The sequence below is a fragment of the Stenotrophomonas sp. 22DLJC03 genome, assembly GCF_056861405.1.
In genome coordinates this window covers 172048-597346 of sequence record NZ_JBSPUG010000002.1, presented here as the reverse complement: position 1 = coordinate 597346, position 425299 = coordinate 172048, and the positions used below count along the sequence as shown (strand labels likewise).

The following is a 425299-nucleotide window of genomic DNA, read 5'->3' as shown; positions in this document are numbered from 1 at the left end:
AGAGGCCTAGGACATCACCCTTTCACGGTGGCGACCGGGGTTCGAATCCCCGTGGGGACGCCAATTCTTGAAAACCCCGGTTTCGACCGGGGTTTTTCTTTGCCTGCGATCTGCTGGTGGAACGCATCCACGCATGGCGTGGATCTACCCCGACTCTGCAGTAGATCCATGCCATGCGTGGATGGAAAACGCTGGACCGCGCCTCAGAACCGCCGATACATCCCGATCGATGCCGGTGCCGTCGGTGCAAAACCGAACTGCGCGTACAGCCGATGCGCCTCGCCATCGGCCAACAGGCTCACATAGGCCGACGGCGGCAGGTTGCCCTGCATCCACTCGCTCAGGCGCCGCATCACTTCCTTGCCCAGACCCTGCCCCTGCAGGCGCGGCAACACCGCGATATCGCAGACCTGAAGGTGACATCCGCCATCACCAACGATCCGTCCCATCGCCACAAGTTCGTTGCCCTGGTAGGCACACACGCCGAACAAGGTATTGGGCAGTGCACGCGCCGCGGCCTCCTCGGTCTTGGCACTCAGACCGGCCAGCACACGCAACCGGCAGTAGCCCTCGACGGTTGGCACAGTCTCGCGGAACTGGCAGGTGGCGGAATCATTCATGCGGTATCTCCCTATAGGTCGAGCTATCCTGCCTCATCCCCGTCGCAGTTGCTGCGATCCATCCCGGCAGATTTACCATGTGCTATTCCGCCCTGATCCGCGCCGACTACGCCAAGCTGGTGCGCGAGTTCGGCGCCATCCTGTCGCTGGAAGATTTCGCGGAGCTGTACGCGCACGATCCGGGCAAGAAGCGACCGAAGACACCCAAGGCGATGGATGACGGCTTCGCTGCTGCACGCACCGAGCTGGGGCGCGACATCGTGGCGAAGATCCAGCAGTGGCATGCGCAGGAGCAACGCGAACTGGAAGCGGACCTGGCCCGCCAGTGCGAGCGGCGTGATATCGCCAACGCCACGCTGGCGACCCGCCCTACCCAGAAAGCACGCAATGACCTGCGTGTGGCCGGCAACCGCATCGAGCGCGCGCAAGCCCGGCTTGAAGACCTGCACCGGGTGCAGTTGCTGCCACGCGATAACCGGATTTTCCCTGGCACCTATGCGCCGGTGATGATCAGCGAGAACGGTGAGCGGGTGATCAAGCCGATGCGCTACCAGTGCCGGCTTCCTGACAAGCCCGCACGCAACGACGTGCTTTATCCCGGCACCTACAACGCACGACGCGACAGTCTGGAAGGCTACTGGCGTGGTGCGTTCGGCCTGCGCCATGGCGTGGTGGTGGTGCAGGCGTTCTACGAGCACGTGCCCCGCCATGCCATCGCGGGACGCACGCTCGGCGCAGACGAAAAGGAACAGGACGTGGTGCTGGAGTTCCGTCCCGATCCACCGCGCGACCTGCTGCTGGCCTGCCTGTGGGCGGAATGGGAGGGCCCGGAGGGCCGCCTGCTGTCATTCGCTACCATCACCGACACACCGCCCGGCGACGTTGTTGCGGCTGGTCATGATCGCGGCGTGGTACCTATCCGCAAGGAATACCTCGATGCCTGGCTCAATCCCGATCCGGACGACCTGGCGCGGCAGTACCGAATTCTCGATGACCGCGAGGACATCCGCTACGTGTATGAGGAAGCAGGTTGAACATGGCGCGCGAATGAAAAACCCCGCCTGGGCGGGGTTCCTGGATCAGGGGTTGCCGCCGCACATCGCCTCTTCGCAGAACGCTTGCTCCTGCAGGCACTGCTCAACCTCGCCACCCCGCGCAATGCAGCTCTTGTAGAGCTGGTAACAAGGCTGGCCGCACCACGCGGCAGAGGCCGTACCACCGAAGACAGCCATCGAAAGGACACCCGCAGCAACCACGCGCTTGATCCACTTCTTCATGCCACTCTCCTTGTAGGCCTGAGCATTCAGGCCCGGGCAGCATACGCCCGCCGATTCCATCAGGACCAATCAGGCCTTCGCGCTGGAACGACCCACCGCGCGCGCCAGCGCCCGGCTCAGATCCGCCGACAGGTACGGCTTGACCAGCAGCACACCAGCCAGCATGGACTCAGGCAGCTGCTCGGCCAGCATCCCCGTGGCCAGCACGAACGGTACGCCACGCGCCGACAGCGCAGCTGCGACCGGCTCGCTGGTTTCATTGCGGGCAAGGCGATAATCGAGCAGGGCCACGTCCGGCGCCGAATCCTCCAGCAGGCGCAGCGCTTCGGCCACGCCCGCCGCCAACCCGACCACGGTCGCGCCGGCATGCACCAGCTGCATCTGCAGCAAGGCGGCACTCATCTCGTCGTTCTCGACCACCAGCACCCTCAGGTCCTGCAACACTGTCATCGGCTACCGCTCCTGGAGGGATACATGCCGCCGCAGTATAGCCACCATGGGGTCGAAGCCGACAGGAAGCGCCCTGATCGCCTCTCCCCCTATGAAAGCCCTGCCGACCTCGGTTACACTCGCACGCTGCCTGCCGGTGTGGCGGAATGGTATACGCAGCTGACTCAAAATCAGCCGGGGGTGACCCCATGAAGGTTCGAGTCCTTTCACCGGCACCATTGCATCAAAGGCCAGGTCTCCGACCTGGCCTTTTTGCATTTCCGGGTTTGGAACGCCGACACTGGCAGCCATGCCCGCCCCTTTGCACCCCTCGCCTCCCGACACCCCGCCCACGCGCCTGCGCTCGTTGCAGCCGGATGATGCTGTCGCCTGGTCGCGCTATCTTTCGCTGCCCGGCGTGACCGAACACACCAGCTGGGGTGACGTTTCTCCAGAAGCACTACGCCACCTGATCAACAGCTACGCAGCCTCGCCGGTCGACCGGCGCTGGGCACTGGTCGATGCAGACAACCTGCTGATCGGCACCGTAGGCCTGAACGGAATCGATCTTCAGCATCGCCGCGCCGAGCTCGCGTACGATCTCGATCCCCGCTGGCAGGGCCAGGGACTGGCCACGAACGCGGCGCGTGCCGTGCTGGCCTGGGGACGCACTACACTGGCGCTCGTCCGCATCCAGGCCACGGTGCTGGACAGCAATACCCGTTCGATCGCCGTGCTGGAACGCATCTGCATGCAGCGCGAGGGACTGCTCCGCGCTTATCGCCAGGTCCGCGGCCAGGCCGCTGACTTCTGGATGTACGCGCACATCGAGAACACCGCGTCATCGTGCTGAAACACAACGGCAACCACTGACAACGTTGCCAATGGACGCAGCGCACACTTTTCTTGCAAGCCTCACGTGCATCTGCCTATCTTGAGGGCAGCCGGACCTGGGGGCGGGGGAATGCATGACGTTGCGTGCTGCACTGTTTTTTCTGGTCACGCACGCGCTTGTCATTGGTCTGATCGGCCCTCAGGACCCGATAGGTTCCTTCCTGCTGTTGATGGCTGCTCCCCTGCTGGCGGCACTGGCATGTGTGCGGCGTGCCCGCGACAGCAGGGCCGCCTGCAAGTGGCGGCTGCTCGGCTTCGCCGTCGGCCTGTTCTCGATCGCCTTGCTGGCCCAGCTGTATCGCATCGCGGATGGCGGCGGGCAGGCACAGATGCCACTGTCGTCGCTGATCCTCTACGTGTTCTACCGGATACCGCTGACCTATGTGGCGGCCAGCCCTGGGGGCGGCAACCGCTACGTGCGCGCCGTGGACCTGTCGATCATTGCCCTGCTCTGGCTGCTGTACTACGTACACACGCGGGCGCTGGTGCACCTGGATGCAGCCCTGTGGATGCGGGGTCTGAACGCGATGAGCACTGTGCAGAACGGTCTCGTATTCTGCTTCGCGCTGATCCGCTTCCTGGCCGAAGACAATGCCGATCGGCGTGACTTCTTCCGTACCCTGACGACCTATGCGCTGGGCTATTTTCTGCTCGCGTTCTACATCAATCACTACCAGCCCCAGGTGCCCGACGGCGGTTGGGGCGACCTGCTGATCAGTGGCCTGTTCGTACTGCTGGCAGTGATGGCAAGCAGCCCATGGCGGCCGCCTGCGGTAGCGGTGTCGCGCAATCTGCGCCGCGTCGTCGATGCTGGTGTTCCATTGATGCTGCCCCTGTTGCTGATGATGGTGGCACTGCTGGTCTCACGCCTGCATCCAACACTGGCGATCGTCGGCTTCATCGGCGCCATGTTGGGTTACGCGTTGCGCAGCGTGCTGACCCAGGTCGAGATCCAGCGCCAGCGTGACGAACTGGAAGCACTGGCCCGGCGCGATCCATTGACCGGGTTGGGGAACCGACGCAACTTCGACGAATCCCTCGGCAGTGCCCATCGCCGCGCACGCCGCCAAGGGCTGGGCCTGGCCGTGCTGATGATCGACATCGACCATTTCAAGCGGCTCAATGACACCTATGGCCACCCGGAAGGTGACCGCCGGCTGCGCGCGGTCGCCGGGATCCTTGATGGCTGCCTGCAACGCGGTGACGACCTGCTGGCCCGTTATGGCGGCGAAGAGTTCATCGCCGCCCTGCCCTCGCCCGATATCGCTCATGCCCTGAGCCTGGGCGAACGACTACGCGCGGCGGTCGAAACTGCCGGTCTGCCGGCGGCCGAAGCCGTCGTCACCATCAGCATCGGCGTGGCCTGGCAGGCCGCCCGCGAGAACGGCGATCCGCGCGACCTGGTCGACCGCGCCGACCAGGCCCTGTACCGGGCCAAGCACGCCGGGCGCAACCGTGTGCACGGCGCCCCGGCCGCCACGGCCGGGAGCGAACGGCCCGACCGGCGCGCCTAGACCGCGCGCAGCACCGTTGCCCCGTGCAGATGCCCGGCCGCGCCCTGCACGCGGAAACCAGCCACGGTGTGCAGCAGCTGCGCCGACTGCTCCTCCATGCTGCGCGCCGCCGCCGACGCCTCCTCGACCAGCGCTGCGTTCTGCTGGGTACCCTGATCAATCAGGTCGACCGCATGGTTCATCTGCTGGATGTCGTCGCTCTGCTGCTGCGCGGCGGTGCTGATCTCGGTCATCAGATCGCTGACCCGACGCACGTTGACCACGATCTCGTCCATGGTCCGGCCGGCACTCTCGACCTGGGCGGTACCAGCGCCGACGTTGGCGACCGACTCGTCGATCAGGTGCTTGATCTCCTTGGCCGCGCTGGCCGAACGCTGCGAAAGTTCGCGGATCTCGGTGGCGACCACGGCAAAGCCACGGCCGTGCTCGCCAGCACGTGCAGCCTCCACCGCTGCATTGAGCGCCAGGATGTTGGTCTGGAAGGCGATCCCGTCGATCACGCCGATGATATCGACGATGCGCCGCGACGAGGTGTTGATCACCGCCATGGTCTCGACCACTTCATGCACCACGCTGCCGCCCTTCGCCGCGACATCGGCAGCACCACCGGCAAGCTGGCTGGCCTGCCGCGCATTGGTGGCAGTGCGCTGCACGGTCTCGGCCAGCCCCTTCATCGACACCGCGGTTTCCTCCAGCGAGGCCGCCTGCTGCTCGGTACGCTGCGACAGGTCGCTGTTGCCCTGCGCGATCTCGGTCGCGCCCACCGCGATGGTGTCGGCGGCGAACTTGATCTGGCCGATGATGGCCGCCATTGCCTCGACCAGCGAGTTCACGCCCTCGCACAGCTCAGCGATCGGGCCACGCTTGTCGGCCGTGGCCACGCGCTGGGTCAGATCGCCGCCTTTGGCCGCCGCCACCACTTCACGGGTCTGCGCCACCGCCCGCTGCATGGCCTGGTTTTCATGTACCTGCGCGGTGATGTCCGTAGCGTATTTGACGACCTTGAACGGCTTCCCGTTGAGGTCAAGGATCGGGTTGTAGGACGCCTGGATCCAGACCTCGCGCCCGCCCTTGCCCAGGCGCCGGTACTGCCCGGCATCGTATTCGCCGCGTCCGAGCTTCTGCCAGAACTGCCGGTACGCTTCACTGCTGCGGTGGTCGGGTTCAACGAACAGCGAGTGATGTTGCCCACGCACCTCGTCCAGGCTGTAACCGGTGGTGGCGAGGAAATTGTCGTTGGCCGAGAGGATGCGGCCATCCATGCTGAACTCGATCACTGCCTGCGACTTGCCGATCGCTGCCAGCTGCCCGGCCGAGTCCGCCGCCTGCAGTTTCTGCGCGGTGATGTCGGTAGCGAACTTGACCACCTTGTAGGGGCGTCCCTGGCGGTCCAGCACCGGGTTGTACGAGGCCTGGATCCAGATCTCACGCTGGCCCTTGCCGAAGCGCCGGTATTGCCCGGCGTCATACTCGCCGCGCCCCAGCCGCGCCCAGAAGTCGCGGTACTCGGTGCTGCCGGCGTGCTCTGGATCGACGAACAACGAATGATGCTTGCCCTGGATCTCTTCCAGCCGATACCCCATTGCCTGCAGGAAGTTGTCGTTGGCCTGCAGGATGGTGCCGTCGAGCCCGAACTCGATGACCGCCTGCACGCGGTGCAGCGCCGCGACCTGCGCCTCAAGCTCGGCGCGGTCGTTCGCCGCCAGCTCGGTACTGGGCCGATGCCGGGGAGCCAACGCACCCAACAGCGCGCGCCAGGGAGACCAACGGGTATGCAGCTCGGCCGGCGCCTGCGCGCCCGCCGTGAAGCCTGGAATGAGCATTGTCTGATCCTCGGTGTCCGGTAAGCGGTTGCGATCCGACGGGCGGGATGCCCGGCGGCAACATCAGTTGCCTGGGACTACAGGTGCCGGCTGGCACCCCTCGAGCGGCTGGCAAGAACGTCTGGTGCGGGCGCGATCAGCATCTGGGAGCGGCGGAACACACGGCGCGGGCCGCCCATCGGGGGCAGCCGGGGGTCCTGCAGCGGGTGACTGGAGCGGGATCCAGAGGGGATATCGGCGATGCAGTCGGCGGCTTTAACCGGATTCCGCGACGCCCGTCGCATCTCCATGCTTTGCCGCAGGAATGCGGTAGACAATCGCCGTGTACTTCACGCCCTGCTCACGCCCGGCAGGCACGCCGCCAAGCGATTCGACCAGGCGCCGGCTCGGCGCGTTCTGCTCCACCACCGGGTAGCGGAATGCCGCGCATCGCAGATGCGCGGAGGCCCGCGACCACACCGCCGAGACGGCTTCCCGGCCGTAGCCCTGCCCATGCATCGCCTCGCTGATCCAGATGCCGAGTTCGGGCTCGGCGTCTCTGCTGCGATGAAGGCCGGCCAAGCCAAGGAAGGCGCCATCGTCACGCCGGCGGATGACGAAGGTGATGTCCGTGCCCGAGGCGATGGTTGGCAACCACGCCTGCCAGACCACAGCGAAGGCCTCCTTCGACGGCGGCGGCTCGAACGCCATGTAACGGGTCAGCCCCGGCGTGATCGCTGCGAATGCCTCATCCGCATCCGCGGCCGTGAAAGGCCGAAGGCGCAACCGCGCGCTATCTATCATCCAGTTGCCGGATGTCATGTCATGCACCACCTGTCCATTGAGCACAGCCTCGCCCAGCAGACTGATGCAGCGCAAGGCAAAAGGGTTTACATGACCAACGGGAGGTCCCCGGATACAGGGAAACGGCCAGCATGCAGTGACCTGCAGGACGTTCACGGACACGGAGATCAACATGCTTCCACGCTTGGCCAGCTACCTCTTCCTGGGCCTGTGCAGTACCGGCGCCCTGGCTGCCGATGCCAGCTACCGGCCGACCTTCCATCCCGACCAGCTGAAGGGCCCACCGGCCGGGCGTCCGAACGAGGTGCTGGTGTTGGGCAGCCCGCATCTGTCCAGCCTGCCGAAGACCTTCGAACCGGCGATGCTGGAGCCACTGCTGAAGCGGCTGGAGGCCTGGCAGCCCACCGCGATCGCGGTTGAGAACCTCTCCGGCCTGCAGTGCGATTTCATGCGCCGCAATCCGGCCCGATACGCAGAGAGCGTAGCGGACTACTGCGTCGATCCGGCGCCGGCACAGGCCGCCACCGGCCTGGACGTTCCCAGCGCCAACGTGGAAATGGAACGCCTGCTTGCAGATTGGCCGAAGGCGCCAACCGCTGCCCAGCGGCGCCGATTGGCTGCAGTGTTCTTGGCCGCGGGCGAAAGCAGTTCGGCAGTCGTCCAATGGCTGCGGCTGCCCAAGGAAGAGCGACGTGCCTCCGACAGCCTGACACCGGAGCTGGTGCAGTTCCTCGACACGCGCATGGCCCGCCGCAACGAGGCCGGCCTGGTGGCCGGCGTCCTTGCCGCACGCCTGGGGCTGGAGCGCGTGTGGTCGGTCGACGACCACACTGCGGATTCGCCGACGCCGGCATCCCAGCAGAAGGCCTATGCAGCGGCCATCCGGGGCGCTTGGGATAATCCCATCGTCAAGGCACGTAGGGCGGCTGATGAACGGCTCGAAGCCAATCTTGCCCAACCGGACGGACTGCTGGCGATGTATCGCGCCTACAACACACCCGAGACCGCGATGGTGGCCTACAACAGCGACTTCGGCGCGACGCTGGTCGAGCCCTCGCCAGAAGGCTTCGGCCGCAACTACGTGGGCTACTGGGAAACCCGCAACCTGCGCATGGTCGCCAACATGCGCGACGTACTCGGCCAACAGCCGGGCACCCGCATGCTGACCATCGTCGGTGCCTCTCACAAGGGCTACTACGAGGCCTATCTCAACCTGATGCACGACGTACAGCTGGTCAGTTCGGATGAAGTGCTGCGTTGACGTCAAGCCGGTCGGCTGCGGTATCTTGGATGCAACTTCAACCACTCCACGGAAGGAACCCATAATGAAACAACGCATTTCCGCCGTACTCTTTGCCATAGGCCTGGCCGGTGCCGCGCAGGCCTCGGCATGCGATCTCACTCTCGACAGTGGTGGTAACCTTGCTGCCGCAGTGGCCACCGCACCTGGCAAGAAAATCTGCCTGCGGCCTGGCACCTACGTCACTGGCCCTGCACCACTGGAAGTTCCCTCCGGCACGACCATCGAGGGATTGGGTGCGAGCATGGCCGACGTCTTGATCTCCGCCCATGGCTCCCCACAGAAGGCGATCGGGCTCGGCAGCGGCACCATGCTGCACAATTTCACGTTGTCCACCGGTGCAGGCGGAAACTTCGGTGTACTGGCCTATCATCAGGACCGCATCATCATTTGGAGCCTCGATATCGTCGGCTTCCAGATCAGCACTGGTGTCGTGGGCGGGAAAGGTGTGGATATATGGGACACCTTCATGCGTGCCAACGGCATAGCAGGCAACAATGTGGCGGACCCAAATCTGTGGATCACCGATTCCCGCGACGTCACCATCCTCTATGGACAGCTGACCGGCCGAAAGGATGGCCCGGGGGGCGATGGCGAGATGGCCATCTACAACTCGAGCAACGTCATGATTGATGGCGCACGCGTCATCGACTCCGGCGCCAGCGCCATCTATCTGGTGAACTGCATCGACTGCACCATCAAGAACTCGGTGATCGAACGCCCTGGTGAATGGGGTATCGACGTCGTACAGGGTTCACAGCGCTTTCTTGCAGAAAACAATGCTGTAAGCGGTGCGAACTATGGTGGGGCGGTGTTTGAGACATCGGGTGGTACCACGGCCACATTCCGCTCCAACCGGTTCATTCAGAATCGTCGCTTGGGTGTTGGAAACTGCAACGGCATCAATGCAAAGGGTGGTGTTGCAGGCGTTCTATCGACAGGTAACATCTCTTTGCCTTCAGGTGATCTCTGCGCCTTCCCGTGAAGCGTGGGCCTGAGCATCAAGAGTATGAGGCGGTACCTCCTTCCGGCCCGCCCGCCACAACACGATGCTGGCCCCGCCGATACAGGACAGCGTGAACACCAGCAGGGCGATGGCACCGCCCTGCAGCACCGGCAGCAATGCCTGCGCGTGCAGATCGTCGCGCACTTCTTCCAGACGCAGGCAGGCCGCCAGCGCAAGGCACCAGCCAACCATCGCCGGGGCGTAGGCCCGCATCGCAACCGGGTTCCAGACCTTCATGGGATCACCTGCATGAGTGGATGTGCGCGCAGTATTCGCGCGTGTCCTCTCACAGGCTGAGATCAGCCTTCGGCCGCATCCGCGTCGTCGCCGGGCAGCTCACTGGCCTCACCCTGCACCTGCACGTTGTTGCGTCCCATCGCCTTGGCCCGGTAGCACTGGGCGTCGGCGGCGGCCACCGCCTGGTCCACGCTCATGCCGCCCGCCAGCGGCGCGATGCCGATGCTGGCCCCGACATGCAGGCGGTCCTGGTCCCACGGAATCGACAGCGACGCAAGGGTATGCAGCAGTTCGCCGCCGATACGCGCGGCACGCCGCGGCGTACAGCCGGACAGGATCACCGCGAACTCATCCCCCCCCAGCCGTGCCACCACATCCGAATCACGCACGCCATGGCGCAGCACGCTGGCCACCGCCCACAGCACCGCATCACCGGCCAGATGGCCCCAGGTGTCGTTGACCGGCTTGAAGCGATCCAGGTCGATGTACATCAACGACGCGGCTTGGCCCGTGCGCTCGACACGGGTGATCGCCTGCTGCAGGTGCACCTCGAAGCCGCGTCGGTTGCTCAGCTCGGTCAACGGATCGATTTCGGCAAGGTGACGCGCCTCGCGCTGGCGTGCACGCTGCTGGGTATCGTCGCGCAGCACCCACACCGCACCGCGTACATGGCCTTCGTCATCGCGAAGCCAGGCGCGGGTCAGGTCCACCGGTATGGTCGCCGTGCCCAGCCGCAACAGCAGGTCGGCATGCAGGTCCACTGCGTTGCTTTCCGGATCCAGCAGCACCGAGACATCCAGCACCGATCCAGGCGCGTACTCGGTGGTCAACGCCAGCACGTCCTGCACCTTGTGCCCGGCCAGCGACAGCGCACCATCACCGGCCAAGGTACGCACCGCGGCCGCATTGGCATAGTCGATGCGGCCATCGAGGCTGACACTGAGCACCAGGTCGGCGACCGCATCAAGAGTAATGCGGCTGCGCTGCTCACTTTCGAACAAGCGCTGCTCGCTGCTGCGCTGGGCGCTGATGTCCTGGATCTGCGACACGAAATGCACAGGTTCACCACGCTCGCTGCGCACCAGCGAAACCGACAGCCGCGCCCAGATCACCTTGCCGTCGCGATCGAGGTAACGCTTCTCCAGGTGGTAGTGGCTGCGCCGCCCGGCCAGCAGATCCTGCACCAGAGCCAGGTCGGTCTGCAGGTCATCGGGGTGGGTCAGGCGCTGGAAATCAACCTGCAGCAGTTCTTCGCGTGGATAGCCGAGGATCCGGCACAGCGCGTCATTGACGTCCAGCCAGCGCCCTTCCAGCGACACCAGTGCCATGCCCAATGCAGCCGAGGTGAACGCACCGGCGAACTTCTCCGCCGACAGCCGTGCTTCGGCGCGCGCCTGCAGGATCTCGGTGATGTCGATCGCCATGCCGACGTAGCCGATCCGCGTGCCGTCGGCGCCATCCATGCGGCTGATCGACAGGCGGACCTGGCGTGACTGGCCGTCCTTGCGGCGCAGCGTCCATTGCCGCGAATAGGTCTGCCCATCGGCACGGGCACTGAGCGCCTCGAACACGCCAGGTACCTCGCCGTCGTCGCCCGCCAGCGGCTGCAGCCAGGCGCTCAGCTCGTCCGGGTCATGGAACGCATCCAGGCGCCGATGGCCAACCACCTCCTCGGCGGCGTAGCCGAGCAGGCGCTGTGCGCCGGTATTGAACAGGGTGATGGTGCCGTCGATATCGGTGGCGATCACCGCAACCTCGTCGGAGGCGTCGACCACCGCCTGCAGTCGCTGCCGGGTCTCGGCCGCATCCTGGCGTGCCTGCTGCAGTTCGGTCACATCAGCATGCGCACCGGCCATCCACAGTGGCCGCCCCTGCCCGTCCCATTCGAACACGCGGCCACGGTCGTGGATCCACATCCACTGGCCGTTCTTGTGGCGCATGCGCAACAGGCAGACGTAATTGTCGCTGCGGCCCTCGAAATGGTCCTCGAGCGCCGCATCGGACAGGGCGATATCGTCGGGATGGACCAATGTCAGGAAGGTCTTCTGGCACACCGGCTCCAATTCTTCCAGCCGGTAACCGACGATCTCGGCCCAGCGCGCGTTGACCCGCATCTCGCCGGTCTGCACGTTCCATTCCCAGGTGCCGGCGGCGGTGCCGTCGATGATCATCGCCAGCCGGCGGCGTTCTTCAGCCAGCTCCTGCAGGCGCCGCTCCAGCAGCCCGTTGCCGTTGCTTCCCTGGCCGGCCATCAACCCGTTCCCCGGGACGCGCAGGCAGCCTCCGGCCGCAGCAGGGCGCTGCAGACGTCAATGAAGACGACGGGTCGTGCTGGCGTCATGGCCCTCCCCAGAGACAGCGGGGAGGCCACACGCCCCCCTCAGGCGCAAGTGTGCGCAATCACGGGGAAAATCGACAAGTCCCCCGCCCCGGATCAACCGTGACGGGGGACACGCTCCTCAGCTGCGCTTGGCGCGGGCGAAGGCGTCTGCCAGGGCATTGTTGGCCGGCGCCGCCGACTGGCCACCACGGCCGCCATTGCCCGGGCTGCGGTTGGGGCCACGGTTCTGGCCACCCGCGTCACGACGTGGCCCCTGGCCCTGATTGCGCTCATCGCGCTGGCCCGGGCGGCTGGTGGCCTGGCCGGGGGTGTCGTCCAAGCGCCGGGTCAGGGCGATGCGCTTGCGCGCCACGTCCACCTCCAGCACCTTCACCTTGACGATATCGCCGGCCTTGACCACGTCGCGCGGATCCTTCACGAACGTATCGGAGAGCGCCGAAATGTGGATCAGGCCATCCTGGTGCACGCCGATATCGACAAAGGCGCCGAAGGCCGCAACGTTGCTGACCACGCCCTCCAGCACCATGCCTTCGCGCAGATCCTTGATGTCCTCGACGCCCTCGGCGAAGCGGGCGGCCTTGAACTCCGGACGCGGATCGCGGCCCGGCTTTTCCAGTTCCTTGAGGATGTCGCGCACGGTCGGCACGCCGAAGGTGTCGTCAGTGAACTGTTCTGCCTTCAGGCCGCGCAGGAAGCTGCCATCACCGATCAGCGCCTTGATCGGGCGCGCGGTGCTGGCAACGATGCGCTCGACCACCGGGTAGGCTTCCGGGTGCACCGCCGAGGCATCCAGCGGCTGGTCACCATCGGCGATGCGCAGGAAGCCGGCGCACTGCTCGAAGGTCTTCTCGCCCAACCGCGCGACCTTCAGCAGGTCCTTGCGACGCTTGAACGGGCCGTTGTCGTCACGATGGCGCACGATGTTCTCGGCCACCGTCGCTGACAAGCCGGACACGCGCGACAGCAGCGCGGCCGAAGCGGTGTTCACGTACACGCCAACCGCGTTCACGCAGTCCTCCACGCGTGCGTCCAGCGCCCGTGCCAGGCGGTACTGATCCACGTCGTGCTGGTACTGGCCAACGCCGATCGCCTTGGGCTCGATCTTCACCAGCTCGGCCAGCGGATCCTGCAGGCGCCGGGCGATCGACACCGCACCGCGCAGCGACACGTCCAGGCCCGGGAATTCCTTGGCCGCGAACTCCGAGGCCGAGTACACCGAAGCACCGGCCTCGCTGACCACCACCTTCTGCAGCTTCGGGTTGGCCGCGGCCTTGATCGCCTCTCCGGCCAGCTTGTCGGTCTCACGGCTGGCGGTGCCGTTGCCGATCGCGATCAGTTCCACGTTGTGCTTGGCGCACAGCTGCTTGATGGTCTGCAGCGACTGCTCCCACTGACGGCGGGGTTCGTGCGGGTAGATGGTGTCGGTGGCGACCAGCTTGCCGGTGGCATCGACCACGGCGATCTTGCAGCCGGTACGGATGCCCGGGTCCAGCCCGAGCACGGTCTTCGGGCCAGCCGGAGCCGCCAGCAGCAGGTCCTTCAGGTTGTCGCCGAACACCGCGATGGCTTCGGCCTCGGCCTTTTCGCGGGCCTGGTTGAACAGGTCCAGCAGCAGATGGGTATGCAGCTTGGCGCGCCAGGTCAGGCGACAGGCATCCAGCAGCCAGCGGTCGCCAGCGCGCCCCTGGTCGGCAATGCCGGCCTTGCGCGCCACGCGGCCTTCCGCGTACTGGTGGCCAGCCTCGGCATCGCTGCCCGGGTCCAGCTCCAGGAACAGGATTTCCTCGCGGCGTGCGCGGAACAGTGCCAGCAGGCGGTGCGACGGAATCTTCGCCAGCGCTTCGGCATGTTCGAAATAATCGCGGTACTTGGCGCCTTCGGTTTCCTTGCCCTCGGCCACGCGGGCACGGATCACCCCGGTTTCGCCGAGCCAGGTACGCAGTTCACCGACCAGCGCGGCGTCTTCGCCCCAGCGCTCCATCAGGATCGCGCGCGCGCCTTCCAGCGCGGCCTTGGTGTCGGCCACGCCCTTGTCGGCGTCGACAAAGGTGGCGGCGAAAACCTGCGGGTCCTGCGTCGGGTCGGTCAGCAGGCCATCGGCCAGCGGTTCCAGGCCGGCCTCGCGGGCAATCTGTGCACGGGTACGGCGCTTGGGCTTGTACGGCAGGTACAGGTCTTCCAGCCGGCTCTTGGTATCGGCGGCCAGGATGTCGTTGCGCAGCTCGTCGCTGAGCTTGCCCTGCTCGCCGATGCTGGACAACACGGCCGCGCGGCGGTCTTCCAGCTCACGCAGGTAGGTGAGGCGGGTTTCCAGGTTGCGCAGCTGGGTGTCGTCCAGGCCTCCGGTCACTTCCTTGCGGTAGCGCGCGATGAACGGGACGCTGGCGCCCTCGTCGAGCAGGCCGACAGCGGCGTGTACCTGGGTGGACTGGGCACCGATCTCGTCGGCGATGGTCTGGGCGATCTGCTGGGCGAGCGCGCTCTGGGCGTTCTTGGCGTCGTGCATTGCTTCAGGTCTGTGCCGCGATACGGGAAGACCCCATTCTGGCAATCCACGACGGAGCCGGACAAGGCATTGACAGGGGGCGAGGTTCAGCGGCGGGACCGGATTGGACGCCGGCATCCTGGCAAAGAGAGGGCTCGGACTGGCCCTGGGCTGGGATGCCGGCGCGGGCGCACGATGGTTGGCGCGCCCTGCCGCATGTTGCGAAGGTCAGCGGTAGTGGCGGGCGGCACGCTGCATGACGATCTCGTCACGCATGCTTTCCAGGGCCATCAGGCGGACCTTGCCGACACCCTGCAGTTCCATGAACCGCTCCGTGTAGAACTCCGGCCCCAGCGCGGTGTCGGCGCGGGATTTGCTGAAGCCGTAGGGCACCACGCCCTTCTCGCCATCCTTGCTACCACCGACATAAAGAACGATTGCCATGTGATGTCTTCCTCCAAATTGCTACTGCGTACTGCGCTCGATGAGCGATGCTGCGAGCTCATCGAGAGAGAGCTTACCGCGTCGAACCTGACTGGAACGTCACGAAGGCTAATGACGATCGGTTGCATGCAGATGACTGCGGGATCGCAGCAGAATGCTTACGGATCTTTAACTTCCGACTAACGAATCGGGGGTTTCCAGCCAACGGCGCAGCCCCTCGTGGGTGGTTTGGGATGATCGCGGAAAGCCGGTTTCCTGTGAGCTGGCCGGGTGGGTGGGGCTGGCGGGGACGCCGTGAACCCGTCCCTGGGGGCTTAGCCGCGGCATCCATGCCGCGGATACCCCGCCAGCCCCACCCACCCGGCCGCTGACAGATTTCTGCTGCGTCTGCCGCCCACGGAGAAGAAAAAAGAAGATCAAAAGCAAAAGCAGCCTGGCTGGCCGCTTTTTGTAGAGCCGAGCCCACGCTCGGCTGCTTTCAGGCCAGTCCGCGAAGCCGACCGCAGGCTCGGCTCTATACGAGCAAGCGCAGCGCGTGACCCGCTTCTGCTCTTCTTTTTCTTCTCCGTGGCTGGACGCGCACGGAAACTGTCAGGGATCGGGCGGGGTGGGTTCGCGGGACCGTTGGCGCCATGGATGGTGCCATCGAGCCCCCAGGGACGGGTTTACGGCGTGTCCCGCGAACCCACCCCGCCCGGCCCAATCACATGAAACGTATTCCGCGACCAAGCCACGAGGGGCTGCGCCGTTGGCTGGAAACTACGGCCACCAGCCGTGCCCGAACCGGGCGAAATGATCGGCCGCGCGCTCGAACGGGTTGCGCGCACTCACCCCGCCGCACAGCAGGTATACCGGCAGGTACAGCGGCCCCAGCACCATGTACTGGTAGACGTGCGCGCGTTCGTGGTCATCCAGCCGGATCAGCGGCTCCACGCCCCACCCCGCCTGATGCGCATAGGTGCGGCAGGAGATGCCCAGGTCATGACCGGTATGCAGGATCACGTTGCCCAGGGTGATCGCCCCGCCTGGTCCCCACGGCCAGCGGTCGAACACCAGTGCGCAGTCACGGCCGCTCCAGCGTAATGTCGCGCCACCGAGCATGCCGGCCAGGCCACCGATCACGCCGAGCAGGGAATTGGGGGACGTCCAGACCGCGCCCAGCACCTGCAGCGCGCGCAGCCAGATCGGCCAGGGCGTCACGGGAGTCTTCAATCGGCCTCGTTGGGAATCAGCAGCCACAGGATCAGGTAGACCAGGATGCCAGGGAAGGCCGCCGAGCCGATCGAGACCAGCACGAACACGATCCGCACCAGCGTGGGGTTCCAGCCGAAGCGGTGGGCGATGCCGCCCATCACGCCGGCAATCATGCGGTCGTTCAATGAACGCGACAGCGTGCGCGGCGTGGTGTTCATGGCGGTTCTCCTAGGCTACGGGAAAAAGCAGTCGAGCACGGCTCGACTTTACACCGCCCCTATGTCTACGGCGTGCGGTGGCGCAGGGCCTGCAGGCGTGCGCCGAACCAGGCGGCCGCGGTCTGTTCAGGCTGCCCCGGGCACTGGATGCGGTAGGGCTTGCCGCTCATGCTGCTCTGGCTGGCCGCACGCTCGATGAACTGCTCGGCGCTGTCCACCATGTCCTTCTTCAGCAGGTAGTCGTACTTGCGCTGCAGGTGCGCGCGCGCATCGCTGCCATCGTGCCAGCTGCCATTGCGCTGGAAGCGGCATTGGGAGCCGTCCAGGCTGGAGATCAGCTGCGCGATCTCCCGTTGCGCCTGCGGGCCGGGAGCGGCATGGGCGACAGGCGCTGCCAGCAGCAGCGCAGCAAGCATCATCGAAATCCGTTGCGACATCATCATTCTCCAGGCAGTCGAGCAAGCTCGACTCTACAAAAGCGAAGCAAGCCTTACACGTCGCGCGCTTTCAGCCAGCCATCGATCGTCGCCGGCACTTCGCGTTGTGCACGCCCGGAAACATAGATACCGATGTGCCCGCCGCGGAAACTGGACTCGGTGTAATCGTCAGTGCCCAAGCGCCCACGCATCGCACGCGAGGCATCCGGCGGCACCAGATGGTCCTGCTCGGCGTAGATGTTCAGTACCGGCAGGGTCACCTGCGACAGATCCACCGCCTCCTCGCCAATCCGCACCGTGCCGTTCACCAGCCCGTTGCCCTGGTAGAACTGCTTGATGAAGTCGCGGAACGCTTCGCCCGCCAGATCTGGTGAATCGAAGATCCACTTCTCCATGCGCAGGAAATCCTCCAGCGCCGCCTTGTCATCGAGGATGTCGAGCAGGCCGACGTACTTCTGCACGTTCAGGCGGAACGGCTTGAGCATCAGGTAACTGGCATTCATCAGATCAGCCGGGATGTTGCCAAGCGTATCCACCAGCAGGTCTACATCCACCTGCCGTGCCCAATGCGAAAGCATGTTGTCGGCGGTGTGGAAATCGACCGGGGTGACCATGGTGATCAGCTTGCCCAGCTTCTGCCGGCGCAGCGCGGCGTAGCAGAGTGCGAACACGCCGCCCTGGCAGATGCCCAGCATGTCCACCGGACCGCCTCTGCGCGCACGCAGCGCATCCACCGCGCCATCGATGTAGCGCAGCAGGTAGTCCTCCAGGGTCTGGAAGCGCTCGGAGCGGTCCGGGTAGCCCCAGTCCAGCACGTACACGTCCTGGCCCAGCGCCAGCAGCTTCTGCACCAGCGAACGGTCGGCCTGCAGATCGACCATGTACGGCCGATTGACCAACGCGTAGACGATCAGCAGCGGCGTGCGCCGGGTCGGCGCCTGTTCGCCGACGAAGCGGTACAGCACCACCTTGCCATCGCGCCAGACCTCCTCGCGGGCTGTCACGCCGTAATCAACATCTTCGACCTGCGGCAGCAGCTTCAGCCCTTCCATCAGCTTGCGCTGCATGGCCCAGGTTTCCTGCATCAGGTCATCGGCGTTGAAACCCAGCGGCCCCTTCATCGGTCACGCGCCCGAGTGGAAGTACGAGGTGCGGCCTTCTTCGCAGACGACTTCTTCGCAGACGACTTCTTCGCAGACGACTTCTTCGCAGGCGCCTTCTTTGCGGGCACCGTCTTCTTCGCAGCCTTGCGCGCGGCCGGCTTCACCTTCGCCGGCGCCGGTTGCGCCACCGGATCCACCTGGGCGGTACCGGCCAGCACCGCCACCTGTGCCTGCAGGCGGCGCAGGCTGCGCTCCAGCTCGGCGATACGGCGGTGTGCGGCGTCCATCTCGCTGCGGGTCGGCAGGCCGATTCGTTCACTCATCTGTTCCACCTCGCGCTGCAGGCCGGCGCGCAGGCGCATCTGTGCATTGCCCAGCGCGGCATACACCTGCTGGAACGGTTCGGACATGGCGACCTTGGCGTAGGCCTCCTCGGCCACTTCGATCCACAGGTCGAACATCGCCCGGGCGCTGGTCAGCTGGCTGCCCGGCTGCTCGTGCTCGGCCAAGCGCTGCTCGAACAGCGCAAAGGCCTCGTCCAGTGCCTGCTTGATCTGATCGACGTAGGCGCGTGAATGCTGCTGGTATTCATCCTGCGCACGCAGCAGGGACTGCCAGCGCGCCTGGTGCTCGCGGCCGGGGCCGAACGCCGGGCTCTGCAGCCACGGGCCGGCCTGCAACTGGAACTGCTGCAGCCACGCGGCGAACTCGGGCACGGCGGCGCCGGCGTGGGTGCTGCCACGGGCGCCCTGCAGCATCCACTGCAGCATGCCATCGCCCTGCCCCTGCACCGCCTCGCGCCAGGCCTGGGCCACTTCGGCGCTGCTGGCATCGCGGCCGGCGAAGCGCGCAGCCACTTCCTGCATGGTGCCGTACCAGCTGCCCGCCTGTTCGCGGAAGCGGCGCACGGCATCTTCCGGTGCACCCGGTCCCTGCTCGGGCAGCAGCTGGCCCCACCAGTCGAACAGGCGCCGCCAGCTGCCGGGGTCGTCACCGGCCGGTGCACCCGGGGTGGACGCGTGACGCAGCGCGTCGCCCCAGGCGCCGAAGTACTGCCGGGCCAGGGTCTCGAAATCACTGCTGCCGGGGTCGTGGGCCGAGCTGGTCATCGCAGGCCTCCGCAGGGCTGGCTCATGGCTTGGGGATGCGCAGGGTCTTGCTGATCATCAGCGACCCGGACAGGGCGAACAGCAGCACCATCGGGTGCAGCTGCCACGGCCCGATCTGCCACTGGCCGAACCAGATGTCCTGACCGATGGCGCCGGTGCCGGCGGCGATGGCCAGCACGATCACCAGCAGCAGGCTGGTAGGGATCGGCGTGCCCTCGAAATACTTGACCTTGCCCTCGTCGCCGGCCAGTGCCTCGGCGGTGACGTTGTAGCGGGCCAGGCGGCTGACACCACAGCAGACGAAGTAGCTCAGCACCAGCCAGTCCCAGCCGCCCTGCATGCCGCAGGCATAGGCCAGCGCCGCCGGCGCCACACCGAAGGAGATCACGTCGGACAGCGAGTCCAGCTCACGGCCCAGGGTGGAGCTGGACTTGCGCCAGCGCGCGATGTGCCCGTCGAGTGCATCGAAGATGAAGGCCAGCGGGATCAGCGCCATGCCGAACAGCAGATAGCCGCGCTCGCCGTCCTGCAGGAAGCGCATCGCGGCGAAGACCGCACCGGTGCCGCAGAAAGCATTGGCCAGGGTGAACCAGTCGGCCAGCTGGAATTCGCGCAGCATCGAGAAGTGACGTTTCATGGGGTCTCACGGAGCATCAAGGCCCACAGGTTACCGCGAGCACCGCTGCTGGCGACAGCGGCGGCAGGGACCACCCTTCACCGCTCCCTCACCTGTCCTCACCGGCGGTGAATTTTTCGCCACCCATCTTGACAGCCTAGGGGGGTGGCGCCTGTCGACGCTTATCCACAAAGTTGCCCACGCGTAATCCACACCCCCTGTGGACAACCAGATCTCACCGACTGCGACGCTGGACATTTCCTCATCACCCCGAAGCGGGGTTTCCCTACTTCCCAAGCCGCAGGGTCGGCGCTATGGTCACCGGCGGACCCGCCGTCGCCACGTCCGAAACTCTGCAACGGACGATGATGATGCTGGATGCTCCTACCCTGGCCGCACAGCTGCGGCAGCCCCATGGCGAGGCTGCGCTGGAGGTGGCCGACGCGATGAACCGCAGCAACGGCGCGCTCAATCAGGCCGCGATCGGGCTGCTGGCCGCCTCCGCCGGCGAGCGGATCCTGGAGATCGGTCCGGGCAACGCTGCATTCGCGCCACAGCTGCTACAGGCCGCCGGCAGCCACTATCTGGGTATCGAGCTGTCCCCGGCCATGGTCGAGGCCGGCAACCAGCGCCTGGCCAGTGCCGGACTGGCTGAGCGTGCCGCGATGCGCCATGGCGACGCCCATGCTCTGCCGGTCGCCGACGCCTCGATGGACGCCGCGCTGGCGGTCAATACCCTGTACTTCTGGCCACACCTGGCGCCGGTGCTCGACGAGTTGGCGCGGGTGCTGCGCCGGGGTGGCCGGCTGTGCGTGGCCTTCGGTGACGCGGCCTTCATGCGCAGCCTGCCATTTGCCAGCGACTTCCAGCTGCACGAGCTGGACGCGGTGGAACTGGCCCTGCGCGTATCCGGCTTCACTGTCTCGGCCTGGCGCAGTCATCGGGAAACCGCGACCGGCAATGACGGGCAGGTTCGCGAGAAGCACTTCCATCTGCTGCTGGCGCAACGGCGGTAATGCTCGCCGGGCATGGCCCGGCGAGCCGGGTCACAGCCGGCTGTAGGACCAGCTCACCATGCGGCCGTCCTTGTAAGGCATCACGCCATGGAACGGGCGCGGGTCGGCGTCGAACACCAGCGGCAGGAAGTTGCGGTCACCCTCCCACATCGGCAGCTGGTCGAGCTTGTCCACATCCACCCATTCCAGGGTGCCCTCGTGGTTGCCCCCATGCGGGCTGCCCTCGAAGCTGTCGATGACGAACACGAAGCCCAGCCAGTCCTCGCCATGCTTGCCGAAGCCCGGCCAGCTGATGGTGCCGCGCAGGCGCATGTCCATGCAGTCGATGCCGGCTTCCTCGGCGATCTCGCGGCGCATGCCGGCGGCCACGTCTTCGGTCGGTTCGATCTTGCCGCCCAGGCCGTTGTACTTGCCCAGGTGGTGGTCACCGGGACGGGTGTTGCGATGGATCATCAGCACCTGGCGACGATCCGGCGACAGCACGTAGCCCAGGGTGGCGACGATCGGGGTATACGGCATGGCAGCATCCAGCGGCAGGTCAGCCGTGGATTATGGCCGATCAGCGCACCAGCGACAGGCGGCGCTCGGCGGGCGTGCTGGCGCCGTCGGGATCACGACGCAGGGTGGCGACGCCGTGGCCGCGTTCGGCCAGGTATTCCAGCCACTTGCCGAGGAAGGTGTTCATCCGCATGCGGTGGCTGATCAGCTCCGCCGGCGGTGGGTACAGGCCCATAGTGTCCTGCCAGCGACGGCCGACATAACAGTGGGTGGTCTCGGCCTGGCGCGCATCACGGTACAGGCGCACATAGGCCGAGGGATCCGGCTCGCCGGTGACCGGATCGGCCAGGTCGTAGGTCAGGCGCAGTTCCACCGTATAGCGGTGGCACTCGATCACGTCCAGGCGAACATCCAGGCCGTCGCCGATCGAGGAGATGTAGCTGCCCGCCACCAGTCCGGCCGGTTCGAACAGGCGCACCAGATGGCGGTAGTTTTCCGCGTACAGGCCCATGAGCCAGCTGAGCCGGCTCAGGCGGGGAATGCGTTCGGTGCGGGGCAAGGCTCGGGCCATGGGTCGATCCTACACGTTGGTGCTTCAACGTGGGGGCGCGCACGTGCAAGCCAACCCCTGGGTAGTGCCGGCCGCTGGCCGGCAGCCCCGCATCACGGCCGAGGGTTCATCGACCAGCCGGCCAGCGGCCGGCTCTACCAGACGAGGATCAATACAGCTCGCGCTGCAGCCCCAGCGTGGCCAGCACCTTGCTGGAGATCTCCTCGATCGAGGTATGGGTGGTGCTCAGGGTCGGGATGCGTTCCATCTGGAACATGACCTCGGCCGCTGCCACCTCGCGTTTGCAGGTGTCCAGGTTGGCATAGCGCGAGTTCGGGCGGCGCTCCTGGCGGATCTGCTGCAGGCGGTCCGGGTCGATGGTCAGGCCGAACAGCTTACGCCGGTAGTTGCGCAGGCGCGGCGGCAGGCGGTCGCTTTCCAGATCCTCGTCGGTCAGCGGGTAATTGGCCGCACGCACCCCGTAATGCAGGGCCAGGTAGATGCAGGTGGGCGTCTTGCCGGCCCGCGACACCGCCACCAGGATCACGTCGGCGTCGTCGTAATTCACCGCGATGCCGTCGTCATGGGTCAGCGCGAAGTTCATCGCGTTGATGCGGCGGTGGTAGGTGTCGAAGTCGACCATACCGTGCGCCTGCCCCACCCGGTTCACGCGCGAGCTGGACAGTTCACGCTCCAGCGGCTCGATGAATGGCGCGAACACATCGAGCATCAGGGCCCCGCTCTCGGCCAGGATCAGGCTCAGGCTCTGGTCCACGCAGGAGTTCACCACGATCGGCCTGACCTGGTAACGCTCCCCCGCCGCCTGGATCCGGGAACAGGCTTCCCGGGCTTTTTCGGGGTCGTCTACAAACGACATCCGGTCGGTAATGAAGCTGAACCCGGAGAACTGGGTCAGCAGGCTATGCCCAATGGTTTCAGCGGTGATACCGGTTCCATCGGAAACGTAGAACACCGGACGGATGGTCGACATGCGCGCTTTTACCCCCTACGAAGCCTAAAAGGGCCGCCAACACAAGCTTGTGCCGACAGCGGTCTGCCCGGCATCATATCGGCTTCTTCCTACGGACGCGGCCACTCAGCCCGCCTCGGGCGATGGCCAAACGGAGCATCGCGCTTGAACGAGAACATCCTGTGGTTGCACGAACTGCGTCTGGCCGACCTGGCCCGCGTAGGCGGCAAGAATTCCTCGCTGGGCGAGATGATCGGCAATCTGGCCGGTCTGGGCGTCTCCGTTCCTGGAGGTTATGCGACCACGTCTGAAGCCTTCAAGGACTTCATCGCGCACAACGACCTGTCCAAGCGCATCTTCGACAAGCTGGCCACGCTGGACGTCGAAGACGTCAACGCGCTGACCGCCGCCGGCAAGGAGATCCGCAGCTGGGTGATCGACGCGCCGCTGCAGCCGCAGCTGGACCAGGACATCCGCACCGCCTACGCCAAGCTGAGCGCCGAAAACGGCGGCGGCGACGTGGCCGTGGCCGTGCGTTCGTCGGCCACTGCCGAGGATCTGCCGGATGCGTCCTTCGCCGGCCAGCAGGAAACCTTCCTCAACGTCACCGGCGCCGACGACGTCGTGCACAAGGTCAAGGAAGTGTTCGCCTCGCTGTACAACGACCGTGCCATCGCCTACCGCGTGCACCACGGCTTCAAGCATGAAGACGTGTTCCTGTCCGCCGGCGTGCAGCTGATGGTGCGTTCCGGCGTCGGTTCCTCCGGCGTGCTGTTCACCCTGGACACCGAGTCAGGCTTCCGCGACGTGGTGTTCGTCACCTCCTCGTTCGGCCTCGGCGAAATGGTCGTGCAGGGCGCGGTCAACCCGGACGAGTACTACGTCTACAAGCCCACCCTGCAGGCCGGCAAGCCGGCGATCCTGCGCCGCTCGCTCGGCAGCAAGGCGATCCGCATGGTGTATTCGGATGTCCCCGGCGAGCGCGTCAGGATCGAGGACACCCCGGCAGAACTGCGCAACACCTTCTCGATCAGCGACGAGGACGTGCAGGAACTGTCCAAGCAGGCGCTGGTCATCGAAAAGCACTACGGCCGCCCGATGGACATCGAGTGGGCCAAGGACGGTGTCAGCGGCAAGCTGTTCATCGTGCAGGCGCGCCCGGAGACGGTGAAGTCGCGCAGCCATGCCACCCAGATCGAGCGCTTCGCGCTGACCGAAAAGGGCGGCAACGTGCTGGCCGAGGGCCGTGCCGTGGGTGCCAAGATCGGCGCCGGCGTGGCCCGCGTGGTGAAGACGCTGGACGACATGAACCGCGTGCAGCCGGGCGACGTGCTGATCGCCGACATGACTGATCCCGATTGGGAGCCGGTGATGAAGCGTGCATCGGCCATCGTCACCAACCGTGGTGGCCGTACCTGCCACGCCGCGATCATCGCGCGCGAGCTGGGCGTGCCGGCCGTGGTCGGTTCGGGCAACGCCACCAAGGTCATCGAAGATGGCCAGCTGGTCACCGTCAGCTGCGCTGAAGGCGATACCGGTTTCATCTACGAAGGCAAGCTGGGCTTCGAGCGCACCACCACCGATCTGGGCAACATGCCGCCGGCACCGTTGAAGATCATGATGAACGTAGCCAACCCGGAACGTGCCTTCGACTTCGGCCAGCTGCCGAACGCCGGCATCGGCCTGGCGCGCCTGGAAATGATCATCGCCAGCCACATCGGCATCCACCCGAACGCGCTGCTGGAATACGACCGCCAGGATGCGGCGACCAGGAAGAAGATCGACGAGAAGATCGCCGGTTATTCCGACCCGGTCGGCTTCTACGTGGACCGCCTGGCCGAAGGCATCGCCACCCTCACTGCCTCGGTCGCACCGAACGCCGTGATCGTGCGCCTGTCGGACTTCAAGTCCAACGAGTACGCCAACCTGATCGGCGGCAGCAACTACGAGCCGCACGAAGAGAACCCGATGATCGGCTTCCGCGGCGCCAGCCGTTACGTCGACCCGAGCTTCTCGGCCGCCTTCGCGCTGGAGTGCAAGGCCGTGCTGCGCGTGCGCAACGAAATGGGCCTGGACAACCTGTGGGTCATGATTCCGTTCGTGCGCACCCTGGAAGAAGGCCGCAAGGTCATCGAGGTGCTGGAACAGAATGGCCTGAAGCAGGGCGAGAACGGCCTGAAGATCATCATGATGTGCGAAGTGCCGTCCAACGCACTGCTCGCCGATGAGTTCCTGGAGATCTTCGACGGCTTCTCGATCGGCTCCAACGACCTGACCCAGCTGACCCTCGGCCTGGACCGCGATTCGTCGATCGTCGCGCACCTGTTCGACGAACGTAACCCGGCGGTGAAGAAGCTGCTGTCGATGGCGATCAAGGCAGCACGTGCCAAGGGCAAGTACGTCGGCATCTGCGGCCAGGGCCCGTCCGATCATCCGGATCTGGCCGAGTGGCTGATGCAGGAAGGCATCGAGTCGGTGTCGCTGAACCCGGACACCGTGGTCGATACCTGGCTGCGCCTGGCCAAGCTGAAGGCCAACGGCTGAGACCGTGATTGCTGAGGGCTGACGTCGCTTTCATCGGCGCCAGCCCATACTTCAGTTGCATGCAAGCCCCGCCTCTGCGGGGCTTGTTGTTTCTGGCGTCTGCGCGCGCCACCTCCCCCGCTGCAAAGGAGCCCGCATGCTCGCCACTGCCCCACCCGCCCCCGCCGAAACGCCTTGGTTCCAGTCGCTCGACTGGCAGCATCTGCTGGAAACCTATGGCGTACCCCTGTTGGCTGCGATCGTTGTGTTCCTGGTGGGCATGTGGGCAGCACGACGCCTGTCCAATGCGATGCCACGCGCCACCGCGCGCATGGGCGTGGACCCGATGCTGGGCAGCTTCCTGCGCAACGTGGTGTATGCCACGTCGCTGGTGATCGTGGTGGTGCTGGCCATTGGCACGCTGGGCGTGCAGATCACCCCGCTGCTGGCCGTGCTCGGCACCGCCGGCCTGGCGGTGGGCCTGGCCCTGAAGGATTCGTTGTCCAACATCGCCTCGGGTGTGATGCTGGTGACGCTGCGTCCGTTCCGCGTCGGTGATGTAGTGACGGTGGCCGGGCAGACCGGCACGGTGCGCGAGGTGCGCATCTTCCAGACCGTCATCACTGGTGCCGACAACCAGCACACCACCATTCCGAACACGCTGATCACCGCCGCACCGATCATCAACCTGACCGCCGAACCGACGCGCCGCGTCGAACTGGTGATCGGCATCGGCTACGAGGACAACATCCAGCTGGCACGCGACACCGCGCTGCAGTTGATGAAGGCCGACCCGCGCGTGCTGCAGACGCCAGCACCGGACGTGGTGGTGTACGAACTCGGCGCGCATGCGATCAACCTCGGCATCCGCTGCTACGTGAAGTCGGCCGACTGGTTCGGCACCAAGGTGACGCTGCTGGAGCAACTGAAGCTGGGCTACGACAAAGCCGGTATCAACATTCCGTATCCGCAGCAGGACATGCACCTGTACCTGCATGGGAAGAATGGCGGCGTGATCGAGGCCGACGCGCTGGTGCGCGACAAGCCTTGATCGGGAGTGCCGACCAACGGTCGGCACCCACCCACCGGCGATCCGAGATTGAAATGCCGGCCAGCGGCCGGCACTACCCTGTCCCGCATACCCCGGTAGTGCCGGCCGCTGGCCGGCAGCCTTCGGGATCAGGCGGCGACGCTTTCTTCCAGCGTCGGGTAATCGGTAAGCCCGACCGCGCCACCGCCAAAGAATGTCGCGCGATCCGGCGGATTCAGCTCCGCCCCCAGTCGCAGGCGCTCGGGCAGGTCCGGATTGGCAATGAACGGGCGGCCGAAGCCGATCAGGTCGGCCCAGCCTTCGGCCAATGCCCGCTCCGCGCGTTCGGCGGTGTACTTGCCGGCGTAGATCAGCGTTCCCGGATAGATCATCCGCAGCGCCTGCTTGAACGCCACCGGCATCAGCGGTGCGTCGTCCCAGTCGGCCTCGGCGATGTGCAGGTAGCCCACGCCGAGCCCGCCCAGCAGGTGTGCCGCAGCCAGATAGGTGGCCTGCGGCGTGTCGTCCACCGCGCCCTGCAGGGTGGTCAGCGGCGCCAGGCGCACGCCAACGCGCTCACCACCGGCCACCGCCACCACCGCCTCCACTACTTCACGCAGGAAGCGCAGCCGGTTCTGCAGCGCGCCACCGTAGCCGTCGGTGCGCTGGTTGGCCTGCGAATCGATGAACTGGTTGATCAGATAACCATTGGCCCCGTGCAGTTCGACGCCATCGAAGCCGGCGGCCAGCGCATTGCGGGTGGCCTGCGCGTAGTCGGCGATGATGCCCGGAATCTCAGCCTCGGCCAGCGCGCGCGGCATCGAGTGCTGGATCATCTCGCCCACGCCCGCTTGCGGACCAGCGCCAGTAGGATCGACAAACACCTTCACGCCTTCGGCCAGCAGCGCCGACGACGACACCGGCGCGGCACCACCGGGCTGCAGCGCGACGTGCGAGACCCGACCCACGTGCCACAACTGGGCGTAGATGCGACCGCCGGCAGCGTGCACGGCGTCTGTCACCTGTCGCCAGCCCTGCACCTGTTCGGCGCTGTGGATGCCCGGGGTCCAGGCGTAGCCCTGGCCCTGCGGGCTGATCTGGGTACCTTCGCTGACGATCAGGCCAGCACCGGCGCGCTGCGCGTAGTAGGCGGCCATTTCCGCAGTGGCAACGTTGCCGTCGGCGGCACGCGAGCGGGTCATCGGCGGCATCACGATGCGGTTGGGCAGGGCCAACAGGCCCAGATGGTGGGGAGTGAACAACATGGCGGCGATCTCTTGCGGGGGGACTGACCGCAAGGATGGGGATGGATGCCGCAGCGCAACAGGCGGATCGTGGCAAAACAGTTGTGCCTGGCAGGCAAGGGTCAGAGCCCTTCCTGCGGAAGGGATCTGACCCTGTGCGAGGTCGGAGTCGGATCCCTTTCCGCAGGAAAGGGCTCTGACCCACCGTTACAACGTGGGCTCGATCAACGCCCCGCCGTGCGCCACGCGGTCATAGCAGGTGCGCACCACGTCTTCGCCGTACTTGCGCTCCAGCCTGCGCACGATGAAGTGGCCGCGCGCCATGTCCTGGTAGTAATCGGTGAACATCGTATTGAGTGTCGCACCGGCAGCCGCACCCACGATCGGCACCGCCTGCGCGGCGAATTTCTCGGTAACCACCACGCCGAAGCGCGCGGCCACCTTCTCCACCATCTTCGCCAGCAGCTTGCCGGCTTCCTTCGGTGCCACGCCCAGGGTCAGGTCACGGCCGGTCACCACGCGCCCGGCCAGCTCAGCCGACAGATGGCGCATCACATCGGTGGTGAAGCCACGGGCCAGGTAATAGCCAGTCTCGCTGGCGTCATCGCGCGGCGAGTTGCCGCCCAGCGCGAACACCTCCAGGCACGCCTGGCGGGTACTGAACTCGGACAGATCGAAGCCTTCGCTGCGGGCCACGTCGGCCACGGCACGCATCATGATGGTGGTCGACACCGGCAGCTCGATGAACAGCGCGGCAAAACCAAAGGCGCCGCCAACCGCACCGGAGGTCGCTGCGGCCAGCTTGTGCCAACGTGTGGATGCCCCCTTGCCAGGGGTGTTGTCCATGCTCCACAGCGCCGCCTGCGCCGACTTGGTCAGCGCGGCCTGCACCGCGCCGTGGATGCGATTGGAGACCGAGCTGGGTAGCGCCTTGACCGCGAACTCCAGCGGCGTGCCGACCAGATTGGCCATGCGCGCGGTCAGGGTCGGCGCTTCCAGCAGGGCCACCGCTCGCTGCAGGTCAGACCAGTCGCGGGCGTCGTGGGCAATATCGCGGGGGAGCAGGATGGGCTCGTTCATGGCGCCGATCTTAGCGCCAGGGAGTTGAACGGAGGGTGGTGCCGGCCGCTGGCCGGCAACCTTATACACCTCACGAAAGTCCTGGAACTGCCGGCCAGCGGCCGGCACTACCGGTCAAGGGGTCGGCAACCCCGACAGCGCGCCCATGAACTGACGATAGTGGCGCAGCTCGGCGATCGAGTCGTGCACATCGCTCAGCGCGGTGTGGTTGCTGTTCTTGCCAACGCCGGCGGCCACGGTCGGTGCCCATCGCTTGGCCAGTTCCTTCACCGTGGACACGTCCAGGTTGCGGTAGTGGAAGTACTTCTCCAGGCGTGGCATCTGGCGGTGCAGGAAGCGACGATCCTGGCAGATCGAGTTGCCGCACATCGGCGACAGGCCGGCCGGAATCCACTGCGCCAGGAAATTCACCGTCTGCGCTTCAGCTTGGGCAAGGGTCACCGTGCTGTCCACCACACGCTGCCACAGGCCCGAGCGGCTGTGCTGGTTACGGTTCCACTCGTCCATCGCTTCCAGCGTTTCCAGCGGATGGTGGATGGCGAATTCCGGACCTTCGGCCAGCACGTTGAGCTGGGCGTCAGTGACCACGGTGGCGATCTCGATGATCGAATCGTTGTCGGTATCCAACCCGGTCATTTCCAGGTCGATCCAGATCAGTCGTTCGTTGGCCGCGCCGTTGTCCGCCATGTGTCGCCTCGTTGCTGGGCAGGCGCGCGGCCTACCGGTGATGGAAAGAGGCGCCCATCATACCCTTTAGCCCCTCAGCCCTCGCCGGCGTGGTCTTCCAGCAGCAGCGGCGGCTTGCCGCGCTTGGCGCGGAAATAGTTGGTCAGCCGCATGCTGGCTTCCTTGGCCAGCACCCCACCGTGGATCTCCACCCGGTGGTTGTGGCGACCATCGCCGAGCAGGTCGAACACACTGCCGCAGGCCCCGGTCTTGGGATCGCTGGCACCGTAGACCAGTCGTGCGACGCGCGCATGCACAATCGCCATCGCACACATCGCACACGGCTCCAGGGTCACATACAGCGTGCTGCCAAGCAGGCGATGGTTGGCCAGCAGCTTTCCGCCGGCCCGCATGGCCACGATCTCGGCGTGCGCGCTGGGGTCGTGCGAGGCGATGTTGAGATTCCAGCCCTCGCCCAGCAGCTGGCCATCGGCGCTCACCAGCACGGCTCCCACCGGAATCTCGTCGAACTCGCGCTGCGCGCGCTCGGCCAGCGCCAGCGCATGGCGCATCCAGTGTTCGTCGGTGTCGTGCACCGGCACGCCCAGGGCGTCGGTCATGGCGGTTCTCGCGTGTCTGCAGGGCCAGGATGGCCGCCGGGGCCGCATTGTACGCCCGCGGCCGTGCAGGTGCCGCTAGCGCGCGTCGAAGCGCTCGCGGGCCGCGTCCAGTGCGGGAAAATTATGCTCGGCCCAGCGGTCCAGGGCGGACAGCGTCTCGACCAGACCGCACGCGACCTCGGTCAGGTGGCACTCCACATGCAGTGGTTTGCTACCGAGATCACACCGCTCGACCAGGCCATTGCGCTCCAGCTGCCGCAGGGTCTGGGTCAACACCTTCTGCGAGATGCCTTCGATCTTCCGCAGCAGCGCACCGTTGCGTTGCGGGCCCTGCGCCAACGCCGGCAACAACAGCATCACCCACTTGCCGGAGATCAGCGCCAGCGCATCGCGCGCCGAGCAATCGGCGGCATAGACATCTCCGGGAAAGGCCATGGTTATCTCAAGGTGCGTAATTGCCGGGGCATGCCGGCACCGCGAGGATGGTCGCACACTCCTCGAACACCTCGCTCCATGCGCGCCCTGATCCTGCTTGCCCACCCCGAACCCCGCTCCTTCAACGCCCACCTGGCCGTGCAGGGGGCCGAGCAGCTGCGGCACGACCACCTGCAGGTGGACGTGGTCGACCTTTATGCGGAAGGCTTCGATCCGCTGGAAGCGGCCTGGCACCATCCACGGCGCCTGCAGCCCGAGCGCTTTGATGCCCAGCGCGAACAACGCTACAGCGCCGAACACGACCAGTTGCCCGCCGATGTGCAACGTCACCTGCACCTGCTACGGGCCGCAGACCTGGTGATCCTGCAGTTCCCGCTGTGGTGGTTCGCGGCGCCGGCTATCCTCAAGGGTTGGCTGGACCGCGTGCTGGTCTATGGGCCGATGTACAACAGCCGTCAGCGCCACGAACATGGCGTAATGCAGGGCAAGCGTGCGTTGCTGAGCGTCACCACCGGCTCTTCGGCGCGGGCGTGCGCGGTCGATGGCCGTGAAGGCGATACCCGGCTGTTGCTGTGGCCGTTGATGTACAGCCTGCGCTACGTCGGCTTCGAGGTGATGGAGCCGCATATGGTGCACGGCGTGCGCTCAGGGCATGCAGCGGAGCGTAAGCAGGCCCACGACGAGGCGCTCGCCATGGCTACGCGCAACTATATGGAACGGCTTGCCCGGTGGAGGCAGTGGCCGATCGTGCCTTTCAACGACAGCGGGGACTTCGAGGATGGCGTGGTGCTGCGCGCCGAGGCAAAGACCCATAGCCCCTTCATCCGCCATCGCAACGATGGATGAGTGCGCGCCCGCACCTGCAGCCGGAAGGCTTCATAATGCGCACTCTTCCGAAGCACCTTGGTGAACCCATGACCACCCTGCGCCCCTCGCGCGCCGACGACGGTGCCGCCCTCGTCGACCTCTGGCGTCGCGCCGTCGACGCTACCCATGACTTCCTCAGTGCCGAAGACCGCCAGGCCATCGATGCCGAAGTAGCCGCTTTCCTGCCGCAGACGCCGATGACCGTCGCCGTCGATGCACAGGACCAGCCGCAGGGCTTCATGCTGATCGATGGCACCCACATGGAAGCGCTGTTCATCGATCCGGACGCGCGCGGCACCGGTATCGGTCGGCAGCTGTTGCAGCATGCGCTGGCGCTGCACCCGCAACTGAGCACCGACGTCAACGCACAGAACGCGCAGGCCGTAGGCTTCTACCTGCGCATGGGCTTCGTCGAAACCGGTCGCTCGCCGCTGGATTCGCAGGGCCGCCCGTATCCGCTGATCCACCTTCGGCATAAGGCCTGACATCCGTCGGCAGCAGCCGCGTGCTAGCGTGGCTGCTTTCGATCAAGGAATGCCGTGCATGGATGGTGCAAAAGCGCTGTTTACCCTGTTTGCGCTGGGAATCAGCCTGGTCTGGATCCTGGTGCCGTTCGCCATCTTCGCCGTGCGCAATCTGCTGCGTGAGGTACTGGTCGAACAGCGCCGTACCAACGCACTGCTCGAGCATATCGGCGGCTACCGCATTCCCAAGCCGCAACCCGAACCGACCGTCTGGCGCGCGCCCTGAGCTGCAGCGCGCCAGGTCCGGCTCAGGCCGTCGCCTCGAAGGCCGGTGAGTACTGCACCCCGCCCTGTGCCACCGGAGGCTGCAGGCAAAGCGCCTGGAAGTACTCTGCCGGCACGCCCGGCAGCACCAGGCCCGGCTCGGCACGGAACCCGAAGCGCCCGTAGTACGCCGGCTCACCCAGCAACACGCAGCCATGTGCGCCCTGCTGACGCAGGGCTTCCAGAGCCGCGTGCATCAGGGCCGCGCCAACGCCCTGCCCCTGCCATGCGGGCAATACCGAAATCGGGCCCAGGCCGAACCAGCCGGCGCTGCCATCGCTGACCGTCACCGGCGACAGGGCAATGTGGCCGACCACTTGGCCCTGAGTTTCGGCGACCAGCGAAATGCTCAACTCCCCACGCGAACGCAGCGCATCGACGATGAACTGCTCGGTGTGGCTGCTGTGCGGGGCTTCGCGGAAGGCGGCTTCGGTGAGTGCGCGGATGGCGGCGTGGTCGGCCGTGGTTTCGGTGCGGATCATGCAGCTCAAGGAGAACGCCTTTGATAATGTGATGAATGTGTGAATTATTGATTTACGTCGCAGATTCCACCGCGAACAGACCCTGCCAGCAAGTCCAACGCGACGCCCGAATCCCCTGTGCTGCAATCGATTCGCCGGAATACACCGCATCGGGCGCGTCAAAAAGCCGTCGCGACGGTGGCGCAGCGTTCCTGACACGCTCCATAATCGAGAAACCTGTCACCCAGGAAGGATATATGGACATGGACGCACGATGCAGGATCAGGCCATGGGAGTAGTGCTCCCTGAAAGGAAAAGGCAGCCGCTGCTGGCGTTGCTCGCCCTTATCCCACTGGCCGCATGCTCGCCCTATGCTGATGCCGAACGCGACGTCGCCGCTGGTGGGCGCGGCTTGGCCAAACTCAACCCTGCACCAAAGCAGGGCTACGAGCTGGTACTGACACTTAAGGATGCCCCTGGTCCATTCACGGTGGTCGAGGGCGTTGCCCAGTACGACGTCAGCAACCACAAGGACTGCGGCCGGGTCCTGAGGGCGACCGGTACCGCCAGCCGTATTACCAGCCAGGAGCTCGTCACGCTGCGCAAGGTCGGTGAGAACGAGTACCGCGGTACGTTCTACCTCGACCGCATGCAGGACCAAGACTATTACGATCGCGGCGTTTGTCATTGGACACTAACCGGAGTCGGTGCGATGTTGCGCGCCACGACCGACGAAGCGGACACTCGATTCCTGACGTTCGTCGACAAGGAACGCATGGACGCGAGGAGCCCATTGACTCTCTATTATCCGAAGGTTGCCTATCCTCGCGCCGAGCTTGCTGCCAACTATCCTGCCAGCGGCAAAGAGAATCCTTCGGAGTACAAGGGAGAGCTGCGCGACGCGCTGTTCTCGACCACGACCACTGTGCAGAAACTCGCGCCATGAGCTGCCAGTTCAACCATCCATCTACCCCCAAAGGAGGCCGACATTGCGCCACAAGATGATCCCGTGCCTTGCTCTGCTTCTATTGACCGCCTGCAATCCGGAGACCGCCATGAACCAGGAACGTGCCGCTGCTGAAGCCGATGTCGCCCAGGGTGGGCGTGGCCTCGCCAAGCTCAACCCCAGCCCGCGCAAGGCCTATGAACTGGTGCTGCGCCTGAAGGATGCCCCCGGTGATTTCGCGGTGGTTGAAGGTGTCGCGCAGTATGACGTGACCAACGAAGACCAGTGTGGGCACATCGAACCTGCCACCGGTACCGCCGCACGTATCACCAGCCAGGAACCGGTGGAGCTGCGCAAGGTCGCCGACGGCGAGTACCGCGGCACGTTGTATGTGGACCGCATGCTGGATGAGGACTACTACGGCCGCGGCGTGTGCAAGTGGGAGTTCAGCGGCGCAGGGGCGATGCTGAAGGCCACAGGCGCCGAGGAAGAAACCCGCTTCCTGACCTTCGTAGACGCCAAGCCGTTGACCGAAGGTGGCGCCCATACGCTCTACTACCCGGATCTGGTCTATCCGCGGGCAGATCGCGTTCCCAATTTCCCAGCGAGTGGCGAGCCTGATCGCAGCAACTATGCCGCCGACCTGCAGGACAAGCTGTTCACGATCAGCCTTTCTGCAAGTGAGGTGGCACCGTGACCATCACCTCCCAGGATTACGCAGCGTTATCTGATGACGCGTACAAGGACCGCGCCGTCGGTCGACGCGCCCCTGGCCAGGAAGAAAAGGTCATACTGAACGGTCATGAGTACAAGATCCTTGAGCATGTCGACAATCGTCTCAATGGCTATCAAGGTACCGTCTATCAACGCGTAGACAGCAAAGAGATCGTCATTGCCCATCGTGGTACCGAGCAGATCGCCCGCGATGCAATTCTGACCGATGGTGGAATGGTGGTTGCACGGACAAATGTGCAGGCACCTGACGCGATCGCATTGACGCAGAGGACAATTGAAGGCGCCGCACTTCAGTCCCGCTTGAGCGGCGGACCTGCTCCCCAGGTTACCGTCACAGGCCACTCCCTCGGCGGTGCCCTGGCCCAGATCACCTCGCACCACTTCAACGTCAAGGGCGAGACCTTCAACGCCTACGGCGCGGTCAGCCTCAGCTACCGCATTCCGGAAGGCGGCAACACCATGATCAACCACGTCATGGCCTCCGATCCGGTCAGTGCTGCATCGCCCCACTTCGGCCAGGTCCGCATCTACGCCAAGCCCGATGAAATCAAGACGCTCGCGGCAAACGGCTTCAGCAATCACGCCCTGCGTGATCTGATTCCAGACCGTCCGATCATCGCGGCCACCAGCTCATTCGGCGCGCACAAACTGGGCAACTTCCTCAACGAAGGCTCGGTGCTGAAGCACCCGGAAACCCAGAAGCTGGCGAAAGACAACGCCAAGATGATCGAGGAGTACCGCGACGACGTGGAATCACTGCGTCGCGGCGTCACTCGCGCGGCACGTGGCATTCCGGGCGGTGCCGTCGATCTGTACGACCACATCCGTGGCCCGCTGCAACCCGGTGAGCCGGCCCGTCGCGAGGCGGAGAAGAACGGCCACCACACCAGCATGCTGCGCATGGACGATGCCACTCATCTTGGCAACCCGCTGTTCAACGACGCGATCCGTGGCGTGCATGCGCAGGACGTTCGCGTCGGCCGCGTGCCGGATGTGATGAGTACGCAATTGGCCGGTAGTCTGGCGGCGGAGATGCACGCTGCAGGCGGCAAGCGCATCGACGAAGTGGTGATGAATGCCGACGCCTCGCGCAGCTTCGCGGTGCAGGGCCAGGGCGGCGACCCGGCGCATCTGCGCGTGTCGGTGGACACGGCCGTGGCGATGAATACGCCGCTGGAGCAGAGCAGCCAGCGCATTGATCAGCAAGCTGCGGGGCAGCGCTTGGCGCAGGACCGCGATCAGCAACTGGAACAACAGCAGAACCAGACCCGCAGCATGCAGGCCTGATGAACAGCGCGGGAGCCGGTCAATCCGGCTCCCGCGTCACTTCCGCTCTCCGCCTCAGGGGCTGGAGGCCGCGACCGGCGCGGACGCACCGGCGGTCACGAACAGATCCGGCCCGGAATCCGGGAAGCCACCACAGGCGCGATCGCCCGGCGCCACCGGGTCACAGGGCCACTGGTTGCGCGAAACCTTCTCGCGCATCTCGAAGCGATCCCCGGTCCAGACCACGAACGCCAGGTGCTCGCGGTTCCAGTCACTGAACGCACGCGGGCCACCCTTCTGGGCCGCCTCCGGGTACTGCACGAACCAACGCATGGCCGGGCCGAACTGCAGCTTGCTGTGATCCAGCGTGATCCTGCCCTCGCGCGACAGCTGCCGCGCACGATCAGCCTCCGTCACCTGGGGCATGGCGGGCATGGCATCGGCGGTCACATCCGTCGGCGCGGCGTCCCCGCGAACCTGGTACACACGCTGGGCCACATAGGCCTCGCGGCAGTCACCCGCTGGCACACGTACCGGCTCCGCACCGTACTCATCGCGGTTGGCGACCCGGTCGCTGCAGGTGAACGGTGCCGACACCAGGTAGAACGTGCTGTCGGCGTCGCGTCCTTCCAGCGAGCGCACCCAGATGTCGCCCATCCGCGCGATGAAGTCCGGGCGCTGGCCGTAGCCGGGCACCGCCTTGAACCAGACCTTCTGCCGCACCTCACGCTCGCGCCAGCTGCGTGGCAGATGGATGTCCTGTTCGGGCAACGCGACCAGAACGGCTGCGAGGTGGGCCGGCATCGGTCCCTCGCAAGCGCCGATCAATAGATCGCCCTGCGTCGCCAGGCGACCGGCCAGGTCGACCGGGCAGCGGGCACCAAGCGCGCGTTCGGTGGCCTGCTCCGGAGGCAGCGGCACGATCGCCAGCGCAGGAGGTGCCGAACGCTCAGGCGCAACCAGCACGGCTGCTGGCTCAGACGGAGCAGGCGGTGCGGATACGGGCGCCGACGCCTGGGCCTGTACAAGTGTGGGCGCAGGCGCTGGCTGCGGCGCTGTAGCAGACGCGGGAGATGCCGACGACACCTCTTGAGCCATTGCAGCCGGCACCTCCGAGACAGCAGCTGCATCAACCACCCGAGGTGCGGCTGGTTCAGGCACTGCTGCCGGCTCGGTCGCCGCTGGGGCCTGCTGCATCGGTGGCGACGCCTCCTGAGCCTGCGCCATTACAGCCGCCAGACTCAATGACAAGAGACAGATCGGCGTCAGGCTCGACCTGATAGACGTGAAGCCGGCAATGGCGCGCCGGAACGTTGGGAGTACGGTTCGCATTTGGTGTCCTTACGTTGGGTGTCCTTATCGGCGCCGGAGGGCGCCACGCGTCTTGCGTCCAGCACCTCCGGGCCTCCACCCCGCAAGTGCCCCCGTGGGTCAGATCAAACGTGAACGCCGCTCCTGCTCGCGGGCAATGGAAGCAGACTGATCCTGCTGCGAAACACTGGCAGCCAACTGCTGGCTGCTCTGCGCCAGCGGCTGCTGGGCGGCCTGCTCCCGGTCAACGGACGCACGCAGCATCGCCGGATCCCCCAGCGCGCCCTGCACCGCAAACAGCGTGCGACCGTCGTTGCCCGCCAGCAGATGATCGATACGCGACAGGCCGGCCTTCTGCGCCCCCAGCGCCAATGCGCCAGCGGTATTGTCGAGCTCCTGTGCGCTGCGCAGTCCATTCTGCGGTCCCATCTGCTGCAGGTGCCGGCGCGCATCCTCGAACAACGCGTTGCCGGGCTCACCGGTCTGCGACATGTCACGGGCAACACTCTGCGTCGGCGCACCGACTTCGCCTCGATCCAATCGCGCCATCACATCAGGCGTCAGCTTCTGCTGCCACGCATCGAATCGCTGCTGGCGGGCCTCGATGCCGTTCAGGCCACCATTGATCGCGCGCGTCGCTTCGCGCACATCCTCACGCGCGGCTTCCGGCACACGTGTCTGCCACTGCCACACCGCAATACGGCCCGCATGCTCAGGCTGCGCGGCCAGCTCCGGTTGATTCACCAGATCCAGATCCAGCGCCTTGCCGGCACGCTCATAGTTTTCCTTGCCGACCAGCGGCAGATAGCCGCGGCCGTGATACTTCAATGCGTCGCCGGGCGCATCATTGCCCATGCGCCCGCCGTACATCAGCTCGGCCAGATTCTCCGGACGGCCGCGCAACGCGTCCTGGCGGGCGCCCTCAAGCGCGCCATTGCCATTGCGCCACGCCGCTTCCACCGGGATCTGCGAGATACCCCGGGTGAAGTTGAAACTTTCATTGAGCCGGCTCAGGCCACGGGACTCGTGCCCGGCCTGCGCCATGAAGTTGGCCAGTTCCCGGGACGAGGTGATGCCGGCCTCCGTGGCCTGCCGCAGCAACTGCGACTCTCTATCCTGCGACACGGTGAAACTCCTGCTCGATCATCGTTGGGTACTCCCGCCTCCTCACAGGCATGGCACTCAGGGCAAGCTCACGTCAGCAACAACGGACGGATCGAAATCCTCGAACCGCACCCGACCAAGTTCGGCCGCCGAGAAATCGCGCGTATGACTGGCCTCAGTCTCGGTGTCGACCACCCTGCGCTGCACGCCATGCACCCAACAGGCCTCGTCGGCCGGAACGTAGCGGAACGTGTAGATGCTGCTCCAGCGCTCACGGCTCCCGCCGTTGGTGATCACACTGAACGCGCCATCCTCGATGGTCACGTACGCGAAGGGGTCGCCGGCAATGCCCCCACGGGTGGAGCACGGCACCAGCTTGTCGTTGCGCGCGGCCAACTGCCATCGGCCCGCGGCGTCGCCCAGCAGCAGCAACAACACCCGGTTAGGACCGTGCTCGCCGGGCACCAAGCCGTCGGGTGCCGGTTGATCGATCACCAGCAACTGGTCGTCGATCCCGTTGCCGGTAAGATCGCCGCGTACCGCCTCCAGCAGGTTCGCGCCGGACGGAACGAACGCCAAGGCATTGTCCATGTGTACGCCACTCCCCTTCTGCATCCCCTGCGACTCCTTCAATCCTGACTTTCCAGTACCCCCGCGACGACCGGGAAACCATGCGCTGCGCTGCAGGCTCCGGTGTCCACCATGGCGGATGATAGCCCCGGCCCTGCGGCGTCTGCGATGGTCGCAATCAACATCCGCATCGTGGGTCGTCAGAGTCCTCATGGACGGAAAAGCTCCTGCGTTCGATGGCACCGATGCGTCGGGATTTTGACGCGCACGCAGCTTACTTCGAGGAGGCGGTGCTCGTCGAAGGGAGCTTGGGATGAAAAGCGCACTTGATCACAGAAAAAGCGCAGTTAACGTGAATGGTGGCTTATCCGAAAAACAAATCCGCGGTGGATGGCGCCGGGGATGCATCGCCCCCCGCAGCCCCGCCGGCCTGAGGCTGCGCGGAAAGCGTGCGCTGCCTATGCGGATGGGTGCGGGACCCTGCATGCTCTTTGTCGCCTCGCGTCGTGGCCAGCAATCGCGATCAACGCAACTGCTGCGCGCATGCGGCTCCTTGTGTGGCGTAGTCACGGATGTAGCCGTCCATCGTCAGCACCGTGATATCGCATCGATTGTTCACGTCACTGATGACATGCCCGTAAACGTTCAGCCCCTGCACACGCTCGCCACGATGCAGGTACAAAGTGCGCGAACCATCGGCCCCAATCTCCACGCGATCCGGTGTGCCCCATGTCCGCACGAATTCCTGCTCTGTTTTGCCGATCCACAGGTCCATGAGATTGTTGCGGCCCACGCGGTTAGCTGCTCGATGCGATTCATCCAGAGCCTTGGTCGTCTCCTTCTGGACACGCGCCAGATTCGCCTCCAGGCTGCGCTCAGTTCGGTCCATTTCGGCGTCGGTCGGCCGATAGGTGAATGCTGGTCGCTTGCCGTCCTTCCACAGGTCGCCCCAGATGAAATCAGCAGGTGATAGGCCGACGTCACCGATGGACAGGAAGCCGCGCTTCATCATTTCCGCGGGTACTTTGGCCTTGGGGTCAGGCCCCACGAGACAGGCAAACCGCACCAGTTGCACCTGCCACGGCGCGATCGCCTCGGTTCGCGGTTCGAATCTTTCCGGTGGGACATCCTCCATCGGGCGATCGCGCCACTGGACCAGGCTCATCCTCATGTCCACGGTGTTTTGTGAACAATTCACCCAGTACTTTCTGATCAGTCGATTTGGCTTGATCGCGTTCTCGTAGATGGTGTTGACCTGGATCTCGTATACCGGTTCCGGACCAGCGACCGGCTCACCGGATTTTGGTGGCTTTCTACGGCGCAATTGCTTCAGGTACGCATTCTGCTCCGCCGGCGTGGCACGCTGCAGGAAACCGACCAGATCCGAGCGGTCGCTGAGCGTTTGCGCATCGACCACCCATGCCTCCCGGTTCGGCGTTTCGCCACCGGTGAAAATGACCCAGCTATCAGTGGCATGTGCCGACGAAGCTGATACCAGCCCTCCAATCAGCAGGGCTACACGGCAGGGATTCTGCATGATTCGTTCCTTCGAATGGCGCGAAGACTTACGGCAATGCCGATGGTTCCTTATAGCACGGCCTAGCCCGCCACCTCGAACGACGCTCATTCTTAGCGCAAAGCCGGCGCCTTAAGCGTGAGCGAAAGAAAGAAACAGCCAACTTCTCAGCAGGCCACCCTCAAAAGAACCATGTATTTCACATTTCTACTCCGTACGCATGGGGGCTATTGATTGCCGGGATGTGCAGCTCTGAGACCGGATTCGGCAACCCTGGCGGATTCCGACGACGGAAGGGTTGAACGTGCGGCCGCATGTCGATCATGCGCACCACTGTCTTGGCCGGACTACCCCTTCTCCGGAGCGGCCGGCGTGTAGTAACTACCCGGAGGCTGCCCACTCAGTCCCGGCGCCTGTGCCACCGGGCTGCCACCCATCTGCGAATATGCCATGAAGCTACCCAAGGTGCCCTGGAAGAACATGGCCGCTATTGGGGGCGCAGTCAGAATCAGGGTCGCCAGGATCAATCCCATGCCGCCCTGCTGCATCGCCTGACTGGTCATGCCGTCGCTGGACGCCCCCATCAGCGGGAACTTGTTCACCAGCGCTGTCACCCAGAACGACGCAGACACGCGAATCACCATGTCCAGCGCAATCGAGACCATGGCTGCCAATACCGCCATGGAGAACATGGTTCCAATGCCGTAGAACAGCCATCGCTGAAACAACTGCTTGGTCTTATCGAACAATAGATGAAGGATGAACTGCGCCCCAAGACAATGCACTCAGCACTACAGATTAAAGTTCGTAGAGATACTAATTGCAGAAAGAAATTTGATCTTCGAGAGCAACTTCAACGCACTTAATTTGACTGAACCTATGGCCAGCGACTCCAACCCCAAAGGCAAAGTCCACGTCCTAGGCGGAAGTGAGAAATAGAAATAGCCCGCTTCTCAGCAGGCCACCTCTAAAACAAATAAGCAGAACCTCGGCGTGCAACAAAGCTCACCCAACGCGAGGATTCCATCAGCGGAAAGGCTTAAACTCAGACATGCTGCACGCAGAGTAGATAACGGTACAACTGCGCCCCTTACCCTCGGATTCACAACGGCGCACTGATTCCGCCTTCGCATCCTCTTCATTAGGTGATCGATACGCCACGGTTGTCACGTCGGCCAGGGGTACTGAGCCAATCACCGGGCCGGCTAGCGCGGCGCATTGATTGTGGTACTCAAGAATAACTTTACACTTCTGCCCCCCCATGCGCTGACATTCAGAGAGCGCGAGAGACCTGGCTTCTCTCTTTGATTTTTTGACCTCTGCCACACCAATCGCCAAATTCTGGCCTACTTGATGGTCTGCGTCTTGCGCCAAAGCACCCCACCGGGTTTCCCACTTGCCAGTTGGCATGGGGCCATTGCTCTCACCACTAGTTTGACCGCCCGGAATTGGCGCACAACCTCCTACGCCCTGCCCTCCCACCGGGTACTGCCCTGGGGGGCACCGCCCTTCTGCCAACGCCACATTAGAAATAACGAGCAGCAAAAGCACGACAATGCACTTCATACTTACACCTCTATCAATCGACACTGTCATTTCACGCTCAGGCACCAGCCTGCCCATACTTTCCAGTATCTTGCTTGATCTCACCTGATCGCCCAATACCGTAACCAGAAGTCGCGCCGTGGCCGGAACTGACCGATGGAGCACTGGAATGATCCTTTGTCTGGGCTGGCGAATAGTAACTACCCGGAGGCTGCCCGCTCGGTCCCGGCGCCTGCGCAACCGGGCTGCCACCTATCTGCGAATATGCCATGAAGCTACCCAAGGTGCCCTGGAAGAACATGGCCGCCATTGGGGGCGCAGTCAGAATCAGGGTCGTCAGGATCAATCCCATGCCGCCCTGCTGCATCGCCTGACTGGTCATGCCGTCGCTGGACGCGCCCATCAGCGGGAACTTGTTCACCAGCGCTGTCACCCAGAACGACGCAGACACGCGAATCACCATGTCCAGCGCAATCGAGACCATGGCTGCCAATACCGCCATGGAGAACATGGTTCCGATGCCATAGAACAACCATCGCTGGAACAACTGCTTGGTCTGGTCGAACAGAAGGCAAAGAATGAACAACGGTCCGAATCCGATGAACAACGCCATTGCTACTTCGTAGAGCAGAAGCATTGAACCCGCAGTTACCGCTGGACCACCGGTGCCGAGGCCGATGAACCACATGGCCCGGGTCTTGTCTTCCTGCAATCCAGGGTCATTCAGAATCTTGATGCCATCAATGCTGGACAGCGCCACCTGCATCCAAGCCAGACTCTTGTCGATCTGCTCTTCCGGCTTCTGATCCTTGCCAGTGACAACATGGGTGATCAGGCCCTTCACGTCCTCGGTCAGGAACTCATGAAGATCGCGCCCGAACATGCCCATGCTGGTGGCAACGGCCACAATCAACGCTGCGCGTGCCATGTTGGTTACCAGGACCATCATCGAGTCGCGGCTGCGGCCTGTAACGATTCGATAGCCTTGGATCAGCACCCACAAGGTCATGAGGGTCAGCGCGATGCCGCCCACCCACGCCATCATGTTGTCCATCAGGTCGAAGCCGAACTTGCCGATCCTGTCCCGCAGGTAGTCCAGGATCAGCTTGAAGAACACGAAATCGCCAATCGACTGGACACGTGCGACGTGCCCCATCAGATCCTGGAATCCGCCCGAAAAATCAAAGTTGGCAATCGACCTGATCGTCATACCCACATTCCCTTGGTAATACTGCAATCACATGAGGGGCGACGCTGACGCGCGCACCCTTGGTGCTCCATTCCATGCATCAGTCGATGGACAGCGCTGCCTTCAGCGCCGCCGTCTTGACCAGATCACTGGCAATGGTCTTCATCGGGTCGCCCTTCAACGCTGCCTGTGCGACTACCTTCTGATTGGCTTCCATCACCTCGATGTAGGCATCGTAGGCCTTCTGCTGTGCCTCGAAGGACTTTGCCTTGGCTGCCATGTCGTTTGCGGTGCGCAACGTGTCGTTCTGCGTTGCGTTGACGTTGCCGAGCAGATTGCTGACATTTCGCTGCTTCTCGATTGCATCGAGGCTATCGAAGAACGACGGCATCGTCTTGAGCATGAAGTCCACCGCATCGTTGTACTTGCGGTTCTGCATCATCCGGATGTTCACGCAGATCTGTTGCTGCTGATCTTTCCAATCGCCCTTGAAATTGAAAACGACCCGGGTCGCGAGAGTCTTCAGGTCGGTGCCGATTCCGCAGGTCTCGGCAACCAGATAATTGGGTGGCACCGGCGTCAGCGGGGCGGAATCCGGCAACCCGAAGGAATTCACGATGCCCTGGATCTGGACCATCGTCTCCTGGTACTCCTTGATCGTCTGCGCCCAGTCCCGTGCCCACTGGGTGTTCTCCTTGACGAACTGGTACTTCTCCTGGAAACGGGCCTGGTACGTATTGATCTGATTGAGGATGTGCTGCCACAGCGCAGGACCCGTTTCCTGCACCGGGCCGATGGCGCCCGCATTGGTCGCTGAGAGCGCCAAGGCAACGCCGAGCACCTTGGCCATCGGCTTGAGTACCTTGCGGGCGCTGGCCCGACGCTTGACGTTGTTCATTGGGAAACTCCTGTTGTTCTGATTGACGTCCACTTGCCTGTCTCCTGCTCGCACGGCCATCAGGCCGCGTCGGACCGGGGTTCCTTTCCCGATCCCTTCCGGTTCTTGTAGAAATCTTCCAGCCACTGCTCCGGGCTGAGCTCGTCTACAGTGACGCGATTGCGGACCGCGGCCGTCTGCAGGACCCGATGCATGACATCGATGTTGTCGGTCGAAGCTGAGATCACCGACAGGATGTCGTCCATGCCGCGCAGGTTGAGCTGGCACACGCTGGAGGCATGGCCCTGCTTGACCAGGAAGCAGCGCGAGCGCTCGTCCAGTGCAGTCACCACCCTGAACTCGGCCTCGGTCAGCTTCAGGCCGTCCATGTAGTCGCTCTTGCTGGCATTCGGGTTCGGCAGCAGGATCAGGGTAGCGGTCTGCTCGATCAGGGCGGCGGAGATATCGCTCTTCAGCGCATCTTCCGGGCTCTGCGTAGCGAAGATGCCGAGACCGTTCTGCTTACGGATGGTCTTCTGCTTGTTCTTCGCGAACTCCTTCAGGCCACCTTCGCCGTCCAGGATCTTCCAGAATTCGTCCATCACATAGATCAGCGGACGACCGTCGATCAGCGACTCCAGGCGGTGCAGCAGGTAATTGATCACCGGCACGCGCACTTCAGGATTGTCGATGATGTCGGTGTAGTCGAAGCCGATGATGTTGGCCTTGCTCAGGTCAACGGTATCGATCGGATTATCGAACACCCAGCCCAGCGAGTTGCCCGAGGTCCAGCGGCGCATGCGCGCGTAGAGGCCATCGTCGCCCATGTTGGGCAGGCTCTTCTGGAAGTTGGTCATGCTGCGCAGGTGCATCGGCGTATCGAGCATGCTCTCCACCGCCCGGTAGATATCCTCTTCCTCACGGGCGCTGTACTCGCGCTTGCCGGCCAGCACCTTGATCAGGTCAGCCAGGAACTGCAGGTTGGCTTCATTGTTCTCGCACTGGAACGGGTTGAAGCCGGTCGGTGCGCCATTCTCCAGGGCCAGATAGTTGCCACCGCAGGCGCGCACGAAGATCTCCGCGCCGCGGTCCTTGTCGAAGAAGAAGATGGTCGGCGACGGCTCGTACTTCTGCACCTGGCTGAGCAGGAAGTTGATCAGCGCGGTTTTACCGGTACCGGACTTGCCGATGACCATGGTGTTGGCGATCGCCTTCTCGCCGAGTGAATTCTCAGACGGATGGGTCGCGTGGAAATTGAAGTAGTACGGCTGGCCATTGGTGGTCTGCAGCGTGGTGACGCAGTCGCCCCACGGGTTGTTGTGCTGCTTACCGGTGGCGAAGTTGTGCAGCGGCGACAGGCCCAGGAAGTTCAGCGAGCTGACATTGGCCAGGCGTGTGCGATAGCGCCAGTTGCCCGGCAGCTGCGAATAGAACGACGAGGTAACCGCCAGGTCTTCCTTGGTCGATACGAACCCGGCGTTGGACAGCTCGGCGCGGGTCGAGGCGACGTTCTGCGAAAGCTTGGCCTGGGTGTCGCCGTAGACCGCCATGATGAAGTGGTATTCACCCAGCACGAAGTTGCCCGACGACAGCTGATCCATGGCCTGGTCCAGCTCGACGATCTGGCTGACCGCCTTGTCGCCGGAGGAGATCATCATGCCCTTGGTGCGGTCGAGCACCTTCAGCGCGTCCTGGCGCCCCATCGGGCTGAACGAATGGGTGATGACGTATTCGTAGTCGAGGTACTTCAGGCCGTTGAGGATGCCCGGGTAAGTCCCCTCGGCATACTCCTTGATGTTCAGAATGGCGCCGTAGTGATTGGCACCGTTGGGAGTATTGATCGCAAAATCGCCGGTCTTGGCCGAGAACATGTGGCGACTGACCGGCAGGTAATCCTTGATCGGTGCCGACAGCACCGGCACCGGCTCGTCGATGCGATTGATCAGGTAACCGAACAGCTCCAGCGTTTCCGAGAACACCACGCCATTCTTGGCTTCGTACATACCCAGGCGATACGGCGCGTAGTCGCGGATCACGGCCTCGACGTTGCCGGCCAGTTCCATCAACTTCTCTACCGCCTGCTCCTGCTCGGCGCGCAGCTTCTCCACGTTCGCCGACTTTTCGACGAAGCGTTTGCCCGCCACCACCGGGCGATAGATCATGGTCAGGTACAGCTCGTTCTGCATGATGCGCTGCGAGGACAGCATGCCCATGTACTGGTCGGAAACGTCCTGGTTGAAGCGCTGCCTGTAGTTGCTCTTGCCCTTCAACGTGCGACGGCGACGGATGTCGTGCACCCAGAAGGCGACGTTGACAAAGTCAGGCGCGCGCAACGTCTGCAGCAGACGGTTGAACGTATTGTGGCGATGCTCGAGCTCCCACTCCTCGCGGCCGACGAACGGCAGCCCTTCCAGATGCCAGGTCAGCAGGTAGTCGCCGCCCGTGGTCTTGACCACGTTCGGGGCGACATGCGACGACAACGGGATGAACTCACTGATGGAGGTGTCAGGGCTGAACATACGACTGCTTCCAAAGAGGTACTGCCAAGAAGTTTCAAGAGACCTGGCGGGCGCGGACGCCCGCCAGGCCGGATCCGGACCTCAATCCATTCGGGCCGGCTTGTTGCGGTAGTGGTTGGGGTTGAGCACCCACATGCCATCGTGCTCCTGCACGTTGCGCACCTTCAGCTTGAACATCAGGCGCAGGCCCAGCAGACGGAAGATCATTTCGTCACGCTTGGCCATGTGCCGCATGATGAAGACCGCCACCGGAATGGTGAGCAGGAACCAGAAGTTCGTGTACATGCTGAGCAGCAACAGCCCGCCTGCCACCATGAAGAATGGCAGGTAGGGAACGCCCAGGAACATCGCTGGACGCGTGCAGCCGCGGAACACGACGTTCTTATGCACTGTAGTACTGGATCACGTGGTTGATCAGGTAGGAGGTGCTGGTGCCACCACCGCACTTGCCGTCGCTGCCATCACCCAGCAGCATGCGCGCGATCTGGCCTGCGGCGCCGATCAGCACACCACCGATCAGGATCGGGGCGACGTCAGCGATGCGCTTGTGCGCGAAGGCGATCTGGTAACCAGCGAAGATCACCGCGATGGTGACCACGGCGATCGAGGCGATGTTCAGCAGGCCGTTGATGTTGTTGAAGAAGCCGCAGACCTTCTTGTCGGTGCCGCCGAAGTCGGTGGCGCCGTTGGCGAAGACTTGCGGGGCAAACAGTGCGCCGACGAACAGAGTGGCCATCAGCAGGGTCTTCAGCGTGCGCTGGGCCTGGACGAGGTCGAGATTGGATCGCTTCATGGATTGATTTCCTTGTTGATGGACTAACACAACTGAATCGACCAGCCGGGGGACTGGCCGTACCACGACTTCGTCAGAACACGAAGGCCGCATCCCCTGCGGGAATCTGCTGCACCGGTGCGGACTGTGCCGGTGCGTTATATGAACTGCCATTGCCGGCCACTGGCTGATTGCGCTCATTCCAGGGCCGCAACATCACAGGGCCCTCGTTGCTGCCACCTGCAGCACCTGGCAACTGCTGCGGCATGGCCATCGCTTGCGCCGGACCCTGCTGAGGCAGCTGCTGCGGCATGCCACCGGCCTGTTGCTGCGGATAGGCGGCCCCTTGGGTGGGCTGCGCCTGTGGCTGCATCATCCGGTCCACCGAACCCAGCACTACCTTGGACAGCGTCTGGTCGGCGATGTTCAGCAGGCTGCCCCGCGCCATTGCACCGGTGGACGGATACACGACATACGCGCGTGCCGGGTCTTCCGACGGCACGTACACCGGGCCACTCGCCTGCGCAACGATGCGCGCCTGCGCCGGCGAAGCGAGCTGCGGGTGATGCTCGACCTTCACGCTGCGGCGTTCGCCGCGACTCACCACGTCGATCGGTGCAACACCATTGCTGGCAAGCTGCTGCCCGCGGCGCATCGAGTCATAGACCTTCTGCACATAGCCATGGCGGAAGCCGGTCTCGAAATTGCCCGAGTAGTAGCAACTGAATGACTTGCCCCAGTCACCACCGGAGCGCTTGTAGCACTCGGCGAGGATCCGAGAACCCGCTTGCAGGTTCGGGCATTGCTGGAAAGCCTTCTCGTAGGAATCCAGGCCGTACTTGCCCAGGTTATAGCGATTGACCTGGGCCAGCCCGATGGAGAAGTTGTAGCCTTTCTCTTCCAGCATCCGAACCGTCGCCAGCGCTTCATCCAGCGCTTTGGGCTGACGCGCCAACGCGCCGCCAACCACGCCGATGGCATAGGGATTGCGCGACGATTCAACGTTGATGACATGCTGCATCACGTCCATCGACACCGCCATCTCCGGGCACGCCATCATTTCAAGTCCTGGCAGCATCCTTCAGCCCTCCTGCCCCTGGGCACGCCCAGGATTGAAATCGATACCGGTGATGTAGCGCGAGCCAGCATGGGCCTTGATATGCACGACGATGTCGATCGTCATCATCAACAGTCGCTTGATCACGTTGAATTCCAGGCCAGAGCCTTCGCTGGACGCCTTCACCATCAGTGCCAGCTGGTCCCAGGTCTGCTCCGGGCTGCCGGCGTGGCAACTGGTGATGGAGCCAGGGTGGCCCGATGCGCAGTTGCGGATGAAGTAGAACGCCTCGTCACCGCGCAGCTCGGCCAGGATGATGCGTTCGGGCTTCATGCGCAGGCAGGCTTCCATGCAGCTCTTGGCGCTGACATTGCTGGTGCTCTGCCCACCCTTGGAGTACAGCAGATGCACCACATTGGGTTGGGTCAGAAACAGCTCGCGCGCATCTTCGATCGTGACCAGGCGTTCGTTGTCCGGGATATGATTGACCAGCGCTTTCATGAAGGTGGTCTTGCCGCTACCGGTCGCACCGGATACCACGATGTTCTTGCGGTACATCACCGCACGCCGGAAGAACTCGGCGTACTCGCGCTGCTGGCGCAGTTCCAGCAGCTCGCGATCCTGCTCGCTGATGCTGCCATCGCTTTCCAGGATCTGGTTGAAGAACCCATCTTCGTGATACTGGCTGAGCGACTTGGTGTGCTTGGACGGTAGACGGATGGTGATCGACACCTTGCCTGCATCGCACGCCGGCGGAATCACGAACTGGGCACGCTGGCCGGTGGGAAACGTGAGCGAGACCACCGGATCGGCATCGGTGATGCGCTGGCCGGTGTTGCTCTCGTTCACCACCGCCGTGCAGAACTGCCGGGCCCGCTCGAAGGTCAGGCTCGGCACATCCACCCGCTGCCACCCCGCCCGGGTTTCCAGGTACAGCTCACCGGGACGGTTGATGCAGATTTCCGTCACTTCCGGGGAAGTCATGTACTCGGCGATGCCCAGCACTTCGTACTGATAGCGCAGGAAATCGCTGGAGACGAGGGCGAGGGGTGACACTTCAGCGTCCATGATCGTTCGTTGTTACCGGCGGGGATGCAGCACGCTCGTGAAGTCGACGTCCTTGGCGACGTACACATTCACGATGGTGCCTTGGTTGATGGTCACGGTCGGCGGGCGACGCTGGCTGAGCGACTCGTTGGCCAGGCGTTCCATGGTGCGCGCGGTGGCGCTCTCATAGGGCGACTGGATGGTCATGCCGTTGTTGGCCACCGTGGTGGTCTCCGGGCCATGTTCGGCGGCGGCGTACTTGAACGCGTCGGCCAACAGGCTGATCATCAGCGCCGAGGCGATACGGCTGCCCCAGTGCGCGCTGTACTGGCCCGGATGGCCTGCGCCACCCAGCTGGTCAACGCCCGGGCTGGACATTGCCACGTCAATACCGTTCGGCGTGGTGATGCGGTCCCAGATCACTTCCACCCGCTTGCCGGTAGGACCACCGCCATAGGCGCCATAGATCTTGGAGCCCTTCGGCAGCAGCAGATTGCGGCCGTTGATCGAGTACACCGGCTCTGTCACCAGGCACGAGGTGTAACCCGCGATGTCGGTGATGATGCGGGTTTCCAGTACACAGCGCAGATAGGTTCCTCGCACCAGCAGCGCATCGGGGCTGCGGATGTAGCTGGCATTGGACACGTCATCCACGTCGGGGCCACGACGCACGCGCGCTGGCGCTGCATTCTGCTGCCCGTTCATCTGCTGCAGCATTGCCCGCGTGTATTCGTCCATGCCCGCCTGCTGCGAGCGCTCCTCATCCTGTGAACCGCCATTGCCAACGAAACCATCGGCACTGGCACCCATCCGACGTTCGGCAAGCGTCGGACCACGAGGGCCCGCGGAGCGATCTTCCAACGTCACTGGCGGCTCAGGGCGGCTCGGCCCCAATGGAGGCGGCGGCAACATCGGAATCGGATCAACGGGCTGCATTGCCTGCGCCGGACCCGGATCGGTCTGGACAGCGTCCGGCAGTGTTGGCGTGCTAGCGCGCGCAACATCCGGCACCTTCGGCGCATCGTCCTTGTCTTGGCCCTTGCGGAAAAGCAGGAAGCCCATGGCAACAAGCAGCACCACGATACCGCCCAGGAACAGCAGCGCCTTGCGGTTCAATCGCTGCTCTTCAGCCGAGCGCAGCTGCGGCGCGGCCGCGTCCAGATCCGGTGCAGGCTCAGCCTGGGTCGTGCCGAAGTACGGATTCGTCTGCGCCTCCGGAGCAGCCTGTGCACCGTACGGGCTCTGGCTCTCGTCGCGTCCGTTGTTCGGGTCGTTTCCGGGAGTGTTCTGCTGGCTCATTTCTTCACGTTCCTTCGCAGGCCGACGACGAAGTCGCCGTGGCGGATGACCAGGTACGGGTAGGTCCCGTGCACGATCAGCGTATTGCCTTCAACCGTGGTGTTGACCACGAAGTCTTCACCGTATTCCGTTTCACGACCGAACACGGCCGGGAAGATGCCGGTCTTGTACTCGGGCGAATTCGGTAGTTTCAGGTAAGTGAAACGGCTGTCGTCGTAGGCGTTGACCGGGATCAGCCAGCCCATCTTCTTCGCCTTGCTGGTCGAATAGGAGTAGTTGAAGTTGTACTGGCGGTCCTTGGCCAGTTCAGAGCTCAACAGCGGCTGCGCCTCCTCTTCCACCGCTTCCTGCGCGACGCCGAACACGGTGTCGTTCGGGTAGGTGAAGGCGATCTTGTACTGCACGCCAGCACGACGGGCCTGTTCCAGCTGGCGCCAGTCAGTGGCCACCACCTTCAGCTCGAAGATGTAGGAATGGGTCTCGGTGCGCACCATCATGTTGGTGTCGACGTCGACGTTCTTCGGCTTGAGATAGAACACGTTCTCGCGACGGGTCAGTTCCCAGCCGCTGCTGAAGCCGGTGCTGTAGTCGAGGATCTTCTCGTTCGGGCTCAGTTCGATCTGGGTGGTCAGGCCCAGGCCGGTGCGAACCGGATAGATGCGGTCCTTCTCGTACTCGTAATGGTCAACCGCCTGCGCCATCGCCGCTACTGGGAACAGCAACGACAACATCGACAGCAGCGCCAGCGCGCTTCCCCTGATATTTCGACTACTCATCGGTTGCTTGCTCCATCAGCAGTTCCGGTGGAATTGTTCTGCGCCGGCCTCATGGCCGGCTGTCCGGGCATGGCCTGCCCCGGTGTTGCTTGACCCGGTACCGGCTGCGCCGGCATCGGTTGCCCCTGTATCGGCTGCCCCTGTATCGGCTGGCCCGGCACCTGGCCATTGGCCGGCACGGCGACCGGCTGGCCGGTGGCCGGATCGATCATCGTGGCCGCGGCCGGGTTGTTGGGATCGTAGGCACCCTGGGCCTGCTGCGCGGCCTGTGCAGCCTGCTGCGCCTGTGCCTGCATGGCACCGTCATCCGGCACCGGTACGCCACGCGAATAGTCGTTGTCGACGCGGTACTCGGTGACCTGGAAGGCCAGCGGATTGAGGATGCGATCCTGTTCGGACAGCGCCAGGTTCTGGTTGTACCCGAAGCGCATCGTCACCAACTGGTTGTCCAGATAGGTGGCAACGCCGGTGCGCTTGTCCAGCAGACTGCGCTGGATACGTACCGAAGCACCGCGGAAGCTGCCGTTCGGCTCAGCACCCAGCGGCGTGATGCTGAGGATCTTGACCCGGATGGCGCGCTCGCGGCCGTACATCACGAACGGGTTCTGCGGGTTGTTGCCGGCATAACGCACGCGCATGGACTGCGCCACCGGATCGGTGGACATCACGAACACCAGTTCCCAGTCACGCAGTCCCATCACCGCCGAGTCGTACGATTCACGCGCCAGCACGTACTGGGCCACGTTGCTGCGATTGATCGCTTCATTGCTGGTGATGGTCTCGCCCTGGAAGGTGCCACTCAGGCGCGCAACCGTGGCAGTACCGGTGTAGGCATCGGCCATCACCAGGAACGGCACCTTCTCCTTCAGCGGCAGCATGTAGTAGTAGCCACCGGCCAATGCCAGCGACATCAACAGCGAGCCCGTGGCGACCCACCAGGCACGGCGCTCACTGCGACGCGCCATGTCGGCCACGGTGATCTCGTAGCTGACCGCCTTGGCGACCGACTGCTCGACCTTGGGACTGTTGCCGGGATCCTTCTTGCGGAACATGGATTCTTCCGTACTGCTGAAACATCAATGGGCGTGAAGCCCCTGCGCCAGGCGCGGGGAGCAGCACGTTCGATGATTTCGATGTGGACTCAGGTGCCGCTGTTGGAATCAGCGCCCTGCGCCGACGCGGTCGGCGTCGCGCCAGCGCTCTGCACAACGATCTGGTTGCCAACGATGGAGACGGAGATTCCCTGCGTCGCATAGGCCGCAGTGAGATCGATCACGGCCTGCTGTGCATTGGTGGTGTCGATGTTCGAGACCGCGCCGTACAGCGTGAAGTCCGAGCTGAGGCGGTAATCCAGCGTGCGCCCGGAATCCTTGGCCCAGCGCTCAAGCATGGCTTTGAGCGTGCCATCCATCGGCGAAGCCTGGTAGACGTAGCTGGAGTACAGCGGGATCTCGGTCGTCGCCGCAGCGAAACGGTTGACCGGCTTCCAGCGCCCTCCGAAATCGGGAGCGGACTTGGTGGCACACCCTGCCACCATCAACGCCGCCACTGCGGCGATGGATATTTTCGCGATAAACGCCTGATTCATACGGGCTTCACTTTGACGTACGAAAAAGCAGTCCCGAACATTGGCTCCCTGGTCGTCCGGCGCCGCATCACGCGCACCGGAAACGGGAAGACGCGCTGGCTCGCAGCACACCTGCCCCGGTTCCCCTGCAGCCCGAAAGCCGCCAACCAGGTGACGGGGCCGCCAGTCATTGCCGACGACACACCCGCACACATCTCCAACGTCGAAACCATCCTTGTTTCCATGGCACAAACTCCTGGCCACCCTGCTCTACAACATTTGACACCCAGCACACATTTCTGGATGACGAACACAGGGTCGCACAACCACGCGTCAATTCCATGTCAGACAAGTCTGAATTTCTATGAACAGATGATGTTTTTTTGACTTAGCTCACGAATTCACGTCAATGAATATGAATCTACGTCACAAATTTAGCGACGTGAATTAGACGTTAAGCATCGGAACGTCGACCTTCGGCAGCAGCCTCGAGGTGAAGTAGCGATCCTTGTAGTAGCGGATCTTGTCGCACTTCACAGGATGCGGTATGCCCTCGTACAGGAATACTTCCTTGTCCGGCCCCATCGCCTTCAGCTCCTGCGGCAGCATCAGTGCGCGCCGCTCCTCGGTGAAGCTGTGGGTCTTCTCGCGGGCATGGGTGACGTTCTTCTTGCGGATGGTGGTGTAACCGAGCATGTCCGAGTAGTCATTGGCGTCCTGCTGCTCGCGCGGCGCGTAGAGGATCTGCAGCGCGTGGTTGGTGATGATCGTGCGCGACACCTCCCGCCCGTAGGTGGCATCGAGCTGGGACATGCTCTGGATGATCGGCAGCAGGCGGATGTTGTAGCCGGCCATGTAGGACACCGCCGACGCGATGATCTCGACCTTGCCGATCGAGGTGAATTCGTCCATCAGCAGCAGGCACTGGTACTTCAGGTCCGGATTGGACTTGGGCAGTTCCTTGGTGTTGAGGTTGATCAGCTGGCTGAAGAACAGGTTGATGATCAGGCGACTCTCGGCCAGCTTGTTGGGCTGGATGCCGATGTAGATGGTCATCTTCTTCTTGCGGACATCGGTCAGCAGGAAATCGTTGCTGCTGGTGGCCCTGTCCAGCACCGGGTTGATCCAGGCGTTGAGTGGTTCCTTGAAGGTACCCAGGATCGAGGCGAAGGTCTCATCGGCCTGGGACAGCATGTTGGCAAACGCCGAGCGCGCGTTGGAGCTGAGGAACGACCGCTCCGACAGGGCTTTGAGGTATTTCTTAAGATCGCTGCCGTCACCCGATGACAACCGGTAGACAGCGCCCAGGGTGGGCGTGCCCGAGCCGCCCGGGAAGCCACTGCTGCGCTCGTCATCCCAGTTCTCGAACAGGTACAGGGTGAAGGCCATGAACGCGTTGCGCGCCTGGCTGACCCAGAATTTCTGGTCCTCGGCACCATCCGGATACAGCATCGCGGCGATGCTCATCAGGTCCGAAACGCGGAACGCCGGGTCGTCGGAGACGTAGCTGAGCGGATTCCAGCGATGCGTGCGGCGGTCTTCGGCGAAGGGATTGAACAGGTAGATCTCCTGGCCCTGGCTGGCACGCCAGCCGCTGGTCAGGTCGAAGTTCTCCTGCTTGATGTCCAGCACCACCAGCGATTCGCCGTACTCCAGCAGGTTCGGAATGACCACGCCCACGCCCTTGCCCGAGCGGGTCGGCGCGGCCAGGATCACGAACTGCTGGCCGTCCAGCCGCACCAGCTTGCCACCATGACTGCCGACCACGATGCTCTGGCCGGTCTTCTTGAACATGCCGTGCTTGGACAGGTCGGCGCTGGTGGCAAAGCGTGCGTCGCCGTGCAGCGAGCGCTTGTCCTTCTTCAGCAGCAGCACCAGGCCGGTCACCAGCAGCACCAGCAGCGGCAGGCCGAAACCGAGATAACCGGCCCACTTGATCTTGCCCACGAAGGGCGCGACCTGTGGCTGGCCGAGCGCGTTGAAGTACTGGTAGTAGGTGTTCCAGGTGAACAGCTTGGTGTCCAGCCCCAGCAACAGCAGGGTCAGGTAACCGGAAAACACGAAACCAAGCAGCAGGGTCGCCAGCGTGATGATGGCGATGAGCAGATACTTCTTACTGGGCAACACCCGAATCCTCCATGATGCGCACAAGGGCGCGACGGCCTAGCGGCGGCGCCAGCGCGACGCCTTCTTCCGCAGGTGGTTTTCGTTCTCCAGCCCGGGCTCCTCGCCCTCTTCACGCACCAGTGCCTGCAGGCGTTGGCGCGCTTCGGCCAGCGACATCAGGTCGGTCAGACGATCCCCATCGTCGGCTACGACCGCATGGCCGACCACATCGCCCGGAGCGTACACCGGCGCGTAGGACACCGCTACCAGCTGATAGCGACCTCGCGTCTCCAGCACATGCCTGAATTCCTGCATCGACATCCTCCTTGTTCCTGCACTCCACAGCCCCTGTGTTTCGCATCATGCCGACCGCCATGTCGTCATCACATGCAGGACGCCGACAACAGCGCCCCGAACCTGCCGTCGTACCGAGCCCATGCCCGGCTTGCCGCAGCTCCACGGATCAAACGCTGTTTTACCGCCAGCGTGGCTGCTGCTGTTGCGGTGCAGCAGTACAATGGCGAGCTCCCCGCCCCCATCGCGCCCCCGCATGAGCCCCAACTCTTCCCTGGCTGCGCGGCTGACGCCCCGTCAGCGCACCCTGATCATCCTTGCCCTGTCACTGGGCGGCTTCGCCATAGGCACCAGTGAATTCGCCAGCATGGGCCTGATGCTTGAAATCAGCCGTGGCCTGTCGATCAGCGAAACCCAGGTCGGCCACCTGATCAGCGCCTACGCCATCGGCGTGGTTGTCGGTGCGCCGATCCTGGCCTTCGTCGGCGCCAGTTTCCCGCGCCGCAAGCTGCTGCTGGCGCTGATGGGCTTCTACGCCGTCGGCAATCTGGCCAGTGCCCTGGCCCCGAACTACGGCACGATGCTGATCGCACGTTTCGTTGCCGGCCTGCCGCATGGCGCCTACTTCGGCGTGGCGATGCTGGTGGCCGCCGCAATCAGTCCGGCCGGCCAGCGCGGCCAGGCGATGTCGCGGGTGCTGCTGGGCCTGTCGATCGCGATCCTGATCGGCAACCCGCTGACCACCTGGCTGGGCCAGCAGCTGAGCTGGCGCACCGCCTTCGCCCTGGTCAGCCTGCTGGCCATCGCCACCGTGGCGATGATCGCGCGCTTCCTGCTGCCGGACCCGGACGAGGTGCGCACCTCGCCGATGCGCGAACTGCGTGCCTTCAACACCACCCAGGTGTGGCTGGCGCTGGCGATCGGCGCGGTCGGTTTCGCCGGCATGTTCTGCGTGTTCACCTACCTGGCGCCGACCCTGGTGCAGGTCACCGGCGTGGCCGAATCGTGGATGCCACTGGCAGTGGGCGTGTTCGGCATCGGCGCGATCATCGGCAACATCGCCGGTGGCTGGCTGGTCGACAAATTCCACTTCAAGGCCGCTGCGGTGGTGCTGCTGTGGTCGATCGTGATGCTGCTGCTGTATCCGTTGGCCGCACAGTCGGTGTGGACCATCGGCCCGATGATCATCACCGTTGGCACCATGGGTGCGCTGGCTGCGGTGCTGCAGACGCGCCTGATGGACGTGGCCGGCGAAGCGCAGACCTTGGCTGCCGCCTCCAACCATGCCGCCTTCAATACCGCCAATGCGCTCGGCCCGTGGCTGGGCGGCATGGCGATCAGCGCCGGCTTCAGTCCGGCCAGCACCGGCTATGTGGGCGCGGCCACCGCCATCGGCGGCCTGCTGCTGTGGTGCGTGGCGGTGATGCTGGACAAGAAGCGCAAGGCCGCCGTAGCCGGCAGCCACTGAACATCGCGCCGGATCGTCAGTCGCGGCCCATGCGGCGGCGGCGATCCGGGCGCAGCATCGCCACATCACCGGCCGCCAGCGTCGGCCGCGCCAGCTCACCGCGCTTCACGCGGTCCAGCACCCGCCGGGAATTGGCCGCGCAATCGATGCCCTCCGGGCGCGCCTGGATATCTTCGATCAGCGCCAGCAGATGCACACGGCTCTGTTCCAGCCGCAGTTGCAGCGCCTCGATGTCGGCCACTTTCTGCTGCAGCATCGTAATCAGCGCGTCGTGCTGCCACTGGCCCATGTCCGGCGGCAACAGCGCGCGGATCTCTTCCAGGCTGAAACCGGCGCGCTGCGCACCGGTGATCAGCTCCAGCAGCAGCACCGCCTGCTCCGGATAGTCGCGATAGCCGTTGGCCTGGCGCTGCACAACCAGCAACCCTGCATCCTCATAGAAGCGGATGCGCGATGCCGCCAGGCCGGTGCGTCGCGCCAGCTCACCGATCTTCATCTGCCTGAATCCTCGACATTGGAACCCGTTGACCTTCAATCAAACTTGAAGGTTAGCGTAGCGCCATTCCCCTGTCCTGGAGCTGTCCGATGTCGCTGTTCTCGCCCTTGGTACTGCCTTCCGGTGCCGTCATCCGCAACCGCATCGCCAAGGCGGCGATGGAAGAAAACATGGCCGACGCCGACCACGCGCCCTCGGCCGCGCTGCTGCAGCTGTACCAGCGCTGGGCCGACGGCGGCGCCGGCCTGATCATTACCGGCAACGTGATGGTCGACCGCCGTGCCATGACCGGCCCCGGCGGTGTGGTGCTGGAAGACGATCGCCACCTTGATCGCTTCATCGCCTGGGCCGACACCGCTCGTTCGCGCGGTGCGCAGATGTGGATGCAGATCAACCACCCCGGGCGTCAGATGCCGGCCGCGCTCGGCCAACCGGCGTTGGCACCCTCATCGGTAGCGATGGATCTGGGGGCCCTGTCCAAGCAGTTCGCACCGCCGCGGGCGATGACCGGGACCGACATCGAGGAAGTGATTGCCCGCTTCATCCGCAGCGCCGAACTGGCCGAACGTGCCGGTTTCAGCGGGGTGGAAATCCATGCCGCGCACGGCTACCTGCTCAGCCAGTTCCTGTCGCCGCTGTCCAACCGGCGCGAGGACCACTGGGGCGGCAGCCTGGAAAACCGTGCGCGCCTGCTGCTGGAGATCGTGCAGGGCGTACGCGCGGCGGTGTCGCCCGCCTTCGTGGTGGCAGTGAAGCTCAACTCAGCCGATTTCCAGCGCGGTGGCTTCTCGCACGAGGAGGCGCGCGCAGTAGTGGAGATGCTGGCACCACTGGGCGTGGATATGGTGGAACTGTCCGGCGGCAGTTATGAAGCGCCGGCGATGACCGGCGCCGCACGCGACGGCCGCAGCCTGGCCCGCGAAGCCTACTTCCTCGAATTCGCACGCGAGATCGCCACGGTGGCAACGATGCCGCTGATGGTCACCGGCGGCATCCGTCGCCGTGCAGTGGCCGAGCAGGTGCTGGACAGCGGTGTTGCGATGGTCGGCATCGCCACCGCGCTGGCAATCGAGCCGGACCTGCCACACCATTGGCAGCAAGGCCGCGATCAGGTACCGACCCTGCGCAACATCGACTGGCGCAGCAAGCCGCTGGCTGCCAGTGCACACATGGCCACGGTGAAGTACCAGCTGGGGCGGTTGAGCCGACGTCAGCCGACCGCCCCCGGCGTCTCGCCAGTGTGGGCACTGCTGCTGGCACAGGCCGCGGCCACATGCAGGACCCGACGCTACCGACGCTGGATGGGGGCACGCGCGGCCGCGCACTGAGCCGGAAAGGCTTCTCATCACCGGGGCAATACCCCACCATCTGCAGGATCGGCGGCACCCCGCCGCCGATCGCAACGGGCAGAAGGAACCGACGTGGCAGCAGCACCGACCAAGGACCGCGAGAAACTGCTCGATGACCTGCTCTCGTTGGGCCGCAACTGGGCACTGGCCATCGCCATCGCCGGTGCCGGGGCCGCCGTGCACTACAGCGAATCGGTATATGAAGCGGGAATCTGGCGTGGCCTGCTGCCCACGCTCTGCTTCCTGGTCGCGATCGTCTGGATCGTGCTCAGCATCATCCGTTTCGACCTGACCATCCAGCAGCACTTCGAGCGCAAGCTGTCGCGCTGGCTCAGCCGCCTGCTGTATGTCGTGCTGCTCGGCACCGGCGTCACTGCAGTGTTCTTCGTCACCGAACTGGCGGAGAACAACCACATCGCGCGGATGTGCGACTCGGTGGCCAACGAACCCGGCAGCCGCATCCACAGGTCGGAAGAGTGCCAGCGCCTGTACCAGCACCGGGCGGCGTACCGGCAGCGACTGGAATCGGCCGAGGGTGAGTTCGACTGAGCGCCCCCTGCTGCAGGCACATGGCGCACGCGAAGTACACGCGGCGTGGATATGGGGTCGGGCACAGTAGCTGCGCCGCCCTTCCATGTGACCACTCCGGCCAGCATGTTCCGCCACCCTGCCCCTGCCCGCCACGATGCCGTTGCCCTGCAGGCCGGCGTGCTCGGCAGCGTGCTGGGCGTGGCCTTGTTCAAAGCGATTGCGTTGTCTGCGCTGGCGAGTGGATCACTGATGGTAATCGGCCTCTGGTTACTGGCCTGTGCACTGCTGGGCGCCTGGGCGCTGGCGGCCTACCTGGCCTGCCTCGCATTGAGCCGGCGTGTGTTCGTGCTGATGCTGGTGCTGTGCACGGTGCTGATGATCTGCCTCGCCTGATCCGGGCAAGCGCGCGACTATCACTTAAACGTTACAAGATAACAAGTGCGATCAGTCGGATTGTGCGTGCCGGGGGTCACGGATTGGAATGCCATGGCCACCCGGCATTACCCCCGAGATCACGCCATGACCCTGCAGCCCCTGTATCGCGCCTCCCTTACCGCCATCGCCCTGGCATCGCTCAGCGCCTGTGCTACCTATGACGACAGCAACATGCATCAGGCCTGCCAGGAGTCGCCGCATCTGAAGGATCTACCGCGCGAAGTGGCGGCCCGCGAGAGCCGCTGCAACAAGAGCATGGAAGTGTGGTCGAGCGAGCGCAAGGGCAGTGACCGGCCGCTGGATCTGAGCGGAAAGAAGAAGGACCTCTGACCACAACTGGCGCAGCCCTTGCCGGCTGCGCCACCGTCTTGCCGGTCAGCCTGCTGCCATCGACCCGAACCAACGCCGCAGCGCATCGGACATCCCGGCCCCATCCCCCCCCCCCGCATCACAGGCCCAGGCAACGATGCCATCCGGGCGCACCAGCACCGCGCCCAGTCCGAGCGTGTCATCCACCGCCTGCCGGATGAGGGCCGGGCGCCGTTGGCGACCCTCGATGCTTGCGCACAACGACGTGCCCGCGTCGAACACCAGCAGCACGCCCTGCCCTGCACGCAGCAGTTCACCCATGCGGCGTCCATCGGCCAGTTGGAAGTCCGGCGCGCTGCGGCCGACCAGCGGATGGCCCACGCCCAGATCCAGCTGCTGCGCAACGCCCCAGACCCGCTCAGCCAGGTATGTCGCACCATCACGGGTGTCGGCCAGATCGGCCATCACCGCCGCCAGCGCGCGCGAGCCAGCGCCCGGCCGCATCAACGCGACCTGCGCACGCGACCAGTCCAGCACCTTCGCGCCGATCGGATACCGCTCGGCCTGGTAGCTGTCCAGCAGCTCCTCATCGGCATCGGCATCGCCACGCACCACGGCGGCCAGCTTCCAACCGAGGTTCATCGCGTCGCCGATGCCAAGGTTCAGGCCTTGCCCGCCAAGCGGCGAATGCATGTGCGCTGCATCGCCGGCCAGCAGCACGCGTCCCTTGCGATAGGCCGCGGCCTGGCGCGCGGCATCGGTCCAGGTGGTAGCCAGATGCACCGCCGTGATGGTCGCTTCACGTCCGGATATGCGCCGTAGCATGGCCTGCGCGCGCTCCCGGTCCAGCGGCGTGCGATGACCGGCACCGCCGTCGAAATCGGCCAACGCCAACACGCCTGGCGGATTGAAGTTGTACATCCCAGCGACGGTGTAATGGCGCCCCGGCGTGAGCACCGACGGATCTTCCAGCTCGATCAGCAGCGAGTGCCCGGTGAATTCCGGCTCGGTACCGGCGAAGGTGAAACCTGATTGCTTGCGCACGGTACTGCGCGCGCCGTCGCAACCGATCAGCCAGCGGCCATGGGCTGTACCGCGAAGGGTCTCCACGGCAACCTGCTCACCTTCCATGCGCACCGCCTGCACCGCGCTCCCGCGGTCGATGCGCACGCCAAGCGCGGTCGCGCGTTCGGCCAGCACCGCTTCCAGCGCCTGCAGTTCAATCGCCATCTGGAAGCCGACCGGCGACGGCAGGCGATACAGCCAGCGCTCGCTGGCCACGCTGTCCAGCGCAAACGGAATGCCAGCGAAGTGGCCGCCCAGCGGCCGGGGCTGCGCCAGCCAGTGGGCGGTGCCGGGCGGTGGTGCGCCCTTGTCGGGTTTCAGCACCTGGCGCGCGGCCACCGCCTGCAGCAAGTCGCGCCTGTCCAGTGCCTCCAGGGTGGGCGTGTTCAAGCCGCGCAGCCCAAAGGGCAGGCGCTTGAGGGGTGATTCAGGGGACTCGGCCTGCTCCAGCACCAACACCGAACAGCCGGCCAGGGCCAGCTCGCAGGACAGGAACAGGCCGACCGGGCCAGCCCCGGCAATGACGACGTCGTACAGCATCGGAATTCCTTGTGAGCACCGGGCCGGCACTCTGGCGAAGCGAATGTTACACTCGGTGTAATTTTTCACAAGTGAGCCGCCCATGACCCCGCCCCCAGGCCGTCGCGAACAACGCAAGGCCGAGACCCGGCAAGCGATTTCGGACGTCGCCACCGAGCTGATCATCCGGCGCGGCTTCGAAGCCGTATCGATGTCCGAGATCGCCGAGGCCGCAGGTGTCTCACGCAAAACGGTCTTCAACTACTTCGCGAGCAAGGAAGACCTGGTGTTTGACCGCGACGAGGAGGCCCGGGATCTACTGCGCGAGGGCATGCTGGCGCGCCGCAGCATGCCCCCGCTGGTGGCCTTCCAGTCGCTGGTGCAGGAACTTCTGGAGAGCGGCCACCCCCTGCTGCGGATCAACACAGGCGCGGCGGCCTTCTGGCTGACCGTAGCCGAAAGCCCCGTACTTGCAGGCCGCGCACGGGAGCTGCAGGCCCTGCTCATCGCAGACCTTGCATGCTTGATGGCAGATGCCACCGGGGCCGACCCCTCCGACGCACCGGCACAACTGGGTGCATCGATGCTGATCGCAGCGCTGGTGGTGGCCTATGCCGATGCACTGCGTGCCTTCAACAAAGGCAACGATTCCACGCCGGCATTCACTGCAACCTGGCAGCGCGGCAGCATCGGCGTGCGCGCTGCGCTCAGCGGGACCGCCTACACAGCACGCGACCAGTAACCAGCCCGCAACGATCATTGAATCCACCGCATCGGCGGTCACGACCAGCATCGATTGCCCCGATCATTTGCGCTTGCCGGCATCTACGGTGAAGCCACTGTTGCGTCAGGCCCCACCTCGCGCAGCACCCTGTCTTCCCGCAGAGGCCAAGCCATGAAAGAGACACCTGAGCAAGCCGACTGGCGCCGCCAGATCAGCGGCGACCTGACCAAGAAGATCAACAGCGCGCAGACGTACCCGGACATCCGCAACGCCGTCATCAGAGCGCTGGCCGACATCGACGGGAAACTGCATGCCCTGTCTGACGGCGTGCGCACCAAGTACCTGCTCCGCCAGGACATGTCGTTGGTGCATTTCTACATCAAGGGCGGCAATGCCTTCGCCGCACGAATGGACATGTTGCAGAACCACAACGAACACCTTTTCACCTCGGGTGACTCGGACTGGGATACGCAGATTGTGATCGATCCCTGGCTGCCAGGCGCGGTGCAAAACGAACTGCATGCCTTGATCGAAGATCTGGTGGTGGAAGAACTCACCATTGCCGGCCAGAACGTCGCACTCCTGATTGATCAGCTCGCAGCACAGAATGCGGCGTATCCGCTGCAGCCCCTTCCCAGACCGCCGCAGCCCGCCGCATCGCCGCTGGAACCGACGCCTCAGCCATTGCCCCTCCCTCCAGGCCAGCCCGCGAACGTCACCTGGCGTGCCACCTGCGATCCCACCCAGGCACTGCGCCGTGTCTACAGCCGCGACACCAGCGGGCTCACCCTTGACACCCGCCGTGACCTCACATCGCCGGGACGTGCAGCTCCGCCGGGCATCATCCTCAACGACGCCATCCGGCCCTTCATCCTTTACCGGATGGGTTACACCTGGCATGCCGAGCTGATCACCGCGCCGCCGAATCCACCTCAGACGGCACCCGCTACGCCCCGACCGATCCTGATGGAACTGATCGACGTCAGCCTGCCGCGCCGGAACTCGATCGAGGCGGTCACTGTCTGGTCGGAAATCGACCGCGGAAAACTGGTGATCGGCACCGATGGTGGGGCCCAGGATCCGGTCCGTCTGCCACTACCGGACATGGACTACCACCTGCGCGAGAACCTGGTGATGCTGTGTGAGATCGCCGTCGACCCCAACCGCCCCAGCGCGCGCAAGCGACACAAGCGGGTGGCGCGCGTAAACGAGATCTACACCCTCTACGCGGGCCAGGACCGTCTGGCACAGTTCAAGAAGGTAGTCGACAGCATGGCCGGTGAAGAGGCCTCCGCCAACGCCAATGCGTCTGCCGACCAGCAGATCAATGGACTGACAGCGGTAGTGCAGCGACGCATGCAGGACGCCAACGCCAGCTATGTGCAGAACAATCCAGCACCGGCGGTACTTCAGCGGATTGCCCAGGGACGCCAACGCGCACTGACCATCTTCGAGCTGCTCAAACAGTCCTTCACCGCCCCCGTCGACCCCTCTGCCATGTTCAGTGACGATCTGGTCCTGGTGCAGAGCCTGAAACAGAGCCCCTATCTGGACGTGCCACAGGTTCCGTTTACCGGTGTCGATGTTGCGTTCATGGTGCGCGTCGACCAGAAGACACAGATGGCATTCGATAAATGGGATTTCGCCCGGAAGCTGCAGGCCGTACTGCCCAAGGGAACCAAGGTCAGCGTGCGCAGCCACGCCTACAACACCCGGCGCGGCGGCAGCCTCAGTTATGAGGTCACTCTGGTAGTGCTGACCACCAACGCGGAACTGAAGGAGAACAAGCGCGCGCTGGCCTTCATCACGCTCACCTCCGCCACCGAGATGGAGGCGCCTGGGCGACCGAGTCCGAACGACCCGACCGTGCGCTATGCCTCGCTACAGGACATCGATGGGCAACGCAAGGCCGCTGCGGCCCTGCTGCACGATTTCGTGCTGCAACAGCAACTTGGAAAGCAGCACGATGCCATCAGCGAGTTGCTGACACCGACGTGAGATGCACGCTCCCGGCGCTGCCCACCCTGACCGGGCAGGCAGCGCCTGATCGGCGAAGCGGCACTATGACAATGCAAATGATAGTCTTTCTCATTTGAAATCCATACTGTCGCCCCATGGCCCTCCCATCGCTCTGTAGGTATCCCCTTTGCGCCGCTCTGGCCATTGCCCTGACACCCCTCCCCGCCCATGCGGCGGATGGCCCGCCGAAGGAGCTGGATTCCGTCGAAGTGCGCGGCCGCGCACAGACGCTGTACCGGGTGGACGACGCTGCGGTCGGCACCCGCACCGATACACCCCTCGAGTTGGTCCCACAGTCGATCCAGGTGATCCCGCGCGAGCTGATCGACGATCAGGCCGCGCGTCAGGTGACCGACCTCTATCGCAGCATCAGCGGCGTCAGCCATTTCAGCTATGCCGGCGTGACCCTGCGCGGCTTCCGCCAGGAGAACGTGCTGTATGACGGCCTGCGCGGCGACCCGTACGCGGGCTTCTCGGTACCACAGCTGTTCAACATCGAACGCGTGGAAGTGCTGAAGGGACCGGCCGGCGCACTCTACGGTGGTGGCGACGCCGGCGGCGTCATCAACTATGTCACGCGCAAGCCCAGGGCGGTCGCTGAGCGCCGCATCGAAGTGCAGATGGGCAACCGGGATTTCCGCGCCGGCTCGATCGAAGGCACGGGTCCATTGAATGCCGCTGGCAGCGTGCGCTACCGCGCCGGCCTGTACGCCGACACCGAGCAGGGTGTGCGCTGGAATGCCGACAGCGAGAGTGTGATCGGTGATGCCTCATTGGCCTTCGATGTTGGCCAGACCGGCGAGCTGGTGCTGCAGTTCACCGACATCACCCAGAACCTGGGCGGCAACCGCTTGCGCGGCGTGCCGGTGAATGATGCGGGCACCTTCCTGACCGACCGCCGCTGGAACCACAACGAGACCAGTGACTTTCTCGACATGCGCGCCAAGGTGGCGCTGGCGCAGTACCGCTTCGCACCGCGCGACAAACTGGACGTCGATTTCGCCGCACGCTGGTTCAGCAACAACGAGCACCAGATGTATCACGAGCCGATGGGGCTGATCGACCGTGACCGCGATGGCGTGGCCGAGTGGATGACCCGTCAGCTGCGCAACCAGATCCGCGACAACGAGGCATTCACTGCCAATGGCAACGCGGTCTGGCGGGTGAATACCGGCGCCGTCGAGCACAAGGTGCTGTTCGGCGCGGACGTGTATCAGCTGGATGCGGTTTTCACTGCACAGACCGCCAACAGCGCCGACCTTGCACGTGGCGCCGGGCCGGTGCGAGGCATCGACCTGTTCAATCCCGTGTACGGGGCCAGCACCTGGCACGACTACAACCTGGCTGCCCTGCCGTGGCGTAGCACGTCCACCCGCAGCAAGCGCTACGGCGCTTACCTGCAGGACGAACTGGCGCTGACCGCTCGCTGGCACCTGCTGGCCGGGCTGCGCTGGGATGGCTTCAAGGACGACGACCGCATTGCCGGCAGCAGCGTGGATGGCAACGACCTCAGCTGGCGGCTGGGCAGCACGTTCACCGTCCGCGAAGGCCTGAATGTCTACGCCAACGTGGCCAGCGGCTTCGTACCGCAGAGCGCGGCCAACCAGAATCCCGCCGCCGGTGGCCCGTTCGATGCCGAGCGCAGCAAGCAGTGGGAGGTGGGCATGAAATCCCTGCTGGCCGACCGCGTGACCTTGAACTTGGCGGCCTACCGGATTGACCGCAGCAACATCGTGCAGGCCACGGGTGAAGTGATTGGCGGCGTGAACCAGCTGGCCGCACTGGGCCTGGTGCGCAGCACCGGCATGGAGCTGGATCTGCTGGCCGACGTCACCGATCACTGGGTATTGAACCTGACCTACGCCTACAACGACGCGCGGGTGAAGGACGCAGGCCCGAGCGGCATCACCAATGCCTCCGGCAACCGCTTCGCCAATGCGCCGCGCAACAAATTAGGTCTGTGGACGCGCTACGACCTGCCGGCGCTCAATTCGGCCATCGGCTTTGGTGCTGACCATGTGGGTGAGCGCGTCAGTCTGGACGGGCAGACGGTGAAGGCTTACACCGTGTTCGACATGAGCTGGAAGACCAGCTGGAAGCAATGGCAGTTCCAGGCCAACGTCAAGAACCTGTTCGACAAGGTATATGCAGCCAGCGGCTTCATCGAGCGCAACGGGCATTTCCCGGGTGAGCCGCGACGGGTGTATCTGCAGGCGGCTTACAGTTTCTGAGAAGGGGGCCTCCGCAGCCCTGTTGCCTCGCCTTTGGCACGCCTCTTTTGGTGCGGAGCAGCAAGGCCGCGATCCGCTATGATTCGGGTATTCTTGCGCGCAGTCAGCCACGCTCGCAGCCGACCATCGGCGGTAATTGCGGTGCAGCAGGAGCGTTGCGGGCCAGCACACGATTCACCATGGATGATCCAACGCAATCACAGGGGAAAATGGATGAAGAAGTTCCTGTTCGCAGCGATCATCGCTGCGTCGCTGGTGGGTTGCACCACCAATCCGCCGCTCAATTTCTCGGTCCCGAACGTCGGGGTCAGCAGCAAGAAGATCGACGGCGAGCTGAAGTCACTGACGGTCACGCTGGCACGTCCGGATGAGGCCAAGGGCAAGATTCCCGCCCAGGCCCAGCACGAAGTCCCGCAGATGTGGCAGAACGCGCTGACCGAAGCGCTGAACAAGATGGCCGTCTTCCGCGACGACGCGCCGGTGAAGCTGAGCCTGTCGGTGAAGATCCTGGCGATCGACATTCCGAGCTTCGGCGCCTCGATGACCACCAAGACGGTCGCCCGCTACGAGCTGATCGACCGCGCAACCGGTGGCATCGTCTATACGCAGGATGTCAGCGCATCGGGGGAAGTGCCGTTCAACTATGCCTTCGCTGGTGTGGTCCGGGCGCGTGAGTCGATCAGCCGCTCGGCACAGAACAACATCGCCCAGTTCCTGCAGGCCCTGGAAACCGTGGACGTGTCCAAGCCGATGTTCCCGAACAAGCAGGAAGCACCGTGAAGCGTCTGCTGCTGGCGGCATCGGTTACCGCGATGCTGACGGCCTGCGCGCCCAACGTACGTACCGACAGCTATTCCATCGGCTCGGTTGGACAGGTCAATCGGACTGTCAGCGGTACCGTCATCAGCGTTCGCGCCGTCAGTATTGACGGTTCGCAGGGAGGTGGAGCCGTTGCTGGAGCTGCCGCCGGCGGTGTGGCTGGCTCCACCATCGGTGGCAGCGATCAGGCTGCGGCCATCGGTGCCATCGGCGGCCTGGTGGTGGGCGCGATTGCCGGTGCGGCTTCCGAACGCGCGCTTTCGCAGGCCAAGGGCCTGGAATACGTGGTGCAGACCGAGAACGGCAATCTGATGACCGTCGTGCAAGGCCCCGATCCGATGTTCAGTGCCGGCATGCGGGTCCTGGTTCTGTATGGATCGCCCTCGCGCATCATTGCCGATCCGCGTCAAGCGAAGACAACGCCGTAAACCCCAACGATGCCCCTTCCGAGGGGCATCGTTGCATTGGACACCAGGGAGGTGGCAACCCACCTCCCCTGCCGGCATCAGTGCGAGCAGGACACCAGCATCGAGCGGGTGGCCATCTGGGTGGAGGTGAAGCCGTTCCTGTTGCCCACGGCGATGGCGTTCCCTTCATCGCCATCCTTGCTGAAGACAACATAGCCACCCGGGCACATCTGCCCGGCCTTTTCGTAGCAGCCACTCCAGGAACTGGAGCCGCTGCAGTCGATGGAAACGCCACGCCGGCCGTCGGGGGTAACGGTCATCTTGGCGGTGGTGCAGCCGCCCAGAACGGCAACGAACAAAAGCGGGATGAACAACTTCATGGGTACTCCAGGGGTTGGGAATCAGCAAATGGGCGCCAAGGCTGGAGTGCCCGGATTGCGCGAACCTTGCGTCCGGCGGCCCGCGCCGCAACGGCGTTTCGACGTCATCGGCAGGCCCTGAAGGCACGCCATGTTCACGCAATGTTCCTGTAATACGGTGCCGGCGCGTGCCGAAGCCCCCTCCTGCGCCCTCCTTCCCGCCCGATTCCCGCCGATGCACATCCTGCTGATCGAAGACGAAGCCGAACTGGCTGCCACCTTGAAGTCTGCCTTGCAGCGCGAGCGCTATGTGGTGGACCTGGCCAATACCCTGGCACTGGCTCGCGAAGCCGCACTTTCCGGGCCACACGACCTGGTGCTGCTGGACCGCACTCTGCCCGATGGTGACGGGCTGGGCCTGATTCCGGTGCTTCGTGGGCGCAACCCCGGAGTGCCGATCATCGTACTGAGTGCGCTGGGACAGTTGCCGGACCGCATCACCGGCCTGGATGAGGGAGCCGACGATTACCTGGCCAAGCCGTTCGCGCTGGAGGAGCTGTTCGCGCGGATCCGTGCGGCCGCGCGCCGGCCGAGTGGCATGCAGGTCGAGCCGGTGAGCATCGGCCGGCTCCTGTTCGATCCCGCCTCGGGCGAGGCCAGCGTTGGCGGACAGCGACTGGAGCTTCCGCGGCGCGAGATCCGCGTGCTGGCGGCCCTCACCCGTCGACTGGGCCGCACGGTGCTGCGCGAGTCCATTGAAATGGCAGTGTACGGCTTCGACGACGGCATCCATTCAAATACGCTGGACTCGCATGTCTCACGCTTGCGGCGCAAGCTGGCCGACGCTGATGCGGGGGTGGAAATCCATGCCATCCGCGGCGTCGGCTATCTGATGCGGGAAACGAAGTAATGGCGCGTCGTCCCTCACTCAAGCGCCCGCTGATCGTCAAGACACTGATCTACCAGCTGCTTGCGCTACTGGTGGCGTTCTTCGCCCTGCTGATGGTGCTGGTGCGTGTTGACAGTGGCGGCTACTACACCATCCAGACCTTCGCCCCGGTGGCGGCAGAGGCCGTTCACCGCGACAGCAAGGGCGAACTGTATGTGGAACACACGCCGGAGCTGGCCGAGCTGCTGAAGATCGTCCCCGGCGCGTGGTTCATCGCCGAGGATGAGCAGGGCCACCATGTGACATTCGGCCATGTCCCGCCAGCGTACGCGTCGCTGGTTGGCGCCCTGGACGGAATTCCCTATGGCGACCTGCGCGGACGCGGCCGCAACGACGGCCTGGCCGTGGTGATACGCCAGCAAAGCGGCCCGGCCGGCAAGCTGACCATCATGGCCCATGGCGAAACCGATTCGCTGACCTGGCAGATGGCGCTGGCCGCACACATCATCACCCTGCCGATCTTCCTGCTGCTGGGCCTGGCCACTATCATCCTGACCCCGATCATCGTGCGCCGCGCGCTGGCCGGTGTGGAACGCATCGCGCAGGAAGCCCGCAACATCTCTGCCAGCCGCCGCGGTATCCGCCTGACGGAGACCGCAGTACCGGTCGAGATCGCCCCCCTGGTTGCAGCGGTGAACGAAGCGCTTGACCGTCTGGACGAAGGGCACGAACGGCAACGTCGCTTCATCGCCGCTGCCGCCCATGAGCTACGTACGCCCATCGCCATCCTGCGGGTGAAGATCGATGCGGCCGACGACTCCACCTCGCGTAGCCTGACCGTGGAGGTCGCTCGGCTGGCAACACTGGCCGAGCAGCTGCTGGACCTGCACCGCATGGAAGCAGATGGGCCGAAGGACTCCCTCAACCTGGCCCGCGTGGCCAAGCGGGTCGTCGCTGATCTGGCCCCCCTGTTGATCCAGTCCGACAAGACAGTCGCCGTGGCCGTGGAACCGAACTTCCCGGTGCTGGGCGAGTCCGGTGCCATCGAACGGGTGCTCTCCAACCTGGTGCTGAATGCCGCCGAGCACGGTGGACGCCACATCATCGTGCGCGTGCAGGGCAGCTGCCTTGAGGTGGAAGACGATGGCCCCGGCATTCCGGTCGACCAGCGCGAACGCGTGTTCGAACCCTTCCAGCGCCTGCGCCCCCGGCAGACTGGCGCCGGATTGGGCTTGAACCTGGTGCGGCAGGTGATCGACCGCCACGGTGGCCACGTCACGATTCTGGATGCACCCAGTGGCGGCGCCCTGATCCGCGTCGAGTTCCCCCTGCATCCAGGCGTCACCAGCGCATCGACGCCGGCGCACTGAGCGCTTCCCCCACGTGTATGACTACCGGCTGTCCACGCGCATCCGCCGCGGTTGATGCGCAAGGTTGCGGCAATGTTCTCTGCCCAGCATCCAGGTGAGTTGCACCGCTGAAGGTGCTGCGTCCGGATCTGACAGGAAGCCTGCATGTGACACAGGGAGCTTCTCCACCGCCCTCCTCCACACCAACGACGCCTCCTCGGAATGCGCCCAGCCTGACCGCCGCAGCGTGGAACTGCCGCGCGCATGCAGGCCGCGCGCGTGGGCTTGAACACTGGCCGCACTGGCTGCGGATGATTCCCGAACGCGAGCGGGCAGGCGTGCTGATCCGCCTGTTCGCCGCCCTGTTCCTGCTGCTCCCAGGCCTTGCGCTGGTGGCCTCAGCCTATCGGCACGCGCACCCAACGACCACCGCCGTGGTGGTGTTCGTCGTCGTGCATGCCGCACTGCACATGCTGGCAGTGTGGCGGGGAGCTGCATCGCGCCCCGTTCCTCAGTTCCTGCAGACCCTGCATGCATATGCGGCTGCCGTGATGTTTGCTGCAACATTGCTGATCATCGCGATCAGCGCAGCTGCCGCGAGGCTGCCCGCTACTGCATGTGCCGTGCTGGTCGTCGGCGCGCTATGCCAGCTTTCGAGCCTGCACACAGCAGTACAACGCCTGCACCATGCGCTGCTGGCGCTCGGCAGCGTGCTCCAGTTCATCGCGATGGCACTGCTCACGCTCGGCGTTGCCTCCTGAAACGGGCGCACCACCGCAAGGTTCACGCAATCCAGCGCATCGAGACTCGACGACCATCCACGCCTGCCATGCCGGCGTGCAATCCCATCTGTCGCGAGGACACACGATGCACTGTCTTTTCTGGATGCTGTACCGATGAGCGCCGCACCGCACAGCCGCCGCCGCGCGCTGATCATTGCTGCTGCAGTCCTCTGCACCCTGTTGGTGCTCTTCGCGTGGCTCTGGCCCGCACCACCACCGCAACTGCAGGTGGCACCGGTCGCCCGCGGCAACATCGAGCAGGTTGTGGAAGCCACCGGAACACTGAAGCCTTCGCGACTGGTGAGCGTGGGCGCGCAGGTCTCCGGCCGCATCGAGACCTTGCATGTGAAGCTGGGCGACAAGGTGAAAGCGGGCGATCCGATTGCCGATATCGATTCACGCACCCAGCGCAACGCGTTGTTGAGTGCGCAGGCGGCACAGCGCACCGCGCGTGCCAACCGCGACGCGCTGGCCACCGACCTGCGCCAGTACCAGCTGACCCTTCAACGCCAGCAGGCTCTGGTGTCAAGGCAACTGGTCGCGCGCGCAGACTACGATGCGGCCAAGGCCAAGGTCGATGCTACCCGTGAACAGATCGCCGCACTCGATGGCGAGGTGGTGCAGCGCCAGACCGATGTGGATGTGGCACAGACCAACCTGGGCTACACCCGCATCACTGCGCCCACCGATGGCACCGTGCTGGCCGTGGTCGCGCGACAGGGCCAGACAGTCAATGCGGTACAGAGCGCACCGACCATCGTGATGCTCGGCAACCAGGACGTGATGACGGTCTACGCCGAAATCTCCGAGGCCGACGTGGTCCACACCGCACTGGGACAGGAGGCGTTCTTCACCATCCTGGGCGACAGCGACCGCCGCTACAGCAGCACGCTGCGCGACATCGCACCGGCACCCGACTCGATCACCAACGAAGACACCTCCGGGTTCGCGCCCGCCAGCGCTTCGGTGGGCGCCAGCCGCACGGCCATGTACTTCAACGGTCAGTTCGACGTGGACAACGCTGATGGCCGTCTGCGCAGCTACATGACGGCACAGGTGCGCATCGTTCTGGGGCGTGCCAAGGGCGTGCTGACCATTCCCTCGGCCGCACTGGGTGCGCGTGCCGCCGATGGCAGCTACAGCGTGCAGGTACGCGGCGCGGATGGCCAGCCTGCGCCGCGGCGCATCACCACCGGGCTGGACGACCAGATCAACGTGGAAGTGCGCAGTGGCCTGCAGCAAGGTGAGCAGGTAGTACTGGTCCAGTCCGGCGATGCTGCCGGCGCAGCCGCTGCACAGCCATGATGGATGCAGAGAAGGACGCACCGCTGCTGCGCGTGCGCGGCATCCGCCGCGAATTCGCGGCCGGCGAACAGACCCTGGTCGTGCTCGATGGCATCGATCTGGATATCCGCGCCGGTGAGCTGGTGGCCATCGTCGGCCAGTCCGGTTCGGGCAAATCCACCCTGATGAACATTCTGGGCTGCCTGGACCGACCCTCGTCCGGCGCGTATCAGATCGCCGGTCGCGAGACCGCGCAGATGGCACCGGACGAATTGGCCGAGCTGCGCCGCGAGCACTTTGGTTTCATATTCCAGCGCTACCACCTGCTGACCGACCTGACCGCGCTGGGTAACGTGGAGGTGCCGGCCATCTACGCCGGCCAACCCAGCGCCGACCGCCATGCCCGCGCCCAGGCCCTGCTTCAGCGACTGGGCCTGGGCGAACGCATGCTGCATCTGCCCGGCGAGCTTTCCGGCGGGCAGCAGCAGCGCGTGTCGATCGCGCGCGCGCTGATGAACGGCGGCGCAGTGATCTTCGCCGATGAGCCCACCGGCGCATTGGACACCCAGTCCGGCAAGGAGGTGATGAAGATCTTGGGCGAACTGCACGCCGAAGGCCATACGGTGGTGCTGGTCACCCATGACATGGCCGTGGCCGGGCATGCGCAGCGCATCATCGAGATCCGCGATGGGCGTATCGTCGACGATCGCCCCACCGCTGCCGCGACAGGCACCGCCAGCAGCATCGCGGCCAGCCTGCAGGCAGGCAGCGAAGGCACCGGCTGGCAGGCCCTGCGCGACCGCTTCAGCGAAGCCTTCCGCATGGCCCTGCGCGCGATGAACGCACACCGCATGCGCACCTTCCTGACCATGCTCGGCATCATCATCGGCATTGCCTCGGTGGTGTCGGTGGTCGCCCTGGGCACGGGCGCACGTCAGGCGATCCTGTCCAACATCGCTTCGCTGGGCACCACCACCATCGAGGTCTATCCCGGCTCCGGCTTCGGCGATGTGCACGCCGCACAGGTCGAGACCTTGACGCCCGGCGACAGCACGGCGCTGGCCGGGCAACCGTTCGTGGACAGCGCCACGCCCGGCGTCGCCAGCAGCGGCACCGCACAGCGCGGCAACCGCTCGGCCAACGTGCAGATGCAGGGTGTGAGTGAGCAGTACTTCCGCGTGCACGGCCTGAAGCTGGGACAAGGGCGCTTCTTTGGCCAGCCCGCCGTCGCCGGCTACCAGCAGGTGGCGGTGATCGACGCCAATACGCGCGAACGGTTCTTCACCGCACAGGAAGACCCGATCGGCCAGACCTTGCTGCTCGGCAATGTTCCGGTGCGGGTGATGGGCGTGGTGAAGAAAGAGGCCGGCGCCGTGGGCGATGCCTCGTTGCTGCAGGTCTGGGTGCCCTACACCACCGCCATGGCGCGCATGTTGGGGCAGAGCCATGTGTCCAGCATCACCGTGCGCGTGTCCGATACCGTGGGCATGCAGGCCGCAGAAGCCTCCATCCGCCGGCTGCTGGAGCGCCGCCACGGGCGGCAGGACTTCTACATGAGCAACAACGCACAGATCCGCACTTCGATCGAGCAGACCACCCGTATCCTCACGCTGATGATCAGCTCCATTGCCGCCATCGCACTGGTGGTGGGCGGTATCGGGGTAATGAACATCATGCTGGTCTCAGTGACCGAGCGCACCCGCGAGATCGGCGTGCGCATGGCGGTGGGCGCGCGCCGCAGCGACATCCTGCAGCAGTTCCTGATCGAATCGGTGCTGGTCTGCCTGCTCGGTGGCGTGCTGGGTATCGGCGTGGCACTCGCGCTGGGGGGAGTTCTGGCACTGGCCGACATCGGCTTCTCGCTCGTGTTCTCGACAACCTCGATTCTGGCCGCGTTTGCCTGCAGCAGCCTGATCGGCATTGGTTTCGGCTTCCTGCCGGCACGCCGTGCGGCACAGCTGGACCCGGTGGAGGCGCTGGTGCGCTGAACGAAGGGCGTCCAGCGGAGACGGCTACAGGTTCGCGCAATGTCCGCGCGCTGTACTTGCACCACCGACACAGCCGCACAGGAGCGGAACGATGTTTCAGAAGACAGGACGGACAGCGTTGCTGCTGGGTGCCGCACTGCAAGTGCTGGTACTGCTGCCCTATGCGGGCCAGGCTCACGCACAGAACCGGGATGGCTACCGCTCAGGCTGGGACCGGGGCTACCAGGACCGCCAGCGCGACGAATGGGAGCGCCGCGAACGCGAACGTGAGCGTGACCGGCGCGACGATGCCAAAGCCAAGCGCGTGGTGGTGGGCGTGGTCGGCGCGGCGGTGGTGGCCGGCGTGATCGCCGCTGCGGCCAAGCGCGAGCGTGAGATCCGCGAGCGCGCCGACTACTGCATGAACCGCTACGGCAACTACGACCGCCGCAGCGACACCTACCGAGGTTCGGATGGCTACAGCTATCCCTGCCGCTGACCTGCCCTGCATTCCGAAGGAACCGACCGCATGAACAAGACGCTTCTCATCATCGCCCTGTGTGCCACACCGCTGATCGGCCACGCCGCCAGCGGCGACCCGAAGCAGGCCTATATCGACTCCAGCTTCGCCGTCATGGACAGCAACGGCGATGGCCACATCGACAAGGCCGAGTACGCGAAGTACCAGCAGGCACGCTTCAGCAAGCAGGCCGACTCCATCGACGCCGCGTTCAAGGAAATGGATGCCGACAAAGACGGAAAGATCAGCAGGAAGGAAGCCGCTGTGGTGCCGGAAATCGCGAAGTATTTCGCGGGGCTGGATACTGATGGCGATGGCTATCTGTCGCTGAAGGAAATGCAGCAGGCCATGGTGGCCGCGCAGACGGCAGACGCACCGGCCAAGTAGCGCTTCGGTATTGATAGTTGCCCACCCTGGTGGGCAAAACGCCTGATCGCGCGCCATTACCGGATGCCACGTCGCATCGCTTTGGTGGGTGCCCACCGTGGTGGGCACGGCTCCGTCACCACGCGCGAGGGCCAGAACGCCCACCAAGGTGGGCATCTACCAGCTAGCACGCAGCGCTCAGCGCTCAGCGCACCTTGTACAGCACCGCCGCACCCGGGCGCGGCTCAAACGAGGGCACCGTCTGCTGGGTAAGCGCCGTGCCCTTCGCGTCCCACACCATCGTCTCCACCGGGTACTCATCCTTGCGGGTCATCTGGTCGATCTTCGCCACGACCACGGTCGCTGCCGCTGGCACTTCCGGATTCCAGCCAAACACACCTACCCGGCCGTAGAACACGGCCGGCGCAGAGGCATCGAGGCGACGGTCCGGGCACATCACCAGGCCGCGGTCGAGCATGACGCGCAGCGCGCCCACTGGCACCTTCTTCACCGTAGGCGCAGTGCGCTCGGTGCTGTGGCCAGGGCAGACGTTGGCCGCGCGGGTCACCATGTCCTCGGCCACCTGGCGGTCGGATTGGGCGAAGGCCAGGGCCGGGGCAAGGCAGAGGCCAAGCAGGACAAGTGGGGCAGTCCGGGTCATTGCAGGTTCCTGTGATGGATGCCAAGCGAACTTAGCAATGCCCGCGCACCGAGTTGCAAAGACCGCGTGAGGTGGGCTGGGGCAGGCCGGAAACCTAGCCCATACGCATGGCAGGCGTGTCGCGCGCCTGCACATCGATCTCCTGCTGCTGGCGCTGCGCATGTGCCTGTCCACGATCCGCACCGACGGCCTGCAGGGCCTGCAGTGACTGCTCGACCGGTGTCTGCACTGCCCTGTCCGTGGGCATGGAGGCCCGCAGATGCGCCGGATCATTCAACTCGCCCTGCACCACAAACACATTGCGGCCGGCCGCGTAATCGGCGGTCTGGGTGCTCAGCAGCACATGGTCGGCACGTTCGAGCTGGTTGTGGCGCGCCAATGCCATGACGCTCGCCACAAGGCGCTCACTGTTCTCATCATGGGTACGCCCGGCGCTGGCATCGATCGCGGCCACGCCTTCGCGCACCTGCTGCATCAATGCGTACTCACGGTGGCCAGGACCAATGTCGGCCAGACGGGTCGGTGCCTGCGAGGGATCCGGCACGTCGTCCACGGCTGCGGTAAGCGGGCTGCGGGTAATAGTCCGGTATGGGTCGTCCGGGTGGAACTGGGTACGTTTTTCCTGCCGTTCCAGACGAACCTCGCGCGCGTCGTTGAGTTCGGCTATACGGGCCGGATCGATGATCTCGCGCATCGACATGTGGCCGCCGCCCGCACTGACACTGGCCCACTTCCTGTCCGCTTCGAAGTACATCGCGTAGTAGCTGTTGCCACCGATGACGTTCGGATCGACCGCCGAGCGCCCTTCCAGTGCCTGGGTGGCTTCCAGCACGCTCAACCGGGTCAGGTACTGGCCGCCTTTCGTCCATCCCATCTGGCTGATGGCATCGACACTGGTGTTGCCTACGCGCGGGCCCCCGGCGTAGTCATTGTTGAGCATGTTGGTCCAGATCTGCTCCAACTTCTCGGGGCCGCTCTTCTGCTCGGCCGCCTGCAGCAGCACGCGCGGCGTCCAGCAGTTGGGATCAAGCTCATGCCGTTCAAATGCCCGGTCGTGAGCCAGCATCACATCCTTGCCGGGAAGATTCAGTGCCAATTCGGGACGCCCCTGCTCCATCCAGTACAAGCGTCGCTCCAGGTCCTGGCGCAGAAGCGTCTGCCCAAACATCTCCCATTGGCGCTCGCTCAGCTGCGTGTCGGGAAAGCCGGAGCCCTTGCCCTCCTGGTGCCGGGCATAGTCCTGTGCGTAGCTGTTTGCAACGCGGCCTGGCAGGCTGTCGTTGCGAACAACACCCAGCGCAAGCGTCCCATAGCCATCCGCATCTGGCAGCTGCGACAGATAGTTCCAGTACAACTCGCGGTTTCCGGCCTTGGCATAGCTGGCCAGAATCCTGAGATTCTCTTGCGTCAATCCGCCCATTGCCTGCTCCTGAATGCACTCACTACCGGACTCGGGAGCGCGCGAGAACATCCCGCACCGCATCTTCCATCCGCTTCCAGTCACCCAGGAAGGCCCGCTTGTAGTTCAGCGAGATGGAAAGCTTGTTCTCCACATCCGAGAAATAGTGGAAGCACCCCGCGGCGGCTTGTCCTTGCTCACTGATGACCTGATCGCCCTGCAGGCGAACGCCATCCCCCCTGAACGCCGTGCTTTCGCATTTGATGAATGTGGTCAGGCTGCCGTTGGGAGCGCGCGCGATGTACCAGTCATCTTCATAGGCAGGATTGCGGGTGGGCGGCTTTCCATATCGCGCTTGGTATTCCTTCGAGAAAACGACCATCTTTGTTTCATCGATAGCGTAAGGCGTCAGGCCCATGACGTCGGGCCGCGCAATCCGCAGATCGAGCCGATCCCGAGGATCCCCTCGCTCCACCGATCCTTCCTCGGTGGATGCCTGGTTGGAGGACAATCGCTCCAATGATGTTTCGATTGGCGCACGATCGATGTAATCGATCGCCACAGCAATCTCCTTCCGGAAATCATTCGTACGCGGATTGGCCCGGGCACCCGGCGGTGTCGGCTTCATGTCCGGCCACTCGATGACCAGCGTCACGCCCTCCCCGGGCCACGGTGCGATCTGGCTGTCCAGGTAGTTGGCCGGAATGCGGAAGGTGTTCGGCCCCAGCTTCACGTCCACGGGGGCATCGGTATAGGTGTGGCCGTTGATCGTGCGGCCGGTCTGGGTTGCGCCGGACATGGCCGGATTCCTTTCGTGTTCGGTGGACGGCGGACGTGCACACGCGCCGGCACTCACTACGACGGCAAGCGCGAGCGTCAGGCAACGGCCGGGGGATATCACGTGCATGGGCATTCCATTGCAGGGTTCCGGCGCCACTATAGGCAACCGGGCGTCAATGGAACAGGAACCGCTTCGAAGCCCTTCACCGAGTGAGGCGGCGCTCCACATGCGCTGCCTGTAGTACTGCGGCTATTGCCGTGGTCTCCAGGGCACTGCGGGGAGCACGGGCCATGTCGACGACGCTCGGCGCTCCGCCTCAGGTCTCAGCCGTCGCTGTCCGGGCTTCTATGGCCGCGATAGGTTTCACCCCACTCGCGCATCGCCAGCAGCACCGGCACCAGCGTGCGCCCGAACTCGGAAAGCTCGTACTCCACCTTCGGCGGCACTTCCGCGTACACGTGGCGGATCACCACCCCATCGGCTTCCAGTTCACGAAGCTGGCTGGTGAGCATGGACTGGGTGGCATTGGGCACCCGCCGCGTCAGCTCCATGAAGCGACGCTTGCCGGACATCAGGTGAAAGAGGATGACAGGCTTCCACACGCCACCCATCACCGACAGCGTGACCTCCACGGCGCAACCGCTCTTGCCATCCCAACGCTTGCTACGCATGAATACTCCGGAAAACCATAGTACCTACGGAAAATCATCGTTCTTGTTGCAATAACGGTGCGAGCCTAGCATGGACTCATCCACTGAACGTGAGCCCCCACCATGAGTTTCAAGGCACTGCTGACCCGCAAAACGAACGACGGCGTATCCACGGAACTGGTCGATTTCGATGACGCCAACCTGATGGACGGCGACGTGCTGGTGCAGGTTGAATATTCAACGCTGAACTACAAGGACGCACTGGCCCTCACCAATACGCGCCCGGTCATCCGCACCTTCCCGTTGATTCCCGGCATCGACCTTTCCGGCGTGGTGCTCGAGTCGAGCAATGCCGATTTCCAGCCCGGTGACCGTGTCGTGTTGAATGGCTGGGACCTGAGCATGGGCCACCATGGCGGCCTGGCACAGCGTGCCCGCGTGCGTGGCGAATGGCTCAACAGGATTCCCGACAACCTGACCACCCGCGACGCCATGGCCATCGGCACCGCTGGCTATACCGCCATGCTGTGCGTACTGGCCCTGGAACAAGCCGGCGTGACGCCCGACAAGGGCGATGTGCTGGTGACCGGCGCCAACGGTGGTGTCGGCTCGATCGCGGTGGCGATCCTTTCAAAGCTGGGCTATCGCGTTGTGGCCGCCACCGGGCGCCCGGAACACGCCGAGTATCTGCACAGCCTGGGCGCCGCCGAGATCATCGATCGCGCGCAGCTTTCAGAACCGCGCGACCGTCCGGTGAGCGCCGAACGATGGGCCGGCGTGGTGGATGTAGCCGGTGGCCCTACCCTCGTCAACGCCATCGCCGAGACGAAATATCGCGGTGCCGTCGCCGCCTGTGGTCTGGCGCAGAGCGATGCACTGCACGGTTCGGTGCTGCCCTTCATTCTCCGCAACGTAACCCTTGCGGGCGTGGATTCGGTGAATGCGCCGCAGGACATTCGCCAGCGTGCCTGGGACCGGCTTGCCACCGACCTGGATCCGCAGAAGCTTGAAAGCACGGTGCAGCTGATTGGGCTTGCCGACGTGCTTGAGGTCTACGAGCAGATCATTCCGGGCAAGGTGCGTGGGCGGATTGTCGTGGATGTGAATGCCTGAGGAAGCCTCCCCAGCGGAGCCCATCCGGCAACGAATGGTGAACACGCCGTGAAACCATGCGAGCGTCAGTGGCCGCTTGCCACTGCTGCTCGCATACGCTCAGGTTTCCGCCGACTGTGGACACCGCCATGTCAATGACTGCACTTGCACTTGCCACCGCCCTTTCCGGCCTGGCCGACATTGCCTGGGAGCGCGAGCGCGGTGAAGACGCGCACCAGCTGATGCTCTGCCAGATCCATCGCGATGAGCTGATGCAGGATGACGCGAAGAACGATGCTTACCAGCGAGCCAAGGCGGTATGCGATCTTCTGGCGCGTGAGTACAGGAACAAATGGGATTTCGATGCGCAGGAGGCATTGGCAGCATCGGCAGTGGATCTGGATGAGCTGATCCGGCGGGGAGACCTGGTTGAGGTGCCTCCAACGAGGCAGGACCGCGTCTACGAGTGATTCCATGCTGGCAGGTGCTGGCACCTGGAGCTGCCGCAGAGGGGCCAGGTCCAGTGCCGATCGGCGCGGCTAGCGGATGCGACTCCGCGCCAGTGCCAGCCGCCTGATCTCGTCTGGCGGAAGGACGATGCCATCTTCCATCTCGATGCGCATCTGCGAGACATCACCCTCGTGCCCCTGCATTGCAGCGGTCACCAGAATCTTCAGTGCATCCGTGCGGATATCGTAGCCGCCGACGGAGTGCTTCAAGGTACCCACGCTGTTCCAGTCGATTTCCATGATCGGCGCCCATATCCACAGGCGTCATGCTGGCAACCGCCTTCACGAACGTCAATGAAACCGGTCGCATGGCCGGCCATGAAGCGAAAGGCCACATGCGTCGTCAACGCCCCTTATCATGGGGGCGTAAGGGCTCTGCAAGCCCAATTGACGTACGCAAGGCAGTAACTGGATGTCTATGGATTGGCACCCCTCGGGCTGGGGTCGACTTCTTACCCGCTCACCAGATTGGCGGCTGAAGCTTGATGGTGAGCACGTCGAGCTCACGGTCGGCGGCAAGCAGTACCGGCAGCACGCGGCTGACGACGAGCGCGTGCAGGTCATTCCCGGACTCTTCTGGGCCAGGGTCGTGCTGCAGACCCAGGGCGGCGGCGTTCTGACCATGTATGGACTGCCCAACGGCCAGGCCTCCCGGCTCGCGGCTGCCTTGCAGCATGTGCGTTTCGCGCGCACGACGCGCGGGCGCAAGGCCCTCTTTGAGACCCTCCTGGAGCAGATCCAGTCATGGCTCGCCGAAGCAGACGCCCTCATCGACCGGAGCAGCACCGGCCGCCGCTGGATCACGCACGAACAACAGCAGGCACTGCTGGCCGGTCGCCCCGCCCTGCCGCTCCCGCCACGCGAGCTGGAACAACTGTTCCTCGATGAGGATGTGCACCAGGACCTGCATTCGCCCAGCCACCGTGCAGTGCTGGACGCCCTGCACGACTGGCAGCTGGATTGGCCTGCCGTGTGGGCCGAGGCCAACGCAACCATGGCAACGCGTGAGTTGGTGCTGGCCAAGGACTTCCTGGACAGGGTCGAGAGCAAACCACTGACCGAGGAACAGGCCCGCGCCGTCATCTGCTTCGACAACCGCGTGCAGGTCGTGGCCGCAGCCGGCTCCGGCAAGACCTCCACGATGGTCGCCAAGGCCGCTTACGCCATTGATCGCGGCTTTGTCGAACCCGAGCGGATCGTGATGCTCGCCTTCAACAAGGATGCCGCCAGGGAGCTTGAAGAGCGCGCACAGCGTTCCTTCGACCGGTTGGGCATGGGCGATATCGCAATCGAGGCACGGACCTTCCATGCACTCGGCCTGGCCATCGTCGCCAAGGCCACCGGACGCAAGCCTGATATCCCCGAATGGGCGATCGACGCAACGCTGGGCTTCAACAAGCTGGCCGAACTGGTGGACGACCTGAAGGATCGCTCGACCCACTTCCGCACCCAATGGGACATGTTCCGTCTGGTGTTCGGGCGCGACCTGCCGCCATTCGGCGCGGAAATGGAGGCCGACGGCTACGACCGCGATGGCACGCCCTACATCCGTACCCTGCAGGGGGAACGGGTGAAGAGCCTGGAAGAGTGCGTGATCGCCGACTGGCTCTTCTACAACGGCGTGACGTACGACTACGAGCGACGCTACGAATTTGATGCGGCGACCGACACCCATCGCCAGTATCGCCCCGCCTTCCATTACCCGGACGCACGGCTGTATCACGAGCACTTTGCGCTGGATGCTGATGGCCAGCCGCCGGAGCACGTTTCCGACTATCTCGAAGGCATGCGCTGGAAGCGCCAGCAGCATGCAGCGCGCGGCACGGCCCTTGTCGAGACGACCTCCTTTGGCCTGCGCAGCGGACATGCCCTGCTGGACCTCGCAGAGAAGCTCGGCGAGTCTGACATCGAACTCGACCCGAACCCGGACCGCGAGCTGCCCGACCAGGGCGCCAAGCCGATGCCCGATGCGGACCTGATCGGCCTGATGCGAACCTTCATTGCGCATGCCAAGAGTAACTGCCTGACGCTGGACGATATGGCGGCGCGCCTGCGGCGGATGCCCGAGGATCAGTTCAAGGAACGCTACCGGCGCTTCCTGGAGATCGCCGGGCCGGTTTTCCAGGCCTGGGACAGTGCGCTGGCTGACGAGCGCAGCATCGACTTCGAGGACATGCTCAACATGGCGGCCGGCCTGCTTGAACAGGGCCACTATGAATCACCCTACGAACTGGTGATGGCCGACGAATTCCAGGACGCCTCACGCGCCCGTGCCCGACTCTGCCGTGCATTGGTCAGCCGCCCCGGCCGCTATCTGTTTGCAGTGGGCGACGACTGGCAGTCGATCAACCGCTTCGCCGGTGCCGACGTTTCGGTGATGACCGGATTCCGCGAGTGGATGGGACACGGCCAGGTGCTGATGCTCGAGCAGACATTCCGCTGCCCTCAAGCGCTCTGCGATGCCTCCAGCCACTTCGTCAGCAGGAACCCGGCGCAGATTGGCAAGGAGGTTCGTTCTGCAGCACCGGCCATTGGCCCAGTGCTGCAGGCGTTCCAGATGAATCGGCGTGAGGAGGTGCAGGATGGCGTTCGCCAGTACCTCGCCACGCTGCATCAGCAGTTGTTGTCCGGGGCGGTGCCACAAGGGCGCAACGGACGCGTGACGGTCTTCATCCTGGGGCGCTACCGCGCCGATCGCAGCGCGATGCCTTCGGATTGGAAGACCGCCTTCGGCAGCACGATGGACGTGGAGTTCCTCACGGTCCATCGGTCGAAGGGACGCGAGGCGGACTACGTTGTTCTGCCGGGCATGGTCAACCGCAGCTTTCCGAGCCTGCGCGCGGATGACCCGGTGCTTTCGCTGGCGATGCCGGATGGGGATACCTACCCATTGAGCGAAGAGCGGCGGTTGTTCTATGTGGCGCTGACGCGTGCGCGACGCTCGGTGGCCATGTTCACCCTACAGGGGAAGCGTTCGCCGTTCCTGGACGAGCTGGTGAAGGACGGAGCAGTGGAAGTGACCGCGATTTCAGGCGCAGCCATCCACGAAGAGCGCTGCCCGGTGTGCAAGGTCGGCGTGTTCGTCGACCGGAATGGGCCGCATGGGGCCTTCCGGTCGTGCTCCAGTTACCCGTTGTGCCATAACAAGCCGAAGGGTGGGCGCCGCGGGTAGCCGTCCAGGATCTGCCACCCGTTCGAACACGCCGACACTAAACCTCAGCGGTGGGATATCGACTGTAACGGCGGCAGGGCCACCGACTCCCACTTTCCCACAAAGAGAAAGCCGGCACTGGGCCGGCTTATGGATCCTTTTCCAGCACCTGCATCAACGCTTTGAGCACAGCTTTCTCAAGCTGAGCACGATGTCCGCAAAGCCATAAAGGAAAGGCGCAGCAAGAAGCGCGGAGACGCCTGATCCCAAAAGCCAGGGAACAATGCCAGTAAGCGCCAACACGATGCTGATGACGCCAACCGCGGCCGACAAACCTCCGACCGTCTGAATGACAAGCGGCAGCGTCTCACTCTCTACTCGTGACTGTTCTGCCGAAGCCGGGTCCACCGCATCCATTTCACTCATGATTAGTCCTGTCCGTGAAACCTGAATACTAGCTCAGTAAACGGCGTTTTGTGCTGGTGTCTCTCGGAGCATCCCACCGATCCAGTGGGAGCGCTTCTTATCCGCCGACTCAGCAAGAACACAGGGGTACCGCGCACCACTTCCTGCTTGAGCCGCAGCAGCGCCGTCGAAATCAGACTCCGCGTGAAACAGCGCGATCACTTCCACTGCAGCAACGGTCTGAATCGATTTCTTGATTCTCTGCCGGTTTTCTTTGCATCCATCCCTGTCCTCAGCTGAGGACAGCTGCGCAGGTAGGGAAGCCTGAGAAAACAAAAAGGCCCCTATCACTAGGGGCCTTCTGGAATCCTGGCGGAGAGAGTGGGATTCGAACCCACGGAAGGTTTGACCCTTCGCCGGTTTTCAAGACCGGTGCCTTAAACCGCTCGGCCATCTCTCCAATCGGGTCCCGGTCGCCCGGGCAGCGCCGTATTCTCGCACGTGAAGGCCATTTGCCCAAGACCACCCTTGCCCCCTCCCTTCGCATGCGGCACGGTGGGGCCTTCACTGCAATCGGAGCCCCCATGGCCCACCTCGACCTGGCCAACCTGCGCACCACCCTGCTGGACGACACCCAGCTGGCCGCAGTGGCCCTGCACCGTACTTTCGCCGGGCACCTCCCGGTCAGCAGCGGGCATCTGGTGGTCTGCGATCCGCTGGTCCAGGCCGAGGCGCCTGCGCTGGCCGATTACACCGCCCCGCTGGGCCGGCATCCAGTGGAGATCATCGTGCACAGCGGCCGCCCGGCGCTGGCCGTGGTCTGGTTCAAGCCGCGCCAGTCGCTCACCGCATCCGCCCTGCACTGGCAGATGGCGCGCTGGACCACGCAGGACCTGACCGGCCTGGACGAGGACAGCTTCATCGGCTATCCGGTCGACGCCAGCATCGGCTGCTTCATGGATACCGATACCCAGCAGGCGCTGCTCGCCTTGATCGAGCAGGCTGACGGCGACGATGACGGCGAATGGTCAGATACGCTGATCGACCACGACGGACTGGACGAAGGCGCCGAGTACCGCCCTTGGGGCGAAGACTCGCCGCACGGCCTGGTCGTGTTCACCAGCGGCTGGGGCGACGGCGTGTATCCCAGCTACTGGGCACTGGATACCTCCGGCATTCCGGTCGCCCTGGTCACCGACTTCCTGTGCATCCAGGGCGGTGACGGGCGCGACGAGCGCGAGATTGCCGACCAGGCCTATCGCGACAGTCTGCCGCCAGAAGAAGCGGAGGCACTGGCGCTGCTGGTGGCTGCCGTAGAGCGCGATGACGCAGAGGCGCTGCAAGCCCTGCTCAAGGATGCACCGCGGCGCGCCAACCAGATCGAGCCGGGCTGTGGCGGCACCGCGCTGTTCGAGGCGGTCCGCCTGGACCGCCCGCAAGCGTTGCGGGTGCTGCTGCAGGGCGGCGCGTTGCCGGCGATGCCCGAGCGCCTGCACATGAGCAAGGTGACCAGCTACATGGACTACGCCCACTTCCTGAAGAAGCCACGCAGCGCGGAACTGATGGCGGTGCTGGAAGCGCCGGTCGTTGCTCCCCAGCCAACGGCCCAGCCGCGACGCGGCTTCTGGGATCGGTTGTTAGGGCGGAATTGATCGCGATCGGAAGCGACAACGCCGGGCATGGCCCGGCGCTACCGTTCAACTCTCTCAGCCGGCATCCACTGCCAGCGCACCCAGTGCACTGGCCTTGATCCGCTCCTTGGCCTTTTCACAGGCGCCACCGCAATCCAGGCGCGAGGCCTCCAGCTGCGGCGGCAGGTGCTCGGCCAGGAAGTCGATGAACACGCGCACCGCCGGCAGCAGGCCGCGGCGCGAGGCGAACACGGCATGGCACACGCCCTGCGGCAGCGACCAGTCCGGCAGCACTACTTCCAATTCGCCGTTGCGCACCGCATCGGCGCACACGGTTTCCGGCAGCATGGTGATACCGAAACCGTCCTTCACCATGCTCTGCAGCAGCGGGAAGTCGAAACCGGCCACGCGCGGCTGCAGGTCGACCCGGCGCACTTCGCCTTCCGGGCCATGCAGCTCCCAGCGCTGGCGGGCTTCGTCTTCGCTGATGCTGAGGGTGACGTGCTGGGTCAGCTCTTCAGGATCCTTCGGGCGTCCCGCACGGTCCAGGTACTTCGGGCTGGCCACCAGCAGTTCCTGCACCTGGCCGAAGCTGCGCATCACCAGGCTGCCGTCGTCGTCCAGGCGCGAACGCACGCGCAGGGCCACGTCGTAGCCTTCATTGATGATGTCCACGCGGCGGTTGCTGATGTTCAGCTGCAGCCGCACCTTCGGGTACTGCTCAAGGAACTTGGGCAGCAGCTTGGGCAGCTGCATCTGCGCCAGCGATACCGGCACGCTGGCACGCACGAGGCCGCGCGGTTCCGCACTGAGGCGGTCCACCACCTCGCGTGCGGCCTGCGCCTCGGCCAGCATCGTCTGCGCGTGGCGATGCACGCTGGTACCAACGTCGGTCACCGCGAAACGGCGCGTGGAGCGCTGCAGGAGTCGCACGCCCAGGTCGGTTTCCAGCTGGCTGATGCGGCGGCTCAGGCGCGACTTGGGGATACCCAGAGCGCGCTCGGCGGCGGCGAATCCACCGTGGTCGACCACCATCGCAAAGTAGTACAGGTCATTCAGGTCATGCATGCCCGAGTTCCATATCTAGAACAATACGTGGCATTCAACCACCTTTATCCCGCCTTTGCAACAACCTATCGTTCTCTCCGTCGGCGGGGCCACCCGCCCTTCCCTCCAGAACATAGGTGACTGCCATGAAGCTTCTGCATCTCGACGCCAGCGTGCTTGGCGAGAACTCCGTCTCCCGCCACCTGACCGCCGCCGTGGTGGCCCGGTTCAAGCAGCAGGTCGAAGGCCTGCAGGTCGATTATCGCGATCTTGACGCCAATCCGGTACCGCACCTGCGCAGTGGTTCGCTGGCTAAGACCGACGTGGCCGAAGCCGCCGAGGCTGAACAGGTGCTCGAGCAGTTCCTGGCAGCTGACATCGTGGTGATCGGCGCGCCGATGTACAACTTCAGCATCCCCTCCACCCTGAAGGCCTGGATCGACCGCGTCGCCGTGGCCGGCCGCACCTTCAAGTACACCGAGAACGGCCCGGTGGGCCTGGCCGGTGGCAAGCGGGTGATCGTGGTCAGCAGCCGTGGCGGCATCTATACCGATTCGCCGGCCGACTTCCAGGAACCCTTCCTGCGTCAGACGTTCGCCTTCTGGGGCATCAACGACATCGAGTTCGTGCGTGCGGAGGGCATTGCCTACTCGCCGCAGCACCGCGAAGACGCCATTGCCGGCGCACTGGCCGCGCTGCCGTCTCACGAAGCGGCTGAAGCCGCCGCGGCGTAACACGTTCCAGCGTTCCAGCGTTCGGCGCCGCTCTCTCCTCGTCTGGGCGCTGAACGCGGGCCGGGATCCCCTCCCCCATCCCGGCCCACCCTGGCGGCCCCGCATTGCGGGGCCGCTTTTTTTGCATGCCGATTCTTGCCCGCCGGGCATGGCCCGGCGCTGCCCGTGCAGGTGCCGGCATGGTCCGGCCGGCTCTGGTAGCGCCGGGCCATGCCCGGCGGAAGCGGTACAGTGGTTCATGGACTACATCGTGACCACTGCACATCGCAGCGAATTTCCGCACCCGATCACCCTGCGCCGTGGCCAGGCACTGGTGGTCGGCGAACGTTATGAGGGCCCGGAGGGCTGGGAAGACTGGTTCCTGTGCGAAGCCGAGGGCCAGCAGCCCGGATTCGTGCCGGCGCCGGTGATCGGCCGCGATGCGCAGGGTGGCGCGTTTGCCACGGTGGACTACTGTGCGCGCGAACTGGATGTGGATCCAGGGCAGATGCTGCGCGGGCAACACACGCTCAATGGCTGGGCGTGGTGCGTGCCGGAGACGGGCGAACCCGGATGGGTGCCGTTGGAGAAGGTGCGCGCCGTGGAGTGATCGCGGTGGTTCATCCACGCATGGCGAGGATGTAGCCCGCATTGTAGATCCACGCCATGCGTGGATACGGTGCCATGCAAGCATGGCACCCACCCGATCAGGGAATCAGCCGATGGTTTCCAGGCCACCCATGTACGGGCGCAGGGCCTCCGGCACGGTGATGCTGCCGTCGGCGTTCTGGTAATTCTCCATCACCGCGATCATCGCGCGGCCGACGGCCACGCCCGAGCCGTTCAGCGTGTGCGCCAGTTCCGGCTTGCCCGTGGCGGGGTTGCGCCAGCGGGCCTGCATGCGGCGGGCCTGGAAGTCACCACAGTTCGAGCACGAGGAGATCTCGCGGTAGGTCTCCTGCGACGGCAGCCAGACTTCCAGGTCATAGGTCTTCACCGCCGAGAAGCCCATGTCGCCGGTGCACAGCAGCACCTTGCGGTACGGCAGGCCCAGCTTTTCCAGCACCACCTCGGCGCAGCGGGTCATGCGCTGATGTTCAGCGTCGCTTTCTTCCGGGCGGCTGATCGAAACCAGCTCGACCTTCTCGAACTGGTGCTGGCGAATCATGCCGCGCACGTCGCGGCCACCACTGCCGGCCTCGGCACGGAAGCACATCGAGTGGGCGGTCATGCGCAGCGGCAGGCGTTCGGCATCGACGATCTCGTCGCGCACGATGTTGGTCAGCGGCACTTCCGAGGTCGGGATCAGGTAGCGCGTGGAGTCGCCCACGGCAGTCTTGAACAGGTCGTCCTCGAACTTCGGCAGCTGGCTGGTGCCGCGCAGCGAATCGGCATTGACCAGCAGCGGTACGTTGGTTTCCTCGTAGCCGTGCTCACCGGTGTGCAGGTCGACCATGAACTGGGCCAGGGCACGGTGCAGGCGCGCGATCGGGCCGCGCAGCACGGTGAAGCGCGAACCGGACAGCTTGGCCGCGGTTTCGCCGTCCAGCCAACCGTTGCGTGCGCCCAGCTCAACGTGGTCCAGCACCTTGAAGTCGAACTGGCGCGGGGTGCCCCAGCGCGACTGCTCGACGTTCTCGCTTTCATCGGCACCGGCCGGCACGTCATCAGCCGGAAGGTTCGGGATACCCATCGAGATGGCGTCGATCTTCTCGCGCAGCTCGTCCAGCGCCACTTCCGAAGCCTTCAGCTCGTCGGCGAACGCGGCGACTTCAGCCATGAAGGCCGAGACATCCTCGCCCTTGGCCTTGGCCTGGCCGATGGCCTTGGAACGGCTGTTACGCAGGCTCTGCAGCTCCTGGGTCCGCACCTGGATGCGCTTGCGATCTGCCTCCAGGGACTCCAGGGCAGACACGTCGAGCTCGAAGCCGCGGCTGGTGCGCAGGCGTTCGGCGAGGTCGGCGGGCTGGTGGCGGAGCAGGGCTGGATCAAGCATGGCAGGTGTCGTGGTGGGTATCAGGAACGGGATTATCGCCTGTTATACGGATTTCTGCCGCCCGGTTCATTCCCGCCGTGGCAGAATCGAGCCATTCCGTACTGGTCTGGTCCATGTCTGCACCTCGCTCGTCGCCCGCCAAGTCGTTCACTGTGCATATCCCGCGCAACGCCCTGAAGATCGCCGGCATCGCCTTCGGTGTGGGCGTGCTGCTGTTCGTGCTGGTCTGGTTGACCGGTCGTGACAAGGAGTTCTTCCGCGCCGACCCGGCCGCGCAGACCCCGCAGGAAACCGCCCAGGTCGAGCCCCTGCCGGAACCGTTGGCCGCTGCGGCCGGTTCCAGCGACATGCCTGACGCCAAGCCGGCACCGGTGGAGGAAGAAGCGCCGAAGCTGGTCGAAACCGCTCCGCCGCCGCCCGCCCCGATCGCCGAGCCGGCCCCGGCCGCCCCGGGCGCGGCGCCGGCCGCGACCGGCAACAGCCAGCCGATGCCGATTGCCGGCCAGTCGCCGCCTCCCTCCTACCCTGCCGCCGCCCTGCGTGCCGGCGAGACAGGTACCGTGGTGGTGCGCGTGGACGTGGATGCCACCGGCTACCCGAACAACACCACGCTGATCCAGCGCAGCGGCTCACGCGAGCTCGACCGTGCCGCCACCGACGCCGTGCGGCGCTGGCGCTTCACTCCGGCACAGAGCAACGGCCAGGCCGTACCGGGCAGCATTGAGGTGCCGTTCGACTTCAAGACGCAGTAACTGAACGCTTTCCGGCAGGCAAACTGAACCCTGCCGGTGGCGTTGACGCAACGCTGACACTCCTCGTCCGTGGCTCGGGCAACACTTCCCACGTCGCCAAGTGACGGAAGGAGTTTGCGATGACTGCCACCACCCACGAGAACCTCCACTCGCCGCATCTGCCGCAGGATTCCAGCGCACAGCACACGCCCACCTCGCCCTGGATGTGGATTGCGCTGATCGTGGCGATGTTTGCTGCCGCCCTGCTCTGGTTGCGTTACTCCAACCAGGAAGATGTGGCGCCGGCACCGGTCGGTGAGCGCATGTTGCCGGCCCCTGAGCAGGCTGCGGCGATCGATGCGGCGGCACCTGCAACGCGCCAGGCCGCCCCGGCCTCAAGCCAGCGCAAGGCTGCGCCAGTGGTGCGTAATCGTGAAGCACGCCCGCTGGCCAGCAATCGCATGCCTACCTACCCCGCTGCCGCACTGCGCAGTGGCGTGCAGGGCAGCGTGATCGCAAGCCTGAATGTCGATACCCGCGGCAATGTAGCCAACGCTGCGATCGTCTCGCGCAGCGGCGAGCGCAGCCGTGACCTGGATCGTGCGGTGCTCAACACCGTGCAGAACTGGAAGTTCCAGCCGGCAATGCATGAAGGCCGTGCCGTAGCAAGCGTGGTGCGGGTTCCGGTGGATTTCCGTACCGAGCAGCGTTGATCGCGGACGAGGGGTTCGTGATGTTTCGACGGAGGCTTCGCCCTCCGTCCTTTTATGCGGAGACGTCTGCCAACCAAGGTTGGCACCTACCGGGCGATGTGAGCGTGCCAACCAGGGTTGGCACCCACCGGGTGATGGAAGCGTGCCGACCAAGGTCGGCAGCTACCGGGGCGCGCAATCCGCCGGGCATGGCCCGGCGGATTCGGTACCTCTCAGCCTAGATTGAACCCGGCCCCGCGCGCCAGTCCGTCGAAATCCGGGAAGGAGGTGGCGACGTTGGCGATGTCGTTGATGCGCACTTCGCCGTCACTGATCTGGCCGGCAATGGCAAACGCCATGGCGATGCGATGGTCGCCGTGACTTTCGATGGTGCCACTACCCAGGCGTACACCGCCGTGCAGGGTTGCGCCATCTTCAGTTTCGTCCACCTGCATGCCCAGCGCGCGTAGGCCAGTCGCCATTGCGGCAAGACGATCGGATTCCTTCACTCGCAGTTCGGCAGCACCACTCACCACGGTCTGCCCTTCGGCGGCCGCAGCGGCCACGAACAGCGCCGGGAACTCGTCGATCATGTCCGGCACCAACTCCTCCGGAATGCGCGCACCCTTCAGCGGCGCGTAGCGCACCACCAGGTCTGCCACCGGTTCACCGCCCTGCTCGGCCAGGTTCTCTTCGGTGATATCCGCACCCATCAGGCGCAGCGCGTGCAGCAACCCGGTGCGACGCGGATTCAGGCCGACCTGCTTCAGGCGCAGTTCGGAGCCGGGAATGATGCTGGCAGCCACCAGATAGAACGCGGCCGAGGAGAAATCGGCGGGCACCACGATGTCGGTGGCACGCAGGCGCTGGCCGCCACGCAGGCGGGCCTTGCCTGGCGAGAATTCGATCTCCACCCCGAATGCAGAGAGCATGCGCTCGGTGTAGTCGCGGGTCGGGTGCGGTTCCACCACGCTGGTTTCGCCCTGCGCATACAGGCCGGCCAGCAGCACGGCGGACTTGATCTGCGCACTGGCCACGGGCGAGGCAAAGTCGATGCCGTGCAGCGATTGCCCGCCATGCACGTGCAGCGGCGGCGTGCCGTCTTCCTGGGTGTCGATCTTCGCGCCCATCTGCGACAGCGGACCGGTGACGCGGCGCATCGGGCGTCCGGACAGCGATTCATCACCGATCAGCGTGCAGTCAAATGGCTGGCCCGCCAGCAGGCCGGCCAGCAGGCGCATGCCGGTACCGGCGTTGCCGCAGTCCAGCGGTGCATCCGGTGCTTTCAGGCCGTCGATACCGACGCCGTGCACGATGCGCTGCGACGGGCTTGGGGTCTCGATGCGCACGCCCAGCTGGCTGAAGATGCGCGCAGTGGCGCGAGTATCTTCGCCTTCCAGGAAACCCTCGATATGCGAGGTGCCATCGGCCAGCGCGGCGAACATCACCGAGCGGTGCGAGACCGACTTGTCGCCGGGAATGGTCAGGCTGCCCTGCAGCGGCTGGCCCTTGCGGGCAATCCAGTGTTGCGCGTTGCTCATCGTTCGATCGTTCCGTAAACGCCGGCAGCACCGGCGATGCATCAGGGAGCGGCAGCCGCAGCCACCGCAGCAGCAGCAATCAGGGCACGGCCACCGGATAGGAGCCGAGCACCTTGATCTGCGCCGAGTGCGCTTCCAGTTCGGCCAGAGCGGCCTGCATCGGCGCGTCGTCGATGTGGCCAGCCAGGTCGATGAAGAAGCCGTATTCCCACTTGCCGTGGTGCGACGGGCGCGACTCGATGCGGTTCATGCTGATGCCGTGGCGGGCGAACGGGCTGAGCACGTCGAACAGCGCACCAGGCTTGTCATGGATGAACACCAGTACCGAGGTGCGGTCGTGGCCGGAGGTCGGGAAGATGTTGCGGCCCACTACCAGGAAGCGGGTGGTGTTGTCGGCATCGTTCTGGATCGGCTTGGTGACCACCTTCTTCAGGCCATATACGTGGCCGGCGCTCTCGCCACCGATGGCCGCCGCATCGTCGGCGTTGCGCGCACGGCGCGCACCTTCGGCATTGCTCGAGACCGGAATCTTCTCGGCCTTCGGCAGGTTGGCGCGCAGCCAGGCCGAGGTCTGCATGAACGACTGCGGGTGCGCGTAGATGCGCTCGATGTCCTCGATGCGGCCGCTGCGCGACATCAGGTACTGCTGCACGCGCAGTTCCACTTCGCCACAGATCTTCAGGTTGGAGGTCAGGAACATGTCCAGGGTGATCTGGATGGTGCCCTGCCCGGAATTCTCCACCGGCACCACGCCGAAATCGGCGTTGCCCGCTTCCACTTCCTGGAACACTTCTTCGATGCTGGCCATCGGCAGGCCCAGCGCCGAGCGGCCGAAGTGCTTGAGCACGGCCTGCTGGCTGAAGGTGCCTTCCGGGCCAAGGTAGCCGATCTTCAGCGGCTCCTGCTGGGCCAGGCAGGCCGACATGATCTCGCGGTAGACATGCACCAGCAGCTCATCGCTGAGCGGGCCTTCGTTGCGGTCCACCACCATGCGCAGCACCTGCGCTTCGCGCTCGGGGCGGTAGTAGTCGACGGCGGCGGCGAGCTTGCCCTTGGCCTTGCCGACCTGGTGGGCAAAGCGTGCGCGCTCGGCGATCAGGTTCTGGATGTCGCGGTCGATCTGGTCGATCTTCGAGCGCACATCGGCCAGCGCCAGCGGCGCCAGGGTGGGCGCCGGATTCGAGGCGGCGTTGGCCTTGCTCTTCGCCTTGGTGGACGCGCTGTCCTTGGCCGGTTCGGCCTTCTTCGGCGCCTTCTTGCTGGATTTGCTGCTTGCCATCGGAGTTCCTTGTTACGGGGCCCGCACCCAACGGTGCGCGCCGTTCATTGCTCAGCCGTGACGCTGCTGGAAATCGGCCATGAAGGCGACCAGCGCCTCGGCCCCGGCCAGCGGCATGGCGTTGTACAGCGAGGCGCGGATGCCCCCGACCACCTTGTGTCCCTTCAGCGCCAGCAGGCCAGCGGCCTTGGCTTCGGCGACGAAGCGGGCATCGAGCTCGGCATCGGGCAGGAAGAACGGGATGTTCATCCGCGAACGTGCCGCATGCGCGACCTCGTTGCGGTAGAAGCTACCGGAACCGTCGATGGCTCCGTACACCAACGCGGCCTTGGCGGCGTTGCGCTTGGCGAACTCGGCCACGCCACCTTCGGCCAGCATCCACTTGAACACCAGGCCGGCCAGGTACCAGTTCCAGGTGGGAGGCGTGTTGAGCATCGAATCGCGGGCAACGTGCGAGCGGTAATCGAAGATGTCCGCCCGCGGCTGGCCGCTGCGCTCCAGCAGATCGCGGCGGATGATCATCACCGCGATGCCGACCGGGCCGAGGTTCTTCTGCGCTCCAGCGTAGATCACGCCATAGCGGCGCACGTCCAACGGCTCACTGGCGATGGACGAGCTGAAGTCGGCCACCAGCGGCACGTCGCCGGTATCAGGCACGTCACGGAACTCGACGCCGTGGATGGTCTCGTTGGCGGTGAGGTGCACGTAGGCGGCATCAGGCGAGAGCTGCCAGTCGGCGCGCGGCGGCAGCGTGCGGTAGCCGTTGGCCTCGCTGCTGGCGGCAATATTGACGTCGACGTAGACACCGGCCTGCTTGACTGCGGTCTTGCCCCAGTGGCCACTGACCACATAGTCGGCCCGCTGGCCGGGGGCGGCGAAGTTAAGCGGGATCAGCGCCTGCTGGGTGGTGGCTCCACCGGACAGGAACAGCACCGCATAGTCTTCGGGGATGTCGAGCAGGCGCCGCAGGTCGGCCTCGGCTTCGGCGGCCACGGACATGAATTCCGCGCCGCGATGGCTCATTTCGACGATGGAGGCACCGCTACCGTGCCAGTCCAGCATTTCCGCCTGCGCCTGGCGCAGGACCGATTCCGGCAAGGTTGCAGGGCCGGCACTGAAGTTGAACGCGCGCGTCATGTCACACCTGTGGGGCAAGACCCCTAGTATGCCGCAGTGCACCAGCCTTGCGGCCTTGTGCGGCAAGGGAAATTTGGTTTCATTGGAATCCATTGACCGCCAGCATGGCGCCGGTAGTCGCCGACCTTGGTTGGCGTACGCCGTCAGGCGTCATCCCCACCTAGAGAGCGTGCCGACCAAGGTCGGCACCTACCAAAGCAGTGTGCTGTCAGGCGTCATCCCCACCTAGAGAGCGTGCCGACCAAGGTCGGCACCTACCAAAGCAGTGTGCTGTCAGGCGTCATCCCCACCTAGAGAGCGTGCCGACCAAGGTCGGCACCTACCAAAGCAGTGTGCTGTCAGGCGTCATCCCCACCTAGAGAGCGTGCCGACCAAGGTCGGCACCTACCAAAGCAGTGTGCTGTCAGGCGTCATGCCCACCGAAGGAACGTGCCGACCAAGGTCGGCACCTACCAGGAGCGGGGAGATGAGCACCGTCCCGATAGCGCCGGGCCATGCCCGGCGAATGCAGGATCAGCGCGCGCCGAACCAGAGCAGCAGGCTGAGCACCGCCGCCAGCAGCAGCGCACTGACCAGCAGCCACGGCCAGCGCCGGACCTTGCGCGGGGCGGCCGGCAACACCGGCGCCTGCTCGGTGTCCTGGCTGGAGTCGTTCTCGTCCGGCAGCGGGCGCCGCCGCGGGTCGTGCGGCACTTCCAGCACGAACCGATGCTGGCCATCGAACACTACCTGGTCGCCCGCCTGCAGCCAGCAGTGGCGCACGGCCACACCGTTGACCCGGGTGCCCTCGGCGCTGCCCAGGTCGCGCAGCAGCACGCGCTCGCCATGCACTTCCACACGGGCGTGCTGTTCGGCGAAGGCCGGTTCATTGATCTCGATGTCGGCGTCACCGCCGCGACCGACCAGGCGGGTTCGCGACAACGTGAAGCTGCGGCCATGATGCAGGCCGCCGACGCCGCGCAGCAGGCGCTGCTGCTCGTCGTTACCACCATCGCTGTTGGGCGCGGGCGCCTGCAGCAGGCTCTCGACCTCGCCCTGCAGGACCATTTCCACGCCATCCACGTACACCGCATCGCCTGCACGCAACAGGGCCATGCGCCGCACCGGGCGACCGTTCACATGGATGCCGCGGATGCCGTTGCCGACCTGCAGCCAAAGGCCGCGATCGTCCATGCAGAACTGGGCCAGCAGCAGGGCACCGTTGCCGGCATCGCCCAGCCGCACGCTGCCGTTTGCCTGGCGCACGATGCGTTGCACCCCGGGCCGCAGCGGCTGGTCGGGCTGTTGTTGTTGGCTGAAGTGAACAAGCAGGTTCTGCACGCGGCGCAGCCTAGCAGGTTGGTCGCCCCCGAAGAAGAACCCACGATGAGCGCTTGGCGCGAAGGCCCTCGATGCGCACAATGCTCGCCCTCATTGATCATCCCCGCTTTGCGCCAGGAGCCTGCATGTCCACCATCGATGTCCGCCACGCCCACGCCCTGCCCGACGCACAGGCGCGCGCTGCGATCGAACAGGTTGCCGCCAAACTGTCCGAGCGCTTCGGCCTGAAGTCGTCCTGGACCGCCGACGTGCTGAACTTTTCCGGCAGCGGTGTGGACGGCGCGATCGAACTGCAACCGGGCGCCGTGCGCGTGACCGCCAAGCTGGGCTTCCTGCTGTCGGCGATGAAAGGCATGGTCGAAGGCGAGATCCAGCGCGTGCTGAAGGAAAAGCTGGGCTGAACCCCGGCGGCGACCGTCACGACCGTGCAACGCCGTCACGCGCTACTCTCGGGTCAGGCCCAACTCCCACGGGAAGTGCGATGAACCGCTACGAAAATGACGACCGCCGCGACGACGACGCCTCTTTCGGTGACCAGGCTGAGCGCTTCTCGCGCAAGTTGAGCGACTCGGCACAACAGGTATGGCTGGCCGGCCTGGGTGCCCTGGGCCGCGCCCAGGCCGAAGGCGGCCGATTCTTCGATGGCCTGGTCAAGGAAGGCGAAGCTTGGGAGGCCCGCCGCCGTGAACGCAATGGCGAACAGCCTCCCGGTTGGCGTGACAATGTCGAATCGTCGCTGGACGAGGCCCGCGAAAAGGCCTCCGGCACGTGGACCAAGGTCGAGAAGGCCTTCGATGACCAGGTGCAGGGCGTGCTCAAGCGCCTGCATGTCCCCACCGCCGACGAAGTGACCGCGCTGGAGGCCCGCATCGACGCGTTGCAGGCGCGCTTGGCCAAGCTGGAAAACCGCGCCGCCTCAGACATCGATACACCGGCGCCGGGCAGCCATCAATCCCCTGGCAGCGTGCCCTGACAGTAATTGTTGCAATGCAATAAAATTTGATCGACAATCGCGAGCAACCCGCCAATCGCTTCGGCTGCCGTTTGTTCCCTCCCCTCACGGCTTCAGGATTGGCGGGTTTTTCATGCCCGCTCTACGCCGATCTGCGCGTTCCATCACGCTTCCTGTCAGGATCCTCCTGACCCAGCGGCACGGTGCGACCTTTACACTGTCGTTCTCCGCATTCGCCCCTTCCGCGCACCTCCTGCATGCTCCCTTGGATCCTGGCCCTGCTGTCGGCCCTGCTTACCTGTTCCCTGGCCGTTGTCTATCTGTGGTGGATCAAGCGGCGACAAAAGGAGATGCAACTGGGCCTGCAGGCCCTGGCCGGGATGCATTGGCGCGAGTTCTCCGTACTGGTCAAACGCATGCTGCGCGAGCAGCGCGGCCTGCGAGAACTGAACGACCCCGCCGAGGAGTCACGCGAACCCAGCAGTGATTTCCTGCTGAGCGACGGCCCCAACAGTTGGCTGGTCTCGTGCAAGCACGGCCTGGCCTATCGCATCGGCACCGCCGCAGTGAACGAACTGGGTGCGGCGGCCCGCCTGGCCGGCGCCCGCGGCGGTGTGCTGCTGACCGAAGGCCGGATGGAACGCGACGGCCGCAGCGCCGCCGAGAAGCAGGCGGTCGAGGTGCTGGACGGCCCGCGTCTGTGGCCGCTGCTGCAGCCCTATCTGCCGGTTGATATCGAAGCCCGTGTGCGTGCCAGTGCCCGTCATGAGGCGCTGCGTCGCATTGCCATTGCCGCATTGGGTTCAGTGACGCTGGGCCTGCTGGTGGGACTGAGCCTGCAGGGCCTGCATGTGCAGGACGCCCCGCTCGTTGCGGAGGTGCCGGTCGCCCCCGCGCCCGTTGCGCCTGCGGTTGAAGCGGCGCCCGAACCGGCCCCCGCTACCAGGCCACCGGCCGCTGCGCCTGCACCGGCCACGTCCTCAACCGACGCGCGCAGCAACCCCAACCCGGATGCCGCCACGCTGGAGCGCTTCCAGGCCGATCTGTCCCGTGCCTTGGCCGGCAAGCCCGGTATTGCCAGCGGTGTCTGGCTGACCCGGCAGACGCTGGCGATCAACCGCACCGGCGAGCTGGACGCGGTGTGGCCGCGGGTCTGCGAGGAAGTGCTGCACTACCCCGCCCTGCGCAACGTGCGCATCCAGCTCAACGCCCGCCCAGGCGTGGATGAGCCCGTACGCTGGCGGCAGTGCGCTACGTATTGATTGGGGTGTCCGTAGATCAACGCCATGCGTGGACGCCCTTGTGGAGTCGAGCCACGCTCGACTCAATCGCATCGCGCGAACAGCAGCCGAGCATTGGCTCGGCTCTACATGGCGCCTGTTCAGCCCAATGCTGCGAGATGCGCGAGCGGGGTCGACCCTAGCGCGCCCCAGGCGCGAAGCGCGCAACCAGGTCCCAGGCATCCCCGAGGAACACCTGGCGCACACGGGTGATCGGCTGTTCGCCGCGCCAGGTAAGGCGCTCGATCACCAGACAGGCGGTGCCGGGCTTCACGTCCAGCAGCTTGGCGGTGGCGGTGTCCGCGCCCCAGGCGCTGATGCGGTGCTGGGCGCGGGTCCACGACACGTTCTGCAACAGCCAGCTACCCGGCGCGGTGGTGTTGAAATCGACGTCCAGCACCTCTGGCACACCCATCGGACTGATCAGCCGGTGCTCCAGTGCCAGCGGCCGGCCATCGGCCAGATGCAGGCAGCGCATCGCCAGCAGCTGTTCGCTGCCGGCCAGCTCCACTTCGCCAACATTGCCGGCATCGGCCAAGCGCAACTCGCGCTGCAGCAGGTGGTAGCCGTACTGGTGGCCACGCGAACCCACTTCCATCGCGATATCCGGAATCTCCAGCGCCACCTGCTCCAGGTGCGGGGGCTGCCGCGCCACGAACGAGCCAGCGCGACGGCGGCGCTCGATCATGCCGCTCTCGGCCAGCGCTGTCAGCACCTTGTTCACTGTCATCCGCGAGCACCCGTACTGCTCCATCAGTTCGTGCTCGTACGGAATACGGAAGCCCGGCGCCCACTCCCCGCTGAGGATGCGGCTTTCCAGGTCGCTGCGGATGCGCTGGTTGAGCGTGGCGGACTTGCTGGCCTTCACGTAGTGGGGTCTCGATGGTGGGAGGCGATCAGCCCAGCACGCCACGCAGGGCAGCGGCGAAGGCGGTGGTGATGGCCTCGCGCTGCAGGTGGCGGCCCTCGGCCACGCACTGGCGGCCATGGCGCCAGACCGATCGCAGCGCGCCATTACGTGCGGCGAACACCCAGCTGTCAAGCCATGCGTCACCGTGTCGCGCCTGCAACGCGGGGTGCGCGGCATCCAGTTCAACCATGTCTGCGCTGGCACCCACCTGCAGGCCGGCAGCCACGCCAAGCGCCTGTGCACCGCCCTGCAATGCCCCTTCAAACAGGAAGCGCGCGGTGCTGCGGCCGGCATCCGGGGCCAACACGTTGCGACCCCGCAGGGTCAGGCGCTGGCCGTATTCCAGCAGGCGCAACTCTTCTGCGGCATCGATCAGCACGTTGGAATCGGAGCCCACGCCGAAGCGCCCGCCCTCGCGCGCGAAGGCCTGCATCGGGAACAGGCCGTCGCCCAGGTTGGCCTCGGTGATCGGGCACAGCCCGGCCACGGCGTTGCTGGCGACCATTTGCGCGCGCTCGTCGTCGGTGATGTGGGTGGCGTGCACCAGGCACCAGCGCGCATCGACTGGGGCATGCTCGTACAGCCACTGCACCGGTCGCCGGCCACTCCATGCCAGGCATGCCTCGACCTCGCGTACCTGCTCGGCAATATGGATGTGTATCGGGCCATCGGTCAGCGGCAGCAGTGCGCTCAGCTCCTCGCCCGTCACCGCGCGCAGGCTGTGCGGGGCGATGCCCAGCACCGCATCGGGCAGCGTGGCCAGCGCGGTGCGGGCGCCATCGAGCAGCTGCGCGAACCCTTCGACGTCATGGATGAGGCGGCGCTGTGCCGGGTTCGGCGGCGCCCCACCGAAATCGGCGTGTGCATAGAACACCGGCAGCAGGGTCAGGCCGATGCCGGTCTGCGCGGCTGCAGCTGCAATCTGCGCGCTCATCTCGGCGCGATCGGCGTAGGGGCGGCCATCGGCATCGTGGTGCAGGTAGTGGAATTCGCCGACACGGGTGAAGCCGCTTTCCAGCATTTCCATGTAGGCCTGGGCGGCGATGGCCTGCACTGCGTCCGGGCGCAGATGGGCCAGGAAGCGGTACATCAGTTCGCGCCAGCTCCAGAAACTGTCGCCGTCGCCGCCACCGATCTCGGTCAGGCCGGCCATGCCGCGCTGGAAGGCGTGGCTGTGCAGGTTCGGCAGGCCCGGCACCAGGATGCCCACGCGGGTATCGCCTTGCTGCGCAGCCTGCCCACGCGTGACCTCGGCGATGCGCCCGTCCTGCACCTGCAGGCGGACGTCGGCGGCCCAGCCGTCGGCCAGCAGGGCGTGGGCGGCATGGAAGGAGTGCGCGGAACGCGAATCGGACATGGCTGGACAACCCGAATTGGACGCCTATATTGTATAGACATATAAGCACAGCCGCGTTGTGGATGCCATGCACGTCGATACCCTCTGGTCCAACGTCCACCTGATGACCCTCGATGGCGAGGGCCTGGGTGTCCTGCGCGATGCCGTACTGGCCGCCACCGATGGCCGCATCGTGCACGTCGGCCCCGCCGGCAGCGATGCCCATCTGCAGCCGACCACCCGCATCGACGGCGAAGGCCGATGGATCTCGCCTGGTCTGATCGATTGCCACACCCACCTGGTCTACGCCGGCAACCGCGCCAACGAATTCGAGCAGCGCCTGCAGGGCGTCAGCTATGCCGAGATCGCCCGTGCTGGTGGCGGTATCGTCTCTACGGTGCGCGCCACCCGTGCTGCCTCGCCAGAGCAGTTGGCACGCGAGAGCCGGCCGCGCCTGCTGGCGATGCGCGCCGAAGGCGTAACCACCATCGAGATCAAGTCCGGCTACGGCCTGACCCTGCAGGACGAGCGCAAGCAGTTGCAGGTGGCACGAGCGCTGGGCGAGGAATGCCGGGTGAACGTGGTGCCGACCTTCCTCGGTGCGCACGCGGTGCCGCCCGGTCGCGAGGCGCAGGAATACATCGATGAAGTATGCGAGGTGATGATTCCGGCCATCGCTGCAGAAGGCCTGGCCGAGGCCGTGGACATCTTCTGCGAGAACATCGCGTTCTCGCCGGCGCAGGCCCGTCAGGTATTCGACGCTGCGCGTGCGCATGGGCTGGCGATCAAGATCCATGCCGAACAGCTGAGCAACCAGCATGGCGCCGAACTGGCGGCCGGTTTCGGTGCGCTGTCGGCCGACCATATCGAACACCTGGACGACGCCGGCATTGCCGCGATGGCCGCCGCCGGTACCGTCGCCGTACTGCTGCCGGGCGCGTTCTACTTCACCCGCGACACCACCCTGCCGCCGATCGCCGCGCTGCGTGCGGCCGGCGTGCCGCTGGCGCTGGCCACCGACAGCAACCCGGGCACCTCGCCGCTGACCAGTCCGCTGCTGACGATGAACATGGGCGCCACCCTGTTCCGCCTGACCGTGGACGAATGCATCGCCGGCTTCACCCGTGAAGCAGCGCGCGCACTGGGCCGTGGCGATCGCATCGGTCGCCTCGCCATCGGCATGGACTGCGACCTGGCGATCTGGGACATCGACGCCCCCGCCGACCTGGTCTATCGCATTGGATTCAACCCGCTGCACGCGCGCGTGGTGCGCGGACAGCCCGACCTGCCTGCCTCCTGGAGCAACACATGAGCAACACCCTGGTTCTTCGCCCCGGCCATGTCACCCTCGCCCAGTGGCGGCAGGCCTATCGCGGTGCACCGCTTGCACTGGACCCGGCCGCGCTGCCGGCCGTGCGTGCCAGTGCCGCGACCGTGGCTGCCATCGTCGCCAAGGGCGCGCCGGTGTACGGCATCAACACCGGTTTCGGCAAGCTGGCCAGCGTGCGCATCGAGCGCGAAGACCTGGCCACCCTGCAGCGGAACATCGTGCTCTCGCATGCCGCCGGCGTGGGCGAGCCGATGCCGGCCAACGTGGTGCGGCTGATGATGGCGCTGAAGCTGGTGAGCCTGGCCCAGGGCGCTTCGGGCATCCGCGAGGAGACCCTGCTGTTGCTGGAAGCGATGCTGGTCAAGGACGTGCTGCCGGTAGTGCCCGCACAGGGCTCGGTCGGTGCCTCCGGCGATCTGGCGCCGCTCTCGCACCTGGCCAGCGTGATGCTGGGCGTGGGCGAAGCCTTCATCGGAGACGAACGCCTGCCGGCGATCGATGCACTGTCACGTGCTGGCCTGCAGCCCATCGAGCTGGGTGCGAAGGAAGGTCTCGCACTGCTCAACGGCACCCAGTTCTCCACCGCCTATGCGCTGGCCGGTCTGTTCGAGATCGAGACTGTATTCCAGGCCGCACTGGTCACCGGTGCGCTGTCGGTGGAAGCCGCGAAGGGCTCGGATACGCCGTTCGATCCGCGCATCCATGCCCTGCGTGGGCAGCGCGGTCAGATCGCAACCGCTGCCACCCTGCGCAGCTTGATGCTGGACTCGGGCATCCGCGAATCGCACCGCGACAACGACGTGCGCGTGCAGGACCCGTACTGCCTGCGCTGCCAGCCACAGGTGATGGGCGCGGCACTGGACATCCTGCGCCAGGCAGCGACCACGCTGGAAATCGAAGCCAACGGCGTCTCCGACAATCCGCTGGTATTCACCGAGACCGGTGAAGCGCTGTCCGGTGGTAATTTCCACGCCGAGCCGGTGGCCTTCGCCGCCGACATGCTGGCGATGGCGGTATGCGAGATCGGCTCGATCAGCGAGCGCCGCCTGGCGATGCTGGTCGACCCGGCGCTGTCGGGCCTGCCTGCGTTCCTGACCCCGCGCCCCGGCCTGAATTCCGGCTTCATGATCCCGCAGGTTACCGCTGCCGCGCTGGTCTCGGAGAACAAGCAGCGCGCCTATCCGGCCAGCGTCGACTCGATTCCGACCTCGGCCAACCAGGAAGACCACGTGTCGATGGCCGCGCATGGCGCACGCCGCCTGATGCAGATGGCCGAAAATGCCGCCAACGTTATCGGCATCGAGCTGCTGGCCGCCGCGCAGGGCTGCGACTTCCACGCACCGCTGCGCTCCAGCGCCGCGCTGGAAACCGTGCGCGCCACCCTGCGTGCGCAGGTCCCGACGCTGGAAGAAGACCGCTACTTCCATCCTGACATGGTGACCGCCACCAACCTGGTGCGCAGCGGCGCGCTGGCGCAGGGCTTGTCCGATCTGTTGCCAACCGTGGAGCCCCAGGCATGAATGCCCGCCCTGAATGGCTGACGGTGCACGAAGGTGATGCCCCGTTGATCGTCAGCTTCCCGCATACCGGCAGCGAACTGCCGCACGACCTGATCGGCGACTACCACTCACCGTGGCTGGCCCGCCGCGATGCCGACTGGTGGGTGCACGAACTGTACGACTTCGTGCGTGGCATGGGCGCGACCACGGTGCGCTCGGCGATCTCACGTTCGGTGATCGATCTCAACCGCGATCCCAGCGGCGTGTCGCTGTACCCCGGCCAGAACACCACCGGCCTGTGCCCGCTGACCACCTTCGACAACCAGCCGCTGTATCACGCCGGCCGCGAGCCGGACGAAGCAGAAATTACTCGCCGTCGTGATACCTATTTCCTGCCCTACCACGATGCATTGGCCACGCAGATTATGCGCCTGCGTGCTCGCCATGGCACCGTGGTGGTGTACGACGCGCACTCGATCCGCTCGCATATCCCGCACCTGTTCGAGGGTGAGCTGCCGCAGTTCAATCTCGGCACCGCTGGTCCCTCCGGTGCTCCGGATACGTCTTGCGACAACGCTCTGAGCGACGTAGTGGAAAACCTGCTGAAGATCAGTGGCATGAGCCAGGTGCGCAACGGCCGCTTCAAGGGTGGCTGGATCACCCGCCACTACAGCAACATCGCCGGCGGTGTGCACAGCCTGCAGATGGAGCTGGCCTGCCGTGGCTACATGCACGAACCCCTGCCCGACCAGGTGGACGAGCACAGCTGGCCCACCCCGCTCGACCCCGACCACGCTGCACCGCTGCGCCACACCCTGGCGCAGGTGCTCAACGCCTGCCTTGAATTCGCTACGAACCGGAGCGCCGCATGACCCGCAACGACCCGTCCCGCACCATCGCCGCGCCGACCGGCACCACGCTCAACGCCAAGAGCTGGCTGACCGAAGCACCGTTGCGCATGCTCATGAACAACCTGCACCCGGACGTGGCCGAGCGCCCGCAGGAACTGGTGGTGTACGGCGGTATCGGCCGCGCGGCGCGCGACTGGGAGAGCTTTGATGCCATCGTCGAAACGCTCAAGCGCCTGGACGATGACCAGACCCTGCTGGTGCAGTCAGGCAAGCCGGTGGGCGTGTTCCGCACCCACGCCGATGCGCCGCGCGTGCTGATCGCCAATTCCAACCTGGTGCCGCGCTGGGCCAACTGGGACCACTTCAACGAGCTGGATAAAAAGGGCTTGGCCATGTACGGCCAGATGACTGCCGGCAGCTGGATCTACATCGGCGCGCAGGGCATCGTGCAGGGCACCTACGAGACCTTCGTGGAAATGGGCCGCCAGCACTTCGGTGGCGACCTGACCGGCAAGTGGCTGTTCACCGGCGGCCTCGGCGGCATGGGCGGCGCACAGCCGCTGGCTGCAGTGATGGCTGGCGCCTCCTGCCTGGCCGTCGAATGCCGCAAGAGCAGCATCGACATGCGACTGCGCACCGGCTACCTGGATACCTGGACCGACAATCTGGACGAAGCGCTGCGCCTGATCGACGAGTCGTGCAAGGCTGGCACGCCGAAGTCGGTGGGATTGCTGGGCAATGTGGCCGACGTGCTGGCCGAACTGCTCAAGCGCGGCGTGAAGCCGGACCTGCTGACCGACCAGACCTCCGCGCACGACCCGGTGAACGGCTACCTGCCGCAGGGCTGGACGGTCGAGCAGTGGGATGAGAAGCGCGTTTCCGCCCCCAAGGAAGTGGAAAAGGCCGCGCGCGCGTCGATGGCCAACCATATCCGCGCCATGCTCGGCTTCCACGCGCTGGGCGTGCCGACCGTGGACTACGGCAACAACCTGCGGCAGATGGCGCTGGAAGAAGGCGTGACCAATGCCTTCGACTTTCCCGGTTTCGTGCCGGCCTACATCCGCCCGCTGTTCTGCCGTGGCATCGGCCCGTTCCGTTGGGCGGCACTGAGCGGCGATCCGGAAGACATCGCCAAGACCGACGCCAAGGTGAAGGAACTGATTCCGGACAATCCGCACCTGCACCGCTGGCTGGACATGGCCGCCGAGAAGATCAAGTTCCAGGGCCTGCCGGCACGCATCTGCTGGGTCGGCCTGGGTGACCGTGATCGACTTGGCCTGGCCTTCAACGAGATGGTGGCCAACGGCGAACTGAAGGCGCCGGTGGTGATCGGCCGTGACCACCTGGACAGCGGCAGCGTGGCGTCGCCGAACCGCGAGACCGAGGCAATGGCCGACGGCTCCGATGCGGTCTCTGACTGGCCGCTGCTGAACGCCCTGCTCAACACCGCCAGCGGCGCGACCTGGGTGTCGCTGCACCACGGTGGCGGCGTCGGCATGGGCTTCTCGCAGCACGCCGGCATGGTGATCGTCTGCGACGGCACCGAAGCGGCTGCGAAGCGTATTGGGCGTGTGCTGTGGAACGACCCGGCCACCGGCGTGATGCGCCATGCTGACGCGGGCTATGAGATCGCAATCGACTGCGCGAAGGAAAAGGGACTGGATCTGCCGGGGATTCTCGGCTGATCGCGGCGTTGCCGGCCAGCGGCCGGCTCTCCCTGATGCGGGAATCGGTGCCCTTGACCCGGCCTTCCGCCGTGACCAACATGCGCCATCACCGCTGACGGATCACCGCGATGTACCGCACCCTTGCAGCTGCATTGCTCTGTGCCCTGGCCATCGCCCTGCCCGCCTCGGCACGTGACGTCCCCACCGCTCTCTCTACTCAGCTCGACGCCCAACTTCAGAGCAACCGCGGGCGCTACGGTATCGCCGGCCAGGCAGTGCTGGTCGCACACAACGGCAAGGTGCTTTACCAAGGCGCCAGCGGCGAACGCGATCCCGCTGCCCATGCACCCGCCACCGTCGATACCATCTTCGCCGCGCAGTCGATGGCCAAGCTGCTGACCAGCTCGCTGGTGATGCAGCTGGTAGACCAGGGGAAGGTGGATCTGGATGCACCCGCCGGCCGCTACGTGCCTGACCTGCCCGCAGCCTGGCAGGCGATCCACGTGCGCGATTTCCTCAACCATAGCTCCGGCATCGCCGAGTACTACGACCGGGTGGACAACCGCTGGGTGAGCAAGGGCTACAGCGGTGTGGCGCCCGATCTTGCCGCTGCATTGAAAGTCGCCGCTGCAGCGCCGATGCAGTTCGCCACCGGCAGCCGCGTGCAGTACACGCAGGCCAACTACCTGGTGCTGACGGCGTTGCTGCAAGCGCACTATCGCAAGCCCTACCCGGCCATCGCACGCGAACGCATCCTGCAGCCATTGAAGATGGCCAGCACCTCGTGGGGCGTAGCCAGCGTGCCGGCGCAGCGCGCGGCGGTGCCATACATCGGCAAGGAAGGCCAGCTGCAGCCAGCAAACGAAGTCCCTTGGCCGGACTACGGTTGGGGCCACGCCGACCTGCAGACCACCGTGGGCGACATGAACCGTTTCCTGCAGGCGTTGGCGACCGGCAAGCTGGTACGCACGTCCACGCTGGAAAAACTCTGGCAACCGCAGAAACTGAGCGGCGGCGGCAGCAATTTCTTCTCCACCGGCTGGGACACCATCCGCAACGACGGCTACACCCAGGTCGGCCACGATGGCGGCACCCGCGTGCGTGCGCGGCTGGCCTACAAGGGCTCGCTGGCCAGCGGTTACTGGGTGTTCGTGTACCTGACCAACGGCAGCGCCCGCAATGTCTGGTCCAGCACGCTGGTGGAAAGCACCATGGCGGTCGCCGCGCCTGAGGAATTCCCGCATGCGCTGCTGTCCGAACGACTGATTGCATACGCACTGGATGACTCCGCCGATGCGACACTGCTGATGCGTGGCTGGCTGCGCGACAGCAATAAGGTTCCTGCCAGCGAACTGGAGCGTGCGATCAATGCCGATGGCTACGCCGTCCGCGAAAGTCTCGGTGCAGGCAATGCGTTGAAGGTGTTCGCTCTGAATACCGAGCTGTATCCGGATTCGGCCAACGCGTGGGACAGCCTGGCCGAATGCCACGCGGCACTGGGCGAGAAGGAAACGGCTGATCGGCTGTATGCAAAGGCCAAGGTGCTGGCGAAGCCCTCGCCATGAACCCTGCTGTAGAGCCGAGCCCATGCTCGGCTGCTCTTCGTTGCAATCAAAGAAGACCCGCGCTGCGCGCGATAGCCGAGCATGGGCTCGGCTCTACATGGATGCTGCGGATGGCCCATACGCCGCCGATGGGTGACGTGGCGCCCCCGACCTGTTAACTTGCGCGCCACTTTCGTGGTTTACAGCATTCCCGCATGTCGCTCTCGTCGTACCGTCCCACCCCGTCGCTGTTGTTCCTGGCCGTTTCCCTTGGCCTTACCTCCACTGCCGCAGCCGCTCCGCAGGCCACCACTCTGGATGCCGTGCAGGTCACCGCTGCTGCCGATGCCAGCGCGCAGGCGAGCGAGGCGCTGAAGCGCGTACCCGGCGCCGGCAACGTCATCGACGTGGCAAAGGCCGACAGCCGCCTGTCCAGCAGCGCCGATGTGCTGGCCTACCAACCGGGCATCAGCGCGCAATCGCCGGGCAACGAAGGCACCAAGATCTCGATCCGTGGCTCGGGCATCAACCGGAGCCCGGGCGCGCACGCCTCAGGAATTGCGGTGTCGATCGACGGTCTGCCGCTGACCGGCCCGGGTGGTACGCCCTATGAGCTGCTGGAACCGCTGTGGCTGTCGCGCGTCGAAGTCCTGCGCGGCACCAACGGCTTCGAGCGCGGCGCGCTGGCGCTGGGCGGTGCCATCGACTACGTCAGCCGCAGCGGGCGTGATTCGGCGGGCGTGCAACTGCACTACGAAGCCGGCAGCCGTGGCTACCAGAAGCGTGGCCTCAGCTGGGGCGGCGTCAGTGGCGGTGTCGATTACTTCCTGGCCTACACCGATACCGAATTCGACGGTTATCAGCGCCAGGCGCGCGGCGACGGCAAGGGCGCGATGGCCAACATCGGCTGGCAGATCACGCCCGATCTGCAGACGCGCTTCTTCGTGCGCTACCGCGAGACCAGTCACGAAACGCCCGGTCGCCTGACCCGCGATCAGATCCGCAACGACCCACGTGCCGCGAATGCGGCCAACCTGGCCATCGATGCGCGCCGCCCGCAGCCGGGCAGCACCTGGGTCGGCAACGTCACAACGTTGCAGATCGATGAGGATTCCTCGCTGCAGGCCGGGCTGGTCTACCACAAGTACCCGATGGACTTGAACGAGAGCCTGTACCGCCAGCAGCTGGACTACGCCAACCTCAACGCCACGCTGGACTACCGCCGCCGCCACCAGCTGTTCGGCCTGGACAGCGAAACCACGGTCGGTCTGCGCGTCACCCACGATCTGGACGCCGATGTGCGCGAGTCGTTGCGTTTTGCCAGCAACGGCTATGCCGCCGGCACGCGAACGCGTGATTTCCGCCACCACGGCACCGACAGCACGCTGCACGTCAGCAACACCCTGGCGTTGAACGACCGTCTGCGCATGCAGACCGGGCTGGCGCTGATCAACACCCGCCGCGATGTGCAGGTGACCTGGCCAAGCAGCGGCGGCCGCCTGCGCGACCACGACTGGGACTACGCACCGCGACTGGGCTTCACCTGGCAGCACAGCACGCAGACCCAGTGGTTCGGCAACCTCAGCCGCTCGGTGGAGGCGCCGCATCCGTGGTCGATGATCTGGGGCTCCAACCAGTACTTCGGGCCGGGCAATGGCCCGTCCACCGGGCGCCAGCGCGCGCCGGTGCCGATGCAGAACCAGACCGCCACCACGCTGGAACTGGGCGCGCGCGGTGACGCGGCGCTGGGTCGCTGGGAACTGACCGGCTACTACGCGCACGTGAACCACGAACTGCTGAGCGTCGAGCTGCAACCGGTGCCGAACCTGTTCATCGCCGAGAACAACGCCAGCCCCACCGTACACCGTGGCATCGAAGCCGGGTTGGACAGCACGCTGTGGCAGGCAGCGCCCGGCCGCCTGTCGCTGCGCCAGGCGTATACCTTCAGCGACTTCCGTTACCGCCACGATGCGCGTTTCGGCAGCAACCGCCTGCCCGGCCTGCCGCGCCACGCCTACCAGGCCGAGCTGCGCTTCGATCACGCATCCGGCCTGTACGCCGCCCTCAACACCGAATACGCCTCGCGCATCGCGGTGGACTACGCCAACAGCTACTGGGCCGACAGCCATGTGATCTTCGGCAGCCGCATCGGCTACGACGCACCCAACGGACGCTGGCAGGCCTGGGCGGAGATGCGCAACATCGGCAACCGCCACTACGCCGCCACGGTCACGCCGGGCTACGACGATGCCGGCAAGGATGCGGCTCGCTCGACGCCGGGCGAAGGCCGCGGCGTCTACGCAGGCTTGCGCTTGCGCTTTGATTGATTGCCTCAGGCGGCGCCGGGTGTGATCCGGCGCCGCCGATACAGATCAGCTGATGCGCCACGCGGGCAAGCGCTCGCTGCGCTTCCAGATGGAAGGCGCGAAGCCGATCAGCACCATCGCCGCCAGCCACTTCGGTGAGGTATTGAGCAGTGTCGAGGTGAGCGAGCCATCGACGGGGGCGGCCATTTCCTGCCACGGGTTATAGCCCAGGTAGACGACGCTGCCAGCCCACCACAGCAACGCCACACCGACACCCACCAGCAGCAGAGCCAGCGTGCGGCAGGTCCAGCGCTGCGACGTGGTGCCCCATTCGCGGGATACTGCCACCAGCAGGCCCACCACCAGCAGCGAAATCAGGGCCACCAGGCCGATATCGACCTTGTGCCCGATGCGCTCATAAGTACAGGCGCGGCAGTCTGTCTCTTCAGCTGCGACGGCAGCTTCGGTGCTATCTGCCTGCCCAGCCGCTGCGGGTGCCGACTGCGCCAGCGCTGCAAACGGCATCAACACTGCCAGCAGCACCATCATGGTCCAACGAAACAACGTCCTGTTGCTGTGTGTAGCGACTTCCATGCGCTCTTCCTCGTCAGTGGTGGTTGACAGCCGGGCCACATACCTTGGCCCTGGCACGGATCATAGCGCACGGCCAGACAGGAACGAAAAGGGGCTCACGGCCTTGATCCGCGCCGGTTCGGTCGGATCAAGGAGGCGCGGCAGCCTTCAACAACTGCGCGGCCACCTGGTCGAACGGGGCGATGTCCTGCAGTGCGCGGCTCATCGCCACCGCACCTTCAACGCTGGCAATCACCAGGCTGGCCAGTCCACCCGCGGCGGCCGACCCGTGGCCGTCGGCGACGAACGCCGCGGCCAGATGGCTCTGCCAACGTGCGAACACTTCAGCAGCTGCCGCACGGGGCTGGCTCGGCACTGCCTCCACCGGCTCCTCCACTGCAGCGGCCAGTACCGGGCAACCAGCGCGGAACCCGGAGCGCAGCAGGCGCTCGCGCCACATTGCCAGGAACTGCTGCAGGCCCTGCACCGCCCCGCCCTTCAGCAGCTCCACCAGCAGCGCTTCCACCTTATCGCCGGCCATGTGAGTGGCGCGCGCCAGCAGCTCCTGCTTGCCGCCAGGAAAGTGGTGATAGGTGGAACCCAGCGGCGCCTCGGCCAGTTTGGTCACCTCACGGATGCTGGTGGCATTGAGACCCACGCGCGCCAGCATCTGTGCCGCAGCATCAATCACGCGTTGAGGCGCATCAGAGGGGCGCGGGCTCACGGCAGGCTCCTTGCCAGGACAGTCGTCATAGATTAGCGTACCGGCGATTCTATAACAGTCGTCATAACCATGAATCTCTGGTTCCGCCTGCTCCACCTGCTGCTGTGCAGCCTGTTCCGGCCCAAGCTGGAGGCCCCGTTCGGGGTCTCGCGCCTGCAGTTCCGGGTGCTGCCCAACGACCTGGACAGCAACCTGCACATGACCAACGGCCGCTACTGGAACATCTTCGATCTGGGCCGGCTGGATCTGATTCTGCGCATGGGCCTGGGCCAGGTGGCGCTGCGCGAGAAGTGGGCGCCGATCGTCGGCGCGGGCACCATCCAGTTCCGCCGCGAGCTGAAGCCGTTCCAGCGCTTCACCTTGGAAACGCGGCTGGTGGGCTGGGTCGGTTCGCGCGGCATCATGGAGCAGCGCGTAATGATCGGGACCGAGCAGAAGATCGCCACCCGTGCGCTGCTGGTCACCGGCATCTACGACCGTCGCGCGCGGCAGTTCCTGGGCATGCCGAAGATGATGGAAGCAATCGGCGTGGTCGCCCCACCGTCGCCGCCGCTCAGTGCAGCCGCCGAAGCGCTGCTGGCGGCTGATGCCGCGTTGAAGCAGGACGATGCCTGAGGCAACTCAGCCCACCTTTGGCATGTTCTTGGTCACGCAATGGATGCCACCGCCACCGCCGGCGATCGCGTCGATGTCCACCTGCTCGATCGCGCGGCCGGGATACATGCCTTCCAGTAGTTCACGGCAGAATCCATCGGCTGCGTCGTCACCGAACTGCGGCGCGACCACCGCGCCGTTGATCGGCAGGTAGTTGATATAGCCCATCGCCAGATCGTCGTTGTCGCGGGTATGCACGTTGTCGCGTCCGTCAAGCGGCGGCGGCAAGGTATGCACCTGCAGGCGACGGCCATCGGCATCGGTGGCCCTACGCAGGATCTGCAGGTGTTCGCGCGTCAAGTCGTAGTCGTAGGACTCCGGATCGTTGTCCAGATTGGCGATCACCACGCCCGGGCGTACGAAGCGCGCATAGAAATCCACGTGCGCATCGGTGATGTCCTTGCCGGCGATACCGGGCAGCCAGATCACCTTGCGCACGCCCAGGCGATGTTTCAGCTCGGCCTCGATATCCGCGCGCGACCAGTCCGGATTGCGGTTGCGGTTGACCCAGCAGCTCTCGGTGAGGATCGCCGTGCCATGGCCGTCCACTTCGATACCACCGCCCTCGCCCACCAGATCGCTTTCCAGCAGCGTAGCGCCGGTCACCTGCGCCAACCATGGTGCCACCGCGCCATCGTTGCGCGCGCTCTGCTTGCCACCCCAACCGTTGAAGTTGAAATCGACCAGGCCGAGGCCGCCCGTGTCGTTGGTGACAAAGCAACCACCGTAATCGCGCACCCAGATGTCATCCAAGGGCACTTCCAGGAACTCGATGTTTTCGCGGCCGCAGCGGTCCTTTGCCTGCTTGAGTTGCGCTGGGCGGCACAGCACGCTGACCGGCTGGTGGCGTGCGATGGTGCGGGCCAGCCGCGCCACGGTCGTGTTCACCGCATCGGCCTGCGCGCCCCACACCCGCGGCTGCGCAGCAAAGGCCAGGAACACGCGTTCCTGCGGACCATGTTCATCGGGCATGCGCCAGATGCCTGCGCCCGGCGCAGCCGCAGCCACGCGCCCCGGCAGGCCGGCCATACCCAGAGCGGCCAGGCCACCAAGACCAGCGGCGCCCGCCAGTTGGGTGAGGAAGTGACGACGATTGCTCATGACAGGCTCCAGGCCCGGTGTGGGATGGGCGCTATGCTGCGCTTGCCGACACATAAGAACAAACGATAGATTCAGCCATCACTTGAACAGTTTTACTTAACTGAAATGCTCAAGCACTGGCCACCGCTGAACGCCCTACGGGGTTTCGAGGCTGCCGCCCGGCTGGGCAGCTTCCATCGCGCGGCCGAGGAACTGCACCTGACCCAGTCGGCCATCAGCCAGCAGATCCGGGGCCTGGAAGCGTCGCTGCAGCAGCCGTTGTTCTTCCGGCAAGGCCGCAGCGTCACCCTCACCGACGCCGGCATCGACCTGCTGGAAACCACTCAATCCCTGCTGCGGCAGCTGGCCAGCGGCATCCGCCGGCTCGATCAGTACCGCAAGCCCAATCAACTGATCGTCAACACCAGCCCGGCCTTTGCCCGGCATTGGCTGGTGCCGCGCCTGGCCAGCTTCCACCGCCTGCATCCCGACGCCGATCTCTGGCTGCTGACCAGCGAGGAAGCGCCGGACATGACCACGCAGACGCTGGACGTAGCGGTACGCGATGACCTCGACTCACAGGCGCAATGCCAGCATCGCGTGCTGCTGCAGGACCGCCTCTTTCCGGCCTGCCATCCCAAGCTGCTGGCGACGCCCGTGCACGAACGACTGACCCTGCATGGCGAGCGCGAAATGGACTGGAGCCAATGGCAGGTGCAGGGCGGCGCCGATGTCGGCCAGCGCCGCGAGGGCATGAATTTCTCCGAGCCCGGGCAACTACTGGATGCCGCGTGCCAAGGGCTGGGTATCGCCTTGGTCAGCGAGCTGCTGGCAGCCCGCGCCTGCGAACAAGGCCTGCTGCAAGCCCTGGATGAGGCACGCGTGCGCGGCCCGCGCTGGAGCTGGCTGGTGCACCAGGACAGCACGGCAGATCCGCTGGTGATCAGTTTCTGCGAGTGGTTGCTGGCGAGTCTGCCCGCGGGAGCTACTTCTGCTGCAGTGCGTGTTTGACCGCCGCTTCGGCCAGCGGCGCCATCACCGCATAGCCCTTCGCGGTGGGATGCACGCCGTCGTCGGCCAGCTGCTGATCCAGTCCACCGGCCTTATTGGCCATTGGCGTGTAGTAGTCCAGATAGACCATCTGTTGTGCATCGGCATAGCGCTTCAATGCCGTGTTCAATGCACGCACCTTCGGCGCAGGTGCCGTGCCCGGCAGCCACGGGTAGTCGCTGACCGGCAGCACTGATGCCAGCACCACGGCGATGCCGCGTGCACGGGCGAGGTCCACCATCGCGTACAGGTTGTCTTCGATCATCGCCTGCGTGGACGGGCCGGTGTTGCCGGCGATGTCGTTGGTGCCGGCCAGGATCACCACCACCTGTGGCTTCAGCGCCAGCACGTCCTGCGGGAAGCGCACCAGCATCTGCGCCGTGGTCTGGCCGCTGATGCCACGATTGAGCCAGCCCTTGCCGGGGAAGAAACCGGCACTGCCTTCCCTTCCCCAGCCTTCGGTGATGGAGTCGCCGAAGAACACCACGCGCGGCTGGCCCGGCACTGCCGCAGGCAGTTGCGCGTTGGCATCACGATAGCGTTGCAGCTCCGGCCAATCGGCCAGGCGCTGCTGCATGAAGCGCACTTCGTCGGGACGAAGCTGGTCAATGGGCGTCCGCAGCAGCGGATTGACCGCACTCGTTTCAGCGTCCACGGCCGCAGCAGTCAAGGCGATCCCAAGGACCATGGCGGCAACGCTGGCAAGCACAACAGGAATACGCATGGGGCTCTCCCAAGACACGGGACCAGTCTAGCGCCCTGCCCGGCGCTCAGCGTGCAGCCGTGCGCGCCGCGACACCGGTCACCTTCGCCGGCATCCACATGCCCGGCGTCCAGCCACTGGCAGCCAGGATCGCCTTCGGGTTGTCCTGCTGGATCAGCGCGCGCACCGCGCCCCGCTTGTCCTTGGCCTGCAGGTAATAGGCCTTGGCGATGCGGTACCCCACCCAGTAACCCAGGTCATAGGGCTCCTGCGAGCCCGGCTTGTAGTTGTACAGCCACGGCGAAAGATCGGTGCTGTCCAGATCCAGTGCGAATGCGCTCTCGATATGCACTTCCCGGCCGCGCGTCCACGCCGCATGGCGCCCATTGCCGACGTTGCCGGAAATCAGTTCGGTGATGAACTCGGCGATGCCTTCGCCCAGCGACACGCGCAGCACGGTCGCGCGCGGATCTCCCGGCTCGAAGTCGCTCAGGCCGGTCTGCTGGATGTGCACGTACTCGTGTGCGATCACGTGCACGAAGCGGTCCTGCACATTAGGATTCATGAAGTCGGCCGCGCACAGCGCTTCCAGGCCGATGATCACCCCACTCTTCGAGGTCAGCCCCACAGGCCGGCCACGGCCCACTGCGATCGTCACCGGCGGGAACCGGGTCTGCGGATAGATCGCCTGCAGGCTGGCGAACACCTGTACCAGGCGCTGCTTGACCGCCGGCAGCTCGCCCAGGCAGCTTCGCCCCTGCGCATACAGCTCGGGCTGGCTGGCAATGGACTCGGCCATCCGTTCGGGAGTGACCCGACGCGCCTTGGCCAGCTCCGCCAGGCCCGTCGAGCCTTCGGCCAAGTATCCACGCAGCTGCGTAACGCTGGGTTTACCGCCAGCACTATCGTAAAGCGCATAGAAACGACTGACATCCTCGGTGAGGATCTGCGGCCCCGCCGGAGCTGCCGCCGTGGCCACGCCCGTCGCCCCGGCACAGGCCAGGGCCAACAGGCCGCGCAGGATCATGGACATCGCTCCGTCCTTGGTGGAGTGCATGCGAAGCGCGCAATCTATCACTCCGCACGGCCAACCGCAGCAGGCGGATGCGGGCACCCCGGCGCTGTGCCAGACTCGCTTCGGCACCTGCCACGGAAGATGGAGCACCGCACGATGATGATCGTTCCCGCGTACTGGGCCGAAGCCCGCCTGCAGGCACGTTTCCGCGGCCGGCCGGTGGTCGTGCGCCGCTTCGGCTGGTCCGATGAAGGCCCTGCCGAGGCCCAGGGACATGCCGACCGCCGTGCCAACGAAGCGCTCAACGCCATCCTTGCCGGGCAGGCGCTCCCGCGCCGCGAAGTGCGCAGCAACTACGGCGTGGAAGGGGTACCGATCCGCGAGCAGATCGTGCAGCGCGACAGCGATGTCATCATCACCCGCAACAGCTATGGCGCGCTGTGCCTGAACACCCCGGACGTGCTGTTCGCCGACATCGACCATGCGCAACCACCGGCAGGTTGCGTGATGCCCGCCCTCATCGCCGCAGCGCTGCTGTTCGCCGGTGCCATCATCGGCACCCTGCTCTGGCACTGGCTGGTGGGACTGGTACTGGGTGTGGCGGCCGTGGTGCTGGTGAACGCCGCGATGCTGATGCAGCGCAAGCGGCGCCTGGCCGCCGCCGGTGGCGCCGAAGGTGTAGCCCTGCAGCGCGTCGCGACCTTCATCGAACAGCATCCGGATTGGCATCTGCGCGCCTACCGCACGCCGGCCGGACTGCGCGTGCTGGCCATGCATGCCACGTTCTCGCCCGAGGACGAGCAGCTGCAGTCGCTCTTCAAGGCACTGGGCACCGACACCCTGTACGCGCGCATGTGCCGGCTGCAGCATTGCTTCCGTGCGCGACTGACACCGAAGCCGTGGCGCGTTGGCCTGAAGTACCGCATCCGGCCACCGGTGGCCGCATGGTCAGCCGAACAGGCCAACAATCCGGATCGACTGGCCTGGATTGCCGAATACGAAAAGAAGAGCGCCGGCTTCGCGGCCTGCGCTTATCTACGCAGTTTCGGCGATACCACCCGGGTGCATGCCAAGGCCGAGCACGTGCGCGATCTGCATGACCGGCTGTCGCACGCGCAGGATCGTCTACCGCTGGCGTGAGCGTGGCGGACGCTCAGTCAGCGCTCTGCACGAACGGCTGCCCTGCCAGGGTAGTGCCCAGCCGCACCGCGATCTGTTGACCGTCCTTTTCGAAGGTCGTCGCACACTGCTTTCCGTCCTTCTGGCATCCGACTTCCGGAAAGCCGTCCAGCGATTCCGGCGCGCCCTGCGCAGGCTTCGCATGCCAGCCTGCGGCGTCCAGCAGGCGCTTGGCCTTGGCGTAGGGCATGCCGGCGATGATCCCCAGCTGCGCCAGTTCGGTGGGCAGTGGCTGCGCACCTGCAGTTGAGACCAGGACCAAGTACAACGTTGCAGCAAGAAGGATGGCTTTCATTGCACCGACCCGGGGCGAACTCACAGGGTCAGCCTAGCCCATCTGCATGGCATGCGAATGTGCCGGTAACACGTCGTTACCGAGTCTCCACAGTTGATTGCAAAGCCGTCGGCATCATTTACATGTGGACAGCAGCCGAGCATGGGCTCGGCTCTACAGGATGCAGAAAGGCCGCCGGGAGGCGGCCTTTCCACGGCAGTCGAGCAAGCTCGACGCTACTTTGCGTTCTTCACGTAAGTGTCGAACCAGTTAAGCATTTCCGCCACCAGCTGTTCGTTCGATTCCAGCGCGGTGTACCAGTGCGGTTCGTTCGGCAGCATCACCAGGCGGGTTGTGCCACCGTTGCCGCGGATCGCCTGGTACAGCTTGCGCGACTGGAACGGTTCGGTGCCCGGGTTGGCGTCGTCCTCGCCGTGAACCAGCAGCAGCGGCAGCTTGATCTTGTCGGCGTAGAAGAACGGCGAGGCCTTCAGGTACACCTGCTGCGCCTGCCATACCGAACGACGCTCGTTCTGGAAGCCGAACGGGGTGAAGGTCTTGTTGTACGAACCGCTGGTCGCCACCCCGGCCTTGAACAGGTTGGTGTGGGCGATCAGGTTGGCGGTCATCAGGCCACCGTGGCTGTGACCGGTCACGCCGATGCGGTTGCGGTCGACCACGCCCATGTCCACGGCCTTGTCCACCGCAGCCTTGGCGTCGGCTTCCAGCTGCTCCAGGTAGGTGTCGTAGGCGTTCTTCGGGTCACCCACGATCGGGAACGAGGCGTTGTCGATGATCGCGTAGCCGGCCAGCAGCATCAGGCGGTACGGCTGCAGACGGGTGAAGGTCTGCTGCGAACCGGACACCTGGCCGGCCTGCGCTGCATTGGCGAAATCGGCGGGATACGCGTACAGGATCGCCGGCACGCGCTGGCCTTCCTTGTAGCCCGGCGGCGTGTACAGAGTGAACGACAGGTCCACGCCGTCGGCGCGCTTGTAGGTCACCAGCTGCTTCTTGATCTGGCGCACTTCCGGGGTCGGGTCGACCAGCCTGGTCAGCGCGGTAGCGGTAGAGGCGAACTGCGCTTCGCCGGTCTTCGCGCCGGCCACCGCTTCACCCTGCTGGCGGATGAAGGCATTCGGCGGATCGATCACCGACTGGTGCCAGGTCAGGTAGCGCCCCGACGTGTTGCTGAAGCCGAGGAACTGTTCGTAGGCGTCGGCACTGCTGCGGAACAGGCGCTCGCTCTTCAGCGTGTCCAGATCCAGGCGGTCCAGGAACGGACGGTCGCCCTGCGGCGAGGCGCCACGGCCGCTGAGGAACACGTGGTTGCCCTCACGGCGCACGACCTGCGCGCCATTCGGCAGGCGGGTGAACACGAGGTTGCCGGGATTGCCGTACAGCTCATCGCTGGACATGTCCCACAGCAGGCGGCCTTCCTTCTTCGGCTGGTCCACATCGACGATGCGGGTCTGCATCCAGTGGCGGTTCTCGTCGTTCTCGTACTGGAATGCCACGGCCGGATCGGCGGTCCACGCGAAGCCCTCGAAGCGCTGCGCGGTACGGGTGATCTCGGTCGGCTTGCCGTTGAACGGGGCCTTCAGCATCAGCACGCGGTCACGGTGCGGCACGCTGATTTTCCAGTCGCCCTTGTCCAGCGCTTCGGCATAGACCAGAGTGGCCGGATCGGTGGCTCGCCAGTCGAAACCGCGCGGGCCCTCTGGCACGCCGTGCACCGGCACGCGATCCGCCAGCGGCAGGCTGGCGATCGGCGTGCTGCGCCCGTTGCTGACATCCAGCACTGCCACATCGTTGGCGAAGCGCTGGTAGGTCACGGCATGCGAGTACGGGGCCTTGATCGATTCGGTCAGCACATGCACGCCATCGGGCGCGGCGCTGACTTCATTGAACAGCGCCGGCTGCCCGACCGGGCGCACGCTGTTGGCGGCAGTATCGACCACGGCCAGCTGCGAAGCGCCGTAGTAAGCGAACAGCTTCTCGTCATGCACGCTGGTCAGCGTGTCGCGGGCTTCGTAGGTGCTGCTCTCGCCACTGCTGCCCAGCGACTCCTGCGCATCCGGACCAGTCGGCACGCCACCGTTGGACGGCGCCGGACCCTGATTGGCCGGTACCAGCTTCACCAGCAGGTTCTGGCTGCCGCCCAGCCACTGCACGGTGTAGCCGAAGATCGGGTTCAGCTGCACGTTCGGCACCTGCTTCACCTGGCCGGTCGCAGCATCGCCGACCCACAGCTGCACGCTGGTATCAACCGCATTCTGGAAGGCGAAATGGCTGCCGTCAGCCGACCACAGCGCGCCGGTGGCGCAGCCCTGCGGCAGGTTGACCTTGGTTTCCTTGCCGCTGCCGATATCGACCAGGGTGAAGTCGGCCACGCAGGCCGGAATACCGTAGCCGCCGGGAGTGTCATGGCGACTGCGGTTCTTCGGCTCCAGACGCACACCGGCCAGCTTCAGGTACGGCTGGGCGACGCGGCTGATCGACGGATAGGTCTGTGCGGTGGTCAGCAGCAGGCGCTGGCCGCCCGGGGCCACGTTCGGTGCCGGCGGCGGCGGCGCCTTCAGCACCTTGAGCAGGTGTTCCGGCGGCTTCGCGTAATCGGCAAGCGCCGGGCCAGCGGCCAGCAGGCCGACAGTGGCAACGGCAACAGCCGCCGCCAGAGAGGTTCGACGGATCAGCATCCTTATCCCCTGGGGTGTGAATGGGTACCCGGAATCGGGCATGGCCCCGAATCTAGCACCGCAGGGGTTGTCGTGAATGGGCCGGAAGGGCTAGTGGCCGGATGGGGCAAAGTGGAGTGCAGGTGGCCGGACGGCCATTGCGAGGCATGGCCTGGCACTACTGCTGGGCGTGCAGGTCCCAGGCGGTCAGATAGTCCGGGTCGACCACGATCATGCCGCTGTTGCTCATCCGGTACTCGCCCGGCTGGGCCGGCAGGTACTGGTCGAGCATCGGCGGCAGGTAACGCTCGTGGCCATCGTTCTCGTCGGCCAGCACCACACCTTCATCGGCACTGATGCGCAGCACTGTTCCCGCATACTGCTCCAGTCCCTGCACCTGGCCGTCGCCGCCGTAGCGGGTCACCCCGACCAGCACCAGTTTTCCGATCATTTCTTCGACCTTGGCATCGTCCAGGGCCGGCAGCATTCGTTCGTATTGGTCGCTCATCGGTGCACCTCCAAAGCCTGCAGGATCATCATGGACAAGCCAGCCTTCGCGCTGCGAAGGCCATCGGGCAACGCAGGGACAATCTGACGGGCGTATGTCTGTATTGCAGGGCCGGCACGTCAAGGCCGGGACCGCGTCGGGTGAACAGTGGCGGATGCTGTGGGTGGCGGCCATCCGTGCCGGCAAAGTGGCCGTATCAGACCAGGGTCAACACCACGCGTTGCATTGCATGCAGGGTAAAGCGTGACAGCTGCGCAGTTGTTGCATGACGGCCTCCTGTTGAAGGTCACACGCGAAGTTGATGCTCCATGGACCCGATGCTGACATCGCGCGCGGAATGGTCAAGTGAAGAATGCGCACCCGTTCACCTTTTGTATCGCATTCGGGTGCCTCGATTACGCTTAACCTCTGCTTCACCCGGCTGCACCTAGGGTCAGCCTTCAATCTGCAAGGAACGCACATGCCCCGGTACGCATTCATACGACCGTGGACGCTCGCACTTTCAGCGGCCACGCTCTGCGCCTGCGCACATGCCGCCGACCGCACGCCGACTTCTCAAGGAACCGACACCATGGCCCCATCTGTAGCCGAGACTTCCCCGCCCTCTCCGCTCAACGCCGAGCAGTTGCTGTTGCGCCTGCTGGACCTTATCAAGACGACGACCTCCACCCGCGAGCTCACCGCCGAGCGCCTGTCCGCGGCGATGCAGGCGCCGGCGCAGGTCTTCGGCCCCGGCCACTTCGGCTATGGCGGCACGCTGACACCGGAATGGGGCTATGGCCTGGAAGTGCAGCGGGCCGGCACTGCCGACGCGCGGCTGGACCTGAACTTCATGGACACCAGCAGCGATCGCAAGGCCTCGGCTGCGGCGATCTGCCAGGTCGACTTCAACCACTTCGCTTCGGCACTGGATGCCGCTGGCTTCAAGCGCGAGACGGTGCGCGGCGAACACGGCCGGGTGATCTACGACCGCTTCGATCGACCGCAGCTGAGCATCAAGGTCGACACGATGCCCGAGAACCCCCACGCCCTCGGCGACGCCACGCATGCCTGCGTGCGTCTTGTCACCGTGCAGTAAGGGGAGCCATCAATGACGATCCTTTCCGCAGAAACGGAACGCCTGCTGGGCGAGTTCGCCGGCAAGACCGACGTCACCAGCGACCAGGTCGGCAACCTGCGCAGCGTCATCGCGGGTTCGCCCGTGCTGGCAAAGCAGGTGGACGCAGCCATCGCGGCAGGCTATCTGGAACGCTTCGAACTGTTGCCCGCCACAAGCAATGCGGGTGGTACCTACGAGACCGGCACGAAATCCATCAACCTGCCCGCCAGCAGCTTGTCGACCCCGGCGGCACCGGACAGGTTCAACGCAGCCGAGGTCACCTTTGTGCTCGGTCACGAGATCCAGCATGGCTTCAACGATGCTGATGTCGAGCGTGCCTACGTGCAGTTCGATGCCGACGTGGAGCAGATCGCAGGCCGTACCACCAGCCATGATTACACCGAGGCGATCGGCACCCTGCTCGCGGCCAACCGCCGCGATGAGGCCTCTTCGAACATCGCAGGCTGGAATGCGCTGGTCAGCCAGGTACGTGCCAGCAACCCGGACGCTACCCTGCGCGACCTGTATGAAGCCAGCACCCGCTCGACAGACGTCATCCAGTCGCGACCCGGCCCGCCGATCACCTATGCGCCGCACCCGGAGCTGACCCTCAATGCGGACCTGACCATCTCCCCCACCGCAGCCAACATCGAGGGAATGGCCAAGCACTATTACGATCAGGGCGTCAGCACCGGCCTGGGCCATCATGGGAATTCGGACTACCAGAATTTCTACGGCGTCCAAGCGATCGAACTGGCCAGCGGATACGAGGCCGCGAATCCAGCGCCCGACGGCGTCAGCCGGATGGAAGTGAACATGAAGAAGCTGGGCCTGGACGAGCGCCTGCTGGAGCAGAACGGGCTCAACCTCGGCGAGGGCTCGCCCCCGCGCCAGCCCTACTTCGATACCAGTACCTCGCCGTCGACGCTGCGTTACTTCGACCACACTGAGGGCACGCATACGCATGTGCCGATCACCGCACGGCATGCGACGGAGGGCGATGGCATACCGACGCCGCTTGCGGAAGGGCGTGACCGCTCCCTGCACGAACAGATCCGCGGCAAGGTGGCTGAGCTGGATGCCGCCAATGGACGCAGCTTCGATGCGTCCAGCGAGCGCCTGAGCGCCAGCCTTCTGGTGCTGGCCCGCGAAAACGGGCTGGACCGGGTCGACCATGTGGTGCTCAGCCGCCAGACCGATGGTACGGGCGCGGCGCAGAACATCTTCGTGGTGAAGGGGCCGCTGGATGATCCAGCCTCGCTGCGCGCCTCCTCGCCCACTGCCGAGGCCGCACAACGCCCCGTGCAGGAAAGCCTGGACACGCTGGCCGTGGTCAACCGGCAGGCCGACCAGGCCTCGCAGGAACAGACCCGCGCGCAGGTGCTGGAACAGCAGCGCGGTGCGCTGGCTCACTGACGGTGAACGACATGGAGTCGCCGGGGCGCTCCCGGCGCTCCCTTGGCGGCACCCACGCTAGAATGCGCGCATGCGCACCGTACATGCCCTCCGCTACATCACTCCCTTGCGGGAAGGTGGCTCCCTGCCGGCCGTGGTCGAGACCGACGACGACGGCATGGCCGTGCTGAAGTTCCGTGGCGCCGGCCAGGGACCGAAGGCACTGATCGCCGAACTGATCGCCGGTGAGATGGCGCGCACGCTGGGCCTGCCGATTCCGGAGATCCTGTTCGTGGAGCTGGACCGCGAGTTCGCCCGCACCGAGCCGGATCCGGAGATCCAGGAACTGATCCGCGCCAGCGAAGGTTTGAACCTGGGCCTGGACTACCTGCCCGGTGCGATCAACTACGACCCGGCGGCAATGCCGGTGGATGCCGATCTGGCCTCGCGCATCGTCTGGTTCGATGCGTTCACCAGCAATGTCGACCGCACCACGCGCAACCCCAACCTGATGGTGTGGCACCGCAGGCTGTACCTGATCGATCACGGCGCGGCGATGTACTTCCACCACGATTGGGCCAATGCTGGCGATGCCTGCGAGAAGCCGTTCGTTCTGATCCGCGACCATGTGCTGCTGTCGTTCGCCAGCCGCATCGCCGCGGTGGATGCCGAGCTGGCCGCGCGCCTGACCGATGCCGAGATCGAGCGTATCGTCGGCCTGGTGCCGGACAGCTGGCTGGTGAATGAGCCCGCGTTCGACAGCCCGCAGGCCTACCGCCAAGGCTACATCAGTTATCTCAAGCACCGCCTGAAAGTGCGTGCGGTGTTCGTGCAGGAGGCCATCCGTGCCCACGCTGCACACGTATGACTACGCCGTCATCCGCGTGGTACCGCGGGTGGAGCGCGAGGAATTCATCAACGTCGGGGTGATCGTCTCCTGTCCCGGCGCGCGTCATCTGGAAGCGGCCATCGAGATCGATCCGGCACGCCTGCAAGCCTTCGCCCCAGCGCTGGACCAGGAGGCACTGCAGCCGTGGCTGGATGCGATCGTGGCCATCTGCCGCGGCGACGCGACCGCCGGACCAATCGCGCAGCTGCCCGCGCGTGCGCGCTTCCATTTCCTCACTGCCAAGCGCAGTTCGGTGGTGCAGATGTCGAGCACGCACGTCGGCCGCACTGCGGACCCGACAGGTGTGGTGGAACATCTGATGACGAAGATGGTGCGGGTGCCGGAATGACCGGCACACGTCGCGATCAAAGCGGCACACGTCGCGCGATGTAATTGACCACATTGCCGATCGCATCCGGATCGACATTGGCCAGCCCAACGATCACATAGCCCTGTGCGGGCAGCACCACGATGGCGCTGTTGGAGCCGGGCGCACCGCCTTCGTGGCCGTACTGGTGCTCCCTGCCCTCGCCCTGCACCACGAAGCCGAATCCGTACCAGCCCTTGTGGTTCTGCGCCGTGGTGGCCTGCTGCAGCAATGCAGGTGAGACCAGCCTTCCACTGCGCAATGCCTCGGCGAATTTCACCATGTCGGCCACCGTGCTGTAGCCACCACCGGCTGACATGCCGCGCCAGGGCAGCGACTTCGTTTCACGGACCCATTGCCCATCCTTCTTCGTATAGGCGACGGCACGCTGCGGGACGCTCACTGTTTCCGGCTCGAAGCCGGTGCCGGTCATTCCAGCCGGGCGCAGGATGTGCTCTTCCAAATACGCGTAGTACGACTGCCCGGAGACGGCCTCGATGATCCGCCCAAGCACGATAAAGCCATAGTTCGAGTAGCTGTCCTGGCTGCCCGGCGTGAAGTGCGGTGCATCCCTGGCAAAGCGCTGCACATAGTCATCCAGCGTCTTCAACGACGCGGAATAATGCTCGAAATCGTCGCCGAAGAAATCGCCCAGGCCGCTGGTGTGGGTCAGCAGTTGGCGCACGGTCACGGTACCGGCAACGGCCTTGTTCGGATAGTCCGGCAGATGCTTGCCGATCGTGTCATCAAGGCTGAGCTTGCCCTCCTGCACCAGCTGCAGGATGGCCACTGCAGTGAACATCTTGTTGGAAGACGCAAGGCGGAACTGCGTACCCACGCCCACTTGAATACCAGCGGTGCGATCGGCATCGCCACCGCGCCAGTCCAGCAGCACATTGCCGTTCTGTGCCACCTGCAACGCACCCGACAGCGCATCCTGCGCCCGCAGCGCCTCCAGTTTTGCTGTGGCATCGGCCATCAGCGCAGGCAAAGCAACCCTCTCCGGCTTGAACTTGTCCGGCGTTTCAGTGCCTTCGATCTGGAACTGCTTCACATGCGCCGGGCTGGCCGGATCCATGACGGCCGTCACCCACATTGCGCGCTCGCTCAGCTGGCCCATCACCAGCAGCTTCGCCTGGCTGGGCGCGCTCTCGAGTGTTTCCAGCACGCGCAGTGGGCCGGTGCTCTCGCGGAACTCGAGATAGTCCTTGGGACTACTGCCTTGCTTCTTCGCATACCTGTCGGCGAATGCCTGCAACGCATCGAGGCTGCCTGCATTGAACGCCGCAAGCCAGTCATCGATGGCATCCTGCGCGCGCGGATGTGCACGTTCGGAAGATGTTGCGCCAACTGCTGGAAAAACCGACGTGGCCATCAAGACCGAACATGCCAGCGCATTGCAGAGAAGCAGACGTCCAACAGCCCTCATGGCAGTTCCTTTGCGGGGATCCCTGGGCGCATCCTAGACGAAGGAACCACCCGCCGCATCTACGCTAGGGAGTCTGCCGCAACACCTCTACGGTGACGTTGAATGCCTCGATGCGCTGCCATTCGTCCCGTTCGTACGGCAGCGATTCCACCCCCATGCCGATCTGGTATCTCACCGCGTCCGGACCTTCGCGCCAGTAATGAGGTTCACCGTTGCTCCAGCCGCAGCAGACGTAACGCAACGCAGGCAAGCCGAACGTTGCGTGCAGGAAGGCTTCGACCTTCGCTGCCTGGGCACCCGCAACGCGGTAGTGGGCTTCGATCGGCTTGATGTAGGAGGCATCGTTCTGGCTGCAATCCACGTACTCCAGGCCTTCTGGTTTCCGGCCCATTGCCTTCAGGAAGTCCTGGCAGACCGTGTCAGGTCGGGCCAGGCCATCGGCACGACCGTGCGCTTCCCACTCCGCCAGCGCCTGCGCTGGAAGTTCGGCAGCCTGCAATCCGGAGCTGAACAGCAACGCAGGCAGCACCAGCCGCAGGAAGCGCGCGACACGCTGCAGCCATGGAAGCGACATGAGGATGCGATCCTTCGCGGTTGATGGAAACCATGCTAACCGATGGTCGCGCTATCGCCGCGCCATGGTCTGTTCGTTGAACCACGCCACGCAGAAGTCGAGGAAGCTGCGCAGCTTGGGGGTCAGCTGGCGATCGCGCGGATACACCAGGTTGATCCAGGTCGACACCGGCACGTACGCCGGCAGCACCTCCACCAGTTCACCGCGCGCCAATGCTCCGGCCAGCATTTCGTGCGGCTGCAGGATCAGCCCCAGCCCCCCGATGGCGGCGGTCAGCAGCGGCTCGGCCTGGTTGACCATGAAACGGCTGGACACCGGCACGGTCAGCACGCTGCCGTCGGCGTCGCGGAAGCTCCAGCGGGTGCGGATGATCGAATGCGCGAAACCCAGGCACTCATGGCGGCTCAGATCGGTCGGGTGAACAATGGCCGGGCGCGATGACAGGTAGGTCGGCGATGCACACAGGACCAGGGGATACGGCCCCAGCCGTCGCGCCACCAGCCCGCTGTCGGCCAGGTCACCGGTACGGAACACCAGGTCGTAACCGTCTTCGACGATGTCCACCAGGCTGTTGGACAGGTTCAGATCGACCTGCACGTCCGGGTACTGCTGCATGTAGGCGACCACCGCCGGACCCAGTGCGTGCACGCCGAAGGTGACCGGCGCGCTGATGCGCAGGCGTCCCATCGGCCGCCCGCGCGCCACTTCGGCCAACTGCTCGGCGCCCTCCACTTCTTCCAGGATCACCCGCGCCCGCGCCAGATAGGCTTGGCCGAAGTCGGTCAGGCTCTGCTTGCGCGTGGTGCGGTTGAGCAGGCGCACGCCCAGGTGCTGTTCCAATGCCTGGATATGCTTGCCGACCAGTTGTGGCGACAGGTCCAGTGCATCGGCCGCAGCGGCGAAGGAGCCGGCCTCGGCCACCTTGGCGAAGGTCCGCAGGGGAGCGATCAGGTCCATTGCAAAAAATTATTTTTCAATGAAACTCGAGATTACCCCTTATTCTGGATGCAGACCACGCGCACAGTAGACCTCACCTTCCTGCCGGCCCCCTTCGCCGGCTTCTCATTGGAGCCCTCCCCATGACCCAGGTTGTCCGCATTCACGAGTACGGCAACGCCGATGTCCTGCGCATCGACGACATCGACGTTCCGGCCCCTGCCGCCGACGAGATCCAGATCCAGGTAAAGGCCATCGGCCTGAACCGCGCCGAGGTGATGTTCCGCAACGGCACCTACCTGCAGGAAGCGCAGTTCCCCAGCCGCCTGGGCTACGAAGCGGCCGGCGTGGTCGAAGCCGTCGGCAGTGCGGTGAGCGGGTTCGCAGTCGGCGATGCCGTCAGCGTGGTCCCGCCGCTGGATATCGCACGCTGGGGCACGTACGGCGAACTGGCCAACGTGCCGGCGCGGCTGGTGGTCAAGCATCCGCAGGCACTGGGCTTTGAAACGGCGGCCGCGGTGTGGATGCAGTACGTCACCGCTTGGGGTGCGTTGCTGGAGCAGGCGCAGCTGGCTGCCGGGGATTTCGTCATCATCACCGCTGCCAGCAGCAGTGTCGGCCTGGCCGCGATCCAGATCGCCAACGCGGTAGGTGCCACGCCGATCGCGGTAACGCGCGGCCCGGGCAAGCGCCAGGCCCTGCTCGATGCCGGTGCCGCCCATGTCATCGCCACCCAGGAACAGGATCTGGCGGCCGAAGTGGCGCGCATCACCGGTGGTGCCGGTGCCCGCGTAGTGTTCGACCCGATTGGTGGCCCGCAGTTCGTGCCGCTGACCGAAGCCATGGCGCGTGGCGGCATCCTGCTGGAGTACGGTGCGCTGAGCAGCGAACCGACCCCGTTCCCGCTGTTCAACGTGCTGGGCAAGTCGCTCACGCTGAAAGGCTATCTGTACTCGGAAATCGTCTCCGACGATGCCGTACTGGCCCGCGCCAAGGCATTCATCGTCGATGGCCTGGACAAGGGCGTGCTGGCGCCGAAGATCGCCAAGGTGTTCCCGTTCGCGCAGATCCGGGAGGCACACCGTTACCTGGAATCGAACGAGCAGATCGGCAAGGTGGTGGTGACGGTGTGACAGCGCCACGCACTGGGGGCGGCCCGCCGCCCCCAGTCCGGTTACCTCGGCAACGCAAACGCCATCACGTAATCGCCGTTCGGGGTTTCCATGAAATGGTGGCCGCCGGCCATGATCACCACGTACTGTCGCCCGCCCTGCTCGTACACCATCGGGTTGGCCTGCCCACCCGCCGGCAGCTTGGCATGCCACAGTTCCTTGCCGGTCTTCAGGTCGATGGCGCGCAGTAGATCGTCGGTCGCAGCGGCGATGAAGATCAGGCCGCTGGCGGTGACCACCGAGCCGCCATTGTTCGGCGTACCGATCTCGATCGGCAGGCCGGAGCGGATTCCGAACGGCCCATTGCCGCGCGCACTGCCGAATGGGCGGTCCCACAGCAGTTTGCCGGTGCGCAGATCGATGGCACGGATGCCGCCATAGGGTGGCTGCTTGCACAGCAGCCCGGTGAACGGCAGCCGCCAACCTGCGTTCACCTGGATGCCATAGGGCGTTCCCACCTGCGGGTCACCAGCCCCTTCAGCGCCGCCCTTGTCGACGCGGATCTTCTCGCGCGGCAGCCAGCCCATGCGATCGGCCTCCGCGCGCGGTACCAGCCGGTTGTAGTTGGGCATGTCGTTGTAGTTGGCCACGATCACGCCACGGCGGGTATCCACCGCCACGCTTCCCCAGTCCGAACCACCGTTGTAGCCGGGGTACTCGATGGAGTGCCGATCGCTGCTCGGCGGCGTGTAGAAGCCTTCGTAGTACGCCTTGCGGAACTGGATGCGGCAGACCAGCTGGTCGATCGGAGTGATGCCCCACATGTCGCGCTCGGTCAGGTCATGCTCGCGGCGCAGTGTGTGGTACAGCGAGAACAACTGCGTGGGCGAACGCTGCTCGGGCTCGACGCCACCGACGGGTACCTTGCGCTCCTCGGCGGCGGTCAGCAGCTGGCCGTTGCGGCGGTCGAGGATGTACATGTCGCCCTGCTTGGTCGGCAGCAGGATCGCCGGCACCTTGCCGGCCGCCGTCGGGTAATCGATCAGGCTGGCCTGCGAACCGAGGTCGTAGTCCCACACGTCCTTGCGCACCGCCTGGAAATGCCAGACCGGCTTGCCGGTGGCCACGTCGATCGCCACCAGCGAGGTCGAATAGCGGTTCTGGTTTTCGCTGCGTGAGCCACTCCAGTAGTCGCCCGCCGAGTTGCCCAGTGGCAGGTAGACCAGGCCCAGCGCCTCATCGCCGGTCGCGGTGGTCCACATGTTCGGCGTGCCGCGCGTGTAGGTCTGCTCGTGCGGCGGCAGGCCGTTGCGCTCGGGCTGGTCCATGTCCCACGCCCAGCGCAGCTTGCCGGTGATCGCGTCGTAGGCCTGGATCACGCCCGAGGGCGCGTCGCGGCGCTGCCCATCCAACACCTGGTGACCGGTCACGATCACGCCTCGCACGATCGCCGGTGGCGAGTTGATCGACACGTAGCCAGGGGGCACTTCGCCCATTCCAAGGGTGATGTCGACCTGGCCGTTGTTGCCGAAGTTGGCGCAGGGACGGCCGCTGTCTGCGTCCACCGCGATGATGCGGCCGTCCAGGGTGCCTTCGATGATGCGGGCCCAGCACGCGGGATGACTGCCCGGCGGAGCGCTGCGGGTGACGCTGGGCGGTGGTTCGGGCAGCGCCAGATCGGCCGCGACATCGGCCAGCGCTGCATCGGCCATCGTAGGCGCGCTCGGCTGCTCGTAGTAGCTCACGCCACGGCAGGCGGCGGTGTACGGGATCGAGGCGTCCTTCACCTTCGGATCGAACCGCCACAGCTCCTTGCCACTGCTGGCGTCGAGCGCGATCAGGCGGTTGCGCGCGGTGCACAGGTACAGGCGGTCGCCGACCTTCAGGGGCGTGGTTTCCGCGCCCCAGCGCTTCTTCGGCAGGTCACCGGTGCGGAACTGCCAGGCCGGCTGCAGCGTGGCCACATTGGCCGGGGTGATCTGCTGCAGGGGCGAATAGCGGGTGCCCGCATTGCTGCGGCCCCACGCCGGCCAGTCGCCTTCGGCGGGCTGGTCAGCCGGCTGCAGGCCAGTGGTATCGCGCGTTGGTTCCAGTCCGGCGCTGACGGCGCCTTCCGGGAACGGCAGGTGCCCGTCCACTTCACCATGCGGGGCGAAAGCCAGGCCGAAGGCGGCCACGAACACCAGCATCAGCGAGCCCGCCACGCTGCGCGACAGACGCTTTGAAACCGGCTCGCGTAGCGTCGGCGCCAGCAGCGCCAGCACGATGCCCAGCGCGGTCACCAGGCCCAGCCGTGGCACCCAGCGCCAGTAGTCGCTGCCCGATTCCCACCAGGTCCACAGCAACGTGCCCACGAACACCAGCGCGTACAGCAGCGCGCCACTGCGGCGGTTGCCGAACAGCAGGATGCCACTGACCAGCAGCCCCAGGCCGGCGATGGCGTAGTACGCCGAGCCACCGAGGCTGAGCAGCCACGCACCGAGTCCGCCGATGACCAGGCCGAGCACGACCAGCAGCAGCGACAGCACGGTGACCAGAGGATGGCGGGGCGGAGGCGCGGAAGCAGACTGCGGCGTGGCGGACATCGTCGATCTCCGGGGGGCAGCATGCGCCGTTATCCCACCGCCGATGTGAAGCGCGCGCGTAAGTGCGGGCACCGGATACGACGACGCCGGCACAGGGCCGGCGTCGTCGGGTACCTCAACCTCGCGGCAGGATCACTCCTGCGCGGCGTCCTCGCTGCTGGCAGCAGCCGGGGCGCCATCGGTCGCGGCCGGGGCGGCGACAGCCACCTCGTCCTCGTCCTCGTCGATCGAGGCATCCATGCGCTCCACCGCCTGCAGCTTCTCGTCCTTGGACAGGCGGATCAGGGTCACGCCCTGGGTGTTGCGGCCGACGCGGCTGATTTCCGAGCCACGCGTACGCACCAGGGTGCCACCATCGGAGATCAACAGGACCTCGTCGCCCGAACCCATCAGTACCGCAGCGACCAGCTTGCCGTTGCGCTCGGTGGTCTGGATACCGATCACGCCCTGCGTGCCGCGACCCTTGCGCGGGTAGTCCGGCAGCGGGGTCCGCTTGCCATAGCCGTTTTCGGTGGCGGTAAGGATGTACTGCACGCTGGCGTCATCGGCGCCGTCGATCACCACATCGCCATTGGCTGCGGTTTCCTCGACACCGTTGTCGTCCTCGTTCTCGTCCTCGCTGCCACCCGCACTTTCGGCCACGATCAGGCTGACCACTTCCTCGCCGGCCGGCATCTTGATGCCGCGCACGCCGGTAGCGGTACGGCCCATCGAACGGACCTTGTCCTCACCGAAGCGCACGGTCTTGCCGTTGGAGGCGAACAGCAGGATGTCGCGCTCGCCATCGGTCAGGCCGACGCCGACCAGGGCATCGCCCTCGTCGAGGTTGATCGCGATCTTGCCGCGGGCCAGACGGAAGGCGAACTCGCCCAGCGGGGTCTTCTTGACCGTACCGTTCTTCGTGGCGAAGAACACGAACTGGCCATCAGCGTACTCACGCACCGGCAGTACGGCCTGCACGCGCTCACCCGGTTCCAGCGGAATCCAGTTGATGATCGGGCGGCCACGGGCGTTGGAACCGGCTTCGGGCAGCTGGTAGACCGGCAGCCAGAACACCTTGCCCGAACTGGTGAAGGTCAGCAGCGTGTCGTGCGTGTTGACCAGCCACAGCTGTTCGATGAAATCCTCTTCCTTGGTGGACGCTGCACTGCGGCCACGGCCACCCCGGCGCTGCGCGCGGTACACGCTCACCGGCTGGCGCTTGACGTAGCCAGCATGGGAGACGGTGACCACCACGTCTTCCGGCGCGATCAGGTCGAGGATGTCCAGGTCTTCTTCGCTGTGGCGGATTTCGGTACGACGCTCGTCGCCGAACTCGGCCTTGACGCTGATCAGCTCTTCGCGGATCACCTGCAGCAGGCGATCGGGATCTTCCAGGATGTGGATCAGCCCGGCGATCACTTCCAGCAGCTGCTTGTATTCCTCGGTCAGGCGGTCCTGCTCCAGCCCGGTCAGGCGGTGCAGGCGCATTTCCAGGATCTGGGTCGCCTGGATCTCGGTCAGCTGGTAGCCGCCTTCGATCAGGCCCACACCCTTGGGCAGGTCATCCGGACGCGAGGCTTCGGCACCGGCAGCGCCCAGCATCGAACCGACCAGGCCCGGTTCCCACAGGCGCGCGAGCATGCGCTCACGGGCTTCGGCGGGGTTCGGCGAGGTCTTGATCAGTTCGATCATCTCGTCGATGTTGGCCAGCGCGACGGTCAGGCCTTCCAGCACGTGGGCACGGGCGCGCGCCTTGCGCAGCTCGAACACGGTGCGGCGGGTGACCACTTCGCGACGGTGGCGGACGAACGCCTCCAGCATCTGCTTGAGGTTCATCAACTGCGGGCGGCCATCGACCAGCGCCACCATGTTGATGCCGAACACCGATTCCATCTGGGTCTGCTGGTACAGGTTGTTCAGCACAACCTCGGCAGATTCACCGCGCTTGATCTCGATGTAGATGCGCATGCCGTCCTTGTCGGACTCATCGCGCAGCTCGCTGATGCCTTCGATCTTCTTTTCCTTGACCAGCTCGGCGATCTTCTCGATCAGACGCGCCTTGTTCACCTGGTAAGGAATTTCAGTGACGATGATCGATTCGCGGCCGTTGTCGGCCACTTCGATGTCCGCCTTGGCACGGATGCGCACGCGGCCACGGCCGGTGCGGTAGCCGGCGATGATGCCGGCGGTGCCATTGATGATGCCGGCAGTGGGGAAGTCCGGGCCCGGGATGTACTCCATCAGGCCGTCGACATCGATTTCCGGGTTGTCGATCAGCGCGATGCAGGCGTTGATCGACTCGGTCAGGTTGTGCGGCGGGATGTTGGTGGCCATGCCCACCGCGATGCCGGCCGAACCGTTGACCAGCAGGTTCGGGAACCGGGTCGGCATGACCGTCGGCTCCAGTTCCTTCTCGTCGTAGTTGGGCTGGAAATCGACGGTTTCCTTGTCGATGTCCGCCATCAGCTCATGCGCAAGGCGCGACATGCGTGCCTCGGTGTATCGCATCGCCGCAGCGGAATCGCCGTCGACCGAACCGAAGTTACCCTGGCCATCGACCAGCATGTAACGCAGTGAGAACGGCTGCGCCAGGCGCACCAGCGTGTCGTACACCGACTGATCGCCATGCGGGTGGTACTTACCGATGACGTCACCGACGATACGCGCCGACTTGAAGTAGGGCTTGTTGCTGTGCGCGTTCAACTCGTTCATCGCGAACAGCACACGACGATGCACCGGCTTGAGGCCATCGCGCGCATCTGGCAGCGCGCGGCCCACGATCACGCTCATGGCGTAATCGAGGTAGCTCTTGCGCATCTCGTCTTCCAGGTTGACCTGGATGATTTCCTTGGCGGTTTCTGCCATTCGGGTTCCGTTGTCTGGTAGCGGTCCAGTCCGGCGCAGCCCCCTGCGGGAGGGAGTCGTGCCGGAACCTCGATTCAACCGCTGGATTCTACCACAAAGGGGCGTTTCCCGCCTGCCTTTACGGTGATTTTACCGGCACAAATCAGGAACTTAGGGGGTTGCCGGCCAGCGGCCGGCGCTACCGGGGGCTGGGGGTCGGAGCCCTTCCTTGCGGAAAGGGATCCGACCACGACCCTGCCTGCCTCAACCGCCGAAGGCGGCGCGCATGTTCTCGACGGTCGGGTTCAGGATCACGCCACGTTCGGTCACGATGGCGTCGATCAGCTCCCCCGGGGTTACGTCGAACACCGGGTTCCAGGCGGCGATGCCCTCGGCCACGGTGCGGGTGCCGCCCACGCCGTACAGCTCGCCCGGGTCACGCTGCTCGATCTCGATCTGGCTGCCATCCACGGTCTCCATGTCCACCGTGGAGGACGGGGCCACGACCATGAACTTCACCCCATGGTGGCGGGCGGCGATGGCCAGCTGATAGGTACCGATCTTGTTGGCCGTATCGCCATTGGCGCAGATGCGGTCAGCGCCGACGATCACCCATTGCACCGCGCCGGTCTTCATCAGGTGCGAAGCCGCCGAGTCGGCGATCAGCGTGGCGTCGATGCCATCCTGCTGCAGCTCCCACACGGTCAGGCGCGCGCCCTGCAGCCACGGCCGGGTCTCGCCAGCGAACACGCGGGCGATGCGATGCTGGGCCATGCCGGCGCGGATCACCCCCAGGGCGGTGCCGAAGCCAGCGGTGGCCAGCGAGCCGGTGTTGCAGTGGGTCAGCACACCGCTGCCGGCCTCGATCAGGCCGGCACCGAGTGCGCCCATGTGGCGGTTCGCGGCCAGATCTTCTTCGGCGATCGCTTGCGCTTCAGTCTCCAGCAGCGCCTTCCAGTCGGCACCGGCAGCGCTCAGGCAACGACGCATGCGTGCCAGCGCCCAGGCCAGGTTCACCGCCGTCGGGCGCGAAGCATTGAGCCGCTGCAGCGCTGGTTCCAGCTGCTGCAGGGCATGCACGCCATCAGCTGCATGCACATCCCGCGCAGCCAGCACCACGCCCCAGGCAGCGGCAATGCCGATCGCCGGCGCGCCGCGCACGGTCAGCGCATGGATCGCCGCAGCAACCTCGTCGCTGTCATGGCAGACCACGTGTTCAACCACGAACGGCAGCTTGCGCTGGTCGAGCAGTTGCAGGGCTTCGCCTGTCCACAGGATCGGGCGGATGTGGTCGTAACGGGCGTAGTCGATGTCGGAGGCAGTGTTCATGGGCCCATTGTAGGGCCAGGCCCCACGTGGTTGGAGCCTGCCCGGGCTCAATTCACCGAGAATTCGGCCCGGCAGCCGCCGTCCACCCAGATCCCGTTGCGGCTCCAGCCCCAGGTGCTGCCCTCTTCGCACGGCGTGCTGGACAGCTGCTGGGTGACGACCGCTCCAACGGAAATGCTGGCACCGCAGAAGCGGCGCTTCTTCGACTTCGACTCGCAGGTCAGGCGCCGCGGCACGTCGACGAAACGACCCTCCTCGTCAGCCACTTCGAAATCACCCTGGCAGCCACGCGTGGTCCAGACTTCATTGCGCTTGTAGCCCCAGCCCTGCCCCTCCCGGCACGGAAGCACCGACAACTGGCGCAGCAGGCGCACCGGGGCGCCATCGAGCCGCACCGGGCAACTCTGCGGGCGACCATTGGACTCACAGCGCACCACGCGGCGCACCAGGCGCTTGCCCTGGGTGCTGGCCGGCGCTGCCGCTCCTTGCGCACGGCGTGCACGGAACTCGGCACGGCAGCCAAGAGTGACCCACACACCACTGCGGTCGGTCCCCCACTCACTGCCGCGGATGCAGCTGTTGCTGGACAGCTGGCGAACCAGGTCGATGCCGTTGCTGACATCGATATCGCAGTGCACCCAGGCCATGTCACGCGATTCGCAGGTCACCACTTCGCCGTCATAGCCGGCCTGCTGGGCCAACGCCGACGACGGTGCGAACACCCCCCATATTGCGAGGGAGTACACCGGTGCAGCGACGACCGCGAACCACTTGACCAAAGGCTTCCCCACGAGACTGGATGAACTGCCATGCCAGTGTGAGGCACGTGGGATGATGAGAGCATCATCATGCTTGCTGAATCAAGCGCGAAATCCGTCGATTCCGTTCAGCCTGCAGATTTCAGAAAGACCCGGAAAACTCAGGCGTGGGCAAAATCGTAGGCCAGCACATCGGCGATGCGCGGCGTGCGGTTCATCGCCATCAGCAGGCGATCGATGCCCACCGCCACGCCGGCACAGGCCGGCATCGACGGCAGCGCTGCCAACAGCGCCTCATCCAGCGCCGGCTGTACCTGCCCACGCTCGTGCCGACGCTGCAGATCATGCTGGAAGCGCGCACGTTGCTCCTGCGCGTCATTCAGTTCGTGATAGCCGTTGGCCAGCTCCACCGCCCCCAGGTACAGCTCGAAACGCTCGGCCAACGGCGGTGTGCCGGGGCGGATGCGCGCGAGCGCGGCCTGGCTGGCCGGCCAGTCATGGACCACGGTCATGACCGCGTCATCGAAGTGCGGTTGGATGTGGTGGGTCATCAGCAGGTCCAGCCAGTCGTCGCGGGTCAACCCGACCGGATCGATATGCACGTCGCCCAGTGCGGCACGCAGCGCGGCTTCGTCGGCATCGAACGGATCCACGCCTGCATGCTGCTGGAACAGCTCGCGATAGCTCATCACGCGCAAGCGGGCACTGCGCCCGACCAGCGCCAACGCCTGCCCGACCAGCTCGGCGGTTTCCTGCACCAGCCGATGGTGGTCCCAGCCGACCCGGTACCACTCCAGCATGGTGAATTCAGGATTGTGGCGCCCACCGGCTTCGCCATTGCGGAATACGCGGCCCAGTTCATAGCAGTCGCCGACGCCTGCAGCGAGCAGGCGCTTGAGCGGATACTCCGGCGAGGTCCGCAACCAGCGGCGGCGGCCACCGGCATCAACATGCCCGGTGAAATCGGTGTGGAAGCTGTCGATGTTCGGCTCGGTGTTGCCGGCCACCGACAGGATCGGGGTTTCCACTTCCAGCACATCGCGCTCGGCGAAGAAGCGGCGCAGCAGCGCGTTCAGCGCGGCGCGCTGCTGCAGCGCCCGCAGCAGGGCCTCGCTCACAGGATGCCCTCCGGGCGCGGATGGTCCAGCGGCAGGGTCAGCAGGTCACGGGTGTCGTCGATGTAGCCGCTGGCCAGGTACAGGCGTCGGGCCAGTTCGTTGTGGTGGTTCACTTCCAGGCGCAGGCGGCTGACGCCACGACCGCGTGCGCGCTGTTCGCAGATCGCCAGGGCCTGTTTGCCGCGACCACGACCGCGCGCGCGATGGCTCAGGTACAGCTCGTCCAGCAGCATGAAGTGACCGCCCTGCTCCAGGCTGAAACCCATCGCGATCACCGCATAGCCGACCACCTCGCCGGCTTCGTCCAGCCACAGCAGTACTTCACCGTTGCGCGGGTCGGCCAGCAGTGCATCCACACCGCGACGCACGCGGGCGTCGTCGAAGTCGATCTTGTCTTCGGCGTAGAACTCGCGCATCAACGCGATCAACAGTTCCTCATCGGCACGGGTGGCCAGGCGGAAATCCAGCGGGGCGGTCTGCATCGGTGTTCCTTTGTATTTCATGCCGGCCGCAGGAGCGCCCGGCGGAGGCTTCATTCGTGCTCGGCGAGATAGGCCAGCAGGCGGTCTTCGTCCCACACCGGCACGCCCAGCGACTGCGCCTTGTCCAGCTTGGAGCCGGCCTCGGTACCGGCCACCACGAAGCTGGTCTTCTTCGACACACTGCCGGAGACCTTCGCACCCAGTGCCTCCAGGCGCTCCTTGGCGGCATCGCGGGTGAGCTGGGCCAGGGTGCCGGTCAGCACCACGGTCTGTCCATCCAGCGGGCCGGCGACGATCTCCGCAAGCGCAGGGGCCTTGGCCAGGATCTGCCGCATCGCTTTCTCAGCGGCCAGCAGCATCGCGCCGTGGCCCTCGGTATCGAGCCACTCGGCCAGGCCACGCGCAGTATCGTCGGGCAGGCCTGCATTGACGAACTGACCATGCTCGGCGTCGAGCACTGCCTGCGCGCCGGGCAGCGCAGCGACCAGTTTTTCCGCACGAAGGCGGGTGATGCCGGGAATCTCCGATTCCACCATCAACTGCGCCAGGTCCAGGCCCTCACGCAGCTTGGCACTGGGGGCGTGTGCATCGCTGATGCGTACCTGGCCGACCTGCAACAGATCATCGATGGCCTGCTGGTTTCCCTGCTGCTCGAAGAAATGACCGAGCGAGCGGGCTACTTCGCCACCGATGTCCGGCACCCGCTTGAACAGCGGCCACGGCAGGTGGCGGATCAACTCCAGATCGCCAAACCACTGCGCCAGCGCCTTGGCCGTGCTTTCGCCGACGTGTTCGATGCCCAGTGCGAACAGCAGCCGCTCCAGCGTGGCAGCACGGCTGGCGTCGATCGCCGCGATCAGGTTGTCAGCCCACTTGGTGGCGATCTTCTTCGTGTTCCATTCAAAGCTGGCCGGCTGCACCAGTGCCTGCGCGCGCCAGCCTGGATCGTTGCCGTCCAGCTTGAGCACGGCATTGAGCACCGCGCCGCTGCCTTCGGCAGGCAGATGCAGCTTCAATGCGGCAGCCAGTGCCGAAGGATCTTCGGCATCCAGCACCAGTTTCAGGTGCAGCAGCTGGTCACGGCTGAGCCGGTACAGGTCGGCCACGCTCTTGACGATGCCGGCGTCAACCAGGGTCTCGATGTATTTGTCGCCCAGGCCGTCGATATCCATCGCGCGGCGCGAGGCGAAGTGCGCGATGGCTTCCTTGCGCTGCGCCGGGCAGGACAGCTCGCCCGAACAACGCCACGCCGCCGCTCCCTCCTCGCGCACGATCTCCGAGCCACACACCGGGCACTGCGTCGGCATCTGCCACGGCGTGGTGCCTTGCGGACGACGGTCGAGGATGACGCTGACCACTTCCGGAATCACGTCACCCGCACGTCGCACGATCACGCTGTCGCCGACGCGCACATCGAGGCGCGCGATCTGGTCGGCGTTGTGCAGGGTGGCGTTGGAGACGATTACACCGGCCACGGCCACTGGCGCCAGGCGCGCGACCGGCGTGGCGGCACCGGTGCGGCCGATCTGGATCTCGATCGCTTCCACGGTGGTGCTCTGTTCCTGCGCCGGGAACTTGTGTGCGATGGCCCAGCGCGGTGCGCGCGAGACGAAGCCCATCGCCTGCTGCCCGGCGCGGTCGTCCAGCTTGTAGACCACGCCGTCGATATCGAACGGCAGGCCATCACGGCGCTCGCCGATGTCACGGTAGTAGCCAAGCAGGCCATCGGTGCCATCCACCACCTTGCACAGCGCACTGACCGGGAAGCCCCAGCTGCCGAGCTGTGCCAGCGTGCCCGAATGGGTATCGGGAAGCTCGCCACCCTGCACCTCGCCGGTGCCGTAGGCGAAGAAACTCAGCTTGCGCTGCGCGCTGATCTTCGGGTCGAGCTGGCGCAGCGAGCCGGCTGCAGCATTGCGCGGATTGGCCAGCACCTTGCCACCCTGCAGGCGCGCACGCTCGTTGTAGGCCTCGAAGTCCGCGCGGGCCATGTAGACCTCGCCGCGTACTTCCAGCACATCCGGCCAGTCCTTGCCGTGCAGGCGCTTGGGGATATCGCCGATCTCGCGCAGGTTGGCCGTCACGTCTTCGCCAGTGCTGCCATCGCCGCGGGTCGCGCCCAACACGAAGTGCCCCTCTTCGTAGCGCAGGCTGATTGCCAGGCCGTCCATCTTCGGCTCGGCCGAGAACTGCAGGCTGCGGCGGCCCAGGCGCTCATCGATGCGGCGCACGAAATCGGCCACTTCCTCATCGCTGAAAGCATTGGACAACGACAACATCGGCACCGCGTGGCGCACCTCGGCGAAACGGCCCGAGGGACGCGCTCCAACCTGCTGGGTCGGGCTGTCGGCACGGGCCAGTTCCGGATGCTCGCGCTCCAGCGCTTCCAGCTCGCGCACCATCCGGTCATAGTCGACGTCGGGGATCTCCGGCGCATCCAGCTCGTGGTAGGCGCGGTTGGCCTGGGCGATCTGCCGGCGAAGGTCTTCGGCGCGTTCGGCGGGGCTGGGGCTCATCGGGATCCGGTGGTTCTGGGATGGCCGGGAATTCTACCGCGCCCGGGCGTCAGGCCCTGTAACACCACCGCCTTTGTTGCGTCGAGCTTGCTCGACTGCTCCCCCGCTCTGGCAGATACCAACCACTCCCCCGCTCCGGTAGGTGCCAACCATTCCCCGCCCTGGTAGGTGCCAACCTTGGTTGGCACATCTGTAGTCGAGCACGGCTCGACTCTACAAAAAGCAGCTTGCCGCCCGCCCCCACCAGCGCTAGCGTGCAGCAGCCAACCTTCGGAACCCCGCCCGTGACCCTGCCTGCCTCCCGTCGCCGCTTCCTGCAACTGGCCGGTGCCGGCCTTGCCGTGGCCGGCAGCAGCCTGCCCCGCCTGGCCCAGGCCCAGCCTGCTGCGGCCGCAACGCCGACTCCCAGCGAGGGCGCGGTAATGCTGAACTTCAATGAGTGCCCGTACGGCCCCTCACCCGCTGCCCAGCAGGCGGCACGCGAGAGCATCGCAAGCTGCGGCCGCTATCGCTTCGAGCTGGCGGGCCAGGTGCGCGACGCTTTCATCGGGCAGGCCGGCATCCCGGCCGATCATGTGCGCCTCTACCCCGGCTCCAGCGAACCGCTGAATCGTGCGGCCACGCTGTGGACCGGCCCGCAGGCAGGACTGGTAGTTGCCGACCCGACCTTCGAAACGCTGGGCGAAGTGGCCGCCGCACACGGCGCGCACGTGCAGAAGGTGCCGCTGCGCGATGACGGCGCGCACGACCTGCGTGCGATGGTTGCTGCCGCACATGCGCACCCGACCGGGCTGCTGTACGTGTGCAATCCGAACAACCCCACCGGCTCGATCAGCCCACCGGTCGAGCTCGCCTGGCTGCTGGCCAACAAGCCTGTGGCCACCCGTGTACTGGTCGACGAGGCCTATCTGCAGTACAGCGAGCAGCCCAGCCTGATCGGCCAGGTGGCCCAGCGCGATGACCTGATCGTGCTGCGCACGTTTTCCAAGCTGTACGGCATGGCCGGTCTGCGCCTTGGCGTGGCCGCTGCACATCCGGACCGGCTGCGTGAACTGGCCAGCCTCGGCGACAACCCGCTACCGGTACCGGCACTGGCGGCGGCGCTGTCCAGTCTGCGGGATCCGCAGCTGATCCCGCAGCGACGCCTGCAGAATGCCAAGGCACGCCAGGCCACCGTCGCGTGGCTCGGCAAGCGCGGTTTCAACTGCGTGCCTTCGGAGGCGAACTGCTTCGTGGTCGACGTCCAGCGTGACGGCGGCGCGTTCGCCAAGGCAATGGCGGAGAACGGCGTGGTGATCGGTCGCAGCTGGCCGATCTGGCCGCAGCGCGTGCGGGTGACCGTCGGTACCGAAGAGGAAATGGCGGCGTTCCGCCAGGCGTTCGCGAAGGTGGCCGGCGTACCGGCGTAACCCCATCCGGGTGGATGCCGGCCGCTGGTCGGGGTGGGTGCCGACCGCTGGTCGGCACACCGGAAAAAACGCTTTTACCAGCGCGGGGTCTTGGTCAGCGGCGGTGCCTGGTGCTGGCGATCATAGGCACGCAGCTCGTCACGGATGTGTGCGATGCGCTGACGACCCAGGGCATTGCGGCCGTCATCCAGCACCACGCCGTCGAGCAGTTCGGCCATGCGCTGCACGGTCGGCAGCATCTTCTCCCAGGCATCCAGCGCGGTCAGCGGTGCCGGCAGGGTCAGGAAGAAGGCGATGGCCGGAGTTTCCATGGCGCGGATGTTGGCCATGTCGAAGCTGCCCGGATTGATGACGCTGGCCATCGAGAAGATCGGTCCGCGCTCGGGATAGCCCTCCACCAGGCGGTGGAACACGTTCATATGGCCGAAGACCAGGCCGGTCTTCTCGGCGGCCACTACGATGTCCTCCCCGCGCAGCTGCTCGCCGGCGCGGGCCGCCACCAGCAGCGAAACGATCTTGTCGAAATCCTGGGTGGCGCGCTTGCCGAGGTCGCTGGCTGCGCCCAGATCGGTGTCGGGGAGACCGAGTTCGGCCTGCTCGCCTTCCCCGCCCATTCCCGGTTCAATGCGGCCATCGGCCACGGGGACGCCGTCATCGCCCAGCACCGGCTCGCGGCGTTGACCGCTGGTCGGTTCCGCGCCTTCCACGCGGCGCCCCTGGGGCTTCTTTTTCGGACGGCCAAACAGGAAGATCGCGGCGATCAACAGCAGGCCGGCGGCCAGGATGCCGATGCGCAACAGTGCCGTGTCGGACATTCGATAGGTTCTCCGGCTAGTTCATTCAGGTAACTAGGATGGCACGTCAGGCCGCGCCCGCCAATCGTGCGGCTTCTTCCAGGTCCACGCTGACCAGGCGGCTGACGCCCGGCTCGCGCATGGTCACGCCCGACAGCTGGTGCGCAGCCTCCATCGTCGCCTTGTTGTGGCTGACGAACAGGAACTGCACCTTCTCGCTCATTTCCTTGACCATGTTGGCCAGGCGGCCGACGTTGGCCTCGTCCAGCGGCGCGTCCACCTCGTCCAGCAGGCAGAACGGCGCGGGGTTCAGCTGGAAGATGGCAAACACCAGCGCTACCGCGGTCATCGCCTTCTCGCCACCGGACAACAGCGAGATGCTGGACACGCGCTTGCCCGGCGGGCGCGCCATGATGGTCACGCCGGTGTCGAGCAGGTCTTCTCCGGTCAGTTCCAGGTAGGCATGGCCGCCACCGAACAGGCGCGGGTACAGGGCCTGCACGCCGGCATTGACGCGGTCGAAGGTGTCCTTGAAGCGGCCGCGGGTCTCGCGATCGATCTTGCGGATGGCATCTTCCAGGGTCTCCAGAGCGGTGGTCAGGTCAACATGCTGCGCGTCCAGGTACTCCGATCGCTGCGAGGCCTCTCCGTACTCGTGGATGGCAGCCAGGTTGACCGGCTCCAGCCGGCGCATGCGGCCGTCGATCTGGTGCACGGCCTGCTCCCAGTCGCCCAGGCGGGCTTCTTCGGGCAACGCGTTGAGCACATCCTGCATCACGAAACCGGCCTTCTCCACCGCAGCCTGCAGCGTGTCGGCACTGAGCACCAGCGCCTGCTGGTCCAGCTTGCGCTGGGAAATACGCTCGCGCTGGGCCAGTGCCTGTTCGTCGCGCTGGTGGCGGGTCTGCTCGTAATTGCGCAGTTCGGCATCAATGCCGTCCAGCAGCGTACGCGCCTCGGTCAGCACACGGTCGGCACGCACGCGCTCTTCCAGCGCGTTCTGGTGCTCGGCCTGCAGCGATTCGACCGGCGAATCGCCCTCATCGAGCTGCGAGTGCAGTTCGCCCAGGCGTGAATCCAGCTGGCCACGCTGGGTGCTCATGCGCTCCAGCGCCTGGCTCAACGAGGCCACCTGGGCGCGCTGCGATTCCAGGGTCAGGGCCAACGCGTGCGACCGCTCGCGTACCGCACGGGCGGCGTCGCGGGCCAGATCGCGCGCCTCGGTCAACTGACGGCGTTCGCCCTCCAGGCCCTGCCGGTTCGACTCCAGGTCGCCCATGCTGTTGACCGCATTCTCCAACCGCGCACGCGCTTCACGCGCCTGCTCGCGATTGATGTCCAGGGTCTCCAGCAACTGGCTGAGCTCGCCTTCGATGCGGTCGATGCGTGTGCGTGCCGCCTCGACCTTGCCCTGCTGGCCCTGCAGCTGGCCAGCCAGTTCGGACACAGCGCGGTGCGCCAGGTACAGCGCGCGCTGTGCATCCTCGCGCTGCTGTTCGGCGGCCAACAGGTGTTCGCGGAAACCGGCCAGCTGTTCTTCCAGTTCGGCTTCGCGCGATTGCAGCTGCTCGATCTGCTCGCGCAGTTCGTTGATTTCGCGTTCGCGCAGCAGCGCGCCCTGCTGGGCGGCGCCGGAGCGCGATACGCGCACCCAGCCTTCGCCCAAGCGTTCACCGCCCTGGGTGATGATGGAATCACCCTCAGGCAGGCTGGCCTGCAGTGCATTGGCTTCGGCCAGGTCGCGCGCACCGTGCAGGCGCGCAAGCAGGCGCCGGATCGGCGCCGGGCCCCGCACGCGCGCAGCCAGCGAGGTCGGCGCAACCTTCAGGTCCGCACCGTCATTGGCAACCAGCGCGATGCGGCCTTCGCCTAGCTCACCCAGTGCATCGACCAGGCTGGACGGATCGTCGACCAGCACGCCTTCGATCAACTGGCCAAGCGCGCTTTCCACCGCATTTTCCCAGCCGGCATCAACGTCCAGGCGTTCGCCGACACGCGCCGCCGAATCCAGCCCACGCGCCTTCAGCCACGCCACGGCAGCGCCCTGCTCCTGGCCCAGCGCGGCCTGCTGCAGGGTCTCCAGCGAGGCCAGCCGGCCACGCAGGCCGTTGGCCTGCTTGCGCAGTTCGGCCAGTTCGTTCTGGCCATTCCGCTGCTGCTCCTGCACCGCCGCCACGCCCTGCTTGCGCAGCTCGACGTCTTCACTCAACTCGTCCAGCGCGGTCTTCTGCGTGTCGTGCTGCAGGTGCAGCTGCTCGAATGCTTCTTCCAGCGCGTCCACGTCCAGCCCCGCGCGTTCGGCCGCCAGCGCCTCGCGACGACGGTCGGCATCGAGGACCTGCTTGTCCAGGTAGTCCACGCGGGTGCGCTCGACCTCGCCAGCGCGCGAGGCTTCCGAGCTCTGCGAGGTGTGCTGCTCCCAACGCTGCTGCCAATCGGACAACCGCGCTTCGGCCTCACGCAGGCCTTCCTGCTTGATCTCGTTCTCTTCCTGCAGTTCTTCCAGCTGCGGGGTGGCCGCATCGACCGCTTCGCGCAGCACCATCAGCTTGGCTTCGTCACCACTGATGTGCTGGCCAAGCTCGGCCAGTGCCTGGCGGGTTTCATCGCGCGCCTTGTGCAGGCGCTGCGACAGTTCGCGCTGGTGCTGGATCTGCTGTTCGAGGCGGGCCAGCGTGCTGCCCACCTGGTAGACCTCGGCCTGCGCGGCATTGAGCGCGTCGGCAGCCTCCTCGCGGCGCACGCGGGAAGTCTCGATCCGCGCCTCGGCGTCGCGCTGGTCGGCAATCAGCTGCTGCAGTTTGGTCTCTTCCTGCGACAGGCCTTCGCGCAGTTTGGACAAGCGTCCATCCAGGCCACGGAACTCCAATGCCTTCCACTCGGCATCCTTGACCCGGCGCTCTTCCTGCAGAGCCTGGTACTGCTCAGCCTGCCTGGCCTGGCGCTTGAGGTGCTCCAGCTGCTTGCCGATCTCGTCGCGCAGGTCACCCAGCCGGTCCAGGTTCTCGCGGGTGTGGCGGATGCGGGTCTCGGTCTCCTTGCGGCGCTCCTTGTACTTGGAGATGCCGGCGGCCTCTTCCAGGTACACGCGCAGGTCTTCCGGGCGCGCCTCGATGATCTGGCTGATCATGCCCTGCTCGATGATCGAGTAGCTGCGCGGGCCCAGGCCGGTGCCGAGGAACAGATCGGTGATGTCGCGGCGGCGGCACTTGGTGCCGTTGAGGTAATAGTTGCTGGTGCCGTCGCGGCTGACCGTACGCTTGACCGAGATCTCGTTGAACGAGGCGTACTCGCCGGAGATCGTGTGGTCGGAGTTGTCGAAGATCAGCTCGACGGTGGCCTGCGATACCGGTTTGCGGGCATTGGAACCGGAGAAGATCACGTCGGTGAGCGAGTCACCACGCAGGCGGCTGGCCGAACTTTCGCCCATGACCCAGCGCACGGCGTCGATGATGTTCGACTTGCCGCAGCCATTGGGCCCTACCACGCCGGTCATGTTGGTCGGCAGGTGCAGGGTGGTCGGATCGACGAACGACTTGAAGCCGGACAGCTTGATCGTGGAAAGACGCATAGGGTTTCCGGACTGGGGCCGGCGAGCGGCCTGCGTTTACCCTCCAAGTCATTGATCCGATTGGGATCGCTGGCCGTGGAACGGATGTGACGCCCTGAGTATACCGATGTGGCCGTGTTCTACGAATGGGCGTGGAACATTGCCCGGCCGGGGGCGCCGGCCGAGCATCGTCCAGCGCCACGGATCGGACCTCCGCACAAAACAAAACGGGCACCCTCGCGGGCGCCCGTTCTGCGGTGATACCAGGCCTTGCGGCGTGGGATCAGGCCTTTTCGGCTTCGACCACAACCTTGACGGTGGTTTCAACGTCAGCGTGCAGGTGCACCAGGACGTCGTACTCACCGATGTTGCGGAAGGCGCCTTCGCCCAGGATGACTTCGCTCTTGCTGACCGGCAGGCCGGCAGCGGTGAAGGCATCGGCGATTTCGCGGGCGCCGACCGAGCCGTACAGCTTGCCTTCGGTCGAAGCGTTGGCGGCGATGGTGACGCTCGCGCCTTCCAGCTTGGCCTTGCGGGCTTCAGCGTCGGCGTGGATCGACTGGGCCTTGGCTTCGTACTCGGCACGCTTGGCTTCGAACTCGGCCTTGTTGCTCTCGGTGGCCGGCACGGCCTTGCCCTGCGGCACGAGGAAGTTACGGCCGTAGCCCGGCTTCACGTCGACCAGGTCACCCAGGTTGCCGAGGTTGGTGACTTTCTGCAGAAGGATCAGCTGCATGGTATTGCTCCAGATAAGTTATTCGTTAGCGAGGCTGGGCCCCGCAACTAGGGCTGTCCGAATAGCTGGCACAGCGGGGGCGGCACCGGGCCGCCCCGCCGGCATCAGACGTCGTGGTTGTCGGTGTACGGGATCAGGGCCAGGAAGCGAGCGCGCTTGACGGCGGTCGCCAGCTGACGCTGGTACTTCGACTTGGTACCGGTGACGCGGCTCGGCACGATCTTGCCGTTCTCGGTCAGGTACTGGCGCAGGGTGTTGAGATCCTTGTAATCGATCTCCTTGACACCTTCAGCGGTGAACTTGCAGAACTTGCGGCGACGGAAGAACTTGGACATGTCAGTGCTCCTTAGGCGGCCGAAGCGGCGTCGTCGCCGGCATCGTTGTCAGCGGCGGGGGTGGTTTCGCCTTCTTCGTCATCACGACGACGACGCTCACCACGCTCGGGCTTGTCGCCCTTCTCGTCCTTGCTCTTCATGATCAGCGACTGCTCGGTGTCAGCCTCGTCACGCTTGATGACCAGGTTGCGCAGCACGGCGTCGTTGAAGCGGAAGCTTTCGGTCAGCTCGTTCAGCACGGCCTGGTCGGCTTCGATGTTCAGCAGCACGTAGTGCGCCTTCACCAGGTTCTGGATCGGGTAAGCCAGCTGGCGGCGGCCCCAGTCTTCCAGACGGTGGATGGTGCCGTTGCCGTTCTCGACCAGCGACTTGTAGCGCTCGATCATGGCCGGGACCTGCTCGCTCTGGTCCGGATGGACCATGAACACGATTTCGTAATGACGACTCATGTTTTTTCTACCTTTCGGATGTGGCCTTGCGGCCGGACAGCCCCCCGCCGTTGATACCGCGGTGGGGCAAGGATTCCCGCCAGGGAGGCAGGAAGCCGCGCATTATGGCGCAGATGGGGTGGCCGGGCAACCGGCGGGTCACAGGGCAACCTGAACCGGGGGGCAGCCTTCATGCCAACCAAGGTTGGCCGCTACCGGAGCCCGGCACAGTCCACGAATCCGCCTGGATTCACCCCAGGTCGACGTGAAGGCGATGCTGGCCGCATTCCAGGCACTGGAACAGGCAGCCGACCATCATCCCGTCCCGGCTCAGGTGCGCCAGCACCCAGTCGGCGTCGCGCGGGTTGACTTCGGCCACGTCCGGCCGGACCTGGTCGAGGATGGGCAGGAGGTCCTCGCTGCCGGCAAAGCCGAGGAAGGCGCAGGGTCGTTCACAATGGCTCAGCCAGACCGATTGCTGCCAGGACGAGTAGCCCGGGGTGCGCTCGCAGATCTCCAGCAGCAGCTCACGGGCGATGGCTGGCGGCGGGTCGGCTGGATCCGGGGATACCCCTTCAATATCGCTCCAGCCGGTGAATTCACCCTCGTAACTGGCCGCCGCCCTGCCATCGGCAATACACCATGGGCACAGATACTCCGGTCGCAGGCACGTGTAGAAAGGCCCCCGGTACTGAAGTGTCCGCGCCTGACCGCAGCAGTCACAGACCCCGTCGACCTCTTCGAAGGAGAGGGCGTAGGCGTTGGGGTGATAAATGAAAAGCGGTCGTTCCATCCGTGGATCCCTTCCCTGCCGACCAAGGTCGGCATCTACCAGAGCAGGTTCCGCTAGCGGCGGACGCCAGAACCGGCCGTCAGGCCTTGTCGGCGTCGGTGGTGAAGCTTTCGCCGCAGCCACACTCGGCGGTGGCGTTGGGGTTGCTGAACGTGAACGTTTCGCTCAGGCCGTGCTTGCCGAAGTCGATCACGGTGCCGTCCACCAGCGCCAGGCTCTTGGCATCGACGTAGATCTTCACGCCGTCCTGGTCGAACACGGTATCGCCCTCGCGCTCGTCGCGGGCCAGGTCGGTGATGTGACCCCAGCCCGAGCAGCCGGTCTTGGTCACGCCGAAACGCAGGCCCAGCGCGCCGGGGGTCTGGGCGACAAAGCGCTGCACGCGCTCGAAGGCAATGGGGGTCAGGCTGACGGCCATGGGGCTACTCCAGAGGTACGGGGACATTATAAGGAGCCGTTGCCACGAAAAATGCCTCGCAAGCAGAACGCTGCAACCGGTAAACTCCCGTGTTCACAGATCGAGTCGATCAGCAGAGGATTCAAGTCATGACGGTGGTCAGCGTTGAACATGCGCTTGCCGGGAAGATCCCGGAAGGCGGCGAAGTCACGGTACGCGGATGGGTGCGCACGGTGCGCGGTTCAGCGAATCTGGCTTTCGTGAATGTGAGCGACGGCTCCTGCTTCGCCCCGATCCAGGTCGTGGCCGGCGACAGCCTGGCCAACTTCGATGAGATCAAGCGCCTGACCAGCGGCTGCTCGGTCATCGCCACCGGCACCCTGGTGAAGTCGCAGGGCAAGGGCCAGTCGTTCGAGATCCAGGCCAACGCACTGGAAGTGGTCGGCTGGGTCGAAGACCCGCTCACCTACCCGATCCAGCCCAAGCCGATGTCGCCGGAGTTCCTGCGCGAAGTGGCACACCTGCGCCCGCGCACCAACCTGTTCGGCGCGGTCACCCGCATCCGCAACTGCCTGGCCCAGGCCGTGCACCGTTTCTTCCACGAGAACGGCTTCAACTGGATCAGCACCCCGATCATCACCACCTCCGACGCCGAAGGCGCCGGCCAGATGTTCCGCGTGTCCACCCTGGACATGGTGAACCTGCCGCGTGACGAGAAGGGCGCCATCGATTTCAGCCGCGACTTCTTCGGCAAGGAAACCTTCCTGACCGTGTCCGGCCAGCTGAACGTCGAGGCCTACTGCCTGGCGCTGAGCAAGGTCTACACCTTCGGCCCGACCTTCCGTGCCGAGAACAGCCACACCACCCGCCATCTGGCGGAGTTCTGGATGATCGAGCCGGAAATCGCCTTCGCCGACCTGGCCGAAGACGCGCGCCTGGCCGAAGAATTCCTGAAGTACCTGTTCCGCGCGGTGCTTAACGAGCGCAGCGACGACCTGGCCTTCATCGCCGAGCGCGTGGACAAGAACGCGATCACCAAGCTGGAAGACTTCATCAATGCGCCGTTCGAGCGCATCGACTACACCGATGCGGTCAGCCTGCTGCAGAAGTCCGGCAAGAAGTTCGACTTCCCGGTTGAATGGGGCCTGGACCTGCAGACCGAGCACGAGCGCTGGCTGACCGAGGAACATGTCGGCCGCCCAGTGGTGGTGACCAACTATCCGGAGCACATCAAGGCCTTCTACATGCGCCTGAACGACGACGGCAAGACCGTTGCCGCGATGGACGTGCTGGCCCCGGGCATCGGCGAGATCATCGGCGGCAGCCAGCGCGAAGAGCGCCTGGACGTGCTGGACGCGCGCATGGCCCAGTTCGGCCTGGACCGTGAGCACTACAGCTGGTACCGCGACTTCCGCCGCTATGGTTCGGTGCCGCACGCCGGCTTCGGCCTCGGCTTCGAGCGCCTGGTGGTGTATGTCTGCGGTCTGTCCAACATCCGCGATGCGATCCCTTACCCGCGCGCCCCGGGCAGCGCGGACTTCTAAGCCCTACTCGACCACGGAGGTACTGCTCCCATGACCCTGTTCTTCGCCCTCTGTTTCGTCGGCGTTGCAGTGGCCGGGTTCAGTGCCTTCGTGATCTTCTGGCCGCTGACCCTGGTGCACGTGCGTGACCGCCATCCGGCGCTGGCCGAGCGCTTCGGCAGCGGCGCCTTCCTCAAGCCCGATGCCCTGGCTTGGCTGCTGCGCCGTGACTATCGCCAGCAGCCTGACCGCTCGCTGTCCGGGCTGGCGACGCCGGCCTGGGTATCGCTGCTGACCCTGCTGGCCGGACTGGGCATGGCTGCCCTGCTCTGGCTGGCCTCGCTCTGGTAACACAACCATGAATGACCTCTCCGCTTCGCGCGACAGCTGGTGGCTGGCCAGCCTCGGCAACACCCTGATCTGGGCGCGCCTGCGCGTTCGCCCGGCCGGCACTGCCGAGGTTCTCGACAGCGACGGCAACACGCTGAGCTATGACAGCGAAGACACCGCCCGTTCGCAGCTGTTCGACGCCGAGTTCGTCGAATTTGACGGCCTGGATGAGGAGGACGCGCTGCTGCGCGGTTTCAGCCTGCACGAAGTGCAGCCACCGCAGGCCGACAGCGATGAAGGCCTGCGCGGCCGCATGATCCAATCGCTGGGCGGGCGCGCCTGACCCTTGCATGTTCACCCCACGCGCATTCGCCGAGACTGACCTGCTCTGGCTGGACCGCCTGCTGGCGCGAGATCCATTCGTCACCGTGCTCACCCCCGGCAGCGATGGCCTGCCGGAGCTGACCCGGATACCGGTGCTGTACCGGCGTGACGGCGAGCGCATCGAGCTGCGCGGTCACTGGGCCCGCGCCAATCCGCAGTCGCGCCATGCCGGCGCGGCCAAGGTCCTGATCGACGGCCCGCATGGCTATGTCTCGGCCAGCTGGTATCCGGACAAGGAGCCTGCTGCGCGGGTACCCACCTGGAACTACGCCGCTGCCGAGCTGCGTGGCCAGCTGCAGACCTTCGACGATACTGATGCGCTGGCCGACCTGGTCGGTGCGATCAGCGACCGCTTCGAAGCCAGTGTCGGCCAGGCCTGGCAGTTCGATGCCACGCGTGCCGAACACGGCCCGCAGCTGCGTGCCATCGTCGGCTTCCGTTTCCAGGTCGAGCAGGTGCAGCTGAAGCTCAAGCTGAGCCAGAACCATCCCGATGCCAACCAGCGCGCAGTGATCGCCGAACTGGAACAGCTGGGCACCCCCTCTTCCACCGAGTTGGCGCAGTGGATGCGCTGGCACCGCGAACAGGCCGCCCGCAGCGACTGAACGCACCAGATTCCCGCGACGACTCAGCCGGACGGCTGCGGCGCGCCACCACCCGACGCCAGGGACCCGAACATGAAAGACATCCACAAGCTGCTGCAGAACAACCGCGACTGGGCGGACCGGATCGAGAAGGAAGATCCGGAGTTCTTCCACCAGCTGGCCAAGCAGCAGCATCCGGAATACCTGTGGATCGGCTGTTCCGACTCGCGCGTGCCGGCCAACCAGATCATCGGCATGGCACCGGGCGAGGTGTTCGTGCACCGCAATGTCGCCAACGTGGTCGCGCACACCGACCTGAACTGCCTGAGCGTGGTGCAGTACGCAGTGGACCAGCTGAAGGTGAAGCACATCCTGATCGTCGGCCACTACGGCTGCGGCGGCGTGCACGCCTGCCTGCACAATACCCGTGTCGGCCTGGCCGACAACTGGCTGCGCCACGTCGGTGACGTGATGCAGAAGCACACCGGCATCCTCGATGCGATCGAGACCGACGAGCTCAAGCACGCCCGCCTGTGCGAACTGAACGTGATCGAGCAGGTGGCCAACCTGTGCCGCTCGACCATCGTGCAGGACGCCTGGGCCCGCGGCCAGAAGCTGATGGTGCACGGCTGGGTCTACAGCCTGAAGGACGGGCGCGTGCGCGAGATGGGCATCGACGTCGGTTCGCAGGAAGAACTGCAGCCGGCCTACGAAAAGGCCCTGTCCTACGTCCCGCGCAAGGGCAAGCGCGACTGATCCCTTACGGATGACCACCATGCTCGCTTCGCCGATCAACCTGCACGCCTGGATCGAAGAACACCGCCACCTGCTGAAGCCGCCAGTGGGCAACAAGATGATCGACAACGGCGACTTCATCGTGATGGTGGTCGGCGGGCCGAACTCGCGTACCGACTTCCACTACGACGAAGGCCCGGAGTGGTTCTACCAGCTCGAAGGCGAGATGGTGCTGAAGGTGCAGGAAGACGGCGCGGTGCGCGACATTCCGATCCGTGCCGGCGAGATCTTCCTGCTGCCGGCGAAGGTTCCGCACTCGCCGCGGCGCCCGCCCGGTGGTATCGGCCTGGTGGTCGAGCGCAAACGCCTTCCGCATGAGATGGACGGCGTGATCTGGCATTGCGAACGCTGCAACCACAAGCTGCACGAAGAGTACTTTCCGCTGCAGAACATCGAAACCGACCTGCCCAAGGTGTTCGCGCGTTACCACGCCAGCCTGGAGCTGCGCACCTGCAGTGCGTGCGGGCACGTGGACCCGCTGCCGGCGCCGGCGGCAGGCTGAGCCATCAAACGGTAGTTGCCCACCTTGGTGGGCGCTTGCTTGTACGTGCGCCAACCAGGGTTGGCGGCTACCGGATCATGCGGTGCTGGTGTTGGGCTGGCCGCTACCGGGCCATGCCCCAGGCGCTACACTGGCGGTCCCGTTGCAGCCTGTTGCCCGACCATGTCCGACCTGCTCAGCCGCACCCACGCCATCGCCCTGGACGCCGCCGATCCGCTGCGCCCGCTGCGCAGTGAATTCCTGATTCCGCGCCATGGTGGCGGTGAGCAGACCTACTTCGTAGGCAACTCGCTGGGCCTGCAGCCGCGCGGCGCACAGGCGGCCGTACAGGAAGTGATGAAGCAGTGGGGCGAGCTGGCGGTGGAAGGCCACTTCACCGGCCCGACGCAGTGGCTGTCCTACCACCGCCTGGTGAGCGCGCAGCTGGCCCGCGTGGTTGGTGCGCTGCCCAGCGAAGTGGTGGCGATGAACACGCTGAGCGTGAACCTGCACCTGATGATGGTCAGTTTCTACCGACCCACGGCCGAGCGCCCGGTGATCCTGATGGAGGCGGGTGCATTCCCGACCGACCGCCATGCGGTGGAGGCGCAGATCCGCTTCCATGGCTTCGACCCCACCGAGTGCCTGGTGGAAGTACAGCCGGACGAGGCCAACGGCACGATCTCACTGGCGGCGATCGAACGTGCCATCGCCGAACACGGCCCGCGCCTGGCGCTGGTGCTGTGGCCGGGCGTGCAGTACCGCACCGGTCAGGCCTTCGACCTCGATGCGATCACCCGTGCCGCGCGCCTGCAGGGCGCGCGCATCGGCTTCGACCTGGCGCACTCGGTCGGCAACCTGCCGCTGCGCCTGCACGACGTGGCGCCGGACTTTGCCGTGTGGTGCCACTACAAGTACCTCAACAGCGGCCCGGGCGCGGTGGCCGGCGCCTTCGTGCACGAGCGCCACCATCGCGACACCAGCCTGCCGCGCTTTGCCGGCTGGTGGGGCCATGAAGAGTCCACCCGCTTCCAGATGGCACCGCAGTTCACCCCGGCCATCGGTGCCGAAGGCTGGCAGCTGAGCAATCCGCCGATCCTCGGCCTGGCGCCGCTTCGTGCCTCGTTGGAGCTGTTCGAGCGTGCCGGCATGGAATCGCTGCGCAGCAAGTCGCTGGCGCTGACCGGCATGCTCGAAGCGCTGGTGCGCGCGCGCCTGCCTCAGGTGCTGGACATCATCACCCCGGCCGACCCGCAACGCCGCGGCTGCCAGCTGTCGCTGCGTGTGATCGGTGGCCGCGAACGTGGCCGCGCACTGTTCGAACACCTGCGCGGCATCGGCGTGCTCGGCGACTGGCGTGAGCCCGACGTGATCCGCATTTCGCCCACCCCGCTCTACAACCGCTACCTGGACGTGCACCACTTCGTCGAGGAAGTGGAAGCCTGGGCCGGCCTCTAAGCCGGCCCCTCCCCTACTGCTGGACAGTTCGTTGATCGCACACGCTTCCCGCTCGTTGAGCATTATCGGTGCCGGCCTCGCCGGGTCCCTGCTGGCCATCCTGCTGTCACGCCAGGGCTGGCGCATCACCCTGTACGAACGCCGCGGCGATCCACGCGTGGCCGACTACGAGAGTGGCCGCTCGATCAACCTGGCGTTGGCCGAGCGTGGGCGCAACGCACTGCGTCAGGCGGGCGTGGAAGACGAGGTGATGGCGCGCGCGGTGATGATGCGCGGACGCATGGTGCACCCGCGCGAGGGTGAACCGCAGCTGCAGCGCTACGGCCGCGACGACAGCGAAGTGATCTGGTCGATCCACCGCAGCGACCTGAACACCACGCTGCTGGAACTGGCCGAACAGGCCGGCGCCACCGTGCACTTCCATCGCCGCCTGCACACCGTCGATTTTGATGCCGGCTACGCGCGTTTCATCGATGACCGCGACGACAGCCCGCACGACATCCGCTTCGACACCCTGATCGGCGCCGACGGTGCCGGCTCGGCGCTGCGCGCGGCGATGAACCGCCGTGCGCCGCTGGGCGAGGACATTGCCTTCCTCGACCACTCCTACAAGGAGCTGGAGATTCCGCCGGCCGCCGATGGCAGCTTCCGCATCGAGCGCAACGCACTACACATCTGGCCGCGCGGCCACTACATGTGCATCGCCCTGCCCAACCACGAAGGCACCTTCACCGTCACCCTGTTCCTGCCCAACCAGGGCGACCCCAGCTTTGCCACGGTCAACACCGGCGCACAGGCCGAGGCGCTGTTCGCGCGCGAGTTCGCCGACACCCTGCCGTTGATCACGAACCTGCGCGCGGACTGGGAGCAGCACCCGCCGGGCCTGCTTGGCACGCTCACGCTGGAGCGCTGGCATCAGCAGGGCCGTGCCGTACTGATCGGCGACGCCGCACATGCGATGGTGCCGTTCCACGGCCAGGGCATGAACTGCGCGTTCGAGGACTGTGTTGCGCTGGCCCGTCACCTGATGGAGGCCGATGATCTGGAAGCTGCGTTCGCCGCGTTCGAAGCCGAACGCAAGCCGAATGCACGTGCCATCCAGCAGATGGCGCTGGAGAACTACCTGGAGATGCGCGACCGCGTGGCCGACCCTGCATTCCTGCTGCAGCGCGAACTGGAACAGGAGCTGCAGCGCCGCTGGCCGACCCGCTTCGTGCCGCACTACACCATGGTCACCTTCCTGCACACGCCCTACGCCGAGGCCCTGCACCGCACCGAACTGCAGCGCGGGATGCTGGTGGCGGCCACCGCAGGTCACGATTCACTGGACAACATCGACTGGGCGACACTGGAAGCGCAGATCCATGCGCAGCTCCCGGTCCTGGAGGGCGCGCACTGATGGCCGACAGCTTCCTGTTCTACGACCTGGAAACCTTCGGCCAGGACCCGCGGCGTACGCGCATCTCGCAGTACGCTGCAATCCGCACCGACGCCGACCTCAACGAGATCGATACCCCGGTCAGCTTCTTCGTGCGCCCGGCCGATGACCTGCTGCCCTCGCCAATGGCCACGCTGGTGACCGGCATTACTCCGCAGCAGGCACTGGCCGAAGGCATCAGCGAAGCCGAAGCCTTCGACCGCATCAATGAACAGCTGTCGCGGCCGGGCACCTGCGCACTGGGCTACAACACGCTGCGCTTCGATGATGAGTTCGTCCGCTACGGGCTGTTCCGCAACTTCCACGACCCGTACGAACGCGAGTGGCGCAACGGCAATTCGCGCTGGGACCTGCTGGACATGCTGCGGCTGATGCGCGCGATGCGCCCGGATGGCATCCAATGGCCGCTGCGCGAGGATGGCGCCACCTCGTTCAAGCTCGAGCACCTGGCCGAGGCCAACAACGTGCGCGAAGGCGATGCGCACGAAGCACTTTCAGACGTGCGCGCCACCATCGGCATGGCCCGCCTGTTCAAGCAGTCGCAGCCGCGCCTGTGGGACTACGCCCTGAAGCTGCGCGACAAGCGCTTCGTCGGCAGCCTGCTGGACGTGGCCGCGATGAAGCCGGTGCTGCACATTTCCATGCGCTACCCGGCCAGCCGCCTGTGCGCGGCACCGGTGCTGCCGCTGTCGATGCATCCCACCATCAACAACCGGGTGATCGTGTTCGACCTGGAGGGTGACATCGACGACCTGCTGGAGCTCCCGGCCGAGGTGATCGCACAGCGCCTGTACATGCGCACCAGCGAGCTACCCGAGGGCGCGACGCGGGTTCCCCTGAAGGAAGTGCAACTGAACAAGGTGCCGGCGCTGATCGCCTGGAACCACCTGCGCGCCGATGACCACGCACGGCTCGGCCTGGACGTGGCCGCGATCGAGGCCAGGGCCGAACGCCTGCGTGCGTTCGCCCCCCAGCTGGCGGAGAAGGCACGACAGGTCTACAACCAGCCGCGCGTGGACAGCGTGGCCGACGTCGATGCCTCGCTGTACGACGGCTTTCTCGGGGCCGGCGACAAGCCACTGCTCGCACTGGCGCGCACCACCGTGCCGGAGCAGCTGGCAGCGCTCGAGGGCCGTTTCCGCGACCCGCGATTGCCGGAGCTGCTGTTCCGCTACCGTGCGCGCAACCATCCCGACAGCCTCGCACCGGGTGAACGCCAGCGCTGGCAGGATTACCGCCGCCAGCGCCTGCTCGGGGATGGCGGCCTGGGCGAACTCAACCTGCCCCAGTACCAGCAGCAGCTCGACGCACTGGCTGCCGAAGCGCCCGACGACGCGCGACGCCAGGCCCTGCTGCAATCGCTGCGCGACTGGGGCCAGCACCTGCAGGAGACCCTGTGAGCACTTATTTCTCGGACGCCAGCTTCAAGTTCCTGCGCAGCCTGGCGCGGCACAACGACAAGGCGTGGTTCAACGATCATCGCCAGCAGTATGAAGACCACGTGCGGCAGCCGTTCCTGCGCCTGCTGGGCGACCTGCAGCCGGCCCTGACCGAGGTCAGCGAGCACTTCCGCGCCGATACCCGCGGCGTCGGCGGCTCGCTGTTCCGCATCCATCGCGATGCGCGCTTTTCCAACGACAAGTCGCCGTACAAAACCTGGCAGGGTGCACGCCTGTTCCATGAGCGCCGCCGCGAAGTGGCCGCGCCATCGTTCTATGTGCACCTGCAGCCGGGCGAGAGCTTCGTCGGTGCCGGCCTGTGGCATCCGGAGCCGGAAACCCAGCGCCGCGTGCGCCACTTCATCCTCGACAACCCCGGCAGCTGGAAGGCCGCGGCGCATGCACCGGTTCTGCGCAAGCGCTTCGACTTCGAGGAGAGCGAAAAACTGGTGCGGCCGCCGCGCGGCTTCCCGGCCGACTTCGAATTCATCGAAGACCTCAAGCACCGCAACTGGGTGATGTGGCGCTCGCTGGACGACGCCACCATGACCGGCCCGCGACTGCTGTCCACGCTGGGCAAGGATCTGGCCGCGCTCGGCCCGTTCGTCGACTATCTGTGCGCGGCGCTGGACCTGGAATTCTGATGCCGTTGGCACGGCAACGCCGCACGCTGGGCCGCACCGGCCTGGCGGTTTCGCCGGTGGGCCTGGGCTGCTCCGGCTTCTGGGGGCATCGCCGCTTCCCGGAACAGTCAGCCGCGAACGTGGTCGAGCATGCACTGGCACAGGGCGTGAACCTGTTGGATACCGGCCACAACTATTCTGGCTTCCACGCCGAGCCGCGGTTGGGCCGCATCCTGCGCCCGTTGCTGAAGCGATACCCCCGCGAGTCGCTGGTGATCTCCAGCAAGGGCGGCACGCTGACCGGCCAGGCCGGCGTCAGCGGCGCCGAGCAGCGCAATTTCTCGCCGGCAGCCATTACCGCCAGCTGCGAAGCCTCGCTGCGCAACCTCGGCCTGGATTACCTCGATATCTACCAGCTGCACGGTGCCAGCCAGCACGACATCAACGATGACCTGCTGGCCGCACTGCAACGACTTCGCGAACGCGGGCTGATCCGGCACACCGGTATCAATACGCACACGGCCTCGACCCTGCGCTGGATGATCGACCATCCCACGCTGTTCGACGTGGTGCTTCTTGACTACAACGCCCTGCAGCAGGACCGTGAACCCCTCATCGACCAGTTGCAGGCAGCAGGCATCGGCGTGCTGGCCGGTACCGTGCTGGCGCAGGGCCATCTGCTGCCCTCACGGGCCCGCCTGCCGCGCCCGGCCGACGCCTGGTATCTGGCCAGAGCCTGGCTCAAGCCCAGCAGCCGCCAACTGATGCGCAGCGCGCGCCGGATGCGCCACGCCATCGCCGCCATCCGCAGCCAGCACCCCGCCCAGACCGCGTTTGCCTACGCCCTGGGCCATCCCGGGGTGGCCAGCGGCATCCTCGGCACCACCCGCACGCAGAGCCTGGATGAAGTACTGGCAACGCGCCTGGAAGCGCTGACGGCAGCCGAACGCCAACAGTTGGTGGACGCGTTCGGGGACGGCCGCGGCTCGCCCAGTCACTGAGCCTTCACCCGTTGCTGCCGGAGTTGCGGCAGTCTGGCCGATATGAAGAAGCTCAGTGCACTCGTGGTCCTGCTGGTCCTGGCGCTGGCCGCCTGGTGGTTTGGCGGCCCGTACATGACCGTGCATGGCCTCTCCAAGGCCATCGAACAGCGCGACACCGCCCGATTGGAGCGCTACGTCGACTTCCCGCGGGTGCGCAGCAGCGTGCGCGCCCAGCTCAACGACTACCTGGTGCGCCAGGCAGGCCCGGATGTAGCAGCCAGCCCGTTCGGTGCGCTGCTCTACGGGCTGGGTGACCAGCTGGGCGGTGCAGCGGTGGACACCATGGTGACCCCGACCGGTATCGGCGCGATGCTGCAGGGCCATGTGCTGTGGAAGCGTGGCCGCAATGAACTGCAGGGTGGCGATGCATTCGGCCCGACCGAACCGGCGCGGCCGCTGAAGCATGCCAAGCACCATTTCGAAGCATTGGACCGCTTCGTCATCGACGTCGATCGTGGCCCGGGCCAGCCACCATTGAAGGTGGTGCTGGAACCACAGGGCCTGCGCTGGAAGGTGGTTGACCTGCAGCTGGGGATGTCGGGCACCCAATAACCGGTAGCCGCCCACCTTGGTGGGCGCTGTTCAACCGAGATGCCAACCAAGGTTGGCAACTACAGGGGGTACAGCGCTTTGGTAGATGCCCACCTTGGTGGGCGCCGATGCATGGCAGTGCCAACCAACGGTTGGCACCCACCCGGGATGGTTTCACCCCTCGTTGGCAACGCCATGCGGCACATGGCCAGCGGCCACATGCTCGCGGGCACTGTCGATGTTGTGCTGCGAATCATCGAAGAAGATGTCGGCGCCGAACGCCTGCAGGAACGGGCCCTTGTGGCGGCCACCGAGGAACAGGGCCTCGTCCAGGCGCACGCCCCACTCGCGCAGGGTGCGGATCACCCGTTCGTGCGCAGGCGCCGAACGCGCGGTCACCAGCGCGGTGCGGATCGGCGCACTATCCCCCGCCGGGAACACTTCCTGCAGCGTATGCAGGGCCGACAGGAAACCACGGAACGGCCCCCCGCTGAGCGGCTCGCGCGCACGTTCGCGCTCGTGCCGGCCGAATGCCTCCACGCCCTGCTCGCGCGAAATGCGCTCACTCTCGTCACCGAAGATCACCGCATCGCCATCGAAGGCGATGCGCAGCTGCCCGGCCGGGCGCGTGATATCGATCTGGTCGGCAGCCGCAGCGGCGGTCTCGCCCGGCGGCTTGGGCAGGATGGTGGCCGCCGCGATGCCATGGCGCAGCGCGCTGCGCACCGATTCCGGGTTGGCCGACAGGAACAGGTCAGTACCGAACGGTTTCACATACGGCCAGGTCGGCTCGCCGGCGGTGAACGTCGCACGGATGATGCCCAGGCCGTAGTGCTGGATCGAATTGAAGATGCGCAGGCCGGTATCGGCCGAGTTGCGCGACAGCAGGATCACCTCGACCCGCGGGTTCTCGGGGCTGGCGCCCTGGTTCAGCGCCAGCAGCTTGCGCACCACCGGGAAGGCCACGCCGGGGCCGAGGATGTCGTCCTCATGCTGGCGCTGGAATTCGGCATAGGCCGCCACGCCATCGCTCTCGAACAGCGCGTGGCTTTCCTCGAGGTCGAACAGGGCGCGCGAGGTCACCGCGACGGTCAGCAAACGGGGGGAGTTGTCGCCCATCGGTGGGGGTCCTTCAAAGCGATCGGCGGGGCCGGCGGCCTATTGTCCTCAAAAAACGAACTGTTCGCTCAGGATCCGGTCTTCCAGGTTGTGCTCCGGGTCGAACAGCAGGGTCACCCGGCGGTCCTTGGACTCGCGGATGGTGACTTCGACCACGTCGCGGGTCTCGTGCGAGTCGGCAGTGACGCTGACCGGGCGCTTGTACGGATCAAGCACGCGGAAGCGCACCTCGGTGTCGGCCTTGAGGATCGCCCCGCGCCAGCGCCGCGGCCGGTACGGTGCCAAGGGCGTCAGGGCGATGGTATGCGAGCCCAGCGGCAGCACCGGACCATGCGCGGAATAGTTGTAGGCGGTGCTGCCAGCCGGGGTGGCTACCAGTACACCGTCACCGATCAGCTCAGCCACGCGCTCCTGGCCGTTGAGGTCGATGCCGATATGCGCGGCCTGCCGGGTCTGGCGCAGCAATGACACGTCGTTGTAGGCCAGCGAACCGGTGCTGGTGCCCGATTCGGTCAACGCCACCATCTCCAGCGGCCGCAGGTTGGCCGGTTCGGCACGGGCGATGCGCGCCTGCACGTCATCGTCGCCACGGTACTGGTTCATCAGGAAGCCCACGGTACCCAGTTTCATGCCGAACACCGGCTTACCCAGGTGACCATGCCGATGCAGGGTCTGCAGCATGAAGCCATCGCCGCCCAGCGGGCACAGCACGTCGGCCTGGTCCGGGGCGTGGTCGCCATAGCGCGAGACCATCGCTGCGCGTGCCATCTGTGCAGGTTCGGTGGTACTGGCCAGGAAAGCGATGCGGGGGGTGTCGCTCATCGGTGGATCCGGGGGGAACTGGTGAAGAGCATAACCGAGCGCCGGGGGTTGGACCGCGCGGGGCGGATGACCGGCATATCCGCCGGGACACGCCGTAAACCCGTCCCTGGCGGCTCGATCGCGCCATCCATGGCGCTCACGGTCCCGGCGGATATGCCGGTCATCCACCTTGCAGGTTCACAGCCGGGGTCGGGTCAGGTGGTCGCAAAAGGCCAAAGGCAGAAACAGAACGGCCCCGCTTTCGCGGGGCCGTTCCGGTTCACGCATGCCAGGCGTGGCCTGGCACTACATCACTTACGCGCCGTGCGCGGCCAGCTGGCCAAGACGCTGCACCGCGACCGAGACGGTCGGATAGTCCAGGGTCTTCTGCTCGGCCAGTTCGGCCAGCATCGCCAGGGTGAAGCGCAGGCTGCTGTCGTCACGACCGATCCACGCGGCCACCTTGGCTTCAGCGGTGCTGCCCTTGGTGGCCAGCACCTGACCGGCCAGGCTGCGGTGGTGCGCAGCCAGTTCGTCGCGCAGCACGCCACGTGCCACCGCGTGCCAACGGCCATTGACCTCAAGCGCGTCAATCTGCTCAAACAGCCACGGCAGCTGCAGTGCGTCACCCAGACGGAAGTGGATCTTGGACACATCCACCGGCTTCAGCTTGCGGGTGCGGGCCAGTTCGATGATGTCGAACGCCGGCTCCAGGAAGTGCAGTTCGGCCAGCTGCTGCGCCAGTGCCGACGGCAGGCCCTTTTCCTTCCACTCGGCCACCAGGGCTTCGTAGGTCGGACGCTGCGAATCCGGCAGCACGCCCGAAGCAACGCGGATGTCGTTGAACGGCCCCTGGTAGCGGTTGACCGCCTCGGTGATGCCCGGCATCGGGCCCGGGCGCGACAGCAGCCAGCGCACGAACGAACGCTGCAGCTTCCAGATCACTTCCAGCGCATCGATCTGCACCGACTCCGGCAGCGTGCCGTCGAGGGCATCGATCTGTGCCCACAGCGCGCGTGCGTCCAGCGTCTCGCGGCTGATGGTGTACGCCTTGGCGACCTCGGCGATGGAACGGCCGGTGTCTTCCTGCATGCGCATCAGGAAGGTGGCGCCCATGCGGTTGATGGTCTGGTTGGTCACGGCCGTGGCGATGATTTCGCGCTTCAGGCGGTGACGCTCCATCGCGTCGGCGTACTTCTTCTGCAGCGGGGTCGGGAAGTAGCGCTGCAGTTCCTTGGACAGGTACGGATCTTCCGGGATGTCCGAATCCAGCAGCTGGGCGAACGCCACCAGCTTGGAATAGGACAGCAGCACCGACAGTTCCGGACGGGTCAGGCCCTGGCCGCGTGCCTTGCGCTGGGACAGCTCGGCATCGGACGGCAGGAATTCGATCTGGCGATCGAGCAGGCCCTGCTGTTCCAGGGTGCGGATGAAGTGCTGCTTGGAACCCAGGCGCTTGACCGCCATCCGCTCCATCAGGCTCAGGGCCTGGTTCTGGCGGTAGTTGTCGTTGAGCACCAGCGCGGCCACTTCGTCGGTCATCGACGCCAGCAGCTTGTTGCGCTGTTCAACGGTCAGCTTCTTGGCCCGCACCACATCGTTGAGCAGGATCTTGATGTTGACTTCATGGTCGGAGGTATCCACACCGGCCGAGTTGTCGATGAAGTCGGTGTTGAGCAGCACGCCGGCCTGGGCAGCTTCGATGCGGCCGAGCTGGGTCATGCCCAGGTTGCCGCCCTCGCCCACCACCTTGCAGCGCAGCTCGCCACCGTTCACGCGCAGGGCGTTGTTGGCGCGGTCGCCCACGTCACTGTGCTGCTCGCTGGCAGCCTTGACGTAGGTGCCGATGCCGCCGTTCCACAGCAGGTCGACCGGCGCCTTCAGGATCGCGCTCATCAGATCGTTCGGCGACAGCGCCTTGACGCTCTCGTCCAGGCCCAGCACTTCACGCACCTGCGGGGTGATCTCGATCGACTTCAGGCTGCGCGGGTACACGCCGCCGCCCTTGCTGATCAGCTTGGCATCGTAGTCCGCCCAACTCGAACGCGGCACGGTGAACAGGCGCTCACGCTCGACGAACGTGGTGGCCGCATCCGGGTTCGGGTCCAGGAAGATGTGGCGATGGTCGAACGCGGCCAGCAGGCGGATGTGGCGCGACAGCAGCATGCCGTTGCCGAACACGTCGCCGGACATGTCGCCGACGCCGACCGCAGTGAAGTCCTGGCTCTGGCTGTCACGGCCCAGCGCACGGAAGTGGCGCTTGACCGACTCCCACGCACCGCGTGCGGTGATGCCCATGCCCTTGTGGTCGTAACCGACCGAACCACCGGAGGCGAAGGCATCGCCCATCCAGAAGCCGTGCGCGATGGCCAGGCCGTTGGCGATGTCGGAGAAGGTCGCGGTGCCCTTGTCGGCGGCCACCACCAGGTACGGATCGTCCATGTCATGACGGACCACATCCACCGGCGGCACGATCTTGTTGTTGACGATGTTGTCGGTGATGTCCAGCAGGCCCTGGATGAACAGCTTGTAGCAGGCCACACCGTTGGCGAAGATCGCATCGCGGTCGCCGTTCACCGGCGGCATCTTTGCGAAGAAGCCGCCCTTCGCGCCGACCGGCACGATGACGGTGTTCTTGACCATCTGCGCCTTGACCAGGCCCAGCACTTCGGTACGGAAGTCTTCGCGGCGATCCGACCAGCGCAGGCCACCACGAGCCACCGCACCAAAGCGCAGGTGGGTACCTTCCACGCGCGGGCCGTACACGAAGATTTCGCGGTACGGACGCGGCTTGGGCAGGTCCGGCACCAGCGCCGAATCGAACTTGAAGCTGATGACATGGCCGTGCTGGCCGTTGGCATCGGTCTGGTAGTAGCTGGTACGCAGGGTCGCGTCGATCACGCCCATGAACGAGCGCAGGATGCGGTCCTCGTCCAGGCTGGACACGCGGTCCATCAGCTTCAGCAGCGCATCGCGCGCGGCCTGCATCTGCGCATCACGGTCACCCTTGCGGGCATCGACCACGGTCTTGAGCACCTTCAGCGTGGCCTCGTCGCCGGCTGCCAGCACATCCAGGTGTGCCTTCAGCTGGGCCTGACCGGCGGCGATGTCGTCCTTGCTTTCGTGGCCGGTGGCTGGATCGAAGCGGGCTTCGAACAGCTCCACCAGCAGGCGTGCCAGCAGCGGGTAACGGGTGAAGGTGCCTTCCACGTAGGCCTGCGAGAACGGCACGCCGGTCTGCAGCAGGTACTTGCAGTAGCCACGCAGCATGGCGACCTGGCGCCAGTGCAGGCCGGCAGCCAGCACCAGGCGGTTGAACGCATCGTTCTCGGCATCGCCGTGCCAGACGCGGGCAAAGGTCTCGCCGAAGGCTTCATCGACGCTGGCGGCATCGATCGCACCGGCGGTCGATTCGACCTCGAAGTCCTGCACGTACACCGGCGCGTTGTCCACCGACAGACGGTACGGACGCTCGGCGATCACGCGCAGGCCCATGTTTTCCATCATCGGCAGCGCGTCCGACAGCGGGATGTCATCCAGCTGGCGATACAGCTTCAGGCGCAGGCCATCACCGGATTCACGCGGCACCGCCTGCAGGCTCAGGCGCAGGTCGTCCGGGCCGGTCAGGGCATCGAGCTGGCTGACATCATTGGCGGCAACAGCGGTGCTGTTGTCTTCGATGTAACCGGCCGGCAGCGCCTTGCCGATACGCGCAGCGATGCGCAGGCCTTCGGCTTCACCATGGCGGGTAACCAGCGCTTCGCGCAGATCGTCCTGCCAGTTGCGCAGCACCTGGGCCAGCTTCTGCTCCAGTTCGGCGGTATCGACGTCGAGCATTTCGCCCGGCTTCGGGCGCACGATCAGGTGCACCTGGGCCAGCGGCGATTCGCCCAGCACCACCGAGCTGTCCACGTACTCACCGTGCAGCGCTTCCTTGAGCATCGCTTCGATGCGCAGGCGCACGTCGGTGTTGAAACGCTCGCGCGGCAGGTAGACCAGCGCGGAGATGAAACGGCTGTACTTGTCACGGCGCAGGAACAGGCGGCTGCGCACGCGCTCCTGCAGGCCCAGCACGCCCATTGCGGTGCGGAACAGTTCGTCCTCGCTGGACTGGAACAGTTCTTCGCGCGGCAGGGTTTCCAGGATATGGCGCAGCGCCTTGCCGCTGTGGCTCGAGCCGGCCAGGCCGGACTGCTTCATCACGTGTTCGTAGCGCTGGCGCACCAGCGGAATTTCCCACGGGCGACGGTTGTAGGCGCTGGAGGTGAACAGGCCGAGGAAGCGCTGCTCGCCGATGATCTTGCCCTTGGCGTCGAATTCCAGCACGCCGATGTAGTCCATGTAACCGGCGCGGTGGACGCGCGAACGGGCATTGGTCTTGGTCAGGATCAGCGCGTCCTTCAGCCCGGACGTGGTGTTCAGGCCCTGCGCGGCCAGGGTCTTGACCGGACGTGCAGCGGACTTGTCCTTGCCGCGCATCAGGCCCAGGCCGGTGTCGTTCAGCGGTGCCAGTACTTCTTCCTTGCCCTGCTTCTCGACGCGGTACTCGCGGTAGCCGAAGAAGGTGAAGTGGTTATCGGCGGCCCAGCGCAGGAATTCCTGCGCTTCCTTGCGCGAGGCATCGTCGACCGGCAGCTGGCGGCTGCCGAGGTCGTCGGCCAGCGCCAGCGCCTTGTCCTGCATCGGCTGCCAGTCGCGTACGATCGCACGCACCTCATCCAGCGCCTTGTTGATCGCCTGCTCGATGGCGGCCATGGCTTCGGCCGGCTGGCGGTCGATCTCCAGCAGCATCACCGATTCCAGCTGGCCCTCGCCGACCTTGACCAGCTTGCCGGCCTTGTCGCGGGTGAAGCGCAGCACCGGGTGGCCCAGCACGTGGACGCCGACGCCCTGTTCTGCCAGCGACATGGTGACGGTGTCGACCAGGAACGGCATGTCGTCGTTGACGATCTGCAGCACGGTGTGCGGCGATTCCCAACCGTTGACCTTGGCAGTCGGATTGAACACGCGGACGTTGGCCTTGCCGGTCTTGCGGGCACGGGCGAACTCCAGCGTTTCAGCCGCGAGCGCGGCCCACTCTTCGGCGCTGTGGTGCGGGAACTCGTCCGCCTCCATGCGCTTGTAGAAATCAGTGGCGAAGGCCACTGCTTCGGCCTGTGCGGCCGCCGGGTAGCGCTTGCGCAAAGCCGTGTACACCGGCTCCAGGGAGAAACCAGCGGTCACTGCGACCTCCGACTCTGCTGGTTTGGTCTTGTTTTTCACGGTCTTGGCTGCGGTCTTTTGCGGTTTCATGGCAGAGCGGGGCGCTTGCTCAGTTGGGAAAATGAAATTGTAGCCCTACCGCACGAAAAGGCCTTGCTGCAGGACGGAATAAGTAGATTCGGGTTTGCTGCGGTTTAGACGCCTATTCAGTTCGCTCCGGTATGGAGTGATCAAGGCATGCAGCACTACCGACAGGATCGGCAAAGCGTGTTACGGGAAGACACACGCAGCGACGACTCTGCGATTCCACAATCCTGAACTGGACGGTATAGTCCACCGCGTGAATCCGGCCTACCTCCCCGTTGCCCTCGACGCGCGCGATGAGCGCGTGTTCGACGCCGTGCGCGAACTGCTGGCCCAACAGGGCATGCAGATGAGCATGGACGCGGTGGCCCAGCACGCCGGCTGCTCCAAGCAGACCCTGTATTCGCGCTACGGCAGCAAGCAGGAACTGCTGCGCCGGGTGATGCAGCGTCATGTCGGCCACGCCACCGGCGCCATGGTTCGTGCACTCCGCAGTGACGACCTGCGTGCCAGCCTGCTCCAGTTCGCCATCGACTTCCTGGAGCATTTCAACCAGCCGCACGTAGGACAGGCCTGTCGGCTGATCGCCGCCGACGCATCCCAGTTTCCCGAAGAGGCGCGTACGCTGTACCGGCATGGTGCCGGCGCGCTGACGCTTCATCTTGCTGAATGGATTGAAACCGTTTGCAGAAGTGGTCAGCTCCGGCATGACGACCCGCACTTCATGGCCGAACTGCTGCTGAGCATGATCGCCGGTCAGGATTTCGACAAACAGCGCTTCCATACCCCCCATCGTGATGACGCGCAACTGCGTCGGCGCTGGGCAGAGTTCTCCGTCGACAGCTTCCTGCGCGCCTTTGCGCCACAGCCGTCGCCGGCCCCGTCTACAAACCAACCCCGGAGTTCCTCCTGATGACCGCCCCACTCCGCACCCTTGCCTTGACGTGCGCCGTTGCTGTCGCGCTGGCTGCCTGCAAGAAGCCGGAACAGCAGACGCCCCCGCCGCCGGAGGTGGGCGTGATCGACGCCAAGCCGCAGACCTTGCCGCTGCAACGTGAGCTGGTCGGCCGCCTGTCGCCGTTCCGCAGCGCCGACGTGCGCGCGCGCGTGCCGGGCGTGCTGCTCAAGCGCGTCTACCAGGAAGGCTCCCAGGTCAAGCAGGGCCAGACCCTGTTCCTGATCGACCCCGCCCCGTTGCGCGCCTCGCTCAATGCCTCCGAGGCGCAGCTGGCCTCGGCCCGCGCGACCTACGCGAACGCCAAGGTCGCCGCCGACCGCGCTCGCTCGCTGGCGCCGCAGCAGTTCGTGTCCAAGTCCGACCTGGACAACGCCGAATCGGCCGAACGCACCGCGCTGGCCGCGGTCAAGCAGGCCGAAGCCGCGGTGACCTCTTCGCGCATCAGCCTGGGCTACACCGAAGTGACCGCGCCGATCAGTGGCGTGGCCAACAAGCAGCAGGTGACCGAAGGTGCGCTGGTCGGCCAGGGCGATGTGACCCTGCTGACCACCGTCGACCAGCTCGACCCGCTGTATGTGAACTTCTCGTTGAGCGTGGATGAGCTGACCCAGCTGCGCGCACAGCAGGCCAAGGGTGCGCTGGCACTGTCCGGCGACGGCAAGGCCACGGTCAACGTCAAGCTGGCAGACGGCAGCACCTACAGCGAACCGGGCACCCTGGACTTCTCCTCGACCACGGTCGACCCGGCCACCGGCGCGGTGTCGCTGCGTGCGCAGCTGCCGAACCCGCAGCAGATCCTGCTGCCGGGTGCCTTCGTCAGCTTCCAGGCCAACCTGGGCGAGCGCAACAACGCCTACCTGGTGCCGCAGCAGGCGCTGCTGCGCGACACCACCGGCGGCTACGTGATGGTGGTCGGCACCGACGGCAAGGTCGTACGCAAGAACGTCAAGACCGATGGCGCACAGAACGGCAGCTGGCTGGTCAGCGACGGCCTGGCCGCCGGTGACAAGGTGATCGTGGCCGGCGTGCAGAAGGTCAAGGAAGGCGCACCGGCGGTGGCCAAGCCGTGGACCCCGGGGCAAGACGCCAACGGCAAGCCCGCCGCAGGCGGCGCCACTCCGGCGGGCGCGGCGCCGGCCGCAGCCAAGGCACCGGCCGATGCGGCCAAGCCCGAGCAGGCCGATGCGGCCAAGCCGGCCGCCACCGATTCGAACAAGCAGTAACGGGAACCTTCCGTCATGCCTAAATTTTTCATCGAACATCCAGTCTTCGCCTGGGTGGTTGCGATCCTGATCTCGCTCAGCGGCGTGATCGCGATCCTCAACCTCGGCGTCGAGTCCTATCCCAACATCGCCCCGCCGCAGGTGACCGTCTCGGCCACTTACCCGGGCGCCAGCGCGGATACCACCGAAAAATCGGTCACCCAGGTGATCGAGCAGCAGCTGACCGGTATCGATCACCTGCTGTACTTCAGCTCCTCGTCCGCATCGAACGGCCGTGCCTCGATCACCCTCACCTTCGAGACCGGTACCGATCCGGACATCGCCCAGGTGCAGGTGCAGAACAAGGTGTCGCTGGCCACGCCACGCCTGCCTTCGGAAGTGACCCAGCAGGGCGTGGTGGTGGCCAAGGCCAACGCCGGCTTCCTGATGGTCATCGCACTGCAGTCCGATACGCCGACCATCAACCGTGATGCGCTGAACGACATCGTCGGTTCGCGCGTGCTCGACCAGGTCTCGCGTATTCCGGGCGTCGGCAGCACCCAGCAGTTCGGTTCCGAGTACGCCATGAACATCTGGCTCAACCCGGAAAAGATGCAGGGCTACGGCCTGTCGGCCAGCCAGGTGCTGGCTGCGGTGCGCGCGCAGAACGTGCAGTTCGCTGCCGGTGCGCTGGGTTCGGACCCGTCGCCGGAAGGCCAGCACTTCACCGCGACTGTCTCGGCCGAGGGCCGCTTCAGCTCGCCGCAGGAGTTCGAGGACATCATCCTGCGGGCCAATCCTGACGGCTCGCGCGTGCTGCTGAAGGACATCGCCCGCGTTGCCTTCGGCGCCAACAACTACGGCTTCGATACCCAGTACAACGGCAAGCCGACCGGTGCCTTCGCGATCCAGCTGCTGCCGGGCGCCAACGCCCTGAACGTGGCCGATGCGGTGCGCGCCAAGATGGACGAGCTGCAGCCCAGCTTCCCATCCGGCGTGACCTGGTTCTCGCCGTACGACAGCACCACCTTCGTCAAGATCTCGATCCAGGAAGTGGTCAAGACCCTGTTCGAAGCGGTGTTGCTGGTGTTCCTGGTGATGCTGATCTTCCTGCAGAACTTCCGCGCCACGCTGATCCCGACCCTGGTCATCCCGGTGGCCCTGCTCGGTACCTTCCTGGGCATGTGGATGATCGGTTTCACGATCAATCAGCTGACCCTGTTCGCGATGGTGCTGGCGATCGGCATCGTGGTCGATGACGCGATCGTGGTGATCGAGAACGTCGAGCGCATCATGACCGAGGAAGGCCTGGCGCCGAAGCCGGCCACGCAGAAGGCGATGACCCAGATCACCGGCGCGGTGGTGGCGATCACCGTCGTGCTGGCCGCGGTGTTCATCCCGTCTGCCCTTCAGGGCGGTGCCGCCGGCGAGATCTACAAGCAGTTCGCGCTGACCATCGCCATCTCGATGGCGTTCTCGGCGTTCCTCGCGCTGGGCTTCACCCCGGCGTTGTGCGCGACGTTCCTCAAGCCGACGCACAACGACAATCCGAACATCATCTACCGCACCTTCAACAAGTACTACGACAAGATCAGCCACACCTATGTGGGCCACATCACCTCGGCGGTGCGTCACGCGCCGCGCTGGATGATCCTTTTCGTGGTGCTGACCGCACTGTGCGGCTTCCTGTTCACCCGCATGCCGGGCAGCTTCCTGCCCGAAGAAGACCAGGGCTATGCGCTGGCGATCGTGCAGCTGCCGCCGGGTTCAACCAAGGGCCAGACCAACGAAGTGTTCGCGCAGATGCGTGGCGTGCTGGAAAAGCAGGATGGCTATGAAGGCATGCTGCAGGTGGCCGGCTTCAGCTTCGTCGGTTCCGGCGAGAACGTGGGCATGGGCTTCATCCGCCTGAAGCCGTGGGAGGAACGCAAGTTCACCGCGCCGGAGTTCATCCAGAACATGAACGGCGCGTTCTACGGCATCAAGGAAGCGCAGATCTTCGTGGTCAACCTGCCCACCGTGCAGGGTCTGGGCCAGTTCGGCGGCTTCGACATGTGGCTCCAGGACCGCAGCGGTGCCGGCTACGAGCAGCTGACCCAGGCGCGCAACATCCTGCTCGGCCAGGCCGCGCAGAAGCCGGACCATCTGGTCGGCGTGCGCCCGAACGGCCTGGAAAACGCCCCGCAGCTGCAGCTGCATGTCGACCGCGTGCAGGCGCAGTCGATGGGCATGTCGGTGTCGGACGTGTACAGCACCATCCAGCTGATGCTGGCCCCGGTGTACGTCAACGACTTCTTCTACGAAGGCCGCATCAAGCGCGTGACCATGCAGGCCGATGGCCCGTACCGCACCGGCCAGGAGTCGCTGAAGAGCTTCTACAGCCCGTCCAGCCTGGTCAAGAACGCCGATGGCACCAACTCGATGATCCCGCTCAACACGGTGGTCAAGTCCGAGTGGGTCTCGGCACCGCCGTCGCTGAGCCGCTACAACGGCTACTCGGCGATCAACATCGTCGGCTCGCAGGCCCCGGGTACCAGCTCGGGTGAGGCAATGCAGACCATGGAGGCGATCGTCGCCGACGACCTGCCGGCCGGCTTCGGCTATGACTGGTCGGGCATGTCCTACCAGGAAATCCTGGCCGGCAATGCCGCAACCCTGCTGCTGGTGCTGTCCATCGTGGTGGTGTTCCTGTGCCTGGCCGCGCTGTATGAAAGCTGGTCGATTCCGGTGGCGGTGCTGCTGGTGGTTCCGCTTGGCGTGCTGGGTGCATTGGGCCTGTCGATGCTGCGTGGCCTGCCCAACGACCTGTTCTTCAAGATCGGCCTGATCACCGTGATCGGCCTGGCCGCGAAGAATGCGATCCTGATCGTCGAGTTCGCGGTGGAGCAACGTGCCGCAGGCAAGAACCTGCGCGATGCCACCATCGAGGCCGCTCGCCTGCGCTTCCGCCCGATCCTGATGACCTCGTTCGCGTTCATCATGGGCGTGATCCCGATGGCGATCTCCAGCGGTGCCGGCGCCAACTCCCGCCACGCCATCGGCACCGGCGTGATCGGCGGCATGCTGTTCGCCACCCTGCTCGGCCTGCTGATGATCCCGGTGTTCTTCGTGGTCGTGCGCCGCATGCTGGGCGACAAGCTGGATGAACCCTCCAAGGAGTTCATGGAACGCCAGCGCGATGCGGAAACCGCCCACCGTCCGGATCGTTGATCCGATGGTGAGCTGAAATGAAAAGGCCCCGGAGCGATCCGGGGCCTTTTTCTTCCCGCTTGGTAGATGCCTTGCCAACCAAGGTTGGCACCTACCAATGCTGCGGCTGACCCTGTAGTCACCAACCTTGGTTGGCGCTTTGCAGTGCCACGTGTCAGCGCAGCAGTGCAACCACGGTGCTCATGGTGGTGCCGTAGGCAGGTCGCATCCGGCCCACATTGCGAACACCGGACCGCTGCACCGTATGGGATCGCGCGCCACACTCGCGCTCAAGGCGTCTCCCGGGGTCGCAGACAACCCCAACTTTGGATTTCTGGCTACGCAGAGGTCCGGTACGTCCTGATCGTTGCTATCCAGATGTTTCTACGGCAATCGATCCGATGCCGTCCCAGGAGACCGATCATGGATGGAAAAGCTCTACGATTCTTCAGCCGCTCTGCTCTGCTGCTCAGCGCGTTGTTTGCAGCCGGCAGTATCCAGGAAGCCCGCGCCAAGGGCGTCCTCGTCTGCGACAACTGTCGTGATCCACGCGCACTGGCCATCGCCTCGGGCACGGGCCCCACCATCGTCGCAGACTTCCAGCAACGGCGGATCCATGGTTTCGACGTGGAGTACGACCGTGAGCTGCGTCGCTATCGCGCGATGAGAGCACAAATTCCCGAACCGATCAGCGCCTCCTTCAACCGGATCATGGGCATGCTCGACAACAACGTGCCGACAGCACAGTTCGCAGCGCGACAAAGGGTCGGTAGAGGCGCGCAGTTCGAAGTGCATCCAGACGATCCGCAATCCGCCAATGGCATACGATTCCCGGAAGAGCACAAAAATCTCAACGCCTACGATGTGGTGCAGATGGCCACCGAGCGATCAAGGCTGGAAGGTGACATCGGAAAGGCCTTCACAGGCGCGACAACGTCGTCGGTCGCCTGGAACAGCATGGCGACGTTCCTCTCCTCGATTGGACTGAGTTTCGTCAGCAAGACCATCGGTATTGACAGCGCTGTTTACCGGATCACATGGCGCGATGGCTCGAAGACCACCCTGGTCATCACGCCCTCGTCAGTTGACAGAGCCCGCTATGTGCAAGGTGAAAGTCTTGATGCCAAGGGCAACAAGATTCCGGACGGTGCAGCCACCGATCCGGAATTGGCTCGTGGGTTCGTGGGTAGCTATCGTTTCGACGATCGAGACGAACTCGAACGATGGGTGGACTCGGCCCGCCTCTATGGGGTGACCATGTTTCCAAGCACGCCACAAGGATCACTTCAGATCGTCTGCGAATGGGATGGAAGAAACATCGTCTGCCGACTACCACGTTGACCGCGCAGAAAAATCGGGGCGGCAATCGCCGCCCCGTCGGGGGGGCATCAGCGCAGCCCGGTCTCGTTACGGGCGATCACCAGGCGCTGGATCTCCGAGGTGCCTTCGTAGATCTCGGTGATCTTGGCATCACGGAAGTAGCGCTCCAGCGGCATTTCCTTGGAGTAGCCCATGCCGCCGTGGATCTGCACGGCCTGGTGGGTGATCCACATCGCCGCTTCCGAAGCGGTCAGCTTGGCAATGGCCGCTTCATTGCTGAAGCGCTTGCCTTGCCCCTTCACCCACGCCGCGCGCAGGGTCAGCAGCAGCGCTGCGTCCAGCTTGCACTTCATGTCGGCGATCTTGGCCTGGGTCATCTGGAAGGTGCCGATTGCGGCGCCGAATGCCTTGCGCTCCTTCACATACTCGATCGTCGCTTCATAGGCGGCGCGGGCGATGCCGATGGCCTGCGAAGCAATGCCGATGCGGCCAGCATCGAGCACGCCCATGGCGATCTTGAAGCCCTCGCCTTCCTGGCCCAGCACGTCTTCGGCCTGTGCCACGTAATCGTTGAACTCGATCTCGCAGGTCGCCGATGCGCGGATGCCCAGCTTCGGCTCGGTCTTGCCGCGCCCGAAGCCCGCCTTGTCAGTATCGATCATGAACGCAGTGATGCCGCGCGCGCCCTTGTCAGGCTCGCTCATCGCAAACAACACAATGTACTTGGCCACCGGGCCGGAGGTGATCCAGCTCTTCTTGCCGTTGATGACGAAGGTTCCGTCGGCCTGCTTGACCGCGCGGCAGCGCATGGCAGTGGCGTCGGACCCGGACTGCGGCTCGGTCAGCGCGAACGCGCCAATGGCTTCACCCTCGGCGATGGCACGCACGTACTTCTGCTTCTGCGCTTCATTGCCGTGGGTGAGGATGCCGTTGCAGAACAGCGAATTGTTGACCGACATGATGGTCGAATGCGCAGCATCACCTGCGGCGACCTCCACCATCGCCAGCACGTACGCAATCGGGTCCATGCCCGCGCCGCCATACTCGGCCGGCACTTCGATACCCATCAGGCCGTTCTCGCCCAGCAGGCGGATGTTGTCCAACGGGAATTCGCCGGTGCGGTCATGGTGCTCCGCGCTGGGGGCGATCTTCTCCTGCGCGATGCGCCGCGCCACGTCCTGCAGCATCAACTGCTCTTCAGTAAAGCTGAAATCCACAACACCCTCCCGGGTACATGATGATGTGGGCCGCACACGGCGCGCCCAGGTGCCCAGATTGTAACGGGGCCGAGCGCTTCCGTACGCCAGCGACTTGACCGCGACAGGCAACCTCAGCGAATATATCTCTATATCGCGATAGGTAGATATTTATGGATCTGGAAGACTGGTCAACACGCCTGAAGGTGTTCGCCGATGCCACCCGCGTGCGCCTGCTGGCGCTGCTGGAGCAGGAGGAGCTGACCGTGGCCGAACTGTCGGCGATCACCCGGCTGGCGCAGCCGCGCGTGTCCACCCACTTGGCGCGCCTGAAGGAAGCTGGCCTGGTCCGCGACCGCCGTGCCGGCGTGTCGGCCTACTACCGCTTCGATGAGGCCCAGCTGGACCCGGCGCAGCGCGCATTGTGGCATGCCTTGAGCAACGGAAGCGACGACCCGCTGCTGCGCCAGGATGCTGAACGGGTTGCCGCCGTGCTGGCCCACCGTGCTTCCGACCAGAACTGGGCCGACAGCGTGGCCGGCGACATGGAGCGCCACTACTCTCCGGGTCGTACCTGGGAAGCGCTTGCACGCACCGCGCTGCCGCTGCTGGAAACCGGTGACGTGCTCGATATCGCCTCCGGTGACGGCGTGCTGGCCGAACTGGTGGCCCCGCATGCCAAGCGCTACATCTGCATCGACACCAGTGCGCGTGTGGTTGCCGCCGCCAGCGAGCGCCTGCGCCGCCTGCCCAACGTGGAAGTGCGCGAAGGCGACATGCACGCCCTGCCGTTCAAGGACCGCAGTTTCGACCTGGTGGTGCTGATGCACGCGCTGACCTATGCCAGCAAGCCGGCGCAGGCGGTAACCGAAGCCGCACGCGTGCTGCGCCCCGGTGGCCGCCTGCTGCTGTGCAGCCTGGCCCGCCACGAACACAAGGCCGCGGTGGAGGCCTACGGCCACGTCAACCTCGGTTTCAGCGACAAGGAACTGCGCAAGTTCGTCGACAAGGCCGGCCTGCAGGTGTCGAGCCTGGAGACCGTCACCCGCGAGAAGCGCCCGCCGCACTTCGAAGTGATTTCGCTGATCGCCAACAAGCCCTGAGCCCGAGACCACCATGCCCACCCTGCCCTGGTTGCATCCCGATCGCGCCAACGCCCTGCTTGATGCCCTGCGCGAGCGGATCCTGATCATCGACGGCGCGATGGGCACGATGATCCAGCGCCATGGGCTGCAGGAGGACGACTATCGAGGCGAGCGCTTCGCCGGTGGCTTCGACCACGCCCATGGCCCCGGCTGCGACCACGCAGTGCCGGAAGGCCACGACCTGAAGGGCAACAACGATCTGCTGCTGCTGACCCGGCCGCAGATCATCGCCGACATCCACACCGCGTACCTGGACGCTGGCGCCGACCTGGTGGAGACCAATACCTTCAATGCCACCTCGGTCAGCCAGGCCGACTACCACCTCGAACACCTCGTGTACGAATTGAACAAAGCTGGGGCGGCAGTCGCACGCGCCTGCTGCGATGCCGTGGCCGCGACCACGCCGGGCAAGCCGCGCTTTGTCATCGGCGTGCTCGGCCCGACCAGCCGCACGGCCTCGATCAGCCCCGACGTGAATGATCCGGGCTTCCGCAACACCAGCTTCGACGAGCTCCGCGGCACCTACCGCGAGGCCATCGACGGCCTGATCGACGGTGGTGCAGATACCATCATGGTCGAGACCATCTTCGACACGCTCAATGCCAAGGCCGCCCTGTATGCCGTGGAGGAAGCTTTCGATGCACGTGGTGCGCGGCTGCCGGTGATGATCTCCGGCACCATCACCGATGCATCGGGACGCACCCTGTCCGGGCAGACCGCCGAGGCCTTCCATGCCTCATTGGCGCATGCGCGGCCGTTGTCGATCGGCCTGAACTGCGCGCTGGGCGCCGATGCGATGCGCCCGCATGTGGAAACCCTGTCGCAGGTGTCGGACTGCCATGTCAGTGCGCATCCCAATGCAGGCCTGCCCAACGCGTTCGGCGAGTACGACGAAACACCTGAAGAAATGGCCACGACCCTGCGCGGCTTCGCCGAGGATGGGCTGTTGAACCTGGTCGGCGGCTGCTGCGGCTCCACGCCCGATCACATCCGCGCCATCGCGCAGGCGGTGGCCGGTCTGCCACCGCGCGTCCTGCCCGGCACGCAGGAGCAGGCCGCATGAACGTCGCCGCCACCGTCCCGCATATTCCGCCCTATTGCTGTTGAGCCGCCGCCAACCATGACGCCTGTCCGCCCTACACGCCTGTCCGGCCTGGAACCACTGGTCATCACCCCGGACCTGCTGTTCATCAATGTCGGTGAGCGCACCAACGTCACCGGCAGTGCGCAGTTCCGCAAGCTGATCAAGGAAGGTCGCTACGAAGAGGCGGTGGACGTGGCCCGCCAGCAGGTGGCCAGCGGCGCGCAGATTCTCGACGTCAACATGGACGAGGGCCTGATCGATTCGGAAGCGGCGATGACACGCTACCTCAACCTGATCATGTCCGAGCCGGACATCGCGCGTATTCCGGTGATGGTCGACTCGTCGAAGTGGAGCGTGATCGAGGCCGGCCTGAAGTGCCTGCAGGGCAAGAGCGTGGTCAATTCGATCTCGCTGAAGGAAGGCGAAACGCTGTTCCGCGAACATGCACGCAAGGTGCTGCGCTATGGCGCGGCCGCGGTGGTGATGGCCTTCGACGAGGCCGGCCAGGCCGATACCTGCGCGCGCAAGGTCGAGATCTGCACCCGCGCCTACCGCCTGCTGGTCGACGAGATCGGTTTCCCGCCGCAGGACATCATCTTCGACCCGAACATCTTCGCTGTCGCCACCGGCATCGAAGAGCACGACAACTATGCGGTGGACTTCATCGAAGCTACCCGCATCATCAAGCAGACCCTTCCGCACTGCCATGTATCCGGCGGCGTTTCCAACGTCTCGTTCTCGTTCCGTGGCAACGAGACCGTGCGCCAGGCGATCCACTCGGTGTTCCTGTACCACGCCATCGCTGCCGGCATGGACATGGGCATCGTCAACGCCGGCGCCATGCCGATCTACGACGAGCTGGAGCCGGAGCTGCGCGAACGCGTCGAGGATGTGATCCTCAATCGCCGCAGCGACGCCACCGAGCGACTGCTGGAGATTGCCGAGCGCTACAAGGGCAAGAAGGGTGCGGCGAAGAACGAGGACCTGGCCTGGCGTGAGAAGCCGGTCGCGCAGCGCCTGGCACATGCACTGGTGCACGGCCTGGACGCCTGGGTCGAAGAAGACACCGAGCTGGCACGGCAGGCATCGAGCCGCCCGCTGGACGTGATCGAAGGTCCGTTGATGGATGGCATGAACGTAGTCGGCGATCTGTTCGGCGCCGGCAAGATGTTCCTGCCGCAGGTGGTCAAGTCCGCGCGGGTGATGAAGAAGGCGGTGGCCTACCTGCTGCCTTACATCGAAGCTGAAAAGGCGCGCAGCGGCGATACCGCCAAGAGCAACGGCCGCATCATCATGGCCACGGTGAAGGGCGATGTGCACGACATCGGCAAGAACATCGTGGGCGTGGTCCTGGCCTGCAACAACTTCGAGGTGGTGGATCTGGGGGTGATGGTGCCGGCGCAGAAGATCCTCGACGCCGCGCGCGAGCACAATGCCGATCTGATCGGCCTGTCCGGGCTGATCACTCCGTCGCTGGAGGAGATGAGCCACGTCGCCCGCGAGATGCAGCGCCAGGGCTTCGATCTGCCGCTGCTGATCGGCGGCGCCACCACGTCGCGCGCGCATACCGCGCTGAAGATCGACCCGCACTATCACGCGCCCACGGTATGGGTGAAGGACGCCTCACGAGCGGTTGGCGTTGCCCAGTCGTTGATCTCACGCGACCTGCGCGCGGCCTTCGTCGCGGCCAACGAAGCCGACTATGCCGAGATCCGCGCACGTCACCGCAACCGTGGTGATGCCAAGCGACTGGTTTCGCTGGAACACGCTCGTGGGCAGAAGTTCCAGGGCGGCTGGGACAGCTATGTACCGCCGGTTCCGAACCAGCCCGGCCTGCACGTGTTCGACGATTACCCGCTGGCCGAACTGGTGCCCTACATCGATTGGACACCGTTCTTCCAGGCCTGGGAACTGGCCGGCAAGTATCCCGCCATCCTCACCGACGAAATCGTCGGCGCGCAGGCCAGCGATCTGTACAAGGATGCCCGAGTGATGCTCGACCGCATCGTGGGCGAGAAGTGGCTCACCGCCAAGGCCGTGTTCGGCCTGTGGCCGGCCAACAGCGTCGGCGACGACGTGCGCGTACAACACCCGCGAGGCGAGACCACCCTGCACTTCCTGCGCCAGCAGGTGGACAAGCCCGCCGAGCGCCCGGACTTCTGCCTCGCCGATTTCATCGCACCGGCCGACAGTGGCCGCCAGGACTGGATCGGTGCATTCGCTGTCACCGCCGGCATCGGCATCGATGCGCACGTGGCCCGGTTCGAGGCCGACCACGACGACTACAACGCGATCCTGCTGAAGGCTCTCGCCGATCGCTTCGCCGAAGCGCTGGCCGAGCGCCTGCACCAGCGCGTGCGTACCGATTTCTGGGGCTACGACCATGCCGAGACACTGGACAACGAGGCGCTGATCGACGAGCAGTACAGCGGCATCCGCCCGGCTCCCGGCTACCCGGCCTGCCCGGAGCACAGCGAGAAGCGCCGGCTGTTCGACCTGCTGCAGGCAGAAGCCAACGCCGGCATGGAGCTGACCGAAAGCTTCGCGATGCTGCCGACCGCGGCGGTGTCGGGCTATTACTTCAGCCATCCGCAGAGCCAGTACTTCGTGGTCGGGCGCCTCGGCCGCGAGCAGGTGGGCGATTACGCTCGGCGCAAGGGCGTGGATCGCGCCCAGGCCGAACGCTGGCTGGCCTCCAACCTCGACTACGATCCGGAATGATCCGGTAGCACCGGGCCATACCCGGCGTCATCTCCTGCCCCCCGGGCATGGCCCGGCGCTACCGTGCATTATTCTGCGATGACCGTTCCCGTTGCCCGCCTCTCCAGCTTCTACCTGTTCTACTACGCGGCGCTCGGTGCGTTCACTCCGTACTGGAGCCTGTTCCTGACGGCGCGCGGCATGAACGTCACCGCCATCAGCGTGATGATGGGCCTGTGGTATGCCACCCGCGTGGTCGCCCCCAGCATGTGGACCACCCTGGCCGCAGCCTCACCACGACCGATCCGCCTGCTGCGGCTGGGGTGCGTGCTGGCGCTGATCAGTTTCACCGCCTTCCTGCTGCCGCTGCCACAGCCATGGATGTACCCGGCGATGGTCGTGTTCTGCTTCTTCTACAACGCGGTGATGCCGCAGTTTGAGTCGATCACCCTCACTCACCTCGGCAGCGACAGCCATCGCTACGGCCTGATCCGGGTCTGGGGCTCGCTCGGCTTCATCGCCATCGTGACCCTGTTCGGCTGGTTGATCGAGGGCGATGGCAGCGGCAACCGCGCCGCGCTGCTGCCGTGGCTGATGCTGCCGTTGTTTGTGTTGATGGTGGCCTCGGCCTTCAGCAACCACTATGCACGTGACATCAGCAAGGCCGACGGCGATGCCACTGGCTTCTGGCAGATCGTGCGCCGGCCACCAGTGCTCGCGTTCTTCCTGGCCGCGTTCATGGAGCAGCTGTCGTTCGGCCCGTACTACACGTTCTTCTCGGTCTACATGGATCACCACGGCTATCGCACCTCCACCCTCGGCCTGCTGTGGACCATCGGCGTGGTGTTCGAGGTAGGCGTGTTTTTCACCATCGGCCGCTTCTTCCGCCGCTACGACGCCAGCTGGATGCTGCTGATCGCGCTGGTCAGCTCCTGCCTGCGCTGGGCGGCGACCGCGTTGTTCCCGCAGAACCTGCCGGTGATGCTGGTCGCGCAGAGCGCCCATGCGCTCGGCTTTGCTGCCTTCTTCGCGGCAGCGATGCAGATGCTGGCGACCTATTTCCCCGGCCGCCTCAATGGCCATGGCCAGGGCCTGCTGTACGGATTCTCGTCCGGTGTCGGCGGCGTGCTGGGCGCGCTCATCGCCGGCCAGCTGTGGAAGATCGACGATGGCCGCACTGCATTCCTGGCCGGCAGTGCTTTCGCCCTGATCGGTGCCCTGCTGTGCTTCTTCGCATTGAGCCTGCCGCTGATCCGCGCGAGACGGCGGCGTCGCGCGCACTGACCATGCGCCAGGTCAGCGCTGCTGCAGAGCCTGCTGCAACGAAGGCAGCAACACACGGTTGCCGTGAGCGCTGAGATGATCACCATCGAAGAACAACGGTCGACCATCGCGCTGTGCTGGACATAGCACGTCATCGCACAGCACCGGCATCGGGTCCCACAGCACTCCGCCCGGCAGGCCATCGACCACTTGCCGCAGGCTGTCCAGCATCGGCGCACGCAGCGTTTCCATCGCCTCGCGCGTGCTGTCCAAGCCATTGCGGCAGATCTCGTTGCGCGCATTGAAGCGATCCGAACAGCGATACGGCGGCGCCGGCAACACCGGCTTGGGCGCCTCCAGCACAATACGTACACCGCGCTCGGCCAGCGGCTTCCACTGGGTGATCGCCTCTGCCACTTCGGCCTCACGTCCAGCAGCGGCTTCCGGGGTCAGCTCGCCTGCCAGCTGCGCCTGCGCATCGAACAACACGAACTGATCGGACAAGCGCGGTATCCGCAGCGACACCAGCACCACGGCATCACCTGGCTGCGCTCGCTGCGTGACGTCAGCGAGCATCGCTGCGTCAAAATCACTGCAACCGGCACCCGCGCCGCGCCACTTCTGCAGGCTCACCTGCGGGCATCCACCTCGCCCATAGAGGACGACCTCCGAGCCGGCCTCAAGCGCCAGCCGCTGCAGCAGCTCGATGTAAGCCATCGCATGCGAATCACCGGCAACAAAGACCCGCTTTGGCGCGCCGGCCGACAGCGGCCGTTCGCAGGCGCCACGGGCATAGGTCCGCATGCTGCCACCTGCGAAGCGTTGCTTGTCCGTTACCAATGCACAATGAGGATAGTCGCCTGCCACGCTCTTGCCGTTGGGATACCAGTCGGCCGGATGCCGGCTGACCGTGCTCAGTGATATCCGCGATGCCTGCAGGTAGAGCAGCGTCTGGGTGCCGGCCGCGACCATCAGAATGGCCGCGCCTGCCAGCACCCAACGACCTGGGCGCACGCGTTGCGCCAAAGTGCCGCGGAACGGTTGTTCCACCCAGCGCCACGACAACCATGACAGCAGCAACACCAGCGCCATCGCCGTGGTCATCTGCAAGGGTGTCCGTAGGCCTACGGTCCAGCGCATCAGCACGAATACCGGCCAGTGCCACAGATACAGTGAGTACGAGAGCAGGCCGATGTAGCGCATCGGCTTGCTGGCCAGCAGGCGTGCCACCCAGGACCGCGGATGATGATGCAGCGCCCACAGCAGGCCTGCAGCAGCGAAGGTCGGCAGCAGGCCGTCAGGCCACGGCGAACGTCCGGCCCGTGCGGTCCACAACGCCCAACACAGCAGGGCAAGCGCCACCATCGCAAGCAGCGAGAACACGGGGGCGGCGCGCTTCAGTGCAGCCGTCGTCACTGGATCCTGTGGCTGGCGAACATGCAGCACCTGGAACAACAGTACGCCAACACCCAACTGCCACAGCCGCGTACTGGTGGCGTAGAACGCCCACGATGGAGGTGTCTCGCGCAGGCCCAGCACCGCCGCATGCAGCAGCGACGCCACGCTGACCACGGCAAACAAGCCCAGGCTCATCCAACGCCCGCGCGCGCCGCGTGCCCAGGCCAGGAACAGCAGCGGGAACAGCAGGTAGAACTGCTCTTCCACGCCCAGCGACCAGGTATGGGTGTAGGGATTGAATTCGGCCTTGGGCGCGAAATAGTCGTTGCCGATCAGCGCCAGTACCCAGTTGCTGAAGCCGAAGAACGCCATCAGCCCGGTCTTGTCACTGGCCTCGCTGAGCCAGGACTCGGGAATGAACAGCACGCTGGCAACGGCGGTCAGCAGCAGGCAGCTGATCAGCGCAGGTGCGATGCGGCGGATACGGCGCGAATAGAAGCGCAGCATCGACTGCCACAGCGACAACGGTGGCAGCCGGTGCACCGACGCGCTGACCACGAAACCGGAAATGACGAAGAACACATCTACGCCAGTGAACCCGCCCGGCAACCAGGCCGGGTCCAGGTGGAACACGATGACGGCCAGCACGGCAATCGCGCGCAGGCCGTCAATGTGCGGCACGTAGCCACGGCTTGGATCAGCGGTCATCCCTTTCCCCACAACCGCGGAGGCAGCGCCAGCCGCGGTGGTTGCGTCCTTACCAGACCAGGTCGTCCGGCACCTGGAACTGCGGGTCGGCGTATGGATCTTCCTCGGCCGGGGCGTTCGGATCGACCTTCAGCGCCACCGACGCGGCAAACACTGCCTCGGACTGCGCCAGCACCTCGGCGGTGACCAGCAGGTAGCGGCCATTGAGCTGGACCACGCCCAGTTCACCGGCATTGAGCGCAGTCAGCTGCTCGGCAGTCACGTAGATGCGCTTGATCTTGCCGCCATACGGGAAGTGGCGGGCAATGTCGGCATCCTCGGCGTTCAGGCCCTTGTCCTTCAGCAGCTCTTCCAGCTTGGCCTTCGCCTCGCGGCGCACGCGCGCTTCTTCCTGCTTCAGGCGCTCTGCCTGGATCCGTTCTTCCTTTTCCTTCTGCGCACGGATGGCATAGGCCTTGGCCAGATCCATCTCTTCGGCACTGCGCGGCTTGCGCGGGCCCTGCTGCCCCTGCCCCTGGCCCTGGCCCTGGCCCTGGCCACGCGCCTGGCCGCCGGGCTTGCCGGCTCCAGCGTGGTGACCATGCCCACGGCGCTCGCCGGGCTTGTGCTCGCCCTTGCCTGCACCCTGCGGCTTTCCATTGCCATTGCCGCCCTTGCCCTGCGGGCGGCCGTCACGGCGAGGGCCATCATTCTTGCGCTCGGGCTTGGGCGCCGGCTTGAAGCCCAGGCCCATCAGCTGGTCGCGGAGGGTATCGCTCATAGAGTTCGGATCAGTAGTGCGGCGGCGGCGGTTCGCTCGCCGGATCGGAAGAATTCAGTGCGTTGCGGACCTTGCCCAGGTCTTCCAGCAGCACGCGCAGCACGTCGGCGTTGCGCATGCCCTGCATGCGGGCATCAGCCAGCGCATCGCTCAGTTCGGCAAGCGCCTGTTCCTGGAAGGACACGCGCATTTCAAGCTCGACCAGGCGCGCTTCCAGCGCCTGCTCGCGTTCGCTCGGCAGCTCAGACATGCAGCGAACGCCCCCGACCGATACCGTAGTACGCCAGGCCTGCAGCTTCCACCTCGGCCGGCTCGTACAGATTGCGGCCATCGAACACCGCCGCGTCCTTCAGCTGCTCACGCAGCTTCTGGAAATCGGGGCTGCGGAACTGCTTCCACTCGGTCACCACGACCAGTGCGTCGGCACCCTGCAGCGCTTCATCAGCGCTGTTGCAGAACACCAGGTCGTCGCGCTCGCCGAAGATGCGCTGCGATTCATGCATCGCTTCCGGGTCATACGCACGCACCGTCGCACCACCTTCCCACAGCTGCGCAAGCAGGCGACGGCTGGAGGCTTCGCGCATGTCGTCGGTGTTCGGCTTGAAGGCCAGGCCCCACACGGCAAACGTCTTGCCGCGCACGCCTTCGTCCTCGCCCTTGTCATAGTGGCGCTGGATGAGGGCGAACAGATGGCCCTTCTGTGCATCGTTGACCGCTTCCACGGCGTTCAGCAGCTTCGGCTCGAGGCCGTACTGCTGCGCGGTGCGGGCCAGCGCCTGCACATCCTTGGGGAAGCACGAGCCGCCATAGCCGGCGCCCGGATAGATGAAATGCCAACCGATGCGCGGGTCCGAACCGATGCCCTGGCGGACCTGCTCGACATCTGCACCGACACGCTCGGCGATGTTGGCGATTTCGTTCATGAACGAAATCTTGGTCGCCAGCATCGCGTTGGCCGCGTACTTGGTCAGTTCGGCCGAACGTACGTCCATTTCCACCACACGGTCGTGGTTGCGGTTGAACGGCGCATACAGACGGCGCATGACCGCCACCGATTCTTCGCTGGTCGCACCGATGATGATGCGGTCCGGGCGCATGCAGTCGGCAACCGCATCGCCTTCCTTCAGGAACTCCGGGTTGGACACCACGTCGAAGGCGATGTCCGCATTGCGCGCAGCCAACTCTTCGGCAATGGCCGCGCGCACCTTGTCGGCGGTGCCGACCGGCACCGTCGACTTGTTGACCACCACGGTCGGCACACTCATGTGCCGGCCGATGGTGCGGGCCACGGCCAGCACGTACTGCAGATCGGCGCTGCCATCCTCGTCCGGTGGCGTGCCTACGGCGATGAAAACGACCTGGCCATGGTCGATGGCGGCCGCGGCATCGGTGGTGAATGCCAGCCGCAAGGCGGCATGGTTGGCCTTCACCATGGGCTCCAGGCCCGGCTCGTAGATCGGGATGATGCCCTGGTTGAGGCCATCCACTTTGGCCTGGTCGATATCGACGCAGACCACCTGATGACCCACATCGGCCAGGCAGGTACCGGTTACCAGTCCAACGTAGCCGGTACCAAAAATCGCAACGCGCATATCCGTATTCGCTCCTGGATGACTTACGGCAGGACGCCCAGCAGCTCGACGTCGAAGGTCAGAGTTGCGTTCGGGCCGATCGGGCCACCCGGGGTGCCGTTTTCGCCATAGGCCAGGTTGCCCGGGATCCAGAAGCGGTACTTCGAGCCGACCGGCATCAGCGCGACGCCCTCGGTCCAGCCCTTGATCACCTGGTCCAGACCGAACTCGGCCGGCTGGCGGCCGTAGGAACTGTCGAACACGGTACCGTTGAGCAGCTTGCCTTCGTAGTTCACGCGCACCTTGCTGCTCGGCAGCGGGCGCTCGCCGCTACCCGGGCGGATCACCTGGTACTGCAGGCCCGAGGCGGTGGTCACCACGCCCGGCTGGGTCTTGTTCTTGGACATGAACGCATTGCCTTCCTCGCGGTTGGTCTGCGCGGCGGCGGCGGCCTTGGCCTGCATTTCGGCCTGCTTGGCACCCATGAACGACTGGATGGTGGCGGTCGCGTCAGCTTCCGTCATCTTCGGCTGGCCCTTGCTCAGGCCGGTGCTGATCGCGTCAAACAGCGAGGCGACGTCGATGTCGTCCTTCAGCTGCGCCAGCGACGGACCGACCGAATAGGAACCGATCATCTGCGACACCTTGACGCGGTCCACTTTCGCCGGCTGCGAGCCCGGCGCCATGCCCGGCACCTGCTGGCCGCTGCGGGCCATCACCACCTGGCGCAGTGCGGCATCGGTGGCCTTGGCCTGTTCCTGGGTGATCTGGGGCTGCAGGCCTTCGAAGGAGCGCTCCACGGCGGTGCGCAGGGCAGCTACGTCAATCTCATCGGCAATCGGAGTGAACGACTTGGCCACGTCCAGGCCGATGGCGTAGCCGAGCTTCTGCTTGGGGGAATTCAAGGTTGCGGTCTCCTTGGCGGCTGCGGGGGCAGCCGGTTGTTGCGACAGAGCGACACCCGAAGTGCCCATTGCCAGAATCAGAACCGACGCCGCGGCGCCGCGCATTCCCATCTTCATTCGCTGCATTCCTGAAAGTGTCCGGGCGCCGACGTCGGCGCGAAAAGAGTCATTGTCGCACGCATGCCGTCGATGTCGAGGCATACATGCCGGATATCAATGCGTGGCGGTAGCGGCCAGCGCCTTGTCGATGGCGGCGGTGAGCTGTGCATCATCCGGCGTCACCTTGCTGGCGAACTGGGCGATGACCTTGCCATCGCGGCCGACCAGGTATTTGTGGAAGTTCCAGGCCGGGGCTACGCCGGTGGCTGCGGCAAGGCGCTGATAAAGCGGCGTTGCCTGCTCCCCCACCACATGCACCTTCTCGAACATCGGGAACTTGACGCCGTAGGTCAGGGTGCAGAAATCCTGGATCTGCTTCTCGTCGCCCGGCTCCTGGCCCTTGAAATCATTGGACGGGAAGCCAAGCACCGCGAAGCCACGCCCCGCATAGCGCTTCTGCAGCGCTTCCAGCCCTTCGTACTGCGGGGTATAGCCGCACTTGCTGGCGGTGTTGACCACCAGCAGCACCTGCCCGTGGTAGCGCTGCTGCAGGTTGACCTGCTGCTTGCCGGCCAGCGGCCGGTAATCCAGGTCGAGCAGATCGGCAGCAAGGGCACTGCCGGAACCAACAGCGCCGGCCACCATCAGGACCAGCAGGGACAGACCGCGCAGGCGGCGCGGGGAAACAGTCGGCAGGGGCATCAGGAGCGGTCCGCGGTAGCCATTCAACAGGGGCCCGGCCAGCACCGGCCGGGGATCGGCCGAACTATAGCACCGGGCTCCGGCGCCCCTGATGGCACAGGCCCACCCGGGCTTTGCGCGGCGTGGCGAATGCGCCGCCCGGGCGCGATCGACGGCGCAGTGATGACATAGCATGGACATCACTGAATGCAAGGCGGATGTGGACTGCCCCCTGCGACAGTTTTATTTCTCTTTTAAATCAATTGAATAAAGGGATATTTCAGCAATCTGACCACCCCTGCCATCAGTTGGGGACGGTAGGGGGTTGCACGTAGGCGTGCCGGTGTTATAGTTGCATACAACACCAGTCACCTGAGACAGGGGGAAGCCATGAACGTCCGGATACGTCGCAACCTCACCGCACCCGCGGCCGCTGCCGTTTCGACCCTGATCGTGCTGGCCTGGCTGGCCGCGCCAACCTCCCCCGCCTCAACCGATAGTGCGCAGGACGCGACCGCTTCACCGGCAGGCAATGCTGCCCCCTCCCCCTCCCCCCCGCGTCGGCTGCACAGCTCCCTGTCCATGCCGTACTTCTCGTTCGCCCAGCCGCTGACCCCACGGAGCTGAATATGAGCGACATCCAGTGGAGCGACGGTGCTCCCATCTACCGTCAGTTGAAGGAGCGCGTGATCGCCATGATGCTCGACGGAATCCTCAAGCCGGGCGATGCCCTGCCTTCGGTGCGCCAGGTGGCCGCCGACTACCAGCTCAACCCCATCACCGTTTCGCGCGCTTACCAGGAACTGGCCGACGAAGGCTTGGTCGAAAAGCGCCGCGGGCTGGGCATGTTCATGACCGAACAGGCGGCCACGCAGCTGCGCAGCAGCGAACGCGAACGCTTTCTCAATGAAGAATGGCCAGCGGTCCTGGAGCGCATCCAGCGCCTGGGCCTGAGCCTCGACGAATTGCTGCCCCAGGGGAAATTCTGATGAATGCCAGTCCCACTACTGCTGCACCCGGCGATGCCGTCATCACCGCCAAAGGCCTGCGCAAGGCCTACAAGACCACCGTCGCCCTCGACAACGCCAGCTTCAGCATTCCGAGCGGGCGCATCATCGGCCTGATCGGTCCCAACGGCGCCGGCAAGACCACCGCCCTGAAGGCCATCCTCGGCCTGACCTCGGTGGAAGGCGAGCTGAGCGTGCTCGGCCGCGATCCGCGGCTGCACCGCGATGAACTGATGAACGACATCTGCTTCATCGCCGACGTGGCCGTGCTGCCGCGCTGGCTGAAGGTCCGCGAGGCGATCGATTTCGTCGCCGGCGTCCATCCGCGCTTTGACCGCGCCCGCTGTGAGCGCTTCCTGGCCAACACCAAGCTGCAGCCGAAGCAGCGCGTGCGCGAGCTGTCCAAGGGCATGATCGTGCAGCTGCACCTGGCGCTGGTGATGGCCATCGATGCCCGTATCCTAGTGCTGGACGAGCCCACCCTGGGCCTGGACATCCTGTACCGCAAGGAGTTCTACCAGCGCCTGCTGGAAGACTACTTCGACGAGCAGAAGACCATCATCGTCACCACCCACCAGGTGGAAGAGATCGAACACATCCTCAGCGACGTGATGTTCATCCGTGACGGCCGCATCGTGCTTGATGCGGAAATGGACGAAGTCGGGCGGCGCTACACCGAACTGCTGGTCAACGCCGACCAGCTGGACACCGCGCGCGCCCTGAAGCCGATCGACGAACGCAGCCTGACGTTCGGCAAGACCGTGATGCTGTTCGATGGCGTGCCGCGCTCCCAGCTTTCCACCCTTGGCGAGACCCGCAGCCCGGGCCTGGCCGACCTGTTCGTCGCCATCATGAAGGGGACCTACGCATGAATGCCGTCAACCACCCCGTCAGCCCACTGGGTACGCTGCGCTGGCTGCTCAAGCGCGAGTATTGGGAAAACCGCGGCGGATTCCTGTATGCCCCGCTGATCGCCGGCCTGATTTCGCTGGTGATGAGTACCGTCGGCATCGCCTTCGGCCTGTTCGCGCTGAACCGTGCGGCGCGTAACGGCGCGCTGCATGTCGATGGCGAAAGCGTGAACGTCAACGGCCTGGACCTGGCACTACTGACCCGCAACATCGACAGCAAGGACCTCACCGACCTCGGCAACGGCCTCGACCTGACCCTGGTGCTCAGCTCGGCATGGCCGTTCCTGGTGCTGGCCTTCGTGGTGTTCTTCTACTGCCTGGGCGCCCTGTACGACGACCGCCGCGACCGCAGCATCCTGTTCTGGAAGTCCTTGCCGCTGTCGGACACGCAGACCGTGTTGTCCAAGGTGATCAGTGCACTGGTGGTGGCACCGCTGATCGCGGTGATCGCCGGCATCATCACCATGTTCGGCTTCATGCTGATCATCAGCATCGTGGCCCTGATGCATGGTGGCAGCCCGATGACCCTGATCTGGGGTCCGGCCAGCCCGCTGACCCTGGCCGCCGGCCACCTGTCCTGGATTCCGGTCTATGCCCTGTGGGCATTGCCTACCGCCGGCTGGCTGCTGCTGTGCTCGGCCTGGGCCAAGAGCAAGCCGTTCCTGTGGGCGGTGATGCTGCCGCTGTTTGCCGGCGTCATCGTCAGCACCACCAAGATCATGCCGCTGTTCGGCCTGAGCACCGGCTGGTTCTGGCAGAACATCGTCGGCCGCCTGCTGCTGGGCGGCGTGCCGGGCATGGACCTGCTGTACCGCCTCAGCGCCGGTTCGCGCCGTGACCTGGATTCGGTGGTCAGCCTGATGTCCCCGGCTTCGCAGCTGAAGTCACTGGCGATGCCGGAACTGTGGATCGGGGCCGCCGTCGGTGCGTTCTTCATCTTCCTCGCCATCCGCCTGCGCAAGCGCGCCGGCGAGATCTGATTCCATCCACCCGGAGGCACCACCCATGCGTTCCCTGATCGCCTGTACCGCGTTGTTGCTGTTGCCGCTGTCGGCCCTTGCGACCGATGCACAGAACTGCAAGTTCACTGCTGCCCGCACGTTGAAGCTGGACGTGGCCGGTGCCAAGGCGGTGGTGTTCGAGGTCAACCAGCACGACCTGAAGGTCGTTGCCAGCGCCGGTGGTGGCCAGCTCGACGGCCGCGCCTGTGCCTCCAACCAGGAATGGCTGGACCAGCTGGTGCTGGACCAGCGCAAGGTGGGCGACAAGCTGGTGGTCAGCCTGCGTCGCGAGGGCCGCATCAGCAACATCAGCCTGGGCAACAGCTATGCCTGGCTGGATATCCGCGGCAGCGTGCCGGACAACCTGCCGCTGCAGGTCAAGGTCGGCTCGGGCGACGCCAGCGTTGAAAACGCGCAGTCGTTGAGCGTGGACGTTGGTTCCGGTGACGCCGCCGCCCGCGGCACCCGGGGCAGCATCCATGCCGCAGTGGGTTCGGGCGACCTCGACATCGACGGTGGCAGCTCGCTGAACCTGCTGTCGCTTGGCTCGGGCGACGTTACGGCGCGCAACATCGGCGGCGATGCCATTACCGGCACGGTCGGCTCCGGTGACCTGAAGATCACCGACGTGCGTGGCAACGCGCGGCTGGACACCGTCGGCTCGGGCGACATCGAGTTCAAGCGCGTGCAGGGCAATGTCGAGGTGGGCGTGGTCGGCTCCGGCGGCGTCGACCTCACCGACATCGGCGGCAATGTGCACGTCCGCAGCCATGGCTCGGGCGACATCCAGGTCGATGGCGTGCGCGGCAGCCTGACCGTCGACCACAGCGGCAGCGGTGACGTCGGCCACCGCAATGTCAGCGGCAAGGTCACCCTGCCGCGCAACAAGTAACTTCCAGCCAACCGATCCCAGGGGAATACCATGAACCTGTTGCGCCTGCTGCCTGCCACCCTGTTGTGCCTGCCGCTGATCGCCTGTGGCGGCACCTCTTCCTCGCCTGACAAGACCGTCGGCAAGAGTGTTGCCGAGGCCACCAGCGGCGTCGGCGAGACCGTCAAGGACGCCATGAACGATGCCCGCAAGGACATCGCCCAGGGCAACATCAAGATCTCCGCCGACAAGCAGCCGCGCGCGGAAATCACCCCGGACGGCCACCTGCTGATCGCGGGCAAGGACGTCGCCGCCAATGACGCGCAGCGCCGCCAGTTGCTGGAGTACCGCGGCCACGTGGTCGCCATCGCGATGGACGGCATGGACGTCGGCCTGGCCGGTGCCAAGCTTGGTGCCAGTGCCGCCGGCGAGGCGCTGAAGGGCATCTTCAGCGGTGACAGCGAAGGCGTCGAGAAGCGCATCAACGCCGAAGCCGCCAAGATCGAGGCCCAGGCCAAGCGCATCTGCGACCGCCTGCCCGCGATGCTGGCCAGCCAGCAGGCGCTGGCGCGCGAACTGCCGGCATTCAAGCCCTACGCGACGATGGACCAGAGCGACGTGGACGACTGCGGCAAGGACACCGGCAAGGGCCACACCGTCAATCTCTGACTGCGGCAAATGAGCGCACCCGGCCGGCAGCGCGCAAGCGTTGCCGGCCGACGCTGCCTGCGCGGGCTTACAATGGCGGCCCCGGATGCACCCGATCAAACCGCCATGAAGAAACTGTTCCTGCTGCTGGCCGCCCTGCTCTGCCTGGGCCTGGTTGGCTGTGACAAGGATTACCGCAACCACCGCGCCGAGCGCGGCAAGCCCAAGATTTCCGTGAGCGAAGGCATGGTCACCGTGCGTCGCCCACCCGCGCCGAACATCATCATCCTCGCCGATGGCACGATGAAGATGGACGAAATCCAGATTCCGCTGGACGACGCGCAGAAGCAGATGCTGCAGACCATGTTCGGCAAACTGCAGGTACTGCGCCAGAACACTCTGGTGGCGGCCCCGGCCGATCCCAACATGCAGCCAGTGAAGATCCAGCCGCCCGAAGGCATGGAAGTGATTCCGTCCGATCTGATCCAGCGTATCCCCGAGTTCAAGGACTACACCGACACCTTCGGCAACATCGTCGCCGACCGTCGCTGAAAAAAACGCCGCCCGAGGGCGGCGTTTCTCATTGACCCGGTAGCGCCGGTAGATCAACCGCCCGCGCCACCACCACCGGCCTGGATGCCACCGGCAGTCAGCGCGGTCGGATCCAGCAGGCGGCGCAGTTCGGCTTCGGCCAGGCCGCTGTCTTCCAGCGCCACGTCCAGCACCGGGCGCTGTTCCTTGTAGGCGCGCTTGGCGATCGCCGCAGCCTTCTCATAGCCGATGATCGGGTTCAGTGCGGTGACCAGGATCGGATTGCGTGCCAGCGCCTCGGCCACGCGGTCCTCGCGCACCTTCAGTCCGGCAATCGCGCTGTCGGCCAGCAGGGTGGACACATTGGCCAGCAGGCCGATGCCATCGAGCAGGTTCACCGCGATCAGCGGCAGGGTGACATTGAGCTGGAAGTTGCCGGTCTGGCCGGCCACGGTAATTGCAGTGTGGTGGCCGATCACCTGTGCACAGGCCATCACCGTCGCTTCCGGAATGACCGGATTGACCTTGCCCGGCATGATCGAGCTGCCCGGCTGCAGCGCCGGCAGTTCAATCTCGCCCAACCCGGCCAGCGGACCGGCGTTCATCCAGCGCAGGTCATTGGCGATCTTGATCAGTGCCACCGCCAGCGCATTGAGCTGGCCGGACAGCTCCACTGCATCGTCCTGCGCGGCCAGGCCTTCAAACTTGTTCTCGGCGCTGTCGAACTTGAAGCCCGTCTGCTGCTTCAGCGCCTTGGCCACCTGCGCGCCGAAATGCGGGTCGGCGTTGATACCGGTGCCGATGGCGGTGCCACCCAGCGGCAGCCGGCGCACGCGCTTGAGACTGTCTTCGATGCGCTCCTGGGCCGAGGCCAGCTGCGCCGACCATGCACCGAATTCCTGCTCGAAGGTGAGCGGCATCGCATCCATCAGGTGGGTACGGCCGGTCTTGACCACCTTGCGCAGGCTGCGGCCCTTCTTGTCCAGGGTCTTGCGCAGGTGTACCAGCGCCGGCAGCAGCTGCTCGTGCGTCGCAAGCACCGCCGACACGCGCAGTGCGGTCGGGATCACGTCGTTGGAGCTCTGCCCCTGGTTGACGTGGTCATTGGGGTGCACGGCGGTCTTGCCCGCCTTGCCGGCACGGTTGGCCAGGGTGGCAATGACCTCATTGGCATTCATGTTCGACGACGTGCCCGAGCCGGTCTGGTAGACGTCGATCGGGAAATGCGCGTCCCAGTTGCCGGCGGCCACTTCGGCGGCAGCGGACTGGATGGCCTTGGCCACGTTCTTCGGCAGATGGCCCAGCTCTGCGTTGACGCCCGCGGCGGCACCCTTGACCAGGCCCAGCGCGCGGATGAAACCGCGCGGCATTCGCTGACCCGACACCGGGAAATTCTGCACGGCACGCTGGGTCTGTGCGCCCCACAGGGCGTCCGCAGGCACCTGCAGCTCGCCCATGCTGTCGTGTTCGATTCTGAAACCCTTGCTTGCAGCTTTGCTCATTGCATCAACTCCGCACTACTTCAGTTGGGGAAAGGGAAGCGGCGGCTGGCAGGGTGTCGCTTCCCGGGCTGGCGGCTGCGCCAACGATACTCCCTTGCCGGTGACACGGGATGACGGGGACGGGCCAGATCGTTTCATCCGCAGGGCCGTTGTGCGTGCGCAAGGGTAGTGCCGGCCGCTGGCCGGCAATCCTTGGAAGCGTGGACCGGGTGTGGTTGCCGGCCAGCGGCCGGCATTACCTGACCGGCACGTCGTAGAATATGGCCCCCGCCGCTCGTCCCAGCCCTGCCGACATGTCCGATTCCGCCCTGCTCGCCCTGTCCCCGCTTGATGGCCGCTATGCCGGCAAGGTCGACGCCCTGCGCCCGATCTTCTCCGAGTACGGCCTGATCAAGGCCCGCATCACGGTCGAGGTGGAATGGCTGCTGGCCCTGGCCGCCGAGCCGGGCATCGTCGAACTGGCGCCGTTCTCCGACGCCGCCATCGCACGCCTGCGCGCCCTGGCCAGCAGCTTCAGCCCGGCCCAGGCCGCGCGGGTGAAGGAGATCGAGCGCACCACCAACCATGACGTCAAGGCGGTGGAGTACTTCATCAAGGAACAGCTGAAGGACGACGCCGAACTGGCCCCAGCCCTCGAATTCGTGCATTTCGCCTGCACCAGCGAAGACATCAACAACCTCAGCTACGGCCTGATGCTGGAACAGGCGCGCCGCGAGGTGCTGCTGCCGACCCTGGACGGCATCGCCAGCACCCTGCGCAGCCTGGCCCACGCCCAGGCCGGCCAGCCGATGCTGTCGCGCACCCACGGCCAGACCGCCTCGCCGACCACCCTGGGCAAGGAACTGGCCAACGTGGTCGCCCGCCTGGAGCGCCAGCGCAAGCAGATCGCCGCGGTTGAACTGACCGGCAAGATCAACGGCGCCGTCGGCAACTACAACGCGCACATCGCCAGCTACCCGGATGTGGACTGGCCGGCCTTCGCCGAGCGCTTCGTGACTGGGCTGGGCCTGGTGTTCAACCCGTACACCACCCAGATCGAGCCGCACGACAACATCGCCGAGATCGGCGACGCCGCACGCCGCGCCAACATCATCCTGATCGACCTTTCCCGCGACATCTGGGGCTACGTCTCGCTGGGCTATTTCAAGCAGCGCCTGAAGGAAGGCGAAGTCGGTTCGTCGACGATGCCGCACAAGGTCAACCCGATCGATTTCGAGAACGCCGAAGGCAACTTCGGCATCGCCAACGCGCTGTTCGAGCATTTCAGCGCAAAGCTGCCGATCAGCCGCTGGCAGCGTGACCTGACCGATTCCACCGTGCTGCGCGCGCTGGGCACCGCGTTCGGCCACAGCCAGGTGGCACTGGATTCGCTGGCCAAGGGCCTGGGCAAGCTGGAAGTGAACCCGCAGCGCCTGGACGCCGATCTGGATGCGGCGTGGGAAGTGCTGGCCGAGGCCGTGCAGACGGTGATGCGCCGTCATGGCCTGCCGAACCCGTACGAGCAGCTGAAGGCACTGACCCGCGGCCAAGGCATCACCGCCGAGTCGATGCGTGCGTTCGTGCAGGGGCTGGAGCTGCCGGCGGATGCGAAGCAGCGCCTGCTGGAGATGACCCCGGGCAGCTACACCGGTCTGGCCGAGTCGCTGGCGAAGAAGATTTAAGGGGTTTCCTTGCGGCGGCGGCCGCGGGCGCTGCCTGCGGCAGGCTTTACTGCAACGGCAACAGCAACTGCAACGTCAAAGGCGGCTCTGGGTTATGCCGTGCTTGGCGGGGCGGGTTGGGTTCGCGGGGGACGCCGTGAACCCGTCCCTGGGGGCTTGGCCGCGGCATCCATGCCGCGGACACCCCCACGAACCCAACCCGTCCCACCTCTGGCAGATTCCTGGTGGCGGATCGGAGAGCATTGGGTTGTCGGGACGGAATTTGAGAGGGACGCGGCTTCGCCGCGTCCCTCTTTCGTTTGTCCGATGGGGTCAGATCCCTTTTCCATCGGAAAAGGGATCTGACCCCACGAGCGCAGGAGCATGAGCAGGAGCAAGCGCAGCGCGCGACCCGCTTTTGCCTTGCTTTTCTTCTTCCATTCCGTGGCGGACCCCGCAGGAAACTGTCAGGGGCCGGGCGGGTGGGCCATGCAGGGGCGTTGGCGCCATGGATGGCGCCATCGAGCTTACAGGGGTGAGGGCGCTTTGCTTGCGAAGCAATGCTTCGCGAGCGACCGAACGCCCAGCCGCCAGCGGCTGGGCCGGGCCCCGGAGGGGGACTTGCAGCTTCCCCTGCATGGCCCACCCGCCCGGCCAAGCGCGGCTTTTGCTTGTGAACCTGACCGCCACGAGGGGCTCAGCCGTTGGCCGGACACCCCGCGACAAACCCGCGCACGTGCGCAATCCCGGCGAACGTCGGACAATGGAGGCCTTGGCGGCCCGCCGCGCCGCCCCTCCCGCTTTCCGCTGCAAGGATTCCCCCATGGCCGCCCGCAAGTCCTCCGCCCCCCTGATCGAAGTCACCGCCCGCCCCGGCCAGCCGCTGGGCATGGCGCCGGCCACCTTCCTGCGCGACTTCTGGCAGAAACGCCCGCTGCTGATCCGCAACGCCTTCCCGGATTTCCAGACCCCGGTGCAGCCGGAAGACCTGGCCGGGCTGGCCTGCGAAGAAGGCGTGCTGGCCCGCCTGATCGAGCATGACAAGACCCAGGACGGCTGGCGCGTGCGTACCGGCCCGTTCCAGGAAGAGATCTTCCCCGCCCTGCCCGACCGCGACTGGACCCTGCTGGTGCAGGACGTGGACAAGTGGGACAAGGACGTGCGCGCGCTGATCGAACACTTCAGCTTCCTGCCGCGCTGGCGCATGGATGATGTGATGATCAGCTTCGCCGCCACCGGTGGCTCGGTTGGTGCCCACGTCGACCAGTACGACGTATTCCTGCTGCAGGCCCAGGGCCACCGTCGCTGGCAGATCGATGCCAGTGAATCGATCAAGGGCAAGCAGCCGCCGCTGGGCTTCCGCCCCGACGTGGAGCTGAAGCTGCTGAAGGTGTTCAAGCCGACCCACGATTGGGTGCTGGCGCCGGGCGACATGCTGTACCTGCCGCCGAACGTGCCGCACCATGGCGTCGCCGAAGACCCCTGCCTGACCTTCTCGTTCGGCATGCGCGCGCCGTCCTCGGCCGAGCTGATCAGCGACTACCTCGACACCCTGATCGCCGATGCCGACGAGAACATCCGTTACCAGGATGCCGATCTGAAGGTGCCGGCCGACCCGAACGAAATCGATACCGTGGCGATGGCACGGGTGATCACCGCGCTCAACGCCATCCGCATGAACGACCCGGACAAGCTGGGCGACTGGTTCGGCCGCTTCATCACCACCTACCGTGCCGCCGGCGAAGTAATGCCCCACCAGGCTGCTCCGGCCCCGGAGGAAGTGGTCGAGGCGCTGGCCTCCGGACTGCTGCTGCAGCGCCACCCGTGGGCCCGCCTGGCCTGGCGGCGGGCCAAGCGTGGCGCCAGCCTGTATGTCAGCGGCCAGGACTTCGCGCTGCCGGTCAAGGACGCCCAGCGCCTTGCCGGTGCCGAACAGCTGGATGCCACCGCTTACCGCGGCCTGTCCGACAAGGGCCGCGCTGCGGTCCAGCAGCTGCTGGTCGGCGGTGTGTTCCAGCTGATCGACCCGAACGGGATGTATGAGGCCGAAGACGAGGAAGACGGTGAGGATGCCGTGGTGCTCGGCGAAGTCGTCGAAGGCCGTGACCGCGTGGATGTGATCGACGCCGACGCGGTGTCCGACGATGTCCACTCCGTGACCGTGCACGACGACGGCATCGAGGTCATCGTCAACTTTGAGGACGACGAGGAAGACGACAGCGACGACGGCCGCGGCTGAGCCATGACCGTGATCCGGGTCCAGCAGGTCAGCCACGCCGATGGACATGCCGCTCTCCACGACGTGCGCCAGCGCGTGTTCGTGCAGGAACAGGGCATCGCCGCCGAACTGGAGCGCGACGCGCTGGACCCGGTCAGCGCCCATGTGCTGGCGCTGGATGGCGACGGGCAGCCGGTCGGCACCGGCCGACTGGCCCCGGACGGCCGCATCGGCCGTATGGCGGTACTGGCCAGCCATCGCAGCCACGGGGTGGGCGAGGCTCTGCTGGAGGCGCTGGTCGAGGCCGGGCGGCGGCTCGGCCTGGCCGAGCTGCACCTGCACGCCCAGCTGCCCGCCCGCGATTTCTATGCGCGCCAGGGCTTTCTGCCCGAGGGCGAGGTGTTCGAGGAGGCCGGCATCGGCCACCAGCAGATGCGCCGCCGGCTGAGTGCCGCCAGCGCCATCGACAGCCGCGCCGAGGCGCTGGCCATCACCACCGCCATCGTCCATCGCGCCCGCCGGCAGCTGTGGCTGCACAGCCGCCAGCTGGATCCGGGCCTGCTGGATGCGCCGCCGGTGCAGGCGGCCCTGCGTCGCTTCGTCACCGCCCGCCACGACAAGCAGCTGCGGGTGATCGTGCACGATGCGGCCGCGATCGCCTCGGCCGGCGCGCCGCTGCTGGCGCTGGCCCAGCGCCTGCCAAGCGTGATCCAGTTCCGCGAGGTCACCGACCCGGTCGACCGTGCGCTGGCCTCGGCCTGCCTGCTCAACGATGCCGGCGACTTCTACTTTCGTCTGATCGGGCACCAGCTCGACGGCGAGGCCGGCATCGCGCTACCGGCACGTTCGCAGCCGTTCGAGCAGCAATTGCAGCGCGTCTGGGACCGTTCGCGCGATTGCAGCGAACTACGCGCGCTCGGCATCTGAGCCGGCGCAGCTGATCCAACCTGTCTGGAAGCGGCACCGGGGGACGCGCGATGCCCTTGGTGGTGCCCCTTCGTGTCCGGTTGGGGGTACAATTTGGCTGTTTGAACGCGCCCGTGCATGGCTATTCATCTTCGTGCCGGGTCCTTCTGAAGCCATACCCCACAAAGCGAATCAGCACCCTCCATCGTGGACAATCAACTGAAGCAGTTTGCGCAATCTTCGCAACTCGCCGGCGGCAACGCCTCCTATGTCGAGGACCTGTACGAGCAGTACCTGGTCTCCCCGGATAGTGTCGATCCCAAATGGAAAACCTACTTCGACGGCTTCAAGGGCCGCGAAGCAGGTGACATTCCCCACTCGGCTGTCATCTCCCACATCGCGGACGCGGCCAAGGATGCGCTGAAAGCTGGCACCGGTACCGGTGCAGGCGACGAGCGTGAGCGCAATGTCGGTCGCCTGATCACCGCCTACCGTTCGCGCGGTCACCTGGACGCCCGCCTGGATCCGCTGGGCCTGGCTGCTCCGGTCAACACCCCGGACCTGGGCCTGCCCTTCCACAACCTGTCCGATGGTGACCTCAACAGCGAGTTCAGCACCGGCGGCGTGGGTGGCCAGCCGCGCATGAAGCTGCGTGACCTGCTGGCGCGCCTGAAGGCGACCTACACCGGTTCGATCGGTGCGGAGTTCATGCACATCTCCGAGGTCGAGCAGCGCCAGTGGATCTACAAGAAGCTGGAACTGGCCGGTGGCAACTACCAGCTGGACGCTGACACCCAGCGCCGCACGCTGGAGCGCCTGACGGCCGCCGAAGGCCTCGAGCGCTACCTTCACACCAAGTACGTCGGCCAGAAGCGCTTCTCGCTGGAAGGCGGCGACTCGCTGATCCCGATGATGGACACCATCATCCGCAGCGCCGGCAAGGATGGCGTCAAGGACGTGGTGATCGGCATGGCCCACCGCGGCCGCCTGAACGTGCTGGTCAACACCCTCGGCAAGAACCCGCGCAAGCTGTTCGACGAATTCGAAGGCAAGTTCGAGCACGACGAGCACGCCTCGGCCGGCGACGTGAAGTACCACATGGGCTTCTCGGCCGACGTGGCCACCGACGGTGGCCCGGTGCATCTGGCCCTGGCATTCAACCCGTCGCACCTGGAAATCGCCGATCCGGTGGTTGCCGGCTCGGTGCGTTCGCGCCAGGAGCGCCGCAAGGACACCGCGCGCAAGCAGGTGATGCCGATCCTGATCCACGGCGACGCGGCCTTCTCCGGCCAGGGCGTGGTCATGGAACTGTTCCAGATGTCGCAGGCCCGCGGCTTCGCCGTTGGCGGCACCGTGCATATCGTGGTCAACAACCAGGTCGGCTTCACCACCTCCAACCCGCTGGATACGCGCTCCACGCGCTATGCCACCGACGTGGCGAAGATGATCGCCGCCCCGGTGCTGCACGTGAACGGCGATGATCCGGAAGCGGTGGTGTTCGCCGCGCAGCTGGCCTTCGAGTTCCGCCAGAAGTTCGCCAAGGACGTGGTCATCGACCTGATGTGCTACCGCCGTTGGGGCCACAACGAGGCCGACGAGCCGGCGATCACCCAGCCGCTGATGTACCAGGTGATCCGCAAGCACGCCACCACCCGCGAGATGTACGCCGAACAGCTGGAAAAGGCAGGCGTGATCGCCGCCGGCGCAGGCAAGGCGATGGTCGATGCGTACCGCGAGAAGCTGGATGCCGGTGAAGTGACCACCGAACTGGCCAAGGTCGAGAAGACCCCGCCGAGCAGCCCGCTGTTCGTCGATTGGCCGAAGCTGCTGGAAGGCAAGCTGTCCGATCCGATCTCGACCAAGGTCGAGAAGAACAAGCTGGTCGAACTGGCCAAGCTGATCAACACCGTGCCGGAAGAAGTGCAGCTGCACTCGCGCGTGTCCAAGGTCTACGACGACCGCCGCAAGATGGCCGCTGGCGAGATCCCGGGCGACTGGGGCTTTGCCGAGAACCTGGCCTACGCCACCCTGCTGGACGAAGGCAATGCACTGCGCCTGGTCGGCCAGGACGTCGGCCGCGGTACGTTCACCCACCGCCACGCGATCCTGCACGACCAGAAGACCGACAACTACTACCTGCCGCTGCGGCAGCTGGTGGATTCGCCGGAGAAGGCCACCATCATCGATTCGCTGCTCAGCGAAGAAGCGGTGATGGCCTACGAATACGGCTTCTCGACCACCGATCCGAACACCCTGTGCATCTGGGAAGGCCAGTTCGGCGACTTCGCCAACGGCGCCCAGGTGGTGATCGACCAGTTCATCGCCGCCGGTGAAGCCAAGTGGGGCCGCATTTCCGGCCTGACCCTGCTGCTGCCGCATGGCTATGAAGGGCAAGGCCCGGAACACAGCTCGGCGCGCCTGGAGCGCTTCCTGCAGCTCTGCGCGCTGGAGAACATGCTGGTGGTGGTGCCGTCGACCCCGGCGCAGGCCTTCCACATGCTGCGTCGCCAGCAGCACCTGACCACCCGCAAGCCGCTGGTGGTGATGTCGCCCAAGTCGCTGCTGCGCCACAAGCTGGCCGTGTCGACCCTGGACGAGCTGGCCAATGGCGAGTTCCAGCACCTGATCGGCGATGCCAATGCCGATGCCAAGAAGGTCAAGCGCGTGGTGCTGTGCTCGGGCAAGGTCTACTACGACCTGCTGGAAGACCAGACCAAGCGTGGCCAGGACGACGTGGCGATCATCCGCGTGGAGCAGCTGTATCCGTTCCCGCGTGCGCTGCTGGCTGCCGAACTGAAGAAGTACGGCAAGGCCACCGACGTGGTGTGGACGCAGGAAGAACCGCAGAACCAGGGTGCGTGGTACCAGATCCGCCACCACCTGCAGTTCTGCCTGGCCGAAGGCCAGAACCTGCACTACGCCGGTCGCGCACGTTCGGCTTCGCCGGCTGCCGGTCACATGGCTGACCACGTCCGCGAACAGCAGCAGCTGGTCGCCGATGCACTGGTCAACCCGTTCAACGACTCGTTCGCTGAATAACTCTCCCCCTATTTAGAAGACAAACCAGGAAGCTCCCGCATGGCCACCGAAGTCAAAGCCCCGGTACTGCCCGAATCCGTCGCCGACGGCACCATCGCCACCTGGCACAAGAAGGTGGGCGACGCCGTCAAGCGCGACGAAAACCTGCTTGACCTGGAAACCGACAAGGTCGTCCTGGAAGTGCCGTCGCCGGTCGATGGTGTGATCAAGGAAATCAAGTTCGCCGAAGGCGCGACCGTGACCTCCAGCCAGGTCGTGGCGATCATCGAAGAAGGCGCCGTGGCCGCTGCTCCGGCGCCGGCCGCTGAAGCCGCTCCGGCCGCTGAAGCCGCTCCGGCCGCTGCTGCTCCGGCCGCCGCCGCCGCTCCGGCCCCGGCTGCCAAGTCGGCCGCCGACGCGCTGCCCCCGGGCGCCCGCTTCACTGCCATCACTGAAGGCGTGAATCCGGCCGACGTCGATGGCACCGGCCGTCGCGGCGCGGTTACCAAGGAAGACATCGTCAACTTCGCCCGCAACGGCGGCGCCGGCAAGGCCGGTGGCGCACGTCCGGAAGAACGCGTGCCGATGACCCGCATCCGCAAGCGCATCGCCGAGCGCCTGATGGAGTCGAAGAACTCCACCGCCATGCTGACCACCTTCAACGAAGTCGACCTGTCCAAGGTGTCGGCGGCGCGCAAGGAACTGCAGGACGAGTTCGTCAAGGCACACGGCATCAAGCTCGGCTTCATGAGCTTCTTCGTGAAGGCCGCGGCCAACGCGCTGCAGCGCTTCCCGCTGGTCAATGCCTCCATCGACGGCGACGACATCATCTACCACGGCTACTCGGACATCTCGATCGCCGTGTCGACCGAGAAGGGCCTGGTCACGCCGGTGCTGCGCAATGTCGAGCGCATGTCGTTCGCCGACATCGAACGCACCATCGCCGACTACGCCAAGAAGGCCCGTGACGGCAAGCTGAGCCTGGAAGAACTGCAGGGCGGCACCTTCACCGTGACCAACGGCGGCACCTTCGGTTCGCTGCTGTCGACTCCGATCATCAACCCGCCGCAGAGTGCCATCCTGGGCATGCATGCCATCAAGGAGCGTCCGATCGCCCAGAACGGCCAGGTCGTGATCGCGCCGATGATGTACCTGGCGATGTCCTACGATCACCGCATCATCGACGGCAAGGACTCGGTGCAGTTCCTGGTGGACATCAAGAACCAGCTGGAAAACCCGGGCCGCATGCTGTTCGGCCTGTAAGAAACCTCCCGCCCCTCCGCGCCTGCGCGGAGGGGTTCTGGTAATGCATCAAGGAATAATTCAATGGCTGAACAATTCGACGTCGTCGTCATCGGTGCCGGCCCGGCCGGTTACCACGCTGCCATCCGCGCCGCACAGCTGGGCCTGAAGACCGCCTGCATCGACGCCGCGCTGGGCAAGGACGGCAAGCCGGCCCTGGGCGGCACCTGCCTGCGCGTGGGCTGCATCCCGTCCAAGGCGCTGCTGGATTCCTCGCGACAGTTCTGGAACATGGGCCACATCTTTGGCGACCACGGCATCAGCTTCAAGGATGCCAAGATGGACGTCGAAGCGATGGTTGGCCGCAAGGACAAGATCGTCAAGCAGTTCACCGGCGGCATCGCCATGCTGTTCAAGGCCAACAAGGTCGCCACCTACTACGGCTTCGGTGAACTGCAGCCGGGCAACGTGGTCAAGGTGAAGCAGCACGACGGCTCGGAAGTCGAGCTGAAGGGCACCAACGTCATCATCGCCGCCGGTTCGGATTCGATCGAACTGCCGTTCGCCAAGTTCGACGGCGATACCATCGTCGACAACGTCGGCGGCCTGGACTTCACCGAAGTGCCGAACCGCCTGGCCGTAATCGGCGCCGGCGTGATCGGCCTGGAACTGGGCAGCGTGTGGAAGCGCCTGGGCGCTGAAGTCACCATCCTCGAAGCACTGCCGGAGTTCCTGGCCGTGGCCGACGCCGAAGTGGCCAAGACCGCTGCCAAGGAATTCAAGAAGCAGGGCCTGGACATCCGCCTCGGTGCCAAGGTCTCCAAGACCGAGATCACCGGCAAGGGCAAGAAGAAGGAAGTCGTCGTCACCTACACCGACAGCGAAGGCGAAAAGACCCTGACCGTGGACAAGCTGCTGGTGGCCGTCGGCCGTCGCGCCGCCACCAAGGGCCTGCTGGCCGAAGGCACCGGCGTCAAGGTCAACGAGCGTGGCCAGATCGAAGTCGATGCGCATTGCCACACCGGCGTCAACGGCGTGTGGGCAGTGGGTGACTGCGTGCGCGGCCCGATGCTGGCGCACAAGGGCTTCGAGGAAGGCATCGCGGTGGCTGAGCTGATCGCCGGCCTGCCGGGCCACGTCAACTTCGACACCATCCCGTGGGTCATCTACACCGAGCCGGAACTGGCATGGGTCGGCAAGACCGAAGCCCAGCTGAAGGCCGAAGGCATTCCGTACAAGGCCGGCAGCTTCCCGTTCGCCGCCAACGGCCGTGCCGTGGCGATGATCGAGCCGGCAGGTTTCGTGAAGATCCTGGCCCATGCCGAAACCGATCGCATCCTCGGCATGCACCTGGTCGGCGCCAACGTCTCCGAGCTGGTGCACGAAGGCGTGCTGACCATGGAGTTCAGCGGCTCGGCCGATGACCTGGCCCGCATCTGCCACGCCCACCCGTCGCTGTCGGAAGTGATCCACGACGCAGCGATGGCGGTCAGCAAGCGCGCCATCCACAAGGCGAACTGATCCATCGGGCAGTGCCGGCCGCTGGCCGGCATCGCCGGATGCTGAAAACCCCGCCTCGGCGGGGTTTTTTGTTACACGATGACTCCAGAACAAGGACGGGGCCCATTGGCACCCGGCGCGCGGCAGACGAGCGGGTCACCCCTGCCCTCACGCGGGCGTCGACCTCCAGTGCGGTAGGCTCTGCCTGAGGTCGCGTTGCATCGCCAAGCCACGGATGCGCGACAGGTGGTGCTCCCGCACCTGCTCGTGGGGCTGTTCAGACATTGGAGATCTCCATGGAGAACGAACGAATCGAGACTCGGGGCGAAGATGGCCGCAGGGTGTTGGTATTCAAGTTCTGGCCTCACTTCGACGCAACGATTCTTCCCGGCACAAACCTGGTGGAAGGCCTGCCAAGGTATGCGCTGGCAAACGGCAATTCCGTAACCTTCGACGGCGTGGATTTCGAGATCGCCGCTACCGGCGAAGAGCTGGTCCGGTCGTTGGCCATCCAGCGGCCACCATCGGGCTGATTCGTTCGCCGTGTGGCCCGGCAGCATCTGCCAATCTGCAGCGGATCAGTGAACGGCCGGCCGCGCAGACCGGGCCGCATGCCCAGACTGCCTGACCACAGCGTGGCCCTGCATCAACGCTGCGGCGGTGTGCGTTCCCGGTCCGTAGTGTCCGACTTCGGCGGATCGTCACAGATCCGGTGCTGGGCGGTCACTCCACCCACCTTCCATTCCTTTACCACCCGGCAGCTTTCCTTCCCAGTGTCCTTGTCGGTCGTTTTGACTTCCGCCTTGCCGGCAGCGTGCTGACGCTCAAGGTAGGCCGACGGCGGATCCTTGGCCAAGGCCGGCGCCGCCATCAGCAGCGCCAGCGTCGCGATGGCAAGCGGCCTCATGCCGTCACCGCGCCGCGGCCACCACCCAGCAGGCGTGCCGGCAGCATGAACAGCGCGCGCAGGAAGGCGAACAGCGCCGAGAAGGTGATGCCGACCAGGCGGAACGGCAGACTCAGCAGCCAGACGAACGGCCAAGCGATCAGGGCGAGGATCGCCAGCGGCCAGCACAGCACGAACAGCAGGCACCACACACCGAGCGCGAACAGGGTCTTCATCACGGTCTCCTTGTGGCGGCACCTTGCCGCCTGCGGACACCCTGGCGCCCTGCTCTGGCCGCGTGCAAACGGTTTGCGACGAAACCCGGGCTGGGGGCGATGAAAGCGGTGGTGGGGAAACCGGAGATTCATGAGGTTGCCGGCCAGCGGCCGGCACTACCGAACGGAATCACACTGGCACTGCACCCGGGCGGCCATGGGCCACCTGGAAACGCACAGCTGTGCGTACCGCCGCATCCGCGCGCAGCACGCTGTCGGCGAAGCGCAGTTCCGCGTCCACGGTCTGCCGGTTCAACTGCAGCTTCCACCAGCCACGGCGGTCGCCATCGAAATAGCGGATGTGCGGATTCTGCGGGATCGACGGGCCGTAGTACGGGCCATACGGTGTGTCATCGCCGCCACTGCTGATCGCTGGGGCGATGAACTCGGTTGCGATCACCGGTGCATCCACGGCATCGAAATCCAGCTTCAGGTCATTGACGAACGTGGAGTGCCAGTCACCGCCCAGTACGATGGCGTTGCCCTGCCCACCGGCTTGCATCGCCTGCAGCAGGCGCTTGCGGGCGGCCGGGTAGCCATCCCAGGCGTCGTTCCAGAAACGTTCGCGCGGCGTGCCCTGCTCCAACCGCAACTGCGCCATCAGCAGCTGCTGCACCACCACGTTCCAGCGTGTTCCAGCCGCGGCCGCCATCGACTGCGCGAACCAGGCCTCCTGCCCGACCCCGAGCATGCTCATGCGCGGGTCCAGCGCCGCCTCGCAGCGTGGCGATTCACCGACGCCACAGGGGTTGGCCGGACGGAACTGACGGCAATCCAGCAGCGTCAGCTGGGCCAGGTCGCCGTAGCGCAGGCGGCGGTGCACGCGCAGGCCACCGTTGCCGGCTGGCGTGCTGCGCATCGGCAGGTGTTCGTAGAACGCGCGATACGCAGCGGCGCGGCGAACGATGAAGTCCTCGGTCGGCACGTCGCTCTTTTCCGGATGGATGCCGGAATAGTCATTCTGGACTTCGTGGTCGTCCCAGATCACCGCGAAGGCGTGCGCGGCGTGCGCGGCCTGCAGGTCCGGGTCGAGCTTGTACAGCGCGTACTGGTCGCGATAACGCTCCAGGCTGAGGGTCTCACCGCTGAAGCGCTGTGCGTCCAGGGTGCTGCCACGCGCGTTCTGCAACGGGCTGTATTCGTACAGGTAGTCACCGGCATGCAGCACCAGATCGACATCGCTGCGGGCGATATCCGCCAGTACCGGATAGTAACCGCTGTTCCAGGCCTGGCAGGTGCACAACGCCAGCCGCAGCTGCTGCAGCTGCGCATCCGGCAGCGGCGCGGTGCGGAAATGCCCGATCGGACTCTCCTCGCCGCCGTCGCACGCGAATCGATAGTAGTAATCGCGCCCTGGACGCAGGCCGGTCACTTCCACGTGCACCGAATGTGCCAACTCCGGCACGGCCGCCGCTACGCCACGCTGCACCAGCCGGCGCATCGCCGGATCTTCGGCAATGAACCAGCGCACCGGGATCGCGCGCGACGGCATGCCACCGCCGTTGAGGGGATCCGGTGCAAGACGCGTCCACAGCACCGCGCCCTGCGCATCCGGATCACCCGCGGCGATGCCAAGGGTGAACGGATCGCGCCCCAGTCGCGGCCGCGGACCGGTGGCGGCTACGCCAGGCATGGCCGCCAGTGCGATCGCCGCTCCGGTCCCCTGCCAGGCCAGGCGCAGCAGACGACGGCGGGTTTCCGGATCGGCGATGCGCTTCATCAGAAGCGCACGGTGGCGGTGGCCATCACCTGCCGCGGCGCGCCGACCTGCATGGTCGCCAGGCTGCGGGTCGGGTCAGCGGCGTAGGTGCCATTGGTGTTGATCGAGGACAGATAACGCTTGTCGGTCAGGTTGGTCAGGTTCAGCGCCACGGTCAGGTTCTGCGCCGGGCCCAGCTTGCCGAAGTCATAGGCCACCGAAGCGTTCACCAGCCAGTAGCTCGGCACCGACACGTCATTGGTGTAGGTCACGTAGCGCTTGCCGACGTGGTTGGCGGCCAGGCGCATGTCCCACGGGCCCGGGGTCCAGGCCAGGGTGCTGGCGAACATCCATTCCGGGGTATCGACGGTCTTCTTGCCACGGGTCGGCACCACGCCGTTGTTCACGTAGTCGTTATCGTAGGTGCTGTCATTCCAGGACAGCGCGTTGGACCAGGTGAGGTCCTGCATCGGCTTCAGCTGCAGGGTCGCCTCGGCGCCGCGGCTGGTCACCGAACCGACGTTGGAGAACAGTGCCGGGCAACCGAGGATGCCCACGCACTGCGCGATGGCCAGCAGACGGTTGTCGAACTTGACGTCGTACACCGCCACCGAGGCTTCATAGCCGCGGCCGTAGCCACGCCAACCCAGCTCGATCGTGCGCGACTGTTCCGGTTTCAGGTTCTTCGCGCTGCTGTCGAATGCCGCCTGCGGCACGTTGAACGGACTGCCGACACCCAGTGCATAGGCGGCGATGTTCTTGGCGAACGAGCCGAAGATCTCATTGCCTTCGTTGAGCTTGAAGTTGAAGCCGGCCTGCGGCAGCAGCCCCTTCTTCGAGGTCAGGCTGCTGTTGTTGGCGTAGCTGCCCAGTGGCGTGCGCACACTGGTACGGGTGTGCGGCGACTTCGCACCGATGTCGATGGTCAGGCGATCATCGAACAGGCGGAAGCGGTCCTGCACGTAGAACTGGCGGGTGATGGTGGTATAGCGCTGGTGCCACACGCGCTGGTCCGGATTGCGCAGGAAGAAGTCGTCGGTGATCGGGCCGTCGATGTAGTAGAAGTTGCGCTGCACGCTGTGGCCGTTGTCCTCGTACCAGAGGCCAGCCTCCAGTTCGTGGCCACCGACGTTCCAGGTGAACGCCGAGGTCACGCCGGTGCGATCGATCGCATACTCGGTGGTGCGGATCGAGATTGGAATCTCGCGGCTGGTGCCCGGGTTGGACGGATTGGACGGGCTGAACCAGTGGCCCTGGCCACGGTTGCTGTGGTTGTAGACATTGACCTTCAACCGCATCGACTCGTTCAGGCCGAAATCGCCGGCAATGCTGAACAGGTCATCGTTGCGCAGGCCGTGGCCGGAGTAGTACGCATCCCATGGGCTGTTGACGCCGCCGCTGAATTTGCCGCGTGCGGCGGCGACCGCGCGATCCCAGTCCGGCGCGTAGTTGTCCCAGTCCCAGCCGAGGCGGTCGATCATCTCCAGCGACAGATCCTGGTAGTCGGCCTCGACGCGGCGCGACGCATTGAACAGCGCGGTGATCCTGCTGTCCACGCCGAAGTTGTACGTGGCCTTGCCGTTGAACTGCTTCAGCTCCTGCGAGCCCTTGCCCTTCCACTTGTCGCCTTCGGAATAGACGCCTGACAGGTAGGCAGCAAAGCCTTGATGGTCGCCGGTATCCAGCCGCGCATAGCTGCGGCGCGCACTGTCGCTGCCGAAGCTCTGTGCCAGCACCACGCCGTACTCGGTGGACGGATCGATCGAATAGAACTGGAACACGCCGCCGAGGTTGCTGGTGGACGGCGTGCCCAGCGCACCGATGCCGGTGGAGACCTCGGCACCGCCCAGGTTCTCGCTGATCACCGCGCGGCTGATATGCAGGCCGTTGCTGTTGCCGTAGGCCATGTTGCCCAGCGGGATGCCATCGAGGGTGTAGCCAAGGCGGTTCTGGTTGAAGCCGCGCAGGCTGATGGTGGTCGACCATTCGTAGGCGCCGGTGGCATCGGCCGACTCGAAATGCACGCCCGGCTTGGTTGCCAGCAGCTTCAGCGGGTTGGCACCGGGCGGCAACACCTTCATGTCTTCAGCAGTGACGCGCTGAACCTGGCGTGCTTCGCCGCGGCCGATCACCGAGACCGAATCGAGGGTGGTGGCCGACTGCGCGTCGGCGGCGGGGACGGTTTCAGCGGCGGCCAGAGACGGGAGCGAAGCACAGACCAGCAGGGCCAGCAGATTGCGGCGGAGCGGAGCGTGGGACGGCATGGAGGCGGATTCCTTGGGCACGCTGGACGCCGAAGGGCGGCGTCGAAGGACAGCAGCGGCGGAATCGTAGAAGCGTCGCGTTACATGTCATTTACACGCCACATACGGAACGTTGATGTTCCGAATGGTGCTGGGGCCGGCCTGTATCCGTGCCCCAGCGAACGTCCGTTACTCGAACGAACCGACCGAATCGTGGGCCAGGTTGTCGAAACGGGTGTACTCGCCGAAGAACTTCAGCTTGCACGAGCCCGTCGGGCCACCACGGTGCTTGCCGATGATGATCTCGGCCAGGCCCTTGTCCGGCGAATTTTCCTTGTTGTAGTAATCGTCGCGGTAGATGAACACGATCATGTCCGCGTCCTGCTCGATAGCGCCCGATTCGCGAAGGTCGGCCATCACCGGGCGCTTGTCGGTACGCGTTTCCAGCGAGCGGTTGAGCTGGGACAACGCGATCACCGGTACGTGCAGCTCCTTGGCCAGGCCCTTCAGCGAACGCGAGATTTCCGAGATTTCGGTCGCGCGGTTCTCGCTGTTGCCCGGCACGCTCATCAGCTGCAGGTAGTCGATCACGATCAGTCCCAGATCATGTTCGCGCTTGAGGCGGCGGCACTTGGAACGCAGCACTTCCGGCGACACGCCCGGCGTGTCATCGATGAAGATCTTGGTTTCCTTCAGCATCTTGATCGCGCTGGTGACGCGGCTCCAGTCTTCGTCTTCCAGCTGGCCGGTACGCAGGCGCTGCGCGTTGATGCGGCCGTTGGATGAAATCAGGCGCATCGCCAGCTGCGAGGCCGACATTTCCATCGAGAACACGGCCACGCCCTTCTTCGACTTGATCGCCGCATACTCGGCGATGTTCAGCGCGAAGGTGGTCTTGCCCATGGCCGGGCGCGCAGCGAGGATGATCAGGTCGGTCGGCTGCAGGCCGGCGGTCATCGCGTCGAAGTCGTTGTAACCGGTCGGCAGGCCGGTGATGTTGCCGCCGTTCTCGAAGCGGTTGCGCAGTTCCTCGAAGGCATCCTTCAGTGCGCCAGGCATGGCCACGAAGTCGGTACGGCCCCGCGCACCCTGCTCGGCGATGGCGAACACGCTCTTTTCCGCCGAGGCCAGCAGCTCACTGCTGTCGCGACCTTCGGGCTGGAAGCCATCGTTGACGATGTCGGTGCCGACCTGGATCAGCTGCCGCAGCACCGCCTTGTCACGCACGATTTCGGCGTAGGCCACGATATTGGCCGCCGACGGCGTGGTGCTGGCCAGCTCGATCAGATAGGCACCATCGCCGACCAGTTCCAGCTTGCCCTGCGATTCGAACCACTCACCCAGGGTCACCGCATCGAACGGACGTTCACGTTCGGACAGCTCGCGGATCGCACGGTAGATCATCTGGTGGTCGCGGCGATAGAAATCGACCTCGGTCAGCTGGTCGTTGACCCGGTCATAGGCCTCCGGCGCCAGCATCAGCCCACCCAGCACCGCCTGCTCGGCTTCCACCGAATGCGGCGGCACACGCAACTGATCGATGCGCGACTCGTCGCGATCACGATCAAAGCCATCACCGCGCTCTCTGCGGTTGGAACGGAAGCCGGAACGGGCGGACATGCTGCGGTGTTTCCTACGAAAGTGGCCAGACGAGTGTAGGCATGCACCGACCCCGGCGACCATGGACAAACTTGTGGATAAGCCGTGGAAAAACGGGGGATATCCGCCGGTGCCTGGCCAGACTGGCATGGGGGCGTCGCACTGCCTGCGATGAACGCCGTTGCGGCGCCCAAGCCGTGCATTATCGCAGATCCACGCCCCGGGGTCGGATCCCGTGCAACATGCGGGCTCCGGCCCGCCCAGCTGGACGTGGGGTCGGATCCCTCTGCAAAGCAGAGGGCTCTGACCCCCTCGGTCTCAATCGCCCTTGGTGTGCACCGCGATCAGCGTCAGAAAGCGGTCCACGTAGCCCTGCAGGAATTTCTGCGTGCCCTCGTTGTGGATCGTGCCGTCGGCATCGATCAGGCCTTCCTTGAAATGGATGAACGCCTCGGGCTGGCCGAGCACGTGCATGTCCAGGAACGCCAGGCTGTTGCGCAGGTGCTGCTGGGCCACAGCGGTACCGATCTGGCCGATGGACGCGCCGATCACCGCCGCCGGCTTGCCAGCAAATGCGCTGTCACCATACGGGCGGGAGCCGATGTCGATGGCGTTCTTCAACACGCCCGGGACCGAGCGGTTGTATTCAGGGGTCACGAACAGCACTGCCGTGGCGGCGCGCACCTGGTCTTTCAGGCGCGTGCCCTGCGCCGGGTAATGCGCATCAAAATCCTGGTCGTACAGAGGCAGATCGCCGATCTGCACGTACTGGAAGCGCGCGCGGTCGCCGGCGATCTTCTCCAGCGCATGGGCCAGCTTGCGGTTGCAGGAATCCTTGCGCAGGCTGCCAACGAACACGGCGATGGTGGGGACGGACATCGGGACAGACTCCTCACGGTGCGGGAGGCCCAGCCTAGTCGCCGGGCCCGTGCAGGCCGGTGAAGATCAGCTGCCGGTGACGTTCGCGCGCACCTGCCGCCAATGTGCCTGCCAGGCCTGGAACATCAGCACGTTCCACAGATGGGTATGCCACTTGCGCTGGCCGCCGAGGAACTGCTGCCACAGCGGCTGTACCGCAGCCGCCGACAGCACGCCCTCGCGCTCCAGCCGCGCCGGCTGCAGCAGGTCTTCGGCCCACGGCCGCAGGTCGCCCTTCAGCCAGTCGCTGACCGGCGCACCGAACCCGCGCTTGGGCCGGTGCACCATCGACTGCGGCACATAACGGCCCAGCACGCGCTTGAGCAGCACCTTGCTGGTGGTTTCACTGCGCTTGAAGCCCAGCGGCAGCGACCAGGCGAACTCGGCCACGCGTGAATCCAGCAGCGGCGCACGTGCTTCCAGGCTGACCGCCATCGAGGTGCGGTCGACCTTGCACAACAGGTCATCCGGAAGGTAGGTCACGTAATCGGCCAGCATCATCGCGTCGGCCGGTGTGCCGGCACCGTGCAACGGGTCGGCCAGGTCATAGAAGCTGCCCGCGGCCTGCGCCCCGGGCACTGCCGCCGCCGGGTCGCGCCAGCGCGAGATGCGGTTGCGGTACACGTCGCCGATGCCACGCGCGCCGGACTCGGCCAACAGCGCGGCCAGGCCGCCGGTACGCGAGGCCTCGCCCTGCTGCTGGGAGCGTGCGCCCATCCAGCGCCGCAGCGGCCCCGGCACACGGCCCAGCATCTGCCAGTTGCGCAGCGCGCGCACATAGCGGGTATAGCCGAAGAACAGCTCGTCGCCACCATCGCCGGACAGCGCGACGGTCACGCCCTGCCGCGCCAGGCGGGCGACCAGTGCGGTCGGCACCTGCGAGGCATCGGCGAAGGGTTCATCGAACATCGACGGCAGCTGCGGCACCACCGCCAGTGCATCGGCGCCACTGACGTAGAGTTCGGTGTGGTCGCAGCCCAGATGCGCAGCCAGCTCCCTGGCCAACGGCGCCTCGTCGTGGCCGGAGCCGGTGAAGCCGATGCTGAAGCTGTGCACCGGCTGCCCGCTCTGTGCCTGCATGAGTGCTGCCACCAGCGAGGAATCGGTGCCGCCGGACAGGAACACGCCCACTGGCACATCGGCCACCATGCGCAGCGCAACTGCATCGCGCAGCAGCGCGTCCAGCTGTTCCTCGGCCTCTTCGATGCGGCCCTGGAACGGAGCGGCAAGCGCTGCCTGCATGCGTGCACGCGCATCCCAGAATGGGCGCTGCGCCTGCTCCGGGCGATGCGCGGCCGCACCGGCGGCCACGGTGGCCGCATCCAGGCGCAGCACGCGGCCCGGCATCAGCTTGTAGCAGCGCTGGTGGATGCTGTGCGGCGCCGGGATGTAGTCCAGCCGCAACAGCAGGGTCAGTGCGTCGCGGTCGATGTCGTTGTCGAAGGCCGGGTGCTGCCACAGCGCCTTCAACTCGGAACCGAACACCAGCGTGTCACCGGCCCAACCGTAGTACAGCGGCTTCTTGCCGACACGGTCGCGGGCCAGCCACAAGCACTGCTCCTGGTGGTCCCACAGGGCGATGGCAAACATGCCGTTACAGCGCTGCAGGGTGTCTTCCATGCCCCATTGCAGGATCGCTGCCAGCAGCACCTCGGTATCGGAATGGCCGCGGAACTGGTGCCCCAGCGGTTCCAGCTCGGCGCGCAGCGCGGCGAAGTTGTAGACCTCGCCGTTGTAGGCCATCACATAGCGACCATCGGCCGAGGCCATCGGCTGATGGCCCAGCGGGGACAGGTCGAGGATGCTCAGGCGGCGGTGCGCCAGCGCGATGCCGGCCCCGGCATCGACCCAGCAGCCACCATCATCCGGCCCGCGGTGGTGCAGCGCCTCGCCCATGGCCAGGACCTGCGCCTGCAGCACCTCGGCCGACGCCACCGGCGCCGGCAACAACATTCCCGCCAATCCACACATGCATCAGGGTTCCTGCGCCAGTTCAAGGGCGGCGCCAATCACTGCATTGTCGCTTGGAAGCCCGAACATTGCTGCCCCCGCCAGCGGCGTATAGGTATCGGCACCGCAGACCCGGCGCAGCGGCAGGTGGCCGAAGCCGGCCTCGACCAGTGCGGTGACCACGCCCTCGCCCACCCCGCCGCTGTGGCGGCCCTCGTCCAGCACCAGCACGCGCCGGGCGCTGGCGGCCTGTGCGGCGATGAAGCCGGCATCCAGCGGCACCAGCCAGCGCAGGTCGACCACCCGCACCTGCCAACCCAGCTGCTGCTCGATTGCCCGTGCCGCACGCAGCGCCATCGGCACGCCGTTGCCATAGGTGTAGACCACCAGGTCGCCGGCGTCCGGCGCGTAGACCCGGCCCTCGCCCGGCACCAGCGCCTGGCCAGGCGCGGGGTAGTAGAACAGCCACTGGCCATCGCCCGGTTCGTGCAGATCCTTGCTCATGTACAGCGCGATCGGCTCCAGGAATACCGCCACCCGGCCATCCACCCGCGCCAGCGCTGCCAGCGTACGCAGCATCATCACCGCATCGTCGCCACGCGAGGGGCAGCCGACCACCAGGCCAGGGATGTCGCGCAGCGCGGTGATCGAATTGTCGTTGTGGAAGTGCCCGCCGAAGCCCTTCTGGTAGCCCAGCCCGGCCACCCGCACCAGCATCGGATTGCGGTACTGGTCATTGGAGAAGAACTGCAGCGAACACGCTTCTCCGCGCAGCTGGTCGATGGCGTTGTGCAGGTACGCCAGGTACTGGATTTCCGGAATCGGCAGCATGCCCATGTTGGCCAGGCCCTGCGCCATGCCCAGGATCATGGTTTCGTCCAGCAGGGTGTTGAACACCCGGCGTGGGCCGAAGCGGCGCAGCAGATCCTTGGTGACGGTGTAGACACCGCCCTTCTGCGCGACGTCCTCGCCGAACAACAGGCTCTGCGGATACTTCGCCAGCAGTTCCTGCAGGCCGTGGTTGATCTGTATGGCGAGGTGCCGTGGTGCCTGTCGCTCAGGCAGGGCCTCCGCACCGCCATACAGCGCTTCGCGCGTCTCGGCGGGCACCTCGCGCCGTGCTTCGGCCTGCACCGCCGCTGGCGTGTACGGCGCCAGCGGCGCCATCACTTCCTGAAGCGACTGCAGCGTCGGGCGGCCTTCAGTCTCTGCAGCAGCGGCCATGCAGCGCGCGCGCATCGTCTCGTAGGCAACCTCGATCGCCGCCGCATCCATCCAGCCTGATTCCAGTGCGATCTGCGCCGAGCGCAGCAAGGGATCCTGCGCCTCGGCCGCACACAGCTCCGGCAACGCGCGCCATTCCACTTCGAAGTCGGTACCGGCGTGGCCCATCAGGCGCGTCGTGCGCAGGTGCAGGAAGGTAGGCCGCCGCGTGCGCCGGCAGTGCTCCACTGCGGCCTGCACCTGGGCGTGGCCAACCGCCAGATCCAGGCCATCGGCGAAGAAATAGTCCAACCCCGGCTGACGGCTGAAACGCTCGGCGATCCACCCTTCGGGCGTCTTTACCGAGATGCCCAGGCCGTTGTCCTCGCAGACGAACAGGATCGGTGCCGGCAGTTTCTGGTAGGCCGACCACATTGCGGTATTGAACGCGGTCTGCGCGGTGGCATGGTTGGCCGAGGCATCACCGAACGAGCACAGCACGATGCTGTCGGTGGGAATCGGCAGCGCCTGCCCCAACCGCTTGCCACTCTCGATGGCCAGCGCGGTACCCAGCGCCTTCGGCAGGTGCGACGCAATCGTCGAGGTCTGCGGCAGCACCCACAATGGCTTGCTGCCCCACACCTTGTGGCGGCCACCGCTGGCCGGATCATCGGCGCTGGCGGCGAAGGACAGTGCGGCATCGCGCAGCGGGTCGATGCCCGGCACCTGGCGCGAACGCTCGGCCATGAAAGCACCGGAGCGATAGTGCAGGAAGGCTGGATCGGTATGCCGGCAGGCCCGCGCCAGCAGCGCGTTGCCTTCATGGCCGGAGGAACCAATGGTGTAGAAGACCTTGTTCTGCACGCGCAGAACACGTGCCATCAGGTCCAGCTGGCGACTGGCCAGCTGCGAGTCGAACAGTTCGCCGAACGCAGCGGCGGTAAGCGTGCTGCCCGGCAGGATCGGCGCATCCGCTGCCGGGCGCGGGCGCGGGGTGCCGCGCCAGCCCCGCACTGCATCGAGGAAATTGACATCGCACACTTCGGCGCGGTTGAGCACGCGCATGCGTGCGGGAATCGGATCTGGAACCACAGCGAACATCGAACACCCTCCGTGTCGTTGTTGCATTCCGCCGGGCACGGCCCGGCGCTACCCTGTGGGGGTCACCTTGGTGAGAGTCACGCGGCCTCGAAGCGCGCACGGACCTCGGCGGTCACTGCCGGCATCGGCAGGAAGCGCGGTTGCGCGCGCACGCGCTGCAGCCAGCCGCGCACCTCCGGGAAGAGATCCAGCGCAATGCCACCCTCGCCCGCCACATCGGTGTAGGCGAACAGGGCGATGTCGGCAATGCCGTATCCGCTGCCGGTGAACCACTGCGCCTGCCGCAGGTGCTGCTCCATCACCGCCAACGCGTTGGCGGCGCGCTCGTGCAGGCGCGGCAGTTCAGCGCGGCGCGGCGAATCCGGTGTGGTCCAGCCACGGATGAAGCGCGCCACTGCCACGCAGGGCTCGTGCGTGTACTGCTCGAAGAACATCCAGCTCAACGCCTGCGCACGCTCCCAGCCGTCGCTGGGCAGGTAAGGGGTACCTTCGGCCAGCCAGAACAGGATCGCATTGGATTCAGTCAGCACGCGGCCATCGTCGCGGACGATCAGCGGCACCTTGGCATTCGGATTCAGCGCGAGGAATTCAGCGGTGTGGGTCTGGCCATGGGCGCTGTCCACTTCCACCCAGCGGTAACGGCTGCCGAGCTGCTCCAGCAGCAGGCGGACCTTGTGGCAGTTACCCGAGACCGACATGCCATGCACCGTCAGCGGGATGCGCTCTTCCAGCATTGCCTGCTCCATCGAATCCGGCCGGCGGCCGGCTGCGGGCAGTCTGGCAAGCGCACCGGTGAATGCCAAGCGCGGGTGCAGCATGGCACCCTTGTAGTGCCGGCCGCTGGCCGGCAATCGCACGAATCCTGCCAAGAGGTTGGCGGCCAGCGCCGGCACTACCGGGCAACGCTCAGCGTGCGCGCTGCCGCCACTGATCGCGCGACTGCCCCCAGATCTGCATCGGCTTGTCGTTGTACGGCGGCGGCAGCTCGCCCATGCGCAGCAGCGTGCTGCCCAGCTTGCGCGCGACCACGCGGGAGTTCTCGTTGTCCTCTGCGATGGTGTGGACCACCTCATCCCAACCCAGCGTGTCGAACGCCCAGTCGATCGCGGCGGTGGCAGCTTCCGGGGCATAGCCCTTGCCCCAGCTGGCGCGACGGATGCTCCAGCCGACCTCGGTGCCCGGCCAGTCCTGCGGCTGCCACGGTCCCATCCGGCCGACCCACTCGCCGCTGGACTTCTCGATCACGCTGAACATCGAGAAACCAAACAGCTGCCAGGCCCCCGCCAGGCTGCAGAAGCCCCGCCACGCGACCGAGGGCGGCTGCACACCTCCGAGCGTGCGCATCACCTCTTCGTCGGCGCAGAAGGCCAGGTACTGCTCATAGTCGTCACGCTGCGGTGGACGCAGGATCAGGCGCTCGGTTTCCAGGCGCAGGTCGAAGATGCTCATGCCGATTCCATATCGCAGTGATGGGAAGGCCCATGATGGTAGACCCACATCCGGCGCGGATGAACATCGGCGTCCCCAACGAAACGGGCCGGCATGTGCCGGCCCGTCAGGTACTGCGTGGTGCGGATGGATTACTGGCGGGTCGCGGCGGTAGCGCCGGCAGCCGCGGTTTGGGTGACCAGCTGGCCATCGACCACCGGCAGGCGATCGCTGGCCGGCTTGTTGTCCATACGCACGGTCTTCTCTGCACCGTCGTAGCGGTAGGTCACGTTATAGCCCTTGACCACATCGCTGGTGCCCATGGCGATGCGGTTGCCCGGCTTGCTGCCCATGCGCATGGTGCCGGTGGTGCCGTCTTCATTGCGGTAGGTCACGTTGTAGCCGGTGACACGGCTCGACTCGGAGGTGGCCGTTTCGGTGTGGCACTGACGCTCGGTGCGGTTGACCACGCGGCCACCCACATGGCGCTTGTCGACCTGGTTGCCGATGAAGCCACCGGCCACGGCGCCGGCAGCGGTCGCGGCCTTCTTGCCATTGCCGCCGCCCACCTGGTTGCCCAGCAGGCCACCGACCACGGCACCGACCACGGTGCCACCGACGTTGCCGTCACGCTCGGGCAGGCGTTCCTGCACCACCACGTCCTGACACACCTCATGCGGGGTCTGGGTAGTGGACGTCTCGCGTACCGGATCGGTGCCGATCACGGTGGCATAGGCCTTCTGCTTCTCGGTGATCGGATCGACCTTCAGCACATCGGCATATTCCAGGCCACGCGGCGCACTGGCGTCCACTGCGTCGCCACGTGCGCCATCGTCGGTGGCATTGCCATCGACCAGGCGCGATTCACTCGGGTTTCCGGCGCTGAGCTGCTCAGGCGACTTGTCGCCACTCTTCATGAAGGCGGCGGTTGCGATACCACCGACCAGCAGCGCGCCCGCTGCGACCAGGACAGTTGTAGTTGTGCTTTTCATGACCTGCTCCTTGCGGACCGTCCGCAACGTTCTCAGGCCAGATTGCAGCATGCGGTGCCTGAACGGAATCTCCACATTTCCTGCTCACTGCCGTAACCCATTCAGCATCTGGAAATGCTGGGGCCGTGGTAGCGTTTGCACATTCCCCAGGAGGACCTCCGCCATGGCCAACCCGATGCTGCTGCCGGTCCTGCAATGGGCGCGCCGGCTGCGCTACCCCACCCTGTTCAAGCTGACCGCAGGCCTGTTCGCGCTGACCCTGTTCATCCCCGACCCGATTCCGTTCGTCGACGAACTGGTGCTGGGCTTTGGCACCCTGCTGCTGGCCAACTGGAAGAGCCGGAGCGCGACCACGCCACCGCCCCTGGAGCAGCGTTGAACCTGCTGGTCGACAGCCACTGCCACCTGGACGCCAGCGAGTTCGACCGCGACCGCGCCGCCGTGGTCGAGCGCGCACAGGCAGCTGGCGTGCACCAGCAGGTGGTGCCGGCGGTGACCGCGGCCAGCTGGCCGAAGCTGCGCGAGGTCTGCCGGCTGGCCCCGGGGCTGTATCCGGCCTACGGCCTGCATCCGATGTTCCTGGCCGAGCACCGCCCCGGGCACCTGTCCGAGCTGCGCGAGTGGATCGAGCGCGAACGCCCCTGCGCGATCGGCGAATGCGGCCTGGATTTCTTTGTCGAAGGCCTGGATGCAGAGACGCAGCAGGCGTACTTCATCGGCCAGCTGGAACTTGCCCGTGAGTTCGAGCTGCCGGTGATCGTGCATGCGCGGCGCGCGGTGGATGCGGTGATCGCCGCGATCCGTCGCATCGGCGGCCTGCGCGGCGTGGTGCACAGCTTCTCCGGCAGCCCCGAACAGGCCGCACAGCTGCACAGGCATGGATTCCTGCTGGGCTTGGGCGGACCGTTGACCTACGAGCGCGCGCAGCGACTGCAGCGACTGGTGCGGGAGATGCCGCTGGAACAACTGCTGCTGGAGACCGACGCCCCGGACCAGCCCGACGCCGGCATCCGCGGCCAGCGCAACGAACCCGCACGACTGGCAATCATCGCCCGCCATGTGGCGGCGTTGCGCGGAATCGAGCTGGATGCGCTGACGCAGGCCACGACGGAAAATGCGCGGCGGTTGTTCAACCTGCCCACGATGTAACGGTAGGTGCCGACCTTGGTCGGCACGCTGTAACGACCGCGGTGGACCCTACGCCGGGCATGGCCCGGCGCTACCGATCACGCGTCAGCGTGATCCTCGACCACTTCAGCCTTCACCTTCTTCGGCTCCAGCAGCATCTCCAACGCCTTGCCGACAGCGGCGAAGGCGAACGCGCCGGTGATATGGGTGGCTGCGCCCAGGCCGGCGCCGCAATCGAGCTTCAGTGCCGCATCGGCCCCCAGGTTCGGGCGGAGGCCACAGACACTGCCGTCGGCCTGCGGGTACTTCACGTTCTCCAGCGAGTACACCGCTGGCACGCCGAAGTAGCGCTTGGCATTCTTCGGGAAGTTGAACTCGCTGCGCAGCTTCTTGCGGATCAGCGCCAGCATGGCGTCGTGCTCGGTGCGCGAGACGTCGCGGATGCGCACCAGGGTCGGATCAGTACGGCCACCGGCGGCACCGACAGTCAACAGCGGCAGCTTGCGGCGGCGGCACCAGGCGATCGTCTCGACCTTGACCCGGAAGCTGTCGCAGGCATCGATCACCAGATCGAAACCACGGTCCAGCAGTTCGGCCATGTTGGACACGGTCAGGAACGCCTGCACCGCATCGACTTCGATCTCCGGATTGATCGCGCGGCAACGCTCGGCCATCGCCTCGGCCTTGTTGCGCCCATAGTTGCCTTCCATCGCCGGCAGCTGCCGGTTGGTGTTGGACACGCAGATATCATCGGCGTCGATCAGGGTCAGGTGGCCGACCGCTGAACGCGCCAGTGCCTCCACCACCCACGAGCCGACCCCGCCCATCCCCACCACTGCCACGCGGCTGCCCTGCAGGCGCTCGAGCGCGCCCACGCCATACAGCCGTTCGATGCCGGCAAAGCGTTGTTTGACCTGTTCGTTCATCGGGCTATTTTAACGTGCAGGCGCCGGTGCCTACAGCGCGCTGGCATCGAACCCACCGTTGCACGCCCGGAGAGCCCGCCATGAACGCCAGCCCGTCCCACCGCCGCCCGTCCACTGCCTATCGCTACCTGTTCGTGCTGTGCCTGGGCCTGCTGATCGGGCTGATTGCCACGGTGATGGTGGGACGTGCCCTGCAGGCCCGCCGTGACCCGTTCCCGGACAGCCTCATGCAGGTGATGCAACGGCAGTCGCAGATGTTGCAGCAGGCCCAGCAGCAGAACCGCTGCAGCCTTGTCGACAGCGTTCCGCGGCTGCAGGCCATCCGCCTGTTGTCCAACGATCTGGACCTGGCCTTTCCCGGGCTGAAGGACAGTGCGCAGTTCCAGCAGCATGCCAGCCAATTGCGCGGCAACCTCAACAGCGCGCTGGCTGCGCCGCCCAGCGACTGCACCACCTTGGCCAAAGTGGTGGAAACACTGCAGGCGGACTGCCGTGCCTGCCACCAGGACTACCGCTGACACGCATTCATCCTGCAGCCGGCCAAGGCACGCATGGTTGGCGCGTTGTTCACGTTCGAAAGGAGAGGATTCGTCCACCCTGCTGCATGACGCAGTACCACCCAACGCACCCGCCTTCACGGCCAGGAGAAGCCCCATGAAGATCCAGCTCATCGCTGCCAGCGCCATCGCAACCCTCGCCCTGGCCGGCTGTGCCACCCCCGGCGGCTACGGTGGCGGTGGTTACAACAACGGCTACAACAATGGCGGCTACGGCAACAATGGTGGTTACAACCAGGGCCGCTGCGCCGACTGCGGCATCGTCACCCGCATCAACACCGTGCAGTCCGGCCGCACGGCGCCCAGCGCCACCGGCGCGATCCTCGGCGGCATCGTCGGCGCCGTGGCCGGCCACGAGATCTCCGACCACACCGGCGGCAGCCGCGGCAACAAGAACATCGCTGCCGCTGCAGGCGCGGTCGGTGGCGCCCTGGCCGGCAACCAGATCCAGAAGAACGTGACCAGCGATACCTACGACATCAGCGTGCGCATGGACGATGGCCGCACCATCGTGGTCAACCAGCGCGACCTCGGCGGCATCCGCGAAAACACCTACGTGCGCGTGGTCAATGGGCGGGTCATTCTGCGCTGACCTGCGGCGGGCCGACAGCAAAGAAAAAGGCCCGCTTGCGCGGGCCTTTTTCATGCCGGAGTGCGGCAGGTATTACGCCGGCTGGACCTTGTCAGCCTGCAGGCCCTTCTGGCCCTGCACGACTTCGAAGGTAACGGCCTGGCCTTCCTTGAGGCTCTTGAAGCCTTGGGTCTCGATGGCACGGAAGTGCACGAACACGTCCTCGCCATTCTGTCGGCTGATGAAGCCGAAGCCCTTCGCATCATTGAACCACTTTACGGTACCGGTCTCGCGATCAGCCATCTCACTAACTCCCTTTGACTCTCTCTTGTTGTTGGAAACGCCTGGTGGGCGGCTGACAAGCAAGGGGGAAGCGAGGTGCATCGATGCAGCGGATCGGAAAGATCTTGCTTCATCAGGCCACGATCCACGGTGACCTTGCCAAGCTCAGCGACTGCAACTTAACCCGCCCAAAACGAAAAAGCAACTGGCAAAATCTTTCACTGTCAACCCCAAAACGGCGACCATACGGGACAGCATGGGACTCTCATTCATCTTATATCTGCTAGCGGTCATTTTTGTCCTCGTCGGCATCGCCGGGATCATCCTTCCGGCCCTCCCCGGGATCCCGCTGGTCTTCATCGGACTGCTGCTGGCGGCCTGGGCCGACGGCTTCGCGCACGTCGGCTGGCCCACGCTGATCGCGCTAGGCGTACTGACCGTGCTGTCGCTGCTGGCCGACGTGCTGGCCACTGTGGTCGGCGCGCAGCGGGTAGGCGCCAGCCGCAAGGCGTTGTGGGGCACCTTCGTCGGCAGCATCGTCGGCCTGTTCTTCATGCCGATCGGCCTGTTCGCCGGGCCGTTGATCGGCGCCCTGCTGGGCGAGTACTGGCACACCCGCGAACTGGGCCGCTCAACCAAGGTCGGGCTGGCCACCTGGCTCGGCATCCTGCTCGGCCTGGCGCTGAAACTGGCCGTGGTGATCGCCATGCTGGGCCTGTTCGCCTTCGCCTGGTTCCTGTGACACCTCCGTCTTCACGCCCTGCGCACGTCGTGGCCGTGCATAAACAGTGGGGGCTGGCCGTGATCCGGTGCAGCCGCCACACTGTGCGATCCCCGTATTCACCGAAGGGCCTGCTGGAATGACCCTCCCCCCGCTGCTTCCCCGCCTTGCGCCGTTGGCGCTGGCCCTGGCCAGTGCTCCGCTGGCCGCGCAGGAATTCGTTCCCGGCACCGATACCTCGCCGGCGGCTTGCGCCGCCATTACCACCGACGCTGCGCGCCTGGCCTGTTATGACCGCCTGTTCGCGCACACCCCGCAGGCCACGGCCGCTGCCGACGCCGCTGCCGAGGCGGCCGCGCAGGCCCGTCGCGAAGAGCGCCAGACCGCACGCGTAAGCCAGGGCGAAGAGAAGCTGCGCGAGCGGGTCAGCGACCTGTTCCGCCCCTCTGCGCCGGACAGCGCGCTGGCCAATGCCGGCCGAGGTTCGTTGCTGGACAGCCGCTGGGAACTGGCCGAAGACTCCAAGCTGGGGCCGTTCCAGCTGCGTGCGTACAAGCCGGTGTACCTGCTGCCCGCGTTCTGGACAAGCGACCGCAACACCACGCCGCATTCGCCAAACCCGGCCAACACGGTCACCACGCCGCAGGTACTGGACAGTGCCGAGCTGAAGTTCCAGATCAGCTTCAAGACCAAGATCGCCGAGAACCTGTTCGGCGACAACGGCGACATCTGGGCCGGCTACACCCAGAGCTCGCGTTGGCAGGCCTACAACGGCGAGGATTCGCGCCCGTTCCGCGAAACCAATTACGAGCCGGAAGTGATGATGGTGTTCCGCAACGGCTACTCGATCGGTGGCTGGCGCGGCCGCATGACCGGCATCGCGCTGAACCACCAGTCCAACGGTCGTGCCGACCCGCTGTCGCGCAGCTGGAACCGGGTGATGCTCAACATCGGCCTGGACCGCGAGAACTGGGCGCTGGTGCTGCGGCCGTGGTACCGCATTCCCGAGACCCGCAGCGACGACAACAACCCGGACATCGAGGACTACATGGGCCGCGGCGACGCGACCCTGACCTGGAACCGCAACGGCCATGAAGTCTCGCTGATGGCGCGCCATTCGCTGCGCACCGGCAGCCGTTCGCACGGCGCCCTGCAGCTGGATTACGGCTTCCCGATCAGCAATCTGCTGCGCGGCCATGTGCAGGTCTTCGATGGCTATGGCGAGAGCCTGATCGACTACAATCACAAGGCCACCTACGTGGGCGTGGGCGTGTCCCTGCTGGAGTGGTTCTGATGGTCGTGACGATCTGGCACAACCCGGCCTGCAGCAATTCGCGCGGCGCACTGAAGCTGATCCGCGATGCCGGCTTCGAGCCGGAAGTGATCGAGTACCTGGGCGACCCACCGGACGTGGCCACGCTGCGTCAGGTGCTGGCCGAATCCGGATTGAGCGCGCGTGACCTGGTGCGCAGCAAGGAAGCGCGGTTCGCCGAACTCGGTCTGCAAGATGCTGACGATGCCAGCCTGCTGGCGGCGATGGCCGAGCACCCGCGGCTGATCAACCGCCCCGTGGTGCGCACGCCCAAGGGCACCCGGCTGTGCCGCCCACCGGAAACGGTGCTGGAAGTCCTGTAACCCACCCCGCTTTGGTAGAGCCGAGCCATGCTCGGCTGCGGTTCGCATGCTACCCATGAATGCAGCCGAGCATGGCTCGGCTCTACAGAACGGACTACAGCCAGTCGGTGATGCCTTCGCGGCGGTACACCTCGGCGAACGCTGGGCGTGCCTTCATCGCCGTGGCATGCGCCTTGAGCGGCGGCCAGGTGTCGCTGGGCTTAGGCATGTTGCGCGACCAGCGCATCAGCATCACCAGCATGCAGTCGGCCACGCAGGGCGTCGCGCCCAGCAGGTACGGTCCGTGTGCCTGCAGGTGCGTGGCCACATGCTGCCAGGCCGCTTCCAGGCGCTGCCGTGCCATCTCGCGGCTGGCCTCCACGTTTGCCTCGCCCGCCACTTCGTGCGGATAGAACCAGGCACGATAGGCCGGCTGCAGCGTATTGGCACACCAGAACATCCAGCGGTAGGCATCGGCGCGCTGCGGCGTGCCCAGTGCGGGCAGCAGGTGGGCCTCCGGATGGCGGTCAGCCAGATACAGTGCGATCGCCGCCGCTTCGGTCAGTACCAGGCCATCGATCAGCAGCGTCGGCACCACACCGGCCGGATTCAGCGCCAGATACTCCGCTGATTTGTGCTCGCGCGCGTCGAAATCCAGCAGCACCAGTTCGTGCTCGATGCCCAGCTCGATCAGCAGCCAGTGGACCACCAGCGCGGCAGTACTGGTTGAACCATACAGCGTGGTGCTCATGCGCGGCTCCTGTGTGGATGGATCCGCCGATTATGCGCCCACGCGAGCGGTCGTTGCTCAGCCGCAGCGGCTCATGCAGGTATCGCGGCCTTCGCCACAGGACATGATCGGTGTGCGTATCGCGCAGTCATGCGCCTTCAGTTCACAGGAGCGGCGCAACTCGGGGTTGGTGACGTCCTTGCAGCGCTTGTCCGGCGCCGGCACCATCTGTTGTTCGCAGCTGAAGTCGTTGCTGCCGATACTGCCCCGCGCCATGCAGCTGCGATAGTCGGCCTGGCACTGCATGCGGCACTGCGAGGAGGCGGAGAAGTCCGCACCTTCGTACGAGGATGTGCTGCTGCAGCCGGCCAGGGCCAGCAGGATCGCAACGGCGATGAATCGATGCAGGCCCATGAACACGTCCTGTGTGAGGTCGCGCCGAGCCTAGCAGAGCAGATGCTGCAGGTTCGTTAACCCTCACCACACAACAACGGCGCCACACGGGCGCCGTTGCTTGAACCGGATGCGCGGCAGGATTACTCCACCACCACCGGAATCTTGCCGATGCGGGCCTGCCATTCGCGCGGGCCGGTCTTGTGCACCGATTCACCGGTTGAATCCACCGCCACGGTCACCGGCATATCCTGCACGGTGAACTCGTAGATCGCTTCCATGCCCAGGTCGGCGAAGCCAACGACCTTGGCCGCCTTGATCGCCTTGGACACCAGGTAAGCCGAACCACCGACGGCCATCAGGTAGGCCGACTTGTTGTCACGGATCGCTTCAATCGCCGCCGGACCGCGCTCGGCCTTGCCGACCATGCCCAGCAGGCCGGTCTGTTCCAGCACCTGGCGGGTGAACTTGTCCATGCGGGTGGCCGTTGTCGGGCCGGCCGGGCCCACTACTTCGTCACGCACCGGATCGACCGGGCCGACGTAGTAGATGAAGCGGCCCTTCAGATCGACCGGCAGCTGCTCGCCCTTGTTGAGCATGTCGACCATGCGCTTGTGCGCCGCGTCGCGACCGGTCAGCAGCTTGCCGTTGAGCAGCAGGGTCTGGCCCGGCTTCCAGCTGGCCACGTCCTCTGGGGTGATCGTGTCCAGGTCCACGCGGGTGCCCTTGGACGAATCGTAGGTCAGCTTCGGCCAGTCTTCCAGCGACGGCGGGTCCAGCATCACCGGGCCGCTGCCATCCAGGGTGAAGTGCGCATGGCGGGTGGCGGCGCAGTTCGGAATCATCGCCACCGGCAGGTTGGCCGCATGGGTCGGGTAATCGTTGATCTTGATGTCGAGCACGGTGGTCAGGCCGCCCAGGCCCTGCGCACCGATGCCCAGCGCGTTGACCTTCTCGTACAGCTCCAGGCGCAGCTCCTCGATGCGGTTGGACGCACCACGGGCTTGCAGCTCGGTGATGTCGATCGGCTCCATCAGCGCTTCCTTGGCCAGCAGCATCGCCTTCTCGGCAGTGCCGCCGATGCCGATGCCGAGCATGCCCGGCGGGCACCAGCCGGCGCCCATGGTCGGCACGGTCTTCAGCACCCAGTCGACGATCGAGTCGGACGGGTTGAGCATGGCGAACTTGGTCTTGGCTTCCGAACCACCGCCCTTGGCAGCGACGATCACTTCGACCGTGTTGCCCGGCACCACCTTGACGTTGACCACGCCCGGGGTGTTGTCCTTGGTGTTGATGCGCTTGCCGGCCGGGTCGGCCAGCACCGAGGCGCGCAGCTTGTTGTCCGGGTGCATGTAGGCGCGGCGCACGCCTTCATTGGCCATGTCTTCCACACCCATGGTGGCGTCATCCCAGCGCACGTCCATGCCGATTTCCAGGAACACGGTGACGATGCCGGTGTCCTGGCAGATCGGACGGTGGCCTTCGGCGCACATGCGCGAATTGATCAGGATCTGCGCCATCGCTTCCTTCGCGGCCGGCGACTCCTCGCGCTCATAGGCGGCGGCAAGGTTCTTGATGTAGTCGACCGGGTGGTAGTACGAGATGTACTGCAGCGCGTCGGCGATGGACTGGATGAGGTCTTCCTGCTTGATCGATGTCACGGATTGCTCGCTTGCTGAAGGCTGGCGGAGGTAATCCGCCCATTTTACCCCCTCCCCCGGCCGCAGGTAGAGTCAGGGGTCAGATCCCTTTCCCAGGGAAAGGGATCTGACCCCGCCTCCCCTGTCACGCCATGCGCCACTACGGCGTCCTTGCCCACATGAACGCCGAAACCGCTTTCCAGACCCACCGCCCGCGCCTGATGGCGCTGGCCTACCGCCTGCTCGGCAGCCGCGCCGACGCCGAAGACGTGGTCCAGGATGCCTGGCTGCGCTGGTCCGGCGCCGACCCGGCGGCCGTCCGCGACCCCGAAGCCTGGCTGGTCACCACCACCACCCGGCTCGGCCTGGACCGGCTGCGCGCGGCCAAGCGCGAGCGCGTGCACTACGTCGGCCCGTGGCTGGCCGAACCGCTGGCGGTCAGCCTCGAGCCTGACCCGGCGCCCGGTCCGGCCCAGCTGCATGCGCTGGCCAACGACGTCTCGGTCGCCTTCCTGACCCTGCTCGAACAGCTCGGCCCCGAGGAACGCGCCGCCTTCCTGCTGAAGGAGGCCTTCGACCACGACTACCGCGAAATCGCCGACCTGATCGGCCACAGCGAGGCCAACTGCCGTCAACTGGTGCACCGTGCCCGGCAACGCCTGCAGGCCGGACGACCGCGTTTCAACGCCGATGCAGGCCAGCACCGGCAGTTACTCACGCGCTTCATGGACGCCTCCCAGCGCGGCGACAGCGAGGCGATCCAGGCCCTGCTGCACGCCAACGCGCTGCTGGTCTCCGACGGTGGCGGCGTGGTCACCGCAGCGGTGCGCCCGCTGCTGGGCGCCGAACGCATCGGCCGCCTGTTCTGGGCCATCGCCCGCCGCGGCGCGGTGCATCCGGCGCAATTGGGCTACGTCAATGGCGAACCGGCGATCCTGCGTTTCCAGGGCGATCGCCTGCACTCGATCACCACCATCGAAGTGGTCGATGGCCGCATCGCCAACGTGTACAGCGTGTTGAATCCGGAAAAGTTGCCGGACGTTGTCACGCGCGGTGACGGTGCGGCGTCCTTGTAATGAAAGGCGGCCACCGTGGCCGCCGTGGAGCCGAAAATGTCCGACCACGCCTCTCCCCGTGTTCCCTACACCCGCCTGGCCGCCGAGGCCTTCAAGGGCCTGCTGGCCACCAGCAAGGCAGTGCATGACAGTTCGATCGATCCGACGTTGATGGAACTGGTGTTCCTGCGCGTTTCGCAGCTCAACGGCTGCGGCTACTGCATGGACATGCATGCCACCACGCTGCGCAAGGGCGGCATCGAGCCGCGCAAGCTGGATACGCTGCCCGCCTGGCACGAAAGCCGCTTCTTCGACGACCGCGAGCGCGCAGCGCTGGGCTGGGCCGAGGCGCTGACCCGGTTGACCGATGGCGCACCGTCGCAGGCGGCGTTCGATGCGCTGGCACCGCACTTTGATGAGAAAGGCATCAGTGACCTGAGCATGGGCATTGCAGTGATCAATGCCTGGAACCGGCTGGGGGCTGGGCTGCTGCCGCCGCTGCCGTAAAAGGGGGCCAGCCGGGTGGGTCAGGTTCCTGCAGCTGTTGGTAGGTGTCGACCTTGGTCGACACGGTAGATCCACGCCATGCGTGGATGTGGTTGGGTCGGATCCCTTCGCAACGCGAAGGGCTCTGACCCGATCTGGCTGGTGGGGTCAGAGCCCTTTGCGCAGCAAAAGGATCCGACCCCGGCGGCCACACGGCTGCCCTGACCCCACCTGCACGTATCAGGCGCGCACAATGGCGGCATGCCAGCCTCTCCCATTGCCGGCGCTGCCGCCGCGAAGAAACCCAGCCTGCGCCAGCGCTTCAAGGCGATGCGCAACCTGCCGCCGTTCCTGCGCATGGTCTGGCAGACCAGCCCCGCCCTGACCCTCGCCAGCCTGGGGCTGCGCCTGATCCGTGCACTGCTGCCGGTGGCGATGCTCTTCGTCGGCAAGCTGATCATCGACAGCGCCCTGCACCTGAGCCAGCACGACGCTGGCTTCCCGCCACTGGGCGAAGCACTGTCCAGCGGCGTGCTGAATCCGTTGCTGGGCCTGCTGGCGCTGGAGCTCGGCCTGGCCATCGCCTCGGATCTGCTCGGCCGGCTGGTCAGCTATGCCGATGCGCTGCTGTCGGAACTGTTCGCCAACGTCACCAGCATCCGGCTGATGGAACACGCGGCAACACTGGACCTGGAGGACTTCGAGGACCCGGACCTGCAGGACAAGCTGGACCGTGCAAGGCGCCAGACCATGGGCCGGATGAACCTGATGAGCCAGCTGTTCGGCCAGGTGCAGGACGCGATCACCGTGGCCAGCCTCGCCGTCGGCCTGCTGGTGTATGCGCCATGGTTGATCCTGCTGCTGGTGCTGGCGCTGGTGCCGGCCTTCATCGGCGAATCGCACTTCAACGCGGCCGGCTACAGCCTCAACTTCCAGTGGACGCCGGAGCGCCGCCAGCTCGACTACCTGCGCCAGCTGGGTGCCAGCGTGGAAACGGCCAAGGAAGTGAAGATCTACAACCTGCATCGCTTCCTGGTGGAACGCTATCGCAGGTTGTCTGCAGCACTCTTCCAGGCCAACCGTGCACTGGCACGGCGGCGTGCGTTCTGGGGCACGCTGCTGGCTGCGCTCGGCACGCTGGGCTACTACACAGCGTACGCCTACATCGCATGGCGCACGGTGCGTGGCGACTTCTCGATCGGCGACCTGACCTTCCTCGCCGGCAGCTTCCTGCGCCTGCGCCAGCTGCTGGAAGGCCTCCTGATCGGGTTCTCGCAGGTGGCCAGCCAGGCGCTGTACCTGGATGACCTGTTCTCGTTCTTCCAGATCCAGCCGGAAATCCACTCGCGCGAAGGTGCGGTACGCGTGCCGCAGCCGATACGCGAAGGCTTCGTGTTCGAGAACGTCGGCTTCCGCTACCCGGATGCCGAGCAATGGGCCGTGCGCCACCTCGATTTCCAGCTGCGGGCCGGCGAAGTGCTGGCCCTGGTCGGCGAGAACGGCGCCGGCAAGACCACGCTGGTGAAGCTGCTGGCGCGACTGTACGAACCAGACGAGGGCCGCATCCTGCTCGATGGCCGCGACCTGCGCGACTACGACCTGGACGACCTGCGCGCCAATCTCGGGGTGATCTTCCAGGACTTCGTGCGCTACAACCTCAGCGCCGGCGAGAACATCGGCGTCGGCCAGGTCGAGGCGATGGACGACCAGGCGCGCATCGCCGACGCCGCGCGCCGCGGCATGGCCGAAGAAGTGATCGACGACCTGCCCGCCGGCTACGACCAGCTGATCGGCCGCCGCTTCAAGCAGGGCGTGGACCTGTCCGGTGGTCAATGGCAGAAGATCGCCATCGCCCGTGCATGGATGCGCAACGCGCAGGTGATGATCCTGGATGAGCCAACGGCGGCGCTGGATGCGCGAAGTGAGTTCGAGGTGTTCCAGCGGTTCAGGGAACTGGCGGATAATCGCACCGCAGTGCTGATTTCCCACCGTTTTTCCTCGGTACGCATGGCTGATCGCATCCTGGTGCTGGCCGATGGCCGGATCGAGGCCAGCGGCACCCACGAGCAGCTGATGGCCGAGGGCGGTCGTTATGCCGAGCTGTTCGAGCTGCAGGCGGCGGGTTACCGCTGAGAACGCCTCTCGTTCCGCCTAATGAGAACCTGTCTCATTTGAGATAGAATCACCCCCGACGACTTCCGATAGATACGCCCATGTCCTCCGCTTTTGGCGCCGAAACGGTGCTTGAGGTCCGTCACTGGACCGATGCCTACTTCAGCTTCACCCTCACCCGCGACAGCGGTTTCCGCTTCGAGAACGGCCAGTTCGTGATGATCGGCCTGGAAACCGAGGCGCGGCCGCTGCTGCGTGCGTATTCCATCGCCAGCGCCAACTGGGAAGAGCATCTGGAGTTCTTCAGCATCAAGGTGCAGGACGGCCCGCTGACCTCGCGCCTGCAGCACATCAAGCCGGGTGACAAGGTGCTGGTCGGCAAGAAGCCCACCGGCACCCTGCTGATCAGCGATCTGCACCCCGGCAAGAACCTGTATCTGCTGGGCACCGGCACCGGCATGGCGCCGTGGCTGTCGGTCATCAAGGACCCGGAAACCTACGAACGCTTCGAGAAGGTGATCCTCTGCCACGGCGTCCGCTACGAAAAGGATCTGGCCTACCGCGATTACTTCGAGAAGGAACTGCGTGAGCACGAGTTCCTGGGCGAGATGATCGGCGACAAGCTGCTGTACTACCCGGCCGTCACCCGCGAGCCGTTCGCCAACCAGGGCCGCCTGACCCAGCTGATGGAAAGCGGCGAGATGCAGCGCACGCTCGGCCTGCCGGAATTGAGCCCGGAGAACGACCGCGCGATGATCTGCGGCAGCCCGCAGATGCTGGCCGACCTGCGCAGCGTGCTCGATGCCCGTGGCTTCCAGGTCTCGCCGCGTATTGGCCAGCCGGGCCACTACGTGTTCGAGCGCGCGTTCGTCGAGAAGTAAAGCGCGGGGCCCTGGCCCCGCATTTGTACGCGACCTGTTGCGCACCTTGCGCATTGCAGGCATCGTCCCCCCGCACGGGCCGATGGCCCTCCCGGGGAATACACGGATGATGAACACATCGATCCCGCACTGGATGCGGGCTTGGGCAATTGTCGCCCTGCTGCTGGCAGCGGTTCCGGCGTGGGCTGCGCCGCCTGCACGCGGCGAAACGCCGCCGCAGGCGCTGGGCAACGACCGCAAGGGCAATCCGGTCAATCTGGCCGATCAGCGCGGCAAGGTGGTCATCGTGACCTTCTGGGCCTCCTGGTGCGGGCCCTGCCGCAAGGAACTGCCGATCCTGGCCCATCTACAGCAGGTGATTGGCGAGGACGCCTTGAAGGTCTACGCGGTCAACTGGGGCGAACCGCGGCTGGAGGTCAGCCGGCTGATCCGCCAGCGTGACTGGCCGAAGCTGGAGTACCTGCATGATCCTGGCGGTGCGCTGGCGGAGCAGTTCGGCATCGTCGCCGTACCCCACATGTTCATCGTCGGCCGCGACGGCACCATCGTCCATGCCCATCGCGGCTACAGCGAGGCCAGCCTGCCGCGGATCATGCAACAGGTGATCGAAGCCCTGCCCGAAGAGGTCCGCAACCGCCAGGCAGGCGTACCAGCGCTGGGACACTGAGCGCTGCGCCCAAGGCGACCGGCAGCTGTTACAGCAGCGCTTCGATCGCGCTGCGCAACTGCTCCGGCCTGGTGGTGGGCGCATGGCGCGATACCACCCGCCCCTGGCGGTCGACCAGGAACTTGCTGAAATTCCACTTGATGCGGGCACTGCCCAGCAGGCCGCGCTTCTCGCGTGACAGCCATGCCCACAGCGGCTCGGCCCCCTCGCCATTGACCTCGATCTTCTCCGACAGCGGAAAACTGACCGGATAGTCCAGTGAACAGAACTGGCGGATCTGCGCGGCGTCGCCGGGCTCCTGCGCGCCGAACTGGTTGCACGGGAAGCCGATCACCACCAGACCGCGCTCGCGGTACTCCTGCCACAGCTGTTCCAGCCCGGTGTACTGCGGGGTGAAGCCACAACGACTAGCGACATTGACCAGCAGCAATGGGTGGCCCTTGTAGCGGGCCAGCGGCTGCGGTTGGCCGTCGAGGTCACGGAAGCTGAAATCGTAGGCAGTGGTCATGGCAGCGGGCCGTGGGCGGTGAACGCATGGTACCCGCGCCCGGCCCCGACAACATGCCTTTTGACACAAGTGCCGGCGCGCCGGGCCGGGTTACCCTCGGGCCCTTGTTTGCCTTACCGGAGCTATTACCTTGACCACTCGCCTTGCCCTTGCCGTGGCCATGACCCTCGGCCTTGCCCTGCCCGCCTACGCTGCCAGCGCCGCCACCGCGGCCGCCGCCAGCAGCGCCCAGCAAGCCAACCCGTTCTTCGCCGACAGCCCGCTGCCACTGCACTTCCCTCAGTTCGACAAGATCAAGGACAGCGATTTCGCTCCGGCTTTCGACGCTGGCATGGCGCAGCAGCTGAAGGAAGTGGAGGCCATTGCCAACACCAAGGCCAAGCCGACCTTCGAAAACACCATCATCGCCCTGGAAAAGAGCGGTGACACCCTGGATCGCGCGACCACCGTGTTCTTCAGCCTGGTCGGCGCCGACACCAACGACACCCGTAAGAAGCTGCAGGCCGATTACTCGGCGAAGTTCGCCGCGCACAGCGATGCGATCGCGCTGAACGGCAAGCTGTTCGCCCGCATCCAGGCGCTGTACGACACCCGCAGCCAGCTGGGCCTGGACGCCGAAGGCGTGCGCCTGGTCGAGAAGTACTACGACAACTACGTACGCGCCGGCGCCAAGTTGTCCGAGGCCGACAAGGCCACGCTGAAGGCCATGAATGCCGAGCTGGCCAACCTGGGCACCAAGTTCAGCCAGAACGTGCAGTCGGAAGTGAACGCCTCGGCGATCACCGTCGATGACGTCAAGGAGCTGGACGGCCTGTCCAAGGAGCAGATCGCGGCTGCCGCCGAAGCCGCCAAGGCCCGTGGCCTGGACGGCAAGTACGTGATCACCCTGCTCAACACCACTGGCCAGCCGCCGCTGACCAACCTGGCCAACCGTGCCCTGCGCCAGAAGATCTACGAAGCTTCGACCACCCGCGGCAGCCGCGGCGGTGAGTTCGACAACACCGCGCTGGTCTCGCGCATCATGCAGCTGCGTGCCGACAAGGCCAAGCTGATGGGCTTCCCGAACTTCGCCGCCTACAACCTGACCAACCAGACCGCCAAGACCCCCGAAGCGGTCAACGCGATGCTGGGCAAGCTGGCTCCGGCCGCAGTGGCCAATGCCAAGCGCGAAGCCGCCGACCTGCAGGCGATGATCGACAAGGAACAGAAGGCCGCCGGCAAGAAGACCTTCGCCCTTGAGCCGTGGGACTGGGCGTTCTACAGCGAGAAGGTGCGCCAGGCCAAGTACAACTTCGACGAATCGCAGCTGAAGCCGTACTTCGAGATGAAGAACGTGCTGGAGAACGGCGTGTTCTACGCCGCGGGCCAGGAATTCGGCCTGACCTTCAAGCAGCGCACCGACCTGCCGGTCTACCACGACGACGTCACCGTCTATGACGTGTTCGATGCCGACGGCAGCCAGCTGGCGATCTTCATCTTCGACCCGTACGCCCGCGCGTCCAAGCGTGGCGGTGCGTGGATGAATTCCTACGTCTCGCAGTCCAAGCTGACCGGCTTCAAGCCGGTGGTGGCCAACCACCTCAACATTCCCAAGCCGCCGGCCGGCCAGCCGACGCTGCTGACCTGGGATGAGGTGAACACCACCTTCCACGAATTCGGCCATGCCCTGCACGGCATGTTCTCCAACGTGAAGTACCCGTACTTCTCGGGCACCTCGGTGCCGCGTGACTTCGTCGAGTTCCCCTCGCAGGTCAACGAAATGTGGTCGGACAACCCGGCCATCCTGAAGAACTACGCCAAGCACTACCAGAACGGTTCGGCGATGCCGCAGGCGCTGCTGGACAAGGTGCTGGCCGCTGCCAAGTTCAACCAGGGCTTTGCCACCACCGAGTACCTGGGTGCGGCCATGCTCGACCAGCGCTGGCACCAGATCGGTCCGGACCAGGTGCCGGCCGCCAAGGACGTGATGGCCTTCGAGCGCGCCGCGCTGGAGAAGGACGGCATCTACTATGCGCCGGTCCCGCCGCGCTACAAGACCCCGTACTTCAGCCACATCATGGGCGGCTACTCGGCTGGCTACTACGCCTACATCTGGTCGGAAGTACTCGACGCCAACACCCAGAAGTGGTTCAAGGACAACGGCGGCCTGAGCCGCAAGAACGGCGACCACTTCCGCGCCACCCTGTTGTCCAAGGGCGGCAGCGTGGATGCGATGCAGCTGTTCCGCGATTTCGCCGGCCACGAGCCGCAGATCGAACCGCTGCTGGAAAAGCGTGGCCTGACCGGCGCCGGCAACTGATCGCCAGTGCGGTAGTGTGAAATGAGAACCGCCCGGGAAACCGGGCGGTTTTTTGTTGGGTCATCCACGCAGGGCGTGAATCTACCGCCCGTTCTCGTCAGCCCAATAGATCCACGCCGTGCGTGGATGCTCTCTGGTCACCGCCGAAACAGCCGCTCCCACCATCGCTTCTGTTGAGCTGCGGGAGCAGTATCAACCGCCAGCGGATCCGAAGCTCCCGCCATGAACTCCGCCAGCTGGGCCGAGGCGGCCTCCGCATACAGCAACGCACCATCCGGCGCGCAGTTCATCAGATTGCTCAAGCTGGTCGATGCATTGAGATCCATAGGGTTCGGCTCGACCACCTCGCTGGCCTCCAGCAATCCGCATCCGCTGGCGATCGCGTCATCGACGGCACGCCAGAAAACGACCAGGCGACCATCGGAGAACAGCTCCTCCAGACGCGCAGCCAGCGCGCTGTCCACTGCATGATCTGCGCGCAATTGCTTCAGCCGGGCATGCGTGATGAACACGCCACCACCATAGTTTTCACGCAGATGGTTGCGGGCGGCAGCGTCCGCCCACTGCAACGGCACCAGTTGCCGCCAGTCCGCGAAATAGCGGGCAACCACCGGATCGTCGATGAAAAACGAAAGGGCGCTCCCGCGAAGATAGTGATACCGGCGCAGGTGACCGGCCACGATCGCCAGGTACAAAGCGTGCCCCTTCTCGAAAGGCACTTCTGCGCTGATCGAGCGAGCCTCCTCGATGCATTCCTGCAGTTGCTCCATGTAGAACGGCTCGATCCGGAACTGATGCTGCAACGCATTGACCAGAGTCGCGTCCTCCAGCGCACTGAAATAGATGTCACGGATCTCCGAATCCGCGATTGGATGGTAGGTGATGTCCCAACCCATGCTGCAACGCCCTCAGGAATGCGGTAGTGCCACCGACCCGGCAGATTAGCGTCGACGACACTCATGCGGGAAGCAGAACGCGCAGCACTTGTAGTTGACGTCAATGAACGTCGTTTCCGGCCTGACCTCCCCCTCCCTCGGCGCAACCTTACCGCGGCGCCACGTACCCACCCGGCACACCTTCCGGCGACAGCACCAGCTGCCACAACTGCGCGTGCCGGCAACGGAAGGTCGCCATCGAGCCGGCCAGGTAGAAACGCCACATGCGACGGAAATGCTCGTCGTAACGTTCATCCAGCCGTGGCCATGCTGCTTCCACGTTGCGCCGCCACGCCTGCAGGGTCAGGTCGTAGTCGGTGCCGAAGTTATGCCAGTCCTCCAGCACGAAGCGGCCCTCGAACGCCTTGGTGACCTGCACTGCCGACGGCAGCATCGAATTGGGGAAGATGTAGCGTGCGATCCACGGATCTGTTCGATGCCGCGAGATGTTGGTGCCGATGCTGTGCAACAACAGCAGGCCGCGCGGCGACAGGCAGCGCTTGGCCACCTCGAAGAAACTGCCGTAGTTCTTGTCACCAACGTGCTCGAACATGCCGATCGAGAAAATCGCATCGAACGGCTCGTCCAGTTCACGGTAATCCTGCAGGCGGATCTCGATCGGCAGGCCGGCGCACAGTTCGCGCGCGAACTCGGCCTGTTCCTGCGAGATGGTCACACCCACTCCGCTGACGCCGTAGCGCTCGGCGGCAAACTTCAGCGCTTCACCCCAGCCGCAACCGATATCCAGCACGCGCTGGCCCGGGCGCAGGCCCAGTTTGCGGCAGACCAGGTCGAGCTTGGCTTCCTGCGCGGCGTCGAGATCATCGGCGTTGCGCCAGTAGCCGCAGCTGTAGACCAGGCGGCGCCCAAGCATGGCCTGGTAGAGATCGTTGCCGAGATCGTAGTGGCGGCGCCCGACTTCATAGCTGCCTTGCCCGACCTGGAGATTGAACAGGCGCGCCTTCAGCGCATCGGCCACTTCGCGCCAGCCGTGCACCCGCTCATCCAGGTGCGCCTGCATCAGGTGGACGAGGAATTCATCCAGGACGTTGGCATCCCACCAACCGTCCATGTAGCTCTCGCCGAGACCAAGCGAGCCGTGCGCCATGACCCGCGCGAAGAAGCGCGGGTCATGCACCTGGATGTCCTGTGGCTGGGTACCGCCGATGCGGACCCCGGCTTCCTGCAGCAGGCCGGAAACCCGCTCCTGCAACCCTGTATCCACGCCACCTCCTCGACTGCGGTCAACCGCGTGCGAACAGCTCCACGTAGTCCTTGGCCACGTGCGGCAACAGCACCGCCGCCGGTACATCGGCGGTCTGGGTGCCATCCGAGTATGGACCCACCTGGTACGGCGGGAAAACAAAGCGCAGCGCGGTGATCTGCCCCTTGTCGTCGGTGAGCGGCTGGAACTGGCTGAAGTTGTCGGCCTGCGGGCCGGTGCCGTCGGCAATCATGCGCGATGCGTTGCGCAGCGATTCCTGCAGCTGGGCCGGGTCCATGTCCTCACCACTGAGGCGGGTCGCCACGCGTTCGCGCAACTGGTCGGCGACGAAGTCACTGATCGCTTTCCAGCCCTTGGCATCGGCCACCAGCTTTTCGGCGCTGAGCATCTGCTGATGCTGCGGCAGCCACACGAAGCGCGCCACCAGCGGCTCGCCGTGGGCGCCACCGGTATAGCGGCTGCCATCGGCGCTGACCACCACCAGCTGCGGGGTTTCCAGCAGCTTCTCGAAGCTCAGCGACAGCTCGTAGGGCATGGTCGGCTTGTCATTGCCCAGCCCGTCCAGCGCCTGCTGCAGATCACTGCGTGCACTGGTGGCGTAGCCCTGCAGCGCGCGCGCCAGGCCCGGGTAACGGTCGATGCCGGCCGGATAGCTGATGCCCACCACTTCGCGCTCGTTGTTCTCGATCACATCGCGCAGGTCCAGCGGCGCTTCCGCAGCCGGCGTTTCACCTGCCGCAGCGGCCTCGGCGGCAGGCGCCGCGTCGGTCGCCGCTGACGGCTCGCTTTCACGCTGGCAACCGGCCAGCAACAGCACGCCCACCACGCCGGCCAGCACGCTGCCGTGCAGTGGCCGGTTGTTTCCAATCTTCATCGGGATCCCCTGTTCATGTTTGTACATCATCGCCTGCCATGGCTGAAGCGTGACCCGCTGGCATTCAGCCAACGAGCAGGTCGTGATACTCCTCGTGCCGCTGCAGGAAGGCCTCGGCGTACGAACACGCCGGCACCACCTTGTACTTCTGTTCGCGGGCGAAACGCAGCGCGACGCGGGTCAATTCACCGGCAATGCCACGGCCAGCGATCGGCTCGGGCACTTCGGTGTGGGTGATGACCATGCGCCTGCGCTTGATCTGGTAGTCGAGCACCGCCAGCTGTCCTCGCACGCGGGCGGTGAAGCGGTGGCTGGCCAGATCATGTTCGACCTCGTAGGCCAGACCGGGGGGCGTGACCGAAGCCATGGAGCTGTCTCCTGCGACGACTGCGTGGATGGTGCGCAGCCGGGCGCCATGATCGCGTGAAGCCTGAACAGGGGCAAGTCCGATCCATTCACGTCAGTTCCCGACCCTCAAGCTGGAGGGTGGGCGGCCGCTATCGCCTGTGGAGGGGTACGGCCAGGCTGGCACGACCCTTGCGACCGTTGACCATGCGCACCACCGCGGAGGCTCCCATGCACCCCAGCGATACCCATTCCGATACCGACCGTGCCCTGCTGGAGGGCCTGCTGCAACTGGCGGTGGAGGGGCAGACCGAAGACCAGGATTTCCAGCGCATCGGCGAGGAGGTATTCGCCCGCCTGCAGGACACCTACGGCCAACAGACCCGCGCCTGACCAGGAGCGGGGGCTAACCCCGGGGTCGGATCCAGCGGATCCGCCCCCGGCCAACTTCAACCGCCGCCGAGGCGGAAGGTCGGGTTGGAGAGTTCTCGCAGGAAGTGGTTGAAGATGCTCGGCTGCATGGCCAGCATGAAGATCACGCCGAATGCCGCGCCGGCCAGGTGCGCACTGTGGTTGATGCGGTCACCGCCACGCTTGTCCATCCAGATGCTGTAGCCGACGTAGAACGCGGCATACACGATGGCCGGTGCCGGGATGAAGAACACCAGGATGATCGACCACGGCTTGATCAGGATGAAGGCGAACAGCACCGCCGACACCGCACCCGACGCACCCAGGCTCAGGTAGTTCGGGTTCTTCTGGTTCTTCAGGTAGCTGGGCAGGATCGAGACCACCAGCGCACCGATGTAGAACGCCGGGTAGGTCAGGTAGCTGCCGGTCAGCTGCACCATCACGCTCTCGATAAACCCCCCGAAGAAGAACAGGGTGATCATGTTGAAGATCAGGTGCGACCAGTCGGCATGGATGAAGCCATAGGTCACCAGGCGGTCGTACTGGCGGTGGCGGTCCACTGCCGGCGGCCACAGGATCAGGCGGTCGGCCAGCTTGCGGTTGTTGAAGGCCATCCACGACAGGATGGCGGTGACGGCGATCAACAGCAGATTGACGGGGGTCATGTCAGGCTCAGGCGCTACGGTAGTTGTCGACCATACGATAGCGTTTTGCATACCAACCGAAAGCCAACGCCGCGATGAAAGCGAAACCGGCGAAGAAGAACATCAGGAACGCCGCCTCGCTCAGCCCTGTCCCGGCAATCTGGTGGGTCACCGTGTCGTTGCGCACCGCGGCGTTGGACAGCAGTACCCACAGGTTGCCGATGGTGGTGGTCAGGTTCCAGAAGCTCATCACCACGCCCTTCATCGCCTGCGGCGCCTGGCTGTAGGCAAATTCCAGGCCGGTGGCCGAGACCAGCACTTCACCGAAGGTCAGCAGCGCATACGGCAGCATCTGCCAGAAGATCGACATCGCATTGCCGCCATCCATCACCACCTGGATACCACCCACCACGATCCAGGCCAGGCCGCTGAAGGCGATACCGGCGGTCATGCGGCGCAGCGCGGTCGGTTCGAAACCGAAGCGACGCAGGGCCGGGTACAGCACCAGGTTGTTGAACGGAATCAGGATCATCACCAGCAGCGGGTTCAGCGCCTGCATCTGCGAGGCGGTGAACCAGCTCGGCATCTGCATCTGCTGGCCCTGCAGGACCCAGGTCGAGGCCTTCTGGTCGAACAGCGAGAAGAACGGCGTGGTCAGCGCGAAGATCACCAGCACGCGCAGTACCGAACGCACACCTTCCACGGCTTCGGCCGGATGCTGGCCGCGGGCGCGGTCCAGCTGCAGCCAGGTGCCGCCACCGATGCCAGCGAGGATGGCGACCAGCGCCAGGCACAGGCAGATCACGATGCCGAGCGAACCGACCAGGCCGAACGAGGCTGCCGCCAGTACCAGGCCGAGCACGGCGATCACCAGGCCCGGGCGGCCCTGGCCGGCGACGCGCGCGGTCAGGGCGGTGCGCACCACGTTGGCGAACGAATGCGGGTCCTTCGGCGGCAGCGGCACCAGCACGTAGCGCTTGCGGCCCAGCCAGAACACGAAGGTGGCGATGAACATCAGGATGCCCGGGATGCCGAACGCCCACTGCGGGCCCCAGTTCTTCAGCACCAGCGGGATCAGCAGCGAGGCAAACAGCGAGCCGAAGTTGATGATCCAGTAGAAGGCGTCGAAAACGATCTTGGCCAGGTGCTTGTTGCTCTGGTCGAACTGGTCGCCCATGAACGAGGCCACCAGCGGCTTGATGCCGCCGGCACCGAGCGCGATCAGGCCCAGGCCGAGGAAGAAGCCTTCGCGGCTGTTCTCGAACAACGCCAGGCACAGGTGACCGGCGCAGTAGACCAGGCTGAACCAGAGGATGGTGTGGTACTTGCCGAAGAACTTGTCAGCCAGCCAGCCACCGAGCAGCGGGAAGAAATACACGCCGATCATGAAGCTGTGCATGATGTCCTTGGCTTCACCGGCACGGCCTTCCGCAGTGATTTCCTGCAGCAGCAGCGAGGTGATCAGGAACTGCACCAGGATGTTGCGCATCCCGTAGAAACTGAACCGCTCGCAGGCCTCATTGCCGATGATGTACGGGATCTGGCGCGGCATCTTTCCCTGGCCGGCGATGGGGGCAACTGCGTCGTGGCTCATCCTGTAAGGCATTCCTGCAAAGCGAAAGCCGCAAGATTACCGGAACCCGGGCTTGCGAAGCACGCTGCAGGGCTGCATGACAACGGTGCCAATCCGTGGCAGACACGCCATGCCCTGCCGGAAGTCACGGAACCTGCACGACAAAAGCGTAAACTTATCGTTATGCGCCCCCCCGCCCTCGCCCGCCTCCTGCTCGCTTGCCTTGCGCTGCTGCTGGCGTGGCAGGCCCAGGCGCGGCCACAGGCGCCGGCTGCCGCCACCGGCGACAGCGAGCCACGGCAGTTGACCGTGGCCGCACTGGAACTGCCCAGCCGCGACGATGCACAGTGGAAGCTGCGCCGTGAGCAGGTCGCCCAGCTGTTGACCGAACTGCAGCCGGACGTGATTTCGGTGCAGCAGGTCCTGCAGCAGCAGGGCCGGAACCCGGCCTGCTGGCTGGCCAGCCGGCTGCGCTACAGCTGCGACTTCGTCACCGCCGATCCGCCCAGCCAGCCGCTGCGGCATGGCAACGCGATGCTGACCCGGCTGCCGGTCAGCGAGGACGGCGTGACCCTGCTGCACCCGCCCGGCACGTTCAGCGCGGCCGGCATGATGCGGCTGAAGCTGGGCGCGTCGCTGCTCAACGTCTACGTGGCGCGCCTGCGTCCGGACCCGGACGAGGCCATCGCCCGCCAGCACCAGACCAGCGACCTGATGACCTGGATCAGCGCCACCGCCGAGGGCATGCCCAGCCTGATCGCTGGCGACTTCTCGGCCAGCACGGTGGAACTGGTACGCAGCACGCCGGGCTTCCAGCCGGCCCGGCGCAATCCCGGCGCACCGGCGGCCAGTGGCGGCGGAGCAAGTGGCCATGGCCTGGACGTGCTGTTCCAGGTCAAGCACTTCGGCGGCATCCGCCAGCAGCCGATCCTGTTGCCGGCCGACGGCGACCTGCCCGGCCTGCGCCTGGGCGTGATGGCGACCCTGCGCCTGCAGGGGGATACGGCCACGGCCGAATAGCCCCGCTCATCCCCGCGGCACGCCTCACCCCGGTAGGTGGCCTTGGTCGGCACATTCCCACCGCGCGCGCACATGTTTCCGTGCCGACCAAGGTCGGCACCTACCGGAATCAGCCCCATTCCCAGGACTGACAGACAAAAAAAGGCCGGGGTCTCCCCCGGCCTTTTCCGCTCATCCAGTCACTGCGATCAGGCGATCGCTTCCTGGTAACGGCGCTCGACTTCGTTCCAGTCGATGACGTTGAAGAACGCGCCGATGTATTCCGGACGACGGTTCTGGTACTTCAGGTAGTACGCGTGTTCCCACACGTCCAGGCCGAGGATGGGGGTGTTGCCTTCCATCAGCGGGCTGTCCTGGTTGCCGGTGCTCTCGACCACGACCTTCTTGTCCGGGGTCACGCTCAGCCATGCCCAGCCGCTGCCGAAACGGGTCAGCGCAGCCTTGGTGAAGGCGTCCTTGAACTTGTCGAAGCCGCCCAGGTCCTTGTCGATGGCCTTGGCCACGTCGCCCACCGGGTTGCCGCCAGCATTCGGAGCCATCACGGTCCAGAACAGCGAGTGGTTGGCATGGCCGCCACCGTTGTTGCGCACCGGACCCTGCAGGTTCTCCGGCAGCGACTTGAGCTTCTTCACCAGTTCTTCGACCGGCAGGTCAGCGTACTCGGTGCCTTCCAGCGCCGCGTTGACGTTGTTGATGTAGGTCTGGTGATGCTTGGTGTGATGGATTTCCATCGTCGCCGCATCGATATGCGGTTCCAGCGCGTCGTAGGCGTAGGACAGCTTGGGCAGGGTGTAGGCCATGATGCATCTCCTGATTGCGAGGGCACCCGACGGTGTCGGGCGTTGCGCGGTGAATGATGGGGACAGACCGCCAGATTACCAAGGGGGATGTAAAGGAAATTGCGTCCTGCCAGTGAACACGACGGCAATTGTTACGCAGCAGTGACGCGACGCCGTCCTCATGCACCGTGCAGCGCACAGGCGCTACAGTGCCTGCACCACCCTCGCCCGCCCCTGCCCCATGCGCAACCCCCGGCTGCTGATCACCGCCATCGCCCTGCTCGTGCTCGGCCTGGTCGTCAACCATTTCATGCAGCGGCCTCCGGCGCCGCAGTTCGCACCGGACCTGCAGAGCGCGCCCGCTGCACGCACAACGCCTGCGCGCAGCAGCAATGACAGCGGCCTGCCGGCCTTCCTGCCCGCCGAGGCACGCCAGACCATTGCCCTGATCCAGCGCGGCGGTCCGTTCCCGCATCGCCAGGACGGCAGCACCTTCGGCAACCGCGAACAGCAACTGCCGCAGCGCCCGCGCGGCTACTACCGCGAATACACCGTTGACACCCCCGGTGCGCGTACCCGCGGCACGCGCCGCATCGTCACCGGTGGCGATCCGCCGGAGGCGTGGTACTACACCGACGACCACTACGCATCGTTCCGCAGCTTCACCGTACCGGCCCCGGGAGCGCAGCAATGAGCCACGACGATTTCGGCCTCGGCCTGCACGACATCAACAATGCCGGCGTCTATGCCATCGACAGCGACGACATCAGCGCACTGGCCGCAGCGATGCGCGATGCCGGCCTGAAGGTGATACGCATCGACCTGGATGGCGTGGCCGACAAGCGCACCCTGCTTGCCCGTCTGGCTGCGCAGCTGGATTTCCCGGCGGGGTTCGGCGGCAACTGGGATGCGCTGTCGGACAATCTGCGCGACCTGCAGTGGCTGCCGGCCAACGGCTATGCGCTGTTCCTGGCCGATGTCGACGCATTCCGTGCGGCCACGCAGAAGGATTTCGATACCCTGCTGGACGTGATGGACGAAGCCAGCCGCGACTGGGTCGGCCGCGACGTACCGTTCTGGGTATTCCTGTCGCAGAGCGCGTGAGGTAGATGCCCTGGTAGATGCCGACCTTGGTCGGCATGCGCTGATGCCTTGGTAGATGCCGACCTTGGTCGGCGTTTCTGTGCCAACCAAGGTTGGCACCTACCAAAGCGCGAGCCGGCCAGCGTGCGGGGCGCGGCCCCCTGCCTAGCGGCTGCCGTTATCTTCCTGCAGTTCCTTTTTGAACGGGATGTCCGGCGGCGGTCGCGCCACGGCCGGCTGGTCCTGCATGTTCGGGTTGGTCAGCCCACAGCCGCCGCCCGCCTGCAGGATCGAGATCACGCAGGAAATCTTCGAGTTCGTACCCGGCAATGGAATCTCCATCGCCTTGATGCCCTTGCGCACCCATTCGGCCAACAGCGATTCCTGCGGCACCCAGTACTTGTCGAACGAGGTGGGTGTGTAGTCGTACGGTGGTCGCTTCAACCAGGTGCCCGATTGCGCAATGCGTTCCTTGCTCCAGCCATCGTTGGCGCCACCGGGCGCACCGCGCTCGGCACGACCCTCGCCTTCCTGGCCCGGCACGCGCACGCTGCCATCTGCATTGAACAGGCCACTGCCCTTGCCGGTGGTGCTGGCCTGGCGGGCGCCCTTGTCGGCGCCGTCATGGTTGCGGTTCGATGCGCCCCAGTCATCACCCTTGGCGGGCGTGGCCCAGTTGCCCGGATTGGGCGCCGGGCGCGCCCCTGCCTGAGCCGGGGTCGTGCTGGATGCAGCAGGCCGCGCAGTACTGCTGTTCGCCTGCGTCGCGCTGCCATTGGCTGCCGGCGCGGGCGTTGCCGCGGGTGCATTCCCACTGAAAGACGATGGGGCTGCCGCCGGTGCCGAGGCTACTTCGCGCTCGCGCACCTGTACGTCACGACCCGCCGGCGCATGCACCGCCGGTTCACGACCGGCGACGGTTGCCATCCGCACCTGCGGATCGACCACCGCCTGCACTTCACGCTCGCGCACCTGCACGTCCCGCTGCGGCACGCGCACCTGCACGTCGGCCGTGCGCAGCGGCTGCGGCACAACCGGCGCGTCGACCGTACTGACTTCGCGCTCCTGCACCTGGATCTCGCGCAACTGCGGCGATCGCACCGCAACCTCAGGCGCCTGCACCGTAGTGGGCGTCGGCGTTGCCTGCACCGGCTGCACGCTGCGCTCGCGTACCGAGGGCGTGGTATCGCGCGGCACGATGCTGACTTCGGTGCGCGGCACGCTGACCGGAGGCACCACGAAATCGGTGCTGGCCTGGGCTACTTCGGTAGCCTGCACCGGCGACGGCGGCGGCGCGGCAACCGGTGCGGGGTCGGCTTCGGCCGGCGGCGACGGCGCGCTGGCTGTCGGTGCTGGAGCCGGTGCGGGTGCGGGCGACGACGCGGCCGCAGGACGCGGCTCAGGTGCAGTCGCTGCCCCTGCTTCCTGGCCGACGGCAACCTGGCCGGCCGGTGCCGCCGCAGCCGCCTCGGCACCCGGCTGATCGCCCCCGCCTTCCTGTGTGGCGCGTCCGACGAATTCCACCTGCACACGCTCGCCTTCGGCACCGTCCTGCTCCGGCTCGGTGGTGCGGATCACGGCGACCCACAGCAACAGTACGAAGAACAGCAGGTGCAGCAGCGCACTGGCCAGTGCCGAGATCCAACGCATCCAGCGCTGGTCGCGCGGCGCCGCATCCCAGTCCTGCCAGAACAGGCGGCGCAGCGCCTGCCAGGGGGACAACGCAGGCAACCGCCCGGGCGGGCCAGGCAGCGGGCGCGGCAGCAGTACCGCAATCACTTCGCGGGCATGCAACGGCCGCGACAGCGGGCCCAGCGAGCGCAGCCACAGCGCCCAGCCGTACGGCAGGCGCGTGGTTTTTTCGAGGACGGCGCTTGGCTGCTGGCGGGCCAGCAGCAGGTCGATGAGTTGCTCGGCCCGGGTCAGAGGCACGCGTCAGCGATCAGGCGGCGTTGCCGCGAGGAATATACGGCGCGTGGCCACTGTCGTGGTCGGTCGCGTCACGCACAGCGGTCACGCCCGGCACGCGGCCCATCAGGGTCTTCTCGATACCCTGCTTGAGGGTCACATCAGCCATGCCACAGCCCTGGCAACCACCACCGAAGCGCAGCAGCACTACGCCTTCAGCCGAGACTTCCTGCACCGCCACCTTGCCGCCATGCGACGCCAGCTGCGGGTTGATTTCGTTTTCCACCACCCAGTGCACGCGCTCCACCAGCGAGGCGGCATCACCGGGCGCTTCGCCCTTGATGCGCGGTGCCTTGATGGTCAGCTGCTGGGCGCCCGCGGTACCGGCGATGATGTCGATCTCGGCACCGTCAAGCCAACCCACGCTGGCTGCATCGACGTAGAGGGTGAAGCCATCGCAGTCCACCGCCCACTCGTCACCAAGCAGGTCGCTCGGCTCGGCGAACTCCAGCCGGGCATCGGCGCGCGGGGTACCGGGATCGACCGCGCTCAGGCGCACGCCCATGCCGGGCGCGCCCTCGCGTTCGATCAGCTTGCGGAAATGGGTCTGGGCAGTGTCGGAGATCTGGATCATCAGGCTATTCTAGCCAAGTAAGCGTCAGCCGCTCATTCGGTTTATACACCGTCCGGCGCATTGTTCAGTCAACACGAGGTGGAGATTCCCATGGCCGACCTGATTCCGCTGGCCCAGGCCCGTTGCGTGCCGCGCAAAGGCAGCGACCACAAGCTCGGCGAAGCCCGCCTGGCCGAACTGTTGCCGCAGGTTCCCGGCTGGGAGCTGAGCGAGGGAGGCCAGGCGCTGCTGCGCACCTTCCGCTTCAAGAACTACTACGCCACCATGGCCTTCGTGAACGCGCTGGCCTGGATTGCCCACCACGAGGACCATCACCCGGACCTGGGCGTGCACTACGACCGCGCGGTCGTGCGCTTTTCCACCCACGACGTGGGCGGCCTGAGCGAAAACGACTTCATCTGCGCGGCCAAGACTTCGGCCCTGACGGAGCAACTGCCATGAACGTACGCCTGCTGAGCCTGTCCCTGATCGCTGCGACCGGCCTGGCCGGTTGTGGCGCGTCCGAACCGGCGGCCCCGCCACCGCCGCCGCCGACTGAAGTGGCTGCGGTTAAGACGCCGCCGCCGCAGTACCCGCTGGAACTGGCCTGCATGGGCGTGGGGGGTACCAGCACCTTCAAGGTGACCATCGGTACCGACGGCAAGCCCAGCGAGGTCGCCCTGCTGACCGGCGCCGGCAACCCGCAACTGGACGAGCTGGCCAAGACCGCCGTGCAGGGCTGGCAGTTCAACGCCGCCACCCGCAATGGCCAGCCGGTGCCCGCCACCATCCAGGTGCCGGTCAGCTTCAACCCGCCGCAGCCGAAGCCAGACCAGTGCTTCGCGATTGAAGAACGCCTGCGCCGCGGCGGCTGATCGCCCGCACCCGACGAGGCCAGCCGACGCCCGCCTCGCCCTTGCCGCCCCGGCCCTGTCCGGGGCGGTTGTCTGTTGACCAGGATCGCGTCGGTACATGCTGCAGATTCCCCCCGAAAATGTCTGGATCGCGCTGGCGGTCACCCTCGCGGCCGGCCTCGCCACCGCCATCGGCAGCCTGCTGGTGCTGTTCTCGCGCCGGCCCAATCCGCGCCTGCTGGCGTTCGGCCTGGCCTTCGCCGGTGGTGCGATGGTCTATGTGTCGCTGTCGGAGATCCTCAACAAGTCCATTGCCTCGTTCGCGCTGGCCTATGGCGAGCGCACCGGCTTCACCTACGGCACCCTGGCCTTCCTGCTCGGCGTGATCGTGATCGTGCTGATCGATCACTTCATCCCCAACCCGCATGACAGCCTGGACAAGCAGGACCCGGCGTTCCGCGAGAACAGCCGCGAGTACCTTAAGCGGGTCGCCCTGCTGACCTCGATCGCGATCACCGCGCACAATTTCCCGGAAGGGCTGGCAACGTTCTTCGCGACGCTGGAGAGCCCGTCGGTGGGCATGCCGCTTGCCTTCGCCATTGCCATCCACAACATTCCCGAGGGCATCGCCATTGCGGTGCCGGTGTACTTCGCCACCCAGAACAAGTTCTACGCATTCAGCGCCAGCCTGCTGTCGGGCCTGGCCGAACCGGTGGGCGCGGCGCTTGGCTACTGGCTGCTGTCCGGATCACTGTCGCACGCCACCTTCGGCTGGGTGTTCGGGCTGATCGCCGGTGTGATGGTGTTCCTGGCGCTGGATGAGCTGCTGCCGGCGGCCAAGCGCTATGCCAAGGGCCACGAGACGGTGTATGGACTGGTGGCAGGCATGGGCACGCTGGCGATCAGCCTGGTGCTGTTCAAGTGGTGAGGGGTTTGCGGCCCACTCCGTAAAGTCGAGCTTGCTCGATGGGCTTTCCGCGCGCCCCTACCGAAGCGCAGTCGAGCATGGCTCGATTCCACAGGGGGAGACGCCGGGCATGGCCCGGCGCTACCTTCAGCGAAGCCGGTCCAGCGCCTCGACCAACTCATCAGCCAGCGGCGCGTTCAGCACATATGGTGTCTTGCCCGCGTCCAGCGCGAACTCCAGCGACGCAGCGTGCAGGAACAGGCGTTTCAGCCCGATCTGCTCACGAAGCCGCTTGTTGACCGCAGGATCACCGTATTTGTCGTCACCGGCCACCGGGTGCCCCAGATGCTGGGCATGCACGCGGATCTGGTGGGTGCGGCCGGTTTCGATGCGCACCTCGCAGTAGGAATGGCCGCCGCGGCGCTCAAGCACCCGGAAGTGGCTGATCGATTCCTTGCCGATCGCATTGACCTGCACATGGCGTTCGCCACCCTGGCGCAGGCCCACGTGCAGAGGCGCGTCGACCGTCATCACACCGTCGGGCATGCGCCCGGCCAGCAGGGTCAGGTAGCGCTTGCGGATGCCGGCGCCATGGTCTTCACGCAGCAGCGCCTGCAGTTCGCTCAGCGCCGAGCGCTTCTTGGCCACGATCAGCAGGCCCGAGGTGTCGCGATCCAACCGGTGGACCAGCTCCAGGGTCTGGCCCGGGCGCAGGGCGCGCAGGGTCTCGATGGCGCCGAAGCTGATGCCGCTGCCACCGTGGCTGGCCACGCCGGTCGGCTTGTTCAGGGCCAGCAGGCGGGCATCCTCGAAGACGATGGCCTGCTCCAGGCGGCGCATGAACGCCTCCGGCGGGCCGGCCTTGTCTCCCTCTTCAGTGAGACGAACCGGCGGCACACGCACCTCGTCGCCCGCTTCCAGCTTCCGCTCGGCCTTGGCACGGCCGCCATTCACGCGCACCTGGCCGCTGCGCACCAGCTTGTAGACCAGGCTGCGCGGAGCGCCTTTCAGCTGGCCCAGCAGGAAATTGTCCAGGCGCTGGCCGGCGCGGTCGGCGGGAACGGTGATCATGCGCACGGAAGGCTTGTCGCCAGCGGGCTTGGTGGGGTCTTGGGCGGTCATCAGGCTGTTTATTCTGTTACACTCGGGGGGCGATATAAGGGATTGATTTCGTTGGAAGTTACTCAGGGCCAGAAGCCCAGCTTCCGACGAATCCGGCACAGTGCGCGACCACCGCCCGCGGGGCGGCCATGTTAGCGGCTCACCGGCCTTCCCGGCCATCGCCGGATGTCTGACACACAACCGTGCTGAACATGTCCCGCGTGGCGCTCCAGCCTGGCTGACAGCTGCCTGCGGCCTTGTAACACCCCAAAACCCATAAGAGTGAAGCGCTCCCGCGGCCTGCCGTGGTGTTGTAGCGCTGGAAACCCAAGCCGCCCTCCCCGCGCTTGCGCGAATGGGCGGCGAACCGTGTCCAGAGGCGAAACCCCATGGCGTTCCGCGCGGTAGCCGCTTGCGAGGAACGCAACAATGAAGCGAATGCTGATCAACGCCACGCAGGCTGAAGAGCTGCGTGTTGCCATCGTGGATGGCCAGTCGTTGTATGACATCGACATCGAACAGCCGTCGAAGGAACAGAAGAAGTCCAACATCTACAAGGGCCGGATCTTCCGCATCGAGCCCTCGCTGGAAGCGGCCTTCGTTGAGTACGGTGGCGGCCGCCATGGCTTCCTGCCGCTGAAGGAAATCTCCCGCGACTATTTCCAGGCCGGTGTCGACCACAACAAGGCCGGCATCCGCGAGCTGCTGAGGGAAGGCCAGGAAATCGTTGTCCAGGTGGATAAGGAAGAGCGCGGCAACAAGGGCGCTGCCCTGACCACGTTCATCTCGCTGGCCGGCCGCTACATGGTGCTGATGCCGAACTCGCCCAGCGCGGGCGGTGTCTCCCGTCGCATCGAAGGCGAAGATCGGGCCGCCCTGAAGGACGCCCTGGACAAGCTGAACATCCCCGACGACATGGGCGTGATCATCCGCACCGCCGGCGTCGGCCGCGATGCCGAAGAGCTGCAGTGGGATCTGGACTACCTGCTCAACGTCTGGCGCGCGATCGCCGAAGCGGCCCTGAGCAAGCCGGCCCCCTTCCTGATCTACCAGGAATCGCGCCTGATCGTGCGCGCACTCCGTGACTACCTGCGCGCCGACATCGGCGAGATCCTGGTGGACACCGAGGAGATGTACGAGCACGCCAAGGAGTTCATGCAGCAGGTGATGCCGCAGACCCTGCGCAAGCTCAAGCATTACAAGGACGACATCCCGCTGTTCAACCGCTTCCAGATCGAATCGCAGATCGAGGGCGCCTACGAGCGCAACGTGCGCCTGCCGTCGGGTGGTTCGATCGTGGTCGACCAGACCGAAGCGCTGACCGCCGTCGACGTCAACTCCTCGCGCGCCACCAAGGGCAGCGACATCGAGGACACCGCGTTCCAGACCAACCTGGAAGCGGCTGAGGAAGTGGCCCGCCAGCTGCGCCTGCGCGACCTGGGTGGCCTGGTGGTCATCGATTTCATCGACATGGCCTCCAACAAGCACCAGCGTGAGGTCGAAAACCGCCTCGCCAACGCGCTGAAGTACGACCGTGCACGCGTGCAGGTCGGCCGCATCTCGCGCTTCGGCCTGCTGGAAATGAGCCGCCAGCGCCTGCGCCCGAGCCTGGGCGAGTCGAGCCAGATCGTCTGCCCGCGTTGCGACGGCCACGGCCGCATGCGCAGCGTCGAGTCGCTGTCGCTGTCGATCATCCGCGTCGCTGAAGAGCATGCGATGAAGGAGAACACCGGGCAGGTGCTGGTACAGGCCCCGGTGGAGATCGCCAATTACCTGCTGAACGAGAAGCGCAGCGCCCTGCGCGAGATCGAGCAGCGCCACGAGGCGCCGATCGTGATCGTCGCCGATGAGCAGCTGCACACCCCGCACTACGCCGTCACCCGCCTGCGCGACAACGAGCTGGGCGAGGAAAGTGGCAGGCCGAGTTACCAGCGCGGCACCCCGCGCAAGCTGCCGGTTCACGCGCTGACCAAGGGCCAGCTGAACATTCCGCCGCCGATGGTGACCCAGGTCAAGCACAACTCCCCCGCCCCGGTGCGTGAGGAAGTGGAGCCGGCTGCAGCCCCGGCTCCGGCACCAGTGGCCGCAGTCGCTCCGGCCGCAGCCGCCAGTGGTGGCGTCGTCGGCTGGCTGAAGCGCATCTTTGGCGGCGAGCCGGCACCGGCGCCCGCACCGGCTCCGGCCGCACGCCAGCCGCAACAGGACGGTGGCCGCCGTGACCGCAACAAGGATCGCAACAAGGACCGCAAGGACCGTCGCGATGACAGCCGCGGCAACGGCAATGCGCAGCAGCAGAAGGACGGCGGCAACCGCAAGGACCGCGGTGAGCAGCGCAAGGACGGCCGCCAGGGTGGCAACGGCGCCAATCCTGGCACTGGTAATGCCCAGCAGCCGCAGCAGGGCAAGCAGAAGGATCAGCAGAAGGACGGCCAGCAGCAGCCGCAGCAGAACAAGCAGCGCAACGAGCCGCAGGCCCAGAACCCGCAGCAGCAGCCGAAGCTGAAGCAACCCCGGCAGCCGCGTCCGCAGCAGGACGGCGACAAGCCGGCCGAAAAGCCGCAGCGCAACGCCGCCGAAGCCGCTGCTGAAGTGGCAACCGCGGCCGCCGCGGTGACCGCGACGGCGGCCGTCGCCAATACCGTGACCGCGCAGGAAGCCACTGCACCGGTTGCACCGGTTGCCACTGCCGCTCCGGTGGACGCTGCCCCGGTGGTCGACACCGCCATGGCCGCAGGCGCCGAGGCTGAAGCTGCTGTCGTGACCGGTGAAGAGGCTGCGGCCGAGGCCACGGGCGACCAGACTGGCGAAGGCGCGAGCCGTCGTCGTCGTGGCCGTCGTGGTGGCCGCCGTCGCCGCCGCGGTGGCGCCGAGAACGCCACCGGCAATGACGCCTTGGGCGACGATCAGGACGACGGTGACGAAGGCGATGACGCTGACGGCACCGAACCGAACGTCGGCAACACCGGCGAGGCCGCTCCGGTCGCCGTCAGCCAGTTGACCCGTTCGCAGCCGGAGTTCGATTTCGACGACGAGGCCGAACCGGCCGCCGTCGAAGCAGAGAAGCCGGCCCGCGCCGCCGCAGCTGTCGTGGCCGCGCCGGTCGCGGTGGTAAGCAGCGCCGTGGTCGAGGCCGCCGTTCCGGCCGTCGCCGAGACCGCAGCCCCGGTTGAGACCATTGCCAAGTCCGAAACGGCGTCCTCGCCGGTGCAGACCAGCATGCTCGACGCCATCGACGCAGCAACCCCGGTACAGCCGGTCGCCGTTGCCGCCCCGGTGGCAGAAGTGAAGCCGGTCGTGGAAGAGGTCGCTCCGGTGATCGAAGCGAAGCCGGTGGTGGTTGAAGCCGCTCCGGTGGTCGAGTCGAAGCCGGCGGTGGTTGAAGCCGCTCTGGTGGTCGAGTCGAAGCCGGCGGTGGTTGAAGCCGCTCCGGTGGTCGAGTCGAAGCCGGCCATGGTTGAAGCCGCTCCGGTGGCTGAAGCGAAGCCGATCGTGGTTGAAGCTGCCGCGGCGGTTGAAGCGCCGCAGGTCGTCGAGACCGCGCCGATCGCTGAACAGCCGGTCGCTGCGGTAGTGGTGGAAGCCGCACCGGTGGAAGCCGCTGCACCGGTCGCCGAGGCGGTGGTGACGCCGTCGATCGACCCGGTCGCCGATGGCCACACCGACGCTGCCGCCCAGGCTGCTGAAGCCAAGACCGACGAAGAAGACGAAGAAGCCGCCAAGCGCACGCCGCCGGCGAACTGATCGATCTTTGATCGCGTGAAAACCAAACGGCGGGGATCGATGATCCCCGTCGTTTTTGTTTGTGCGTTGGGTAGAGGCCGACCCTGGTCGGTGCTGTTGGTTCGTGCCAACCAAGGTTGGCACCTACCGAAGCGTGTCTGCGTCAGGGTTTCGGCGCGAACTGCAGGCGGGTCCACACGCCGTAGTGGTCCGAGGCCCAGCGGCCGCTGTCGTCGGGCTGATCGAACAGAATCCTCGCCTCGCGCGCCACCATTTCATCCTGCTGAAAGAAGATGTGATCGATCCGCGATGGCGCCTGGTAGTAGTGGCGGTTGAGCGTACTGACCCCGGCCAGGTCGGTGTTGACATGCACGCTGCCGTAGCTGTCGCCGTAGTGGCTGCGCAGTTCGCTCAGATCGCCGGCATCCACCAGCGCGTTGAAATCGCCTGCGATCACCACCGGTGCCGCAGCGGAAGTGGCCGTGATGAAGCGCAGCAGATCCTCCACCTGGGTGCGACGGATGCGTTGGCCGCTTTCATCGCTGCGCTCATTGAGATGGGTGGCATAGACGTTCACCGGTCTGCCATCGACGTCGATGCGCAGATGGGCGACGGTGCGGTAGTCATCCAGTGGCAGCAGCAGGTGATCGTTCCGGGCCAGCACCGGGCGCCGGGTCAGCAGCGCATTGCCATAGCGCTTCGGGGCCCCGACCGGATCGGTGGAAACGAACAGATACGTGTAGCCGAGCTGGCTGGCCAGCCACTGCGCCTGGTTGCGCAGAGTGCGGCGCTGGATTACCTCCTGCAGGGCAATCGCATCGGGCTGCAGGCGCTTGAGTTCGGCAACGATGCTGCGCCGGCGGCTCGGCCAGTCCTCGCGATCATGATGCAGATTGAAGGTGACCATGCTCATGCCCGACGCATGGGCGGTATCGGCCGGCAACGTCGTTGCCGGCGTTACCTCCGCCATCGTGAAGCCTGGCAGTGCCAACGCGACGGCCAGCCCAAGGGCACGCACGACCGTGCGCGCCCTCGCCCCCTGTTGTTTCATCGTTACTGTCCCTTGCGTTCTGCGCGGCGCACCGCGCTTGGCACTTCAATCTCGACCCGCGCAGGCAACTGGTGCACGTGCAGTTCCTTGTTGACCCACTCGGCCGTTTCGCCGTTGATGGTCGCCTCGCCCGGATCACCTGCGTATGGCCATGGCAGCACCACGCCACCGACCGGCGGTACCAGGCCCGGCTGCACGTCCAGCACCAGCTGCTTTTCGCTGCGCTGCAGGCGATAGTTGAGCTGGCCCTGCGGTGTGCGCAGGCCCTGCACGGCAATGCCCTCGCCCTGCAGCCACGCGCTCGGCACGCCCGCGGCCAGCACCAGCGCGTCGTCCATGTCGCGGTGGTAAGCAAACATGTCCAGCGCCGAGCGCACGAAGTCCGAGGCCACCCAGGCATGCGGCAGGTCGCCGACGAAGAACGGCTTGCGCGGCGTACGCGAGACCACTTCGGCCCACTGGTTCCAGGCCTGCGGCGCGCGATCCTTGAAGAAGAACTCGGTGGCCTGCCAGGCACGGTCGCGCCAGCCCAGGCGTACGAACGCGGCCACGTTGCGCCATTCGTAAGGCGTGTAGTCCTTCCACTCGCGCTTGCCGTCACGGCGGGCGACGAACTCCTCCCAGTAGCGCTCGAAGGTCGCCTCCAGCGCCTGCTGTGGCAGCCGGTCCTGCTCGCCGCCCGGGGCCAGTGCGATGGTTGTCGAGGTCGCGTCGAAGTCGCCCAGCTCGGCCGAGCCCGGGAGATAGTCGATGTTGTGCTGCTGCATCGCCGACAGCAGCGACGCCTGCAGGTCGTCGCGGAACTGGTCGCGCGATTCGGCAATCTGCATCGCTTCAACCTTGCCCAGCTGGCTGGCCAGCTGCGCCGCATCCTTGTAGCCACGCAGCGCCCAGAAGTTGTCCCAGTACGAGTGCATCGGCTTGGCCGAGTAACCCTCATGGCTGATCGACGCCGGCATCATCCCGTAGAAGGCCGGATTGCGCGCACGGTTCTCGTCGGTGCGCTCACTGGCGCGCAGCTGCTCCATGTAGGTGTAGGCGCCCTGTACGTGCGGCCACATCAGTTCCACGAAAGTGCTGTCGCCGGTGTAGCGGCCGTACTCGGCGATGCTGTAGATCAACTCGCCGTGGCTGTCGTTTTCCGGCACCGGGTCGCTGCCGCGCGCGTCGACGCAGCACGGCACCTTGCCATTCTCGAACTGGTAGGGCGCGTACCAGTTGATGTAGTCGCGCACGGCATCGCTGCGACCCATGCGCAGCAGGCCTTCGGAAATCATCGCGCCGTCTCGGATCCAGCTGCGTGCATATGACCGCGTGCCCGGCTGCAGGCGCGGGCCAACACGAGAGATCAGCATGTGCGCGACCGCGGTGCGGAGGGTGTCGACCAGCGCTTGGCCGGCAGCCGGCACCTGCAGCGACACCACGCCCAGTTTCTGCCGCCACTGTTCAGCCACCTGGGCCTGGGCCTTGGCCACGTCCAGTGCCTGCGGCGCCCAACCACCGGTCTGCGGCAGTACCACCGCCACTTCGCGGCTCTGGCCGGGCTCCAGCCTGATCGTATACATCAGCGCGCCCGACGCCATGCCGGTGCTGTCCTTCACCGTCGTGGTGGCCGGATACTTTCCCTCCGCCAGATGCATCGCATCCAGTTTGCCGTCGAAGGTGCTGGCGAAGCGTGCGTCCGGCACCTGCAGCGGATAGATGCGCGGCTCGCCATTGATCCGCACCAGCTGCTCGCCGACATCCAGCGCATCGATGCGGCTGAAGCCACCGACGGTGTTGAGGAACTGTGTCGGCGGGTTGACCTGCCAGGGGCGGATCGCCAGCGCCAGGGTGTACTCGTGCGCGACCTTGTCCGGGTTGCTGAGACGATAGCGACCGATCAGCTGCGCGCGCTCGGGAGTGCCCTGCACGAAGCTGGTTACCGCCAGGCCGGCCTTCTCATGTACCCAATCGACGTTGGCGATCGGCAGGTAGTGGTCCTGCAGCGATTGGGTGATGGCGACCTTGGACCAGTCCAGCAGCTTGCCATCGAGGCGGATGAACGGCTCGATGCTGAAGCTGCCCTTGGCCGGCTCCAGTGCGCCGTCCTCGCTGATCAGCGCCTGCTCCTGGCCGCCATCGAGGCCCAGCAGGGTCCAGTACGGCTGCTCGCCCACGTAGGCACGCGGCAGCGACCCGCGCGGCAGGTCGGCGGCCACCGAAGACAGGAATGCGTTCGGGGTCGCGGCGAAGGCCAACGGCTTGAGCGCGATGTCACGGATGCCGTAGCGCCAGTTCGGGCCATCCTGCAGGTCGAAGCGCACGTAGCGTGCATCGGTATCCGGCAGCGCCAGCCAATCACGGCCACCGGCACCACTGGTCACCTCACGCACGGTGCGCCAGTCACGGCCATCCTCGGAGGTGCGCACGGTGTAGCGGCGGGCCTCCAGGTTCGGCAACCAGTCGATCACCGCGCCACCGATCTCGCGGCTCTTGTGCAGGTCCAGGCTGATGGTCTGCTGCTTGACCCCGCCACTGATCCAGAAGGTATCGCTCCTGCCATCGATCATGCGGTCCTGCAGCGCCATCGCGGTATCTGCGATCACCGACGGCACCAGCGCCGAATCATCCTGCGGTGGCAGGCCCTGCAGGGTCAGCTTGTCGAAGCACACCGTGCCGCGCCCACCGACCTTGCTGTAGAGGGTGAACTCCACCGCCGCGCTGCGCGACATCTCCTTCTCGGGCGACGGCCCCCAGGCCTTGTCGATCTGGCGGCGGCGATACTCGACCGGTGTCCATGTCTTGGGGAAGGCGTAGCCAGGACGGTTGACCCACCAGACGTTATCGCCGCTGGCGTCGATCAGCTTGAACTGCAGGTCGTTGCCCGGCGAGTCACCGCGCAGCTGGAAGCCAAAACGATAGTTGACCGGGTATTCGATGTTCAGCGCGCGACGGATGCCGACGTAGCCGGAGACGTTGTGGAAGTCGTAATCCAGGCACAGCGCGCGGCCGCCGCCGGCACCGCTGACCGGCCGCAGCGAACCGCTGACCTGGTCGGACAGCACCAGCTTCCAGGCACTGATGTCGTCGAAGTCGTCCAGCACCTTCGGCGCCGGCAGCGCCGGAGGTGCGGCGATCGCCAGGGAGGTCCACAACAGGCCCAGTCCAACGGCGATCGCTCGCTTCATCCTTTGACGCTCCCCAGCAACAGACCTTGGATGTAGTACCGCTGCAGCACCAGGAACAGCGCCAGCACCGGAACCACGGTGACCACCGCGCCGGCCATCATCATTTCCACGTCCATGATGTGCTCGCGCGAGAGGGTGGCCAGCGCCACCGGCAAAGTGTAGTGCTCCTGGTCAGTCAGCACGATCAACGGCCACATGAAATCGTTCCATGCGCCCATGAAGGTGAAGATGGCCAGGGTCACCAGCACCGGCTTGAGCATCGGCAGCACGATCTGGAAGAAGATGCGCAACTCCCCTGCCCCATCGATGCGCGCTGCTTCCAGCAGTTCGTCGGGGATCGAACGCGCGTACTGGCGGACCAGGAAGATGCCGAACACGCTGGCCAGCGCCGGCACGATCACGCCGCCGAAGCTGTTGACCAGGCCGAGCTGCTTCATCAGCAGGAACAGCGGCAGCATCGCCACCTGTGCCGGGATCACCAGTGCGGCCATCAACACCTGGAACAGGCGTTCGCGGCCGACGAAGTTCAGCTTGGCGAACGCATAGCCGGCCATGGTGTTGAGCAGCAGCGAGCCGAGGGTGATGCCCACCGACACCAGCAGGCTGTTGGCGAAGTTGCCACCCATGCCGGTGCGCGCGAACAACTCATGGTAGTTGCGCGTGGTGATGCTGGACGGCAGCAACGGAGGCGGGAAGTGGGTCGCCTCGCCCTGCGGCATGAACGAGACCGAGAGCATCCAAAGCAGCGGTGCCAGGCTGACCAGGGCCAGCACCAGCAACGCACCATTGATCAACCACGGATACCAGCGCGACTGGCCGATTTCACGACTCATACCAACTGCCTCTTGCGGCCGAAACGCAGCATCACGGTGGTCACCGCCAGGATGATCAGGAACAGCAGGAACGCCACTGCGGAGGCGCGTCCCAGGTTCCACCACTTGAAGCCTTCCTCGAACATGAAATACAGCACGCTGACGGTGCTCTGCAGTGGGTCGCCGCGGGTCATCACGTAGGGCTCTGCGAACAGCTGGAAGTAGCCGGACACGGTGATCACGCCGACCACCAGCAGCACCGGGCCGAGCATCGGCAGGGTGATGTGCAGGAACTGCTTCCAGCGCGAGGCACCGTCGATGCGGGCGGCCTCGTACAGGTCATGCGGGATCGCCTGCAGGCCCGCCAGGAAGATCACCATGTTGTAGCCGAAGTTCTTCCACACCGCGAACAGCATGATGGTCGGCATCGCCCAGTTGGGATCACCCAGCCAGTCGATCGGACTGATGCCCAGATGCCCCAGACCGTAGTTCACCAGACCGTAGCTGGTATGGAACAGGTAGCGCCAGATCACCGCCACCGCCACCAGCGTGGTCACCACCGGCGCGAACAGCGCGGTACGGAACAACGCCTTGAAGCGCGCGGCCGGTGCATTCAGCAGCATCGCCGCGCCCAGCGACACGCCGATCGACAACGGCACGCCGATCAACACGAAGTAGGTGGTGTTCCACAGCGACTTCCAGAACATCGGCGTCTGCAGCAGATCGATGTAGTTGCCGAGACCGACGAAACGCAGGTTGCTGCTGTCAGCCAGGGCATACAGGTCGAAGTCGGTCACGCTCAGCGCCAGTGCAGAGGCGACCGGCAGGCCGAAGAACATGCCCAGCACGATCAACGAGGGGCCGGCGAAGATCCAGCCGGCCAGCGAAGTACGTTTCATTGCGCGCTCCCGGCGGCCACGGCGCTGCTCGAACGCGGCGACGGCGCACGTTGTTGCAGGCGTTGTTGTTCATGCATCCAGCGGCGCTTGGCCAGCACCTTGTCCACGCGCTGGTCCAGTTCTTCCACGGCCTTGTCCTGCGGCAGGCCGCCGCGCACCACCTTCTCGGTGACGATGCGCATTTCCTGCACGATGCGCTCCCATTCAAGCACCTTCGGCGTCGGCTTGACCCGTTCCAGCTGGTCACGGAACGCAGCAGCCAGCGGATCGTTGGCCAGCGAAGGCGCGTTCCAGGTGCTGCGGCGTGGCGGCAGGTCGCCGATGATCGAATGGAAGCGCGCCTGGATTTCCGGCCGCGACAGGAACTCGATCAGCTTCCACGACGCTTCCTTCTGCTGCGACTTGCGGAAGATCACCAGGCTTGTGCCACCTGCAATGCCGGCGCCCGGGCCATCCGGACCCGGCAGCGCGGCGGTGCCCCACTGCCCTTCCAGTTCCTTCGGCTGCAGCTTCTTGAACTCGCGGATGTTCCAGGGGCCGGAAATGTAGAACACGTTGAAGCCACGGAAGAATTCGTCCCAGACGTTGGAGATCTGCGTCTCGGACATCTTCGGCGCCCAGCCCTGCTCGAACATGTTGGCGTAGAAGGCCAGCGTGCGACGGAAACCGGGGCTGGCGAAGTTGCCGCGGGTGTCATCGTCGCGCAGCAGCGGATCAGGCTGCTGCAGCGCCAGCGACAGCTGCTGCTCGAACTCGTTGATCGGCATCAGCACCGCATAGCGGCTCGGGCCCTGCATTCGCTTGATTGCCGCCATCTGCTCGTCCCACTCCTGCCACGTGCGCGGCGGGTGGTCATAGCCGGCTTTGGCCAGCAGGTCCTTGCGGTAGTAGATCAGGCGCGTATCGACGTACCACGGCACGCCGACCAGTTCACCGTGGATCACGTTGGTATCCCAGATGCCCTGGAAGTAGTCCTTCGGGTCGACCACGGCCGAACGCCGCACGAACGGCTGCAGCGGCGTCAGCGCGTCGAGTTCGGCGAACTCCGGCACCCAGGTGTTGCCGAGCTGGCACACGTCCGGCAGGCCGTCGGCGGCGAACGCGGTCAGCAGCTTCTCGTGCGCGGCCGTCCACGGGATGTTCTGCACATCCACCTTGATACCGGGGTTCTCGGCCTCGAATTCGTGGATCAATTCGCTGACCACCTCGGCTTCGCGCCCCATCGCCCAGAAGCGCACGGTGGTGGTGCCCGGCTCGGTGCGGGCGCAGCCGGCCACGGCCAATGCGGCCAGGGCAGGCAGCGCCCAGCGGCGCAGGCGGTCGATCCAGTTCGGCATCAGGTTACTTGCCCTGGCCTGTGGTGCGGTTGGCATTGTTCTTCTGTTCCTGCGCGGCAGCCGCGCGTGATTCGGCGATACCCACCGCGCGTGCCGCCGCGGCCTTTTCGTCTTTCTGCAGTTCCAGCGGCTGGAAGGAGCCTTCCGGCGCCAGCCAGCCACCGTTGAACCCGGCCCGCTCCAGGCCCTTGCGGATGTACGGGTTCTTCTTCATCACTTCCCAGACAAAGTCATCGCGGTAGTTGGCGATCATGGTCAGGATCGGGCCCTGGTCGATGGCGATGTAGTCGCTGGCGACCCAGCCCCGATCCGGCACCAGGCGACCGGTCTTGATCGGGATGTCGTAGTTGAAGCTGGGGTTGAACGAATCCAGGAAGCCGTAGCTGGAATAGATGTAGTCGCCAAAGCGCTTGTGCATCTCCAGCGTTGCCGGGATCACCTGCTCGGGGGCGAACACCACCGACGCGATCGCAGCGGTGGGAGCGATGGTGCCGTCGTCGAAGTTCTCGCGCAGGCCAGCGCCGCGCGAGGAGTAATGGCGGAACTGGCGCTGCTCGCCGCGATAGTCCTGGGTGGTGTTCTGCGGTCCGTCGCTGGCAGTCAGGCCCCACACGTTCTCGCCGTACTCCTTCCACTGCATGGGGTTGGCGATGGCGTATTCGCGTTGGGCCAGCGCGGCCGAGCGGCTGTTGAGGAAATAAGTGCTGCCGCGCTCGCGCATGTACGCGTCCTGGATGTCGCGGAAGTCGATCCAGACGTGGCTGTACTGGTGGCCGAACAACGGGCCGAATGACAGGTATTCCTGCCCCTGGTACACGCCCCAGTCGTTGTCATAGGTACGCGTCCACACGGTCCACGCATCCGGGCTGACCGGGTGCGTCGGCGAGCCCAGGGCGAGGATGTAGACCATCATCGCCTCGTTGTAGCCCATCCAGTCGTGGTCGATGAAGCCGCTCTCCGGGAACCAGCCCATCGAGATCAGCGGTGCACGCTGCTGCAGCCACGGCCAGTCGACCTTCTTGTACAACGTATCGGCGATCTGGCGGATCTCCTTCTCGCGCGGATCGTCGCCGTCGTAATACGACTGCGCGAACAGCACGCCCATCATCAGCAGTGCGGTATCCACCGAGGACAGTTCGACCCAGCTGTCGTAGCGGCGGCCTTCCTGCATGTCCAGGAAGTGGTAGTAGAAGCCCTTGTAGCCGGCCTTGCCGGTGCGCTGCGGGCCCATCGGCACGTCGCGGAAGAACTTCAGGGTGGTCAGCGTGCGGTCGATGGCCTGGTTGCGGCTGACCCAACCGTTCTCGATGCCGATCGGATAGGCAGTCAGCGCGAAGCCAACCGAGGCGATGCTGGCAAACGGCCTCGACGGGTAACGGTCCGGGGTCAGGCCGTTGATTTCGTTGGTGGTGTCCCAGAAGAACTGGAAGGTACGGCGTTCGATGTCATCGAAAAGCGGCGGCAGCACCGGCTTCATCGGCCGCGGTGGCGCGTCGGCCTCGATCAGGATCACCTGCGGCTGAGGCTTGGCAGGCTCCTGCTGGGCCGGCTGGCAGGCAGCAACGACCAGGCTCAACGCTGCGGCGGACAACAGATGGCGTGCCAGCATGGCGCGATTTCTCCGGTGGTCTGATCGATGGGAAAGCATACCGTCCAATGATCTGAAATCGTTTACAAGATGCATTCTTAAAAAACCACGAAAAACGTGGTTTGACACCGCGATCATTGCCCACGCCACTGCCCCCTGGCCGGCAGCGGCGTGGGCAATGGACCGGCACCGGGCCGGCCATTGCCGTTTCTTCATCCTGCCGATGCCGCCGGCGGAGCGGCGGCATCGGATCGTGCATCTACATCCGGGCTTAGAAGCGGAAGCCCACCTCAGCCTTGACCTGTCGCGGCGTACCGATGATGTCGCCGGTCTCGTTGTAGCTGACCAGCAGCTTGCCGTCGCTCTTCACGTAGTTCAGCTTGGAGAAGTTGTCGAAGTTGAGCACGTTGATGATGTCGATACGGGCATACAGCTCGGTATCGCCGGCCAGCTTGAAGGTCTTGGTCGCCTGCAGATCCAGCGAGCGGTAGCCGAAGATCTTGCCGCCGAGCAGGAAGTGGCCATTGCCCGACGGTGTGCCGGCAGCCGGGGTCGGCATGCAGTTCGAATTGCCGGCCTGCGCGATGCAGGACCAGTCGTTACCCGGGGTCGGCGTTGCCAGGGTCAGCTTGCCACCAAAGGTGATGCCCCAGAAGCCGTCATACGAGCCGGTGACCACCAGGCGGTGACGCGGCGCGCCGTTGGACTTGATGGTCGGGTATTCACCGATGGTGCCGCGATCGAACGAATAGTGCTCGTTGATGTTGCGGTTGTGGCGTGCATTGGTCCAGGTATAGGCGATCGAGGTGCCCCAGCCGCTCTCCTTGCTGTACGGCTTCTGCGCCGACAGCAGGATCTGGGTGGAGCGGGTCTTGATGCCCTGCTGGCCGATGATCAGGCTGCCGAAGCCCGGGATGCTACAGCCCCACGGCTGACCGTAGGTCGGCTCGTCAGCGCCGCACAGCATCTGGTTGTCGAAGAAATTGCCGTTGTTGAAGCGGTTGCCCAGCGTGTAGGCGAAGCCATCGTAGGTCAGCGTGCGTGAAATCGTGGCATCGGTCAGCCACTCGCCGATCTGGTTGCTCATGCCCAGGCTGAACTGGTCGGAGTACGGCACCTTCATGTTGTTGTTCAGCAGATCGACTTCCATGCCTTCATTGCTGGTGGAACCCAGCAGTGCCTGCACGTTCTCGATGCCGTTCATCAGGTTCGGATTCCAGTCAAAGCACGGGGTCTGTCCGTACATGCAGCTGCCGGTGGCCGGGTTGCGGAAGAACACGGTCGGCTGCGGCAGTGCCAGCTTGGTGGTTTCCAGTGCCAGGTTGTCGAACAGGTCGCGATCGTAGGACCGGCCGGCGCCACCATGGAACACGTGCTGCTCATCGGCGTTTACGTCATACGAGAAGCCCAGGCGCGGCTGCCAGGCATTCTTGAAATTCTTGCGATTGTGGCCGGTGCTGATGTAATCGTTGACGTTCAAACCACTGAGCGCCAGCGTCTGCGCATAGGTCTGGCCCGGAGGCGCATGCCTGTCCTGCGAGAACAATGCGTTCACAACCTCCGGCGGGGTCACGAAATCGGTATAGACCGGGTTCTTTTCGTAATCCCAGCGCAGGCCGATGTTCAGCTGCAGGTGGTCATTGACCTGCCAGTCGTCCTGGATGAACAAGCCGATCTGCTTGACCTTGGCGCGCACCTCGGACTGCACGCCGGTGACACCAGTACTGGCCTTGGTGAACTGCGCCTTGTAAGGGGTGCCGGAGGAGAAGGCAGGATTGTCGATGGTGTAGAAGAACTGCGGATTGATCTGCGCGGCATCGGACGCGTACAGATCGATCTGCTTGTATTTGGCGCCCATCTTGATGGTGTGGTCGCCGGCCCACTGGAGGCCGTCCAGGGTCAGGTTGTCCTCGATCGCCCAGCCCTTCTGGCCCTTCACCTGAGAGGCGAACGCATCGGCTGCGCCGATCTGGACGAGGGTCTTTTCCTGCGGGGTGTTCCGGTTCTTGTCACCAAAGTCCGGCGCGGTGTAGACGATACCGTTGCCGTAGGTCAGCGGCAGCGGATTGTTGAACGCCTCCTCATGGGTGACCATCAGCTCGTTGTAGAACCGCTCGCCGCTGTGGTTCCAGCGCAGGGCATAGCGGCGGTCGGTATTGTCCACCACCTTGCCGTGCACCTTGGCGGTCTGGTCACTGAACTGCTGCTGGGTTTCGTCGCGATCCTGGAAGGTCAGCTCGATACGATCGTTATCGGTCGGCTCGAAGTCGATCTTGGCGAAGATAAGGTCCTGCTGGAACGGCTGGCTGGCCGGGCCGAGACCTGCGAGACCATCGGCGGGCAGATTGGCGGCCGCCGAGCTCACCGCACCGTCCGGCGCGATGGTCACCGGCAGGTCGAAGCGCTTGGCTTCATAGGTGACGAAGAAGTGGGCCTTGTCCTGGATGATCGGGCCACCCAAGGCGAAGCCATATTCCTTCTCGGCCGATTCTTCCTTGCTCTTGCCCGGCTGGCGTTCGGCCGGGGTCATCGCGCGCATGCTGTCGTTGGTGTAACGGTAGAAGGTTTCACCCTTGAACTCGTTGGTACCGGACTTGGTGGCGGCGGTGATCGCTGCACTGGACACCTGGCCGTACTCGGCCTTGTAGTTGCCGGTGATGACCTTGTATTCACCGATGGCCAGCTGCGGGAACGGATTGCCTGCGCTTCCGGACTGGCCGGAGATGCCGCCGCCCTTGACGTAGCTCTTCTGGCCCACGCCATCGATGTAGACGTTGGTGCCGTCGGAATTGGTGGCGCCGCCGCGCAGCGAGGTGTTGCCCTTGGCATCGCGGGTGAAGATCATGCCCGGCACCGCGTCGGCGAACTCCAGGAAGTTGCGCGACACCTGCGGGGTGGTCTGGATCTGCTGCAGGCTGACAGTCTTGCCGACTTCAGAGGTGCGCACTTCCTGCAGCAGGGTCGGCGCAACAACGTTGACGGTGTCCAGGTTGGTGGCCGCGGTCGCGCCGGGGGTGCTGCTGGCGGCGTCGGCAAAGTTCAGGGTGGCGGTCGAGGCCACGGTGACGGTGACCTTCTGGGTCTGGCCGTTAGCGACCACGTTGTAGGTGCCCGGATCCAGGCCCATCAGCGAGTAGCTGCCATCGGCGCGGATGGTGCCGCGGCGGACGGTGCCGGTGGCCACGTTGGTGGCGGTGACTTCGGTGCCTGCCTGGGCGCCGGCAACCTGGCCGCGCAGGCTGGCGTTGGCCGACTGCGCCATGACGTTCGGAGCGGCGGCCAGCATCAGGCAACTGACCAGTGCGGTGCTCAGCAGCCGGCGTGCCGGCGTGCGGAAGGTGGTGTGCATCATCAACTCAATCTCCGGGTGGCGGTGACCGCTTGCGCGGTCCCTGCGATCAATCAAAAAAGAAGGAACGCCTCTGGCTTCAATGGCCCGATGGCGGAGTGGTGGAATCGCGAACTATCAAGCGGGGAACCAGGGTCTGCTTGTCCCCTGTCCCGTCCGTGGAGGTGCCGTCCATCAACTGCAGCAGGCGCGTCATGGCCCGGTCGCCGAGCTCGGCGATGCTGACCTGCATGGTGGTCAGCGACGGGTGGACGAAACGCGCCAGCGGAATGTCATCGAAACCCGCCAGCGCGACATCGGACGGGACCTGGACACCGGCCTGCGTGAACGCATACAGACAGCCCAGGGCCATCATGTCGTTGGCGGCGAATACGGCATCGGGCAGCGCTCCGGCTGCCAGCAACTCCTGACCGGCGCGATGGCCGGAAGCTTCGTCGAAATCACCGGGCAGCTCGATGCCTTCGGCGCCACTGCCAAAAGCCGCCAGCGCGTCACGGAAGCCACGCAGGCGCTCGCGCGCGTCGAAGTTGAGGTCCGGGCCAGAAATGAAGGCGATGCGGCGGTGACCGGCCTCGAGCAGGTGGCGGGTCATCGCCATCGCACCAGCATGGTCGTCGATGCTCAACACCGGATGGTCCTGACCGGGCAGATAGGTGTTGATCAACACCGTCGGCAACGACTGCGGCAGGTTGTCGGTCAGGAAGCCCGGACTCTCGGCATAAGGCGAGAGCACCAGCAGGCCATCGACGCGGCCGCGCATGGCGCGCAGGGCGGCGCCCTGCTGTTCCTGGTCGCCGTGGTAGCTGGACACCAGCAGATGCTGGCGACGGCTACGGGCAACGTTGTCGATGCCGCGCATCAACTCGGAGAAGAATTCACCGTACAGGTCCGGCAGCACCACCCCCACCGTATTGGTGCGGCGGCTGCTCAGGCTGCGGGCGGCGGCGTGCGGGGTGTAACGCAGCCGTGCGGCCACCTCCAGCACAAGCTGGCGGACCGGTTCGGCGACATTTTCATGCCCGTTGAGCGCGCGGGAAACCGTGGCCACGGAGACCCGGGCTTCGCGTGCGACGTCTTTGATTGTGATAGCTGCCTTGTTCACGAAGCCGCCCTCCACGGCTTGGACCTACCAGCATTGGCGCGGAATGTAAGCGTTTCCATCTGGGCTTGTAAACAGTCCGTTAGGCGAATGTCCCGAAATGGACATGGAAATCTGTCTGCGCCGGCCCCTGCGGGGACCGGCCAGGACAGCGTGGGACAAGGCCTCAGCCCTGTTCTGACGGGGTCAGCGCACGGATGGACAGCGCGTGGATATCGGTCTCCATCATCGCTCCCAGCGCGGCGTAGACCGCGCGGTGACGGGCCAGCGGGCCCAGCCCGGCGAACCGATCACTGACCACATGCACGTTGAAATGGCCACGACCGTCGCGGGCGCCGGCATGGCCAGCATGGCGATGGCTGTCGTCCTCGATTTCGAGCACGATCGGGGCCAACGCTTGCTGCAGCGCATCACGAATCCGCTCGATCCGTTCCGCGTTCACGGCAGCACCTTGCGGAACGGCCGCACCTGCACCTGGGTGTAGACACCTGCCGCCACGTAGGGGTCGGCATCGGCCCAGGCCTGCGCCTGCGGCAACGAATCGAACTGGGCAATCACCACCGAGCCACTGAAACCGGCCGGGCCCGGGTCTTCGCTGTCCACCGCCGGGCAAGGCCCGGCCAACAGCAGGCGACCTTCGTCGCGCAGCGCGTGCAGCCGCGCCAGGTGTTCCGGCCGCGCCTGCAGTCGTTGCGCCAGGACATCCTGGCCGTCATACCCTTCGATCACATACCACACCGGCATTTCCTCGCTCGCGTTGTCGGTGCGCTGATTCTAGCCAATGCGGCCCCTGCCCCGGTCGCAGCTGGACACTGGCGCGGCAAAGGCTTACTCTAGACTCCATTGCACGTGGCTGGATGCAGCAGCCCGTCGGTTTTTGCGGCCAACGCAGCCCCCGACGACCGTCCCGCTGTTTCAAAGGGGCCACGTAGACGACCTCCCCGTAGTCCCGTCGCTGCCGTTCCCTGCGGCGCGTCCTGCTGTTTGATATGTGTGGAAGCGCGCCGATCCCGGCGTGTCTGGTGCCCTGGGGCTCCGTGGCGTTGGCCCGGTGAACCCGGTGCCGCGACTGGTCCGTTGCAATCCTGATGTCCATTAGATGACTTCCGAACTCGCGCTCGACGCGAACCCGCCAACCCGGCCGCCCGCCCCCCAGCAGCAGGAAATGCCGCTGGCCGTGGTGCATGGGCAACCAGTCCTGCAGATTCCGCAGGACCTGTACATCCCGCCGGATGCGCTGGAAGTCATCCTGGATGCCTTTGAAGGCCCACTGGACCTGCTGCTGTACCTGATCCGCCGGCAGAACCTGGACGTGCTGGACATCCCCGTGGCCGAGATCACCCGGCAGTACGTGGAATACATCACGGTGATGCGCGAGCTGCGTTTCGAGCTGGCCGCCGAGTACCTGGTGATGGCCGCGATCCTCGCCGAGGTGAAGTCGCGCATGCTGCTGCCGCGCCCGGTCAGCGAGGAAGGCGATGAGGCCGACCCGCGTGCCGAGCTGGTACGCCGGCTGCAGGAGTACGAACGTTTCAAGCAGGCTGCCGAGGACATCGACGCCCTGCCCCGCCAGGACCGCGATACCAGCCTGGCCCACGCCTTCATGCCCGAACGGGCGACGGTGAAGCTGCCGCCGCCGGTCGACCTGAAGGAAATGCTGATGGCCCTGCACGACGTGCTCAAGCGCGCCGAGCTGTTCACCGGCCACGCGATCAAGCGCGAGGCGCTGAGTGTCCGGCAGCGCATGGGTGAGGTACTCGGCCGGCTTGAAGACGGCAAGTTCTACCGCTTTGAAGGGTTGTTCACCGCCGAAGAAGGCAAGCTGGGCGTGCTGGTCACGTTCCTGGCGGTGCTGGAACTGGCCAAGGAGCAGCTGCTGGACATCGTCCAGGAAGAACCGCTGGCGCCGATCTATGTGAAGTCATTGGCCGCCGGCAACACCAACGCCCCGCTGCAGTTCAGCAGCGAGTTCGACGACAACGACGCCGCCAATGCCAACGAGTGAGCGCTGACTGCCGATGGATCAACCGCTGATCGACCGCATTGTCGAAGGTGCGCTGCTGGCTTCCAGCCAGCCGCTTACCCTGGCCCAGCTGAAGGACCTGTTCCCGGAAGAGGAACCGGCACCGCCGGGCAGCATCGAACGTGCGCTGGAACGCCTGCGCGACGCCTGCGAAGGCCGCGGCGTGGAACTGGTCGAGGTCGCCTCAGGCTTCCGCTACCAGGTCACCGGCGAAGTACACGGCTGGATCAGCCGGCTGTGGACCGAACGCAAGACCCGCTACACCCGCGCCACTTTGGAAACCCTGGCGCTGATTGCCTACCGGCAGCCGATCACCCGCGGCGAGATCGAACAGGTGCGCGGCGTGGCGGTCAGCAGCAACATCATCCAGGCGCTGGAAGAACGCGAGTGGATACGCGTGGTCGGGCACCGCGACGTGCCTGGCAAGCCGGCGTTGTTCGGTACAACCAAGGGCTTCCTGGACTACTTCGGCCTGAAGCGACTGGATGAACTGCCGCCACTGTCGGAACTGAAGGACCTGGGCGAACTGGAGCCACAGCTGTCGCTGGACCGCGATGCACCACCCCGGGCTGGCGCCGAAGGCCCCGATGTTTCGACCGGTGGTCACGATGACGCCGCCAATGATGACACCGGCCTGGCCGGCAGCGAGACCCCCGATTCCGCCGATGCAGCCCCTGCCTCGGCCTCCGATGAGCAAGCACCTTCGCCCTTCGATGATGGGCATCCCGATTCCGCGCCGGGCGAGCGCGCGGTGCCAGTGAACGAACGCGAAGACAACGCCGTCGCGATGACGACCGTGGCTGTTGACCAAGCCGATTCCGAACCAGAGGCCGACCTCGAAACCGTCGGCCGGAGCAAAACTGATGAGTGACACCCCCCGTAACAAGCTCTCGCTGAAGCGCGAAGCCACCTCCGAACAGTTCAAATTGGAAGAACGCCTGCACAAGGTCCTGGCCCAGGCCGGCCTCGGCTCGCGCCGCGCGCTGGAACAGCGCATCGCCGAAGGCCTGGTCAAGGTCAACGGTGAAGTCGCGCAGACCGGCATGTCGGTCAAGAGCGGCGACAAGATCGAGCTGGACGGCCGTGGCTTCGTCGCCACCGCCCTGGCCGAGCCGTCGCGCGTGTTGGTCTACAACAAGCCGGAAGGCGAAGTGACCACCCGCGAAGACCCCGAAGGCCGCCCGACCGTGTTCGAATCGCTGCCGCCGCTGAAAGGCGCGCGCTGGATCGCGGTCGGCCGCCTGGACATCAATACCACCGGCCTGCTGCTGGCCACCACCGACGGTGAGCTGGCCAACGCCATGATGCACCCGTCGTTCGAGGTCGAGCGCGAGTACGTTGTGCGCGTGCGTGCCCCGGAAGGCGAAGAGAAGGTCTCCGACGCCATCATCGACCGCCTCGGCCGCGGCGTGGCACTGGAAGATGGCCCGGCCAAGTTCGATGAGATCGAACGCATTGGCGGCACCGATTCGCACGACTGGTTCCGCGTTGTGGTGAAGGAAGGCCGCAACCGCGAAGTGCGCCGCCTGTGGGAATCCCAGGGTTGCCAGGTCAGCCGCCTGAAGCGCACCCGCTACGGCAAGGTTACCCTGCCGCGCGAACTGGCCCGCGGCCATTCGGTGGAGCTGGGCAGCGCCCAGGTCGAAGCCCTGCGTGCGCAGCTGAAGCTGGAAGAAGGCGCGCCGTCGGCGCTGACCCTGCAGCCGGTGATCGGCCAGCGCCGCGCCGCCAAGACCACCGTGCGCGTGCGCGAAGGTGGCCGTGGCAATGCCTACGTCAACGGCCACAACACTGCCGATGAAGGTCGCGAGCTGCGTCGTTTCGACAACGTCCGCGAAGACCGCGGCCGTGGTCGTGGCGGCAAGGCAGGCGGCGGCTTCAAGGGCGGCCTGACGGTCAGCGGTGAAGCCGCAGCCAAGCAGTCGCAGAAGCCGTTCAAGCAGCGCGCACAGAAGAACGACCGCTCGTTGCCGGAAGGCAACCCGGCGGCATTCCGTACCTGGTATGTGCCGGACGGTGTCAGCACCGGCCCGAGCGGCCACCGCAATGCCGGTCCGGGTGCTCGTGGCCCCGGCGCACGCGGTCCGGGCGCAGGCGGCCAGGGTCGTCCATACGGCAAGCCGAAGGGTCCCGGCGCAGGCGCCGGTGGCGGCCAGGGCCGTGGCGGTTTCGGTGGTGAAGGCCGTGGCGCCGGTGGCGGCCAGGGCCGTCCGGCCGGTGCCGGCAACCGCTCGCAGGGCCAGGGCAACAAGCACCCGTACGGCCATCCGGGCAACGCCCCGAGCTTCCCGTCCGACCACGCCAATCCGGGCTTCAACCCGTATGGCAGTGCGCGTCCGGCCGGCAACGGTCGTCCGGGCGGCAACGCCAATGCACGCCCGGGCGGCAACCGCGGCGCAGGTGGCCCCGGTGGCAACCGTGGCCCGGGCGGTCCCGGCGGCAATCGTGGTCCCGGCGGCCCGGGTGGCAACCGTGGCCCGGGTGGCCCCGGCGGCAACCGTGGCCCCGGCGGCCCGCGCCGCAGTGGCCCGCGCGGCGGCTGATCGCTGACGCGAGCGACATGAAAAACCCCGGCTCCGGCCGGGGTTTTTCTTTAAAAAGGGGACGGAGGGGATTAATTCGTTTTTGCCACGGTGTGTATCGAAGGGGCGAAAACGACTAATCCCCTCCGTCCCCTTTTGCGTGGCGCTGGAAAGTGGCGGGCGTAGTGCCGGTCATGCTGCGGAAGAAGGCAATGAACGGGCTCTCGGCGGAGAAGCCGGTGTCCTGGGCCACATGCGCGACGCGATGGCCGAGCAGCAGCAGCTCCATGGCCCGCATCAGGCGCCATTGCTGGCGCCAGGCCTGATAGCTCATGCCGGTATCGCGTTGCATCAACCGACCGACGGTACGCGCGCTCAGGCCTGTGCGCGCGGCCAGCTCCCCCAGTTCGGGCGGCAGCTGTTCGGCCAGCGGCAGGCAACGTGCAATCCGCGGATCACGCGGTAAAGGCAGGTCCATCGGCGCCACCGGTGCAGCGGCGATTTCCAGCACGCACAACCCCAGTTGATGGTGCGCGCGCGGCGACTGCCAGTCATGGTCGAACGGTGCCTGCGCGATCGGCTCCAGCAAGGCCTGCAGCAGCGGGCCTACGCCGATGATCGCCGGCTGCCGGGGCAGCTGGGTCGACAGGGTGGCGTCGAAGTACAACGAACGGTAGTCGACCGCTTGGCGCATCTGCGCGCGATGGCGCAGCCCACCCGGAATCCACGCTGCGCGCGCGGGCGGCAGCAGGCTGATGCGATCACCATAGGTCAGGCGCGTACAGCCCTGTCGGGTGTACAGCAGCTGCGCGCGTGCGTGCTGGTGCCAACCCGAATCGTGATCCGCCAGTGAGGCCGCGATCCCCAGCACCGGAGCGCTCCAGGCATCGGCGTCGAAGTGCGCGTCCGGCTGCAACCAGGCCATGTCTGATTTCATACATTCGATGACAGGATAGACAGGGTGCGCCATTGCGGACGCGACCACAATGCGCGGCCCCGTTCCTGGAGCGCCCGCATGTCGCGTCGCCTGTTGTTGCTCGCCATTGCACTGCTGATGTTTCCGCAGCTGGCACAGACCCTGTACAGCCCGGCCCTGGCCGATCTAGCCATACGCTTCGCCTTGCCGCCGAGTGCCGCCAGCCAGGCCATGAGCCTGTACCTGTTCGGCTTCGCTGCGGGTGTGCTGCTGTGGGGGCGCCTGGCCGATCGTATCGGTCGGCGCCCCGCCCTTCTCTGTGGCCTCGGCGTTTTCGCAGTGGCTGCATTGGGCGGCCTGATGGCTGGCAGCTTCGGCCAGGTGCTGCTGGCCCAGGCATTGGCCGCAGTCGGCGCCGCCGCCGCTTCGGTGGTCACCCAGACCGTGCTGCGCGACCATCTGCAGGGGCCGGCGTTGGCGCAGGCATTCTCCTGGATCGGCATGGCGTTGGCCCTGAGCCCGGCCATCGGTCTTGCACTGGGCACGCTGCTGGTCGCCGCCAATGGCTATGTCGGCGTACAGTCCGGCCTGCTGCTGATTGCTGCCCTGCTGGCAGTCGCATGCCTGGCAGGCCTGCGCGAAAGCCGCCCTGTACAGATCCCGCACACGCCCATGCTGCCGCTGCTGCGGGAACTGCTGCGCGATCGCTGGATCTGGTCACACGCGTTGCTGGTGATGGCCTTCAACGTGGCGATGTACAGCTGGTATGTACTCGGCCCCTTCGTGTTTGCGCGCCTGCACTGGCCAGCCACCTGGTTCGGCGCCAGCGGCGCGGTGCTGGCACTGGGTTCGGCATTGGGCGCGTGGGGCAATGGGCGCCTGCTGCGTGCAGGCGTTGCCACAACCACGCGCATCCGCATCGCCGCAGGACTGGTTCTGACGGGAGGCCTGCTGGCCGCGCTGCTGCATGATCACCCGGCCCTGGTCGCGGCGATGGTGCCGGTGGTGACGGGCTTCGGCCTTGCCATTCCCAATGTGCTCGGCCAGGCCCTGCGCGGCTATCCACATTGTCTCGGCAGCGCAGGCGCGCTGTTCGGCCTGCTCTACTACCTGTTGATCGGTACGGCGATGGCGCTGGTCGGTGCAGTGCAGCTGCTGGCACCGACCCTCATCGTGTGTGGCCTGCTGGCCTTGTGGCTGCAACGGGACCGGGCAGTTGACGGCGGAAGGCCTGGTTGTGGATCGCAACGGTGAAGGAGCCGGTCCCGCTGCCATAAGGGCAGCAGAGGCCCCGGGGGTTACGCCCCGGGGCCTGGGTCAGCGGACAATCGATTACTGCACGTTGATCACTTCGTCCATCGGCGCAAGGAAGTTGCCAGGGCTGTTGCGCGACGCCGAGATCACATAGGTCCCGGGTGTTGCGATGGTCGCGGTGCAATGGCGAATCGGCGTGGTGTTGCCACCGTCGTAATTGTCATTGGTACGGCACAGGAACTGACCATTGGCATAGACCGAGAAATTACTCGTTCCATCCACCTGGCCGCCGCCTGTGATGTAGATCTCCGATGGCGAGCCGGCCACACGCGGCAGGGTCCCGATCTCGAACCTGGCCGTCACCGGATGCGGTAACAGGCTAGGACAGGACACAACGATGCCGCTGTCGGACAGGCAGACTTCGGCGTGGGCGATCGCGGGTGTGGCGATGAGGGCCACGAGCAGCACGGACGTTCTGAACTCCATTCCAGCGTCTCCAATGATCCCAGCAGAATCGCTGGGACGTCCCTGTTAGGCATTGCGGGGTTACTGCAAGGTCAAGGAAATGTAAATGCACTGCGTGCCCACAGCATCGGATGGGTGCAGGATCCCCTCTGGGCGGTGCGTTGCACGCCTGTACTGCTGCTGGCACCCATCCCTTCCCGATGGCTTCATGTCGATGCAGGATGCTCACCGCCGCGCGGCACTTTTCCTGCGCATCTTGACGTTCACAGCTCATGTTAGGAATTGCTGCAAACACGGGGCATTGTGCGCCACGCACGGAATTCACATCAGGGCGCTGGCTATCGTGCGTGCTCTCCCGCACAAGGCATATGCCCATGATCACCATCACCGCCGAACAGGCCCGCGCCAACGCCGATGCCGCCAAGCGCCCGATCGAACAGTTCTACCGCGACCTCGACAACTCGATCCAGATCGGCTCGGAAAATGGCCGCCGCTATATCGTGTTCGGCTTCAGCCAGGTGATGGCCAGCGAGCAGCTCGTCGAAGACGTGGTCGCACAGCTGCTGAAGAATGGTTTCGGTGTCGAACGGTTGTTGAGCGATTCCGAACAGCACTACATCCGGATCAGCTGGGATGGCGCAGCGCAGCGCCGCCTCAACGCCGGCTGAGGGTGAACGCGGTACCGTCCACGCCCAGGTCCCAGCCCTTGCCGGTACCGGACAGGGCCAGTGAGATGTCGCCCTTGGTCATCACCTGCGCATTGCTGGATTTCATCGCACCGGCATGTGCACCGACCGATGCGTAGGTGCCCAGTAGCTGATCGATGCTGATCGCGCCGGTGAAATTGCCGCGCCCGTTGGTGATCTTCGACTTGCCCACGGTCAGGCCGCCCCCCTTCATCTGGATGCGCACCGGCATGCTGGCGCCGTTGCTGCAGGTGACCGTGCCATTGCCGGAGGCAGTCTTGTAGATCAGCGACCAGCCGGACAGGTTGTAGTGCAGCTCGCAATCGAGGTTGCCGGCAGCGTGCGCGGCCGGGGCGAGCGATGCGGCAGACAGGGCCAGCAGCAGGGCGAAGGGCTTGTTCATGGCGGGACTTCCCGTTCGGTCGGACTGGCGGCGAATCTAGCAGCGCGCGCGTGCAGGTTGAATGCAGGCGCGCACGCTGGTGCGGCAGCGTTCAGGCCGTCGCTCAGGCCTGTTCGTCCAGATGGAAGGCATCGGCATCAAGCATGGCCGGGAAGCGCGCGCGGTGTGCGGCCAGCGCCTCGGCCGAGATGGTGGTGGTGACCACCTGTTCGCGCTCGCGGATCTCCACCTGAGGCTGCCCCAGGAAATCCAGCACCGCGCTGTCACCTGCGTAGTGCAGCTGGTTGCCATCGACGCCGACACGGTTGACCGCAGCAACGAAGCACAGGTTCTCGATCGCCCGCGCACGCAGCAGGGTCCTCCATGCATAGGCGCGTGCCGACGGCCAGTTGGCGACGAAGATCTGCAGGTCGAAATCCAGCTGCTGCGGACGCTCCACGTTGTAGCGGTTGCGGCAGAACACCGGGAAACGCAGGTCATAGCAGACCTGCGGATTGATCCGCCAGCCCTTCCATTCCACGCTCAAGCGCTCGCGGCCGGCGGCATAACGCTCGTGCTCGCCGCCATAGCGGAACAGGTGGCGCTTGTCGTAGTACTGCAGCTCGCCGTCGGGCGTGGCGAACAGCAGACGGTTGTAGACGCCCTCGCCCTCGCGCAACTGCACGCTGCCGATCACCGCCGCGTTCAAGACCCTGGCCTGCTCGCGCACCCAGGCCACGGTCGGGCCATCCATGCCTTCGGCCTGGGCGATGGCCTCGTTGGAGAAGCCGCTGGTGAAGGTCTCCGGCAGGATCACCAGGTCGGTGCTGCCGGCCAGCGGCGCCAGCAACGCACCGTAGTAGGCACGGTTGCCAGCCGGGTCGTGCCAGCGGGTGTCACCCTGGACGAGGGAAATGCGCAGGTCCTGCATGTTCAAGCCTCGCTCAGAGCAGGCGCAGGCGTTCGATCGCCGCGTCCATGGTCGCTTCATTCTTGGCAAAGCACAGGCGCACCAGGCGCTGGCCAGCCGGCGGATTCTCGTAGAACGGCGACAGCGGAATGGCGGTGACGCCCTTCTCGATGGTCAGCCACTTCACGAACTCATGGTCCGGCAGATCGCTGATGGCCGAGTAATCGACCAGCTGGAAATAACCGCCCGGCACCGGCAACGCCTTCAATCGGGTGCCAGCCAGCTGCTCGCGGAAGCGGTCGCGCTTGGCCTGGTAGAACGCGCCCAGCTCCAGGTGGTGTTCGGGTTCGTCGCGGATCATCGCGGCAAAGCCGTACTGCGCCGGGCCGAAACTGGTGAAAGTGTTGTACTGGTGCACCTTGCGGAATTCGGCGGTCAGCGCCGGCGGTGCGATCGCGTAACCGATCTTCCAGCCGGTGCAGTGGTAGGTCTTGCCAAAGCTGGAGATGACGAAAGCGCGCTCACGCAGTTCCGGATAGCGCAGCGCCGATTCGTGGCGGCGGCCATCGTAGATGATGTGCTCGTACACCTCATCGGAAATCAGGTAGATCTGCGTGCCACGCAGCAGCTCGGCCAGCGCCTGCATGTCATGCGCCGACAGCATCGCGCCGGACGGGTTGTGCGGGGTGTTGACGATCAGCATGCGGGTGCGCGGGGTGATGGCCGCGCGCACGCGGTCCCAGTCGACCGCGAACGTCTGCGGATCCAGCGACACATGCACCGCCTTGGCGCCGGCCAGGTCGATTGCCGGCTCGTAGCAGTCATAGGCCGGGTCGAGCACGATCACTTCCTCGCCGGCCCGCACCACGGCGTGGATGGCGTTGAAGATGGCCTCGGTACCGCCACTGGTGACAGTGATCTCGCTGTCCGCATCGACCTGCGCGCCGTAGCAGTCCAGCGCCTTCTGCGCGATGGCCTGGCGCAGCGGCGCCACACCGGTCATCGGCGGGTACTGGTTCAGCCCGGCGGCCATCGCCCTGGCGGTCTCGTCGATCAGGCGCTGCGGCGCCGAAAAATCCGGAAAACCCTGGCCCAGGTTGACCGCGCCGTGTTCGGCAGCGAGCTGGGACATCACGGTGAAGATCGTGGTACCGACCTTGGGCAGCTTGGTGTTCGGTTGCATCGGCCTGGGGATATGGGGAGACAGGCCCCTGAGTTTACGCAATCCCTGCTTCGGTGGTGCCGGCCGCTGGCCGGCAACCTCGGACAATCTGCGACGCTTGGTCGCGCCTGCCGGCCAGCGGCCGGCACTACCGTATGCATTCACCGCTACAATTGCCGCCGCACTCCGGCATGAAGACCCTGCCCCTTGAACACCCCTGCATTGCTGGCCGCCAGCGGCCTGAGCTTCTCCCGCAATGACGAGCCGGTGTTCGGCCCGCTGGACTTCCATGTGGACGCCGGCGAGGCGCTGCTGGTGCAGGGCGGCAATGGTGCCGGCAAGACCACCCTGCTGCGCGTGCTGGCCGGCCTGGCCCGGCCCGGTGCCGGTCAGGTGCGGATCGACGGCAAGCCGGCCAGCAATGCCGAGCGTGCACGCTATGTGGCCTACCTCAGCCACCTACCGGCGCTGAAGCCGGACCTGGATACGCTGGAGAACCTGCATTTCCTGTGCGGCCTGCACGGTCGCCGCGCGCGGCAGATGCCGGGCAACGCGCTGGCCATCGTTGGACTGGCCGGTTACGAGGACACCCTGGTGCGGCATCTGTCGGCCGGACAGAAGCGGCGGCTGGCACTGGCACGCATCTGGCTGTCGCCGGCGCCGTTGTGGCTGCTTGACGAACCCTATGCCAACCTCGACTTGGAGGGCATCACCCTGGTCAACCGGATGATTTCCGCGCATCTGCGTGCCGGCGGCGCTGCACTGGTCACCACCCACGGCGCCTATGCCGCACCGCCGGTGCGTACCCGCCAGCTCGACCTCGGCGGTGCTGCATGATCGCGCCGGGTACCGAACCGGGCCTGTGGCAGACCGCAGGTGCGCTGCTCAGGCGCGACCTGCGCCTGCTCTGGCGCCGTCGCGGCGACGCATTGCAACCGCTGCTGTTCGCGGTACTGGTGGTGGTCCTGTTCGCGCTCGCCCAGGGCCGCGAACCGCAACTGCTGGCCGCCACCGCCGGCGCAGTGCTGTGGCTGGCGGTACTGCTGGCCGGCCAGCTGTCACTGGATTCACTGTTCCGCTCCGATGCCGAAGACGGCTCGCTGGAACAATGGCTGCTGGCGCCGGTGCCACTGGCCTGGCTGGTGCTGGTGCGCGTGCTGCTGCACTGGGCCACCACTGCGCTGCCGCTGATCGTGGTCAGCCCGCTGCTGGCCGAAATGCTGCATCTGCCGCATGACCAGCTGCCGATGTTGCTGGCATCGTTGCTGCTGGGAACACCGTTGCTGAGTCTGATCGGTGGTGTGGTCGCAGCACTGACCGTAGGCATCCGGCGCTCTGGTATTCTCGTAGCGTTGCTGTCGTTGCCGCTGTACGTGCCGGTGCTGGTGTTCGGTGCAGGCAGTCTGGCGGCGGCCGGACGCGGACAGGATCCGGTCGGTGCGCTGCTGATGCTGGGCGCCGGCCTGCTGGTCGCGCTGGTGCTGGCTCCGCTGGCCACCGCTGCTGCAATACGTATTTCTCTGAGTTGACCGAGCTGAGAGCCAATCCACCCCTGCTGGATAGCCGCCACGCATGAATCCGATTGTCCGCTGGTTCCACCAACTCGGCTCGCCCCCCACGTTCGACCGATTCGCTGCCCGCTGGTCGCGGGTGTTCTACCTGGCTGCGGTGCCGGTGCTGCTGGTCGGCATGTGGCAGGCACTGCTGGTGGTGCCGCCGGAAGCCAAGCAGCTGGACAGCTTCCGCATCCTCTACATCCACGTGCCCAGTGCCTGGATGAGCCTGTTCGTATTCGCGCTGATGGCGCTGTATGCCGCCATCGCCCTGATCTGGCGGATCAAGGTCTGCGAGATCCTGGCCATGGCCTGCGCGCCGATGGGCGCAGGCTTCACCCTGATCACCTTGCTCACCGGCAGCATCTGGGGCAAGGGCACCTGGGGCACCTGGTGGGACTGGGACCCGCGCATGACCAGTGAACTGGTGCTGCTGTTCCTGTACCTGGGCGTGATCGGCCTCTACCACGCCATCGAGGACCGTCGCAGCGCCGCGCGTGCGGCTGGCCTGCTGGCCATCGTCGGCGTCAGCCTGCTGCCGGTGATCCGCTATTCGGTGGACTGGTGGGGCGGCCTGCACCAGCGCCAGTCGATCAACGTGTTCGGTGAATCGGCGATCAGCAGCGCGATGATCGCGCCGCTGTGGTGGATGGTGATCGGAACCAAGTTCTGGTTCGCAGGCTCGGTGCTGGCCAAGGCCCGCGCCGACAACCTCGACCGCGAGGCCGGCAAGGCCTGGATCGGTGGCCGGGTCGATGCCGCACGCCCGGCCGGGGAGGCCCAGTCATGACCCACCTGCCTTACGTGATCGGTGCCTACGCCGTGTTCGTACTGGTGCTCGGCGCCGATGCCATCGGTTCGTGGCTGCGCCTGCGCGTGGCACGCCGCCTGGCCCTGGCACGCCAGCAGCGGCAGCAGACCCGCGCCGGCAAGCAGGAAGCCGCTTCGTCGTTGCCGACGGAGCTGGAACGATGACGCCGGTACAACGTCGCCGCCTGGTCTGGGTGCTGTTGGCCCTGCTTGCCTCCGGTCTGGCCACCGCGCTGGTGGCGATGGCACTGGAGCGCAACATCGCTTACCTGTACACGCCCTCGGAGGTGCTGCGCGGCGATGTCGATGCGCAGTCGCGCTTCCGCCTGGGCGGCATGGTGGTGAAGGGCTCCTTCAACCGCCCGGCCGGCTCGCTGGAAGCACGCTTCGAGGTCACCGACGGCGATGCTCAGCTGGCGGTGAGCACCTCACGGATTCTGCCGGACATGTTCGCCGAGGGCACTGCCGTGGTTGCCAGCGGCCGCCTGCAGGACGGGATCTTCGTCGCCGATGAAGTCCTGGCCAAGCACGATGAGAAGTATGTGCCGAAGGAAGTAGCCGACAAGATGGGCGACGCCCATCGCAAGCATGATGTGCCGGTGACGGCACCCGAGGTGCGCTGAGTGCTGCCCGAACTGGGTCAGATCCTGCTGTTGTGCGCGCTGCTGGCCTCGCTGCTGCAGGCCGGCCTGCCGCTGGCCGGTGCGCAGCGCAACAACACGGCATGGATGGCGGTGGCGCGACCGGCCGCCTTCGCGCAGCTGCTGCTGCTTGCCGGCGCCTTCGCGGTACTCACCGCCGCGTTCGTTCAGCAGGATTTCTCGGTGCGCTACGTGGCCGAGAACTCCAATTCGCTGCTGCCGATGATCTACCGCTACTCGGCGGTCTGGGGCGCGCACGAGGGCTCGTTGCTGATGTGGGCGCTGGTGCTGGCGCTGTGGACTGGCGCGGTGGCGCTGTTCTCGCGGCACCTGCCGGCGCCGGTACAAGCGCGCGTGCTGGCGGTGATGGGCGTGGTCAGCGTCGGCTTCCTCGCCTTCCTGATCTTCACCTCCAATCCGTTCCTGCGCCTGAACCCGGCGCCACTGGAAGGCCGTGACCTCAACCCGCTGCTGCAGGACCCCGGGCTGATCATCCACCCGCCGATGCTCTACATCGGTTACGTCGGCTTCGCGGTGCCGTTCGCGTTCGCGGTGGCCGCACTACTGGAAGGACGCGTCGACGCCCGCTGGCTGCGCTGGACGCGGCCGTGGACCAACGTCGCCTGGGGCTTCCTGACGCTGGGGATCGCGCTGGGCAGCTGGTGGGCTTACTACGAGCTTGGCTGGGGCGGCTGGTGGTTCTGGGACCCGGTGGAAAACGCGAGCTTCATGCCGTGGCTGGTCGGTGCGGCGCTGATCCATTCGCAGGCCGTCACCGAGAAGCGCGGCACCTTCGGCAGCTGGACGTTGCTGCTGGCAATCGCCGCCTTCGCGCTGTCACTGCTGGGTACGTTCCTGGTGCGCTCCGGCGTGCTTACCAGCGTGCATTCGTTCGCCGCCGATCCCTCGCGCGGCCTGTTCATCCTGGTGTTCCTGTCGGTGCTGGTCGGCGGCAGCCTGCTGCTGTATGCGCTGCGGGCGCCACGTCTGTCGGTGAACGCCGACGATCCGCGCCGTGGCTTCACCGCGACATCGCGCGAAACCCTGCTGCTGGCCAACAACCTGCTGCTGGCCACTGCCTGCGCGATGGTCCTGCTCGGCACGCTGTACCCGCTGCTGGCCGACGCGCTGTCGCTGGGCAAGATCTCGGTCGGCCCGCCCTACTTCGGCAGCCTGTTCCTGCTGCTGATGGCGCCGATGATCCTGCTGCTGCCGTTCGGCCCGCTGGTGAAGTGGCAGCGCGACCAGCCTTCGCGTGCATTCGCGTTGCTGGCACCATGGCTGGGACTGGCCATGTTGCTCGGCGCGCTGGCCTGGTGGCAGGCCCCACAGAACGGTTGGAAGGCTGGCCTGGGCGTTGCTGCAGCGGCCTGGGTCGGGCTGGGCACCGCCCGCTTCGTCTGGCAGCGCCTGCGCGGCAACGGCCGTTTCACCGCCGAAATGCTGGGGATGATCGTCGCCCATGCCGGCATTGCCGTGTTCCTGGCCGGCGCGCTGCTGGTGGAAGCACTCAACGTGCAGCGCGAAGTAGCGCTGGCACCCGGACAGCAGGTGGTGGTCGGCCGCCATGAAGTGCGCTTCGAAGGCGTGGACCATCGCGAAGGTCCGAATTTCATCGCCGACCGCGGCCATCTGCGCGTGTTCCGCAATGGCCGCGAACTGGCACTGCTGCATCCGGAGAAGCGCCAGTACGCCAGTGGCGGCCAGGTGATGACCGAAGCCGGCATCGATGCACGCTTCGACGGTGATGTCTACGTGGCATTGGGCGAGCCGCTGGGCAACAATGCATGGGCGGTACGGGTGCACATCAAACCGTTCGTGCGCTGGATCTGGCTGGGCGCGCTGCTGATGGCCCTGGGCGGATTCATCACCGCCGCCGACCGCCGCTTCCGTCGTCCGTAGGAGTTCCCATGTCCGAGTCCCCCGCCCCGCGCCCCTCCCGCCCGCTGCCGCCGGTAGCCATCGTGATCGGCGTGCTGTTCTTCTTCGGCCTGCTCGGGCTGATGATCTACGGGGTGATGAAATCCGGCGACCCGCAGCGCGACGTGCTGCCGTCGGCCCTGATCGACAAGCCGGCGCCGGCGTTCGCGCTGCCGGTGCTGCACGACCCGGAAATGATCGTGCACAGCGACGAGCTGCGCGGCGCGCCCTACCTGCTGAACGTGTGGGGCAGCTGGTGCGCGGCCTGCCGCGAGGAACATCCGGTGTTGACCCGTTTCGCCGAGAGCAAGCGCGTACGCGTGATCGGCTACAACTGGAAGGACGACCCGACCGATGCCCTGCACTGGCTGGAGCAGCTGGGCAACCCGTTCATGGTCGTGCTCAGCGACGTGGAAGGCCGCACCGCGATCGACTGGGGCGTGACCGCTGCGCCGGAAACCTTCCTGGTCGATGGCAGTGGCATCGTGCGTTGGAAGTACAGCGGGGCGATGACCCAGCGCGTGGTCGACGAGAAGCTGATCCCGGCCCTGGAGAAGATCGAAAAGGCCCAGGGCAATGCCGGCAACACCCTGCACACGGCGCCCTGAGCCGATGCGCTGGCTGCTGGCGCTGCTGCTCATGATGCTGCCGTTGGCCGCGCTGGCCCAGCAGCCGCTGCACGATCCGCAGCCGCTGCAGTTCCGCGATGGCGCAGAGGAACGCCGCTTTCATGACCTGGCCGCGCAGCTACGCTGCGTGCAGTGCCAGAACCAGTCACTGGCCGATTCCAACGCGCAGATCGCCCAGGACCTGCGCCGCGAGGTGCTGCAGTTGATGCAGCAGGGCCATGACGACGCACAGATCAAGCAGTTCCTGGTCGCCCGTTACGGCGAGTTCGTGCTCTACCAGCCACCACTGCAGCCGGGTACGTGGCTGTTGTGGGGCGGTCCGCTGCTGGTGCTCGGCGCCGGTGCGCTGGTGGTGCTGGGCATCGTCCGCCGTCGTGGGCGCACGGTCGCGTCCGCACCGGCCAGCAAGACTGATGAAGGAGACGGTTGGTGAGCCATTGGCTTCCCATGGCAGCGGGTGTGAGTGCTGCGCTGATGGCTGCACTGGTGCTGTGGCCGCTGCGCCACCATGGCCGCCGCGGCTTCGTGGTCGGCGTGCTCGCGCTGGGCGTGGCCGGTGCCTGCCTGTACCTGCTGGTCGGAGACCCGCGTGCGGCACAGGTGCAGCCTGCGCCGTCGGTGGCCACCCTGCGTGACGGCGTGCAGGCCCTGCAGGATGCGTTGCAGCGCGATCCGCAGCGTGCCGATGGCTGGACGCTGCTCGGGCGTTCGCAGGCCGAGCTGGGCAACACGTCGGCTGCGGCGGACGCCTTCGCACGTGCCGCCGCCCTGGCCCCTGAAGACCCCGGCGTGCTGGTGGAAGCGGCACAGGCGCGGGCACAGGCCGATGCCGGCAAACAGTTCGACGACACCGCAATGACCTGGCTGCAGCAGGCGCGCAGCCTGGCCCCGGATGCCGAACGCGCCAGCTGGTTGCTCGGCATCGCCCTGCGCCAGCGCGGCCGGAATGCCGAAGCAGCCGATATCTGGAGCAGCCTGCTGCCGCGACTGGAACCGGGTGCCGCACAGGCACTGCAGGCACAGATCGCGATCGCCCGCGAAGCCGCCGGCCAGGCGCCCGATGCTGGCGCTGCGACGCCACCGGCGCTGCTGCAGGTACGTGTGCAGCTGCCGGCGCTGAAGAGCAGCGAGTGGCCAGCCGGCACCCAGGTGTTCGTACTGGCGCGTGCCGTGGGTGGACCGCCGATGCCGGTGGCCGCACGCAAGCTGCCGCTGGCTGGCTTCCCGGCCACGGTCGGGCTGGGTGACGGTGACAGCCCGATGCCGACCGCACCGCTGTCGGCCCATCGCGAAGTGGAAGTGCTGGCGCGCATCTCGCGCAGCGGCAGCGCCAACCGTAGCGAGGACGATCTGCAGAGCACGCCGGTGAAGGTGAACCTGCCGCATGAGGGCGTGGTTGAGTTGCGCTTCCCTTGACGCTCCGCACGGTAGTGCCGGCCGCTGGCCGGCAACCACGCGGGCACATCAAGGTTCATGAGGTTGCCGGCAGCGGCCGGTACTACCGGGTGCATCGCCGATGGAAACCAGCGTGTCGCCAGCTCCACATGCAGCCCCGCTAGAATGCCCGCATGACTGAATTCATCCCGCCCGGCACTCGCTTCTATGCCCTGCCCTCGCCGTTCCCGTTCAAGCGCGGTGGCGCCCTGCACGGTGCTCGCGTGGCCTACGAAACCTGGGGAACGCTGGATGCCGATGCCGGCAACGCGATCCTGATCGTCACCGGGCTGTCGCCGGATGCGCATGCCGCTGCCAACGACGCCAACCCGGCACCGGGCTGGTGGGACGCGATGGTCGGGCCCGGCAAGCCGATCGACAGCGACCGCTGGTTCGTGGTGTGCGTGAACTCGTTGGGCAGCTGCAAGGGCTCGACCGGACCGGCGTCGCTCAATCCGGCTACAGGCCAACCCTATCGCCTCGACTTCCCGGAGCTGTCGATCGAGGACGGCGCTCGCGCGGCCATCGAGGTGGTGCAGGCGCTGGGCATTGAACAACTGGCCTGCGTGGTCGGCAATTCAATGGGCGGCATGACCGCGTTGGCCGTGCTGATGCTGCAGCCGGGCATCGCACGCAGCCACATCAACATCTCCGGCAGTGCACAGGCGTTGCCGTTCTCGATCGCGATCCGCTCGCTGCAGCGCGAGGCAATCCGCCTCGACCCGCGCTGGAACGGCGGCCACTACGATGACGATGCGTACCCGGAATCGGGGATGCGCATGGCGCGCAAGCTGGGCGTGATCACCTACCGCTCGGCGCTGGAATGGGATGGCCGCTTCGGCCGCGTGCGGCTGGATTCGGACCAGACCGACGACGATCCGTTCGGCCTGGAATTCCAGGTGGAAAGCTACCTGGAAGGCCACGCGCGGCGCTTCGTGCGCTTCTTCGATCCGAACTGCTACCTGTACCTGAGCCGCTCGATGGACTGGTTCGACCTGGCCGAGTATGCCGACGGCGACGTGCTGGCCGGGCTGGCGAAGATCCGGGTGGAGAAGGCGTTGGCGATCGGTGCCAACACCGACATCCTGTTCCCGGTGCAGCAGCAGCAGCAAGTAGCAGATGGCCTGCGCGCAGGCGGTGCCGATGCGCAGTTCATCGGCCTGGAATCACCACAGGGCCACGACGCCTTCCTGGTCGATTTCGAGCGCTTCGGCCCGGCCGTGCGCGGCTTCCTCGACGCACTCTAAGTGGCGTGGCGGCGCAACCTCGCGCTGGCCGCGTTCGGCGCGCTGATCGCGCTGATGATCAGCGGCGTGCTGCCACTGTGGCTGGGCGGCTGGTGCCTGCTGGCCAGCGCAGTGTCGTTCGGCCTGTACGGCCACGACAAGCGCGCGGCACAGCGCAAGCAATCGCGGATTCCCGAGCGCACCCTGCAACTGCTGGCCTTTGCCGGCGGCTGGCCCGGTGCGCTGCTGGGCCAGGGGCTGCTCCGCCACAAGCATCGCAAGGCCTCGTTCCAATGGGTGTTCTGGCTGTGCGTGCTGGCCAACGTGGCCTCGATCGCGGTGATGCTGCGCGAGTTTTCGCGGTAACCGTTCGAATGGGTAGTGCCGGCCGCTGGCCGGCAACGCCATGATGTTCGACCCGGATGCGTGGTTGCCGGCCAGCGGCCGGCACTACCGGGATGATTTCACGCTTCGCGGATCAGAACCCCATCACACAACCGGTACTGCGCATCAACCACGCCCTCGGGCAGGTCGTCGTGGGTGATCATCAGCAGGCTGCGGCCGTCCAGCAAGCTGGCCAGATCCAGCAGCAGCGCGCGCGCGGTATCCACGTCCAGGCCCTCGGTCGGCTCGTCCAGCAGCAGGATCGGCGCATTGCGCAGCAGCGCGCGCGCCAGTGCCAGGCGCCGTGCCTGACCGGCCGACATGGTCGCGCCGTTCTCGCCCACCCAGGCCTGCAGGCCACCATTGTGCTCGGCCCATTCGCCCAGGCGCACGCGCCGCAGCACCGCCCACAACGCCGCGTCGCTGGCATCGGGATCACCCAGCCGCAGGTTCTCGGCCACGCTGCCGGCAAACACCGGGGCGTTCTGCGGCAACCAGGCCAGCTGCCGATGCCAGTCGCCCTGGGCGAAGTCGCGCAGGTCATGGCCACCGTAGGTCAACCGCCCCTGCTGCGGATCCCACAATCGCAGCAGCAGGCTGGACAGCGTGGTCTTGCCACTGCCGCTGTCGCCGCGGATGGCAATGCGCTCGCCCGGTGCCAGGGTCAGCTGCAGGCCAGACAGCACCGGACGCACCGCGCCTGGCCACTGGAAATGGATGTCATCCCAATGCACGCGCGCCGCCTGCGGCACCGGCTGCGGCGCCTGCGGGTCTTCCACCGTCGGCGGCTGCTCGACGATCGCCTGCAGCCGCGCAGCAGCGATGCGCCCGGACTGCAGTGACTGCCAGGCCAGGCCCATGCCGGCCCACAGTTCGATCAGTGCCACGGTGAGGAACACCAGCCCAGCGGCCATTTCCGGCGCGATGCGCTGCTGTTCGGCCGCATGCAGAGCCAGTGCCAACATCGCTACCAGACCCAGCCCGGCAACCAGGCCGTGCAGGGTCGAGGCCGCGATCAGGCGCCAGCGACGGCGACGATCACGCGAGGCCAGCTGCTTGGCGGCCACCCGCACCTTCAACTGCCATGCCGTGCTGGCATGCAGTGCGGCCAGATCACCCGCGCCTTCCAGTCCTTCGAACGCGGCGGTGCGCAGCGCAGCGCGATGTGCGGCGCGATCGGCCTCCTCATCGTCATGCCCACGCACGCCCAGCCACGGCACCCCGAAGCTGATCAGCACCGCCAGTACCGCCAGCAGCACAGCCGCCGAAGGCAGGACCACAGCGGCCGAAGCCACCCCCACCAGCGACAACCCACCCAGGGCCAACAGGGGGCCGATGGCGCGCACCAGCAGGCCATCCACTTCGCCGATGTCACCCAGCAGGCGTGCCAGCAGCTCGCCGGTACGCGTCGCGCCCAACCGCGCCGGTGCCAGCGGCAGCGCGCGTCGGAAGAACCACACGCGCAGGTCACGGGCGATGCGCAGGGTCACGTCATGCCCCACCAGTTTTTCGAAGTAGCGCGACGCGATGCGCGCCATGGTCAGCCCACGGATGCCCGCCGAGGGCGTGAAGAAATTGAAGCCCTGGCCGAGGCCGGCGGCACCGGCCAGCGCTGCGGCGGTCAGGAAGCCGCCGGACAACCCCAGCAGGGCGGTGCCGGCCAGCATCGTGGCCCACAGCAGCAGCACGGCCAGCAACAGGCGCGCGCGATGGCGCAGGAATACCGCGCGCAGTGAATCCGGCGAACGACTCATGCGCGCACCGCCTGCGCTGGCTCGACCAGCCGCCCTTCGGGCAGCAGCAGGCAACGGTCGGCCCAGGCAATCACCGCCGGGCTATGGGTGGCGACCACCACGCTGCGCCCGCGCGCATAGGCGGCCAGGCTGCGCAGCAGCGCGGCTTCGGTGTCCGCATCGAGGAAGGCGGTGGGCTCATCCAGCAGCAGTACCTGTGGATCGCGCAGCAGCAACCGGGCCAGGCCGATGCGGCGTGCTTCACCACCGGACAGGCCGAAGCCGCGCTCACCGATCACGGTATCCAGCCCCTGCGGCAGGCGCTGTGCGAACTGCAGCACCTGCGCGGCCTCGGCCACCGCGCGCAGGCGGGCGTCGCTGGCGCCCGGATCGGCCAGCCGAAGGTTATCGGCGATGCTGCCATGGAACAGGTAGGGCCTCTGGCTGGCATAGGCCACCTGCAGCCCCGGTCGCAGCTGCACCCTGCCCGCACGGGGGGGCAGCCAACCGGCCAGTGCTTCCAGCAACGTACTCTTGCCACTGCCACTGGGGCCCACCAGCGCCAGCCGCTGGCCTGGCTCCAGTGTCACGTCCAGGCCCTGCAGCACATCATGCGGCGCGCCCAAGGGACGCAGCATCAGCCCCCACGCCCGCAACGGCGCCATCGCCGCTTCAGCCGGCTCCTGCGGCAGCGGCACCATTTCGTCATCGGCAAGGACAGCTTCTTCCGGCAGCACCTGCAACAGGCGCTCCACTTCAGCGGCCGCAGCCAGCGCGTTGGCACGGTCGTGGTAGTGCGCTGCCAGCCGCCGCAGTGGCGCATAGAACTCCGGCGCCAGCAGCAGGCAGAACAGGCCCGCACCCAGCGTGGGCACCGTCGCATGCAACGACATCAGGCCCAGATAGCTCAGCCCCAGGTACAGCGCGACCATCGCCACGCTCACCGAAGCGAAGAACTCCAGCACGGTGGACGACAGGAAGGCGATGCGCAGCACCTTCATCGTTCGCACGCGCACGCCTTCTGCAGCCGCTTCGATACCCTCCAGCTCGGCCTCGCCGCGGCCATACAGGCGCAGCAGGCCCAGGCCCTTGATGCGATCGGCGAAGTGTCCGCTCATCCGTGCCAGTTCGCCCAGCTGCGCACGGCCGGCCGCTTCGGCACCCCAGCCCACCAGCATCATGAAGAACGGCACCAGGGGCGCGGTGAACAACAGGATCAGCGCTACTACCCAGTCGACCCAGGCCACTGCCGCGAGGATCAGCACCGGCACCACCACCACTTCGGTGCGCACCGGCAGGAAGCCGCTGTAATAACTCTCGATCGCATCGCCGTGATGCAACATCAGTTCGCCCAGCTCGCCGGTACGGCGCTGGCGCAGCCACAGCGGCCCATGGCCAAGCAGGCGCGCGAATACGCGCTCGCGCAACGCCAGCCGCGCGGCATCGGCCACGTCACCCGCTGCAGCCTGGGTGGCGCTGCCCAGCAGCGTACGCACGATCAGGATCACGACCAGCGTGGCCAGCACCGGCAGGCCCGAGGCCAGTGGTGCACGCTCGACCAGCACCTGCTGCACCAGCCAGGCGATGGCGGCCGCCTGGCCGATCAACAGTGCGCCGGACAGGCTGATGCACAACGAGGCCAACCGCTGGCGGCCGCGCGCGGACCGCGCCAGATCGGCCAGCCACGCGCTACGGATGCGCCGCAACCGGGTCGATTCGTCTTCGGAAACAGCGGCGTCAGCAGTCGGTTCGGCAGCGCTCAAGGGTCTTCACAGGCAACAGGGCATTGGCAGGCATTGTAGGCGCAGGCAACAGCCTCCCCCTGCGGCCGGCGGTCGCAGTCCCAGGCGGGTTGGCATACGATCCTCCTGAATACCCATTCATACATTGATCTGGATCAAGGCTGTTTGAAGTAGTCGGTCACATCATTCACCCCGTAGACCACCCTTCCCGCCACCTGCAACGGCACTATCCAACGAGGTAGCCAGGCCATGATTGATCAGACAGTCGTAGAACTGTCGCGGCTGCAATTCGCTCTGACCGCGATGTACCACTTCCTATTCGTCCCCCTCACGCTTGGCCTGTCCTTCATGGTGGCCATCATGGAAAGCGTGTACGTGATGACCCGCAAGCAGGTCTGGCGGCAGATGACCCTGTTCTGGGGTGCCCTGTTCGGCATCAACTTCGCCATCGGCGTAGCCACCGGCCTGGTGATGGAGTTCCAGTTCGGCATGAACTGGTCGTACTACAGCCATTACGTCGGTGACATCTTCGGTGCGCCGCTGGCCATCGAAGGCCTGATGGCGTTCTTCCTGGAAGCGACCTTCATCGGCCTGTTCTTCTTCGGCTGGAAGCGCCTGACTCCGGTCAAGCACCTCACCGTGACCTGGCTGATGGCGCTGGGCACCAACCTGTCGGCGGTGTGGATCCTGATCGCCAACGGCTGGATGCAGAACCCGACCGGTGCGGTGTTCAATCCGGAAACCATGCGCATGGAAGTGGTCGACTTCGCCGCGGTGCTGCTGAACCCGGTGGCCCAGGCCAAGTTCGTGCATACCGTCAGTGCCGGCTACGTGACCGGTGCGATCTTCGTGATGTCGATCAGCGCGCTGTACCTGCTGCGTGGCAAGTACAAGGACATGGCCCGCCGTTCGTTCGCGGTGGCCGCAGCCTTCGGCCTGCTGTCCTCGCTGTCGGTGGTGGTGCTGGGTGACGAAAGCGGTTATGCCGCCAGCGAACACCAGAAGATGAAGCTGGCCGCGATTGAAGCGATGTGGGAAACCGAGCGTGCGCCGGCCGACTTCACCGCCTTCGGCATTCCCAACCAAGACACCCATCAGAACGACTATGCGGTGAAGATCCCGTACCTGATGGGCCTGATCGCCACCCGCTCGCTGGACCAGCCGATTCCCGGCATCCTGGAGCTGGTGGAACGTGCCGAGCACCGCATCCGCGGTGGCCAGATCGCCTACGGCGCACTGGAGCGCGTGAAGAAGGACCGCAACGATCTCGAAGCACGCGAGATGTTCGATCGCCACTGGCAGGATCTCGGCCATGGCCTGCTGCTGAAGCGCTACCGCGAAGACATCCTCAACGCGACGCCGGAGGAAATCTCCAAGGCCGCGATGGATACCGTGCCGCGCGTGGCCCCGCTGTTCTGGACCTTCCGCATCATGGCGGGCCTGGGCTTCTACCTGATCGCCTTCTTCGCGTTGGCCTTCTACTTCTCGTGCCGCAACAACTTCCAGGACAAGCGCTGGTTCCTGCGGTTGGCGGTGTGGTCGCTGCCGGCACCGTGGATCGCGATCGAATGCGGTTGGTTCGTTGCCGAGTACGGCCGCCAGCCGTGGGCTGTGGACGGCGTTCTGCCGACCTTCTACGCCGCATCGGGCCTGGCACTGCATGAAATCCTGACCACGCTGGCGGTGTTCACCAGCTTGTACACGGTGCTGCTGATCATCGAGATCAAGCTGATGCTGAAGGCGATCCGCAAGGGTCCGGACGACATCCTGCCGACGCTGCAGGCCGATATCCGCCCTGTTTCCCCCAATGCAGTCGCCCCCGGCCAGGCCTGAGGCAGGAGAATCCAGATGGAATTCATTGCACTTGATTACACCACGCTCCGCGTGATCTGGTGGCTGCTGCTCGGCATCCTGCTGATCGGCTGGGCCGTGATGGATGGTTTCGACCTTGGCGTCGGCACCCTGTTGCCGTTCGTTGCCAAAACCGATGAAGAACGCCGGCTGGTGATCAATACCGTCGGCCCGGTGTGGGAAGGCAACCAGGTGTGGCTGGTACTGGGTGGCGGTGCGATTTTCGCCGCATGGCCGCCGCTGTATGCGGTCAGCTTCTCCGGCTTCTACTTGGCGGTGTTTGCGATGCTGTTCGGGCTGATCCTGCGCCCGGTCGGCTTCAAGTACCGCAGCAAGCTGCCGTCCAAGCGCTGGCGCGACAACTGGGACCGCGTGCTGTTTGTCGGTGGCCTGCTGCCGGGCCTGATTGCCGGCGTGGCGGTGGGCAACGTGCTGCTGGGTGTGCCGTTCCACTTCGATGACACCCTGCGCGTGACCTACACCGGTTCGTTCTTCGGCCTGCTCACACCGTTCGCGCTCATCGCCGGCCTGATCAGCGTGGCCATGCTGGTTTCGCATGGTGCGGCCATGCTGGTCATCAAGACCGACGGCCCGGTGGCCGAACGTGCCGCACGTTACGGCAGCGTCGCCGCCATCATCAGCTTCGTGCTGTTCGCCGTGGCCGGTGCCTGGGTGGCCTTCGGCCTGCCGGGTTACCAGATCACCTCGCAGGTGGTCACCGATGGCCCGACCAATCCGCTGCTGAAGACGGCCGAGCTGGGCACGGCTGCCGGTGGTTGGCTGCGCAACTACAGCAGCATGCCGGCCACGATCGTGTTCCCGGTGCTCGGCCTGCTCGGCGCGCTGGCCAGTGCGGTGCTGCTGCGTGCCCGTCGTGGTGGCCTGGCCTTCATCGCCTCGGGTGCATCCATCGCTGGCATCATCCTGACTGTCGGCTTTGCGATCTTCCCGTTCCTGCTGCCGTCCTCCAGCCAGCCCACCTCCAGCCTGACCGTCTGGGACAGCTCGTCCAGCCACCTCACGCTGTGGGTCATGCTGCTGGCCACGGCCATCTTCCTGCCGATCATCCTCGCCTACACCACCTGGGTGTACCGCGTGCTGAAGGGCAAGACGACGGTCGAGGACATGGACGACAACCCCAACGCCTATTGATTGCCAGCGTGCCGACCCACGGTCGGCACCTGTCTTGCACACAGGAGATTGAACATGTGGTATTTCGCCTGGATCCTCGGCGCCGGCCTCGCCTCGACGGTCGCCATCCTCAACGGCATGTGGTTTGAAGCCCGCGAGCAGAACCGCATCGAGAAAGAAAATCGTCGCTGAGCTGTAAAAAAGCCTTGCCGCCTTGGTCTTCACACGGTATCTTAGGCGGCTCCTTCGGGGTGTAGCTCAGTCTGGTAGAGCGCTACGTTCGGGACGTAGAGGTCGCAGGTTCGAATCCTGTCTCCCCGACCACTCAAGTGGTCGCATTGAAGCCTGGTGAAGTCGTCCAGGCTTTTTTGTTCCCTGAAGTGGCACTGCTTCGGCAGTGTGAAGAAAACAGCATCCACCCCTTGCCGCCATCGGGGTGAATCGCTAGAATAGGCGGCTCCCTTCGGGGTGTAGCTCAGTCTGGTAGAGCGCTACGTTCGGGACGTAGAGGTCGCAGGTTCGAATCCTGTCTCCCCGACCACTTCGGTGGTCACCAAGAAGCCTGGAAGACATCACTGTCCTCCGGGTTTTTTTGTGCCTGCGGCCCGGGACAGGCGCGGCCGCCCGCAACGCCACTGGCCAGCCACGTACAATGGCCGCCTCCCCCACCTGCCGCTTCGGCGTAGACCGATGCCGGCGCTGCATGCCGTTGCTGAAGCGTGCGACACCTGCAAGGACCACCGATGAGTTCCTCCACTTCCGATTCGCCGTCGCTGCTGCACGGCCGCGTCCTCGCATTCGCCGCGATCCTGTTGGCCGCGATCAACCTGCGCACAGCGGTCACCTCGATCACGCCCCTGCTCGATGTGCTCGGCCAGCAGTTCGATTTCGGCACCACCATGACCGGTGTGCTGGGCATGCTGCCCACCGCCTCGTTCGCGCTGTTCGGCGTGGCAACGCCGGCACTGGCGCGGCGCCTGGGCCTGGAGCGCACCACCCTGCTGGCCATGCTGATGGCAGCCGCCGGCCTGCTGCTGCGCTCCAGCGCCGGCAACGTCGGCACGCTGCTGCTGGGCTCGGTGATCGCACTGGCCGGCATGGGTATCGGCAACGTAGTGGTGCCGCCGCTGGTGAAGCGTTACTTCGCCAACAAGGTCGGCACCATGAGCACGCTGTACATCAGTGTGCTGCAGCTGGGCACGATGATGCCGGCGCTGCTGGCGGTGCCGGTGGCCAATGCGGCCGGCTGGCGGGTGTCGCTGGGCATGTGGGCGCTGCTGGCGCTGGCGGCGAGCCTGCCGTGGCTGCTGCTGGCGCGCCGTGCGCCCGGGCCGGTGCTGGATGCCAACGACCCGACCGCACAACCGCATGGCAAGGTCTGGCGCACGTCGCTGGGCTGGAGCATGACGCTGATGTTCGGCATGACTTCGCTGATGACCTATTCGATGTTCACCTGGCTGCCGCGCATCGTGGTCGAGGCCGGTGGCACGCCCGCCTTCGGCGGGGTGATGGTGGCAGTGTTCTCGGCGCTGGGCCTGCTGCCGTCGCTGGTCATCCCATCGATGGCGGTGCGCCTGCAGAACCCGTTCCCGCTGGTCCTGATCGGCTTCTTCTCGTTCGTGATCGCCTTCACCGGCCTGCTGCTCGCACCGATGAAGGCGCCACTGCTGTGGGCCTGCCTGCTCGGTGTCGGCCCGTCCACGTTCCCGCTGGCACTGACCCTGATCAACCTGCGCACGCGCACTCCGACCGGCTCGGCCGCGCTGTCCGGCTTCATGCAGGGTGTGGGCTACAGCTTCAGCTGCCTGGGGCCATTCCTGGTCGGCTGGCTGCACGCCGTCAGCGACGGTTGGACGATCCCATTCAGCTTCCTGTTCGGCTGCGCGACCCTGATGCTGTGTGCCTCCTGGGTGGCATGCAAGCCGCGCAAGCTGGAAGACCTCTGGTAAGCCTCCACCCGGGCCGGCTGCCGCCCTCCATCTACCGCCGGTCAGCTTTCACGCAGATTTTGACGCTGGGCTGACAGTTCCGGGCAGATAGTGCCCCCGAATGCCCATCCTTGCCGCGTGCCGGCATCGGGCATGGGGGCGGCAGCGCCGTCCAGGCCACCAGTCGGTGTGCGGGGGACTCTCGTTTCAGACTAGACATTGCAGGTCGCTGTCCCGGTTCTACCCATCCTGCTGGATGGGAACGCACGAGGGGAGTGACGCAGGCCACGGCCATCCCAAAATCTGGCATGTGATGTGCGTCACATTTTTCAGGTTGTCTGGTTCGGAAGCCAAGGGGGTCCCCAATGGTTGTCCACCGCCGGCTGGCGCTCTGCGTCGGCCTTGCCTGCTTCGCTCTGGCCTGGGCCAGCAGCGCGGCCCCGCCTGATCGCGAGGCCGCCCTGGCCGAGATCGGCCGCTACCGCGACCAGGCCCGCTGGCTGGATGCGCTGGGAGCGATCGAGCGCGCCAGCCAGCAGCAGCCCCACGACGATCTGTTGTTCAAGCTGCGCGTGCTGACCCTGGGCGATATCGGCAACGCGTGGCGCGCCTGGGAGCTGTACCAGCAGCGCCCGCAGTTGTTCGACGATGCACAGAAGCAGCGACTTGAGGGCGACTACCTGGCCAAGCTGGTGGTCTGGAGCCTGGCCTACAGCAGCAGCGAGGACGCCCGCCTGGAAGAAGCCGAGTCGACCCTGGCGCGCATGCAGCGCTACGTCGGCAGCGAAGGCACCACTGCGGCGCAGGCACCCCTGCGGATCCGGCTGGATCGCCTGATCCTGCTCAACCGGCTGGGCCGCCACGCACAGGTTCGTGAGGAAGCACGCGCACTGCAGGCCGAGGGCCATGCACTGCCCGACTACGTGCTGCCCGCTGTGGGTGATTCACTGATGGGCACCCTGCATCCGCTGGAGGCCATTCCGGTGCTGCAGGCGGCGGTGACCGGCGATCCCACACGCGATGCTTCGCATTCGGAATTGGCCTATGCCTATCTTGAGAGCGAACAGCAGGAAAAGGCCATCGGCCTGCTGCAGGCGTGGCGCGACAAGGAACCGGCCTGGCGCTGGGGCAACGGAAAATCGCCGTATGCGAACTGGTCACGCTACGAGGCCGACCTGAATCTGGCGATGGTGCGTGCCTACAGCGGCGACCTGCCGACCGCCCAGCGCGACCTGGAATCGATGGTCGATATCGCCCCCGGCAACGGTGGCCTGCAGAGTGCGTTGGGCAGCGTGTACATGATGCGCGGCTGGCCACGCATGGCCCTGCAGCGGCAGCAGATGGCGCATGCACTGGACCCGCGCGACATCGAGCCGCGGCTGGGTATGGAAGAGGCCTACGTCGCCCTGCAGCGCGATGACCTGGCGCGGCCACTGCATGACGACCTGCTCGCGCGCTATCCCACCCAGCCTGCCGTCGAACGCATGGACCAGGCCTGGCGTGCACATCGCGGCTGGCAGCTGAAGGCATGGACCGACATCGGCCGCAGCTCCGGCGGTGGCGGCACTTCGCCACTGGGCAACAACGACCGTCACTACGGCATGGAAGTGCAGACGCCGGTGCTCGACGACCGCTGGCGGTTGTTCGCCTTCGCCGACAGGCGCTTGGTCGACTTCCAGGACCAGCGCATCGACCCGCTGTGGCTGGGTGCAGGCGTGCGCTACCGCTTCGGCCGGCTGGATGCGGAGGCCGCGGTAGTGCGTGCCAACGATCACGTCGGCGATACCGGCCTGCGTGCCAGCGTAGGCTGGCAGTTCAACGACTCCTGGCATGCCGGGCTGATGGCTGCGCGCAATGATCCGGAGGCCTCGATGCAGGCGCGCGCGGCCGGCATCACCGCCGACAGCGTGGGCGCGCAGGTGGACTACCGGCGCAGCGAACGCACGCACTGGATGTTCGGCGCCAGCCGCTTCCGCTACGACGATGGCAATCACCGCGAACTGTTCAGCACCAGTGTCGAGCAGCGGCTGCTGACTCGACCACGCTGGCTGATCGATGGCCTGGCCAGTGCCTATACCAGCCGGGGCAGCCGCGACGATGCGCCCTACTTCAATCCGAAGCGCGACCGCATGGTCGAGATCGGCCTGCGCGTCGACCAGCAGCTGTGGCGACACTATGAGCGCCATTTCCGGCACCGGCTGACGGTCTCGCTGGGCGACTACTGGCAGGACGGCTTCGGCAGCGCACTGGTGCCGTCGGTGTCCTACATGCATGAGTGGCAGATCGACCAGGGCCGCGTGCTCGAGTATGGCGTGCGCTGGTCACGGCCGGTCTATGACGGCCACCGCGAGCGCCATATCGGCTTCGAAGCCGCACTGCGCTGGGGAGACTGACATGACCCACATCCTGCGACTGATCGTACTCCTGCTGCTGGCCGCCGCGACACCGGCCCCTGCGCAGCAGGCCGTACATCTCGACGCGGCCGACAACGGCCTGCTGATCCTCAGCTATCACGATATCCGCGACCAGGTCGCGGCCAAGGGCGACGCAGATACCTACGCGGTAAGCACGCAGAACTTCGCTGCCCACCTGGACTGGCTGGGTGCGCATGGCTACCACCCGGTGTCGTTGTCGCAGGTGATCGACGCCTCGCAGGGACGCGCGACACTGCCACCGAAGCCGGTGCTGCTGACCTTCGATGACGGCCTGCGCAGTGTCTACGACAAGGCCTTCCCGCTGCTGCAGGCCTATCGCTATCCGGCGCTGGTGGCGGTGATCACCGACTACGTGGACATGGCGCCGGGTCGTACCATCGACTACGGCTACCGCCCGTTCGGTCGCGAGGACTTCATCACCTGGGCACAGCTGAAGCAGATGCACGACAGCGGCCTGATCGAAGTGGCCAGCCATACCGACGACCTGCACCATGGCGTGATCGCCAACCCTCAGGGCAACTCCACGCCAGCGGTGGTCACCCGTGTCTATACGCCCGCGACCCACAGCTACGAGAGCGAAGCACAGTACGAACAGCGCCTGCGTGCCGACCTCAGCCGCAGCGCACAGCGCATAGAGCAGCATCTGGGGGTCCGCCCGCGCGCCATCGTCTGGCCTTACGCCGCGTACAACCAGCTGAGCAACGATATCGCCGAGCAGCTGGGAATGCCGGTCTCGTTCGATCTGGAAGGCCGCAGCACGCCAGTGGCCAGTGACCTGCACGGGTTGGCGCGCTTCCTGGTCAGCGACAACCCGACCGTGGAGGGACTGGCCTACGAACTGCGCCGCGACGTGGCACTCGATGGCGTCCGCGCCCTGCAGATCGACCTGGATGCCGTCTATGACCGTGACCCTGCCCAGCAGGCGCGCAACCTGGATGCACTGATCGAGCGGGTCAAGCGGATCGCGCCGACCCACGTCTACTTGCAGGCCTTTGCCGACCCTGATGGCAACAACACCGCCGATGCCGTGTACTTCCCCAACCGGCACATGCCGATGCGCGCTGACCTGTTCAGCAGGGTCGCGTGGCAGCTGAAGTCGCGTGCTGGAGTGAAGGTGTACGCCTGGTTGCCGGTGCTCGGTTTCGAACTGCCGGATCCAGCGCAGCGACAGGCACTGGCGATCCGCAGTGGAGATGCCGATGGCATGTACCGGTTGGACTTCACCAACCCCAAAGCACGCCAGATCATGCTGGATATCTACGAGGATCTGGCGGTCAATTCCTACTTCGAAGGGTTGCTGTTCCATGACGATGGCTACCTGCGGGATACCGAGCTGCCCACACTGGCTGCAGGCCACGATGGCAGCGGGCGTACACAGGCATTGATCGACTTCACTCTCGCCCTGCGCGACCGCGCACAGCGCTGGCGGCCGAAGCTCGCAACGGTGCGCAACCTGTACGCCGAGCCGGTGCTGCGCCCGCAGAGTGAGGCCTGGTTCGCCCAGCGCCTTGACCTGTTCAACAAGGCCTACGACCAGACTGCACTGATGGCGATGCCGTGGATGGAGGGCAGCAAGCACCCGGAGCGATGGCTGGACCAGCTGCTGGCCGAGGTGCGCAGGCATGACCCGCAGCTGCAGCACACGTTGTTCGAACTGCAGACCGTTGACTGGCGTAGCGGCCAGCCGATTCCAGCTGATCGCCTGCGCGCGCAGATCCGCCAGCTGCAGGCACAGGGCGTGCACCACTTTGCCTGGTACCCCGATGATTTCATCGCTGGCCAGCCCTCCACCCACGATGCCCGTGCGGCTATGTCCGCCGGCAACTTCCCGTATCCGGAGAAGTGACGTGGACATGCATCCGTTGTTGCAGATCCTGTTCCAGTTCGCCTTCTACTATCCGATGGTGATGGCGTTCTTCTGGATGTCCGGTGGGCTTTACTACTACTTCCGGCGCGAACGGCATTCGCCGCCGCGTAATGATCCACCGTTGATGGTTGATCCACCGTTCGCCAGTCTGCTGATTCCCTGCCACAACGAATCGGAGAACCTGGACGACACGCTCGGTGCGGCATTGGCACAGCGCTATCCGGCCGACTACGAGGTGATCGTCATCGACGATGGCAGCAGCGACGACACCGGTGCCCGCCTGGACGCGCTCGCAGCCAGGCATCCACGGCTGCGCGTGCTGCACCTGGACCGCAACCTGGGCAAGGCCAATGCGCTTCGCATGGGTGCACTGGCGGCACGCTCGGAGTATCTGGTGTGCATCGACGGCGATGCGATGCTCGAGGAGCACGCCCTGCACTGGATGATCTGGCACCTGGTCAGCGGCAACCGGGTCGGCGCGGTCACCGGCAACCCGCGCATCCGCAACCGCTCCACCCTGCTGGGGCGGCTGCAGGTCGCCGAGTTCTCCTCGATCATCGGCATGATCAAGCGCGCGCAGCGTGTGTACGGACGTATCTTCACCATCTCGGGAGTGATCGCCGGCTTCCGCCGCACCGCCCTGCACCAGGTCGGATGGTGGTCGGATGACATGGTCACCGAAGACATCGACATCAGCTGGCGGCTGCAGCGCGCGCACTGGGACATCCGCTACGAGCCCAATGCGCTGTGCTTCATCCTGATGCCGGAAACGTTGAAGGGGCTGTGGCGGCAGCGGCTGCGCTGGGCCCAGGGAGGCGTGGAGGTGATGCTGCGCCATGCCCGTTCGCTGCTGCACTGGAGGGAACGGCGCATGTGGGGCGTACTGCTGGAGTATGTGCTGAGCGTGGTCTGGGCCTACACCATGCTGTTCATCGTGGTGTTGTGGGCGCTGGGCAAGTTCATCGAACTGCCCCACCAGCTGTATATCGCCAGCCTGCTGCCCCAGTGGCATGGCGTGATCCTGGCGTTGGTCTGCCTGCTGCAGTTCGCCAGCAGCCTGATCATCGACCGTCGATACGAAACACAGATAGGACGCAACTACTTCTGGGTCATCTGGTACCCGATGGCGTACTGGCTGATCAGCCTTTCCACCACCCTGGTGGCGCTTCCGAAGACCCTGCTGCGCCGTCGCAGCAAGCGTGCCACCTGGACCAGTCCTGACCGGGGTATCCGATGAACACACACCACTCTTCCAACCGCTTCGATTCACGGATGATCCGCAAGCCGCACCGCCAGCCGCGGTTCCAGCGCACTGCCTGGGGGTTCGTCACCCTGGCGTTCTGGGGCTTCTACTTCTACCTGTGGGCTCCTCTGGTCACTCTGGTGTCGTGGCTGGCCGGCGGCCGGCTGGCTTGGCGGCAGCTGTACGAGCGACAGAACCAGTTCGATCCGTATGTGCTGGTGGCGCTGCCGCTGATGCTGCTGTGCGCCAGCGTGCTGCTGATTGGCTGGGCCGAGTACAACCGCGCGCGCTTCCGTGGCCACGAGCGGCGCCTGCCGCGGCCACCGGCCAGTCTCAACGAGGTCGCCGCTGACCTGGGTGCCAGCACCGGCCTGGCCGAACGCCTGCTGGGCTGCAAGGCCGCCACGCTGCACATGGACGATCACGCGCGGCCGATCGGCATCCGCCGGGAAGTGGTGTGAACCTGCGCTTCGCCGGGCATGGCCCGGCGCTACCCGATGTGCGGCGGTAGCGCCGGGCCATGCCCGGCGTCCGTTGCGCTCAGGTGCGGGTCTGCCCTTCGCCACGCACCACGAAACGCTCGACGGTGAGCGCTTCCAGGCCCATCGGGCCGTAGGCATGCAGGCGCGTGGTGGAGATGCCGATCTCGCTGCCGAGGCCGAGCTGGCCGCCATCGGAGAAGCGCGAAGAGGCATTGACCATCACCACCGCAGAGCGCAACGCGTTGACGAAACGCTCGGCGTTGCCCGCGTCCTCGGTGGCGATTACTTCGGTATGGTCGGAACTATAAGCACGGATGTGCGCGATGGCCGCATCGAGGTCGTCGACCACGCGTACCGCCAGCACCAGGTCAAGGAACTCGGCGGCGTAGTCGTCTTCGGTGGCCAACGTGCTGCCCGGCAGCAGCGGCTGCGCCAGCGCATCGGCGCGCAGCTGCACGCCTCGCTCGCCAAGCGCTTGTGCCACGCGCGGCAGGAAGGTATCGGCCACGACACGATGCACCAGCAGGGTCTCCAGCGAGTTGCAGGCTGCCGGACGGCTGCACTTGCCGTCCACCAGCAGGTCGATGGCTTTGCCCAGGTCGGCGCTGGCATCCACGAACAGATGGCACACGCCCTTGTAATGCTTGATCACCGGCACCCGCGCATGCTCGGCAACGAAGCGGATCAGGCCTTCACCGCCGCGCGGAATGGCCAGGTCGATCAGCTCATGCAGCTGCAGCAGTTCCAGCATCGCTTCGCGACGCAGGTCGGTCAGCACGGTCACCGCCGCCGGAGGCACGCCATTGGCGGTCAATGCACCAGCCAGTGCCTGGGCGATGGCGGTGTTGGAATGGATCGCTTCGGAGCCGCCACGCAGGACCACGCCGTTGCCGGCCTTCAGGCACAGCGCCGCGGCTTCGGCGGTCACGTTCGGACGTGCTTCGTAGATCATCGCGATCACGCCCAGCGGCACGCGCACCTTCTGCACACGGATGCCGTTCGGGCGCACGTCGTCGCGGGTGACCTGGCCGACCGGATCGGGAAGCGCAGCGACCTCACGCACGGCTTCGGCCATCGCGAACAGGCGTGCCGGGTCCAGCGCCAGGCGGTCGAGCATGGCACTGCCAACGCCCTTGTCGCGCGCGGCGGCGAGGTCACGTGCATTACCGGCCAGGATCAGCCCGGCATTCACTTCCAGCGCCTGTGCCATCGCCAGCAGCAGCGTGCGGCGGGCCGCACTGTCGAGGCCGGCAACGATCTGGGCCGCGTCACGGCAGGCACGCGCCTGCGCTTCGATTTCGCTCATCGGGGTGTCCTTCAAACCGGTCATGGCAGCACCAGATCATCGCGATGGACGACACTGCCACCGTAGTTGTAGCCCAGCACGGCCTCGATGTCGCGCGAATGGCGACCGGCGATCCGGCGCACATCATCGGCGGCGTACTGGCTGACACCGCGGGCGATGCAGACACGGCCCTGCGACGAGGTCCAGCACACCTGCACCATGTCGCCACGGCGGAAGCTGCCTTCTGCACCGGTGATGCCACCGGGCAGCAGCGAAGCGCCTTTCTCACGCATGGCCTGGGCCGCGCCCGCATCGACGATGATCGCGCCCTCGGCCAGCGGCGCATGCCGCAGCCAGTGCTTGCGTGCGGCCTCGCGGCTGCGCGCGGCATGGATTCGGGTGCCGAACAGGCGGTCCTGCGCCAGTGCGCGCACCACGTCACTGCTGCGGCCATTGAACAGATAGGTCTCGATGCCGAGGCGGCCGGCCTTGGCCGCCGCTTCCAGCTTGGTGCGCATTCCACCAGTGCCGGCGCGCGAACCGGCGCCGCCGGCCATCGCCAGCACGGCATCGTCCAGCTCGGGCACGTCATGCATCGGTCGTGCGTCGGCCACGGTGCGCGGGTCGGCGCTGTACAGACCATCGATGTCGGTGGCGATGAACAGCGCATCGGCATTCACCAGCGCCGCCACCGTTGCGGCCAGGTTGTCGTTGTCGCCGAGCTTGAGTTCATCCACCGATACCGTGTCGTTCTCGTTGACCACCGGCAACGCGCCCAGCCGCAGCAGCTCGGTGAGCGTGGCGCGCGCATTGAGGTAGCGACGACGGTTGCGCAGGTCGTCGTGGGTCAGCAACACCTGCGCCACCGGGCGTTCGAAGAAGCGCTGCCAGAGCCCGATCAGCTGGGCCTGTCCGAGCGCGGCCAGCGCCTGACGCGCCGCCATCGCCGAACCGGGCTCGTCGGCCCGGGGAAGAATCGCGCGGCCAGCGGCAACCGCGCCCGAGGACACGATCACCACCTCGCGTCCGGCCAGTACGTTGGCGGAGACGAACTGGGCCAGGCCCAGCGCGTGGCGTGGCGACAGGCCACCGCCATCGGCGGCCAGCAGGCTGCTGCCAACCTTCAGCACCGCGCGCCGCCACGGTGGCAGCACCTGTTCCGGGAACGGCGAGGCGACGTGGGTGGCGTGCAGGGTCATCAGGTGCGCCTCAGCGGGTATTCCATTCGTGCACGGTCAGGTCGGAGGCCTGCATCGTCACCAGTGGGTCGGTGGCGACGATGGCCTGTGCCTGCGCCAGGTTCTCCACGTTGCACAGTACATAGGCGCCGCCGCTGCCGTCGGCGAAACCGCCGGTCAGCTGCAGCCTGCCCTGCGCACGCAACGCGTCGAGGAAGTCCAGATGCGGCTGCACCGCTGCGGCGTTGAAGCCGGGCCGGCGCATGGCCAGCACCAGGTACACGGTAGCGGCCATCAGGACAGCGCCTGCCAGCGCGCACGCAGTTCGTCCAGGCGCAGGTCGGCTGCCGAACCCGGCGATACGCGCGCGGCCAGGCTGCCTTCCGGGGTACGTCCCTGCCCTGCACTGTCCGCACCGGCCGCAGCAGCCTTGTAGGCCTCGCGGAACGGCACGCCCGCCACCGCGGCTTCCACCGCAACGTCGGTGGCATACATGCCCGAATCGATCGCCGCGCGCAGCCTGTCATCGCGCCACTCCAGGTTGGCCAGCAGCGCCGGCAGCAGTTCCAGCGCGGCGAGGCCGCGCCCGAAGCCGTGGAAGATCGCACCCTTGGACGACTGCAGGTCGCGGTGGTAGCCCGACGGCAGCGACAGCAGCTGCTCGATTTCGGTACGGGCAGCGGCGACGCTGGCATGGGTCGCCCGCATCAGCTCGATCACGTCCGGATTGCGCTTGTTGGGCATGATCGAACTGCCGGTGGTGTACTGCGCCGGCAACGCGACGAAACCGAATTCGGCGCTGGTGAACAGCGACAGGTCCCAGGCAATGCGGCGCAGGTCCAGGGTGGCACCGCCCAGCGCTTCCAGTGCAGCCAGTTCGAACTTTCCACGCGACAGCTGCGCGTAGATCGGCGAAATCTGCATGCGCGCAAAGCCGAGCGCGGCGGTGGTGTGCTCGCGATCCAGCGGCAGGTTCACGCCGTAACCGGCGGCGGTGCCAAGCGGATTGGCATCGACCAGTGCATGGGTATCGCGGGCACGCACGGCGTTGTCGATGAAGGCCTCGGCCCAACCGGCCCACCACATGCCGGCCGAGGACACCACGGCGCGCTGGATGTGGGTGTAACCGGGAATCGGCAGGTCCTTTTCCGCGTGTGCACGATCCAGCGCGACTTTGGCCACCTCGGCACTGAGCTGAGCGACGCGCTGCAGCTTCTCCTTCAGCCACAGGCGGGTGGCGACCAGGATCTGGTCGTTGCGGCTGCGTCCGGTGTGGATCTTGCGGCCAGCATCGCCAAGGCGCTCGGTCAACCGTGCCTCGATCGCCGAATGGCCATCTTCATACTGCGTATCCAGCACGAAACGGCCTTCGCGGAAGTCCTGCGCCAGCACGTCGAGCTCGCGCAGCAGGCCAGCCAGCTCATCGGCGCTGAGGATGCCGATGTGTTGCAGGCCCTGTGCGTGCGCGGCGCTGGCCGCGATGTCGTGCAGGAAGAACTCGCGGTCGAGGATGACGTCGTCACCGGCGAGGAAGGTCTGGATCTGGGCGTCGACGGCGACGCCGGGCTTCTGCCAAAGAAGGTCTGCCATGGGGGCTCCGGAAGGCGTGTTCAGTGCGGGATCGACGTCAGTTCGTCGATGCCCAGCGCGAGATTGAGGTTCTGCATGGCCTGGCTGGCCGCGCCCTTGAGCAGGTTGTCCAGGGTCGCCACCACCACCACCCGCTTGCCGCCCGGGGCCAGGGTGAAGCCACCGACCTGGGCACCGTGGCGACCAGCGATGCGGCTGACCCACGGCGCCTCATCCACGACCTCGATCAGCGGTTCGCCAGCATAGGCCTGCTGGAAGCGCTCGACGATCTGATCGCGGGTCTGCACGCGGTTCAGCCACAGGTTGGCAGTCAGGGTGATGCCACGGAAATGCGGGGCCACGTGCGGCATGAACTCGACCGCCACGCCCATCTGCACCGACACCTCGCGCTCATGCACATGGTTGGTCAGTGCATATGGCATCAGGTTGTCGGCCAGCAGCTCGACATTGTTCTTGTCCGACGGCGTGGTGCCGGCACCGGAGTAACCGGACACACCGAAACACTGCGGCGGGCCGGCCAGCAGGTCCAGCAGCGGGTGGATAGCCAGCTGCATCGCGGTGGCATAGCAGCCCGGATTGCTGATGTGCTTCTGGCCGTTGTAGCGACCGCGGGTCAGCTCCGGGAGGCCGTAGTACCACGCATTGTCGAAGCGGTAGTCGGCCGACAGATCGACGATGACGGTGTCCGGCTTCGCCGCGTCCAGCGCGGCCACGAACGGTGCGGCCAGGCCGTTGGGCAGGGCCAGGATCACCGCGTCCACCCCCTTGGCGGCCACCGCGTCGGCATCCAGGTTCTCGTACTGCAGTTCGCCCCGGAACTCGGGATGATGGTCAGCCAGGCGCTGGCCCGCGCGTTCGCGCGAGGACACGAACGCCAGCTGCAGCTGCGGGTGCGCAGCCACCAGCTTGATCAGCTCGGCGCCGGTATGGCCACGGGCACCGACAATGCCCAGGGTGAAAGTCGAATCGTTCATGCGTGGCTGTCCAGGCGGTACTGCAGATGGCGTTTCACGCCCTGCCATTCCGCATCGATGATGGAGAAGATGACGGTGTCGCGCGGCGTACCATCGGCATGCCGCTTGTGGTTGCGCAGCACGCCATCCTGCTTGGCACCCAGGCGCGCGATCGCGGTACGCGAGGCAAAGTTGAACCAGCTGGTCTCGAATACCACGCTCAGGCATTCCAGCCGCTCGAACGCATGGCTCAGCAGCATCAGCTTGGTCTCGGTATTGACCCCGGTGCGCTGCGCAGACTCGCCATACCAGGTGTAACCGATGCTCAGGCGCGGCACGTCCGCTTGCAGATCGTAGTAGCGGGTGGTGCCGACAATCTGGTCGTTGGCATCGAACACCACGAACGGCAGCACCTTGCCTTCGGCCTGCGCCTGCAGCGCGGCCTGCACGTAGCCGGTCATGGTCTTCGCATCGGGCACCTGGGTGTACCAGAGCCTGGACAGCGCCCCATCGCCGAGCGCGCCGCGCAGGCCATCGATATGCCCCATCTGCAGCGGCTCCAGCCGCGCATGGGTGCCCGCCAGGCTAGGGACCTTGGTCCAATCAGCATGGTTCATCGTGCTCAGCCCTCCAGGCTCGGTGCACGAACGCCGCAATGGTCGACATAGGTCCTGATACGGTCGATGCCATCAGCACCGTACCAGAACACCTTCCAATGGCCCTGCTTGTAGCAGCCATCGGATTCGGCGTAGTAGAAATGGTTGATCGGGTTGCCGTTGCGCGAACGCCAGAACAGCTGCGGCGTCTCCTCGCGCATCACGTTCCAGACCGCGCGACCCAGGCCTTCACCCTGTGCATCATCAAGCACCGCGAACTTGTCCAGGTACACGCCCTCGGCCTCGTCAGTAAGGATCACCGCCGTGCGGTAGTTCTCGCTGACGTAGGCGCGCAGCAGCGTGGTCTTCTGGAAGTAGTCCGGCACAAGGGTACGGCCGAAGCTCGATTCGATCAGCTGCTTCAGGCGCGGCAGGTCCAGCTGCTCCCACGCGGTGGCGCGCAGCACCTTCTCACCCTTGCGCACCAGCGTGCCCGAGCCCTTGTGAGTGAACAGCTCCTTGGCCAGGTCGGCCGGGCGGGTGATCGACACCGACGATTCCAGCGGCAGGCGGTCGAGCAGATCCTTGATCTGTTCGATCTTCACCTTCATGCCACCGTGGATCCACGGCTGCGCGATCAGATGGTCGTACTCGGTGGACAGGTTGATCGAATCGATCACGCTGCCCTGCTCGTCCAGCAGGCCGCCGGTGCCGGTCAGGAAGATGATCTTGTACGGCTGCAGCTCCTGCACCAGCTCGTTGGCAGCGAAATCGGCGTTGACGTTGAGGATCTGCCCGCCGGCGGTCTCACCCAGGCTGGTGATGACCGGAATCGAGCCAGCGCGCAGGCTGGCCTCGATCGGCGCCAGGTTGACCTTCTTCACCTCGCCGACCAGGCCGTAGGTGTCCACGTCCAGATACTCGGCTTCGAACACGCCGCCGGTGATCGAGGTCGCACGCGCACCGTTCTGCTGCAGTGCTTCGACCAGACGCAGGTTGGACTGCTGGAACACCCGGCGCACGATCGCCAGCGCTTCCGGCGAGGTCACGCGCAGGCCATTGACGGTCTGTTTCTCAATGCCGGCTGCGGACAGCTCGGCATCCAGCTGCGGGCCGGCGCCGTGCAGCACGATCGGGGTCAGGCCGACTTCCTGCAGGAACGACAGCGACGAGGTCAGCGCGTCAAGGTCGTCGCGCAGGACGGCACCGCCGACCTTGACCACGGCGAAGCGCTTGGCATCCAGCTGCGAGAAGCGCTTGAGGTACTGGCTGATCTCCTTCGCGCTGGCCATGCTGGAAAGCAGGCGCACGATGGTCTGGCGGGTCTGGCGGTGGGGCTGGAGGGCAGGAGACATTTCGGTTTCGTCACAGGCGGCGGTCGCCGCGTTGCAGTTCCACCGTGCCGGAGCACGGCGGCGTTGTGGGGTCGATCAGGCGCCGGCAGCAATGATGCGGTGCACGGCGTCGGTGTAGCGCTGCAGCTGGTCCAGCGTTACGAACTCATCGGCGGTATGGGCCTGGGCGATGTCACCCGGGCCGAACACCAGCGTGGTGTAGCCACCGGCCGAGAACAGCGAGGCTTCGGTCCAGAAGTCCACCGCGTTGCCGATCGGCAGCTCCAGTGCGTCGGCCACGTCGCGCGCCAACAGGCGGCGGTTCTCGGCTTCGGCGATGTCACCGGCCGGCAGGCTGGGACCACGGAAGGTTTCGGTGAACAGTGCCGCTTCCGGTTCGGCGAAACCGGCAAAGGTCGCCAGCAGGCCATCAATGTCCATCGACGGCAGCGGGCGGAAGCCGAACCGCACTTCGGCGGCCGGGGCAATCATGTTGGCCTTGATCCCGCCCTCGACGCGGCCGATGTTGAAACGCAGGCCGGTGAGGCCGCCGAAGCGCGCCGAGGCCAGCGATTCCACATGGTCCAGCGCACGGTTGCCCCAGCGCATGGCCTGATGCAGTGCGCTGGCGGCCGCATCCTGCTTGCCCGAGGCATGCCCGGCGCGACCGGCGAACTGCATCAGCACCGAGCTGATGCCCCGGTGCGCCAGTACGGCTTCGCTCATGGTCGGCTCGGCCACCAGCACTGCTTCATACGGAATGCCACGGGCCAGAAACGCGGCGATGCAGCGCGGATCGTTGGCTTCCTCGTCGCTGGAGAACAGGAATGCAGCGTCTCCGTCGCTGGCATTGGCCGCGGCCACCAGTGCAGCGGCGGCGCCCTTGATGTCACACACGCCGAGGCCGACCACGCGGTCGTCCAGGCGGCGCATCACGTGCGGGTCGGCACTCCAGTGCGGCGAGTCCGGCACGGTATCCAGGTGCACGTTGAACAGGTACTTCGGCGTACCGCGCACCGCATACAGGCTGACCGCACCGGCGCCATGGTCGATCACCTCGACGTTGAACCCGGGCAGGTTCGCACGCAGGTAATCGAAGATGCCACCGGTGGTGATCGCACGCGGCGGGTTGCGGGTGTCGAAGGACACCAGGGCCTGCAGATGCGAGATCGTCTGTTCAAGCATGAATCAAAGATCCTTCAGTACAACGTGTACCGGCTGGAGGAGCGCCCCCTTGATGTTCAAGGGGGCGCGCCAACGGCGCGGGGATTAGGTGGAATGCGCGGGAGACGCGCGCGCAATTCAATCGCTCAGCGATTGACTTGCGCGTATAGCGTCGAGCTCATGCCGAACAGCTTGATGAAACCTTCGGCTTCCTCCACGCCCCAGTCGGCCGACTGCGCATAGGTGGCGCCCTTGGTGTTGAGCAGGTGCGGCGACTTCACCGCTACCGCATCGACGCGGCCACCACGGGTTTCCAGCACCACTTCGCCGTTGACCTTGGCCTGCGAGGACTTCAGGAAGGCTTCGATGTCGGTCTTCAGCGGGTCGTGGTAGAAGCCTTCGTACACCAGCTCCACCCATTTGCGCGCCACGTCCGGCTTGAAGCGGTTCTGCTGCTTGGTCAGCACCGCATCTTCCAGCGCGCGGTGTGCGGCCAGCAGCGAGACCAGGCCTGGTGCCTCGAACACGATGCGGCCCTTCAGGCCGATCACGGTGTCGCCGGTGTACACGCCACGGCCAACGCCGTACGGGGCGAACAGCTTGTTGAGCTGGGCCAGGATCTGGTCACCCGCCAGCGCCTTGCCGTTCAGTTCGACGGCTTCGCCCTCGACGAACTTCAGGGTCACGGTCAACGCCTGTTCCGGCCACTCGCTGCGCGGTGCGCACCAGCCACGCGCGCCCTCGCCCGGGGCTTCCCAACGGTCGATCTCGCCACCGGACATGGTCAGGCCCAGCAGGTTCTCGTTGATGGTGTAGGCCTGCTGCTTGGCGCGCACGCCGAAGCCGCGCTCTTCCAGGTACTTCTGCTCGTAGGCGCGGGTCTGGGTGTGTTCCTTCTGGATCTCGCGGATCGGCGCGATGATCTGGTAGTCACCCAGGGCCTTCACGGCCAGGTCGAAACGGACCTGGTCGTTGCCCATGCCGGTGCAGCCGTGGGCGATGATGTTGGTGCCCAGTTCGGCAGCGCGCTTGAGCGCGGCATCGACGATCAGGTAACGGTCCGACACCAGCAGCGGGTACTGGCCCTGGTAGCCTTCGCCGGCCCACACGAACGGCTTGACGAAGCCTTCCCAGATGGCCGGGCCACCGTTGACGGTCTGGTGGCTGGCCACGCCCAGCTCGGCGGCGCGCTTCTCGATGAAATCGCGCTCTTCATCATCCACGCCGCCGGTATCGGCGAACACGGTGTGCACGTTGTAGCCGCGCTCCTGCAGATACGGCACGCAGAAGCTGGTATCCAGGCCGCCGGAGAAGGCGAGAACGACGTCTTTGTTGCTCATGGGGGTAATGTCCAATCAGGTGGGTAGCGCCGGGCCATGCCCGGCGGATTGTTTCAATGCTTGGGAATCAGCGCCCGGCAACGGCCGCCATGATCGCCTTCTGCACGTGCAGTCGGTTCTCGGCTTCGTTGATGGCGATGCACTGCGGCGAATCCATCACCGCATCGGTGGCCTTGACGTTGCGGCGCAACGGCAGGCAGTGGCTGAACACACCGTTGTTGGTCAGCGCCATCTTCCGCTCGTCCACGATGAAGTGCTTGAACTGGTCGCGGATCGGCTTTTCCGGTTCCCAGTTGCCGAAGAACGGCAGCGCGCCCCAGCTCTTGGCGTAGACCACGTCGGCACCGGCGTAGGCGCTGTCGATGTCATGGCTGATCTTCAGAGAACCGCCGCTCTCGGCCACGTTCTGCTCGGCCCAGCCCATGTAGCGGTCGTCGAGGATGTAGTCGGCGGTCGGGCACAGCAGGGTCACGTCCATGCCCATGCGGGTGGCGATGGTCAGCGCCGAGTTCGCCACCGCGGTGTTCAGCGGCTTGGGGTGGTAGGTCCAGGTCAGCACGTACTTCTTGCCGCGCAGGTCCTGGGTGCCGAAGTGCTCCTGCAGCGCCATCACGTGGGCCAGTTCCTGGCACGGGTGGGTGATGGTCTCCATGTTGATGACCGGCACCGGCGAATACTTTGCGAAGCTGTTGAGGACGATGTCCTGGCGGTCGTAGGCCCAGTCGATGAACTTGGGGAACGCACGCACGGCGATGATGTCGCAGTAACGGCCCAGCACCTTGGCCACTTCGGCGATGTGCTCTTCGGTATCACCGTCCATCACCGTGCCGAGGTTGAACTCGATCGGCCACGCATCCTTGCCCGGCTGCAGCACCACGGCGTGGGCGCCGAGCTGGAACGCGCCCAGTTCGAAGCTGGTGCGGGTGCGCATGGACGGGTTGAAGAACACCAGCGCGATCGACTTGCCCTTGAGCTGGTCGCCGAGCTTGTTGCGCTTGAACAGCGCGGCCTGGGTCAGCAGCGCGTCGAGATCGCTGCGGCTCCAGTCCTGGGTGTTCAGGAAGTGCTTGGGGGACATCATCTTTCCTTGCGTGGCGGCGCCGAAGGTCGACGCGGTGGAAGGGAAACCAGGAACCAAAGGTGGTACGAAAAGGTTGCAGTTGCAGCTTTCATGACGCGGAAACGAAAAAACCCAGCCGGTGGGCTGGGTTTTTTTCGGACGAACAGCAAAAAGCTCCGGTTACCCAGCGAGGATGTGGGGTTCCGGTCGACGCGCACGCGAGGTCATGCCCGACGCCTGTCGGGCTGCGCTGCTGTCGTGCTGGAAGTCGGTGAGCTTCATGGCCGGGCATCTTTGCATGCGGCCGGGACCGGCGCAAGGGGCGTGGGTCGCGGAATCAGGGATTGCTGGCAGTGTTCTGTTCGGGACCGACCCATGGGGTGATCGAGACCCGGACCTTGAGCCGGTTGCCGGGGTCTTCCGGCAGCCGCGAGCGGTACTTGGTGCCCTTGTAGACGTAGTCCACGTCATAGGCGATGGGCCGGCGGAATTCACGCCCGACCGGCACGATGCGGCAGTCACGGGTCAGCATCGGCCCGTTGTTGGCCGGCGCCGGGGCCGGCGCGGGCGTCTCGGCGGCGGTCTCCTCGGCCCCCTCTTCATCGCTGCGCTTGAACATCGAGCGCACCGAGTCCCAGAAGCGGCTGATCCGGCCCTTGTCCTCGACCGGCTCCTCACCGGTGACGTTGACCGGGGCCAGGGTGCGGGTCGAGATCGGCTCGCAATGCTCCTCGGTGCGGGTCGCGCGCAGGGTCTGGAACACCGGCTCGACGTTCAGTACCTGGGCGTAGTCGAACTTCACGTTCTCTACGATCACCACCCGGTTGCGGGGCTCGGCCTCCTGGGCCAGGACCACGGCAGGCAGCGCCCACAGGCAGGCCAGGGTCAGCAACGCGGTGGTTTTCATTGGCGAGGAGTGCAGGGACACGGCAATAGTGTAGGCAGTGGTGACCGCAAGGGGCTGAACATTACCCGTCCGCGCCGCTCCTGCCCACCCCACCATGGGTGGGCTTCAGGTCCACCGGTGGCAGCGCGTCGCCCCAAAGCGCCCCGACACGTTCTAAAATCACAGGCTTGTCCCCCAGACACAGCCCCATGACCCTGCGCCTGCACAACAACCTGACTCGCCAGCTCGAACCGTTCACCCCGCTCGACCCGGCCTGTCCGACCCTGTATGTGTGCGGCCCGACGGTCTACAACTACGTGCACATCGGCAACGCCCGTGGCCCGGTGGTGTTCGGGGTATTGGCCGACCTGCTGCGGCGGCGCTTCGGCGGCCTGCGCTACGCGCGCAACATCACCGACGTGGACGACAAGATCAACAACGCCGCGCGCGAACAGGGGGTGCCGATCAGCACCATCACCGACCGTTTCGCCGCCGCCTACCGTGAAGACATGGCCGCGCTGGGCGTGGCACCGCCGGACATCGAGCCGGAAGTGACCGCGCACATCCCGCAGATCATCACCATGATCGGGCAGCTGATCGCCAGCGGCCACGCTTACCCGGCCGAGGGCCACGTGCTGTTCGCGGTCAGCAGCTTCGAGGGCTATGGCAAGCTCTCGCGCCGCGATCCGGAGGAAATGCTGGCCGGTGCCCGCGTCGATGTTGCCCCGTACAAGCGCGACCCGGGTGATTTCGTGCTGTGGAAGCCGTCCAGCGACGACCTGCCCGGCTGGGAATCGCCGTGGGGCCGTGGCCGTCCGGGCTGGCACATCGAATGCTCGGCAATGGCCGCCGCTCATCTGGGCGAGACCATCGACATCCATGCCGGTGGCGTCGACCTGCAGTTCCCGCACCACGAGAACGAACTGGCGCAGAGCGAATGCGCGCACGGAGGCAGGATCTTCGCCCGCTTCTGGCTGCACAACGGCATGCTCAACTTCGGCGGCGCCAAGATGAGCAAGTCGCTGGGCAACATCGAGCGCGTGCATGACCTGGTACGCCAGCACCCGCCGGAAGCGCTGCGCCTGGCGCTGCTGTCGGCCCATTACCGGCAGCCGCTGGACTGGTCCGACGCGCTGATCGAGCAGTCGGTGCGCACCCTGGACCGCCTGTATGGCACCCTGCGCGAGCTGGCCGCGATCGAGGCGACCACGCTGATCCCGGCTTCGATCGAGGCCACGCTGGACGACGATCTGAACACCCCGCAGGCGCTGGCCGAAGTGGCCCGCATCGCTGCCGACGCGCGTCGCGCAACTGACCCTGCCGAGCAAGCGCGCCTGAAGGGCGAACTGCTCGGCGCCGGCCTGGCGCTGGGCCTGCTGCAGGCCGACCCGGCGCAGTGGTTCGGCACCGCCGCCGGCGATGATGGCGACGACGCCCGCATCCAGGGCCTGATCGACGCGCGCGCCGCCGCCAAGCAGGCGCGCGACTTCGCCCGTTCCGATGCCATCCGCGACCAGCTGGCCACCGAAGGCATCGTGCTGGAAGACACCCCGCAGGGCGTGCGCTGGTCGCGCAAGCGCGGCTGACCTGTGCCCTGCCCCGTGGCCGGTGCGCCGGCCACGCCCCCACTGTAGAGACCGCTGTGACCGACTCCCCGTTCCCGCTTGAACCCACCGCCGCCGAGGCCCAGGCCGCCATCGCCGAGGAATTCGGCTTCTTCGGTGACTGGTCCGAGCGCTACCAGTACCTGATCGACCTCGGCCGCAAGCTGCCGGTGTTTCCGGAAGAATGGAAAACCGAAGAGCACCGCCTGCTCGGCTGCCAGTCGATGGTCTGGATCGTGCCGGAAGGCAACACGCAGTCGCTGCGCTTCCACGCCATCAGTGATTCGGCCATCGTCTCCGGCCTGATCTTCCTGGCACTGCGCGTGTACTCCGGGCGCTCGGCGCAGGAGATCCTCGACACCGAGCCCAGCTACATCCAGGACATCGGCCTGGCCCGCCATCTGTCGCCCACCCGCAGCAACGGCGTGGCGGCGATGCTGGCCTTCATCCGCGAGACCGCGCAGGCCCAGCTGCAGCGCGAGCCCTCGTGAGCGAGCCTGCCACAGCCGAAGACACCGCCCTGGGCCTGCTGTCCCGACCCGGTTTCGCCAGGCTGCTGGCCTACCGCATCTTCGCAATGCTGTCCTACCAGGTGGTCGCGGTCACCGTCGGCTGGCATATCTACGAAGTCACCCGCAATCCATTCTCGCTGGGCCTGATCGGCCTGGCCGAGGTGTTGCCGTTCTTCTGCGTGGCGCCGTTCGCCGGCTACCTGGTCGACCACCTGCCGCGCCGCCGGCTGGGCATGGTCGCCTGTTCCGGGCTGATCGCCACCGCGCTGGTGCTGACCAGCGTGGCGATGGGATGGCTGCCGGTTGACGGCGTGTGGCCGATCTACGCCGCCATTGCGCTGACCGGCATGGTGCGTGCCTTCCTGTCGCCGATCTACAACGCCCTGTTCGCCCGCGTACTGGCCCGTGACCAGTTCGCCCGTGGCGCCGGCCTCGGTGCGGTGGTGTTCCAGGCGGGCATGATCGCCGGCCCGGCACTGGGTGGCGTACTGGTCGGCTTCGCTGGCAAGGGCCTGTCCTATGCGGTGGCCACCGTGTTCGCGGCAGTCGCGATGGGCTGCCTGGCCACGCTGAAGGTGGAAGAGCCCGTGCATTCCGGCCCGGCTGCGCCGATCTTCAAGAGCATCGCCGAAGGTGCACGCTTCGTGGTCGGCAACCGGATCATGGTCGGGGCGATGGCGCTGGACATGTTCTCGGTGCTGCTGGGTGGCGTGGTGGCGATGCTGCCGGCGTTCCTGCACGAGATCCTGCACCACGGTCCGGAAGGCCTTGGCATCCTGCGCGCGATGCCGGCGCTGGGTTCTGTGTGTGTCGGCCTGTGGCTGGCGCGCCACCCGCTGCACCGCAATGCCGGCCGCGTCCTGCTGTTCGCGGTGGCCGGCTTCGGCCTGTGCGTGATCAGCTTCGGGCTGTCGCAGCACTTCTGGCTGTCGGCGCTGATCCTGTTGTTCTACGGGGCCTTCGACGGCGTCTCGGTGGTGATCCGATCGACCATCCTGCAGCTGGCCACGCCGGAAGAGATGCGCGGACGGGTGTCGTCGATCAACGGCATTTTCATCAGTTCCTCCAACGAGCTCGGCGCGTTCTATGCCGGCACGATGGCCAAACTGCTGGGGCTGGTACCGGCGGTAGTGCTGGGCGGCTTCGCGGTGCTGAGTGTGGCCGGGATCACGGCGTGGAAGAACCCGACGCTGCGGAAATTGAATCTTCGCGACCTGCAATAAGTGGATTTCCGCGCGCCCACGCGCCCGTAGCGCCGGGCCATGCCCGGCGGGCTCTTTCCGCGACCGCGGTGGGGTGTCACTTTTCTTTTCGCGCGAAAAGAAAAGTAACCAAAAGAAACGCGAGCGCACGCATGACCGCTTCTGGTAGAGCCAAGCCATGCTTGGCTGCTTTTGCTTTTGCTTTTGCTTTTGCTTTTGCTCTTCCTTTCCCTCCGGCTTCGGCCAGAGCCGGGCATGGGCTCGGCTTTACAGCAACCGCGCACGCAGGAAACCGTCGAGAGCCTGCGGGTGGGTCCGGGCAGGACCGTCCGCGGCATGGATGCCGCGGCCGAGCTTACAGGGATGTACTTGCAGCGTGTCCTGCCCGGACCCACCCGCAGGCTCTCCCCGATACCCGGAAGGCGCCGTTCTACCCAGCCAACCACCACCCAACAAAAAACCCGGCCGAGGCCGGGTTTTTCGCATGACCATACAACGATCGGGAATCAGTCGCCCTGCTGCTTCTGCAGGTGCTCCCAGCGCTCCTGGGCGTCGATGGTGCGCTCGGCGGTGAGGCGCGCTTCCAGGCGCTCCAGGCCGATTTCTTCACCGGTGTCCACACAGTAACCGTAGTCGCCCGCTTCCAGGCGCTTCAGGGTGCTGTCGATCTTGCCGATCAGCTTGCGGTAGCGGTCACGGGTACGCAGTTCCAGCGAGTTCTCGGTCTCGCGGGTCGCACGCTCGGCTTCGTCGCCGATGTCACGCACTTCCTCGCGCAGGTTCTCGATGGTCTGCTTGGACTCTTCCACCAGGTCCGCACGCCAGTTCTGCAGGCGCTGGCGGAAGTATTCCTGCTGCAGCGGGCTCATGTATTCCTCTTCCGAGGACGGCTTGTAGCCAGCCGGCAGGATCGGGCGGCCAGTGGCCTCATCGGTCTTGTATTCGACCACCTTGTACTTGCTGCGCGGGGCCGGCGCGGCCGAACGGGCGGCGACGGCCACGGCGACCTTTCCGACAGGACGCGGCACGGTCTTCGGGGCGGAATCGGATTTCACGGCGGTTTTGGCAGGCGATTTCGAAACGGGCACGGGATTCTTGGATTGCGGGGCGGTCGATGCTGCAGGAGCGGCGGCCGGGGCCGGCTTGGGAGCCGGTTGGGCTGCTGCCACTGCCGCGGTCTTGGCCGGGACAGACTTGGCCGGAGCCGGCTTCGCAGCTGGCTTCGGTGCGGACTTCACAACGGGGGCCGGGGTCGGCTTTACGGCCGGCGCGGCGACATTCTTGGCAACTTTCTTTACAGCAGCAGGCTTGGCCGCAGCGACTTTCTTCGCTACAGGCTTGGCAACCGGCTTGGCCGCAGCCTTCTTCACCACCGCCTTCGGCGCTGGCTTGGCTGCTGCCTTCTTCGCCACCGGCTTGGCGGCGGCCTTCTTCACCGGTGCAGCCTTGCTGACGGCTTTCTTCACCACCGGCGCCTTCCTGCCGGCAGCGGCAGGCTTGGCCTTGGCAGGCGCAGCGGCCTTCTTCGCCACCGGCTTGGTTGCCTTCACCGGCGCTTTCTTTGCGGTGGCCTTCCTGGCCGCCGGTTGCGAGGACGCTGCCTTGGTCACCGGCTTGCTGGCCGGTTTCTTGGCAACGGGCTTTGCCGCCAACTTCTTCACAACAGGCTTGGCGGTTTTCTTGGCGGCCGTTACGGCCTTCTTTGCAGTTTTTTTAGCAGCCACGAAACGCTCTTCCTTGGATTCCCCGGGGCCCGGGAAAGCGGGCCTTTATAGCCTACCCGACCCGCAGCAGCAACCTCGGTGGCCCACTCCATTCAGTCCAGGAGACAACGGGCCCAAGGTGCGGTCCGACCAACACGGACCGCCCTGCGCGGTACGGAACCTGTCCGGCACCTGGAGGGTGCCGCGAGCGGTCGCAGGCCATTGGCGACATGCGACCAACGGCCCATCCTGCACAAATGCGGCCTTCATGCCAACTGGCATAAGATGACTGGGTGATCTCGCGCCTGCTCATCGCCCTGCTGCGCTTCTACAAGCGCTTCATCAGCCCCCTGCTTGGGCCGCGCTGCCGTTTCGTACCCAGTTGCTCTGAATACGCGATGGAAGCGATCTCGCGCCATGGCCCGCTGCGCGGCAGCTGGCTGGCGGCGCGACGGCTGGGCCGCTGCCATCCGTTCCACCCAGGCGGCTTCGACCCAGTGCCCGAATCTCCCAACGCCCCCTCTTGCCGTTGCACAGGAAAACACTGACATGTCCTCCACGCTCATCACCAACGCCCGCATGGTCAACGAAGGCCGCACCTTCGACGGCGACCTGCGCATCGAGAACGGCCGCATCGCGCAGATCGGTTCCGGGCTGGCGCCGCGCGACGGCGAACAGGTGGTGGACGCGGGCGGGCGCTGGCTGCTGCCCGGCATGATCGACGATCAGGTGCACTTCCGCGAGCCGGGCCTGACCCACAAGGGCGACATCGCGAGCGAATCGGCGGCGGCCGTCGCCGGTGGCCTGACCAGCTTCATGGACATGCCCAATACCAATCCGCCGACGCTGGATTCGACCATCCTGGAAGCCAAGTACGAGCTTGCGCGCGGCCGCGCCTGGGCCAACTACGGCTTCTACCATGGCGCCAGCAATGACAACCTGGAGGCGATCCGCGCACTGGACCCGAAGAAGGCACCGGGCGTGAAGGTGTTCATGGGCGCCTCCACCGGCAACATGCTGGTGGACAACCCGGAAACGCTGGACGCGATCTTCCGCGAATGCCCGACCCCGATCATCACGCACTGCGAAGACACGCCGATGATCGATGCCAACCTGAAGGCGTTCCAGGAGAAATACGGCGACGCGCTGACCCCGGACATGCACCCGGACATCCGCTCGCGCGAGGCCTGCATCAAGTCGACCCGCCTGGCGATGTCGCTGGCACGCAAGCACGGCACCCGCCTGCATGTGCTGCACATCTCCACCGCCGACGAGCTGGCGCTGTTCGAGAAAGGCCCGCTGATCCGCGCCGACGGCAGCCGCAAGCAGATCACCGCCGAGACCTGCGTGCACTTCCTGCACTTCGCGCGTCCGGACTATGCGACCAAGGGCAACCTGATCAAGTGCAACCCGGCGATCAAGGACGTGTCCGACCGCGAGGCGATCACTGCCGCGCTGGCCGATGACGTGCTGGACGTGCTGGCCACCGACCACGCGCCGCACACCTGGGAAGAGAAGCAGAAGCCCTACGCGCAGGCGCCGTCGGGCCTGCCGCTGGTGCAGTACGCGCTGGTGGCCGCACTGGAACGCGTGCACGAAGGCAAGCTGACCCGCGAGCAGGTGGTGCAGAAGTTCGCCCACGCCCCGGCGCAGCTGTTCGACGTGGAAGAGCGCGGCTTCCTGCGCGAAGGCTACTTCGCCGATCTGGTCCTGGTCGAAGACGTGCCGTTCACCGTCAAGCGCGAGGACGTGCTGTCCAAGTGCGGCTGGTCGCCGTTTGAAGGCACCACCTTCCGTTCGCGCATCGCCTCCACCTGGGTCAACGGCCAGCAGGTGTGGGACGGCAGCAAGCTGGTGGGCGAGCCCGCCGGCCAGCGCATGACCTACGACCGCTGATGCGCTCCGCTCTCCTGATCGGGGCGCTGCTGGCGGCGCCCTTGTTTTCCGCACCTTCGGCGCAGGCACAGGATGGCATCGGCAGCCTGATCGACAGCCGCGTGGTGTTCCCGGCCAGCGCGTCGCAGGGCGCGCTGGTGATCGGCAAGGTACCCGCCGGCAGCCGCGTGCAATACGCCGGCCGCCAGTTGCGGGTGAGCGGCTATGGCAGCGTGGTGTTCGGCATCGGCCGTGACGAGAAGGGTCCACTGCGCGTGCAGGTGCAACGCCCCGATGGTGGCAGCGAGACCGCAACCATCACGGTGACACCGCGCGACTGGCCCACCGAACGTGTCAACGGCGTGCCGCCGAAGACGGTCAATCCACCACCGGCCATCGCCGAGCGGATCAAGCGCGAGCAGGCGCAGGTGACCGCTGCGCGCGCCCGTGATGACGACCGCACTGACTTCACCCAGACCTTCATCTGGCCGGTGCAGGGCCGCATCAGTGGCCGCTTCGGCAATGCGCGCGTATACAACGGCCAACCCGGTGCCGGGCATTCCGGCATGGACATCGCGGTGCCGACCGGCACTCCGGTGAAAGCACCGGCTGCCGGCATCGTCACCTTCGCCGGCCCGGACCTGTACCTGACCGGCGGCACGCTGCTGCTCGACCACGGTTTCGGGGTCAGCTCCAACTTCCTGCACCTGTCACGCATCGACGTAAAGGTCGGTGACCGTGTCGAACAGGGCCAGGTGATCGCCGCCGTCGGCGCCACCGGCCGCGCCACCGGCCCGCACCTGCACTGGGGCATGAACTGGTTCGATACCCGTATCGACCCGCTGCTGGTGCTGGAACGCAAGTAACGCGCGCAATGCGCTTTGGTGGGTGCCGACCTTGGTCGGCACAATCTCATACAGCGTGCGGACCAAAGTCCGCACCCACCTAAGCAGTCAGCCGCGCGCGGCCCACCACACGCGCAGCAGGGTGCGCACCGGCGTCGCTTCAACCGGCTTGCCTGCGGCCTGCGCGGCGACTCGGGCACGCGCCAGGCTGGACCACACGCGGCGCGGGCGCGGGCCGGGCACCCGGCTGCCCCACCCCTTCAACAGATGCTGTGCCCAGCGCTGCGCGGCGGTGCTGGAATCCTCGTCCAGCAGGCTGCGCGGCACACCAGCCACGCCGGCGTCCTGCAGGCGCTGGGCCAGGGTCTGCAGCAGCACCGCACGGCCTGCGCCGGTGCGCGGCTTGTCGGCAAAAAGCGCCGCTTCCACGGCGGCTACGGCCTCGGCGTAGTTGGCCAGCGCACGCTCGGCACCAGCCGCATCCAGCGCGACGGTACGCGCTTCAACCAGATCCGGAAGTGCTTCGGCCAGTTGTGCCCACGGCGCACGCACCGGCTCCAGCAGACGGCCCAGCGGATGGCGCGAACGATGCGCGGCCCAGCTGCGCAGCTCCTCGCCCCACCACGCCAGCTTGGCGTCGGCCGGCAGCGGGTCGCCGCTGGTGTTGAGCATGTCGTCGAATTCCTGCAGCAGCGCAAACCACGCCACTGCGATATCGCGTTGCGGTTCGGCCACGAACGGGGCGGCCACCGACCATTCCGGCCAACGGCTGCGCCACTTGTCGAGGAAACTGTCCAGCGCGGTACTGCTCACTACGTGATTCCTTACGGCTGGGCCGGGGCTGCCGGCCGGGTCGGCCAGAGGCTGGCCAGTTGCAGAAGTTCGGCGTTCTCGACCAGCACGTCGGCCTGCCAGGCCAGCGGATCGTCGCTGTGCAGGCGGTAACCCCACAACGCCGCCACCGACGGCATGGCCGCGGCACGCGCGGCGATGATGTCGCGCTCGTCGTCACCCACGTACACGCAGTCTTCGGCGGCGATGCCGATGGCCTGCGCGGCGTGCAGCAACGGCAGCGGGTGCGGCTTGCGCTCGGCCAGGCTGTCACCGCCGACCAGCACCGCACAGCGCTGCTGCCAGCCGTACTGCGGCAGGATCAGCCGCGCCAGGTACTCGGGTTTGTTGGTGACAATGCCCCACACCGTACCGGCCTCATCCAGCGCGGCGAGCATGCCGGCCACGCCGTCGAACAGCACGGCGTGCTGGCCGATCAGCGCTTCGTAGCGCTGCAGGAACTCGGGGATCAGAGCATCGCGTTCAATGGCTTCCAGCTCAGGGAAGGCCACCGACACCATCGCGCGCGAGCCCTTGGACACTACCGGCCGCAGCAGCACCGGATCGACCGGCGGGCGACCACGCTCGGCCAGCATCGCATCAAGTGTGGCGACGAAGTCCGGTGCGCTGTCCAGCAGGGTGCCGTCCAGGTCGAACAGCACCGCGCGCGGGAACTGCACGGTGGTCATGCAGCCTTGACCGCGTGGGCCAGGTAGTTGATGTCGGTACGGCTGCTCAGCCGCGCGCGGTTGCGCCAAGGCTCGTAGGCCATGCCGCTGACGTCGGCCAGCTGAAGGTCAGCCTCGCGCAACCAGCGCGCCAGCTCGGCCGGCTTGATGAATTCCTGGTAGTGATGGGTGCCCTTGGGCAGCAGCCGCGCCACGTACTCGGCACCAACGATCGCCACGGCAAAAGCTGCAGCGGTGCGGTTGATGGTCGACAGGACCAGGTGACCGCCCGGCTTCAGCAGGCGCATGCAGGCCTCGATGATCGCGCCCGGGTCCGGCACGTGCTCGAGCATTTCCATGCAGGTGACCACGTCGAAGCTGCCCGGCTGCTCGGCGGCCAGGTCCTCGGCGGCCTGTACCCGGTAATCGACCGTGGCACCGCTTTCCAGCGCGTGCAGCCGCGCGACCTTTACCAGTTCCGGGGCCAGGTCGATGGCGGTGACCTCGGCACCGGCCTGGGCCAGTGCTTCACTCAACAGACCACCACCACAACCGATGTCGAGCACGCGTGCGCCGCGCAGCGGCACGCGGTCGGCCACGTACTGCAGGCGTACCGGGTTCAGCGCATGCAACGGCTTCTGCGGGCCGTCAGCGTCCCACCAGCGGTTGGCCAGTGCGGCGAACTTGTCCAGCTCGGCCTGATCGAAATTGGAGGATGCGTGGGGGGCAGTCATGAGGGAGTCCTTGCGGCGCCGGGGTTCAGGCGCGGATATGACGGATGCGCTCGCGCCACTGGCGCGCGTTGGCGATGATGCCCGGCAGGTCCATGCCGACCAGCTCGCGCTGCACCAGCTTCGGCTTGCCGGCAATCCAGACGTCGCTGACCTGCTGGCGGCCGGTGGCGTACACCAGCTGCGACAGCACGTTGTGCAGCGGCTGGGTTTCCAGCGCGGACAGATCAACGCAGACCAGGTCGGCCTGCTTGCCGACTTCGATCGAACCGATGCGGTCGCCGAAGCCCAGCGCACGGGCGCCACCGAGCGTGGACGCGCGCAGTGTGGTCGCCGCGTCCAGCGCGGTGGCATCGTCGGCCACGGCCTTGGCCAGGATCGCCGCGGTGCGGTTCTCGCTGAACATGTCCAGGTCGTTGTTGCTGGCGCAGCCATCGGTACCGATGGCCAGGTTCACGCCGGCGCGTTGCAGGGCGCAGGCCGGGCAGAAACCGGAAGCCAGTTTCAGGTTCGATTCCGGGCAGTGCACCACGCTGACGCCACGCTCGGCGCACAGGTGGATCTCTGCTTCGGTGAGCTGGGTCATGTGCACCGCGATCAGGCGGTCATTGACCAGGCCGAGCCGATCCAGCCGTGCCAGCGGGCGCTGGCCGTGCAGCTTGATCGAATCGGTGATTTCCTGCGCGGTCTCGTGGGTGTGCAGGTGCACCTGCATGTCGAGCTGGTCGGACAGCATCCGCACCCGCTCGAAATTGGCATCGTTGACCGTGTACGGTGCATGCGGGGCAAACGCGGTGCCGATCAGCGGATCGGTGCGCCACTGGTCATGCAGTTCACCGGCCTTGGCGAAGTACTCGTCGTCGGTCCTGGCCCAGGCGGTGGGGAAATCGATGATGACCGCGCCGACCAGCGCGCGGAAACCGTGCTTCTTGTAGATCGCTGCCTGCACGTCGCCAAAGAAGTAGTTCTCGTTGGCGCAGGTGGTGCCGCCGCGCAGCATCTCGGCAATGGCCAGCGTGGTGCCGTCGGCAACGAATTCGGGGCCGATCACCGCCGCTTCCACCGGCCAGATGTGCTGCTGCAGCCAGGTCATCAGCGGCAGGTCGTCGGCGACGCCGCGCAGCAGGGTCATCGGGTTGTGCGTGTGCGCGTTGACCAGGCCCGGCATCAGCGCGGCCTCGGGGCGGCTCACCACCTGGGTGGCGCGGAAACGCGCACGGGCTTCGGCACGCGGCAGGATGGCCACGATCTCGCTGCCACGGATGGCCACGGCATGGTCTTCCAGCACCACCGCATGCGGCTCGATCGGAACGACATAACCGGCTTCGATGAGCAGGTCGCAGGCTTCGGGGAGGTGCGGGCTATCGCTCATGCGGGCTCACTGGCTGGGCGAGGAGGGACCATTGGCGGCCTTGGGTCTGCCGGGCGACTGATCTCCGGCCGAACGGCTACCGCTGAGCTTCTGGAGGACGAGCCCCTGAGTCAGGGGCGGCCGCGAAGCGGCGGGGTGTGGGTGCTGGTAAGTGGGGCCCACGATCCGCATCGCGGATCGTGGGAGCGCCAGCGCGAATGCGCCAGCGCGTACCCGGATTACTTGACGCGCGAGGAGTACTCGCCCGAGCGGGTGTCGACCTTGATGATTTCATCCTGGTTGACGAACAGCGGCACGCGGACCACTGCACCGGTTTCCAGCGTGGCCGGCTTGCCGCCACCGCCGGAGGTGTCGCCACGGACGCCCGGATCGGTCTCGGTGATCTTCAGTTCGACGAAGTTCGGCGGCTGCACGAAGATCGGCGAGCCGTTGAACAGGGTCACGATGCAGGACTCTTCGCCCTTCAGCCACTTCTCAGCGCCGCCCATGCCGGACTTGTCGGCCTGGACCTGCTCGAAGGTTTCCGGGTCCATGAAGTGCCAGTACTCACCGTCGCTGTACATGTAGTCCATGTTGGTATCGACCACATCGGCCACTTCCACGTCATCGGTCGCCTTCATGGTCATTTCGACCGTGCGGCCCGACTTGATGAAGCGATAGCGCACGCGGGTGAAGGCCTGGCCCTTGCCCGGCTTGATGAACTCGGTCTCGGAGATGACGGCCGGTTCATTGTTGACCAGGATCTTCATCCCGTTCTTGACATCGTTCATGCCCGCAGTGGCCATGCTCAAGCTCCTCAAATGGCGAAACCGCCGCGCGTGCGGCGAGCCGGATAGAATGGAAAGCCCACCGGAACCCCGGCGGGCAACTGTTTATGTGTCCATGATAACCGCAGGCCCCCTGTCCATGCAGCTTTCCGCCTTCCCCCGGACCCCGTCGCCAGGCGCGCCCGCACGCTGGCAGCAGCTCTGGCGCCAGGCGCTGCGCGACCCGCACGCCCTGCTGGCCCGGCTGCAGCTGGACCCGGCCGCGTTGGGTGTCTCGGACGAAGCCATGGTCCAGTTCGCGCTGCGCGTGCCGGAGGGCTTCGTGGCCCGCATGCGCAAGGGCGATGCGGCCGACCCATTGCTGCGCCAGGTGCTGCCGATCGACGAGGAAATGCGTCCGGCGCCCGGGTTCAGCTTCGACGCGGTGGGCGACGGTGCGGCAAAGAAGGCCACCGGCGTCATCCAGAAGTACCGCGGCCGTGCCCTGCTGGTGGCCACCGGCAGCTGTGCGATCAACTGCCGCTACTGCTTCCGCCGGCACTTCGACTATGGCGCGGAGAATGCCGCCAAGGGCGGCTGGCAGGAGGCGGTGGCGGCCATCGCGGCCGACCCGGACATCGACGAGGTGATCCTGTCCGGCGGCGACCCGCTGTCGCTGGCCACGCACAAGCTGGCCGAGCTGACCGACGCGCTGCGCCAGATCCCGCACATCCGTCGGCTGCGCATCCACACGCGGCTGCCGATCGTGCTGCCGGAGCGGGTGGACGAGGAGCTGCTGGCCTGGCTGGGCGGGTTGCCCTGGCCGCTGGCGATCGTGGTCCATGCCAACCACGCCAATGAATTCGATGCCAGCGTCGATACGGCGATGGCCCGCCTGCGCGGCATCGGCGCCCAGCTGCTGAACCAGGCAGTGCTGCTGCGCGGGGTCAACGACAGCGTGCAGGCGCTGCAGGACCTGAGCGAACGCAGCTTCGCCGCCGGCGTGCTGCCCTACTACCTGCATCAGTTGGATCGGGTTGAGGGCGTGGCCCACTTCGAAGTGGACGACATCCAGGCCAAGGCGTTGATCGCCGGCCTGACCGCGCGCCTGTCCGGTTACCTGATCCCGAAGCTGGTGCGCGAACTGCCCGGCGACCCTAGCAAGCGCCCGCTATAACACGGGGCCCGGGTCAGATCCCTTTTCCCGCGGAAAAGGGATCTGACCCCAAGACAACGGCTACAGGCCCGACTCGATCATCCGTACCACTTCGGTGGCGGTCACCGGGTGGCTCAGCCAGTAACCCTGGCCGAGGTCGCAGCCACGCTGGGCCAGCAGTTCGAACTGCGCCTGCTGCTCGATGCCCTCGGCCACCACCGTGATGCCCAGCGCATGGGCCATGGCGATGATCGCCGTGGTCAGAGCAAGGTCGTCGGGGTCGCGCTGCATGTCGGCGACGAAACTCTTGTCGATCTTTACCCCATCCACCGGCACCTGGCGCAGATGGCTGAGGCCGGAGAAGCCGGTGCCGAAATCATCCAGCCAGACCTTCACACCGGTGCGGTGCAGCTTGTCCAGCAGTTGCGCGGCCACCATCTCATCACCGATCACCGCGGTCTCGGTCAGCTCCAGGTGCAGGCGCGAGGCCGGCAGCCCGGACTCATGCAGGCACTGCGCCACCAGTGCCGGCAACTCACCGCCGCGTAGCTGCCGAGGCGATACATTGACCGATACGAACAGGTCATCGCCGCCCGCTCCGCGCGGCCACTGCGAGGCTTCCATGCAGGCCGCGCGCAGCACCTTCGGGCCGATGATCTCGATCAACCCGCTCTGCTCGGCCACTTCGATGAACACCGACGGCGGGATCGTACCCAGGGTCGGGTGCTGCCAGCGCAGCAGTACTTCGACACCTACCATGCGGCGGTCGCGCATGCGGAAGATCGGCTGGTAGGCCAGGCGCAGCTCGCCGCGCTCCCAGGCACCGCGCAGCTCCTGCTCCATGTGCACGCGGCGCTCGACTGCATGGTCCATCGCGCGGCTGTAGTAGCGATAGCAGTTCTTGCCGGCCATCTTCGCCTGGTACATGGCGATGTCGCCGTTCTTCAGCAGCGTGGTCGCATCGGCCGCGTCGTCGGGGAACAGGGTCACGCCGATCGAGGTTCCGAGGAACAATTCCCTGCCCTGCACCACCAGCGGCTTGCCCAGCTCGCGCACCAGCACTTCGGCCAGCAATCGCGCATTGGCAGCCACGTCACCGTCGCCGACCAGGATCACGAACTCGTCGCCACCGAACCGCGCCAGCAGCGCCTCATCGCCACCGGCTTCGGTCACTGCGCGGCCGATGCGCTGTGCGAACTGCAGCAACGCCTCGTCGCCTGCCTCGTGGCCAAGGGTATCGTTGACCCGCTTGAAGTCGTCAATGTCGGCAAACAGAAGGCCCAGCCTATGGTTGGAAGCGCGCGCAGCCATCAACCGGTGATCCAGTGCCTCGCGGAACGCCAGCCGGTTGGTCAGCCCGGTCAACGCATCGGTATAGGCCATGCGCCGCACTTCGCGATCATGGCGGGCGATCGCATCCCGCATGCTGGCGAAGCCGCGTACCAGCTCACCAACCTCGTCATCGCGGCTGTTCTCCGCCAGCGGCGCCTGGTAGTCCCCGGCTTCGATACGGCGTGCCGCCGCGGCCAGGTCACGGATCGGCGCCACCAGGGTGCGCTGCACGTAGAGGATCACCACCACGCCGATCACCACCAGCAGCCCCAGCATCAGCAGCAGCCAGCCCAGGTGGCGGCTGCCGACCTGCTGCAGGCGCTCTCCGAGCGTGGCGTTGGCAGCCTGCTCGCGCTGCTGCACCTCGTCCAGCGCCATGCCGACGCGGACGCCACCGATGCGCTGGTTGCCGACCATGATCGGCATCGCGTTGTCGAGCACCTTCGGCGATTCCTGCACCACCAGGGCCCGCGCGGCCACTGCTCCGGGCGCCAGCGGGTCGGCCATGGGCTGCCCGAAACCGGCAACCTCGACCGTACCGTCATGCACCAGCCGGCCATGGTCATCGAACACCAGCACATAGCGCACCACCTGCTGGCGGGCAGTATTGCGCACCAGCGCACCGATCTGGTCCAGATCGCGGTAGTACAGCGGGTTGGCCAGCGCATCGGACAACTCGCGCGCCATCGCCTCGCCACGGCTGCGCACGCCGCGATCGAACAGTTCATGGATGACACTGCCACTGAGGTTGCGCACCTCGCTCTGCATCGCCGTCTGCCGCCCCAGCAGTACCGCCAGGATCGCCACGACCACGATCATCGCCCCGCCCATCGCAAGCAGGAACCGGGCCTGCATTCCCGAGCCGAGCCACTTCATTCCACTTCCATCCGCACGCGCGTCAATCCTTGTTTCAATTCATCCAGCCGCTGCTGCGCATGCGCATCGACGCGGTGGAAACCGGAAGTGCCAAAAAACCGATGCAACGCCCCCTGCGCCCGCGGATCGCTGGCCGCCTCCAGCAGCACCTGCTGCAGGCGGTCACGCACCCTCGGATCGAGGTCGGCGCGCACCATCTCCACCGCACGCGGGTACGGCTCGGTGCGCAGCAGTTCGCGGAAGTCGCGCCGGAACGCCGCCGGCACCCGCCGTTCGTCGTTCCAGTCCACGCTGCTCACCGCTCCCACATCGGCCATCCCCTTGTGCACATAGGTGGCGATGTTCAACTCACTGCGCACGAACACATAGCCCACGCTGTCCCGACCCGGCATATCCCAGACCCCGGCAAGGATCTGTGGTGACAGCCCGTCCTGCAGCAGGGTCATCACCGGCACCAGGTAGGCACTGGTGGACGCGGTGTTCTGCAGGGCCAACCGATGGCCGCGCAGATCCTGCACGCGCTGGATCGGGCTGTCGCTGCGCACGAAGAACACCGTCTGGTATTCACGCACGCCATTGCGCTCGGTCAGCAGCAGCGGACGAGCGCCACTGCGCTGGCCCAGCGCCATGGCCGTGCCCGATGTTTCGGTGACCCAGTCGACCCGTCCCCGCCGCAGGTAGCTGGCCATCTGCTGGGGGTCGCGCGCCATCAGGATCCTCCCCTCCTTGATCCCGACGTCGTGCATGCGCGGCACCACATAGTCCAGCAGTGGCTGCAGCTGCTCGTAATGGGCCTTGGGATCATCGCTGATCCGGCCCAGCACCAGCACCGGGTCCGGTGCTGCACGCACCGTCCCGGCCAGCAGGACCATGGCCAGGCTCAGCAGTCCCCCCTGCATTGCCTTTCGAAGACCTGACACAGGCTTCATCCCCCCTGGGTATCCGGACAGACTACCCGAAAAAATGAGAACGTCGTCAGCTGTCCTTGTTGCCCGCCTGGGCCAGCCGCGCCATGCGCTGGGTATCGGCGAGGATGCCGCGCAGCAGGCGTACTTCCTGCTCGCTCGGCTCGCTGCGCAGGAACAGGCGGCGCAGCTTGCGCATCGCCGATTCCGGCGCGCGGCCCTTGTGGAAATCGATCTCGTCCAGGGTGTCGCCGAGCTGGGCGAAGAAGCTCTCCATCTGCTCATGGCTGGCGACCTGTTCGCGGACGCCGGTCCCCGGCTCAGCCACCGGCTGTGCGCCAAGCAGCTGCATGCGGGTTTCATAGGCCAGCACCTGTACGGCTGCCGCCAGGTTGAGCGAGCTGAACTCCGGATCGGACGGGATGTGCACCGCCGCGTGGCACAGCTGCAGCTCTTCGTTGGTCAGCCCGGTACGCTCGCGGCCGAACACCAGCGCTACCTCGGCACCTTCGCCGGCCTTGGTCACGGCGCGGGCAGCGGCCTCGGCGGGCAGGTACTCCTCCAGCTGGACGCGGCGCGCGCGGGCAGTGCAGCCCAGCACCAGGCGGCAGTCGGCCACGGCCTCGGCCAGGGTGGCCACCACCGGGGCGTCACCGAGTACGTCTTCGGCACCGGCCGAGCGGCGGAAGGCCTCCTCGTCCAATGGCTTTTCGGGCGCGACCAGCACCAGGCGGGCCAGGCCCATGGTCTTCAGGGCACGGGCGGCGGCGCCCATGTTGCCGGGGTGCTGGGTACCGACCAGGACGAATCGGAGGCGGGTGGCGACGGGAAACTGGGACATGAACAGGGAAAATGTCGAGCTGGACGAAGACCAATGGTAAACTGTGCGGCCGGCCACTGCGCCGGACCCGCTCTTTTCCCCCGCCAGCCCTTCTCTTCTGCCTTTCCGGGAGCCCACGCCATGCAGAAACCCGCCGTAACCGTCATGGTCAAGGCCGCCCGCCTCGCCGGCAACGTCCTGTTGCGCAACATCAACAAGCTCGAGGCGCTGAACGTGGTGCAGAAGGGCCGGATGGACTACGCCAGCGAAGTGGACGCGGACGCGGAAAAGGTCATCGTCAAGGAACTCAAGCGCGCCTATCCCGAATACGGCATCTTCGGCGAAGAAGGTGGCGTGCAGGGCGAGCGTCGCCAGATGTGGGTCATCGACCCGCTCGATGGCACCAGCAATTACCTGCGCGGCGTGCCGCACTACTGCGTGTCGATCGCCCTGGTCGAGAACGGCGAGCCGACCGATGCGGTCATCTTCGACCCTCTGCGCAATGAACTGTTCACCGCCAGCCGTGGCGCTGGTGCCGTGCTGAACGACCGCCGCATCCGCGTTGCCGACCGCAAGGACCTGGAAGGCACCATGATCCACACCGGCTTCGCCCCGCGTGAGCGCGCCCGCGCCAGCGCCCAGCTGAAGTCGGTCGACACCCTGCTGGTCCAGGCCGAGGACATCCGCCGCACCGGTTCAGCCGCGCTGGACCTGGCCTACGTGGCCTGTGGCCGCGCTGATGCCTACTTCGAAGCCGGTGTGAAGGCATGGGACATCGCCGCCGGCCTGCTGCTGGTCCGCGAGGCCGGTGGCAAGGTCTGCGACTTCAAGGGCGCAACCCTGGGCCGGATGGACAACCGCGGCCCGGACAACCACCAGATCGTGGCCGGTAACCTGAAGGTGGCCGAATCGCTGCAGAAGGTGCTGGTGAACACTGGCTACGCGGCGGAGTTCGACGCGAAGTTCTGATCTGCGCGTAGACGCGGTTCATGGAGACGGCACCTGCGAAGGTGCCGTTTTTGTATCCGCGGTGATCGTGCTTGTCACTTTCTTTGCTCGTGCACCGCGCTGCAGGAGCAGCGTGGAACGGCGTAGCCGGCCCGTAGGGTGGCGCACATGGATGTGCGCCATCAAGAAAGTAACCAAAGAAACGCTCCGCCAAGGCGCGAGCCGTCGCTACGCGCCGGTACCCTGCGCTTCTCGGCGAATCAGGGGACGGCGCCGAACTCGCTGCGCTCAAACACCGGCGCCTCTTCGCCCCTGATTCCCCTGCGATGCTCGGCTCGCTCAAGGCGGACCCAAGGTCAAGTACCCACAGCTGCACCCCGAAGATCCATCCCATGCGTGGATGCTGTTGCCCTTGATCTTGATTTTCCAGTCCGCCTTCAAGCGAGCCGAGCACCGCAGGGCCGGCGAGGGCGAAGAGGTGCGGGTGTCTGAGCGCAGCGAGTTCCCGCACCGTCCCTCGACGGGCCGAGGAGCGCAGGGCACCGACGTGCGGAGCACGTCGGCTCGCGGCTGGCGGAGCGTTTCTTTGGTTACTCTCTTTGCGCACAAAGAAAGTGACACCCCTCTGCGGTCGCGGAAATGACTCTCGCCAGGTCGTTCTCGGCACCACCGATGCGTCGACGCACAAACAAAAACGCCCGGCGCGAGGCCAGGCGTTCCTGCACTACCTTGGAAGCGGAGGCTTACGCCACCGTAGACGCCCGCAGTGCGGCAATGCGCTCTTCCAGCGGCGGGTGGCTCATGAACAGCTTCTTCGCCGTCGAACCGGCAATACCGAAGGCGGCGATCTGGGTCGGCAGCGTGCTCTGGCCGTGGTTGAGCTGCAGGCGTTCCAGCGCGGCGATCATCTTCTGGCGGCCGGCCAGCGAGGCACCGCCTGCGTCGGCGCGGAACTCGCGATGGCGCGAGAACCACATCGAGATCATCGTCGCGAACAGGCCGAACACCATCTCCAGCACGAACACGATGATGTAGTACGCAAAGCCGCGGCCGCCGCCTTCGCGGTTGCCCGACAGTGCGCTGTCGATGACACCGCCGACCACGCGGGCGAGCACGATCACGAAGGTGTTCAACACGCCCTGCAGCAGGGCCATGGTGATCATGTCACCGTTGGCGACGTGGGCGATCTCGTGGCCCAGCACCGCTTCGGCCTCGTCTTCGCTCATGTTGTGCAGCAGGCCGGTGGACACCGCGACCAGCGCATTGTTGCGGTTGGCGCCGGTGGCGAAGGCATTGATCTCCGGGCCGTCATAGACCGCCACTTCAGGCATGCCGATGCCCGCCGCCTTGGCCTGGCGCTCGACGGTGGCCAGCAGCCAGCGCTCGGTCTGGTTGCGCGGCTCGGTGATCACCACCGCACCGGTGGAGCGCTTGGCCATCCACTTGGACAGCAGCAGCGAAATGAAGGAGCCACCGAAACCGAAGATGCCGGCCATGATCAGCAGGCCGCTCATCTGGTTCGAATTGACCCCCAGCAACGACATCACGATGCTGGCGAGGATCAGGACCGCGAAATTGGTCGCCAGGAACAGGGCAATGCGGGTAAACATGGGAAAATCCGGCTCGGAAGGGGTCGATACCGGTCAATTTGCGGTGTGGTCAGCTTGAATTCAAGCGCCAACCTGACCGACGATTCAGCCTGCATGACCGCCAATGTTCCCTGCGGCCGCTTCGCGCCCTCGCCGACCGGCCTGCTCCACCCCGGATCCCTGCTCGCCGCCTTCGGCAGCTGGCTGCTCGCGCGCCATCACGGCGGCTTGTGGCGGCTGCGCATCGAAGACGTCGATCCGCCGCGCACCGTGCCCGGTGCCGCCGAGTCACAACTGCGGGCACTGTCCGCGTTCGGCCTGGTCCATGATGGCCCGATCCTCTGGCAGAGCGCCCGTGGCGAGGTATACCAGGCCGCACTGGATGTGCTGCTCGCCGATGATCTGGCCTTCATCTGCCACTGCAGCCGCAGCGAGCTGGCTGCCAGCGGCGGCATCCACCATCGCTGCGTTGCGCGGCAACCAAGACCGGACCCGGCCGTCCGCTTCCGCGTGCCGCCTGGCAGCCTCGTGCACTTCGACGATGGCCTGCGTGGCCCACAGCAGCAGGACGTGCATGCCGAGGTCGGCGACTTCGTGCTGCGCCGCGCCGACGGCTGCTGGGCGTACCAGCTGGCGGTGGTGGTGGACGACGCTGCACAGGGCGTGACCGAAGTGGTGCGTGGCGCCGACCTGCTCGATTCCACCGCGCGGCAGATCCTGCTGCAGCAGGCGCTGGGCCTGGCGGTGCCGCGCTACTGGCATCTACCCCTGCTGCTGGATGCACCGGGCCACAAGCTGTCCAAGTCACTGGCGGCGCTGGCGGTCGACAGCACGCGACCGGTGCCGGTGCTGCGCCAGCTCTGGCAGCTGCTCGGCCAGCCCCCCGCCGCGCTGGACCACGCGCAGGATCTGGACACGCTGTTCGCCGCCGCGCAACGGGCCTTCGACCCGGCGCGGCTGCCGCGTACCGATATCCTGCTGCCGGCCGGCGCACTTTCCGCGCCGATGTTGCAGAATCCCCCTTCCCCCACCTGATTCCCGGACAGCATTCCATGACATCTCGCGTCGCACTGGTCACCGGCGGAACCGGCGGCATCGGTACCGCCATCTGCCAACGCCTGGCCGACCAGGGCCACCGGGTCGCCACCAATTACCGCGACGAAGCCAAGGCCCGTGCCTGGCTGCAGGCGATGACCGAACGCGGCTACAGCGTGTCGATCTTTCCAGGTGATGTCTCCGATCCGGACAGCGCCGAGGCGATGGTGCGCGCGGTCGAGGCCGAGCTCGGGCCGGTCGAGATCCTGGTCAACAACGCTGGCATCACCCGCGACACCACCTTCCACCGCATGCGCGCGGACCAGTGGCACGATGTGATCAACACCAACCTCAATTCGGTGTTCAACGTCACCCGCCCGGTGATCGAGGGCATGCGCCGCCGCGGCTGGGGCCGGGTCATCCAGATCAGCTCGATCAACGGCCTGAAGGGCCAGTATGGCCAGGCCAACTACGCAGCGGCCAAGGCCGGCATGCACGGCTTCACCATCTCGCTCGCCCGCGAGAATGCCGGCTTTGGCATCACCGTCAACACCATTTCGCCCGGCTACGTCGCCACCGACATGGTGATGGCGGTGCCGGAGGAAGTGCGCGCCAAGATCATCGCCGACATCCCCACCGGGCGCCTGGGCAAGCCGGAAGAAATCGCCTACGGCGTGTCGTTCCTGGTGGCCGACGAGGCCTCGTGGATCACCGGCAGCAACCTGGACATCAACGGCGGCCACCATATGGGCTGGTAAGCCGCGCACGGGGTGGTTGCAGCGCGCGCTGCCGCCCCCTGCCGAGAGTCATGCTGCGCAGCACGCAAACCCTTGTTGCGCAACATGATCGCCGCCGAAAGCCAAGCCTGGCGGGGGCTGAGGCGGTTGCAACGGCTGCTGCACTGCGCCATGCTGCGCGTCTACTGTGACGAGTACCGCTTCATGGCTGCGACCCGCATCATCAAGAAGTATCCGAACCGCCGTCTCTACGACACCGAGATCTCCAGCTACATCACCATCGAGGACGTGCGCCAGCTGATCCTGGACGGTGAAGACTTCGAAGTCCGCGACGCCAAGAGCGGCGACGACCTCACGCGATCGGTCCTGCTGCAGATCATCGCCGACCAGGAACAGGACGGCGAACCGATGCTGTCCACCCAGCTGTTGAGCCAGCTGATCCGCTTCTACGGCGATTCCCTGCAGGGCTTCATGGGCAACTACCTGGAGCGCAGCATGCAGGTCTTCCTCGACCAGCAGCAGCAGTTCCGCCAGCAGATGGGCAACCTGCTGGGGCAGACGCCGTGGGCGATGATGAACCAGCTGACCGAGCGCAACCTGGAGCTGTGGCAGGAGTTCCAGCGCAACATGGGCACCGGTTTCGGCGGCCCGCGCCCGGGCGGTACCGGGACGGGTACCGGCGCCGGCAACAAGCCGAATGAATCCGGCACTGCCACCGGCACAGGTACGGGTAGCGGCGGCAAGACACGCCGCTGAGCCATTGGCCCGGCTGGAACGAAAACGGCGCGCCTCTGGCGCGCCGTTCTGTTTTGCAGTCCAGCCGCGATGCGTCAGCGTTTCGCCTTGCACCCCGTGCACACGCGCTCGACCTTGTAGCCCTTCGCCTTCAGCTTTTCGACCACGCCATCATTGCCGAGCAGGTGCAGTGTTCCAACCACGACCAGCGTACCGCCCTGCCCGGCCTGCAGGTACGGCAGCAGCTTGGGCACCCATGCATCATTGCGACCGGTGTTGATGCGCTGGTACAGCTGCGGATACTGCTGACGCATTTCCGCGGCCATCTTCGTCCACAGCACGCGCTCATCGCCACGGCGCCAGGCGTCGTGCAGCTGGCGGGCCTGCTCATCGCCCTTGCCAGCCTGGTCCAGCGCCTCGGACAGCATCTGCCGCTGCTCCTGCACCGTCATGCCGTCGAGCATGCCGATCTGGGTATCGATGTCTTCCAGGCCCGCCGTCTTGCGGCCAGTCTTCTGCGCGCGCTCCATGAAGTGCCGATCCAGGCCAAGGGCCGGGTCCAGCCCCATCTTCTGCATCTGCCCGACCGAAATGCTCAGGCCGACAAACCACGGCTTCATGCCCTGCATCTGCGCCAGTGGCAGCTTGTTCTCGGTGGCGAACGTCTGCAGTTTCTGCCAGGTGGCGGCATCAAGATCGCGCTTGAGTTCGCTGCCATCGGTACGGACCGCTGCCTGCACCATGCGGCTGGCCAGCTGTGGCGACTGCATGTCTTCCGGCGACAGCTCGAATACCACCCGCTGCGAGGCCTCGAACGCCTGCTCGACTTCGGGCGACAACGGGTAGTCCTGCGGCTTCAGCAGGTGGAAGGAGCCGAGCAGGTAGAGGCGCGAGTCACCCGGGCCGGTCACTTTCCACAGCAACGGCACCGGCGGCTTGGCCGCCGCTGCGCCAGCGGTGTCGGCTTGCACGGTACGCGCTGCAACCAGCGGTGCCAGCGCACAGGCCGCCAATACAACGGCGGTACGCAACAGGGATCTGATCGGCATCTCAGCCTTCTCCTTCAGGCAGGTGGTAAGCCTTCTCGCCCGCTTCCACGCGCAGGTCCAGCCGGTTTTCCGGCGGCGCCAACGGGCAGGTCGCGTAGGCGGTGAACGCGCACGGTGGGTTGTAGGCGTGATTGAAATCGATGCGTACCGTGCCGTCGGCGCCGGGCGCATCGGTGTCCAGGTAGCGGCCGGCCGGATAACTGCCACGGCCGCTGGTGCTGTCGGCGAAGATCAGGAACAGCGGCTGCCCGGGAGCACCGATCGCCTCCAGCCGCCAGGCGCGTCCATCGCGCTCGAACTCGACCGCACCGGCATTCGGCATCTCAGTGGTCAGGCCGGTGATATCAACGATCGGCATGGTCTTGCCCGGCGGATGCGGGATGAAGCGCGCCTGCACCTGCCAGTCCGGACCACCCGGCCAGTACTCCAGGCCGGCGAAATCGCGGCGTGCCGGTGCGTCAGCGTGCTTGACCCGCAGCGCATCGCGCGGACCGCGGCGAATGATGCCGAGCTGGCCCTTGCCACCATCGAAGGCCAGCAGGGTCGGCTGCGGATCCTTGTCGGTGTCGATGCGGATGCGGCCGCGCACCGGCTGGCCGTCATGGCTGATCTCGGCGCCCGCTTCCGGGGTGAACCACCACTGGCTGCCTTCGCGGCGCAGCAGGCCCAGCTTGTCCGGGCCGACCGCCAGGCGGATGCCATTGGTGGCGCCGCTTCCGACGAAATGCGATTTGTTCGGCAGCCAATGCAGGCCAACCAGTGCTGTCCAGCCATCGGGCCGGGTCAGGTCCTGGTAACGCGCCACGCGCCACTGCTGCTGCGCGGTGGCATAGGCTGGATCTTCAGCAACGGCCGGTGCCGGCGGCGTCGCCGGGCTGCAGGCCGCCAACAACAAGGCGGCCAGCAGGCCGCCCATTCCCCGATAACGCATCGATGCTCCCCTCAACGTCCGCGCAGGAACCAGCGGTCGATCTCCGCCAGCGAAAAACGGGCCCAGGTCGGTCGGCCGTGGTTGCACTGACCGGACCGCTCGGTGATTTCCATGTCGCGCAGCAGCGCGTTCATTTCCGGCACGGTCAACCGCCGGTTGGCGCGCACCGCGCCGTGGCAGGCCATGGTCGACAGCAGCTCGTCACGTGCAGTTGCCACGCGGCGGCTCTGGCCATGCTCGCGCAGGTCGGTCAGTACGTCACGCAGCAGGCCTTCCGGTTCGGCGTGGGCCAGCAGCGCCGGAATACTGCGTACATGCAGCGAGCCAGGGCCGGCGCGGGTCACCTCGAAGCCGAGTGCGGCCAATGTATCCGCCTCGCTCTCGGCGGTATCCGCCTCGCGCTCACCCACCGCCAGCGTGATCGGCACCAGCATGGGCTGCGACTGCAGGCCGATGCCATCGTGCGCGTTCTTCAGCCGCTCGTAGCCGATGCGTTCGTGCGCCGCATGCATGTCGACCACGATCAGGCCTTCGGCATTCTCGGCCAGGATGTAGATGCCGTGCAGCTGCGCGATCGCATAACCCAGCGGCGGCACGCCGGCGTCGGCGCTGGTCACCGGCAGCCCGTTCTCGGTCGGCATCGGCGGTAACGCCGCCCCGCGTTCTGCACCGGAGGGCGCGGCATACAGCGCAGCGTAGGCGGCCGGTGCATCGGCTACCTGCAGGCCCAGCGGCTGCTGCGGGCGCCAGCCTGAGAATCCGCCACCACCACCACCGGAGCCAGCACCGGGTGCGGGACCGCGCACCAGCCCGAAACCGGAGGCGCCCGCGGTCGATGCCATCGGTGCAGCGGCCGCATCCACCGGATGCATGGCGCCAGCACCGATCTCCTGCGCCGACATGCCGGCGCGGGTATCGGCCAGCGCATCCTTCAGCGTGCGGTAGACGAAGTCATGGACAAGCCGCGAATCACGGAAGCGCACTTCGTGCTTGGCCGGATGCACGTTGACGTCGACGCGTGTCGGATCCAACTCCAGGAACAGCACGTAAGCCGGCTGGCGGCCGTGGTACAGCACATCGCCGTAGGCCATCTTCACCGCGTGGGCGACGCTGCGGTCGCGCACCGAACGGCCATTGACGTACAGGTACTGCTGGTCGGCGCTGGCCCGAGAATAATGCGGCTGCGCGATCCAACCGTGCAGGCGCAGTCCGGCACCGCTGTGGTCCACGCGCACCGCCTGGTTGGCGAAGTCCTCGCCCAGTGTTTCAGCCAATCGCGTATCGGAGTACAGGTCGCCCGGCTTGTAACGGCGTGACGCCTTGCCGTTGTGCGACACGCGCAGTTCGACATCCGGCCGCGCCAGCGCCAGCGAACGCAGCCACTCTTCGATATGACCCAGTTCGGTGCGCTCAGCGCGCAGGAACTTGCGCCGCGCCGGCACGTTGTAGAACAGCTCGCGTACTTCCACGGTGGTGCCCGGCGCATGCGCGCGCGGGGTCACTTCGCCGATCTTGCCGCCTTCGATCTGCAGCGCCGAGCCATGCTCGTCATGCGCGCGGCGCGAGGACAGGGTGAAGCGACTGACCGAGGCGATCGACGGCAGCGCTTCACCGCGGAAGCCGAGCGTGGCCACCGATTCGAGATCGTCGAGGTCGGCGATCTTGCTGGTGGCGTGGCGTGACACCGCCAGCGGCAACTGCTCCGGCGCGATGCCACTGCCGTTGTCGCGGATGCGGATCAGGCGCACGCCGCCCTCTTCCAGGTCGATATCGACGCGGCTGGCGCCCGCATCGATCGCATTCTCGACCAGTTCCTTGACCACCGAGGCAGGACGCTCGACCACTTCGCCGGCGGCGATCTGGTTGATCAGGATGTCCGGCAACGGCCGGATCGGACGCGGGCCGGGCGCGCTCATGGGACGGAATGGGCAGCAGACTTCATGGGTTGATGATAGCGGAGCCGCCCCTCCGCCGGGCATGGCCCGGCGCTACCCTACGCAATGCGTACCACGGGTTACTTGCTACCACCGGCCATGGTGCCGGCGGCGTCGATCTCGGCCTGGGCGCGGGCCGCGTAGAGCGTGCCCGGCGGCGGCTGCCGGCTGAAGAAGGTATGCACGCCATCGAGCACCGCACCGGCGATCTTGCGCTGGTAGGCCGGGTCGATCAGGCGGCGCTCTTCGTCCGGGTTGGAGATGAACGCGGTTTCCACCAGCATCGCCGGCATGTCCGAAGTACGCAGTACCGCGAAGTTGGCACGCTCGATGTTCGGCTTGTGGTTGTTGCCGATCCGCTTCAGCCCGCCCAGCACGTGGCCGGCCGCGTCCTCGGACGCCTTCATGTAGCCGCTCTGGGCCAGGTCCAGCAGCACGTTGGCAAGCGTGCCTTCGGTCTGCTGCAGGCGCACGCCGCCGACCAGATCAGCCGCGTTTTCCTTGTCCGCCAGCCAGCGGGCGCGCTGCGAAGAGGCGCCCTTGGTCGACAGCACATACACCGATGAACCTGTTGCCGAGCGGTTCTCGGCAGCGTCAGCGTGGATCGAGATGAAGATGTCGGCCTTGTTCGCACGCGCCTTCTGCGCACGCATCGGCAGCGGAATGAACACGTCGCTGTCGCGGGTCAGGTAAGCCTTCAGGCCCGGCGTCGCGTTGACCTGGCGGGCCAGCTCACGCGCCACGGCCAGGGTCACATCCTTCTCGCGCTTGCCGGTCGGGCCGATCGCACCGGGGTCCTGGCCGCCGTGGCCCGGATCGATGGCCACCACCAGGTGGCGCATGCCGGCCTGCATGCGGATGCGCGAGGCATCGCTGGGCATGACCGGGCGCGGCGGCACGACCGTCGTCGGTACCGGCGCGGGGGCCGTAGCCGGCGGATTGGTCACTACCGCAGCAGTGCGCTGGCCGGCGAGGATCGCGGCCGGCGAGGAAGAAGGCGTGCTGCTGGCGGTGGTACCGGCGGCGGCGACCTGGGCCGGCGCGGTGGACGGTGCCGGCGTCGGCGTGGCCGGTGCGGCAGCGGCCGCGCTGGCCTGCTGCTGCACCTGTGCCGTCAGCAGCGCCGTGGCACGCGCGGCGTCTGAACGCGACTGCGCGCTTTCGGCAGGCGTCGGCGCCGGTGCGGCAACCGGTGCCTGCGGCGGCGGCACGGTCGGCGTCGCCGCCGGACGGCTGGCGGCCACGGCCGGGCCATCACCCGGCCATTCGATCACCAGCTTGGATTCATTGCCCTCGCGCTGCATCTGCGGGCGGAACGGCGCCACCGATTCAGCGAGGTCGAAAACGACACGGAAGGTACCCGGCACCGGCTGTCCGGTACGCACCGCCGTGACCACGCCCTGCGCAGCCGGCATCTTCAGATTGCGTATCGCGCTGGAGTCCGGGAAATCGACCACCAGCCGGTTCGGACCCGCCAGCGACAAGGTCTTGTAGCCGCCGCTGCCAACCAGCGAGATTTCGGCGCGGGTACCGGTCGCGCCGGTGTTCAGCAGGACCTGGCGAACTTCGCCGGCCCACGCACTGACGCTCGCCAGACTCAGTCCGACGGCGGCACAGATGGCAATGAGACGGTTCCCCGGGCGCATGGCTCAGGATTCAATCACCGCGCTGAACGGAATGCAACACCTTTTTCCTTAATAATCCGTAACCTGCCGGTGTTTGTTCTCGTCAGCCGACAGAAATGGCCTGCAAGTCGCCCCCTTTGGGAAGCCGTTCCAGCCATTCACGTCCTGCGTCGCTGGCCCCAGTGAGACGAACACGCCGCCCTTGCCCCTCGATTTCCAAGGCTACCACCAGGTCAGTCGGCGGCAACGCACCGGCCCCGCGCTCGGGCCATTCGACCAGCCACAGCACCGCGCTGCCCTCGTCCAGGCCGAGAAAATCCAGTTCACCGGCCTGGCCGATGCGGTACAGGTCCAGGTGCCAGGCCTCGCCGCCACTGGCCAGTGGATAGCGCTCGACCAAGGTGTAGGTTGGGCTGCGGATCGCACCCTGTACCCCCAGCGCGCGCAGCAGTGCCCGCGCAGTGGTGGACTTGCCGGCGCCCAGGTCGCCACGCAGTTCGATCAGCGCCTGCGGCGGCCGGGTGGCCGCCAGCCACTGCCCGAGCAGTTCGGTGGCATCGCTGTCGGCAAGGAAGAAATCGATCATCGAGAGAGTTCCGGGTTGGCCAGTCGCCGCAACGGCGACAGCAGATCAGTAGGAAGCAGGCCGCGCGCGCCATCGGCGGCAGCGACATCGCCCGCGAGCGCATGCAACAGCGCACCGGCCGCAGCGGCGTCGAGGGCGGCAAGGCCCTGCGCGCGCAGGCTGGCGATGATGCCGGTCAGCAGGTCCCCCATGCCACCGACAGCCATGCCGGGATTGCCGGCGGCAATCAGTCGTGGCCGATGTCCTGGGGCGGCCACGATGCTGCCAGCCCCTTTCAGCACCACCACCGCGTGGAAACGTTCGGCCAGCGCCTGTGCGCAGGTGAAGCGGTCGGCCTGGATATCAGGCGTGCTGCAACCGAGCAGACGCGCAGCCTCGCCGGGGTGCGGCGTGAGAATGGCTTCGGGCAGTGCGCGCGGGTCCTGCGCCAACAGATCCAGGGCATCGGCATCGATCACCAGCGGCTTGCCGCATGCCAGCACCCGCGCAAACAATGCGCGTGCCCACTCGTCCTGGCCCAGCCCGGGCCCGATCGCCACCACCCTGGCCTTGTCCAGCAGCGCCGGCAGTGCGTCGCCGTCTTCCAGCGCGTGGGTCATCGCCTCGGGCAGGCGTGCCAGCAACGGGCCGACATGGTCGCGGCGGGTGCCGAGGCTGAGCAGGCCAGCGCCCGCCCGCAGCGCCGCTTCGGCGGCCATCGCGATGGCGCCGCCGCTGCCGTGGTTGCCACCCACGCACAGCACATGGCCGGATTCGCCCTTGTGGGTATTGGCGCGGCGCGGCGGCAGCAGTACCGGCAAGCGAGCCTGGGTCCAGTGCTCCGCGGCGGGTGACACGCCCTGCCATGCGGCCGCGGGTAGCTGCAGCGGCGCCAGCACCTTATGGCCACAATGATCCAGCGCGTCGCCGGTATACAGGCCGCGATGCGGCACGATGAACTGCAGGGTCAAAGCGGCCTTCACGGCCACGCCCGGTACGGCACCGCGATCGGCATCGACGCCACTGGGGACGTCCAGCGCCAGCACCGGCGCCGTTTGCGCGTTGAGCGCGGTTATCAACGCCTGCGCCGCGCCCTCCGGCGCGCGGTCGAAGCCCAGCCCGAACAGGCCATCGACCCATATATCGGCCTCGGGCAGCGTGCCGTCGAATGCGGCAACAATGCCCCCCGCGCGGGCGAATTCCGATGCTGCACGCTGTGCCAGCACGGTTGACGGCGACTTCCCCGGCAAGGCGATCACCATCACCTCGCGCCCGGCCAGCAGCGCGTGACGGGCCAGCACATGGCCATCGCCGCCGTTGTTGCCCGCGCCGACCACCACGCCGATCCGCTGCGCCTGCGGCCAGTGCTGCAGCAGGCACTGCCAGGCGGCCTGGCCGGCCTGCGCCATCAGGCCCCAACCGCCCTCGGCGGCAAGCGTCGAGGCCTGCTCATCAAGCGCACGTGCGGCAGCGGAATCGAACAGATCGGCAAGGTTGGCCATGCGGGGATTTTATACTGGTGCACATGTCCCCCGTCCCCGCCCCTGTCGATCCGGCCCAGGCCGTACAGCGCATCCGCGAACTGGCCCGTGCGCATGGCTTCCAGCGCTGCGGCATTGCCGGCATCGAGCTGGGCGAGGATGAAGCGCACCTGGCCGACTGGCTTGGCCAGGGCCTGTACGGCACGATGGACTGGATGGCGCGCCACGGCACCCTGCGTGCCCGCCCGGCCGAGCTGCTGCCCGGCACCGTGCGGGTGATCTCGGTGGGCATGGATTACAGCCACAAGGACGACACCGAAGCCTGGGCAACCCTGGCCGATCCCGGCCGCGCCTACGTGGCCCGTTACGCGCTGGGCCGCGACTACCACAAGCTGATGCGCAACCGCCTGCAGAAGCTGGCCACGCAGATCAACGACGAAGTGGCGCCACTGGGCTACCGCGTGTTCGTCGATTCGGCGCCGGTGCTGGAACGCGCACTGGCGCGCAACGCTGGCCTGGGCTGGATTGGCAAGCACACCTGCCTGATCGACCGCCACGGCGGCTCCTGGTTCTTCATCGGCGAGATCTACATCGACATCCCGCTGCCGATCGACGCCCCGGCCAGCGCCCACTGCGGCACCTGCACGCGCTGCATCGATGTCTGCCCCACCCGCGCGATCACCGGCCCGCAGCGCCTGGACGCGCGTCGCTGCATTTCCTACCTGACCATCGAACATGATGGCGCCATCCCCGAGGACATGCGGCCGTTGATCGGCAACCGCATCTACGGCTGCGATGACTGCCAGCTGGTCTGCCCCTGGAACAAGTTCGCCAAGCGCACCGACGAAGCCGATTTCCGTGCGCGCAACCATCTGGACACCGCGCGCCTGGACCAGTTGTTCGCCTGGGACGAAGCCGAGTTCCTGCGCCGTACCGAAGGCAGCCCTATCCGCCGCAGCGGCCACGAGCGTTGGCTGCGCAACATCGCCGTGGCACTTGGCAACGCGCCGGCCTCGACCGATGCGCTGGCCGCCCTGCACACCCGCGTCGACGATCCCTCGCCCGTGGTGCGCGAGCACGTGCAGTGGGCGCTGGCCCAGCACGGCGCGCGCTGACGTGCGATCCTGAGCGCCCTGCTCTGCCCGTCACCGCCGTACCCATGCAGCCACGCAACAACGACGTCCTCACCCCCAGCCAGCTCAACACCCTGGCCCGCGACCTGCTGGAAGGCAGCTTCCCGGCGATCTGGGTCGAAGCCGAGCTGGGCAGCGTGGCCCGCCCCGCGTCCGGGCACCTGTATTTCACCCTGAAGGATGCGCGCGCGCAGCTGCGTGCAGCGATGTTCCGGATGAAGGCGCAGTACCTGAAGTTCGTGCCGCGCGAGGGCATGCGCGTGCTGGTGCGCGGCAAGGTGACGCTGTACGACGCCCGTGGCGAGTACCAGATGGTGCTGGACCACATGGAGGAAGCCGGCGAAGGCGCACTGCGCCGCGCCTTCGAGGAACTGAAGGCACGCCTGGAAGCCGAGGGCCTGTTCGACCCGGCACGCAAGCGCCCGATGCCTGCACACGTACAGCGCCTGGCGGTGATCACCTCGCCCACCGGTGCCGCCGTTCGCGACGTACTGAGCGTGCTGGGCCGCCGTTTCCCGCTGCTGGAAGTGGACCTGCTGCCAACCCTGGTCCAGGGCAACAGCGCCGCCGCGCAGATCACCCGCCTGCTGCAGGCCGCTGATGCCAGTGGCCGCTACGACGTGATCCTGCTGACCCGCGGTGGTGGATCGCTGGAAGACCTGTGGGCGTTCAACGATGAAGCGCTGGCTCGTGCGATCGCCGCCAGCCGCACCCCGGTGGTGTCGGCGGTGGGCCACGAAACCGACTTCAGCCTCAGCGATTTCGCCGCCGACCTGCGCGCACCAACGCCTTCGGTGGCAGCTGAACTGCTGGTACCCGATCAACGCGAACTGGCGTTGCGCCTGCGCCGCACGGCCGCGCGCATGGTGCAGCTGCAACGGCATACGATGCAGCAGGCCATGCAGCGCGCCGACCGCGCCCTGCTGCGCCTGAACGCACAGAGCCCGCAGGCCCGGCTGGACCTTCTGCGCCGCCGCCAGCTCGATCTGGGCCGGCGCCTGCATGCTGCATTCAACCAGCAGCAGGAACGCCGTGCCGCGCGCCTGCGGCATGCGGCGGCGGTGTTGCGCGGTCACCATCCACAGCGCCAGCTCGACGCGCTGCGGCGCCGCCTGGCTGCCCTGCGGGGGCGCCCGCAGGCCGCGATGCAGCGTCTGCTGGAGCGCGACGCACTGCGCCTGCGCGGGCTGGCGCGTTCGCTGGAAGCAGTCAGCCCGCTGGCCACCGTGGCCCGTGGCTACAGCATCCTGACCCGCAGCGACGATGGCGCACTGGTGCGCCAGGTCGATCAGGTGCAGCCGGGTGACGCCCTGCAGGCTCGCGTCGGCGACGGCGTGATCGACGTGCAGGTCAAGTAAAGGGTTGTTCGGCAGGGCTGCGCCCTGCACCTGCCGAAGCGTTCAAGCGACAGCAACAGCCGAAGCAACAGCCAAGCTGGTATTCCGTGGGATGGCGGGGCGGTGTGGCTGTGCAGGACACGCCGTAAACCCATCCATGGGGGCTCGATGGCGCCATCCATGGCGCCAACGGTCCTGCACAGCCACACCACCCCACCCTCGACAGTTTCCCGGTGACGGTCGGTAGATCCACGCCACGCGTGGATGAATCTCCATCGAAATCGAATATTTCGAGTTGAGATCGACAGGCATCCACGCATGGCGTGGATCTACCGTGTCGACCAAGGTCGACACCTACCAACAGCAGCAGAAATCTGTCGAAGGCGGGGTGGGTCCGGTTGCGGGAGTGTCCGCGGCATGGATGCCGCGGCCAAGCCCCCATGGACGGGTTTACGGCGTCTCCCGCAACCGGACCCACCCCGCCATCCCGCGGAATGCACACTGTTGCTGTTGCTGTTGCTGTTGCTCTGGCTTGTAGCAGGTGCAGGGCGCAGCCCTGCCGAACAACCCCCTACTTTGCCTGCTCGCAGAACTTCTGCCGGTACTCGAGCGCCTTGGGCATCAGCGCCTGCAGATTCTGGATGCGGGTACCCGGGTTGGGATGGGTCGAGGAGAATTCCGGTGGTGCCTGACCACCGCTGGCCTGGCCCATGCGCTGCCACAGCGGCACCGCCTCGCGTGGATCGAAGCACGCCGCCGCCGCCAGCATCAGCCCCACTTCGTCAGCCTGGGTCTCGTGGCTGCGCGCATACGGCAACAAGTAACCGTAGCCCATCGCCGACATCATCATCTGTTGCTGCTGCGCGTCCATGCCGCTGGCTGCGCCAGCCACCTGCCCGATCTGGGTCAGCTTCTGCTGGGCCATGCGCTGTGCACCATGGCGTAGCAGCGCATGGGCGATTTCATGGCCCATCACCACCGCCATCGCATCGCGGGTGCGCGCTACCGGCACCAGGCCGGTGTACACCGCCATCTTGCCGCCCGGCAGGCAGAACGCATTGGCCTGCTCGGACGGGATCACGTTCACTTCCCACTGGAAATCACGCGCGAAATGCGCCGGCTGCACGCCGTGCTCCTGCGCCAGTGCGGTCTCAACCACGTCCACCTTGGCGATCAGTCGCTGGGCGATGTCGCGCACGTCGCGTGCGATCGGCGCATTCGGGTCCATCGGCCGTTCCTGCGACAGGATCTGCTGGTAGGCCTGCAGCCCCAGTGCAGTCTCCTGGCGCGCATCCAGGCTGCTGTCGATCATCACCTTCTCGCCGGTGTAGGGATCGATCGTGCGGTTGGAGAACCAGTAGAACGCGGCGTAACCGGCGGCCAGCAGCAGCACCCACCAACGGATGTTGCCGAACAGGCCGCGCCGCTGCGGGCCCTGCTGCGAGCGGGAGAAGGGATCGTTGCTCATCGGGAGATCTTCCAGCAGCCCCGCCGGCCGGCGGGTACGGCGCAATCTTAGTGCGCCGATGCCCGTAGCGGGTGAAGCCGGACGCCGATCAGATGCCGCGCACCAGGCGGAAGCCGATGCGCGCGTTGGTGGTGTCTGAATCCTGTGACTGCCGCCAGGCGGCGCGGGTCTGCTCGGGCGCGTTGGCCCAGTTGCCGCCACGGATCACCCGGGCCCGGCAGCCCGGGTTGAACCAGGCCGCGCCATCGGAGGGCGCACGCCGGTAGCTGGCATGCCAGCAATCGGCCACCCATTCGCTGAGGTTGCCACCCATGTCGTGCAGGCCGAACGCATTGGCCCGGAAGCTGGCCACCGGTGCCGGCCCCCACCAGCCATCGCCATAACCGACGAAGGCGTTGTGCCAGTGCCGCCCCGAGGGCGACACATCCTTGCTGCCGGTAAAGTTGCCGCTGCCAGGCGGCGGTATGCCGGCGTCGCCCCACGGATAGCGGCCACTGCTGCCGCCACGCAGCGCGTACTCGAACTCAGCCTCACTGGGCAACCGGTAGCTGCGACCGGTCTGCTCGGACAACCAGGCCGCATAGTTCTCGGCGTCGCGCACGCTGACATGCATCACCGGGGCATTGCCCAGCGCGCGGGCGCCGTCGTAATCCGAACGCCAATCCACGCCGCTGCGGCGGATGAAATTGCCGCTGCGCTCGTCATAGACCACCGAATGTCCGCGACGGCTAGCACGTGGCCGCGCGTTGGTCGCCTTCACGTAGCGCTCGAAATCGCCAACCGTGACCTCGGTGATCGCCATCGCGAAGCCACGATCGAAACGCACGTAATGCGAGGGCCGTTCGGAATCAGAGGCGCCCGGCTCTGCATCGCCTGCGCCCATCTGGAAGCCCCCATGCGGGACCACCACCATCTGCGGACCGCGGCCGCCGTCACGCATCGCATCGCTGAACACCTGGCCCGGTCGGAAGCTGCCATAGTGCGTGGCCAGGTCGATACGCTCGCGCAGCTGGGCTACCACCGGGTCACCCGGCAGGGCGATGCGCAGGGCTTCGCCCAGCTTCTCACGCGCCGGCTTCAGACCCTGTGGCGTGGTCAGGTCACGCAGGCCGTCGTCACGCAGCTGCAGCAATACGGTCGCCCGGATCTGCTCGATGCGCTCGAATGCATCGGCAATGGTCGGCGACGAGTCCCGGACCTTGCTGGCCTCGGCCAACCAGCTGCCGGCGCTGGCGAAATCACGCGCGCGCGCGGCCTCTTCTGCACGCCGGATCAGCCCGCTCTCAGCCGCTGCCAGGCCCTGGCGCGCCCGGCTGTTGTGTTCATCCAGCGCCAGCGCCTCGCGGAAATTGCCGATCGCACCGTCGCCGTCCTCGCCAATCCGGTCGGCGCGCAGGTCCTCTTCGCCGGCACGGTTGTAGGCCACCACCCGCTGCGCGTTCTCCACCCGGCCCTGCAGCGCCCGCACGGTCTCGTCCTTGGGCGCCAGGGTCAGCAGCACCAGCGCCTGGCGGCTGGCCTCGGCCAGTGCTTCGCGCTGTTTCAGCGGGCGTACCAGCAGCGCATCGGCCTGCTGCTGCAGGCGCTGGCGCGCGCGCTGCAGGCCCAGTCGCGCCTGGCGGTCATCCGGGTCTTCTTCCTGGACCGCCAGCCACAGCGGGATGGCCGCGTCGGCGTCCTCGTACAGGCGGCCATCGGCGTACGCCTGCGTTGCGGCACGGCGCAACTGGGCCAGGCTGCGGCCCTGCCGGTCCACCCTTGGCGGCGTCCACTGCTGCACGTCCTCGGCGGCATCCTCGCCGGCGATGGTCACACTGCCCCGGGCCACCTGCGGGTTGTCAGCGCCCTTGTCCGCGGCCGGACGCGCTTCATCAGCAGTCGTCCGGTCCGCCGTCGCGGGGGGCGACGGCGTGCAACCGGCCAGGGCCACGGCCAGGGCGGTGCACAGCACGGACGACAGCGGAAAACGCAAGCGGGATCTCCTTCAGCACGGACGCGGACCGACGTTAGGCTATTCTCCCCTCCCTGAGCAAACCCGAGTAGTAGGCCCTGACCCGTGGCAACCTGGATCACCACCCCCACCGAGCTGGATGCGTACTTCCAGCAGCGCCCCTCCCGCATCGGCCTGGACACCGAATTCATTCGTGAACGCACCTTCTGGCCGCAGCTGGCGCTGGTGCAGATGGCGGTCGGCCAGGACATTCTGCTGATCGACCCGCTGATTCCCGGCATGACCGAGGCGCTGGCACCGTGGCTGGCCGACGAATCAATCATCAAGGTGATGCACAGCGCCAGCGAAGACCTGGTCGCCTTCAAGTGGGCCTGTGGCGTGCTTCCACGACCGCTGTTCGACACCCAGATCGGCGCGTCACTGGCCGGCATCGGCGGCGGCATGGGCTACCAGAAGCTGGTGGCTGAGATCACCGGCGTGGCATTGGCCAAGGGCGAGACCCGCTCTGACTGGATGCGCCGGCCGCTGTCGGAGTCGCAGCTGCAGTACGCCGCCGACGACGTCGAGCATCTGTTCGCGATGCATGACGCCATCGATGCCAAGCTGCAGGCGCTCGGCCGCCAGCAGTGGCTGCATGACGACGGCGAGCGCCTGCTGGCCAGCGTCGCCAATGACGAGGACCGCTGGCCGCACCTGTCGATGCGCTCGGCGCAGTTCCTTGATGCCGCCGCGCAGCACCGCCTGCTGCGCCTGCTGCGCTGGCGCGATGTGCAGGCACGCAGCAGCGACCGCCCGCGCAGCTGGATCCTGGACAACGAACTGGCGGCGACCCTGGCGCGTACGCCACCGGCCGACGCCGACGCGTTGGCCAAGCTGTTCGAGCAGTTCCCCAAGGCACCGCGCAAGCTCGCCGCTGCCGTGTGGCAGGCGCTGGACACTCCGCTGGCCGACGAAGCCGAAGCGCCGCTGGCGTTGCCGGCCAACGACAGCAACAAGCAGGCGCTGAAAAAGCTGCAGGATGCGGTGGCCGAACGCAGCCGAGAGCTGGGCCTGCCCGATGGCATCCTCGCCTCGCGCAAGCACCTCGAAAGCTATCTGGAACGTCGCCAATGGCCTGCCGCACTGGCCGGCTGGCGCCAGCAGGAACTGGAATCGCGGCTGCAGGCACTGCTGCCCGCATAAGAAAACGACCGCATCAGCCGCCCGGCAGGGGCGGCCCTGCCGATGATCGACAAGGACGTTGCTGCATGCCTGCGTGGCTCCAATCCGGCACATCACGATGGATGACAGCCTCGCTGCTGATGCTGGCGTCCAGCAGCATTGCAGCACCTTCCTGCCCACCCGCATCCGGAGTTGCCGTGGCACAGACGCCCGAGTCCATCAGCGAAGCCCTTTCGCGGGGCGACCTGCAAGCCGCAATTGAGGTGCTGCGCGATCCACAGCGTTATCGCGTGTTGTTCAAGGATCCGCACGGCGCGGAGCGCTACATCGCGCTGGCACAACAGGTCGCCGACGATGCCCCGCAGAACCCCTGCATCGATCGCAGCAGCCTGCTCAATGCCTACACCGTACTGGCCAGCGGGCTGGATCTTTCCCGCTCGGTCCACTACCTGGCACTGTCGGCCGCACTGATCGAACAGGATGCCGATGCCAGCGAGCAGGACACGCTCGAGCCTGCGCTGCATCCGCATGCCCTGATGCATGGCTACTTCGAAGCCGGCGGTGGACTGGCACTGGAAGGTGCTGTACCCGGCATCGATCGCGCCGAAGTCACCGCGTGGCGCTACGGCCACACCACACTGGCCTACCAGCCGGACCTGCTGCTCGCGTTCCCGCTGCGCATGGATGCCCGCCAACGCCAGCGCCTGTTCGAGGTGACCGGCTTCACCCTGCTGCCGGCATCGCAATGGCATGACGCCGCCGCACTTCGCGCCATCATCCGCAGCGATGCCTACCTTGACTGGCTGGAGTCGGCGCCCCTGCATCTTGCCTCGCGCTTGTCGATGGCATTGGAAGAAATGGCCACGCCGCCCTGGCCGGAGCATCTGCGTGCAGCCGGCTATCGGGTCCATGGCGGGACACCCGGGGATGATGGGGCCGATTCCGATTGAGCAACGAAAAGGGCGGCCCGGATCACCGGACCGCCCTTTGCATTCCGTCGATGCGATGGCGGGACAGTGCCCGCCATCGCGACAGCGCATTACCAGTTCATGTTCAGCGAAACGCCCACGGTGCGCGGTTCGTTGTAGACCGCGGCCATGTAGTTCTCGATCACACCCTTGAGGTTCTTCTCGTTGGTGATGTTGCGCGCGAACAGCGCCACTTCGTAGGCACCGTAGTTGCCCGAGTAGCCGATCTTCAGGCCACCCTCGAAGTCACCCTTGGAGTTGAATTCCTTGCTGTCGTACAGCACGAAGCTGGTGTAACCCTGCTTGTTCCAGTCGGTGGAAACGAACATGGTGCCTGCGTCGCTGACCGGGAAGTCGTAGCGGGCGGCCAGGTTGACGTTGTACTTCGGCGCGTTCGGCAGCGGGTTGCCATCGATCTGCGCGAAGGTGTTGGCACCGACCTTGATGGTCGGGTCGCCGACGGTGCAGACCACCTGGCCGTTGAGGCCGCAGACCTGCGCGTACACGCGCTTGTCCTTGATCTCGCTGTGCAGCAGGCTCAGGCCGGCGCTCAGGGTCAGGTTCGGGATCGGGCGCAGCTCCATGTCGGCTTCGAAACCGTAGGCCTTTGCCTTGTCGGCGTTGAACAGCACGCCGTTGCCGTCCGAATCGTTGCCGTTGAGCTGGATGTCGTTGACGGTGTAGGTGAACGCGGTGGCATTCAGGCGCAGGCGGTTGTCCCACAGGCTGCTCTTCACGCCCGCTTCCCAGGACAGGATGGTCTCGGAATCGGCGGTGGTGAAGTCGGCATTGAACACCGCCGAACGGCCCTGGATAGTCGGACCGCGGAAGCCACGCGCAACCTTGGCGTAGACGCTCACGTCCGGGGTGATCTGATACATCGCGCTCAGATCCCAGCTCGGGGTGGTGTCGGACATCTTGACGTCGGTGCGGCCCTTGTAGGTAACCACGCCGGCGGCAGTGTCAGCGGTCTTCAGCAGGCGCGTGTGCTTCTCGTCCTTGGTCTGGCGCAGGCCGGCGGTGACGGTGAACTTGTCGGTGAACGCGTAGCTGAGCTGGCCGAAACCGGCCCACGAGGTGTTCTTGTTGCGCAGGCGCACCCAGTTGTTCGGGTTGCGTGCAGCACCGTTGAGGAACCAGGCGCGCTGGTAGAAATCGGTGGTGTCGCTGCCATTGAAGTAGAACGCACCGGCCTGCCACTGCAGGGCGCTGTCGTCATGGCTGGCCAGGCGGAATTCCTGGGTCCACTGGTCCAGATCACGGATGCGGCCCATCGACTGGCCGTAACCGTTCGGTACGCCATTGACCGGGAAGTTCACCGCAGCGCCGCCGTCGGTGTCACCGCGGCTGTAGCCGGAGGTGGTCTCGTAGGCGGTGATCGAGGTGAAGTCGATCGCGCCGAAATCGTAGCGTGCCTTCACCGAGCCGCCGTAGGTCTTGTAGGCCTGCGGGTTGTTGCCGGCTTCGTCGTAGGCCACCTGGTCACGCGGCACGTCGGTCTTGTTCGAGCCCTTGGTCAGCGCGCCGCGCAGGAACAGGGTCGAGGTGCCTTCGTAGTCACGGGCGTGGGCCGAGGCCAGGATCGAGAACTGGTCGCTCGGGGTCAGCAGCAGCTGTGCGCGCACATTGCGGTCATCGAAACCGCCCATGGCGTTCTTCTTCGGGCTGACCGTGCCGTCCGCACTCGGGCCCTTGTAGTTATTGTCGACGTAGTCGTCGCGGTGCTGGTACAGGGCCGACACGCGGAACGAGGCGATGTCGTTGATCGGGCCACCGAAGCCGCCGTCGATCGACACGCTGTTGTAGGTCGCGTAGCTGGCGCTGACGCGGCCGCTGTACTCCTGGGTCGGCTTCAGGGTGTCGAACTTGATGATGCCGGCGGTGGTGTTGCGGCCGAACAGCGAGCCCTGCGGGCCGCGCAGCACTTCCACCTGGTCCACGTCATAGACCGGGTTGGACTTCAGCACTACATGCTCGAGGACTACATCGTCCTGGATGATCGACACCGGCTGCGAGGCACCCAGGTAGAAGTCGATGTTGCCCAGGCCACGGATGTAGAAGCGCGGGAAGATGCGGCCGGTGGTGGTTTCCGCATACAGGCTCGGAACGCGGCCGGACAGCGCCAGCAGGGTGTCGTCACCCCCAGCGGTGAAGTCGCGCATGCGCTCGCCCTGCACCACGCCGACCGAGACCGGCACTTCCTGCAGGTTCTGCTCACGGTGTTCGGCGGTCACGGTGATGGTGTCCAGCCCGGTCGGGGTCGGCGCACTGTCCTGCGCCGAGGCGCCGAAGCTGGCAGCCAGGGCCACACCGGCACAGGCCAGCGCCAGCGGGTGGCGGCGGAAGGAAACGAAGGAAGACGACATACCCGACAGGCGGCGGGAATCGGTATGGGAGGGCATGGAATGCTCTGAGGAGGCGTCCGTGCGGCCTGCGCGGGCCGGGCGGCAAAAAGGAGGAGAACTGCGCAAGCCGCCATTATCCCCCAAATTGTTACGATTTCGTTGCGTGGCGCCCAAACACGGCGAAACAAGCGGTTTCGGCACAGTCACCGGGCATTCCGCACGCCCTGGAGGCTTGACTCAGGGCAGCGGGGTCAACGCCACATCGACCATCGCCAGCAGTCGCTCGCGGCTGATGCCGTCACGGGCCTGCACCGAAATGCCGTGCAGCACGGTGGCGAAGTGATCGCCCAACGCCTGCACCGCCACATCGTCGGCCAGCTGCCCTTCGGCCTGCGCCTGCTGCAGGCGCGCGATGATCGCCGCCGTGCGCTGGCGACGATGGCTGGCCAGCCAGTCCCGAACGCCCTCGCCATCAGGCGACACGCTGCTGGCCGAGGACACCACCAGGCAACCATGCGGGCGCCCGCGCCGGGTGTAGGTCAGCACCGCATCGCGCAGCATGCTGCCGATCGCCTCGCGCAACGATGCCTGTTCCAGCGCGCGCGGCGCGAAGCCGCCTTCGCCTTCCTCGTACAGCGCAACGGCTTCGCGGAACAACTGCTCCTTGCTGCCGAACGCGGCATAGATGCGCGCCGATGCAATGCCCAGTGCTTCGACCAGTGCCGACATCGAGGTGCCTTCATAGCCGTGCTGCCAGAACAGCAGCATTGCCTTGCGCAATGCCTGGTCCCTGTCGAATTCGCGCGGTCGCCCTGCCATCTGCCTGCCTGCCGTTCTGAGGCGCGCAGTGTAACGCGGGTGTTGACCGCATCGATGGCCGCGCCTATTCTTTGTTAATCGACAAACAATTGGAGCAACACATGCAGACCCTCAAGGGCCCCAGCCTGCACCTGGCGCAGTTCGCCGGCGACCAGGCCCCGTTCAACTCGCTTGCCAGCATTGCCGCGTGGGCGGCCGGCCACGACTTCAAGGCGCTGCAGATTCCGGCCTGGGATGCACGCCTGTTCGACCTGGCCACCGCCGCCGACAGCCAGGACTACTGCGACGACATTCGTGGCACGCTGGCCGAGCACGGCCTGCAGGTCAGCGAACTGACCACCCACATCCTCGGCCAGCTGGTGGCCGTGCATCCGGCCTACGATGAACTCTGCGACGGCTTCGCCCCCGAAGCACTGCGCGGCAATCCGAAGGCTCGCAGCGAATGGGCGCAGCAGCAGCTGCACCTGGCCGCCCGCGCGTCGCGCCGCTTGGGCCTGCAGGACATGGGCACCTTCTCCGGCTCGTTCGCCTGGCCCTACCTGTTCCCGTTCCCGCAGCGCCCGCCGGGCCTGATCGATGCGGCCTTCGATGAACTGGCACGGCGCTGGCGGCCGATCCTCGATACCTGCGAGGACAACGGCATCAACCTCTGCTACGAGATCCATCCCAGTGAAGACCTGCACGATGGCACCAGCTTCGAGCGCTTCTTCGAGCGCGTCGGCCAGCACGAGCGCTGCCGCATCCTGTTCGATCCCAGCCACTTCGTGCTGCAGCAGCTGGACTACCTGGAGTACCTGGACATCTACCATCCGCTGATCCGCATGTTCCACGTCAAGGACGCGGAGTTCCGCCCCAGCGGCCGCCAGGGCATCTATGGCGGGTATGCCGACTGGACCGAGCGCGCCGGCCGCTTCCGCTCGCTGGGCGACGGCCAGGTCGACTTCAAGTCGATCTTCTCCAAGCTGGCCCAGTACGACTACCAGGGCTGGGCGACGCTGGAATGGGAGTGCTGCCTGAAGGACCAGGAAGCCGGCGCGCGCGAAGGTGCCGCGTTCATCCGCGACCACATCATCCCGGTCACCGACAAGATTTTCGACGACTTCGCCGGTGCACCGATCAGCACCGCACAGATGCAGCAGATGCTCGGCATCGCCTGAGCCCCAACGGAGCATTCCCCATGAACACCCTTTCTTCCGCTGGCACTGCCGGCGACGATGCCCTGCGCCATCACTACCTGCGTATCGACGGCCAGCGCGTGCATTGCGTGTCGGCAGGCAGCGGCCAGCCCGTGCTGCTGATCCCTGGCTGGCCGCAGACCTGGTATGCCTGGCGCCATGTGCTGCATGCACTGGCAGCCGCCGGTTTCGAGGCCATCGCGGTCGACCCGCCAGGCATTGGAGAATCCGATCGCCCCGTACATGGCTACGACACCGGCAGTGCCGCCGCAGTGCTGCACCAGACCATGCAGGCGCTGGGTCACGAACGCTACCAGGTGGTAGGCCACGACATCGGCATGTGGATCGCCTATGCACTGGCCAGCGACCAGCCGCAGGCCGTGCAGCAGCTGGCCGTCACCGAAGCAGTCATCCCCGGGCTGGCGCCGGAGCCGGGCATCTTCGCTGCGCCGGCCGACAACATCTTCCTCTGGCACTTCATGTTCAACCAGGTGGCCGACCTGCCGGAAGCACTGATCACCGGACGCGAGCGCGCCTATCTGGAATTCATGTTCGACCGCTGGTCGTACCGCCGTGATGCTGTTGCCGCCGATACCTACATTGCCGCCTACAGTCGGCCCGGTGCACTGCGCGCCGGCTTCGCATGGTACCGCGCGATTCCGGAAACGATCCGCCAGAACAAGCTGCGTGCGCAGCGCCGGCTCGCAATGCCGGTGCTGGCGATCGGCGCCGAGCATGCCACCGCCGATGCACCGATGCTGACCCTGCAACCACACGCCGATGACCTGCGCGGCAGCATCGTACCGGGCTGTGGCCACTTCATCATGGAGGAAGCACCGCAGGCGTTCCTGGAACAGCTGCTGCCGTTCCTGCAGGAGGCGCGTCATGCCGCTTGAACCCGCACTGCAGCAGTTCGTCGATGCAGTGGCGGCCCATCCGCTGCCCGAGGACCTGCGCGAACTGCGTGCGATCAGCGAGACCGCACTGCCGCAACTGCAGGGTGCACCGCAACCGGTCGCACACGTGATCGAGCACAGCGTGGCCGCACGTGACGGACAGCCGCTGGAAGTGCGCCTGTACACCCCGGACGGGCTGCCCGACGGACCGGCACCGGCCCTTTTGTTCGCGCATGGCGGCGGCTGGTTCCAGTGTTCGTTGGCAGTCTATGACGGTCCTTGCCGTGCGCTGGCCAATGCCAGCGGCTGCGTCGTGGTGGCGGTCGGCTACCGCCTGGCCCCGGAGCATCCGTTCCCGGTGCCGCTGCAGGATGTAGCAGACGCCTGGCAGTGGCTGCAGATCAACGCCGCGGGCCTGGGCCTGGACCCGCAACGACTGGCGATCGGGGGCGACAGTGCCGGTGGCAATCTCGCTGCCGCCTGCTGCCTGCTGCTGCGTGATCTCGGCCTGCCGCAGCCGCACCACCAGCTGCTGCTGTACCCCGCGCTGGATGCCGGCATGGGCAGCGACTCCTACCGCGAGTACGCCAGCGGCTACTACCTCAGCGCCGAACTGATGCAGCGCTGCTGGCAGGCCTATCTGGGCGACATGGATCCGCCGCCTGCACTCGCCTCGCCGGCCCACGCAACGGACCTGTCCGGCCTGGCACCGGCTTCCGTGCTCAGCTGCGAGCACGACCCGCTGCGTGATGAGGCCGAGCACTACGCGGCGCGCCTGCAGTCTGCGAACGTGGCGTGCACGCTCGAGCGGTTGCCCGGGATGATCCATGCCTGCATCCATCTGCACGGGGTGGTCACCTCCACGGACGTGGCGGTACAGCGCGCGGGGGCCCGGCTGCGTCAGGCACTGGCCTGAACAGGTGGGCCGCTAGCGGGGCCAGCACCGCCGCCCTGCCCTCCGCTTGGCAAGCCCCACTGGCAGCGCTACACTGAAACCCTGCCGTGGGGCCATAGCTCAGCTGGGAGAGCGCGTCGTTCGCAATGACGAGGTCAGGAGTTCGATCCTCCTTGGCTCCACCACTATTCGGAAGAACCCGTAGATCCACGTGATCTGCGGGTTTTTTCTTTTCAGCATCCCGGCTCAGGCCGGCTCCTGGCCGCCGTCCTTGCGCTGCGGGCCGCGCGAATGCGCATCGCGCACCTGTTGATCGCGCTGCCCCGGCCGCTGCTTGGCCACATCGTCCTGCTTCCTGTCCTGGCGGCTTTCCTGCACGCCCTGCTTCGGGTCGCCGTGGTCTTTATCGTGCTCGCTCATCGAAAACTCCCTCGTCGGCGGGGGCCGACGCTGCCTCCACGCTAGACCGCATCGGGTAAGTCGAAGGTCAGCCCGGTGCGAACGCTGTGTGCAGCCGACCCGCCTCAGCCTGCCAGGCTGCTACGCACACTGAACATGCGGCCGCATGCACTGCACGAAGCCTGCCCGAAGGCCAGCCCCAGCAGCCGCACTGCTTCGTCATCTCCATCCTGCGTCGCCTGCAGCAGCAACCATTGTTCGGCCACGTTCACCGGCGCCCCCACCTGCAGCAGTGTACGGACTGCGGGCGGACCATGCACCGGATCCTCGTGGCAGAGATAGGGCTCCTCATCGTCAAACTCGGCATACAGATCGGCACCACAATCGCCGCACTCACCGACCAGCTCGCCCTCGTCCAGCCGGTCCAGATGCAGCGACCATGCCTTCTCACCCTTCAACCCGAGCCAGGCCTGGCGCAATGCGCGCCGCGCACCAAGCTGCTCATCCGCTTCAGTCACCGGCGTGCTCAATCGGGACTCTACCGCTTCGATCAATGCCCCGATCGTTGACGAATATTGGCGCAATCCCGGATCGTCCAACACCGAACCAGCCACGATGGCTCCAGCCAGCAGCAAGGCTTCATCCGCATCGGTCCGATCCAGCTGCCGGGCGATGCCCAGTAACACCGGCAACGCGGCATGGCTGGCCGGATACACCGTGCCCTGGTGGCACAGATGCGACCACAGCTCACCCCAGTCTCCGTGGTGCGCTGCGTCCTGCAGGGCGACCATCACCTCGCCGGCTTCGCCTGCACCGCCGTACGCCGCCTGCAATGCAGACCAGTCGATATCGCGTGCATCTGTGGTGTGGAGCTGTGACATGCACGATCCTGATCATCAACGGGGTGCAGAGCATGACCCACATCGCCATCGGCAGCCAACGCACCCGAGTTGCCGCAATGCATGCGTCGCGCCCAGAATCCACGGCTACACGTCTCCGGGTGCACCATGCCCTCTTCCGTCCAGCACGCAGCACACGCCGTGCCGATGATCCTCGATGCGATCGACGGCAGCCTCCGTCTCGGCAATCTACCGGCCTTGATCTGCCCCACCCTCTCACTGGATGAAGCGCGCGTCGCCTTTGCCGCCCTGGTAAGTGGGGAGCGTGATGTCGGCACCGGCTATCACTGGTTGAGCCTGCACCGGCTCAGCCTGGGCGGTGCGCCCGCTGGCATCGGCCTGTGCTTCCACGGGCAACAGCTCGACATGGTGACGATGAGCGTCAGTCTGCCTGGTGCGACGTTGGAAGACGGCTGGCCGACCCAAGTGGCGATCGACGCCGAGGTCGCCTTCATGCGCCGCACACTGGGCGCGGCGTTGGGTCGCAAGCTGGCCGGTGGCCACGCCCGGTTCGACTGGGGCGAAGCCTGGGCCCGTTTCGATCCGAAAGGCTTCATGGCAAGCAGCGGTATCCGCTACGCGCCACGCTCATGATCCCATTCAGGTACGGGTGATCGACACTCCACCCTCCACGCGCATCGCGCTGCCGGTGACGAAACTGCTTTCATCGCTGGCCAGGAACAGCGCCGCGTTGGCGATCTCCTCCGGCTCGGCCATGCGCTTGAGTGCGTGCAGCGAGCGCACGAAGTCGCGGGCATCGCCAGTCGGTGCCGCCTGCCGCCCCATTTCGGTATCGGTGCCGCCGGGCAGCAGCACGTTGCTGCGTACGCCGCGCGCGCCGTGTTCGGCGGCGATCACCTGGCTCAGGCCGATCAGCCCGGCCTTGCTCGACGCATAGGCCGCCATGCCTGGGAAACCGACGGTGTGCCCGACGAAGGTGCCGACAAACACCATCGAGCCACCGCCGTGCGCCAGCATCGCCGGCAACTGCGCGCGTGCAGCATGGAAGGCGGCATCCAGGTTGGTCGCCATCACCTCGCGCCAGGCGTCCACCGGGAACTCCGCGGCCGGCACGCCCGGGCCGAGCATGCCGGCATTATTAAGGGCGATGTCGAGGCCACCGAATGACTGCTGGGCGAGATCGACCAGCGCCTGCGCCGTGCCCGGATCAGCCACATCCGCCGCATGCACTACCACCTCGCCACCAGCGGCGCGGATCTGCTCGGCCAGTTCCTGCAGCGGCTCCGGCCGCCGTGCGTTGAGCACCAGCTTTGCGCCTTCAGCGGCGAAACGCAGCGCGCTGGCGCGACCGATGCCGGCACTGGCACCGGTGATAAGGGCGATCTTGTTGTTCAGGCGCATGGTCGTGGTACCGGTTGTGAAGTGGCCGCCACGATGCCGTGCCTTCGGCCTGCCAACACTCCGTTTCCGGGCCTGACCCGTCGGTGCAGGAAACGGAGTTTCCGCAGAACCGGCACGTGCCAGAATCCAGCCATGGACAGTACCGCCACCACCGCCCTCGATGCCCGCGTAGAACGGGTCTGCCGCCACCTGCAGACCAGCCTCGACGAACCCTCGCTGCAGGAGCTGGCCGACATCGCTGGCTGCAGCCCGACGCGCCTGCATCGCCTGTTCAAGCAGGCCACCGGGCTGACCCCCAAGCAGTACGCCGCCGCGCTGCGCGCCGACCGCCTGCGCACCGGGCTGGAACAACAGGAACGCATCACCGACGCCTTCCACGATGCTGGCTTCGGTTCCAGTGGACGCTTCTATGAGAACGCACCTAAGTTGCTGGGCATGACTCCCAAGCAATGGCGCGCAGGTGGTCGCGGCGAAGTCATCCACTTCGCGCTTGCCGAAAGCTCACTGGGCAGCGTGCTGGTGGCCAGCAGCGGGACCGGCGTGGTCGCGATCCTGCTCGGCGACGATCCGGAGACCCTGCTGCAGTCGCTGCAGCAACGCTTCCGCCAAGCCGAACTGGTCGGCGCCGACCAGGGCTATGAGCAACTGGTGGCACAGGTCGTAGGCCTGGTCGAGGATCCTTCGCGGGGCGCCACGCTGCCGCTGGACATCCGCGGCACCGCGTTCCAGCAACGGGTGTGGCAAGCGCTGCAGCAGATTCCGCGCGGGCAGACCGCGTCGTATGCGGATGTCGCCGCGCGCATCGGCGCCCCGCGCTCGAGCCGTGCCGTAGCCCGCGCATGCGCAAGCAACCCGCTGGCGGTGGCAGTGCCCTGCCACCGCGTGGTGCGCCGCGACGGCGACCTGTCCGGCTACGCCTGGGGCGTGGCCCGCAAGCGCGAACTGCTACGCCGCGAAAAGGCCTCGACTGCCTGAGGTGGGTGCCGACCTTGGTCGGCACACCGCCAAGCCCTCAATCCAGCTTCACCACCAGCTTGCCGAAGTTGCGCCCCTGCAACAGCCCGAAGAACGCCTCCGGTGCATTCTCCAGTCCTTCCACCACATCCTCGCGGTACTGGATGCGGCCTTCGCGCAGCCACTGCGGCATCTCGCGTTCGAAGTCCGGCCACAGGTGGTTGAAGTCGTGCACGATGAAACCACGCACGGTCAGGCGCTGGCGCAGGATCTGGCTGAACAGCGCCGGCAGGCGGTCCGGACCGGGCTGCTCGACGCCGCGGTCGTTGTAGGTGGCAATGGTGCCGCATACCGGAATGCGAGCGAAGTCGTTGAGCAGTGGCAGCACCGCATCCAGTACATGGCCGCCGACGTTCTCGAAGTAGACGTCGATGCCCGCAGGCACCGCCGCGCGCAGCTGGTCCGCAAAATCAGCGGCGCGATGGTCCAGCGCCACGTCCACGCCCAGCGTCTGCAGGTAGGCACGCTTGGCCTCACCGCCGGCGATGGCGACCACGCGTGCGCCCTGCAGCTTGGCCAGCTGGGCCACGGTCGCCCCGACCGGGCCGCTCGCTGCGGCGACCACCAGCGTCTCGCCCGGCTTCAAACGGGCGATTTCATGCAGGCTGGAATAGGCAGTGAATCCGGGCATGCCGTACACGCCCAGCGCCGTGCTCAATGGCAGGCCGGCGGGATCGAGTCGACGTGCCAGCGCAGTCGCAGGCAGCACCGCGTGGGTCTGCCAGCCACCTGGCGCCAGCACCAGATCCCCCATCGCTACCCCTTCAGCGTTGGACTGCAGCACCTCGGCCACGGTCTGACCCTCCATCACCGCGCCGACCGCCACCGGCGGGGCGTAGGACGGGCCTTCGTCCATGCGTCCGCGCATGTAAGGGTCCAATGACAGGTAGTGGTTGCGCAGCAACACTTCGCCCGGCCCGGGCGCCGGCAGCGTGGCCTGCTCCAGACGGAAATTGCCGGCGGTCGGTGCGCCCTGTGGACGCGAGGCCAGCACGATGCGGGAAGTAGTCGAAGAAGCGGTCATGGCGACGGACTCTGCTGTTGCCAGCATCAGGAAAGGAGCGTCGACACTACGCCGCTGCGGGCGGCGCCAGCGGCCACGAAAACAGCGTTCCATTGCCCGTACCCGCGCGGGTCCGGCGCAACCCTTGCCCTTGCAGCTTTGGCGATCGCGGCGACCTGCTGATTTCCACCGCAGACGATGATCGATTGGCCACGCCCCGCCCCACAACGGAGGATCAAGCACTTGCGAGCGCACAGACGGCAATGTGAAGAAATCTTGGCAAAACGCTTGCCGAAGGCAGCCGACCTCCGTAATATACGCGTCCTTGGCAGCGACCTCGCTGCAACGAAACATGTGGCCGAGTAGCTCAGTTGGTAGAGCAGGGGATTGAAAATCCCCGTGTCGGCGGTTCGATTCCGTCTTCGGCCACCACTTTCGAAGGCCTGCAGAAATGCGGGTCTTTTTTTTCCGGAAACCGGGTTTGATCACGGTTGCCACACAATTTGGCCGAGTAGCTCAGTTGGTAGAGCAGGGGATTGAAAATCCCCGTGTCGGCGGTTCGATTCCGTCTTCGGCCACCATCTTTCGAGACCTGCAGAAATGCAGGTCTTTTTTTGTCTGCGATCTGCCATCCTCGCAAGGCGTGGATCCAGGCCCGGCCAGCGCCGCCTGGTTGACGAAACATTTACACCACCTCGCGCCGTGCCACCTACGCTCCAGACTCCTGTCTGGAGCCGCCCATGCATCTTCGCCCCGCCCTGCTCGCCTGCCTGCTGCTAGCCACCCTGCCGGTGATCGCCGCCGAGCCGGTGCGCGCGGTCGACACGCTGGACATCGATCGCTATGCCGGTCAGTGGCACGAGATCGCGCATCTTCCCGTGTCGTTCCAGAAGCAGTGCGTCGGCGAGATCACCGCCAACTACGGGCTGCGCCGCGATGGCCGCATCAGTGTCACCAATGCCTGCCGCAACGGCGACGGAGAACGCGTGGTTGCTGAAGGCGTGGCACGCCCGGTTGCCGGCCATCCCGGCCAACTGCAGGTGCGCTTCGTTCCCGACTGGCTGAGCTGGGTGCCACTGGTCTGGGCGGACTACTGGGTCCTGGCACTGGACCCGGACTATCAGTGGGCGTTGGTCGGCGAGCCGGACCGTAAGTACCTGTGGATCCTCTCGCGCCTGCCGGAAATGGATCGCGCCCGGTTCGAACAGTTGAAAGAGAAAGCCGAGACGATGGGCTACGACCTCGGCCCACTGCGCCTAATGGCTCCGATTCGCAACACGCCCGCCGACTGAACCGCGCCGCATCCGGCGCACCACGCGCGCGCCATCCGGCGCCGCGCACGCCCGGCCGCCATCTTCACGCGCTACCCTCTGCGACGGGTCGCCACAGGCGATCCAAACGACCATACGCCGTAGTATGCTTATCCAACGCACCCCTCCAGAGGACCTGCGCCCATGCTCCACCGTTTCCGTATCGCCTTGATCGTCCTGTGCACCCTCGCCCTTGTTGCCTGCAACAACGGCATCGTCAAGCGTGTTTCGGAACCGGCGGCCAGCCTGCAGCAGCTGACCGTGCGCGCCGACGGCAACTGGACCGTAGCCCTGCGCCTGCAGAACTACAGCTCGATGCCGATGACCTTCGATGATGTCTCCCTGGCCCTGACCGTCGGCGACACCGAAGCCGGCACCCTGCAGGCCAAGCCTGGCATCTCCATCGGCGGCACCTCGGCCGACGTCATCAATGTCGACCTCGTGCCCAGCTCGGCCGCACGCCTGGTGGTGGCCGACGCGCTGGCTGGCAATCGCACCCTCGCTTATGGCCTGAAGGGTTCGGTGGCGGCCACGCCGCAGGAAAAGAAGCAGCGCAGCTTCGACATCAGCAGCCGCAGCACCCTCAACCAGGCCCCGGGCCTGCCGGGCGTGCTGCGCTGACTCCACTTTCCGCCGCGGCGCCTGCCGCCGCTCCCCCTGTCCCTGATCGAGACGTACCTGATGAGCAGCTACACCGCCCCGCTTTCCGACCTCCGTTTCGGCCTGCACGACGTGCTCAAGGTCGAACCCCTGTTCGCCCGCCTGGGCTTCACCGACGCCACCGCCGACGTGGTCGATGCCGTGCTGGAAGAAGCCGGCCGTTTCAGCGCCACCGTGCTGGCACCGCTCAACAGCGTCGGCGATGAGATCGGCTGCGTGCTCGACCAGGCCAGCGGCGAAGTGACCACCCCGCCCGGCTTCAAGCAGGCCTATGACCAGTTCGTGGACGGCGGCTGGACCGGCCTGACCGCCGCACCGGAACTGGGCGGACAGGGCCTCCCGCACACGCTGGGCGTGCCGCTCAACGAAATGATCAATGCCGCCAATCTCGCCTGGGGCAATTTCCCGCTGCTCTCGCACGGCGCCATCGAAGCACTGAAGCAGCACGGCGAAGCATGGCAGCACGAGGCCTTCCTGAAGCCGCTGATCGAAGGCCGCTGGACCGGCACCATGTGCCTGACCGAACCGCACTGCGGCACCGACCTGGGCCTGCTCAAGACCAAGGCCGAGCCGAATGCCGACGGCAGCTATTCGATCACCGGCACCAAGATCTTCATCACTGCCGGCGAGCACGACCTGACCGGCAACATCGTGCACCTGGTGCTGGCCAAGCTGCCTGATGCGCCCCCGGGTGCGAAGGGCATTTCGCTGTTCGTCACCCCGAAATTCAAGGTCGACCGCGATGGCAACGTCGGCGAGCGCAACGCGCTGCGCTGTGGCTCGATCGAACACAAGATGGGCATCAAGGGTTCGGTCACCTGCGTGATGAACTTCGATGGTGCGCAGGGCTATCTGGTTGGCCAGCCGCACAAGGGCCTGCAGGCCATGTTCACCATGATGAACACTGCGCGCCTGGGCGTCGGCCTGCAGGGTATCGGCCTGTCCGAGCGCGCCTATCAGAACGCACTGAAGTACAGCCGCGAGCGCCTGCAGTCGCGTTCGCTCAGCGGCGCCAAATTCCCGGACAAGCCGGCCGATCCGATCCTGGTGCACCCGGATGTGCGGCGCATGCTGCTGACCATCAAGTCGCTGGTCGAAGGCAGCCGCCTGCTGGCACTGCACGCGGCCACCCTGATCGACGTCGCCCACCACGCCGACGATGCCGCCGAGCGTGAGCGCGCTGACACCCTTGTGAGCTTCCTGACCCCGATCTCCAAGGCCTGCCAGACCGAATGGGGCATCGAGAACACCTACAACGCCCTGCAGTGCTTCGGCGGCCACGGCTACATCCGCGAACACGGCATGGAGCAGCTGGCCCGCGATGCGCGCATCACCACGCTGTATGAAGGCACCACCGGCATCCAGGCGCTGGACCTGATCGGCCGCAAGACCGCGTCCAGCCAAGGCGCCGGCCTGAAGCTGATGCTGGCCGAGATCGAGGCGTTCGCCAAGGCCAACGAGGGCAACGAAGCGCTGGCCGAGTTCATCGGCCCGCTGCGCGCCAAGGCCGCCGAATGGGGCAAGCTGACCATGGATGTGCTGCAGCGTTCGGCCGCCAATCCGGACGAACTCGGCGCGGCCAGCTATGACTACCTGTTCTACTCGGGTTATGTGGTGCTGGCCTACTGGTGGGCCCGCAGCGTTGCCGCCGCCGATGCCAGCGCACACGGCGCAGCATTCGCCCAGGGCAAGCGCGAGACCGCACGTTTCTACTTCGCCCGCGTGCTGCCGCGCACCCTCAGCCACGCCGCCGCCATCCAGGCAGGCGCCGCACCGCTGATGGCAATGGACGACGAACGCTTCGGCGCCTGAGCCGGGCCGCCGCCGGCACCCGCAGAAGCCAAGGCTGGAGCTAAAGCAACAGCAACAGCTGGCTTCCTGCGGGATGGCAGGGCGGGTCCGATTGCGGGGGACGGTGCAAGTACGTCCTTGTAGCCTCGATCGCCGCATGCTCGTGTGCGCAGGCCTGCGCACACGGCAAGACCGGGGTTGGGCGTCCTGCCCAACCCGCCCGAGGCATGCCTCGGGCCCATGCGGCTCACGCCCCCGCAACTGGCCCCACCCCGCCCTCGACAGATTTCTGCTGCTGGTGGGTGTCGACCTTGGTCGACACGGTAGATCCACGCCACGCGTGGATGGAAACACCCAGAATCCATCTGGAGAAGAGCCCCCCTTTTGTTAAAGGGGGCGCGCCAAAGGCGCGGGGATTAGGAGGAATGCGCGGACCTGAATTGTTGCGTTTTGGGTATCGCCCAGGTGGCGATACCCAAAACGCAACAATTCAGGTATAAGCTGTTCTCCCGATGGAGACAGACACTACACGCTTGGGTCTGATCGAAGCCGGAGCTCCGATTTCTGCTCCGGGCGCCGAAGCATCGCCCAACGCCACGACGCTGCATCGCCCCGGTTCGGTCCGGCTGCTCTCGCTTGATGCCCACGGACGCGTACTGGACTGGATCACCTGGCAGGATGCTGCCTGCCTCTACGCGCGCGAAGCCGTCGCCTGGACGCTCGGCGATCCCTGCCTGCACATCCACGGCGGCACCAACCGCTTCAGCGGCCTGCAGAGCGGCATGGACCTGCACCCGATCATCGCCGCCCGCGGTCACGCCCGCTCCCGTGCGATCGATCCCACACCGAACCTGACCAACCCGGCCCTGTTCGCCCGCGACGCCCACCTGTGCATGTACTGCGGCCAGCAGTTCGGTCGCCCCACGCTCACCCGCGACCACGTCATGCCGCTGTCCAAGGGCGGCCTGGACTGCTGGGAAAACGTGGTCACCGCCTGCTTCCACTGCAACTCGCGCAAGAGCGACCGCACGCCCCAGCAGGCCGGCATGCCACTGCTGGCGGTGCCCTACCGGCCCAGCTGGATCGAGCACCTGATCCTGTCCAACCGCAACATCCTGGCCGACCAGATGGCCTTCCTGAAGGCGCAATTACCCAAGCGGTCAAAACTGAGCACCTGAATCGCCGAAAATGCAACCCTCACCGTCCTGTCACGGACGGCGGCGTTTGCTTGCCCCACCCCCGTTTGAGGGCGAAAATGGGCGTTCAGAACAAGTGCGAACATGATGATCGACTCTGCCCGCTATCCCCGCCTCGCGCGCATCCAGACACCGGATGACCTGCGCACGTTCGACGAATCCGAATTGACGGCGGTCGCCGATGAACTGCGCGCCTACCTGATCGAATCGGTGGGCAAGAGCGGCGGCCACTTCGCCGCCGGCCTGGGCGTGATCGAACTCACCGTGGCCCTGCACTACCTGTACCAGACCCCCGTCGATCAGCTGGTCTGGGATGTCGGCCACCAGACCTATCCGCACAAGATCCTCACCGGTCGCCGCGACGAGATCCATACCGTCAAACAGAAGGACGGCGTCGCGCCTTTCCCGAAGCGCGAGGAAAGCGAGTACGACACCTTCGGCGTCGGCCACTCTTCGACCTCGATCTCGGCCGCGCTCGGCATGGCCATCGCCCGCCAGTCCGAAGGCGACGACCGCAAGGTCGTGGCGGTGATCGGTGACGGCGCGATGACCGCCGGCATGGCGTTCGAGGCGCTGATGCACGCCGGTGGCATGGAGCCCGAGCCGAACCTGCTGGTGATCCTCAACGACAACAACATGTCGATCTCCGAAGCGGTTGGCGGCCTGACCAAGATGCTGGGCCGCGCCACCGGCAGCCGCACGCTCAACGCACTGCGCGAAGGCGGCAAGAAGATCCTGGGCGACAAGAAGAACAATCCCGCGCGCTTCGTGAAGCGCTGGGAAGAACACTGGAAGGGCATGTTCGTGCCGTCCACGATGTTCGAGGAAATGGGCTTCCACTACACCGGCCCGATCGACGGCCATGACCTGCCGGCACTGCTGTCCGCGCTGAAGACGCTGCGCGCCTCCAAGGGCCCGAAGCTGCTGCACGTGATGACCACCAAGGGCAAGGGCTACGAGCCGGCCGAAGGCGACCAGATCGGTTACCACGCGGTGGGCCCGTTCGATCCGGACAAGGGCCTGGTAGCCAAGGCCGGTGCCAAGAAGCCGACCTACACCGATGTATTCAGCGACTGGTTGTGTGACGCCGCCGCGGCCGAGCCGCGTCTGTATGGCATCACTCCGGCAATGCGCGAAGGCTCGGGCCTGGTGCGCTTCAGCAGGGAATATCCGCAGCGCTACTTCGATGTGGCCATCGCAGAGCAACACGCGGTGACCCTGGCCGCAGGCATGGCCACCCAGGGCGGCAAGCCGGTGGTGGCGATCTATTCCACCTTCCTGCAGCGCGCGTACGACCAGTTGGTGCATGACGTGGCCATCCAGGACCTGGATGTGCTGTTCGCGATCGATCGCGCCGGCGTGGTCGGCCCGGACGGCGCGACCCACGCCGGCAACCTCGACCTGAGCTTCCTGCGCTGCGTGCCGAACCTGGTGGTAATGGCACCGTCCAACGAAGCCGAGTGCCGGCAGATGCTCAGCACCGGCCTGCAGCACCCGGGCCCGGCCGCTGTACGCTATCCGCGTGGTACCGGCACCGGCGTGGCCGCCGGCAACGACCTGTCCACGCTGCCGATCGGCAAGGGCGAACTGCGCCTGCAGGGCAGCCGTATCGCCCTGCTCGCCTTCGGCAGCACCGTGGCTGCGGCCGAACAGGTCGGCCGCGAACTGGGCCTGAGCGTGGTCAACATGCGCTTCATCAAGCCGCTTGACCGCGAGCTGGTGCTGGCTGTCGCCGCCCAGCACGAGGGCCTGGTGACGATCGAAGACAACGTGGTGGCCGGTGGTGCCGGTTCCGGCGTCGGCGAGCTGCTCAATGCCGAGGGCGTGCAGCGCCCGATCCTGCACCTGGGCCTGCCCGACAGCTACCAGCACCACGCCAGCCGCGAGGACCTGCTGGCTGAAGCGGGTATCGATGCCGCCGGCATCCGCGCGGCAGTGCTCAAGCGCTGGCCGCAACTGGTGACCGGTACCCCGCCGCTGAGCGCGGCCGGCTGAGGCCGGCCAGCACCGCCTGGTGGATCCACGCACGGCGTGGGTCTACTGCGGACCGGAACATATCCACGCCATGCGTGGATGGCGGAACCCCGAAAACGCGCCCCGGCCCTCAGCCGTAGCTGACCGCCTCCACGAATGCACCACTGGCCTCCACGCGCACCGCCGCGCGCTGCCCGGTATCGACAAAGTGCAGGCGTGCGAGGGTTTCGGCGAAATCGTAGGCGCGGGCGCCATCACGGAACTCGATCGGCTCCGGCCTGTCCGGGTGCAGCACGCGCCATTGGCGCTGTTCGCATTGCAGGCGGATCAACATGCGGCTCACTCCTTGAGGCAGCGTATCGACGTTGGCGTACGACCGCACCGATACCGGCACGGACTGTCGTTGCAGATCAGGGACACCCGAAGACTCCCTGATCGCAGAAGATACGTTGTTCAAAATGTGAGCTGTATCAGATTATTCTGATTTTCGAGGGGGACGCTCAGTTCACCTGGAACTGGCCCCGGCAACCATTGCTGACCCAGATGCCGCGACGGTCCCAGCCCCAGGTCTGGCCTTCGATGCAGGCGCTGCGCGAATCCTGGCGGACCATGCGCACGCCACGGCGGATGCGGGCTTCGCAGTACTCCTGGCGGTGGCCGTTGGAATGACAGGTGACGACCTCGCCGCCACCCCAACCGTTGCCGTTGCCCCAACCGCCGCCATTGCCCCAGCCCCCACCGCGGCGGTATTCGCCGACAAACTCGGCACGGCAACCCTGGGTGACCCATATCCCGTAGCGCGATTGGCCCCAGGTCTCACCCTCGACACACGGCGAACCCGACAACTGGCGGATCATCCGGGCCCGGCCTTCCAGACGGCACTCATTGCTGCGGTTCTTGATCGACTCGCAGCGCACGATGCCACTGCCTTGGCGACCGCCATAGCGATCATCGTCATAACCGTAGCCATAGCTCTGCGCCTGTGCGCCACCGGCGGCTGCCAGCATCGGCAACAGGGTGCAGGCCAGGGTGCGCCAGGGGAGTGCCTTGCCCATCGATATCTCCAGATGAATACGATGGCGCAAGCATCAGTGATTCCCGACGCGGCGCACAGGGGGCGCGCAAAGACGGTTCTTTCCCCATTCAAACAACCCAACCGCGGCTGACCGCACCGGCGTCGCCTGGGCGTCATTCGACGATGAGCGCGTCCACGGCATTACCGAGTGCTTCGACCCGCACCCGACTGGGCTGGCCGGTACGACGGTGGTGCTCCAGGGCCAGTGCGGCGGCGGCGTCGAACGCGTCGGCACCGCGCGCATAACGGGCGGCATCAGGCGCGTGCGGGTCCAGCACGGACCAGTGCTGGTGGTTGCATCGGATAGTAATGACCATGAAAGGCTCCCGGGGGTTCGAAGATTCGTCGGCGGGTCCTACCGCCAGTGTCCCGTCAGGCTAGCGAGCGCCTCAGGAATGGCCTATCAGATTTGTACGAAAATGCCTCGGGATTCGGTCGGTCACCCCTGCCCTCACATCGCTGAGTCCATTTACCGAATTCATTTCGTGATCCTTGTCACGGAGTCAGCACGGCTTCACACTACTGTCACCAACAGGGGCCCCTTCCACATGCGCACCTTCTTTTTCCAGCAGCGTTCAACGCTTCTTAAGTTCTACTTCGTGGCCAGCTATCTGGTGCTGATCGAGGAACTGATCCGCGCCGTCGTGTAGAGAGCGCTTGCTGAAGGGTTATTTGCGACAGACACTGTCGCTTTAGGCACGGAGCCAGCCCGATGAAAGCACTTCTCCTGATTCCCGTCCTGATGCTCCTGACCGCCTGCGCGAGCCAGGACAAGGCAGCTGCGCGCGCTGACGCGGCAGCGGCCGCGCCGGCCACACCGATGGTCGGCGGTGACCGCGACGCCCACGGCTGCATCGGCTCGGCCGGCTACCAGTGGTGCGAACACAGCCAGCGCTGCGAGCGTCCGTGGGAACTGGCCAAGGCCCACGGCCTGGCCAATACCGCCGAGGCCATCGATGCCTACTGTGCGAAGCCGGCCAGCCCGGCCCGCAAGTGAGCCGCAGGCGCCATGGCTGAGCTGAGCCCACTGCCGACCCTCGCACCGGGTCGCTATCGCCATTTCAAGGGCGGCGAGTACGAAGTGATCGACATCGTCCGCAGCAGCGAGACGCTGGAGCCACTGGTGCTGTATCGCGCCCTTTATGGCCAGGGCGGCCTGTGGGTGCGGCCGTACCCGATGTTCGTCGAACAGGTGCCCGGCGAACACGGGCCGCAACCCCGCTTCGCTCGGATCGACGATTGACCGGAAGCTGCCGGCCGCGGCCGGCAGCGCGGCGCGGCGCATCTGCAGGCCTGCGCTACAATCGTACCGTCCAGTCGGTTTCTTCCCATCATGTCCGCATCCCCCTCCCGCTCGCGCCGCAAGGCGCCCGACAGCGTGCGCCAGTCACTGCTGCAGGCCACCATTGACGTGATCGGCCGAGATGGCCTGGCCGCATTGACCGTGCAGGACGTGGCCCACGCCGCCGGTGTCAGCAAGGGCGCGCTGTTCCACCACTTCAGCAGCAAGCAGGCACTGGTCGATGAAGCCATCGGCGCACTCATCGGCGAATTCGAAGCACGCGTGCGCGCCCTGCTGCTGCAGAGCGCACCTGGCCATGGCTGCTTCAGCCGTGCCTATGTGCAGGCCAACTTCGAACACCTGCTGCAGCAGGAAGAAGACAACGACATCGGCCTGACCCTCGGCAATCTGATGGAGCCGGCCCTGCTCGCGCATTGGCGCACCTGGAAGCGCGCCATGCTGGCCGAATTCCCTGACGAGGCCAACGATGCACGGTTGTATGCCGCGCGATGCGCCGCCGACGGCTACTGGGCTACCGCCTACGGCCGGCCGCTGGACGAAGAAGAGCGCCTCAACGCGCTGGCCATGGCCGAGCAGGCCCTGAAGTTGTGCGACCCGTTGTGAGCCGGAGCCTGCAATGAGCCCTTACGCCTGTCTTGCCGCTGCGATCGTGCTGGAAGTGATCGCCACCTCGCTGTTGAAGGCGTCCGATGGCATGAGCCGCCTGGCACCGACACTGGGCGCATTGGTCGGTTACGGCCTGTGCTTCTATCTGCTGTCAGTGACGATGAAGTCGATCCCCACCGGCATCGCCTATGCGATCTGGTCCGGTGTCGGCATCGTGCTGATCTCGCTGATCGGGCTGGTGGTCTTCAAGCAACGCCTGGATGCACCGGCGCTGATCGGCATCGGGCTGATCTGTGCCGGCGTGCTGGTGATCAACCTGTTCTCGCACAGCAGCGCACACTGAGCACGCTGCTGCGCGGTCAACGCTAGCTGACCTTCTTCGCTACGGTCATGCCGAGCAGGAACAGCACCACGGCGATGATGATGCCAGCCCAGAACAGGAACTTGGCGATGCCGACCGCGGCGCCGGCAATGCCGCCGAAACCGAGCACGCCCGCGATGACGCCGATGATGGCGAAGATGATGGCCCACTTGATCATGTCAATCCTTTCCCCACGGGGACTGCGTACTGGATGATCAGGCTAGGCCGTGGCCGATGCGGCAGTCGTGAACAGGCCGCGTGCGCGGCGTGAATCAACGCGGCCGGAAGCGCAGCAGCGCCACCGCGAAAGCCAGGAACACACTGCCCACCAGCCGCTCGAACCAGCGCCGTGCGAAGGGCTTGGCCAACCAGCGGCGCAGGCCATGGCCTCCGGCGGCATACATCACGTACCAGAACAGCTCGCAGGCAGCGAAGGTGGTGACAAGCACGCTGTACTGCAGCGCCTGGCCGCGCGACGGATCGACGAACTGCGGCAGGAACGCCGCTGCGAACAGCAGCAGCTTGGGGTTGCTCAGGCCCACCAGAAGACCGCCACGGAACACCGTCCACGCACCATGTACCGGCATCGTCGGCAGTGCGGCATCGGTCGTCACCGGCGGTGCAGGCCGGCAGCTGTCGCGCCACGCCTTCAGGCCCAGCCACGCCAGGTAGGCCACGCCCAGGTAGCGCAGCACATCGAACAGCATCGGCGAGGAATGCAGCAGCGCACTCAGGCCGGCCGCGGACGCTGCCAGCACCAGCAGCATCGCCAGCAGGCAACCGGCCATCGCCGGCACGCTGCCGCGGAAGCCGAGCCCGACGCTGCGGCCAAGGATATGCAGCATGTTCGGCCCAGGCGTACCGCACAGCACAAAGACCGTGGCCAGGAACCACCACCAGGTATGCAGGGGCATTTCTTCAGTCGCTCCAGGAAACCCCGCCAGCTTAAGCGGTTGCCACCATCAGCGGCACATACAGCGCGGCGTGGATACAAGGGTTACAGATCCCGGCCATCGGCACCCGGACGCCATCTGTGCTGCAATGACGGCCCCTGGCATGGAGCTGCGCATGAAAACCCTGGGCCTGATCGGCGGTATGAGCTGGGAAAGCTCGGCGCAGTACTACCGGCTCATCAACGAGGAGGTGCGGCAGCGCCTGGGAGGCGCGCATTCGGCGCAGCTGCTGCTGTGGTCGGTGGATTTCGCCGGCATCAAGCAGCTGCAGCACGACGGCGACTGGGATGCACTGGGCGACCACATGGTCGACGCCGCACGGCGGCTGCAGGCCGGCGGTGCTGACCTGCTGCTGATCTGCACCAACACGATGCACAAGCTGACCGACCGTATCGAGGCCGCCTGCCCGCTGCCGCTGCTGCATATCGCCGACCCGACCGCATCTGCCATCGTGCAGTCGGGCATACGCAGGGTGGGCCTGCTGGGCACCGCCTTCACCATGGAACAGGACTTCTACCGCGGCCGGCTGCAGGATCGCTTCGGCCTGGAGGTACTGGTCCCCGATGCCGATGATCGTCGCAGCGTGCACGACATCATCTACCAGGAACTGATCGCCGGCGTGGTCAGTGATCGCTCGCGACAGGTCTATGTCGACGTGATCGCACGCCTGGTCGAGCGCGGTGCCGAAGCGATCATCCTCGGTTGCACCGAGATCATGCTGCTGGTGCGAACGGAGGACAGCGCCGTGCCGCTGTTCGATACCACCACCCTGCATGCGCTGGCCGCGGTGGACGCGGCACTGGCCTGAACCGATACCGGACAGGGCCCGGAATCAGTCCGCGCCCTGCACTTCCAGCGCGGTGATGAGCCAATCGACCACCGCCTGCGAATCACACAGGAAGAAGATGGCATCGCCGGAGCGCGCTTCGGTAAGCAGCCGATAGACGGTGATCGCCACCGCCGATTGGTTGGCGATGAACACTTCCGGACTGCGCGGTCCTTCGCTGTGGCCGGCCTCGGCGTGCAACGCCTTGCGCGCAGCCACGGTGGCAGCCGGGTCTGCGCTGCGGGTCAGTTCCGGCCCGCGCAGGCCCCAGGCGATGAACACATGCTTGCCCTTGAACGTGGTGTCCAGGACCCGCACCTCGGCGCCGCCTGCGTCGGCCGAGCGATGAATGACGGTACTGCTGATCAACGCAACCCCCTGTGGTCGTCGTGGTCCGCGCATCGTCCTCCGCAGGCCGCCCCCCCCACGCCAGTGACGACAGCCACAGGCTGTGCCGACAGGCGTGGGAGACATGTAAGAAGGTGTAAGCCGATGCGATCGGATGTGCAGCGATGATACGGGATGTAAGCCCCTGCATGGGCTGGCGCGCACTACTAAATCCCCACTGAGCCATCGCCGGAACGATCCGTTCCGGCAGCCCCGGGCTGGGCCATTCTTGCCACCCGTTCCCCACCCGAGGCTCCACATGACCCATCGCCTGCTGCTGCCGATCGCCGGCACCGCCCTTGCCCTGCTGCTGGCCGCCACCGCCGTGGCCGCCCAGGACTACGACACCGACCACATTCCACCGCTGCGCTGTGAGTCGCAGTTCAACAAGACCCAGCAGTGCCCGATCGAGGGCCGCATGCGCCTGGCAAAGCAGCTCTCGGTCACCCGCTGCGTCGAGGACAGGAACTGGGGCCAGAGCCGTCGCATGCTGTGGGTCACCGATGGCTGCCGCGCCGAGTTCGTTGCCGACGAACAGGAGCGCGGACGCTGGCCCGGGCGCGGCCGGGACCGCGACGATGACGGCGAACGCCTGGTCTGCGAGTCCTATGAAAAGAAGGAAAAGGAATGCCGCATCCGTGTTCGTCGCGACGTGCGCCTGGTCAAACAGAAGTCGGTGACGACCTGCATCGAGGATCGCAACTGGGGCTGGGACCGCCACGGCGTGTGGGTCAGTGACGGTTGCCGTGCCGAGTTCCGGGTGTATTGACTGCCGAGCACGCGCTGGCTGCGGCGGGTAGGCATGCGTGCGGGACAGAGCCGATAGACTATGGCCTGTACATGGCAGGGAGCGCGACATGGAACGATGGTATCTGGCGACGCTGTTGGCGTTGATCCTGCATCAGATCGACGCTGCGTTCTGGCAGGAATGGGCCATGTTCCATGTGCCCGGTGGCATCCAGAGCTTCCTGCTGTTCAACCTGCTTGCGATCGGCTTCGTGCTTTGGGGTTATCGCCAGACCCTGCTGGGCACATCGTCGGCGCGCGGCCATGCGCTGGTGTGTGGCGCGCTCGGTATTGGCACGGCGCTGATCCATCTGGCGTTTGCCCTGTTCGGTCGCAATGAATTCCACCTGCCGCTGTCGATCGCCGTCCTGCTCGCCTGCTTTGTGTCGGGCGGCGGCCTGTTGCTGCAGCTGCGCCGGCGATGAACCGGACGTCCTCTTCCCCGCACCTGCGCGACGGCATTCCGCAGGACGCAGATGCCTTGATCGCGCTCGACAGCGTGGCAGCCACTGATCCAGGGCGGATCATTCAGATTGGCGCCTGGCTGGCACGCGGCGGCGTGCAGGTTGCCGAGCAGAACGGCAGGGCCGTCGGCTACCTGGTCATTCATCACCACTTCTTCGGCGAAGCCTTCATCGAAATGCTGATGGTGGCGCACGCACAGCGCGGCCAAGGCATCGGTACCGCACTGCTGCTCCAGGCCATCGCATTGCATGGCCGGCGCAAACTGTTCACCTCGACCAATGCCTCCAACATCGGCATGCAGCGCCTGCTCGCTGCGTCGGGCTTCATCGACAGCGGCATCGTACACGGATTGGACGAAGGCGACCCGGAGCTGATCTACCGCTTCGCGGGTGCATGATCTCCCTCTGCCGCACGCACAAAAAAGCCCACGCATCGCTGCGCAGGCTTCTTGGTTCATCACAGTGGTCGGGACGGCCGGATTCGAACCGACGACCCTCTGCCCCCCAGGCAGATGCGCTACCAGGCTGCGCTACGCCCCGACTGATGCTGCGATGTGCCCGCCAGTGCGGCGGGCCGTGAAGTATAGCGGATTACGATGGAAATGGGGTCAGCGGCGCAGCAACTGCAGCACTTCTTCCAGCTCCATGCGCACCTGCTTGATGATCTGGTTGCTCAATGCCGATTCCTCGCGGGCATCGGGGCCATCAAGACGCAGACGCGCACCACCGATGGTGTAGCCCTGTTCGTACAGCAGGCTGCGGATCTGCCGCACCATCAGCACGTCGTGGCGCTGATAGTAGCGACGGTTGCCTCGGCGCTTGGCCGGCTCAAGGCTGGGAAACTCGGTTTCCCAGTAGCGCAGGACGTGCGGCTTGACGTCGCACAGCTCGCTGACCTCACCGATGGTGAAGTAGCGCTTGGCCGGAATCGGCGGTAGTTCGCGGTTACTGCCCGGATCCAGCATAAGCTTCCACCCTCTCCTTGAGCTTCTGGCCCGGACGGAAGGTGACCACCGTACGGGCGGAAATCGGAATTTCCTCGCCGGTCTTGGGGTTTCGACCCGGGCGCTGGTTCTTGCGCCGCAGATCGAAATTACCGAAGCCCGACAGCTTCACCTGACGTCCCTGTTCCAATGCTTCACGCAGCACATCGAAAAACGCGTCGACGAATTCCTTGGCTTCCCGCTTGTTCAGACCGACTTCGTCGAACAGCTTTTCCGCCATCTCCGCCTTGGTCAATGCCATTGCCTGCTACCCCCGAGTGCTGCCCGCTCAGCCGCGGATCCGGGCGTGGTGTTCACGCTCGATGGCAGTGACCGCCTCGGCCACCACCGCATCCACGTCGCGGTCCGTCAGAGTGCGCGACTTGTCCTGCAAAATCAAGCCCATAGCGAGACTCTTGAATCCCGGCTCGACGCCCTGGCCGACATAGCGGTCGAACAGGTTCAGGTCGCGCAGCAGCGGCCCAGCGGCCTGGCGGACAGTCGCCGCCAGCTCGGCCCAGGCCACCTGCTCAGGCACCAGGAACGCCAGGTCGCGGCGCACCGCCGGGAAGCGCGACAGCTCGCCGGCACGCGGCAGGCGGCGGGCGGACAGCGACTCCAGGTCCAGTTCGAAGGCATAGACATCGGCTTCGATGTCCATCGCCCTGGCCAGCCGCGGGTGGACCTGGCCGATCCAGCCGATCGCCACGCCGTCGCGGAAGACCTCGGCCGAACGTGCCGGGTGACCGTAGGCACGGTCCGACGGGCGGAACTCCAGTACCGCGCCACTGGCGGCGGCCAGCGATTCCAGGTCGCCCTTCAGGTCATGGAAATCGACCTTGCGGGTCGGCAGGCCCCACTGCACCGCCTGCGCTTCACCGCAGACCGCAGCGGCCACGCGCGGGGTTTCCAGCGGTGCCGGTTGCCCGTCACCGGCCTGCCGGGCGAATACCCGACCAATCTCGAACAGGCGCACGCGGCCCAGCTGGCGGGCAGCGTTGCGACCGAGCGTGGCGACCAGGCCCGGCAGCAGCGACGGGCGCATCACCGCCAGTTCGGCCGACAGCGGGTTGGCCAGCGGCACCAGGTTGTCGCGCAGCTGCCACTGGGTCAGCAGCGCATCGTCGACGAAGGCGAAGTTCACGGTTTCCTGCTGGTCACGGGCGATCAGCTGGCGACGCACGCTCAGCGCGTCCAGTTGGGTCTCGCTCGGCATCGCCACGCGCGAGGCACCGCCCGGCAGCGTGGTCGGAATCTGCTCGTAGCCGTGGATGCGGGCCAGCTCTTCGATCAGGTCTTCCTCGATGGCGATGTCGAAACGGCGGCTCGGCGCCGTGACCTGCCAGCCATCGGCGGTCGCAACGACGTCCATGCCCAGCGCGCGGAGGATGCGTTCGACTTCGGCATCGTCGATGGTGATACCAAGCACGCGGGTGATGCGGGCGCGGCGCAGCACGATCGTCGCCGGCTTCGGCAGGTCGCCGGCGCGCACGGCCTCGGTGACCGCTGCCGGGGTACCGCCGGCCAGGTCCAGCACCAGGCGGGTGGCGTATTCGATGGCGGTGCGCGGCAGTGCCGGGTCGACGCCGCGCTCGAAGCGATGGCCGGCATCGGTGTGCAGACCCAGCTTGCGACCGCGGCCCATGATCGCGGCCGGAGCGAAGTGCGCGGCCTCCAGGAACACGGCGGTGGTGGCGTCGGTGACACGGGTGTCGAAGCCGCCCATCAGGCCGGCCAGACCGACCGCACGATCGGCGTCGGTGACCACCAGGAAGCTGTCGTCCAGCGCGGCGTCGCGGCCGTCCAGCAGCTTCAGGCTCTCGCCGGCGCGCGAACGGCGCACGGCGATGCTGCCCTGCAGAGTACCGAGGTCGTAAGCATGCATCGGCTGGCCCAGCTCCAGCATCACGTACTGGGTGATGTCGACCAGCAGCGAGACCGGGCGCACGCCACTGCGGCGCAGGCGCTCGGCCATCCACAGCGGAGTCTTGGCGGCGGCGTTGACACCTTCGATGACACGACCGAGGTAGCGCGGCGCCTCGGCGCCGGCATCGAGCTGGATGGCCAACTCACGGCTGCCGACGGCGGGAATCGCCTCGGCGGTGAAATCCAGCACGTCGCTGCGGGTGGCCGCGGCGACGTCGTAGGCGATACCGCGCAGGCTGAAGCAGTCGGCGCGGTTCGGGGTCAGCTTGATCTCGATGCTGGCGTCCGGCAGGCCCAGGTACTCGACCAGGGTCTGGCCGACCAGCGCGTCGTCCGGCAGTTCCAACAGGCCGGAGGCATCGTTGTCCAGGCCCAGCTCCTTGGCCGAGCACAGCATGCCGTTGGACTCGACGCCGCGCAGCTTGGCCGGCTTGATCTTCAGCTCACCGATCTGCGCACCGACCATCGCCAACGGCGCGACCAGGCCCGGGCGTGCGTTCGGTGCACCGCAGACGATCTGCAGCAGCTCGCCCTGCCCGGCATCGACCCTGCACACCTGCAGGCGGTCGGCCTCCGGGTGGCGCACCGCTTCGACGATGCGTGCCACGACCACGTGATCAAGGCCTTCGCCCAGCGCGGTCACTTCCTCCACTTCCAGGCCGATGGCGGTCAGCACCGCGCTCAGTTCTTCGCGCGATGCGCTGGTCGGGACGTGGCTGCGCAGCCAGTTTTCGGAGAATTTCATGGTGTCACCCTGGTGGGCCCGGCGCATGCGCCTGGGCCTGCGTTGTTGAGTCCGCCGGGCATGGCCCGGCGCTACCTGGTGGTTTACGCGAACTGTTTCAGGAACCGCACGTCGTTCTCGAAGAACGCGCGCAGATCGTTGACGCCGTAGCGCAGCATCGCGAAGCGCTCCACGCCCATGCCGAAGGCGAAGCCGGTGTAGCGCTCCGGATCGATGCCGACATTGCGCAGCACGTTCGGATGAACCATGCCGCAGCCGAGCACTTCCAGCCAGCGGGTGCTGCCATCGGGCTGCTGCCAGGCGATGTCCACTTCCGCGCCCGGTTCAACGAACGGGAAGTAGCTGGGGCGGAAACGCATTTCGAAATCGCGCTCGAAGAACGCGCGTACGAACTCGGCCAGCGTGCCCTTCAGGTCGGCGAAGGTCGAATGCTCATCAACCAGCAGGCCTTCCACCTGGTGGAACATCGGCGAATGGGTCTGGTCGCTGTCGCTGCGGTACACCTTGCCGGCGGCAATCATGCGCAGCGGCGGCGCGTGGTCGCCCATGTAGCGCACCTGCACACCGGAGGTGTGCGTGCGCAGCAGACGGCCGTCGCCAAAGTAGAAGGTGTCGTGCATGGCGCGCGCCGGGTGGTGCGGCGGGAAATTCAGCGCCTCGAAGTTGTGCCAGTCATCCTCGATCTCCGGCCCTTCCGACAGCTCGTAGCCCAGCCGGCCGAAGATGCCGGTGATGCGCTCAAGGGTGCGGGTGATCGGATGCAGGCCGGCGCGCTCGGCGCTGCGGCCCGGTAGGGTGATGTCGATCGATTCGGCGGCAAGGCGCGCGTCCAGTGCGGCGTCTTCCAATACCGCCTTGCGCTCGCCCAGCGCGTGACTCAGCGCATCGCGGGCCTGGTTGATGGCTTCACCGGCAGCCTTGCGCTCGTCAGCCGGCAACGCGCCGAGCTGCTTGAGCTGCGAAGTGATGCTGCCGCTCTTGCCAAGCAGGGCCACGCGCAGCTGTTCCAGCACGTCGGGGCTCTGTGCGGCGGCCACATCGGCCAGCGCCTGGGTGGTGAGGGATTGGATGTCGCTCATGGGGGGCCGGAACTCCAGTCGATCTGCCATCGCGATGCGCGAAGGGCCGACCCCTGTCGCCACCGCCGTCCCCGCGCTGCCGCTGTGGCCACGCCGGGACCCAAAAAAGAATGGGGAAGGACTTGCGCCCTTCCCCATGCATTGCCTTGACCTGACACCGTTCCGAGGAACGGTTACGGCATCGGGAAGGACTTATGCCGCCAGCGCGCCCTTGGCCTTTTCGGCCAGTGCGGTAAAGCCGGCTGCGTCGTGCACGGCGATGTCAGCCAGGACCTTGCGATCCAGGGTGATGCCGGCCTTCAGCAGACCGTTCATGAAGCGGCTGTAGCTCAGACCATTGATGCGGGCAGCCGCATTGATGCGGGTGATCCACAGCGAACGGAAGTTGCGCTTCTTCTGCTTACGGCCGATGTAGGCGTACTGCTGTGCCTTGATGACCGCCTGCTTGGCAACGCGGAAGACCTTGCGACGGGCGTTGTAATAGCCCTTGGCGAGATCCAGAATTTTCTTGTGGCGGCGACGCGCCTGTACGCCACGCTTAACTCGTGCCATTTTTCAGTTCCTCAGAGGTAAGGGAGCATGCGGTCCAGACGGCCTGCGTCTTCTGCACGGACATGGCCCGTCTGACGCAGATTACGCTTACGCTTGGTCGCTTTCTTCGTGAGGATGTGGCTACGGTTGGCGTGGCCGCACTTGTACTTGCCCGAGGCGGTCTTGCGGAAACGCTTGGCCGCTGCCCGGTTGGTCTTGATCTTGGGCATTGCAATGTCCTTGATGGGATATGACCCTGGTTTCTGACTGATCTGGCGGCGGCCTGGGCCGCTCTTTCCGTCCTGCCATGATCGGCGTACGACCCGTCCTGGGTGGGTCGAGCCGGGCATGATACAGGCAAACAGGGGCCATCACCAGCCCCTGCCACCCTTTTCACGCCCGTCTTCACATCGCAGGCGGCGGAGCCGCCCGCACAAAGGCAAAAGGGCGCCAGCGGCGCCCTTTCACCTTTCCATTCAGCCGCCAGGCGCCCCGGAAGGCAGCCCGTCAGGCCTCAGGTTTTCTTCTTCGGCGCGATCATCATGACCATCTGACGCCCTTCCAGGCGCGGACGGGACTCGATGACGATGTCTTCACCCAGATCGGACTCGATCCGGTTGGCCATCTCGCGACCCAGTTCCTGGTGGCTCATTTCACGGCCACGGAAGCGGATGTTGACCTTGATCTTGTCGCCTTCTTCAAGGAAACCGCGCATCTTGCGCAGCTTGATCTGGTAGTCGCCCTCGTCCGTGACCGGACGGAACTTCACTTCCTTGATCTCGACCTGCTTGGTCTTCTTCTTGGCCTCGCTGGCCTTCTTCTGCGCTTCGAACTTGAACTTGCCGAAGTCCATGATCTTGCAGACCGGCGGGTCGGCCTGCGGCTGGATCTCGACCAGGTCCAGGCCCTCATCTTCGGCCATGGACAACGCTTCGTCACGCGTCAACACGCCGATCATTTCTCCGTCACTGCCGATCACGCGGACGCGCGGCACACGGATTTCCTGATTCTTGCGGTTCTGTTTGTTGTCAGGGGTACTGATATTGCGATCTCCCAAGGGTGTCGAACCCGGCCCGGGCGCCAATGCGCACGGGCCGGACCTTTGCTTACGCGCCCTCGGCCTGGAGCCGCTCGATGAAGGCCTGGAGGCTCATGCTGCCGAGATCTTCGCCAGAACGCGTACGCACCGCCACAGCGCCGTTTTCCTTCTCGCGGTCACCGATGACCAGCAGGTACGGCACGCGCTGCAGCGTGTGCTCGCGAATCTTATAGCCGATCTTCTCGTTACGCAAATCCGCGCTGACGCGGAAGCCTTGATCCGCAAGGGTTTTGGTCACGTCCGAGACGTATTCAGCCTGGGCGTCGGTGATATTGGCCACCACCACCTGGGTCGGCGCCAGCCAGGCCGGGAACTGCCCTGCATGGTGCTCGATCAGGATGCCCAGGAAGCGCTCCATCGAGCCGACGATGGCGCGGTGGAGCATGACCGGGTGCTTCTTCTGGCTGTTCTCGTCCACGTACTCCGCGCCGAGGCGGCCGGGCATCATGAAGTCGACCTGCATCGTGCCCAGCTGCCAGGTACGGCCGATGGCGTCCTTCAGGTGGTACTCGATCTTCGGGCCGTAGAAGGCGCCCTCGCCCGGCAGCTCCTGCCATTCCACGCCATTGCTGGACAGTGCCGAGCGCAGCGCGGCTTCGGCCTTGTCCCAGGTGGCGTCGTCACCCAGGCGCGATTCCGGTCGCAAGGCGATCTTGACCTGGATCTCATCGAAGCCAAAGTGCTGGTACACCGCCAGCGCCTGCTGGTGGAACGCGGTCACTTCGGCCTCGACCTGGTTTTCGGTGCAGAACACGTGCCCATCGTCCTGGGTGAAACCACGCACGCGCAGGATGCCGTGCAGCGCGCCGGATGGCTCGTTGCGGTGGCAGGCGCCGAACTCACCATAGCGGATCGGCAGGTCGCGGTAGCTGTGCAGGCCCTGGTTGAACACCTGGACGTGGCCCGGGCAGTTCATCGGCTTGAGCGCGTAGGTACGCTTCTCCGATTCGGTGAAGAACATCGCGTCCTGGTAGTTGTCCCAGTGGCCCGATTTCTGCCACAGCGACACGTCCAGGATCTGCGGGCAGCGCACTTCGCCGTAGCCGGTGCTGCGGTACACCTTGCGCATGTACTGCTCGACCACCTGCCACAGCGCCCAGCCCTTCGGGTGCCAGAACACCAGGCCCGGGGCCTCTTCCTGCAGGTGGAACAGGTCCTGCTGCTTGCCGATGCGACGGTGGTCGCGCATCTCGGCTTCCTCGATGCGCTTGATGTACGCCTCGAGCTGCTTCTTGTCGGCCCAGGCGGTGCCGTAGATGCGCTGCAGCTGCTCGTTCTGCGCATCACCACGCCAGTAGGCACCGGAAATGCGGGTCAGCTTGAAGGCCTTCAGGAAACGCGTGTTCGGCACGTGCGGGCCGCGGCACATGTCCACGTACTCCTGGTGGTAGTACATGCCCATCGCCTGGATATCGTCGGACATGTCCTCGATCAGGCGCAGCTTGTAGTCCTCGCCACGGGCCTTGAAGATCTCGACCACCTCGGCGCGCGGCGTCACCTTCTTGATGACGTCGTAGTCCTGGGCGATCAGCTCGCCCATGCGCTTTTCGATCGCAGCCATGTCTTCGGGCGTGAATGGGCGCTCGGAATAGATGTCGTAATAGAAACCCTCGGCGATCACCGGACCGATCACCATCTTCACGTCCGGGTACAGCTGCTTGACGGCGTGGCCAACAAGGTGTGCACAGGAATGGCGGATGATTTCCACGCCCTCCTCGTCCTTGGCGGTGATGATGCGCAGGCTGGCATCGTGGTCGATGACATCGCTGGCATCGACCAGCACACCATCGACCGAACCGGCGATGGTGGCCTTGGCCAGGCCGGCACCGATCGACTGGGCAACGTCCATGACGCTGACGGGGTTTTCGAATTCGCGGCGGCTGCCGTCGGGAAGAGTAATGTTGATCATCGCAGTGGCTTCGTGCGGGGCCCGCGCGGGCGGGCTGGAAAGCGGTTCCGGGCCAGCGCCCGGGCAATAAAAAAGCGCCGCGAGGGCGCCGGGAACTCGGGCCTTCGGGGGCAGGTCAACAGTGGGCGGTGGTAGTGCTCATGTCGCACGCTCGGCCGGCGCTGGGCGCGGGCCACCTTGTTCCAGTCAGGATTCAACAATGATCTTAAACCAGCGCACGGGAAAGCCCAAGGGCTACCGTACGGCCCGCTGAATGGGCTTCGCTGGCGGCGTCAAATTGCAATGATTACCATGTCGGCGCAGGTCGCCCCGTGCCAGCCTGCCCGCTTCCCCCCAGGACCCCGTGATGCGCCACCCGCTCCGACCGGCTCCCGCCGGCCCCGCCCGTGCCCCGCGTTCGCCAGCCCGCTGCGGCGCCGGTCGCGTGCAATGATCACCGTCGGCCTTTCCACGCTCGGCTTCTGCAGCCTGGGCATGCTGGCAGCGATGTTCTCGGCGCTGGCGTTCTATGCCGCCTCGACGCACTGCCGCTGGCCACGCCTGCGCCGCGCCGGCCGCCTCGGGCGGCAGATCGGTCTGGTCGCGGCCGTTGCCGCGCTGTGGCTGTGGATGGCCGAGCTCGGATTTGCCGCCGGCCTGGTGGCGATGCTGTGCACCTGGATGCTGGCGGCGATGCTGCTGCCGGCACTGGCCGCCTGGCATCGTCCCGGCACGGAGTCGCCCTGATGTGGCCGCGCGCCTTCGCAGGCATTGTTGCCGGCTTCTTCCTGGCAGCCGCTGTAACCGGCCTGCTGGCGTGGCTGCCGCCCGGCCCCTGGCAGCGTGCCCTGGTCCCCACCCTGATCGCTTTCATCCCGCTATGGATGCTGGCCGCCCTGTGGGCATTCAGCTTCCGCAGCGCGCTGCGCGCCTGGCTGGTGCTGGCGGGCAGTGCCACCGTCGGCTTTGCCGCGCTCGGGCTGCTGCGCCTCACCGGCGCGGTGCAATGAGACACACCCCATGAAGTTCAGTTCGCAGACCCTGCGCACGTTCACCACCCTGCACACCTGGGTCGGCCTGGTCGCCGGCTTCGGCCTGTTCGTAGCCTTCTATGCCGGTGCACTGACCCTGTTCCACCACGACCTGCCGCTATGGCAGACCCCGGGCGCAGCCAGCGCATTGCCGGCCGGCCTGGACGACGCACAGTACCTGCTGGAAGACGTGCTGGCCGCGCATCCGGAGGCGCGCCGCCACATCGGCATGACCTTCCCCGGCGCTGAACACCCGCAACCGCTGGCGTACTGGCAGGCGGACGACGGCAGTTGGCGCTACGCCTGGCCAGGGCAGATCGCCGGCAGTCCGACGCCGCCGCAGACCGGGCTGGCCGAACTGGTCAACGAACTGCACTACAGCCTCGGCCTGCCGGTGGCCGGTATCTACGTCATGGGCATCGTCAGCCTGCTGTATGGCATGGCCCTGCTCAGCGGCCTGGTGATCCACCTGCCGAAGTTGTTCGGCGACCTGTTCGCACTGCGTCCCGGCCGCAATCTCAAGCAGTTGTGGCAGGACGCCCACAACGTGATCGGCGTGCTCAGCCTGCCCTTCCACCTGATGTTCGCGGTGACCGGCGCTCTGCTTTGCCTGGTATTCGTGCAGATGGCACTGCTCAATCCGTTGATCTACGACGGCAAGGCGCTGCAGGCAGTGCCGACGGCGATGGACACCGCACCGGTGCGCGAGGCCACTGGCATCCCGGCGCCGCCGGGCAGCCTGCGCGTGCTGCATGCACGGGCACTGGAAGTCGCGCGGGCACAGGGTGTGGCCAGTTTCGAGCCAGCCTACCTGAAGCTGGCCAACGCCGGCGACGCCAACGCCACCATCGAGATCACCGGTGAATCCAGCGGCACCCTCGGCCCGCTCGGCACGGTGGCGCTGGACGTGGCTACCGGCAACGTCCTGGCGTCCCAGCTGCCCGGCCAGCGCGACGCCAACCATGCCACGCTCAGCGCTGCCTATGCGCTGCACTTCGGCGAGTTCGGCAACGGCGTGGTGGTCTGGCTGTACTTCCTGCTCGGCCTGGGTGGCGCCTTCCTGTTCTACTCGGGCAACCTGCTGTGGATCGAGTCGCGGCGCAAACGCCGCCAGCCGCAGCAGCCACGCGCCGGAGTGAACATGGCGCGGGCCACGGTCGGCGTCTGCATCGGCCTCTGCGTGGCGATCTCGGTCGCATTCGTCACCGCTCTGGTGCTGGAGCGGCTGGCCCCCTCCACGGTCGACCACGGCATCCGCTGGGCCTGCTTCGGCAGCTGGGTGTTGTGCGCGTTGTGGGCAGCACTGCGACGGCCGGCACAGGCCGCACGCGAGTTGCTGTGGGCCGCAGCGATCAGTACCGCGCTGGTGCCGGTCGTGCACGGCGCACTCAATGGTGACTGGTTGTGGCGCGCGGCCGCGCGCGGCCACTGGCCGCTGTTCTGGGTCGATGCGATCGCGCTGGCCATGGCCTTCGGCTTCGCCCGCCTGGCGGTGGCCAGCCAGCGCCGTGCCCGCCACGGCGATCCGAACAGCGTCTGGGCCGATTGAGCCTACGCCGGGCATGGCCCGGCGCTATCGAAAGTCCGCCGGGGCCGGGTACCGACTCACTTCGATCAGATTGCCATCCGGGTCGCGGAAGTACACCGATTCGATCGGTCCCAGCGCGCCGGTGCGTGCAACCGGCCCCTCCTCCACCGCGACGGACTGCGCCTGCAGGTGGGCCAGCACATCGACTGACGCCGTACGCGTGACCAGGCACAGATCGGCACTGCCCCGGGTGGGTCGTAACGCATGCGGCTGCAGCGGGGCACTGGCCGGATGCAGATTGATCTTCTGCTGGCCGAACTGCAGCGCGGTACGGCCTGCGCCGAAGCGCACGACCTGCATGCCGAGCACGCGCTGGTAGAAATCACAGCTGCGGTCGATGTCTGCGACGGTGAGGACCAGATGGTCCAAGCGTTCGAGATGGATCATGCCCGCAGCGTAACGCTGCAGGCATGGACATGCTGTGCGGGGTTGGGCCGATGGCGTTGCGGCATTGTGCCGGACATCGCCTGATGCAACTCAATCGCCGATGCGGGCCTTCTGCCACGGGCCCAACATCGCGTTGAGCAGGCTGGCTTGTTCGTCGTCGCCGGTCAGCTCCCACATGAATACCCCGGCCAGGCCCTGCTCGCGGGCGAACTGCGCACGCAGGCCGATCGAGCGCGGGTCTTCATAGCTGATGAAGATCTTCTGCTCCGGGTTGTACAGCCAGGGGCTCTGCGCCTGCGGCTGCCAGTGCTTCGTCCAACCCGGCTGGTCGAGGAAACGCGCCTTGATCACCCGCCAGTCGCCAGCATCGGCCGGAGCACTGTAGGCCTGGTACAACCCGTCGGCAGCATCGCCGGTGACCTTGAAGCCGCGTCCGTAGAACGGCACGCCCAGCACCAGCTTGTCGGCCGGCACGCCGTGCTCGCGGTAGTACTGCACCGCGCCGGCCACGTTGTTCCAACGTCGCAGTTCCGGCGCCAGCGGGTCAGCCGACACCTCGTGCAGTGGCGCATTGAAGGTCGACACCGCCGAGAAGCCGGTGCCCATGTCGTAGCTCATCAGGTTGATGAAATCGAACACCCTGGCCAACGCCGGCAGGTCATAGCTCGCCGCGGGATCGTAGGGGCCATCGGTCTGCAGGCGACCGGCCGCCAACGCTGCAGTCAGCAGCATCGGCTGCCCCGCCTTGCGGCCGCGCGTGTCGAGTGCCGCGCGGAACGCCTGTGCGAGCTTGGTCAGGTTGGCGCGATCCTGCGGGCGGTGCGCCAGCTCCTTGGGCCCACCGCTGACCGGGAATTCCCAGTCGATGTCCACGCCATCGAAACTGCCAGCATGACGATCGAAGAACAGCGCCATGCACGAGTCGACCAGGCGCTTGCGGCTGGCCTCGGTCAGTGCTGCATCGGAAAACCCACCCGCGCCCCAGCCACCGATCGAAATCAGCGTGCGCAGGTGCGGATGCGCCTTTTTTAGTTCAGCCAGCGCGGCGAAGTTCTTCGGCGCTTCCGCACCAACCGTGCAGCGGCCGTCCTCGATGGTGGAGAACGCGTAGAACAGATGGGTCAGGCGCTCGGCGGGAATGCTCGACACCGGGTAGCGCTCGGCCGAACCACCTGGGTAGTAGGCACCGAAGATCGGCGGCTGCGCCGGCGCGGCGTGCGCGGCGATGGGCAAGGCACCGGCAATCAGCACGGCAAGGACGGCCACGGTCTGGCGGAACATGGGATCTCCCGGTTCAAAGGCGCAGCCACGTTAGCAAACCGATGGGGCTGTGGGACGGTTGTCGCGGCATGTCGTCCAGTGGACAGGCACACCCTGCCGAGTGACGACAACACGGTAGTCATGCAACGACCCTCATGCACTGCAGCAGGACACGCACCGACGCCGGCCCTCATGCATCGGCTAAGGTAGCTGCGGACCTTCAATCGCGCATGGACATGAGCACCGACCACGACACACTCGACGACGGCGACCTGCTGGACAACGAAATCCTCGACGAACGCCAGGCACTGGAGGCACGCGCCTACGCCCTCTTCCGCGAGGGCGACCTGCAGCAGGCGGTGGCGCTGTTCGGCGAGCTGATCGCGCTCGCTCCCGAAGTGCCGTACCTGCATTACATGCGCGGATTGGCGCACAAATACCTGCGCGACTGGGCTGCCTCACTGCAGGACAACCTGCAATCGGAACAGCTACGCGGCGAGTTCGATGAAGCCACCGCGTGGAATGCCGGCATCGCCGCCACCGGTGTCGGTGACTGGGCTGAAGCACGCCGCCAATGGGCCCGCTGTGGCATCACCCTTCCCGAGGTCAAAGGCCCGATCGAGGGCAACTTCGGCGTGGCCTGCGTGCGCTTGGCACCGTGGTCCGATGCCGAAGTGGTGTATATGAGCCGCATTGATCCGGTGCGTGCACGCATCGACAACGTACCCCTGCCCGAAAGCGGTTTCCGCTTCGGCGACATCGTGCTGCACGACGGCGCATCAACCGGCCATCGCACCTACGGGGAGCGCCAAGTGCCGGTGTTCAACGCGATGCAGCGCTTGCAGGCATCGGACATGGCGACCTTCACCGTGTTCGTGCAGTGTGATTCGGCCGATGACATCGCTGCCCTGGAGGCCATCACGCTGCCCGGCATCGGCATGGTCGAGGACTGGACGGCCACCGTGCGCCGACTGTGCCGCCGCTGCAGCTACGGCACGCCGCACCAGCATGGTGATGAGGCGCCAGATGAAGACCAATGGAGACGCGAACGTGACCTCGGCGTGGCCGCACAGGGCCGGGCTGCGGTGGAAAAGCTCATGGCGGTGTGGGTCGCTGCAGCCCCCGGCCGGGTGCTGGAGGCCATCGAACAGCGCGAGCACCCGATGAGCGACCCGAAGCCAGGCCAGGTCTGGTGGCTGGGGGAGGACGAAGAGGCCGAGTAGGGGCGAGCGCCGGGCCTTGTCGCACAAGGCCTTCAGAATTCTTCAGGCCGGCTTCCAGCACTTCAGACGCAGCGCAGGCTCAATCGGGCTCCCTTTCGATGGAGTCCGACGATGCGTTCGATCCTGTCTGTCCTCACCCTGCTCTACGCGGTCTGCACCCTGCCCTTCGCGGCCCGCGCCACACCCCCCGATCCGGCCCGTCTGCAGGCGCTGCAGCAGGCCATCGCCAGCGATGAACTGAAACAGATCCGCAGCGTGCTGCTGCAGGTCGATGGCAATGTGGTCTACGAGGGCTACTTCAACGGCGCCGACGCGCAGACCCTGCACGACGTACGATCGGCCAGCAAGGGCGTGACCGCGCTTCTGGTCGGTGCCGCCATTGGCGATGGCACCCTGCCCGGCGTGCAGGCCCGGGTGTACGACTACTTTCCGACCTTCACTGCCCGGCACGCGGTCGACCCCCGCCTGCGCGCCACCACCGTGCAGGACCTGCTGACCATGAGCAGCCTATGGGAGTGCGATGACGAGAACCCGTTCTCGGCCGGCCACGAGGAACGCATGTACGTGACCGAGAAGTGGCTGGACTTTGCACTGAGCTTGCCGGTGAAGGGCTTCGCGCCGTGGATGCAGCGGCCGCAGCACAGCCCGCACGGGCGCGCGTTCGCTTACTGCACCGCCAACCCGTTCGTACTGGGCGCGGTGCTTGAGCAGGCCAGTGGGCAGTCGTTGGCCGATTACGCTGCACGGGTGCTGGAGCGCCCGCTGGGCATCATCCACAGCCAGTGGAACCGTTCGCCGGAGGGTATCGGCATGGGCGGCGGCGGCACCCGCTACCGCACGCGTGATCTGGCCCGCTTCGGCCAGCTCGTGCTCGATGATGGCCGATGGCAGGGTCGCCAGCTGGTCCCCAAGGACTACATCGAGGCGATGGTGCAGGCGCAGGCAACCACTTCCGATGGCAGCGACTACGGCTACCAGTGGTGGGGCCTGAAGCTGGGCGTACAGGGTTCACCGCGCACGGTGTGGGCGATGTCCGGCAATGGCGGCAACTATGTGTTCGTGGTGCCGGAGCAACGCGTGGTCGTGGTGGTCACCAGCCAGGCGTTCAACCGCAGCTTCGCCCATCCACAGTCGCGACGGATCCTCACCGAGTTCCTGCTGCCGGCGCTGCACTGAGCGCGGCCAGGTCGTCCGGCCGCCAGCTGGCGGCCAGCACCCGCGCACGTTGCCGGGCGATGTCGGCATCCAGCCGCTGCAGCAGGGCCGGCCAGCCGGGCGCGCTGCGCAGTGGCACGAACAGAGGCGTGGCACGCAGCCACGCTACGTCGCAGAAACCGTCATCGACCGCCTGCTGCAGTGCAGCCACAGCGTCGCCTGCATGGCCCCGGGCCTGCAACAGCAGCGCCCGTTCCAGCGCCGCATCGGGCCAGCCGTCGCCGGCGCCTGCGTTGGCAGCGAGCTGCTGCAGGCGTTCGTCGATCCACGCGCCGTCTGCCGCCCCCACGCCGTGCAACAACGCCAGGGTCTGGCCCAGCGACTGCTGCGGCCGTAGCTGGCGACCACGCTCGAACGCGTCGGCGGCACCTGCGGCGTCGCCGGCAAGCAACGCTAGTTCGCCCTGCAGGCGCAGCAGTTGCGGATGCGGCGTGCCACGCGCCAGCGCCTCGTCCAGCGCCTGCCTGGCCTGCTGCGGCGCGCCGGCCAAGTACAGGCTGCGCGGCCAGGCGATGTTGGAAAAGACGTTGTCCGGGTACAGCTGGAAATTGCGCGCGTGGCGAAGCGCGGCCGCCCGGGTGAAGCCCAGCAGTTCCAGCTCGCGCGCGACCTGCACATCACGGAAGCGGATGCGCTCGGGGGCCTTCAAGGACAGGTTGGCCTGCAGCGCTGTGGCGAGCTGGCCGCGCTCCTGCTGCAGGTAGGCCAGCGATGCGCGACTGCGCTCGTCGCCGGGCTCGAGTTCGATGGCACGGCTGTAGCCGGTGATCGCCTGCCGCATATCGCCCAGACAGTCCTGCGCATACCCCCACAGGGCGTGCGCAGCAGCATCGCGAGGCGCGCGCTGGCGTTCCTGCTCGGCCAATGCCAGTGCTTCGCGCAACTGCTCGGGCGTGCCGTTGAACAGACAGCCCTGTGCAGCCAGCGCACGGGACAGGCCACGCCGGGCCAACACGGATTCCGGATCAGCCTGCAGGGCCTGCCGGTACAGAGTGATGGCCACGCGGTTGTTGTTGGCCTGGCCGATGCTCGCGTAGTAATCGGCACGCTGCAACAGCGACTGCCCCGCGCTCTGCGGCGTCGACCGAGGCAACAGCAACAGTGTGGCGGCCATGCCCAGCACCGCGACAGCCGCCACACCCCAACCGAGCCTGCGGGCGCGCGATGATCGCTTGGGCGACGAGCTGGCCGGCCGTGGCGGCGCGCACAGCTGGTAGCCGCGACCACGTACCGAGCGGATGTAGCGCGGACGCCGACTGTCATCGCCGAGGGCCTGGCGCAGCAGCTTCACCCGCTGGCTGACCGCAGCTTCGCCGACCACCGCAGGGGCCCAGACCTGCGCGGCCAGCGTGTCGAAATCCACAACGTCGGTGCCGTGCGCAAGAAGCACATCCAGCAGGGTCCAGCTGAGGCCGCTGACCGGCAGTGCTTCACCGTTGCGACTGACGCGCTGCGCCGGGCGATCGATTTCAAGGTCGAGCAGGCGCAGGGTGTCCATGGCCGAAGCATAGCGGCTGGAGCGCACGGGATGACAGGCAAAGAAAAAGCGGGCCGAAGCCCGCTTTTTCATTCCAGCGATGTCAGCGGTGGTGTGTCAACCAAGGTTGACACCTACCGTGATCAGCCGTTGGCCGATTATTCGGCGCTGGCGGCGTCGCCTTCTTCAACGGCCTTCATCGACAGGCGGATACGGCCCTGCTTGTCCACTTCCAGCACCTTGACCTTGACCACATCGCCTTCCTTCAGCACGTCGCCGACCTTCTCGACGCGGTCGCTGGAGATCTGCGACACGTGCACCAGGCCATCCTTGCCCGGCAGGATGGTGACGAACGCACCGAAGTCCATGATCTTTGCGACCTTGCCTTCGTAGATGCGGCCCGGCTCGACGTCCGAGGTGATCTGCTCGATGCGGGCCTTGGCGGCCTGCGCAGCGATGGCATTGACCGAAGCGATGACGATGGTGCCGTCATCCTGGATGTCGATCTGGGTGCCGGTTTCCTTGGTGATGGCCTGGATGGTCGAACCACCCTTGCCGATCACTTCGCGGATCTTGTCCGGGTGGATCTTGATGGTCAGCAGGCGCGGCGCGTAGTCCGACAGCTCTTCACGCGGAGCGGTCAGGCCGTGGGCCATTTCGCCCAGGATGTGCAGACGGCCAGCCTTGGCCTGCTGCAGAGCCTGCTTCATGATCTCTTCGGTGATGCCTTCGATCTTGATGTCCATCTGCAGGGCAGAGATGCCCTCGGCGGTACCGGCCACCTTGAAGTCCATGTCGCCCAGGTGATCTTCGTCACCCAGGATGTCGGACAGGACGACGAAGCGATCGCCTTCCTTGACCAGGCCCATGGCGATACCGGCCACCGGCGCCTTCACCGGCACGCCGGCGTCCATCAGAGCCAGCGACGAACCGCAGACCGAGGCCATCGACGAAGAACCGTTCGACTCGGTGATTTCCGAGACAACGCGGATGGTGTACGGGAACGACTCCAGCGACGGCATCACTGCCAGCACGCCGCGCTTGGCCAGACGGCCGTGACCGATCTCGCGACGCTTCGGGCCCATCATGCGGCCGGTCTCACCCACCGAGTACGGGGGGAAGTTGTAGTGGAACAGGAAGTTTTCCTTGTACTCACCAGAGACGGCATCGATGACCTGGCCATCACGGGCGGTGCCCAGGGTGATGGTCACGATGGCCTGGGTCTCACCACGGGTGAACAGCGAGGAACCGTGGGTACGCGGCAGCACGCTGGTCTTCACCGCGATCGGCCGGACGGTGTCCAGCGCACGGCCGTCGATGCGGACCTTGGTGTCCAGCACCGAGTTGCGCATGGTGCTGTATTCCAGCTCACCGAATTCCTTCGACAGTTCGGCCGGGTTCCAGCCTTCGGCGGCAACGCGGCCGGCCAGCGACTCGACCACGTCCTTCTTGATCGCCGAGATGGCGTCACGGCGCTGCAGCTTGTCACGCACCTGGAAGGCTTCGCCCAGGCGCGGGCCGACCGCTTCCTGCACGGCGCTGATCAGCGCGGTGTTCTTGGCCGGGGCTTCCCAGGTCGACGGCTTGGTGCCGGCTTCGACGGTCAGCTCGTTGATGGCGTTGATGACCTTCTGCATTTCGCGGTGACCGAAGGTCACGGCGCCCAGCATCACGTCTTCGGACAGCAGCGCGGCTTCGGATTCCACCATCAGCACGGCGTTGGCGGTACCGGCAACAACCAGCTCCAGCTGCGAATCCTTCAGCTCGGACACGGTCGGGTTGAGGATGTACTCACCGTCCTTGTAACCGACCTTGGCGGCAGCGATCGGGCCCTTGAACGGGGTGCCGGCCAGCGACAGCGCGGCCGAAGCACCGATCAGTGCCGGGATGTCACCGTCGATCTCCGGATTCAGCGACATCACCGTGGCGATGATCTGGACTTCGTTCTTGTAATCTTCCGGGAACAGCGGACGGATCGGACGATCGATCAGGCGCGAGATCAGGGTTTCCTTCTCGGTCGCGCGGCCTTCACGCTTGAAGAAGCCACCCGGGATGCGGCCACCGGCGTAGAACTTCTCCTGATAGTCGCAGGTCAGCGGGAAGAAGTCCTGGCCCTCACGCGCGCTCTTGGCGGCAACGGCGGAGACCAGCAGCACGGTGTCGTCGAACTTGACGATGACGGCGCCACCGGCCTGGCGGGCGATTTCGCCAGTCTCAAGCGTGACGGTGTGCTTGCCGTACTGGAAGGTTTTGGTGATTTTTGCCACGGATGGATGTCCTTGGGGATGCTGTCTGCGAATTGGACCGTCGGCGACCCTTGCCGCCAGCGGGTGACCGGATCGTTCCGGCCTGAATCGGGGATTGCGGTGCTACAAAACAAAACCGCGGCGCATCGCTGCGCCGCGGGGGATTCGTTGCTTAGCGACGCAGGCCAAGCTTCTCGATCAGGGCCTTGTAACGCTCGACGTCCTTCTTCTTCAGGTAGTCGAGCAGGCTGCGACGGCGGTTGACCATCTGCAGCAGGCCGCGGCGGCTGTGGTGGTCCTTCTTGTGGGTCTTGAAGTGGCCGGTCAGCAGTTCGATGCGGGCGGTCAGCAGTGCAACCTGGACTTCCGGGGAGCCGGTGTCAGCCGAGCTGCGCTTGTTGTCTTCAATGACCTTCTGGGTGTCGATCGACATTTCTTTTTTCTCAGTGATGCGTGGCCGGCAGGAACGCGCTTCGCGCACCGCCAGGCTCGCCGTGGACTACGAGGATGAAACCTGCGCAAGGCAGGCTGCCGGAAAACGGCCGCGAAATTGTAACGGCCAGGGGGCTCCGGGACAAGGTCCGGGGCTGAACCGGCCTGCCCGGGTCAGAGGTTGAAACGACGCTGCGGCGCCAGCAGCCCGCTGTCATCGACCTGGCCCAGTCCCTGGACAACAGCGTCCGGACCAAACACGGCAACCAGTCCCCGCGGCCAGGACGGATCGCGCTGGCGTTGGCCGACACAGAAGCGGTGGACCTGGTCGACATCCAGCTCAACCCGTGGGTATTCAGCCAGGCCGGCAGCCAGCGGCAGCAGCAGCGCGTCCATGCCGGCCTCGTCGCCCGCCTCGACCATCGCCCGCAGCTGGTCCAGGGTGACCATGGCCGGCTGATGGAAGGGCTCAACCCAGAGCCGGCGCAGCGCACTGATGTGGGCACCGCAGCCCAGGCTTTCACCGAGGTCACGGGCCAGGCTGCGGATGTAGGTGCCCGAGCCACAGGTCACGCGCAGGCGCAACCGCTCCGGCTGCTGCTCCAGCACCTCGATGGCGTGCACCTGGACCTCGCGCTCGGGTGCCTCGATGGCATCCCCGCGGCGGGCCTTCACATACAGCGGTTCACCCCCCTGCTTCAGCGCCGAATAGATCGGGGCACGCTGGCGGATGCTGCCGGTCAGCGCTGCAAGCGCGGCCTGCAGCGCCTCGGCGCTGATCTGCGGCACCGGCCGCTGCAGCAGCACCAGGCCCTCGGCATCGTCGGTGTCGGTGGTCTGGCCAAGCACGATCTCGGCGTCATAGGCCTTGGCCGAGCCCAGCAGCAGGCCGGCAATCTTGGTCGCCTCGCCGAAGCACAGCGGCAGCAGGCCGGTGGCCAACGGATCCAGGCTGCCAGTGTGGCCGCCCTTCTCGGCACGGAACAGGCGGCGTGCCACCTGCAGGGCGGCGTTGGAGCTCATGCCGGCGGACTTGTCGAGCAGCAGGATGCCATCCAGGCGGCGGAACTGAATTCGGGTCATAACAGGTACGGGTAGCGCCGGGCCATGCCCGGCGAGCGCGCAGCGCGGTCTGCATCAGACATCGCGCGGCCGGAATGCAACAACGCCGGGCATGCCCGGCGTCGCGCGGTTATTCGTCGTCGCCTTCGCGACGCTTCTCCGCGGCCAGCGTATCGGGCAGGTCGCGCAGGATGTTGTCGATATGCTCACCGCGATCGACCGAGTCGTCGTAGTGGAAATGCAGCTCAGGCACGTGGCGCAGCTTCATCGCCCGGGCCAGGTCCATGCGCAGGCGATAGCCCAGCTCCTTCAGGCCGGCGACGGCTTCGGCCGAACGCTCGGGCATCAGTGCGGTGACGAACACCTTGGCATGGGCCATGTCGCGGGTGATTTCCACGTCGGACACGCTCACCGAGGGCAACCCATGCTCGCGCACGGCGTTGTGCACCAGGGTGCCGAGTTCACGGCGCAGCTGGGCGGAGACACGGTCGGTTCGGTGGAAAGTCTTGGGCACGAGGGACTCTTGGTTCAGTTGTCGCCCGACCAACGGTCGGGCGCTACATCTACATGGTACCCGACCGTTGGTCGGGTTCTACATCATGGCAGGGCCCGACCGTTGGTCGGGCCACTGCACAGCATTACAGGGTGCGCGGCACTTCGATACGCTCGAAGCACTCGATCTGGTCACCCGGCTTGACGTCGTTGTAGGCCTTCACCGCGATACCGCATTCGGTACCGTTGCGGACTTCCTCGACGTTTTCCTTGAAGCGACGCAGCGATTCCAGCTCGCCTTCGAAGATCACCACGCTGTCACGCAGGACGCGGATCGGCTTGTTGCGCTTGACCACACCCTCGATGACCATGCTGCCGGCCACGGCGCCCAGCTTGGAGCTGCGGAACACGTCGCGGACCTCGGCGATACCGATGATCTCTTCGCGGATCTCCACGCCCAGCAGACCGGAGGCCACCTGCTTCACCTGATCGATCACGTCATAGATGATCGAGAAGTAACGCAGATCCACGCCGTTGGATTCGATGATGCGGCGGGCCGAAGCATCCGCACGCACATTGAAGCCGATGACGGTGGCCTTCGAAGCGGCCGCCGAATTGGCGTCCGACTCGGTGATGCCGCCCACGCCGGAGTGGATCACGTTGATGCGGATGTCTTCGTTGGACAGCGCGACCAGTGCCTGGCTCAGCGCCTGCACCGAACCCTGCACGTCGGCCTTGATGACCAGGTTGAGGACCTGCTGGCCCTCGCCCTTGCCCAGGGTCGCCATGATGTCTTCCATGCGGCTGCCAGCGGTGGCGACCAGGCGCGATTCACGGCGCTTGGTTTCACGCTGCTGGGCGACGTCCTTGGCCAGGCGCTCGTCGTCGACGACGACGAAGTCGTCACCGGCTTCCGGCACGCCGGACAGGCCCAGGACCTGTACCGGGATGGACGGTCCGGCAAACTCCGGCTGCTTGCCGGTTTCGTCGAACAGTGCACGCACGCGGCCGTACTGGATGCCGCACACCAGGTAGTCGCCCTTCTTCAGGCGGCCCTGCTGCACCAGCACCGTCGCGACCGGGCCGCGGCCCTTGTCCAGCGAGGATTCGATGACAACACCATTGGCGCGACCTTCGTCGACAGCCTTCAGTTCCAGCAGCTCGGCCTGTACCGACACCGCGTCCAGCAGGTCGTCGATGCCCAGGCCGGTCTTGGCCGAGATCTCCACCATCTGGATGTCACCACCGAAGTCTTCGGCCACGACCTGCTCGGAGAGCAGTTCGTTCTTGACCCGCATCGGGTCGGCGCCGGACTTGTCGATCTTGTTGATGGCCACGATCAGCGGCACACCCGCCGAACGGGCGTGCTGGATCGCTTCCTTGGTCTGCGGCATGACGCCGTCGTCGGCTGCAACCACCAGCACCACGATGTCGGTCAGCTTGGCACCGCGGGCACGCATCGAGGTGAACGCGGCGTGGCCCGGGGTGTCCAGGAAGCTGATGACGCCCTTCGGCGTATCGACGTGGTAGGCACCGATGTGCTGGGTGATGCCGCCGGCTTCGCCAGTGGCGACCTTGGTACGGCGGATGTAATCCAGCAGCGAGGTCTTGCCGTGGTCGACGTGGCCCATGATGGTGACCACCGGCGGACGCTGCACGGCTTCGCCCTGGTTCTCGCCAGCGGAGGCCAGCAGTGCGTCTTCGGCATCGTTGTCGTTGGCACGAATGGCCTTGTGGCCCAGCTCTTCGGTGACCAGCGCGGCGGTGTCATGGTCGATGGACTGGGTGATGGTGGCCATCACGCCCATCTTGAACAGCGCCTTGACCACCTCGCCGCCCTTCAGCGCGAGCTTCTGCGCCAGGTCGGCCACGGTGATGGTCTCGCCGATCGCCACTTCACGCACCACCGGTGCGGTCGGACGCTCGAAGCCGTGCGGACCGGCGTTGTTGCCACCGCGCGACATGTCACGACGGCCACCGGCCTGGTTCCGGCTACCCGGACGACCACGGTTGTTGCTGTTGTTGCTGTTGCCACGACGCGCACGGTCGGCCGCCGACAGATGCATCTGGCCGGCGAAGCGGTCGCCCGGGCCGCGCTCATTGCGCGGCGCGCTGCGGTTGTTGCGATCGTCGCTGCGCGGCGGCGCACCACGCGGCGCGGCCGGGGCTGCAGCGGGCGCACGCGGCGGGCGCGGCGCAGTTTCATCGATGGGTGCACGCACCTTGGGCTGGCTGGCAGCGAGCGCTTCGGCCGCCTTGGCGGCAACCGCAGCTTCCTCGGCCGCCTTCTTCTCGGCCTCGGCACGTTCCTTGGCCGCGACTTCTTCCTCGCGGGCGCGGACGATGGCCTCGTCACGCAGGCGGTCCTTCTCGGCCAGCGCCTGCTGCTCGGCAAGGTTGCGCGCACGCGACTCTTCCAGCTTGCGCAGGATGTCGGCGCGCTCTTCGTCCGGGGTCATCGCGCGACCACCATCAGCCTTGACGTAGGTACGCTTCTGGCGCACCTCGACGTTCACGGTCGTCTTGCTGCGACCGGAATTGACCGTCACTTCCTGCTGCTTCCGACGGTTGAGCGTGATCTTCTTTGCAGACTGATCAGTCTCTTCCGGGGCCTGCTCGGGCTTGCCGTGCGAACGACGGAGGAAGCCCAGAAGCTTCACTTTTTCAGAACTGGTCACGACCTGGTCGGGACCGCTGAACTTCATGCCGGCACCGGCCAGCTGTTCCAGCAGTTTTTCGACCGGCGTGTTGACCAGTTCGGCAAGCTTGCGGATGGTGGTTTGCTGCGACATTCGGATCCTATGATCTTGTGGGCGCCCCCCCGCATCTGGAGGTGGCGCGGATTCTACGCCCTGATCGGCTCAGGGCCCTGTTCATTGCCGGCTCATTCGCCGCGTTCCAGTCGGGCGATCTCCTCGGCACGCGCGGCCAGGATCAGCGCAGCGGCGCGCGCCTGGTCCAGCCCTTCGATGCCGAAGTCCATGACCTCGTCGGCGGCCAGGTCGGACAACTCCTCGCTGGTACGCACGCCGTGGCCGGCCAGCGCATACGCGGTGGCTTCGTCCATGCCCTTCAGGGACAGCAGGTCCTGCGCCGGCTGGCCGTCTTCAAGGCCTTCCTCGACTGCCAGGGCCTCATTGAGCAGCGCATCGCGGGCACGAGCGCGCAGCTCTTCGACGATGTCCTCGTCGAAACCTTCCACGGCCAGCAGTTCGCCGACCGGTACATATGCGATTTCCTCGACGGTGCCGAAGCCTTCGCTGACCAGGATGCCGGCGATTTCCTCGTCCACTTCCAGCTTGTCCATGAACAGCTGGCGGGCCGAAGCCTGCTCGGCCTCCGACTTGGCGGTGACCTGGTCCTGGGTCATCACGTTGAGCTGCCAGCCGGTCAGGCGGCTGGCCAGGCGCACGTTCTGGCCGCCCTTGCCGATCGCCTGGGCCAGGCGGTCTTCCGCCACGGCCAGGTCCATCGAATGCTTGTCTTCATCGACGATGATCGACTGCACTTCAGCCGGTGCCATCGCATTGATGACGAAGTTGGCCGGATTGTCGTTCCACAGCACGATGTCCACGCGCTCGCCATTGAGCTCGTTGGACACGGCCTGCACGCGCGAACCGCGCATGCCGATGCAGGCACCGATCGGATCGGTGCGCTGGTCGTGGGCGAGCACGGCGATCTTGGCGCGGTCACCCGGATCACGGGCACAGGCCTTGATTTCCACCAGCCCCTGGCCGACTTCCGGCACTTCCAGCTTGAACAGCTCGATCATGAATTCCGGGGCGGCGCGGCTGATGAACAGCTGCGGGCCACGCGGTTCCGAGCGCACTTCGGCCAGGTAGCCGCGCACGCGGTCACCGGCGCGCAGCACGTCGCGCGGAATGCCCTTGTCCTTCGGAATGAAGCCTTCGGCGTTGCCGCCCAGGTCGACATAGATGTTGCCGCGCTCGGCGCGCTTGACCACGCCGGTGATCAGCTCGCCGACACGGTCCTTCCATGCATCCACGACCTGCTGGCGCTCGGCTTCGCGCACGCGCTGCACGATCACCTGCTTGGCAGCCTGGGCGGCGATGCGGCCGAAATCCGGGTTTTCGATCTGCTCTTCGATGTAATCGCCGACGTCCACGCCTTCGGCTTCGTCGACGGCATCCATCAGGCGGATCTGGCGATCCGGCGATTCCATGACCACGTCATCGGCCACCACTTCCCAGCGGCGGAAGGTTTCGTAGCTGCCATCCTTGTGGTCGATGACCACGCGGGTCAGCACTTCCTCGTCGGGATAGCGCTTCTTCGCTGCCGAGGCCAGGGCGGCCTCGATGGCATCGAAGATCACTTCACGCGGCACGCCCTTCTCGTTGGCGACTGCGTCGACTACCAGCAACAGTTCCTTGCTCATTGGCTCACTCCGCGCGCGGCTTCTTTGCCGCCGGCTCGTTGGAAGAAGAATTCGTTTTCGGCTTCGGACGCTTCGGTGCCGGACCGGTCGGCTTGCTCGGGGCGAGCCCCAGCGCGACCCAGTCGGGCATGATCCGTGCCTTGTCGATGTTGTCCGCCGACACGACCACTTCGGCCTTGTCGACAATGAAGGTGATGGCGCCCGCGGCTTCGTCGATCGCCTCGATGCGGCCCTGCAGGCGACGACGGTTGTCCTGCGGCAGCTTCAGCGTGACCTTGGCCGATTCGCCGAGGTGGCGGCCGAACTGTTCCAGATTGAACAGCGGACGATCGACACCCGGCGAAGACACTTCCAGCGTGTAGTTGCCGCTGATCGGGTCTTCGACGTCCATCTGTGCCGACACTTCGCGGCTGACCCGCTCGCAGTCGTCGACATTGATGATGCGCTCCGGCTGCTCAGCCAGCGGCACGTCGATGTAAAGGCGCAGGGTCGCACCGCCGGGGGCCGGCAGATATTCAACGCCCAGCAGCTCCAGGCCCAGCGACACAACGGTCGGGGCGAGCAGATTCGCGATGTCGGTTGCCTTGTCGCTCACAGCCTGCCTTGATCTCTTGGTTGGGTGCCGGCCTTGGCCGGCGTGGAAACATGACGCCCCGGAAACGACAAAGGGCCCGCTGGGCCCCTTTTCCGGAAAGACTCCGGTGACTGGATTCCGGTTGCAACCTGCATTGCCTGCCGGTTGCGGCCCTCCTTCCGGTGTGGACTCCCGCTGGGAGGCCGCCTTCAGGGGTACTGCTAGGCCGCTGATGATAGCGACTGCACCGCGCTGGTGCAAGGCTTGGACCACCCTTGAACCTGCCGCTGCGCTCGCCGGGCATGGCCCGGCGGATCGAGCGGAAGCACAAAAGAAAAACGCCTTCGAAGCAGGACTTCGAAGGCGCATTCTTTACTTGGTAGCGGGGGCAGGATTTGAACCTGCGACCTTCGGGTTATGAGCCCGACGAGCTGCCAGACTGCTCCACCCCGCATCAGAAGCGGAATTATGAGGCATAGCTTCAAAACATGCAAGCTTTCCCTCATTCATCAAATCGGTTGGCGCCGATATGAAGTTGGTAGCGGGGGCAGGATTTGAACCTGCGACCTTCGGGTTATGAGCCCGACGAGCTGCCAGACTGCTCCACCCCGCACCGGAAGTGTTTGAACTGCTGCCCCTCTCTGGCGAGGGAGGCGCCCTGCAACGATGTTCTGGCTGAACCGCTGCAGTGACAACTCAGGCTGCGCATATTACACGAATCGCGCAGCTTTGTGTCAACTTTTATGCAATATGCGCAAATGCCTTCTGGCACCAGATCATGATCGGGTTCCAGGCCAGGCCCAGCGCCAGCAGCGCCAGTGCGTTCACGCCCAGCACCAGGCCCAGCACGCGGTCGTTGCTTCGCGGCATGGCCTCGCCCACCGGCTCATCGAAGTACATGACCTTGATGACGCGCAGGTAGTAGAAGCAGCCGACCACGGCACACAGCACGCCCAGGATGGCCAACCACAGCAGGCCACCGTTGATGGCTGCGCCCAGCACCGCCAGCTTGGTCCAGAAGCCCAGGAACGGCGGGATGCCAGCCAGCGACGCCATGATGCACAGCACCAGACCGGCCATCCACGGGTTGCGGGCATTCAGGCCCTTGAAGTCTTCGATGTTCTCGGCTTCGAAACCGGCACGCGACAGCGCGATGATCGCACCGAAGGCCGCGGTCGACATGATGGCGTAAGCCAGTGCGTAGAACAGCGCCGCGGCATAGCCCTGCGAACCGCCACCAGCAATGCCCATCAGCAGGAAGCCGATGTGCGAAACGGTGGAGAACGCCAGCATGCGCTTGAGGTTGCTCTGCGCGATGGCCATCAGGTTGCCGATCACCAGCGAGACCGCGGCCAGGCCGGCAATCAGCAGCTGCAGTTCGGCCGACAGCGGGCCCACGCCCATCTCCAGCAGGCGGTAGGCCATGCCGAAGGCAGCCAGCTTCGGTGCCGAGCTGATGAACAGCGCGATCGGTGCCGGAGCCCCCTGGTAGACGTCGGGCAGCCACATGTGGAACGGCGCGGCACCCAGCTTGAAGGCAACGCCGGCGATCATGAACACCGCACCGGTGATCAGCAGCACGCGCTCTTCCGAGTGCGGGATGGCCTCACGGATCACGTCCAGGTGCAGGCTGCCGGTGGCGCCGTAGATCAGCGACATGCCGTACAGCAGCAGACCCGAGGCCAGCGAGCCGAGCACGATGTACTTCATCGCCGCTTCCGAGGCCAGGCCATTCTCACGGTTGCTGGCAACCAGCGCGTAGGAGCACAGCGCCAGCAGTTCCAGGCCCAGATAGACCATCAGCAGGCTGCCGGCCGAGACCAGGATCATCATGCCGGCGGTGCCGAACAGGATCAGCACGGGGATCTCGCCCTGGAACAGGTTGCGGTCACGCAGGTAGCGCCAGCCATAGACCAGGGTCAGGCCGCTGAGCAGAACGATCCCGGTCTTCATCACGTCTGCGGCGGTATCGCGCACGAACATGCCATGGAAGACCTCCCCCTGCCCGCCCACGCCGGTGGCCAGCATGAACAGCACCACGGCCAGCGCAGCGAGCGAGAACAGGTGGGTGACGAGCTTGTTCCGGTTGCTGACGAACAGGTCGAGGATCATCAGGGCGAAGGCGCTGCCGATCAGCACCAGCTCGGGGGCGAGCGGTGGCAGGTCAGCGGCGGTCAATGGCAGCAGCGGCGAGGTGGTCATCATCAAATCCTGGAATTACAGCAGCTTGCTGGATGCGATCTGCATCGCCAGCTTCGCGATCGAGGGCTCCATCAGGTCGGTCAGCGGCTTGGGGTAGATGCCCAGGGCCAGCACGCCGATGGCGAACACGCCCAGCACCAGCCATTCGCGACCGTTGATGTCCTTCAGTTCGGCAACATGGCTGTTGGCCACTTCACCGAAGAAGATGCGCTTGTACAGCCACAGGGTGTAGGCGGCGCCGATGATCAGGGTGGTGGCCGCGCCCAGCGCGATCCAGGGATTACGCTGGAAGGCCGCGAGGATGACCATGAACTCGCCGACGAAACCGCTGGTGCCCGGCAGGCCTGCGTTGGCCATGAAGAACAGCATGGCGAAGGTGGCAAACCAGGGCATCACGTTGACCACGCCGCCGTAATCGGCGATGCGGCGGCTGTGCATGCGGTCGTACAGCACGCCCACGCTGGAGAACATCGCGCCGGACACGAAGCCGTGCGAGATCATCTGCACCATCGCGCCCTGCAGGCCCAGGCGGGCCGCATCGGCGTTGCCGGCTTCGCGCACCAGCCACAGGGCGATGAAGGTACCCAGGGTGACAAAGCCCATGTGCGCGATCGACGAATAGGCGATCAGCTTCTTCATGTCGTCCTGCACCAGCGCGACCAGGCCGACGTAGATCACCGCGATCAGCGACAGCGCGATCACCAGCCAGGCCCATTCCTGGGACGCGTCCGGGACGATCGGCAGGTTGAAGCGCAGGAAGCCGTAGCCACCGATCTTCAGGGCGATGGCAGCCAGGATCACCGAACCGGCGGTCGGCGCTTCCACGTGGGCGTCAGGCAGCCAGGTGTGGACCGGGAACATCGGCACCTTGACCGCGAAGGCGATCAGGAAGGCGAAGAAGATCCAGGTCTGCTCCTTGGCCGACAGCGGCAGCGCGTACAGGTCGGCCAGCTGGAAGCTGCCGCCCTTCATGTACAGGTAGATCAGCGCCACCAGCATCAGCACCGAGCCGAGGAAGGTGTACAGGAAGAACTTCAGCGCGGCGTAGATGCGGCGCGGGCCGCCCCAGACACCGATGATCAGGAACATCGGGATCAGCATCGCTTCGAAGAACACGTAGAACAGCATCGCGTCCGTTGCGGCGAAGATACCGACGGTGACACCTTCCAGGATCAGGAAGGCCGCCACGTACTGGTTGACGCGCTTGTCGATCGCGCTCCAGGCACCGATCAGGGCAAGCACGCTGACCAGCGTGGTCAGCAGGATCAGCGCCACGGCAATGCCGTCCACGCCCAGGTTGTAGCCGATCTTGTACGCCGGGATCCAGGCATGGGTCTCGACGAACTGCATGCCGTCGACACCCGCGTTGTAGCCGCTCAGCAGCGAGAGGCTCGCCACGAAGGTCAGCACGGCGACGCCCAGGGACGCCCAGCGGGCGGTCTGCGCATCACGGATCGCAAGGATCAGGGCGCCACCGATGATCGGCAGCCAGATGAGGACACTGAGTAGAGGCCAGTTCGACACGTCTTCTTATTCCGTACAGGTCATCAACGCAGGTAATGCATCAGCACGCCCAGAAGGGCAATCAGGCCGATGATCATCGCGAAGGCGTAGTGATAGAGGAAACCGGATTGGGTACGACGCAGCACGCCGGCTGCAACGTCCACAACACGTGCCGAAAGATTGACCACGCCGTCGACGATGTTGCTGTCGATCCAGCGCGAGACCTTGCCCAGCTTGACACCGCCACCGGCAAAGCCATCGATCCACAGCTTGTCGAAGCCGTACTTGTTTTCCAGCACCGACACCAGCGGAGCAAAGGTCTTGCGCGCCTTGCCCGACAGGTCCGGCTTCCACAGGTAGAACAGCGCGGCCAGCAGGAAGCCTGCCAGGGTCAGCCAGAACGGCGGCAGCATCATGCCGTGCAGGGCGAACGCGACCGGGCCATGGAACTCCTCGCCGAGGAAGGCAACGGTGTTCTTGGCCGGATCGTAGAAGTCCACGACACCGGTGAAGAACGTCTGTGCCTGGCCCTTGATTGCCGCGTGAGCGTGATTACCCGCCCAGTCGGTACCGTGCAGCATCGGACCGATGCTGAAGAAACCGATGGCGATCGACGGGATGGCCAGCAGGATCAGCGGCAGGGTCACCACCCACGGGGTTTCGTGCGGCTCATGCGGACCGTGGCCATGGCCGTGGTCGTCATTGTGCGCGTCGCCATGATGCGCATCAGCAGCGTGGTGATCGTCATGGCCATGGCCATGATCGTCATTATGCGCGTCGCGGAAGCGTTCCTTGCCATGGAAGGTCATGAACAGCAGGCGGAAGCTGTAGAAGCTGGTCACCAGCACGCCACCCAGCACAGCCCAGTAGCCATAGGTGGCCACCCAGCTGTTCTGCATGTGGGCGTGGATCTCGGCCGCTTCGATGATGGTGTCCTTCGAGTAGAAACCGGAGAAGAACGGCGTACCGACCAGGGCCAGGGTACCGATCCACATGGTGACGAAGGTGATCGGCATGTACTTGCGCAGGCCGCCCATCTTGCGCATGTCCTGCTCATGGTGCATCGCGATGATGACCGAACCGGCACCCAGGAACAGCAGCGCCTTGAAGAAGGCGTGGGTCATCAGGTGGAACACGGCCGCCGAATAGGCCGACACGCCCAGTGCGACGGTCATGTAGCCCAGCTGCGACAGCGTGGAGTACGCGACGACGCGCTTGATGTCGTTCTGCACGATGCCGATCAGGCCGGTGAAGAAGGCCGTGGTCGCACCGATGAACAGGATGAAGTTCAACGCGGTCTGCGACAGCTCGAACAGCGGCGACATGCGGGTGACCATGAAGATACCGGCGGTCACCATCGTCGCGGCGTGGATCAGTGCCGAAATCGGGGTCGGGCCTTCCATCGAGTCCGGCAGCCACACGTGCAGCGGGACCTGGGCCGACTTGCCCATGGCACCGATGAACAGGCAGATGCAGATGACGGTGGCGATCGACCAGATCACCGGCTCGTTCAACAGCTGCATGCCGAACATGGTGCCGTCCCAGATCTGCAGCTGGGCGCGCGGGTCGGCCAGCATGCCGGCCTGCGAGAACACCTGCGAGTAATCCAGGGTACCGAACACCCACAGCACGCCGGCAATGCCGAGCAGGAAGCCGAAGTCACCGACGCGGTTGACCAGGAACGCCTTCATGTTGGCGAAGATCGCGGTCGGGCGCTTGAACCAGAAGCCGATCAGCAGGTACGACACCAGGCCCACCGCTTCCCAGCCGAAGAACAGCTGCAGGAAGTTGTTGCTCATCACCAGGGTGAGCATCGAGAAGGTGAACAGCGAGATGTAGCTGAAGAACCGCTGGTAGCCCGGATCGTCCTGCATGTAGCCGATCGTGTAGATGTGGACCAGCAGCGACACGAAGGTCACCACCACCATCATCATCGCGGTCAGCTTGTCGACCATGAAGCCGACATGGGCCGAGTACTGGCCGACTTCGAAGAACGTGTAGATGTTCTGGTTGAACGGTTGCGCACCGCCCCACAGCAGCTGGTAGAGCGTGTACATCGACAGGCCGCAGGCCACCGCGACGCCGAGGATGGTGATGGTCTGCGCACCGAAGCGCTTGACCTGGCGACCGAACAGGCCGGCGATGATGCTGCCGAACAGCGGTGCAAGCACCACTGCGATCAACAGACTCTTGGAGAGAGTGATTTCCATCTGTGGATCAGCCCTTCAACGAATCGACTTCGCCGACATTGATCGTGCGTCGGGTACGGAACAGGGTCACCAGGATCGCCAGGCCGATGGCGGCTTCCGCGGCGGCGACGGTCAGGATGAAGAACACGAACAGCTGGCCGGACGGATCGCCCAGCTGACGCGAGAAGGCGACGAAATTGACGTTCACCGACAACAGCATCAGCTCGATCGACATCAACAGGACGATGACGTTCTTCCGGTTGAGGAAGATGCCGGCCAGGCTGATGGCGAACAGCACCGCGCCAAGCGCAAGCATGTGGCCAAGGGTAATCACGGCTGGGTCTCCTCGCCGGTGGCCGGCTTGCTGTTGCTGTGCACGACCGGCGCTTCGGCGTCCATCTTGACCATGCGCAGGCGCTGGCCGGCCTTGACCATGGTCTGCTCGCCCGGGTTCTGGCTCTTCACGCCGGTACGGCGACGCAGGGTCAGCATCACGGCGGCCACCACGGCCACGGTCAGGATGACCGCAGCGAACTCGAACGGCAGCAGGTACTCGGTGAACAGCGTACGGGCCAGCCAGGTGACGTTGGAGCTGTCGGCGGCGAGCGCGGCGGCGTTGTCGGCCGGGAACGGGGTGACCACCCTGCCCTTCACGCCGATCAGGATCAGCATCTGCACCAGCATCGCCACGGCGACGATCAGGCCGACCGGCAGGTAGCGCACCCAACCCTCACGCAGCTTGGTGGGATCGATGTCGAGCATCATCACCACAAACAGGAACAGCACCATCACAGCGCCGACATACACCAGCACCAGTGCCACGCCGAGGAACTCGGCGCCGACCAGCAGCCACACGCAGGCGATGGAGAAGAAGGTCAGCACCAGGCAGAGCACGGCGTGAACCGGGTTGCGCACGCTGATCACCGCACCGGCCGAAACCGTTGCCGCGATGGCGAAGACCCAGAAAGCGATATTTACCCAATCCATCTCTCGACCTCAGCGGTAAGCGGCATCGGCGGCGCGACGCTCGGCGATCTCGGACTCGAGACGGTCGCCCAGGGCCAGCAGCTGCGGCTTGGTAACGATGTTTTCGCCACGATTCTCGAAGTGGTACTCGAGGATGTGGGTTTCGACGATCGAGTCCACCGGGCAGCTTTCTTCACAGAAGCCACAGAAGATGCACTTGAACAGATCGATGTCATAGCGCGTGGTACGGCGGGTGCCGTCCTCGCGCTTGGCCGAGTCGATGGTGATGGCCAATGCAGGGCACACCGCTTCGCACAGCTTGCAGGCGATGCAGCGCTCTTCACCGTTGGGGTAACGGCGCAGGGCGTGCAGGCCACGGAAGCGCGGCGACTGCGGGAACTTCTCCATCGGGTACATCATCGTGTACTTGGGCTTGAAGCTGTACTTCAGCGTCAGCCAAAGGCCGCCCAGCAGTTCGAGCAGCAGAAGGCTCTTGAAGTAATGGGTAATCCTGTTCATCACTTAGACGCCCTTTTGAATCACGCCGAAGAACACCATGACGGCGGTAACCGCGATCCACAGAATGGCCAGCGGGATGAAGACCTTCCAGCCCAGGCGCATGATCTGGTCATAGCGGAAGCGCGGGAAGCTGGCACGGAACCAGATGTAGGCACTGGCGAAGAAGAACACCTTGACGAACAGCCACGGTGCACCGCCCTTCCAGATCCAGTCGACCAGCGGCGAGATATCGCCCGGGTTGACCCAGCCCTGGATCGGGCTCAGCCAGCCGCCGAGGAAGAAGATCGAGATCAGGAAGCTGATCAGGATCATGTTGGCGTATTCGGCCAGGAAGAACAGCGCGAACGCACCGCCCGAGTACTCAACCATGTGGCCGGCGACGATTTCCGATTCACCTTCCACCACGTCGAACGGCGCGCGGTTGGTTTCGGCAACGCCCGACACCCAGTAGATGACGAACAGCGGGAACAGCGGCAGCAGGAACCAGTCGAAGAAACCGGAATTGCCGGCCTGCGCCATCACGATGTTGCTCAGGTTCAGGCTGCCCGACGCGATCATCACGCCGACCAGGGCGAAGCCCATGGCGATTTCGTAGCTGATCATCTGCGCCGAGGCACGCATCGCACCCAGGAACGCATACTTCGAGTTGGATGCCCAACCGGCCAGGATGATGCCGTAGATGCCCAGCGAGGTCATCGCCAGCAGGTACAGCAGGCCGGCGTTGGCGTTGGACAGCACGATCTGCGAATCGAAGGGGACCACCGACCAGGCCGCGAAGGCCGGAGCCAGGGTGATCAGCGGTGCCAGCAGGTAGATCGCCTTGTTGGCGCTGCTCGGCTGGACCACTTCCTTGAACAGCAGCTTGAAGACATCGGCGAAGGCCTGGAAGATGCCCATGCCCACGTACATCGGGCCGTGGCGGACGTGCATCCAGCCGATCAGCTTGCGTTCCCAGACCACGTAGAAGGCCACCGAGATGATCACCGGAACGGTGATCACCAGGATCTTCAGGATGATCCAGATCAGCGCGCCGATGTCACCGAGGCCAAGCAGCCACTGGTGCAGCGGGTCGACCGCGTTCAACAGCAATTCGTTCATGCAGCCACCACCGTTACGCGAGCGGCACCCAGCGGCGCGGTCGCGCCGTGGCCCGATTCAATCCAGACCGAACCCGCAGCGACGCGGGCGTCGATCACCACCGGCAGGGTGGCCTTGCCGGCATCGGTGCCGACCTTGGCCATCTGCCCTTCCTGCAGCTGCAGGCGAGCGGCGTCTTCAGCGTTCAGCACGATGCGCGGCGCGTTGTTGAGCGGATGCGACTGCAGCGCCGGGGCGCGACGGACCACCGCATCGGTGCGGTAGATCGCGGCGGTCGAAGCCACTTCCAGGCCTTCGCCGGCAACCACCGGCTGCGCCGAAGCGGCAACGGTGACCGACACCGGGGCCAGGCTGGCACGCAGGCCGGCCAGGTCGGTGAAGTCGAAACCGGCCAGCGCCATGTCGCCGCCCAGTGCGCGCAGCACGCGCCAGCCCTCACGGGCCTCGCCCGGCAGCTTGCCGCCGGCACGGGCCGACTGCTCGCGACCATCGAGGTTGGTCAGGGTGGCGTCGATTTCCGGCAGCGCACCGATCGGCAGGATGACGTCGGCAACGTCGCGGGTGGAGACGCAGGCGAACTGGCTGAAGGCCACCACCTTGGCACCGACCAGCGCCTTGCGCGCGGCGGGAGCGTCAGCGAAGTCCAGACCCGGCTCCAGGCCGTACACCACGTAGGCCTGGCGCGGTTGCGCCAGCATCTCGGCGACGTCCTTGCCGGCCGGCAGCACGCCGGCGCGGGTCAGGCCAACGGCGTTGGCGCCCTGCGGAATGCGGCACAGCTTGGCGCCGGTCGCAGCGGCGAAGTCACGCGCGGCGGCGCGGATCGCGGCAGCCTGCGGGTGGTTTTCGGCGATGCCACCGACGATCAGCACGGTGTTGTTGCCGCCCTGCACCGCCGAACGCAGCTCGGCGTTGGCCAGTGCGTCGACGAACTTCGACGGCGCGACGATCTGCTTGCCGGCGATGCTGAAGGCGAAGTCGAAGTCCACCGGGTTGACGACGTGGATCTTCGCGCCATTGGTGGTCTGCGCCTTGCGCAGGCGAGCGTGCAGCAGCGGCAGTTCGTGGCGGATGTTGCTGCCCAGAACGACGATGCGGTCGGCGCCTTCGATCTCGGCGAGCGGCAGGCCGAACACTTCAGCGGTTGCAGCGTCGGAGAAATCGCGGTTGTTGATGCGGTGGTCGATGTTGCTCGAGCCCAGGCCCTTGGCCAGGCGGGCCAGCAGCGCGCCTTCCTCGTTCGAGGTCGACGGGTGCACCAGCACGCCCAGGTTGTCGCCCTGGTTGGCCTTGAGGATCTCGGCAGCGGCGGCCAGGCCTTCGGCCCAGCTCACTTCCTTCCACTCGCCATTGACCTTGCGCAGCGGCTTGACCGCACGATCTTCGCTGTACAGGCCCTGGTGCGAGTAGCGGTCACGGTCGGACAGCCAGCACTCGTTCACGGCTTCGTTGTCGCGCGGCACGGTGCGCAGCACTTCGCCGCGACGCACGTGCAGGAACAGGTTCGAACCCATCGCGTCGTGGTAGCCCAGCGATTCGCGCGCGGTCAGTTCCCACGGACGGGCGCGGAACTGGAACACCTTGTTGGTCAGCGCGCCGACCGGGCAGACGTCGACGACGTTGCCCGACAGCTCGGTGGTCAACGGCTTGCCGTCGAAGGTACCGATCTGCAGGTTCTCACCGCGGTACATGCCACCCAGTTCATAGGTACCGGCAACGTCGGCGGTGAAGCGGACGCAGCGGGTGCACTGGATGCAGCGGGTCATCTCGGTGGCGACCAGCGGGCCCATGTCCTCGTCCGGCACCACACGCTTGCGCTCGTTGAAGCGGCTGACCGAACGGCCATAGCCCAGCGACACGTCCTGCAGCTCGCACTCGCCGCCCTGATCGCAGATCGGGCAATCCAGCGGATGGTTGATGAGCAGGAACTCCATCACCGAGCGCTGGAACTTCAGTGCCTTCTCGCTGCGGGTGGCGACCTTCATGCCATCCATCACCGGGGTGGCACAGGCCGGCGCCGGCTTCGGCGACTTTTCAACGTCCACCAGGCACATGCGGCAGTTGGCGGCGATCGGCAGCTTCTCGTGATAGCAGAAGCGCGGAATCGAAATGCCGGCCTTGTCGGCGGCCTGGATGATCATCGAACCCTTGGGTACGACCAGCGACTTGCCATCGATCTCGATGGTCACGTGATCCGGTGGCACGCTCGGGTTTACGGGTTGCGCGCTCATGCGGCGGCTGCCTCCACCTTCTTGCCGTCAACCATCGAATGACCGTTGACGATGTAGTACTCGAATTCGTCCCAGAACTGGCGCAGGAAGCCCTGGATGGGCCATGCAGCCGCTTCACCGAACGCACAGATGGTGTGGCCTTCGATCTGGCCGGCCACCGCCTTCAGCTGGTGCAGGTCTTCCATCGTGGCCTTGCCGGCCACGATGCGCTCCAGCACGCGGTGCATCCAGCCGGTACCTTCACGGCACGGGGTGCACTGGCCACAGGATTCCTTGTGGAAGAACTGGCTGATGCGGCAGGCGAACTTGACGCAGCAGACGCTGTCGTCAAGCACCACGATCGCACCCGAACCCAGGCCGGAGCCCAGCGCACGGATGGTGTCGTAGTCCATCGGCAGGTCCTTCAGCTCGGCCGCGGTCAGCACCGGCATCGACACGCCGCCCGGGATCGCGCCCTTCAGGGTGCGGCCCGGACGCAGGCCACCGGCCATCTGCAGCAGATCGTGGAAGGTGGTGCCCAGCGGCACTTCGAAGTTGCCGCCGTTCTGCACGCAGCCGGACACCGAGAAGCACTTCGGGCCGCCGTTGGCGGTCAGGCTCAGGCCCTTGAACCACTCTGGACCGTTGCGGATGATCGCCGGCACCGAACCGTAGGTTTCGGTGTTGTTGATCGTCGACGGCTTGCCGTACAGGCCAAAGTTGGCCGGGAACGGCGGCTTGTAGCGCGGCTGGCCCTTCTTGCCTTCCAGCGATTCCATCAGTGCGGTTTCTTCGCCGCAGATGTACGCGCCGGCACCCAGCGCACCGTAGATGTCGATGTCCACGCCCGAGCCCATCACGTTCTTGCCCAGCCAGCCATTTGCATAGGCGTCGGCCAGGGCCTGCTCGAAGTGCTCGAACGGCTCGTGGTGGAACTCACCGCGCAGGTAGTTGTAACCCACGGTCGAACCGGTGGCGTAGCAGGCGATCGCCATGCCTTCCACCACCGAATGCGGGTTGTAGCGCAGGATGTCGCGGTCCTTGCAGGTGCCCGGCTCGGATTCGTCCGAGTTGCAGAGGATGTACTTCTGCATGTTGCCCTTGGGCATGAAGGACCACTTCAGGCCGGTCGGGAAGCCCGCGCCGCCACGGCCGCGCAGGCCCGAGGCCTTGACCATCTCGATGACCTGCTCCGGCGGGATCTTCTCTTCGAGGATCTTGCGCAGGGCGGCATAGCCACCAGTCTTCAGGTAGCTTTCGTACGACCACGGGGTGTCGTAATGCAGGGTGGTGTAGACCACCTGGTGCGGCAGCGGCGCAGGACCGACCGGCCCCTTGGATTCGTGGTGATGTGCCATGCCCTTACTCCAGCCCGTCCAGCAGCTCGTCGACCTTTTCCAGGGTCAGACGCTCATGGTAATGACCGTTGATGACCATCATCGGTGCGCCACCGCAGCCTGCCAGGCACTCTTCCTCGCGCTTGAGGTAGACGCGGCCGTCCGCGGTCGATTCACCGTGCTTGATGCCCAGCTTCTTCTCGCAATGGCGGACGATGTCCTCGGCGCCATTGAGCCAGCAGCTGATGTTGGTGCAGATGGCCACGTTGTTGCGGCCCACCTTCTCGGTCTCGAACATCGAGTAGAAGCTGGCGACCTCGTAGGCCCACACCGGCGGCAGATCAAGGTACTTGGCCACGCCGGCGATCAGCTCGTCGGTCAACCAGCCCTGGTTCTGCTCCTGGGCCGCATGCAGGCCCTGCAGCACTGCAGAGCGCTTGCGGTCCGGCGGGAACTTGGACAGCCAGTGATCGATGTGAGCGCGGGTCTTGTCGCTCAGCACCACCATCGGGTCGACGTCGCGCGCCGCCTCGAAATTACCTGTCGCCTTCATCGGCCGACCTCAGCGAAATGCATAACGTGAAATTGCAGAAACTGCGGCGCCGGCTTGCGCCGGCTGCCTGCAGCGGGCGTTGGCGTGGCGGACGGCATTACCGGTCAACCTCGCCGAACACCAGATCGTAGGTGCCGATCATCGCCACCACGTCGGCCAGCATGTGGCCGCGCACGATCGAGTCGATCGAGGACAGGTGGGCGAAGCCCGGCGCGCGAAGGTGCACGCGGAACGGCTTGTTGGCGCCATCGGAAACCAGGTAGCAGCCGAACTCGCCCTTGGGGGCTTCAACGGCGGCGTAGGTTTCACCGGCAGGCACGCAATAGCCTTCGCTGAACAGCTTGAAGTGGTGGATCAGCGCTTCCATGTCGTCCTTCATGTCCTCGCGCTTGGGCGGAGCGACCTTGAAGTTCTTCACCATCACCGGGCCCGGGTTGGCCTTCAGCCACGCCACGCACTGCTTGATGATGCGGTTGGACTCGCGCATTTCGGCGATGCGGACCAGGTAACGGTCGTAGCAGTCGCCTTCCTTGCCCAGCGGGATGTCGAAATCGACGGCATCGTACTTGGCGTACGGGCGCTTCTTACGCAGGTCCCAGGCAACGCCCGAGCCGCGCAGCATCACACCGGTCATGCCCCACTGGTGGGCCAGTTCGGGCGTCACCACGCCAATGCCGACGGTACGCTGCTTCCAGATACGGTTGTCGGTCAGCAGGGTCTCGTATTCGTCGACACGGCCCGGGAATTCGTTGGTGAAGTTCTCCAGGAAGTCCAGCAGCGAACCTTCGCGCGCGGCGTTGAGGTTCTTCAGGGCCTTGCCCTTGTGCCAGCGCGATTCCTTGTACTTCGGCATGTGGTCCGGCAGGTCGCGGTAGACACCGCCCGGACGGTAGTACGCCGCGTGCATGCGCGCGCCGGAGACCGCTTCATAGCAGTCCATCAGCTCTTCACGCTCGCGGAAGGCGTACAGCATCACCGCCATTGCGCCCAGATCGAGGGCGTTGGAACCCAGCCACATCAGGTGGTTGAGGATGCGGGTGATTTCATCGAACAGGGTACGGATGTACTGCGCACGCTCCGGCGCCTCGATCCCCATCAGGGTCTCGATCGAGCGCACGTAGGCGTGCTCGTTGCACATCATCGACACGTAATCCAGGCGATCCATGTAGCCAATCGACTGGTTGAACGGCTTGGACTCGGCCAGCTTTTCGGTACCACGGTGCAGCAGACCCACGTGCGGGTCGGCGCGCATGATGGTTTCGCCGTCCATTTCCAGGATCAGGCGCAGCACACCGTGGGCGGCCGGATGCTGCGGGCCGAAGTTCATGGTGTAGTTGCGGATTTCCTGCCGGCTCTCGGCCGGGCTGCTGGCGAATGCTTCGCCGGCCTGGTGTACGTGGCTCACTTCACTGCCTCCTGCGCGCGCTCACCTTCTGCGGTCTGCAGGCGGGCGTCGTCGCGGATCACGCGCGGCACGCCGACACGCGGCTCCACCGAGGTGACCGGTTCGTAGATCACGCGCTTCTTTTCTTCGTCGTAGCGGACTTCGACATTGCCGATCAGCGGGAAGTCCTTGCGGAACGGATGACCGACGAAACCGTAATCGGTCAGGATCCGGCGCAGGTCCGGGTGGCCTTCGAAGATCACGCCGTACAGGTCGAACGCTTCGCGCTCGAACCAGTTCAGGCCCGGCCAGATGCCGGTCAGCGAGGACACCACCGGCAGCGCTTCGTCAGGGGCGAAGCAGCGCAGGTGCATCATCAGGTTGTGCTGGTACGAACGCAGCTGGGCGACCACGGCGAAACGCTGGGTCGGCATGTGCTGCGGGCGGGCGCCGTCGGCACCGTTTTCCTCGGTGGGGAACTCGCCCCACGCGAAACGGCCCTGGGCCTTGCCTTCGACACCACGGCTGAAGCCCTGCGAGGACACATCGGCGGTGTCCCACTCATCGGAGCCATAACCGAGATAGTCGACGCCGCAGAGATCGACGGCCTGTTCGAAACCAAACTCGTCACGCAGCGCCAGGGCGGTGGCGTGCCACTCGGCGGCAGGCACTTCCAGCGTCACTTCGCCGCGGGGTTCGACCACGATGACCTTCGCACCTGCGAAACGTGCGGAGAGTCGGTCGATGAAGGATGCTTGCTCTGCCATGGGGGCTTGGCGCGCTCTTGTCAGGTGAAGGGGTCAGCGGGCGATGGTCTGTGTACGCCAGATCTTCTTCTGCAGCTGCAGGATCCCGTACACCAGCGCCTCGGCGGTCGGCGGGCAGCCCGGGACATAGACGTCCACCGGCACCACGCGATCACAGCCGCGCACCACAGAATAGGAATAGTGGTAGTAACCACCGCCGTTGGCGCAGCTGCCCATCGAGATGACCCACTTCGGGTCTGGCATCTGGTCGTAGACCTTGCGCAGCGCCGGGGCCATCTTGTTGACCAGGGTACCGGCCACGATCATCACGTCGGACTGACGCGGCGACGGACGGAACACCACGCCGTAGCGGTCAAGGTCCAGGCGCGCGGCACCGGCATGCATCATCTCGACCGCACAGCAGGCCAGGCCGAAGGTCATCGGCCACATCGAGCCGGTACGCGCCCAGTTCAGCAGTGCGTCGACGCTGGTGGTGACGAAGCCCTTTTCCAGCAGCGGGTTGTCGCCTTCCGGCCGCAGGATGTCATCAACCCGGCCTTCCGGCGTCGGATTGTTCATGAGGCCATCGAGAGTCTGAATCACTCCCATTCCAGCGCTCCCTTCTTCCAGACGTAAATGAAACCGAGGAACAGCATGCCGACGAACAGGCCCATGGTGATGAGCGAACGCGCGCCCAGCTCCATGAAGACCTGGGTCCACGGCACGATGAAGATGATTTCCAGGTCGAAGACGATGAACTGGATCGCGATCAGGTAGTAGCGCACGTCGAACTTCATGCGCGCGTCTTCGAAGGCTTCGAAGCCGCACTCGTACGGCGACAGCTTTTCCAGATCGGGGCGGCGGGGACCGAGGAATCGGCCAACCAGCATCAGCGTAATGCCGATACCGGTGGCAACGATCAGAAACAGCAGAGACGGCAAATATTCGGCCAGCACAGCGATTCTCTCTTGCCTCTGCCGCTGCGCCTGCAGGCGCTTTGGCATGGGGGAGTGGACGGGAATCTGCCTGGCGCCTTGCGCGCCAGACGAACCCGCTTTACTTACAAATGGTGCCCAAGAGGGGACTCGAACCCCTACGACCTAAGTCGCTACCACCTCAAGGTAGTGCGTCTACCAATTCCGCCACCTGGGCAAACGATCACATCAGACTATCTTCCCGATGCGCCGCGTATTGTAACCGGCTTCAGTGTTTCTGGGAGCCTTCCGAAGGCTTTTCTTCACCAGAAACCGAAGATTCCGCCTGAGCCGGCACAGTTGCGGCCGGAACCGGGGCGGCAGGGACCGCATCGGCCTTCGGAACGGCCGGCAATTCGCCCGCCGGGGCCGCCGGAGCGGTCACCGCCGGGGCGGACATCAGACCCAGATCCTGCTCGGCCGCCGGACGGGTGCCGTGACCGGCATACCAGGCCATGAAGAGGCTGATGCCGAAGAACACGACTGCCAGCCACTTGGTGGACTTGGACAGGAAATTCGAAGCGCCGCGCGCACCGAACACCGTACCCGAGGCACCGGCGCCAAAGCCCGAACCCGCCGCCGCACCCGAACCACGCTGCATCAGGATCAGCGCGATCATGGCCACAGCGACCAGCACGTAGACGACATTGAGGATCAACATCAGCATTGAAAACCGCCCTCGGACATTACTTCTAGGATTAGTTCGCGGCCGCCGCCCGTGCGATGGCCAGGAAGTCCGCGGCCACCAGGGAGGCGCCACCGACCAGCCCACCATCGACATCCGGCTGCGCGAACAGTTCCCCGGCATTGTCGGGCTTCACGCTACCGCCGTAAACAATGGGCAGTGAATCAGCGATTCTAGCATCGATACGCGCGACTTCGCCACGGATGAACGCGTGCACCTGCTGCGCCTGCTCCTTGCTGGCGGTACGGCCGGTACCGATGGCCCAGACCGGCTCGTAGGCAACCACGGCCTTGGCGAAGCCTGCCGCACCGACCCGTTCCAGCACCGGCGCCAGCTGGCTGGCGATGACCGCCTCGGTCTGCCCCGCTTCGCGCTGCTCCAGGGTCTCGCCCACGCACAGCACCGGCACCAGGCCGGCATGCTGGGCGGCGGCGAACTTGCGGGCAACCAGCTCGCTGCTTTCATGGTGGTACTGGCGGCGCTCGGAGTGGCCGACCAGGCCATAGCGGGCACCGACCTCGACCAGCATCGCCGCGCAGACCTCGCCGGTATAGGCCCCCTTCTCGTTGCTGCTCACGTCCTGCGCGCCAAAGGCAAGGCCGGTTTCGCCGAAGTCCTCGACCAGCTCCCCCAGGTACGGCAACGGCGGCAGGATCACCACGTCCACCCCCTCCAGCGGCAGCCCGGCGGCCACCTGCCCCAGCAGTTCATTGGCGAATTGACGGCTGCCATGCAGCTTCCAGTTTCCGGCGACGATCTTGCGGCGCATGAGCGGGTGGCTCCTGTGTGAAGTCAGCCGGTCATGATACCCGTTACGGCAAAAATCCGTTTCCTTGTAAGCGGTTACATGGATTTTCAGCCAACGGCGCAGCCCCTCGTGGCGGGGGTTGGGGTTGGTCGCGGAGAGCCCCGGCTGGATTTGTGGGGTTGGCCGGGCGGGTGGGACTGGCGAGGGACGCCGTGAACCCATCCCTGGGGGCTTGGCCGCGGCATCCATGCCGCGGACACCCTCGCCAGCCCCACCCGCCCGGCCCATGACACATTGCGGCGGTCCGCCCGCCACGGAAAGAAAAAAGAAGATCAAAAGCAAAAGCGAAAGCAGAGCTTCGGCCCCCTCCCCTGCTTTAGCTGCCGGGGTCAGATCCCTTTTCCTGCGGAAAAGGGATCTGACCCCTACCCCACACGCATGGCGTGGATCTACCGTGTCGACCAAGGTCGACACCTACCGGAAATCGCGAGTTACTCGCCGTCACCGGGAAACTGTCGAAGGCGGGGAGGTGTCGGATGGCGGGGTGTCCGCGGCATGGATCCCGCGGCCAAGCCCCCATGGACGGGTTCACGGCGTCCCCGCCATCCGACACCTCCCCGCCTCCCCACGGAACATCCCAGAGCCGCTTTGGCTTTGGCCTTGGCTTCGGCTTCGGCCTCTGCGGGTGCAGGGCGCAGCCCTGCAAAGAAAAAGGCCGCCCTTCGGCGGCCTTCACTTCTCATTACTTCAGCTTGATCTCGCGCAGGCGCTCCTCGAGGAAGCCGTGGGCGGTGATCGGCTCCGGGTACCGGCTCGGGCTCTCCGGGGTGATGCAGGACGGCAGCACATCGATCAGGAAGTCCGGGTTCGGGTGCAGGAAGAACGGCACCGAGTAGCGCGGCTGGCGCGCCAGCTCACCCGGGGGGTTGACCACGCGGTGGATGGTCGACGGATACACATGGTTGGTCAGGCGCTGCAGCATGTCGCCGATGTTGACCACGATGGTGTCGGCGTCCGAAGTGAACGGCACCCACTCGCCATCATGCGACTGCACTTCGAGGCCGGCGGCACTGGCGCCGACCAGCAGGGTGATGAAGTTGATGTCGCCATGGGCGCCCGCACGCACGTTCGGGATGTCGTCGGTGGTGATCGGCGGGTAATGGATCGGACGCAGGATCGAGTTGCCGAAATTGGTCTTGTCGGCGAAGAAATTCTCCGGCAGGCCGATGTGCAGGGCCAGCGCCGACAGCACGCGCGAACCCAGGTTGTCCAGCGCCTGGTACAGGCCGTAGCCACGCTCACGGAAGCCCTCGACCTCGGTCGGCCACAGGTTCGGGGCCATCACGTCGCGGTACTTGGAGTCGTCAGCGATCTCGCGGCCGATGTGCCAGAACTCCTTCAGATCGAAGTGCTTGGAACCCTTGGCGGTTTCAACACCGAACGGGGTGTAGCCGCGGGCGCCGCCGCTGCCGGCCACGTGGTACTTGCGCTTGACCTCATCCGGCAGGGCGAAGAAGGCCTTGAAGGCACCGTAGGCCGCGTCGATGTCGGCCTGCGGGATGCCGTGGTTGCGGATGCCCGCGAATCCCCATTGGCGGTAGGCCGCGCCCAGCTCGGCCACGAAGGCTTCGCGGTCGCTGTCGAAACGGGTGATGTCGAGGGTCGGGATCTGGCTCACAGCGGTTCCTGGCTTGTCGTTGGGTCTGAAACGGGCCTGCGCATTCAGGGCCCGCCTGAACATTGTGACAGATCGCCCGGCGAACGCGACTCGATACAAGGAAACAAACCGATACAATGCGCGACCCGAGCACATTTAACGATTCAATCACGTTGGTGCCGCGCGTTTCTTCCAGCCACCCGACCCCGCCCGCACCATGCCCTCCGACCCAGCCGACACCACGCCCGTAGCAGATACCGCCCGCCACTGGCGCCGGCTGGCCTGGTGGTCGCTGTTCGTGGCCGGCAACGCGATCCTGGCCGCAGCCATCACTGTTGGGAACGTGCCGCTGACCGACAACCCCGGTGGCGCAATCGGCCTGGTTTACCTGTCCGTCGCCCTGCCCGGCCATCTGCTGGCATTCGGCGCGCTGGCCGGCCTGTTGCCACTGCTGCTGGGACTCTGGCAGCGCAACGCACGCATCCTGAGTGTCAGTGCAGTGCTGCTGCAGGGCCTGTGGCTGTGCCTGCTGCTGGTCGACGCCAAGGTGTTCACCCTGTACCGCTTCCACCTCAATGCCATGGTGGTGAACATGGTCTTCGGTGGCGCACTGCAGGACCAGGTAGCGCTGTCCTGGAAAACCTGGCTGCAGGCGGGCCTGCTGGTGGCCGCCATCTTCACCGCCGAAGGCCTGCTGGCCTGGGCCTGCTGGAAGCTGCTGCCAGCCCTGCCCCGTCGGCGCACGGTACTGCAGGCCTGGGCGGTGGTCGCACTGCTGATGGCCGGCGGCCAGGTCGCCACCGCCTACTACGATGCCCGCGGCGACCGCGATGTGATCGCGCAGTGGAACTATCTGCCGTGGGCACAGCCGATCACCGCCAAGAGCTTCATGCGCAAGCTCGGTGTGGTCAGCGAACAGCAGGCCGGGCTGCCAGATCCGCGCCACGCCCAGTTGCAGTATCCGCTGCAGCCGCTGCGCTGCCAGAACCCGCACCGCCCCAACGTGCTGATGGTGGTGCTGGAGTCGCTGCGCCACGACGTCCTGACCCCCCAGCTGATGCCCAATGCCTCGGCGCTGGCACAGGGGTCGCGTGTATACGACCACCACTTCAGCACCGGCAACGCCACCCGCTATGGCCTGTTCGGCCTGCTCTACGGCCTGCCCGGTGGCTACTGGCAGAGCATGCTGGACGAACAGCGTGGCTCGCAGCTGTTCCAGGTACTGCGCCAACAGGGCTACGACCTGCACCTGTATGGCAGTGCGCCGCTGTACAGCCCCGAATTCGACCGCACCGTGTTTGCCGACGTCCGCGATCAGCTGCATCAAGGACCGTCCGAACTCGGCCCGGATGGCCGCGACCGTGCCATCGTCGCTGCGCTGCAGAAGGACATCCGTACCAGCCAGGCGGCACAGCAGCCCTGGTTCGGTTTCGTGTTCCTCGACTCCACTCACGCTGGCTACCACCTGCCTGCCAGCTATCCGCCGGTGGCCACACCGATGGCCAAGGAAATCGACTTCCTGAAATTCGGCCCCGACCACGACCCGACGCCGGAGCTCAACCGCTACCGCACCGCCGTGCACTACGCCGACAGTCTTATCGGCTCATTGCTGGACGACTTGCGCGCGCAGGGCCTGGCCGAGGACACCATCGTCCTGGTCACCGGTGATCACGCCGAAGAATTCAACGACCTCAAGCTGAACTACTGGGGCCACAACGGCAACTTCTCCGATTACCAGCTGCAGGTGCCGTTCGTACTGCACTGGCCAGGCCAGGCCAGCGGCATTCAGACACGCACCAGTTCCCACGAAGACTGGGTGCCGACCCTGATGCGCCACGCACTGGGCTGCGAGAACGCGCTGACCGACTTCAGCACCGGCCAGGACCTGCTGGGCGAACCCACGGGCCAACGCGCACTGGTGGTGGAAAGCTGGTCGCAACGCGCGGTCCGCCACGGCAACGCCATCTACGTGTTCGACAAATTCGGCAACGCAACCGCGCTTGACCTGCGTTACCGCCCTCTGCCTCAGCAGGTCCCGGACTCCGCCGCCGTCCGCTCTGCATGGGAAGCGCTGACCCGCTTCCGCAACCGCTGACCCCCAAGGATCATCCCGCATGAACCGTCCGCTGCGCATCCTGCATACCGAAGCCGCCAAGGGAATGGGCGGGCAGGAGATCTACATCTTCCGCCACATGCAGGTGATGCGTGCGCGCGGCCATGATGTGTCGCTGCTGTGCCAGCCGGATGCACGGCTGGCCAAGCTGGCGCGTGATGACGGTTTCACCGTGCACGCGCTGCGCATGGGCGGGCTCGCCCGCCTGCTGCGCGGCATCTGGTCGGTGTCCCGACTGGTCCGCCGCGAACGTTACGACGTGGTCAATACCACCAGCCGCCGTGACGCGCTGATCGCCGCTGCAGGTGCGCGTCTGGGCGGTACGCCGCTGGTGGTGCGCTCGCGCCATCTGATGAGTCCGGTCAATTCGCTGCTGACCTATACCAGGCTTCCACACCGGGTTCTGACCGTCAGCAGTTTCGTCAAGCAACTGCTGGCCGACCGTGGCATACCGGCCGAGCATATCGGCATCGTGCCGCCGATCGCGGTGCCGCCGCGCTGGAGCGAGATCCGCAAGGCCGATCCCTGGCAGTGCCTGCAGGAGGTGCGCGCGCAAGTGCGTGCCGAGCTCGGTTTCGGCGAACGGGACATCGTGGTCGGCTGCGTGGCGGTGCTGCGTGAGCCCAAGGGCCATGCCGACCTGCTGCAGGCGATGGTTCCCCTGTTCAAAGCCAACCCGGACCTGCATCTGGTCATCGTCGGCGATGGCCAACAGGTGATGGAACGGCTGCAGGCGCTGTGCGCAGAGCATGGAGTGCAGCAGCAGGTACACCTGCTGGGATACCGCGATGGCGCCTGCCGCCTGATGGCCGGCTTCGACATCTTCGCCCTCGCCTCGCACAAGGAAGCGGCCGGTACCGTATTCCTGGAAGCGGCCTATGTCGGTGTACCGATCGTGGCCACCCGGGTCGGCGGCGTACCGGAAATGGTGGTTGATGGCAGCAATGCGATCCTCACCCGCCTGGGCGACAATGCAGCCTTGACCGGTGCCCTGCGCCTGCTGGTGGACGATCCACAGCGGCGTCGGCAGATGGGCCGCGCCGGCTGGGACTGGATGCACAGCGCACACCGTTTCACCCCGGACGGTCACGGCGAGACCACCGAACACTATTACCACCAGTGGCTGAAGGAGCTGGGACATGGCTGAGGCCCGAACCGTACCGGTGCTGATGCACCATCACGTCAGTCCTTCACCGGGCATGATCACGGTGTCGCCGGAAAACTTCGAGAGCCAGATCGCGTGGCTGGCCGGCAATGGCTGGACGTCGCTGACGCTGGACCAATATGCCGGCTTCCTCGCCGGCAAGCCGGTACCACGCAAATCAATCGTGATCACCTTCGACGATGGCTACCTGGACAACTGGGTGTATGCGCATCCGATCCTGCACAAGTACGGCATGCACGCAGTGGTGTTCGTGGTCACCGGCTGGATGGGCGAAGGCCCGGAACGCCCGCATGCTGGCATCGAAGGGGCAACGCTGCCTGCCACCCCGGACCACCGGGGCTGCGAAGCGGCGATCTACGAACAGGACCGCAGCGACGATGTGATGATGCGCTGGAGCGAAGCGCGCGCCAGCATTGCCGCCGGCACCTTCGAGATGCATTGCCATACCCATACCCATACGCGCTGGCTGCGCCGCACCGACCTGGACCGTGCGCAGCGCCGCGCAGGCCTGAGCCACGACCTGGCGGTTTCGCGCGAGGTCCTGCAGGACAAGCTGGGCCAAGTCTCGGACACGCTGTGCTGGCCCTATGGCGATTTCGACCAGGACCACATCGAGGTGGCGCGCGAGCACGGCTTCCGCTACCTGCACACCACTCATCCTTTCGGCCGCAACCTGGTCGGAGGCGACCCGGAACGCATCTATCGGTTCGCCATCCGCAACCGGCCGGCCAGCTGGCTGCGCAAGCGCATCAGGCTGAGCTACAACCCGCTGATCGGGCCACTGTTCAATGGTTTCAAGGCGCGGCAGAAGAAGATGGTGCCGGGGCCCTGAGTACCGCGTGCACCGCCCGCGCAAAGAAAAACGCCCCGGCTTCCCGGGGCGTTTTCATTTCACCGCGCGGCAGCCTCAGCTGGCGGCGGCGCGTACCGCGGCAGACAGGCGATCGAGCGTGTCCTGCATCAGCGTCGCGTCGTCAGCTTCCACCGTAACCCGCACCACCGGCTCGGTACCGGAAGGACGCAGGAAGGCACGACCACGACCGGCCACCGCCTGCTGCGCGTCGGCGAGCGCGGACTGCACGCTTTCAGCCTGCACCGTGGCCTTGGCCGAGACATTGCCCAGCCGCACGTTCACCGTCTTCTGCGGCACCCGCACCAGCCCCTTCAGCGCCTGGCGCAGGGTCTGGCCGTTGTTGCGCAGCGCCACCAGCACCTGCAGGGCACTGACGATGCCATCGCCGGTGGTGGCCCGATCCAGGCACAGCAGGTGTCCCGACGCTTCACCGCCGAGCACGCCACCACCTTCGATCAGCGCCTGGTGCACGTAGCGGTCACCGACGTTGCTGCGCAGGAACGGAATCTGCAGATCGGCGAAGGCCTTCTCCACACCGTAGTTGCTCATCAGCGTACCGACCACCGGACCGCGCAGGCGACCTTCTTCCTTCCACGCACGTGCCAGGATGTACAGCAGGTCATCACCGTCGACCGGATTGCCCTGGTCATCGGCCATCAGCACGCGGTCGCCATCGCCATCGAAGGCGATGCCGAGATCGGCGCGGGTCTCGCGGACCTTGGCCGCCAGGTTGTCGATATGGGTGGAACCGACGCCGGCGTTGATGTTGACGCCGTTGGGTTCAGCACCGATACCGATCACTTCCGCACCGAGCTCACGGAACAGCAGCGGTGCGATCTGGTAGGTGGCCCCATGCGCACAGTCCAGGACCAGGCGCACGCCACGCAGGTCGAATGCACGCGGCACGCTGGCCTTGCAGAATTCGATGTAGCGGCCGACCGCCTCACGTGCACGCGAAGCTTTGCCCAGCTTCTCCGATTCGGCGGTGGTGAACGGAACATCCAGTGCCGCTTCCAGCGCCAGCTCGGTGGCATCGTCGAGCTTCTCGCCCTGGGCGGAGAAGAACTTGATGCCGTTGTCGTAGTGCGGGTTATGCGAAGCACTGATGACGATGCCGGCATCCACGCCCAGCGTGCGGGTCAGGAAGGCCACGGCCGGGGTCGGCATCGGCCCCAGCAGCTGCACATCAGCACCGGCGGCGACCAGCCCAGCCTCCAGCGCCGCTTCGAACATGTAGCCGGAAATGCGGGTGTCCTTGCCGATGATCACGATCGGCCGGCGCCCGTCCTGGCCACGCTGGGCCACCAGCACCCGGCCCAGGGCGTTGCCCAGACGCAGCACGAAGTCGGCCGAGATCACGCCCTGGCCGACCCGCCCACGGATGCCATCAGTACCGAAGTACTTGCGGCCTCCCATCACGCCACCTCCGGCGCCGGCTGACGGCCCAGCATCGCCAGCAGGTCGGCGAGACGGTCACGCATTTCACGGCGGTCGCAGATCTGGTCGATGGCACCGTGCTCCAGCAGGAACTCCGAACGCTGGAAGCCTTCCGGCAGCTTTTCACGCACGGTCTGTTCGATCACGCGCGGGCCGGCGAAACCGATCAGTGCCTGCGGCTCGGCGATGTTGATGTCGCCCAGCATCGCAAACGATGCCGATACGCCACCGGTGGTCGGGTGGGTCAGCACCGAAATGAACGGCAGGCCGGCTTCACGCAGCTTGCCCAGCGCCGCCGAGGTCTTGGCCATCTGCATCAGCGAGAACAGGCCTTCCTGCATGCGCGCACCGCCACTCTGCGAGAAGCACACATAGGGGGCACCGATCTCGACTGCGGTTTCGGCAGCCAGCGAGAAGCGCTCACCCACCACCGAGCCCATCGAGCCGCCCATGAAAGCGAAGTCGAACGACGAGGCCACCAGCGCACGGCCCTTGAGCAGGCCGCGCATGGCGATCAGCGCGTCGTACTCGCCGGTGTTCTTCTGCGCGATCTTGATGCGCTCGCTGTACTTCTTCTGGTCCTTGAACTTGAGCAGGTCGGTCGGGCCCAGGCGCGCAGCGATCTCGGTGGTGCTGTCGGCGTCGAACAACGCTGCCAGGCGCGCACGTGCACGGATCGCCATGTGGTGGCCGCACTTCGGGCAGACCTCCAGGTTCTCTTCCAGTTCTGGCCGGTACAACGCGCTGCCGCAGTTGCTGCACTTTTCCCACAGGCCCTCGGGGACGCTGCGCTTCTTGCTGGGGGTGTTGTCGGTGCGGATGCCGGACGGCATCAACTTGCTGAGCCAACTCATGCGGGAGGACACTTCCGTTCAGGGCGGCCCAAGGGCCGCAAAGGCGGACAGTCTAGCTCCGCTTTCCCTGCCCGTGCACCCCCTGTGCCACCGGCGGAAGGCCGGGAAAAACCATGCTGGGACGTACGTTTAGCGCGGCAACGCCGCGCGGGTAGTGCCGGGCCATGCCCGGCGGATCCCCTTGCGGCCGGCACCGCCGGGCATGGCCCGGCGCTACCGTTACTGGTCCAATGCCTGCCGCAGCGGGGCCAGGAAGGCAGCGGCACGCTGCGCGGCCTGTTCCACCGAGCCCGCCTCAGCCAGCGCGGCGACCAGCGCGCTGCCGACCACCACGCCATCGGCCTGGCGGGCCATGGCCGCAGCACTGGCTGCATCCTTGATGCCGAAACCTGCCACCACCGGCACCGATGCGCGCGTGCGCAGGGCCTGCAGCCGAGCGCTTGCGGCATCGCTGTCCAGCCGCTCGGAGGCACCGGTGACGCCAGCGAAGCTGACGTAGTAAAGGTAACCACGCGCCAATGCCAGCAGCTTGTCGGCACGTGCCTCGCTGGTGGTCGGCGAGGCCAGCAGCACCAGCGCCAGGCCGGCAGCATCGAAGGCCTGCTGCGCCTCACCGGCTTCTTCCGGCGGCAGGTCGACCAGCAGCACTCCATCGACACCGGCGTCCACGGCGTCCCTGGCGAATGCTGCGTAGCCATGGATCTCCACCGGGTTCAGGTAGCCCATCAGTACCACCGGGGTCTGCGCGTCGCGCTCGCGGAACTGCGCCACCGCCCGCAGCACGTAACGGCTGCCAGCACCGCGTGCCAGCGCGCGCTCGGAGCTGCGCTGGATGGTCGGGCCGTCGGCCATCGGGTCGGAGAACGGCACGCCCAGTTCAATAACATCGGCGCCGGCATCGACCAGTGCATGCATCACCGGCACGGTCGCCTCCAGCGAGGGATCACCTGCCGTGATGAATGGGATCAGCGCCTTGCGCTGCTGCGCGCGCAGGCGCTGGAAACAGGCATCGAGTCGGGAAACAGGCATCTCAGGCACATCCTTCAATCAGTTCAATCGCATCGCTGGTCCCCCAGTACATCTGGATGACCCTCCCTTCAAACAGTTCCACGCGGATGCCAAGGGCCGAGCCCGGGTCCTGCCAGGTCAGGTACTCGCCCTGCTCGCCATCGTAGGCATGCGGGCTGGACACAGGCGGCTTCGGAAACCGGGCAACCGCCTGGGCGCGGGTCATGCCGACGCGCAGGCCGAACGGGCCCGGCTGCTGGGTCGGCGCCCCGCTCTCCGGATCCAGGCCGAGGTCGAAACGGACCACGCGATCTTCGTCGGTCATCATCGACACGCCGGGCGGCAGCCCCTTGCCGTCGTAGTACTCGCAGCTTCCGCCGAGCGCTTCGACCGCTCCTTGTGCCGTCCACGGCCCGAATGCCTTCAGATCCGTCATGTGTTGTCCGATCAGCACCTCGCCGGCATGGTCCAGCGCCACCGAGACCACCGCCGGCCCGTCATCGCTGTTGGTCTCTTCCGTGGAGGGCGGATCGTCGATCGGCGTGCGCGCCATCGGGTCGAGGTCATCATTGGCCGCCGGTTGCTGCACCGGTTGCGTGGTGGCCTTGGCCGCCGGTGCCAGCACCGGCGGTTCCGGCGGCTGGCATGCCGCCAGGCCGAAGGCCAGCAGAAGCACGCCGCTGCTTCGCAGCCGCGCGCTCACAGCACCAGGCCTTCGCGCGCGGCGATGGTGTGCACATCCTTGTCGCCACGGCCGGACAGGTTGCACAGCACGATCTGATCGCGCGGACGCTCGCGTGCCAGCTTCATCGCCTGCGCCAACGCGTGGCTGGATTCCAGCGCCGGCAGGATGCCCTCGGTGTGCGCCAGCAGATGGAAGGCCTGCAGGGCCTCCTCATCGGTGATGCCCAGGTAGCGCGCGCGGCCGCTGTCGGCCAGGAACGCGTGCTCCGGGCCGACGCCCGGGTAGTCCAGGCCGGCCGACACCGAATGGGTCTCGATGATCTGGCCGTCGTCGTCGCACAGCACGTAGGTGCGGTTGCCATGCAGTACCCCGGGGCGACCGGCAGCAATCGAGGCCGCATGGCGACCGGTATGGATACCATCACCGGCCGCTTCGGCACCGACGATTTCGACCTGACGATCATTGAGGAAGGCATGGAACAGGCCGATCGCATTGCTGCCGCCGCCGACGCAGGCGGTGATCGCATCGGGCAGGCGGCCGTACTCGGCCAGCATCTGCTCGCGTGCTTCGCGGCCGACGATGGCGTTGAAATCGCGCACCATGCGCGGATAGGGATCCGGGCCGGCGACTGTACCGATGATGTAGAAGGTGTCCTGCACATTGGTCACCCAGTCGCGCATCGCTTCGTTGAGCGCATCCTTCAGGGTGGCCGAGCCGGAGGTGACCGGCACCACCGTCGCGCCCAGCAGCTTCATGCGGTAGACATTGATCTTCTGCCGCTCGATGTCGGTGGCGCCCATGTACACCACGCATTCCAGGCCCAGCCGTGCGGCGACGGTGGCACTGGCCACGCCATGTTGGCCTGCGCCGGTCTCGGCGATGATGCGCTTCTTGCCCATCCGC

396 protein-coding genes, 11 tRNA genes and 1 pseudogene (1 of these 408 cut by a window edge) are annotated in these 425299 nt (G+C 65.8%); 182 read left to right on the top strand and 226 right to left on the bottom strand.

Annotated elements, in window-relative coordinates; translation table 11 throughout:
- Positions 1-203: 203 nt before the first annotated feature.
- On the bottom strand, positions 204-620 hold the full coding sequence (locus tag AC13GA_RS08670) for a GNAT family N-acetyltransferase (protein ID WP_046987585.1): 417 nt from the start codon (positions 618-620) through the stop codon (positions 204-206).
- 77 nt (positions 621-697) lie between these two features.
- Between AC13GA_RS08670 and AC13GA_RS08665 the strand changes: the two genes are divergently transcribed.
- On the top strand, positions 698-1654 hold the full coding sequence (locus AC13GA_RS08665; protein ID WP_482997886.1) for an SOS response-associated peptidase family protein: 957 nt from the start codon (positions 698-700) through the stop codon (positions 1652-1654).
- A gap of 45 nt (positions 1655-1699) precedes the next feature.
- On the opposite strand, the gene AC13GA_RS08660 is transcribed toward AC13GA_RS08665, so the two are convergent.
- Entirely contained in the window at positions 1700-1897 is a 198-nt protein-coding gene (locus tag AC13GA_RS08660; RefSeq protein ID WP_046987587.1) for a hypothetical protein, read from the bottom strand.
- A 69-nt stretch (positions 1898-1966) separates the two neighbouring features.
- Entirely contained in the window at positions 1967-2347 is a 381-nt protein-coding gene (locus tag AC13GA_RS08655) for a response regulator (protein ID WP_046987588.1), read from the bottom strand.
- Positions 2348-2479: 132 nt separating this feature from the next.
- On the opposite strand from AC13GA_RS08655, the gene AC13GA_RS08650 reads away from it, so the two are divergent.
- The 3 genes from AC13GA_RS08650 (at position 2480) to AC13GA_RS08640 (ending at position 4734) form a co-directional block, all read left to right on the top strand.
- Positions 2480-2565: transfer RNA gene (locus AC13GA_RS08650), tRNA-Leu, on the top strand.
- Positions 2566-2636: 71 nt separating this feature from the next.
- Positions 2637-3179, top strand: coding sequence for a GNAT family N-acetyltransferase (locus AC13GA_RS08645; protein ID WP_136638186.1), 543 nt, complete (start codon positions 2637-2639; stop codon positions 3177-3179).
- A gap of 115 nt (positions 3180-3294) precedes the next feature.
- Positions 3295-4734, top strand: a complete 1440-nt coding sequence (locus AC13GA_RS08640) for a GGDEF domain-containing protein (RefSeq protein WP_482997885.1) — start codon at positions 3295-3297, stop codon at positions 4732-4734.
- Here the strand turns inward: AC13GA_RS08640 and AC13GA_RS08635 are convergent.
- Positions 4731-6557 carry a methyl-accepting chemotaxis protein gene (locus AC13GA_RS08635; RefSeq protein ID WP_480983027.1) on the bottom strand — a complete coding sequence of 609 codons (1827 nt, stop codon included), beginning with the start codon at positions 6555-6557 and terminating at the stop codon, positions 4731-4733. The genes AC13GA_RS08640 and AC13GA_RS08635 overlap by 4 nt on opposite strands.
- A 255-nt stretch (positions 6558-6812) precedes the next feature.
- Entirely contained in the window at positions 6813-7514 is a 702-nt protein-coding gene (locus tag AC13GA_RS08630) for a GNAT family N-acetyltransferase (RefSeq protein ID WP_482997884.1), read from the bottom strand.
- On the opposite strand from AC13GA_RS08630, the gene AC13GA_RS08625 reads away from it, so the two are divergent.
- A complete protein-coding gene (locus AC13GA_RS08625) occupies positions 7513-8601 on the top strand; it encodes a DUF5694 domain-containing protein (protein WP_337302711.1) in 1089 nt (362 codons plus the stop codon). The two genes, AC13GA_RS08630 and AC13GA_RS08625, sit on opposite strands and share 2 nt — an antisense overlap.
- Positions 8602-8665: 64 nt before the next feature.
- Positions 8666-9625, top strand: coding sequence for a right-handed parallel beta-helix repeat-containing protein (locus AC13GA_RS08620; protein WP_337302710.1), 960 nt, complete (start codon positions 8666-8668; stop codon positions 9623-9625).
- Here the strand turns inward: AC13GA_RS08620 and AC13GA_RS08615 are convergent.
- The 10 genes from AC13GA_RS08615 to AC13GA_RS08570 all read right to left on the bottom strand — a co-directional run bounded on the left by AC13GA_RS08615 (position 9599) and on the right by AC13GA_RS08570 (position 19851).
- Complete coding sequence (locus AC13GA_RS08615) at positions 9599-9883, bottom strand: hypothetical protein (RefSeq protein ID WP_046986760.1); 285 nt, start codon at positions 9881-9883, stop codon at positions 9599-9601. The genes AC13GA_RS08620 and AC13GA_RS08615 overlap by 27 nt on opposite strands.
- 62 nt (positions 9884-9945) lie before the next feature.
- Entirely contained in the window at positions 9946-12135 is a 2190-nt protein-coding gene (locus AC13GA_RS08610; protein WP_136638190.1) for a PAS domain S-box protein, read from the bottom strand.
- A gap of 207 nt (positions 12136-12342) precedes the next feature.
- Positions 12343-14730 carry a Tex family protein gene (locus AC13GA_RS08605; RefSeq protein WP_046986762.1) on the bottom strand — a complete coding sequence of 796 codons (2388 nt, stop codon included), beginning with the start codon at positions 14728-14730 and terminating at the stop codon, positions 12343-12345.
- 207 nt (positions 14731-14937) lie between these two features.
- Positions 14938-15153, bottom strand: coding sequence for a hypothetical protein (locus AC13GA_RS08600; protein ID WP_006374014.1), 216 nt, complete (start codon positions 15151-15153; stop codon positions 14938-14940).
- 759 nt (positions 15154-15912) lie between these two features.
- A complete protein-coding gene (locus AC13GA_RS08595) occupies positions 15913-16365 on the bottom strand; it encodes a hypothetical protein (RefSeq protein WP_046986295.1) in 453 nt (150 codons plus the stop codon).
- Positions 16362-16565 carry a PspC domain-containing protein gene (locus AC13GA_RS08590; RefSeq protein WP_006374017.1) on the bottom strand — a complete coding sequence of 68 codons (204 nt, stop codon included), beginning with the start codon at positions 16563-16565 and terminating at the stop codon, positions 16362-16364. Before AC13GA_RS08590 ends, AC13GA_RS08595 begins: the two co-directional genes overlap by 4 nt.
- 65 nt (positions 16566-16630) lie before the next feature.
- Complete coding sequence (locus AC13GA_RS08585) at positions 16631-17002, bottom strand: YfeK family protein (protein ID WP_046986298.1); 372 nt, start codon at positions 17000-17002, stop codon at positions 16631-16633.
- A 53-nt stretch (positions 17003-17055) separates the two neighbouring features.
- Positions 17056-18123, bottom strand: a complete 1068-nt coding sequence (gene phaC / locus AC13GA_RS08580; protein WP_482997883.1) for a class III poly(R)-hydroxyalkanoic acid synthase subunit PhaC — start codon at positions 18121-18123, stop codon at positions 17056-17058.
- On the bottom strand, positions 18120-19214 hold the full coding sequence (gene phaE / locus AC13GA_RS08575) for a class III poly(R)-hydroxyalkanoic acid synthase subunit PhaE (RefSeq protein WP_482997882.1): 1095 nt from the start codon (positions 19212-19214) through the stop codon (positions 18120-18122). The genes phaC and phaE overlap by 4 nt, the downstream gene beginning before the upstream one ends.
- 22 nt (positions 19215-19236) lie before the next feature.
- Entirely contained in the window at positions 19237-19851 is a 615-nt protein-coding gene (locus AC13GA_RS08570) for a CDP-alcohol phosphatidyltransferase family protein (RefSeq protein ID WP_012511419.1), read from the bottom strand.
- A 344-nt stretch (positions 19852-20195) separates the two neighbouring features.
- Between AC13GA_RS08570 and AC13GA_RS08565 the strand changes: the two genes are divergently transcribed.
- The gene (locus AC13GA_RS08565) at positions 20196-20846 is read left to right on the top strand and encodes a class I SAM-dependent methyltransferase (protein ID WP_482997881.1); all 651 of its coding nucleotides are present in this window, start codon (positions 20196-20198) and stop codon (positions 20844-20846) included.
- Between the two features lie 30 nt (positions 20847-20876).
- On the opposite strand, the gene AC13GA_RS08560 is transcribed toward AC13GA_RS08565, so the two are convergent.
- The 3 genes from AC13GA_RS08560 to ppsR all read right to left on the bottom strand — a co-directional run bounded on the left by AC13GA_RS08560 (position 20877) and on the right by ppsR (position 22885).
- Positions 20877-21365 carry an NUDIX hydrolase gene (locus AC13GA_RS08560; RefSeq protein ID WP_046986291.1) on the bottom strand — a complete coding sequence of 163 codons (489 nt, stop codon included), beginning with the start codon at positions 21363-21365 and terminating at the stop codon, positions 20877-20879.
- A gap of 40 nt (positions 21366-21405) precedes the next feature.
- Entirely contained in the window at positions 21406-21915 is a 510-nt protein-coding gene (locus AC13GA_RS08555) for a DUF1249 domain-containing protein (protein ID WP_006374079.1), read from the bottom strand.
- A 148-nt stretch (positions 21916-22063) separates the two neighbouring features.
- Positions 22064-22885 (bottom strand): posphoenolpyruvate synthetase regulatory kinase/phosphorylase PpsR, encoded by an 822-nt coding sequence (gene ppsR / locus AC13GA_RS08550; RefSeq protein ID WP_012511422.1) that lies wholly within the window; start codon positions 22883-22885, stop codon positions 22064-22066.
- A 144-nt stretch (positions 22886-23029) separates the two neighbouring features.
- On the opposite strand from ppsR, the gene ppsA reads away from it, so the two are divergent.
- Entirely contained in the window at positions 23030-25408 is a 2379-nt protein-coding gene (gene ppsA / locus AC13GA_RS08545) for a phosphoenolpyruvate synthase (protein ID WP_046986290.1), read from the top strand.
- 136 nt (positions 25409-25544) lie between these two features.
- On the top strand, positions 25545-26438 hold the full coding sequence (locus AC13GA_RS08540; RefSeq protein ID WP_482997880.1) for a mechanosensitive ion channel family protein: 894 nt from the start codon (positions 25545-25547) through the stop codon (positions 26436-26438).
- A 128-nt stretch (positions 26439-26566) separates the two neighbouring features.
- Here AC13GA_RS08540 and AC13GA_RS08535 read toward each other — a convergent pair whose 3' ends face one another.
- From AC13GA_RS08535 to AC13GA_RS08515, 5 genes are all read right to left on the bottom strand, one after another.
- A complete protein-coding gene (locus tag AC13GA_RS08535) occupies positions 26567-27682 on the bottom strand; it encodes an alkene reductase (RefSeq protein ID WP_046986288.1) in 1116 nt (371 codons plus the stop codon).
- A gap of 186 nt (positions 27683-27868) precedes the next feature.
- Positions 27869-28741, bottom strand: coding sequence for an EcsC family protein (locus AC13GA_RS08530; RefSeq protein ID WP_046986287.1), 873 nt, complete (start codon positions 28739-28741; stop codon positions 27869-27871).
- A gap of 114 nt (positions 28742-28855) precedes the next feature.
- A complete protein-coding gene (orn, locus tag AC13GA_RS08525; RefSeq protein ID WP_482997879.1) occupies positions 28856-29428 on the bottom strand; it encodes an oligoribonuclease in 573 nt (190 codons plus the stop codon).
- A gap of 74 nt (positions 29429-29502) precedes the next feature.
- Positions 29503-30027, bottom strand: coding sequence for a tRNA adenosine(34) deaminase TadA (gene tadA / locus AC13GA_RS08520; RefSeq protein ID WP_106468465.1), 525 nt, complete (start codon positions 30025-30027; stop codon positions 29503-29505).
- Between the two features lie 75 nt (positions 30028-30102).
- Positions 30103-30462, bottom strand: a complete 360-nt coding sequence (locus tag AC13GA_RS08515) for a winged helix-turn-helix transcriptional regulator (RefSeq protein WP_482997878.1) — start codon at positions 30460-30462, stop codon at positions 30103-30105.
- 78 nt (positions 30463-30540) lie between these two features.
- Between AC13GA_RS08515 and AC13GA_RS08510 the strand changes: the two genes are divergently transcribed.
- From AC13GA_RS08510 to AC13GA_RS08500, 3 genes are all read left to right on the top strand, one after another.
- Positions 30541-31308: an NAD(P)H-dependent oxidoreductase gene (locus tag AC13GA_RS08510; protein WP_482997877.1), complete on the top strand. Its 768-nt coding sequence runs from the start codon at positions 30541-30543 to the stop codon at positions 31306-31308.
- 68 nt (positions 31309-31376) lie between these two features.
- Complete coding sequence (locus AC13GA_RS08505) at positions 31377-31814, top strand: acetyltransferase (protein ID WP_482997876.1); 438 nt, start codon at positions 31377-31379, stop codon at positions 31812-31814.
- 58 nt (positions 31815-31872) lie between these two features.
- Positions 31873-32079: a hypothetical protein gene (locus AC13GA_RS08500; RefSeq protein WP_136638198.1), complete on the top strand. Its 207-nt coding sequence runs from the start codon at positions 31873-31875 to the stop codon at positions 32077-32079.
- Between the two features lie 22 nt (positions 32080-32101).
- Here AC13GA_RS08500 and AC13GA_RS08495 read toward each other — a convergent pair whose 3' ends face one another.
- Complete coding sequence (locus AC13GA_RS08495) at positions 32102-32599, bottom strand: GNAT family N-acetyltransferase (RefSeq protein WP_482997875.1); 498 nt, start codon at positions 32597-32599, stop codon at positions 32102-32104.
- A gap of 268 nt (positions 32600-32867) precedes the next feature.
- Here AC13GA_RS08495 and AC13GA_RS08490 point away from each other — a divergent pair, with 268 nt between their 5' ends.
- From AC13GA_RS08490 to AC13GA_RS08480, 3 genes are read left to right on the top strand one after another with little or no spacing between them, the layout of a single operon-like run.
- Complete coding sequence (locus tag AC13GA_RS08490; RefSeq protein ID WP_482997874.1) at positions 32868-33524, top strand: hypothetical protein; 657 nt, start codon at positions 32868-32870, stop codon at positions 33522-33524.
- Positions 33525-33567: 43 nt separating this feature from the next.
- A complete protein-coding gene (locus tag AC13GA_RS08485) occupies positions 33568-34221 on the top strand; it encodes a hypothetical protein (RefSeq protein ID WP_480982226.1) in 654 nt (217 codons plus the stop codon).
- Positions 34218-35546, top strand: coding sequence for an XVIPCD domain-containing protein (locus AC13GA_RS08480; protein ID WP_480982227.1), 1329 nt, complete (start codon positions 34218-34220; stop codon positions 35544-35546). The genes AC13GA_RS08485 and AC13GA_RS08480 overlap by 4 nt, the downstream gene beginning before the upstream one ends.
- Positions 35547-35600: 54 nt before the next feature.
- On the opposite strand, the gene AC13GA_RS08475 is transcribed toward AC13GA_RS08480, so the two are convergent.
- From AC13GA_RS08475 to AC13GA_RS08385, 19 genes and pseudogenes are all read right to left on the bottom strand, one after another.
- Positions 35601-36491, bottom strand: coding sequence for a hypothetical protein (locus tag AC13GA_RS08475; protein WP_482997873.1), 891 nt, complete (start codon positions 36489-36491; stop codon positions 35601-35603).
- Positions 36492-36956: 465 nt separating this feature from the next.
- Positions 36957-37961 carry an XVIPCD domain-containing protein gene (locus AC13GA_RS08470; RefSeq protein WP_482997872.1) on the bottom strand — a complete coding sequence of 335 codons (1005 nt, stop codon included), beginning with the start codon at positions 37959-37961 and terminating at the stop codon, positions 36957-36959.
- Between the two features lie 57 nt (positions 37962-38018).
- On the bottom strand, positions 38019-38555 hold the full coding sequence (locus AC13GA_RS08465; protein WP_032129521.1) for a hypothetical protein: 537 nt from the start codon (positions 38553-38555) through the stop codon (positions 38019-38021).
- A gap of 478 nt (positions 38556-39033) precedes the next feature.
- Positions 39034-40047: a hypothetical protein gene (locus tag AC13GA_RS08460; protein WP_136638201.1), complete on the bottom strand. Its 1014-nt coding sequence runs from the start codon at positions 40045-40047 to the stop codon at positions 39034-39036.
- Between the two features lie 338 nt (positions 40048-40385).
- A pseudogene (locus AC13GA_RS08455) lies at positions 40386-40802 on the bottom strand (type IV secretion system protein); the annotation flags it as partial.
- A 250-nt stretch (positions 40803-41052) separates the two neighbouring features.
- A complete protein-coding gene (locus AC13GA_RS08450; protein ID WP_169050320.1) occupies positions 41053-41436 on the bottom strand; it encodes a DUF4189 domain-containing protein in 384 nt (127 codons plus the stop codon).
- 193 nt (positions 41437-41629) lie between these two features.
- Positions 41630-42781 (bottom strand): TrbL/VirB6 family protein, encoded by a 1152-nt coding sequence (locus tag AC13GA_RS08445; RefSeq protein WP_337302701.1) that lies wholly within the window; start codon positions 42779-42781, stop codon positions 41630-41632.
- Between the two features lie 79 nt (positions 42782-42860).
- Complete coding sequence (locus AC13GA_RS08440; protein ID WP_049398226.1) at positions 42861-43658, bottom strand: hypothetical protein; 798 nt, start codon at positions 43656-43658, stop codon at positions 42861-42863.
- 59 nt (positions 43659-43717) lie between these two features.
- Positions 43718-46156, bottom strand: a complete 2439-nt coding sequence (locus AC13GA_RS08435) for a VirB4 family type IV secretion/conjugal transfer ATPase (protein ID WP_032129524.1) — start codon at positions 46154-46156, stop codon at positions 43718-43720.
- A gap of 81 nt (positions 46157-46237) precedes the next feature.
- Positions 46238-46546: a VirB3 family type IV secretion system protein gene (locus AC13GA_RS08430; RefSeq protein WP_006374695.1), complete on the bottom strand. Its 309-nt coding sequence runs from the start codon at positions 46544-46546 to the stop codon at positions 46238-46240.
- A complete protein-coding gene (locus AC13GA_RS08425) occupies positions 46539-46949 on the bottom strand; it encodes a TrbC/VirB2 family protein (protein ID WP_049436633.1) in 411 nt (136 codons plus the stop codon). The genes AC13GA_RS08430 and AC13GA_RS08425 overlap by 8 nt, the downstream gene beginning before the upstream one ends.
- Positions 46950-47022: 73 nt before the next feature.
- A complete protein-coding gene (locus tag AC13GA_RS08420; RefSeq protein ID WP_426355615.1) occupies positions 47023-48006 on the bottom strand; it encodes a lytic transglycosylase domain-containing protein in 984 nt (327 codons plus the stop codon).
- Between the two features lie 3 nt (positions 48007-48009).
- On the bottom strand, positions 48010-49053 hold the full coding sequence (gene virB11 / locus AC13GA_RS08415; RefSeq protein WP_337302700.1) for a P-type DNA transfer ATPase VirB11: 1044 nt from the start codon (positions 49051-49053) through the stop codon (positions 48010-48012).
- Between the two features lie 12 nt (positions 49054-49065).
- Positions 49066-50331: a TrbI/VirB10 family protein gene (locus AC13GA_RS08410; RefSeq protein ID WP_006374750.1), complete on the bottom strand. Its 1266-nt coding sequence runs from the start codon at positions 50329-50331 to the stop codon at positions 49066-49068.
- On the bottom strand, positions 50328-51107 hold the full coding sequence (locus AC13GA_RS08405; protein WP_065724506.1) for a TrbG/VirB9 family P-type conjugative transfer protein: 780 nt from the start codon (positions 51105-51107) through the stop codon (positions 50328-50330). The genes AC13GA_RS08410 and AC13GA_RS08405 overlap by 4 nt, the downstream gene beginning before the upstream one ends.
- Positions 51104-52159 carry a VirB8 family type IV secretion system protein gene (locus AC13GA_RS08400; protein ID WP_482997871.1) on the bottom strand — a complete coding sequence of 352 codons (1056 nt, stop codon included), beginning with the start codon at positions 52157-52159 and terminating at the stop codon, positions 51104-51106. Before AC13GA_RS08400 ends, AC13GA_RS08405 begins: the two co-directional genes overlap by 4 nt.
- A gap of 89 nt (positions 52160-52248) precedes the next feature.
- The gene (locus AC13GA_RS08395) at positions 52249-52695 is read right to left on the bottom strand and encodes a hypothetical protein (protein ID WP_046986265.1); all 447 of its coding nucleotides are present in this window, start codon (positions 52693-52695) and stop codon (positions 52249-52251) included.
- A gap of 426 nt (positions 52696-53121) precedes the next feature.
- Positions 53122-54801, bottom strand: coding sequence for a type IV secretory system conjugative DNA transfer family protein (locus AC13GA_RS08390; protein ID WP_046986263.1), 1680 nt, complete (start codon positions 54799-54801; stop codon positions 53122-53124).
- Positions 54802-54837: 36 nt separating this feature from the next.
- Complete coding sequence (locus AC13GA_RS08385; protein ID WP_006374755.1) at positions 54838-55095, bottom strand: hypothetical protein; 258 nt, start codon at positions 55093-55095, stop codon at positions 54838-54840.
- A gap of 235 nt (positions 55096-55330) precedes the next feature.
- On the opposite strand from AC13GA_RS08385, the gene AC13GA_RS08380 reads away from it, so the two are divergent.
- The gene (locus tag AC13GA_RS08380) at positions 55331-56542 is read left to right on the top strand and encodes an MFS transporter (protein ID WP_136638207.1); all 1212 of its coding nucleotides are present in this window, start codon (positions 55331-55333) and stop codon (positions 56540-56542) included.
- A gap of 16 nt (positions 56543-56558) precedes the next feature.
- On the opposite strand, the gene AC13GA_RS08375 is transcribed toward AC13GA_RS08380, so the two are convergent.
- Positions 56559-57038, bottom strand: a complete 480-nt coding sequence (locus AC13GA_RS08375) for a MerR family transcriptional regulator (protein ID WP_482997870.1) — start codon at positions 57036-57038, stop codon at positions 56559-56561.
- 89 nt (positions 57039-57127) lie between these two features.
- Between AC13GA_RS08375 and AC13GA_RS08370 the strand changes: the two genes are divergently transcribed.
- The 4 genes from AC13GA_RS08370 (at position 57128) to AC13GA_RS08355 (ending at position 59683) form a co-directional block, all read left to right on the top strand.
- Positions 57128-58366, top strand: coding sequence for an NADH:flavin oxidoreductase/NADH oxidase family protein (locus tag AC13GA_RS08370; RefSeq protein ID WP_046986698.1), 1239 nt, complete (start codon positions 57128-57130; stop codon positions 58364-58366).
- 93 nt (positions 58367-58459) lie between these two features.
- The gene (locus tag AC13GA_RS08365; protein ID WP_046986699.1) at positions 58460-58936 is read left to right on the top strand and encodes a hypothetical protein; all 477 of its coding nucleotides are present in this window, start codon (positions 58460-58462) and stop codon (positions 58934-58936) included.
- Positions 58937-59041: 105 nt separating this feature from the next.
- Positions 59042-59311 (top strand): hypothetical protein, encoded by a 270-nt coding sequence (locus AC13GA_RS08360; RefSeq protein ID WP_032971045.1) that lies wholly within the window; start codon positions 59042-59044, stop codon positions 59309-59311.
- 126 nt (positions 59312-59437) lie between these two features.
- Positions 59438-59683 carry a hypothetical protein gene (locus AC13GA_RS08355; RefSeq protein ID WP_012511449.1) on the top strand — a complete coding sequence of 82 codons (246 nt, stop codon included), beginning with the start codon at positions 59438-59440 and terminating at the stop codon, positions 59681-59683.
- 45 nt (positions 59684-59728) lie between these two features.
- Here AC13GA_RS08355 and AC13GA_RS08350 read toward each other — a convergent pair whose 3' ends face one another.
- Complete coding sequence (locus AC13GA_RS08350) at positions 59729-61267, bottom strand: FAD-dependent monooxygenase (RefSeq protein WP_482997869.1); 1539 nt, start codon at positions 61265-61267, stop codon at positions 59729-59731.
- An 82-nt stretch (positions 61268-61349) separates the two neighbouring features.
- Between AC13GA_RS08350 and AC13GA_RS08345 the strand changes: the two genes are divergently transcribed.
- From AC13GA_RS08345 to AC13GA_RS08325, 5 genes are all read left to right on the top strand, one after another.
- The gene (locus tag AC13GA_RS08345; protein ID WP_482997868.1) at positions 61350-61988 is read left to right on the top strand and encodes a TetR/AcrR family transcriptional regulator; all 639 of its coding nucleotides are present in this window, start codon (positions 61350-61352) and stop codon (positions 61986-61988) included.
- A gap of 153 nt (positions 61989-62141) precedes the next feature.
- The gene (locus AC13GA_RS08340) at positions 62142-63968 is read left to right on the top strand and encodes a hypothetical protein (protein WP_482997867.1); all 1827 of its coding nucleotides are present in this window, start codon (positions 62142-62144) and stop codon (positions 63966-63968) included.
- 116 nt (positions 63969-64084) lie between these two features.
- Positions 64085-66220: a TonB-dependent siderophore receptor gene (locus AC13GA_RS08335; protein WP_482997866.1), complete on the top strand. Its 2136-nt coding sequence runs from the start codon at positions 64085-64087 to the stop codon at positions 66218-66220.
- A gap of 213 nt (positions 66221-66433) precedes the next feature.
- Entirely contained in the window at positions 66434-67000 is a 567-nt protein-coding gene (locus tag AC13GA_RS08330) for a putative periplasmic lipoprotein (RefSeq protein WP_046986705.1), read from the top strand.
- Complete coding sequence (locus tag AC13GA_RS08325; RefSeq protein ID WP_482997865.1) at positions 66997-67467, top strand: outer membrane lipoprotein; 471 nt, start codon at positions 66997-66999, stop codon at positions 67465-67467. Before AC13GA_RS08330 ends, AC13GA_RS08325 begins: the two co-directional genes overlap by 4 nt.
- Before the next feature lie 77 nt (positions 67468-67544).
- Here the strand turns inward: AC13GA_RS08325 and AC13GA_RS08320 are convergent, their stop codons facing one another.
- On the bottom strand, positions 67545-67826 hold the full coding sequence (locus AC13GA_RS08320) for a hypothetical protein (protein ID WP_046986707.1): 282 nt from the start codon (positions 67824-67826) through the stop codon (positions 67545-67547).
- Between the two features lie 214 nt (positions 67827-68040).
- Here AC13GA_RS08320 and AC13GA_RS08315 point away from each other — a divergent pair, with 214 nt between their 5' ends.
- From AC13GA_RS08315 to AC13GA_RS08285, 7 genes are all read left to right on the top strand, one after another.
- Positions 68041-68715 (top strand): response regulator transcription factor, encoded by a 675-nt coding sequence (locus AC13GA_RS08315; RefSeq protein ID WP_136638213.1) that lies wholly within the window; start codon positions 68041-68043, stop codon positions 68713-68715.
- Positions 68715-70064 (top strand): sensor histidine kinase, encoded by a 1350-nt coding sequence (locus AC13GA_RS08310; RefSeq protein WP_482997864.1) that lies wholly within the window; start codon positions 68715-68717, stop codon positions 70062-70064. Before AC13GA_RS08315 ends, AC13GA_RS08310 begins: the two co-directional genes overlap by 1 nt.
- A gap of 290 nt (positions 70065-70354) precedes the next feature.
- Positions 70355-70804 carry a hypothetical protein gene (locus AC13GA_RS08305; RefSeq protein WP_136638215.1) on the top strand — a complete coding sequence of 150 codons (450 nt, stop codon included), beginning with the start codon at positions 70355-70357 and terminating at the stop codon, positions 70802-70804.
- A gap of 135 nt (positions 70805-70939) precedes the next feature.
- Positions 70940-72130, top strand: a complete 1191-nt coding sequence (locus AC13GA_RS08300; protein WP_482997863.1) for an efflux RND transporter periplasmic adaptor subunit — start codon at positions 70940-70942, stop codon at positions 72128-72130.
- On the top strand, positions 72127-74097 hold the full coding sequence (locus AC13GA_RS08295) for a MacB family efflux pump subunit (RefSeq protein ID WP_482997862.1): 1971 nt from the start codon (positions 72127-72129) through the stop codon (positions 74095-74097). The genes AC13GA_RS08300 and AC13GA_RS08295 overlap by 4 nt, the downstream gene beginning before the upstream one ends.
- A gap of 91 nt (positions 74098-74188) precedes the next feature.
- On the top strand, positions 74189-74575 hold the full coding sequence (locus tag AC13GA_RS08290; RefSeq protein WP_482997861.1) for a hypothetical protein: 387 nt from the start codon (positions 74189-74191) through the stop codon (positions 74573-74575).
- Between the two features lie 30 nt (positions 74576-74605).
- Complete coding sequence (locus AC13GA_RS08285; RefSeq protein ID WP_482997860.1) at positions 74606-74983, top strand: EF-hand domain-containing protein; 378 nt, start codon at positions 74606-74608, stop codon at positions 74981-74983.
- Between the two features lie 184 nt (positions 74984-75167).
- Here AC13GA_RS08285 and AC13GA_RS08280 read toward each other — a convergent pair whose 3' ends face one another.
- The 4 genes from AC13GA_RS08280 to AC13GA_RS08265 all read right to left on the bottom strand — a co-directional run bounded on the left by AC13GA_RS08280 (position 75168) and on the right by AC13GA_RS08265 (position 78474).
- Entirely contained in the window at positions 75168-75623 is a 456-nt protein-coding gene (locus AC13GA_RS08280; RefSeq protein WP_482997859.1) for a hypothetical protein, read from the bottom strand.
- Positions 75624-75717: 94 nt separating this feature from the next.
- Entirely contained in the window at positions 75718-77043 is a 1326-nt protein-coding gene (locus AC13GA_RS08275) for a Smlt3024 family type IV secretion system effector (protein WP_482998092.1), read from the bottom strand.
- A gap of 22 nt (positions 77044-77065) precedes the next feature.
- Positions 77066-77929, bottom strand: a complete 864-nt coding sequence (locus AC13GA_RS08270; protein WP_482997858.1) for a Smlt3025 familytype IV secretion system inhibitor — start codon at positions 77927-77929, stop codon at positions 77066-77068.
- A 197-nt stretch (positions 77930-78126) separates the two neighbouring features.
- Positions 78127-78474 (bottom strand): winged helix-turn-helix transcriptional regulator, encoded by a 348-nt coding sequence (locus AC13GA_RS08265; RefSeq protein ID WP_046986717.1) that lies wholly within the window; start codon positions 78472-78474, stop codon positions 78127-78129.
- Positions 78475-78576: 102 nt separating this feature from the next.
- Here AC13GA_RS08265 and acuI point away from each other — a divergent pair, with 102 nt between their 5' ends.
- Both acuI and AC13GA_RS08255 read left to right on the top strand, forming a co-directional pair.
- The gene (gene acuI, locus AC13GA_RS08260; RefSeq protein WP_482997857.1) at positions 78577-79566 is read left to right on the top strand and encodes an acrylyl-CoA reductase (NADPH); all 990 of its coding nucleotides are present in this window, start codon (positions 78577-78579) and stop codon (positions 79564-79566) included.
- A 116-nt stretch (positions 79567-79682) separates the two neighbouring features.
- Complete coding sequence (locus AC13GA_RS08255; RefSeq protein ID WP_248298424.1) at positions 79683-80015, top strand: hypothetical protein; 333 nt, start codon at positions 79683-79685, stop codon at positions 80013-80015.
- Positions 80016-80084: 69 nt separating this feature from the next.
- Here the strand turns inward: AC13GA_RS08255 and AC13GA_RS08250 are convergent, their stop codons facing one another.
- Complete coding sequence (locus tag AC13GA_RS08250) at positions 80085-80294, bottom strand: hypothetical protein (RefSeq protein WP_253078526.1); 210 nt, start codon at positions 80292-80294, stop codon at positions 80085-80087.
- Between the two features lie 178 nt (positions 80295-80472).
- Between AC13GA_RS08250 and AC13GA_RS08245 the strand changes: the two genes are divergently transcribed.
- Complete coding sequence (locus AC13GA_RS08245; RefSeq protein WP_482997856.1) at positions 80473-83226, top strand: UvrD-helicase domain-containing protein; 2754 nt, start codon at positions 80473-80475, stop codon at positions 83224-83226.
- Between the two features lie 153 nt (positions 83227-83379).
- Here AC13GA_RS08245 and AC13GA_RS08240 read toward each other — a convergent pair whose 3' ends face one another.
- Positions 83380-83631, bottom strand: a complete 252-nt coding sequence (locus tag AC13GA_RS08240; protein ID WP_046986722.1) for a hypothetical protein — start codon at positions 83629-83631, stop codon at positions 83380-83382.
- Between the two features lie 349 nt (positions 83632-83980).
- Positions 83981-84070 (bottom strand) — tRNA-Ser (locus AC13GA_RS08235).
- A 124-nt stretch (positions 84071-84194) separates the two neighbouring features.
- Here AC13GA_RS08235 and AC13GA_RS08230 point away from each other — a divergent pair.
- The gene (locus tag AC13GA_RS08230; RefSeq protein WP_482997855.1) at positions 84195-85262 is read left to right on the top strand and encodes a DUF4241 domain-containing protein; all 1068 of its coding nucleotides are present in this window, start codon (positions 84195-84197) and stop codon (positions 85260-85262) included.
- 54 nt (positions 85263-85316) lie between these two features.
- Here AC13GA_RS08230 and AC13GA_RS08225 read toward each other — a convergent pair whose 3' ends face one another.
- Positions 85317-86309 (bottom strand): LysR family transcriptional regulator, encoded by a 993-nt coding sequence (locus tag AC13GA_RS08225; protein ID WP_006375981.1) that lies wholly within the window; start codon positions 86307-86309, stop codon positions 85317-85319.
- A gap of 125 nt (positions 86310-86434) precedes the next feature.
- Here AC13GA_RS08225 and AC13GA_RS08220 point away from each other — a divergent pair, with 125 nt between their 5' ends.
- On the top strand, positions 86435-87022 hold the full coding sequence (locus tag AC13GA_RS08220; protein WP_253078530.1) for an FMN-dependent NADH-azoreductase: 588 nt from the start codon (positions 86435-86437) through the stop codon (positions 87020-87022).
- Positions 87023-87260: 238 nt separating this feature from the next.
- Positions 87261-87611: an SH3 domain-containing protein gene (locus AC13GA_RS08215; RefSeq protein ID WP_046987637.1), complete on the top strand. Its 351-nt coding sequence runs from the start codon at positions 87261-87263 to the stop codon at positions 87609-87611.
- 105 nt (positions 87612-87716) lie between these two features.
- On the opposite strand, the gene serS is transcribed toward AC13GA_RS08215, so the two are convergent.
- On the bottom strand, positions 87717-88997 hold the full coding sequence (gene serS / locus AC13GA_RS08210; RefSeq protein ID WP_482997854.1) for a serine--tRNA ligase: 1281 nt from the start codon (positions 88995-88997) through the stop codon (positions 87717-87719).
- A gap of 113 nt (positions 88998-89110) precedes the next feature.
- Here serS and AC13GA_RS08205 point away from each other — a divergent pair, with 113 nt between their 5' ends.
- Together AC13GA_RS08205 and AC13GA_RS08200 are read left to right on the top strand one after the other, a co-directional pair.
- Positions 89111-89749, top strand: a complete 639-nt coding sequence (locus tag AC13GA_RS08205; protein ID WP_136638230.1) for an energy transducer TonB — start codon at positions 89111-89113, stop codon at positions 89747-89749.
- A 119-nt stretch (positions 89750-89868) separates the two neighbouring features.
- Positions 89869-90441, top strand: coding sequence for an energy transducer TonB (locus AC13GA_RS08200; RefSeq protein ID WP_006376051.1), 573 nt, complete (start codon positions 89869-89871; stop codon positions 90439-90441).
- A 212-nt stretch (positions 90442-90653) separates the two neighbouring features.
- Here the strand turns inward: AC13GA_RS08200 and aroA are convergent, their stop codons facing one another.
- The 4 genes from aroA to AC13GA_RS08180 form a co-directional block, all read right to left on the bottom strand.
- Positions 90654-91961: a 3-phosphoshikimate 1-carboxyvinyltransferase gene (aroA, locus tag AC13GA_RS08195; RefSeq protein ID WP_482997853.1), complete on the bottom strand. Its 1308-nt coding sequence runs from the start codon at positions 91959-91961 to the stop codon at positions 90654-90656.
- Between the two features lie 79 nt (positions 91962-92040).
- Positions 92041-93240, bottom strand: a complete 1200-nt coding sequence (gene pheA / locus AC13GA_RS08190) for a prephenate dehydratase (RefSeq protein WP_482997852.1) — start codon at positions 93238-93240, stop codon at positions 92041-92043.
- Positions 93241-93291: 51 nt separating this feature from the next.
- Positions 93292-94377: a 3-phosphoserine/phosphohydroxythreonine transaminase gene (gene serC / locus AC13GA_RS08185; RefSeq protein ID WP_482997851.1), complete on the bottom strand. Its 1086-nt coding sequence runs from the start codon at positions 94375-94377 to the stop codon at positions 93292-93294.
- Between the two features lie 513 nt (positions 94378-94890).
- Positions 94891-95697, bottom strand: a complete 807-nt coding sequence (locus AC13GA_RS08180; RefSeq protein ID WP_482997850.1) for an FHA domain-containing protein — start codon at positions 95695-95697, stop codon at positions 94891-94893.
- Positions 95698-95822: 125 nt separating this feature from the next.
- On the opposite strand from AC13GA_RS08180, the gene AC13GA_RS08175 reads away from it, so the two are divergent.
- The 3 genes from AC13GA_RS08175 (at position 95823) to AC13GA_RS08165 (ending at position 97911) form a co-directional block, all read left to right on the top strand.
- Entirely contained in the window at positions 95823-96098 is a 276-nt protein-coding gene (locus AC13GA_RS08175; RefSeq protein ID WP_005417302.1) for a polyhydroxyalkanoic acid system family protein, read from the top strand.
- Between the two features lie 80 nt (positions 96099-96178).
- A complete protein-coding gene (locus AC13GA_RS08170; protein ID WP_253078535.1) occupies positions 96179-96670 on the top strand; it encodes a phasin family protein in 492 nt (163 codons plus the stop codon).
- Positions 96671-96906: 236 nt separating this feature from the next.
- Positions 96907-97911: a restriction endonuclease gene (locus AC13GA_RS08165; protein ID WP_482997849.1), complete on the top strand. Its 1005-nt coding sequence runs from the start codon at positions 96907-96909 to the stop codon at positions 97909-97911.
- Positions 97912-98068: 157 nt separating this feature from the next.
- Here the strand turns inward: AC13GA_RS08165 and hutC are convergent, their stop codons facing one another.
- Positions 98069-98797 carry a histidine utilization transcriptional repressor HutC gene (gene hutC, locus AC13GA_RS08160; RefSeq protein ID WP_253078537.1) on the bottom strand — a complete coding sequence of 243 codons (729 nt, stop codon included), beginning with the start codon at positions 98795-98797 and terminating at the stop codon, positions 98069-98071.
- Between the two features lie 28 nt (positions 98798-98825).
- Positions 98826-100196 carry a formimidoylglutamate deiminase gene (locus AC13GA_RS08155; protein WP_482997848.1) on the bottom strand — a complete coding sequence of 457 codons (1371 nt, stop codon included), beginning with the start codon at positions 100194-100196 and terminating at the stop codon, positions 98826-98828.
- 67 nt (positions 100197-100263) lie between these two features.
- Here AC13GA_RS08155 and hutI point away from each other — a divergent pair, with 67 nt between their 5' ends.
- From hutI to AC13GA_RS08125, 6 genes are all read left to right on the top strand, one after another.
- Positions 100264-101487, top strand: a complete 1224-nt coding sequence (gene hutI / locus AC13GA_RS08150) for an imidazolonepropionase (RefSeq protein WP_482997847.1) — start codon at positions 100264-100266, stop codon at positions 101485-101487.
- A complete protein-coding gene (gene hutH / locus AC13GA_RS08145) occupies positions 101484-103025 on the top strand; it encodes a histidine ammonia-lyase (RefSeq protein WP_482997846.1) in 1542 nt (513 codons plus the stop codon). Before hutI ends, hutH begins: the two co-directional genes overlap by 4 nt.
- Positions 103022-103876: an N-formylglutamate deformylase gene (gene hutG, locus AC13GA_RS08140; RefSeq protein WP_482997845.1), complete on the top strand. Its 855-nt coding sequence runs from the start codon at positions 103022-103024 to the stop codon at positions 103874-103876. Before hutH ends, hutG begins: the two co-directional genes overlap by 4 nt.
- The gene (hutU, locus tag AC13GA_RS08135; protein ID WP_482997844.1) at positions 103873-105540 is read left to right on the top strand and encodes a urocanate hydratase; all 1668 of its coding nucleotides are present in this window, start codon (positions 103873-103875) and stop codon (positions 105538-105540) included. Before hutG ends, hutU begins: the two co-directional genes overlap by 4 nt.
- A 110-nt stretch (positions 105541-105650) precedes the next feature.
- Positions 105651-107087, top strand: a complete 1437-nt coding sequence (locus tag AC13GA_RS08130; RefSeq protein WP_482997843.1) for a serine hydrolase — start codon at positions 105651-105653, stop codon at positions 107085-107087.
- Positions 107088-107281: 194 nt separating this feature from the next.
- A complete protein-coding gene (locus AC13GA_RS08125; protein WP_482997842.1) occupies positions 107282-109393 on the top strand; it encodes a TonB-dependent receptor family protein in 2112 nt (703 codons plus the stop codon).
- A gap of 45 nt (positions 109394-109438) precedes the next feature.
- On the opposite strand, the gene AC13GA_RS08120 is transcribed toward AC13GA_RS08125, so the two are convergent.
- Positions 109439-109966 carry a hypothetical protein gene (locus tag AC13GA_RS08120; RefSeq protein WP_482997841.1) on the bottom strand — a complete coding sequence of 176 codons (528 nt, stop codon included), beginning with the start codon at positions 109964-109966 and terminating at the stop codon, positions 109439-109441.
- A 127-nt stretch (positions 109967-110093) separates the two neighbouring features.
- On the bottom strand, positions 110094-110669 hold the full coding sequence (locus AC13GA_RS08115; protein ID WP_482997840.1) for a TetR/AcrR family transcriptional regulator: 576 nt from the start codon (positions 110667-110669) through the stop codon (positions 110094-110096).
- Between the two features lie 69 nt (positions 110670-110738).
- On the opposite strand from AC13GA_RS08115, the gene AC13GA_RS08110 reads away from it, so the two are divergent.
- Positions 110739-111284: a thioesterase family protein gene (locus AC13GA_RS08110; RefSeq protein WP_482997839.1), complete on the top strand. Its 546-nt coding sequence runs from the start codon at positions 110739-110741 to the stop codon at positions 111282-111284.
- A 6-nt stretch (positions 111285-111290) separates the two neighbouring features.
- Here AC13GA_RS08110 and AC13GA_RS08105 read toward each other — a convergent pair whose 3' ends face one another.
- Positions 111291-112424, bottom strand: coding sequence for an agmatine deiminase family protein (locus AC13GA_RS08105; protein WP_482997838.1), 1134 nt, complete (start codon positions 112422-112424; stop codon positions 111291-111293).
- A 105-nt stretch (positions 112425-112529) separates the two neighbouring features.
- On the opposite strand from AC13GA_RS08105, the gene AC13GA_RS08100 reads away from it, so the two are divergent.
- Positions 112530-113414 carry a LysR family transcriptional regulator gene (locus AC13GA_RS08100; RefSeq protein WP_482997837.1) on the top strand — a complete coding sequence of 295 codons (885 nt, stop codon included), beginning with the start codon at positions 112530-112532 and terminating at the stop codon, positions 113412-113414.
- On the opposite strand, the gene AC13GA_RS08095 is transcribed toward AC13GA_RS08100, so the two are convergent.
- Complete coding sequence (locus AC13GA_RS08095) at positions 113389-114177, bottom strand: SGNH/GDSL hydrolase family protein (RefSeq protein WP_482997836.1); 789 nt, start codon at positions 114175-114177, stop codon at positions 113389-113391. The genes AC13GA_RS08100 and AC13GA_RS08095 overlap by 26 nt on opposite strands.
- 46 nt (positions 114178-114223) lie before the next feature.
- Positions 114224-115189: a DUF2268 domain-containing putative Zn-dependent protease gene (locus tag AC13GA_RS08090; protein WP_428709331.1), complete on the bottom strand. Its 966-nt coding sequence runs from the start codon at positions 115187-115189 to the stop codon at positions 114224-114226.
- 138 nt (positions 115190-115327) lie between these two features.
- On the opposite strand from AC13GA_RS08090, the gene AC13GA_RS08085 reads away from it, so the two are divergent.
- The gene (locus AC13GA_RS08085) at positions 115328-116311 is read left to right on the top strand and encodes a hypothetical protein (protein WP_482997835.1); all 984 of its coding nucleotides are present in this window, start codon (positions 115328-115330) and stop codon (positions 116309-116311) included.
- A 13-nt stretch (positions 116312-116324) separates the two neighbouring features.
- Here the strand turns inward: AC13GA_RS08085 and AC13GA_RS08080 are convergent, their stop codons facing one another.
- The 3 genes from AC13GA_RS08080 to AC13GA_RS08070 form a co-directional block, all read right to left on the bottom strand.
- Positions 116325-116645 carry a hypothetical protein gene (locus tag AC13GA_RS08080; protein WP_482997834.1) on the bottom strand — a complete coding sequence of 107 codons (321 nt, stop codon included), beginning with the start codon at positions 116643-116645 and terminating at the stop codon, positions 116325-116327.
- A 215-nt stretch (positions 116646-116860) separates the two neighbouring features.
- The gene (locus tag AC13GA_RS08075) at positions 116861-119323 is read right to left on the bottom strand and encodes a S9 family peptidase (RefSeq protein WP_482997833.1); all 2463 of its coding nucleotides are present in this window, start codon (positions 119321-119323) and stop codon (positions 116861-116863) included.
- A gap of 157 nt (positions 119324-119480) precedes the next feature.
- Positions 119481-119810: a hypothetical protein gene (locus AC13GA_RS08070; RefSeq protein WP_006376346.1), complete on the bottom strand. Its 330-nt coding sequence runs from the start codon at positions 119808-119810 to the stop codon at positions 119481-119483.
- Positions 119811-120381: 571 nt separating this feature from the next.
- On the opposite strand from AC13GA_RS08070, the gene AC13GA_RS08065 reads away from it, so the two are divergent.
- The 4 genes from AC13GA_RS08065 to AC13GA_RS08050 all read left to right on the top strand — a co-directional run bounded on the left by AC13GA_RS08065 (position 120382) and on the right by AC13GA_RS08050 (position 123542).
- Positions 120382-120888, top strand: a complete 507-nt coding sequence (locus tag AC13GA_RS08065) for a hypothetical protein (RefSeq protein ID WP_248298428.1) — start codon at positions 120382-120384, stop codon at positions 120886-120888.
- A 12-nt stretch (positions 120889-120900) separates the two neighbouring features.
- A complete protein-coding gene (locus tag AC13GA_RS08060; RefSeq protein WP_428709336.1) occupies positions 120901-122325 on the top strand; it encodes an XVIPCD domain-containing protein in 1425 nt (474 codons plus the stop codon).
- A gap of 70 nt (positions 122326-122395) precedes the next feature.
- Positions 122396-123172 carry a HipA family kinase gene (locus tag AC13GA_RS08055; RefSeq protein WP_100434942.1) on the top strand — a complete coding sequence of 259 codons (777 nt, stop codon included), beginning with the start codon at positions 122396-122398 and terminating at the stop codon, positions 123170-123172.
- Positions 123150-123542 (top strand): DUF3037 domain-containing protein, encoded by a 393-nt coding sequence (locus tag AC13GA_RS08050; protein WP_046986795.1) that lies wholly within the window; start codon positions 123150-123152, stop codon positions 123540-123542. The genes AC13GA_RS08055 and AC13GA_RS08050 overlap by 23 nt, the downstream gene beginning before the upstream one ends.
- A gap of 16 nt (positions 123543-123558) precedes the next feature.
- On the opposite strand, the gene AC13GA_RS08045 is transcribed toward AC13GA_RS08050, so the two are convergent.
- The 3 genes from AC13GA_RS08045 to AC13GA_RS08035 all read right to left on the bottom strand — a co-directional run bounded on the left by AC13GA_RS08045 (position 123559) and on the right by AC13GA_RS08035 (position 126520).
- Positions 123559-124989: a serine hydrolase domain-containing protein gene (locus tag AC13GA_RS08045; protein ID WP_317233338.1), complete on the bottom strand. Its 1431-nt coding sequence runs from the start codon at positions 124987-124989 to the stop codon at positions 123559-123561.
- 64 nt (positions 124990-125053) lie between these two features.
- Positions 125054-125563 (bottom strand): DUF4952 domain-containing protein, encoded by a 510-nt coding sequence (locus AC13GA_RS08040; RefSeq protein ID WP_482997832.1) that lies wholly within the window; start codon positions 125561-125563, stop codon positions 125054-125056.
- Positions 125564-125614: 51 nt separating this feature from the next.
- Complete coding sequence (locus AC13GA_RS08035) at positions 125615-126520, bottom strand: LysR family transcriptional regulator (protein ID WP_482997831.1); 906 nt, start codon at positions 126518-126520, stop codon at positions 125615-125617.
- 122 nt (positions 126521-126642) lie between these two features.
- Here AC13GA_RS08035 and AC13GA_RS08030 point away from each other — a divergent pair, with 122 nt between their 5' ends.
- On the top strand, positions 126643-127632 hold the full coding sequence (locus AC13GA_RS08030) for a zinc-dependent alcohol dehydrogenase family protein (protein ID WP_482997830.1): 990 nt from the start codon (positions 126643-126645) through the stop codon (positions 127630-127632).
- Positions 127633-127673: 41 nt separating this feature from the next.
- Here AC13GA_RS08030 and AC13GA_RS08025 read toward each other — a convergent pair whose 3' ends face one another.
- From AC13GA_RS08025 to ligA, 7 genes are all read right to left on the bottom strand, one after another.
- Entirely contained in the window at positions 127674-130196 is a 2523-nt protein-coding gene (locus tag AC13GA_RS08025; RefSeq protein ID WP_482997829.1) for a membrane-bound PQQ-dependent dehydrogenase, glucose/quinate/shikimate family, read from the bottom strand.
- Positions 130197-130328: 132 nt separating this feature from the next.
- Positions 130329-133043, bottom strand: coding sequence for a DNA gyrase subunit A (gene gyrA / locus AC13GA_RS08020; protein ID WP_482997828.1), 2715 nt, complete (start codon positions 133041-133043; stop codon positions 130329-130331).
- Between the two features lie 243 nt (positions 133044-133286).
- The gene (mtnA, locus tag AC13GA_RS08015) at positions 133287-134351 is read right to left on the bottom strand and encodes an S-methyl-5-thioribose-1-phosphate isomerase (RefSeq protein ID WP_482997827.1); all 1065 of its coding nucleotides are present in this window, start codon (positions 134349-134351) and stop codon (positions 133287-133289) included.
- A gap of 47 nt (positions 134352-134398) precedes the next feature.
- The gene (locus AC13GA_RS08010; RefSeq protein ID WP_046986789.1) at positions 134399-135130 is read right to left on the bottom strand and encodes a DUF3011 domain-containing protein; all 732 of its coding nucleotides are present in this window, start codon (positions 135128-135130) and stop codon (positions 134399-134401) included.
- A 140-nt stretch (positions 135131-135270) separates the two neighbouring features.
- Complete coding sequence (gene epmA / locus AC13GA_RS08005; RefSeq protein WP_482997826.1) at positions 135271-136227, bottom strand: EF-P lysine aminoacylase EpmA; 957 nt, start codon at positions 136225-136227, stop codon at positions 135271-135273.
- Entirely contained in the window at positions 136224-136709 is a 486-nt protein-coding gene (locus AC13GA_RS08000) for a GNAT family N-acetyltransferase (protein WP_006376440.1), read from the bottom strand. The genes epmA and AC13GA_RS08000 overlap by 4 nt, the downstream gene beginning before the upstream one ends.
- A gap of 50 nt (positions 136710-136759) precedes the next feature.
- Positions 136760-139231 (bottom strand): NAD-dependent DNA ligase LigA, encoded by a 2472-nt coding sequence (ligA, locus tag AC13GA_RS07995; RefSeq protein WP_482998091.1) that lies wholly within the window; start codon positions 139229-139231, stop codon positions 136760-136762.
- Between the two features lie 278 nt (positions 139232-139509).
- Between ligA and AC13GA_RS07990 the strand changes: the two genes are divergently transcribed.
- Positions 139510-140634 carry a pyridoxal phosphate-dependent aminotransferase gene (locus AC13GA_RS07990; protein ID WP_482997825.1) on the top strand — a complete coding sequence of 375 codons (1125 nt, stop codon included), beginning with the start codon at positions 139510-139512 and terminating at the stop codon, positions 140632-140634.
- A 74-nt stretch (positions 140635-140708) separates the two neighbouring features.
- Here AC13GA_RS07990 and zipA read toward each other — a convergent pair whose 3' ends face one another.
- From zipA to AC13GA_RS07955, 7 genes are all read right to left on the bottom strand, one after another.
- A complete protein-coding gene (gene zipA / locus AC13GA_RS07985; RefSeq protein ID WP_046982626.1) occupies positions 140709-141449 on the bottom strand; it encodes a cell division protein ZipA in 741 nt (246 codons plus the stop codon).
- Positions 141450-141495: 46 nt separating this feature from the next.
- The gene (gene smc / locus AC13GA_RS07980) at positions 141496-144999 is read right to left on the bottom strand and encodes a chromosome segregation protein SMC (RefSeq protein ID WP_482997824.1); all 3504 of its coding nucleotides are present in this window, start codon (positions 144997-144999) and stop codon (positions 141496-141498) included.
- 262 nt (positions 145000-145261) lie between these two features.
- The gene (rplI, locus tag AC13GA_RS07975) at positions 145262-145714 is read right to left on the bottom strand and encodes a 50S ribosomal protein L9 (RefSeq protein ID WP_046982628.1); all 453 of its coding nucleotides are present in this window, start codon (positions 145712-145714) and stop codon (positions 145262-145264) included.
- Positions 145715-145818: 104 nt separating this feature from the next.
- Positions 145819-146049 (bottom strand): 30S ribosomal protein S18, encoded by a 231-nt coding sequence (gene rpsR, locus AC13GA_RS07970; protein ID WP_002804494.1) that lies wholly within the window; start codon positions 146047-146049, stop codon positions 145819-145821.
- Positions 146050-146060: 11 nt separating this feature from the next.
- On the bottom strand, positions 146061-146498 hold the full coding sequence (rpsF, locus tag AC13GA_RS07965) for a 30S ribosomal protein S6 (RefSeq protein ID WP_006376493.1): 438 nt from the start codon (positions 146496-146498) through the stop codon (positions 146061-146063).
- 229 nt (positions 146499-146727) lie between these two features.
- A complete protein-coding gene (locus tag AC13GA_RS07960) occupies positions 146728-147270 on the bottom strand; it encodes a CbrC family protein (protein WP_136638264.1) in 543 nt (180 codons plus the stop codon).
- A gap of 79 nt (positions 147271-147349) precedes the next feature.
- Positions 147350-147688, bottom strand: coding sequence for a HesB/IscA family protein (locus AC13GA_RS07955; protein WP_006376495.1), 339 nt, complete (start codon positions 147686-147688; stop codon positions 147350-147352).
- 128 nt (positions 147689-147816) lie between these two features.
- Between AC13GA_RS07955 and asnS the strand changes: the two genes are divergently transcribed.
- The 12 genes from asnS (at position 147817) to AC13GA_RS07895 (ending at position 158317) form a co-directional block, all read left to right on the top strand.
- Entirely contained in the window at positions 147817-149211 is a 1395-nt protein-coding gene (gene asnS, locus AC13GA_RS07950) for an asparagine--tRNA ligase (protein WP_046982630.1), read from the top strand.
- A gap of 30 nt (positions 149212-149241) precedes the next feature.
- Positions 149242-149541 (top strand): hypothetical protein, encoded by a 300-nt coding sequence (locus AC13GA_RS07945; RefSeq protein ID WP_005417403.1) that lies wholly within the window; start codon positions 149242-149244, stop codon positions 149539-149541.
- 7 nt (positions 149542-149548) lie between these two features.
- Entirely contained in the window at positions 149549-149863 is a 315-nt protein-coding gene (locus tag AC13GA_RS07940; protein ID WP_426355589.1) for a hypothetical protein, read from the top strand.
- A 7-nt stretch (positions 149864-149870) separates the two neighbouring features.
- Positions 149871-150509, top strand: a complete 639-nt coding sequence (locus AC13GA_RS07935; protein WP_482997823.1) for an FMN-binding negative transcriptional regulator — start codon at positions 149871-149873, stop codon at positions 150507-150509.
- A gap of 72 nt (positions 150510-150581) precedes the next feature.
- The gene (gene can / locus AC13GA_RS07930) at positions 150582-151244 is read left to right on the top strand and encodes a carbonate dehydratase (protein ID WP_014037740.1); all 663 of its coding nucleotides are present in this window, start codon (positions 150582-150584) and stop codon (positions 151242-151244) included.
- 19 nt (positions 151245-151263) lie between these two features.
- Positions 151264-151785 (top strand): 3-hydroxyanthranilate 3,4-dioxygenase, encoded by a 522-nt coding sequence (locus tag AC13GA_RS07925; RefSeq protein ID WP_046982653.1) that lies wholly within the window; start codon positions 151264-151266, stop codon positions 151783-151785.
- 162 nt (positions 151786-151947) lie between these two features.
- Positions 151948-153222 (top strand): kynureninase, encoded by a 1275-nt coding sequence (kynU, locus tag AC13GA_RS07920; protein WP_482997822.1) that lies wholly within the window; start codon positions 151948-151950, stop codon positions 153220-153222.
- 31 nt (positions 153223-153253) lie between these two features.
- Positions 153254-154621 carry an FAD-dependent oxidoreductase gene (locus AC13GA_RS07915; RefSeq protein WP_046982633.1) on the top strand — a complete coding sequence of 456 codons (1368 nt, stop codon included), beginning with the start codon at positions 153254-153256 and terminating at the stop codon, positions 154619-154621.
- Positions 154621-156060: an exodeoxyribonuclease I gene (gene sbcB, locus AC13GA_RS07910; protein WP_337302662.1), complete on the top strand. Its 1440-nt coding sequence runs from the start codon at positions 154621-154623 to the stop codon at positions 156058-156060. Before AC13GA_RS07915 ends, sbcB begins: the two co-directional genes overlap by 1 nt.
- Positions 156057-156743, top strand: a complete 687-nt coding sequence (locus AC13GA_RS07905; protein ID WP_046982635.1) for a DUF2461 domain-containing protein — start codon at positions 156057-156059, stop codon at positions 156741-156743. Before sbcB ends, AC13GA_RS07905 begins: the two co-directional genes overlap by 4 nt.
- On the top strand, positions 156743-157723 hold the full coding sequence (locus AC13GA_RS07900; protein WP_046982636.1) for an aldo/keto reductase: 981 nt from the start codon (positions 156743-156745) through the stop codon (positions 157721-157723). The genes AC13GA_RS07905 and AC13GA_RS07900 overlap by 1 nt, the downstream gene beginning before the upstream one ends.
- Positions 157724-157765: 42 nt before the next feature.
- Positions 157766-158317: a DUF2939 domain-containing protein gene (locus AC13GA_RS07895; RefSeq protein WP_482997821.1), complete on the top strand. Its 552-nt coding sequence runs from the start codon at positions 157766-157768 to the stop codon at positions 158315-158317.
- Positions 158318-158470: 153 nt separating this feature from the next.
- On the opposite strand, the gene AC13GA_RS07890 is transcribed toward AC13GA_RS07895, so the two are convergent.
- The 3 genes from AC13GA_RS07890 to AC13GA_RS07880 form a co-directional block, all read right to left on the bottom strand.
- Positions 158471-159415 (bottom strand): 5'-nucleotidase, encoded by a 945-nt coding sequence (locus tag AC13GA_RS07890; protein ID WP_012511563.1) that lies wholly within the window; start codon positions 159413-159415, stop codon positions 158471-158473.
- Between the two features lie 48 nt (positions 159416-159463).
- Positions 159464-160237 (bottom strand): NAD kinase, encoded by a 774-nt coding sequence (locus AC13GA_RS07885; protein WP_046982638.1) that lies wholly within the window; start codon positions 160235-160237, stop codon positions 159464-159466.
- A gap of 294 nt (positions 160238-160531) precedes the next feature.
- Positions 160532-165508 (bottom strand): NAD-glutamate dehydrogenase, encoded by a 4977-nt coding sequence (locus AC13GA_RS07880; protein WP_426355584.1) that lies wholly within the window; start codon positions 165506-165508, stop codon positions 160532-160534.
- A 250-nt stretch (positions 165509-165758) separates the two neighbouring features.
- Between AC13GA_RS07880 and AC13GA_RS07875 the strand changes: the two genes are divergently transcribed.
- The 4 genes from AC13GA_RS07875 to AC13GA_RS07860 all read left to right on the top strand — a co-directional run bounded on the left by AC13GA_RS07875 (position 165759) and on the right by AC13GA_RS07860 (position 172192).
- Positions 165759-166415: a TetR/AcrR family transcriptional regulator gene (locus AC13GA_RS07875; protein ID WP_046982640.1), complete on the top strand. Its 657-nt coding sequence runs from the start codon at positions 165759-165761 to the stop codon at positions 166413-166415.
- Positions 166415-167683: an efflux RND transporter periplasmic adaptor subunit gene (locus AC13GA_RS07870; protein WP_253079006.1), complete on the top strand. Its 1269-nt coding sequence runs from the start codon at positions 166415-166417 to the stop codon at positions 167681-167683. Before AC13GA_RS07875 ends, AC13GA_RS07870 begins: the two co-directional genes overlap by 1 nt.
- A gap of 15 nt (positions 167684-167698) precedes the next feature.
- The gene (locus AC13GA_RS07865) at positions 167699-170872 is read left to right on the top strand and encodes a multidrug efflux RND transporter permease subunit (RefSeq protein WP_046982642.1); all 3174 of its coding nucleotides are present in this window, start codon (positions 167699-167701) and stop codon (positions 170870-170872) included.
- 402 nt (positions 170873-171274) lie between these two features.
- A complete protein-coding gene (locus AC13GA_RS07860) occupies positions 171275-172192 on the top strand; it encodes a hypothetical protein (RefSeq protein WP_428709347.1) in 918 nt (305 codons plus the stop codon).
- Between the two features lie 47 nt (positions 172193-172239).
- On the opposite strand, the gene AC13GA_RS07855 is transcribed toward AC13GA_RS07860, so the two are convergent.
- Positions 172240-173388, bottom strand: a complete 1149-nt coding sequence (locus tag AC13GA_RS07855) for an acyl-CoA dehydrogenase family protein (RefSeq protein ID WP_046982644.1) — start codon at positions 173386-173388, stop codon at positions 172240-172242.
- Positions 173389-173540: 152 nt separating this feature from the next.
- Here AC13GA_RS07855 and AC13GA_RS07850 point away from each other — a divergent pair, with 152 nt between their 5' ends.
- The 4 genes from AC13GA_RS07850 to AC13GA_RS07835 all read left to right on the top strand — a co-directional run bounded on the left by AC13GA_RS07850 (position 173541) and on the right by AC13GA_RS07835 (position 179580).
- The gene (locus tag AC13GA_RS07850) at positions 173541-174470 is read left to right on the top strand and encodes an ArsR/SmtB family transcription factor (protein ID WP_006376775.1); all 930 of its coding nucleotides are present in this window, start codon (positions 173541-173543) and stop codon (positions 174468-174470) included.
- Positions 174471-174483: 13 nt separating this feature from the next.
- Positions 174484-175575, top strand: a complete 1092-nt coding sequence (locus tag AC13GA_RS07845; RefSeq protein WP_253079008.1) for a homocysteine S-methyltransferase family protein — start codon at positions 174484-174486, stop codon at positions 175573-175575.
- A gap of 57 nt (positions 175576-175632) precedes the next feature.
- A complete protein-coding gene (gene metH / locus AC13GA_RS07840; RefSeq protein WP_482997820.1) occupies positions 175633-178317 on the top strand; it encodes a methionine synthase in 2685 nt (894 codons plus the stop codon).
- Positions 178318-178395: 78 nt separating this feature from the next.
- Positions 178396-179580, top strand: coding sequence for an MFS transporter (locus AC13GA_RS07835; RefSeq protein WP_482997819.1), 1185 nt, complete (start codon positions 178396-178398; stop codon positions 179578-179580).
- A 12-nt stretch (positions 179581-179592) separates the two neighbouring features.
- On the opposite strand, the gene AC13GA_RS07830 is transcribed toward AC13GA_RS07835, so the two are convergent.
- From AC13GA_RS07830 to AC13GA_RS07805, 6 genes are all read right to left on the bottom strand, one after another.
- Positions 179593-181665 (bottom strand): acyltransferase family protein, encoded by a 2073-nt coding sequence (locus AC13GA_RS07830; protein WP_482997818.1) that lies wholly within the window; start codon positions 181663-181665, stop codon positions 179593-179595.
- Positions 181666-181714: 49 nt separating this feature from the next.
- Positions 181715-182425: a DUF2058 domain-containing protein gene (locus AC13GA_RS07825; protein WP_482997817.1), complete on the bottom strand. Its 711-nt coding sequence runs from the start codon at positions 182423-182425 to the stop codon at positions 181715-181717.
- 10 nt (positions 182426-182435) lie between these two features.
- The gene (locus tag AC13GA_RS07820; protein WP_136638281.1) at positions 182436-182675 is read right to left on the bottom strand and encodes a SlyX family protein; all 240 of its coding nucleotides are present in this window, start codon (positions 182673-182675) and stop codon (positions 182436-182438) included.
- Entirely contained in the window at positions 182668-184017 is a 1350-nt protein-coding gene (locus tag AC13GA_RS07815; protein WP_046982651.1) for a UDP-glucose dehydrogenase family protein, read from the bottom strand. Before AC13GA_RS07815 ends, AC13GA_RS07820 begins: the two co-directional genes overlap by 8 nt.
- A gap of 23 nt (positions 184018-184040) precedes the next feature.
- A complete protein-coding gene (locus tag AC13GA_RS07810; protein WP_046982652.1) occupies positions 184041-185018 on the bottom strand; it encodes an FKBP-type peptidyl-prolyl cis-trans isomerase in 978 nt (325 codons plus the stop codon).
- Between the two features lie 96 nt (positions 185019-185114).
- Positions 185115-185702: a glutathione peroxidase gene (locus AC13GA_RS07805; RefSeq protein WP_046982654.1), complete on the bottom strand. Its 588-nt coding sequence runs from the start codon at positions 185700-185702 to the stop codon at positions 185115-185117.
- Between the two features lie 608 nt (positions 185703-186310).
- On the opposite strand from AC13GA_RS07805, the gene AC13GA_RS07800 reads away from it, so the two are divergent.
- The 6 genes from AC13GA_RS07800 to AC13GA_RS07775 all read left to right on the top strand — a co-directional run bounded on the left by AC13GA_RS07800 (position 186311) and on the right by AC13GA_RS07775 (position 190671).
- The gene (locus AC13GA_RS07800; protein WP_012511573.1) at positions 186311-186670 is read left to right on the top strand and encodes a GntR family transcriptional regulator; all 360 of its coding nucleotides are present in this window, start codon (positions 186311-186313) and stop codon (positions 186668-186670) included.
- Positions 186670-187560 carry an ABC transporter ATP-binding protein gene (locus AC13GA_RS07795; RefSeq protein WP_136640066.1) on the top strand — a complete coding sequence of 297 codons (891 nt, stop codon included), beginning with the start codon at positions 186670-186672 and terminating at the stop codon, positions 187558-187560. Before AC13GA_RS07800 ends, AC13GA_RS07795 begins: the two co-directional genes overlap by 1 nt.
- Positions 187557-188579 carry a hypothetical protein gene (locus AC13GA_RS07790; protein ID WP_482997816.1) on the top strand — a complete coding sequence of 341 codons (1023 nt, stop codon included), beginning with the start codon at positions 187557-187559 and terminating at the stop codon, positions 188577-188579. The genes AC13GA_RS07795 and AC13GA_RS07790 overlap by 4 nt, the downstream gene beginning before the upstream one ends.
- A 25-nt stretch (positions 188580-188604) precedes the next feature.
- Positions 188605-189492, top strand: a complete 888-nt coding sequence (locus AC13GA_RS07785) for a DUF4097 family beta strand repeat-containing protein (protein WP_482997815.1) — start codon at positions 188605-188607, stop codon at positions 189490-189492.
- A gap of 30 nt (positions 189493-189522) precedes the next feature.
- A complete protein-coding gene (locus AC13GA_RS07780) occupies positions 189523-190140 on the top strand; it encodes a YggN family protein (RefSeq protein ID WP_046987456.1) in 618 nt (205 codons plus the stop codon).
- A 105-nt stretch (positions 190141-190245) separates the two neighbouring features.
- On the top strand, positions 190246-190671 hold the full coding sequence (locus AC13GA_RS07775) for a hypothetical protein (protein ID WP_041864559.1): 426 nt from the start codon (positions 190246-190248) through the stop codon (positions 190669-190671).
- A gap of 53 nt (positions 190672-190724) precedes the next feature.
- Here the strand turns inward: AC13GA_RS07775 and AC13GA_RS07770 are convergent, their stop codons facing one another.
- On the bottom strand, positions 190725-192152 hold the full coding sequence (locus tag AC13GA_RS07770; protein WP_482997814.1) for a class II fumarate hydratase: 1428 nt from the start codon (positions 192150-192152) through the stop codon (positions 190725-190727).
- Between the two features lie 293 nt (positions 192153-192445).
- Between AC13GA_RS07770 and purB the strand changes: the two genes are divergently transcribed.
- The 7 genes from purB (at position 192446) to AC13GA_RS07735 (ending at position 203209) form a co-directional block, all read left to right on the top strand.
- Positions 192446-193813 carry an adenylosuccinate lyase gene (gene purB, locus AC13GA_RS07765; RefSeq protein WP_136640068.1) on the top strand — a complete coding sequence of 456 codons (1368 nt, stop codon included), beginning with the start codon at positions 192446-192448 and terminating at the stop codon, positions 193811-193813.
- Between the two features lie 802 nt (positions 193814-194615).
- Complete coding sequence (locus AC13GA_RS07760) at positions 194616-196031, top strand: ribosomal protein uL16 3-hydroxylase (protein ID WP_482997813.1); 1416 nt, start codon at positions 194616-194618, stop codon at positions 196029-196031.
- Between the two features lie 9 nt (positions 196032-196040).
- Positions 196041-196937, top strand: a complete 897-nt coding sequence (locus tag AC13GA_RS07755; RefSeq protein WP_482998090.1) for a GNAT family N-acetyltransferase — start codon at positions 196041-196043, stop codon at positions 196935-196937.
- A gap of 186 nt (positions 196938-197123) precedes the next feature.
- Positions 197124-199955 carry a 2-oxoglutarate dehydrogenase E1 component gene (locus tag AC13GA_RS07750; protein ID WP_482997812.1) on the top strand — a complete coding sequence of 944 codons (2832 nt, stop codon included), beginning with the start codon at positions 197124-197126 and terminating at the stop codon, positions 199953-199955.
- Between the two features lie 39 nt (positions 199956-199994).
- Positions 199995-201197, top strand: a complete 1203-nt coding sequence (sucB, locus tag AC13GA_RS07745) for a dihydrolipoyllysine-residue succinyltransferase (RefSeq protein WP_482997811.1) — start codon at positions 199995-199997, stop codon at positions 201195-201197.
- 63 nt (positions 201198-201260) lie between these two features.
- Positions 201261-202697 carry a dihydrolipoyl dehydrogenase gene (lpdA, locus tag AC13GA_RS07740; RefSeq protein ID WP_136639877.1) on the top strand — a complete coding sequence of 479 codons (1437 nt, stop codon included), beginning with the start codon at positions 201261-201263 and terminating at the stop codon, positions 202695-202697.
- 275 nt (positions 202698-202972) lie between these two features.
- Complete coding sequence (locus AC13GA_RS07735; protein WP_430765876.1) at positions 202973-203209, top strand: hypothetical protein; 237 nt, start codon at positions 202973-202975, stop codon at positions 203207-203209.
- Between the two features lie 113 nt (positions 203210-203322).
- Here AC13GA_RS07735 and AC13GA_RS07730 read toward each other — a convergent pair whose 3' ends face one another.
- The 11 genes from AC13GA_RS07730 to AC13GA_RS07680 all read right to left on the bottom strand — a co-directional run bounded on the left by AC13GA_RS07730 (position 203323) and on the right by AC13GA_RS07680 (position 216970).
- The gene (locus tag AC13GA_RS07730) at positions 203323-203583 is read right to left on the bottom strand and encodes a hypothetical protein (protein ID WP_482997810.1); all 261 of its coding nucleotides are present in this window, start codon (positions 203581-203583) and stop codon (positions 203323-203325) included.
- Positions 203580-203798, bottom strand: coding sequence for a hypothetical protein (locus AC13GA_RS07725; RefSeq protein ID WP_099821131.1), 219 nt, complete (start codon positions 203796-203798; stop codon positions 203580-203582). The genes AC13GA_RS07730 and AC13GA_RS07725 overlap by 4 nt, the downstream gene beginning before the upstream one ends.
- Before the next feature lie 169 nt (positions 203799-203967).
- Positions 203968-205557 carry an alkaline phosphatase D family protein gene (locus AC13GA_RS07720; RefSeq protein ID WP_482997809.1) on the bottom strand — a complete coding sequence of 530 codons (1590 nt, stop codon included), beginning with the start codon at positions 205555-205557 and terminating at the stop codon, positions 203968-203970.
- Positions 205557-207800, bottom strand: a complete 2244-nt coding sequence (locus AC13GA_RS07715; protein WP_482997808.1) for a TonB-dependent receptor family protein — start codon at positions 207798-207800, stop codon at positions 205557-205559. The genes AC13GA_RS07720 and AC13GA_RS07715 overlap by 1 nt, the downstream gene beginning before the upstream one ends.
- Positions 207801-207968: 168 nt before the next feature.
- A complete protein-coding gene (locus AC13GA_RS07710; protein WP_046984333.1) occupies positions 207969-209399 on the bottom strand; it encodes a replicative DNA helicase in 1431 nt (476 codons plus the stop codon).
- Between the two features lie 297 nt (positions 209400-209696).
- On the bottom strand, positions 209697-210257 hold the full coding sequence (locus AC13GA_RS07705) for an NADPH-dependent FMN reductase (RefSeq protein ID WP_046984334.1): 561 nt from the start codon (positions 210255-210257) through the stop codon (positions 209697-209699).
- A gap of 66 nt (positions 210258-210323) precedes the next feature.
- Positions 210324-212267 (bottom strand): asparagine synthase (glutamine-hydrolyzing), encoded by a 1944-nt coding sequence (gene asnB, locus AC13GA_RS07700; protein WP_482997807.1) that lies wholly within the window; start codon positions 212265-212267, stop codon positions 210324-210326.
- Between the two features lie 3 nt (positions 212268-212270).
- Positions 212271-214550: a transketolase C-terminal domain-containing protein gene (locus tag AC13GA_RS07695; protein WP_482997806.1), complete on the bottom strand. Its 2280-nt coding sequence runs from the start codon at positions 214548-214550 to the stop codon at positions 212271-212273.
- A gap of 77 nt (positions 214551-214627) precedes the next feature.
- The gene (locus AC13GA_RS07690) at positions 214628-215284 is read right to left on the bottom strand and encodes a glutathione S-transferase family protein (RefSeq protein WP_253078194.1); all 657 of its coding nucleotides are present in this window, start codon (positions 215282-215284) and stop codon (positions 214628-214630) included.
- A gap of 172 nt (positions 215285-215456) precedes the next feature.
- Entirely contained in the window at positions 215457-215999 is a 543-nt protein-coding gene (locus tag AC13GA_RS07685) for a GNAT family N-acetyltransferase (protein ID WP_482997805.1), read from the bottom strand.
- Positions 216000-216130: 131 nt separating this feature from the next.
- On the bottom strand, positions 216131-216970 hold the full coding sequence (locus tag AC13GA_RS07680) for a glycine zipper 2TM domain-containing protein (RefSeq protein WP_317233321.1): 840 nt from the start codon (positions 216968-216970) through the stop codon (positions 216131-216133).
- Positions 216971-217133: 163 nt separating this feature from the next.
- Here AC13GA_RS07680 and AC13GA_RS07675 point away from each other — a divergent pair, with 163 nt between their 5' ends.
- Together AC13GA_RS07675 and AC13GA_RS07670 are read left to right on the top strand one after the other, a co-directional pair.
- Positions 217134-217349 (top strand): DUF6116 family protein, encoded by a 216-nt coding sequence (locus tag AC13GA_RS07675; RefSeq protein WP_099784760.1) that lies wholly within the window; start codon positions 217134-217136, stop codon positions 217347-217349.
- Positions 217346-218119: a TatD family hydrolase gene (locus AC13GA_RS07670; protein ID WP_482997804.1), complete on the top strand. Its 774-nt coding sequence runs from the start codon at positions 217346-217348 to the stop codon at positions 218117-218119. The genes AC13GA_RS07675 and AC13GA_RS07670 overlap by 4 nt, the downstream gene beginning before the upstream one ends.
- 77 nt (positions 218120-218196) lie before the next feature.
- On the opposite strand, the gene AC13GA_RS07665 is transcribed toward AC13GA_RS07670, so the two are convergent.
- Positions 218197-219024 (bottom strand): tRNA threonylcarbamoyladenosine dehydratase, encoded by an 828-nt coding sequence (locus AC13GA_RS07665; RefSeq protein ID WP_046984341.1) that lies wholly within the window; start codon positions 219022-219024, stop codon positions 218197-218199.
- An 80-nt stretch (positions 219025-219104) separates the two neighbouring features.
- On the opposite strand from AC13GA_RS07665, the gene AC13GA_RS07660 reads away from it, so the two are divergent.
- Both AC13GA_RS07660 and AC13GA_RS07655 read left to right on the top strand, forming a co-directional pair.
- Complete coding sequence (locus tag AC13GA_RS07660) at positions 219105-219542, top strand: hypothetical protein (protein ID WP_482997803.1); 438 nt, start codon at positions 219105-219107, stop codon at positions 219540-219542.
- 136 nt (positions 219543-219678) lie between these two features.
- Positions 219679-220173 carry a glycine zipper 2TM domain-containing protein gene (locus tag AC13GA_RS07655; protein WP_046984343.1) on the top strand — a complete coding sequence of 165 codons (495 nt, stop codon included), beginning with the start codon at positions 219679-219681 and terminating at the stop codon, positions 220171-220173.
- Positions 220174-220245: 72 nt separating this feature from the next.
- On the opposite strand, the gene AC13GA_RS07650 is transcribed toward AC13GA_RS07655, so the two are convergent.
- A complete protein-coding gene (locus AC13GA_RS07650) occupies positions 220246-220455 on the bottom strand; it encodes a cold-shock protein (RefSeq protein ID WP_046984344.1) in 210 nt (69 codons plus the stop codon).
- A gap of 235 nt (positions 220456-220690) precedes the next feature.
- Here AC13GA_RS07650 and AC13GA_RS07645 point away from each other — a divergent pair, with 235 nt between their 5' ends.
- The 3 genes from AC13GA_RS07645 to arsC all read left to right on the top strand — a co-directional run bounded on the left by AC13GA_RS07645 (position 220691) and on the right by arsC (position 222790).
- Complete coding sequence (locus AC13GA_RS07645; protein WP_253078163.1) at positions 220691-221176, top strand: DUF456 domain-containing protein; 486 nt, start codon at positions 220691-220693, stop codon at positions 221174-221176.
- Positions 221177-221294: 118 nt separating this feature from the next.
- Positions 221295-222449, top strand: a complete 1155-nt coding sequence (locus AC13GA_RS07640; protein WP_046984345.1) for a phospholipase A — start codon at positions 221295-221297, stop codon at positions 222447-222449.
- The gene (gene arsC / locus AC13GA_RS07635; RefSeq protein WP_253078164.1) at positions 222449-222790 is read left to right on the top strand and encodes an arsenate reductase (glutaredoxin); all 342 of its coding nucleotides are present in this window, start codon (positions 222449-222451) and stop codon (positions 222788-222790) included. Before AC13GA_RS07640 ends, arsC begins: the two co-directional genes overlap by 1 nt.
- Before the next feature lie 94 nt (positions 222791-222884).
- Here the strand turns inward: arsC and AC13GA_RS07630 are convergent, their stop codons facing one another.
- The 3 genes from AC13GA_RS07630 to AC13GA_RS07620 form a co-directional block, all read right to left on the bottom strand.
- On the bottom strand, positions 222885-223520 hold the full coding sequence (locus tag AC13GA_RS07630; RefSeq protein WP_253078165.1) for a glutathione S-transferase family protein: 636 nt from the start codon (positions 223518-223520) through the stop codon (positions 222885-222887).
- Positions 223521-223577: 57 nt separating this feature from the next.
- Positions 223578-223913: a hypothetical protein gene (locus AC13GA_RS07625; protein WP_482997802.1), complete on the bottom strand. Its 336-nt coding sequence runs from the start codon at positions 223911-223913 to the stop codon at positions 223578-223580.
- Positions 223914-224035: 122 nt separating this feature from the next.
- Complete coding sequence (locus AC13GA_RS07620) at positions 224036-225553, bottom strand: fumarate hydratase (protein WP_046984349.1); 1518 nt, start codon at positions 225551-225553, stop codon at positions 224036-224038.
- 158 nt (positions 225554-225711) lie between these two features.
- On the opposite strand from AC13GA_RS07620, the gene AC13GA_RS07615 reads away from it, so the two are divergent.
- From AC13GA_RS07615 to AC13GA_RS07595, 5 genes are all read left to right on the top strand, one after another.
- Entirely contained in the window at positions 225712-226608 is an 897-nt protein-coding gene (locus AC13GA_RS07615) for an RNA polymerase sigma-70 factor (RefSeq protein ID WP_482997801.1), read from the top strand.
- Between the two features lie 36 nt (positions 226609-226644).
- Positions 226645-227094, top strand: a complete 450-nt coding sequence (locus AC13GA_RS07610) for a carboxymuconolactone decarboxylase family protein (protein ID WP_099784772.1) — start codon at positions 226645-226647, stop codon at positions 227092-227094.
- 240 nt (positions 227095-227334) lie between these two features.
- Complete coding sequence (locus AC13GA_RS07605) at positions 227335-229206, top strand: ABC transporter ATP-binding protein (RefSeq protein ID WP_046984351.1); 1872 nt, start codon at positions 227335-227337, stop codon at positions 229204-229206.
- A gap of 80 nt (positions 229207-229286) precedes the next feature.
- Positions 229287-230066: a ferredoxin--NADP reductase gene (locus AC13GA_RS07600; protein ID WP_046984352.1), complete on the top strand. Its 780-nt coding sequence runs from the start codon at positions 229287-229289 to the stop codon at positions 230064-230066.
- A gap of 109 nt (positions 230067-230175) precedes the next feature.
- The gene (locus tag AC13GA_RS07595) at positions 230176-230733 is read left to right on the top strand and encodes a TlpA disulfide reductase family protein (RefSeq protein WP_295379225.1); all 558 of its coding nucleotides are present in this window, start codon (positions 230176-230178) and stop codon (positions 230731-230733) included.
- Between the two features lie 28 nt (positions 230734-230761).
- On the opposite strand, the gene AC13GA_RS07590 is transcribed toward AC13GA_RS07595, so the two are convergent.
- A complete protein-coding gene (locus AC13GA_RS07590) occupies positions 230762-231241 on the bottom strand; it encodes a glutathione peroxidase (RefSeq protein ID WP_046984353.1) in 480 nt (159 codons plus the stop codon).
- Between the two features lie 130 nt (positions 231242-231371).
- Between AC13GA_RS07590 and AC13GA_RS07585 the strand changes: the two genes are divergently transcribed.
- The gene (locus tag AC13GA_RS07585; RefSeq protein WP_046984354.1) at positions 231372-233540 is read left to right on the top strand and encodes a M3 family metallopeptidase; all 2169 of its coding nucleotides are present in this window, start codon (positions 231372-231374) and stop codon (positions 233538-233540) included.
- A 137-nt stretch (positions 233541-233677) separates the two neighbouring features.
- On the opposite strand, the gene AC13GA_RS07580 is transcribed toward AC13GA_RS07585, so the two are convergent.
- The 4 genes from AC13GA_RS07580 to AC13GA_RS07565 all read right to left on the bottom strand — a co-directional run bounded on the left by AC13GA_RS07580 (position 233678) and on the right by AC13GA_RS07565 (position 236941).
- Positions 233678-234436 (bottom strand): hypothetical protein, encoded by a 759-nt coding sequence (locus tag AC13GA_RS07580; protein ID WP_363732653.1) that lies wholly within the window; start codon positions 234434-234436, stop codon positions 233678-233680.
- A 148-nt stretch (positions 234437-234584) separates the two neighbouring features.
- A complete protein-coding gene (gene cfa, locus AC13GA_RS07575; protein ID WP_478473703.1) occupies positions 234585-235700 on the bottom strand; it encodes a cyclopropane fatty acyl phospholipid synthase in 1116 nt (371 codons plus the stop codon).
- 19 nt (positions 235701-235719) lie between these two features.
- The gene (locus tag AC13GA_RS07570; RefSeq protein WP_136639510.1) at positions 235720-236601 is read right to left on the bottom strand and encodes a DUF3298 and DUF4163 domain-containing protein; all 882 of its coding nucleotides are present in this window, start codon (positions 236599-236601) and stop codon (positions 235720-235722) included.
- Between the two features lie 37 nt (positions 236602-236638).
- Positions 236639-236941 (bottom strand): GNAT family N-acetyltransferase, encoded by a 303-nt coding sequence (locus AC13GA_RS07565; protein WP_006377679.1) that lies wholly within the window; start codon positions 236939-236941, stop codon positions 236639-236641.
- A gap of 209 nt (positions 236942-237150) precedes the next feature.
- Here AC13GA_RS07565 and AC13GA_RS07560 point away from each other — a divergent pair, with 209 nt between their 5' ends.
- Complete coding sequence (locus tag AC13GA_RS07560; RefSeq protein WP_012511601.1) at positions 237151-237312, top strand: hypothetical protein; 162 nt, start codon at positions 237151-237153, stop codon at positions 237310-237312.
- A 56-nt stretch (positions 237313-237368) separates the two neighbouring features.
- On the opposite strand, the gene AC13GA_RS07555 is transcribed toward AC13GA_RS07560, so the two are convergent.
- Both AC13GA_RS07555 and AC13GA_RS07550 read right to left on the bottom strand, forming a co-directional pair.
- Positions 237369-237995 (bottom strand): rhomboid family intramembrane serine protease, encoded by a 627-nt coding sequence (locus AC13GA_RS07555; protein WP_006377680.1) that lies wholly within the window; start codon positions 237993-237995, stop codon positions 237369-237371.
- A 7-nt stretch (positions 237996-238002) separates the two neighbouring features.
- Positions 238003-239568 carry a POT-type proton-dependent oligopeptide transporter gene (locus tag AC13GA_RS07550; protein ID WP_012511603.1) on the bottom strand — a complete coding sequence of 522 codons (1566 nt, stop codon included), beginning with the start codon at positions 239566-239568 and terminating at the stop codon, positions 238003-238005.
- Positions 239569-239730: 162 nt separating this feature from the next.
- Between AC13GA_RS07550 and AC13GA_RS07545 the strand changes: the two genes are divergently transcribed.
- A complete protein-coding gene (locus tag AC13GA_RS07545) occupies positions 239731-240567 on the top strand; it encodes an endonuclease/exonuclease/phosphatase family protein (RefSeq protein WP_136639509.1) in 837 nt (278 codons plus the stop codon).
- Between the two features lie 188 nt (positions 240568-240755).
- Here AC13GA_RS07545 and AC13GA_RS07540 read toward each other — a convergent pair whose 3' ends face one another.
- Entirely contained in the window at positions 240756-241367 is a 612-nt protein-coding gene (locus AC13GA_RS07540; RefSeq protein ID WP_005410310.1) for a superoxide dismutase, read from the bottom strand.
- A gap of 220 nt (positions 241368-241587) precedes the next feature.
- Between AC13GA_RS07540 and AC13GA_RS07535 the strand changes: the two genes are divergently transcribed.
- Together AC13GA_RS07535 and AC13GA_RS07530 are read left to right on the top strand one after the other, a co-directional pair.
- Positions 241588-242040, top strand: a complete 453-nt coding sequence (locus AC13GA_RS07535) for a guanyl-specific ribonuclease (protein ID WP_295379248.1) — start codon at positions 241588-241590, stop codon at positions 242038-242040.
- The gene (locus tag AC13GA_RS07530) at positions 242037-242450 is read left to right on the top strand and encodes a barstar family protein (RefSeq protein ID WP_006377729.1); all 414 of its coding nucleotides are present in this window, start codon (positions 242037-242039) and stop codon (positions 242448-242450) included. Before AC13GA_RS07535 ends, AC13GA_RS07530 begins: the two co-directional genes overlap by 4 nt.
- A 144-nt stretch (positions 242451-242594) precedes the next feature.
- Here AC13GA_RS07530 and AC13GA_RS07525 read toward each other — a convergent pair whose 3' ends face one another.
- Together AC13GA_RS07525 and AC13GA_RS07520 are read right to left on the bottom strand one after the other, a co-directional pair.
- The gene (locus AC13GA_RS07525; RefSeq protein ID WP_136639507.1) at positions 242595-244361 is read right to left on the bottom strand and encodes a hypothetical protein; all 1767 of its coding nucleotides are present in this window, start codon (positions 244359-244361) and stop codon (positions 242595-242597) included.
- Positions 244362-244371: 10 nt separating this feature from the next.
- Positions 244372-244971, bottom strand: coding sequence for an NfuA family Fe-S biogenesis protein (locus AC13GA_RS07520; RefSeq protein WP_482997800.1), 600 nt, complete (start codon positions 244969-244971; stop codon positions 244372-244374).
- 90 nt (positions 244972-245061) lie between these two features.
- Between AC13GA_RS07520 and AC13GA_RS07515 the strand changes: the two genes are divergently transcribed.
- From AC13GA_RS07515 to zupT, 3 genes are all read left to right on the top strand, one after another.
- Complete coding sequence (locus AC13GA_RS07515; RefSeq protein WP_006377739.1) at positions 245062-245412, top strand: 4a-hydroxytetrahydrobiopterin dehydratase; 351 nt, start codon at positions 245062-245064, stop codon at positions 245410-245412.
- The gene (locus AC13GA_RS07510; RefSeq protein WP_046984361.1) at positions 245409-245825 is read left to right on the top strand and encodes an energy transducer TonB; all 417 of its coding nucleotides are present in this window, start codon (positions 245409-245411) and stop codon (positions 245823-245825) included. The genes AC13GA_RS07515 and AC13GA_RS07510 overlap by 4 nt, the downstream gene beginning before the upstream one ends.
- A 97-nt stretch (positions 245826-245922) precedes the next feature.
- A complete protein-coding gene (gene zupT / locus AC13GA_RS07505; protein WP_006456115.1) occupies positions 245923-246732 on the top strand; it encodes a zinc transporter ZupT in 810 nt (269 codons plus the stop codon).
- Between the two features lie 126 nt (positions 246733-246858).
- Here zupT and AC13GA_RS07500 read toward each other — a convergent pair whose 3' ends face one another.
- Entirely contained in the window at positions 246859-247833 is a 975-nt protein-coding gene (locus tag AC13GA_RS07500) for an RluA family pseudouridine synthase (RefSeq protein WP_046984362.1), read from the bottom strand.
- 408 nt (positions 247834-248241) lie between these two features.
- Between AC13GA_RS07500 and AC13GA_RS07495 the strand changes: the two genes are divergently transcribed.
- Positions 248242-251553: an Rne/Rng family ribonuclease gene (locus tag AC13GA_RS07495; protein WP_482997799.1), complete on the top strand. Its 3312-nt coding sequence runs from the start codon at positions 248242-248244 to the stop codon at positions 251551-251553.
- A gap of 142 nt (positions 251554-251695) precedes the next feature.
- On the opposite strand, the gene AC13GA_RS07490 is transcribed toward AC13GA_RS07495, so the two are convergent.
- From AC13GA_RS07490 to AC13GA_RS07445, 10 genes are all read right to left on the bottom strand, one after another.
- Positions 251696-252583 (bottom strand): endonuclease/exonuclease/phosphatase family protein, encoded by an 888-nt coding sequence (locus AC13GA_RS07490; protein WP_482997798.1) that lies wholly within the window; start codon positions 252581-252583, stop codon positions 251696-251698.
- Between the two features lie 2 nt (positions 252584-252585).
- Complete coding sequence (locus AC13GA_RS07485) at positions 252586-255753, bottom strand: discoidin domain-containing protein (protein WP_482997797.1); 3168 nt, start codon at positions 255751-255753, stop codon at positions 252586-252588.
- The gene (locus tag AC13GA_RS07480; protein WP_006378064.1) at positions 255750-256586 is read right to left on the bottom strand and encodes a carbohydrate ABC transporter permease; all 837 of its coding nucleotides are present in this window, start codon (positions 256584-256586) and stop codon (positions 255750-255752) included. The genes AC13GA_RS07485 and AC13GA_RS07480 overlap by 4 nt, the downstream gene beginning before the upstream one ends.
- Entirely contained in the window at positions 256583-257464 is an 882-nt protein-coding gene (locus AC13GA_RS07475; RefSeq protein ID WP_006378065.1) for a carbohydrate ABC transporter permease, read from the bottom strand. The genes AC13GA_RS07480 and AC13GA_RS07475 overlap by 4 nt, the downstream gene beginning before the upstream one ends.
- Entirely contained in the window at positions 257461-258801 is a 1341-nt protein-coding gene (locus AC13GA_RS07470) for a sugar ABC transporter substrate-binding protein (protein ID WP_482997796.1), read from the bottom strand. The genes AC13GA_RS07475 and AC13GA_RS07470 overlap by 4 nt, the downstream gene beginning before the upstream one ends.
- A gap of 4 nt (positions 258802-258805) precedes the next feature.
- Entirely contained in the window at positions 258806-260410 is a 1605-nt protein-coding gene (locus tag AC13GA_RS07465; RefSeq protein ID WP_046984367.1) for a glucoamylase family protein, read from the bottom strand.
- A 250-nt stretch (positions 260411-260660) separates the two neighbouring features.
- Positions 260661-263741 carry a TonB-dependent receptor gene (locus AC13GA_RS07460; RefSeq protein ID WP_253078179.1) on the bottom strand — a complete coding sequence of 1027 codons (3081 nt, stop codon included), beginning with the start codon at positions 263739-263741 and terminating at the stop codon, positions 260661-260663.
- Positions 263742-263817: 76 nt separating this feature from the next.
- Positions 263818-264855 (bottom strand): LacI family DNA-binding transcriptional regulator, encoded by a 1038-nt coding sequence (locus AC13GA_RS07455; protein ID WP_046984369.1) that lies wholly within the window; start codon positions 264853-264855, stop codon positions 263818-263820.
- Between the two features lie 148 nt (positions 264856-265003).
- On the bottom strand, positions 265004-265279 hold the full coding sequence (locus AC13GA_RS07450) for a BolA family protein (RefSeq protein WP_046984370.1): 276 nt from the start codon (positions 265277-265279) through the stop codon (positions 265004-265006).
- A complete protein-coding gene (locus AC13GA_RS07445; protein ID WP_478475590.1) occupies positions 265276-265575 on the bottom strand; it encodes a YciI family protein in 300 nt (99 codons plus the stop codon). The genes AC13GA_RS07450 and AC13GA_RS07445 overlap by 4 nt, the downstream gene beginning before the upstream one ends.
- A 361-nt stretch (positions 265576-265936) precedes the next feature.
- Here AC13GA_RS07445 and AC13GA_RS07440 point away from each other — a divergent pair, with 361 nt between their 5' ends.
- Genes AC13GA_RS07440 through AC13GA_RS07430 form a run of 3 tightly spaced genes read left to right on the top strand, consistent with a single transcriptional unit; the run spans position 265937 to position 269403 of the window.
- Positions 265937-266842 (top strand): segregation and condensation protein A, encoded by a 906-nt coding sequence (locus tag AC13GA_RS07440; protein ID WP_046984371.1) that lies wholly within the window; start codon positions 265937-265939, stop codon positions 266840-266842.
- Positions 266843-266855: 13 nt separating this feature from the next.
- Positions 266856-267731 carry an SMC-Scp complex subunit ScpB gene (scpB, locus tag AC13GA_RS07435; protein WP_046984372.1) on the top strand — a complete coding sequence of 292 codons (876 nt, stop codon included), beginning with the start codon at positions 266856-266858 and terminating at the stop codon, positions 267729-267731.
- Entirely contained in the window at positions 267724-269403 is a 1680-nt protein-coding gene (locus AC13GA_RS07430) for a pseudouridine synthase (protein ID WP_046984373.1), read from the top strand. The genes scpB and AC13GA_RS07430 overlap by 8 nt, the downstream gene beginning before the upstream one ends.
- Positions 269404-269518: 115 nt before the next feature.
- Here AC13GA_RS07430 and AC13GA_RS07425 read toward each other — a convergent pair whose 3' ends face one another.
- A complete protein-coding gene (locus AC13GA_RS07425; protein ID WP_482997795.1) occupies positions 269519-270307 on the bottom strand; it encodes an AraC family transcriptional regulator in 789 nt (262 codons plus the stop codon).
- Between the two features lie 90 nt (positions 270308-270397).
- Here AC13GA_RS07425 and AC13GA_RS07420 point away from each other — a divergent pair, with 90 nt between their 5' ends.
- Entirely contained in the window at positions 270398-271552 is a 1155-nt protein-coding gene (locus AC13GA_RS07420) for an MFS transporter (RefSeq protein ID WP_482997794.1), read from the top strand.
- 78 nt (positions 271553-271630) lie between these two features.
- Here AC13GA_RS07420 and AC13GA_RS07415 read toward each other — a convergent pair whose 3' ends face one another.
- On the bottom strand, positions 271631-272038 hold the full coding sequence (locus AC13GA_RS07415) for a hypothetical protein (RefSeq protein ID WP_012511621.1): 408 nt from the start codon (positions 272036-272038) through the stop codon (positions 271631-271633).
- 353 nt (positions 272039-272391) lie between these two features.
- Between AC13GA_RS07415 and AC13GA_RS07410 the strand changes: the two genes are divergently transcribed.
- A complete protein-coding gene (locus tag AC13GA_RS07410; protein ID WP_046984376.1) occupies positions 272392-272685 on the top strand; it encodes a hypothetical protein in 294 nt (97 codons plus the stop codon).
- Here the strand turns inward: AC13GA_RS07410 and AC13GA_RS07405 are convergent.
- From AC13GA_RS07405 to AC13GA_RS07395, 3 genes are all read right to left on the bottom strand, one after another.
- A complete protein-coding gene (locus AC13GA_RS07405) occupies positions 272672-273106 on the bottom strand; it encodes a hypothetical protein (protein WP_046984377.1) in 435 nt (144 codons plus the stop codon). The genes AC13GA_RS07410 and AC13GA_RS07405 overlap by 14 nt on opposite strands.
- A 103-nt stretch (positions 273107-273209) precedes the next feature.
- On the bottom strand, positions 273210-274016 hold the full coding sequence (locus tag AC13GA_RS07400) for an amidohydrolase (protein ID WP_482997793.1): 807 nt from the start codon (positions 274014-274016) through the stop codon (positions 273210-273212).
- A gap of 13 nt (positions 274017-274029) precedes the next feature.
- Positions 274030-275178, bottom strand: a complete 1149-nt coding sequence (locus AC13GA_RS07395) for a pyridoxal phosphate-dependent aminotransferase (protein WP_482997792.1) — start codon at positions 275176-275178, stop codon at positions 274030-274032.
- Positions 275179-275364: 186 nt separating this feature from the next.
- On the opposite strand from AC13GA_RS07395, the gene ccmA reads away from it, so the two are divergent.
- From ccmA to AC13GA_RS07340, 11 genes are all read left to right on the top strand, one after another.
- Positions 275365-275994: a heme ABC exporter ATP-binding protein CcmA gene (ccmA, locus tag AC13GA_RS07390; protein WP_005413987.1), complete on the top strand. Its 630-nt coding sequence runs from the start codon at positions 275365-275367 to the stop codon at positions 275992-275994.
- Complete coding sequence (gene ccmB, locus AC13GA_RS07385; RefSeq protein WP_014647762.1) at positions 275991-276686, top strand: heme exporter protein CcmB; 696 nt, start codon at positions 275991-275993, stop codon at positions 276684-276686. The genes ccmA and ccmB overlap by 4 nt, the downstream gene beginning before the upstream one ends.
- A 43-nt stretch (positions 276687-276729) precedes the next feature.
- The gene (gene ccmC / locus AC13GA_RS07380) at positions 276730-277500 is read left to right on the top strand and encodes a heme ABC transporter permease CcmC (protein WP_482997791.1); all 771 of its coding nucleotides are present in this window, start codon (positions 276730-276732) and stop codon (positions 277498-277500) included.
- Complete coding sequence (locus AC13GA_RS07375) at positions 277497-277685, top strand: heme exporter protein CcmD (protein WP_046984380.1); 189 nt, start codon at positions 277497-277499, stop codon at positions 277683-277685. Before ccmC ends, AC13GA_RS07375 begins: the two co-directional genes overlap by 4 nt.
- A complete protein-coding gene (gene ccmE, locus AC13GA_RS07370) occupies positions 277682-278143 on the top strand; it encodes a cytochrome c maturation protein CcmE (protein ID WP_482997790.1) in 462 nt (153 codons plus the stop codon). The genes AC13GA_RS07375 and ccmE overlap by 4 nt, the downstream gene beginning before the upstream one ends.
- Positions 278144-280063 carry a heme lyase CcmF/NrfE family subunit gene (locus tag AC13GA_RS07365; protein WP_065724273.1) on the top strand — a complete coding sequence of 640 codons (1920 nt, stop codon included), beginning with the start codon at positions 278144-278146 and terminating at the stop codon, positions 280061-280063.
- Between the two features lie 8 nt (positions 280064-280071).
- Positions 280072-280689, top strand: a complete 618-nt coding sequence (locus AC13GA_RS07360; protein WP_099551847.1) for a DsbE family thiol:disulfide interchange protein — start codon at positions 280072-280074, stop codon at positions 280687-280689.
- Between the two features lie 4 nt (positions 280690-280693).
- Positions 280694-281143: a cytochrome c-type biogenesis protein gene (locus AC13GA_RS07355; RefSeq protein WP_046986131.1), complete on the top strand. Its 450-nt coding sequence runs from the start codon at positions 280694-280696 to the stop codon at positions 281141-281143.
- Positions 281137-282126, top strand: a complete 990-nt coding sequence (locus AC13GA_RS07350) for a tetratricopeptide repeat protein (protein ID WP_317233322.1) — start codon at positions 281137-281139, stop codon at positions 282124-282126. Before AC13GA_RS07355 ends, AC13GA_RS07350 begins: the two co-directional genes overlap by 7 nt.
- Positions 282127-282278: 152 nt before the next feature.
- On the top strand, positions 282279-283391 hold the full coding sequence (metX, locus tag AC13GA_RS07345; protein ID WP_482997789.1) for a homoserine O-acetyltransferase MetX: 1113 nt from the start codon (positions 282279-282281) through the stop codon (positions 283389-283391).
- Positions 283392-283736, top strand: a complete 345-nt coding sequence (locus AC13GA_RS07340; protein WP_482997788.1) for a DUF1294 domain-containing protein — start codon at positions 283392-283394, stop codon at positions 283734-283736.
- 98 nt (positions 283737-283834) lie between these two features.
- Here AC13GA_RS07340 and cydC read toward each other — a convergent pair whose 3' ends face one another.
- Both cydC and cydD read right to left on the bottom strand, forming a co-directional pair.
- Complete coding sequence (cydC, locus tag AC13GA_RS07335; RefSeq protein WP_482997787.1) at positions 283835-285508, bottom strand: thiol reductant ABC exporter subunit CydC; 1674 nt, start codon at positions 285506-285508, stop codon at positions 283835-283837.
- Entirely contained in the window at positions 285505-287250 is a 1746-nt protein-coding gene (gene cydD, locus AC13GA_RS07330; RefSeq protein ID WP_046986136.1) for a thiol reductant ABC exporter subunit CydD, read from the bottom strand. Before cydD ends, cydC begins: the two co-directional genes overlap by 4 nt.
- Positions 287251-287478: 228 nt before the next feature.
- Between cydD and AC13GA_RS07325 the strand changes: the two genes are divergently transcribed.
- The 10 genes from AC13GA_RS07325 (at position 287479) to pgaD (ending at position 298145) form a co-directional block, all read left to right on the top strand.
- On the top strand, positions 287479-289062 hold the full coding sequence (locus AC13GA_RS07325; RefSeq protein ID WP_006378378.1) for a cytochrome ubiquinol oxidase subunit I: 1584 nt from the start codon (positions 287479-287481) through the stop codon (positions 289060-289062).
- Between the two features lie 15 nt (positions 289063-289077).
- Positions 289078-290232 (top strand): cytochrome d ubiquinol oxidase subunit II, encoded by a 1155-nt coding sequence (cydB, locus tag AC13GA_RS07320; protein ID WP_046986137.1) that lies wholly within the window; start codon positions 289078-289080, stop codon positions 290230-290232.
- Between the two features lie 54 nt (positions 290233-290286).
- Complete coding sequence (gene cydX / locus AC13GA_RS07315) at positions 290287-290403, top strand: cytochrome bd-I oxidase subunit CydX (RefSeq protein WP_005410354.1); 117 nt, start codon at positions 290287-290289, stop codon at positions 290401-290403.
- 55 nt (positions 290404-290458) lie between these two features.
- Positions 290459-290535 (top strand) — tRNA-Pro (locus tag AC13GA_RS07310).
- A 140-nt stretch (positions 290536-290675) separates the two neighbouring features.
- Positions 290676-290752 (top strand) — tRNA-Pro (locus tag AC13GA_RS07305).
- A 202-nt stretch (positions 290753-290954) separates the two neighbouring features.
- Entirely contained in the window at positions 290955-292160 is a 1206-nt protein-coding gene (locus AC13GA_RS07300) for a CynX/NimT family MFS transporter (protein WP_482997786.1), read from the top strand.
- A 344-nt stretch (positions 292161-292504) separates the two neighbouring features.
- On the top strand, positions 292505-294532 hold the full coding sequence (pgaA, locus tag AC13GA_RS07295) for a poly-beta-1,6 N-acetyl-D-glucosamine export porin PgaA (RefSeq protein ID WP_482997785.1): 2028 nt from the start codon (positions 292505-292507) through the stop codon (positions 294530-294532).
- 1 nt (position 294533) lies between these two features.
- Complete coding sequence (pgaB, locus tag AC13GA_RS07290; RefSeq protein WP_046986140.1) at positions 294534-296420, top strand: poly-beta-1,6-N-acetyl-D-glucosamine N-deacetylase PgaB; 1887 nt, start codon at positions 294534-294536, stop codon at positions 296418-296420.
- A 7-nt stretch (positions 296421-296427) separates the two neighbouring features.
- The gene (pgaC, locus tag AC13GA_RS07285) at positions 296428-297678 is read left to right on the top strand and encodes a poly-beta-1,6-N-acetyl-D-glucosamine synthase (protein ID WP_482998089.1); all 1251 of its coding nucleotides are present in this window, start codon (positions 296428-296430) and stop codon (positions 297676-297678) included.
- Positions 297675-298145 (top strand): poly-beta-1,6-N-acetyl-D-glucosamine biosynthesis protein PgaD, encoded by a 471-nt coding sequence (gene pgaD, locus AC13GA_RS07280; RefSeq protein WP_046986142.1) that lies wholly within the window; start codon positions 297675-297677, stop codon positions 298143-298145. The genes pgaC and pgaD overlap by 4 nt, the downstream gene beginning before the upstream one ends.
- A gap of 79 nt (positions 298146-298224) precedes the next feature.
- Here pgaD and AC13GA_RS07275 read toward each other — a convergent pair whose 3' ends face one another.
- The 11 genes from AC13GA_RS07275 to AC13GA_RS07225 form a co-directional block, all read right to left on the bottom strand.
- A complete protein-coding gene (locus tag AC13GA_RS07275; protein WP_046986143.1) occupies positions 298225-299496 on the bottom strand; it encodes a glutamate-5-semialdehyde dehydrogenase in 1272 nt (423 codons plus the stop codon).
- Positions 299493-300650, bottom strand: coding sequence for a glutamate 5-kinase (gene proB, locus AC13GA_RS07270; protein WP_482997784.1), 1158 nt, complete (start codon positions 300648-300650; stop codon positions 299493-299495). Before proB ends, AC13GA_RS07275 begins: the two co-directional genes overlap by 4 nt.
- 10 nt (positions 300651-300660) lie before the next feature.
- Positions 300661-300924 carry a YciI family protein gene (locus AC13GA_RS07265; RefSeq protein ID WP_478473737.1) on the bottom strand — a complete coding sequence of 88 codons (264 nt, stop codon included), beginning with the start codon at positions 300922-300924 and terminating at the stop codon, positions 300661-300663.
- Entirely contained in the window at positions 300924-302219 is a 1296-nt protein-coding gene (gene argH / locus AC13GA_RS07260) for an argininosuccinate lyase (RefSeq protein ID WP_482997783.1), read from the bottom strand. The genes AC13GA_RS07265 and argH overlap by 1 nt, the downstream gene beginning before the upstream one ends.
- 20 nt (positions 302220-302239) lie before the next feature.
- Positions 302240-303193, bottom strand: a complete 954-nt coding sequence (gene argC, locus AC13GA_RS07255; RefSeq protein WP_046986147.1) for an N-acetyl-gamma-glutamyl-phosphate reductase — start codon at positions 303191-303193, stop codon at positions 302240-302242.
- Complete coding sequence (locus tag AC13GA_RS07250; RefSeq protein WP_046986148.1) at positions 303190-303789, bottom strand: GNAT family N-acetyltransferase; 600 nt, start codon at positions 303787-303789, stop codon at positions 303190-303192. The genes argC and AC13GA_RS07250 overlap by 4 nt, the downstream gene beginning before the upstream one ends.
- A gap of 5 nt (positions 303790-303794) precedes the next feature.
- Positions 303795-305123 carry an acetylglutamate kinase gene (locus AC13GA_RS07245; protein ID WP_046986149.1) on the bottom strand — a complete coding sequence of 443 codons (1329 nt, stop codon included), beginning with the start codon at positions 305121-305123 and terminating at the stop codon, positions 303795-303797.
- A 75-nt stretch (positions 305124-305198) separates the two neighbouring features.
- Complete coding sequence (locus tag AC13GA_RS07240) at positions 305199-306287, bottom strand: acetylornithine deacetylase (RefSeq protein WP_046986150.1); 1089 nt, start codon at positions 306285-306287, stop codon at positions 305199-305201.
- A 125-nt stretch (positions 306288-306412) separates the two neighbouring features.
- A complete protein-coding gene (locus AC13GA_RS07235) occupies positions 306413-307606 on the bottom strand; it encodes an argininosuccinate synthase (protein ID WP_046986151.1) in 1194 nt (397 codons plus the stop codon).
- A gap of 67 nt (positions 307607-307673) precedes the next feature.
- On the bottom strand, positions 307674-308684 hold the full coding sequence (locus tag AC13GA_RS07230) for an N-acetylornithine carbamoyltransferase (protein WP_005410369.1): 1011 nt from the start codon (positions 308682-308684) through the stop codon (positions 307674-307676).
- 319 nt (positions 308685-309003) lie between these two features.
- Positions 309004-309573, bottom strand: coding sequence for a hypothetical protein (locus tag AC13GA_RS07225; protein WP_482997782.1), 570 nt, complete (start codon positions 309571-309573; stop codon positions 309004-309006).
- A 188-nt stretch (positions 309574-309761) separates the two neighbouring features.
- Here AC13GA_RS07225 and cysS point away from each other — a divergent pair, with 188 nt between their 5' ends.
- Genes cysS through AC13GA_RS07210 form a run of 3 tightly spaced genes read left to right on the top strand, consistent with a single transcriptional unit; the run spans position 309762 to position 312891 of the window.
- Positions 309762-311138 carry a cysteine--tRNA ligase gene (gene cysS, locus AC13GA_RS07220; RefSeq protein ID WP_136639739.1) on the top strand — a complete coding sequence of 459 codons (1377 nt, stop codon included), beginning with the start codon at positions 309762-309764 and terminating at the stop codon, positions 311136-311138.
- 56 nt (positions 311139-311194) lie between these two features.
- Positions 311195-311647, top strand: a complete 453-nt coding sequence (locus tag AC13GA_RS07215; protein WP_006378633.1) for a SufE family protein — start codon at positions 311195-311197, stop codon at positions 311645-311647.
- Positions 311644-312891: an MFS transporter gene (locus tag AC13GA_RS07210; RefSeq protein ID WP_046986154.1), complete on the top strand. Its 1248-nt coding sequence runs from the start codon at positions 311644-311646 to the stop codon at positions 312889-312891. Before AC13GA_RS07215 ends, AC13GA_RS07210 begins: the two co-directional genes overlap by 4 nt.
- A gap of 485 nt (positions 312892-313376) precedes the next feature.
- Here the strand turns inward: AC13GA_RS07210 and dksA are convergent, their stop codons facing one another.
- Entirely contained in the window at positions 313377-314594 is a 1218-nt protein-coding gene (gene dksA / locus AC13GA_RS07205) for an RNA polymerase-binding protein DksA (RefSeq protein WP_136639856.1), read from the bottom strand.
- A gap of 272 nt (positions 314595-314866) precedes the next feature.
- Between dksA and yidD the strand changes: the two genes are divergently transcribed.
- From yidD to AC13GA_RS07190, 3 genes are read left to right on the top strand one after another with little or no spacing between them, the layout of a single operon-like run.
- Positions 314867-315121: a membrane protein insertion efficiency factor YidD gene (gene yidD / locus AC13GA_RS07200; RefSeq protein ID WP_005414016.1), complete on the top strand. Its 255-nt coding sequence runs from the start codon at positions 314867-314869 to the stop codon at positions 315119-315121.
- 1 nt (position 315122) lies between these two features.
- Positions 315123-316469 (top strand): dihydroorotase, encoded by a 1347-nt coding sequence (locus tag AC13GA_RS07195; RefSeq protein WP_482997781.1) that lies wholly within the window; start codon positions 315123-315125, stop codon positions 316467-316469.
- Positions 316469-317314 (top strand): M23 family metallopeptidase, encoded by an 846-nt coding sequence (locus tag AC13GA_RS07190; protein WP_482997780.1) that lies wholly within the window; start codon positions 316469-316471, stop codon positions 317312-317314. The genes AC13GA_RS07195 and AC13GA_RS07190 overlap by 1 nt, the downstream gene beginning before the upstream one ends.
- A gap of 87 nt (positions 317315-317401) precedes the next feature.
- Here AC13GA_RS07190 and AC13GA_RS07185 read toward each other — a convergent pair whose 3' ends face one another.
- The 5 genes from AC13GA_RS07185 to efp form a co-directional block, all read right to left on the bottom strand.
- Positions 317402-318106, bottom strand: coding sequence for a squalene/phytoene synthase family protein (locus AC13GA_RS07185; protein ID WP_136639853.1), 705 nt, complete (start codon positions 318104-318106; stop codon positions 317402-317404).
- 11 nt (positions 318107-318117) lie between these two features.
- Positions 318118-318813: a phosphoglycolate phosphatase gene (locus tag AC13GA_RS07180; RefSeq protein ID WP_046988148.1), complete on the bottom strand. Its 696-nt coding sequence runs from the start codon at positions 318811-318813 to the stop codon at positions 318118-318120.
- A complete protein-coding gene (gene ubiG / locus AC13GA_RS07175; RefSeq protein ID WP_482997779.1) occupies positions 318810-319526 on the bottom strand; it encodes a bifunctional 2-polyprenyl-6-hydroxyphenol methylase/3-demethylubiquinol 3-O-methyltransferase UbiG in 717 nt (238 codons plus the stop codon). Before ubiG ends, AC13GA_RS07180 begins: the two co-directional genes overlap by 4 nt.
- 25 nt (positions 319527-319551) lie before the next feature.
- A complete protein-coding gene (locus tag AC13GA_RS07170) occupies positions 319552-320895 on the bottom strand; it encodes a TRZ/ATZ family hydrolase (RefSeq protein WP_337302630.1) in 1344 nt (447 codons plus the stop codon).
- Positions 320896-321113: 218 nt separating this feature from the next.
- The gene (gene efp / locus AC13GA_RS07165; RefSeq protein WP_046988145.1) at positions 321114-321680 is read right to left on the bottom strand and encodes an elongation factor P; all 567 of its coding nucleotides are present in this window, start codon (positions 321678-321680) and stop codon (positions 321114-321116) included.
- Between the two features lie 97 nt (positions 321681-321777).
- Here efp and epmB point away from each other — a divergent pair, with 97 nt between their 5' ends.
- Complete coding sequence (gene epmB / locus AC13GA_RS07160) at positions 321778-322818, top strand: EF-P beta-lysylation protein EpmB (RefSeq protein ID WP_482997778.1); 1041 nt, start codon at positions 321778-321780, stop codon at positions 322816-322818.
- A gap of 60 nt (positions 322819-322878) precedes the next feature.
- Here the strand turns inward: epmB and AC13GA_RS07155 are convergent, their stop codons facing one another.
- From AC13GA_RS07155 to AC13GA_RS07145, 3 genes are all read right to left on the bottom strand, one after another.
- A complete protein-coding gene (locus tag AC13GA_RS07155) occupies positions 322879-325005 on the bottom strand; it encodes a putative bifunctional diguanylate cyclase/phosphodiesterase (RefSeq protein WP_046988143.1) in 2127 nt (708 codons plus the stop codon).
- Complete coding sequence (locus AC13GA_RS07150; protein WP_426355553.1) at positions 325002-325904, bottom strand: phosphate/phosphite/phosphonate ABC transporter substrate-binding protein; 903 nt, start codon at positions 325902-325904, stop codon at positions 325002-325004. The genes AC13GA_RS07155 and AC13GA_RS07150 overlap by 4 nt, the downstream gene beginning before the upstream one ends.
- Before the next feature lie 76 nt (positions 325905-325980).
- A complete protein-coding gene (locus AC13GA_RS07145; protein ID WP_136639850.1) occupies positions 325981-326751 on the bottom strand; it encodes an RNA methyltransferase in 771 nt (256 codons plus the stop codon).
- 120 nt (positions 326752-326871) lie between these two features.
- On the opposite strand from AC13GA_RS07145, the gene AC13GA_RS07140 reads away from it, so the two are divergent.
- On the top strand, positions 326872-327699 hold the full coding sequence (locus AC13GA_RS07140; RefSeq protein WP_136639849.1) for an inositol monophosphatase family protein: 828 nt from the start codon (positions 326872-326874) through the stop codon (positions 327697-327699).
- Positions 327700-328421: 722 nt separating this feature from the next.
- On the opposite strand, the gene htpX is transcribed toward AC13GA_RS07140, so the two are convergent.
- Positions 328422-329288, bottom strand: coding sequence for a protease HtpX (gene htpX / locus AC13GA_RS07135; protein WP_482997777.1), 867 nt, complete (start codon positions 329286-329288; stop codon positions 328422-328424).
- Between the two features lie 93 nt (positions 329289-329381).
- Here htpX and gluQRS point away from each other — a divergent pair, with 93 nt between their 5' ends.
- The 3 genes from gluQRS to phaR all read left to right on the top strand — a co-directional run bounded on the left by gluQRS (position 329382) and on the right by phaR (position 331795).
- Entirely contained in the window at positions 329382-330302 is a 921-nt protein-coding gene (gene gluQRS, locus AC13GA_RS07130) for a tRNA glutamyl-Q(34) synthetase GluQRS (protein ID WP_480983113.1), read from the top strand.
- 17 nt (positions 330303-330319) lie between these two features.
- Positions 330320-331060: a beta-ketoacyl-ACP reductase gene (phbB, locus tag AC13GA_RS07125; protein ID WP_006379851.1), complete on the top strand. Its 741-nt coding sequence runs from the start codon at positions 330320-330322 to the stop codon at positions 331058-331060.
- A gap of 183 nt (positions 331061-331243) precedes the next feature.
- A complete protein-coding gene (phaR, locus tag AC13GA_RS07120; RefSeq protein WP_482998088.1) occupies positions 331244-331795 on the top strand; it encodes a polyhydroxyalkanoate synthesis repressor PhaR in 552 nt (183 codons plus the stop codon).
- Positions 331796-331869: 74 nt separating this feature from the next.
- Here the strand turns inward: phaR and AC13GA_RS07115 are convergent, their stop codons facing one another.
- From AC13GA_RS07115 to AC13GA_RS07090, 6 genes are all read right to left on the bottom strand, one after another.
- A complete protein-coding gene (locus tag AC13GA_RS07115) occupies positions 331870-332823 on the bottom strand; it encodes a TraB/GumN family protein (protein WP_480983112.1) in 954 nt (317 codons plus the stop codon).
- 1 nt (position 332824) lies between these two features.
- Entirely contained in the window at positions 332825-333754 is a 930-nt protein-coding gene (locus AC13GA_RS07110; protein WP_482997776.1) for a DUF1684 domain-containing protein, read from the bottom strand.
- Positions 333755-333765: 11 nt separating this feature from the next.
- Entirely contained in the window at positions 333766-335670 is a 1905-nt protein-coding gene (gene mutL, locus AC13GA_RS07105; RefSeq protein WP_100469053.1) for a DNA mismatch repair endonuclease MutL, read from the bottom strand.
- A 98-nt stretch (positions 335671-335768) separates the two neighbouring features.
- Entirely contained in the window at positions 335769-337334 is a 1566-nt protein-coding gene (locus AC13GA_RS07100) for an N-acetylmuramoyl-L-alanine amidase (RefSeq protein WP_136639843.1), read from the bottom strand.
- Between the two features lie 82 nt (positions 337335-337416).
- Positions 337417-337899 carry a tRNA (adenosine(37)-N6)-threonylcarbamoyltransferase complex ATPase subunit type 1 TsaE gene (gene tsaE / locus AC13GA_RS07095; protein ID WP_482997775.1) on the bottom strand — a complete coding sequence of 161 codons (483 nt, stop codon included), beginning with the start codon at positions 337897-337899 and terminating at the stop codon, positions 337417-337419.
- Positions 337896-339380, bottom strand: a complete 1485-nt coding sequence (locus tag AC13GA_RS07090; RefSeq protein WP_482997774.1) for an NAD(P)H-hydrate dehydratase — start codon at positions 339378-339380, stop codon at positions 337896-337898. Before AC13GA_RS07090 ends, tsaE begins: the two co-directional genes overlap by 4 nt.
- 23 nt (positions 339381-339403) lie before the next feature.
- Here AC13GA_RS07090 and queG point away from each other — a divergent pair, with 23 nt between their 5' ends.
- Both queG and xseA read left to right on the top strand, forming a co-directional pair.
- A complete protein-coding gene (queG, locus tag AC13GA_RS07085; protein ID WP_482997773.1) occupies positions 339404-340474 on the top strand; it encodes a tRNA epoxyqueuosine(34) reductase QueG in 1071 nt (356 codons plus the stop codon).
- 44 nt (positions 340475-340518) lie between these two features.
- Entirely contained in the window at positions 340519-341850 is a 1332-nt protein-coding gene (gene xseA / locus AC13GA_RS07080; RefSeq protein WP_482997772.1) for an exodeoxyribonuclease VII large subunit, read from the top strand.
- A gap of 550 nt (positions 341851-342400) precedes the next feature.
- On the opposite strand, the gene AC13GA_RS07075 is transcribed toward xseA, so the two are convergent.
- Together AC13GA_RS07075 and AC13GA_RS07070 are read right to left on the bottom strand one after the other, a co-directional pair.
- Positions 342401-343297, bottom strand: coding sequence for a M48 family metallopeptidase (locus AC13GA_RS07075; RefSeq protein WP_482997771.1), 897 nt, complete (start codon positions 343295-343297; stop codon positions 342401-342403).
- A gap of 88 nt (positions 343298-343385) precedes the next feature.
- On the bottom strand, positions 343386-345269 hold the full coding sequence (locus AC13GA_RS07070; RefSeq protein ID WP_482997770.1) for an SUMF1/EgtB/PvdO family nonheme iron enzyme: 1884 nt from the start codon (positions 345267-345269) through the stop codon (positions 343386-343388).
- 84 nt (positions 345270-345353) lie between these two features.
- Here AC13GA_RS07070 and rnd point away from each other — a divergent pair, with 84 nt between their 5' ends.
- Together rnd and AC13GA_RS07060 are read left to right on the top strand one after the other, a co-directional pair.
- Complete coding sequence (gene rnd, locus AC13GA_RS07065) at positions 345354-346430, top strand: ribonuclease D (RefSeq protein ID WP_046985304.1); 1077 nt, start codon at positions 345354-345356, stop codon at positions 346428-346430.
- Between the two features lie 176 nt (positions 346431-346606).
- Complete coding sequence (locus AC13GA_RS07060) at positions 346607-347359, top strand: hypothetical protein (protein WP_248298509.1); 753 nt, start codon at positions 346607-346609, stop codon at positions 347357-347359.
- 89 nt (positions 347360-347448) lie between these two features.
- Here the strand turns inward: AC13GA_RS07060 and AC13GA_RS07055 are convergent, their stop codons facing one another.
- Complete coding sequence (locus tag AC13GA_RS07055; protein WP_482997769.1) at positions 347449-349779, bottom strand: TonB-dependent receptor; 2331 nt, start codon at positions 349777-349779, stop codon at positions 347449-347451.
- Positions 349780-349959: 180 nt separating this feature from the next.
- Positions 349960-350541, bottom strand: coding sequence for a TetR/AcrR family transcriptional regulator (locus tag AC13GA_RS07050; protein WP_482997768.1), 582 nt, complete (start codon positions 350539-350541; stop codon positions 349960-349962).
- A 101-nt stretch (positions 350542-350642) separates the two neighbouring features.
- On the opposite strand from AC13GA_RS07050, the gene AC13GA_RS07045 reads away from it, so the two are divergent.
- The 4 genes from AC13GA_RS07045 (at position 350643) to AC13GA_RS07030 (ending at position 353692) form a co-directional block, all read left to right on the top strand.
- A complete protein-coding gene (locus AC13GA_RS07045) occupies positions 350643-351698 on the top strand; it encodes a sugar phosphate isomerase/epimerase family protein (protein ID WP_480983108.1) in 1056 nt (351 codons plus the stop codon).
- Positions 351699-351718: 20 nt separating this feature from the next.
- Positions 351719-352612, top strand: a complete 894-nt coding sequence (locus AC13GA_RS07040; RefSeq protein WP_046985300.1) for an alpha/beta fold hydrolase — start codon at positions 351719-351721, stop codon at positions 352610-352612.
- A complete protein-coding gene (locus AC13GA_RS07035) occupies positions 352602-353528 on the top strand; it encodes an alpha/beta hydrolase (protein WP_482997767.1) in 927 nt (308 codons plus the stop codon). Before AC13GA_RS07040 ends, AC13GA_RS07035 begins: the two co-directional genes overlap by 11 nt.
- Before the next feature lie 88 nt (positions 353529-353616).
- Positions 353617-353692 (top strand) — tRNA-Ala (locus tag AC13GA_RS07030).
- A 61-nt stretch (positions 353693-353753) separates the two neighbouring features.
- Here the strand turns inward: AC13GA_RS07030 and AC13GA_RS07025 are convergent.
- Entirely contained in the window at positions 353754-353927 is a 174-nt protein-coding gene (locus AC13GA_RS07025) for a hypothetical protein (RefSeq protein WP_482997766.1), read from the bottom strand.
- 104 nt (positions 353928-354031) lie between these two features.
- Entirely contained in the window at positions 354032-354787 is a 756-nt protein-coding gene (locus tag AC13GA_RS07020) for a hypothetical protein (RefSeq protein ID WP_482997765.1), read from the bottom strand.
- A gap of 126 nt (positions 354788-354913) precedes the next feature.
- Here AC13GA_RS07020 and AC13GA_RS07015 point away from each other — a divergent pair, with 126 nt between their 5' ends.
- Positions 354914-355399 carry a hypothetical protein gene (locus tag AC13GA_RS07015; RefSeq protein ID WP_046985308.1) on the top strand — a complete coding sequence of 162 codons (486 nt, stop codon included), beginning with the start codon at positions 354914-354916 and terminating at the stop codon, positions 355397-355399.
- Positions 355400-355405: 6 nt separating this feature from the next.
- On the opposite strand, the gene AC13GA_RS07010 is transcribed toward AC13GA_RS07015, so the two are convergent.
- The gene (locus AC13GA_RS07010; protein WP_482997764.1) at positions 355406-356167 is read right to left on the bottom strand and encodes an SDR family oxidoreductase; all 762 of its coding nucleotides are present in this window, start codon (positions 356165-356167) and stop codon (positions 355406-355408) included.
- A 132-nt stretch (positions 356168-356299) separates the two neighbouring features.
- On the opposite strand from AC13GA_RS07010, the gene AC13GA_RS07005 reads away from it, so the two are divergent.
- The gene (locus tag AC13GA_RS07005) at positions 356300-357142 is read left to right on the top strand and encodes a bifunctional transcriptional activator/DNA repair enzyme AdaA (protein WP_046985297.1); all 843 of its coding nucleotides are present in this window, start codon (positions 356300-356302) and stop codon (positions 357140-357142) included.
- A 37-nt stretch (positions 357143-357179) separates the two neighbouring features.
- On the opposite strand, the gene AC13GA_RS07000 is transcribed toward AC13GA_RS07005, so the two are convergent.
- Positions 357180-358205 carry an NADP-dependent oxidoreductase gene (locus tag AC13GA_RS07000; protein WP_482997763.1) on the bottom strand — a complete coding sequence of 342 codons (1026 nt, stop codon included), beginning with the start codon at positions 358203-358205 and terminating at the stop codon, positions 357180-357182.
- Positions 358206-358540: 335 nt separating this feature from the next.
- Between AC13GA_RS07000 and AC13GA_RS06995 the strand changes: the two genes are divergently transcribed.
- The 7 genes from AC13GA_RS06995 (at position 358541) to dxs (ending at position 365136) form a co-directional block, all read left to right on the top strand.
- A tRNA-Phe gene (locus AC13GA_RS06995) sits at positions 358541-358616 on the top strand.
- Positions 358617-358689: 73 nt separating this feature from the next.
- Positions 358690-358765: transfer RNA gene (locus tag AC13GA_RS06990), tRNA-Phe, on the top strand.
- A 159-nt stretch (positions 358766-358924) separates the two neighbouring features.
- Positions 358925-359476 (top strand): lipocalin family protein, encoded by a 552-nt coding sequence (locus AC13GA_RS06985; RefSeq protein WP_482997762.1) that lies wholly within the window; start codon positions 358925-358927, stop codon positions 359474-359476.
- Positions 359477-359638: 162 nt separating this feature from the next.
- Positions 359639-360115, top strand: a complete 477-nt coding sequence (locus AC13GA_RS06980) for an LEA/WHy family protein (protein ID WP_006380397.1) — start codon at positions 359639-359641, stop codon at positions 360113-360115.
- Positions 360116-360175: 60 nt separating this feature from the next.
- Positions 360176-361966: an acyl-CoA dehydrogenase C-terminal domain-containing protein gene (locus tag AC13GA_RS06975; RefSeq protein ID WP_012511679.1), complete on the top strand. Its 1791-nt coding sequence runs from the start codon at positions 360176-360178 to the stop codon at positions 361964-361966.
- Positions 361967-362457: 491 nt separating this feature from the next.
- Positions 362458-363123: an HNH endonuclease gene (locus tag AC13GA_RS06970; RefSeq protein WP_046985953.1), complete on the top strand. Its 666-nt coding sequence runs from the start codon at positions 362458-362460 to the stop codon at positions 363121-363123.
- Between the two features lie 105 nt (positions 363124-363228).
- Positions 363229-365136: a 1-deoxy-D-xylulose-5-phosphate synthase gene (gene dxs, locus AC13GA_RS06965; RefSeq protein ID WP_482997761.1), complete on the top strand. Its 1908-nt coding sequence runs from the start codon at positions 363229-363231 to the stop codon at positions 365134-365136.
- Positions 365137-365245: 109 nt separating this feature from the next.
- On the opposite strand, the gene AC13GA_RS06960 is transcribed toward dxs, so the two are convergent.
- The 3 genes from AC13GA_RS06960 to AC13GA_RS06950 form a co-directional block, all read right to left on the bottom strand.
- Positions 365246-365449 (bottom strand): hypothetical protein, encoded by a 204-nt coding sequence (locus tag AC13GA_RS06960; RefSeq protein WP_005417823.1) that lies wholly within the window; start codon positions 365447-365449, stop codon positions 365246-365248.
- Positions 365450-365615: 166 nt separating this feature from the next.
- Complete coding sequence (locus tag AC13GA_RS06955) at positions 365616-366170, bottom strand: DUF3011 domain-containing protein (RefSeq protein WP_295378208.1); 555 nt, start codon at positions 366168-366170, stop codon at positions 365616-365618.
- A gap of 133 nt (positions 366171-366303) precedes the next feature.
- Positions 366304-366507 (bottom strand): hypothetical protein, encoded by a 204-nt coding sequence (locus tag AC13GA_RS06950; RefSeq protein ID WP_046983951.1) that lies wholly within the window; start codon positions 366505-366507, stop codon positions 366304-366306.
- Between the two features lie 395 nt (positions 366508-366902).
- Here AC13GA_RS06950 and AC13GA_RS06945 point away from each other — a divergent pair, with 395 nt between their 5' ends.
- The 4 genes from AC13GA_RS06945 (at position 366903) to AC13GA_RS06930 (ending at position 368442) form a co-directional block, all read left to right on the top strand.
- Complete coding sequence (locus tag AC13GA_RS06945) at positions 366903-367187, top strand: hypothetical protein (protein ID WP_482997760.1); 285 nt, start codon at positions 366903-366905, stop codon at positions 367185-367187.
- 12 nt (positions 367188-367199) lie between these two features.
- Entirely contained in the window at positions 367200-367433 is a 234-nt protein-coding gene (locus AC13GA_RS06940) for a DUF1653 domain-containing protein (protein ID WP_046983954.1), read from the top strand.
- 90 nt (positions 367434-367523) lie between these two features.
- Positions 367524-368096 carry a TetR/AcrR family transcriptional regulator gene (locus AC13GA_RS06935; protein WP_482997759.1) on the top strand — a complete coding sequence of 191 codons (573 nt, stop codon included), beginning with the start codon at positions 367524-367526 and terminating at the stop codon, positions 368094-368096.
- A 13-nt stretch (positions 368097-368109) separates the two neighbouring features.
- Positions 368110-368442, top strand: coding sequence for an SMR family transporter (locus AC13GA_RS06930; RefSeq protein WP_136639966.1), 333 nt, complete (start codon positions 368110-368112; stop codon positions 368440-368442).
- 22 nt (positions 368443-368464) lie between these two features.
- On the opposite strand, the gene AC13GA_RS06925 is transcribed toward AC13GA_RS06930, so the two are convergent.
- A complete protein-coding gene (locus AC13GA_RS06925; protein ID WP_006380555.1) occupies positions 368465-368638 on the bottom strand; it encodes a DUF1328 domain-containing protein in 174 nt (57 codons plus the stop codon).
- A gap of 94 nt (positions 368639-368732) precedes the next feature.
- A complete protein-coding gene (locus AC13GA_RS06920) occupies positions 368733-369374 on the bottom strand; it encodes a LysE family translocator (RefSeq protein WP_482997758.1) in 642 nt (213 codons plus the stop codon).
- Positions 369375-369516: 142 nt separating this feature from the next.
- Here AC13GA_RS06920 and AC13GA_RS06915 point away from each other — a divergent pair, with 142 nt between their 5' ends.
- Positions 369517-370221, top strand: a complete 705-nt coding sequence (locus tag AC13GA_RS06915; RefSeq protein WP_308518121.1) for an aspartate/glutamate racemase family protein — start codon at positions 369517-369519, stop codon at positions 370219-370221.
- A 24-nt stretch (positions 370222-370245) separates the two neighbouring features.
- Here the strand turns inward: AC13GA_RS06915 and AC13GA_RS06910 are convergent, their stop codons facing one another.
- Entirely contained in the window at positions 370246-370641 is a 396-nt protein-coding gene (locus AC13GA_RS06910; protein WP_046983958.1) for a hypothetical protein, read from the bottom strand.
- A 244-nt stretch (positions 370642-370885) separates the two neighbouring features.
- Between AC13GA_RS06910 and AC13GA_RS06905 the strand changes: the two genes are divergently transcribed.
- From AC13GA_RS06905 to AC13GA_RS06895, 3 genes are all read left to right on the top strand, one after another.
- On the top strand, positions 370886-371395 hold the full coding sequence (locus AC13GA_RS06905; RefSeq protein WP_253078210.1) for a DUF3011 domain-containing protein: 510 nt from the start codon (positions 370886-370888) through the stop codon (positions 371393-371395).
- Between the two features lie 88 nt (positions 371396-371483).
- Positions 371484-371837, top strand: a complete 354-nt coding sequence (locus AC13GA_RS06900; RefSeq protein WP_482997757.1) for a DUF6713 family protein — start codon at positions 371484-371486, stop codon at positions 371835-371837.
- A complete protein-coding gene (locus AC13GA_RS06895; RefSeq protein ID WP_482997756.1) occupies positions 371834-372274 on the top strand; it encodes a GNAT family N-acetyltransferase in 441 nt (146 codons plus the stop codon). The genes AC13GA_RS06900 and AC13GA_RS06895 overlap by 4 nt, the downstream gene beginning before the upstream one ends.
- Before the next feature lie 65 nt (positions 372275-372339).
- Here AC13GA_RS06895 and AC13GA_RS06890 read toward each other — a convergent pair.
- The 9 genes from AC13GA_RS06890 to thrS all read right to left on the bottom strand — a co-directional run bounded on the left by AC13GA_RS06890 (position 372340) and on the right by thrS (position 380148).
- Positions 372340-372416: transfer RNA gene (locus AC13GA_RS06890), tRNA-Pro, on the bottom strand.
- 68 nt (positions 372417-372484) lie between these two features.
- On the bottom strand, positions 372485-372841 hold the full coding sequence (locus tag AC13GA_RS06885) for a MerR family transcriptional regulator (protein WP_005410431.1): 357 nt from the start codon (positions 372839-372841) through the stop codon (positions 372485-372487).
- Complete coding sequence (locus tag AC13GA_RS06880; protein WP_005410432.1) at positions 372822-373121, bottom strand: integration host factor subunit alpha; 300 nt, start codon at positions 373119-373121, stop codon at positions 372822-372824. The genes AC13GA_RS06885 and AC13GA_RS06880 overlap by 20 nt, the downstream gene beginning before the upstream one ends.
- A gap of 27 nt (positions 373122-373148) precedes the next feature.
- On the bottom strand, positions 373149-375530 hold the full coding sequence (pheT, locus tag AC13GA_RS06875; RefSeq protein WP_482997755.1) for a phenylalanine--tRNA ligase subunit beta: 2382 nt from the start codon (positions 375528-375530) through the stop codon (positions 373149-373151).
- Positions 375531-375613: 83 nt separating this feature from the next.
- On the bottom strand, positions 375614-376609 hold the full coding sequence (locus tag AC13GA_RS06870; RefSeq protein ID WP_012511694.1) for a phenylalanine--tRNA ligase subunit alpha: 996 nt from the start codon (positions 376607-376609) through the stop codon (positions 375614-375616).
- Between the two features lie 192 nt (positions 376610-376801).
- Positions 376802-377161 carry a 50S ribosomal protein L20 gene (gene rplT, locus AC13GA_RS06865; protein WP_006380762.1) on the bottom strand — a complete coding sequence of 120 codons (360 nt, stop codon included), beginning with the start codon at positions 377159-377161 and terminating at the stop codon, positions 376802-376804.
- Between the two features lie 11 nt (positions 377162-377172).
- A complete protein-coding gene (gene rpmI, locus AC13GA_RS06860) occupies positions 377173-377370 on the bottom strand; it encodes a 50S ribosomal protein L35 (RefSeq protein ID WP_005410436.1) in 198 nt (65 codons plus the stop codon).
- Between the two features lie 284 nt (positions 377371-377654).
- A complete protein-coding gene (gene infC / locus AC13GA_RS06855; protein WP_136639961.1) occupies positions 377655-378197 on the bottom strand; it encodes a translation initiation factor IF-3 in 543 nt (180 codons plus the stop codon).
- A gap of 49 nt (positions 378198-378246) precedes the next feature.
- Positions 378247-380148, bottom strand: coding sequence for a threonine--tRNA ligase (thrS, locus tag AC13GA_RS06850; protein ID WP_046983963.1), 1902 nt, complete (start codon positions 380146-380148; stop codon positions 378247-378249).
- Positions 380149-380577: 429 nt separating this feature from the next.
- Here thrS and AC13GA_RS06845 point away from each other — a divergent pair, with 429 nt between their 5' ends.
- From AC13GA_RS06845 to AC13GA_RS06835, 3 genes are read left to right on the top strand one after another with little or no spacing between them, the layout of a single operon-like run.
- A complete protein-coding gene (locus AC13GA_RS06845) occupies positions 380578-380874 on the top strand; it encodes a hypothetical protein (protein WP_046983964.1) in 297 nt (98 codons plus the stop codon).
- Positions 380874-381137: a hypothetical protein gene (locus AC13GA_RS06840; protein WP_482997754.1), complete on the top strand. Its 264-nt coding sequence runs from the start codon at positions 380874-380876 to the stop codon at positions 381135-381137. The genes AC13GA_RS06845 and AC13GA_RS06840 overlap by 1 nt, the downstream gene beginning before the upstream one ends.
- Positions 381138-381147: 10 nt before the next feature.
- Complete coding sequence (locus tag AC13GA_RS06835) at positions 381148-382707, top strand: PepSY-associated TM helix domain-containing protein (protein ID WP_482997753.1); 1560 nt, start codon at positions 381148-381150, stop codon at positions 382705-382707.
- 24 nt (positions 382708-382731) lie between these two features.
- Here the strand turns inward: AC13GA_RS06835 and AC13GA_RS06830 are convergent, their stop codons facing one another.
- Together AC13GA_RS06830 and AC13GA_RS06825 are read right to left on the bottom strand one after the other, a co-directional pair.
- Entirely contained in the window at positions 382732-383133 is a 402-nt protein-coding gene (locus AC13GA_RS06830) for a VOC family protein (protein ID WP_482997752.1), read from the bottom strand.
- A gap of 90 nt (positions 383134-383223) precedes the next feature.
- On the bottom strand, positions 383224-384414 hold the full coding sequence (locus AC13GA_RS06825; protein ID WP_428709611.1) for a glycoside hydrolase family 18 protein: 1191 nt from the start codon (positions 384412-384414) through the stop codon (positions 383224-383226).
- A gap of 215 nt (positions 384415-384629) precedes the next feature.
- Between AC13GA_RS06825 and AC13GA_RS06820 the strand changes: the two genes are divergently transcribed.
- Together AC13GA_RS06820 and AC13GA_RS06815 are read left to right on the top strand one after the other, a co-directional pair.
- Positions 384630-385616, top strand: coding sequence for a tetratricopeptide repeat protein (locus AC13GA_RS06820; RefSeq protein WP_337302882.1), 987 nt, complete (start codon positions 384630-384632; stop codon positions 385614-385616).
- A 111-nt stretch (positions 385617-385727) separates the two neighbouring features.
- Positions 385728-386792, top strand: a complete 1065-nt coding sequence (locus tag AC13GA_RS06815) for a serine hydrolase domain-containing protein (RefSeq protein ID WP_482997751.1) — start codon at positions 385728-385730, stop codon at positions 386790-386792.
- Here the strand turns inward: AC13GA_RS06815 and AC13GA_RS06810 are convergent.
- The 28 genes from AC13GA_RS06810 to AC13GA_RS06675 form a co-directional block, all read right to left on the bottom strand.
- The gene (locus tag AC13GA_RS06810; protein ID WP_482997750.1) at positions 386761-388329 is read right to left on the bottom strand and encodes a winged helix-turn-helix domain-containing protein; all 1569 of its coding nucleotides are present in this window, start codon (positions 388327-388329) and stop codon (positions 386761-386763) included. The two genes, AC13GA_RS06815 and AC13GA_RS06810, sit on opposite strands and share 32 nt — an antisense overlap.
- Before the next feature lie 137 nt (positions 388330-388466).
- Complete coding sequence (pnp, locus tag AC13GA_RS06805; RefSeq protein WP_295382082.1) at positions 388467-390575, bottom strand: polyribonucleotide nucleotidyltransferase; 2109 nt, start codon at positions 390573-390575, stop codon at positions 388467-388469.
- A 151-nt stretch (positions 390576-390726) separates the two neighbouring features.
- Positions 390727-390987: a 30S ribosomal protein S15 gene (gene rpsO / locus AC13GA_RS06800; RefSeq protein ID WP_005410445.1), complete on the bottom strand. Its 261-nt coding sequence runs from the start codon at positions 390985-390987 to the stop codon at positions 390727-390729.
- 173 nt (positions 390988-391160) lie between these two features.
- Entirely contained in the window at positions 391161-392069 is a 909-nt protein-coding gene (truB, locus tag AC13GA_RS06795) for a tRNA pseudouridine(55) synthase TruB (RefSeq protein WP_447782140.1), read from the bottom strand.
- A gap of 109 nt (positions 392070-392178) precedes the next feature.
- Positions 392179-392562: a 30S ribosome-binding factor RbfA gene (rbfA, locus tag AC13GA_RS06790; protein WP_012511702.1), complete on the bottom strand. Its 384-nt coding sequence runs from the start codon at positions 392560-392562 to the stop codon at positions 392179-392181.
- Between the two features lie 124 nt (positions 392563-392686).
- Positions 392687-395332, bottom strand: a complete 2646-nt coding sequence (gene infB, locus AC13GA_RS06785) for a translation initiation factor IF-2 (RefSeq protein WP_046983970.1) — start codon at positions 395330-395332, stop codon at positions 392687-392689.
- A 92-nt stretch (positions 395333-395424) separates the two neighbouring features.
- Positions 395425-396936, bottom strand: coding sequence for a transcription termination factor NusA (gene nusA, locus AC13GA_RS06780; RefSeq protein ID WP_006381058.1), 1512 nt, complete (start codon positions 396934-396936; stop codon positions 395425-395427).
- A gap of 4 nt (positions 396937-396940) precedes the next feature.
- Positions 396941-397531, bottom strand: a complete 591-nt coding sequence (gene rimP / locus AC13GA_RS06775; protein WP_006381060.1) for a ribosome maturation factor RimP — start codon at positions 397529-397531, stop codon at positions 396941-396943.
- A 356-nt stretch (positions 397532-397887) separates the two neighbouring features.
- A tRNA-Met gene (locus AC13GA_RS06770) sits at positions 397888-397964 on the bottom strand.
- A gap of 82 nt (positions 397965-398046) precedes the next feature.
- Positions 398047-398123 (bottom strand) — tRNA-Met (locus AC13GA_RS06765).
- A gap of 128 nt (positions 398124-398251) precedes the next feature.
- Positions 398252-399712, bottom strand: coding sequence for an NADH-quinone oxidoreductase subunit NuoN (nuoN, locus tag AC13GA_RS06760; RefSeq protein WP_136639760.1), 1461 nt, complete (start codon positions 399710-399712; stop codon positions 398252-398254).
- 15 nt (positions 399713-399727) lie between these two features.
- Entirely contained in the window at positions 399728-401236 is a 1509-nt protein-coding gene (locus AC13GA_RS06755; protein ID WP_006381122.1) for an NADH-quinone oxidoreductase subunit M, read from the bottom strand.
- Between the two features lie 23 nt (positions 401237-401259).
- Positions 401260-403425: an NADH-quinone oxidoreductase subunit L gene (nuoL, locus tag AC13GA_RS06750; RefSeq protein ID WP_482997749.1), complete on the bottom strand. Its 2166-nt coding sequence runs from the start codon at positions 403423-403425 to the stop codon at positions 401260-401262.
- A 7-nt stretch (positions 403426-403432) separates the two neighbouring features.
- Positions 403433-403738 (bottom strand): NADH-quinone oxidoreductase subunit NuoK, encoded by a 306-nt coding sequence (gene nuoK, locus AC13GA_RS06745; protein WP_006381125.1) that lies wholly within the window; start codon positions 403736-403738, stop codon positions 403433-403435.
- Complete coding sequence (locus AC13GA_RS06740) at positions 403735-404391, bottom strand: NADH-quinone oxidoreductase subunit J (RefSeq protein WP_482997748.1); 657 nt, start codon at positions 404389-404391, stop codon at positions 403735-403737. The genes nuoK and AC13GA_RS06740 overlap by 4 nt, the downstream gene beginning before the upstream one ends.
- A 9-nt stretch (positions 404392-404400) precedes the next feature.
- A complete protein-coding gene (nuoI, locus tag AC13GA_RS06735) occupies positions 404401-404889 on the bottom strand; it encodes an NADH-quinone oxidoreductase subunit NuoI (protein ID WP_006381128.1) in 489 nt (162 codons plus the stop codon).
- 3 nt (positions 404890-404892) lie between these two features.
- Complete coding sequence (gene nuoH / locus AC13GA_RS06730; protein WP_046983974.1) at positions 404893-405987, bottom strand: NADH-quinone oxidoreductase subunit NuoH; 1095 nt, start codon at positions 405985-405987, stop codon at positions 404893-404895.
- Positions 405984-408218: an NADH-quinone oxidoreductase subunit NuoG gene (nuoG, locus tag AC13GA_RS06725; RefSeq protein WP_482997747.1), complete on the bottom strand. Its 2235-nt coding sequence runs from the start codon at positions 408216-408218 to the stop codon at positions 405984-405986. The genes nuoH and nuoG overlap by 4 nt, the downstream gene beginning before the upstream one ends.
- Complete coding sequence (gene nuoF, locus AC13GA_RS06720) at positions 408215-409555, bottom strand: NADH-quinone oxidoreductase subunit NuoF (protein WP_012511708.1); 1341 nt, start codon at positions 409553-409555, stop codon at positions 408215-408217. Before nuoF ends, nuoG begins: the two co-directional genes overlap by 4 nt.
- Before the next feature lie 4 nt (positions 409556-409559).
- Complete coding sequence (nuoE, locus tag AC13GA_RS06715) at positions 409560-410087, bottom strand: NADH-quinone oxidoreductase subunit NuoE (RefSeq protein WP_180846260.1); 528 nt, start codon at positions 410085-410087, stop codon at positions 409560-409562.
- Positions 410088-410184: 97 nt separating this feature from the next.
- Positions 410185-411492 (bottom strand): NADH-quinone oxidoreductase subunit D, encoded by a 1308-nt coding sequence (locus AC13GA_RS06710; RefSeq protein WP_046983976.1) that lies wholly within the window; start codon positions 411490-411492, stop codon positions 410185-410187.
- On the bottom strand, positions 411489-412238 hold the full coding sequence (locus AC13GA_RS06705; RefSeq protein ID WP_005410462.1) for an NADH-quinone oxidoreductase subunit C: 750 nt from the start codon (positions 412236-412238) through the stop codon (positions 411489-411491). The genes AC13GA_RS06710 and AC13GA_RS06705 overlap by 4 nt, the downstream gene beginning before the upstream one ends.
- A gap of 33 nt (positions 412239-412271) precedes the next feature.
- The gene (locus AC13GA_RS06700) at positions 412272-412826 is read right to left on the bottom strand and encodes a NuoB/complex I 20 kDa subunit family protein (protein ID WP_005410463.1); all 555 of its coding nucleotides are present in this window, start codon (positions 412824-412826) and stop codon (positions 412272-412274) included.
- Positions 412817-413173, bottom strand: coding sequence for an NADH-quinone oxidoreductase subunit A (locus AC13GA_RS06695; RefSeq protein ID WP_008265012.1), 357 nt, complete (start codon positions 413171-413173; stop codon positions 412817-412819). Before AC13GA_RS06695 ends, AC13GA_RS06700 begins: the two co-directional genes overlap by 10 nt.
- Before the next feature lie 111 nt (positions 413174-413284).
- Positions 413285-413369: transfer RNA gene (locus AC13GA_RS06690), tRNA-Leu, on the bottom strand.
- A 51-nt stretch (positions 413370-413420) separates the two neighbouring features.
- Positions 413421-413858 (bottom strand): preprotein translocase subunit SecG, encoded by a 438-nt coding sequence (gene secG / locus AC13GA_RS06685; protein ID WP_006381136.1) that lies wholly within the window; start codon positions 413856-413858, stop codon positions 413421-413423.
- A 31-nt stretch (positions 413859-413889) separates the two neighbouring features.
- Complete coding sequence (gene tpiA / locus AC13GA_RS06680) at positions 413890-414645, bottom strand: triose-phosphate isomerase (RefSeq protein ID WP_046983977.1); 756 nt, start codon at positions 414643-414645, stop codon at positions 413890-413892.
- A 721-nt stretch (positions 414646-415366) separates the two neighbouring features.
- Positions 415367-416302 (bottom strand): isopenicillin N synthase family dioxygenase, encoded by a 936-nt coding sequence (locus tag AC13GA_RS06675; RefSeq protein ID WP_482997746.1) that lies wholly within the window; start codon positions 416300-416302, stop codon positions 415367-415369.
- Between the two features lie 196 nt (positions 416303-416498).
- Here AC13GA_RS06675 and AC13GA_RS06670 point away from each other — a divergent pair, with 196 nt between their 5' ends.
- The 3 genes from AC13GA_RS06670 to AC13GA_RS06660 are packed head-to-tail and all read left to right on the top strand — an operon-like array spanning position 416499 to position 420391.
- The gene (locus tag AC13GA_RS06670; protein WP_480982627.1) at positions 416499-418376 is read left to right on the top strand and encodes a DUF3413 domain-containing protein; all 1878 of its coding nucleotides are present in this window, start codon (positions 416499-416501) and stop codon (positions 418374-418376) included.
- A gap of 19 nt (positions 418377-418395) precedes the next feature.
- Positions 418396-419541 (top strand): glycosyltransferase family 4 protein, encoded by a 1146-nt coding sequence (locus tag AC13GA_RS06665; RefSeq protein ID WP_482997745.1) that lies wholly within the window; start codon positions 418396-418398, stop codon positions 419539-419541.
- Positions 419534-420391, top strand: a complete 858-nt coding sequence (locus AC13GA_RS06660; RefSeq protein WP_136639388.1) for a polysaccharide deacetylase family protein — start codon at positions 419534-419536, stop codon at positions 420389-420391. Before AC13GA_RS06665 ends, AC13GA_RS06660 begins: the two co-directional genes overlap by 8 nt.
- A gap of 75 nt (positions 420392-420466) precedes the next feature.
- Here the strand turns inward: AC13GA_RS06660 and glmM are convergent, their stop codons facing one another.
- The 5 genes from glmM to trpB all read right to left on the bottom strand — a co-directional run.
- Entirely contained in the window at positions 420467-421828 is a 1362-nt protein-coding gene (glmM, locus tag AC13GA_RS06655) for a phosphoglucosamine mutase (protein WP_482997744.1), read from the bottom strand.
- Positions 421828-422703 carry an acetyl-CoA carboxylase, carboxyltransferase subunit beta gene (accD, locus tag AC13GA_RS06650; protein WP_006381208.1) on the bottom strand — a complete coding sequence of 292 codons (876 nt, stop codon included), beginning with the start codon at positions 422701-422703 and terminating at the stop codon, positions 421828-421830. The genes glmM and accD overlap by 1 nt, the downstream gene beginning before the upstream one ends.
- 219 nt (positions 422704-422922) lie before the next feature.
- Positions 422923-423732, bottom strand: coding sequence for a tryptophan synthase subunit alpha (trpA, locus tag AC13GA_RS06645; protein WP_428709607.1), 810 nt, complete (start codon positions 423730-423732; stop codon positions 422923-422925).
- A gap of 1 nt (position 423733) precedes the next feature.
- Positions 423734-424414 (bottom strand): hypothetical protein, encoded by a 681-nt coding sequence (locus AC13GA_RS06640; protein ID WP_428709606.1) that lies wholly within the window; start codon positions 424412-424414, stop codon positions 423734-423736.
- Positions 424411-425299, bottom strand: the 3' portion of a protein-coding gene (gene trpB, locus AC13GA_RS06635) for a tryptophan synthase subunit beta (RefSeq protein WP_006381255.1). It continues 329 nt past the right edge of the window; the window shows 889 of its 1218 coding nt (coding positions 330-1218); its start codon lies beyond the right edge, outside the window; its stop codon occupies positions 424411-424413. Before trpB ends, AC13GA_RS06640 begins: the two co-directional genes overlap by 4 nt.

Excerpts from the sequence above, each read along its gene's own strand:
- AC13GA_RS08070 (WP_006376346.1), bottom strand. The coding sequence starts at position 119,810 with ATGAGCGACCAATACGAACGAATGCTGCCGGCCCTGGACGATGCCAAG.
- AC13GA_RS08245 (WP_482997856.1), top strand. The coding sequence starts at position 80,473 with ATGGATTGGCACCCCTCGGGCTGGGGTCGACTTCTTACCCGCTCACCA.
- AC13GA_RS07785 (WP_482997815.1), top strand. The coding sequence starts at position 188,605 with ATGCGTTCCCTGATCGCCTGTACCGCGTTGTTGCTGTTGCCGCTGTCG.
- gluQRS (WP_480983113.1), top strand. The coding sequence starts at position 329,382 with ATGACCGCCAATGTTCCCTGCGGCCGCTTCGCGCCCTCGCCGACCGGC.
- phaR (WP_482998088.1), top strand. The coding sequence starts at position 331,244 with ATGGCTGCGACCCGCATCATCAAGAAGTATCCGAACCGCCGTCTCTAC.
- infB (WP_046983970.1), bottom strand. The coding sequence starts at position 395,332 with ATGTCGCAGCAAACCACCATCCGCAAGCTTGCCGAACTGGTCAACACG.
- AC13GA_RS08340 (WP_482997867.1), top strand. The coding sequence starts at position 62,142 with ATGAAAGAGACACCTGAGCAAGCCGACTGGCGCCGCCAGATCAGCGGC.
- phaC (WP_482997883.1), bottom strand. The coding sequence starts at position 18,123 with ATGAAGGGGCCGCTGGGTTTCAACGCCGATGACCTGATGCAGGAAACC.
- AC13GA_RS08515 (WP_482997878.1), bottom strand. The coding sequence starts at position 30,462 with ATGGCCTTTCCCGGAGATGTCTATGCCGCCGATTGCTCGGCGCGCGAT.
- AC13GA_RS07595 (WP_295379225.1), top strand. The coding sequence starts at position 230,176 with ATGAACACATCGATCCCGCACTGGATGCGGGCTTGGGCAATTGTCGCC.
- htpX (WP_482997777.1), bottom strand. The coding sequence starts at position 329,288 with ATGTTTACCCGCATTGCCCTGTTCCTGGCGACCAATTTCGCGGTCCTG.
- AC13GA_RS06955 (WP_295378208.1), bottom strand. The coding sequence starts at position 366,170 with ATGGGCAAGGCACTCCCCTGGCGCACCCTGGCCTGCACCCTGTTGCCG.
- AC13GA_RS07590 (WP_046984353.1), bottom strand. The coding sequence starts at position 231,241 with ATGACCACTGCCTACGATTTCAGCTTCCGTGACCTCGACGGCCAACCG.
- AC13GA_RS07460 (WP_253078179.1), bottom strand. The coding sequence starts at position 263,741 with ATGATGCACACCACCTTCCGCACGCCGGCACGCCGGCTGCTGAGCACC.
- AC13GA_RS08425 (WP_049436633.1), bottom strand. The coding sequence starts at position 46,949 with ATGAAGCGATCCAATCTCGACCTCGTCCAGGCCCAGCGCACGCTGAAG.
- AC13GA_RS07770 (WP_482997814.1), bottom strand. The coding sequence starts at position 192,152 with ATGAGCAAAGCTGCAAGCAAGGGTTTCAGAATCGAACACGACAGCATG.
- AC13GA_RS06705 (WP_005410462.1), bottom strand. The coding sequence starts at position 412,238 with ATGGCAGAGCAAGCATCCTTCATCGACCGACTCTCCGCACGTTTCGCA.
- argH (WP_482997783.1), bottom strand. The coding sequence starts at position 302,219 with ATGGCAGACCTTCTTTGGCAGAAGCCCGGCGTCGCCGTCGACGCCCAG.
- hutG (WP_482997845.1), top strand. The coding sequence starts at position 103,022 with ATGAATGCCCGCCCTGAATGGCTGACGGTGCACGAAGGTGATGCCCCG.
- AC13GA_RS07870 (WP_253079006.1), top strand. The coding sequence starts at position 166,415 with ATGACCGCCCCACTCCGCACCCTTGCCTTGACGTGCGCCGTTGCTGTC.
- AC13GA_RS07735 (WP_430765876.1), top strand. The coding sequence starts at position 202,973 with ATGGAGAACGAACGAATCGAGACTCGGGGCGAAGATGGCCGCAGGGTG.
- AC13GA_RS07465 (WP_046984367.1), bottom strand. The coding sequence starts at position 260,410 with ATGCTGGCACGCCATCTGTTGTCCGCCGCAGCGTTGAGCCTGGTCGTT.
- AC13GA_RS07395 (WP_482997792.1), bottom strand. The coding sequence starts at position 275,178 with ATGCAACCGAACACCAAGCTGCCCAAGGTCGGTACCACGATCTTCACC.
- AC13GA_RS08465 (WP_032129521.1), bottom strand. The coding sequence starts at position 38,555 with ATGCAGAAGGGGAGTGGCGTACACATGGACAATGCCTTGGCGTTCGTT.
- AC13GA_RS07835 (WP_482997819.1), top strand. The coding sequence starts at position 178,396 with ATGACCGTTCCCGTTGCCCGCCTCTCCAGCTTCTACCTGTTCTACTAC.
- AC13GA_RS08345 (WP_482997868.1), top strand. The coding sequence starts at position 61,350 with ATGACCCCGCCCCCAGGCCGTCGCGAACAACGCAAGGCCGAGACCCGG.
- AC13GA_RS08330 (WP_046986705.1), top strand. The coding sequence starts at position 66,434 with ATGAAGAAGTTCCTGTTCGCAGCGATCATCGCTGCGTCGCTGGTGGGT.
- argC (WP_046986147.1), bottom strand. The coding sequence starts at position 303,193 with ATGAACGATTCGACTTTCACCCTGGGCATTGTCGGTGCCCGTGGCCAT.
- AC13GA_RS06985 (WP_482997762.1), top strand. The coding sequence starts at position 358,925 with ATGCATCTTCGCCCCGCCCTGCTCGCCTGCCTGCTGCTAGCCACCCTG.
- AC13GA_RS06845 (WP_046983964.1), top strand. The coding sequence starts at position 380,578 with ATGATCACCGTCGGCCTTTCCACGCTCGGCTTCTGCAGCCTGGGCATG.
- AC13GA_RS07685 (WP_482997805.1), bottom strand. The coding sequence starts at position 215,999 with ATGAGCATCTTCGACCTGCGCCTGGAAACCGAGCGCCTGATCCTGCGT.
- AC13GA_RS07680 (WP_317233321.1), bottom strand. The coding sequence starts at position 216,970 with ATGAAAAGCACAACTACAACTGTCCTGGTCGCAGCGGGCGCGCTGCTG.
- AC13GA_RS07035 (WP_482997767.1), top strand. The coding sequence starts at position 352,602 with ATGCCGCTTGAACCCGCACTGCAGCAGTTCGTCGATGCAGTGGCGGCC.
- asnB (WP_482997807.1), bottom strand. The coding sequence starts at position 212,267 with ATGTGTGGATTGGCGGGAATGTTGTTGCCGGCGCCGGTGGCGTCGGCC.
- serS (WP_482997854.1), bottom strand. The coding sequence starts at position 88,997 with ATGCTTGATCCAGCCCTGCTCCGCCACCAGCCCGCCGACCTCGCCGAA.
- AC13GA_RS08090 (WP_428709331.1), bottom strand. The coding sequence starts at position 115,189 with ATGTCCATGATCCTGCGCGGCCTGTTGGCCCTGGCCTGTGCCGGGGCG.
- AC13GA_RS07115 (WP_480983112.1), bottom strand. The coding sequence starts at position 332,823 with ATGCCGATCAGATCCCTGTTGCGTACCGCCGTTGTATTGGCGGCCTGT.
- zipA (WP_046982626.1), bottom strand. The coding sequence starts at position 141,449 with ATGTCCGACACGGCACTGTTGCGCATCGGCATCCTGGCCGCCGGCCTG.
- AC13GA_RS08585 (WP_046986298.1), bottom strand. The coding sequence starts at position 17,002 with ATGTCGCAACGGATTTCGATGATGCTTGCTGCGCTGCTGCTGGCAGCG.
- hutH (WP_482997846.1), top strand. The coding sequence starts at position 101,484 with ATGAGCAACACCCTGGTTCTTCGCCCCGGCCATGTCACCCTCGCCCAG.
- AC13GA_RS08030 (WP_482997830.1), top strand. The coding sequence starts at position 126,643 with ATGACCCAGGTTGTCCGCATTCACGAGTACGGCAACGCCGATGTCCTG.
- efp (WP_046988145.1), bottom strand. The coding sequence starts at position 321,680 with ATGGCCACTGCGGGCATGAACGATGTCAAGAACGGGATGAAGATCCTG.
- AC13GA_RS08205 (WP_136638230.1), top strand. The coding sequence starts at position 89,111 with ATGTCTGCACCTCGCTCGTCGCCCGCCAAGTCGTTCACTGTGCATATC.
- AC13GA_RS07565 (WP_006377679.1), bottom strand. The coding sequence starts at position 236,941 with ATGGCTTCGGTCACGCCCCCCGGTCTGGCCTACGAGGTCGAACATGAT.
- AC13GA_RS07900 (WP_046982636.1), top strand. The coding sequence starts at position 156,743 with ATGCCGTTGGCACGGCAACGCCGCACGCTGGGCCGCACCGGCCTGGCG.
- AC13GA_RS08420 (WP_426355615.1), bottom strand. The coding sequence starts at position 48,006 with ATGCTGCCAGGACTTGAAATGATGGCGTGCCCGGAGATGGCGGTGTCG.
- AC13GA_RS07005 (WP_046985297.1), top strand. The coding sequence starts at position 356,300 with ATGGACAGTACCGCCACCACCGCCCTCGATGCCCGCGTAGAACGGGTC.
- AC13GA_RS07830 (WP_482997818.1), bottom strand. The coding sequence starts at position 181,665 with ATGACCGCTGATCCAAGCCGTGGCTACGTGCCGCACATTGACGGCCTG.
- xseA (WP_482997772.1), top strand. The coding sequence starts at position 340,519 with ATGCAGCCACGCAACAACGACGTCCTCACCCCCAGCCAGCTCAACACC.
- AC13GA_RS06740 (WP_482997748.1), bottom strand. The coding sequence starts at position 404,391 with ATGGATTGGGTAAATATCGCTTTCTGGGTCTTCGCCATCGCGGCAACG.
- AC13GA_RS08285 (WP_482997860.1), top strand. The coding sequence starts at position 74,606 with ATGAACAAGACGCTTCTCATCATCGCCCTGTGTGCCACACCGCTGATC.
- AC13GA_RS07410 (WP_046984376.1), top strand. The coding sequence starts at position 272,392 with ATGATCACCATCACCGCCGAACAGGCCCGCGCCAACGCCGATGCCGCC.
- AC13GA_RS07090 (WP_482997774.1), bottom strand. The coding sequence starts at position 339,380 with ATGGCCAACCTTGCCGATCTGTTCGATTCCGCTGCCGCACGTGCGCTT.
- AC13GA_RS08570 (WP_012511419.1), bottom strand. The coding sequence starts at position 19,851 with ATGAAACGTCACTTCTCGATGCTGCGCGAATTCCAGCTGGCCGACTGG.
- AC13GA_RS08605 (WP_046986762.1), bottom strand. The coding sequence starts at position 14,730 with ATGCACGACGCCAAGAACGCCCAGAGCGCGCTCGCCCAGCAGATCGCC.
- AC13GA_RS08045 (WP_317233338.1), bottom strand. The coding sequence starts at position 124,989 with ATGAGGGCTGTTGGACGTCTGCTTCTCTGCAATGCGCTGGCATGTTCG.
- AC13GA_RS07780 (WP_046987456.1), top strand. The coding sequence starts at position 189,523 with ATGAACCTGTTGCGCCTGCTGCCTGCCACCCTGTTGTGCCTGCCGCTG.
- AC13GA_RS07730 (WP_482997810.1), bottom strand. The coding sequence starts at position 203,583 with ATGAGGCCGCTTGCCATCGCGACGCTGGCGCTGCTGATGGCGGCGCCG.
- ppsR (WP_012511422.1), bottom strand. The coding sequence starts at position 22,885 with ATGTCGACCATCCGTCCGGTGTTCTACGTTTCCGATGGAACCGGTATC.
- AC13GA_RS07790 (WP_482997816.1), top strand. The coding sequence starts at position 187,557 with ATGAATGCCGTCAACCACCCCGTCAGCCCACTGGGTACGCTGCGCTGG.
- AC13GA_RS06915 (WP_308518121.1), top strand. The coding sequence starts at position 369,517 with ATGGAGCTGCGCATGAAAACCCTGGGCCTGATCGGCGGTATGAGCTGG.
- AC13GA_RS07760 (WP_482997813.1), top strand. The coding sequence starts at position 194,616 with ATGGCCGCCCGCAAGTCCTCCGCCCCCCTGATCGAAGTCACCGCCCGC.
- AC13GA_RS07925 (WP_046982653.1), top strand. The coding sequence starts at position 151,264 with ATGCTCGCTTCGCCGATCAACCTGCACGCCTGGATCGAAGAACACCGC.
- gyrA (WP_482997828.1), bottom strand. The coding sequence starts at position 133,043 with ATGGCAGAAACCGCCAAGGAAATCATCCAGGTCAACCTGGAAGACGAG.
- AC13GA_RS08075 (WP_482997833.1), bottom strand. The coding sequence starts at position 119,323 with ATGCTGATCCGTCGAACCTCTCTGGCGGCGGCTGTTGCCGTTGCCACT.
- AC13GA_RS07540 (WP_005410310.1), bottom strand. The coding sequence starts at position 241,367 with ATGGCCTACACCCTGCCCAAGCTGTCCTACGCCTACGACGCGCTGGAA.
- AC13GA_RS07150 (WP_426355553.1), bottom strand. The coding sequence starts at position 325,904 with ATGCAGGGGGGACTGCTGAGCCTGGCCATGGTCCTGCTGGCCGGGACG.
- AC13GA_RS06885 (WP_005410431.1), bottom strand. The coding sequence starts at position 372,841 with ATGCTGGATCCGGGCAGTAACCGCGAACTACCGCCGATTCCGGCCAAG.
- AC13GA_RS08375 (WP_482997870.1), bottom strand. The coding sequence starts at position 57,038 with ATGAAGATCGGTGAGCTGGCGCGACGCACCGGCCTGGCGGCATCGCGC.
- AC13GA_RS07675 (WP_099784760.1), top strand. The coding sequence starts at position 217,134 with ATGGCCAACCCGATGCTGCTGCCGGTCCTGCAATGGGCGCGCCGGCTG.
- AC13GA_RS07300 (WP_482997786.1), top strand. The coding sequence starts at position 290,955 with ATGAGTTCCTCCACTTCCGATTCGCCGTCGCTGCTGCACGGCCGCGTC.
- AC13GA_RS07530 (WP_006377729.1), top strand. The coding sequence starts at position 242,037 with ATGAGCCACGACGATTTCGGCCTCGGCCTGCACGACATCAACAATGCC.
- AC13GA_RS07400 (WP_482997793.1), bottom strand. The coding sequence starts at position 274,016 with ATGCAGGACCTGCGCATTTCCCTCGTCCAGGGTGACACCCGCTGGCAC.
- AC13GA_RS07025 (WP_482997766.1), bottom strand. The coding sequence starts at position 353,927 with ATGAGCGAGCACGATAAAGACCACGGCGACCCGAAGCAGGGCGTGCAG.
- AC13GA_RS08025 (WP_482997829.1), bottom strand. The coding sequence starts at position 130,196 with ATGTCCGCCACGCCGCAGTCTGCTTCCGCGCCTCCGCCCCGCCATCCT.
- AC13GA_RS08450 (WP_169050320.1), bottom strand. The coding sequence starts at position 41,436 with ATGCCAACTGGCAAGTGGGAAACCCGGTGGGGTGCTTTGGCGCAAGAC.
- AC13GA_RS06670 (WP_480982627.1), top strand. The coding sequence starts at position 416,499 with ATGCCCTCCGACCCAGCCGACACCACGCCCGTAGCAGATACCGCCCGC.
- AC13GA_RS07140 (WP_136639849.1), top strand. The coding sequence starts at position 326,872 with ATGCAGAAACCCGCCGTAACCGTCATGGTCAAGGCCGCCCGCCTCGCC.
- AC13GA_RS08615 (WP_046986760.1), bottom strand. The coding sequence starts at position 9,883 with ATGAAGGTCTGGAACCCGGTTGCGATGCGGGCCTACGCCCCGGCGATG.
- AC13GA_RS08175 (WP_005417302.1), top strand. The coding sequence starts at position 95,823 with ATGTCCACCATCGATGTCCGCCACGCCCACGCCCTGCCCGACGCACAG.
- accD (WP_006381208.1), bottom strand. The coding sequence starts at position 422,703 with ATGAGTTGGCTCAGCAAGTTGATGCCGTCCGGCATCCGCACCGACAAC.
- AC13GA_RS07325 (WP_006378378.1), top strand. The coding sequence starts at position 287,479 with ATGATTGATCAGACAGTCGTAGAACTGTCGCGGCTGCAATTCGCTCTG.
- AC13GA_RS06880 (WP_005410432.1), bottom strand. The coding sequence starts at position 373,121 with ATGGCATTGACCAAGGCGGAGATGGCGGAAAAGCTGTTCGACGAAGTC.
- AC13GA_RS08105 (WP_482997838.1), bottom strand. The coding sequence starts at position 112,424 with ATGAGCAATCGTCGTCACTTCCTCACCCAACTGGCGGGCGCCGCTGGT.
- proB (WP_482997784.1), bottom strand. The coding sequence starts at position 300,650 with ATGACCCTGCACGCCACCCACGTCGCCTCGCCGTTCCCGGAACAGGTG.
- AC13GA_RS08130 (WP_482997843.1), top strand. The coding sequence starts at position 105,651 with ATGTACCGCACCCTTGCAGCTGCATTGCTCTGTGCCCTGGCCATCGCC.
- AC13GA_RS08300 (WP_482997863.1), top strand. The coding sequence starts at position 70,940 with ATGAGCGCCGCACCGCACAGCCGCCGCCGCGCGCTGATCATTGCTGCT.
- mutL (WP_100469053.1), bottom strand. The coding sequence starts at position 335,670 with ATGAGCGCGCCCGGCCCGCGTCCGATCCGGCCGTTGCCGGACATCCTG.
- AC13GA_RS08435 (WP_032129524.1), bottom strand. The coding sequence starts at position 46,156 with ATGTTCAGCCCTGACACCTCCATCAGTGAGTTCATCCCGTTGTCGTCG.
- AC13GA_RS07180 (WP_046988148.1), bottom strand. The coding sequence starts at position 318,813 with ATGACCACCGTGCAGTTCCCGCGCGCGGTGCTGTTCGACCTGGACGGC.
- AC13GA_RS08100 (WP_482997837.1), top strand. The coding sequence starts at position 112,530 with ATGCTCAAGCACTGGCCACCGCTGAACGCCCTACGGGGTTTCGAGGCT.
- AC13GA_RS07190 (WP_482997780.1), top strand. The coding sequence starts at position 316,469 with ATGCGCTCCGCTCTCCTGATCGGGGCGCTGCTGGCGGCGCCCTTGTTT.
- AC13GA_RS07490 (WP_482997798.1), bottom strand. The coding sequence starts at position 252,583 with ATGAAACAACAGGGGGCGAGGGCGCGCACGGTCGTGCGTGCCCTTGGG.
- AC13GA_RS08610 (WP_136638190.1), bottom strand. The coding sequence starts at position 12,135 with ATGGCCGGCCAGGGAAGCAACGGCAACGGGCTGCTGGAGCGGCGCCTG.
- AC13GA_RS08320 (WP_046986707.1), bottom strand. The coding sequence starts at position 67,826 with ATGAAGTTGTTCATCCCGCTTTTGTTCGTTGCCGTTCTGGGCGGCTGC.
- AC13GA_RS07775 (WP_041864559.1), top strand. The coding sequence starts at position 190,246 with ATGAAGAAACTGTTCCTGCTGCTGGCCGCCCTGCTCTGCCTGGGCCTG.
- AC13GA_RS07355 (WP_046986131.1), top strand. The coding sequence starts at position 280,694 with ATGCGCTGGCTGCTGGCGCTGCTGCTCATGATGCTGCCGTTGGCCGCG.
- purB (WP_136640068.1), top strand. The coding sequence starts at position 192,446 with ATGTCCGATTCCGCCCTGCTCGCCCTGTCCCCGCTTGATGGCCGCTAT.
- AC13GA_RS06960 (WP_005417823.1), bottom strand. The coding sequence starts at position 365,449 with ATGTTGATCCGCCTGCAATGCGAACAGCGCCAATGGCGCGTGCTGCAC.
- sbcB (WP_337302662.1), top strand. The coding sequence starts at position 154,621 with ATGGCCGACAGCTTCCTGTTCTACGACCTGGAAACCTTCGGCCAGGAC.
- AC13GA_RS07630 (WP_253078165.1), bottom strand. The coding sequence starts at position 223,520 with ATGAGCACCACGCTGTATGGTTCAACCAGTACTGCCGCGCTGGTGGTC.
- AC13GA_RS06950 (WP_046983951.1), bottom strand. The coding sequence starts at position 366,507 with ATGGTCATTACTATCCGATGCAACCACCAGCACTGGTCCGTGCTGGAC.
- AC13GA_RS07880 (WP_426355584.1), bottom strand. The coding sequence starts at position 165,508 with ATGAAACCGCAAAAGACCGCAGCCAAGACCGTGAAAAACAAGACCAAA.
- dxs (WP_482997761.1), top strand. The coding sequence starts at position 363,229 with ATGATCGACTCTGCCCGCTATCCCCGCCTCGCGCGCATCCAGACACCG.
- AC13GA_RS08445 (WP_337302701.1), bottom strand. The coding sequence starts at position 42,781 with ATGACGATCAGGTCGATTGCCAACTTTGATTTTTCGGGCGGATTCCAG.
- AC13GA_RS08165 (WP_482997849.1), top strand. The coding sequence starts at position 96,907 with ATGCTCCCTTGGATCCTGGCCCTGCTGTCGGCCCTGCTTACCTGTTCC.
- AC13GA_RS07805 (WP_046982654.1), bottom strand. The coding sequence starts at position 185,702 with ATGCCCCTGCCGACTGTTTCCCCGCGCCGCCTGCGCGGTCTGTCCCTG.
- AC13GA_RS07055 (WP_482997769.1), bottom strand. The coding sequence starts at position 349,779 with ATGCCCTCCCATACCGATTCCCGCCGCCTGTCGGGTATGTCGTCTTCC.
- phaE (WP_482997882.1), bottom strand. The coding sequence starts at position 19,214 with ATGACCAGCTCGGCCCACGACCCCGGCAGCAGTGATTTCGAGACCCTG.
- AC13GA_RS06975 (WP_012511679.1), top strand. The coding sequence starts at position 360,176 with ATGAGCAGCTACACCGCCCCGCTTTCCGACCTCCGTTTCGGCCTGCAC.
- rpmI (WP_005410436.1), bottom strand. The coding sequence starts at position 377,370 with ATGCCCAAGATCAAGACCAACCGGGCAGCGGCCAAGCGTTTCCGCAAG.
- AC13GA_RS06970 (WP_046985953.1), top strand. The coding sequence starts at position 362,458 with ATGGAGACAGACACTACACGCTTGGGTCTGATCGAAGCCGGAGCTCCG.
- pheA (WP_482997852.1), bottom strand. The coding sequence starts at position 93,240 with ATGGCAAGCAGCAAATCCAGCAAGAAGGCGCCGAAGAAGGCCGAACCG.
- AC13GA_RS07695 (WP_482997806.1), bottom strand. The coding sequence starts at position 214,550 with ATGTTCGCTGTGGTTCCAGATCCGATTCCCGCACGCATGCGCGTGCTC.
- AC13GA_RS06840 (WP_482997754.1), top strand. The coding sequence starts at position 380,874 with ATGTGGCCGCGCGCCTTCGCAGGCATTGTTGCCGGCTTCTTCCTGGCA.
- AC13GA_RS07015 (WP_046985308.1), top strand. The coding sequence starts at position 354,914 with ATGCCCTCTTCCGTCCAGCACGCAGCACACGCCGTGCCGATGATCCTC.
- AC13GA_RS07520 (WP_482997800.1), bottom strand. The coding sequence starts at position 244,971 with ATGATCCAGATCTCCGACACTGCCCAGACCCATTTCCGCAAGCTGATC.
- AC13GA_RS07570 (WP_136639510.1), bottom strand. The coding sequence starts at position 236,601 with ATGTACAAACATGAACAGGGGATCCCGATGAAGATTGGAAACAACCGG.
- secG (WP_006381136.1), bottom strand. The coding sequence starts at position 413,858 with ATGCTGATGTTGATCCTCAATGTCGTCTACGTGCTGGTCGCTGTGGCC.
- tsaE (WP_482997775.1), bottom strand. The coding sequence starts at position 337,899 with ATGATCGATTTCTTCCTTGCCGACAGCGATGCCACCGAACTGCTCGGG.
- zupT (WP_006456115.1), top strand. The coding sequence starts at position 245,923 with ATGCTGCAGATTCCCCCCGAAAATGTCTGGATCGCGCTGGCGGTCACC.
- AC13GA_RS08505 (WP_482997876.1), top strand. The coding sequence starts at position 31,377 with ATGACCACCCTGCGCCCCTCGCGCGCCGACGACGGTGCCGCCCTCGTC.
- AC13GA_RS07945 (WP_005417403.1), top strand. The coding sequence starts at position 149,242 with ATGACCCTGTTCTTCGCCCTCTGTTTCGTCGGCGTTGCAGTGGCCGGG.
- arsC (WP_253078164.1), top strand. The coding sequence starts at position 222,449 with ATGGTCGTGACGATCTGGCACAACCCGGCCTGCAGCAATTCGCGCGGC.
- hutU (WP_482997844.1), top strand. The coding sequence starts at position 103,873 with ATGACCCGCAACGACCCGTCCCGCACCATCGCCGCGCCGACCGGCACC.
- AC13GA_RS07250 (WP_046986148.1), bottom strand. The coding sequence starts at position 303,789 with ATGAACCATGCTGATTGGACCAAGGTCCCTAGCCTGGCGGGCACCCAT.
- AC13GA_RS06835 (WP_482997753.1), top strand. The coding sequence starts at position 381,148 with ATGAAGTTCAGTTCGCAGACCCTGCGCACGTTCACCACCCTGCACACC.
- AC13GA_RS07705 (WP_046984334.1), bottom strand. The coding sequence starts at position 210,257 with ATGTCCGTCCCCACCATCGCCGTGTTCGTTGGCAGCCTGCGCAAGGAT.
- AC13GA_RS07230 (WP_005410369.1), bottom strand. The coding sequence starts at position 308,684 with ATGTCCCCCAAGCACTTCCTGAACACCCAGGACTGGAGCCGCAGCGAT.
- AC13GA_RS07650 (WP_046984344.1), bottom strand. The coding sequence starts at position 220,455 with ATGGCTGATCGCGAGACCGGTACCGTAAAGTGGTTCAATGATGCGAAG.
- AC13GA_RS08280 (WP_482997859.1), bottom strand. The coding sequence starts at position 75,623 with ATGACCCGGACTGCCCCACTTGTCCTGCTTGGCCTCTGCCTTGCCCCG.
- nuoN (WP_136639760.1), bottom strand. The coding sequence starts at position 399,712 with ATGACCACCTCGCCGCTGCTGCCATTGACCGCCGCTGACCTGCCACCG.
- AC13GA_RS08565 (WP_482997881.1), top strand. The coding sequence starts at position 20,196 with ATGATGATGCTGGATGCTCCTACCCTGGCCGCACAGCTGCGGCAGCCC.
- AC13GA_RS07495 (WP_482997799.1), top strand. The coding sequence starts at position 248,242 with ATGAAGCGAATGCTGATCAACGCCACGCAGGCTGAAGAGCTGCGTGTT.
- asnS (WP_046982630.1), top strand. The coding sequence starts at position 147,817 with ATGACGGTGGTCAGCGTTGAACATGCGCTTGCCGGGAAGATCCCGGAA.
- AC13GA_RS07850 (WP_006376775.1), top strand. The coding sequence starts at position 173,541 with ATGGATCTGGAAGACTGGTCAACACGCCTGAAGGTGTTCGCCGATGCC.
- AC13GA_RS07890 (WP_012511563.1), bottom strand. The coding sequence starts at position 159,415 with ATGGGCGACAACTCCCCCCGTTTGCTGACCGTCGCGGTGACCTCGCGC.
- AC13GA_RS08080 (WP_482997834.1), bottom strand. The coding sequence starts at position 116,645 with ATGAAAGCCATCCTTCTTGCTGCAACGTTGTACTTGGTCCTGGTCTCA.
- AC13GA_RS08625 (WP_337302711.1), top strand. The coding sequence starts at position 7,513 with ATGCTTCCACGCTTGGCCAGCTACCTCTTCCTGGGCCTGTGCAGTACC.
- AC13GA_RS07045 (WP_480983108.1), top strand. The coding sequence starts at position 350,643 with ATGCAGACCCTCAAGGGCCCCAGCCTGCACCTGGCGCAGTTCGCCGGC.
- AC13GA_RS08360 (WP_032971045.1), top strand. The coding sequence starts at position 59,042 with ATGTTCCGCCACCCTGCCCCTGCCCGCCACGATGCCGTTGCCCTGCAG.
- AC13GA_RS08555 (WP_006374079.1), bottom strand. The coding sequence starts at position 21,915 with ATGGCCCGAGCCTTGCCCCGCACCGAACGCATTCCCCGCCTGAGCCGG.
- AC13GA_RS08065 (WP_248298428.1), top strand. The coding sequence starts at position 120,382 with ATGGCCCCATCTGTAGCCGAGACTTCCCCGCCCTCTCCGCTCAACGCC.
- AC13GA_RS07360 (WP_099551847.1), top strand. The coding sequence starts at position 280,072 with ATGTCCGAGTCCCCCGCCCCGCGCCCCTCCCGCCCGCTGCCGCCGGTA.
- AC13GA_RS08035 (WP_482997831.1), bottom strand. The coding sequence starts at position 126,520 with ATGGACCTGATCGCTCCCCTGCGGACCTTCGCCAAGGTGGCCGAGGCC.
- AC13GA_RS06700 (WP_005410463.1), bottom strand. The coding sequence starts at position 412,826 with ATGGGAGTGATTCAGACTCTCGATGGCCTCATGAACAATCCGACGCCG.
- ccmE (WP_482997790.1), top strand. The coding sequence starts at position 277,682 with ATGACGCCGGTACAACGTCGCCGCCTGGTCTGGGTGCTGTTGGCCCTG.
- AC13GA_RS07860 (WP_428709347.1), top strand. The coding sequence starts at position 171,275 with ATGGATGGAAAAGCTCTACGATTCTTCAGCCGCTCTGCTCTGCTGCTC.
- AC13GA_RS08590 (WP_006374017.1), bottom strand. The coding sequence starts at position 16,565 with ATGAACACCACGCCGCGCACGCTGTCGCGTTCATTGAACGACCGCATG.
- AC13GA_RS08270 (WP_482997858.1), bottom strand. The coding sequence starts at position 77,929 with ATGCACGTGATATCCCCCGGCCGTTGCCTGACGCTCGCGCTTGCCGTC.
- AC13GA_RS08095 (WP_482997836.1), bottom strand. The coding sequence starts at position 114,177 with ATGCGTATTCCTGTTGTGCTTGCCAGCGTTGCCGCCATGGTCCTTGGG.
- AC13GA_RS08125 (WP_482997842.1), top strand. The coding sequence starts at position 107,282 with ATGTCGCTCTCGTCGTACCGTCCCACCCCGTCGCTGTTGTTCCTGGCC.
- trpA (WP_428709607.1), bottom strand. The coding sequence starts at position 423,732 with ATGCCTGTTTCCCGACTCGATGCCTGTTTCCAGCGCCTGCGCGCGCAG.
- pgaB (WP_046986140.1), top strand. The coding sequence starts at position 294,534 with ATGACCCACATCCTGCGACTGATCGTACTCCTGCTGCTGGCCGCCGCG.
- AC13GA_RS07500 (WP_046984362.1), bottom strand. The coding sequence starts at position 247,833 with ATGACCGCCCAAGACCCCACCAAGCCCGCTGGCGACAAGCCTTCCGTG.
- AC13GA_RS08395 (WP_046986265.1), bottom strand. The coding sequence starts at position 52,695 with ATGAATCAGGCGTTTATCGCGAAAATATCCATCGCCGCAGTGGCGGCG.
- AC13GA_RS06945 (WP_482997760.1), top strand. The coding sequence starts at position 366,903 with ATGAAAGCACTTCTCCTGATTCCCGTCCTGATGCTCCTGACCGCCTGC.
- AC13GA_RS08460 (WP_136638201.1), bottom strand. The coding sequence starts at position 40,047 with ATGCAGAATCCCTGCCGTGTAGCCCTGCTGATTGGAGGGCTGGTATCA.
- AC13GA_RS07725 (WP_099821131.1), bottom strand. The coding sequence starts at position 203,798 with ATGAAGACCCTGTTCGCGCTCGGTGTGTGGTGCCTGCTGTTCGTGCTG.
- smc (WP_482997824.1), bottom strand. The coding sequence starts at position 144,999 with ATGCGTCTTTCCACGATCAAGCTGTCCGGCTTCAAGTCGTTCGTCGAT.
- AC13GA_RS06900 (WP_482997757.1), top strand. The coding sequence starts at position 371,484 with ATGGAACGATGGTATCTGGCGACGCTGTTGGCGTTGATCCTGCATCAG.
- AC13GA_RS07895 (WP_482997821.1), top strand. The coding sequence starts at position 157,766 with ATGAAGAAGCTCAGTGCACTCGTGGTCCTGCTGGTCCTGGCGCTGGCC.
- AC13GA_RS07405 (WP_046984377.1), bottom strand. The coding sequence starts at position 273,106 with ATGAACAAGCCCTTCGCCCTGCTGCTGGCCCTGTCTGCCGCATCGCTC.
- AC13GA_RS08490 (WP_482997874.1), top strand. The coding sequence starts at position 32,868 with ATGGGAGTAGTGCTCCCTGAAAGGAAAAGGCAGCCGCTGCTGGCGTTG.
- pgaC (WP_482998089.1), top strand. The coding sequence starts at position 296,428 with ATGCATCCGTTGTTGCAGATCCTGTTCCAGTTCGCCTTCTACTATCCG.
- glmM (WP_482997744.1), bottom strand. The coding sequence starts at position 421,828 with ATGGGAGGCCGCAAGTACTTCGGTACTGATGGCATCCGTGGGCGGGTC.
- AC13GA_RS08400 (WP_482997871.1), bottom strand. The coding sequence starts at position 52,159 with ATGTTCCGCAAGAAGGATCCCGGCAACAGTCCCAAGGTCGAGCAGTCG.
- AC13GA_RS06910 (WP_046983958.1), bottom strand. The coding sequence starts at position 370,641 with ATGCGCGGACCACGACGACCACAGGGGGTTGCGTTGATCAGCAGTACC.
- epmB (WP_482997778.1), top strand. The coding sequence starts at position 321,778 with ATGATAACCGCAGGCCCCCTGTCCATGCAGCTTTCCGCCTTCCCCCGG.
- AC13GA_RS07485 (WP_482997797.1), bottom strand. The coding sequence starts at position 255,753 with ATGAAGCGAGCGATCGCCGTTGGACTGGGCCTGTTGTGGACCTCCCTG.
- AC13GA_RS07615 (WP_482997801.1), top strand. The coding sequence starts at position 225,712 with ATGAACGCCGAAACCGCTTTCCAGACCCACCGCCCGCGCCTGATGGCG.
- AC13GA_RS07225 (WP_482997782.1), bottom strand. The coding sequence starts at position 309,573 with ATGAAAACCACCGCGTTGCTGACCCTGGCCTGCCTGTGGGCGCTGCCT.
- AC13GA_RS07420 (WP_482997794.1), top strand. The coding sequence starts at position 270,398 with ATGTCGCGTCGCCTGTTGTTGCTCGCCATTGCACTGCTGATGTTTCCG.
- AC13GA_RS06895 (WP_482997756.1), top strand. The coding sequence starts at position 371,834 with ATGAACCGGACGTCCTCTTCCCCGCACCTGCGCGACGGCATTCCGCAG.
- AC13GA_RS07510 (WP_046984361.1), top strand. The coding sequence starts at position 245,409 with ATGAACGTACGCCTGCTGAGCCTGTCCCTGATCGCTGCGACCGGCCTG.
- AC13GA_RS08170 (WP_253078535.1), top strand. The coding sequence starts at position 96,179 with ATGAACCGCTACGAAAATGACGACCGCCGCGACGACGACGCCTCTTTC.
- AC13GA_RS07475 (WP_006378065.1), bottom strand. The coding sequence starts at position 257,464 with ATGAAACGTACTTCGCTGGCCGGCTGGATCTTCGCCGGCCCCTCGTTG.
- AC13GA_RS08310 (WP_482997864.1), top strand. The coding sequence starts at position 68,715 with ATGGCGCGTCGTCCCTCACTCAAGCGCCCGCTGATCGTCAAGACACTG.
- AC13GA_RS06830 (WP_482997752.1), bottom strand. The coding sequence starts at position 383,133 with ATGATCCATCTCGAACGCTTGGACCATCTGGTCCTCACCGTCGCAGAC.
- AC13GA_RS06815 (WP_482997751.1), top strand. The coding sequence starts at position 385,728 with ATGCGTTCGATCCTGTCTGTCCTCACCCTGCTCTACGCGGTCTGCACC.
- AC13GA_RS07480 (WP_006378064.1), bottom strand. The coding sequence starts at position 256,586 with ATGAGTCGTGAAATCGGCCAGTCGCGCTGGTATCCGTGGTTGATCAAT.
- AC13GA_RS08335 (WP_482997866.1), top strand. The coding sequence starts at position 64,085 with ATGGCCCTCCCATCGCTCTGTAGGTATCCCCTTTGCGCCGCTCTGGCC.
- AC13GA_RS07560 (WP_012511601.1), top strand. The coding sequence starts at position 237,151 with ATGCACCCCAGCGATACCCATTCCGATACCGACCGTGCCCTGCTGGAG.
- AC13GA_RS07195 (WP_482997781.1), top strand. The coding sequence starts at position 315,123 with ATGTCCTCCACGCTCATCACCAACGCCCGCATGGTCAACGAAGGCCGC.
- phbB (WP_006379851.1), top strand. The coding sequence starts at position 330,320 with ATGACATCTCGCGTCGCACTGGTCACCGGCGGAACCGGCGGCATCGGT.
- AC13GA_RS07955 (WP_006376495.1), bottom strand. The coding sequence starts at position 147,688 with ATGGCCGTCAGCCTGACCCCCATTGCCTTCGAGCGCGTGCAGCGCTTT.
- sucB (WP_482997811.1), top strand. The coding sequence starts at position 199,995 with ATGGCCACCGAAGTCAAAGCCCCGGTACTGCCCGAATCCGTCGCCGAC.
- AC13GA_RS07155 (WP_046988143.1), bottom strand. The coding sequence starts at position 325,005 with ATGAAGTGGCTCGGCTCGGGAATGCAGGCCCGGTTCCTGCTTGCGATG.
- AC13GA_RS08535 (WP_046986288.1), bottom strand. The coding sequence starts at position 27,682 with ATGTTGTTCACTCCCCACCATCTGGGCCTGTTGGCCCTGCCCAACCGC.
- AC13GA_RS08495 (WP_482997875.1), bottom strand. The coding sequence starts at position 32,599 with ATGATCCGCACCGAAACCACGGCCGACCACGCCGCCATCCGCGCACTC.
- scpB (WP_046984372.1), top strand. The coding sequence starts at position 266,856 with ATGGATCAACCGCTGATCGACCGCATTGTCGAAGGTGCGCTGCTGGCT.
- AC13GA_RS07145 (WP_136639850.1), bottom strand. The coding sequence starts at position 326,751 with ATGTCCCAGTTTCCCGTCGCCACCCGCCTCCGATTCGTCCTGGTCGGT.
- AC13GA_RS07020 (WP_482997765.1), bottom strand. The coding sequence starts at position 354,787 with ATGTCACAGCTCCACACCACAGATGCACGCGATATCGACTGGTCTGCA.
- AC13GA_RS07815 (WP_046982651.1), bottom strand. The coding sequence starts at position 184,017 with ATGCGCGTTGCGATTTTTGGTACCGGCTACGTTGGACTGGTAACCGGT.
- AC13GA_RS08370 (WP_046986698.1), top strand. The coding sequence starts at position 57,128 with ATGTCGCTGTTCTCGCCCTTGGTACTGCCTTCCGGTGCCGTCATCCGC.
- serC (WP_482997851.1), bottom strand. The coding sequence starts at position 94,377 with ATGACGCGCGCGTTCAACTTCAGTGCCGGCCCTGCAACCTTGCCGGAA.
- AC13GA_RS07515 (WP_006377739.1), top strand. The coding sequence starts at position 245,062 with ATGGCCGACCTGATTCCGCTGGCCCAGGCCCGTTGCGTGCCGCGCAAA.
- AC13GA_RS07825 (WP_482997817.1), bottom strand. The coding sequence starts at position 182,425 with ATGAGCGATACCCTCCGCGACCAGCTGATGGGCCTGGGCTTCAAGCCG.
- AC13GA_RS08600 (WP_006374014.1), bottom strand. The coding sequence starts at position 15,153 with ATGGCAATCGTTCTTTATGTCGGTGGTAGCAAGGATGGCGAGAAGGGC.
- AC13GA_RS07935 (WP_482997823.1), top strand. The coding sequence starts at position 149,871 with ATGTTCACCCCACGCGCATTCGCCGAGACTGACCTGCTCTGGCTGGAC.
- thrS (WP_046983963.1), bottom strand. The coding sequence starts at position 380,148 with ATGATCAACATTACTCTTCCCGACGGCAGCCGCCGCGAATTCGAAAAC.
- rpsO (WP_005410445.1), bottom strand. The coding sequence starts at position 390,987 with ATGTCGATCGACACCCAGAAGGTCATTGAAGACAACAAGCGCAGCTCG.
- AC13GA_RS06935 (WP_482997759.1), top strand. The coding sequence starts at position 367,524 with ATGTCCGCATCCCCCTCCCGCTCGCGCCGCAAGGCGCCCGACAGCGTG.
- nuoH (WP_046983974.1), bottom strand. The coding sequence starts at position 405,987 with ATGAACGAATTGCTGTTGAACGCGGTCGACCCGCTGCACCAGTGGCTG.
- AC13GA_RS08655 (WP_046987588.1), bottom strand. The coding sequence starts at position 2,347 with ATGACAGTGTTGCAGGACCTGAGGGTGCTGGTGGTCGAGAACGACGAG.
- AC13GA_RS08620 (WP_337302710.1), top strand. The coding sequence starts at position 8,666 with ATGAAACAACGCATTTCCGCCGTACTCTTTGCCATAGGCCTGGCCGGT.
- virB11 (WP_337302700.1), bottom strand. The coding sequence starts at position 49,053 with ATGGACGCTGAAGTGTCACCCCTCGCCCTCGTCTCCAGCGATTTCCTG.
- orn (WP_482997879.1), bottom strand. The coding sequence starts at position 29,428 with ATGGCGGACAACGGCGCGGCCAACGAACGACTGATCTGGATCGACCTG.
- truB (WP_447782140.1), bottom strand. The coding sequence starts at position 392,069 with ATGACCCGAATTCAGTTCCGCCGCCTGGATGGCATCCTGCTGCTCGAC.
- AC13GA_RS08155 (WP_482997848.1), bottom strand. The coding sequence starts at position 100,196 with ATGTCCGATTCGCGTTCCGCGCACTCCTTCCATGCCGCCCACGCCCTG.
- AC13GA_RS07375 (WP_046984380.1), top strand. The coding sequence starts at position 277,497 with ATGACCCACCTGCCTTACGTGATCGGTGCCTACGCCGTGTTCGTACTG.
- AC13GA_RS08670 (WP_046987585.1), bottom strand. The coding sequence starts at position 620 with ATGAATGATTCCGCCACCTGCCAGTTCCGCGAGACTGTGCCAACCGTC.
- AC13GA_RS07545 (WP_136639509.1), top strand. The coding sequence starts at position 239,731 with ATGCGCCCCCCCGCCCTCGCCCGCCTCCTGCTCGCTTGCCTTGCGCTG.
- AC13GA_RS07170 (WP_337302630.1), bottom strand. The coding sequence starts at position 320,895 with ATGAGCGATAGCCCGCACCTCCCCGAAGCCTGCGACCTGCTCATCGAA.
- AC13GA_RS08630 (WP_482997884.1), bottom strand. The coding sequence starts at position 7,514 with ATGTTGATCTCCGTGTCCGTGAACGTCCTGCAGGTCACTGCATGCTGG.
- AC13GA_RS06660 (WP_136639388.1), top strand. The coding sequence starts at position 419,534 with ATGGCTGAGGCCCGAACCGTACCGGTGCTGATGCACCATCACGTCAGT.
- AC13GA_RS08290 (WP_482997861.1), top strand. The coding sequence starts at position 74,189 with ATGTTTCAGAAGACAGGACGGACAGCGTTGCTGCTGGGTGCCGCACTG.
- tpiA (WP_046983977.1), bottom strand. The coding sequence starts at position 414,645 with ATGCGCCGCAAGATCGTCGCCGGAAACTGGAAGCTGCATGGCAGCCGT.
- AC13GA_RS07665 (WP_046984341.1), bottom strand. The coding sequence starts at position 219,024 with ATGAACGAACAGGTCAAACAACGCTTTGCCGGCATCGAACGGCTGTAT.
- AC13GA_RS07235 (WP_046986151.1), bottom strand. The coding sequence starts at position 307,606 with ATGAGCAACAAAGACGTCGTTCTCGCCTTCTCCGGCGGCCTGGATACC.
- AC13GA_RS07720 (WP_482997809.1), bottom strand. The coding sequence starts at position 205,557 with ATGAAGCGCATCGCCGATCCGGAAACCCGCCGTCGTCTGCTGCGCCTG.
- AC13GA_RS08305 (WP_136638215.1), top strand. The coding sequence starts at position 70,355 with ATGATTCCCGAACGCGAGCGGGCAGGCGTGCTGATCCGCCTGTTCGCC.
- hutI (WP_482997847.1), top strand. The coding sequence starts at position 100,264 with ATGCACGTCGATACCCTCTGGTCCAACGTCCACCTGATGACCCTCGAT.
- AC13GA_RS08110 (WP_482997839.1), top strand. The coding sequence starts at position 110,739 with ATGAATCTCTGGTTCCGCCTGCTCCACCTGCTGCTGTGCAGCCTGTTC.
- AC13GA_RS07605 (WP_046984351.1), top strand. The coding sequence starts at position 227,335 with ATGCCAGCCTCTCCCATTGCCGGCGCTGCCGCCGCGAAGAAACCCAGC.
- AC13GA_RS08660 (WP_046987587.1), bottom strand. The coding sequence starts at position 1,897 with ATGAAGAAGTGGATCAAGCGCGTGGTTGCTGCGGGTGTCCTTTCGATG.
- AC13GA_RS07810 (WP_046982652.1), bottom strand. The coding sequence starts at position 185,018 with ATGAAGATGGGAATGCGCGGCGCCGCGGCGTCGGTTCTGATTCTGGCA.
- AC13GA_RS08230 (WP_482997855.1), top strand. The coding sequence starts at position 84,195 with ATGGCCCACCTCGACCTGGCCAACCTGCGCACCACCCTGCTGGACGAC.
- AC13GA_RS07275 (WP_046986143.1), bottom strand. The coding sequence starts at position 299,496 with ATGACCGGTTTGAAGGACACCCCGATGAGCGAAATCGAAGCGCAGGCG.
- cydB (WP_046986137.1), top strand. The coding sequence starts at position 289,078 with ATGGAATTCATTGCACTTGATTACACCACGCTCCGCGTGATCTGGTGG.
- AC13GA_RS07795 (WP_136640066.1), top strand. The coding sequence starts at position 186,670 with ATGAATGCCAGTCCCACTACTGCTGCACCCGGCGATGCCGTCATCACC.
- rpsR (WP_002804494.1), bottom strand. The coding sequence starts at position 146,049 with ATGTCCAAGTTCTTCCGTCGCCGCAAGTTCTGCAAGTTCACCGCTGAA.
- AC13GA_RS08085 (WP_482997835.1), top strand. The coding sequence starts at position 115,328 with ATGATGATCGTTCCCGCGTACTGGGCCGAAGCCCGCCTGCAGGCACGT.
- pgaD (WP_046986142.1), top strand. The coding sequence starts at position 297,675 with ATGAACACACACCACTCTTCCAACCGCTTCGATTCACGGATGATCCGC.
- AC13GA_RS07075 (WP_482997771.1), bottom strand. The coding sequence starts at position 343,297 with ATGAGCAACGATCCCTTCTCCCGCTCGCAGCAGGGCCCGCAGCGGCGC.
- AC13GA_RS07050 (WP_482997768.1), bottom strand. The coding sequence starts at position 350,541 with ATGGCAGGGCGACCGCGCGAATTCGACAGGGACCAGGCATTGCGCAAG.
- AC13GA_RS07885 (WP_046982638.1), bottom strand. The coding sequence starts at position 160,237 with ATGAGCGACACCCCCCGCATCGCTTTCCTGGCCAGTACCACCGAACCT.
- nuoG (WP_482997747.1), bottom strand. The coding sequence starts at position 408,218 with ATGAGCGCGCAACCCGTAAACCCGAGCGTGCCACCGGATCACGTGACC.
- AC13GA_RS08645 (WP_136638186.1), top strand. The coding sequence starts at position 2,637 with ATGCCCGCCCCTTTGCACCCCTCGCCTCCCGACACCCCGCCCACGCGC.
- AC13GA_RS08000 (WP_006376440.1), bottom strand. The coding sequence starts at position 136,709 with ATGCAGACCGCCCCGCTGGATTTCCGCCTGGCCACCCGTGCCGATGAG.
- nuoF (WP_012511708.1), bottom strand. The coding sequence starts at position 409,555 with ATGGCACATCACCACGAATCCAAGGGGCCGGTCGGTCCTGCGCCGCTG.
- AC13GA_RS08500 (WP_136638198.1), top strand. The coding sequence starts at position 31,873 with ATGGATGGTGCAAAAGCGCTGTTTACCCTGTTTGCGCTGGGAATCAGC.
- AC13GA_RS07800 (WP_012511573.1), top strand. The coding sequence starts at position 186,311 with ATGAGCGACATCCAGTGGAGCGACGGTGCTCCCATCTACCGTCAGTTG.
- AC13GA_RS07440 (WP_046984371.1), top strand. The coding sequence starts at position 265,937 with ATGACTTCCGAACTCGCGCTCGACGCGAACCCGCCAACCCGGCCGCCC.
- AC13GA_RS08250 (WP_253078526.1), bottom strand. The coding sequence starts at position 80,294 with ATGGAAATCGACTGGAACAGCGTGGGTACCTTGAAGCACTCCGTCGGC.
- rplI (WP_046982628.1), bottom strand. The coding sequence starts at position 145,714 with ATGCAGCTGATCCTTCTGCAGAAAGTCACCAACCTCGGCAACCTGGGT.
- AC13GA_RS08380 (WP_136638207.1), top strand. The coding sequence starts at position 55,331 with ATGAGCCCCAACTCTTCCCTGGCTGCGCGGCTGACGCCCCGTCAGCGC.
- AC13GA_RS07645 (WP_253078163.1), top strand. The coding sequence starts at position 220,691 with ATGGGACTCTCATTCATCTTATATCTGCTAGCGGTCATTTTTGTCCTC.
- AC13GA_RS08120 (WP_482997841.1), bottom strand. The coding sequence starts at position 109,966 with ATGGAAGTCGCTACACACAGCAACAGGACGTTGTTTCGTTGGACCATG.
- nuoI (WP_006381128.1), bottom strand. The coding sequence starts at position 404,889 with ATGAACAGGATTACCCATTACTTCAAGAGCCTTCTGCTGCTCGAACTG.
- AC13GA_RS07865 (WP_046982642.1), top strand. The coding sequence starts at position 167,699 with ATGCCTAAATTTTTCATCGAACATCCAGTCTTCGCCTGGGTGGTTGCG.
- AC13GA_RS06820 (WP_337302882.1), top strand. The coding sequence starts at position 384,630 with ATGAGCACCGACCACGACACACTCGACGACGGCGACCTGCTGGACAAC.
- AC13GA_RS06940 (WP_046983954.1), top strand. The coding sequence starts at position 367,200 with ATGGCTGAGCTGAGCCCACTGCCGACCCTCGCACCGGGTCGCTATCGC.
- AC13GA_RS07555 (WP_006377680.1), bottom strand. The coding sequence starts at position 237,995 with ATGACCCCCGTCAATCTGCTGTTGATCGCCGTCACCGCCATCCTGTCG.
- AC13GA_RS07600 (WP_046984352.1), top strand. The coding sequence starts at position 229,287 with ATGTCCTCCGCTTTTGGCGCCGAAACGGTGCTTGAGGTCCGTCACTGG.
- AC13GA_RS07040 (WP_046985300.1), top strand. The coding sequence starts at position 351,719 with ATGAACACCCTTTCTTCCGCTGGCACTGCCGGCGACGATGCCCTGCGC.
- AC13GA_RS07110 (WP_482997776.1), bottom strand. The coding sequence starts at position 333,754 with ATGCGTTATCGGGGAATGGGCGGCCTGCTGGCCGCCTTGTTGTTGGCG.
- AC13GA_RS07715 (WP_482997808.1), bottom strand. The coding sequence starts at position 207,800 with ATGCCGTCCCACGCTCCGCTCCGCCGCAATCTGCTGGCCCTGCTGGTC.
- AC13GA_RS08665 (WP_482997886.1), top strand. The coding sequence starts at position 698 with ATGTGCTATTCCGCCCTGATCCGCGCCGACTACGCCAAGCTGGTGCGC.
- AC13GA_RS07240 (WP_046986150.1), bottom strand. The coding sequence starts at position 306,287 with ATGCTTGAACAGACGATCTCGCATCTGCAGGCCCTGGTGTCCTTCGAC.
- AC13GA_RS07610 (WP_099784772.1), top strand. The coding sequence starts at position 226,645 with ATGTCCGACCACGCCTCTCCCCGTGTTCCCTACACCCGCCTGGCCGCC.
- nuoL (WP_482997749.1), bottom strand. The coding sequence starts at position 403,425 with ATGGAAATCACTCTCTCCAAGAGTCTGTTGATCGCAGTGGTGCTTGCA.
- AC13GA_RS06905 (WP_253078210.1), top strand. The coding sequence starts at position 370,886 with ATGACCCATCGCCTGCTGCTGCCGATCGCCGGCACCGCCCTTGCCCTG.
- AC13GA_RS07625 (WP_482997802.1), bottom strand. The coding sequence starts at position 223,913 with ATGGGCCTGCATCGATTCATCGCCGTTGCGATCCTGCTGGCCCTGGCC.
- AC13GA_RS07000 (WP_482997763.1), bottom strand. The coding sequence starts at position 358,205 with ATGACCGCTTCTTCGACTACTTCCCGCATCGTGCTGGCCTCGCGTCCA.
- pgaA (WP_482997785.1), top strand. The coding sequence starts at position 292,505 with ATGGTTGTCCACCGCCGGCTGGCGCTCTGCGTCGGCCTTGCCTGCTTC.
- tadA (WP_106468465.1), bottom strand. The coding sequence starts at position 30,027 with ATGACCGACGCCCTGGGCGTGCCGGTGCACGACACCGACGAACACTGG.
- ccmB (WP_014647762.1), top strand. The coding sequence starts at position 275,991 with ATGATCGCGCCGGGTACCGAACCGGGCCTGTGGCAGACCGCAGGTGCG.
- AC13GA_RS08355 (WP_012511449.1), top strand. The coding sequence starts at position 59,438 with ATGACCCTGCAGCCCCTGTATCGCGCCTCCCTTACCGCCATCGCCCTG.
- AC13GA_RS08055 (WP_100434942.1), top strand. The coding sequence starts at position 122,396 with ATGCGCACCGTACATGCCCTCCGCTACATCACTCCCTTGCGGGAAGGT.
- AC13GA_RS06825 (WP_428709611.1), bottom strand. The coding sequence starts at position 384,414 with ATGTTCCGCCAGACCGTGGCCGTCCTTGCCGTGCTGATTGCCGGTGCC.
- AC13GA_RS07660 (WP_482997803.1), top strand. The coding sequence starts at position 219,105 with ATGAACGCCAGCCCGTCCCACCGCCGCCCGTCCACTGCCTATCGCTAC.
- AC13GA_RS07655 (WP_046984343.1), top strand. The coding sequence starts at position 219,679 with ATGAAGATCCAGCTCATCGCTGCCAGCGCCATCGCAACCCTCGCCCTG.
- AC13GA_RS06870 (WP_012511694.1), bottom strand. The coding sequence starts at position 376,609 with ATGAGCGACATCCAATCCCTCACCACCCAGGCGCTGGCCGATGTGGCC.
- cydX (WP_005410354.1), top strand. The coding sequence starts at position 290,287 with ATGTGGTATTTCGCCTGGATCCTCGGCGCCGGCCTCGCCTCGACGGTC.
- nuoE (WP_180846260.1), bottom strand. The coding sequence starts at position 410,087 with ATGAAGGCGACAGGTAATTTCGAGGCGGCGCGCGACGTCGACCCGATG.
- AC13GA_RS06920 (WP_482997758.1), bottom strand. The coding sequence starts at position 369,374 with ATGCCCCTGCATACCTGGTGGTGGTTCCTGGCCACGGTCTTTGTGCTG.
- rpsF (WP_006376493.1), bottom strand. The coding sequence starts at position 146,498 with ATGAGTCGTCATTACGAAATCGTGTTCATGGTCCATCCGGACCAGAGC.
- AC13GA_RS07535 (WP_295379248.1), top strand. The coding sequence starts at position 241,588 with ATGCGCAACCCCCGGCTGCTGATCACCGCCATCGCCCTGCTCGTGCTC.
- AC13GA_RS08315 (WP_136638213.1), top strand. The coding sequence starts at position 68,041 with ATGCACATCCTGCTGATCGAAGACGAAGCCGAACTGGCTGCCACCTTG.
- AC13GA_RS07415 (WP_012511621.1), bottom strand. The coding sequence starts at position 272,038 with ATGGAGTTCAGAACGTCCGTGCTGCTCGTGGCCCTCATCGCCACACCC.
- AC13GA_RS06665 (WP_482997745.1), top strand. The coding sequence starts at position 418,396 with ATGAACCGTCCGCTGCGCATCCTGCATACCGAAGCCGCCAAGGGAATG.
- AC13GA_RS08560 (WP_046986291.1), bottom strand. The coding sequence starts at position 21,365 with ATGCCGTATACCCCGATCGTCGCCACCCTGGGCTACGTGCTGTCGCCG.
- AC13GA_RS07845 (WP_253079008.1), top strand. The coding sequence starts at position 174,484 with ATGCCCACCCTGCCCTGGTTGCATCCCGATCGCGCCAACGCCCTGCTT.
- AC13GA_RS08225 (WP_006375981.1), bottom strand. The coding sequence starts at position 86,309 with ATGCATGACCTGAATGACCTGTACTACTTTGCGATGGTGGTCGACCAC.
- AC13GA_RS08530 (WP_046986287.1), bottom strand. The coding sequence starts at position 28,741 with ATGAACGAGCCCATCCTGCTCCCCCGCGATATTGCCCACGACGCCCGC.
- AC13GA_RS08040 (WP_482997832.1), bottom strand. The coding sequence starts at position 125,563 with ATGTCGCTTCCATGGCTGCAGCGTGTCGCGCGCTTCCTGCGGCTGGTG.
- AC13GA_RS07425 (WP_482997795.1), bottom strand. The coding sequence starts at position 270,307 with ATGGCCTGGTTGCAGCCGGACGCGCACTTCGACGCCGATGCCTGGAGC.
- AC13GA_RS08510 (WP_482997877.1), top strand. The coding sequence starts at position 30,541 with ATGCGCGCCCTGATCCTGCTTGCCCACCCCGAACCCCGCTCCTTCAAC.
- ccmC (WP_482997791.1), top strand. The coding sequence starts at position 276,730 with ATGAATCCGATTGTCCGCTGGTTCCACCAACTCGGCTCGCCCCCCACG.
- AC13GA_RS07580 (WP_363732653.1), bottom strand. The coding sequence starts at position 234,436 with ATGGGTTGGGACATCACCTACCATCCAATCGCGGATTCGGAGATCCGT.
- AC13GA_RS08220 (WP_253078530.1), top strand. The coding sequence starts at position 86,435 with ATGAAGCTTCTGCATCTCGACGCCAGCGTGCTTGGCGAGAACTCCGTC.
- AC13GA_RS08410 (WP_006374750.1), bottom strand. The coding sequence starts at position 50,331 with ATGAGCCAGCAGAACACTCCCGGAAACGACCCGAACAACGGACGCGAC.
- AC13GA_RS08640 (WP_482997885.1), top strand. The coding sequence starts at position 3,295 with ATGACGTTGCGTGCTGCACTGTTTTTTCTGGTCACGCACGCGCTTGTC.
- mtnA (WP_482997827.1), bottom strand. The coding sequence starts at position 134,351 with ATGAACACTGCCTCCGACATCGACTACGCCCGTTACGACCACATCCGC.
- can (WP_014037740.1), top strand. The coding sequence starts at position 150,582 with ATGAAAGACATCCACAAGCTGCTGCAGAACAACCGCGACTGGGCGGAC.
- AC13GA_RS07550 (WP_012511603.1), bottom strand. The coding sequence starts at position 239,568 with ATGAGCCACGACGCAGTTGCCCCCATCGCCGGCCAGGGAAAGATGCCG.
- kynU (WP_482997822.1), top strand. The coding sequence starts at position 151,948 with ATGTCCGACCTGCTCAGCCGCACCCACGCCATCGCCCTGGACGCCGCC.
- AC13GA_RS06980 (WP_006380397.1), top strand. The coding sequence starts at position 359,639 with ATGCTCCACCGTTTCCGTATCGCCTTGATCGTCCTGTGCACCCTCGCC.
- metH (WP_482997820.1), top strand. The coding sequence starts at position 175,633 with ATGACGCCTGTCCGCCCTACACGCCTGTCCGGCCTGGAACCACTGGTC.
- AC13GA_RS07245 (WP_046986149.1), bottom strand. The coding sequence starts at position 305,123 with ATGTCTCCTGCCCTCCAGCCCCACCGCCAGACCCGCCAGACCATCGTG.
- AC13GA_RS08275 (WP_482998092.1), bottom strand. The coding sequence starts at position 77,043 with ATGGGCGGATTGACGCAAGAGAATCTCAGGATTCTGGCCAGCTATGCC.
- AC13GA_RS07690 (WP_253078194.1), bottom strand. The coding sequence starts at position 215,284 with ATGCTGGAAGAGCGCATCCCGCTGACGGTGCATGGCATGTCGGTCTCG.
- AC13GA_RS08350 (WP_482997869.1), bottom strand. The coding sequence starts at position 61,267 with ATGCTGTACGACGTCGTCATTGCCGGGGCTGGCCCGGTCGGCCTGTTC.
- AC13GA_RS08405 (WP_065724506.1), bottom strand. The coding sequence starts at position 51,107 with ATGAGTAGTCGAAATATCAGGGGAAGCGCGCTGGCGCTGCTGTCGATG.
- AC13GA_RS07710 (WP_046984333.1), bottom strand. The coding sequence starts at position 209,399 with ATGTCCGCCCGTTCCGGCTTCCGTTCCAACCGCAGAGAGCGCGGTGAT.
- AC13GA_RS07100 (WP_136639843.1), bottom strand. The coding sequence starts at position 337,334 with ATGCGCCCGGGGAACCGTCTCATTGCCATCTGTGCCGCCGTCGGACTG.
- AC13GA_RS06925 (WP_006380555.1), bottom strand. The coding sequence starts at position 368,638 with ATGATCAAGTGGGCCATCATCTTCGCCATCATCGGCGTCATCGCGGGC.
- cydC (WP_482997787.1), bottom strand. The coding sequence starts at position 285,508 with ATGAGTCGTTCGCCGGATTCACTGCGCGCGGTATTCCTGCGCCATCGC.
- AC13GA_RS07640 (WP_046984345.1), top strand. The coding sequence starts at position 221,295 with ATGACCCTCCCCCCGCTGCTTCCCCGCCTTGCGCCGTTGGCGCTGGCC.
- aroA (WP_482997853.1), bottom strand. The coding sequence starts at position 91,961 with ATGAGCAACGCGCAACACTGGATTGCCCGCAAGGGCCAGCCGCTGCAG.
- metX (WP_482997789.1), top strand. The coding sequence starts at position 282,279 with ATGACTGAATTCATCCCGCCCGGCACTCGCTTCTATGCCCTGCCCTCG.
- AC13GA_RS07820 (WP_136638281.1), bottom strand. The coding sequence starts at position 182,675 with ATGTCTGAGCTGCCGAGCGAACGCGAGCAGGCGCTGGAAGCGCGCCTG.
- AC13GA_RS08060 (WP_428709336.1), top strand. The coding sequence starts at position 120,901 with ATGACGATCCTTTCCGCAGAAACGGAACGCCTGCTGGGCGAGTTCGCC.
- AC13GA_RS08215 (WP_046987637.1), top strand. The coding sequence starts at position 87,261 with ATGGACTACATCGTGACCACTGCACATCGCAGCGAATTTCCGCACCCG.
- AC13GA_RS07470 (WP_482997796.1), bottom strand. The coding sequence starts at position 258,801 with ATGCCGAACTGGATCGACCGCCTGCGCCGCTGGGCGCTGCCTGCCCTG.
- AC13GA_RS07960 (WP_136638264.1), bottom strand. The coding sequence starts at position 147,270 with ATGGAACGACCGCTTTTCATTTATCACCCCAACGCCTACGCCCTCTCC.
- AC13GA_RS07265 (WP_478473737.1), bottom strand. The coding sequence starts at position 300,924 with ATGGCCGCTACCGTGTACCTGGTGCTGGCCATGCGCCGGCCCGGCTTC.
- cysS (WP_136639739.1), top strand. The coding sequence starts at position 309,762 with ATGACCCTGCGCCTGCACAACAACCTGACTCGCCAGCTCGAACCGTTC.
- AC13GA_RS08200 (WP_006376051.1), top strand. The coding sequence starts at position 89,869 with ATGACTGCCACCACCCACGAGAACCTCCACTCGCCGCATCTGCCGCAG.
- AC13GA_RS08440 (WP_049398226.1), bottom strand. The coding sequence starts at position 43,658 with ATGAACAACGTCAAGCGTCGGGCCAGCGCCCGCAAGGTACTCAAGCCG.
- AC13GA_RS07940 (WP_426355589.1), top strand. The coding sequence starts at position 149,549 with ATGAATGACCTCTCCGCTTCGCGCGACAGCTGGTGGCTGGCCAGCCTC.
- ubiG (WP_482997779.1), bottom strand. The coding sequence starts at position 319,526 with ATGACTGCCCCCCACGCATCCTCCAATTTCGATCAGGCCGAGCTGGAC.
- queG (WP_482997773.1), top strand. The coding sequence starts at position 339,404 with ATGTCCCCCGTCCCCGCCCCTGTCGATCCGGCCCAGGCCGTACAGCGC.
- rplT (WP_006380762.1), bottom strand. The coding sequence starts at position 377,161 with ATGGCACGAGTTAAGCGTGGCGTACAGGCGCGTCGCCGCCACAAGAAA.
- AC13GA_RS08385 (WP_006374755.1), bottom strand. The coding sequence starts at position 55,095 with ATGCAGGAATTCAGGCATGTGCTGGAGACGCGAGGTCGCTATCAGCTG.
- AC13GA_RS08295 (WP_482997862.1), top strand. The coding sequence starts at position 72,127 with ATGATGGATGCAGAGAAGGACGCACCGCTGCTGCGCGTGCGCGGCATC.
- AC13GA_RS08540 (WP_482997880.1), top strand. The coding sequence starts at position 25,545 with ATGCTCGCCACTGCCCCACCCGCCCCCGCCGAAACGCCTTGGTTCCAG.
- AC13GA_RS07010 (WP_482997764.1), bottom strand. The coding sequence starts at position 356,167 with ATGCGCCTGAACAACAAGATCGCCCTTATCACCGGTGCCAGTGCCGGC.
- pheT (WP_482997755.1), bottom strand. The coding sequence starts at position 375,530 with ATGAAATTCTCCGAAAACTGGCTGCGCAGCCACGTCCCGACCAGCGCA.
- AC13GA_RS08240 (WP_046986722.1), bottom strand. The coding sequence starts at position 83,631 with ATGAGTGAAATGGATGCGGTGGACCCGGCTTCGGCAGAACAGTCACGA.
- AC13GA_RS06930 (WP_136639966.1), top strand. The coding sequence starts at position 368,110 with ATGAGCCCTTACGCCTGTCTTGCCGCTGCGATCGTGCTGGAAGTGATC.
- AC13GA_RS08265 (WP_046986717.1), bottom strand. The coding sequence starts at position 78,474 with ATGCGTAGCAAGCGTTGGGATGGCAAGAGCGGTTGCGCCGTGGAGGTC.
- nusA (WP_006381058.1), bottom strand. The coding sequence starts at position 396,936 with ATGAGCAAGGAACTGTTGCTGGTAGTCGACGCAGTCGCCAACGAGAAG.
- AC13GA_RS08635 (WP_480983027.1), bottom strand. The coding sequence starts at position 6,557 with ATGCTCATTCCAGGCTTCACGGCGGGCGCGCAGGCGCCGGCCGAGCTG.
- AC13GA_RS07430 (WP_046984373.1), top strand. The coding sequence starts at position 267,724 with ATGAGTGACACCCCCCGTAACAAGCTCTCGCTGAAGCGCGAAGCCACC.
- lpdA (WP_136639877.1), top strand. The coding sequence starts at position 201,261 with ATGGCTGAACAATTCGACGTCGTCGTCATCGGTGCCGGCCCGGCCGGT.
- acuI (WP_482997857.1), top strand. The coding sequence starts at position 78,577 with ATGAGTTTCAAGGCACTGCTGACCCGCAAAACGAACGACGGCGTATCC.
- AC13GA_RS06810 (WP_482997750.1), bottom strand. The coding sequence starts at position 388,329 with ATGGACACCCTGCGCCTGCTCGACCTTGAAATCGATCGCCCGGCGCAG.